Source organism: Pelagibius sp. 7325 (assembly GCF_037652055.1).
Taxonomy (GTDB): domain Bacteria; phylum Pseudomonadota; class Alphaproteobacteria; order Kiloniellales; family Kiloniellaceae; genus Pelagibius.
In genome coordinates, this window is the sequence record NZ_JBBKAH010000001.1 from 1 (window position 1) to 432,165 (window position 432,165).

Annotated in this window: 378 protein-coding genes, 4 tRNA genes, 3 other RNA genes and 2 pseudogenes; 182 read left to right on the top strand and 205 right to left on the bottom strand. The window is 66.1% G+C overall.

Features of this window, described 5'->3' with window-relative positions; all coding sequences use genetic code 11:
* The 12 genes from tilS to WDC82_RS00060 all read right to left on the bottom strand — a co-directional run.
* On the bottom strand, positions 1-1,088 hold a 1,088-nt coding region (tilS, locus tag WDC82_RS00005), incomplete at its 3' end, for a tRNA lysidine(34) synthetase TilS (protein WP_340115169.1).
* Between the two features lie 17 nt (positions 1,089-1,105).
* Positions 1,106-2,179, bottom strand: coding sequence for a tol-pal system protein YbgF (ybgF, locus tag WDC82_RS00010; RefSeq protein ID WP_340115170.1), 1,074 nt, complete (start codon positions 2,177-2,179; stop codon positions 1,106-1,108).
* A gap of 235 nt (positions 2,180-2,414) precedes the next feature.
* Positions 2,415-2,930, bottom strand: coding sequence for a peptidoglycan-associated lipoprotein Pal (pal, locus tag WDC82_RS00015; protein WP_340115171.1), 516 nt, complete (start codon positions 2,928-2,930; stop codon positions 2,415-2,417).
* A gap of 146 nt (positions 2,931-3,076) precedes the next feature.
* Complete coding sequence (tolB, locus tag WDC82_RS00020) at positions 3,077-4,453, bottom strand: Tol-Pal system beta propeller repeat protein TolB (RefSeq protein ID WP_370661521.1); 1,377 nt, start codon at positions 4,451-4,453, stop codon at positions 3,077-3,079.
* 5 nt (positions 4,454-4,458) lie between these two features.
* Positions 4,459-5,406: a cell envelope integrity protein TolA gene (locus WDC82_RS00025; protein ID WP_340115172.1), complete on the bottom strand. Its 948-nt coding sequence runs from the start codon at positions 5,404-5,406 to the stop codon at positions 4,459-4,461.
* A 52-nt stretch (positions 5,407-5,458) separates the two neighbouring features.
* A complete protein-coding gene (tolR, locus tag WDC82_RS00030; protein ID WP_340115173.1) occupies positions 5,459-5,962 on the bottom strand; it encodes a protein TolR in 504 nt (167 codons plus the stop codon).
* Positions 5,963-5,966: 4 nt separating this feature from the next.
* Entirely contained in the window at positions 5,967-6,695 is a 729-nt protein-coding gene (gene tolQ / locus WDC82_RS00035) for a protein TolQ (RefSeq protein WP_340115174.1), read from the bottom strand.
* Between the two features lie 3 nt (positions 6,696-6,698).
* The gene (ybgC, locus tag WDC82_RS00040) at positions 6,699-7,190 is read right to left on the bottom strand and encodes a tol-pal system-associated acyl-CoA thioesterase (RefSeq protein WP_340115175.1); all 492 of its coding nucleotides are present in this window, start codon (positions 7,188-7,190) and stop codon (positions 6,699-6,701) included.
* On the bottom strand, positions 7,187-8,269 hold the full coding sequence (gene ruvB, locus WDC82_RS00045) for a Holliday junction branch migration DNA helicase RuvB (RefSeq protein ID WP_340115176.1): 1,083 nt from the start codon (positions 8,267-8,269) through the stop codon (positions 7,187-7,189). The genes ybgC and ruvB overlap by 4 nt, the downstream gene beginning before the upstream one ends.
* A complete protein-coding gene (gene ruvA, locus WDC82_RS00050; protein WP_340115177.1) occupies positions 8,266-8,874 on the bottom strand; it encodes a Holliday junction branch migration protein RuvA in 609 nt (202 codons plus the stop codon). Before ruvA ends, ruvB begins: the two co-directional genes overlap by 4 nt.
* A complete protein-coding gene (gene ruvC / locus WDC82_RS00055; RefSeq protein ID WP_340115178.1) occupies positions 8,871-9,437 on the bottom strand; it encodes a crossover junction endodeoxyribonuclease RuvC in 567 nt (188 codons plus the stop codon). The genes ruvA and ruvC overlap by 4 nt, the downstream gene beginning before the upstream one ends.
* A 120-nt stretch (positions 9,438-9,557) precedes the next feature.
* Positions 9,558-10,307 carry a YebC/PmpR family DNA-binding transcriptional regulator gene (locus WDC82_RS00060; protein ID WP_340115179.1) on the bottom strand — a complete coding sequence of 250 codons (750 nt, stop codon included), beginning with the start codon at positions 10,305-10,307 and terminating at the stop codon, positions 9,558-9,560.
* A gap of 306 nt (positions 10,308-10,613) precedes the next feature.
* Here WDC82_RS00060 and WDC82_RS00065 point away from each other — a divergent pair, with 306 nt between their 5' ends.
* Complete coding sequence (locus WDC82_RS00065) at positions 10,614-10,901, top strand: hypothetical protein (protein ID WP_340115180.1); 288 nt, start codon at positions 10,614-10,616, stop codon at positions 10,899-10,901.
* Positions 10,902-10,939: 38 nt separating this feature from the next.
* Here WDC82_RS00065 and WDC82_RS00070 read toward each other — a convergent pair whose 3' ends face one another.
* The 5 genes from WDC82_RS00070 to WDC82_RS00090 form a co-directional block, all read right to left on the bottom strand.
* Positions 10,940-11,764, bottom strand: a complete 825-nt coding sequence (locus WDC82_RS00070; protein ID WP_340115181.1) for a TIGR00282 family metallophosphoesterase — start codon at positions 11,762-11,764, stop codon at positions 10,940-10,942.
* A 61-nt stretch (positions 11,765-11,825) separates the two neighbouring features.
* On the bottom strand, positions 11,826-12,494 hold the full coding sequence (locus tag WDC82_RS00075) for a 5-formyltetrahydrofolate cyclo-ligase (RefSeq protein ID WP_340115182.1): 669 nt from the start codon (positions 12,492-12,494) through the stop codon (positions 11,826-11,828).
* A 57-nt stretch (positions 12,495-12,551) separates the two neighbouring features.
* A non-coding RNA gene (gene ssrS, locus WDC82_RS00080) (6S RNA) lies at positions 12,552-12,708 on the bottom strand.
* A 23-nt stretch (positions 12,709-12,731) separates the two neighbouring features.
* A complete protein-coding gene (locus tag WDC82_RS00085; RefSeq protein WP_340115183.1) occupies positions 12,732-13,106 on the bottom strand; it encodes a cell division protein ZapA in 375 nt (124 codons plus the stop codon).
* Between the two features lie 58 nt (positions 13,107-13,164).
* Positions 13,165-13,404: a hypothetical protein gene (locus WDC82_RS00090; RefSeq protein ID WP_340115184.1), complete on the bottom strand. Its 240-nt coding sequence runs from the start codon at positions 13,402-13,404 to the stop codon at positions 13,165-13,167.
* Between the two features lie 315 nt (positions 13,405-13,719).
* Here WDC82_RS00090 and tkt point away from each other — a divergent pair, with 315 nt between their 5' ends.
* The 11 genes from tkt to WDC82_RS00145 all read left to right on the top strand — a co-directional run bounded on the left by tkt (position 13,720) and on the right by WDC82_RS00145 (position 25,933).
* Complete coding sequence (gene tkt, locus WDC82_RS00095; RefSeq protein ID WP_370661517.1) at positions 13,720-15,729, top strand: transketolase; 2,010 nt, start codon at positions 13,720-13,722, stop codon at positions 15,727-15,729.
* Between the two features lie 73 nt (positions 15,730-15,802).
* A complete protein-coding gene (locus tag WDC82_RS00100; protein WP_340115187.1) occupies positions 15,803-16,804 on the top strand; it encodes a class I fructose-bisphosphate aldolase in 1,002 nt (333 codons plus the stop codon).
* A 108-nt stretch (positions 16,805-16,912) separates the two neighbouring features.
* Positions 16,913-17,920 (top strand): type I glyceraldehyde-3-phosphate dehydrogenase, encoded by a 1,008-nt coding sequence (gene gap, locus WDC82_RS00105; RefSeq protein ID WP_340115188.1) that lies wholly within the window; start codon positions 16,913-16,915, stop codon positions 17,918-17,920.
* 97 nt (positions 17,921-18,017) lie between these two features.
* Positions 18,018-18,425 (top strand): hypothetical protein, encoded by a 408-nt coding sequence (locus WDC82_RS00110; protein WP_340115189.1) that lies wholly within the window; start codon positions 18,018-18,020, stop codon positions 18,423-18,425.
* 40 nt (positions 18,426-18,465) lie between these two features.
* The gene (locus WDC82_RS00115) at positions 18,466-19,014 is read left to right on the top strand and encodes an ATP-binding protein (RefSeq protein WP_340115190.1); all 549 of its coding nucleotides are present in this window, start codon (positions 18,466-18,468) and stop codon (positions 19,012-19,014) included.
* Between the two features lie 14 nt (positions 19,015-19,028).
* Positions 19,029-19,682, top strand: a complete 654-nt coding sequence (locus WDC82_RS00120; protein WP_340115191.1) for a thiamine phosphate synthase — start codon at positions 19,029-19,031, stop codon at positions 19,680-19,682.
* Between the two features lie 144 nt (positions 19,683-19,826).
* Positions 19,827-20,393, top strand: a complete 567-nt coding sequence (gene efp / locus WDC82_RS00125) for an elongation factor P (protein ID WP_340115192.1) — start codon at positions 19,827-19,829, stop codon at positions 20,391-20,393.
* A 74-nt stretch (positions 20,394-20,467) separates the two neighbouring features.
* Positions 20,468-21,268 carry an inositol monophosphatase family protein gene (locus WDC82_RS00130; protein WP_340115193.1) on the top strand — a complete coding sequence of 267 codons (801 nt, stop codon included), beginning with the start codon at positions 20,468-20,470 and terminating at the stop codon, positions 21,266-21,268.
* A 170-nt stretch (positions 21,269-21,438) separates the two neighbouring features.
* Positions 21,439-22,953, top strand: a complete 1,515-nt coding sequence (locus WDC82_RS00135; RefSeq protein ID WP_340115194.1) for an OmpA family protein — start codon at positions 21,439-21,441, stop codon at positions 22,951-22,953.
* A 128-nt stretch (positions 22,954-23,081) separates the two neighbouring features.
* Entirely contained in the window at positions 23,082-24,236 is a 1,155-nt protein-coding gene (locus tag WDC82_RS00140) for a flagellar motor protein MotA (RefSeq protein ID WP_340115195.1), read from the top strand.
* Between the two features lie 269 nt (positions 24,237-24,505).
* On the top strand, positions 24,506-25,933 hold the full coding sequence (locus WDC82_RS00145) for a peptidoglycan -binding protein (protein WP_340115196.1): 1,428 nt from the start codon (positions 24,506-24,508) through the stop codon (positions 25,931-25,933).
* A gap of 145 nt (positions 25,934-26,078) precedes the next feature.
* Here the strand turns inward: WDC82_RS00145 and WDC82_RS00150 are convergent, their stop codons facing one another.
* Entirely contained in the window at positions 26,079-27,917 is a 1,839-nt protein-coding gene (locus WDC82_RS00150; RefSeq protein WP_340115197.1) for an ABC transporter transmembrane domain-containing protein, read from the bottom strand.
* A 322-nt stretch (positions 27,918-28,239) separates the two neighbouring features.
* Here WDC82_RS00150 and rpmE point away from each other — a divergent pair, with 322 nt between their 5' ends.
* Entirely contained in the window at positions 28,240-28,464 is a 225-nt protein-coding gene (gene rpmE, locus WDC82_RS00155) for a 50S ribosomal protein L31 (protein WP_340115198.1), read from the top strand.
* Between the two features lie 106 nt (positions 28,465-28,570).
* On the opposite strand, the gene WDC82_RS00160 is transcribed toward rpmE, so the two are convergent.
* Positions 28,571-28,987: a DUF1465 family protein gene (locus WDC82_RS00160; protein ID WP_340115199.1), complete on the bottom strand. Its 417-nt coding sequence runs from the start codon at positions 28,985-28,987 to the stop codon at positions 28,571-28,573.
* Between the two features lie 380 nt (positions 28,988-29,367).
* Here WDC82_RS00160 and WDC82_RS00165 point away from each other — a divergent pair, with 380 nt between their 5' ends.
* On the top strand, positions 29,368-29,838 hold the full coding sequence (locus WDC82_RS00165; protein WP_340115200.1) for an Hsp20 family protein: 471 nt from the start codon (positions 29,368-29,370) through the stop codon (positions 29,836-29,838).
* 101 nt (positions 29,839-29,939) lie between these two features.
* Here the strand turns inward: WDC82_RS00165 and WDC82_RS00170 are convergent, their stop codons facing one another.
* Positions 29,940-31,124, bottom strand: coding sequence for an MFS transporter (locus WDC82_RS00170; RefSeq protein ID WP_340115201.1), 1,185 nt, complete (start codon positions 31,122-31,124; stop codon positions 29,940-29,942).
* A 215-nt stretch (positions 31,125-31,339) separates the two neighbouring features.
* Here WDC82_RS00170 and WDC82_RS00175 point away from each other — a divergent pair, with 215 nt between their 5' ends.
* The 3 genes from WDC82_RS00175 to fetB are packed head-to-tail and all read left to right on the top strand — an operon-like array spanning position 31,340 to position 34,351.
* A complete protein-coding gene (locus tag WDC82_RS00175; RefSeq protein ID WP_340115202.1) occupies positions 31,340-32,851 on the top strand; it encodes a HAMP domain-containing sensor histidine kinase in 1,512 nt (503 codons plus the stop codon).
* Positions 32,852-32,907: 56 nt separating this feature from the next.
* Positions 32,908-33,540 carry an ABC transporter ATP-binding protein gene (locus tag WDC82_RS00180; RefSeq protein WP_340115203.1) on the top strand — a complete coding sequence of 211 codons (633 nt, stop codon included), beginning with the start codon at positions 32,908-32,910 and terminating at the stop codon, positions 33,538-33,540.
* A gap of 10 nt (positions 33,541-33,550) precedes the next feature.
* Positions 33,551-34,351, top strand: coding sequence for an iron export ABC transporter permease subunit FetB (gene fetB, locus WDC82_RS00185; protein WP_340115204.1), 801 nt, complete (start codon positions 33,551-33,553; stop codon positions 34,349-34,351).
* Between the two features lie 123 nt (positions 34,352-34,474).
* On the opposite strand, the gene WDC82_RS00190 is transcribed toward fetB, so the two are convergent.
* Positions 34,475-34,906 carry a thioesterase family protein gene (locus WDC82_RS00190; RefSeq protein ID WP_340115205.1) on the bottom strand — a complete coding sequence of 144 codons (432 nt, stop codon included), beginning with the start codon at positions 34,904-34,906 and terminating at the stop codon, positions 34,475-34,477.
* Positions 34,907-34,926: 20 nt separating this feature from the next.
* On the opposite strand from WDC82_RS00190, the gene WDC82_RS00195 reads away from it, so the two are divergent.
* Positions 34,927-35,580 carry a suppressor of fused domain protein gene (locus WDC82_RS00195; RefSeq protein WP_340115206.1) on the top strand — a complete coding sequence of 218 codons (654 nt, stop codon included), beginning with the start codon at positions 34,927-34,929 and terminating at the stop codon, positions 35,578-35,580.
* Here WDC82_RS00195 and WDC82_RS00200 read toward each other — a convergent pair.
* Together WDC82_RS00200 and WDC82_RS00205 are read right to left on the bottom strand one after the other, a co-directional pair.
* Complete coding sequence (locus WDC82_RS00200) at positions 35,577-36,365, bottom strand: alpha/beta hydrolase (protein ID WP_340115207.1); 789 nt, start codon at positions 36,363-36,365, stop codon at positions 35,577-35,579. The genes WDC82_RS00195 and WDC82_RS00200 overlap by 4 nt on opposite strands.
* An 8-nt stretch (positions 36,366-36,373) precedes the next feature.
* Positions 36,374-37,669, bottom strand: a complete 1,296-nt coding sequence (locus WDC82_RS00205) for an O-acetylhomoserine aminocarboxypropyltransferase (RefSeq protein ID WP_340115208.1) — start codon at positions 37,667-37,669, stop codon at positions 36,374-36,376.
* A gap of 1,098 nt (positions 37,670-38,767) precedes the next feature.
* Between WDC82_RS00205 and WDC82_RS00210 the strand changes: the two genes are divergently transcribed.
* The 5 genes from WDC82_RS00210 (at position 38,768) to WDC82_RS00230 (ending at position 42,741) form a co-directional block, all read left to right on the top strand.
* Positions 38,768-40,219, top strand: a complete 1,452-nt coding sequence (locus tag WDC82_RS00210) for a TrkH family potassium uptake protein (RefSeq protein WP_340115209.1) — start codon at positions 38,768-38,770, stop codon at positions 40,217-40,219.
* A 132-nt stretch (positions 40,220-40,351) separates the two neighbouring features.
* Positions 40,352-40,744: a DUF6152 family protein gene (locus WDC82_RS00215; RefSeq protein WP_340115210.1), complete on the top strand. Its 393-nt coding sequence runs from the start codon at positions 40,352-40,354 to the stop codon at positions 40,742-40,744.
* Positions 40,745-40,749: 5 nt separating this feature from the next.
* On the top strand, positions 40,750-41,241 hold the full coding sequence (locus WDC82_RS00220) for a hypothetical protein (RefSeq protein ID WP_340115211.1): 492 nt from the start codon (positions 40,750-40,752) through the stop codon (positions 41,239-41,241).
* A 202-nt stretch (positions 41,242-41,443) separates the two neighbouring features.
* The gene (locus tag WDC82_RS00225; protein ID WP_340115212.1) at positions 41,444-42,001 is read left to right on the top strand and encodes a peroxiredoxin; all 558 of its coding nucleotides are present in this window, start codon (positions 41,444-41,446) and stop codon (positions 41,999-42,001) included.
* Between the two features lie 188 nt (positions 42,002-42,189).
* Positions 42,190-42,741 carry a hypothetical protein gene (locus WDC82_RS00230; RefSeq protein ID WP_340115213.1) on the top strand — a complete coding sequence of 184 codons (552 nt, stop codon included), beginning with the start codon at positions 42,190-42,192 and terminating at the stop codon, positions 42,739-42,741.
* A gap of 82 nt (positions 42,742-42,823) precedes the next feature.
* Here WDC82_RS00230 and WDC82_RS00235 read toward each other — a convergent pair whose 3' ends face one another.
* The 4 genes from WDC82_RS00235 to WDC82_RS00250 form a co-directional block, all read right to left on the bottom strand.
* The gene (locus WDC82_RS00235) at positions 42,824-44,047 is read right to left on the bottom strand and encodes an alpha-D-ribose 1-methylphosphonate 5-triphosphate diphosphatase (protein ID WP_340115214.1); all 1,224 of its coding nucleotides are present in this window, start codon (positions 44,045-44,047) and stop codon (positions 42,824-42,826) included.
* Between the two features lie 63 nt (positions 44,048-44,110).
* Complete coding sequence (locus tag WDC82_RS00240; RefSeq protein WP_340115215.1) at positions 44,111-44,650, bottom strand: 2'-5' RNA ligase family protein; 540 nt, start codon at positions 44,648-44,650, stop codon at positions 44,111-44,113.
* A gap of 20 nt (positions 44,651-44,670) precedes the next feature.
* Positions 44,671-45,453, bottom strand: coding sequence for a 3-hydroxybutyrate dehydrogenase (locus WDC82_RS00245; RefSeq protein ID WP_340115216.1), 783 nt, complete (start codon positions 45,451-45,453; stop codon positions 44,671-44,673).
* A 61-nt stretch (positions 45,454-45,514) separates the two neighbouring features.
* Positions 45,515-46,465, bottom strand: a complete 951-nt coding sequence (locus WDC82_RS00250) for an AEC family transporter (protein ID WP_340115217.1) — start codon at positions 46,463-46,465, stop codon at positions 45,515-45,517.
* A gap of 75 nt (positions 46,466-46,540) precedes the next feature.
* On the opposite strand from WDC82_RS00250, the gene WDC82_RS00255 reads away from it, so the two are divergent.
* Positions 46,541-46,783: a hypothetical protein gene (locus WDC82_RS00255; protein WP_340115218.1), complete on the top strand. Its 243-nt coding sequence runs from the start codon at positions 46,541-46,543 to the stop codon at positions 46,781-46,783.
* A gap of 8 nt (positions 46,784-46,791) precedes the next feature.
* On the opposite strand, the gene WDC82_RS00260 is transcribed toward WDC82_RS00255, so the two are convergent.
* From WDC82_RS00260 to WDC82_RS00270, 3 genes are all read right to left on the bottom strand, one after another.
* Entirely contained in the window at positions 46,792-48,189 is a 1,398-nt protein-coding gene (locus tag WDC82_RS00260) for a TRAP transporter large permease (RefSeq protein WP_340115219.1), read from the bottom strand.
* Between the two features lie 3 nt (positions 48,190-48,192).
* Entirely contained in the window at positions 48,193-48,828 is a 636-nt protein-coding gene (locus WDC82_RS00265) for a TRAP transporter small permease (RefSeq protein WP_340115220.1), read from the bottom strand.
* Positions 48,829-48,997: 169 nt separating this feature from the next.
* On the bottom strand, positions 48,998-50,008 hold the full coding sequence (locus WDC82_RS00270; RefSeq protein ID WP_340115221.1) for a TRAP transporter substrate-binding protein: 1,011 nt from the start codon (positions 50,006-50,008) through the stop codon (positions 48,998-49,000).
* 402 nt (positions 50,009-50,410) lie between these two features.
* Here WDC82_RS00270 and WDC82_RS00275 point away from each other — a divergent pair, with 402 nt between their 5' ends.
* Complete coding sequence (locus tag WDC82_RS00275) at positions 50,411-50,692, top strand: hypothetical protein (protein WP_340115223.1); 282 nt, start codon at positions 50,411-50,413, stop codon at positions 50,690-50,692.
* A 177-nt stretch (positions 50,693-50,869) separates the two neighbouring features.
* On the opposite strand, the gene WDC82_RS00280 is transcribed toward WDC82_RS00275, so the two are convergent.
* The gene (locus WDC82_RS00280) at positions 50,870-52,276 is read right to left on the bottom strand and encodes a short-chain fatty acyl-CoA regulator family protein (RefSeq protein ID WP_340115224.1); all 1,407 of its coding nucleotides are present in this window, start codon (positions 52,274-52,276) and stop codon (positions 50,870-50,872) included.
* A gap of 249 nt (positions 52,277-52,525) precedes the next feature.
* On the opposite strand from WDC82_RS00280, the gene WDC82_RS00285 reads away from it, so the two are divergent.
* The 4 genes from WDC82_RS00285 to WDC82_RS00300 all read left to right on the top strand — a co-directional run bounded on the left by WDC82_RS00285 (position 52,526) and on the right by WDC82_RS00300 (position 55,628).
* Complete coding sequence (locus WDC82_RS00285) at positions 52,526-53,605, top strand: hypothetical protein (protein WP_340115225.1); 1,080 nt, start codon at positions 52,526-52,528, stop codon at positions 53,603-53,605.
* A gap of 260 nt (positions 53,606-53,865) precedes the next feature.
* Positions 53,866-54,093: a hypothetical protein gene (locus tag WDC82_RS00290; protein WP_340115226.1), complete on the top strand. Its 228-nt coding sequence runs from the start codon at positions 53,866-53,868 to the stop codon at positions 54,091-54,093.
* 152 nt (positions 54,094-54,245) lie between these two features.
* Positions 54,246-54,671: a hypothetical protein gene (locus WDC82_RS00295; RefSeq protein ID WP_340115227.1), complete on the top strand. Its 426-nt coding sequence runs from the start codon at positions 54,246-54,248 to the stop codon at positions 54,669-54,671.
* Between the two features lie 63 nt (positions 54,672-54,734).
* Entirely contained in the window at positions 54,735-55,628 is an 894-nt protein-coding gene (locus tag WDC82_RS00300) for a LysR substrate-binding domain-containing protein (protein ID WP_340115228.1), read from the top strand.
* Between the two features lie 104 nt (positions 55,629-55,732).
* Here the strand turns inward: WDC82_RS00300 and WDC82_RS00305 are convergent, their stop codons facing one another.
* Together WDC82_RS00305 and WDC82_RS00310 are read right to left on the bottom strand one after the other, a co-directional pair.
* Entirely contained in the window at positions 55,733-56,431 is a 699-nt protein-coding gene (locus WDC82_RS00305) for a gamma-glutamylcyclotransferase (RefSeq protein WP_340115230.1), read from the bottom strand.
* An 87-nt stretch (positions 56,432-56,518) separates the two neighbouring features.
* Positions 56,519-57,550 (bottom strand): LLM class flavin-dependent oxidoreductase, encoded by a 1,032-nt coding sequence (locus tag WDC82_RS00310; RefSeq protein WP_340115231.1) that lies wholly within the window; start codon positions 57,548-57,550, stop codon positions 56,519-56,521.
* 157 nt (positions 57,551-57,707) lie between these two features.
* Between WDC82_RS00310 and WDC82_RS00315 the strand changes: the two genes are divergently transcribed.
* Complete coding sequence (locus WDC82_RS00315; protein ID WP_340115232.1) at positions 57,708-58,274, top strand: peptidoglycan-binding domain-containing protein; 567 nt, start codon at positions 57,708-57,710, stop codon at positions 58,272-58,274.
* A 117-nt stretch (positions 58,275-58,391) separates the two neighbouring features.
* Positions 58,392-59,309, top strand: coding sequence for a homoserine O-succinyltransferase (gene metA / locus WDC82_RS00320; protein ID WP_340115233.1), 918 nt, complete (start codon positions 58,392-58,394; stop codon positions 59,307-59,309).
* Positions 59,310-59,343: 34 nt separating this feature from the next.
* On the opposite strand, the gene WDC82_RS00325 is transcribed toward metA, so the two are convergent.
* Positions 59,344-60,549, bottom strand: coding sequence for a Bcr/CflA family efflux MFS transporter (locus tag WDC82_RS00325; protein WP_340115234.1), 1,206 nt, complete (start codon positions 60,547-60,549; stop codon positions 59,344-59,346).
* Positions 60,550-61,056: 507 nt separating this feature from the next.
* On the opposite strand from WDC82_RS00325, the gene WDC82_RS00330 reads away from it, so the two are divergent.
* Positions 61,057-62,634 carry a peptidase S10 gene (locus tag WDC82_RS00330; protein WP_340115235.1) on the top strand — a complete coding sequence of 526 codons (1,578 nt, stop codon included), beginning with the start codon at positions 61,057-61,059 and terminating at the stop codon, positions 62,632-62,634.
* Between the two features lie 164 nt (positions 62,635-62,798).
* Here WDC82_RS00330 and WDC82_RS00335 read toward each other — a convergent pair whose 3' ends face one another.
* The 6 genes from WDC82_RS00335 to WDC82_RS00360 all read right to left on the bottom strand — a co-directional run bounded on the left by WDC82_RS00335 (position 62,799) and on the right by WDC82_RS00360 (position 68,374).
* A complete protein-coding gene (locus WDC82_RS00335) occupies positions 62,799-63,581 on the bottom strand; it encodes a methyltransferase domain-containing protein (RefSeq protein WP_340115236.1) in 783 nt (260 codons plus the stop codon).
* A 118-nt stretch (positions 63,582-63,699) separates the two neighbouring features.
* On the bottom strand, positions 63,700-64,029 hold the full coding sequence (locus WDC82_RS00340) for a putative quinol monooxygenase (RefSeq protein ID WP_340115237.1): 330 nt from the start codon (positions 64,027-64,029) through the stop codon (positions 63,700-63,702).
* Between the two features lie 159 nt (positions 64,030-64,188).
* Entirely contained in the window at positions 64,189-64,611 is a 423-nt protein-coding gene (locus tag WDC82_RS00345; RefSeq protein ID WP_340115238.1) for a hypothetical protein, read from the bottom strand.
* A gap of 146 nt (positions 64,612-64,757) precedes the next feature.
* A complete protein-coding gene (locus tag WDC82_RS00350; protein ID WP_340115239.1) occupies positions 64,758-66,131 on the bottom strand; it encodes a sigma-54 dependent transcriptional regulator in 1,374 nt (457 codons plus the stop codon).
* 241 nt (positions 66,132-66,372) lie between these two features.
* Positions 66,373-68,217 carry an ATP-binding protein gene (locus tag WDC82_RS00355; RefSeq protein ID WP_340115240.1) on the bottom strand — a complete coding sequence of 615 codons (1,845 nt, stop codon included), beginning with the start codon at positions 68,215-68,217 and terminating at the stop codon, positions 66,373-66,375.
* On the bottom strand, positions 68,192-68,374 hold the full coding sequence (locus WDC82_RS00360; protein ID WP_340115241.1) for a DUF1192 domain-containing protein: 183 nt from the start codon (positions 68,372-68,374) through the stop codon (positions 68,192-68,194). The genes WDC82_RS00355 and WDC82_RS00360 overlap by 26 nt, the downstream gene beginning before the upstream one ends.
* A 157-nt stretch (positions 68,375-68,531) precedes the next feature.
* Here WDC82_RS00360 and WDC82_RS00365 point away from each other — a divergent pair, with 157 nt between their 5' ends.
* The 3 genes from WDC82_RS00365 (at position 68,532) to WDC82_RS00375 (ending at position 72,074) form a co-directional block, all read left to right on the top strand.
* Positions 68,532-69,530: an NAD(P)H-quinone oxidoreductase gene (locus WDC82_RS00365; RefSeq protein ID WP_340115242.1), complete on the top strand. Its 999-nt coding sequence runs from the start codon at positions 68,532-68,534 to the stop codon at positions 69,528-69,530.
* A 199-nt stretch (positions 69,531-69,729) separates the two neighbouring features.
* Positions 69,730-70,380 carry a cell cycle transcriptional regulator TrcR gene (locus WDC82_RS00370; RefSeq protein ID WP_340115243.1) on the top strand — a complete coding sequence of 217 codons (651 nt, stop codon included), beginning with the start codon at positions 69,730-69,732 and terminating at the stop codon, positions 70,378-70,380.
* A 155-nt stretch (positions 70,381-70,535) separates the two neighbouring features.
* The gene (locus WDC82_RS00375) at positions 70,536-72,074 is read left to right on the top strand and encodes a peroxidase family protein (protein ID WP_340115244.1); all 1,539 of its coding nucleotides are present in this window, start codon (positions 70,536-70,538) and stop codon (positions 72,072-72,074) included.
* 348 nt (positions 72,075-72,422) lie between these two features.
* On the opposite strand, the gene WDC82_RS00380 is transcribed toward WDC82_RS00375, so the two are convergent.
* Both WDC82_RS00380 and WDC82_RS00385 read right to left on the bottom strand, forming a co-directional pair.
* Entirely contained in the window at positions 72,423-73,418 is a 996-nt protein-coding gene (locus WDC82_RS00380; RefSeq protein ID WP_340115245.1) for an Ldh family oxidoreductase, read from the bottom strand.
* A 30-nt stretch (positions 73,419-73,448) separates the two neighbouring features.
* The gene (locus WDC82_RS00385; RefSeq protein ID WP_340115246.1) at positions 73,449-74,246 is read right to left on the bottom strand and encodes an SDR family NAD(P)-dependent oxidoreductase; all 798 of its coding nucleotides are present in this window, start codon (positions 74,244-74,246) and stop codon (positions 73,449-73,451) included.
* A gap of 281 nt (positions 74,247-74,527) precedes the next feature.
* Between WDC82_RS00385 and WDC82_RS00390 the strand changes: the two genes are divergently transcribed.
* The 6 genes from WDC82_RS00390 (at position 74,528) to WDC82_RS00415 (ending at position 81,106) form a co-directional block, all read left to right on the top strand.
* Entirely contained in the window at positions 74,528-75,040 is a 513-nt protein-coding gene (locus tag WDC82_RS00390) for a sigma-70 family RNA polymerase sigma factor (RefSeq protein ID WP_340115247.1), read from the top strand.
* A 123-nt stretch (positions 75,041-75,163) separates the two neighbouring features.
* Positions 75,164-76,213 (top strand): FecR domain-containing protein, encoded by a 1,050-nt coding sequence (locus WDC82_RS00395; RefSeq protein WP_340115248.1) that lies wholly within the window; start codon positions 75,164-75,166, stop codon positions 76,211-76,213.
* 180 nt (positions 76,214-76,393) lie between these two features.
* Positions 76,394-78,916: a TonB-dependent receptor gene (locus tag WDC82_RS00400; protein ID WP_340115562.1), complete on the top strand. Its 2,523-nt coding sequence runs from the start codon at positions 76,394-76,396 to the stop codon at positions 78,914-78,916.
* 24 nt (positions 78,917-78,940) lie between these two features.
* The gene (locus WDC82_RS00405; protein ID WP_340115249.1) at positions 78,941-79,228 is read left to right on the top strand and encodes a DUF3649 domain-containing protein; all 288 of its coding nucleotides are present in this window, start codon (positions 78,941-78,943) and stop codon (positions 79,226-79,228) included.
* 13 nt (positions 79,229-79,241) lie between these two features.
* Positions 79,242-80,792: a PepSY-associated TM helix domain-containing protein gene (locus tag WDC82_RS00410; RefSeq protein ID WP_340115250.1), complete on the top strand. Its 1,551-nt coding sequence runs from the start codon at positions 79,242-79,244 to the stop codon at positions 80,790-80,792.
* Positions 80,789-81,106, top strand: a complete 318-nt coding sequence (locus WDC82_RS00415) for a DUF3325 domain-containing protein (protein ID WP_340115251.1) — start codon at positions 80,789-80,791, stop codon at positions 81,104-81,106. The genes WDC82_RS00410 and WDC82_RS00415 overlap by 4 nt, the downstream gene beginning before the upstream one ends.
* Before the next feature lie 38 nt (positions 81,107-81,144).
* Here WDC82_RS00415 and WDC82_RS00420 read toward each other — a convergent pair whose 3' ends face one another.
* From WDC82_RS00420 to WDC82_RS00435, 5 genes are all read right to left on the bottom strand, one after another.
* On the bottom strand, positions 81,145-83,043 hold the full coding sequence (locus tag WDC82_RS00420; RefSeq protein WP_340115253.1) for a propionyl-CoA synthetase: 1,899 nt from the start codon (positions 83,041-83,043) through the stop codon (positions 81,145-81,147).
* A gap of 449 nt (positions 83,044-83,492) precedes the next feature.
* The gene (locus tag WDC82_RS00425; RefSeq protein WP_340115254.1) at positions 83,493-85,346 is read right to left on the bottom strand and encodes a DUF3732 domain-containing protein; all 1,854 of its coding nucleotides are present in this window, start codon (positions 85,344-85,346) and stop codon (positions 83,493-83,495) included.
* A 74-nt stretch (positions 85,347-85,420) separates the two neighbouring features.
* On the bottom strand, positions 85,421-85,924 hold the full coding sequence (locus WDC82_RS25160; protein WP_367576120.1) for a three component ABC system middle component: 504 nt from the start codon (positions 85,922-85,924) through the stop codon (positions 85,421-85,423).
* The gene (locus WDC82_RS00430) at positions 85,924-87,117 is read right to left on the bottom strand and encodes an ABC-three component system protein (protein ID WP_340115255.1); all 1,194 of its coding nucleotides are present in this window, start codon (positions 87,115-87,117) and stop codon (positions 85,924-85,926) included. The genes WDC82_RS25160 and WDC82_RS00430 overlap by 1 nt, the downstream gene beginning before the upstream one ends.
* Before the next feature lie 229 nt (positions 87,118-87,346).
* Positions 87,347-87,628, bottom strand: a complete 282-nt coding sequence (locus WDC82_RS00435; RefSeq protein WP_340115256.1) for a hypothetical protein — start codon at positions 87,626-87,628, stop codon at positions 87,347-87,349.
* 369 nt (positions 87,629-87,997) lie between these two features.
* On the opposite strand from WDC82_RS00435, the gene WDC82_RS00440 reads away from it, so the two are divergent.
* From WDC82_RS00440 to WDC82_RS00450, 3 genes are all read left to right on the top strand, one after another.
* Complete coding sequence (locus tag WDC82_RS00440; RefSeq protein WP_340115257.1) at positions 87,998-89,089, top strand: hypothetical protein; 1,092 nt, start codon at positions 87,998-88,000, stop codon at positions 89,087-89,089.
* 143 nt (positions 89,090-89,232) lie between these two features.
* On the top strand, positions 89,233-89,595 hold the full coding sequence (locus WDC82_RS00445; protein WP_340115258.1) for a hypothetical protein: 363 nt from the start codon (positions 89,233-89,235) through the stop codon (positions 89,593-89,595).
* A gap of 219 nt (positions 89,596-89,814) precedes the next feature.
* Entirely contained in the window at positions 89,815-90,318 is a 504-nt protein-coding gene (locus tag WDC82_RS00450) for a hypothetical protein (protein WP_340115259.1), read from the top strand.
* A gap of 103 nt (positions 90,319-90,421) precedes the next feature.
* On the opposite strand, the gene WDC82_RS00455 is transcribed toward WDC82_RS00450, so the two are convergent.
* From WDC82_RS00455 to WDC82_RS00470, 4 genes are all read right to left on the bottom strand, one after another.
* Positions 90,422-91,375 (bottom strand): amino acid ABC transporter substrate-binding protein, encoded by a 954-nt coding sequence (locus WDC82_RS00455; protein WP_340115260.1) that lies wholly within the window; start codon positions 91,373-91,375, stop codon positions 90,422-90,424.
* Positions 91,376-91,397: 22 nt separating this feature from the next.
* The gene (locus tag WDC82_RS00460; protein ID WP_340115261.1) at positions 91,398-92,057 is read right to left on the bottom strand and encodes a transglutaminase-like domain-containing protein; all 660 of its coding nucleotides are present in this window, start codon (positions 92,055-92,057) and stop codon (positions 91,398-91,400) included.
* A 257-nt stretch (positions 92,058-92,314) separates the two neighbouring features.
* Complete coding sequence (locus tag WDC82_RS00465) at positions 92,315-92,920, bottom strand: HD domain-containing protein (protein ID WP_340115262.1); 606 nt, start codon at positions 92,918-92,920, stop codon at positions 92,315-92,317.
* Positions 92,921-93,083: 163 nt separating this feature from the next.
* Positions 93,084-93,551, bottom strand: coding sequence for a hypothetical protein (locus WDC82_RS00470; protein ID WP_340115263.1), 468 nt, complete (start codon positions 93,549-93,551; stop codon positions 93,084-93,086).
* Positions 93,552-93,762: 211 nt separating this feature from the next.
* Between WDC82_RS00470 and WDC82_RS00475 the strand changes: the two genes are divergently transcribed.
* Together WDC82_RS00475 and WDC82_RS00480 are read left to right on the top strand one after the other, a co-directional pair.
* The gene (locus WDC82_RS00475) at positions 93,763-94,266 is read left to right on the top strand and encodes a GNAT family N-acetyltransferase (RefSeq protein ID WP_340115264.1); all 504 of its coding nucleotides are present in this window, start codon (positions 93,763-93,765) and stop codon (positions 94,264-94,266) included.
* 190 nt (positions 94,267-94,456) lie between these two features.
* Positions 94,457-95,170 (top strand): hypothetical protein, encoded by a 714-nt coding sequence (locus WDC82_RS00480; RefSeq protein ID WP_340115266.1) that lies wholly within the window; start codon positions 94,457-94,459, stop codon positions 95,168-95,170.
* A 93-nt stretch (positions 95,171-95,263) separates the two neighbouring features.
* Here the strand turns inward: WDC82_RS00480 and WDC82_RS00485 are convergent, their stop codons facing one another.
* From WDC82_RS00485 to WDC82_RS00500, 4 genes are all read right to left on the bottom strand, one after another.
* Positions 95,264-97,333, bottom strand: coding sequence for a methyl-accepting chemotaxis protein (locus tag WDC82_RS00485; RefSeq protein ID WP_340115267.1), 2,070 nt, complete (start codon positions 97,331-97,333; stop codon positions 95,264-95,266).
* Between the two features lie 316 nt (positions 97,334-97,649).
* The gene (locus WDC82_RS00490; protein ID WP_340115268.1) at positions 97,650-98,792 is read right to left on the bottom strand and encodes a slipin family protein; all 1,143 of its coding nucleotides are present in this window, start codon (positions 98,790-98,792) and stop codon (positions 97,650-97,652) included.
* A gap of 371 nt (positions 98,793-99,163) precedes the next feature.
* Positions 99,164-99,241 (bottom strand) — tRNA-Glu (locus WDC82_RS00495).
* A tRNA-Asp gene (locus WDC82_RS00500) sits at positions 99,237-99,312 on the bottom strand. Before WDC82_RS00500 ends, WDC82_RS00495 begins: the two co-directional genes overlap by 5 nt.
* 506 nt (positions 99,313-99,818) lie before the next feature.
* On the opposite strand from WDC82_RS00500, the gene WDC82_RS00505 reads away from it, so the two are divergent.
* Positions 99,819-101,450: an acyl-CoA synthetase gene (locus tag WDC82_RS00505; protein WP_340115269.1), complete on the top strand. Its 1,632-nt coding sequence runs from the start codon at positions 99,819-99,821 to the stop codon at positions 101,448-101,450.
* Between the two features lie 289 nt (positions 101,451-101,739).
* Here the strand turns inward: WDC82_RS00505 and WDC82_RS00510 are convergent, their stop codons facing one another.
* The 3 genes from WDC82_RS00510 to WDC82_RS00520 form a co-directional block, all read right to left on the bottom strand.
* A complete protein-coding gene (locus WDC82_RS00510) occupies positions 101,740-103,146 on the bottom strand; it encodes an exonuclease domain-containing protein (protein WP_340115270.1) in 1,407 nt (468 codons plus the stop codon).
* Positions 103,147-103,156: 10 nt separating this feature from the next.
* Positions 103,157-104,719, bottom strand: coding sequence for a reverse transcriptase domain-containing protein (locus tag WDC82_RS00515; RefSeq protein WP_340115271.1), 1,563 nt, complete (start codon positions 104,717-104,719; stop codon positions 103,157-103,159).
* Between the two features lie 957 nt (positions 104,720-105,676).
* On the bottom strand, positions 105,677-105,844 hold the full coding sequence (locus tag WDC82_RS00520) for a YdcH family protein (protein WP_340115272.1): 168 nt from the start codon (positions 105,842-105,844) through the stop codon (positions 105,677-105,679).
* Positions 105,845-105,960: 116 nt separating this feature from the next.
* On the opposite strand from WDC82_RS00520, the gene WDC82_RS00525 reads away from it, so the two are divergent.
* The gene (locus tag WDC82_RS00525) at positions 105,961-106,557 is read left to right on the top strand and encodes a UbiX family flavin prenyltransferase (protein ID WP_340115273.1); all 597 of its coding nucleotides are present in this window, start codon (positions 105,961-105,963) and stop codon (positions 106,555-106,557) included.
* Positions 106,558-106,778: 221 nt separating this feature from the next.
* Here the strand turns inward: WDC82_RS00525 and WDC82_RS00530 are convergent, their stop codons facing one another.
* Together WDC82_RS00530 and WDC82_RS00535 are read right to left on the bottom strand one after the other, a co-directional pair.
* On the bottom strand, positions 106,779-107,351 hold the full coding sequence (locus WDC82_RS00530) for a TIGR02444 family protein (protein ID WP_340115274.1): 573 nt from the start codon (positions 107,349-107,351) through the stop codon (positions 106,779-106,781).
* Complete coding sequence (locus WDC82_RS00535; protein WP_340115275.1) at positions 107,348-108,448, bottom strand: ATP-dependent 6-phosphofructokinase; 1,101 nt, start codon at positions 108,446-108,448, stop codon at positions 107,348-107,350. Before WDC82_RS00535 ends, WDC82_RS00530 begins: the two co-directional genes overlap by 4 nt.
* A 212-nt stretch (positions 108,449-108,660) precedes the next feature.
* Between WDC82_RS00535 and WDC82_RS00540 the strand changes: the two genes are divergently transcribed.
* Positions 108,661-108,867: a DUF465 domain-containing protein gene (locus WDC82_RS00540; protein WP_340115563.1), complete on the top strand. Its 207-nt coding sequence runs from the start codon at positions 108,661-108,663 to the stop codon at positions 108,865-108,867.
* A gap of 206 nt (positions 108,868-109,073) precedes the next feature.
* On the opposite strand, the gene WDC82_RS00545 is transcribed toward WDC82_RS00540, so the two are convergent.
* Complete coding sequence (locus WDC82_RS00545; RefSeq protein ID WP_340115276.1) at positions 109,074-109,829, bottom strand: GGDEF domain-containing protein; 756 nt, start codon at positions 109,827-109,829, stop codon at positions 109,074-109,076.
* Between the two features lie 100 nt (positions 109,830-109,929).
* On the bottom strand, positions 109,930-110,196 hold the full coding sequence (locus WDC82_RS00550; protein ID WP_340115277.1) for a hypothetical protein: 267 nt from the start codon (positions 110,194-110,196) through the stop codon (positions 109,930-109,932).
* Here WDC82_RS00550 and purE point away from each other — a divergent pair.
* Both purE and WDC82_RS00560 read left to right on the top strand, forming a co-directional pair.
* Positions 110,195-110,692, top strand: a complete 498-nt coding sequence (gene purE, locus WDC82_RS00555) for a 5-(carboxyamino)imidazole ribonucleotide mutase (protein WP_340115278.1) — start codon at positions 110,195-110,197, stop codon at positions 110,690-110,692. The genes WDC82_RS00550 and purE overlap by 2 nt on opposite strands.
* Before the next feature lie 42 nt (positions 110,693-110,734).
* On the top strand, positions 110,735-111,841 hold the full coding sequence (locus WDC82_RS00560; RefSeq protein WP_340115279.1) for a 5-(carboxyamino)imidazole ribonucleotide synthase: 1,107 nt from the start codon (positions 110,735-110,737) through the stop codon (positions 111,839-111,841).
* Between the two features lie 18 nt (positions 111,842-111,859).
* On the opposite strand, the gene WDC82_RS00565 is transcribed toward WDC82_RS00560, so the two are convergent.
* Together WDC82_RS00565 and WDC82_RS00570 are read right to left on the bottom strand one after the other, a co-directional pair.
* Complete coding sequence (locus WDC82_RS00565) at positions 111,860-112,234, bottom strand: response regulator (protein WP_340115280.1); 375 nt, start codon at positions 112,232-112,234, stop codon at positions 111,860-111,862.
* Positions 112,235-112,248: 14 nt separating this feature from the next.
* Entirely contained in the window at positions 112,249-113,814 is a 1,566-nt protein-coding gene (locus tag WDC82_RS00570) for a sensor histidine kinase (protein WP_340115281.1), read from the bottom strand.
* 326 nt (positions 113,815-114,140) lie between these two features.
* Here WDC82_RS00570 and WDC82_RS00575 point away from each other — a divergent pair, with 326 nt between their 5' ends.
* Positions 114,141-114,653, top strand: coding sequence for a PAS domain-containing protein (locus tag WDC82_RS00575; protein ID WP_340115282.1), 513 nt, complete (start codon positions 114,141-114,143; stop codon positions 114,651-114,653).
* Positions 114,654-114,660: 7 nt separating this feature from the next.
* Here the strand turns inward: WDC82_RS00575 and WDC82_RS00580 are convergent, their stop codons facing one another.
* Both WDC82_RS00580 and def read right to left on the bottom strand, forming a co-directional pair.
* On the bottom strand, positions 114,661-115,416 hold the full coding sequence (locus WDC82_RS00580; RefSeq protein ID WP_340115283.1) for a COQ9 family protein: 756 nt from the start codon (positions 115,414-115,416) through the stop codon (positions 114,661-114,663).
* On the bottom strand, positions 115,409-116,020 hold the full coding sequence (gene def, locus WDC82_RS00585; protein ID WP_340115284.1) for a peptide deformylase: 612 nt from the start codon (positions 116,018-116,020) through the stop codon (positions 115,409-115,411). Before def ends, WDC82_RS00580 begins: the two co-directional genes overlap by 8 nt.
* Before the next feature lie 326 nt (positions 116,021-116,346).
* On the opposite strand from def, the gene rpsU reads away from it, so the two are divergent.
* Positions 116,347-116,550, top strand: a complete 204-nt coding sequence (gene rpsU / locus WDC82_RS00590; protein WP_167223142.1) for a 30S ribosomal protein S21 — start codon at positions 116,347-116,349, stop codon at positions 116,548-116,550.
* A gap of 221 nt (positions 116,551-116,771) precedes the next feature.
* On the opposite strand, the gene WDC82_RS00595 is transcribed toward rpsU, so the two are convergent.
* Together WDC82_RS00595 and WDC82_RS00600 are read right to left on the bottom strand one after the other, a co-directional pair.
* The gene (locus WDC82_RS00595; protein WP_340115285.1) at positions 116,772-117,389 is read right to left on the bottom strand and encodes a GNAT family N-acetyltransferase; all 618 of its coding nucleotides are present in this window, start codon (positions 117,387-117,389) and stop codon (positions 116,772-116,774) included.
* A gap of 344 nt (positions 117,390-117,733) precedes the next feature.
* A complete protein-coding gene (locus WDC82_RS00600) occupies positions 117,734-119,419 on the bottom strand; it encodes a tetratricopeptide repeat protein (RefSeq protein ID WP_340115286.1) in 1,686 nt (561 codons plus the stop codon).
* Between the two features lie 508 nt (positions 119,420-119,927).
* Here WDC82_RS00600 and WDC82_RS00605 point away from each other — a divergent pair.
* The 4 genes from WDC82_RS00605 to WDC82_RS00620 all read left to right on the top strand — a co-directional run bounded on the left by WDC82_RS00605 (position 119,928) and on the right by WDC82_RS00620 (position 127,893).
* On the top strand, positions 119,928-121,823 hold the full coding sequence (locus tag WDC82_RS00605) for a PhoX family phosphatase (protein ID WP_340115287.1): 1,896 nt from the start codon (positions 119,928-119,930) through the stop codon (positions 121,821-121,823).
* 365 nt (positions 121,824-122,188) lie between these two features.
* Entirely contained in the window at positions 122,189-124,870 is a 2,682-nt protein-coding gene (locus tag WDC82_RS00610) for a PAS-domain containing protein (RefSeq protein WP_340115288.1), read from the top strand.
* A 254-nt stretch (positions 124,871-125,124) separates the two neighbouring features.
* Positions 125,125-126,711 (top strand): MBOAT family protein, encoded by a 1,587-nt coding sequence (locus WDC82_RS00615; RefSeq protein WP_340115289.1) that lies wholly within the window; start codon positions 125,125-125,127, stop codon positions 126,709-126,711.
* A gap of 24 nt (positions 126,712-126,735) precedes the next feature.
* Positions 126,736-127,893: a hypothetical protein gene (locus tag WDC82_RS00620; protein ID WP_340115290.1), complete on the top strand. Its 1,158-nt coding sequence runs from the start codon at positions 126,736-126,738 to the stop codon at positions 127,891-127,893.
* On the opposite strand, the gene WDC82_RS00625 is transcribed toward WDC82_RS00620, so the two are convergent.
* On the bottom strand, positions 127,890-128,324 hold the full coding sequence (locus tag WDC82_RS00625; RefSeq protein WP_340115291.1) for an NUDIX hydrolase: 435 nt from the start codon (positions 128,322-128,324) through the stop codon (positions 127,890-127,892). The genes WDC82_RS00620 and WDC82_RS00625 overlap by 4 nt on opposite strands.
* Positions 128,325-128,416: 92 nt before the next feature.
* Between WDC82_RS00625 and WDC82_RS00630 the strand changes: the two genes are divergently transcribed.
* Complete coding sequence (locus WDC82_RS00630) at positions 128,417-129,913, top strand: AMP nucleosidase (protein ID WP_340115292.1); 1,497 nt, start codon at positions 128,417-128,419, stop codon at positions 129,911-129,913.
* A 363-nt stretch (positions 129,914-130,276) separates the two neighbouring features.
* Here WDC82_RS00630 and araD1 read toward each other — a convergent pair whose 3' ends face one another.
* Complete coding sequence (gene araD1 / locus WDC82_RS00635) at positions 130,277-131,275, bottom strand: AraD1 family protein (RefSeq protein ID WP_340115293.1); 999 nt, start codon at positions 131,273-131,275, stop codon at positions 130,277-130,279.
* 169 nt (positions 131,276-131,444) lie between these two features.
* Entirely contained in the window at positions 131,445-132,365 is a 921-nt protein-coding gene (locus WDC82_RS00640; protein ID WP_340115294.1) for a LysR substrate-binding domain-containing protein, read from the bottom strand.
* Positions 132,366-132,487: 122 nt separating this feature from the next.
* Between WDC82_RS00640 and WDC82_RS00645 the strand changes: the two genes are divergently transcribed.
* Entirely contained in the window at positions 132,488-132,748 is a 261-nt protein-coding gene (locus WDC82_RS00645) for a DUF1127 domain-containing protein (protein ID WP_340115295.1), read from the top strand.
* Positions 132,749-132,909: 161 nt separating this feature from the next.
* Here the strand turns inward: WDC82_RS00645 and WDC82_RS00650 are convergent, their stop codons facing one another.
* The 4 genes from WDC82_RS00650 to WDC82_RS00665 all read right to left on the bottom strand — a co-directional run bounded on the left by WDC82_RS00650 (position 132,910) and on the right by WDC82_RS00665 (position 138,855).
* Positions 132,910-134,592 (bottom strand): methyl-accepting chemotaxis protein, encoded by a 1,683-nt coding sequence (locus WDC82_RS00650; RefSeq protein ID WP_340115296.1) that lies wholly within the window; start codon positions 134,590-134,592, stop codon positions 132,910-132,912.
* A 28-nt stretch (positions 134,593-134,620) separates the two neighbouring features.
* Positions 134,621-135,235, bottom strand: coding sequence for a hypothetical protein (locus tag WDC82_RS00655; RefSeq protein ID WP_340115297.1), 615 nt, complete (start codon positions 135,233-135,235; stop codon positions 134,621-134,623).
* A gap of 239 nt (positions 135,236-135,474) precedes the next feature.
* Positions 135,475-137,982, bottom strand: coding sequence for a cation:proton antiporter (locus tag WDC82_RS00660; protein ID WP_340115298.1), 2,508 nt, complete (start codon positions 137,980-137,982; stop codon positions 135,475-135,477).
* A 123-nt stretch (positions 137,983-138,105) separates the two neighbouring features.
* Positions 138,106-138,855: a GntR family transcriptional regulator gene (locus WDC82_RS00665; RefSeq protein ID WP_340115299.1), complete on the bottom strand. Its 750-nt coding sequence runs from the start codon at positions 138,853-138,855 to the stop codon at positions 138,106-138,108.
* A gap of 250 nt (positions 138,856-139,105) precedes the next feature.
* On the opposite strand from WDC82_RS00665, the gene WDC82_RS00670 reads away from it, so the two are divergent.
* The 7 genes from WDC82_RS00670 (at position 139,106) to WDC82_RS00700 (ending at position 145,434) form a co-directional block, all read left to right on the top strand.
* A complete protein-coding gene (locus WDC82_RS00670) occupies positions 139,106-140,098 on the top strand; it encodes an ABC transporter ATP-binding protein (RefSeq protein WP_340115300.1) in 993 nt (330 codons plus the stop codon).
* A 59-nt stretch (positions 140,099-140,157) separates the two neighbouring features.
* Positions 140,158-141,447, top strand: a complete 1,290-nt coding sequence (locus WDC82_RS00675; RefSeq protein WP_340115301.1) for a PotD/PotF family extracellular solute-binding protein — start codon at positions 140,158-140,160, stop codon at positions 141,445-141,447.
* Between the two features lie 68 nt (positions 141,448-141,515).
* A complete protein-coding gene (locus WDC82_RS00680) occupies positions 141,516-142,385 on the top strand; it encodes an ABC transporter permease (RefSeq protein WP_340115302.1) in 870 nt (289 codons plus the stop codon).
* A gap of 2 nt (positions 142,386-142,387) precedes the next feature.
* Entirely contained in the window at positions 142,388-143,236 is an 849-nt protein-coding gene (locus WDC82_RS00685; RefSeq protein ID WP_340115303.1) for an ABC transporter permease, read from the top strand.
* Positions 143,237-143,245: 9 nt separating this feature from the next.
* Positions 143,246-143,941 (top strand): aspartate/glutamate racemase family protein, encoded by a 696-nt coding sequence (locus WDC82_RS00690; protein ID WP_340115304.1) that lies wholly within the window; start codon positions 143,246-143,248, stop codon positions 143,939-143,941.
* A gap of 11 nt (positions 143,942-143,952) precedes the next feature.
* On the top strand, positions 143,953-144,807 hold the full coding sequence (locus tag WDC82_RS00695; RefSeq protein ID WP_340115305.1) for a GNAT family N-acetyltransferase: 855 nt from the start codon (positions 143,953-143,955) through the stop codon (positions 144,805-144,807).
* Positions 144,808-145,032: 225 nt separating this feature from the next.
* Complete coding sequence (locus WDC82_RS00700) at positions 145,033-145,434, top strand: VOC family protein (protein WP_340115306.1); 402 nt, start codon at positions 145,033-145,035, stop codon at positions 145,432-145,434.
* 175 nt (positions 145,435-145,609) lie between these two features.
* Here the strand turns inward: WDC82_RS00700 and guaD are convergent, their stop codons facing one another.
* Together guaD and WDC82_RS00710 are read right to left on the bottom strand one after the other, a co-directional pair.
* Positions 145,610-146,932 carry a guanine deaminase gene (gene guaD, locus WDC82_RS00705; protein WP_340115307.1) on the bottom strand — a complete coding sequence of 441 codons (1,323 nt, stop codon included), beginning with the start codon at positions 146,930-146,932 and terminating at the stop codon, positions 145,610-145,612.
* Between the two features lie 205 nt (positions 146,933-147,137).
* Positions 147,138-148,331, bottom strand: a complete 1,194-nt coding sequence (locus WDC82_RS00710; protein WP_340115308.1) for a urate hydroxylase PuuD — start codon at positions 148,329-148,331, stop codon at positions 147,138-147,140.
* Between the two features lie 347 nt (positions 148,332-148,678).
* On the opposite strand from WDC82_RS00710, the gene WDC82_RS00715 reads away from it, so the two are divergent.
* A complete protein-coding gene (locus tag WDC82_RS00715; RefSeq protein ID WP_340115309.1) occupies positions 148,679-149,614 on the top strand; it encodes a LysR family transcriptional regulator in 936 nt (311 codons plus the stop codon).
* A gap of 29 nt (positions 149,615-149,643) precedes the next feature.
* The gene (locus tag WDC82_RS00720) at positions 149,644-149,913 is read left to right on the top strand and encodes a type I secretion C-terminal target domain-containing protein (RefSeq protein ID WP_340115310.1); all 270 of its coding nucleotides are present in this window, start codon (positions 149,644-149,646) and stop codon (positions 149,911-149,913) included.
* Positions 149,914-149,978: 65 nt separating this feature from the next.
* Here WDC82_RS00720 and WDC82_RS00725 read toward each other — a convergent pair whose 3' ends face one another.
* The 7 genes from WDC82_RS00725 to uraH form a co-directional block, all read right to left on the bottom strand.
* The gene (locus WDC82_RS00725) at positions 149,979-151,088 is read right to left on the bottom strand and encodes a BMP family ABC transporter substrate-binding protein (protein WP_340115311.1); all 1,110 of its coding nucleotides are present in this window, start codon (positions 151,086-151,088) and stop codon (positions 149,979-149,981) included.
* A 32-nt stretch (positions 151,089-151,120) separates the two neighbouring features.
* Positions 151,121-152,050 (bottom strand): ABC transporter permease, encoded by a 930-nt coding sequence (locus WDC82_RS00730; protein WP_340115312.1) that lies wholly within the window; start codon positions 152,048-152,050, stop codon positions 151,121-151,123.
* Positions 152,051-152,055: 5 nt separating this feature from the next.
* The gene (locus tag WDC82_RS00735) at positions 152,056-153,177 is read right to left on the bottom strand and encodes an ABC transporter permease (RefSeq protein ID WP_340115313.1); all 1,122 of its coding nucleotides are present in this window, start codon (positions 153,175-153,177) and stop codon (positions 152,056-152,058) included.
* Positions 153,167-154,726, bottom strand: coding sequence for an ABC transporter ATP-binding protein (locus WDC82_RS00740; protein WP_340115314.1), 1,560 nt, complete (start codon positions 154,724-154,726; stop codon positions 153,167-153,169). Before WDC82_RS00740 ends, WDC82_RS00735 begins: the two co-directional genes overlap by 11 nt.
* Positions 154,723-157,089 (bottom strand): xanthine dehydrogenase molybdopterin binding subunit, encoded by a 2,367-nt coding sequence (gene xdhB / locus WDC82_RS00745; protein WP_370661518.1) that lies wholly within the window; start codon positions 157,087-157,089, stop codon positions 154,723-154,725. The genes WDC82_RS00740 and xdhB overlap by 4 nt, the downstream gene beginning before the upstream one ends.
* Positions 157,090-157,187: 98 nt before the next feature.
* Positions 157,188-158,660, bottom strand: coding sequence for a xanthine dehydrogenase small subunit (gene xdhA, locus WDC82_RS00750; RefSeq protein WP_340115316.1), 1,473 nt, complete (start codon positions 158,658-158,660; stop codon positions 157,188-157,190).
* A gap of 5 nt (positions 158,661-158,665) precedes the next feature.
* Positions 158,666-159,040: a hydroxyisourate hydrolase gene (gene uraH, locus WDC82_RS00755; RefSeq protein WP_340115317.1), complete on the bottom strand. Its 375-nt coding sequence runs from the start codon at positions 159,038-159,040 to the stop codon at positions 158,666-158,668.
* A gap of 261 nt (positions 159,041-159,301) precedes the next feature.
* On the opposite strand from uraH, the gene puuE reads away from it, so the two are divergent.
* From puuE to WDC82_RS00775, 4 genes are read left to right on the top strand one after another with little or no spacing between them, the layout of a single operon-like run.
* Positions 159,302-160,222: an allantoinase PuuE gene (gene puuE, locus WDC82_RS00760; protein ID WP_340115318.1), complete on the top strand. Its 921-nt coding sequence runs from the start codon at positions 159,302-159,304 to the stop codon at positions 160,220-160,222.
* Positions 160,219-160,725 carry a 2-oxo-4-hydroxy-4-carboxy-5-ureidoimidazoline decarboxylase gene (uraD, locus tag WDC82_RS00765; protein ID WP_340115319.1) on the top strand — a complete coding sequence of 169 codons (507 nt, stop codon included), beginning with the start codon at positions 160,219-160,221 and terminating at the stop codon, positions 160,723-160,725. Before puuE ends, uraD begins: the two co-directional genes overlap by 4 nt.
* On the top strand, positions 160,722-162,002 hold the full coding sequence (locus WDC82_RS00770) for an allantoate amidohydrolase (protein ID WP_340115321.1): 1,281 nt from the start codon (positions 160,722-160,724) through the stop codon (positions 162,000-162,002). Before uraD ends, WDC82_RS00770 begins: the two co-directional genes overlap by 4 nt.
* Before the next feature lie 10 nt (positions 162,003-162,012).
* On the top strand, positions 162,013-163,257 hold the full coding sequence (locus WDC82_RS00775) for a M20/M25/M40 family metallo-hydrolase (RefSeq protein WP_340115323.1): 1,245 nt from the start codon (positions 162,013-162,015) through the stop codon (positions 163,255-163,257).
* 72 nt (positions 163,258-163,329) lie between these two features.
* Here WDC82_RS00775 and WDC82_RS00780 read toward each other — a convergent pair whose 3' ends face one another.
* Positions 163,330-164,325 (bottom strand): sugar-binding protein, encoded by a 996-nt coding sequence (locus WDC82_RS00780; protein ID WP_340115324.1) that lies wholly within the window; start codon positions 164,323-164,325, stop codon positions 163,330-163,332.
* A gap of 503 nt (positions 164,326-164,828) precedes the next feature.
* Between WDC82_RS00780 and WDC82_RS00785 the strand changes: the two genes are divergently transcribed.
* The 5 genes from WDC82_RS00785 (at position 164,829) to WDC82_RS00805 (ending at position 169,443) form a co-directional block, all read left to right on the top strand.
* On the top strand, positions 164,829-165,569 hold the full coding sequence (locus WDC82_RS00785) for an ATP-binding cassette domain-containing protein (protein ID WP_340115325.1): 741 nt from the start codon (positions 164,829-164,831) through the stop codon (positions 165,567-165,569).
* Positions 165,570-165,594: 25 nt separating this feature from the next.
* The gene (locus WDC82_RS00790) at positions 165,595-166,644 is read left to right on the top strand and encodes an ABC transporter permease (RefSeq protein WP_340115326.1); all 1,050 of its coding nucleotides are present in this window, start codon (positions 165,595-165,597) and stop codon (positions 166,642-166,644) included.
* 33 nt (positions 166,645-166,677) lie between these two features.
* Positions 166,678-167,448: a class I SAM-dependent methyltransferase gene (locus WDC82_RS00795; RefSeq protein ID WP_340115327.1), complete on the top strand. Its 771-nt coding sequence runs from the start codon at positions 166,678-166,680 to the stop codon at positions 167,446-167,448.
* A gap of 79 nt (positions 167,449-167,527) precedes the next feature.
* The gene (locus WDC82_RS00800) at positions 167,528-169,093 is read left to right on the top strand and encodes a gamma-glutamyltransferase (RefSeq protein ID WP_340115329.1); all 1,566 of its coding nucleotides are present in this window, start codon (positions 167,528-167,530) and stop codon (positions 169,091-169,093) included.
* An 89-nt stretch (positions 169,094-169,182) separates the two neighbouring features.
* Complete coding sequence (locus WDC82_RS00805; protein ID WP_340115331.1) at positions 169,183-169,443, top strand: DUF6455 family protein; 261 nt, start codon at positions 169,183-169,185, stop codon at positions 169,441-169,443.
* Positions 169,444-169,627: 184 nt separating this feature from the next.
* Here the strand turns inward: WDC82_RS00805 and WDC82_RS00810 are convergent, their stop codons facing one another.
* The 6 genes from WDC82_RS00810 to WDC82_RS00835 all read right to left on the bottom strand — a co-directional run bounded on the left by WDC82_RS00810 (position 169,628) and on the right by WDC82_RS00835 (position 177,045).
* Positions 169,628-170,245 carry a hypothetical protein gene (locus WDC82_RS00810; RefSeq protein ID WP_340115332.1) on the bottom strand — a complete coding sequence of 206 codons (618 nt, stop codon included), beginning with the start codon at positions 170,243-170,245 and terminating at the stop codon, positions 169,628-169,630.
* 127 nt (positions 170,246-170,372) lie between these two features.
* Positions 170,373-171,806 carry a homospermidine synthase gene (locus WDC82_RS00815; RefSeq protein ID WP_340115333.1) on the bottom strand — a complete coding sequence of 478 codons (1,434 nt, stop codon included), beginning with the start codon at positions 171,804-171,806 and terminating at the stop codon, positions 170,373-170,375.
* A gap of 97 nt (positions 171,807-171,903) precedes the next feature.
* Complete coding sequence (locus WDC82_RS00820; RefSeq protein WP_340115334.1) at positions 171,904-172,500, bottom strand: N-acetyltransferase; 597 nt, start codon at positions 172,498-172,500, stop codon at positions 171,904-171,906.
* 20 nt (positions 172,501-172,520) lie between these two features.
* A complete protein-coding gene (locus tag WDC82_RS00825) occupies positions 172,521-173,651 on the bottom strand; it encodes a type III PLP-dependent enzyme (RefSeq protein WP_340115335.1) in 1,131 nt (376 codons plus the stop codon).
* A 519-nt stretch (positions 173,652-174,170) separates the two neighbouring features.
* Positions 174,171-175,310 (bottom strand): putative sulfate/molybdate transporter, encoded by a 1,140-nt coding sequence (locus WDC82_RS00830; RefSeq protein WP_340115336.1) that lies wholly within the window; start codon positions 175,308-175,310, stop codon positions 174,171-174,173.
* Between the two features lie 250 nt (positions 175,311-175,560).
* The gene (locus tag WDC82_RS00835; protein WP_340115337.1) at positions 175,561-177,045 is read right to left on the bottom strand and encodes an alkaline phosphatase D family protein; all 1,485 of its coding nucleotides are present in this window, start codon (positions 177,043-177,045) and stop codon (positions 175,561-175,563) included.
* 121 nt (positions 177,046-177,166) lie between these two features.
* Between WDC82_RS00835 and WDC82_RS00840 the strand changes: the two genes are divergently transcribed.
* The 4 genes from WDC82_RS00840 to WDC82_RS00855 all read left to right on the top strand — a co-directional run bounded on the left by WDC82_RS00840 (position 177,167) and on the right by WDC82_RS00855 (position 180,343).
* On the top strand, positions 177,167-177,766 hold the full coding sequence (locus WDC82_RS00840; RefSeq protein ID WP_340115338.1) for a DedA family protein: 600 nt from the start codon (positions 177,167-177,169) through the stop codon (positions 177,764-177,766).
* Between the two features lie 264 nt (positions 177,767-178,030).
* Entirely contained in the window at positions 178,031-178,297 is a 267-nt protein-coding gene (locus WDC82_RS00845; protein WP_340115339.1) for a hypothetical protein, read from the top strand.
* Between the two features lie 97 nt (positions 178,298-178,394).
* Positions 178,395-178,472, top strand: a tRNA-OTHER gene (locus WDC82_RS00850).
* 227 nt (positions 178,473-178,699) lie between these two features.
* Positions 178,700-180,343: a pentapeptide repeat-containing protein gene (locus tag WDC82_RS00855; RefSeq protein ID WP_340115340.1), complete on the top strand. Its 1,644-nt coding sequence runs from the start codon at positions 178,700-178,702 to the stop codon at positions 180,341-180,343.
* Positions 180,344-180,473: 130 nt separating this feature from the next.
* Here the strand turns inward: WDC82_RS00855 and WDC82_RS00860 are convergent.
* From WDC82_RS00860 to miaA, 14 genes are all read right to left on the bottom strand, one after another.
* Positions 180,474-180,549: transfer RNA gene (locus tag WDC82_RS00860), tRNA-Lys, on the bottom strand.
* A 228-nt stretch (positions 180,550-180,777) separates the two neighbouring features.
* The gene (gene rodA / locus WDC82_RS00865; RefSeq protein WP_340115341.1) at positions 180,778-181,932 is read right to left on the bottom strand and encodes a rod shape-determining protein RodA; all 1,155 of its coding nucleotides are present in this window, start codon (positions 181,930-181,932) and stop codon (positions 180,778-180,780) included.
* Complete coding sequence (gene mrdA / locus WDC82_RS00870) at positions 181,932-183,848, bottom strand: penicillin-binding protein 2 (RefSeq protein ID WP_340115342.1); 1,917 nt, start codon at positions 183,846-183,848, stop codon at positions 181,932-181,934. The genes rodA and mrdA overlap by 1 nt, the downstream gene beginning before the upstream one ends.
* Positions 183,849-183,872: 24 nt before the next feature.
* Positions 183,873-184,391, bottom strand: coding sequence for a rod shape-determining protein MreD (gene mreD, locus WDC82_RS00875; RefSeq protein ID WP_340115343.1), 519 nt, complete (start codon positions 184,389-184,391; stop codon positions 183,873-183,875).
* 7 nt (positions 184,392-184,398) lie between these two features.
* Positions 184,399-185,322 (bottom strand): rod shape-determining protein MreC, encoded by a 924-nt coding sequence (gene mreC / locus WDC82_RS00880; RefSeq protein ID WP_340115344.1) that lies wholly within the window; start codon positions 185,320-185,322, stop codon positions 184,399-184,401.
* A gap of 130 nt (positions 185,323-185,452) precedes the next feature.
* Positions 185,453-186,493 (bottom strand): rod shape-determining protein, encoded by a 1,041-nt coding sequence (locus WDC82_RS00885; RefSeq protein ID WP_167223262.1) that lies wholly within the window; start codon positions 186,491-186,493, stop codon positions 185,453-185,455.
* Positions 186,494-186,567: 74 nt separating this feature from the next.
* On the bottom strand, positions 186,568-188,094 hold the full coding sequence (locus tag WDC82_RS00890; RefSeq protein WP_340115565.1) for a 2-isopropylmalate synthase: 1,527 nt from the start codon (positions 188,092-188,094) through the stop codon (positions 186,568-186,570).
* Between the two features lie 522 nt (positions 188,095-188,616).
* Positions 188,617-188,901 (bottom strand): hypothetical protein, encoded by a 285-nt coding sequence (locus tag WDC82_RS00895; RefSeq protein ID WP_340115346.1) that lies wholly within the window; start codon positions 188,899-188,901, stop codon positions 188,617-188,619.
* Complete coding sequence (locus tag WDC82_RS00900) at positions 188,898-189,470, bottom strand: GNAT family N-acetyltransferase (RefSeq protein WP_340115348.1); 573 nt, start codon at positions 189,468-189,470, stop codon at positions 188,898-188,900. The genes WDC82_RS00895 and WDC82_RS00900 overlap by 4 nt, the downstream gene beginning before the upstream one ends.
* 164 nt (positions 189,471-189,634) lie before the next feature.
* Positions 189,635-190,654, bottom strand: coding sequence for a ketol-acid reductoisomerase (gene ilvC / locus WDC82_RS00905; RefSeq protein ID WP_340115349.1), 1,020 nt, complete (start codon positions 190,652-190,654; stop codon positions 189,635-189,637).
* Positions 190,655-190,801: 147 nt separating this feature from the next.
* Positions 190,802-191,608, bottom strand: coding sequence for a class II glutamine amidotransferase (locus tag WDC82_RS00910; RefSeq protein ID WP_340115350.1), 807 nt, complete (start codon positions 191,606-191,608; stop codon positions 190,802-190,804).
* Between the two features lie 256 nt (positions 191,609-191,864).
* The gene (gene ilvN / locus WDC82_RS00915) at positions 191,865-192,383 is read right to left on the bottom strand and encodes an acetolactate synthase small subunit (protein ID WP_340115351.1); all 519 of its coding nucleotides are present in this window, start codon (positions 192,381-192,383) and stop codon (positions 191,865-191,867) included.
* 75 nt (positions 192,384-192,458) lie between these two features.
* A complete protein-coding gene (locus tag WDC82_RS00920) occupies positions 192,459-194,222 on the bottom strand; it encodes an acetolactate synthase 3 large subunit (RefSeq protein ID WP_340115352.1) in 1,764 nt (587 codons plus the stop codon).
* A gap of 175 nt (positions 194,223-194,397) precedes the next feature.
* A complete protein-coding gene (miaA, locus tag WDC82_RS00925) occupies positions 194,398-195,408 on the bottom strand; it encodes a tRNA (adenosine(37)-N6)-dimethylallyltransferase MiaA (RefSeq protein WP_370661519.1) in 1,011 nt (336 codons plus the stop codon).
* Between the two features lie 59 nt (positions 195,409-195,467).
* Between miaA and serB the strand changes: the two genes are divergently transcribed.
* Positions 195,468-196,367, top strand: coding sequence for a phosphoserine phosphatase SerB (gene serB / locus WDC82_RS00930; protein ID WP_340115353.1), 900 nt, complete (start codon positions 195,468-195,470; stop codon positions 196,365-196,367).
* 76 nt (positions 196,368-196,443) lie between these two features.
* On the opposite strand, the gene WDC82_RS00935 is transcribed toward serB, so the two are convergent.
* The 4 genes from WDC82_RS00935 to hflK form a co-directional block, all read right to left on the bottom strand.
* On the bottom strand, positions 196,444-197,886 hold the full coding sequence (locus WDC82_RS00935) for a DegQ family serine endoprotease (RefSeq protein WP_340115354.1): 1,443 nt from the start codon (positions 197,884-197,886) through the stop codon (positions 196,444-196,446).
* 451 nt (positions 197,887-198,337) lie between these two features.
* A complete protein-coding gene (locus WDC82_RS00940; RefSeq protein WP_340115355.1) occupies positions 198,338-198,523 on the bottom strand; it encodes a DUF2065 domain-containing protein in 186 nt (61 codons plus the stop codon).
* A gap of 45 nt (positions 198,524-198,568) precedes the next feature.
* Positions 198,569-199,453 (bottom strand): protease modulator HflC, encoded by an 885-nt coding sequence (locus WDC82_RS00945; protein WP_340115356.1) that lies wholly within the window; start codon positions 199,451-199,453, stop codon positions 198,569-198,571.
* Positions 199,454-199,466: 13 nt separating this feature from the next.
* A complete protein-coding gene (gene hflK, locus WDC82_RS00950) occupies positions 199,467-200,615 on the bottom strand; it encodes an FtsH protease activity modulator HflK (protein ID WP_340115357.1) in 1,149 nt (382 codons plus the stop codon).
* Between the two features lie 163 nt (positions 200,616-200,778).
* On the opposite strand from hflK, the gene apbC reads away from it, so the two are divergent.
* Positions 200,779-201,930: an iron-sulfur cluster carrier protein ApbC gene (apbC, locus tag WDC82_RS00955; RefSeq protein WP_340115358.1), complete on the top strand. Its 1,152-nt coding sequence runs from the start codon at positions 200,779-200,781 to the stop codon at positions 201,928-201,930.
* 109 nt (positions 201,931-202,039) lie between these two features.
* Positions 202,040-202,516 (top strand): YHS domain-containing (seleno)protein, encoded by a 477-nt coding sequence (locus WDC82_RS00960; RefSeq protein ID WP_340115359.1) that lies wholly within the window; start codon positions 202,040-202,042, stop codon positions 202,514-202,516.
* 78 nt (positions 202,517-202,594) lie between these two features.
* Here WDC82_RS00960 and WDC82_RS00965 read toward each other — a convergent pair whose 3' ends face one another.
* The 3 genes from WDC82_RS00965 to WDC82_RS00975 all read right to left on the bottom strand — a co-directional run bounded on the left by WDC82_RS00965 (position 202,595) and on the right by WDC82_RS00975 (position 204,469).
* Positions 202,595-203,011, bottom strand: coding sequence for an SRPBCC family protein (locus WDC82_RS00965; protein ID WP_340115360.1), 417 nt, complete (start codon positions 203,009-203,011; stop codon positions 202,595-202,597).
* A gap of 98 nt (positions 203,012-203,109) precedes the next feature.
* Positions 203,110-203,664 carry a dihydrofolate reductase gene (locus tag WDC82_RS00970; RefSeq protein WP_370661520.1) on the bottom strand — a complete coding sequence of 185 codons (555 nt, stop codon included), beginning with the start codon at positions 203,662-203,664 and terminating at the stop codon, positions 203,110-203,112.
* Between the two features lie 10 nt (positions 203,665-203,674).
* Complete coding sequence (locus WDC82_RS00975; RefSeq protein ID WP_340115362.1) at positions 203,675-204,469, bottom strand: thymidylate synthase; 795 nt, start codon at positions 204,467-204,469, stop codon at positions 203,675-203,677.
* 117 nt (positions 204,470-204,586) lie between these two features.
* Here WDC82_RS00975 and ssrA point away from each other — a divergent pair.
* Both ssrA and WDC82_RS00985 read left to right on the top strand, forming a co-directional pair.
* Positions 204,587-204,965, top strand: a transfer-messenger RNA (tmRNA) gene (gene ssrA / locus WDC82_RS00980).
* A gap of 158 nt (positions 204,966-205,123) precedes the next feature.
* Entirely contained in the window at positions 205,124-205,702 is a 579-nt protein-coding gene (locus tag WDC82_RS00985) for a ClpXP protease specificity-enhancing factor SspB (protein ID WP_340115363.1), read from the top strand.
* Between the two features lie 72 nt (positions 205,703-205,774).
* On the opposite strand, the gene WDC82_RS00990 is transcribed toward WDC82_RS00985, so the two are convergent.
* On the bottom strand, positions 205,775-205,975 hold the full coding sequence (locus WDC82_RS00990) for a hypothetical protein (protein WP_340115364.1): 201 nt from the start codon (positions 205,973-205,975) through the stop codon (positions 205,775-205,777).
* Positions 205,976-206,144: 169 nt separating this feature from the next.
* On the opposite strand from WDC82_RS00990, the gene WDC82_RS00995 reads away from it, so the two are divergent.
* Positions 206,145-206,780 (top strand): alpha/beta fold hydrolase, encoded by a 636-nt coding sequence (locus WDC82_RS00995; RefSeq protein WP_340115365.1) that lies wholly within the window; start codon positions 206,145-206,147, stop codon positions 206,778-206,780.
* 119 nt (positions 206,781-206,899) lie between these two features.
* Entirely contained in the window at positions 206,900-207,628 is a 729-nt protein-coding gene (locus tag WDC82_RS01000) for a YafY family protein (protein WP_340115366.1), read from the top strand.
* A gap of 93 nt (positions 207,629-207,721) precedes the next feature.
* On the opposite strand, the gene WDC82_RS01005 is transcribed toward WDC82_RS01000, so the two are convergent.
* The 4 genes from WDC82_RS01005 to WDC82_RS01020 form a co-directional block, all read right to left on the bottom strand.
* Positions 207,722-209,476 (bottom strand): methyl-accepting chemotaxis protein, encoded by a 1,755-nt coding sequence (locus tag WDC82_RS01005; protein ID WP_340115367.1) that lies wholly within the window; start codon positions 209,474-209,476, stop codon positions 207,722-207,724.
* Positions 209,477-209,571: 95 nt separating this feature from the next.
* A complete protein-coding gene (locus tag WDC82_RS01010; RefSeq protein WP_340115368.1) occupies positions 209,572-210,399 on the bottom strand; it encodes a carbonic anhydrase family protein in 828 nt (275 codons plus the stop codon).
* Between the two features lie 293 nt (positions 210,400-210,692).
* Complete coding sequence (locus WDC82_RS01015; protein WP_340115369.1) at positions 210,693-212,195, bottom strand: PAS domain-containing methyl-accepting chemotaxis protein; 1,503 nt, start codon at positions 212,193-212,195, stop codon at positions 210,693-210,695.
* Positions 212,196-212,617: 422 nt separating this feature from the next.
* Positions 212,618-214,387 (bottom strand): methyl-accepting chemotaxis protein, encoded by a 1,770-nt coding sequence (locus WDC82_RS01020; protein ID WP_340115370.1) that lies wholly within the window; start codon positions 214,385-214,387, stop codon positions 212,618-212,620.
* Between the two features lie 807 nt (positions 214,388-215,194).
* On the opposite strand from WDC82_RS01020, the gene fumC reads away from it, so the two are divergent.
* A complete protein-coding gene (gene fumC / locus WDC82_RS01025; RefSeq protein ID WP_340115371.1) occupies positions 215,195-216,610 on the top strand; it encodes a class II fumarate hydratase in 1,416 nt (471 codons plus the stop codon).
* A 23-nt stretch (positions 216,611-216,633) separates the two neighbouring features.
* Positions 216,634-216,978: a ribbon-helix-helix domain-containing protein gene (locus tag WDC82_RS01030; RefSeq protein ID WP_340115372.1), complete on the top strand. Its 345-nt coding sequence runs from the start codon at positions 216,634-216,636 to the stop codon at positions 216,976-216,978.
* On the opposite strand, the gene WDC82_RS01035 is transcribed toward WDC82_RS01030, so the two are convergent.
* Positions 216,935-220,354, bottom strand: a complete 3,420-nt coding sequence (locus tag WDC82_RS01035) for an AsmA family protein (protein ID WP_340115373.1) — start codon at positions 220,352-220,354, stop codon at positions 216,935-216,937. The two genes, WDC82_RS01030 and WDC82_RS01035, sit on opposite strands and share 44 nt — an antisense overlap.
* 323 nt (positions 220,355-220,677) lie before the next feature.
* On the opposite strand from WDC82_RS01035, the gene WDC82_RS01040 reads away from it, so the two are divergent.
* On the top strand, positions 220,678-220,854 hold the full coding sequence (locus WDC82_RS01040; RefSeq protein WP_340115374.1) for a hypothetical protein: 177 nt from the start codon (positions 220,678-220,680) through the stop codon (positions 220,852-220,854).
* Positions 220,855-220,924: 70 nt separating this feature from the next.
* Here WDC82_RS01040 and WDC82_RS01045 read toward each other — a convergent pair whose 3' ends face one another.
* From WDC82_RS01045 to WDC82_RS01070, 6 genes are all read right to left on the bottom strand, one after another.
* The gene (locus tag WDC82_RS01045; RefSeq protein ID WP_340115375.1) at positions 220,925-223,702 is read right to left on the bottom strand and encodes an HAD-IC family P-type ATPase; all 2,778 of its coding nucleotides are present in this window, start codon (positions 223,700-223,702) and stop codon (positions 220,925-220,927) included.
* A gap of 67 nt (positions 223,703-223,769) precedes the next feature.
* A complete protein-coding gene (locus tag WDC82_RS01050) occupies positions 223,770-225,182 on the bottom strand; it encodes an FAD-linked oxidase C-terminal domain-containing protein (RefSeq protein ID WP_340115376.1) in 1,413 nt (470 codons plus the stop codon).
* A gap of 91 nt (positions 225,183-225,273) precedes the next feature.
* Positions 225,274-226,581: a TRAP transporter large permease subunit gene (locus WDC82_RS01055; RefSeq protein ID WP_340115377.1), complete on the bottom strand. Its 1,308-nt coding sequence runs from the start codon at positions 226,579-226,581 to the stop codon at positions 225,274-225,276.
* A gap of 9 nt (positions 226,582-226,590) precedes the next feature.
* Positions 226,591-227,136 (bottom strand): TRAP transporter small permease, encoded by a 546-nt coding sequence (locus tag WDC82_RS01060; RefSeq protein WP_340115378.1) that lies wholly within the window; start codon positions 227,134-227,136, stop codon positions 226,591-226,593.
* A gap of 80 nt (positions 227,137-227,216) precedes the next feature.
* On the bottom strand, positions 227,217-228,203 hold the full coding sequence (locus tag WDC82_RS01065; protein ID WP_340115379.1) for a TRAP transporter substrate-binding protein: 987 nt from the start codon (positions 228,201-228,203) through the stop codon (positions 227,217-227,219).
* A gap of 203 nt (positions 228,204-228,406) precedes the next feature.
* Positions 228,407-229,093 (bottom strand): aspartate/glutamate racemase family protein, encoded by a 687-nt coding sequence (locus WDC82_RS01070; RefSeq protein ID WP_340115380.1) that lies wholly within the window; start codon positions 229,091-229,093, stop codon positions 228,407-228,409.
* A gap of 100 nt (positions 229,094-229,193) precedes the next feature.
* On the opposite strand from WDC82_RS01070, the gene WDC82_RS01075 reads away from it, so the two are divergent.
* From WDC82_RS01075 to WDC82_RS01085, 3 genes are all read left to right on the top strand, one after another.
* Complete coding sequence (locus WDC82_RS01075; protein ID WP_340115381.1) at positions 229,194-229,946, top strand: hypothetical protein; 753 nt, start codon at positions 229,194-229,196, stop codon at positions 229,944-229,946.
* A 66-nt stretch (positions 229,947-230,012) separates the two neighbouring features.
* Positions 230,013-231,233, top strand: coding sequence for an MFS transporter (locus WDC82_RS01080; RefSeq protein ID WP_340115382.1), 1,221 nt, complete (start codon positions 230,013-230,015; stop codon positions 231,231-231,233).
* Between the two features lie 111 nt (positions 231,234-231,344).
* Positions 231,345-232,325, top strand: coding sequence for a tetratricopeptide repeat protein (locus WDC82_RS01085; RefSeq protein WP_340115383.1), 981 nt, complete (start codon positions 231,345-231,347; stop codon positions 232,323-232,325).
* On the opposite strand, the gene WDC82_RS01090 is transcribed toward WDC82_RS01085, so the two are convergent.
* From WDC82_RS01090 to WDC82_RS01110, 5 genes are all read right to left on the bottom strand, one after another.
* Positions 232,322-232,894 (bottom strand): winged helix DNA-binding protein, encoded by a 573-nt coding sequence (locus tag WDC82_RS01090; protein WP_340115384.1) that lies wholly within the window; start codon positions 232,892-232,894, stop codon positions 232,322-232,324. The genes WDC82_RS01085 and WDC82_RS01090 overlap by 4 nt on opposite strands.
* Entirely contained in the window at positions 232,891-236,547 is a 3,657-nt protein-coding gene (locus WDC82_RS01095) for a hydantoinase B/oxoprolinase family protein (protein WP_340115385.1), read from the bottom strand. Before WDC82_RS01095 ends, WDC82_RS01090 begins: the two co-directional genes overlap by 4 nt.
* Before the next feature lie 109 nt (positions 236,548-236,656).
* A complete protein-coding gene (locus WDC82_RS01100) occupies positions 236,657-237,118 on the bottom strand; it encodes a hypothetical protein (RefSeq protein ID WP_340115386.1) in 462 nt (153 codons plus the stop codon).
* An 83-nt stretch (positions 237,119-237,201) separates the two neighbouring features.
* On the bottom strand, positions 237,202-237,801 hold the full coding sequence (locus WDC82_RS01105) for a glutathione S-transferase N-terminal domain-containing protein (RefSeq protein WP_340115387.1): 600 nt from the start codon (positions 237,799-237,801) through the stop codon (positions 237,202-237,204).
* 173 nt (positions 237,802-237,974) lie between these two features.
* A complete protein-coding gene (locus tag WDC82_RS01110; RefSeq protein ID WP_340115388.1) occupies positions 237,975-239,366 on the bottom strand; it encodes a methyl-accepting chemotaxis protein in 1,392 nt (463 codons plus the stop codon).
* 171 nt (positions 239,367-239,537) lie between these two features.
* On the opposite strand from WDC82_RS01110, the gene WDC82_RS01115 reads away from it, so the two are divergent.
* From WDC82_RS01115 to ligA, 26 genes are all read left to right on the top strand, one after another.
* Complete coding sequence (locus tag WDC82_RS01115; RefSeq protein WP_340115389.1) at positions 239,538-240,311, top strand: DUF3750 domain-containing protein; 774 nt, start codon at positions 239,538-239,540, stop codon at positions 240,309-240,311.
* A 145-nt stretch (positions 240,312-240,456) separates the two neighbouring features.
* Positions 240,457-241,188: a TerB family tellurite resistance protein gene (locus WDC82_RS01120; protein ID WP_340115390.1), complete on the top strand. Its 732-nt coding sequence runs from the start codon at positions 240,457-240,459 to the stop codon at positions 241,186-241,188.
* A gap of 2 nt (positions 241,189-241,190) precedes the next feature.
* A complete protein-coding gene (locus WDC82_RS01125; RefSeq protein WP_340115391.1) occupies positions 241,191-243,035 on the top strand; it encodes an ATP-binding cassette domain-containing protein in 1,845 nt (614 codons plus the stop codon).
* A complete protein-coding gene (locus WDC82_RS01130) occupies positions 243,032-243,940 on the top strand; it encodes an EamA family transporter (RefSeq protein ID WP_340115392.1) in 909 nt (302 codons plus the stop codon). The genes WDC82_RS01125 and WDC82_RS01130 overlap by 4 nt, the downstream gene beginning before the upstream one ends.
* A gap of 71 nt (positions 243,941-244,011) precedes the next feature.
* Entirely contained in the window at positions 244,012-244,701 is a 690-nt protein-coding gene (locus tag WDC82_RS01135; protein ID WP_340115393.1) for an N-acetylmuramoyl-L-alanine amidase, read from the top strand.
* A gap of 59 nt (positions 244,702-244,760) precedes the next feature.
* Positions 244,761-245,169: RNase P RNA component class A (gene rnpB / locus WDC82_RS01140), an RNA gene on the top strand.
* 429 nt (positions 245,170-245,598) lie between these two features.
* Complete coding sequence (gene mraZ, locus WDC82_RS01145; RefSeq protein ID WP_340115394.1) at positions 245,599-246,078, top strand: division/cell wall cluster transcriptional repressor MraZ; 480 nt, start codon at positions 245,599-245,601, stop codon at positions 246,076-246,078.
* Positions 246,075-247,100 (top strand): 16S rRNA (cytosine(1402)-N(4))-methyltransferase RsmH, encoded by a 1,026-nt coding sequence (gene rsmH / locus WDC82_RS01150; protein ID WP_340115395.1) that lies wholly within the window; start codon positions 246,075-246,077, stop codon positions 247,098-247,100. Before mraZ ends, rsmH begins: the two co-directional genes overlap by 4 nt.
* Entirely contained in the window at positions 247,097-247,465 is a 369-nt protein-coding gene (locus tag WDC82_RS01155; protein WP_340115396.1) for a hypothetical protein, read from the top strand. The genes rsmH and WDC82_RS01155 overlap by 4 nt, the downstream gene beginning before the upstream one ends.
* Positions 247,462-249,324 carry a penicillin-binding protein 2 gene (locus tag WDC82_RS01160; protein ID WP_340115397.1) on the top strand — a complete coding sequence of 621 codons (1,863 nt, stop codon included), beginning with the start codon at positions 247,462-247,464 and terminating at the stop codon, positions 249,322-249,324. Before WDC82_RS01155 ends, WDC82_RS01160 begins: the two co-directional genes overlap by 4 nt.
* Positions 249,311-250,789, top strand: coding sequence for a UDP-N-acetylmuramoyl-L-alanyl-D-glutamate--2,6-diaminopimelate ligase (locus WDC82_RS01165; protein WP_340115399.1), 1,479 nt, complete (start codon positions 249,311-249,313; stop codon positions 250,787-250,789). The genes WDC82_RS01160 and WDC82_RS01165 overlap by 14 nt, the downstream gene beginning before the upstream one ends.
* Entirely contained in the window at positions 250,786-252,231 is a 1,446-nt protein-coding gene (locus WDC82_RS01170; RefSeq protein ID WP_340115400.1) for a UDP-N-acetylmuramoylalanyl-D-glutamyl-2,6-diaminopimelate--D-alanyl-D-alanine ligase, read from the top strand. Before WDC82_RS01165 ends, WDC82_RS01170 begins: the two co-directional genes overlap by 4 nt.
* A 14-nt stretch (positions 252,232-252,245) precedes the next feature.
* A complete protein-coding gene (mraY, locus tag WDC82_RS01175) occupies positions 252,246-253,334 on the top strand; it encodes a phospho-N-acetylmuramoyl-pentapeptide-transferase (RefSeq protein WP_340115401.1) in 1,089 nt (362 codons plus the stop codon).
* A 16-nt stretch (positions 253,335-253,350) separates the two neighbouring features.
* On the top strand, positions 253,351-254,799 hold the full coding sequence (gene murD, locus WDC82_RS01180) for a UDP-N-acetylmuramoyl-L-alanine--D-glutamate ligase (protein WP_340115402.1): 1,449 nt from the start codon (positions 253,351-253,353) through the stop codon (positions 254,797-254,799).
* Positions 254,796-255,917: a putative lipid II flippase FtsW gene (gene ftsW, locus WDC82_RS01185; protein ID WP_340115403.1), complete on the top strand. Its 1,122-nt coding sequence runs from the start codon at positions 254,796-254,798 to the stop codon at positions 255,915-255,917. Before murD ends, ftsW begins: the two co-directional genes overlap by 4 nt.
* A complete protein-coding gene (gene murG, locus WDC82_RS01190) occupies positions 255,917-257,089 on the top strand; it encodes an undecaprenyldiphospho-muramoylpentapeptide beta-N-acetylglucosaminyltransferase (protein WP_340115404.1) in 1,173 nt (390 codons plus the stop codon). Before ftsW ends, murG begins: the two co-directional genes overlap by 1 nt.
* A complete protein-coding gene (gene murC / locus WDC82_RS01195) occupies positions 257,086-258,510 on the top strand; it encodes a UDP-N-acetylmuramate--L-alanine ligase (RefSeq protein WP_340115405.1) in 1,425 nt (474 codons plus the stop codon). Before murG ends, murC begins: the two co-directional genes overlap by 4 nt.
* A complete protein-coding gene (murB, locus tag WDC82_RS01200; RefSeq protein WP_340115406.1) occupies positions 258,507-259,448 on the top strand; it encodes a UDP-N-acetylmuramate dehydrogenase in 942 nt (313 codons plus the stop codon). Before murC ends, murB begins: the two co-directional genes overlap by 4 nt.
* Positions 259,445-260,374, top strand: a complete 930-nt coding sequence (locus tag WDC82_RS01205) for a D-alanine--D-alanine ligase (protein WP_340115407.1) — start codon at positions 259,445-259,447, stop codon at positions 260,372-260,374. The genes murB and WDC82_RS01205 overlap by 4 nt, the downstream gene beginning before the upstream one ends.
* Positions 260,362-261,255 carry an FtsQ-type POTRA domain-containing protein gene (locus WDC82_RS01210; RefSeq protein WP_340115408.1) on the top strand — a complete coding sequence of 298 codons (894 nt, stop codon included), beginning with the start codon at positions 260,362-260,364 and terminating at the stop codon, positions 261,253-261,255. Before WDC82_RS01205 ends, WDC82_RS01210 begins: the two co-directional genes overlap by 13 nt.
* Before the next feature lie 46 nt (positions 261,256-261,301).
* Positions 261,302-262,567 (top strand): cell division protein FtsA, encoded by a 1,266-nt coding sequence (ftsA, locus tag WDC82_RS01215; RefSeq protein ID WP_340115409.1) that lies wholly within the window; start codon positions 261,302-261,304, stop codon positions 262,565-262,567.
* 96 nt (positions 262,568-262,663) lie between these two features.
* Complete coding sequence (gene ftsZ / locus WDC82_RS01220; RefSeq protein WP_340115410.1) at positions 262,664-264,541, top strand: cell division protein FtsZ; 1,878 nt, start codon at positions 262,664-262,666, stop codon at positions 264,539-264,541.
* Between the two features lie 280 nt (positions 264,542-264,821).
* Positions 264,822-265,778, top strand: coding sequence for a UDP-3-O-acyl-N-acetylglucosamine deacetylase (gene lpxC / locus WDC82_RS01225; RefSeq protein WP_340115411.1), 957 nt, complete (start codon positions 264,822-264,824; stop codon positions 265,776-265,778).
* A 258-nt stretch (positions 265,779-266,036) separates the two neighbouring features.
* Positions 266,037-266,864 (top strand): outer membrane protein assembly factor BamD, encoded by an 828-nt coding sequence (locus WDC82_RS01230; RefSeq protein WP_340115412.1) that lies wholly within the window; start codon positions 266,037-266,039, stop codon positions 266,862-266,864.
* Positions 266,865-266,884: 20 nt separating this feature from the next.
* Positions 266,885-268,558: a DNA repair protein RecN gene (recN, locus tag WDC82_RS01235; protein WP_340115413.1), complete on the top strand. Its 1,674-nt coding sequence runs from the start codon at positions 266,885-266,887 to the stop codon at positions 268,556-268,558.
* 34 nt (positions 268,559-268,592) lie between these two features.
* Entirely contained in the window at positions 268,593-270,764 is a 2,172-nt protein-coding gene (gene ligA / locus WDC82_RS01240; protein ID WP_340115414.1) for an NAD-dependent DNA ligase LigA, read from the top strand.
* A 13-nt stretch (positions 270,765-270,777) separates the two neighbouring features.
* Here ligA and WDC82_RS01245 read toward each other — a convergent pair whose 3' ends face one another.
* Positions 270,778-271,185 carry a GFA family protein gene (locus tag WDC82_RS01245; RefSeq protein WP_340115415.1) on the bottom strand — a complete coding sequence of 136 codons (408 nt, stop codon included), beginning with the start codon at positions 271,183-271,185 and terminating at the stop codon, positions 270,778-270,780.
* A 275-nt stretch (positions 271,186-271,460) separates the two neighbouring features.
* Between WDC82_RS01245 and WDC82_RS01250 the strand changes: the two genes are divergently transcribed.
* The 3 genes from WDC82_RS01250 (at position 271,461) to WDC82_RS01260 (ending at position 275,042) form a co-directional block, all read left to right on the top strand.
* Positions 271,461-272,462, top strand: coding sequence for an AraC family transcriptional regulator (locus WDC82_RS01250; protein WP_340115416.1), 1,002 nt, complete (start codon positions 271,461-271,463; stop codon positions 272,460-272,462).
* Positions 272,463-273,048: 586 nt separating this feature from the next.
* Positions 273,049-274,314 carry a hybrid sensor histidine kinase/response regulator gene (locus WDC82_RS01255; protein ID WP_340115417.1) on the top strand — a complete coding sequence of 422 codons (1,266 nt, stop codon included), beginning with the start codon at positions 273,049-273,051 and terminating at the stop codon, positions 274,312-274,314.
* A gap of 152 nt (positions 274,315-274,466) precedes the next feature.
* Positions 274,467-275,042 (top strand): hypothetical protein, encoded by a 576-nt coding sequence (locus tag WDC82_RS01260; protein WP_340115418.1) that lies wholly within the window; start codon positions 274,467-274,469, stop codon positions 275,040-275,042.
* Positions 275,043-275,123: 81 nt separating this feature from the next.
* Here WDC82_RS01260 and WDC82_RS01265 read toward each other — a convergent pair whose 3' ends face one another.
* Together WDC82_RS01265 and WDC82_RS01270 are read right to left on the bottom strand one after the other, a co-directional pair.
* On the bottom strand, positions 275,124-277,358 hold the full coding sequence (locus tag WDC82_RS01265) for a xanthine dehydrogenase family protein molybdopterin-binding subunit (protein ID WP_340115419.1): 2,235 nt from the start codon (positions 277,356-277,358) through the stop codon (positions 275,124-275,126).
* Positions 277,359-277,362: 4 nt separating this feature from the next.
* Positions 277,363-277,821: a (2Fe-2S)-binding protein gene (locus WDC82_RS01270; RefSeq protein ID WP_340115420.1), complete on the bottom strand. Its 459-nt coding sequence runs from the start codon at positions 277,819-277,821 to the stop codon at positions 277,363-277,365.
* A 377-nt stretch (positions 277,822-278,198) separates the two neighbouring features.
* On the opposite strand from WDC82_RS01270, the gene WDC82_RS01275 reads away from it, so the two are divergent.
* Positions 278,199-278,468 (top strand): hypothetical protein, encoded by a 270-nt coding sequence (locus WDC82_RS01275; protein ID WP_340115421.1) that lies wholly within the window; start codon positions 278,199-278,201, stop codon positions 278,466-278,468.
* Between the two features lie 25 nt (positions 278,469-278,493).
* Here the strand turns inward: WDC82_RS01275 and WDC82_RS01280 are convergent, their stop codons facing one another.
* Positions 278,494-280,341 carry an aminopeptidase P family protein gene (locus tag WDC82_RS01280; protein ID WP_340115422.1) on the bottom strand — a complete coding sequence of 616 codons (1,848 nt, stop codon included), beginning with the start codon at positions 280,339-280,341 and terminating at the stop codon, positions 278,494-278,496.
* A 212-nt stretch (positions 280,342-280,553) separates the two neighbouring features.
* Between WDC82_RS01280 and WDC82_RS01285 the strand changes: the two genes are divergently transcribed.
* Positions 280,554-281,204 (top strand): DUF1127 domain-containing protein, encoded by a 651-nt coding sequence (locus WDC82_RS01285; RefSeq protein WP_340115424.1) that lies wholly within the window; start codon positions 280,554-280,556, stop codon positions 281,202-281,204.
* A gap of 336 nt (positions 281,205-281,540) precedes the next feature.
* Here the strand turns inward: WDC82_RS01285 and WDC82_RS01290 are convergent, their stop codons facing one another.
* The gene (locus WDC82_RS01290) at positions 281,541-283,013 is read right to left on the bottom strand and encodes an MFS transporter (RefSeq protein ID WP_340115425.1); all 1,473 of its coding nucleotides are present in this window, start codon (positions 283,011-283,013) and stop codon (positions 281,541-281,543) included.
* A 159-nt stretch (positions 283,014-283,172) separates the two neighbouring features.
* On the opposite strand from WDC82_RS01290, the gene WDC82_RS01295 reads away from it, so the two are divergent.
* Positions 283,173-284,033 carry a universal stress protein gene (locus WDC82_RS01295; RefSeq protein WP_340115426.1) on the top strand — a complete coding sequence of 287 codons (861 nt, stop codon included), beginning with the start codon at positions 283,173-283,175 and terminating at the stop codon, positions 284,031-284,033.
* A gap of 12 nt (positions 284,034-284,045) precedes the next feature.
* Here the strand turns inward: WDC82_RS01295 and WDC82_RS01300 are convergent, their stop codons facing one another.
* Positions 284,046-284,921 carry a 50S ribosomal protein L11 methyltransferase gene (locus tag WDC82_RS01300; RefSeq protein WP_340115427.1) on the bottom strand — a complete coding sequence of 292 codons (876 nt, stop codon included), beginning with the start codon at positions 284,919-284,921 and terminating at the stop codon, positions 284,046-284,048.
* A 37-nt stretch (positions 284,922-284,958) separates the two neighbouring features.
* Positions 284,959-287,289, bottom strand: a complete 2,331-nt coding sequence (locus WDC82_RS01305) for a UvrD-helicase domain-containing protein (RefSeq protein ID WP_340115428.1) — start codon at positions 287,287-287,289, stop codon at positions 284,959-284,961.
* A gap of 158 nt (positions 287,290-287,447) precedes the next feature.
* On the opposite strand from WDC82_RS01305, the gene WDC82_RS01310 reads away from it, so the two are divergent.
* The gene (locus tag WDC82_RS01310) at positions 287,448-288,587 is read left to right on the top strand and encodes a succinylglutamate desuccinylase/aspartoacylase family protein (RefSeq protein ID WP_340115429.1); all 1,140 of its coding nucleotides are present in this window, start codon (positions 287,448-287,450) and stop codon (positions 288,585-288,587) included.
* Between the two features lie 139 nt (positions 288,588-288,726).
* Positions 288,727-289,764, top strand: coding sequence for a S1C family serine protease (locus tag WDC82_RS01315; protein WP_340115431.1), 1,038 nt, complete (start codon positions 288,727-288,729; stop codon positions 289,762-289,764).
* Position 289,765: 1 nt separating this feature from the next.
* Here the strand turns inward: WDC82_RS01315 and WDC82_RS01320 are convergent, their stop codons facing one another.
* The 3 genes from WDC82_RS01320 to WDC82_RS01330 form a co-directional block, all read right to left on the bottom strand.
* Complete coding sequence (locus WDC82_RS01320; RefSeq protein WP_340115432.1) at positions 289,766-291,574, bottom strand: chloride channel protein; 1,809 nt, start codon at positions 291,572-291,574, stop codon at positions 289,766-289,768.
* A gap of 211 nt (positions 291,575-291,785) precedes the next feature.
* A complete protein-coding gene (locus WDC82_RS01325; protein WP_340115434.1) occupies positions 291,786-292,304 on the bottom strand; it encodes a pentapeptide repeat-containing protein in 519 nt (172 codons plus the stop codon).
* Between the two features lie 88 nt (positions 292,305-292,392).
* Complete coding sequence (locus WDC82_RS01330; RefSeq protein ID WP_340115435.1) at positions 292,393-292,887, bottom strand: thioesterase family protein; 495 nt, start codon at positions 292,885-292,887, stop codon at positions 292,393-292,395.
* 106 nt (positions 292,888-292,993) lie between these two features.
* Here WDC82_RS01330 and WDC82_RS01335 point away from each other — a divergent pair, with 106 nt between their 5' ends.
* From WDC82_RS01335 to WDC82_RS01350, 4 genes are all read left to right on the top strand, one after another.
* Positions 292,994-293,968: a hypothetical protein gene (locus WDC82_RS01335; RefSeq protein WP_340115436.1), complete on the top strand. Its 975-nt coding sequence runs from the start codon at positions 292,994-292,996 to the stop codon at positions 293,966-293,968.
* Between the two features lie 372 nt (positions 293,969-294,340).
* Entirely contained in the window at positions 294,341-295,207 is an 867-nt protein-coding gene (locus WDC82_RS01340; protein ID WP_340115438.1) for a VacJ family lipoprotein, read from the top strand.
* A gap of 4 nt (positions 295,208-295,211) precedes the next feature.
* Positions 295,212-295,862: an ABC transporter substrate-binding protein gene (locus WDC82_RS01345; protein WP_340115440.1), complete on the top strand. Its 651-nt coding sequence runs from the start codon at positions 295,212-295,214 to the stop codon at positions 295,860-295,862.
* Positions 295,863-296,143: 281 nt separating this feature from the next.
* Positions 296,144-297,208: an NAD-dependent epimerase/dehydratase family protein gene (locus WDC82_RS01350; protein WP_340115442.1), complete on the top strand. Its 1,065-nt coding sequence runs from the start codon at positions 296,144-296,146 to the stop codon at positions 297,206-297,208.
* 14 nt (positions 297,209-297,222) lie between these two features.
* Here the strand turns inward: WDC82_RS01350 and ettA are convergent, their stop codons facing one another.
* The 7 genes from ettA to WDC82_RS01385 form a co-directional block, all read right to left on the bottom strand.
* The gene (gene ettA, locus WDC82_RS01355; RefSeq protein ID WP_340115444.1) at positions 297,223-298,899 is read right to left on the bottom strand and encodes an energy-dependent translational throttle protein EttA; all 1,677 of its coding nucleotides are present in this window, start codon (positions 298,897-298,899) and stop codon (positions 297,223-297,225) included.
* Between the two features lie 164 nt (positions 298,900-299,063).
* Positions 299,064-301,814 carry a sensor histidine kinase gene (locus WDC82_RS01360; RefSeq protein ID WP_340115445.1) on the bottom strand — a complete coding sequence of 917 codons (2,751 nt, stop codon included), beginning with the start codon at positions 301,812-301,814 and terminating at the stop codon, positions 299,064-299,066.
* Between the two features lie 2 nt (positions 301,815-301,816).
* Entirely contained in the window at positions 301,817-302,146 is a 330-nt protein-coding gene (locus WDC82_RS01365; RefSeq protein ID WP_340115446.1) for a hypothetical protein, read from the bottom strand.
* Positions 302,147-302,155: 9 nt separating this feature from the next.
* On the bottom strand, positions 302,156-302,530 hold the full coding sequence (locus WDC82_RS01370; RefSeq protein WP_340115447.1) for a response regulator: 375 nt from the start codon (positions 302,528-302,530) through the stop codon (positions 302,156-302,158).
* Between the two features lie 240 nt (positions 302,531-302,770).
* Positions 302,771-306,241 (bottom strand): acyl-[ACP]--phospholipid O-acyltransferase, encoded by a 3,471-nt coding sequence (locus WDC82_RS01375; RefSeq protein ID WP_340115448.1) that lies wholly within the window; start codon positions 306,239-306,241, stop codon positions 302,771-302,773.
* 29 nt (positions 306,242-306,270) lie between these two features.
* On the bottom strand, positions 306,271-307,164 hold the full coding sequence (locus tag WDC82_RS01380; RefSeq protein WP_340115450.1) for an alpha/beta fold hydrolase: 894 nt from the start codon (positions 307,162-307,164) through the stop codon (positions 306,271-306,273).
* Positions 307,165-307,168: 4 nt separating this feature from the next.
* Complete coding sequence (locus WDC82_RS01385) at positions 307,169-307,792, bottom strand: TetR/AcrR family transcriptional regulator (RefSeq protein WP_340115452.1); 624 nt, start codon at positions 307,790-307,792, stop codon at positions 307,169-307,171.
* A gap of 456 nt (positions 307,793-308,248) precedes the next feature.
* On the opposite strand from WDC82_RS01385, the gene WDC82_RS01390 reads away from it, so the two are divergent.
* The 3 genes from WDC82_RS01390 to WDC82_RS01400 are packed head-to-tail and all read left to right on the top strand — an operon-like array spanning position 308,249 to position 311,169.
* Positions 308,249-309,934, top strand: coding sequence for a Na/Pi cotransporter family protein (locus tag WDC82_RS01390; RefSeq protein WP_340115454.1), 1,686 nt, complete (start codon positions 308,249-308,251; stop codon positions 309,932-309,934).
* Positions 309,935-309,952: 18 nt separating this feature from the next.
* On the top strand, positions 309,953-310,327 hold the full coding sequence (gene hisE / locus WDC82_RS01395) for a phosphoribosyl-ATP diphosphatase (RefSeq protein WP_340115456.1): 375 nt from the start codon (positions 309,953-309,955) through the stop codon (positions 310,325-310,327).
* Entirely contained in the window at positions 310,324-311,169 is an 846-nt protein-coding gene (locus WDC82_RS01400; RefSeq protein WP_340115457.1) for a DeoR/GlpR family DNA-binding transcription regulator, read from the top strand. The genes hisE and WDC82_RS01400 overlap by 4 nt, the downstream gene beginning before the upstream one ends.
* 16 nt (positions 311,170-311,185) lie before the next feature.
* Here the strand turns inward: WDC82_RS01400 and phnE (WDC82_RS01405) are convergent, their stop codons facing one another.
* From phnE (WDC82_RS01405) to WDC82_RS01425, 5 genes are all read right to left on the bottom strand, one after another.
* A complete protein-coding gene (gene phnE / locus WDC82_RS01405; protein WP_340115458.1) occupies positions 311,186-312,001 on the bottom strand; it encodes a phosphonate ABC transporter, permease protein PhnE in 816 nt (271 codons plus the stop codon).
* Positions 312,001-312,810 carry a phosphonate ABC transporter, permease protein PhnE gene (gene phnE / locus WDC82_RS01410; RefSeq protein WP_340115459.1) on the bottom strand — a complete coding sequence of 270 codons (810 nt, stop codon included), beginning with the start codon at positions 312,808-312,810 and terminating at the stop codon, positions 312,001-312,003. Before phnE (WDC82_RS01410) ends, phnE (WDC82_RS01405) begins: the two co-directional genes overlap by 1 nt.
* Positions 312,811-312,822: 12 nt before the next feature.
* Positions 312,823-313,683, bottom strand: a complete 861-nt coding sequence (gene phnC, locus WDC82_RS01415; protein WP_340115460.1) for a phosphonate ABC transporter ATP-binding protein — start codon at positions 313,681-313,683, stop codon at positions 312,823-312,825.
* Positions 313,684-313,770: 87 nt separating this feature from the next.
* Positions 313,771-314,751: a phosphate/phosphite/phosphonate ABC transporter substrate-binding protein gene (gene phnD, locus WDC82_RS01420; RefSeq protein ID WP_340115461.1), complete on the bottom strand. Its 981-nt coding sequence runs from the start codon at positions 314,749-314,751 to the stop codon at positions 313,771-313,773.
* Between the two features lie 214 nt (positions 314,752-314,965).
* Positions 314,966-315,838 (bottom strand): LysR substrate-binding domain-containing protein, encoded by an 873-nt coding sequence (locus WDC82_RS01425; RefSeq protein WP_340115462.1) that lies wholly within the window; start codon positions 315,836-315,838, stop codon positions 314,966-314,968.
* A 175-nt stretch (positions 315,839-316,013) separates the two neighbouring features.
* Here WDC82_RS01425 and WDC82_RS01430 point away from each other — a divergent pair, with 175 nt between their 5' ends.
* The 7 genes from WDC82_RS01430 to WDC82_RS01460 all read left to right on the top strand — a co-directional run bounded on the left by WDC82_RS01430 (position 316,014) and on the right by WDC82_RS01460 (position 325,478).
* A complete protein-coding gene (locus WDC82_RS01430; RefSeq protein WP_340115463.1) occupies positions 316,014-317,225 on the top strand; it encodes a 2-aminoethylphosphonate--pyruvate transaminase in 1,212 nt (403 codons plus the stop codon).
* A gap of 18 nt (positions 317,226-317,243) precedes the next feature.
* Positions 317,244-318,509 (top strand): phosphonoacetate hydrolase, encoded by a 1,266-nt coding sequence (gene phnA / locus WDC82_RS01435; RefSeq protein WP_340115464.1) that lies wholly within the window; start codon positions 317,244-317,246, stop codon positions 318,507-318,509.
* Between the two features lie 14 nt (positions 318,510-318,523).
* The gene (gene phnY / locus WDC82_RS01440) at positions 318,524-319,987 is read left to right on the top strand and encodes a phosphonoacetaldehyde dehydrogenase (protein ID WP_340115465.1); all 1,464 of its coding nucleotides are present in this window, start codon (positions 318,524-318,526) and stop codon (positions 319,985-319,987) included.
* 170 nt (positions 319,988-320,157) lie between these two features.
* Positions 320,158-321,000 carry a DMT family transporter gene (locus WDC82_RS01445; protein ID WP_340115466.1) on the top strand — a complete coding sequence of 281 codons (843 nt, stop codon included), beginning with the start codon at positions 320,158-320,160 and terminating at the stop codon, positions 320,998-321,000.
* Positions 321,001-321,198: 198 nt separating this feature from the next.
* The gene (locus WDC82_RS01450) at positions 321,199-322,221 is read left to right on the top strand and encodes a putative 2-aminoethylphosphonate ABC transporter substrate-binding protein (protein ID WP_340115467.1); all 1,023 of its coding nucleotides are present in this window, start codon (positions 321,199-321,201) and stop codon (positions 322,219-322,221) included.
* 141 nt (positions 322,222-322,362) lie between these two features.
* Positions 322,363-323,469: a putative 2-aminoethylphosphonate ABC transporter ATP-binding protein gene (locus WDC82_RS01455; RefSeq protein ID WP_340115468.1), complete on the top strand. Its 1,107-nt coding sequence runs from the start codon at positions 322,363-322,365 to the stop codon at positions 323,467-323,469.
* Positions 323,469-325,478, top strand: a complete 2,010-nt coding sequence (locus tag WDC82_RS01460) for a putative 2-aminoethylphosphonate ABC transporter permease subunit (protein WP_340115469.1) — start codon at positions 323,469-323,471, stop codon at positions 325,476-325,478. Before WDC82_RS01455 ends, WDC82_RS01460 begins: the two co-directional genes overlap by 1 nt.
* A gap of 16 nt (positions 325,479-325,494) precedes the next feature.
* Here the strand turns inward: WDC82_RS01460 and WDC82_RS01465 are convergent, their stop codons facing one another.
* Positions 325,495-327,012 (bottom strand): ATP-binding protein, encoded by a 1,518-nt coding sequence (locus tag WDC82_RS01465; protein ID WP_340115470.1) that lies wholly within the window; start codon positions 327,010-327,012, stop codon positions 325,495-325,497.
* A gap of 256 nt (positions 327,013-327,268) precedes the next feature.
* On the opposite strand from WDC82_RS01465, the gene WDC82_RS01470 reads away from it, so the two are divergent.
* On the top strand, positions 327,269-328,024 hold the full coding sequence (locus WDC82_RS01470; protein WP_340115471.1) for a transporter substrate-binding domain-containing protein: 756 nt from the start codon (positions 327,269-327,271) through the stop codon (positions 328,022-328,024).
* A gap of 12 nt (positions 328,025-328,036) precedes the next feature.
* Here the strand turns inward: WDC82_RS01470 and WDC82_RS01475 are convergent, their stop codons facing one another.
* On the bottom strand, positions 328,037-328,729 hold the full coding sequence (locus WDC82_RS01475) for an extensin family protein (RefSeq protein WP_340115472.1): 693 nt from the start codon (positions 328,727-328,729) through the stop codon (positions 328,037-328,039).
* Between the two features lie 239 nt (positions 328,730-328,968).
* A complete protein-coding gene (locus WDC82_RS01480; RefSeq protein ID WP_340115473.1) occupies positions 328,969-329,538 on the bottom strand; it encodes an HPF/RaiA family ribosome-associated protein in 570 nt (189 codons plus the stop codon).
* 450 nt (positions 329,539-329,988) lie between these two features.
* Between WDC82_RS01480 and WDC82_RS01485 the strand changes: the two genes are divergently transcribed.
* The 3 genes from WDC82_RS01485 (at position 329,989) to WDC82_RS01495 (ending at position 332,779) form a co-directional block, all read left to right on the top strand.
* Entirely contained in the window at positions 329,989-330,504 is a 516-nt protein-coding gene (locus WDC82_RS01485) for a hypothetical protein (protein ID WP_340115474.1), read from the top strand.
* 177 nt (positions 330,505-330,681) lie between these two features.
* Complete coding sequence (locus WDC82_RS01490; RefSeq protein ID WP_340115475.1) at positions 330,682-330,867, top strand: SlyX family protein; 186 nt, start codon at positions 330,682-330,684, stop codon at positions 330,865-330,867.
* Between the two features lie 217 nt (positions 330,868-331,084).
* On the top strand, positions 331,085-332,779 hold the full coding sequence (locus WDC82_RS01495; RefSeq protein ID WP_340115476.1) for a methyl-accepting chemotaxis protein: 1,695 nt from the start codon (positions 331,085-331,087) through the stop codon (positions 332,777-332,779).
* A 58-nt stretch (positions 332,780-332,837) separates the two neighbouring features.
* Here WDC82_RS01495 and WDC82_RS01500 read toward each other — a convergent pair whose 3' ends face one another.
* The 4 genes from WDC82_RS01500 to WDC82_RS01515 form a co-directional block, all read right to left on the bottom strand.
* Positions 332,838-334,274: a D-aminoacylase gene (locus tag WDC82_RS01500; RefSeq protein WP_340115477.1), complete on the bottom strand. Its 1,437-nt coding sequence runs from the start codon at positions 334,272-334,274 to the stop codon at positions 332,838-332,840.
* Between the two features lie 53 nt (positions 334,275-334,327).
* Complete coding sequence (locus WDC82_RS01505) at positions 334,328-334,864, bottom strand: TRAP transporter small permease subunit (protein WP_340115478.1); 537 nt, start codon at positions 334,862-334,864, stop codon at positions 334,328-334,330.
* A 91-nt stretch (positions 334,865-334,955) separates the two neighbouring features.
* Positions 334,956-335,945 (bottom strand): TRAP transporter substrate-binding protein, encoded by a 990-nt coding sequence (locus WDC82_RS01510; protein WP_340115479.1) that lies wholly within the window; start codon positions 335,943-335,945, stop codon positions 334,956-334,958.
* Between the two features lie 41 nt (positions 335,946-335,986).
* The gene (locus WDC82_RS01515) at positions 335,987-337,270 is read right to left on the bottom strand and encodes a TRAP transporter large permease (RefSeq protein WP_340115480.1); all 1,284 of its coding nucleotides are present in this window, start codon (positions 337,268-337,270) and stop codon (positions 335,987-335,989) included.
* Positions 337,271-337,414: 144 nt separating this feature from the next.
* Here WDC82_RS01515 and WDC82_RS01520 point away from each other — a divergent pair, with 144 nt between their 5' ends.
* Positions 337,415-338,326 carry a LysR family transcriptional regulator gene (locus tag WDC82_RS01520; RefSeq protein WP_340115481.1) on the top strand — a complete coding sequence of 304 codons (912 nt, stop codon included), beginning with the start codon at positions 337,415-337,417 and terminating at the stop codon, positions 338,324-338,326.
* Positions 338,327-338,336: 10 nt separating this feature from the next.
* Here the strand turns inward: WDC82_RS01520 and WDC82_RS01525 are convergent, their stop codons facing one another.
* Positions 338,337-339,461, bottom strand: a complete 1,125-nt coding sequence (locus tag WDC82_RS01525; RefSeq protein ID WP_340115482.1) for a zinc-dependent alcohol dehydrogenase family protein — start codon at positions 339,459-339,461, stop codon at positions 338,337-338,339.
* A 118-nt stretch (positions 339,462-339,579) separates the two neighbouring features.
* Here WDC82_RS01525 and WDC82_RS01530 point away from each other — a divergent pair, with 118 nt between their 5' ends.
* On the top strand, positions 339,580-340,704 hold the full coding sequence (locus tag WDC82_RS01530; protein WP_340115483.1) for an alpha/beta hydrolase: 1,125 nt from the start codon (positions 339,580-339,582) through the stop codon (positions 340,702-340,704).
* On the opposite strand, the gene WDC82_RS01535 is transcribed toward WDC82_RS01530, so the two are convergent.
* The 5 genes from WDC82_RS01535 to WDC82_RS01555 form a co-directional block, all read right to left on the bottom strand.
* On the bottom strand, positions 340,701-341,192 hold the full coding sequence (locus tag WDC82_RS01535) for a methylated-DNA--[protein]-cysteine S-methyltransferase (RefSeq protein ID WP_340115484.1): 492 nt from the start codon (positions 341,190-341,192) through the stop codon (positions 340,701-340,703). The two genes, WDC82_RS01530 and WDC82_RS01535, sit on opposite strands and share 4 nt — an antisense overlap.
* A complete protein-coding gene (locus WDC82_RS01540; protein WP_340115485.1) occupies positions 341,185-341,763 on the bottom strand; it encodes an Ada metal-binding domain-containing protein in 579 nt (192 codons plus the stop codon). Before WDC82_RS01540 ends, WDC82_RS01535 begins: the two co-directional genes overlap by 8 nt.
* 49 nt (positions 341,764-341,812) lie before the next feature.
* A complete protein-coding gene (locus WDC82_RS01545; RefSeq protein ID WP_340115486.1) occupies positions 341,813-343,729 on the bottom strand; it encodes a TRAP transporter fused permease subunit in 1,917 nt (638 codons plus the stop codon).
* 73 nt (positions 343,730-343,802) lie between these two features.
* Positions 343,803-344,750 carry a TAXI family TRAP transporter solute-binding subunit gene (locus tag WDC82_RS01550; RefSeq protein WP_340115487.1) on the bottom strand — a complete coding sequence of 316 codons (948 nt, stop codon included), beginning with the start codon at positions 344,748-344,750 and terminating at the stop codon, positions 343,803-343,805.
* Positions 344,751-345,030: 280 nt separating this feature from the next.
* Entirely contained in the window at positions 345,031-345,999 is a 969-nt protein-coding gene (locus WDC82_RS01555) for a LysR family transcriptional regulator (RefSeq protein ID WP_340115488.1), read from the bottom strand.
* A gap of 163 nt (positions 346,000-346,162) precedes the next feature.
* Between WDC82_RS01555 and WDC82_RS01560 the strand changes: the two genes are divergently transcribed.
* The 8 genes from WDC82_RS01560 to WDC82_RS01595 all read left to right on the top strand — a co-directional run bounded on the left by WDC82_RS01560 (position 346,163) and on the right by WDC82_RS01595 (position 354,133).
* Positions 346,163-347,038 (top strand): ABC transporter permease, encoded by an 876-nt coding sequence (locus tag WDC82_RS01560; protein WP_340115489.1) that lies wholly within the window; start codon positions 346,163-346,165, stop codon positions 347,036-347,038.
* The gene (locus tag WDC82_RS01565; RefSeq protein WP_340115490.1) at positions 347,035-347,841 is read left to right on the top strand and encodes an ABC transporter permease; all 807 of its coding nucleotides are present in this window, start codon (positions 347,035-347,037) and stop codon (positions 347,839-347,841) included. Before WDC82_RS01560 ends, WDC82_RS01565 begins: the two co-directional genes overlap by 4 nt.
* A gap of 52 nt (positions 347,842-347,893) precedes the next feature.
* On the top strand, positions 347,894-349,048 hold the full coding sequence (locus tag WDC82_RS01570; protein WP_340115491.1) for an extracellular solute-binding protein: 1,155 nt from the start codon (positions 347,894-347,896) through the stop codon (positions 349,046-349,048).
* A gap of 73 nt (positions 349,049-349,121) precedes the next feature.
* Positions 349,122-350,225, top strand: coding sequence for an ABC transporter ATP-binding protein (locus WDC82_RS01575; protein WP_340115492.1), 1,104 nt, complete (start codon positions 349,122-349,124; stop codon positions 350,223-350,225).
* 23 nt (positions 350,226-350,248) lie between these two features.
* On the top strand, positions 350,249-351,646 hold the full coding sequence (locus WDC82_RS01580; protein WP_340115493.1) for an aspartate aminotransferase family protein: 1,398 nt from the start codon (positions 350,249-350,251) through the stop codon (positions 351,644-351,646).
* Positions 351,643-352,587, top strand: a complete 945-nt coding sequence (locus tag WDC82_RS01585) for a 3-keto-5-aminohexanoate cleavage protein (protein ID WP_340115494.1) — start codon at positions 351,643-351,645, stop codon at positions 352,585-352,587. Before WDC82_RS01580 ends, WDC82_RS01585 begins: the two co-directional genes overlap by 4 nt.
* On the top strand, positions 352,587-353,099 hold the full coding sequence (locus tag WDC82_RS01590; RefSeq protein ID WP_340115495.1) for a GNAT family N-acetyltransferase: 513 nt from the start codon (positions 352,587-352,589) through the stop codon (positions 353,097-353,099). The genes WDC82_RS01585 and WDC82_RS01590 overlap by 1 nt, the downstream gene beginning before the upstream one ends.
* Entirely contained in the window at positions 353,096-354,133 is a 1,038-nt protein-coding gene (locus WDC82_RS01595) for a histone deacetylase family protein (protein ID WP_340115496.1), read from the top strand. The genes WDC82_RS01590 and WDC82_RS01595 overlap by 4 nt, the downstream gene beginning before the upstream one ends.
* Here the strand turns inward: WDC82_RS01595 and WDC82_RS01600 are convergent.
* The 4 genes from WDC82_RS01600 to WDC82_RS01615 all read right to left on the bottom strand — a co-directional run bounded on the left by WDC82_RS01600 (position 354,087) and on the right by WDC82_RS01615 (position 357,333).
* Complete coding sequence (locus WDC82_RS01600; RefSeq protein WP_340115497.1) at positions 354,087-354,317, bottom strand: hypothetical protein; 231 nt, start codon at positions 354,315-354,317, stop codon at positions 354,087-354,089. The genes WDC82_RS01595 and WDC82_RS01600 overlap by 47 nt on opposite strands.
* A gap of 2 nt (positions 354,318-354,319) precedes the next feature.
* On the bottom strand, positions 354,320-354,988 hold the full coding sequence (locus WDC82_RS01605) for an ureidoglycolate lyase (protein ID WP_340115498.1): 669 nt from the start codon (positions 354,986-354,988) through the stop codon (positions 354,320-354,322).
* 122 nt (positions 354,989-355,110) lie between these two features.
* Complete coding sequence (locus WDC82_RS01610) at positions 355,111-356,247, bottom strand: TRAP transporter substrate-binding protein (RefSeq protein ID WP_340115499.1); 1,137 nt, start codon at positions 356,245-356,247, stop codon at positions 355,111-355,113.
* A 276-nt stretch (positions 356,248-356,523) separates the two neighbouring features.
* On the bottom strand, positions 356,524-357,333 hold the full coding sequence (locus tag WDC82_RS01615; protein ID WP_340115500.1) for a DeoR/GlpR family DNA-binding transcription regulator: 810 nt from the start codon (positions 357,331-357,333) through the stop codon (positions 356,524-356,526).
* Positions 357,334-357,582: 249 nt separating this feature from the next.
* On the opposite strand from WDC82_RS01615, the gene WDC82_RS01620 reads away from it, so the two are divergent.
* Genes WDC82_RS01620 through WDC82_RS01630 form a run of 3 tightly spaced genes read left to right on the top strand, consistent with a single transcriptional unit; the run spans position 357,583 to position 361,700 of the window.
* The gene (locus tag WDC82_RS01620; protein WP_340115501.1) at positions 357,583-359,010 is read left to right on the top strand and encodes an NAD(P)/FAD-dependent oxidoreductase; all 1,428 of its coding nucleotides are present in this window, start codon (positions 357,583-357,585) and stop codon (positions 359,008-359,010) included.
* Positions 358,997-360,277, top strand: coding sequence for an FAD-dependent oxidoreductase (locus WDC82_RS01625; protein WP_340115502.1), 1,281 nt, complete (start codon positions 358,997-358,999; stop codon positions 360,275-360,277). Before WDC82_RS01620 ends, WDC82_RS01625 begins: the two co-directional genes overlap by 14 nt.
* Before the next feature lies 1 nt (position 360,278).
* Positions 360,279-361,700, top strand: coding sequence for an FGGY family carbohydrate kinase (locus tag WDC82_RS01630; RefSeq protein WP_340115503.1), 1,422 nt, complete (start codon positions 360,279-360,281; stop codon positions 361,698-361,700).
* A gap of 6 nt (positions 361,701-361,706) precedes the next feature.
* On the opposite strand, the gene WDC82_RS01635 is transcribed toward WDC82_RS01630, so the two are convergent.
* The 5 genes from WDC82_RS01635 to WDC82_RS01655 form a co-directional block, all read right to left on the bottom strand.
* The gene (locus WDC82_RS01635) at positions 361,707-361,940 is read right to left on the bottom strand and encodes a DUF1127 domain-containing protein (protein WP_340115504.1); all 234 of its coding nucleotides are present in this window, start codon (positions 361,938-361,940) and stop codon (positions 361,707-361,709) included.
* Positions 361,941-362,233: 293 nt separating this feature from the next.
* Positions 362,234-363,166: a carbohydrate kinase gene (locus tag WDC82_RS01640; protein WP_340115505.1), complete on the bottom strand. Its 933-nt coding sequence runs from the start codon at positions 363,164-363,166 to the stop codon at positions 362,234-362,236.
* An 86-nt stretch (positions 363,167-363,252) separates the two neighbouring features.
* The gene (locus WDC82_RS01645; protein WP_340115506.1) at positions 363,253-364,065 is read right to left on the bottom strand and encodes an ATP-binding cassette domain-containing protein; all 813 of its coding nucleotides are present in this window, start codon (positions 364,063-364,065) and stop codon (positions 363,253-363,255) included.
* Positions 364,062-365,294: an ABC transporter permease gene (locus WDC82_RS01650; RefSeq protein ID WP_340115507.1), complete on the bottom strand. Its 1,233-nt coding sequence runs from the start codon at positions 365,292-365,294 to the stop codon at positions 364,062-364,064. The genes WDC82_RS01645 and WDC82_RS01650 overlap by 4 nt, the downstream gene beginning before the upstream one ends.
* 89 nt (positions 365,295-365,383) lie before the next feature.
* On the bottom strand, positions 365,384-366,415 hold the full coding sequence (locus tag WDC82_RS01655) for a sugar ABC transporter substrate-binding protein (RefSeq protein WP_340115508.1): 1,032 nt from the start codon (positions 366,413-366,415) through the stop codon (positions 365,384-365,386).
* A gap of 372 nt (positions 366,416-366,787) precedes the next feature.
* Here WDC82_RS01655 and glgC point away from each other — a divergent pair, with 372 nt between their 5' ends.
* The 9 genes from glgC to WDC82_RS01700 all read left to right on the top strand — a co-directional run bounded on the left by glgC (position 366,788) and on the right by WDC82_RS01700 (position 382,203).
* Positions 366,788-368,071 (top strand): glucose-1-phosphate adenylyltransferase, encoded by a 1,284-nt coding sequence (glgC, locus tag WDC82_RS01660; protein ID WP_340115509.1) that lies wholly within the window; start codon positions 366,788-366,790, stop codon positions 368,069-368,071.
* 73 nt (positions 368,072-368,144) lie between these two features.
* Positions 368,145-369,632, top strand: a complete 1,488-nt coding sequence (gene glgA, locus WDC82_RS01665; protein WP_340115510.1) for a glycogen synthase GlgA — start codon at positions 368,145-368,147, stop codon at positions 369,630-369,632.
* Entirely contained in the window at positions 369,629-371,728 is a 2,100-nt protein-coding gene (gene glgX, locus WDC82_RS01670) for a glycogen debranching protein GlgX (RefSeq protein WP_340115511.1), read from the top strand. Before glgA ends, glgX begins: the two co-directional genes overlap by 4 nt.
* Positions 371,725-373,830, top strand: coding sequence for a 4-alpha-glucanotransferase (gene malQ / locus WDC82_RS01675; RefSeq protein ID WP_340115512.1), 2,106 nt, complete (start codon positions 371,725-371,727; stop codon positions 373,828-373,830). Before glgX ends, malQ begins: the two co-directional genes overlap by 4 nt.
* Positions 373,809-375,467, top strand: coding sequence for an alpha-D-glucose phosphate-specific phosphoglucomutase (locus tag WDC82_RS01680; RefSeq protein ID WP_340115513.1), 1,659 nt, complete (start codon positions 373,809-373,811; stop codon positions 375,465-375,467). Before malQ ends, WDC82_RS01680 begins: the two co-directional genes overlap by 22 nt.
* A gap of 95 nt (positions 375,468-375,562) precedes the next feature.
* Entirely contained in the window at positions 375,563-376,834 is a 1,272-nt protein-coding gene (locus tag WDC82_RS01685; protein ID WP_340115514.1) for an ROK family transcriptional regulator, read from the top strand.
* A 75-nt stretch (positions 376,835-376,909) separates the two neighbouring features.
* Positions 376,910-379,327, top strand: a complete 2,418-nt coding sequence (locus tag WDC82_RS01690) for a glycogen/starch/alpha-glucan phosphorylase (RefSeq protein WP_340115515.1) — start codon at positions 376,910-376,912, stop codon at positions 379,325-379,327.
* Positions 379,328-379,335: 8 nt separating this feature from the next.
* Positions 379,336-381,552 (top strand): 1,4-alpha-glucan branching protein GlgB, encoded by a 2,217-nt coding sequence (gene glgB, locus WDC82_RS01695; protein ID WP_340115516.1) that lies wholly within the window; start codon positions 379,336-379,338, stop codon positions 381,550-381,552.
* Between the two features lie 246 nt (positions 381,553-381,798).
* Positions 381,799-382,203, top strand: coding sequence for a GFA family protein (locus tag WDC82_RS01700; RefSeq protein WP_340115517.1), 405 nt, complete (start codon positions 381,799-381,801; stop codon positions 382,201-382,203).
* 76 nt (positions 382,204-382,279) lie between these two features.
* Here the strand turns inward: WDC82_RS01700 and WDC82_RS01705 are convergent, their stop codons facing one another.
* From WDC82_RS01705 to WDC82_RS01725, 5 genes are all read right to left on the bottom strand, one after another.
* Positions 382,280-382,645 carry a DUF1850 domain-containing protein gene (locus tag WDC82_RS01705; protein WP_340115518.1) on the bottom strand — a complete coding sequence of 122 codons (366 nt, stop codon included), beginning with the start codon at positions 382,643-382,645 and terminating at the stop codon, positions 382,280-382,282.
* Positions 382,646-382,654: 9 nt separating this feature from the next.
* Positions 382,655-384,769 (bottom strand): TRAP transporter permease, encoded by a 2,115-nt coding sequence (locus WDC82_RS01710; protein ID WP_340115519.1) that lies wholly within the window; start codon positions 384,767-384,769, stop codon positions 382,655-382,657.
* Between the two features lie 123 nt (positions 384,770-384,892).
* A complete protein-coding gene (locus WDC82_RS01715; RefSeq protein ID WP_340115520.1) occupies positions 384,893-385,858 on the bottom strand; it encodes a TAXI family TRAP transporter solute-binding subunit in 966 nt (321 codons plus the stop codon).
* 197 nt (positions 385,859-386,055) lie between these two features.
* Complete coding sequence (locus WDC82_RS01720; protein WP_340115521.1) at positions 386,056-387,411, bottom strand: sigma-54 dependent transcriptional regulator; 1,356 nt, start codon at positions 387,409-387,411, stop codon at positions 386,056-386,058.
* A complete protein-coding gene (locus tag WDC82_RS01725) occupies positions 387,408-389,222 on the bottom strand; it encodes an ATP-binding protein (protein ID WP_340115522.1) in 1,815 nt (604 codons plus the stop codon). The genes WDC82_RS01720 and WDC82_RS01725 overlap by 4 nt, the downstream gene beginning before the upstream one ends.
* A 186-nt stretch (positions 389,223-389,408) precedes the next feature.
* On the opposite strand from WDC82_RS01725, the gene WDC82_RS01730 reads away from it, so the two are divergent.
* From WDC82_RS01730 to WDC82_RS01740, 3 genes are read left to right on the top strand one after another with little or no spacing between them, the layout of a single operon-like run.
* Positions 389,409-390,890: an efflux transporter outer membrane subunit gene (locus WDC82_RS01730; protein WP_340115523.1), complete on the top strand. Its 1,482-nt coding sequence runs from the start codon at positions 389,409-389,411 to the stop codon at positions 390,888-390,890.
* Positions 390,891-390,908: 18 nt separating this feature from the next.
* Positions 390,909-392,150 carry an efflux RND transporter periplasmic adaptor subunit gene (locus WDC82_RS01735; protein ID WP_340115524.1) on the top strand — a complete coding sequence of 414 codons (1,242 nt, stop codon included), beginning with the start codon at positions 390,909-390,911 and terminating at the stop codon, positions 392,148-392,150.
* A gap of 19 nt (positions 392,151-392,169) precedes the next feature.
* On the top strand, positions 392,170-394,140 hold the full coding sequence (locus WDC82_RS01740) for a MacB family efflux pump subunit (protein ID WP_340115525.1): 1,971 nt from the start codon (positions 392,170-392,172) through the stop codon (positions 394,138-394,140).
* 189 nt (positions 394,141-394,329) lie between these two features.
* Here WDC82_RS01740 and thrS read toward each other — a convergent pair whose 3' ends face one another.
* The 6 genes from thrS to WDC82_RS01770 all read right to left on the bottom strand — a co-directional run bounded on the left by thrS (position 394,330) and on the right by WDC82_RS01770 (position 400,515).
* The gene (thrS, locus tag WDC82_RS01745) at positions 394,330-395,511 is read right to left on the bottom strand and encodes a threonine--tRNA ligase (protein WP_340115526.1); all 1,182 of its coding nucleotides are present in this window, start codon (positions 395,509-395,511) and stop codon (positions 394,330-394,332) included.
* An 864-nt stretch (positions 395,512-396,375) separates the two neighbouring features.
* On the bottom strand, positions 396,376-397,158 hold the full coding sequence (locus WDC82_RS01750; protein ID WP_340115527.1) for an NAD(P)H-dependent oxidoreductase: 783 nt from the start codon (positions 397,156-397,158) through the stop codon (positions 396,376-396,378).
* A gap of 256 nt (positions 397,159-397,414) precedes the next feature.
* Positions 397,415-397,834 (bottom strand): ester cyclase, encoded by a 420-nt coding sequence (locus WDC82_RS01755; RefSeq protein WP_340115528.1) that lies wholly within the window; start codon positions 397,832-397,834, stop codon positions 397,415-397,417.
* A gap of 42 nt (positions 397,835-397,876) precedes the next feature.
* Positions 397,877-398,422, bottom strand: coding sequence for an SRPBCC domain-containing protein (locus WDC82_RS01760; protein WP_340115529.1), 546 nt, complete (start codon positions 398,420-398,422; stop codon positions 397,877-397,879).
* 273 nt (positions 398,423-398,695) lie between these two features.
* A complete protein-coding gene (locus WDC82_RS01765; protein ID WP_340115530.1) occupies positions 398,696-399,478 on the bottom strand; it encodes an NAD(P)H-dependent oxidoreductase in 783 nt (260 codons plus the stop codon).
* A 29-nt stretch (positions 399,479-399,507) separates the two neighbouring features.
* Positions 399,508-400,515, bottom strand: a complete 1,008-nt coding sequence (locus tag WDC82_RS01770; protein WP_340115531.1) for an NAD(P)-dependent alcohol dehydrogenase — start codon at positions 400,513-400,515, stop codon at positions 399,508-399,510.
* Between the two features lie 84 nt (positions 400,516-400,599).
* Between WDC82_RS01770 and WDC82_RS01775 the strand changes: the two genes are divergently transcribed.
* The 10 genes and pseudogenes from WDC82_RS01775 to WDC82_RS01820 all read left to right on the top strand — a co-directional run bounded on the left by WDC82_RS01775 (position 400,600) and on the right by WDC82_RS01820 (position 409,476).
* The gene (locus WDC82_RS01775; RefSeq protein WP_340115532.1) at positions 400,600-401,529 is read left to right on the top strand and encodes a LysR family transcriptional regulator; all 930 of its coding nucleotides are present in this window, start codon (positions 400,600-400,602) and stop codon (positions 401,527-401,529) included.
* Between the two features lie 463 nt (positions 401,530-401,992).
* A pseudogene (gene trbB / locus WDC82_RS01780) lies at positions 401,993-402,930 on the top strand (P-type conjugative transfer ATPase TrbB).
* A 32-nt stretch (positions 402,931-402,962) separates the two neighbouring features.
* Positions 402,963-403,262 (top strand): TrbC/VirB2 family protein, encoded by a 300-nt coding sequence (locus WDC82_RS01785; protein WP_340115567.1) that lies wholly within the window; start codon positions 402,963-402,965, stop codon positions 403,260-403,262.
* Positions 403,259-403,583: pseudogene (locus WDC82_RS01790) on the top strand (VirB3 family type IV secretion system protein). The gene WDC82_RS01785 and the pseudogene WDC82_RS01790 overlap by 4 nt, the downstream one beginning before the upstream one ends.
* 1,418 nt (positions 403,584-405,001) lie before the next feature.
* On the top strand, positions 405,002-405,961 hold the full coding sequence (locus tag WDC82_RS01795; RefSeq protein WP_340115533.1) for a hypothetical protein: 960 nt from the start codon (positions 405,002-405,004) through the stop codon (positions 405,959-405,961).
* Positions 405,962-406,033: 72 nt separating this feature from the next.
* A complete protein-coding gene (locus WDC82_RS01800; RefSeq protein WP_340115534.1) occupies positions 406,034-407,200 on the top strand; it encodes a tyrosine-type recombinase/integrase in 1,167 nt (388 codons plus the stop codon).
* Positions 407,201-407,469: 269 nt separating this feature from the next.
* On the top strand, positions 407,470-407,859 hold the full coding sequence (locus WDC82_RS01805; protein ID WP_340115535.1) for an MbcA/ParS/Xre antitoxin family protein: 390 nt from the start codon (positions 407,470-407,472) through the stop codon (positions 407,857-407,859).
* Positions 407,856-408,548, top strand: a complete 693-nt coding sequence (locus WDC82_RS01810) for an RES family NAD+ phosphorylase (protein ID WP_340115536.1) — start codon at positions 407,856-407,858, stop codon at positions 408,546-408,548. The genes WDC82_RS01805 and WDC82_RS01810 overlap by 4 nt, the downstream gene beginning before the upstream one ends.
* A 201-nt stretch (positions 408,549-408,749) precedes the next feature.
* Positions 408,750-409,070 carry a hypothetical protein gene (locus WDC82_RS01815; protein ID WP_340115537.1) on the top strand — a complete coding sequence of 107 codons (321 nt, stop codon included), beginning with the start codon at positions 408,750-408,752 and terminating at the stop codon, positions 409,068-409,070.
* Between the two features lie 10 nt (positions 409,071-409,080).
* Positions 409,081-409,476, top strand: coding sequence for a hypothetical protein (locus WDC82_RS01820; protein ID WP_340115538.1), 396 nt, complete (start codon positions 409,081-409,083; stop codon positions 409,474-409,476).
* Between the two features lie 240 nt (positions 409,477-409,716).
* Here the strand turns inward: WDC82_RS01820 and WDC82_RS01825 are convergent, their stop codons facing one another.
* The 19 genes from WDC82_RS01825 to WDC82_RS01915 form a co-directional block, all read right to left on the bottom strand.
* A complete protein-coding gene (locus WDC82_RS01825; protein WP_340115539.1) occupies positions 409,717-410,505 on the bottom strand; it encodes a 4'-phosphopantetheinyl transferase superfamily protein in 789 nt (262 codons plus the stop codon).
* A 46-nt stretch (positions 410,506-410,551) separates the two neighbouring features.
* Entirely contained in the window at positions 410,552-411,778 is a 1,227-nt protein-coding gene (locus WDC82_RS01830) for a beta-ketoacyl-ACP synthase (protein WP_340115540.1), read from the bottom strand.
* Positions 411,778-412,503, bottom strand: a complete 726-nt coding sequence (gene fabG / locus WDC82_RS01835; protein WP_340115541.1) for a 3-oxoacyl-ACP reductase FabG — start codon at positions 412,501-412,503, stop codon at positions 411,778-411,780. Before fabG ends, WDC82_RS01830 begins: the two co-directional genes overlap by 1 nt.
* A complete protein-coding gene (locus WDC82_RS01840; RefSeq protein WP_340115542.1) occupies positions 412,500-412,958 on the bottom strand; it encodes a hotdog family protein in 459 nt (152 codons plus the stop codon). The genes fabG and WDC82_RS01840 overlap by 4 nt, the downstream gene beginning before the upstream one ends.
* Complete coding sequence (locus WDC82_RS01845; RefSeq protein WP_340115543.1) at positions 412,958-414,154, bottom strand: beta-ketoacyl-ACP synthase; 1,197 nt, start codon at positions 414,152-414,154, stop codon at positions 412,958-412,960. The genes WDC82_RS01840 and WDC82_RS01845 overlap by 1 nt, the downstream gene beginning before the upstream one ends.
* Positions 414,154-414,597 (bottom strand): DUF3261 domain-containing protein, encoded by a 444-nt coding sequence (locus tag WDC82_RS01850; protein WP_340115544.1) that lies wholly within the window; start codon positions 414,595-414,597, stop codon positions 414,154-414,156. The genes WDC82_RS01845 and WDC82_RS01850 overlap by 1 nt, the downstream gene beginning before the upstream one ends.
* A gap of 125 nt (positions 414,598-414,722) precedes the next feature.
* Positions 414,723-415,961 carry a tryptophan 7-halogenase gene (locus tag WDC82_RS01855; RefSeq protein WP_340115545.1) on the bottom strand — a complete coding sequence of 413 codons (1,239 nt, stop codon included), beginning with the start codon at positions 415,959-415,961 and terminating at the stop codon, positions 414,723-414,725.
* Positions 415,948-418,263 carry an MMPL family transporter gene (locus WDC82_RS01860; protein ID WP_340115546.1) on the bottom strand — a complete coding sequence of 772 codons (2,316 nt, stop codon included), beginning with the start codon at positions 418,261-418,263 and terminating at the stop codon, positions 415,948-415,950. The genes WDC82_RS01855 and WDC82_RS01860 overlap by 14 nt, the downstream gene beginning before the upstream one ends.
* 52 nt (positions 418,264-418,315) lie before the next feature.
* Complete coding sequence (locus WDC82_RS01865) at positions 418,316-418,942, bottom strand: outer membrane lipoprotein carrier protein LolA (RefSeq protein WP_340115547.1); 627 nt, start codon at positions 418,940-418,942, stop codon at positions 418,316-418,318.
* Entirely contained in the window at positions 418,942-419,370 is a 429-nt protein-coding gene (locus WDC82_RS01870; protein ID WP_340115548.1) for an acyl-CoA thioesterase, read from the bottom strand. Before WDC82_RS01870 ends, WDC82_RS01865 begins: the two co-directional genes overlap by 1 nt.
* Positions 419,371-419,508: 138 nt before the next feature.
* Positions 419,509-420,501, bottom strand: coding sequence for a hypothetical protein (locus WDC82_RS01875; RefSeq protein ID WP_340115549.1), 993 nt, complete (start codon positions 420,499-420,501; stop codon positions 419,509-419,511).
* Entirely contained in the window at positions 420,502-421,275 is a 774-nt protein-coding gene (locus WDC82_RS01880; RefSeq protein WP_340115550.1) for a glycosyltransferase family 2 protein, read from the bottom strand. It lies immediately after the preceding gene.
* Positions 421,272-423,014, bottom strand: a complete 1,743-nt coding sequence (locus WDC82_RS01885; RefSeq protein ID WP_340115551.1) for an AMP-binding protein — start codon at positions 423,012-423,014, stop codon at positions 421,272-421,274. The genes WDC82_RS01880 and WDC82_RS01885 overlap by 4 nt, the downstream gene beginning before the upstream one ends.
* 7 nt (positions 423,015-423,021) lie before the next feature.
* Positions 423,022-423,621, bottom strand: a complete 600-nt coding sequence (locus WDC82_RS01890) for a septation protein IspZ (RefSeq protein WP_340115552.1) — start codon at positions 423,619-423,621, stop codon at positions 423,022-423,024.
* Positions 423,602-423,865, bottom strand: a complete 264-nt coding sequence (locus WDC82_RS01895; RefSeq protein ID WP_340115553.1) for an acyl carrier protein — start codon at positions 423,863-423,865, stop codon at positions 423,602-423,604. Before WDC82_RS01895 ends, WDC82_RS01890 begins: the two co-directional genes overlap by 20 nt.
* Positions 423,862-424,116 carry a phosphopantetheine-binding protein gene (locus tag WDC82_RS01900; protein ID WP_340115554.1) on the bottom strand — a complete coding sequence of 85 codons (255 nt, stop codon included), beginning with the start codon at positions 424,114-424,116 and terminating at the stop codon, positions 423,862-423,864. Before WDC82_RS01900 ends, WDC82_RS01895 begins: the two co-directional genes overlap by 4 nt.
* A gap of 15 nt (positions 424,117-424,131) precedes the next feature.
* Entirely contained in the window at positions 424,132-424,893 is a 762-nt protein-coding gene (locus tag WDC82_RS01905) for a lysophospholipid acyltransferase family protein (RefSeq protein WP_340115555.1), read from the bottom strand.
* A complete protein-coding gene (locus WDC82_RS01910; protein ID WP_340115556.1) occupies positions 424,877-425,647 on the bottom strand; it encodes a beta-ketoacyl synthase chain length factor in 771 nt (256 codons plus the stop codon). The genes WDC82_RS01905 and WDC82_RS01910 overlap by 17 nt, the downstream gene beginning before the upstream one ends.
* 436 nt (positions 425,648-426,083) lie before the next feature.
* Entirely contained in the window at positions 426,084-426,707 is a 624-nt protein-coding gene (locus WDC82_RS01915; protein WP_340115557.1) for a hypothetical protein, read from the bottom strand.
* A gap of 1,412 nt (positions 426,708-428,119) precedes the next feature.
* Between WDC82_RS01915 and WDC82_RS01920 the strand changes: the two genes are divergently transcribed.
* Positions 428,120-428,527 carry a hypothetical protein gene (locus tag WDC82_RS01920; protein WP_340115558.1) on the top strand — a complete coding sequence of 136 codons (408 nt, stop codon included), beginning with the start codon at positions 428,120-428,122 and terminating at the stop codon, positions 428,525-428,527.
* A 503-nt stretch (positions 428,528-429,030) separates the two neighbouring features.
* On the opposite strand, the gene WDC82_RS01925 is transcribed toward WDC82_RS01920, so the two are convergent.
* Positions 429,031-430,431, bottom strand: coding sequence for an FRG domain-containing protein (locus tag WDC82_RS01925; protein WP_340115559.1), 1,401 nt, complete (start codon positions 430,429-430,431; stop codon positions 429,031-429,033).
* 558 nt (positions 430,432-430,989) lie between these two features.
* Positions 430,990-432,165, bottom strand: a 1,176-nt coding sequence (locus WDC82_RS01930; protein ID WP_340115560.1) for a calcium-binding protein, incomplete at its 5' end; no start/stop codon positions are given.

Sequence of the window (432,165 nt, forward strand, 5' to 3'; positions counted from 1 at the left end):
CCGCCGCCGCGGGCCAGCACCACTTCGAAACGGCCGTCCCACAGCAGCCGAGCGCCCGGCTGCACCGCCGCCGGCGCGGTCCGGCCCGCCTCGCGCACGATGAGCCAGCGCGCGCCGCGGGCCAGGATGCGGCAGCCGCCGAGGGTGACCGCCCTGTCGAGCCCGAGCGCCAGGCAGGCGTGCAGGCGCTCCAGACGCTCCAGACGCGGCGTGTAGTCACAGCCGCCCACCGCCATCAGGCTGCGCGCCAGGGCGCGCAGCGATACCTCGGTGCTGGCGCCGGCCAGCACGGCCGGGTCGAGATCGAGGAAGCCGGCCGGGTCCGGCCTCACCGCACGGGCGAGCACCGCGGCGACGTCGCCTTCCAGGGCGGCGCGGGCGCGGCCGAGGTGCTGGGTGGCACTGCCCAGGCGTGCCGGGGTCATCCCCTCGCTGGCCAGGTCCGGCAGCAGGCGGCGCAGACGCACCCGCGCATAGGCGATGTCGCCGTTGCTGGGATCCTCCACCCAGGCGAGGTGGCGCGCCTCCAGGGTGGCGACCAGACGGGCCTTGGGCAGGGCCAGCAGCGGGCGCAGCAGGCGCAGGCCGGCGGTCTCGCTGACCGGCGCCATGGCGGCGAGGCCGTCCAGGCCGCTGCCACGGCCGAGGCGCAGCAGGAAGGTCTCCGCCTGGTCCTCCAGGTGATGCGCCAGCGCCAGGTGAAAGATGCCGGCCGCCTCGCAGGCCGCGAGCAGCAGGCCGTAGCGCGCCGCCCGCGCCGCCGCCTGGCGCGAGCCGCCGGACTTTTGAAGGGCCCCGGCGCTGTCCCACGGCAGCACCTGGTGGGCGATGCCGGCGGTCTTCAGCAGGCGGCCGACGGCCGCCGCCTCGGCGGCGGAGTCGGGCCTGAGGCCGTGGTCGACGGTGAAGGCGGTGAGCCGCCCGCCCCGCGCGGCCAGCCAGTCCTGCAGCAGGAAGGTGAGCGCCAGGCTGTCGGCGCCGCCGGAAACCGCCGCCGCCACGTGGGGCCGCGGCTCGAAGGGCTCCAGGGCCGCCATGCGGGCGGCGAAGTCCTCCGCGGTGACGGGCGCGGCCATCGGCGTGGCCATGGGGGCGAGCCGCTCCCTTACTGGCACCCGAGGCGCTGCGACTCCCGCTGGGCGCGGGACAGGATGGTCGCCGGCGCGTCGGCATAGCGGTCGAGCAGCACCGCGAAGGTGCCGCAGGCGTCCTGGGTGCTGCCCAGCGAGGCGAGCGACATGCCGAGCTTCAGCAGGTTGTCGGGCGCCTTGGAGTTGTCCGGATAGGTCTCGAAGCCCTCGGCGAAGGTGACCGCCGCCTGCTGATAGTTGCCGCGCACGTAGTAGGTCTCGCCCAGCCAGTACTTGGCGTTGCCGGCCAGCGCGTTGTCGGGATGCTGGTCGAGGAAGCTGGTGAAGGCCTGCTCGGCACCGGCGTAGTTGGCCTGGCGCAGCAGGCCGAAGGCGTAGTCGTACTGCTGCTGCGGCGTGCCGCCGGGCAGCGCCGCGGCGCCGGCGGGCGCGGCGGCCTGCTGCTGGGCAGCGGCAGTCGGTGCTGCCGGGCCCGGCGGATTCGCCGCCTGCTCCTGCTGGAAGCGGCTGAGGTCGGTCTCGCTGAGGGTGCCGAGGGTGCCCGGCTGGGCGGGGCTGGTAGCGGCAGCCTGGCCGGCGCCGCCCGCCATCGGCGCACCGGCCATCGGGGCGCCCCCCAGCGGCGCTTCCGCACCGACCGGCGGCAGGCCGCCCTGCTCCAAGTTGCGCAGGCGCAGGTCGACGTCGGCGACCAGCTTGTCGAGGCGGTCGCTGACGGTTTCGACGCGGAAGTTCATCTCCTCGATACGGCCGGTCAGCTCCTGCATCTGCTGTTCCATCTGGTCGAGCTGCAGCTGGATGCGCGCCGCCTGGGTCGGCGCCACACCGCCGGCCGAGCCGCCGTCGCCGGCCGCCGCCGCCGGCGGGGTGCCGCCGCTGTAAACCTGGCGCTGCAGGTCGGACAGTTCCCGCTGCAGGCGCTGCAGCTGGTTTTCGACGTTGCTCTGCGCCTGCGCGCTCTGCACCAGCGCCGGCGCCAGGCACAGCAGGCCGGCGACGAGGGCGCCGGCAACCAGGGCAGGGCAGCCGCCTCTGAGCAGGGGCTTGAAGGGGGACTTCAGGGGCCGGCTGCGGACCAGGCTGGTCATCGCTGTTTCCTCCGCTTCGTCTTTCGGTCCGGCAATAGAGAACCGCATTCTGTGGCAGGGCTTCATGGCATCTTTATGGCGCATCTTTATGGCGCGATAGGCTTTATGCCCTGTTAAGGACGCCCGCAAGGTCCAGATCAAGGACGCCCGCAAACGCGAAAAACCCCGCCCGGCACAGCGACAAACGCGCGGCCGGACGGGGTTTCCCAAGCGGTACTAAGACGCCGGAGGCGCCTTAGTTCACAACGAAGACGCCGCGGCGGTTCTGCGCCCAGGCGGAGTCGTTGGAGCCGAGCACGGCCGGCCGCTCTTCACCGAAACTGACGGTGCTGAGGCGGGCCGGGTTGATGCCCAGCGCAACCAGGTAGTCACGCACGGAATTGGCACGGCGCTCGCCGAGGGCGAGGTTGTACTCGCGCGTGCCGCGCTCGTCGGCATGGCCTTCGATGCTGAGCGTCACCGACGGATTGGTATCGAGCCAAGCCGCCAGAGCCTCAACCGTGCCGCGCTGGTCCGCGCGAATGTTGTACATGTCGTAATCAAAGAACACCCGATCGCCGACCTCGACCGTCAGGTCTTCCTGGGAACCAGGAGCCGGACGGGCGATAGTAGGCTGTGCCGGCTGCGGCTGCTGAGTCGTGCCCGTGCCGCTGCTGCCGCTGCCGGACGTGGTAGACGCCTCTTCAGACGGCGTCGAACACGCAGCAAGCAGCAAAGCCGCAGCGAAGGTCGTAACAAGGGAAAAGCGCATAATCTGCCCTCTCAAACACATCCCCGGATTTTTGGATTGAGGCTGACCTGCCACCGGTGACTTAACAGGTCCCGCCTGCTTGATATGGCCCCCCAACGTCGGCAACTAACAGCCGAAAATGGTTAACGGACTATACCGACGCCCCCCTACTGAATCAAGGGGGACCACGCCGGATCTGAAGCGTCCAAAGGCGTCACAAGCTCGCGTTCGTTGAACCCTGTGAGATCAATCGTAAAGATCTTACTAGTGATTTGCCCGCGTGAGTCCGCCCGGGTGGTCCGGAAATAGCTGAGAACCCGCCCGTTCGGCGCCCAAGTAGGCGCTTCGACGTTGTAATCCCTCACTAACATGCGCTCCCCGGACCCATCCGGACGCATAACTCCTATGTAAAATTCGCCGGCGTGCTGGCGCGTGAAAGCGATCAGATCGCCGCGCGGCGACCACACCGGCGTGTAGTAGTACCCCTGTCCGCGGCTGATTCGGCGCACGTTGCTTCCGTCCCGATTCATCACGTAGATCTGCGGCGAGCCGCCGCGGTCGGAATTGAAGGTGATTTCGCGCGAATCGGGCGAGAACGACGGCGAGGTATCGATCGCCGGGTGGTTCGTCAGCTTGGTCTGGCGCCGGGTCCTGAGGTCGATGGTGTAGATCTCCGAGTTGCCGTCCCTGGCCATGGAGAGGATCACCTCGTTGCCCTCGGTGGAGAAGCGCGGCGCGAAGGTCATGCCCGGGAAGTCGCCGAGCACCTCCTGCTGGCCGGTATTGAGGTTGAACAGGTAGACCCGCGGCACCTCGACCCGGCCATTGGACTGGTAGGCCATGTAGGTGATCTCCCGCGTCGAGGGGGAGAAGCGCGGGGTCAGCACCAGCTCGTTGCCGCTGGTCAGGAAGCGGTGGTTCTCGCCGTCCTGGTCCATGATCGCGAGGCGCTTGATGCGCCGGTTCTGCGGTCCCTGCTCGGCGATGTACACAATCTGCGTGTTGAAGTAACCCTGCTCGCCGGTCAGGCGCTGGTAGATCTCGTCGGCGATGCGGTGCGCGATGGAGCGCCAGTTCGACGGCGGCGTGGTGTACTGGGTGCCCCGCATCTGCACCTCGGAGAAGACGTCCCACAGGCGGAACTGCACGACCATGCGGCCGTCGGCCTGCAGCGCCACGCTACCGCTGACCAGTGCCTCGGCGTTGATCAGGCGCCAGTCGCCGAAGCGCGGGCCGAGCCGCAGCGAGGCGACGTCCTGGATGTAGGCGCGCTTGTCGACCGGGCGGAACAGGCCGCTGCGCTCCAGGTCGGCGGCGACTACGGAGGCGATATCGCCGCCCAGCCGGGTCTCCTCCGACACCTCGCCGTAGAAATCGGTGACGGCGATGGGCAGCGGTTTGACGAAGCCCTCCCGGATATCGACGTTCAGCTGGGCCTGCGCGGGGGCGCCGGCGAGCAGCACGGCGACCAGCACTAGAGCGGCGGAAAGCCGCGCGGAAAGCGTCATCGGGGCCCCGGTCGGACGGGATTCGGTGCTTTGCATCGACGTCATGATCCAAACATCTCTCTCGGGTTGAAGGTCAGGTTCATCGTCTTCCATTCAGAATACTGGGCGACCGGCAGCTCGAAGGGGCTGCACTGCAGGATCGCCCTGACGGCGTTTTCCGCCGCGCTGCGGAAGTAGGCGTCGCGGGTCACCCGCCCGGTATCGACCACCCGCGGCGTACCGATGACGCGCCCGTCGGGGGCGAGGTTGACGGTGACCTCGACAATGAGGTCTTCCGCCTGGCGCGCGCCCGCGTCGAGCCGCCAGCAGCGCTTGATCTGGCTCTGCACGGAGTTCTCCAGCTGCTGGCGCTGCACCGCGGAGACTTTCGGCGTTTCCGCCTGCACCGGCGCCCGCGCCGGCTGCTGCGGCTGGGTGCTGGGCTCTTCCTTCAGCTTCTCCACGTTGCGCAGGATCGAGGTCAGGCGGTCCTCCGGCTTCGGCTCCTCTTTCTTCTTCTCGGGCTCCGGCTGCTTGGCGACCTGCACCGGCGGCTTGGGCTTCGGCTTGGGCTTGGGCGGCGGGGCTTCGGCCTCCGGCTCCGGCTCGGGCTCGGGCTCCGGTTCCGGCTCGGGCACCGGCTCGGGTTCGGGCGCCGGCTCGGGTTCCGGCTCGGGTTGGGGTTCGGGAACCGGGGCGGGCTCCGGAGCGGGCTCGGGCTCGGGCTGCGGCTCGGGCTCCGGCACCGGTTCGGGCGTCGGTTCGGGCATCGGCGCCTTGGCGACCTCCGGCTCCGGCTCCGGCGCCAGCTCGGGCGCCTGGTTCACCGGTTCGGGCTCCGGTTCCGGCTCGGCCACCGGCGCGTCGGTATTCTCCTCCGGCAGCATGACCAGTTCGACCGGCACCGACTGGAAATCGACCATGGGATCGCGCAGCACGGGCAGCCCGAACACCAGGGCGAGGATCACCCCGAGGTGCAGAAGCGCGGAAAAGATCGTAGCTTTACCCATGATGCGCGGTGCTGTGCGTCCCTGCTCGAAATCGGTGGATGGCGCCGGCGGCCTAGTTCTGGCCGGTCGGCGGCGTCTTTTCGTCTGCTGCAGCGCCCGGCGCGCCCGGCTCGCCGCCCTGGGGCAGCTCGGCGATCAGCGCGACGCGCTGGAAGCCGGCGACGTTCACCGTGCCCATCACCTGCATGATGCGGCCGTAGTCGATCGCCTTGTCGCCGCGCACGAAGATGCGGGTGTCGGGCTTGGTCTCGGTGATCGCGCGCAGGCGCGGCACCAGCTGGCCCAGCTCGACCTCGGAATCCTGGATGAAGATCTGGCCCTCGGCGTTGATCGAGATGACCAGCGGCTCGTCCGGATCGGCGATCGACTGCGCCTGCGTCTTGGGCAGGTCGACCGGCACACCGACGGTCAGCAGCGGCGCCGTCACCATGAAGACGATGAGCAGCACCAGCATGACGTCGACGAAGGGCGTCACGTTGATCTCGCTGAGCGGCCTGTAGCGCCTTTGGCCGCGGCCGCCGCGGCGTCCGCCCGCGGGCATGAGAGTCGCTGCCATGGCGTCAGCCCTTCTCGTCCAGCTTGCGCGACAGGATGGCGCCGAACTCGCCGGCGAAGGCCTCCAGGCGCCCGGCATAGCGGCCGAGGTCGTTGGACAGCTTGTTGTAGCCGATCACCGCCGGGATGGCGGCGACGAGGCCCAGCGCGGTGGCGAACAGCGCCTCGGCGATGCCCGGCGCCACCACCGCGAGACTGGTGTTCTTCGCCGCGGCGATCGAGGTGAAGGCGTTCATGATGCCCCAGACCGTGCCGAACAGGCCGATGAAGGGTGCCGCCGAGCCGACCGAGGCGAGGAAGGTCATGTGACGCTCCAGGCGGTCCATCTCGCGTCCCAGGGCGATCTCCATGACCCGCTCGATGCGCTGCTGCAGGCTGGTCTTCACCTCGGCGGTCTGGGCGATGCCGCGCGAGGCCGAGCGGCGCCATTCGCGCATCGCCGAGACGAAGATCGACGCCATGGGATCGGGCGGGCGGTTGTCCAGCCGGTCGTAGAGGTCGTCCAGCGAGCCGCCGGACCAGAAGGCCTCCTCGAACTGGCCGGCGCGCTCCTTGAGGCGGCGCAGGCGCAGCACCTTCTCGAAGATGATCGCCCAGCACCAGAAGGACGCCAGCAACAGCAGGACCATGACGATCTGCACGACGATGTCGGCCTCGAGGAAAAGCCCCCAGACCGACAGGCTCGGGTCCACCGAACCGTCGAGCACGAGAGAATTAACGGCGTCCTGTTCCATGGGTTACCCCTGCTCCAAAGGCTGTACGAAGGGTTGCTGTACGAAGGGTTCTAGCGCGGCGCGAACGGGCGCCGGAATGCGGGTCGGGCGGCCATCGCCGCGCACCGCGGCGACGTCGACGGCGACGCGCACCAGCTCCTCGCCGGCGCGCCACACGGTCTGCACGGCGGAGAGCTTCGCCCCGCGCAGGCCGACGAGGCGCGAGCGCACCTCGACCAGGTCGTCGAGCCGCGCCGGCCGCCGGTAGGTCACTTCGCAACGGCTGACCGCGAAGATCACGTCATGGCTGTCGCGCAGCTTCGTCTGCTCGATGCCGGCCAGGCGCAGGATCTCGGTGCGCGCCCGCTCGGCGAACTGCAGGTAGCGCGCGTAGTACACGATGCCGCCGGCGTCGGTGTCCTCGTAGTAGATGCGCAGCGCCAGGCGATGCTCGCCCTCTACCATCTGCCCGGACAACGTCGCGCCGGACAGAGTCTCAGTCCCGGCAGCGTTCAAGCCAGCCCCTCCCCGCCACCGGCGGTGTCGTCGCCCAGCAGGGTCAGTTGGTCGAGGCTGCGCGGCACGTCGAGGCCGAGGTAGCTGAAACCGCCACGGGTCAGCACCCGGCCGCGCGGCGTGCGCTGCACCAGGCCCTGCTGGATCAGGTAGGGCTCGATCACTTCTTCCAGGACGTCGCGCTGCTCCGAGAGCGCCGCCGCCATGGTTTCGACGCCGACCGGGCCGCCGTCGTAGTTGTCGGCGATGCAGCGCATATAGCGCCGGTCCATGGCATCCAGGCCGCGCTCGTCGACATCGAGGCGCTTCAGGGCGCTGTCCGCCTGCACCGCGGCCACGGTCTCGACGCCGGCGACGGCGGCAAAGTCGCGCACCCGGCGCAGCAGGCGGCCGGCGACGCGCGGCGTGCCGCGCGAGCGGCGCGCGATCTCCGCCGCGCCGTCTGAGGTCAATTTCATGCCCAGGACCCGGGCCCCCCGGCTCACGATCAGTTCCAATTCATCCGCTTCATAGAACTGTAGACGTAAAGGAATACCGAATCGTTCCCTCAGCGGCGTCGTGATGAGGCCGGAACGCGTCGTCGCGCCGACCAGGGTGAAGGGCGGCAGGTCGATGCGCACCGAGCGCGCCGCCGGTCCCTCGCCGATGATGAGGTCGAGGTGGAAGTCCTCCATCGCCGGGTAGAGCACCTCCTCCACCGCCGGCGAAAGCCGGTGGATCTCGTCGATGAACAGCACGTCGTGCGGCTGCAGGTTGGTGAGGATCGCCGCCAGATCGCCGGCGCGCGCGATGACCGGCCCCGAGGTGGCGCGAAAGCCGACACCCATCTCGCGCGCGACGATCTGCGCCAGCGTCGTCTTGCCGAGACCCGGCGGGCCGAAGAACAGCACATGGTCCAGGGCATCGCCGCGCCCGCGCGCCGCCTCGATGAAGACGCGCAGGTTCTCGCGCACCGCGCGCTGGCCGATGAAATCGTCGAGTTGGGCGGGCCTGAGGGTGATCTCGCCGGCGTCGGCCTCGTTGAAGTCCGGCGCCACGATGCGGTCCGCGGCCTTGTCCTGAGCGCTGGAATCGCTCATGACGCCAGTTCCTTGAGGCCCGCTTTGATGAGCGCTTCGACGCTGGCGCCGCTGCCCAGGTCACCGCTCGCCTTGGCGACGGCGGCGAAGGCTTCGGTCCGGCGGTAGCCGAGGTTGACCAGCGCGGAGACGGCGTCCTCCGACACGGCCCCGCCGGCGGCCTTGCCGCTGCCGTTGACCGCCGCCACCGGCCCCAGCGCCATTCCGCCGGCCTTGTCCTTCAGCTCGCTGGCGATGCGCCCGGCCAGCTTGGGGCCGACGCCGTGCGCGCGCGACAGCGCGGCCTTGTCCTGGGCGGCGATGGCGCGCACCAGGTCGTGCGGCGACAGCACCGAGAGAATGGCCAGCGCCATCTTGGCGCCCACTCCCTGCACGCTGTGCAGCAGCTTGAACCAGTCGTGCTCGGCCGGATCGGCGAAACCGAAGAGGTGAATGTGGTCTTCGCGCACGTGGGTCTCGATCCACAGCGTGGCGCCGCCGCCCGGCGGCGGCAGCAGGCCGAGGGTGCGCCCGGAGGCGAAGACCAGGTAGCCGACACCGCCGACGTCGAGGATCGCCCAGTCGTCACCGGTCGAATCGACCAGGCCGGTCAGCTTGCCGATCATGCGCGGCTCCTGATCGCCTTGGCAGGCGCCTTGGCGGGCGCCTTGGCGCGCGAGGCGGCGAGCGGATCCGCCACCCCGGCCGCCCACTGGCGGCTGGTCGAGACATGGTGGGCGTGGCAGATGGCGACGGCCAGCGCGTCGGCCGCATCGGGCGCGGCGACGCTGCAGCCGGGCAGCAGGCGACCGATCATCATCGCCACCTGGTCCTTGTCGGCATGGCCGGTGCCGACCACCGCCTTCTTCACGATCATCGGCAGATACTCGGCGACGGCGATATCCTGCAGCGCCGGGGTCAAGAGCGCGATGCCGCGCGCCATGCCGAGCTTCAGGGTGGAGGACGGGTTCTTGTTGGCCAGCGTCACCTCGACCGCCGCGGTATCCGGGCGGTAGGCGGCCACCACATCGGCCAGGCCGCGGTGCAGCTGCAGCAGGCGCTGGGCGAGATCCGCCTTGCCGTCGGACACGACGATGCCGTTGGCGACGTGCTTCAGGTGGTTGCCTTCGGCGTCGATGACGCCCCAACCGGTCTGGCGCAAACCCGGATCAAGCCCAAGAACTCGCATTGCCGTCGCTTCGATTCCCCAATCTCATCCGCCGGCTGGCCGGCGGCGACCCGATTGCCGGGAGCGCCCCCCGGCAGCCCGGCCCAGGTCAGGGCGGCCCCGCCGCCCTTCAAGAATGCACTAGGCGGTCAGACGCGCCATCACGTCGTCGCTGATCTCGAAGTTCGCCGAGACCCGCTGCACGTCGTCGCTCTCGTCCAGCATGTCGAGCATCTTCAGCATGGTCTGCGCCTTGTCCTCGTCGATCGCCACCGTGGTCTGCGGGCGCCAGGTCAGATCGGCATCCGTCGGATCGCCGAACTTTTCGGTCAGCGCGTCGCGCACCGCCGAGAAGTCGTCGGGGTCGCAGGTGACCTCGTGGGTCTGCGCGCTGCTTTCGACGTTGCTGGCGCCGGCCTCGACCGCCGCCTCGAACATCGCCTCGGGCGACGCGGTCTTGGCCGGATAGGTGATCACGCCCATGCGGTCGAACATGAAGGACACCGAGTTGGTCTCCCCCAGGGTGCCGCCGTGCTTGCTGAAGGCGGAACGCACCTCGCCGGCCGTGCGGTTGCGGTTGTCGGTCAGCGCCTCGACGATCACCGCGACGCCGCCCGGGCCGTAGCCCTCGTAGCGCACCTCTTCATAGTTGGTGTCGTCCTCGCCGCCGGCCGCGCGCTTGATGGCGCGATCGATGTTGTCCTTCGGCATGTTGGCCTGGCGCGCCGCCTGGATGGCCCCGCGCAGGCGCGGGTTCTTGTCCGGCTCCGGCAGGCCCGACTTGGCCGCGACCATGATCTCGCGCGTCAGCCGCGCAAACTGCTTGGCGCGCTTCTTATCCTGCGCGCCCTTGCGGTACATGATGTTCTTAAACTGTGAATGGCCCGCCATGACTCGACGATCCTGATCCTACATAGTGGGACGTAATAAGCTTCAGCCTACCACATTTTGAGCGAAAGCGGGGCATACCAGCGCAACGGATAAGCCCCCAATATGGCGACATTAGGGCGGCTTCTAGCAGTTCCCCCACCCGATCTAAAGCCCTTCGATGCGCCCAATCCCTGGTTTGCCGCCCGTTTGGGGGGCCAAGAGCCGATAATGAGGTCCTAGAAGTGCGGCGCCGCCGGTTAACGGCTAATTAACGCCGACACGGCACTCTGATGGCTCGCTGAGCCCCTTTCGCTAAGGACAGAGCCCATGCCGCGGCCGTTGAACATTATCGATCTGGCCATCACCGACGACGTCTCGAACGACGCCGCCGAGGTGGCCCGCCGCCTGGATCAGGCGGCCGACCTGGTCGAGACTTTCGCCGAGGAATCCGCGCTGGGCGCGCTCGACGGCCTGCTCGCCATGGCCGCACTGCCCGCCAAGGCGGCAGTGGAGGACTCCCGCCGGCTGGCCGCCGACATGAGCCAGCAGACTGAGATCGTCCACTCCGAGATCGAGCGCTTCCTCGCCGTCTCCGCCGGCCAGCGCCCCAACTGATCGACTGATTTGGTCAGCGGTTCCGGACGTCCGGCGGCCTAGACCGACAGCAGCGCCGGCACCGTTTCCGCCAGCCGCCCGCCCAGCCTGACCGGCGCGACCCGGCGGGCCAGCCCGGTCGCGTCGTCGGTTTCCACGAACACCGCGCAGAGCGTGCCCTCGCCGCCGGCGACCGACAGCCGCTCGCCGCGGACCTTCTTCACGAAGCGCTCGATCGGCACGGTCTTTTCCATGCCGATCACCGAATCGTAGTCGCCGCACATGCCGGCGTCGCTCTGGTAGGCGGTGCCGCCGTTCAGGACCATGGTATCGGCGGTCGGCACGTGGGTGTGGGTGCCGACGAAGAGCGAGACCTTGCCGTCGACGAAGTGGCCGGCGGCCATCTTCTCCGAGGTCGCCTCGGCATGGAAATCCAGGATCGCGGCGTCCACGGTGGCGCCGAGGCGGTGCTTGGCCAGCATCCCGGCGATGCAGGCGAAGGCGTCGTCCAGGTCCTCCATGAACAGCTGGCCCATAACGTTCATCACCAGCACCTTCTTGCCGCGCCGGGTCTCGAAGACGCCGCTGCCGCGTCCCGGCGTGCCGGCCGGGAAGTTCTGTGGCCGCAGCAGGCGCGGCTCGCCGGCGATGTAGGCCATCACCTCGCGCTGGTCCCAGGAGTGGTTGCCGCCCGTGATGACGTCGGCGCCGGCCTCGAACAGCTGGCGGCAGATCTTGTCGGTGATCCCGAAGCCGGAAGCCGCGTTTTCCCCGTTGACCACCACGAAGTCGAGGTCGAGGCGCTGACGCAAGCCCGGCAGATGAGCGGCGATGGCGTCGCGGCCCGGCCGGCCCACCACGTCGCCGCAGAACAGCAATCGCATGACGAAACGGATTTCCCTTCTGTGTTCGGCCCGGTTTCCGGGCCTTAGCGGTTTCCGGTTCTTAGCGGTTCCGGGCGCCCGCGGGCTCCCGCAGCCCCGGGGGCTGCGGCGTGATCGCCCCGCGCTCGGTCACCACCAGATCGAGGGGCTGGTCGGTCGGCTCGCGCGGTACCGCCGGCACCTGCTGCGCGGCATAGGCCAGCCCCACCGCCAGGATATCCCCCGCCCGGCGCAAAAGGGCAAGGCTGCGGTCGTAGAAGCCGCCGCCGTAGCCGAGGCGGTAGCCGGCGGCATCGAAGGCCAGCAGCGGCACCAGCAGCAGGCCGGGCTGCACCAGCGGCGCGCTCCGCGGCGGCTCCCGGGTGCCGAAGCCGGCCGGCTGCAGCGGGTCACCCGGCCGCCAGGCACGGAAATCCAGCGGCTGGCCGGCGGCGCGGATGGCCGGCAGGGCCAGCGGATGGCCGCGCCCGTGCAGCGCCTCCATCAGCGGGCGCGGATCGATTTCGTCGGCCATCGGCCAGTAGGCCGAGATCAGCGTGCCGGGCACCACGGCGACGGCGGCGAGAAAGCGGTCGCAGACGGCCTGGGCCGCCATGGGGGCCGCCATGGGGGCAGCCGGGAGGCGCGCCTGGGCATCCTTTTCAGCCGCCGCGGCGCGGGTCGCCCTGGCCGCCGCGCGCAGGCGCCGCTTGGCGTCCTGAACAGCGGTCTCGGCGGGATCGGCGGGCACGGGGGGCGGCTCGGAAAATCAGGGAACGGGCAGGCAGCGCAGAAGCGCTGGGAACGTGGCGGCGCCGCAAAAGCCGTTGGTAATATGAATCCTCTGTGGCCTGCCTAGACAGGTGGGTGCCATATACCGAGACCAGGGCCCCGGCAGGGACAGCTCCCGAGAGGTTGGTATTGGCCCCAGGGATTTCTTTACCTGACGCACTCCGCAGCGCCGCCCGCGCATTACGGTCCCGTCTATCTAGGCGCCCTGGAGGCGCTGGGCAATAGCCTCGATTCGCTGGGCGCAGGCATCCAGGGCCCGCGTCGCCTGTTCTTCGGAGGCGCTGGGGCCCGTCGGAGCGGTTACGGCGGCAGGCTGGGCCGCCGGCCGGCCGGCCTTGAGGCCGTCGACGAGGCCGGCCACCTGGCGCTGGGCATCGGACAGCTCGTCGGCGATCAGCAGGCAGGTCATGAACAGCAGGCGCTGCTCGCCGAGCTGGCCGACGCTGCCTTCCAGCTCCGCCATCTTGCGGTCGATATGCTCGGCCAGCTTCACGAGGTGGCCTTCCTGCCCCTCGTCGCAGGTCACCTGATAGCTGCGGCCGTGGACGGTGAGCGAAATGATCTGCGACATCCCGGATCCTTTTGTTTCGGGCTTCAGGCGGACTTCGGGCGGGCTTCGGTCCGGGCGGCTAGCCGACCAGCTTGCGCAGCCGCCCGATGGTCGCGTCGAGGCGCTGGGTCACGGTCCCGGCAAGCTGCTGCAGCTGGGCGTTCTCGCGCCGCGCCGCCTCCAGGGCCGCGTGCAGGGCCGCGTCGTCGCCGCCCTTGCCGGCGCCCGCGTTGCCCTGGGCCGCGCGCGCCGTGACCACCTTTTCCAGGTGGTCGATCGCCACCTGCAGGCGGTGGCTGGCTTCTTCCAGTCGAGGCATTCGGGTTCCGTTCGGTCCAATTCCTTCCGCAGCGGGCTCAGGCCAAAACTTTTCAGGCCGAATCCGCGCGGAAGACGGGAGTCGGAGGATAGGCTTCGCCTTCGTCACCGGTCAACCGATGAGCCAAATTTGCGCCACCCGCCCGCGTTCTCCACAAGGGCCCCCGAATAGGCCGCCGAAGGCCGGCGCGCCTGTGTCAAAATCCGGCAAATCCGCGCGATAGGGCGTTGACCTTGCCTGGGCGTGGCGGCATGGTGCCGCTCAAAATCGGCGGGCAGCGCCGCTTTTCCAATTCCCTTCAGGTGGACCTTCCCGATGGACGTCGTTACGTCGCCTTCGACGCAAGACAGCTTAGTGACCCCGAAAAACCACCGCGACATGGCCAACGCGATCCGCGCGCTGGCCATGGATGCCGTGCAGAAGGCGAATTCCGGCCATCCCGGCATGCCGATGGGCATGGCCGACGTCGCCACGGTGCTGTTCTCGCGCTTCCTGAAGACCGACCCGGCCGACCCCAAGTGGGCCGACCGCGACCGCTTCGTGCTCTCCGCCGGCCACGGCTCCATGCTGCTCTACGCCCTGCTCTACCTCACCGGGTACGAGGACATGACGCTGGAGGAGATCAAGAACTTCCGCCAGCTGGGCTCGCGCACCGCCGGCCACCCGGAATACGGCCACGCCAGCGGCATCGAAACCACCACCGGCCCGCTGGGCCAGGGCCTCGCCAACGCCGTCGGCATGGCGCTGGCCGAGCGCCTGCTGAACGCGCGCTTCGGCGACGCCCTGGTCGACCACTACACCTATGCGATCGCCGGCGACGGCTGCCTGATGGAGGGCATCAGCCACGAGGCGATCTCGCTGGCCGGCCACCTGAAGCTCTCCAAGCTGATCGTCCTGTTCGACGACAACGACATCTCGATCGACGGCAAGGTCGGCCTTGCCTGCTCCGACGACCAGCTGAAGCGCTTCGCGGCCTCGGGCTGGGAGACCACCCGCGTCGACGGCCACGATCCCGACGCCGTCGCCAAGGCGATCGCCGCGGCGCGTGAGAGCGACCGCCCGAGCCTGATCGCCTGCAAGACCGTCATCGGCTTCGGCGCCCCCACCAAGCAGGGCACCGCCTCGACCCACGGCTCGCCGCTGGGCGATGCGGAGATCGCCGCGGCCCGCGAACAGCTCGGCTGGCCCCACGCGGCCTTCGAGATTCCCGCGGAGATCCTGGACGCCTGGCGTGCCGCCGGCGCGCGCAGCCGCGGCGCCCGCAAGGACTGGGAGCAGCGCCTCGCCGCCAGCGCGCAGCGCGCCACCTTCGAGCGCCAGATGGCCGGCAAGCTGCCCGACGGCTGGCAGGCCGCCCTCGCCGCCTTCAAGGCCAAGGTGGTCGCCGAGACGCCGAACCTGGCGACCCGCGTCTCCTCGCAGCAGACCCTCGACGTGCTGGCCGCGGCGGTCCCGGAGATGATCGGCGGCTCGGCCGACCTTACGGGCTCCAACAACACCAAGGCGAAGTCGCAGCCGCCGGTGACGCCGGATGACTTCTCCGGCGGCTACATCCACTACGGCGTGCGCGAGCACGGCATGGCCGCGGCGATGAACGGCATCGCCCTGCACGGCGGCCTCATCCCTTACGGCGGCACCTTCCTGGTGTTCAGCGACTACTGCCGCCCGGCGATCCGCCTCTCGGCACTGATGGGCCTGCGCGTCGTCTACGTGATGACCCACGATTCCATCGGCCTGGGCGAGGATGGTCCGACGCACCAGCCGGTCGAGCACCTGGCCGCGCTGCGCGCCATCCCCAACCTCCTGGTGTTTCGCCCCGCCGACACGGTGGAGACGGCGGAGTGCTGGGAACTGGCGCTGCAGGCCGAGGACCGGCCCTCGCTTCTGGCCTTGACCCGCCAGGGCCTGCCGACGCTGCGCCTGGAGTGCTCGGAGAACCTTGCGGCCTACGGCGGCTACATCATGGCGCCGGCCGACAGCGAGCGTCAGGTGACGCTGCTCGCCTCCGGCTCCGAGGTGGAGATCGCCATGCAGGCACAGGACCTGCTGCGCAAGGAGGGCATCTCGGCCGCCGTCGTCTCGATGCCGTGCTGGGAGCTCTTCGAGCAGCAGCCGCCGCACTACCGCGACGAGGTGCTGGGACCCGGCACGCTGCACATCGCCATCGAGGCGGGCATCGGCTTCGGCTGGGACCGCTGGATCGAGGCGGGCGGCGCCTTCGTCGGCATGCGGGGCTTCGGCGCCTCGGCCCCGGCCAAGGAACTCTACAAGAAGTTCGGCATTACCGCCGAGGCCGTGGTCGAAGCGGTCAAGACACGAATTTGACCGCGCCCGCGGCGGGCGGTGTTTTTTATATAAAGCCCTGCACCAGAGAGGGCATGCGATTGGAGGCTGTTACATGACTGCATCGGCTCTTGCGGACACCGCAAAGGCACTGGTCGCCGACGGCAAGGGAATTCTTGCCGCCGACGAAAGCTCCCCCACCATCAAGAAGCGCTTCGACAGCATCAAGATCGAGTCGACCGAAGAGAACCGGCGCGACTACCGCGACATGCTGTTCACCGCCCCCGATGCCGGCAAGTACATCTCCGGCGTCATCCTCTATGACGAGACCATCCGCCAGAAGGCGGCCGACGGCACGCCGCTGGTCAAGAAGCTGGTAAAGGCCGGCATGATCCCCGGCATCAAGGTCGACATGGGCGCCAAGCCGCTGGCCGGCCATCCCGGCGAGACCGTGACCGAGGGCCTGGACGGCCTGCGCGCGCGGTTGGAGGAGTACGCCGACCTCGGCGCCCGCTTCACCAAGTGGCGCGGCGTCTACCGCATCGCCGAGGGCATGCCGAGCCCGGGCTGCGTCACCGCCAATGCCCACGCGCTGGCGCGCTATGCCGCCATGGCGCAGGAAGCCGGCCTGGTGCCGATCGTCGAGCCCGAGGTGCTGATGGACGGCGAGCACGACATCGACGTCTGCGAGGAAGTGACCGAAGAGGTGCTGCGCAGCGTCTACAACGAACTCACCCTGCAGAACGTCTGGCTGGAAGGCACCCTGCTGAAGCCGAACATGGTGATTTCCGGCCAGGACTGCCCCGAGCAGGCCGGTGTCGAGGAAGTCGCCGAACGCACCCTGCGCTGCCTGAAGCGCACCGTGCCGGCGGCAGTGCCCGGCATCGTCTTCCTGTCCGGCGGACAGAGCGACGAGCTGGCCACCGAGCACCTCAACGCGATGAACAAGAGGGGCCCGCTGCCCTGGAAGCTCAGCTTCTCCTACGGCCGCGCGCTGCAGGCGGCGCCGCTGAAGGCCTGGGCTGGCAAACCGGCGAACCTGGACAAGGGCCAGCAGGCCTTCCTGAAGCGCGCCAAGGACAACGCCGCGGCGGCCCAGGGCAAGTACGCGGCCTGATCGGGCCGCCCCGTCGGGTCGAACGATCGTCGAGCTGAAAGAAAAAGCAGGGGAACCGCCGTCCGCCGAAAACCGTGCGGGCGGCACTTAGGGAACGGAGACTGAAATATGGCAGTTCGTGTTGGTATTAACGGCTTCGGTCGCATCGGGCGCCTGGTGTTCCGCGCCGCCATGGAGGCCAAGCGCAAGGACATCGAGTTTGTCGCCATCAACGACCTCGGCACACCCGAGGCGAACGCGCACCTGCTGAAGTACGATTCCGTGCACGGCACCTACCCCGGCAAGATCGAGGCCGTGAAAGACGGCATCAAGGTCGACGGCAAGAAGGTGAAGGTGCTGTCCGAGCGTGATCCGGCCAAGCTGCCGTGGGGCGATCTGGGCGTCGACATCGTGCTGGAATGCACCGGCATCTTCACCAGCAAGGAAGCCGCCGGCAAACACCTGGAAGGCGGCGCCAAGAAGGTCCTGGTCTCCGCCCCGGCCAGCGGCGCCGACATCACCGTGGTCTACGGCGTGAACCACGACAAGCTGAAGAAGAGCCACACCATCATCTCCAACGCCTCCTGCACCACCAACTGCCTGGTGCCGGTCGCCTACATCCTGGATCAGACGGTCGGCATCAAGCACGGCTACATGACCACGATCCACTCCTACACCGGCGACCAGCCGAGCGTGGACACCCTGCACAAGGACCTGCGCCGCGCCCGCGCCGCCGCGCTCTCGATGATCCCGACCTCGACCGGCGCCGCGCGCGCCACGGGCCTCGTGCTGCCGGAGCTGGCGGGCAAGCTGGACGGAACCTCGGTGCGGGTGCCGACCGCCAACGTCAGCCTCATCGACCTCACCATCGAGGCGAAGAAGAAGACCGACGCCGAGACCATCAACGAGGCGATGGTGAAGGCCTCCAAGGGCAAGCTGAAGGGCGTGCTGGCGGTGAATGACGCCCCGCTGGTGTCCAGCGACTTCAACCACGTGCCGGCCAGCTCGACCTTCGACCTGACCCAGACCCAGGTGCTGGACGGCACCTGCGTGCGGGTGCTGTCGTGGTACGACAACGAGTGGGGCTTCTCCAACCGCATGAGCGACACGGCAGTGGCGCTCGGCAAGCTGATCTGACATCCTCAGCGGCCTGTTCGGGAACCGCCCGAGGGCCCCGGAGGAGTGACACGAAAGCGGGGCCTTAGGGCCCCGCTTTTTATTATCATCGGATCCCATGGACGAGCGCGTCATCATCATTCACTCGCTGGAACAGGCGGTCACCGCGTTGAAGGTGGCCCGCGAACTGGACCGGCCCGTCACCCTCGCCTCGCCGCCGGGGGCCGCCGCCTATACCGGCGCCCTGTGGTTCCGGGAGGTGGTCAAGCAGGCCCAGCTGGAGGTGCCGCAGGCCGAGGCCTCCTCCATCCTGGACTGCGGCGACAAGCCGGGGCTGGTCATGGCGGCGTTCCGCCAGGGCGTCCTGCGGGTGCGCTTCACCGGCGCGCGCGAGGCCGCCGAGAAGCTGGAGGCGATGGCCGAGGCCGAGAGCCTGCACCTGCTGACCGGCCCGCTGGAGGCGCTCGACCTGTTGGACGTGAAGGACAAGGCCCAGGCCTGCCGCGACTGGCTGTCGAAAGTCTAGCGCCAGGCCCGCAGGGGCACACCAGGATCACAACGGCGCCATGAAAGCACCGCGAGCCGCGATCACCCGACTGGACGGCTTCGCCCTGCCGCAGGGCCCGGCGGCGGCGCTGGGCGACCTCGCCCGCCTCGCCGCCATCGCCCCGACGCGCGGCGTCTGCCTCTTCGCCGGACCGAGCGGCACCGGCAAGACCCTCGCCGCCGAGACCCTGGCGCGGCAGCTGAAGCGGCCGCTGCAGCGGATCGACCTGGCGGCGGTGGTCAGCGCGTACATCGGCGAGACGGAGAAAAATCTCTCGATCATCCTGCAGCGCGCGCAGGCGGCCGGCGCGATCCTGCTGTTCGACGAGGCCGACGCCCTGTTCGGCAAGCGCACGGACGTGAAGGACAGCCACGACCGCTACGCCAACCAGGAGGTCAGCTACCTGCTGGACCGCCTGGCCCGTTATCCCGGCCTGGTGATCCTGACCAGCAGCCGCAGGGACGCGGGGGCGCTGCCCTGGCCGTGCCGCCTGTCGCACATCCTGGTCTTCACCAAGCCGCCCGCCCCCAAGCCGAAACCCCGGCCGAAGCCCTGGCCGACATCCTGAGAGTCCAATCTGCCGTGTCTGATTCTGCCGTGTCCGATGCCCTGCCCCGCCTGCTGGTGATTTCCGCCCCGCTCGATCAGGACGCCGCCGCCGAGACGCTGGCGGCAGCGCTGGCAAGCCTTGCCGCCGGCGAGGTCGCGGCGCTGCTGCTGCGCGGCGGCGGCCTCGACGACGGCGCCTTCGCCGGCCGCATCGCGCCCTTGGTGCCGCTGGCCCAGGACCGCGACATCGCCGTGCTGCTCGAGGACCGGCCGGAGCTGCTGGCCGCCAGCGGCGCCGACGGCCTGCACGTCGCCGTCGGCGAGAAGCGCTCGCCACTGAAGGATCTGCGCCGCCGCTTCGGCGACGGCATCATCCTGGGCGCCGGCTGCGGCGCCTCGCGCCACGCCGCCATGACCGCCGGCGAGCAGGGTGCCGACTACATCGGCTTCGGCGACCTGCCCGGGGTGCCCGATGGCGCTTCGGCCGACCCGGAGACCCTCGCCTGGTGGGAGGCGCTGATGACCCCGCCGCAGGTCGCCTTCGGCGCCAGCGACCTGGACGGCCTCGCCCGCCTGGCCGCGGCCGGGCCGGACTTCGTCGCCCTCGGCCCCGCCCTGTGGCCTGGCGGCGGCGACCCCGCGGCCGCCCTCAAGGCGATCCAGGCCGCCCTCGCCGCAACCGCCTGAAGCTGCCGGTTTGCAGGCATTCCCGGCCGCCGCTTAGGGGCGTTGCCTCCCTGGGGGCAAGCTGGTAGCTTCCGCGCGCTTTTTCCGTAGGCCCCCTGTGGGGGCCTGGTTTCACAAAGACACCCCATTCCCGGACGATCCCCCATGAAGATCAACGGCAACGCGATCCGCCCTGGCAACATCATCGAGCACAAGAACCGCCTGTGGCGCGCGGTGAAGATTCAGCACACCCAGCCCGGCAAGGGCGGCGCCTACCTGCAGTGCGAGCTGAAGGACATCCGCGACGGCACCAAGCTGAACGAGCGCTTCCGCGCCAGCGAGGACGTCGAGCGCGTGCGGCTCGACCAGAAGGACTACCAGTACCTCTACGCCGAAGGCGACATGCTGACCTTCATGGACAACGACACCTACGAGCAGATCTCCGTGCACGCGGACCTGGTCGGCGAGCCGGTGGTGTTCCTGCAGGAAGGCATGACGGTGACCATCGAGTCCTACGAGGACGAGCCGATCTCGGTCATGCTGCCGGACACCGTGGTGATGCAGATCACCCAGGCCGATCCGGTGGTGAAGGGTCAGACGGCGTCGTCGTCCTACAAGCCGGCGGTGCTGGAAAACGGCACCCGCGTGATGGTGCCGCCGCACATCGAGTCCGGCACCCGCGTGGTGGTGAACACCGCCGATGCCACCTACGTGGAGCGCTACAAGGACTGAGCCTACCGCTCACTTCCCGTAGCGCTCACCTCTCCCATCGCAGCAGCCCTTTTCCCGGATAGATCGACGATTTCATGGCCCTCCGCTCCGCCCTCTTCAACGTCATGTTCAAGGCCGCCGAGAAGGCGGCGCGCGGCCTGAAGCGGGACTTCGGCGAGGTCGAGAACCTGCAGGTCTCGCGCAAGGGGCCGGCCGACTTCGTCTCCACCGCCGACCACAAGGCCGAGAAGACCATCAAGGAAGAGCTGCAGAAGGCGCGTCCGGGCTACGGCTTCCTGATGGAGGAGTCGGCGCCGGTGCCGGCGACCGACGAGAGCGGGCGGCGCTGGATCGTCGATCCGCTGGACGGCACCAGCAACTTCCTGCACGGCCTGCCGCACTTTGCCATCTCCATCGCCCTGGAAGAGGGCGGCGAGATCATCGCCGGGCTGGTCTACGACCCGATCAAGGAAGACCTGTTCCACGCCGAGAAGGGAACCGGCGCCTGGCACAACGACCGCCGTCTGCGGGTTTCCGCGCGCAACCGAATGACCGAGTGCCTGATCGCCACCGGCGCGCCCTTCGCCGGCAAGGGCGACCGCCCGGTCTTCCTCGGCGAGATCGACGCCGTCATGGCCAATACGGCGGGCATCCGCCGCTGGGGCGCGGCCGCCCTGGACCTCGCCTACGTCGCCGCCGGGCGTTTCGACGGCTTCTGGGAGCGCGGCCTCGCTCCCTGGGACATCGCGGCGGGCCTCATCCTGGTGCGCGAGGCCGGCGGCTACGTCAGCGAGATGAACGGCAAGGCGATCACTCTGGAAAAAAGCCCCAGCATCCTGGCCAGCAACAATGCCATCCACAGCGATCTGATGAAGCTGCTGCGCAAACCTTCCTGACGCCCCGCAAACCTTTAAGTAACCAAAAGGCCCAATAATACATCCCGTGGCGGCGCGACTTCCCGGCCGCCCTGCTGACCCCTTCCTGTAAAGCAGGTTGTCCCGGGGGCAGGAGCGGAATACTGTTAACCATAGCGGTTAGCTGGGAAAAACTGGGGTATTACGGGCTAATGAGCAGATTTTCAGCGCAAGGTCGACACCCAACCAAGGGCCGGCATGCCGGCCGGCGGTCGGCGGGCTCGCCCGCCGGCGCCCCGGCGCTGACCCTGGGCCTGACACTCGGGCTGACTCTGGGCCTGACACTGACCCTGGCTCCCGGCCTCGCGCAGCAGGCCGCCGCCCAGTCCAATTCCGGCATCTACATCAACAACGACGTCCTGAACAATCTGGGCTCCGGCCCCGGTGCGGCGCCCGCGACCCCCTACAGCCCGGCCCCTGCGCCCTACTACGCCCAGCCCGCGCAGCCCGGCTACGCGCCCGCGGCGCCTGCTGCCCCCCAGGGCAGCGGCGGCCTGAGCTTCCAGCCCCAGGGCAGCGGCAACTTCGTGGTGACGCGGCCCGGTACCCTGCTGTTCCCGCCGCTGCAGGCGCCGAGCAGCACGCTGGCGCCGGGCTTCCAGCACGACAACAACGCCGCCCGCAGCGAGGCCCTCAACAATGCCTTCGCCGGCGGGCCGGAGCCGAGCTCGCAGCTGCTGATCCCGCTGCAGGACCCGGGGCAGTCTCCCATGCGGAACGACGGCGGCGATGCCGTGGTCGTGTTCGAGGACCAGCTGCCGGCCGCCGACGGGCAGGCGCCGCAGGGCGAGCGCATCGTCCTGCGCATGCCGCCCCCGCCCCCGGCGCTGCCCAAGCCGGCGGTCCCGGCCGAAGCGATCGCCGAGGCCAGGCAGGCGCCCGCCACCCTGGCGCCCGAGTTCCAGTCGCCCGAGCCGGCGCCCGAGACGGCCGAGGTTCCCGCCGCCGCGCCGGCCATCGCCGACGTCGAGGAAAAAGCGCTGGCCGACGAGGCCCGCGAGGCCGAGCTGGCCGCTACGCCCGCCCCCAAAACTGCCGTTGCCGAGGCCCCTGAGGCGGATCCCGTCGAAGCCCCCGAGGCGGATGCCGCCGAGGCCAATGTCGACGAAACCCCGGAGCCGAGCCCGGCCGACGCCCCGTCCGGGCTGGCCAGCAGCGCCGACGTCGCCGCGCCGGTGGCGATGACCGAACCGCCCGCGGCCAACGCGGCGGCCGGCGGCAGCGCCCCCGTCAGCCTGTTGCCCGCCGGCAGCGGGCCGAACGCGGCGCCGGCAGAGGCCGCCCCGGAATCCGCGGGCAGCGGCCCGGGCGTGCAGACCGCCAGCCTGTCTATGGACAGCGGATCGACGGATGGCGGGGTCGAGGACATGACCTTCCTCTTCGAGGTGGATTCCGCCGAGCTCTCCTCGGAGACCCAGGCCGAACTGCGCTCCCTTGCCGATACCATGCGGGGCGGCGAGAGCTGGATCCAGGTGCTCGGCTTTGCCAGCGGCCAGGACGGTTCCGAGGACCAGGCCCGCAAGCTGGCGCTGGCCCGGGCACTGAAAGTGCGCAGCTTCCTCATCGATGCCGGCATCCCCTCCAAGCGCATTCAGGTCCGCCCGATGGGCGACCGCGTCGAGAGCGGCCCGGCGAATCGGGTCGACATCAAGCCCGTTGGCAGCTAACCCTTAGGGACGAGAGCAGAAGGCAGCACGGGCGCCGCAGCAGTCGCGGCGCGCGCGAATCTGCCTTATGATCGTCGCTATCGAGCCGCGGGCCCGCATGTCGCTGACTTTGGGGTAAGACTGCCAGCATGTCCTTTCTGCAGACCTATCTCATCCGGATGGTGGCGTTTCTGGTGGCCGTGCTCGTCATCGCCGCCGTCATATCGCCGCAGTTACAGGACGCCTTCCTCGCCAATCTCTGGCTAAACGGACTGATCCTCCTCATTCTGCTTATCGGCATCGTCTATGCCTTCGTGCAGGTGCTGGGCCTGCGCGGCGAGATCCACTGGCTGGAGACCCTGCGCCGCGAGAGCCGCGGCGGCCTGGTGTTCCCCGGCACGCTGTCCCATGAGAGCCCGCCGCGCCTGCTGGGCCCGATGATGACCATGATCGGCGACCGCGCCGGGCGCCTCAGCCTCTCCACCATGTCAATGCGCACGCTGCTGGACACCATCCACGCCCGCATCGACGAGTCGCACGAGATCTCGCGCTACGTCATCGGCCTGCTGATCTTCCTCGGCCTGCTCGGCACCTTCTGGGGCCTGCTGGACACGGTGAACGCGGTCGGCCAGACCATCGGCGGCCTCAACGCCGGCAGCGGCGATGCGGTCGCCCTGTTCGACCAGTTGAAGGGCGGGCTGCAGGCGCCGCTCTCCGGCATGGGCACGGCGTTCAGTTCCTCGCTCTTCGGCCTCGCCGGCTCGCTGGTGCTGGGCTTTCTGGAACTGAGCTCGGCGCAGGCGCACAACCGCTTCCTCAACGAGCTTGAGGAATGGCTCTCCAGCGTCACCAAGCTGGGCAGCGGCGGCGGCTTCTCCGGCGAGGGCGAGCAGCCGGTTTCCGCCTACGTGCACGCGCTGTTGGAAAAGACCGCCGACAGCCTGGAGCAGCTGCAGCGCACCGTGGCGCGCGGCGAAGAGGACCGCGCCCAGGTGAACCAGAACCTCGCCGCGCTGACCGAGCGCCTCAGCAACCTCACCGACCATATGCGTACAGAGCAATCGGTCATGCTGTCGATCGCCGAGACCCAGGCGGGCCTGAAGCCGATCCTGGCGCGCCTCGCCGACGCCAACCAGGACGGCGGCCTCGACAAGGCGACCAAGGGCCACATCCGCAACCTCGATCTGCGCCTGGAGCGCATGTCGTCGGATCTCGCGCACGGGCGCGAAGCCTCGGTCGAGGAACTGCGCAGCGAGATCCGCCTGCTGACCCGCACCCTCGCCGCCATGGCCGAAGAGGGCTAGTACCCCCTATCAGGATTAGGTGCATCATGAGATCGTCTTTTCGACCGCACCCGAAAGGAGCCGCGCGCAGCGCGATGTGGTGCATCGGGCAAGCGTGGCGACGCTGCGGGTGCGGAGCGAAAAGCGACCCTGCGGGCGGCCGGGGGCGGCCCGTGGACGTCGTCGCGCCGGCTTGCCGATGCACCACATCGCCCGCGCCGCCGCTCCTAGCCACGGGACGTCCCCGGCCGTCTCATGACGCACCTAATCCTGATAGGGGGTACTAGGCCATGTACGCCCTGGGCCGGGGCGGTTCGCGCCGCTCGATCAATATCTGGCCGGGCTTCGTCGACGGCCTCGCCACGCTGTTGCTGGTGGTGATCTTCGTCCTCATGGTTTTCATGGTGGCGCAGTTCTTCCTTTCCGTCGCCCTCACCGGCAAGGACGAAGCGCTCACCCGGCTCGAGTCCGAGATCAACGAGCTGGCCGAGCTGCTGGCGCTGGAGCGCGGCGCCAACACCGAGCTGCGCCTCAACGTCGAACAGCTCTCCGCCGAACTGCAGTCGTCGCTGGCCGCGCGCGAGTCGCTGAGCGGGCAGCTTGCCGCGCTGGCCGAGGAGCGCGAGTCGCTGGCCAACCAGCTGGCCGCCCTCACCGACGAGCGCGACGAACTGGCCGGCCTGGTCGCGCAGGAGCGGTCGGAGCGCGAAAGGCTCGCCGGCCAGCTCGGCACCAGCGAGGAGGCCTTGGCGCAGGCACGCAGCGAACTGCAGGAAAGCCGCCAGGCGCTGGCCGCGCGGGAGGACGAACTGAGCGAGGCGCGCAGCAAGCTGGACGCCGCCCTCTCGCGCCTGCAGGTCGAGCAGGAGGAACTGGAAAAGGCGCTGGCCGCCATCGCCGCCGGGAAGGCCGAGCTGGAAGACGCCTACAAGACCATCGATGCCGACAAGGACAAGATCGAGGCGCAGCTCGCCGAGCTGGCGATCCTCAAGTCGCTGCGCGACGATCTCGTCGAGAAGCTGCAACAGTCGCAAGGGGCGTTGGAGGACGAGCAGTCCGCCCTCGCCCAGCAGCGCGAGCTGACCGAGGAAGCGCAGCTGCAGGTGACCCTGCTGAACCGCCAGCTCGCCGCGCTGCGCCAGCAGCTGTCCCAGCTCTCCGAGGCCTTGGAGCTCGCCGAGGCGAAGAACGAGGCGCAGGAGGTGCAGATCGCCGACCTCGGCAAGCGTCTCAACGTCGCGCTGGCCAGCAAGGTGCAGGAGCTGGCGCGCTACCGCTCGGAATTCTTCGGGCGCCTGCGCGAGATCCTCGGCAACCGCCAGGACATCCGCATCGTCGGCGACCGCTTCGTGTTCCAGTCGGAGCTTCTCTTCGCCAGCGGCTCGGCGACCATCGCCGACGAAGGCCGGCCGCAGCTCGCACGCCTCGCCAGCACCCTGAAACAGATCGCCGCGGAGATCCCGGACGACCTGGACTGGGTGTTGCGCGTCGACGGCCACACCGACCGCCAGCCGATCAACACCTATGCCTTCCCGTCGAACTGGGAGCTGTCGACCGCGCGCGCCGTCTCGGTGGTGAAGTTCCTCGTCGAGCAGGGCATCCCGCCGGGGCGCCTCGCCGCCACCGGCTTCGGCGAGTTCCAGCCGCTCGATACCGGCGGCGACGAGATCTCCTACCGCCGCAACCGCCGCATCGAGTTCAAGCTGACCGAGCGGTGAGCGGCGCAGCGGCCCGCCACATCCTTCGAGACGCGCTGCGATGCAGCGCTCCTCAGGATGAGGCTACTCCTGCGATCTGTTTCTGCGACCTCATGCTGAGGCGGCCGCGCAGCGGCCGTCTCGACGCATGCGCCCGCGGCGATGCTCAGCTGCCCGACGACACCCGCGCGCCGTCGTTGGCTGCCGCGCCCAGCGCCGCGGCCTGGTCGAACTGCAGGGTGGCGAGGCGCGCGTAAAGGCCGCCGGCGGCGACCAACTGGGCATGGGTGCCGCTCTCGACCAGGCGGCCCTGGTCGATCACCAGGATGCGGTCGGCCTTCAGCACGGTGGCGAGGCGATGGGCGATGACCAGGGTCGAGCGGCCGACCATCAGGCGGTCGAGCGCCTGCTGCACGACGCGCTCGCTCTCGGCATCCAGCGACGAGGTCGCCTCGTCGAGCAGCAGCAGCGGCGGGTCCTTCAGGATCGCGCGGGCGATGGCGATGCGCTGACGCTGGCCACCGGAGAGGCGCACGCCCTTCTCGCCGAGGTAGGTGTCGAATCCCTCGGGCAAGCGCTCGATGAATTCGAGGGCGCCGGCCGCCACGGCCGCCGCACGGACTTCTTCATCGCTGGCATCGGGACGGCCGTAGCGGATGTTCTCCAGCGCGCTGGCGGAGAACACCACCGGCTCCTGCGGCACCAGGCCGATGCGCGCGCGCAAGGCGGCGGGGTCGACATCGGGCAGCGCGACGCCGTCGAAGCGGATGGTGCCGCCCTGCGGATCGTAGAAGCGCAGCAGCAGCTGGAAGATCGTCGTCTTGCCGGCGCCGGAGGGGCCGACGATGGCGACCCGCTCGCCCGGCGCGACGCTGAAGTCGAGGCCCTGCAGCGCCGAATGCTCGGGGCGCGAGGGATAGTGGAAGGCCACCGCCTCGAAGGCGACCGCGCCGCGCGGCGGCGAGGGCAGCGCCGCGGGCTTCGCGGGGGCGGTGATGTCCGGTTCGACCGCCAGCAGGTCCAGGAGGCGCTCGGTGGCGCCGGCGGCGCGCTGCAGGTCGCCGATCACCTCGGAGAAGGCGCCGGCGGCGCCGGCCACCACGATGGCGTAAAACACGAAGGCCGAGAGCTCGCCGGCGCTGATGCGCCCGCTGAGAACGTCGTGACCGCCGATCCACAGGATGGTGCTGACGGCGCCGAACACCAGCACGATGACCACGGCGGTCAGCATGGCGCGCGCGGCGATGCGCTGGCGTGCCGCTTCGAAGGCATGCTCCACGCGCTGGCCGAAGCGGCGGCGGTCCTCGTCCTCGTGGACGAAGGCCTGCACCGTGCGGATGGCGTCCAGCGCCTCGCCGGCATAGACGCCGAGGTCGGCGACGCGGTCCTGGGTGGTGCGGCTGAGGCGGCGCACCCGGCGCCCGAAGGTGAGGATCGGCAGCAGGACCAGCGGCACCACCAGGAAGACCAGCAGGGTCAGTTTCGGCGAGGTGATGACCAGCAGCACGGTGCCGCCGATCAGCAGCAGGAAGTTGCGGATGGCGATGGAGACCGAAGAGCCGACCACGGTCTGCAGCAGCGTGGTGTCGGTGGTCAGCCGCGACAGCACCTCGCCGGTGCGGGTCAGCTCGTAGTAGGCCGGCGACAGGGTCAGGATGTGGTCGAACACCTTGCGCCGGATGTCGGCGACAACGCGCTCGCCGATCCACGAGACCAGGTAGAAGCGGGCGTAGATCGCCAGCGCCAGCAGGATGACGACGCCGAACAGCACCAGCACCGCCTGGTTCAGCGGTCCCGCGTCGCCGGCGGCAAAGCCGTCGTCGACCAGCCGGCGCAGCCCCATGCCGAGACCGAGGACGGTGCCCGAGGCGATCAGCAGCGCCACCATGGCGCCGGCCAGCGGCCAGCCGTAGGGCCGCACGAACTGCCACAGTTCGCCCAGCAGCTTCAGGCTGCCGCGCGCCCGGGCGTCGGCGGCCTGCACGCCCGGTGTCGCTCCAGACATTCTCATACCAAAGGTCCCTTCTTTCCCCTGACCGGTTTCCGCGGAAACGGGGGAAGCCGGCCAGAAGATAACGCCTCGCAAACGGATTGGCGAACCCTGATACCGGCTGAGACCGGCGGCGGCAAAGCCTTGAAAAGGCCCGCGACACCCCGTCACGGCGCCACCGAAATTACGATATTCGTAAAATCCGACCCGGCCGGACCGGGCGCCATGAAAACCCAGGAAAACCAAGGCTTTTCCGGGGCCTGCGCGGGGGGCGCCGGGGGCTTGCACCGGCGCGCGGTCTCGGGTATACAGCGCGGCGCTTTAAAGGATCGAAGCCATGAAGAAAGACATCCATCCCGACTACCACGAGATCACCATCGTGATGACCGACGGTAGCGAGTACAAGACGCGCTCCACCTACGGAGCCGCGGGCGCCACCATGCGCCTGGACATCGACCCGAAGACGCACCCGGCCTGGACCGGCGAGCATCGCCTGGTCGACAGCGGCGGCCAGGTGGCGAAGTTCAACAAGCGCTTCGCCAGCTTCGGCCTGAAGTCGTAATTCCCGGTTCTCGGGCGCCGGCCTCGCCAGAGGCCCGGCGGCCCTTCCGGAATGCAAGAGGGCGGCAGTTCTGCCGCCCTTTTGTCATGTCCGCAGGGTGAAATTCTTAGCGGTTGAAGCGCCGTTCCGGCGGGTCCTGCAGGGCATCGAGGCGGGCGACCCGCTGATAGAGGCGGTGCGAGCGGTCGAGCAGTTCGGCCAGGCGCGGCTGCAGGCTGCCCTCCACCGGCGGCCGGGTCTCCTCGCAGACCGACTTGCCGGCCAGGCGGAACTCTTCCGCCCGGGCCTCCTCGCGGGTCATCTCACCGGCATGGACCGCCTTCTGCACCAGCAGCCAGGCCATCACCTGGGTCAGGCGCGACGTCAGACGCATGGCCTCGCAGCTGGCCAGCATGCGGTCGTTCGGCGTCATCCGCTCGCGCTCCAGCGGCTCGCGATGGGTCAGGTAGTCGCGCGCCTCGCGGGTCAGCGCCAGGGCCTCGTCGAAGGTGCTGTCGAAGAAGGCGACTGTGGTATCCGGCAAAACCTGAAATCTCTTGCAGCGTTTGACGTTGGCGGGCCGGCGGCAGCCTTGTCCCGCGGCGAACGGCGGCCAGCGGAGAGGGCTCCCCCGGCCTGCCGGCTGGCGGAACCTGCAGTCTACCCGCCCCGGGCTTAATAATCCCTTGGCCTTAGGAATACAAACTGGTGACGGCAACCCCGGTTGCAGGAAAAATTTCCTCTTCCCCACCCGATTCAGAACCCTTGAATCGCCCAAACGGCCTGCCGATATACCCTCTGCCGCCCACCGGATGCGCCTCCTTGAGGGCTTCCAAAGAGAGCGGGCGGCATGCACAGCGAGGGGTCGACCATAAGGGTGGCCCCCATGACCACGAACCATGTTGCTCAAAGGAGAATATGGCCATGCGCAGCATCGATCTTTCCCCGCTCTATCGCGCCTCCGTCGGTTTCGACCGCCTGTTCAACACCCTGGACTCGGTGAACCGGCTGGAAGACAGCGCGCTCAGCTACCCGCCCTATAACATCGAGAAGGTCAGCGAAGACGCCTATCGCATCGTGATGGCGGTCGCCGGCTTTTCCGAGGAAGACCTCGAGATCACCGCGAAGGAAAACAGCCTCGTCATCGCCGGCCACAAGGACAAGCCGGAGACCGCAGAGGTCACCTTCCTGCATCGCGGTATCGCCAACCGCGCCTTCGAGCGCCGCTTCGACCTCGCCGACCACATCCGGGTGACCGGCGCGAAGCTGGAGAACGGCCTGCTCTCCGTCGAGCTGGTGCGCGAGATCCCCGAGGCCAAGAAGCCGCGGACCATCGCCATCACTTCCGGCGAGAAGACCGGCGACGCGAAGGTCCTCGAGAACGAGGCGGCCTAAGGCCGCCTCCCCCCTGACACCCCATCGCCCTTGATGGGGTTCATAACCTGGGTTCACCGGCCGGGCGGCGTCGTCGCCCGGCCGGTTTCGTTTTTACGCCGTCACGGCGACCCCACCCGCGAGGCGGCGAGGAAAAGGCCGAGGCCGACGACCGCCGCCGCCAGCATGGCGGCCAGCACCAGGTCGTAGTCGCCGAGTTGCCACAGCAGGGCGCCGACGAAGGGCGCCGCGGCGACGCTGAGCTTGAAGATCAGCGCCTGGCTGCCGCTGATGGCGCCGAAGTTGGCGCGGCCCAGGATGTCGCCGGTGACCAGCGGCTTCATGATCGAGGTCACCCCGTGCCCGGCGCCCTGCAGGATGACGAAGGGCACCAGCAGCATCGGCACCAGCGAGGCGGTCATCAGCGCCAGCGTCGCCAGCGCCACCGCGCCGAAGCAGGCGATGGTGATGCCGCGGTTGGAGACATGGCGCTCCACCGCCATCATGGCGAGGCGCCCGGCCACCTGCATCGGCCCGATCATCGCGGCGGCGAAGACCGCCATGCCCTGCGGGATGCCGCGCTCGTCGAGCATCGGCAGCAGGTGGTTGAGGATCGCCGAGTGATTGAGGCCGAGCAGGGAGAACCCGGCGGCGAGCAGCCAGAACGCGGGACGCGCGAGGAAGCGCGCCGGCCTGCGTTCTCCGTCACCGCCGCTTTCCAGGGGCATCTCCGGGTCCTCCGCCGTCGCCTCCAGGCGGCGCGCACCCTGCCACATCAGCGGCAGGCCGAGGAGGCAGATGAGCAGCGCTAAGGCGAGGCAGCTCCAACGCCAGCCGAAGGCCTCGGCAATGCCGTGCGCCAGCGGGAACGACAGCGTGCCGGCCAGGCCGGCGACCAGGGTGATGAGGGTGATCGGGCGGCGCGCCGCGCTGCCCGCCGCGCGCACCACCACGGCGAAGCAGGCGTCGTAGAGGCAGAAAGCGGTGGCGATGCCGATGAGGCACCACAGCAGATAGAATTGCCACAGCGATTGCACAAGGCCGACGAGGCCGAGGCAGAGGCCGCCGGCCAGCGCCCCGCCGGCCAGCACCTGCGGCCCCAGGCCGCGGTCGATGAGCCGTCCCGCGAGCGGCGAGAACAGCGCCGACAGCCCGATCGAGAGGGTCACGGCGCCGGTCAGTTCCGTCTTGGTCCAGCCGAATTCCGTTTCCCAGCGCAGGATCAGCGCCGGAAAGCCGTAGTAGAGCCCAGCCCAGACGATGGTCTGGGCGATGGCCAATTGCCACACCGCCGGAAGACGTCGCAAACGCTGTCCGCCCCTCTTTGCCGCCTCACTTCTGGCGCCCCTCGCTCTCGCGCGCGGCGATCTTAAGGGCAAGCGGCGTCGTCGGACCAGCGCCGGGCGCGCATACCCGGTCACACTTTGTTAACCATTGGCGGCGACCATCGCCCGATCCGCCGAAATCCACGCAGATGAGGCAGCGGCGGCTTCACGAATCGTCTGGGTAGGACGACGACAAGATGCCAGTCAGCAGCAATCCGGTGCCGCAGGCGAGCTTCCTGCGCAGCAAGTCGGGCAGAGCCTGGCTGCTGCTGCTGGGCCTCGTGGTGCTGACCAGCGTGGCTGCCGGCGGCGCCCTCTACCGCTCCAACGTGAAGTGGTTCGAGACCAACAAGGCCGAGGAGACGGCGACCGCCCTGCGCCTTGTCGAAGCGATGGTCGCCAACTACACCGACGTCCGCAGCACGCTTCTGAATGACGAGGCGCCGGTCCCGGCCGCGTTCCGCGCCCACGCCATCGACCGCTTCAACGCCGCGCGCGACAGCGACCACCAGCTGCAGATGGACTGGCTCGGCACGCCGGGCCGCGAGATCGCCACCGCGCCGCGCGACGAGGCGACCGCCGCCGCCCTCCGCCAGGCGGCGGAGAGCCGCCAGAGCGAGCCGCGCAGCGGCTGGCTGACGACGCCCGCCGGCACGCCACTGTTCCGCACCCTCGCCCCCTCCGTCGCCAGCCAGCAGGCCTGCGTCGACTGCCACAACCTCTACCTCGACGGCCGCGAGCCCTGGCGCCTGGGCGATATCATGGGCGCCTTCGTCATCGACGTGCCCGCCGCCGGGTTTCTCGCCGAGGCGCGGCGCGAGGCGATCGTCGCCGGCACGCTGCTGTTCTTCGCCCTGGCCAGCCTCAGCGGCATCATCCTGCTGCTGCAGCACCGCCGTCAGGAAGCCGAGACGCTGGCCATCACCAGCAACAAGAAGGCCGAAGCCGCCGCTGAGGCGCGGCACCTCGCCGAGGCGGCGAGCAGCGCCAAGTCGCGCTTCCTGGCGCTGATGAGTCACGAGCTGCGCACGCCGCTGAATGCCATCCTCGGCTTTTCCGAGATCATCTCGCGCCAGACCATGGGGCCGGTGGCGCCGCGCTACGCCGACTACGCGCAGGACATCCACCGCAGCGGCCAGCACCTGCTGACCCTGATCAGCGACATCCTGGACCTCGCCAAGGCCGAGTCGGGCCATCTGCGCCTCGCCGAGAAGGACACCACCCTGTTCGAGGTCGTGGACTCCTGCGTGCGGCTGATCGCGCCGCGCGCCAACCAGCGCGGCATTCAGGTGACGGTCGCCCTGCCCGACGACTTCGGCCTGCGCGTCGATCCCACCAAGCTGCGCCAGACCCTCTTGAACCTGCTGTCCAACGCGGTGAAGTACACCCCGGAGGGCGGCCGCGTGGACGTCGAAACGGAACTGCACGAAAACGGCAGCCTCGCCATCCGCGTGTCCGACACCGGCATCGGCATCAAGCCGGAGGACATTCCGCAGGCGCTGGCGCCCTTCGAGCGCCTGAAATCCGCCGAGCAGATCGAAGGCACCGGCCTCGGCCTGCCGCTGGCCAAGATGCTGACCGAACTGCACGAGGGCGCCCTCGACATCGCCAGCCTGCCGGGCCGCGGCACCCGCGTGACCATCCACCTGCCGGCGCACCGGGTGCTGGCCCCAGCGCGGGCCCCGGCGCGGGCCGCCGCCACGGGCTGAACGGCCGCATCGAGGCGGGCGACAGCCGCGCGGCGATGCCGTAGTCTGCGGCAGCCATGCTCACCGTCCGCAGCCTTTCCCGCCCCGGCCTGGAGCCGACCTCCTTCGAACTCGCCGCCGGCGAATGTATCGCCCTGCGCGGCCCTTCCGGCGCCGGCAAGACGCTGCTGCTGCGCGCGCTGGCCGACCTCGACCCCAGCGCGGGCGAGGTGCTGCTGGACGGCACGCCGCGTGAGAAGATCCCCGCCCCGACCTGGCGCCGCCGCGTCGGTTACGTGCCGGCCGAACCCGGCTGGTGGTCGGAGCGCCTCGGCGACCACTTCCAGGACTGGAACGCCCAGGCCGGCCCGGCGCGCCGGCTGCAGGTCTCGCCGAGCGCCGCCGAGCGCCGCGTCAGCCAGCTCTCGACCGGCGAGCGCCAGCGCCTCGCCCTGCTGCGCGCCCTCGAGCACCGGCCGGATGTGCTGCTGCTCGACGAGCCGACCGGGCCGCTCGACGAGGACTCCACCGCCGCCGTCGAGTCGATGCTGCGCGAGAAGCGGGACAACGGTCTCGCCCTGTTCTGGGTGACCCACGACAAGCGCCAGGCCGAGCGCATCGCCGACCGCCAGTTCTGGATCGACCGCGGCCGCCTGCGCGAGGCCCTTCGCGACGGTACCGGGCGCGAAGAGGCGGCGCCCCAGCGATGAAGCGCTTACGATGACCGACTACATCCGCCTCGACTATTGGGACCTCGGTTTCGCCGCCCTGCTGCTGGTCGGCGTCGCCGGCCTCTCACTGCTGCTGCAGCTGAGGATCGAGAAGAAGCTGCTGCTCGCCGGGCTGCGCTGCGCGCTGCAGCTGGCCCTCGTCGGCCTGGTGCTGACCAAGCTGTTCGAGCTGGTCTCGCCGCTGTGGACGGGCCTTGCGGCGCTCGCCATGGTGCTGTTCGCCGGGCGCGAGATCATGGCGCGGCAGGAGCGCGGCTTCGAGCCCGCCTGGGCCTACGGCATCGGCACCTCGGCGATGCTGATGGCGGCGGCGCTGGTGACGGTCTTCGCGCTCACCACGGCGGTGAAAGCCGATCCGTGGTACGACCCGCGCTACGCCCTGCCGCTGCTCGGCATGATTCTTGGCAACACCATGACCGGCATCGCGCTCGGCCTGCAGCGCCTGACCGAAGGCGCGCGCCAGCAGCGCCCGGGCATCGAAGCGCTGCTCTGCCTCGGCGCCACCCGGCGCACCGCCCTGCTGCCCGTCACGCGCCAGGCGCTGACCACCGCGCTGATGCCGATCATCAACTCGCTGGCCGCCACCGGCCTGGTGTCGCTGCCCGGCATGATGACCGGCCAGATCCTCGCCGGCGTCGAGCCGCTGGAGGCGGTGAAGTACCAGCTGATGATCATGTTCATGATCGCCGGCGGCACCACGCTGGGGGCCGTCGCGGCCGTCTTCGCCGGCGTCTACCGCCTGACCGACAAGCGCGACCGCCTGCGGCTGGACAGGCTGGCGGGCGAGTAGTGCGCTGCTGCACATCCTTCGAGACGCTTGCTTGCGCAAGCTCCTCAGGATGAGGTTTCAGTGTGGGTCCTCATCCTGAGGAGCGGTCCGCAGGACCGCGTCTCGAAGGATGTGCAACCGCACCTACACCACCAACCGCGCCAACGCCTTCCTGATCCCGTCCGGGATCGGCACTGCCTTCATGGTCGCGCGCTCGACGAAGACATGCACGAAGCTGCCGAGCGCGGCGGCCTCGTCGCGGCCCTGCTTGAACAGACCGATATCGTAGCGCACGGAACGATTGCCCAGGTGTGCGACGCGCAGGCCCGCTTCGACGTCCTCGGGAAAGGCGAAGGAGGCCTTGTAGCTGCAGGCGCTTTCGGCGCAGACACCGATCACCGCACCGTCGTGAATGTCGAGCCCGCCTTCACGGATGAGGTACTCGTTGATCACCGTGTCGAAATATGAGTAGTAAACAACGTTGTTCACGTGGCCGTAGATGTCGTTGTCCATCCAGCGCGTCGGGATGGTGAGGAAGTGCGGAAAGCGGTCGCGGGTTTCGGGCGTATCGGTCATCGGTTCAGGAGCAATCGTCGATGGGTTCACTTGAGGAGGTCTGGGAACAGCGGGAACAGCAGATATACCCGAAGTGGTTCGGCCCGGAAAGCAGAGGCATATTCACGCTCACGCCGGATCTATTCCGTCAGCTCGGCCAGTCCGAAGTCGATCCCTGCTGGCTGAGCATTGGCATATTCGAGTTCGCTCCGACCGAAAGCCGCCCGACGTGGATCTACGTTTCATCGGGAATTTCGAACCCTTGGGAAACGGACCCCAAGGAGTACAGCACCGAAGGCTATTCTGAGATCGGGACCGAGCTGGTGTTGGAAACGCCGCACCAGGCGGACTGGGCCAATTCGATCCTGCAACGCCTCGTCGCCTTCGACGTGCTCATCAGCTGGGGTCTAAAAGGTGACGTCCCCACTTTCGACTACGGACACCGCATTCCCCTCAACGCACCGATATCGCCCACTGAGGAATCGGCACTGAGAAACGTCATCGCCTGGAAACCAGAACACTACGAGCCTTCGTTCGTCGTGCCATCTGGCCGGGTCGACTTCATCCACCTCGCCGGCATGAGCGATGCCGAACTGGCCTATGCCAAGGAACACGGCTCGGATCGCCTTGCGGCGCTGATGATCGAACACGGCGCATTCCCGGTCACCGATCCAGCCCGGGCCTCCATCCTCTAAAGAATAGTCCTGAGAGCATCGAGGCTCTCGTCCGGCTTCTCGGCCAGCATCATGTGGCCGCAGGCGGGAATCACGATGGCCTGCGCGCCGGGAATCGCGGCGACCAGCTTCGCGCCGGCGCGGGCCGGCGTCATCCTGTCCTCGCTGCCCATGATGACCGTTGTCGGGCAGGCGATCTTGGCGGCCGCCTCCAGCCCCTCCGCGTAGGCATTGCAGGCGGCGAGGTCGGCGGAGAGCACGCCGGGGGCGATGCGCTCCAGCAGGCGCTCGCCGCCGCCCATCAGCCAGGCGCCCGGCACCCTGGCGCCGCCGAGTTGTCCCGCCGGGCCGAAGCCCCAGGCGGTCATGAGATCGAAGGCGGCGTGGTCGTTGGCCTCCGCCGCCGCCAGCAGGTCCGGGTGCACCGGCATCTTCGGCGCCGCGCCCATCAGCGCCAGCGCGCGCACCCGCTTGCCGTGGCGCGCCGCGGCATCGAGCGCCACCAGCGCGCCCATGGAGTGCCCGGCCAGCGCCGCCTGCTCCGCGCCGACCTCGTCCAGCAGCTTCACGACCCAGTCGGCCATCGCGGCGATGGAGGTCAGTGCCTTGCCCTGTGACTTGCCGTGGCCCGGCAGGTCGACGGCGAGCACCGCCTTGTCGTGATGCGCAAAGTAGCGCGCCGGCAGCGCCCAGACCGTGTGATCGAGGCCGGCGCCGTGCAGAAAGACGATCAAGGGGATGTCCGGATCGAAACTGCGCCCGCCGGTGCCGGCGTGGACGCGGTGACCCGCTACCGAAAGCTCCATCGTGAGACTCAATCCTTCTGGGAGGCGCGCAGGGCCTGGCGCAGGTCGGCGATGATGTCGTCGGGGTCTTCCAGGCCAACCGAGAGGCGGATCATGTCCTCGCCGACGCCGGCCCGCTTCAGTTCCGGCGCCGTCATCTGCTGGTGGGTGGTGCTGGCGGGATGGATCACCAGGGTCTTGGCATCGCCGACGTTGGCGAGGTGCGAGGCGAGCTTGCAGGCCTCGATGAACTTTGCCCCGGCCTGGCGGCCGCCCTTCACGCCGAAGGAGACGATGGACCCGCAGCCCCTGGGCATCAGCTTGCGGCCCAGCGCATGGTCGGGATGCTCCGGCAGATCGGGATGCAGCACCCAGGAGACCGCGCCGTCGTCCTGCAGAAAGTCGAGCACCTTGTGGGTGTTCGCCATGTGGCGCTCCATGCGCAGCGGCAGCGTCTCGATGCCCTGCAGGATGTAGAAGGCGTTCTGCGGCGCCATGGTGGCGCCGAAGTCGCGCAGGCCCTCGGCGCGCGCGCGCGTGGCAAAGGCCTGCGGCCCGAACTCCTCGGCGAAGTCGATGCCGTGATAGCCGGCATAGGGCTCCGTCAAGGTGTCGAACCTGCCGCTCGCTTCCCAGTCGAAGCGGCCGCCGTCGACCAGCAGGCCGCCGAGGGCGAGACCGTGGCCGCCCAGCCACTTGGTCGCCGAGTGCATGACGAGGTCGGCGCCCAGTTCCACCGGGCGGCAAAGCCAGGGCGTCGCGAAGGTGCTGTCGATCGCCAGCGGCAGCCCCGCGGCGTGTGCGACCTCTGCAACGGCGGGAATGTCGAGCACCTCGAGGCCGGGATTGCCGAGGCCCTCGGCGAAGACCAGGCGCGTCTCCGGGCGGATGGCGTCGCGGAAAGCGGTAACATCGCGCGGATTGACGAAGGTGGTGGTGATGCCGAAGCGCGGCAGCGTGTGGGTGAAGAGGTTGATCGAGCCGCCGTAGAGCGACGACGACGCGACGATGTGCCCGCCCTGCCCCATCAGCGTGACGATGGCGAGGTGCAGCGCCGCGTGGCCGGAGGCCGTGGCGATGCCGGCGACGCCCAGTTCCAGCGCCGCGATGCGCTCCTCCAGCACCGCCACCGTCGGATTGGAGATGCGGCTGTAGATGTGCCCGGCACGTTCGAGGTTGAACAGCGAGGCCGCATGGTCGGTGTCGCGGAAGACGTAGGAGGTCGTCTGGTAGATCGGCACCGCGCGCGCGCCGGTCGCCGGATCGGGCTGCTGGCCTGCGTGCAGCGACAGGGTGTCGAACTTCAGGAACTTGGGATCTGCCACGGCACGCTCCCTCCTCACGGGATCCTTGTTCTGGGCCGGCAGCTTACACAAAGCAACCCGACACGCCAGGGGGAGAAGCCGAAGGGAGAAGCCGGAGGAACAAGCGGGAGGGAGGCAGCGGGAGAGGCAGTGCCACTAAATATAGTAGCTGCAACGCAAGTAACGCGTAGCATCGATTACTTTAGAAAGAATCTAGAAATGCCGGAGCTGAAGGCCAGGATAAGAATAGAGGCCTAGAAATAAAGGAGGGCCTTCGATCCTATTGGATCGTGGCCCTTCCCCTTGTTTGAGTCCTACCCTGTCAACTTGCCTGCGGCAAACAGTAGCAGGTGGCCCCGGAGGGTCAAGCGGAGAATCGTTAATGTCCGCAGGGACTTCCGGAGCACCGGCCGGCAAGCGCTGTCATCGGCGGATTCCGAGGCCTGCGGCCGGAATTGCGACGGTCGGTCGCGAAAGTGGGCAGGCCGTACACGCGACGTTTTTCGCACCCGGCAAGCAAAACCTGTGGATAAGTTCGGCCCCCAAAAGAAAAAACCGCCGGGCGAACCCGGCGGCAAGTTTAACAGGGAGGCGTTACAAGGAACGGATAAACATCCGAAAGACGGTCGGGAGGACCCGGGGAGGGCTCACCGAGCCGTCTGTATCTAAAATTAGTCCTAAACCCCTAAAAAATGGTTAACACCTGCCTTAATGATGAAAATCCGTCAGAAAAAACAAACATCGTTGTTTTTCAATAACCTGATTCACCTGGACGCCTCTTTGCGGCTGCTTAAGCGTCGCCACGCCGCTCCACAGACGCGAAAAAAGTTAACCGGCAGGCTCATTTTTAGCCCCGCCGGGCTTCCAATCGGATCCCGCCGTCTCCCGAATCGGCGGCGATTCGCCCCTTCCGCCCCGGATTTGCCCTGCTCTATCTGCAGCCTTGGCCTTTTGCGGCAGGGGGGCGATGATGCGCCCGCGCGATCCCGATGCCCGACTCGGCCCTGCCGGCCCGCTTCGGGCGCCAGCCTTGCGGCTGCGCCCGCGCAGGACCGATAACCTCGACCGCCATGAACCGATACGTTCCCTCCGCCAGCGCCGCAACATCCGGGTCCGGCTTTGCCCCACATTGATGGCACCCCCGTCGCCCGCGTCGTCGGCCTGATGCTCTGCGGGCTGGCCGGCGTCATGCTGGTCCCGGCCGCGGTGGATGCCGCGCTCGGCAATCCCGACTGGATCGCCTTCGTCGAGTCCGCCGCGGTCACCGCCTTCATCGGCGGCGCCATGGTGCTGGCCACCGGCCACGCCGGCGCCTTCGAGCTGAACCTGCGCCAGGCCTTCCTGCTGACCGTCGCCTGCTGGCTGGCGGTCACCGCCTTCTCCGCCCTGCCCTTCCTGGGCCTCGGGCTCGATTACACCGACGCCTTCTTCGAGGCGATCTCCGGCATCACCACCACGGGCTCGACGGTCATCACCGGCCTCGACCACCTGCCGCCGGGCATCCTGCTGTGGCGCTCGCTGCTGCAGTGGGTCGGCGGCCTCGGCATCATCGTCATGGCCATCGTCATCCTGCCGTTCCTGCGCGTCGGCGGTATGCAATTGTTCCACACCGAAAGCTCCGAGCGCTCCGAAAAGGTGGTGCCCAGCGCCTTCCATCTCTCGGCCTGGATCGCGGTGATCTACGTGACGCTGACCGGGCTCTGCGCGCTGCTGTACGGGATCGGCGAGATGTCCGCCTTCGACGCGCTGAACCACGCCATGGCGACCCTGTCGACCGGCGGCTACTCCACCCATGACGCCTCCTTCGCCCATTTCCAGCACGCCTCGACCCAGTGGACCGGCACCGTCTTCATGCTGGCCGGCGCCTTTCCCTTCGTTGCCTATATCCGCTTCGCCAAGGGCGAGCGCGGCGCCTTCTGGCGCGACCCGCAGATCCGCAGCCTGCTGCGCTTTCTGGGACTCAGCATCTTCGCGATGGCGGCCTGGCTGTGGTGGACGCGCGAGATCGACTTCGTCGACGCCCTGCGCCTCACCGCTTTCAACATCACCTCGGTGGTGACCACCACGGGCTTCGCCAGCGACGACTACGGCGCCTGGGGATCGCTGGCGGTCGGCGCCTTCCTGATCTTCACCTTCGTCGGCGGCTGCACCGGCTCGACCTCCGGCGCGATCAAGATCTACCGCCACCAGATCATCTGGCTGGTGTTGCGCGCCCAGCTGATGCGCCTGGTCACGCCGCGCCGCGTCGTCATCCTGCGCTACGGCAGCCGCAGCGTGCCGCCGGACGTGCCGATCTCGGTGCTGGGTTTCGTCGCCGTCTTCCTCGCTACCGTCGGCCTCTTCACCATCGCGCTGGCGGGCATGGGGCTCGACCTGCAGACCGCGCTCTCGGCCAGTGCCACCGCGCTCACCAACGTCGGCCCGGGCCTCGGCCCCGTGGTCGGCCCGGCAACCAACTTCGCCACCCTGCCCGACGCGGCGAAGTGGCTGCTGTCGGTCGCCATGCTGCTGGGCCGGCTGGAGATCTTCAGCGTCCTGGTGCTGTTTGATCCTGAGTTCTGGCGCTCGTGAGCGCCGGGCCTGAATCCTGGCGCTCGTGAGCGCCGGGCGGCTCGCCGAAAACGCCCCAAAACGCAGCCAAAACGTGGCGAAGCGGCGATGACGCCCTAAATGATAGCCCTGAGGAAGCAACGGAGGCGGACGATGATCACCAGACGCGACCTGCTGGCAACTACTGTGGCGACCATGGGCACTGCCGTGGTGCTGGGCCTCGCCGGAGCCCTGCCGGCCCTTGCCCACCACGGCTGGCGCTGGACCGCGGACGGCAATTTCGAACTGACCGGCCTCATCAAGACGGCGCAGCTGGGCAATCCGCACGGCGTGCTGACCGTCGACGCCGAGGGCGAGGTCTGGACCGTCGAAATCGGCCAGCCCTGGCGCAACGAACGCGCCGGCCTGACCGACGACATGCTGGCGGTCGGCCGCGAGATCACGGTCTCCGGTGCCCGCTCGGCCGATGCCGCCGACCGGCGGGTGAAGGCGGAGCGCGTCATCATCGACGGCAAGCTCCACAACCTCTACCCGGACCGCGACTGACGGCCGTGCTCGCCGAGCTGCTGACGGCGCTGCAGAACCTGGAACCGGTGGCGGCGCTGCGCACCTCGCGCTGGGTCTACCCGCTGGTGAATACCGGCCACATCGCCGGCATCGCCCTGCTGGTGGGCGCGATCGTGCCGCTCGACCTGCGCCTCCTGGGCGCCTGGCGGTCGGTGCCGCTGGACCTGCTGTCGCGCGTGCTGCTGCCGATCGCCATCGCCGGGCTCTGCCTCGCCGCCGCGACCGGTTTCATGATGTTCGCGGTCAGCGCCACCAAGTACGCCGGCCTGACGCTGTTCTCGGTGAAACTGACCCTCATTGCCGCCGCCGTCGCCAACGCCCTGCTGCTGCGCCTCAGCCCGGCCTGGACCCTGGCCCGCCTGCCCGACCTGCCACCTGAATTTCCCCCCGGGCGCCTGCGGCTGGCGGCTGCCATGTCCATCGGCCTGTGGCTCTCCGTCCTGCTGTGCGGGCGCTTCCTGGCCTATATCGCCTGATTCCCTGCGGAATTCGGGGCGATCCCTGAGCCGCCTGCGGCGCCCGGAATAGGCATTTTTTCCACAAGATTCTGCGTTGCGGCCTCTTGATCTCGCAGTGCAACATAGTATATTGGAATAATTCCAATTCACATAGAAACCGGGCTGGGGTCAATATCCTGGCCAGTCGAAAACACTGTTCGCATCTGCGAGGAGACTGATCTTGAACATTGGCCGAAAACTTCCCGACGTGACCTTCCGCACCCGCGTCCGCGACGAGTCGATCGAGGGTCCGAATCCCTACAAGTGGGAGAACAAGACCACCGCCGACTACTTCAAGGGCAAGAAGGTCGTCCTCTTCTCCCTGCCCGGCGCCTTCACGCCGACCTGCTCGACCTACCAGCTGCCCGATTTCGAAAAGCTGTTCCCGGAGTTCCAGGCCAAGGGCATCGATGCGATCTATTGCCTGTCGGTGAACGACGCTTTCGTGATGAACGCCTGGGGCAAGCAGCAGGGCCTCAAGAACATCACCCTCATCCCCGACGGGTCGGCCGAGTTCACCCGCAAGATGGGCATGCTGGTGTGCAAGGATAACCTCGGCTTCGGCATGCGCTCCTGGCGCTACGCCGCCGTCGTCGACGACGGCGTCGTGAAGGCCTGGTTCGAGGAGCCCGGCTTCTCCGACAACTGCGAGACCGACCCCTACGGCGAGTCCTCGCCGCAGAACGTCTACGAGAAGCTCACCGAAGAGGTTCTCGGCGAGAAGGTCGAAGCCGCCTAAGGCAGCTTCCTTCCGACGTAAAAGCAAAACGGCCCGTCGCTCTCGGCGGGCCGTTTTTCTTTGGCTGCGATGGATGGCGAGGGTTGCTGATCCTCTAAGGACATAAGCCGATCCAATGCGGCAAAGGCGTCGGTGCCGCCGGGCCGCTGAGTTTCCACATTCTTAACTAAGGGAGGCCAAGCTTAGATTTGGTCTGGTCAGCGGAGCGCCAGCCAGGCCGTTTCGAACGCAATCGACATCTCAACGCGACCGACATGTCAGATGCCACGACCTACCCGGGATCATCCGCGAGCGCGGAAGAAATTATCCATCTCGCACGCGAGTATCAAAGTGCGGCCCCGATTCTTCAGGAGAGGGCGCGGAAGGGGAAACCCCTGAGCCTCGCTCCGGCCAGACTCTGCGCCATCCACGCAATCGAGCTCTATCTGAATGCGTTCCTTCTGAGTCTGGGCAATACGCCGGAGGAGATTCGGTCACGGCACCACGACCTGGCAGAACGAGCGAAGCTGGCATGTGAACATGGTCTGCGACTTCGCAAGAAGACTGCCGAGCATTTGGTCAAACTGAGCCGGAACAGAGAGTACTTGGTTTCCCGCTACGGCCCAGAACTGGCCTCGATGCATTCTGAAATGAATCGGCTTATGGCAACGCTTGAGGAAGTAGCCAAGAAGGTTCAGGGCGTCGTCCTAGGCCAGGATGCAGCAGGGGATGTTGTCCAGCCGGCCTCTGCATCGAAGTAGCGCAGAACCGTGCCGCGACCGTACACCCAGCCGCCGAAAGCTGATCTGTGGCGATGCTTGAAAGATTGCCTGCCAACCGGCCTCAGCCGGGTGTCGAGATGAAGGCGCGGCGGCCCTCGACCATTGTCGCGACAACGTCGGGCCGCGCGTTCATCTCTCCGGGATCGACCAGCAGCAGGTCGGCGCGGCGGCCTGTCTCGATGCGGCCGCGGTCGGCGAGGCCGAGGGCGTCGGCCGGGTTGGCGGCGACCAGGTCCCAGGCGCGCTCGAGCGGCAGCATGCCGTCGCCGGCGAGGCGGAAAGCGGCGTGCAGCGGCGCCGGGTAGTAGTAGTCCGAGGTGAGCACGCTGCAGAGGCCCGCGCCGACTAGGTCGGCGGCAGAGGGATTGCCGGCCTTGTGGCTGCCGCCGCGCAGCACGTTGGGGCCGCCCATGACGACGTGCTCGCCCTGTGCCCGGGCGTCGGCGGCCACGTCGCGGGCCAGCGGGAACTCGGCGATGCGCGCGCCCAGCGCCCGGTAACGCGCCCGCGTCTCGAGATCGGCGTCGTCGTGGCTGAGCATCGGCACGCCGGCCGCCGCGGCCATGCCGGCCAGCGCGGCGACGGTCGCCCCGGTCTCGCCGCCGCGCGCGCCGACCCGCGCCATCAGCCGGCGGTAGTCCTCGACCGGCAGGCCGGTGCGCCCGGGATAGCGCGCCGCCTTTTCCGGCTTCGCGAGGTCGTTTTCGATGTCGGCGAAGTGGTCGTTGAAGGCGACGACGCCGATCGTGCCGTCGGCGATCAGTGGCGCGACCTCGGCGACGCCGTCGTGGTTCTGCACCTCGAAGCGCAGGTGCAGGTGGGTGTCGCAGCGCAGGCGGCCGCGCAGCGCCCGCAGCGCCGCGGCCAGGGAGAGGAAGGTGTCGCGGCCGCGCAGGCCAGGCTCCCAGGAATAGGTGATGCCGTGCAGCGCGGTGGTGATGCCGAAGGCCGCCATCAGCCGGTCGGCCTCGTCGAAGGCCAGCGCCGGCGGGAACTGCACGCCCGGGCGCGGCATCAGCGAGCGCTCGAAGGCATCGCCGTGCAGGTCGACGATGCCGGGCAGCAGCAGGCAGCCGCGCCCATCGAGCCGTTCGTTCGTGCCGAGACCCGGCGTGACGCGTCCCTCCGAACCCGCGATCTCCGCGATGCGGCCCGCCTCGATGCGCACCACCGCTTCCTCGAAGCGATCGCCGACCAGCGCCCGGGCGCCGAGGATCGTAAGGCCAGGCGTGATCCCAGGGTCAGCGTCCGGGGCAAGCGCGGCGGCGGTCGTGCGGATTGTCATGGGGAATCTCGGAACGGTGGGAACGCGATGTCCGCATCCTAGACCAACTGTGTGGCAGTCTTTTTACGGTCGGCCCGTGATCGACGCTTGGCCCAGTGGCGCGCTGGCCAGGTCCGTCAGGTCCGCGCCGTCGACTCCCAGCAGGTGCAGGGCGGCGATCTCCGCCCGGACGTCGGGCGGCGGGGCGCTGCAGCGGGCGACCAGGCCCGACAGCGCGCCGGGCTCCGCGGAACTGCCCAGCGTGACGTGCGGCTCGAAGGCCAGGTGTTCGGAGCGGGCGAAGGGGTCCTGGTTCAGCGCGGCGTGCAGGGCGCGCAGCGCGTCGCCGCCGCGCGCCGGCAGCAGGTAGGCGTAGCAGGACTCCCCGTCGTGGCCCCGGCGCAGCGCCACCTCGGTGAAGTCGACGGCGAAAGGAGGCGTCGCGGCGGCGACCGCTCGCAAATGGTCCGCCGCCGCGGCGACCGCGACGCCGCGGGCGGCGAACACCAGGGTCACATGGGCGCCGAGGCGCCCGGCCTGCGGGTCGTGGCGGCGGCGCAGATCCTCGATCCAGCGCGCGTCCGCCGCCGCAAAACGCGGATAGGCGACGACGTAAAGCGCCATGCGGGGAAAACCTGCCGGCGCTACTGGGCCATCCAGCCGCCGTCGATGGACAGCGGCGCGCCGGTGATCTGGTCGGCCGAGGCCGAGCAGAGAAAGACCGCGAGGCCGCCGATCTGCTCGGGCGTCGAAAAGTCCTTGGACGGGGTCTTCTCCGCCACCAGGGCCAGCTTCTCTTCCTCGTAAGACTTGCCCGAGGTCTTCGCGCGATCCTCGATCTGCTTTTTCACCAGCGGGGTCAGCACCCAGCCCGGGCAGATGGCGTTGCAGGTGATGCCGCTGCCGCCGGTCTCCAGCGCCGTCACCTTGGTGAGGCCGACGATGCCGTGCTTTGCGGCCACGTAGGCCGACTTGTTGGCCGAGGCCGCGAGGCCGTGCGCCGAGGCGATGTTGATGACGCGGCCCCAGCCCTTCTTGCGCATGGCCGGCAACGCCGCCTTGGTGGCGTGGAAGGCCGAGGAGAGGTTGATGGCGATGACGGCGTCCCAGCGGTCGTCGGGAAACTCCTCAATCGGCGCCACGTACTGGATGCCGGCGTTGTTCACCAGGATGTCGATGGCGCCGAAGCGGCCCTCGGCGTCCTTCACCATGCGGGCGATCTCCGCCGGCTTGGACATGTCGGCGCCGTCGTAGGTGACGGTGACGCCGTTGTCGGCGGCGATCTGCGCGCGCAGCGCCTCGATCGCGGCGGCCTCGCCGAAGCCGTTGAGCACGACGTTGGCGCCCTCGGCCGCCAGCGCCTCGGCGATGCCCTGGCCGATGCCGCTGGTCGAGCCGGTCACCAGCGCGGTTTTACCTTTCAGCATGTTCATGTTCCTTCGAGATATGTCGCGCCCCTTCTACAGAAGGGTCCCCAGAGTATCGGTTTCAAGAGAGCGTCGGTTTCAAGAGCGCCAGCAGCAGCGACAGCGTAACCACCGACAGCCCCGTCGAGATGAGCACCGCCGAGGCCGAACGGCCGAGGTAGAGGTTGTACTGGCGCGCCATGATGAAGACGTTGGCCCCCGCCGGGCAGGCCGCGGTCAGGACCGCCACCGCGGTCGCCAGCGGCGGCAGCTCGAAAACGAAGAGGGCCGTCACCGCCATGATCGCCGGGTGGACCAGCAGCTTCATGGCGACGATGGCCAGGGTTTCCTTCATGTCGCCGCGGATCTCGAAGCTGGTCAGCGAGGCGCCGAGGGCAAAGAGCGCGCAAGGGGCGGCGGCGCCGCCCAGCAGCGACAGGAAGCGCTCGCCAGCGCCCGGCAGCGGCAGGCCGGTCTGGCCGTAGGCAATGCCGGCAACCAGCGCCAGGATGATGGGGTTCAGCGCCAGCGACTTCACGGTGTTCACCACCAGGCCGCGCCAGCCGCCGCCGCCGCGACCCTGCTTGAACAGGCCGAGCTCGATGAGGATGGTCACCACCGGGAAGATGATGACCGCGTGGAAGGTGATGATGAGGATCAGCTGCTGCCCGGCCGCCTCGCCCAGCGCGGTGAAGATCAGCGGGATCGCCAGCAGCACCGTGTTGGAGAAGATCGAGCCCATGGCGAAAAGCGCGCGCTCGGCGGCACCCGTGCGGAACACCACCCGCGCCACCGCCAGGGCCAGCAGGAAAGTGACCAGCACAGCGGTGAAATAGGCACCGACGATGGTGAACTCGATCGGCCCGAGGCCACGCGCCATGGCGCGGAACAGCAGCGCCGGGATCGCGAAATAGAAGACGAAGGTGTTGAGCCCCTTGATCGCCTCCTCGCTCATCCAGCCCTTGCGCCCCACGACATAGCCGCAGAGCACCAGGCCGAAGATCGGCAGCACGGTCTCTAGAATGGATTGCATCGGGTTCGGGACGGCCGGAGGTCAGCAGGGGGAGCGTCGCCAAGCGACTGGAGACAGGCCCCAGGATAGGCCAAAATGGCAGCCATGGAAGCAAAAGTCATTGCCTGGCTGATCGTCGTCTTCGGCTACCTGCTGCCGCTGGCCCACGTCCTGCTGTCCCCCCGGGGCGGACGCTGGACGCCGCCGCCCGGGAGTTCCTGTCCGCTGGGCCCGCGGGTCGGCTGGATCGTCCTCGTCCTGCTGCTCGGCCCCATCGGCTGGCTGCTGTTCTGGCGCAGCCGCAAGCGGGTGCCCTCCCCTCTCCCCTCGCGGAAGTAGGAAGACTGCTAGTTCACGGTCTGCGGACCCATAAGGGTGTTGGGCAGGAAGGTCGACACCCAGGGCACGTAGGTGACGATGATGAGGAAGACGAAGAGGATCGCCAGCCACGGCAGCGCCGCCCGCACCACCTGCATGACCGACATGCCGGTGATGCCCGAGGTGACGAAGAGGTTGAGGCCGACAGGCGGCGTGATCATGCCGATCTCCATGTTCACCACCATGATGATGCCCAGGTGGATGGGATCGATGCCCATCTCCACGGCGATGGGGAAGACCACCGGCGCGACGATGAGCAGCAGGCCCGAGGGCTCCATGAACTGGCCGCCCAGCAGCAGCAGCAGGTTCACCACCACCAGGAACATCCACGGCGTCAGGCCGGCGCTGATGAAGGCCTCGGTGACGGTCTGCGGAATCCGCTCGGTGGTCAGCACATGGGCGAAGAGCAGCGCGTTGGCGATGATAAACATCAGCATCAGCGTGACCTTGCCGGCGTCCAGCATGGTCTTCTGGGTGTCGCGGTGGAACAGCGCGGGCACGAAGGCGATCAGCGTGCGCAGCAGGTTGCGAGCGGCGGCCTGCGCCAGGCCCTCGCCGTCCTTGTGCCACGGCTCGTCCTTCAGCGGGCCCATGTCGCGGTAGACGAAGAGCGCGATGAAGAAGGCATAGACCGCCGCCACGGCCGCCGCCTCGGTCGGCGTGAAGATGCCGCCGTAGATGCCGCCCAGGATGATGACGATGAGGAAGAGGCCCCAGCCGGCGTCCAGCGCCGACTCGAAGATTTCCCGGAAACCGGCCCAGGGCAGCGCCGGGATGTTCTTGATCCGGGCGGCGATGTAGATGCCGATCATCAGCATGACGCCGGCGAGCAGGCCGGGGATGATGCCGGCCAGGAACATGCGCCCGACCGAGACGTCGGTCGCCGCCGCGTAGACCACCATGACGATGGAGGGCGGGATGAGGATGCCCAAGGTGCCGGCGTTGCAGATGACGCCGGCGGCGAAGTCGCGGGTGTAGCCGGCCTGGCGCATGCCGCCGATGACGATGGAGCCGATGGCGACCACCGTCGCCGGCGAGGAGCCGCAGAGCGCGGCGAACATCATGCAGGCGAAGACGCCGGCCATGGCGAGGCCGCCGGGAAAGAAGCCGACCATGGCGATGGAGAAGCGGATGATGCGCTGCGCCACGCCGCCGGTCGACAGGAAGGCCGACGACAGGATGAAGAAGGGGATCGCCAGCAGAGTGTAGTGCTGCTGCGCTTCGAACAGCTTGAGGGCGATGGAGGCCATCGAGTCGTTCGAGAACAGCATGATGAACAGCACGCTCGACAGGCCGAGCGCGACGGCGATCGGCACGCCGATGACCAGAAAGAACAGCACCATCACGAAAAGCAGAAGCGGTTCCATGACTCAGCTCCTGCCGCCGGTGTGGGTGTTGTCGTTCTCGCCGCGCTGCAGTTCGCTCTTGGCCTCGGCGACGGCTTCCTCGGCCTCGTGGCCGGCGATCAGCAGCTCGCGCTTGCCGACGGCGATGAGGTAGGTGGCCTGCGCGAAGCGGAACAGCAGCAGCGCCATGCCCAGCGGCAGCACCGCATAGGGTACCCAGCGGTCGATGCCGATCGGCTCGTAGCGGTAGCCGGGTTCGCCACTGAACAGCGCCTCGACGATGATGCGCGGCACGTAGAGGTCTTCGGTATCGATGCCGAAGCGGTAGATCTTGCTCCAGTAGTCCCAGGAGCCGTACAGCATGAGGCCCGCATAGGCGCAGCAGCACAGGCCGGCGAAGATCACCAGCGGCCGCTCGTAGCGCTTGGGCAGCATCTTCACGAAGGCGTCGACACCCAGGTGAGCACCGATGCGCACGCCGTAGGAGACGCCCAGCAGCACCAGCCAGGCGAAGAAGAAAGTTGTCAGTTCCAGGGCCCAGACGGCGCCGGAGTTGAAGACGTAGCGGGCGACCACCTGGCTGAAGGTGATCACCACCATCCCGGCCAGAAAGAAGGCGATGGCGCCTTCCTCGAGCCGGTTCACGAGTCGAGAGAGCATGATGGTGTTCCCCCCGGGGCTGCGCCTTTTGTCGGCCTATCGTTCCGTGAGCCTAGCGGGCCTTGCGGCAGAAGTCAGCGGCAGATGCCAGTCAGGCCGACACGCACCGATCCCGGCCCGGCGCCCGAGGCGCCGGACCGGGACCCGCAGGTATTGCCAGCCGAAGCGGTCAGCTGCCGACGTTCGCGGCCTTGGCGGCCTCGATCAGGTCGGCACCGATGTCGCCCTCGAACTCGGCCCACACCGGCTCCATGGCCTTGGACCAGGCGGCCCGCTGCTCGGGGGTCAGCTGACGGATGACGCCACCGGAATCGAGGATCTTCTGGCGGCTCTCGATGTCCAGCTGGTTGGCCAGCGCGTTACCCTTGGCGGTCTCTTCCTGGATGATGGTGTTGAGCTGCTCGCGCACGTCATCCGGCAGGGAGTTCCAGAACTCCACCGAGGTCACCAGCAGGTAGTCGATGATGCCGTGGTTGGACTCGGTGACGCCGTCCTGCACTTCGTGGAACTTCTTGGTGTAGATGTTCGACCAGGTGTTCTCCTGGCCGTCCACCACGCCGGTCTGCAGGGCGCCGTAGACTTCCGAGAAGGCCATCTTCTGCGGGTTGGCATCCAGCGCGCGGAACTGCGCCTCCAGCACGTCGGAGGTCTGGATGCGGAACTTCAGACCCTTGGCGTCTTCCGGCGTCAGCAGCGGCTTGTTGGCCGAGATCTGCTTCATGCCGTTGTGCCAGTAGCCGACGCCCAACAGGCCGTTGCCCTCCATGGAGCGCAGCAGGTCCTGGCCGTCCGCGCTGGCCTGGAAGCGGTCGACCGCGTCGATGTCGTTGAACAGGAACGGCAGGTCGAAGATGCGGAACTTCTTGGTGTACTTCTCGAACTTCGACAGCGAGGGCGCCGCCAGCTGAGCATCGCCCAGCAGCATGGCCTCGAGAACCTTATCGTCGTTGTAGAGCTGCGAGTTCGGATAGACCTCCATGCACAGCTTGCCGTTCATCTCGTCGTTGACACGGGTGGCAAGCGCGGCGGCGGTCTCGCCCTTCGGGCTGCCCTTCTCGGCGACGACGTGGCTGAACTTCACGACGATCTCGCCGCTCTCGCAGGAAGCGGAAGCCGAGGTCGCGGACAGGGAAACGGTGAGTGCCACGGCGGCCGCCGCGGCAAGCAGTTGAGTCTTCACTGGTATTCCTCCCAATTTTTCTCGTGCGCGGTGCCCGCACGTTGCGCCCGGCCACCGCCACGCTGTTTCTATACTAGCAACCGCCGTGCCAGCGAGTCCCGCCACGGCCTCACCGGCATAAGTTATTGATTAGACTATGCCAGCCGGCCCCCCTGTCAATCCGGGTCAAAGCGGCGCGGGGCCCGCTGTATGGCTTTCCACCCACCGGCGCGCGGCGATGGGTAGGAATCTACACATGGCGACCACGCCGGGGGCGGCCACTCCCGGGGGCGACCACGCCCCGGGGACAGCGTCGATCCGCTGGACATCGCACCGGCCGGGGCTATCGTAATGCGCTGGCCCGGCCCCCTCCCGCCGGTCGTCGCCCCGCCGCGGGCCCTCTCGAGTGAAGATCCGCCCGCCATGACGTTCCGGCTCCTGCTCGGCCTCGACAGCCTCGCCGCCCTGGTGGTGGCCTACTTCTTCCTTGCCGGCCTCGCCGACGGCTCGGTCTCCGCCTTCAATGGGGAGCTGTGGGCCGGCATCATCCTTGCCGTTACGGCGGTGATCGCCGGCGGGCTGCTGCTGCGCCGCGCCGCCCACCCGGTGCTCGCCAATCTCGTCCTCGCCCTGCTGGCCGTCCCGACGGCGCTCTACGGCCTCTTCATGCTTGTGGTGCTGTTCTCAGGGACGACCTGGAACTAGCCGGCGGCTGAAGAAAGCCTTGCGGCCTGATTGACCTCGTGCTTCGAGACGCACGCTCCCGCGTGCTCCTCAGCATGAGGTCAATCATTTCATACTCCACCCTCATCCTGAGGAACGCCGCGCAGCGGCGTGTCTCGAAGGATGGGCGACAGGCTCGGCATCTTTTTCTGTAACCCGCTAACTCTCGTAGCGGGTGTTGCCGCGCCGCTTGGTGTCGATCGGCAGCTCGATGAACAGCGGCTGGTGGGCGCGCTGCGAGCAGGCCTGGCGCGGGCAGAGGTGGCAGTTGATGCCGATCTGCGCGAAGAGCCGCAGGTCCTCGGTGTTGAAGGGCGCGGCATAGCCAAGGCGATGGGCGTGCTTCAGCTCGCAGCCGAGCGACAGCGCCAGGCGCCGGTCCTGGGTGTCGCGGCTGAACACCGGGCGCTCGGTGGTGCGGCTGATGGTGAAGAAGCGCTCGCCGTCGGGCAGTTCGACGAACTGCGGGATGATGACGCCCGGCGTGCGGAACGCGGTATGGATGTTCCACACCGGGCAGGAGCCGCCGTACTCGGCGATGTGGAAGGTCGTCGCGTTGAAGCGCTTGGTGACGTTGCCGGCCTTGTCGACGCGCAGGAAGAAGAAGGGCACGCCGCGCATGCCCTCGCGCTGCAGCGTCGTCAGGCGGTGGCAGACCTGCTCGAAGGAAACGTTGAAGGTGGCGGCGATGCGGTCGACGTCGTACTTGCTGCGCTCGGCCGCCTGGTAGAAGGGCGCGTAGGGCATCAGGAAGGCGGCGGCGAAGTAGTTCGCCAGCTCGACATGGCAGCGCGCGACGCCGGTCTCCGAGCGGATGCCGCTGCCGGCGGTGAGTCCTTCCAGCACCTTCGGCAGCTCCACCAGGCAGAGCACGTGGGCAAGCTGGAACACCCGGTTCTGGTGATCCAGCGCCTCGGAGAGGTGCACCACCTGCTCGGCCTCGTCGTAGATGCGCAGCGCCTGGCTCATCTCCTCCACCGGGCCGGTGCGCACGTCGATGCCGTGCACCTTGCGCAGCCGCGTCTTCAGCATGGCGTAGACGTCGTCGGCCTCGCAGGGCTCGGCGGCGCGCAGCTTCTCCGCCTCCGCCTCCAGCTCGGCGAAGTGGTTGGCGTGGTCGCGGAAGAAGTCGTGGATGATGGTCTCCGGCGACGACGACAGGAGGTCCGCCGGCATGCGCTCGCTGCCCAGGCGCATCATCTTCTCCAGCGCCGTGCGGTGGCTGCGGTAGAGGTCGAGGAAATGCTCGACCAGGCGCGGGGCATGATCGATGGCCGCGCGCAGCTCCTGCAGGTCCGGCGGCACATCGCCGAACACCGGGTCCTGCATGGCGTTGCGCAGGTCGGCCAGCAGGGTCGAGGACTCGTCCTTGATGAGGTCGCGCCAGTCGACGCCGTAGGCATCCGACAGCGCCATCAGCATCTGCACCGAGAGGCTGCGCTGGTTGTTCTCCAGCAGGTTCACGTAGGCCGTGCTGACCCCCAGCGACCGGGCCATCTCGGCCTGGGTCTGCTTGTGCTCGCGCCGCAGCTGGCGCATGCGCGGGCCGATCAGGGTCTTACGCATCGGGAGACAGGCCGTTTTCCGCCGTGTGTTTACATTTTAACATATCTAAGCAGAAGTTATACATACTGACAACACATTAACCCGAGTTTCCGTGCATTCGAACCTTTCTGCCGCTAGCTTGTTTGTCAGCAACCAATCCCACCCCCCGCGGCCGCGAGGCCGACAGGCGAGAGGCGGGAAGAGACATAAGAGGTCGGACCGCTCGTAAAGAGCAGCGATGAAACCCTCGAACCGACTAGGGCAGGAACCATGGCGTACAATATCCTCATTCTCGGCGCGTCCTACGGCTCGCTCCTCGGCACCAAGCTGCTGATGGCCGGCCACAACGTGACCCTGGTCTGCCGCGCGCAGACCGCCGACCTCATCAATGACGAAGGCACCGAGGTCCGCATCAAGCTGAAGGGCGAGGACGCGCACCGCGCCATCCGCTCCGCCGACCTGCCCGCCGGGATCAAAGGGGGCAGGCTCGACGCCAAGACGCCGGAACAGGTGGACCCGAAGGACTACGACCTCGTCGGCCTGGCGATGCAGGAGCCGCAGTACTGCGTGCACGCCATCTGGACGCTGATGGTGCGCGTCGCCGAGGCGCGCGTGCCCTGCCTCTCGATCATGAACATGCCGCCGCTGCCCTACCTGAAGCGCATCCCCGGCCTGGACGCCGCCAAGCTGGAGACCAGCTACACCAACGCCCATGTCTGGGACCGCTTCGATCCTGAGCTGGTGACGCTGTGCAGCCCCGACCCGCAGGCCTTCCGCCCGCCCGAGGAGCAGCCCAACGTGCTGCACGTCGGCCTGCCGACCAACTTCAAGGCGGCCGGCTTCAAGGACGCGAAGCACAACGCGATGCTGAAGCAGCTGGAGGCCGACATCGAGGCCGTGCGCCTGGATGGACCCGACGGACCTTGCGACGTACCGGTGAAGCTCAAGGTCTTCGACTCGCTCTTCGTGCCCATGGCCAAGTGGTCGATGCTGCTGACCGGCAACTACCGCTGCATCACGGCGGGCGAGCCGCGCCCGATCCGCGAGGCGGTGCACAGCGACCTGGAGCTTTCCAAGGCGATCTACGCCCATGTCGACGCCATCGCGCGCAGGCTGGGCGCCGACCCGGCCGACCAGGTGCCTTTCGAAAAGTACGCCAAGGCGGCCGAGAACCTCTTGAAGCCCTCCTCCGCGGCACGCGCCGTGGCGGCCGGCGCGCCGGCCATCGAGCGGGTCGACAAGCTGGTGCAGCGGATCGGCCGCAGCCTGGGCATGGACAACCCGGCGATCGACCAGGTGGTCGCCACCGTCGACACCAAGCTGGCCGCCAATCAGCGCATGTCCGCCTGACGATTTCTCCCCGAGCCTGACCTGAGCCTACCCAAGCCTAGAGGGCGGATCTCCGGATCCGCCCTTTTTATTTCGGACAAGGGCGCGGATCTGCGGCCAGCCGTTTGCTAAAGACGAGAGAAGCCGGATGCGTCACGCATGCCCGAGCGATGTCCGCGCACAGGCAGGAAGCGGAACTGCCCCCGGATAAGGCGCAGGTCTCAACCTGACCCAGAGCGGACAATCTTGTTAGCAATTATTTGCGAATTTTTGAGGTGGGAATGATCAGCAATAAGGAGTTTGCAGCCAAGGTCTTGGAGGAAACATCAACCTGCTTCGAACGCCTCAACGACCTGCTGTTGGACGCACAAGAGATACTATCCGATCAAGAATTCCGCGAGCTGCGCATTGCCGTTGGAAAGGTGCTTGGCGAAATGTATGTCGAGGTGGAAAGACCGATACATAAAGCGCACCCAAATCTCGAACCGGAAGCCCTGCGTGACGGCTAATGGCACAGAGGAGACCACCGGCACTCAGGCTTCGACGACTCGAATGAAGCCGAGAGTGGACATTCCGGCCTCTTCCGAAGAAGCTTTTTCTTCAGCGGGCCGCGCTTAAGCCACCGACCATCCTAGTGTCCCCCGCCGCTCTCCGCGCCGCGGTGGATCGCTTCGATCTCTTGCGCGACCAGTTCCTGCAGGCGCCAGAGGTTGCGGTCGCGGATGCCGAATTCTTCCAGGTGGGAGACGGTGTTGTAGAGGTATTCGGCGCAGGAGCCGATGGGGCCGCGAGCGCGCGCCGATCATCGAGGTCGGCGTCAGCTGTGTCGGCTGCAAATGCCTGTACGCCGCTGTTCGGACGGTTCATGAGATGCTCCTGCCGAAGTGAACTGGATGGCAATGCGCTTGAGGGCCGCAAAGCACTGACGCACAACCTTCGCCCGTTCGATCCTTCCTTGCTGGCGGATTCGATGAATGGCCTCCTGATCGATGCCGGACGCAAGAACCCGACGGGGGAAGACATGCTCAGCGTGATCGTTAGAAAACCTGCGTGTCATCGTTTTTGCCTCCACTCTTTTGAGGCTTAAATGTAGTACTCTGCGGCGCTTTCGGCTTGTCAGAAAAGCTGCATCACTGTTAGTTTTTCTATCATGAGAAAGAAGGGCGACATCGCCGGGTTGCCGCTGAATGCCCTGCGTGCTTTCGCGGCTGTCCATGAAACCGGCTCTGTCGGGGCCGCTGCGGATACGCTCAAGGTGACGCATGGCGCAGTAAGTCAGCATCTGCGGGGCTTGGAAGACCGCCTGCAGCGCAAATTGTTTAACCGTTCGGGCAATCGTCTGGTCATGTCGCCGGAAGCGGCAGACCTGGCAGACAAGCTGCTTCGGCATTTCAGGGCGATTGCCGGTGATATCGACCAATTCCGACGCGACGAAAACGTCCTCAATATCACCGTGACGCCGCATTTCGCCCAGTATTGGCTGCTGCCACGCCTTGGTGAGTTTCTGCAGCGTCACCCGGAGATCGATCTGCGCATCAACGCCGATGCGACAGTGCATGATCTTGCACAAGGTGATTTCGATGCCGCGGTCCGGCATGGCGACGGCAACTGGCCGGGGATGAACTGCGAAAGGCTGCTTGAAAGCAGACATGTGGTTGTGGCGGCGCCTTCGGTGCTGGCGTCCGTTTCCGTTCACACGCCTCAAGACCTGACCAAGCTGCCCTGGATTCTGGATGAGGACCGCGATGTCGAAATGTCAAACTGGTTCGATGATCATGGCGTAGCCCATGAAGCTCATACGCGGATTACCCGGTTGCCCAGCGCGCTGACGATTGCCGCCGCACTCGACGGACACGGCGTGGCGTGGCTTCCCCATGTCTATGCTGCGCCTTACTTGACCAGTGGGCGCTTGGTGCAATTGTTAAGCGACGACCGCTGGCCGGCACAGAATGCGCGCCACTATTACCTGTGCTGGACAGACAGCAAGAACCGCCCGAGTTTCAGGACGTTCCGGCAGTGGATAAAGCGGCAGGTTCCAGGATAGCCGGGTAACGAGGGCAGCGTCACGGCGACGCCCGAACGAAGCTTCGTTTCAGGACCACCGAAGCTCTCTCTCTTCAGCGGGCCGCGCTTAAGCCACCGACTATCCTAGTGCCCCCCGCCGCTCTCCGCGCCGCGGTGGATCGCCTCGATCTCGCGGGCGACCAGTTCCTGCAGGCGCCAGAGGTTGCGGTCGCGGATGCCGAATTCTTCCAGGTGAGCGACGGTGTTGTAGAGGTATTCGGCGCAGGAGCCGATGGGGCCGCAGGCGCGCGCCAGGATGTGGGCGACCTCTTCCAGCGGCAGCCCGCTCATCACGCGCTCGCCGGTCGGCCCGGCCCAGAACACCATGACGCGCTTGCGCCCCTCGGCGGTGCGCACGGTGATCCAGCGCACCATGTGGCGCGTGTGATGGAAGCGGATCTCGCGCTGGAACATGCGGCGGATCTGTCCGCGGCGGTCGGCGTCGGGCAGGCGGTAGATGACGCCGTCGCAGCGCCCGCCGCGCTCCAGCGCCAGCATCAGGCCCAGCTGCTGCGGCGAGCCGCGCCAGCGCCGCATCTTCAGGCAGAAGGAGCGGTGCCAGCCGAAGGCGGTGGCCGGCATGTGCGCCACGGACTCGAAGTCGGGCTTCCAGATCAGCGAGCCGTAGGCGAAGACCCAGAGCGGGTCGGCGCCGCAGTCGGCATCCCAGCGCGCCGCCAGGTCGTCGAACTCCGCCTCGCTCAGGTGGGTCCAGCCGGGCTCCCAGCCGAGATCGGGCTCCTCGCGCAGGCTGAGGGCGACGTGCTCGGGCGTCAGCCGCATATCCCTCGGCGCTCCCCTTCTTCTCGATCCGCGATGCTACAAGGATAGCCAGCCCGGCCGCGGCGGATCAATGCTTACACCAACGAGTTACGCGCAGGCCTCGCGCGGCCCTGCCGCCGCCGGCTTCACCCCGGCCGCCTCGGCGATGAGTTCGAAGGAGCGCAGTCTCGCCGCGTGGTCGTAGACGTCGGAGACCACGATGAACTCGTCGGCGCCGGTCTCGGCGGCCAGATCGGCGAGGCCGCGGCGCACGCTCTCCGGCGCACCCACCACCGAGCAGGCCAGCATGCGCGCCGCCTGCGCCTTTTCCATCGGCGACCAGTAGCTCTCGATGTCGTCGATCGGCGGCCGGCTGAGACCGCGGGTGCCGCGGATGAGGTTGGTGAAGGACATCTGCTGGGTGGTCGCCAGGCGCCGCGCCTCGGCGTCGCTCTCCGCCGCGATGACGTTCACCCCGACCATGGCATAAGGCCGGTCGAGCTGCGCCGAGGGCTTGAAGCGGCTGCGGTAGATCGCCAGCGCGTTCATCAGCTCGCCCGGCGCGAAGTGCGAGGCGAAGGCATAGGGCAGCCCCAGCTCGGCCGCCAGCATGGCGCCGAAGTGGCTGGAACCGAGGATCCACAAAGGCACCTCGGTCCCCGTGGCCGGTACCGCCTGAATTCGCCGGGATTCTCTGGGCCCTTCCGCCAAGGGCGCCAGGTAGGCCTGCAGCTCGACGACGTCCTGCGGGAAGGTGTCGGCGGCCATGGGGTCGCGGCGCAGCGCCCGCAGGGTCGCCTGGTCGGTGCCCGGCGCCCGCCCCAGGCCGAGGTCGATGCGGCCCGGGAAGAGCCGCGCCAGGGTGCCGAACTGCTCGGCGATCACCAGCGGCGCGTGGTTGGGCAGCATGATGCCGCCGGCGCCTACGCGGATCCGGCGGCTGCCGCCGGCGATGTGGGCGATGACCACCGCGGTGGCGGCGCTGGCGATGCCCGGCATGTTGTGGTGCTCGGCGACCCAGAAGCGGGTGTAGCCCCAGTCCTCGGCATGGGCGGCGAGGTCGCGCGCATTGTCGAGGGCGCCACGCGCATCGGTTGCTTCGGTCACGCGGACGAGGTCGAGGATGGACAAGGCCGGCATCGGCAAACTCCCGGTTTTCCTGACCGGAGAAGCCGGCCACTCTAGGAAAATCGGGTCCCGGGCGCCGCTGTGCAACCCCGCAGGCGGCCTTGCAGCGGCCCGGACCGCACCCTAGCTGTCTTCCTGAGGGGTGGATCGGCAACGATGGAGAGACAGTATGGCCTCAGCGGCATCCAGGATAAGTCTGCGCCTGGCCCTGGCGGCGGCGCTCGTTTCAGGCGTCCTCGCCCCTTTCGCGGGCGCCGCCCGGACTGAGTCGGCTCAAATCGCCCCCCAGGTCGCCCAGGCCGAAACCGGCCTGGAGGCCGCCTATGTCCGCGGCGTCCAGAAGGAGCTGGCGGCCCACGGCTACAAGCCCGGCCCCATCGACGGCGTCGCCGGCCCGCAGACCCGGGCTGCCGTGCGCGCCTACCAGGCTGACGCCGGCCTGGAGGTCGACGGCAAGGCCGACAAGCGCCTGCTCGACCACATCAAGTTCGCCCTGCCCAAGGTCTACGCCTTCGGCGCGCCCAAGACGGGCCATGCCCTGGATCTGCAGCGCGCCCTGGCCAAGCGCGGCTACTACCTGGGTCCCCAGGACGGCGTCGCCGGTCCGGCCACCTACCGGGCGCTCGACCGCTTCCAGCAGGACGCCGGCCAGCCGCCCGACACCGAGATCAATTCCCGCGCCGTCCTGCGCGTCCAGGAAGCGCCCGAGAACGTGAAAGCCGGCCCCGCCTTTTGAACCGCCCTTGAGTGCAGGCGGGGGGAGGACTATAGAGGCAGGCAAGCTGTAAACCTCATCCCCCCGCGCGCGGCCGCCCCCCGGCCGCAACGCCCGTTTCATAACCCGACCTGCCCCATGCCCATCAAGATCCCCAACGACCTGCCGGCCCGCGAGACGCTGCAACGCGAGGGCGTGCTGATCATCAGCGACACCGATGCGATCCGCCAGGATATCCGGCCGATGAAGATCGCCCTCTTGAACCTCATGCCCAAGAAGATCGAGACGGAGACGCAGATCGCCCGCGTGCTGGCCGGCACGCCGCTGCAGGTGGAGATGACGCTCTTCGCGCCGTCGGGCTACACCCCGAAGAACACGCCGCGCGAGCACATGATCGACTTCTACCGGCCGTGGCAGGAGATCCGCGAGGAGAAGTTCGACGGCCTGATCGTCACCGGCGCGCCGATCGAGCAGCTGCCCTTCGAGAAGGTCCTCTACTGGGACGAGCTGAGGCGCATCTTCGACTGGTCGCTCGACCACGTGCACGGCACCTTCGCGCTGTGCTGGGGTGGCCAGGCGGCGCTCTACCACTTCCATGGCATTCCCAAACATCAACTGCCGGAGAAGCGCTTCGGCGTCTTCACGCACCGGGTGCTCGACCACACCTCGCTCTTGATGCGCGGCCTCGACGACGAGATCGACATTCCCGTCTCGCGCCACACCGAGAACCGGCGCGAGGACCTGGCCGGCCACGAGGACCTGGAGATCCTCATCGAGTCCGAGGAGGCCGGGCTGTGCCTGGTGCACGACAAGCGCCTGCGCCAGGTCTACATGTTCAACCACCTGGAATATGATTCGACGACGCTGGACGCCGAGTACCGCCGCGACGTCGCCAAGGGCGAGGCGATCCATCTGCCTCAACACTACTATCCGGGCGACGATCCCAAGCGCCTGCCGGTGAACACCTGGCGCGGCAACGCCCACCTGCTCTATTCCAACTGGATCAACTACCTCTACCAGACGACGCCCTTCGACGTCGCCGCCATCGGCACCTGACGACTCGCGCCGTGAGGGCTCACGCCGCGAGGGCTCACGCCGTTTGGGCGGCGGCCTCGCGGCGGTCCACCCGGCGCACGTAGAGCGCGGCGCCGAGGCCGGCCAGCGAGGCCAGCAGCATCATCGCCAGCATGATGGCAGCCGCATCGGCTTCCGTCAGGATCGCGCCCGCCAGCGCCGCCAGCAGCGCGCCGCCCGCCACCGTCAGCGCGCCGGCCAGGCCCGCGGCGCTGCCCGTCAGCGTCGGGCGCACCGACATGGCACCGGCATTGGCGCTGGGGAAGGTCAGGCCGTTGCCGATGCCCATGAAGACGGCCGGGCCGAAGATCGTCGCGACGTGCACGATGTCGAGGGCCAGCAGCACCAGGCCCGCCGCCAGGCCGGCGGAGGCGACGAGGCGCCCGGCGATCATCATGGCGGTGAGCGACCGCCGCGCGGCAAAGCGCCCGGAGAGGAAGTTGCCCAGCATGAAGCCCGCGGTGCTGGAGCCGATGGCGACGCCCAGCGCGGCCGGCGACATCTGGAACAGGTGCGCCGCCACCAGCGGCGCGCAGCCGAGGTAGATGTAGAACGAGCCCACCGAGAAGGCCATGCAGGCCGAGTAACCCCAGAAACGCCGCGAGCCGAAGAGCTCCGGGTAGCTGCGCAGCTGCGCGGCGAAGGTTGCGGCGGGCGCGCGGTTGGTCTCCCCCAGGTCGGTCCAGACCAGCGCCAGCACGGCGACGCCGAAGCCGGTGAAGGCCCAGAAGCTCGCGCGCCAGCCGAAGAACTCCTCGAGGGCGCCGCCGAACAGCGGGCCCAGCATCGGCGCCACCGCCCAGCCCATGGCGACGTAGCCCATCAGCGAGGCCGCCTTCTCGGCCTCGGCGGTGTCGCGGATGACGGCCAGGGAGACGGAATAACCGGCGATGATCGCCGCCTGCAGCAGGCGGCAGGCGAGGAAGGTCCAGACGTCGGTGGCGAAGGCGCAGCCCAGCGAGGCGAGAATGAAGATCGCCAGCGCCGCGAGGATCACCGGGCGCCGCCCGAAGCGGTCCGACAGCGGGCCCATGACGAGCTGCAGCAGCGCCGTCATCCCCGCGTAGCCGGCGATGGAGAGGTTCACCAGGCCGTAGTCGGCGCCGAAGTCTCCGGCGATGTGGGCCAGCGACGGCAGGAACATGTTGAGCGACAGCACCGCCAGCGCGCTCAGCAAGATCAGCGTGGCGAGATGCGGCGGCGTGGCGGCGGGGCGGAGCATGGGGGACATCCGGAGAAAGAGCAGGCAATAAAAAACCCCCGAGGATCACCGGGGGCGCGCGGAAGAGTCCATCCGGACTTTGTCACCGGACGGGGCGCCAGATCTTTCCTACGACGGCTTCGCGATGCATGACGGGTGGCTCCTCGATCTCCAGGCTCACGCTAAGCGCGATCGCGCCTGGCGTCAACCGGCCCTACCCTGTCGTCCCGGTCCTTGATGCCGGGACCCGTGGCCCAATCCGTTCAATCGGTCGCAGGTTCGTCACGTAACCGGCTCCACACATCTCACCTGGCTTTCTCAAATGCAGACAAAGATTCCGCTGTCGTCCCGGGACTTGTTCCCGGGACCCATTGGCGTCGATGCCTGGCGATGACCCGCGGCATTGGCTTCCTCGCCAGCCGGAGGCGTTGGAAACTCCCCGTCGGCGTCATAGCGAGCGGACAAGCCAATGGGTCCCGGCATCAAGTGCCGGGACGACAGCGGGGCTGTAGCGATGCACAGAGCCGCTTGCCCCTGGTTGCTGCGGCCATCCTGTTCTACACTGGCGCCATGCCAGACGCTCTCTCCCAACATCCGATGAGCCGCGGCCGCCTGCCGGCACTGCTGCTTGCCGCCCTACTGTCTTTCGCCGCCGCGCCGGCTGTCGCGCAGCCGGCGCCGCAGCCGAAAGCGGAAATTGCACAAGACAGCCAGCCCGGCATCCTGTCGCTGCTGCCGGCGGACTCGATCACCGATCATACCCTCGTCACCGAAGACGGCAGCTTTCCCTACACCGCGACGGCGGGCACCTTCACCCTGCGCGGCCAGGACGGCGGGCGCAGCGCCGCGATGTTCTACACCGCCTATACCCGCGACGGCGGGGAAGACGGCGCCGCGCGTCCCGTCACCTTCGTCTTCAACGGCGGCCCCGGTGCGGCCTCCACCTATCTTCACCTGGGGCTGGTCGGCCCGCAGGTCGTCGACTTCGGCGCGCCGCCCGCCGCGGCGACCGCGCGGCTGCACGACAACCCTGAGAGCTGGCTGCGCTTCACCGATCTCGTGCTCATCGATCCGGTGGGCACGGGCTGGAGCCGCGCCGCCGATCCCGAGGACAACGAAAAATTCTGGGGCGTCGAGAGCGATGCCGAAGCGATCGCCAAGGTGATCGCGCTCTACGTCGCCGAGCACGGCCTCACCGCGGCGCCGAAATACCTGCTGGGGGAAAGCTACGGCGGCTTCCGCGCGGCCAAGGTGGCGCGCGCGCTGCAGCAGGGCCAGGGCATCGTCGCCTCCGGCATCGTCATGCTGTCGCCGCTGCTGGACGGCGGCCTCACCTTCCGCGCCGGCCGCTCGGCGCTCAGCGCCGCGCTGCTGCTGCCCGCCATCGCCGCCACGGAGCTCGACCGCCAGGGGCGCTTCACGCCGCAGGCGCTCGCGGAAGCCGAGCGCTTCGCGATGACCGACTACCTCGTCACCCTGGCGGGGCCGCCGCCCGAGGGCGACGCGGCGACCGCCTTCTACGCCAAGGTCGCGGCGATGACCGGGCTGCCGCCGGAGGTGGTGGCGCGCACGCGCGGCTTCATCGGCCGCGCCTATCTCAACCACCCGCGCGACGGCGCCGCGCAGGTCGTCAGCCCCTACGACGGCACCTTCGCGATGCCGGACCCCTTCCCGGAATCGGATTACGACGGCGGCGACGACCCCATGCTGGACGGCTTCCTGCAGAGCCTGGGCGGCCTCTTCGTCGGCTACGCCCGGGCGCAGCTCGGCTTCGAGACGGAGATGACCTTCGAGTTGCTGAACCGCAGCGTCAGCTCCCGCTGGAACTGGGACGGCGGGCGTCGCGGGGCGAGCGTCAGCGGCGACCTGCGCCGCCTGCTCGCGCTCAATCCCGGCTTCCGCCTGCTCATCGCCCACGGTCGCAACGACCTGGTGACTCCCTACGGCCCCAGCCGCTACGTGCTGGACCACCTCTCGCCCGAGGCCGGCGCCGACCGCGCCGCCCTCGCCCTCTACAAGGGCGGCCACATGTTCTATCTCGATCCGGCCTCGCGCATCGCTTTCACCAAGGATGCGGAAGCCTTCTACGCCAACGGCGCGCCGTAGAGAGCGCAGCTCCCGGCGCACGAAAAACAACGCTGTCATCCCGGGGCTTGACCCCGGGATCCATTGGCGATGGCACGCGACGACTCTCAACACCGATTGCTCGGTGAGGGCAATGGATCCCGGCAACAAGTGCCGGGATGACAGCCTGAAAAGAATGAGATTCCTTACGTGGGCTTCCTTGCGCGGAAATGATGCGGGCAGTGCTCGCCTGACTCCAACACCACGACCATCGCGCGCCAGGTCTCGATCTGGCGGGCGATCTCCTCCGCGCCGCATATCTCTTCGAAGCGCGCCCGCCCCGGCCCTTCCAGCAGGGCGAGTTCCTTGCGCGCGACCTCGCGGTACCACGCGTTGCGGTTCCTCAAGCTGACCTCGACGAAGCCCGCGCCCTGCAGCGCCGCGCGGTAGCGCTGCGGCGAGGCCATGCCGAAGTCCAGCGCCTCCTTGGCGATATAGTCGGCCATCTCCGGCGAGGGTTCGCCGTCGTGACCGATCAGCCAGTCGGAGGCGACGAACCAGCCGCCCGGCTTCAGCACGCGAAAGGCCTCGCCGGCGAGAAACGCCTTGTCGGGGATGTGGATGATGGAGTCCTTGGAGAACACGATGTCGAAGCTGGCGTCGGGGAAAGGAAACGGCCCCGGCGTCACCCGCTCGATGCGCACGCGCTCGGCAACGCCCGACTTCGCCGCCTGGCGCCGCGCCGCTTCGCAGACCGGCTCTTCGACATCGATGCCGACGACCGCGGCGGCACCGTAGTCGCGCGCCAGGGCCGCCGTGATCCCGCCGGCGCCGCAGCCGATGTCGAGCACCGTCTTGCCGGCAAGGTCGATGCCTTCCAGCACCCGCGCCACCTCCTCCGGCCCGCCCGGCGACAGAAACCCGTCGCCCCATAGTTCCTCCAGGAAGGTGATCGCGTGTTCGTCGTAGAGAACGTCGCCTGTGGACATGGCCAATTTTCCCCGCGCCTCGTTATGACCGCCTGACCCTGAAGCCTAGCGGCCCCTGCCCCACCTGTCATTGCCGGGCTTGACCCGGCAATGACAGGTGGGGCGGCGGGTAATCCGCCTAAAGAGACGTGTACGGCATGTAGGGCACGCGCTCGCGCTTGGCCGCCCGCGGCACGAGGTCGGCGATGGCCGCCTTAAAGTGCGCCGTCGCCTGATGCTCCGCCCAGGCTGCCTCGTCCCTGTAGAGCTCGAAGAGAAAGAACTGCAGCGGATTCGTCGGAGAACGATAGGGCAGAAACAGCTTCACGCCGGGCTCGGCAAGGGTCGGGGCGACCAGGCCTTCCAGAATTGCGGCGACCGCCTCGCCTTCGTTTTCCTTGGCCTCGATGGTGATGGCCACGACGAAGCCCTTGTTCAGGTCGCTGGGCGTGTAGGCAGATTGCGGCACGAAGACCTCTCATGGTGGCAGGTAGAAGAAGCCTCCGGATACACCATTCGGATGACTGAATGCTTTGCTCCCGATCGAAATGTATCCGCAGGCCTACCCCTCGATCTTCAGAAGACTCTCGGGGAGGAAGGAGGAAATCTAACTGGTTTTTAGAGCCATCTATCCGGGCAGATCGGCAACAAGAGCAAGTGTGTTCTCGTACTCTCCGCCGAACGTCACCCTGGTGACATCTTTGGTTTCATATGTTCGCAGGTCATCTTCCCATCTTGCCTCAGGTGACAACCATTTCAGCGCGTACTTCTCATCCGTTAGCAGCTTGATGCGACCGATCTCACACTCATCAGGTACACGCTCCTCCCGTTCAATAACAACCAGTGAGAATTTGTCATTCACAGAGGAAAGCAAGTTCCGCATATCCGTGAGAACGACTTCTGAGGGGAAGGAAGGCTTGATCGCTTTCGCCTGGAGCGCCTTCTTGTAGAAAGCCGCACGGTCAAACTCGACATCAATGCTAGTAACGTCTTCGACCCTCAGCACCTCATACCCGTCCAAGTCAATTCTATCGCTAAGTCGCTGCAGCATGAGGAGCCCTTCACTGGCCGCCAAAATGTAGCCGCAACTACAAGTGCCTTCAGGGTCAAATCGATCCCGGACAATTTGCACAAGCTCGCGGCTGGATGCAGCTATGGCTATTTTTCCCGCTAGTGGCTGACGAGACAAATTTGCCCCTACCCTTCCTCGCTCACCAAAAAATCCTCGCGCCGCAATCCGTGGCGCTGCAGCTTGTCGTAGAGGGTCTTGCGGGAGAGGCCGAGGGCTTCGTAGGTGGCCTTCAGGCTGCCGCCGTGGCGGCGCAGTTCGGCTTCCAGGATGCTTTTCTCCACCGCGTCGAGGCGGTCCGACAGCGGGCCCTGTCCCCAGCGTCCTGAGGACTCCTGCAGCGCCGGCACCGCGCCGCCGGGCACCACGTCGCCGAGGCCCAGCACGAAGCGGTCGGCGGCGTTGCGCAGTTCACGCACGTTGCCGGGCCAGTCGTGGGCCATGAGCGCGGCCAGCAGGCCGCCGTCCAGCTCCGGGATCTCGCGGCGGTAGCGGCCGCGCGCCTCGCGGGCCAGGTGGTGGAACAGCAGCGGCACGTCCTCGCGGCGCTCGCGCAGCGGCGGCAGGGTAAGCGACACCACGTTCAGGCGGTAATAAAGATCCTCGCGGAAGCGTCCGGCGCGGCAGGCGGCGGCGAGGTCGTCCTTGCTGGCGGCGACGAAGCGGATGTCGAGCGGCACCGGCGTGTTGGAGCCCAGGCGCTCGATGGTCCGCGTCTCGATGGCGCGCAGCAGCTTCACCTGCAGGGCCGGCGGCATGGACTCGATCTCGTCCAGCAGCACGGTGCCGCCGTCGGCGAACTCCAGCTTGCCGGTGCGTGGTTTCTGCGCGCCGGTGAAGGCGCCCGCGACGTGGCCGAAGAGCTCGCTCTCGATGATCTCGGCCGGCACCGCGCCGCAGTTGATGGCGACGAAAGGGCCGTCCCGGCGCCCGCCGAAGTCGTGCAGCGCGCGTGCCACCACTTCCTTGCCGGCGCCGGTCTCGCCGACCAGCAGCACGTCGGCGTCGGTGTCGGCCAGCGCCAGCACCTGGCCGCGCAGCCGTTCCATCGCCGCCGAGCGGCCCACCAGCCGCGCTTCCAGGCCGCTGCCGGTCTCCAGCTCCTGACGTAGGGCGCGGACCTCCAACACCAGGCGGCGCTTTTCCAGCGCGCGGGCGACGACGCTGGCCAGGTGCGAGGTGTCGAAGGGCTTTTCGATGAAGTCGTAGGCGCCGGCACGCATCGCCTCCACCGCCAGCGGCACGTCACCGTGACCGGTGACCAGCACCACCGGCAGCGCCGGGTCGATCTCCAGCGCGCGGCGCAGCAGCGCCAGGCCATCCATGTCCGGCATCTTGATGTCGCTGACCAGCACGCCGTAGAGATTGCGGCCGAGCTGCGCCTCGGCCTGGCGCGCGCTGCTGAAGCAGGTGACGGGATGGCCGCAGAGCTCGAGGCCCTGCTTCACCGCGTCGCGCAGCGGCTCCTCGTCGTCGACGAAGAAGACCTGGCCGTCGGTCATAGCTGGGAGTTCCGGGCTAAGTGCGCCATCCAAATTGCCCTCTCCCCTCGTGGGAGAGGGAGGGCCCCGCAAAGCGGGAGGGTGAGGGGGTGGCGCCGTGCGTGCGATGTCGCAGGGTCGACTGCTTGCCCGCACCGTCCACCCCTCACCCAGCTTCGCCTAAGCGCAGTCTTCGACTTCGCTAAGGCTTCACAACCCTCTCCCGCAAGGGGAGAGGGAAAAAGGTGCGCCACTCCCGTACTCACGCCGACTCCTTCAGGCGGACCGCCTGCGGCCGGCGTTCCAGCAGCGGCAGCTCGATGGTGAAGACGGCGCCGCCGCCGGGGTGGTTCTCGGCGCGCAGCACGCCGTCGAAGTCCTTCACGATGTTGTAGGAGATCGAGAGCCCCAGGCCGAGCCCCTCGCCGACGTCCTTGGTGGTGAAGAAGGGATCGAAGATGCGGCCCAGTTCCTCGGCGGCGATGCCGGGCCCGTGGTCGCGCAGGGAGAACACCACCTGCCCCTTTCCGTCGGGGCCGGCGCGGTCGGTAACGTCGATCTCGATGCGCGGGGCCGGCCGGTCCTTCATGGCGTCGAGCGCGTTGGCGACGAGGTTGAGGATCACGTGCTGCAGGCGCACCCGCCCGGCCAGCACGGTGAGGCCGCGATCGAATTGCGCGACCGTGACCTCGGCGCCGGCGCGCTCCAGCCTCGTGCGCAGGAAGTCGAGGGTGTCGTCCAGCACCTCGGCCAGCACCACGGGCCGGAGTTCGCGGCGCGGCTTGCGCGCGAAGGTCATCAGGTGCTTGCTGATCTCGGCCATCCGGCCGGTCAGGTCCTTGATGCGCTTCAGGTTACCCATCGCTTCGCCCTGACGGTCGCGCTCGATGAGCATCTGCGCGTTGTCGGCGTAGGAGCGGATGGCCGCCAGCGGCTGGTTGAACTCATGGCTCAAGGCGGCCGACATCTGGCCCAGCGCCGCCAGCTTGCCGGCCTGGACGAGGTCGTCCTGCGCGCGGCGCAGGTCGGCGGTGCGTTCCTCGACGCGGCGCTCGAGTTCTTCCGAGGCGCGGCGCTGGAACTCGATGCGCTCGACCAGGCGCGCGCGGCGCTGCACGATCACGGTGACGAGGAGCAGCGTGAGGGCGCAGGCCAGCGTCGCCACCACCATCGCCGTCGCCGTCTGCGAATGCGCCAGCTGCGTCGAGGCCAGCACGTTGAGGGTCCAGCCGGCCTCCGGCATCTGCTGCGACACCATCACGTATTCGCGCGCGCTCTCGCCCTCGCCCGCGCCGGCGACGCTCATCAGGCGCAGCCCGCCGGCCCGGCTGCGCAGCTCGACGTCCAGCGGGCGCAGGTCGACCGACTCGTAGCGCCGGTTCTCGGCGATGGCGCTCAGCGCCGCGCCGTCCAGCGGCGCGAGGCTGCGATAGCGCCACTGCGGCCGGCTGGCGATGAAAATGACGCCGTGCGGGTCGGTGACGATGACGTCCTCCTCGCTGGCGGTCCATGAGCGCTCGATGTCGTCGAGGCTGACCTTCACCACCACGGCGCCCAGGATCTCCCCGTCCTTGGAGACCTGGGAGGCGAAGTAGTAGCCGCGCTTGCCCGACGTGGTGCCCAGCGCGAAGTAGCGCCCGAGGCGGCCCTGCATGGCCTGCTGGAAGTAGGGCCGGAAGGAGAAGTTGTTGCCGACGAAGGGCTTGTCGCCGTCCCAGTTGCTGGCGGCGAAGGTCATGCCGCCGGCATCCATGAAGTAGGTGTCCTCGGCCCCGGTCAGGCGGTTCACCGTCACCGTCAGCTGGTTGGCGCGCGCCCGCACCGCGGGGTCGTCCGGTGCCTGGAACAGCACCGCCACGTCGTCGTGCAGCGCCAGCAGCTTCGGCACCGACTGGTACTTGCCGAGCGCGCCGGAGAGGTTGCTGGCGTAGAGGTCGAGCTTGGCGGCGGCGCGGGCCCGGGTCTGCTCCAGGAACAGGTCCTCGGCCCAGGCCTGGGTCAGCAGCACCACGGCGGTGCAGGCGGCCAGCGCCGCGCCCAGCCACAGCAGGCCGCGGCCCCAGCCGGCCGTGCCGCCGGGCTCAGCTTTTGAAGAGGGAGTCGGCACCGCTGAGATAGCTCTTCTTGGCCGCGATCTTCTGCTTCACCCGCTCTGCCTCGGCCTCCAGGTTGGCGAGGTAGGCCTCCAGCTCGTCGACCCCCAGGGTGTCGAGATCCTTCGGCTTGGGCTTCTGCTTGCGCGGCTCCAGGTCTTCCAATTCCATGGCTTCTGGCCTCCTTTCCCCCCGGCCATGCGGCATTCCGGGCCGTTTTTCAGACCGCTTTCGGTCTTGCCCGGCCCTTGCCAGGGCGGGGCGCACTATACTAACACCCCCACAAGGAAACATCCCTACAGCCCGTTGATCCCACAGGAGTCCCCGCATGAGCCTGCCCAGCACCATGAAAGTCGTCGAGATCCGCGAGCCGGGCGGCCCGGAGGTCCTGGTCGCCGCCGAGCGGCCTCTGCCGCAGCCGGGCGAGGGCGAGGTGCTGATCAAGGTGGCGGCGGCCGGGGTGAACCGGCCGGACTGCCTGCAGCGCCAGGGCAGCTACCCGCCGCCCAAGGGCGCCTCGGACATCCCCGGCCTGGAGATCGCCGGCGAGATCGCCGCGCTGGGCGCCGGTGTCTCCGGCCTGAAGGTGGGCGATCGGGTTTGCGCCCTGGTGACCGGCGGCGGCTATGCCGAGTACTGCGCCGCCCCCGCGCCGCAGTGCCTGCCGGTACCCAAGGGCTATTCCATGGAGCAGGCGGCCTGCCTGCCGGAAACCTTCTTCACCGTCTGGGTGAACGTCTTCCAGCGCTCGGGCCTGAAATCGGGCGAGAGCTTCCTGGTGCACGGCGGCACCTCGGGCATCGGCACCACGGCGATCCAGCTGGCCAAGGCTTTCGGCTGCACCGTCTTCGCGACCGCCGGCAGCCCGGAAAAGGTCAAGGCCTGCAAGGATCTCGGCGCCGATCATGCGATCAACTATAAGAACGAGGATTTCGTTTACGTGGTAAACGAAAATACCGGCGGCAAGGGCGTCGACGTCATCCTCGACATGGTGGGCGGCGACTACATCCCGCGCGACATCAAGGCGCTGGCCGAGGACGGCCGCCTCAGCTTCATCGCTTTCCTGGGCGGCCCCAAGGCGGAGGTGAACTTCGCCGCCGTCATGATGAAGCGGCTGACCATCACCGGCTCCACCCTGCGCGCGCGGCCGGTGGCGGTGAAGGCGCAGCTGGCCGCCGAGCTGAAGGAGAAGGTCTGGCCGCTGCTGGACGCCGGCAAGGTCGCCCCGGTCATGGCCGCCAGCTTCCCGCTGGCCGAGGCCGCCAAGGCCCACGCCCTGATGGAAAGCTCGGGCCACATCGGCAAGATCGTGCTCACCCTGGACTGACGTCACGGGGGACTGACCCTGGCGTCCATAACGCTTTGATTATCTTGGCCTTGTGGATTTCACAGCGGGAATCCGCCGGGGCGCTTTATTCCCGCTTGGCGGGGCCCTATATTGGGGGTATTCCCACGTCGGCATGAACAGCGTGCCGCCGGCCGGGCGCAGGAATGGGCGCCGGGTCGGAAGGAAGGAGGATTATCTTATGCCATTACCGCTGATGCCGAAGGCGACCGCCGTCTGGCTGATCGACAATACCGGCCTGTCCTTCGAGCAGGTGGCCGCTTTCTGCGGCCTCCATCCCCTGGAAGTGCAGGGCATCGCGGACGGCGAGGTGGCCGTGGGCATCCAGGGCATGGACCCGGTGATGTCCGGCGAACTGACCCGCGCCGAGATCGAGCGCTGCGAGGCCGACCCGACGGCGCGCCTGGCCACGGCCAAGAGCGACCTGCCGCAGCCGACCAAGCGCACCAAGGGCCCGCGCTATACGCCGGTGGCCAAGCGCCAGGACAAGCCCGACGGCATCTACTGGCTGGTGCGCCACCATCCGGAGCTGAAGGATTCCCAGATCGCGCGCCTGATCGGCACCACCAAGACGACCATCCAGGCGGTGCGCGAGCGCACCCACTGGAACTCGCCGAACATCCGCCCGCGCGACCCGGTGCTGCTGGGCCTGTGCAGCCAGATCGACCTCAACGCCGCGGTAGAGAAGGCCCGCAAGGCGGCGGAAAAGGCCGGCATCACGCTGCCGCAGCCGGACATCGAGCCGGAACAGGCCTCGGCCCCCGCCCGCGAGCCCTCGGACAACCCCTTCTCGCTGGAGAACTTCGGCCTGCCGAAAAGCGGCAACGACTGACGCCTTCCAGCGTCCCGACCAGAAAAACCCCTCGCCTTCGGACGAGGGGTTTTTTCTTGCGCGCTTCGGGGGGCCGCATGTCTCGGAATTGCATTTGTCATCCGCGGCGGCCTGCCGGTAAGTGAACCTGCTGCCGCGCAAAAAAGGAGAGTGCCATGAGCACGTCGGCCAAGGACTGGCTTATCGGCAAGGCCCTGAAGGTCGTCGTCGCGGTGCCGCCGCTGCACCGCTTCGTCAATCGCCGGCTGATCAACAGCTATGCCTACGCCACCGGCTCGCGTCCGCGCGCCTTTTCCATGGCCGCCGACTACACGACCTGGCCGGGGCTGACCGACCGGCGCTACTCCGGACGCCACCTGGGCGCCCAGCGCGCCTACAACGCCGCGCTGCCGCCGCTGGACGAGGTGCTGGCGCTGTTCAAGCGGACGGAGGACCGCCGCGCGACCGACACCAGCCTGCTGTTCCCCTTCTTCGCCCAGTGGTTCACCGACAGCTTCCTGCGCACCAAGTGGAAGGAGCCCGAGAAGCAGGACTTCGCCGAGAACGAAAGCAACCACGAGATCGACCTCTGCCAGATCTACGGCATCAGCGCGGCGCAGATCGACATGCTGCGCGCCCACGAAGGCGGCCGGCTGAAAAGCCAGATGATCGGCGGCGAGGTCTTTCCCGCCGCGCTGTTCGAGGAGCGCGGCGGCACCATGGTGCTGAAGCCGGAATTCGCGACGCTCTACAGCGAAGCGAATTTCAACCGCGTCTTCGCCCGCGCCGACGACGCGCAGAAGCGCAGCGCCTTCGCGGTCGGCCTGGAGCACGGCAACTCGACCATCGGCAACGCGCTGATGAACACCCTGTTCCTGCGCGAGCACAATCGCGTCGCCGGCGTGCTGCAGCGCGCGCATCCCGACTGGGACGACGAGCGCCTGTTCCAGACCACGCGCAACGCCTGCATCGTCCTGCTGCTGAAGATCGTCATCGGCGACTACATCGTGCACATCGCGCCGGCCGACTTCCCGCTGATGGTGGTGCCCGGGATGGCCGAGGAGGAAAGCTGGTACCGCACCAACTGGATCGCCGTGGAGTTCGCGCTGCTGTACCGCTGGCATGACCTGATCCCGGCGACGGCCACCTTCGGCGGCGAGACGCGCGACGGCAGCGCGCTGCGCCACGGCAACGACTGGCTGCTGCAGGTCGGCGTCGACCAGGCCTGCCGCGACGCCTCGCGGCAGCTGGCCGGCAAGATCGGCCTCGGCAACACGGCCGAGTTCCTGCTGGACGTGAAGAAGAGCAGCTTGCTGATGGCGCGCACCTGCAACCTGGCGCCCTACAACGCCTACCGCAAATACTACGGCAAGCCGCCGGTGGAGAGCTTCGAGGCGCTGACCCGCGATCCGGCGCTGGCCGCCCGGCTGCAGTCGCTCTACGGCTCGATCGACAAGCTGGAGTGGTTCGTCGGCATCTTCGCCGAAGCCTTCGACGAGAAGGAGATGATGGGCGAGCTGTTGAAGACCATGGTCGCCAACGACGCCTTCACCCAGGCGCTGACCAATCCGCTGCTGGCCAAGGGCGTCTACAACGCCGACACCTTCTCCAAGGAAGGCATGGCGATCATCGACGAGACCAACGGCCTGGCCGACGTGATCGTGCGCAACACCGGCATCACCGACAAGGCCGAGGTCGGCTTCAAGATCCGCTAGCCGGGCTGCCAACACGCACGCTGTCGTCCCGGTCCTTGTCCCTATGATGGTCGCACATTTCTGTCGGCGACTGAGGCTGTCATCCCGGCCAAGCGAGCGGAGCGAGCGCGAGCCGGGATCTATGGTTGAGGTCGGGCTCCGGACATAGCCATGGGCGTCTCAGTGGATGCCGCAGTCGAGCATCCCCAAGCACTGGGCAACGCGGAGCGGAAGAAATCTGGGGCGGGGCCGGCGCTCGTTCGATCCATGGACCCCGGCTCGCGCTCGCTGTCGCTCGCTTGGCCGGGGTGACATCTTGGGTGAGCGAGAGATGTATATCGCACAGAGAGCGACTCCCCGAACGGCGCGTCACGCCAGTTCCTTCACCTTGGCCCAGAGCGCGGCGTCGACGGCAAAGCCGCGGTGCAGGGCGTGGCGCAGGGCGTCGCCCTTGGCGAGGCCGGGCAGGTGCACGCCCTCTTCGGCGGCTACGGCGTCGAGCCAGGACTGCAGCTGCGCGTGAAAGCCGGCGTGCGGCGCGATCGCCAGGATGAAGACGCCGCTGCCCGGCGACTTGCCGCCCTTGTTGAAGGCCGGCGCGTCCTTCGACCAGTTGGCGCCGGTGAGGCCCGCGGCCAGCAGCTCGACCATCAGCGCGATGTTGGCGCCGCGCACGCCGCCGAAAGGCAGGACGCTGCCGGCCAGCGCCGCGCGGGCGTCGGTGGTGGGGTGCCCGGCGGGATCGAGCGCCCAGCCTTCGGGGATCTCGCGCGCAGCCTCGGCATGCTCGCGGATCTTCGCCAGCGAGGCGGCGGAGGACGACTGGTCGATGACAAGCGCGGCGGACTCCTCGCCCGTCGGCACCGCGAAGGCCAGCGGGTTGGTGCAGAAGACCGGCGCCTTGCCGCCGGAGGCCGCCATCACCGCCGGGCCGGCATTGGCGGCGACCAGCGCGGCGAGGCCGTGCGCCTCGGCCAGCTTGCGGGCGAAGAAGCCGAGCGCGCCGCAGGGGTAGCCGTTGGCGAGCGTGAGCACGGCGACGCCCAGCGTCTGCGCCCCTTCGGCGAGGCGCGGCAGCGCGCGCTCGAAGCCCAGATGCGGGAAGCCCTCGGCGACGTCGACACGGGTCACGGCCTCGGTGATCTCTTCGATTACCGGCTCGGCATCGCCCCGAATGCGGCCGTCGCGCAGCGCGTCCCGGTAGGCGATGAGATGCTTCAGGCCGACGCCGCGGTTGCCCTCGGCCTCGGCCGTGACGAGGGCGCGGCCGGTGGCCGCCGCGTGCTCCGGCGTGGCGCCGGCGGCCTTCAGGGCGGCCACCGCGGCGGCCAGCGCCTCGTTGAAGCTGACGGTAATCTCGGCCACGGCCGGAATCCCTGTCGCGGCCCTACTCTTTCACCCCTGCTCCTTCACCGGCACCATATAGTTGAGGCCGAGGCGCCCGCCGTCGGCGTAGATGGTCTGGCCGGTGATGTAGCTGGCGTCGGACGAGGCGAGGAAGACGGCGACGTTGCCCATCTCCTCCGGCTCGCCGAGGCGGCCCATGGGGGTGCGCGACATGACGTTGCGCCAGGCCACGGGATCGTTGTTCACCGCGCGCACCATCTCGGTATTGATCGAGCCCGGGCCGATGGCGTTCACGCGGATGCCCTTGTCGGCCAGCGCCAGCGACATGACCTTGGTGAGCTGGTTCACGCCGCCCTTGGCGACGCAGTAGGGCGTGATGGAAGGGATCGCGACCACGGCGTTGATCGAGGACATGTTCACGATGGCGCCGCAGGTGCCGTCTTTGCGGGGCCCCTGCTTCACCATCTGTTTCGCCGCCGCCTGGCCGCAGAGAAAGACGCCCTTCAGGTTCACCCGCAGCACCGCGTCGAAGTCGGCTTCCGTGAACTCCAGGAAGTCGCCCGCCTTCACGATGCCGGCGTTGGCGACCAGGGTGTCGATGCGCCCGTAGGCGGCGACGGCCGAGGCGATCAGCGCGTCCACCTGCGCCTTGTCGCCCACGTCGCAGGCGATGAAGACCGCCTCGTTGCCGGCGCCCTGCAGCCGCTCGGCCGCCTCCTCGCCCTTGGTCTGGTCGACGTCGGAGAGCACCACCCGGGCGCCCTCGGCGGCGAAGCGCTCGGCGCAGCCGTAGCCGATGCCCTGAGACGCGCCGGTGATCACCACGACCTGGTCTTTCACGCGCATGTGTCAAGATTCCCTGAGTTTGCTTGGAACGGCGGCCCCCAATGTGACCGGACGGCGCGGCGGGAGCAAGGGGGCGGGAACCGCTCCCTTGCCGCCTATCCCCGATGGGAAAGAGGGGCTCCGCATCAGCGGAAGGGGGCCAGGTGAGCGTTGCGCGCGAGGAGCACAGCCGCTAGAAGCTGTTGCGAATAGCTCTCAATTGCAGCATTCTGTGTACGGGGATACCGATCGCCTTGATGTTCCGGGATCGAGCAACGTCGGTCGGAAGGGGAACATCGGCCTTGGGCCAGAACGCCACGACACTGTCGCTCTTCATGGCGCACCGCAACGCCCTGGTGGACTACGCCAGCGTCATTGTGGGCAACCGCGCGCAGGCGGAGGACCTGGTGCAGGAGGCCTGGTTGCGGTTCGATGCCGCGTCGCAAAACCGATCCCTCGAAGAACCGCAGGGCTACCTCTACAGCATCGTGCGAAACCTGGCTTTGGACGGCTACCGACGTGCGGCGCGGGAACGCAAGGTGGTCAGCACCCGGCAGTTCGAGGAAGACGCCCGCAACGCCGCGGACGCGCGGGCCGATCCCGAGACAATCGCACTGCATCGCGACGAACTGGAGCAGGTCATGGCGGCCCTGGATGAGCTGCCGGAGCGCACCCGCATCGCCTTGGAAATGCACCGCTTCGGCGGCTGCAAGCTGCGCGAGATCGCCGATTTTCTCGGCATTTCACTGGCTATGGCGCATGTCCTGGTCGCCAAGGGCGTCGAGCATTGCAAGCGCCGCCTGGGCCGGCGGTGACTTTTCCGACTCCGTTATTAGAAAAGGGAGGGGCGATTGCGTCTAATTGTTGAGAGCAAGCCGGTTATCGCGGACTCCCTGCTGCACACCGCTGCCACCCGCCACGCGGACTAAGGAAGAGGCATGTCCATACAGCAGTCCACAGCCGAGGACCGGGCTTCGCAGGAAGCCACGGACTGGCTTATCCTGCTGCAGGAAGATCCTGACGATTCGGCCCTCCGGCAAAGGTTCGAGGCTTGGCTGGCGCAGAGTCCGGTGCACCGGCACGCCTGGGCGACCACCGAGGTTACGGCTGAGGCGATCAAGGCGGCCCCGCCCGCGTTCGCCGATCGTTGGCAGCCCGCCGTCGCAGCCAGGCGGAAAACGGCATACGTCCAAGCAACGGCTTCGACGGCGCCGGCCTCTGCCCCGTCCGGCCACCGCCCGTTCAAGCATCGTCTGTTTCAGCGCCGCCGGGCAGCCTTGCCCTTCGCCGCACTCGCGGCGGCAGCCTGCCTCCTGATCGCGATGCTGCCCGATATCCTGATCCTGCAGCAGGCGGACTACCATACCGGTACGGGCGAGTCCCTGACCGTGCAACTGGCGGATGGCAGCACGGTCTGGCTGGGGCCCGAGAGCGCCATCGCCGTCGATTACGATGTGGCGTCGCGCGGCATCCGCCTGCTGACAGGAGAAGCGTTTTTCGACGTGAAAGCGAATGCCGAGCGGCCGTTCCAGGTCGTGGCCGGGCCGGTACGGACGACCGTCGTCGGGACCGCCTTCGACGTCCTACGCGGCGATGACTCCGCCAAGGTCGCGGTCGAACGCGGTATCGTGCGGGTCGATCACACCGACAGCGCACCGCCGGTCTCCGAACGGCTGACCGCAGGCCAGACAATCAGCGTCACCTGGGCCGGCACGGCATCACGCGGCAAAAGCCCGGCCACAGCGGTCGCGAGTTGGCGCCACGGCCAGCTGATCGCCCAGGACCGGCCGATGGGCGAAGTGATCGACGCCCTGCGCCGCTATTACAGGGGATCGATCATTCTGACCGATGGCAGCCTCGCCGGCCTGCCGGTGACGGGGATCTATAACCTTTCGGACCCCGAGGAAGCCCTCCGCGCTGTGGCAGAGGCCCACGGCGCCAAGGTTCGACAGATCACCCCCTGGGTCGTTGTGATCCTCTCGTTGTGACAAATTAAGCAACGAACCCAATATCTTACGCCCATTCCGAAAAAATCTTAGAAATCCGCCCGGCGCCAGCGTTGCCTTAGTATGGGCAGCGAATGACACGCATTCGCATTAATGTGAAAAGCATCCGCGCGTCATGCCTGCCCCGACGAATCAACCGAGGTGGGGAGACTTTTCGTGAAAATGGGGGCCGTGAAGAGAGGTGCAGGGGCACAGGATGCGGCGAGTCAGGCTGCGGCAAGGTCGAAAGCAGAGCGCCCGCAAAGCGAGGCGGGCCAGCCGACCCCGCAGGCTTGCCGTGCGAACGCCGCGCAGACGCGGCGGCGGCGCAGACTGCGCCGGGCGGGATTGGCCGGCGCGGTGAGCGTCACCGCCGCGATGATGGCCGCGCCGGCGATCGCGGCGGATCCCGCTGCGGCGGGCGTCGAGATCGCGCAACTGAGCGAACGCTTCACCTTCAACATCGCGGCGCAGCCGCTGGCCAGCGCTCTTACACAGTTCGGACAGCAGTCGGGGCTGCAGGTGACCGTCGACGGCGCCATCGTCCGCGACCAGCGCGTGCCCTCCGTCGCCGGCACCATGACCGCCGAGCAGGCCTTACGCCAACTGCTGACGGGCAGCGGACTGACGTATCGCCTGTCCGGCAACACCACGGTCGCCATTCAGAAGGCCGCCGCCGATGACGGTGCGGTCATGCTGGACCCGATCGTCGTGGAGACCCAGGTCGAATCAGCCTACGGGCCGGTTGACGGATATCGGGCCACCCGCTCCGCAACCGGCACGAAGATGAACACGGCGATCATGGACACGCCGGCATCGGTCCAGGTCGTGCCGCGGCAGGTCCTGGAAGACCAAAAGGCGATCCGCCTGGCCGACGCCTTGCGCAACGTCAGCAGCGTGCACAGCAGCGGCACCACCGGAAACCGAAGCGAGAACTTCATCGTACGTGGCCTGCCCTCCAGCCGAATCGCCACCGACGGCTTCCTGAGCGCCGCCACCTTCGGCGATGTCGGCTTTCTCAACACGGGCAACATCGAACGCGTCGAAGTGCTGAAAGGCCCCGCGAGCGTGCTCTACGGGGCGGCCGATCCGGGCGGCCTGATCAACATCGTCACCAAGAAGCCGGAAGAAGACGCGTTCTATACCTTCAGCGGCACCTACGGCAGCTATGACCTGTACCGCGGCGACATCGACTTCAACGTCCCGCTGACGGAGGACGGCACGGTACTGTCACGGCTCAACGCGTCATATCAGAATGCGGACAGCTTCCGGAACTACTTCACGCGTGCCGAACGCTTCAGCATCGCCCCGTCGCTGACGTGGATGCCGAATGACCGCACCACGGTCGAGTTCAAAGCGGAATACTTTGAGCAAGAGCATCAGTACGACCGCGGGCTGGTCGTCGTCGACGGTGATCCGCTGGCACTGCCCATAGACCGCTACCTGGGCGAGCCGGGCGACCGGGCCAAAGCGGATGAACTGCGTGTCCAGGCAGGCATCGAGCACGCCTTGTCGGACGACTGGACGGTCCGCCTGCGGGCACGCACCACCGACTCAAACTCGAACCCGCAGGACACCTATCCCCTGGGCCTTCAGGTCGACGGCCGGACTCTGGACCGCCAATTCTACGTATTCGATCAGCACTTCCAAACCTATGCCGCCGAAGCCGGATTGGAAGGCAAACTGACGACGGCGGACGTCGAACACCATCTGCTTTTCGGCCTGGATACCCAGCTCACCCGCTTCCATTCCCAGAACTTCACCGCGACGGCGACGAGCATCGACATCTTCGACCCCGTCTATGGCGGCGACATCGGGCCGCTCACCAGCCTGGGTCAGCAGCAGCGCAACATCGATCTCTACGGCGGCTATCTGCAGGACATCGTCTCCATCGGCGAGCAGTGGAAGGTATTGGTCGGCGGGCGTTTCGATATCGCCAAGACCCAGTACCAGCGGGGAGAGACCTGGGTCACCGACAAGGTGGACACTCAATTCTCACCGCGTATCGGCGTGGTCTATCAGCCCATCGAGACCGTGAGCCTTTACGCCAGCTACTCCGAATCCTTTATTCCGCTGCTGAGCGGCCAGAGCGTCGGGGACGAACCCTTGGAACCGGAGACGGGTACCCAGGTCGAGATCGGCATAAAACACACGGCCTTCGACGAGCGGCTTTCGACGACCTTCGCGCTGTTCCAGCTGACCCGTGAGAACGTATCGACGAGTGACCTCGCCAATCCCGGATTCAGCATTCAGATCGGCGAGCAACGCTCCCGAGGCGCCGAATTGGAAGTCGCCGGCGAGGTGCTGCCCGGCTGGCAGGTGATCGGTTCGCTGTCCTACCTCGATTCCGAGGTCACCAAGGACAATACGTTCTCCGAAGGAAACCGTTTGCCCAACGTGCCGGAATGGAGCGGCAGCATCTGGAGCACCTACGCCTTGCAGGATCCCACCTTCGAAGGACTGGAACTGGGTGCCGGCGTCTTCGTCGTCGGCAAACGTGAAGGAGACCTGAACAACAGCTTCACTGTGCCGGGCTATGCCCGCGTCGACCTGATGGCCCGCTACGAGCTGGTAGAGGACGTCGATCTGTCGGTGAACATCTACAATCTGTTCGACACCGAATACGTCGAGGCATCCGCCAGTGCCCGGGAAATCTATACCGGAGCGCCATTGACGGCTTTGGCAACCCTCTCCGTCCGGTTCTGACCCCATGAGGTCTGCCTGCCCGCGATGACCGCCAAGACCGAAGGCGCCGCCATGGCCCTGCGCATAGCCGTCGGTATTGTCGGCGGCTATGCCCTGGCCTGCGCGGTGGCCATCTGGATTTCCTATGTCCTGCCCCTGGCCCGGGCCGATGCGGTCCTGACCGGTCAGCTCATCAGCTTCATCGTCTACGCCGGTGCCGTGCTGTGGGTCTTCGCCGTGCGCAGCGCGCTGCGCGCCACCGTCGGCATTTCGCTGGCGATCCTGGCGTTCAGCGCCCTCGCATGGCTCTGCGCCCCCGCGATCTCAGCGTGAAGGAGGCCGCATCATGAAGGGTGCGTTCCGCCCGTCGATGAGCTGGCTGCACACCTGGGCCGGTCTCGTTGTCGGCTGGGTACTGTTCTTCATCTTCCTGACGGGGACCGCCGGCTACTTCGATGCCGAAATCGATCGCTGGATGCAGCCGGAGCGCCCGCTGATCGAGCAGAAGGCAAGCGCCCCCCAGGAGGCCGACGGCGCGCGCCGCTTCCTGGAACGCCAGGCAGGGAATGCCGAACGCTGGCTCATCGTTCTGTCCGGCGACCGGCTGCCCGACGTCAGGCTGTTCTGGCGCAACCCGCCGACGGCGGCCGGCGCCGCCGCGGGAGAAGAATACCTGGAGCCGGCCACCGGCAATCCCGTTTCCTACCGCAAAACCGGCGGCGGCCAGTTGCTGTACAAGATGCACTACCGCCTGCACTACCTGCCCGAGGTAGCCGCCTACTGGCTGGTCGGGCTCTGCACCATGGCGATGCTGGTCGGTATCGTAACCGGCGTGATCGTTCACAAGAGGATCTTTCGCGACTTCTTCACGCTGCGCCTCGCCAAAGGGCAGCGGTCCTGGCTGGATGCGCACAACGGGCTCAGCGTCCTCGCCCTGCCTTTTCATCTGATGATCACCTATTCCGGGCTGATGTTCCTAGTCAGTTTCTACATGGCCCCGGTTGTTGTCGCGTCCTACGGACTGGAGGGCGCCGGCCGGGGCGTTTACTTCGACGAACTGTTCGAACGGGGCACAGGCGTAGCGCGCAGCGGCGAGGCCGCGCCGCTGGCGCCCTTGGGGCCCATGGTCGCTGAAGCGGAACACCGCATGGGCGTCGGCGCGGTCTCCTTCATCGATGTCAGCCATCCCGGCGACACCAACGCGCGGGTGGCGGTTACCGGTGGCGCGCCGCACCCCACGCGCCGGGACCAGCGTTTGCTGTTCGACGGTGTGAGCGGCAGGCTGCTCTCCGAGTCCGGGCCGCGCAGCGCGCCGCTCGTCGTGTTCGAAAGCCTGCTGGGGCTGCACGAGGGGCTGTTTGCAGGCCCCGTGCTGCGCTGGCTGTATTTTCTCTCAGGCGCCATGGGCACGGCGATGATCGCCGCCGGGCTGATCCTCTGGACAGTGAAGCGGCGCGCAAGAGCCGGCGATACGACAGGCTTTCGCCTGGTCGAGTGCCTGAACATCGGCACCCTCGCCGGGCTGCCGATCGCCCTTGCCGCCTACTTCTGGGCCAACCGCCTGATTCCCGTCGGGATCGATGACCGTGCCGCCTGGGAAGGGCACAGTTTGTTCCTCACCTGGGCCGTGCTGCTGATCCATCCCTTCCTGCGCCCGGCGGCGCGCGCCTGGCGCGAGCAACTGTGGCTCGCCGCCGCGGCCTTTGCCCTGTTGCCGGCGGTGAACGCGCTGACGACCGCGCGCCACCTGGGAATCACCCTGCCAGCCGGAATATGGGATCTGGCGGGCATCGACCTGGCCTTCCTGACGACCGGCCTGGCCTTCGCCGCCGCCGCGCTGGCGGTGACACCGCACACAGGCTCCGCCAGGGCGCCGCGCCGGAGACCGGCCGAATGACGGCATTGTCCCTGCTGCTTGCCTACGGGGGATTCGCCGGCCTTGCCCTGGCCCAGGAGCGGCACGCCCGTCAGGCCTTGCAGCGCACCCTGTCGAACCGCCTGCAGCAGTGGTTCCGCATGAGCGGGGCGCTCTGCCTGTCCGCTGCATTGATCGCCTGCATCACAGCGGCCGGCACCGCCAGCGGCATCGTCCTGTGGTGTGGCGTCCTCTCGGCTGCCGCGGTGGCACTGCTGCTGATGCTGTGCCTTGCGCCGCGCTGGTTCTTCATGCCGCCCTTGCTGCTGATCCCCTTTGCCTTCTCCGTGACATGAAACCGCCGGAGCCTGGCGAGAGGCCAAGGGACTAGACCTCACCCGCCCTTCGGATAGCCGATCTCGGCCAGGGTCGCCTTGATCTCGTCGAGGATCTGGGGGTCGTCGATGGTGGCGGGGACCTTCACCTCGGTGCCGTCGGCGAGCTGGCGCATGGTGGCGCGCAGGATCTTGCCGGAGCGGGTCTTGGGCAGGCGCTTGACCACCGCCGCCGACTTGAAGGCCGCCACCGGGCCGATGCGGTCGCGCACCATCTGCACGACCTCCTTCGCCACGTCGGCGGGCGAGTCGGTGGCGCCGGCCTTCAGCACCACGAAGCCGACGGGGAGTTGCCCTTTCAGCCTGTCGGCGACGCCGATGACGGCGCACTCGGCGACGTCGGGATGCGCGGCCAGCACCTCCTCCATCGCGCCGGTGGAGAGCCGGTGGCCGGCAACGTTGATGATGTCGTCGGTGCGCGCCATGACGTGGACGTAGCCGTCCGCGTCGATGATGCCGGCATCGCCGGTCTCGTAGTACCCGGGGAAATGCCTCAGGTAGGAATCGTGGTAGCGCTGCTTGGCGTTCCACAGCGTCGGGAAGCAGCCCGGCGGCATCGGCAGCTTGCCGACCAGCGCGCCGATGGTGCCGGGCGGCACCTCCTTGCCGTCGGCGTCCAGCACGCGCAGGTCCCAGCCAGGCACCGGCCTGGTTGGCGAGCCGGGCTTGACGGCCAAGTGTTCGATGCCCATGCAGTTGGCGGCGATCGACCAGCCGGTCTCGGTCTGCCACCAGTGGTCGATGACCGGCACCTTCAGCTGATCCTGCGCCCACTCCAGGGTGTCGGGGTCGCAGCGCTCGCCCGCCAGGAAGAGGACGCGGAACTTGGAAAGGTCGTAGTCGCCGATCAGCTTGCCGTCGGGGTCCTGCTGGCGGATGGCGCGAAACGCCGTCGGCGCGGTGAAGAGGCTGACCGCCCCGTGCTGCTGGATGACGCGCCAGAAGGCGCCGGCGTCCGGCGTGCCGACCGGCTTGCCCTCGTAGACCACCGTCGTCGCGCCGTGCAGCAGCGGGCCGTAGCAGATGTAGGAGTGGCCGACCACCCAGCCGACGTCGGAGGCCGACCACCAGACCTCGCCCGGGTCGATGTTGTAGATGTTCTTCATCGACCACTTCAGCGCCACCGCGTGGCCGCCGTTGTCGCGCACGATGCCCTTGGGCTGGCCCGTGGTGCCGGAGGTGTAGAGGATGTAGAGGGGATCGGTCGCGGCGACCGGCACGCACTCCTGCGGCGCGGCGGCGGCGACGGTCTCGGCCCAGTCGTGGTCGCGCCCGGCCTGCATCTCCGCGTGCGCCTGCGGACGCTGCAGGATGAGGCAGAACTCCGGCTTGTGGATCGCCATCTGGATCGCCGCGTCCAGCAGCGGCTTGTAAGGCACCACCCGCGTCGGCTCGATGCCGCAGGAGGCCGAGAGGATGGCCTTGGGCCGCGCGTCGTCGATGCGCGTCGCCAGCTCGTTGGCGGCGAAACCGCCGAACACCACCGAGTGCACCGCCCCCAGCCGCGCGCAGGCCAGCATGGCGATCAGCGCCTCCGGCACCATCGGCATGTAGATGATGACGCGGTCGCCCTTGGCCACGCCGCGCGCCGCCAGCGCGCCGGCACAGCGCGCCACCTGGTCCTGCAGCTGGCGGTAGGTGAGATGCGAGACGGTGTCGGTGACCGGGGAGTCGTAGATGATCGCCGCCTGCTCGCCGCGCCCGTCCTTCACATGACGGTCGACCGCGTTGTAGCAGGTGTTCAGGGTGCCGCCGGCAAACCAGCGGTAATAGGGCGGATCGGAATCGTCGAGGACCTTGTCCCACTTCTCGATCCAGTGAATGTCCTCCGCCGCCTTGCCCCAGAACCCCGCCGGGTCCCGCATCGCGGATTTGTAGACGTCGTCGAAACGCCCCATGGTCACATCGCTCCCATTTGTGGGCCCTGGACCGAGCCCTTGTTCTTTCGTGGCCGTGCCCGCCCCGGCCTTCACCCTGAGGAGAGGCCCCAAAGGGGAGCCTCATCCTGAGCCCCCAAAAAGGAGCCTCATCCTGAGGAGCGCCGGAACGGCGCGTCTCGAAGGACGAGGCAGCCGGGCTGCGCCCGGCTTCAACGTCGCGGGGGCCGCCCGCCCCCGCACCCCCGGATTTGCTTTCATTTCCGGGGGTTAGCGGTTCCAGGCAGCCAAAAGCCTTGACCCGAGAATACGTCCGAGAGCAGGCGAAAAAAAGCCTAGCGACGGAGGGGGAAGAAGGCGTTGAGATGGATCAAGGGGGTATGTTTCTACGCCGCGTCAAACTGGCCTTGGCGAGTTCAATCGACCCCGCCCATAAGCCTTTGTGGCTGTTTCAGATTCGGCGAAGCGCCCTACGCATACCAACTTGGTGGAACTAGGAATCTACCGCGTCTCCATTCCTCAACTATCGCACGCTCAAACCAGTCCTCATTCAAATGCGCATGATCCAACACAATCAACTGCAATCCGTTGATGACTTGACACTCGCGATGCATTAGCTCGAACAATGCATGTACAGCATGTCGATCTTTGTCCTCCAAAGGATCTAAGCTTCCTTCTTGGTCACGCTCCGCTGGATAATGAGCTTGCGATGGCTGATCGAAAATGAGAACCCCAGGAACTGGTCGATCCCGCTTCCGAAACCACCAATGCAATGCAAGGTACGTCAACACGTGATAGCCAACCCAATTTTCACCACTACCCATTCGATTGAGTGGAATTGGACCATCATCGGTATCAGCGACGACTGTCAATTTCTTAAGATCAAGCCGCAGCGCACTACCACTGTGCTCCAAATCCAACGCCTCAGCATAGATTGACATTTGCTTGCTGATTAAGTTGAGGTAGGTGTCTGTTTTCTGCGCAATTTCATCGATATCAACAGCCGCTTCAAGAGCTTGCACCCTACGCTTAGCTGCTTCAATCTGGGGCACTAGGTCTACGGCAACATCAGGTGGTCGGATGCCGTCTATAAATGCTCCGATACGACCCACCACCCGCGCGCGTTCCAATAGAATATCCTGCTGGGCTCTTGCCCGCTCATCTTCAGCAATTGCTCTCGCCAAAGAAGCCTGCGTTTCCACTAGCGATTTCTCTAATGCGTCGCGCTTACTCGTGAGCTGCTCAAGATGCCTTTGCAGGTGAGGCTGCTCCAGCTCTACCGATTCCAATTGCCTTGTCACATCAGAAAGCGCCGCTTCGATCTGTATTGATGCTGGCGTTGGAACAGCTAGTTCAGACTCGCAAACGGGACAAGCATGCCCTAAGTCTGCCCCAGACTTGAACAAGCCAATCGCGCTAAGCCTAGCGCGCTGCTCGCTGCGTTCGCGAGAGTATGCGCTCTGCTCAGACATCAAGAGTCGCGCTGCTCGCAATTCTTCCGACGTCTGCTCGAGGGCCTCGCGCAAAGTCCCCTGCTCTTCGCGCAACCGATTAATAGTGGTGCCGAAGTCTGGAAGCGAGACGTTAGTTGCCAAATCGACCTGACTTGCCGCGCTTAGGACTTGCAGAGTGTCATCAACTACGACCGGCTCAAACTCCTGAGGAACGATATTGACACGCTTGCCGTCATTGATCAGCCGACGGAGCCTAACCAAGTCAACAACCTGCCGTTCTTCCTGCAGAGATGCCCGCTGCTGCAACTCCGCCAATAACTCCCTAGCCATATCGAGTTCATGCTGCCGAAGGAAGTGTTGATCATCGACCGCTCCAAGAAAGTATGGCAGGGTATCCTTAATGGCTTGCGGGATAAATTGCTCACCTTGTCGATGGAAGAGTCGTTCTCGATTATCTATTTCGTCCTGCTTCTGAAAACATAAAAAAAGAGCGTGTCGGATAGTTGCTTGCAGCGGCAAACGAGTGCCGCTTTGGGGGCGATGTTCATTTTCCGTTATGCCAACGAACCGTGTCAGCATTCGGACAATTTCACCCTCAACCACATTCGATTTGAGTTCGTCGAACACCGGCGGAGCTTCAAAGGCACCTCTTCGAATGTAAATTTCGCCACCACGATCGGTGCCGGGCCCCGGATTCTTCCGAGCAATAAACAGAACATCCTCACCCTTAACAACCTCAAGACCGAACCACGACACATAGCGCCGAACAATACCCTCAGCAACGTGACAATGACTGCGACCTAGACAGTAGTCGATAATATCAATAATTGCCGACTTTCCCGTCTTCGACTCCCCCGTAATGACGTTCAACCCCTCCATCTTAAACGGGAGGGTCCTTTGTTCCCCTTGGTGCGAGTACAGAACTATCGACTTGATTCTCATGCTCACGGTTTTATACCCCAACTAGATAAGATAGTTGACGTCGTACCCGCCTTTGCGAACCATCGCCCAAGCAGACGAGCGCTCGAGACACAGCCCTGGGCATCATATGTCAGGCTATGGATGAACTTCTGTGACACAGCCAATTTTTGTGCACCGAGTTGCAAGCCGCCGTCTGTCGAAATTGTCAGAGCTCCTTTATCAATGCAGAAGCGAACCGCTTCCTGAAGCGTCGGCCGAAGACCCTTTGCTCTCTGAACATACCCGACCATGACTTCGGGGTTCCGTTCGCGCCAAGTGTACATTGATGTTAAGGTCGTTGAAGGGAGTGCATTCCGCGTCCTTGCATGCAATGCAATCGGCAACCCGCAAAATGGGAGCACAAATGGACAGGGAGCAGCAGTACTTTTCTGATACTCCTTCACGAACTCGATGGCGAGCATTCCACAGAATGCCGGATTAAAAAGTGTTGCCTCTTCCTTCGGCCTAGCATCCCATTTTGGAAGCATTAGCCATCACCTTTTGATTTCTTCTCAGAGAACAAGGCCTGATAGTCGGGATGCCAACCCACCCTCACACTGTCTGCAAGAATCTGATACGAACCGGTACAAAGCCAACGCTCATGTCTATTTCGAAAAGGTAGCTCGCTCCGGTTGGCCCAATGATATAAGGTGCGCCCAAAAACTTTTTTTAGGTCGTCTGATGACAAGTCAGCAGTATCTTGCTGAGCCAATGATTCACTCTGCCAGCGTTCGATAAGCGCTTCGTCATAGCGGCTCGATTCACCGTCAAGAAGGACATTCTCTCGTGCCCACGCAGTTCGTTGCGCTGAGGCTCGGTAATAGTCGCGCTTTCCCAATTCGACGACGGGGTCAGAGAGACCAACGCACTTCATCTGTTTGACGAAGATGTGGTTATCAGATGCGAGTTCCGCGTCCGGAACTTCTGAGACCTCTTGGTGGAGCATGAGATCACCCATACGAAATTGAGAAGCGATCTCGTCGATTTTCTGTCGAAGCGACAGAAGAGATATCGGCGGTGCCGACGCATCGGTTAGAGCTTTGACGATAGTCGCAAACCACCAACCTTCCAAGTGATCGACGAGCTTTGCAACGTGTTGTGCCGGGGAAGCGAAAGCTAGTCTTTCTTCAATCTCGCTGCGCACATCAGTAATTGTTGGAGCATTATCATGGACCACAATTGCTGCAACGAGATCTTTTCTCATCTGACTCGGCAAAGACAGGAAAGCTTCCCGGGCGACTGTTGTCGCCTTGTTGCTAGATGAAGCAGCGATTCGACTCAAGATATCGAGAGCTTCTGCTTCGTCATTATCATTGCGACCAACTCGCAACTTCGCGGCTACAGAATCTTTCGGCGCCGTAGCAGTTGTGATAATCGAAAACTTGCACTCATACAGGGCTTGAGGATTCGAAACGATCTGTTCGCTCCAGATTCGCAACGTCTTCCAGAGATCTGAGCTAGCATCCGTGAGACTAGATGCAATAGAATGATGTTTGAGTTGAAACTGCGATGTTATTCCGGCTGCAGTCTCAAAAGAGACATCGTCAAACTTTTCGACGCACAAAAGACGATTCGGGAATCGAGCGCTTTCTTCAATGGCGAGTAGAAGAGCTTCTCTGCACTGATACAGATAACCGACCATAGATGCAGCCGCGCTGTACTTAGACGGACCATTTGTCATCTCAGCTGAGGCTCTTACACATGTTCGCCCAGAAAACGAACTTTATATTACCGCATTATCGCAATGGTTGTCATGGTTAATGTATGCGCCAGCTCGTTCGATTTGGGCGATCATCCTCTCGCCGCGTCGCTCTCTTGGACAGGAATTGGAAAATCAAGGTCACGCCGCATCCTTCGAGACGCGCCTTCGGCGCTCCTCAGGATGAGGCTCAGGGGGTGGGGAGAGGGCTTTACGCCGCGGCCGGGTTGACCAGCGGGGCGCGTTCGCCGGGCCTGAGCACGGTGGCGTCGTAGGGGCGGCGGGCGAAGACGTCGCGCACCATGGGGGCGAAGAACTGCAGCGGCAGGGTGTCGTAGTCGGGGTCGAAGCTCGCCTGGTCCCAGCGCTCGCAGAAGTCGGCACAGTCGTCGAAGTAGGGGTGGCCGCGGTGGCGCTCGCGCCGATCGCGGTCGAAGCCGGCGAGGTGGTGGCCGTAGTAGTAGAGCTGGAACTCGCCGTGGCGGCGCGTCACCCGCATCCCTCTCCCACGCAGGGAAGAGGAAAACCAAAAGCACCCCTCCCCTCCCTCCCCCATCAAGGGGGAGGGGGTTATAGCGGGGCCTCCCCCATACTCCTGCCTTCGCCGAAGCGGCTCCGGGCAGGCAGGTCGAGACGCCGCCTTCCGGCGGCTCCTCAGGATGATGTGGAAGGGGGATACGGCAGGGCCCGGGCCGCGTCCGGTTGAGGCGGGCGCGCTTCCATGATCCAATGCAGCCGGATGCGGCAGGGCGGGGGCGGCCAGGCGGAGATCCGGCGGTGAAGGGTGCGAATGACGGCGGGTGCGGCTTGCCGCGCGGGCGGCGCGGTCGCAGCGGAACGCCCGCGTTCCGGGGCGCGGCGATTGCGTAGCAGGCCGATGCGGCCGGCGCGGGCGCTGCTGCTGGCGATCGGGACGGCCTGCGGCGCCGCCGGGTGCGCGACGCCAGCGGCGCCGCTCTATTCCACGGACACGGCGCCGGTCGCGCTGGTCGATATCACGGGCGCCGGGGGCCGCGACCTGCGCGCGGCCTTCCGGGCGGCGGCCTGCCGCCGCCTGCCGGCGGAGGGACCGGCCTGCGACGAAGTCGTGCTGCGGCTGGCGGGCGAGGCTCCCGAGGCGGCACCGGCGGACGCGGCCCCGGCAGCGCCGCCGGAGGTGACGGAGCGGGAACTCGCCCAGCGCTTTCGCATCGGCTTCGTGCCCGGGCTGTTCGCCCAGTGCTTCGACGACTACTCGCGCGCCTTCGGCGACGCGCAGAGCGCGATGGAGGCAGCGGGCTTCACCGCCGCCTATTTCCAGGTGCCGGGACGCAGCAGCGCCGCCCGCAACGCGGACCGCCTGGCGGCGATGATCGCCGGCCTGCCGCCGGACCCCCGGCCCTTCATCCTCTTCGCCCACTCCAAGGGGCTGATCGACACCTTGGAGATGGCGCTGCGCCATCCCGAGGCGCTGGGGCAGGTCGCCGCGGTCGTCGGCGTCGCCGCCGCGGCCAACGGCAGCCCGCTGGCCGACATCCAGTCGACGCTGTACCGCAACGGCGTCGCCGGCTTCCCGCTGCCCGGCTGCGCGCCCAGCGACGGCGAAGAGATCGAGGACCTGCAGAGAGACCGCCGCCTGGCCTGGTGGCAGCGCCACCGCAAGGACATCACGGTGCCGCTCTATTCCCTGGTCGCCGCGCCGGAGGCCGACAGCCTGTCGCCGCTGGTCCGCTATTCCTACGACCGCCTGGCGCGCATCGATCCGCGCAACGACGGCAAGCTGCTGTGGTACGACCAGATCATGCCGCAGAGCGGCCTGCTGGGCTATGTGAACGCCGACCACTGGACCATCGCCTTCGATGCTTACCGCGAGATCGATGCCCTGGCCCTGACGTTCGAGGACCGGGTGCCGCGCGGCATCCTCATCCGCGCCGCCACGGAGGTGGTCGCGGCCTCGCTGGCCGGCGGCGAATAGCGGCGGCTGGTCGCTGATTAAGCGGGGATACTTTGTCGCGCCCTACGCGCCGAGAAGCTGTCCGAGTTGCGGGGAGAAGGTTGCGTAGGCCGAGGCGCCAGCGTGCGACAGCGGCAGCTTGGAAGGACTGAGGACTTCGATAAATGGAACACATCCGCGGCATCGGGAAGCTGAAGAAGTTCTCCGAGTCCCTGACGCTCTGCCGCTTTAGTACGCTTCGGCTGTTCACCCTGGATCACCAGGGACGCTATGCCTTTATTCACTGCCGCCTGAAGACTGAGCGCTTCGACCCGCCGCTGGCCATGGACCTGCGTTTCGACGGCGTGTCGAGCGTTCAGATCAAGGGCGTGGGCGGCGGTATCCTCTCCCAGATCACCGGGTTCGCCGTCGTGGACATCAGTGCCAAGGGTTGGGAAGGCATCAACTGGGAAGCCATCGACTATGAGGAAGGCAGGATCCGTTGGTACGCGGAAGACTTTCAAATCCTCGATGTGGTGCGGGTTTGAGGGGCTAAGGGCCCCCTCACCCCGACCCTCTCCCCGCTGGGGAGAGGGAGTCCCCCTCACCCAGCTGCGCCTAGGCTCGTTCCTCGCCAAGGCTTCGCATCCCTCTCCCGCGAGGGGAGAGGGGAATCATCCCTGGCCAGCAGATCGTCATGGTTCCGGCGGAAAAGCGCCGCAATCGTCCGCCACAAAAACGCTGGAGACTTTCAAAGGGGGGGGGAAATGCGGAGACATGCGGTCCTGCTTCTGCTGGGGCTCGGCCTGCCGGTGCTGCTGGCCGGCTGGATCAGCCTGGATTACACCACGGAGAGCGGCGCGGCCTGGTTCGCGGAGAACAGGCGCGACCTGCTGCGGCTGAACGCTGCTCTGCTGGCACGGCCGCAGATCACCTGGGTCGAACCGGCCCTGCGGCTTCAGTTCATACCCAATTCGAAGAACTTTTCCGCCGACGACCTGGCGGCGTACCGCGAGGTCGAGGTCATGACCAAGGACCTGGGGGTTATCAATATCCAAGCGGCCCGCGTGGGCTCGCAGATCGACGGCGAGTTGATCACGATCCGCTATCTGCTGAAGCGCAGAGGATTCCTGTTCACCAGCAGCGACGCATTGATCGTCGCGTACACTCCGAATAGCAAATACCTCGCGCACTGGCAGGAAGAGCCGGGGGCACAGATCGTCCCGCTGGATGTCGAGGGCTGGTACGCGATCGTCGATCACGACGACTGAGGGTCTCCCGGATCCTCGAGCCCCCTCACCCAGCTTCGCCTATTCGCGCACGCGCGCTAAGGCTGCGCATCCCTCTCCCACGCTGGGGGAGAGGGGTTTGGACCTACTGCCCTTCCGGGAGGGCCTGGAGGTTGTAGAGGGCGCGCAGCAAGGGTTCGTTGGAAAGCACGCCCATGCCGCCGAACCAGCGCTGGAAGATCGGCAGGATGTCGCGCGAGCGGTAGAGCGCGGCCAGGGTGCGGTCGACGGCCAGCAGGAAGTCGGGCGAGTCGCGGCGCACGGCGAGCGCATAGGGCTCATAGGAGATGAGGCGGTTGAGCAGCGTCAGCTTTTCCGGCTCGCGCGCGCGGCCGATGAGGTTCACCAGCAGGATGCGGTCGCCGAAGAAGGCGGCGATCTGCTTGTCCTCCAAGGCGGCGAGCCCGGCGTCGTAGCCGTTGAACAGCACGACCTCCACATCGACGAGGTTCAGGCGGACGATGGCCTCGCGCACGGCGTCCTCCGCCGTGGTGCCGCCCACCACGCCGACGCGCCGGCCGTTGAAGTCCACCGCCGCGCTGAAGTCGAGTTCGTCGTGCACCAGGAACTCGATGCCGGTCGCGAAGGTCAGCAGCGAGAAGGCGACCTGCTCGCGGCGCTTCAGGGTTTCCGTCGTCGAGCCGCAGAGGATGTCGATGTCGCCGTCCTGCAGCGCCTGGAAACGGGTCTCGGCCGTCACCGCGCGGTATTCGACGGCGAGATCCGGCAGGTTCAGGCTTTGCTTCAGGTCCTCGGCCACCGCCAGGCAGAGGTCGATGGTGTAGCCGACCACCGCCCCGGGGGCGCCGTGGTGCAGCCCGGTCGCCTCGGAGACCATGAAGGAGAACGGCACCGACTGCTCGCGGTGGCCGACCACCAGGGTCTTCGTATCGACGATTTTGCGCAGCGTCGGGTCGAGAGACGGGTCAAGCGTTTGCGCGGCAGCGCCGGGCCCCATCGCGAGCGCGGCGAGGGCGAGCAGCGCGGCGGCCAGGGGCGCGCGCCGTCGCTGTGCCGCGATGAAGCCCAAGCGCGCCATGATCAGATGGCCTCCGCCATGGTCAGAAAGCCTCCGCCAGGGCCGTGTTCACCAGGGCATAGAACATCTGCTGGCCGGCGTTGATCGAATAGACCGGCTTGAAGCGCTTGTGCTCGCTGTCCGGCACGACGCGGCCGTAGAGATTGTCGAGCACGAACTGGCGCCCGTCGTCGATCTCCATCACCGCGACGGCATGGCCGACGGGTTTCGAGCCGCCGGCGCTCACCTGGCCCGCGACCATCCAGATCTTCTCGATGTCGAAGCCGCCGAAGTAGGCCGACACGATGTAGACATGCGCGTAGTCGTCGCAGTCGCCGTAGCCGCGGGCGATGGTCTCCCCCGGTGTCGACCAGACGTCGCCGCGTTCGGACTGGTATTTCACCAGGGAGAAGGTTTCCTTGTAGAAGGCCTTCATCTGGGCCTCCTGCGGCTGGTCCTCGATGGTCGTCAGGAAGGCGCGCCAGGCACGCACGTCGGCCGAGCTGCTCTTGGCATAGCCCTGGTATTCCTTCAGCAGGCGGTTGTAGTACTGGTGCTGCTGGGTCTTGTCGGCGAAGGAATTCGGCAGCTTGAAGATGACCTCGTAGCGCGCCTCGGCCGCGTTGAAGGACGCGCCGGCGAGGACCAGCGCGGCGGCCAGCGCCGTGATGCTTCCGGAAGACGTCCGCTTTACCCAGGACATGACGGCACCTCCGCTGCGACACTGCCGGGAAGGAGAGGCGATCACCTGTTACCGCTGCGGGTCCGGCGGCGGGACCGGGTGCGCGCACACGCGCGATGGTCCGGGAGGCCGGCGCCGGGCCGGTCCCGCCATCTTAGTCCGCCCGGAGTTCGCGTCCAGGCTTTGTTTTCAACGAAGGCTACGCGGATGGGGTGCAGGGTGGGAGACGCCCTCCCCCGGGGGCGGGCGGCGGGCGCCCGAAGCGGGAGCGGAAGGGCCTAGGGGCCGACGGTCACCAGCGGGGCGCGTTCGCCGGGCCTGAGCACGGTGGCGTCGTAGGGGCGGCGGGCGAAGACGTCGCGCACCATGGGGGCGAAGAACTGCAGCGGCAGGGTGTCGTAGTCGGGGTCGAAGCTCGCCTGGTCCCAGCGCTCGCAGAAGTCGGCGCAGTCGTCGAAGTAGGGGTGGCCGCGGTGGCGCTCCCGGCTGTCGCGGTCGAAGCCGGCGATGAGGTGGCCGTAGTAGTAGAGCTGGAACTCGCCGTGGCGCCGCGTCACCCAGGTGCACTGCTCGCGCACGAAGGGCTTCAGGATCGCCGCGGCGTAGTCGGCGTGGCTGAAGGGCGCATGGATGTCGCCGATGTCGTGCAGCAGCGCCGTCACGATCCAGTCGGTGTCGGCGCCGTCGCGAAAGGCGCGCGTCGCGGTCTGCAGCGAGTGGCCGAGGCGCGTCACCTTGTAGCCGGAGATGCCGTCCTCCAGTGCGGCCATCGCCGCCAGCAGGCGCTCGGCGGTGTGCCGGTGGTGGTCGTACACCAAGTCGGTGAGGTAGGCGTATTCCTCCTTGGTGCCGTCCTTCATCTGCGTGAAATTGACGGATTCCATCGGCGCTCTCCGTTCGCTCTCTGAAAGCCTGCGTCCTGCAGGCTCGCTCTCGCAGGAATCCTGGGGGCCGCGCCGGGCAGCGTCAAGCGGCGGGCGCGATTGGTCCGGGGAAGTCGTGGGAATGGACCCGTGGGACGGGACGGCGGAGCGGGGCGGCAAGGCGTCAGCCGCCCGTCCCGGTTCCCCGGCCGTCGGGGCGCCGGTCAGAGGCGATGCAGTCGCCGCCCTTCAGGGCTTCGAGAATGGTGTGCAGCAGGGAATAGGTCAGCGGCTTCGGGTAGCGCGGCGCGCCTTCCATCAGCGCGTCGTCGGAGATCGATTCGCTGTAGCCGCTGATGATCGCAAAGGGGATGCCGAGCGCCTTCAGACGGCGCGCGAAGGGCGCGACGGAGCGGCCCATGAGTTCCTCGTCCAGCAGCGCGCAGGACGGCGGATCGGCCTCCAGCAGGGAGATCGCGCCTTCCACGCTGCTGGCGGGACCGAGCGGCCGGCAGCCGATCGATTCGAGCATATCGCAGATCTCGAGGCCGACGAGGAACTCGTCCTCGACGACGAGAACCGCCGTGCTCTCCTGCGGGTCGGCATCGCCGGGCGAGGCCGGGGCCGGGTTCTGCGGTACAGACTTGTTCATGCGCCGTGTCGCCTCCCTGGGGTTTGGGAATCACGGGGGGTTGGGGATCTGCGGGTTTCGGATCAGAACGTCCGGGGGGCTGAATGGTTGCCTGCCGCCGTAAGCCGCGCGGGCGACACGCGGGCGTCGGGTCTGTTCCGCGGGCCGCGAAGGCGTGCTACCAACCCCGGCGCGGCAGGCCGGTTCCGGCAGAAAACAGGGGGAGACCAGGATGGCAGCGGACAACGCCGGAGCGATCGCGGTGCGGCCCGTGCGGCGGGAGGATCACGCCCAATGGCTGGCGCTGTGGCATGCCTACAACGTGTTTTATGGCAGGTCCTGGGGGCGGAACGGCGAGCCGCCGGTCGAGCCCGAGGTGACGGCGGCGGCCTGGGCGCGCTTCTTCGACGACTCCCAGCCGCTGTGGGCGCTGGTGGCGGCCGAGGCAAGCGCCGGGGGTGACGAAGGCAGGCTGCTGGGCTTCACCCATTACCTCTTTCACCTGGGCACCAACTTTATCCAGCCGCTCTGCTACCTGGAGGACCTCTTCACCGTGGAGGCGGCGCGCGGCCGCGGCGTCGGGCGGGCGCTCATCCAGGCGGTCTGCGACGCGGCGCAGGCGGCGGGTTCGGCGCGGGTCTACTGGCAGACCCACGAGAGCAACGCCACGGCCCGGCGGCTCTACGACCGCGTGGCGGAGCGCCCGGGATTCATCATCTACCAGCGGGATCTGTAGCGGCGGGGCGGCGCGCTTCCCTCTCCCAGGGGGGGAGAGGGCTCCCCGGCCCTGCGGCAAAACGTCCCTGCGACCTTGTCGCAACTCGTGGCGGGCGGGGGTGGCGGCTATATCCCGGTCACTGGACCGCAGATCCTGACTGGCAACGAACAAGAAACCATCCCCCCTAACCGCAAGGCCTTAGATTTCGATGCGTCACCTTCCCTATGCCGTGGGCGGCTTCATGCTGCTGCCCTTCGCGGTCTGGCTCGTCTTCGAGCTGACCATCCTGCCGGGCTCGACCGTGAACCTGGACCTGCCGCTGGTGGCCGCCCTGACGGCGACCTGCGTGCCGGTGCTGGCGTGGTTCTTCCTGGTGAACCTCGGCTTCCTCGCCAACTCCATGGGCGGCGCCGACGAGTTCGCGCGGCCCGAGGCGCGCAGCGTGCGCCTGCTGATCGCGCTGTTGCCGTGGATCTCCCTCCTCGGCAGCCTCCTGAGCGTGCCCTACCTCGCCGCCGAGGGCTATCCGCCGGCACTGCTGGCGCTGCCGCCGGCGGTGGGTGCCGCGATCTTCTTCGCCATCCGCTCCGGTGAGAAAGCGCGCAACCAGGAGCGCGGGCGTCTTAAGGATTTCGAGGGCCGGGCGGCGGTGGCGCGCGCGGCGGCGCCGAAGGCGCGCCCCGGTGCGCTGAAAACCGCCGGGCGGATGCTGCTGGGCCTGCTCTACGCCGTGCCGCTGGCCGGCTGGCTGCTGCAGGACGCGGTCGAGGGCAGCGGCAGCGCCAAGGCCTTCTTCGCCTTCAACGGCTTCCTGCTGCTGGCCGCGGCGATCGCCGTATTCGGCTACCCGGTGCTGATCGTCGCCGCGCTGACCGCGGTGCCGGTGATCTTCGCCGGCCTCTTCGTGCTGACCTGGAGCTGACGGGGGCTCGCCCCCTCACCCAGCTTCGCCTAAGCGCGATCTTAGATCGCGCCAAGGCTGCGCATCCCTCTCCCACGCAGGGGAGAGGGGACATCAGGCGGCCTTCACGGACTCCAGGAAGTCGTGCACCTCGCGCTGCAGCTCGCCGGCCTGGGCGGTCAGCGCGTCGGCGGCGCTGAGCACCTGGGCGGCGGCCGAGCCGGTCTGCGCGGCCCCGTCGTTCACGCCGCCGATGTTGGCGGAAACGTCGGAGGTGCCGGCGGCGGCCTGCTGCACGTTGCGGGCGATCTCGTTGGTCGCGGCGTTCTGCTGCTCCACCGCCGCGGCGATCGCGGAGGCATTCTCGTTGATGCTGGCGATGATGCTGCGGATGCCGTCGATGGCGCTGACCGCGTCGCCGGTGGCCTCCTGCATGCCGCCGATCTGCTTGGAGATCTCCTCGGTGGCCTTGGCGGTCTGCGTCGCCAGTGATTTCACCTCGCCGGCGACGACGGCAAAGCCCTTGCCCATCTCGCCGGCGCGCGCCGCCTCGATGGTGGCGTTCAAGGCCAGCAGATTGGTCTGCTCGGCGATGTCGGAGATCAGGCCAATGACCTCGCCGATCTTCTGCGCGGCCTCGTCCAGGCCCTTCACCCGCTGGGTGATGTTCTCGGTCTCGCTCACCGCCTTGCCGGTGTAGTCGTTCGACTGCGCGACCTGGCGCGAGATCTCGCCGATCGACGACGACAGCTCCTCGGCGCCCGACGCGGCGGTCCGCACGTTGGAGGAAGCCTCCTCCGCGGCGCCGGTCACCACCTTGGCCTGGGTCGCCGTCTCCTCGGCGATGGAGGACATCTTCCGGGCGACCTCGCGCATCTCCGCGCAGGAGGCCGTGACGGCGCCCAGCACCTGCTTGGACTTTTCGTCGAAGCCCTTGCAGAAAGCCTCGATCTGGCGGGCACGCGCCTCACGGCCCGCCTGCTCCTTCTGCTGGTCGGCGGCCAGCTCGCGCGCCTTCACGCCGTTCTGCTTGAAGACTTCGACGGTGCCGGCCATGACGCCGATCTCGTCGCGATCGTCGGCGTGCGGCACGGCGACCGAGAAGTCGTCGGCGGCCAGCTTCTGCATGGCGCCGGCCAGCGAGGCGATGCGCCCGGAAACGTTGCGCCCGATGTAGAAAGCCAGGCTGATGGCCGCGGCGAAGGAAACCAGGGTGACGATGCCGAGCAGCAGCACGCCTTCGCTTTTCTTCCAACGCAGGTCGGCCACGCCCGCCGTCATCGCGGCGTGGATCGCTTCCTCGGCGATGTCGGCGCTCTCGATGAGGCCCTCGAAGGAGGCATCGAAAATCTCGTCGGCCTCGCTGCCGGCGGCGCCCACCTGCACGACCGAGCGGGCGCGCTCGACGGCGAGGTCGCTCAGCTCCTGAATGGCGGTCAGCAGCTCGGAGGCACCGGCCATGCCGTAGGTGTCGCCGAGCTGGGCGACGAGGGCCTGAGCTTCGGCGAAGTTGCCGGTCGCCTCGGCGATGTCCTCGCCGGCGTCGCCGCCGAGCACCTCTTCCACCATCAGGTGGCCGTTGGCCAGCAGGTAGCGCGCGGTGCCGGCCAGGCGCTGCGCCTCGGCACTGTTGGCCAGGAAGCCGCCGTTGGCACCCTCGGCGATGCCGGTGATGAGGGAATCGTAGAGCGCGTCGAAGCGCTCGTCGGCGCCGCTGCCGACGCCCTGGCGCTCGGCCAGCGAGGCGTGGCGGGTCTGCGCGACGGCGACGAAGGCGTCGAGATCCTTCAGCAGGGTATCGACGTTCCGGCGCACCACCGGATCGGTGCTGGCGTAGAAGCGGCCCTCTTCGTTCTCACCGCCGTTGAGGATCGCGTTGGCATAGAAGCGCGCGTCCTCCAGCAGATCCCACACGACCTGAATGTCCTCGCCGGCGTCGCCGGCCATGATCTCCTCGAAGATCAGGTGGGCCCCGGTGGCGGACAGCTTGATCTCCATCGCGGCGTCGCCCAGCGGTGCCAGGCGTTCGGCGACCAGCACGCCGTCCTCGCCCAGGCTGTTGGCGGTCCAGCCGCCGATGAGTCCGGCCAGGCCGGTCAGCACCGCCAAGACGAAAAAAGCGGAGAAGGTCTTGGCCTTGACGCTCAGGCTCTTCAGAAAATGCGATGCTTTGGCGGCAGACATGGCGGCACTCACTCCTCGAGCCGCGCTGGTCCCCTCACGCGGCAATTTGTCGCAAAGAAGTGCCTAGAGCTAACACCAGAGCATTAACAGAGATTGAGTCGGCCGCCAGGAAATGAATGGGAATAAGCGCGAAGCGCCGCTTCGGATTTCTTCTTATCTAATTCGGCACTTCTGCTTGATCGTCTTTAAACTGGAACGACAAAGCGTGTTGTTCTGGGGATGAGATTTGGACGCGCTGGAAGACGGGGCCGGGATCACCTTCCGTCGGATGATCCCGGCCCCGCTGGCAATCCGGTGAATCGCCGGCCGCTGGGGTTCACACCTTACGCGGCCGGATCCGCACCAGATCCTCGAGGACGCCGTCGAGGCCGTTGGCGACAACGACGTTACCCACCTTCTCGGACACCTTCTCCAGCGCCTCGAGCTCCTTCAGCCGCAGGAGGATCGGGTTGTCCTCCATCAGCTTGGCGGTGTTGAGGAGGGAGCGCGTCGCCGCGGTCTCCTCACGCCGCTTGATGACGTTGGCCTGCGCGGTCTTCTCCGCCTCGATGACCCGGTTCATCAGTTCCCGCACGTCACCGGGCAGGATGATGTCCTTCACACCGACGGAGGGGACCTTGAGGCCCGCGTCGCCGAGCTTGGGCAGTACCAGCGCCTCGATCGCCTGGTTGATGCCCAGCTTGTCGCCGAGCACCTCCTCCAGCGTCCGCGTGCCGATGACCTGCCGCAGCGCGAACTGAAGCTCCTTGTAGAGGAAGTCCTTCAGGTCCGCGGTCAGCGTCACCGCCTTCACCGGATCGACGATCCGGAAGACGGCGGTGAGGTTGGCCCGGATGCCGATCCGGTCCTTGGTCAGCAGCTCCTGGCCGGTCACCTCCAGCGCCTGCAGACGCAGGTCGAAGGCCACCGCCTGGACCTTGCGCACCGCCTTCACGAAGGCATAGCGGCCCGGCTTCAGCTGCCGGTCCAGCACGCCGTCGACGTAGAGCAGAACGACGCTGTCGGCGGCCACCTCGACCACCGCCACCAGGTCACGCACGGCCGGGTCCTTCGCCGCCAGCCGCACCAGGGGCGCGACCAGCCGCTGCGGCACGGCGACGGCCTCGGTGGCATCCACCGTCTCCAGGCTCATCTCCCGCAGGTGCCGGGCGTAGAATGCCTTGCGCTGCGGCGCGACCACGTCGACCAGCTTGCCGTCGGCGTAGACGAAGCCGGCCTCGCCGTCACCCATGTCGGCGACGAGGAAGTAGGCCTCGACCACCCGCGGGTGGGTCAGGTACAGCGCGTCCAGCGCCACGTCCTTCACCGGCTGTGCCCGCAGGTCCAGCGTCACCACGCCGAAGCTGCCGCGGCCGCGCAGGATGCGGTGCACGCCCGGCTCCAGCACCCGAACGAAAGCCCGATTGCGGTAGAGCAGACCGAGCTCGTAGTCGGCAATCTTCACGGTCCTGTAGAACATCGGACCAATCCTTTCTTCTTTTCTTCTTGTCTCTCTTTTCTCGTTGTCGCCCGCGCGAGAGGCCGGAACCGAAGAATGAATTTCGGGAATAAGGTTGAGGAACACCGGAAGAGCCCCGACAGCGTGGGCCGGGCGGCCCCGGCGCCCTCCCTCCACCGGCCGCGCGGGCCGCCAGGGTTCCGCCCGCAAGAAATCGCGGGACGGCGTGCCGGCGGTCCTTGCGGACAGCGTCGGAGGGCGCGGTGGAGACGCGCGGAAGCCCTTGCCGCCCGGCCCCTGCCCTTCCCCGCAACCTTTCGGCGGCGGTTCTGGACGAGGCCTGGCGCTCTTCCGGCATCCTTCGTCTTTGGATCAGCTTTACAGGCTGAGTTTCGCGATGGCGGGAGTTGAACCCGCGACAGCTGGAGTGAAAATCCAGTGCTCTAACCCACTGAGCTACATCCATGGCGCCGAACACGGGAATTGAACCCGTGACCCCCGGATCGACAATCCGGTGCTCTCACCACTGAGCTAGTTCGGCCGCAAGGTACTCATTGCCCGACACACGCAAGACGCATTACGAGCGTCCAGCGCGCCGGCCGGGTGCACGAACCCGGACCTGAAGGGCGGTCTGCCAAGTACCAAACGAATGAAGGCTCCTGATCCTCTCGCGAGGGATGCCTATCGTCGTTTTCTCTGTGATGCTGTCATCTATTCCTGCCTCCGTTGTTCGCATTGCGCCGGGGCAGGAGTCGCGCGGAAACCGCGGGGCTCTAGACCCGGTGGGTGTGTGCCCCTTCCGGGCGCAAGTGACGATCCATAAAGGTCATCGGGTTTCCGTTTCGCGTTGACCGCGCGCGGGGTTGCGTGCGGGAGGCGGGATATAGTCCAGGTCCGATTCCGGAATCAAGAAAAACTTGCGGTTGATGGCAAGAAAGACCGATCGTGTAAAATCGGCGGGCAAGGCGATGACAAAAGTTGCGTGCGCGAAAGTGGGGCGCTACCTCTCTTTGCCGGAAAAGGGGCCGCAGGCAGGTGGGAGCGACGATGGACGACGCACGTAACCCTTTCGAGACCGACCTGGCGCGCGGGCCGGCGAATCACGTGGCGCTCAGCCCCTTGAGCTTCCTGCCGCGCGCGGCAGCCGTCTACCCTGAGCGCTGCGCCGTCATTCACGGCGATCTCCGCTACACCTGGGCGCAGGTCTACGACCGCTGCCGCCGCCTCGCTTCGGCGCTCGCAAAGCGCGGCATCGGCAAGGGCGACACCGTCGCCGTCATGGCGCCCAACACGCCGCCCTGCCTGGAAGCGCACTTCGGCGTCGCCGCCGCCGGCGCGGTGCTGAACGCCCTCAACGTGCGCCTGGACGCCGCCACCATCGCCTTCACCCTGAACCACGGCGAAGCCAAGGTCCTCATCACCGACCGCGAGTTCTCCGGCGTCATCGAGGACGCGCTGAAAGAGGTCAGCCACGAAATCCTGGTCATCGACATCGACGATCCTCTCGGCGAAGGCGGCGCGCTTTTGGGCGAGACGGACTACGAGTCCTTTCTGGCGACCGGCGATCCCGAGTTTCCTTGGCGCCTGCCGGACGACGAATGGGAGTCGCTGTCGCTGCTCTACACCTCCGGCACAACCGGCAATCCCAAGGGCGTCGTCTACCATCACCGCGGCGCCTACCTGAACGCCATCGGCAACATGCAGGTCTGGGGCATGGGACCGCACCCGGTCTATCTCTGGACCCTGCCGATGTTCCACTGCAACGGCTGGTGCTTTCCCTGGACGGTGACCGCGCTGGCCGGCACCCACGTCTGCCTGCGCCAGGTGCGCGCCAAGGCGATCTACGACGCCATCGCGGACCACGGCGTGACGCACCTCTGCGGCGCGCCCATCGTCATGCAGCTGCTGCTGGGCGCGACCGACGACGACAAGCGCGTCTTCGATCACCAGGTGAAGTTCATGACCGCGGCGGCGCCGCCGCCGGCCGCCGTGCTGGCCGCGATGCAGGACGCGGGCATCGAGGTGACTCACGTCTACGGCCTGACCGAGGTCTACGGCCCCGCCGTGGTCTGCGCCTGGCACCGTGAATGGGACGAGCTCGACATCGAGCTGCAGGCGGCGATGAAGTCGCGCCAGGGCGTGAACTATCCGGTGCTGGAAGGCCTGATGGTCGCCGATGCCGAGACGCTCGCCCCCGTGCCGCGTGACGGCGAGACCCTGGGCGAGGTCTTCATGCGCGGCAACGTGGTGATGAAGGGCTACCTGAAGAACGCGGCGGCGACCGAGAAGGCCTTCGCCGGCGGCTGGTTCCACACCGGCGACCTGGGCGTCTGGCATCCCGACGGCTACATCGAGCTGAAGGACCGCTCCAAGGACATCATCATCTCCGGCGGCGAGAACATCTCCTCCATCGAGATCGAGAACGCGCTCTACGGCCATCCGGCGGTGGCCGGTGCCGCCGTGGTCGCCAAGCCCGACGACAAGTGGGGCGAGACCCCTTGCGCCTTCGTCGAGCTGAAGCCGGGCGCAACAGCCGACGAGGCGGAGCTCATCGCCTTCTGCCGCCAGCGCCTCGCCTCCTTCAAGGCGCCCCGCAAGGTGGTCTTCGGCCCGCTGCCCAAGACCTCCACCGGCAAGATCCAGAAGTTCGTGCTGCGCAGCCAGGCCCGCGATCTTTAGAGGGGAGGGTTTAGCGGGGCGCCTTAGCTGATTCATCCTCTTCTTGGGAATTGCCCGGAGAGGTCCGCTGGTAACGGCATGTCCGACGTGGCGACTGGAATGTTGATGGGCGCCTTTGTTCCAGGTCCGAACATCACTCCTTTACCCCCTGTGGCGGGCAAACCTTGATCCGGCTGCGCCGGGCACACCCAACAAAGCTCCAAAGAAAAGCGTGCGCGTAGAAGACTGCCATTCTCCGAAGCCGATCCGGCGGAGCATATACCGCGCTTTTACAGATGTTTACGCGCGACTATTTCGTTGAAGCCAGTGAACGCTCTATTTTATGAAGCCAGCCCTCGATCTCCTGAGTCGCATTCTCATGGGGCGACGCTTTGCGAATCTCATCAAGTTCAGAACGTGCAATGGCTACTGTCCGCCAAAGATTCTGGTCGGGGTTCTGACCCAGTAATCTGTCCCTTATTCCTTGTTTGACCCGAGATCTATCGCTTTTCGAAAGACTCTCTGGAGCCATCAAGAAAATGAGCCTTTGTGCGATCTGCTGAAACCTTGGATCGTTGAACTTCCGAATGAGGCTTGCCCTTTGAGACCAAGGTGTTTCTGCAAAATTTCGCATCACCATTTCGTCATGTTTGCCTGGAAACCCTTCGAAAATCCTTTGCTCTAAAGCTCTTGGTTCCGGCCACTCTTCTCTCATTTTCGTTGCGAGCTTCACTAGGATGGCCCTTCGCTCGGGGGACGCGAGAAACGCAGCTTCTTCTGCCACTCTCTTGGATGGCACAATCCCAAGGTGCGCTCCGGCCTCATACTGGCTAGCAGCAATAGGAAACATGTTCTCCTTGAAACGTCGAATCCGAAATGTATGGCTCGTGATGAGCATCTCCTGTGATGAGATCGTATTCGAGAAGAATCTTCGCCAGTCGGCCTCCAATTTGGCCACAAACTTGGCTGATTTCTGTTTGTTATCAGAACCGATTGGAAGCCCCCACCAACCAGGGCGGCCGTCCTTAGAAGGTTCTGCAAAAAAGATAGGCTTCCCTGTATTCACTAGCCGAGACGCAAATTCTCGATCGGAACAGTCCAAGAACAGGGCCCATAGCGCTTGGGACCTCGATGCGATTTTCTTGCAAATGTGAATGACGGCCAGCACATCTCCCAAGGCATCATGCGCATCGGTGTGAGCGTATCCATTCAATGGGGCAAGCCGATCCAAACGAAATATAGGGCGACCAGATGCAATGTTAGGCACTACAAGTGCATGCGGTGAGATCCTCGACATAGCACGCACTAGAGGCAAAACGTCCGCCCTAGCGTTGCCATGAGTGACGGTTAGGTAAGGCGGGTTCAATGTTTGCCACAGCGCCCGTTGCAGAAGCGGCTCATCGAACTGGAATGAGTTGTACCCAATGAAGAGTGCAGGAGACCAGGATCGCAACCTCTCCTGTATACTCGCCATCATATCGGGAAATTGTGGCAGATTAGGGTTGTCAATTTGACTTGGCGAAATGCCGGTAACGATCATCGCACTGGGCGACGGGACTATCCATGGCAATCGTCGGCACCTGATATTTATGCGATCAAGCTCTTTAAAGCTCTTGTCGGTCAATATGGCCGCAAACTGAATAATTTGATCAAACTCAACATTCGTTCCGGTTGTTTCGGTATCATAAAATACAAAATTTCGAGTATCGCCAGACACATTATCGCTCTCAATAATATGAATATGGCGGAGGTTCGACGCCCTCTAGGCCAAATGTATAGTAGTATTTGCGCGCAGCTCGCCAGCCTCGAACAAAGCTAGGGAGACGCGGGTTCGGGCAATTTGGGCCACGCCATGCTCTCTTGTCGAGCCATTGGCCGAGGATGAGTTCCTCGGCCGAGGGCGAGAGGCCTTTTCGCTTGTACTTGATCTTCAGAATGCGCTGCCTCTTCCTCATTGCAAGCCGTAGGCTCACAAGCAACCAGCGATCCAACTCCTTAAGCGTTTCAGCGTCTTCAAGAAGGGCGTAAAATCCCATCAAGCCCCGCATCTCGCGTAGCTTGTCGCCACCGTTGAGAAATTTAGTGATCTCTTCCTCTTCGAGTCCGCCATAGAGGTATCCTCGCAACTCAAGAACGAGTCCAAGAAGGTCCCAGTCGTATGGCTTGCGTACCGTGCGGCAGCGGTTCTTATTGAATCCAAATTTTTTAGGATACTGAATCAGATAGACTTGTATAAGCCGTGACATTTTCGCGATTATACGTGCCCGGACATGATCGGGGATCTTAAGGCCGCCCTTGGTAAACCGATATCCAAGATAGTCGAATCCAGAATAACTTCTAATTTCCGCTTCATCTTTGCCAATGATAGCGATTCCGGGCGATTTCTTCTCATTTATTATGAGGCCACTGTTCTGGCAGTGCTCGATAAACGTCTCTTCAAGTTCCTCCGCTTCAGCGTAGGTCGAGCAAAGGGCAACTACGTCGTCCGCGTACCTGACAAAGCGTCCTGATTTCCGTTCCAAGGAACGATCAAGCTCGTGGTTGGCGAGATTCGCAAGAAGAAGTGAGACAGACGAGCCTTGCGGCGTGCCAATGTGCCGCCTCGCGAAATCTCCAATTAGATAGTCAGAAACGCTCGCAAACTGGTGTCGCATGAACTCCTTTAGTACGAAGCGCTCATGGGGCGTAACAGCTACAAGCTCTCTATCGTCAATACATCGCTCCATGTATCGAGTTGGGATAGTGTCGAAGTATTTTTGAAAATCGATCTGCACGGCAAACAATCTTTGATCAGTCATGAACCCTTTCAGGGCCAAGATAGCATCAAACACATCACGTTCAGGGTGGTAAGCGTAAGAAAAGGGCGAAAGTCTCTTGATATTCCGATCCCTGGCCCTTCGAAGCACCACGTTTGCCAGCGCCGCATCTGGGATGGCAAAAGCCATAATCTCCCTGACTCCGCCTTGAGGCTTAGGAATCTGATACCTGACCGCCGGTACCGGCTCGTAGGTGGCATCAAGGACCTTTTTCCAAATCGTCTTTGCGATGATGTTAGCGTTTCTCGCGCAATGGGTAGGATCAAAGTGTCGATGAACTTTCGCCAGCGAGGATGCTGGCTTCGGCAGTCCTGCTTTCAATCCAGTCCGCTTCTCAAATTTTTGCCGATCCTGACGCGCCTTTGCATCGCGGCCATTGTTTCGCCGCCCTGCGCGCCGGCAAAGTCTTTTGATTTCCTGTTTTAGAGCTTTTTCCATGAGGGCGGCGAGGGGTCTTAGATCAAGGGTTTCCACTGACGAAGCGTACCTAAGGGCTTATCGTCACCCCTCAGCGCATTGGTGCCTCGACACCAGGTAACTTGACCCCTCGCCTAGGCTACTACGCCATTCAAAAAAAGTGTCGAGATTAGCTGGCGACGTCAAGCTATTTGAGCGTTAACAACTGGAAGAAAAATGAAAAACTGCCATAGACCAGTCTGCTAGGCGAACAAAAGGTTAGCCAGAAAGGGGCCTGCATGCCATGACGAGCGTGTTGCCAAGTACATAGCAACGATCTTGGATCTCGTTACTTATCAGGCGGCAATCGCCTCGACCCGCGTTCTATACGCGCCCGCCTGCGGCTACACAATTCGACTACTCTGCTGGTCACAATCCGCGGAGCACCGGGCGTGACCGTGCTGCCCAAGTTGGTCGCAACAACGACACCGATCGCCTTCTGTGAGATCGCTAAGCCAATTACGCAGTGCCAGATTGGCCTGATCAGCCGTTCTATGGATTTGCCCGGTCCAGCAATGCTCGCCTTTGCAGATTTCGCCCCATTCCACGTGCCAGCAAGGAAAGGAACCTGCTGACGGACTTCTAGCGGGAGTCGAGGCGAATGATCGCTGCTGCTGCCAACTGTTTCTCAGAACTCCAGTCTGAATTTGGCATGATCCGCTCCGGCTCAACTTGAGTCCCGTGGCCCGGCTGCGGGCAGACCGGCGTCCAGCCTTAGCGAGGACGCTTCCCCCAAATACAAAACCGCGCCCTTCGGTCCCTCTCGAACTGAGGGTGAAGGACGCGGTGGAAGCGTCGGATGCCTGCTTGTCTGTCCGTCGTGCCGGCGACTGCTTTTGTGGCTGCTTTTCGCTTCTGCTTTTGCTGCTCTCCTGAAGGGTTCCTTCCCTTCGGCACGGGCCTGCCTGGCTGCCAGATGACCGGCGCCTGCGTATCAGGCGTTGCTTGACTGAGGCTTTGTGCTTGGGAGTTTGGCTAGCTGTCCATGTGTCCCGCGATTTCGTCCTTGATCCGGAGTTTTTCGCGTTTAAGTTCAATAATCCGGAGATCGTCGGGATGCGGCCTGTGTTCTTCCTCGTCGATTGCGTTTTCGATAGCCGCGTGCTTGGTTCGCAACGACGCGATACGCTCATCTGCTGGCATTCGGAACCTCCAATGAGCCTCTAGGTACCCGAATATGCTAGACCAGGGACCGTTCGATTGCAATTCGATGACGCCCCCGGCGCGTGGAAAAACTTAGGTTAAGTTAGGTTAAGTCTGTGACCCAAAATCAGCGGTTGATCGTCGGCATCAGCGGGGCAAGCGGCGTGCGCTATGGCGTGCGCCTGCTGGAGATGCTGCGCGATCTGCCGGTTGAGAGCCACCTGGTGATGTCCAAGGCGGCGGAGATCACCCTGGCCTACGAGACCGAGCTGAAAGTGGCCGAGGTGACGGCCCTGGCCGACAAGGTCTATCCCGCCGGCGACGTCGGCGCGGCGATCTCCAGCGGCTCCTTCCAGACCCTCGGCATGGTGATCGCCCCCTGCTCGGTGCGCTCTATGTCGGAAATCGCAACCGGCGTCACCTCGAACCTGCTGACCCGCGCCGCCGACGTGGTGCTGAAGGAACGCCGCCGCCTGGTCCTCATGCTGCGCGAGACGCCGCTGCACACCGGCCACCTGCGCTCCATGCTGGCGCTGTCGGAGATGGGCGCGATCATCGCGCCGCCGGTGCCCGGCTTCTACGCCAACCCGCAGTCGATCGACGACATGGTCGACCACACCCTCGGGCGCGTGCTCGACCTCTTCGGCCTCGACGCCGGCACGGTGAAACGCTGGGGCGAGGACGCCGGCAAGATCCGCCCCCTGCGGGGCTGAAGGGCAAGGTCCGCCCCCTGCGCGGCTGAAGGGCAAGGTCCGTCCGCTGCGGAGTTAGCGCCGCACAGGGCCGGCCCGCCGCCCATCCTTCGAGACGGCTGCTGCGCAGCCTCCTCAGGATGAGGTCAATCATTTTATGTTCCACCCTCATCCTGAGGAGCCGCCGCAAGGCGGCGTCTCGAAGGATGGACCACAGGCAGGGTGCCTTTTCCCGCAGCCCGCTAGCCGAGGTCCTCGAGAATGCGGATGGCGTGGACCGGCGCCACTTGCGGGCAGGCGCCGTGCAGGATGGCGGCGAGGTCGGCGAAGTCGTCGTCGGTCGGCCGCGGCTTGAAGCGGGTGAGATAGAGATGGAGGTTGGCGGCGGCCTCCTCCGGCGCGCCTTCACCGGCCACGATTTCGATCTCCTGATAGAGCACCAGCTGCTCCAGCATCTCGGCCTGCAGCTCCAGCGACTTCACCTCTTCGCGGAAAGCCTCGCCGAGGTCGTCGGGCACGGCGGTCTGCTGCTTCAGCCAGCGCCGCGCGGCGCGCAGCGGTCCCACCACGTTGTCGTGCCAGGGCCGCGAGGCCGAGCGCAGCAGGCCGATGTCGCCGCCGTCGAACCGCCGTCCCTGCACGCCGGCCCAGGCGCAGAACAGCAGGAGGTTCACGTCCAGCCCGTGGCGGTCCTGCAGCTCCAGGCAGGCCTCGGCCACGCCGGGGCGTGCATAGAGGGCGCCGGAGAACTGCCAGAAGGGCGTCTCCTCCGGGGAAACGGAACCGCTGCGTTCCCGATACCCATGCTTGGTCATGGCCGGAATTCTCCGAGATAGATACCAAGCCCCTGGGCAGTGTGCACCAAGGGCCCGTCCAGATCGACGGCTTTGTAGCCGGCGATGGCCTCGCTGATCGGGATGTCGATGACCTGGCGCCCGCTCCAGGCGACCATGCGGTCGAAGTGCCCCTCGGCAATGAGGTCGACGGCGCGCACGCCGAAGATCGAGGCCATGAGGCGGTCGCGGTCGGTCGGCAGGCCGCCGCGCTGCAGATGGCCCAGGACGGTGACCCGGGTCTCCGAGCCGGTCTCCTCGGCGATGCGCGCGGCCAGGTAGTGGCCGACGCCGCCGTAGGTCTGGGCGCCGCTGGCCTGGGTCTGCCTGACCGCCTCGCCGGCCTCGGTCTTGACCGCCTCGGCCACCACCACCAGGGCGAAGTTGCGCCCCTGGGCCTTCAGCGCCTCGATCTTGGCGGCGATGCCCGCCAGGCTGTAGGGGATCTCGGGGATCAGGATCACGTCGGCGCCGCCGGCGATGCCGGCCGCGATGGCGATGTGGCCGGCGTCGCGGCCCATGACCTCCAGCACCATCACCCGCGAATGGCTGGCCGCCGTCGGCTGCAGCTGGTCGAGGGCGTCGGTGGCGACCTTCACCGCCGTGGCATAGCCGATCGAGAGCTCGGTGTGGCCGAGGTCGTTGTCGATGGTCTTGGGGATGGTCACCAGGTCGATGCCGCCCTGCTGCGCGAGGCGCCGGAGGATCGCCTGGCTGCCGTCGCCGCCGATGCCGATGAGGGCGTCCAGTTCGAGCTGGCGGTAGCCCTCGATGACCTCGGCGGAGCGGTCGCGGCGGCTGCCGTCGGGCATCGGGTAGTCGAAGGGGTCACCCTTGTTGGTGGTGCCCAGGATGGTGCCGCCGCGGCGCAGCAAGGTGCCATCCAGCAGGTCGAGGCTGAGCGCCATGGTCTCCGCCTCCACGGGGCGGGCCAGCAGTCCGGCGGTGCCGTTGCGGATGCCGACCACCTGCCAGCCGTAGTGGCCGGTGGCGCGCAGCACCACCGCCCGCAACGCGGCGTTGAGACCGGCGCAATCGCCGCCACTGGTGAGAACCCCGATCCGCTTCGGACTTGCCATCTGGCCTGTTTTCCCCGTCACCCCTGCCGCCTTCGCAACGAAAAACGCTTTTCGGGGCAGACTTTAGCAGCTTATGGGACTAGAAATCTCGGGTTGCGGGCAGTCTGCGCGCAATCGGGGCGGCCAGCCCGCAAGACTCCCGCCCCAAGACTCCCAAGGGGATCGCCAAGCGGGTATACTCCCGGGCGCGTCCCACACCTCGCATGAGCGCAATGGATCAACCGGATCTCGACCAGCTGCGTCGCAAACTCGCCGAGCTCAAATCGGAGCACCGCGACCTCGACGACGTCATCAGCCATCTCGCGGAAACCCGCCCCTTCGACCAGCTTCAGCTGCAGCGCCTGAAGAAGCGCAAGCTGGCGCTGAAGGACCAGATCCTGAAGCTGGAAGACGCCATGCTGCCGGATATCATCGCTTAGCCGGATCGCTTAGCAGGCTGCTGAGAAAGGGCGCCCGACCTGCAACACATCCTTCGAGACGGCGCTGACGCGCCTCCTCAGGATGAGGTAAGACTATGAAATGATTGACCTCATGCTGAGGAGCACGCGAGCGCGTGCGTCTCGAAGCACGAGGTCAATCAGGCCGTCAGGACTTTTTCAGCAACCGATCAGGGCGGAGTCGCCGGTCAGCTTTCGCCGCGGCCGCTGCGTTTGTGCTCGTACATCGCCCGGTCGGCGGCGTTGAGGGCGTCGTCCGCGCGCTGGCCGCTGGAAAGGGTGTGGACTCCGTAGGCCACCGAGATGCGCAGGCGGCGGCCGTCCCACTCGACCTCCTCGGCGGCGATCGCCCCGGCCAGCCGGGCGGCCTTGGCGGCCGCCGGCTCCAGGGCCGACTGCGCCAGGATGACGCCGAACTCGTCGCCGCCCAGGCGGCCGACCACGTCGGACGCGCGGGTGTCGCGCAGCAGCACCTCGCAGACCCGCTTCAGCACCGCGTCGCCGGCGGCATGGCCGTGGGTGTCGTTCACGACCTTGAGGTCGTTCACGTCGAAATAGAGCACCGCGCCGGCGGCACCGTAGCGTTCCTCGAAGGCGGCCATGCGGCTCAGCTCGCGCACGAAGGCGCGGCGGTTCAGCACCGGCGCCAGGGTGTCCTGGTCGGCCAGCTGCTCCAGGTAGCCGACGCGCTGGCGCGACTCCTCGAGCTCCTGGCGCAGGGAGTAGACCTCGGCCATCAGCTGCTGCAGGGCCTTGCGGACCTTGGGCGTCAGCTCGGTCTCGGGGATCCCCATGACAGAGGCCACGTCCTCGGGCTGCGGCACCGGCCGGGCCTGCTCGGCTGCGCGGTAGGCCGCCCCGGCGCGCGCGGCGGTGCCGGGCGCCACCCCGGGCGCCACCCCGGGCGTCAGGGGGGCCGATCCGCCTGTCTTGCTTACCTTCATCCTGGCTTCCAACGATTTCCCGGCCGTCCCGGGAGTGTTAACGGTCCGTTCACCTAAGCGTCCTGGCGAGCCGATTACGGCCGCAAGTCTAGCACGAAGCTTAGGGGACGAGGGTAAAGGCTTCCTTGCGGGCCGGGAGTGGCGCCGCGGCGACCCTTGCGGGGCAAAACCCCGGAAAACGGGCCTTTCCACCCCACGCGGAGGCGGGTTGCGCGACGGGTTGCGCGGCTGCCGGCTTGCCCGGATAATGCGCGCCTTTTCCCGGGCTGCCGCCCGACGGCAAGGCAACGGGCGGCAGAGCCAAAGGTTTCAGCAAAGCTTTCAGCAGAAGTTTCAGCAGACGTTTCAGGGGGGACGCGAACAGCATGGCGGAGCAGCAGCCGCAGGTCGGAATCATCATGGGCAGCCAGTCGGACTGGCCGACCATGAAGCACGCCGCCGAGGTGTTGGAGCGGCTGGGCGTCGCCCACGAGGTCCGCATCGTTTCCGCCCACCGCACCCCGCAGCGGCTCTACGACTACGCCACCACGGCACGCGAGCGCGGCCTGAAGGTCGTCATCGCCGGCGCCGGCGGGGCCGCCCATCTGCCCGGCATGGCCGCCGCCATGACGCCGCTGCCGGTCTTCGGCGTGCCGATCGAAAGCAAGGCGCTGAAGGGCCAGGACTCGCTGCTCTCCATCGTGCAGATGCCCGGCGGCATTCCGGTCGGCACCCTGGCCATCGGCAAAGCCGGCGCCATCAACGCCGGCCTGCTGGCCGCCGCCGTCATCGCCCTCAGCGATCCCCAGGTCGCCACGGCGCTGGACGACTGGCGCCGGCAGCAGACGGCCGCCGTCGCCGAACGGCCCCAGGACGAAGCCTGAACGTCTTTTCCGCCCCCCGCGTCTCCCGAAGGAAACCCGATCTTGCCCGAATTGACCGGCCCCCTTGACCGCCCCTTGAGCCCAGGCGCCACCATCGGCATTCTCGGCAGCGGCCAGCTGGGCCGCATGGCGGCGCTGGCCGCCGCGCGCCTCGGCTACCGCTGCCACGTCTACGGGCCGGAAGCGGACGCCCCGGCGAACCAGGTGTGCGACGCCGCGACGGTGGCAGCCTACGACGACGTCGCGGCCCTGACCCGCTTCGCCGCGGCGGTCGACGTAGTGACCTTCGAATTCGAGAACATCCCGCTGGCGACCGTCGAGGTACTGGAGAAGCTGGCGCCGCTGCGGCCCGGCGCCGCCGTGCTGTCGATCTGCCAGCACCGCCTGCGCGAGAAGGACTTCTGCAACGGCGTTTCGGTGCCGACCACCGCCTACCGCGCCGCCGAGGACGTCGGCGGCCTGCGCCGGGCGGTCGAAGCGATCGGCACGCCCTGCATCCTGAAGAGTGCCGAGCTGGGCTATGACGGCAAAGGCCAGGTGCGCATCACGGCAGAGAGCGATCTGGCGGAAGCCTGGGCCGCGATGCGCGGCCACGCGGCGGACGCCGTCGGCATCGTCGAGGCCATCGTCCCGTTCCGCATGGAGATCTCGGCGATCGTCGCGCGTTCGGCCGACGGCAGCGTGCGCACCTATGTGCCGGTGGAGAATCGTCACAAGAACCACATCCTGGACGAGACCATCGCGCCGGCCAACCTGCCGGACGAACTCTCCGACCGCGCCGAGGCCATCGCCCGCCACCTGGCCAAGGAGATGGGACTGATCGGCCTGCTGGCGGTCGAAATGTTCGTCACCCACGACAACAAGATCCTGGTCAACGAACTGGCGCCACGGCCGCACAACTCCGGACACTGGACCCTCGACGCCTGCGTCACCTCGCAGTTCGAACAGTTCATCCGCGCCGTCGCCGGCCTGCCGCTGGGCTCGACCGAGCGCCTCTGCGACGCGGTGATGAAGAACCTTCTGGGCGACGAGGTGAACGACTGGCTGCGGATCCTCTCCGAGCCCGGCAACAAGCTGCATCTCTACGGCAAGGCCGAAGCGCGGCCGGGCCGCAAGATGGGCCACGTCACCCGCCTGATCCGGCGCTGACCGCACCGGGCCTGGCGGCTATGGCTGCGGGCAGAAGCGTTTCAGCGCATCCAGCAACTGCTCGCTGAGCACCGGCTTGATGAGGATATCGGCCGGATGGTCGGCCTTGATCCGCTGCTGGGTTTCCGGTTCGGTCGAGCCGGTCACATAGACGGTCGGTACTGGCTTGTGGCGATGAATTTCAAACGCCGCGTCGACGCCGTCCTTTTCGCCCTGCAGGCGGACGTCCATGAAAATCAGAGCCGGGTCGTTCTCCCGGGCGAGCTTCACCGCCTCGTCCGCCGACAGTGCGATTCCGCAAACCTCATAACCTGCCGACTCGACGATCACCCTGAAGTACTCGGCAATGATCTGTTCGTCCTCGACGATGAGAACCTTTGGTGTGGTCTGCATGCGAAAGCCTCAATTCAGGATCGGGGAGTCTTGTCCAAAGGTATCGTAAACGCGATGCAGAATCCGTCTTCACCAAAACGCCGTGTCTGCGCGCGCAGCTGTGCCGCCAAGGAGCGCACAATCATACTGCCGACGGTGCCGCCGTCGCCGGCCGGGCCGGCAAGGCCGACACCGTTATCGCTAACGCTGAGCTGAAGGCGATTGCCGTCGATCCGCTTCGCCACTACCTCGATCCGACCCGCGCGCCCGTCCGGAAATGCGTGTTTGGCGGCATTGGACAGCAACTCCGTTACCAGAAGGCCGATAGGAACAGCCTGTTCGAGATCCAATCCGATCTCGTCAACCGAGGTATCGATACTGATCCCGCGATCATCCAGTCCGGCACCGCGGCCCTGCTGATCGCAGAGATCGGTCAGGAAGCTTCGCAGGTCCACCGTCGCCAGATCCTGCGCGGAGATGAGCTTCTGATGCACGAGACTGATGGCATGCAGTCGCGAACGGATTCCGGCCAGACGCTGGTCCAGAGGTGAATCGTTTCCGCGCATGGCTTCCAGGGCCAGCATGGCATCGATGAACTGGAGATTGTTCTTGACGCGGTGATAGACCTCCTGCAGCAGCACATCGCGCTCATGCAGCAGTCGCCGCAGCTGAGCATTCGCGGCAATGATGTCCTTCGCGTCGGCGTTCTCGCGCTGGGCGCTCCAGAACAGCAAGCCGACCAGTGAACTCATCATCGTAATCGCCAGGAGGCTGAGACGAAAATTGACGTCGAAGATTCCCGCCTCGACCGCGGCAAGGGTCAGCCCGCAGAACGCAAACGGGCCCAGGACAACGAAGGGCAAGGTACGCCTGAGCGTCGCACCACCGGGCCCGGGCCCCATGACGAGGAACATCCAGCCCCAGGTCGGGCGGGCCAACATTAAAGCCACGAACATCAGGAAGAAGCCGACCGCGGTGTGGAGGGACATCGCCGTGTAGACGAACACCGCGTAGAGTGACTCGGCATCGAAGGCATATCCCACCAAGGCCAGGGTGGTGACGAGGAGACCGGCCAGCACCAGCAGCCCGTAGAGGTCGCCATTCAGAAAGCGTCCGCGGCGACGGCGAACCAGCAGGCAGCCCGCCGCCAGCATCAGGCAGGTCGCCGTGGCGGGCGACATATAGACCTCCGCCAGCGCCCCCGAAAAACTGAAGAGAAACTGGTCCAGGCCGATTTGCAGCGGGCTAGCCAGAAGCGCCAGATCAGCCAGGGCGAGACAGAGAAGGAAGCCTGCCCCCAGTCTCTTGGATCCGGGTCTCACGAAGCGCCGCCGGGACACTCCGCCAAGCGTCAGCAAAGCGCAGAGAAGCAGGCCCACCGCAGTGGTGATCGCCATGCTGCGGCTTCCGGTCGCCTCGCCGCGAGCCGCGGCAACGTCCATGCCCCAGCCGACGAACAGGACGACGCCCGCCAGAACGGCGACGATTGCACAAAGGACCCGCGCGCCCCCGCGCGCCCGTCTCGCGCGGATACGGGAGGTCAGCGACGCACTATCATAGATTGAAATCGTGCCGGGAAAAGGGGATACGGCCATCACCATGCATGGGCAAAATAGGTACCAATTGACTACTAAATGCTGACAAATCGGACGATACGATGATGACAGCCCGCCCTACCACTGTGAAGTGTGTTTATCGTGTGACCGCCGGCAGGTGAAGGCCCAGCCACGAACGCCCCGGCAAGATTCCAGCAATGACTATAACGCGCAGCGGCGCGGCGTTTTGCCGGCTACCCGAGGTCACCTCCAATATCATTTGTCACCGCCGGTTAATTCTTTGAGGTCAATGAAGCTGCGATAGTCTCAATGCAAGGGCGTGACAATCCGGCAGGCCACCCGCTTATACTGCTCCTCCACGGATCGACTTGATGCAGCAGATCACCGACGCGGATCAGATCCAGAGCGCCCTCATCCGGCGGCTCTATCTCTACTGGCGGAGCAAGTGCCGCGACGGCGCGATTCCGCGCCGCGCGGACATCGATCCCGTCGACATCCCGAAGCTGGTGCCGAACATGCTGATCGCGGACATCGAGCAGGATCCCTTTCGCGTGCGTTACCGGCTGGTCGGCACCAAGGTCGTGGAGATGACCGGTTTCGAATTCACCGGCAGGTACCTCGACGAGATCGTGCTGCCCGATGACGAAGGCCCCTTCCTGGAATGCTACCAGACCGCCTGCGCCAGCAGATTGCCGGTGATGGCGCGCATCAAGTGGCACCTGGCGGACGACACCGTCGGCGAATACGATATCTGCATCTTCCCCTTGTCCGACGACGGCATCACCGTGAACAAGGCGGTATCGATCGAATGCTACGAGAACGTCGGGCGGGACTACCTCTTCCTCAGCCGCAGCGGTTCGCAGACCGGCCGCAAGACACCCTGAGAAAAATTCAGCGGCGCGCCGCGCTTCTGAGCGGGCCGCGTCCCACCGTGCGGCGCCCTGACCCTTCGCGGCGCCGCGCGGCCAGCTTTTCAAAAAGACGGTCAGGCAGATTCAGCGCCGCAGTGACGCCCTTGCCGAGCCGCCCGGCGACCTGCAGGACCTCGGCGATGCGCCGATCGAGGAAGGCCCAGGTGGCGGCATAGTCTTCCGACTTGTCGTTCAGCCAGAACAGCAGCGTCGAGGAGTAGACGCCGGAGAGCAGCGCGCGCTTGGTATAGAAATTATAGTCCGTCGCCTTGTCGCCGGCGGCGTACCAGATGGCATCGACGGTGCGGTAGAGGCAGCCCATGCCGGTCGCCGCGTTCTGCGGCAGGGCGAAGAAGGCCAGCCCGCTGCGCACCGCCTCCCGGTGGGCGGCAACCGCCTCCAGGCGCGCGCGCACGCCGGCGGTGATCTTCTCGCGCACCTTCATCGAGGCGAGGTCCAGCCCCTCCAGGCTTTCCAGCATCTGCCGGTCGGCCGCCGTGCTGAAAGCCCGAATCACTTCCTGGGGGCCACCGGGAAACAGGCGGTGCGCCTCGCCGGCCGGCAGCGCCAGGTCGCGCGCGCCGGCGTCGATCGCGGTCCAGGTCCAGCCGTCGAAAGGCACATGGCGCAGCGCCGCGTCGAGCAGGCTGCTGCGCTGTTGGGCGAGCTTCTTCAGCGCCGCCTCGCGGCCCGCGGCGGGGCCGGATTCTGTCTGCTCGGCGCGGTTCTCAGACATGGTTCTCTTCCCTTTCTTGCGCGATGGCATCCGGCTCGTCCGCTTCGTCCGCCTCGTCCAATGGGCGGCCGATCTCGCTGGTGAAGGCCAGCCGGGAAAGGTCGGTCATCCGCTGCGGATAGAGGATGCCGTCCAGGTGGTCGCATTCGTGCTGCACGACGCGGGCGTGGAAGCCCGCCGCCTCGCGCTCGATCGCCGCCCCGTCGAGATCGAGCCCGCGGTAGCGGATGCGCGTCCAGCGCGGCACCTGGCCGACCAGGCCCGGGACCGAGAGGCAGGCCTCCGGGCCCAGCGCCTCGTCCTCGGTGAGAGGCTCGATTTCCGGGTTGATGAGAACGGTCAGCGGCACGTCCTCGCGGCCGCATTCGCCGCTCCCGGCCTCCCCATCCTCCAGCGCGGCGCGGCGGCCGGCGACGAAGAAGATCACCACCCGCAGGGGCACGTGGACCTGGGGCGCGGCGAGGCCGGTGCCGCCGGCATCCTCCATGGTCTCCAGCATGTCCCGCACGAGGTGGCGGATTTGCGGGGCTGTCGGGTCGGGAACCGGCGCCGCCGGGCGGCGCAGCACCGGATGCCCCATGCGTGCGATCTTGAGAATTGCCATGAGTTGAATATGGCGCTGCCCCAGGCCGGGGTAAAGGCGTCCCGCTAGGGACGCGCCCGGCCTCCGGCCCCCAAGACGTTATGATGAATTTATTCTTATTTTCTAGCCTGACTTTTCGGTGTTTTCAGCAGGCGGGCCGGCCGCGTCCGCGGGGAAAAACCCAGAAACCCCTTCCTTTTTGCCCGTCCCTATGATACCAAGCGCCCTGTTTCCGCAGCAGTGCTGCCGCGGAAGCGGTTGTTTTGCCCCAACATCTGAGCAATCCAGCCCGAAGGTCTGTCGGGAGGCAGGCTTTTGACGGCTTACGAAAGGAGCACGGAGCGTCTGTGCAAGTACAGGTTCGCGACAATAACGTCGATCAGGCCCTGCGCGCGCTGAAGAAGAAGCTGCAGCGCGAGGGTGTCTTCCGGGAAATGAAACTGCGCCGCAACTTCGAGAAGCCTTCCGCGCGCAAGAAGCGCGAGCGGGCCGAGGCTGTGCGCCGCTATCGCAAGCTGCTGCGCAAGCGGATGGAGCGCGAGGGCTTCTAGGCCCCCGCCGAGCTTCTCAGTGCCTGACCCGGTGCGCGCCCGATTCCAGGGGCGCGCCTGCCGGGAGGGCTCCGGAAGGCGCGATTGCGAAGCCGGGCCGGTCGCCGCGACCGCCCGGTTTGTGATTCCGGCGGACTCCCTGCCGGAAAATCCACGCCAGAGAACTGTATGATGTCAGGCCGCCGCCCCGGGTGCGCGGCCTTTTTGCGTTTGCGCGGTCCCTAAGCCGCCTGGGCGTCCGACAGCGGCACCAGCCTGGCCATGTGCACGGCGGGCACGGCGGCGCCGTTGCCGCCGGGAATCGCCATGCGGCCGAGTTCCTGGTAGCCGAGCCTGCGGTAGAGCGGCAGCCCGGTGAGCGTGGCCCAGAGTTCCAGCAGCCGGTGGCCGGCGGCGACAGCCTCGCGCTCGGCATGACGCACCATGCGCGAGCCGAGTCCCCTGCGGGCGTAGTGCGGATGCACGAAGATCGAGCGGATCTTGGCCGAGGTGGGCGACAGGCAGTAGGCCGGCTCCGCCATGCCGGCGCCGCCTGCGTTCGAATGCGGCAGATGGCGCGACCAGCCGCCACTGGCAATCACCCTGCCCCCAGCCTCCGGCCCCGCAGCCGCGAGAACATAGTAGGTGCCGTCATCGATCAGGGCGGGATCGTAGGTACCGTGGCAGAGGAAGGCCTCGACCTCTGCCGGCGAATAGTCCGCGGCGCTCAAGGCCTGAACAGAGAGGAAGTGCATGGCATCGATGGCGGGAATGTCGCCGCGCCGCGCTGCGCGCAGGACAAAGGCCTGGGGATCGCCGGGAGTCGCTTTAGGGGGCTGTGAGGAGGGTTGGGACGTCATCGGATTCACCGGGTTCGGGAGCCGGATCGAGGTGCGTGTGATGCCGAGCCTCCGGATGGAAGGTTGAGGGCGCCAGCCCCTGCAGCGGAGTCGCCGCATGAACCGCCGCGGAAGTTGGAGCCCGACCGCATCCGGCCCCGGCACCACACGCCGGGAGCAAGCTGACAGCGGAATGTTTCAGGCTGTTGTCGCGGCAAGCGGAAAAGTGTTTTCTTTGTTTCTATCCGGGCGCTTCCGCCTGGTTTTCCGTTCGGCAGCCGGACAAAGAGAAAGGGGGGCCGAGCCCCCCTTTTCACACACGTCGCGCCGCACCGGTGAACGCCGGGGCAAAGGTCGTCAAGGCCTCACGCCACCAGCACCTGCTCCATGCGCTGCAGAGCGGTGCCGCGTGCCTCCAGCTGACCGAGGTCGGCGAAGAGTTCGGCGGCGCGGCGGTAGTCGCTGGCAGCGGCCATACCCTGGCCCAGGCGCGAGCGGCAGTCGCCGCGGCCCATGTAGGCCCAGGGTTCGGCCGGGTTCAGCGCCACGTCACGCTCGAAGTCCTGCAGCGCTGCGTCGAGCCGCCCCTGGCGCAGCAGGAAGCGCGCGCGCTGCTGGATGTAGGTGGCATTGCCGGTCTCCATCTCGACCGCACGGGTGAGGTCGTCCAGCGCACCGTCGCGGTCGCGCATCCGCTCGCGCCAGCGCGCCCGCTCGGCGAGGATGCGCGCGCAGTTCGGCGCCAGGCGTAGCGCCTCGTCGCAGTCGGCCAGCGCCTTGGCGTAATCCCTGATCTCGCCGTAGCAGCGCGCGCGGTCGAGGTAGAGCGAGGCGCGCGCCTCGCCGCGGATCAGGGCCGCGTTGAAATCGAGCACCGCATAACGCAGCTGGCCGAGCTTGCTGTAACACTGGCCGCGGCGCGCGTGCGCCTGCCAGGAACCCGGATCGAACTCCAGTTCGCGGGTGAAGTCGTCGATGGCCCCCTGATAGTCCTCCAACTGCTGCAGCAGGCGGGCACGGTTGCCGTAGGCGGGCGCGAAAGTCGGATCGGCGGCAATGGTGCGGTCGAAGTCCTCCAGCGCCTCGGTCAGCTTGCCCTGCCCTTCGCGGGCGATGCCGCGGCGGTTGAGGATGCAGGGCTCCTCGGGGGCGAAGCCGGCGGCAGCGGTGAGGTCGGCCTCCGCCTCGGCATAGCGCTTCAGGCGGGCGTAGGCGGCGGCACGGTGGAACAGCGTCACCGCCTGGGCGCCGCCGAGGTCGAGCGCGCGGGTGAAGTCGGCCACCGCCTTCAGGTCGTCGTAGCGGTCCAGGTGGCAGAGGCCGCGGTTGGAATAGGCCGCCGCGAAGCCGGCATCGTAGCGGATGGCGGTATCGAAATCGCACAGCGCGCCGGTCAGGTCGCCCTTTTCCCGGCGCACCATGCCCATGCCGTTATGCGCGGCCGCCCATCCGGCGCCCATCGCCCCGGCGCGCTCGAAATCATCGATGGCGAGGTAGGTGTAGCCGAGCCCGCGGTAGCTGTAGGCCCGCTCCAGATAGATGCGGCCCGCGTCAACACGGTCGGCGCCCGCATCACCGGCCAGCGCTGCGGAGAACTCGGCGACGGCGCCCTGGTGGTCGCCCGCCTCGGCACGGGCGAGGCCTCGGGTGAAGCATCCGTCTGCGGCAGCGGCGCGGGTGTCGCGGGGGAACGCGGATGCGACTCCGCGGCAGCCGTCGGGCAGGCTCTCGCCCAGCGACTCGACCAAAAGATCGCGGGCGTCGGTGGTCGCCGGCCAGGCAGGGCTGCCGGCCGCGCTGTCGGCCGCGCTGTCGGCCGCGCTGTCGGCCGCGCTGTCGGCCGCGACCTCGCAGCCGGCGGTCCGGGCGGTGGTCCGGGCGGCAGCGGAGTCGAGGTTCACCATGAAGCCGAGGGCCAGAGGATCGAGGGCAACCGATGCCCTGACGCGGCCCTCTTGGGGCGGGTCCGTCGGCACGAAATCGCAGTGAATCCGGGGCGACAGCAGCCGCGTGCCATTCCCGCCCGTCACTTTCTCTTGCTGGCCAGCCATCCAGATTTCCCCTTCGCCGCGCATCCGCCCCCTGCTCCCGGACCCTGCCCCGGATGATGGGTGGACGATTTTTCTTAGGACGGCGAGCTTGCCCGAGGCCGCAGGTCGGCTCTGTGAGGAAAATCACACTTCCCGGAAAATGGCGGAATTCCGCGAAAAATACCGGCCCCCGGGCCTTCGGCGCCGGGCCGGACCCCGAATCGAGGGGCCGCCCAGCAAATCCGCGGAATTTCACCCGAAAAGGGGGGCCGATCGGCGGCCGATGAGCCGCGGCCCGGATGAGGGCTTCTCCCCATACCGGAAGCACGACGACGCGGCCGGGCGGCTTCTCTCTGCGCTTCGCTGCCTGTCATGCGGGCGTCATGAAGACGTCACGTAGCTGTGCAATACACCGCCTGGAATAAATCCAGGTCGAGGGCATCGTTGAACCGCCCCTGTGCCAGCCACCAAAGCCGGCCACCAAAGCCGGCCACCAAAGCCAGCCAAAAGAGTCCAACGGGAGAGAGCAATGAAAGACGACATCCGTAAACCGATCTCCGCCGACGCGTGGGATGAAATCAACTTCCCGCGGCCGGCCGAGAACGACTTCGACCGCGTCGTGGAACGCGCCATCTCGCGCCGGGGCTTCCTGGGTGGCGCGCTGGCCTTCGGGTCGGGCGCGGCCGTCATGAGCGCCGGCCTGCTGAACCTGAAGCCGGCGTGGGCGCAGCAGACGTCGCGCTTTGCGTTCGAACCGATCCCCACCGCCACCGACAACACCGTGCACGTGCCTGAAGGCTATAGCTGGCAGCGCCTGGCCAGCTGGGGCGACCCGCTGTTCTCCGGCGTGCCCGAACTCGACCAGCAGACCGGCGGCGCCGCCGAGGACGCCGACAAAGTCGTCGGCGAGAATACCGATGGCATGGAGCTGTTCCTGATCGACGGCCGGCAGGTGCTCGCCGTGAACCAGGAGTACACCAACAACGAGGTGAACCTGCCGCAGGCGGACAAGGGGACGCCGCGCGATGCCAGCGACGTCCTGAAGCTGCAGAACCTGCAGGGCGTCACCGTGATGGAGATCGCCGAAGGCGCGGACGGCTGGAGCATTGTCAAGGACAGCCCCTTCAACCGCCGCATCACCCACAACACGCCGATGCGGATTTCCGGCCCCGCCGCCGGTCACGACCTGCTGAAGACCGCTGCCGACCCCACCGGCACCCGGAGCCTCGGCACCTTCAACAATTGCGGTTCGGGCAAGACGCCCTGGGGCACCTACCTGACCTGCGAGGAAAACTTCAACGGCTACTTCGGCGCGACGGCAGAGCCGCAACTCAGCGCGCAGGTCGCCGCCGGATACGAGCGCTACGGCATCGCAGCCGAGGGCTGGGGCTACGACTACCACAAGTGGGACGAACGCTTCGACACCTCGAAGAACCCCAACGAGCCGCACCGCGCCGGCTGGGTGGTCGAGATCGATCCCTCGGATGCGAGCAGCACCCCGATCAAGCGCACCGCGCTGGGCCGCATCAAGCATGAAAATGCCGCGACCACGCTGGCCCCAGATGGCCGCGTGGTGGTCTATCTGGGCGACGACGAGCGTGGCGAGTTCCTCTACAAGTTCGTCTCGCGCGACATCTATGTTCCCGGCGGCGACACCTCGACGCTGCTGGACATCGGCCAGCTCTACGTCGCCAAGTTCAACGACGACATGACCGGCGCGTGGGTCGCCCTGACCCCGGCGGCGACCGGCATGTCAGAGGCGGAGATCCTCATCTTCAGCCGCACCGCCGCCTCCAAGGTCGGCGCCACCACCATGGACCGTCCCGAGTGGGTGGCCGTGAACCCGGTCTCGGCGGAAGCCTACTGCGCGCTGACCAACAACAAGAACCGCGGCGTGAAGACCAACGCGGGCGGCGACGCACAGCCAGTCGGCGGCCCCAATCCGCGCGAGGCCAACAACTACGGCCAGATCGTGCGCTGGCGCCCGGCGGCCGGTGATCACGCTGCCGAAAGCTTTGAATGGGACCTCTACGTCATGGCCGGCAATCCGACCGTGCATGAAGGCCCCAATGCCGGTTCGTCGAACATCAACGACGGCAACCTCTTCAATTCGCCCGACGGCATGGCGATCGACACCACCGGCGTGCTGTGGATCCAGACCGACGGCGACGATTCCAACGAAAAGGACTTCGCCGGCCAGGGCAACAACCAGATGCTGGCGGGCGACCCGGTGACGGGCCGCATCGAGCGCTTCCTCACCGGGCCGAAGGGCTCGGAGGTGACCGGCCTGTGCTGGTCGGCCGACCGCCGCACGATGTTCGTCGGCATCCAGCATCCCGACGCGCCCTTCCCGGACGGCGACGGCAAGCTACCGCGTTCCTCGATCGTCGCGGTGAAGCGCAACGACAACGCCCTCGTCGGCTGATACGACAGGTTGCAGGTACCACAAGGGGCGCACCGGCAGCGGTGCGCCCCTTTTGCGTTCGCCCGACGTTTGCCGTAACCGGCGCCGGCCGCAGACGCGGTCCAGTTATTCAATATAAATCAATACATTGATGACCCTACCCGGAATTGCCGCGGTGCCCCTGCATCCCCCCAGGCGGCGTTTTCGTAGGTGGCGGCAGAGAACAAAGGAAACCATTTCCCCCTTCACGGCACATGCGACTGAAACATTCACGCTGCAGGGTCCCGCCGGCCGCCATCTCCGCTCCCCACAGCCCGGACACCCCAGGCTCGACTCGGGCGCGGCGGCAGCCCTATTCTTGGCCCTGGTTCACGCAGGTCGCAGCGATGTCCAAACCCTTAAGCTCCACAGGCAACAGCCTGCGCCGCTTCGCCGCGGCGCTGCACTGCGTCGGCCTGCCCGCGGCGGTCGCCACCGCGGCGACGGGCGGTGCGCCGCTGCGCCTGATCGGGGCCAACCAGGCCTTTGCCGATGCGACCGGCTTGGACAGCGCGTCGATCCCGGGTCGCGGGCTGGACGGGATCCCTGCCGAACTCTGCCCGTTGTACGACCGCCGCGGAGGGCACCGGAGCTGGCTGGTGATCCACCGCGAAACGGCGCCGCGCCAAGACGCTGCGCGGCAGACCTCCGCCGGCAAGGGCGAAACCGCAGCGGACGGCGGCTCCGCGTCCGACGATTTCCGCAGCCTGGTGGAGGAGATCGGCAACGGCGTGCTGGTGCATCGCGACTTCAAGCCGCTCTATGCCAACCGCGCCTGTGCGCGGCGCATCGGCTTCGAGGACGGCGCCGCCCTGCTGCGCGAGCCGACGCTGCTGCGCTTCCTGCCGGTCGAGATCCACAACGGCGCCCTGCGCCGCCACGCCCGGCTGCTGGCCGGCGAGCCGCCGGGACCGGCGCGCATCCTGTCCTGCCTGACCCGCGCGGGCGAACCTTTCTGGGTCGAAGCCACAGAGAAGCGCATTCTCTGGCAGGGTGAGCCCGCCGTGCTGGTTTCGCTGAACGACGTCACCGAGCAGGTGAACACGCGGCGCAGCGAACTGATGCTGCGCGAGGCGATCGACAATCTCTCGGACAGCTTCATCCTCTACGACGCCGACCAGCGGGTGGTGCTGACCAACCGCCGCTTCCACGAGACCCTGCCGTTCCAGCCCGGCCCGGTGGAGATTATCGGCAAGTCCATGCGCGAGCTGATCGAGACCAGCGTCAGGCACAACGCCATCACCGACCCGCGGGTCTGGCAGAATCCCAAAGGCTTCGCCGACGCCTTCATCGAAGACCGCCTGCGCGGCCGCACCGCCGTGCGCGAGGATGCCTGGCCCGACGGGCGCTGGGACATCGTCAAGGAACAGCACACGCGCTCAGGCGGCTTTGTCAGCGTGCGCACCGACATCACCGAGCGCAAGCGCGCGGAGATCGCGCTACGCGACCAGGAAAGCCGCCTGGAGCAGGCGCTGGCGGAACGCACCGCCCAGCTGAAAGGCGTGCTCGCCAACATCGCCCAAGGCGTCACCGTCACCGCGCCGGACATGACGGTGCTGCTGGTCAACCAGGGTTACCTCGATATCTTCGACCTGCCGGAGGAGATGGGTCGGCCGGGCATCCCACTGTCGGAATACATCCGCCGGGGCGTCGCCAAGGGGCATTACCCGCGCGCCGACGTGGAGGCCGCGGGCGGCGAGGAGAACTTCATCCAGCAGCGCCTGGCGCTGCTGTCGCGGCCGCGGCGCGGCGTCTTCCAGTCCACCCTGCCCGATGGCCGCGTCATCGAGATCCGCCAGCAGCGTCTGCCGGACGGCTGCGTGGTCGCCACCTACAACAACATCACCGACCGCGTGCGCACCGAACGCGAGCTGCAGCGCCAGCGCGAGAAGAGCTATCAGAACGAGAAGCTGAGCGCGCTGGGCGCCCTGCTCGCCGGCGTATCGCATGAGCTGAACAACCCCCTGTCCGTCGTGATCGGCCAGGCGGCGCTGCTGGAAAGCATGGCCGGCGACAGCGAAATCGCCGAGCGTGCCGTGAAGGTGCGCACCGCCGCCGACCGCTGCGCCAAGATCGTGAGAACCTTCCTCTCCATGGCGCGCCAGCGCCCGGCCGACCGCCGCGCCATCCAGGTGAACGACCTGATCAAGGACGTGCTGGGGCTGGTCGAGCACCAGCTCAGCACCACCGACGTCGTGGTGACCTGCGAGCTGGCGCCGGGCCTGCCGACGGTCGCCGGCGACTCCGACCAGCTGAGCCACGTGCTGCTGAACCTCTTCATCAACGCCCAGCAGGCGATGCTCGACACGCCGCGGCCGCGCCGCCTGATCATCGCCACGGACTACCTGGAAGCCAGCCGTGAGGTCCGCATCACGGTGCGCGACAACGGCCCGGGCGTCCCCCACGACATCCGCTCGCGTATCTTCGACCCCTTCTTCACCACCAAGCCGGTCGGCCAGGGCACCGGCGTGGGGCTGTCGGTCTGCCACGGCATGGTCAGTGCGCACGGCGGCAGCATCAGCGTCGGCGAGGCTCCCTTTGACCGGCCGGAGGGTGAGGCCGGGGGCGGCGGCGCCGTCTTTACCGTGCTGCTGCCGGCCGGTACCGCGGCCGCCGAGGCGGCGAGCGAGAGCGCGCCGCCTCGGCGTGCGGCCACCCGTCAAGAGGTGCTGGTCATCGACGACGAACCGGACATCACCGGCTTCCTGGTGGAAGTGCTGGAAGCCGCGGGCCACACGGTGGACGTGGCCGCCAGCGGCGAGGAAGCGCTGGCCCAGCTGCGGGACAAGGACTACTCGGCCATCATCTGCGACCTGCGTATGCCGCACCTCGACGGTCCCGGCCTCTACGAGAAGCTGAAGACGGTGAAGCCCCAGTTGGTCGAGCGCATGATCTTCGCCACCGGCGATCTGCTGAACGCGGAGACCGAGCGCTTCCTCAAGGCCAGCGGCCGTCCCTGCGTCGAAAAGCCTTTCATGCCGTCGCAGATTCGCCAACTGGTAGAAGAACTCGGCGGCGGCTCCGAGTGAGCGAACCAGCGTAGGCGAATGGTCCGGGCCGTTCCCCGCCCTTTAAACGCCCCCGATTTGTCATAGGACGTCCAGGCTGACGCCGGGCTAGCCTCGCAGACAATCATCACACGGCGGGCTTCGACAGGTGAAGGCCCTCGGGGGTGAACGCCCCTGGCCGTCAGCGACAACAAGCATTGCAGAGGAAACACCCCCTGGGCGAAAGCCAAGGCGGGAGAGCCCCCGACAGTTAGAGGCGGAGTGCCGGGCCGGCAATGCTGTTCAATTCCCACATCTTCATTTTTGCCTTCCTGCCGCTGGTGCTCGCCGGCTTCTTCGCCGCCGCCAGCCTGGGCGGACGGCGCCCGGCGATTCTGCTGCTGGTCGCCGCCTCGCTGTTCTTCTACGGCTGGTGGAACCCCGCCTTCCTGCTGCTGCTCGGCATTTCGGTCGCCGTCAACTACAGCCTCGGGCTCGCCATCGCCGCTGCGCACAGTGCCAAAGGCAGCCGCTCAGCGCGGCCCTTGCTGTGGCTCGGCGTCGCCGTCAACCTGGGCCTCATCGGCTACTTCAAGTATGCCGGCTTCCTGGCCGGCAGCGTAAACGGCCTGATCGGCACCCATCTCGACGCCGGCGGCATCGTGCTGCCGCTGGCGATCTCCTTCTTCACCTTTCAGCAGATCGCCTACCTTGTCGACCTCAGCCAGGGTGAGCCGGCCGAGCGCGACTTCGCGCGCTACTGCCTCTTCGTTGTGTTCTTCCCGCAGCTCATCGCCGGGCCCATCGTGCACCACCGCGAAATGCTGCCCCAGTTCGCTGAGGACCGCACCTTCCTGCCGCGCGCCGACAATCTGGCCATCGGCTTTACCATTTTCGTCATCGGCCTGTTCAAGAAGGTGGTCATCGCCGACAACCTGGCGACGGTCGCCACGCCGGTGTTCGGCGCCGCCGAGAGCGGCGCCGATCTGCACTTCTTCCAGGCCTGGGGCGGTGCCTTCGCCTACAGCCTGCAGCTCTACTTCGACTTCTCCGGCTATTCCGACATGGCGATCGGCATCGCGCGCCTGTTTGGCATCAAGCTGCCGCTGAACTTCGACGCGCCCTACCGCGCCACCTCGATCATCGACTTCTGGCGGCGCTGGCACATGACGCTGTCGCGCTTCCTGCGCGACTATCTCTACATTCCACTGGGCGGCGGCCGCAGAGGCCCCGTCAGGCGCCACGTGAACCTGATGATCACCATGCTGCTGGGCGGCCTGTGGCACGGCGCCGGCTGGACCTTCGTCGTCTGGGGCGGCCTGCACGGCGCCATGCTGGTGGTCAACCACCTGTGGCGCGGTGTCTTCCCGCGGCCCCTGGCGACCTGGTGGTCCGTCGCTTTCGCGCGCCTCTTCACCTTCCTCGCCGTGACGCTGGCGTGGGTCTTCTTCCGCGCCGAGAGCTTCCAAGGTGCACTCAATGTCTTCAGCGGCATGGTGAACCTGCCGCAGAACCTGCCCCAGAAGCTTGGACCCGTTGCCGACGTCCTGCTCACCATCGGCTTCCGCTTCGAGGGCGCGCCCTATGTCGGCTTCGAGGACAAGATGTCGATTCTCTGGCTGGCGTTCTGGATCGGCTTCCTGTGGATCATGCCGACAACCCAGGCGCTGCTGCGCAACTTCAACCCGGCCTTCGCCTTCCGCGCCGAGGCCTACCGCCCACAGATCGCGCGCATCGCCGGCGAATTCCCCGGCGCCGCGCGCCTGCAAACGGCGCTCGCCTGGCAGCCGACCGTCGCGTGGGCGGCGGCCACCGCCGTCATCGCGGCCATCGCCTTCCTGAGCCTGACGCGGGTGTCCGAATTCCTCTATTTCCAGTTCTAGCCCAATTCTAGCAGAGCCGACGCCATGACCAGCCTCTCCAACGAGTTTTCCGGCCCCCCGGCCCTGCCGGAGCACGGCGCCGGTGCCGGGCGCGCGGCCGGCAGCAAGGGCCGCCGGTGGCTGTTCAACCGCTACAGCCTGGTGCTGGCGGCCGGCATCGCCCTGCTGGGCGGCGGCACCGCCGCGCTGAACAGCGTGGTCGACCCCTTGTGGTACTGGCAGGGCAACCAGATCGATGGACGGAACTTCATCTTCAACGAGCGCATCGCCAAGCTGAACCTGCTGCTGCAGGAGCCGGACGCCTACGACTGCCTGATCTTCGGCAGCTCGCGCGTCACGCTGCTGGACCAGACAGGCGTCGAAGGCTACCGCTGCGCGAACCTCGCTTTCTCAGCCGGCAAGGCGGTGGAGTTCCTGGCCTACGCCCGCTATCTGGCCGGCCGCGGCCTGCGGCCCAAGCTGGTGATCGTCGGGATTGACGACTTCAACTTCCTCGACGAGCCGCACCAGCCGGTCGACATTCCCGACTTCGTACAGAACGGCGAGGCGCCGCCGGGTCTGCTGCACAGCTACCTCTCGCTCACGGCGCTGGACTTCACGCAGCGCACCCTGCGCCACGACTCGCCCCTGCCGCGTTACTACGACGAGCATTTCGTCGGCCACGTCCTGCCGGACACGCCGCCCTTCGATCCCCCCGAGACTCTGGAGACCCCGCAGTACGAAGGCGATTTCCTGGCATCCCGCGCGGCACTCTACCGCGAGCTCCGCGAGGCTTTCCCCGAAGCCGCCTTCTGGGGATTCGTGCCGCCGATCTCCGCTTGGAAAGTGGCCGAGACGCGCTATCTCGGCGGCATTCTCGACGGCTACCTGGAAGCGATTCCGGAGACGGCGAAGATCTTCGATGTGCTCTACGACTTCTCCGCACCGACCGCCGTCACCCGCCGCGTCGACAACACCTACGACGGTTCGCACTATGCGCCGACGGTTTACAAGGTCATCGTCGAGCGCCTGCAGCAGGCCTCGCCCGAGGTGCCGGGCGACGGCTTCGGCCTGCCGGTTCATGCAATGACCCCGCAGCAGTACCGCGAGGCCTTTCTCACCCGCTTCGACGCCTTCCTGGCGGCCGAGTTTCCCGACCTCGCCAGGACCCGCCTCGCCCGGAGCCAGGCGGCAAACCGCTAACCCTCATCGGTGCCTGACCGGGCCACGAGACCACAGGCCACGGCGTAGTCTGAGAGACGCTGCCGCAGATGGCCGATCGCCTCGGGGTGCGCGAGGAACTCGGTGATCTCCATCATGCGCCAATACTGCCCCTCGTCGCCGAATCGGACGGCGGCGATTTCCGCTTCGCCGATCGCGGCCGCCAGAAAGTAGGACGCCTGCCCGGCGACCAGAGCGCTGGGATAGCGGCGGCACCAGTGGATGCGGTCCGGTACCAGCGCGAGTCCGAACTCCTCCTCGACCTCACGCAGGGCGCACTGCACCGGCGTCTCGCCGCCTTCGCGCCCGCCGCCCGGCAGGTCCCACAGACCGGGCCAGGGAATCGTCGGCTTGTCGTCGCGCCGGTAAACAACCAGCCGACGGCCGCAAACCAGCGCGATCTTTGCGCCCATGAAGGCTTCTTCCGGCATCGGGCCAGCATGCCGCCAGGCGGCGCGATGGTCCATGGCAAGCTGTAAGAGAATCCTCTAGGCTCTGACGCAAGATGACCGAACTGCTGCAGACCACCACGCCAGAGACCGCCGCGCCGGAGGCCTTCATGGACCCGGAAGCCGCGGTCGAGCGCCTCGTCGCGCTGTACAGCCAGGCGACCAGCTTCCTGTGCGACGGCTTCCACGCCCTGTTGGCCGGCAAGGCGGCGCCGCGGCGCCTGCGTGCCTTCTACCCGCAGGTGGCGATCACCACCACCAGCTTCGCGCACATCGATTCGCGACTCTCCTACGGCCACGTTCCGACCCCCGGCCACTACGCGGCCACCGTCACGCGGCCCGACCTGTTCCGCGACTACCTGAGCCAGCAACTCGGCCTGCTGCTGAAGAACCACGGCGTGCCGCTGATCGTCGGCCCGTCGCAGACGCCGATCCCGCTGCATTTCGCCTTTCCCGACGGCATGCACGTGGAGGGCGCCCTGGTCGAACGGCTGGAGCGGCCCCTGCGCGACCTCTTCGACGTACCGGACCTGTCGATCACCGACGACGCCATCGTCAACGGCACCTTCGAGCCGCGCCCGGGCAAGCCGCTGCCGCTGGCCCCCTTCACCGCGCCGCGCGTCGACTATTCGCTGCATCGCCTTGCCCACTACACGGCGACGGCGCCTGAGCATTTCCAGAATTTCGTCATCTTCACGAACTACCAGTTCTACATCGACGCCTTCCGCGCCCTGGCGCGCGAGGCGCTGGGCAAGACGGCACCGGGAGGCGACGGCAACGACTACGAAGCCTTCGTCGAGCCGGGCAACCTGGTGACGCCGCGCGGTGCCCTGGGGCCGGGCAGCACGCCGGACGACCGCCTGCCGCAGATGCCCGCCTACCACCTGAAGGGGCCGAACCACAGCGGCATCACCATGGTGAACATCGGCGTCGGCCCGTCCAACGCCAAGACCATCACCGACCACATCGCCGTGCTGCGGCCGCATGCCTGGCTGATGCTGGGCCACTGCGCGGGCCTCAGGAACACCCAGGCGCTGGGCGACTACGTGCTGGCCCACGGCTACGTCCGCGAGGACCACGTGCTGGACGCCGACCTGCCGACCTGGGTGCCGATCCCGCCGCTGGCCGAGGTGCAGGTGGCGCTGGAAGACGCCGTCGAGGAAGTCACCGGACTGGAAGGCTACGAGCTGAAGTCGATCATGCGCACCGGCACGGTCGCCACCATCGACAACCGCAACTGGGAACTGCGCGACCACCGCGAACCGGTGCAGCGCTTTTCACAGTCGCGCGCCATCGCGCTGGACATGGAGAGCGCGACGATCGCCGCCAACGGGTTCCGGTTCCGGGTGCCATACGGCACCCTGCTGTGCGTTTCCGACAAGCCGCTGCACGGCGAGTTGAAGCTGCCCGGCATGGCGACCGCCTTCTACAAGCGCCAGATCGACCAGCACCTGAAGATCGGCCTGCGCGCCATGGAAATGCTGCGCGCCATGCCGCCGGAACGCCTGCACTCCCGAAAGCTGCGGAGTTTCTCGGAGACGGCGTTTCAGTAGGGACTGGCGACTCCCTCGACAACGACAGTCACCGTTTTCTTCCGGCCGTCTCCAAACTGTCACCCCGGACAAGCGAGCCTGAGCGAGCGCGATCCGGGGTCTATGGCAGGTCCAAGCTCCCGGCAAAGCAGGAGGGCCCGCATCTGGGCCGGGCATAGGCGTCGGCGCAGCGCACTACAGGGGCTTTCAGCCGAGCGAGCGACTGCGAAGCCTGGCGCCCGACACTTCAATGGATCCCGGCTCGCGCTCGCTCCGCTCGCTTGGCCGGGATGACATGCTGAGTAACCGACAGGGATGCGTGAACATCATAGGGACCTGCGCCCGGGACGACAGTCTTCAAGTGGCCGGATCGTGCGACGCCCCCTACAACTCGACCACCTTCGCGCAGCCGCCGGAGCGGATCACCAGCGGGTTGCGCAGGGGGCGGCCGAAGACTTCGCAGTCGATCTCGAAGACGTCATTCTCCTGCGCCGTCACCCCGTCGGTGAAGCTCAAGGTGGCGGCGCCGAAGTAATGCACGTGGACGTCGCCCGGGCGGCGGTGCTGCGGGTACTTGAAGTGATGGTGCTCCAGGTTGTCGAGCGTGTGGCTCATGTTGGCCTCGCCGGTGGCGAAGGGCTTTTCCCAGATCACCTGGCCGCCGCGGCGGATACACGCCTTGCCGCGGATGTCGTCCGGCGCCGCGCCCAGCAGCAGCTCCGGGCCGAAGGAACAGGGCCTGAGCTTGGAGTGCGCGAGGTAGAGGTAGTTGCGCTTTTCCAGCACGTGGTCGGAGAACTCGTTGCCCAGGGCAAAGCCGATGCGGCGCGGCGTGCCTCTGGCGTCGATCAGGTAGAGTCCGACCAGTTCCACCTCGTCGCCGCCGTCCTCGGCGAAGTCGACCATCTCGAAGGCCTGCTCGGGCGGCGTGACGATGGCGCCGTCGCCCTTGTAGAACCATTCCGGCGCCACGCCGAGGGTGCCGCCCGCCGGCTTGCCGCCCTCCAGGCCCCACTTGAACATCTTCATGGAGTCGGAGAGCGCCGCCTCGCCCTCGGCCGCCACCTTCTTGTGCATGGAATCGCGGGCATCGGCGCTGCCCAGGTGGGTCAGGCCGGTGCCGGTGACCAGGCAGTGGGCCGGATCGGGGTGATCGAAGGGCGGCAGCAGCCGGCGCTCGGCCACCACCGCGCCATAGTCCTCGCGGGCCGAGCCGACCCGCTCCTCGGCCGCCAGCACCAGGCTCCGGCCGCTCTCCAGGGCGCTCTGCGCCAGATCGTAGACCCGCTCCACCCCGTCGAGCAGCATCAGCTGCGCGCCGGCATCGTCAGTGACGCCGACGGCGCGGGTGCCCTGCCGGCTGAAAAACTGAACCAAACGCATTTCCGTTCCCGTCTGCCTGTTCTTGTTGGTTGCCGCGGCCCTTGTGGGACGCGGCGGGCAGTGTAGAACAGGGTGATAGCGCAACCAAGCCCGTGCTGAGGCCCGCGGGCGACAACGTCAGGCGCTCGCGCGTTCGCCCTCCCGACCGGCGTGACCTGCGGACGCGTGGCTAACGCATCCGGCGCGCGCAGTTGGCCGCATCGTCGGCAGCGGCTTCGACGATCCACGACTTGAACGCTTCAACTTTCGGATCCCGCCAGGTCCGGGTCGGACCGCGCAAAGCGAAGTCGCTGTTGCTCGTCTCGCACAGCATGTCCGGGAAGGGCATCACGAGGAGGCCGGATTCGAACTCTTCGCGGGTCAGCACGAGGTCGCCCATGACCACGCCCTTGCCCATGACGGCCGCTTTCACGGCCATGTCGAGGTTAGGCAGCACGACGCCGGATCGAGGATCGACCCCCTGGACGCCGAAGGTCGTCAGCCACGTCGTCCAGTCGAGGTGGCCCGGTGATTCGTGCAGCAGCGTGACATGGGCCAGATCCGCCGGCTGCTTCAGCGGCGCCGATCCGTTCAGCAGCGCCGGCGCACAGGCCGGCACGATCACCATCGGAAACAGCGACAGGACCTCGATGCCGCCGGGCTGGTTGCCTTCGACCACGCAACCGAAGCCGAGATCGAACTCTCCGCTGACGAAGTCTTCCCAGCCGTAGAGGGCCGTGGTGAGGCGGACATTGATCTCGGGGTAGGAGGCGCGGAAGTCGTCGAGCCTGGGAATCAGCCAGCGGATGGAGAGCGTCGGCGGGCAGATGATGCGCAGATCCTTGCCGCCGGACGCAATCTCGCGGGCGCCCCGCCCGATGGTCTCAAAGGCGCCTGTCAGGATCGGCAGGAACCGGCGCCCGGCCTCGGTCAGTTCGATGCCCTGCGGCAGCCGCCGGAACAGGGCGACGCCGAGATGCTCCTCCAGCAGCTTCACATGGCGGCTGACGGCACCTCGCGTGACGCAGAGCTCACCCGCCGCCCCGGTGAAGCCACCATGGCGGGCCGCAGCCTCGAAGGCACGCAGGGCGTTCAGCGGCGGCAGGCGCATAGAAAGGTCCGTAGGATCATTTTTCCTGATCCTAACAGACACAAAGCCTGATTTGTAAGCCGCAAAATGTCGGGCTAGATAAGGGGCCTCCTGTTTCTCCAGCGTCACGCCAGGAGGCCGCTATGGCCATCGCCCAAACACCTGTCGATCCGCGCCAGGCAGCGCCGGCCGATCCGCACCGGGCAGCGCCGGCTTCTCCGCCGTCAGGCGGCCTTCGCGGGCTGGCGGGCCTCAAGGCGGCCTGGGCCACGTGGCGGAAACGGCGAGCCTACAGAAGGGACCTGAAGCGCCTGCTCCAGGCCGGGCCGCACCTCATCTCGGACATCGGTCTGGCCCGGGAGGCCGCCCACCGGGAGGTGGGCAAGGCCTTCTGGGAAGACTAGAGCGGATCGCGATCAGACGGAACCGCTGCGTGGTTTCGTTCGATTGCGTGAATCCGCCATACATCAAGAGCATAGAGCAGATCATGGTCGGTGGATCGCCGCAGGCGATTCCATCCGACCATGATCTGCTCTGGGGCCGGCGAGGACGCCGTCGCCGTCCGCTACGCCGCCTTGATGCCAGTGATGAACTTCTGCACCACGTCACGCATGCGCTCGGCGTGCTTGGAGAGCTCCTCCGAGGCGGTCAGCACGTCACGCGAGGCGGCACCCGTCTCGCTGGCACCGCCCTTCACCTGGGCGATGTTGCTGGTGACGTCGCTGGTGCCGCGCGAGGCCTCGGCCACGTTGCGGGCGATCTCGCGGGTCGCCGCCGCCTGCTCCTCGACCGCCGCGGCGATCGCCGTGGTGATCTCGTCGATCTGCTGGATCACCCCGGAGATCTGGCCGATGGCGTCGACGGCGTTCTGCGATTCGCCGCGCATGCTGGAGATCTGGGCCGAGATCTCCTCGGTCGCCTTGGCGGTCTGGGTGGCGAGCGACTTCACTTCGCCCGCCACAACCGCAAAGCCCTTGCCCATCTCGCCGGCGCGCGCCGCCTCGATGGTGGCATTGAGGGCCAGCAGGTTGGTCTGCTCCGCGATGTCCTGGATCAGCTTCACCACGTCACCGATCTGGTCGGACTGCTCGCGCAGCCCGTTGACCACCTGGGTGGTCTGGCTGGCCGAGGCCACCGCAGACTGGGCGACGTCGGTCGCACGCGAAACCTGGCTGGCGATCTCGCCCAGGGAGGCATTGATCTCCTCGGTCGCCGAGGCCACGGTCTCCACGTTGGAGGACGCCTCCTCCGCCGCCGCGGCGACGGTGGTGCTCATCTCCTCGGTGCGCTGAGCGATCTGCGACATCGAGGTGGCGACGCTCTTCAGCTCGGTCGAGCCTTCGGCGACGCTGGCGACCATCTCCGAGGACTCACGGTCGAACTCGGCCGTCATCTCCTCGATGCGCTTGGCACGCTTGGCCTTGTCCTCGTTTTCCTTGGCCGCGCGCGCTTCCATCTGACGGTTCTCGATGAGGCGCTGACGGAAGAACTCGACGGACTTGGCCATCATGCCGATCTCGTCGCCCCGGTCCTGGTTCGCCGTGACGTCGTCATAGTGACCTTCGGCGAGGCGGCCCATGAAGCTCGACATGCCGTTGATCGGCGTGGCGATGGCGCGCGACAGCACGAGCCAGGCAGCGCCGGCGAAGACCATCGCAACGGCCGTGCCGATGAGCAGAGTGACCAGGGTGATGTTGAAGGCCGCGTCCACCGCGGCAACGTTGGTGGTGGTCAGCTGGTTGGCCAGGCCGACCAGTTCCGTCAGGTTGGTCCCGGCGTCGTTCAGCAGGCGCTCGCCGTAACCATTGGCCTCAAGCACGCGCGCCTCGTCAACGGTCAGCGGGTTGCGCATGAGGTCGATCTGGCGGGTGACGATCTCGCTCTGCCACTTCGCGATGCCCTCGCCCGCCGTCGTCAACAGCTGCTTGGCCTTGTCGACCGTCAGGCGCGAAGCCAGCGAGTCGAAGAAGCGCTGATACTCCGTCTTGGCGTTCTCATACTGCGTAATGTAGTCGCGGTTGCCGCTGAGCAGGAGGCCGCGCACGAAGGCCTGCTGCTTGGCAACCTCCTGGCGCATGGCTTCCAAGTCGTCGGTGATGGCGTTGATGCGCGTGGTGTCGGCGACGCGGTCGCGTGCCTGGCCCAGTTCGTAAAAGGTCACGCCCGACAGGCAGGCGATGATGAAGACCAAGGTGGCGAAAGCCGCGACCAGCTTGATGGAGATACGGGTGTTGTTGATGATGTTCATGTTTCCAAGCTCCAGACGCAGCGTGCCGTCAGACCTTGCCGGCGGCGTAGCGGCGGCGCAGTTCGGTGACGTTGACGTCCACCGTGATGGCACCGACCACCTTGCCGTCCTGGGCAATGGCCATGTTCAGCTGGGCGATTTCGGCACCGGTGTCCTCGTTGATCTCGATCTCGTCGATGAAGACCGCGTCGGGAGCCACCTGGTATGTCTTCTGCCATTTGGCTTCGTCGCCCTGCCAGAAATCGGAGGTGATGGCGCTCTGGCCGGCGTTCAATCCGCTGCCGTCCATCACGAAGATCGCCGTGAAGAGGCCCTGGGAGTCCGCCTGGATCCGCGTCAGATAGCTGGAGAGCGGTGACGACAGCACCGCGGTGATCAGCGGCTGATCGGCGACTTCGCGCTCGGCCTTCCACTGCCCGTCGAGGGCGTCGATGGCCGCCTGATCGAGATTGGCGTAGCGCTCGTTGCTCGCCTCGAGCGACAGCAGGACGACCGGCGACGACGACCACTGGCGGACCTGCTCCACCAGATTTTCGCGGATCAGCCATTCGTCGGCCGTCGCCGTATGGGTCCAGAGGGCCGCGGCAAAAGCGGCCGCCAGGGCGGCAAGACCGCGTCGGAAAAAGGCACTTCGCGAGGACATCGTCTATTCCCCTAGTCAGCATGGACGAGAAGGTCGGAGCCCACGTTGTAGACATAAGTTCTTAATTTACTCATAAACCTAATCGAATTCTCGATAGTCGAGAATTATAGGGATGTCCCATCCCATTGTTTTTCCTGCTAATTGCACTTGCGGCCCTAAATACATCTTTAGCATGTAGATTGGTCCGGCGTTCCGACCGGCCGGCCTACCGCTTGGACGAGCCCGCGCCGGGCCCGGCTCTAGCTTTGGCTCGCGTCACCTATGGCGCGCTGGTTCATCGCCCGACGGTCGCGGGCGACCTCGGCCAGCTTGGAGCGCCACTGCGGCAGGAAGCCGCCGATCTCCTCGAAGGCGGCGCGCGGCAGGAAGAGGAGATGTGAATAACTGATCGAGCGCACCGAGGCGCTGCGGCGGCTCTGGTCGAGCAGCGCCATTTCGCCGAAGAAGTCGCCGCGGCCAAGCCGGAGATGTTCCTGGCCGACCACGATCTCGACCGCGCCGCTGGCGATGAAGTACATGCCGTCGGCGCGTTCGCCCTGGCGGAACACGTAGGCGTCGGCGGCGAAGACCCGTTCCTGCAGGCGCTTGGCGACGCGCCCCAGTTCCTCCTCGCCCAGAGTGCCGAATACGGGAAACCCGCGCAGCAGTTCGGGTGTGGTGGCGCGCATGTCGACGGCCGCCATGGGCCGCTGGCTGGCATGCACGCTCTCCGCCTCGGCGCGCAGATGCCGGGCGAGGTCCTCGCTGATGATCCCGGCCTGGCGCATCTGCTGCACCTGCTCGACTTCCTCCAGGTAGGCGTAGCGCTCCAGCACCGAATGATCGAGGTTGCGGGCGAACTTCGGATACTGCAGGCGCAGCGCATCGAGGTGGCGCTCGACCTCGGTGAGGCGCTGGCGCAGGATGTCGCCGAGCAGTTCGGCCAGGCGGTCGCCGAGCAACCCGGCCAGCCGGAACTCCAGGAAGACGGTGAGCTCCAGCAGGATGATGCGAGTGACCAGCAGGGACTGGAAGCGCCGCCCCAGATAGGTAGCGAGCGGCCGGCTGATGTGCAGCTTGGAATGCAGCAGGCCGATGAAGCGGAACCACCAGGTCTGGCGGTGCGGGCGGCGCGCGGCGCGCAGGTAGCCCAGGCGCCCGTCCTCGCGCACGCCGTCGATCATCGCCTCCACCGACAACAGGTAGCGGTCGATCAGCGGGCTCGGCAGGCCGCCGCTCCAGCGCTGGTCGAGCATCAGCGACCTCTCCTGGTTGGCCAGCGCGATGAGTCCGACGGTGAGTCGCTCGCGGTCGCTCAGCACCTCGGCGAAGGAGTTATCCTCGCCGACCTTCAACAGGCGCTCGCTGTAGGGACGCACGGCGGAATCGACCAGATCGTCATCCAGCTCATAGCGGCCCGCGAAGGAGCGCAGGTTCGAGCGGACGCTGGACAGCGCCTGGGTCAGCACCTGGCTGCGGAAGGCCCGGTCAATGGGCGAGAGCTGGTCCAGCCCCAGCCAGCGCATCAGCGGGCTCAGCGTGGTGCCCTGCACCAGCAGGGTGAAGAGGGCAAAGCCGGTCGCCTGGATGGCGATGAAACGCTGGACCTCCGGCTCGACCAGCGCGTTCTCGGTCACCGCCAGGGCCAGCGCCAGGGTGACGGAGCCGCGCAGGCCGCCCCAGATGATGACGGTCTTCATCGGCGTCGATACCTTCTGAACCACCCGCGCGGCCGAGAGCAGCGGGAAGACGCCGAAGAGGATCAGAGCGCGCGCGACCAGGGCGGCCGCCACGGCGACCAGCAGGTAGAGCACGTCGGCGAGGGTGAAATTCTCCAGCAGCCGCGGTACCAGGATCGCCGCCAGCACGAAGACCAGGCTTGTCGCCCAATAGGCCAGCTGTTCCAGTGTGTCGAGGCAGAAGCGGAAGGCCTCCGGCTGGAAGCGCGAGCGGCCAACCGCGCTGAGCACCAGGCCGGCAGTGACCACCGCGACCACACCGGAGAGGTCGAGGTATTTGTTGCAGAGCACGTAGACGACGTAGGGCAGCGCCACGGTGATGGTGATCTGGGCGCCCCGGTAGGCGCGCAGGAAGGACAGCAGCGACGCGGTCGCCCGCCCCCCGACAAAGCCAACCAGGACGCCGCCGGCGAGGCGCCAGACGAGTTCCTCCGAGACCAGCCAGAAGTCGAGATCGCGGCCGGTGATGATAACGCCGAGGAAGGCGCTGAAGGCGGCGATGGCGGTGGCGTCGTTCAGCAGGCTCTCGCCCTCGACCAGCCGGGTCACGCGAGCCGGAGCGCCGAGATCGCGGAACATGGCGATCACCGCGCTGGGATCGGTGGTGGCGACGATGGCGCCGAACAGCAGGCAGACCACCAGCGGCATGGGGGCGACCAGGTAGACGGCACCGCCGATGACCACCAGGGCGACCAGGACCGCCAGTACCGCCAATAGCACCACCGCCACGATATCCTGGGCCAGGCGCCGCACGTCGATGGTGATGGCGCCCTGGAACAGCAGCATCGGCAGCAGGATGGTGAGGAAGGTGGCCGACGACACCGGGATGTCGATCACCAGTTCCGCGACCTCGTTGAACTCGTCGGTGAGGGTGGTGCGCAGCAGCCAGAGTGCGGCCAGGCCGATCAGCACGCCGACGACCGCCAGCACCACCGTGAACGGCAGGCCGGTGCGCCGCGCCAAGGGCTGCACGCTGGCAACCACCATCAGCAGCACGGCGGTGGTCAGGACGATGTCAGCGATGATCATAGGCGGGCGTCTAGTACCAGGAACCGGCGGCGGGTGGCCGCGCCAGCATCGGCGGTCTCCACAAAAAGGCAACTTATAACAGTATAACCTGCCTCGCCCAGACTGTGCGAAGACTCACGCGGCCTAGCCCCTGAAGACGTCCGCCAGGGTCAGTTCGTGGTGCGTTTGCTCCCTGAGGTCGAGGCCGGAGTGGAGATCCACGATGTGGCTTTTCATGATCTCCTCCGCCGCCTGGCCGTCGTGCGCCTTCATGGCCGCCAGCAGGGCATGATGGGAGTGGCTCTCGCAGGCGGTGTCCGGGCGCTTCCAGTAGAGCGCGATGATCAGCGACGAGCGCGAGATCAGCTGCCGGATGATTCCCCCCAAGACCTGCTGATCGGCGATCTCGGCCACCGCGATGTGGAACTGGCCCGACAGCATGAGGGATTTTCCCATCTCGCCGGCGGCCAGGGCGACGTGCTCGGCGTCGATATGCGCCTTCAGATTTTCCAGGTGAGCGTCGGTCATCGCGATGGCGGCCATGCGGGCGACGCGCGGCTCGATGAGGGCGCGCGCCTCGAAGACCTCGTGCGCCTCGCGGATGGTCGGGCGGGAGACGAAGGCGCCGCGGTTGCGCTCGATGGTGACCAGGCCGGAATGGGCGAGCGCATGCAGGGCCGCGCGGACCACTGTGCGGCTGGCGCCGAAGATCTCTCCCACCTCGTCCTCGGAGAGCTTCATGCCGGGCCGCAGGCGGTGTTCCAGGATGGCCTTTTGCAGCTCCAGGCAGATGGCGAGCGCGCGTCCGGGCGGCAAAGAGAAGCCCCCATCCGAGACCCTGTCCACGCCCGCCCCTTCATCCAGGCCGCTGCCGGCCGCCACTGCCGAGGTCATGGCCACCCTTTCCTCAAGAACTCCATTGCCCCCGGTCAGCGATAGCCCAAGCCCGCGCGGCAGGCAAACGGAAATCGTATACAATTTTTAGGCAATTCGTATTTCATCTGCCCAATTCGCGGGCAGCACAATTTCGCGGCCCAAACGGCGGAATCTTTCTCGACTGAAAATCAACGACTTAGCTTGCAGGGCGTTTTGGCACGCCTGTTGCTGATGCAGGGGTTTAGGGAAACCGGGACGGGCCGCGCCGATGACCACCGAGAGCGAACTGGAACTCGTGTCGCTGACCAAGCGCTACGGCGAGACTCTCGCCGTCGACGCCATCGACCACAAGTTTCCCGCCGGCAGCTATTCCTGCCTGCTCGGCCCCTCGGGTTGTGGCAAGTCGTCGACCCTCAGGATGATCGCCGGCCACGAGGTGGTGAGTTCGGGCGACATCGTGCTGGGCCGGGCCAACATCACCGACCTGCCGCCGGCCAAGCGCGGCACCGCGATGATGTTCCAGAGCTACGCCCTGTTCCCCCACCTCTCCTCGGCGGAGAACGTCGCCTTCAGCCTGAAGATGCGGGGGCAGCCCAAGGCCGCGCGCCTGAAGAGGGCGATGGAACTGCTGGAGCTCGTCGACATGACGCAATACGCCGGACGCCTGCCGGGCCAGCTTTCCGGCGGCCAGCAGCAGCGTGTGGCGCTGGCCCGCGCGCTCATCACCAGCCCGGCCATCCTGCTGCTCGATGAACCGCTTTCCGCGCTCGACCCCTTCCTGCGCCTGCGCATGCGGCTGGAACTGAAGCGGCTGCAGCGCGAACTGGGCATCTCCTTCATCCACGTGACGCACTCTCAGGACGAGGCGCTGGCCCTGGCCGACGGCATCATCGTCATGAACGGCGGCAGGATCGAGCAGGCCGGCACGCCGCAGCAGGTGTTCGACGCGCCGGAGACGGAGTTCGTCGCGCGCTTCATCGGCGGCCACAACGTCATGAAGCGGGACGGCGGCGCCATCGCCGTGCGCGCCGACCGCATCGCGGTCACGCGCCAGGGTGCCCCGGGCGCCGCTCAACTGGAAGCCGTCGTGCGCGACGTCGAGTACCTCGGCACCACGGTGAATCTGGCACTGAGCGCAGGCGGCGCCGGCGACATCACCGCGACCCTGGCCGACAGCATCTTCTTCAAGGCCCCCATCGAAATCGGCGAAACCGTGTTCCTGAGCTGGAGCCCCGCCGATGCCCATCCGCTTGCGGCCTGACCGCAGGCGACCCCGAGAAAACCTCGCCAACCCCTAAGGGAAAACAGGGAGCAGAAATTATGAGAACAGGGAAGAGCAAGACATTCAGCCGCCGCACGGTCCTGAAGGGCGCCGCCGCCACCGGCGGCCTCGCGCTGGGATCGGGCGCCGTCAGCGGGTTTCCGACCATCTGGGCGCAGAACATCAAGGACGTGACGCTGCGCCAATTCGGCACCGGCGTTTCCAACCTCAACGAGGTGGCCGAGAAGGTGAAAGAAGACCTCGGCTTCACCCTGGAGATGACCGCCCTCGATTCCGACAGCGTCACCCAGCGCGCGGCGACCCAGCCGAAATCCTTCGACATTGCCGACATCGAGTACTGGATCTGCAAGAAGGTCTGGCCCGCCGGCAACCTGCAGGCCATGGACGTTTCCAAGATCAAGAACTACGACAAGATCGTCGGCATCTTCAAGAGCGGCAAGCTGACCCCTGAGTCGGACATCGCCCAGGGCACCGCGCCGCACACCGTCGGCTTCGTCGACGGCCCGGACGGCACCAGCTTCGCCAAGGAAGAAACCGGCTGGATGACCCTCATCCCGACGATCTACAACGCCGACACCCTGGGCATCCGCCCGGATCTCATCGGCCGGCCGATCGAGAGCTGGACCGAACTGCTGAACCCCGAGTTCAAGGGCAAGGCCTCGATCCTCGATATCTCTTCCATCGGCATCATGGACGCGGCGATGGTCTGCGAGGCGATGGGCGAGATCAAATACGGCGACAAGGGCAACATGACCCGCGAGGAGATCGACAAGACCATGGCGATCTTCACCGAGGCCAAGAAAGCCGGGCAGTTCCGCGCTTTCTGGAAATCCTTCGACGAGAGCGTGAACCTCATGGCCTCGGGCGAAGTGGTGATCCAGTCCATGTGGTCGCCGGCGATCACCGCCGTGCGCTCCAAGGGCATCCCTTGCGTCTACCAGCCGCTGAAGGAAGGCTACCGCTCGTGGGGCGGCGGCATCGGCCTGTCCAAGAACCTCTCGGGCCTGGAACTGGAAGCCGCCTACGAATACATCAACTGGTACCTCTCCGGCTGGGTCGGCGGCTTCCTGATGCGCCAGGGCTACTACTCCGCGGTGCCGGAGACCTCCAAGGACTTCATGACCGCCGACGAGTGGGGCTTCTGGTTCGAGGGCAAGCCCGCCGAGGGCGAGATCAAGAACCCGCAGGGCCAGGTGATGGAGAAGGCCGGCGCCGTGCGCGACGGCGGCTCCTTCTACGACCGCATGGGCGCGGTCGCCTGCTGGAACGCGGTCATGGACGAGAACCAGCACATGGTCCGCAAGTGGAACGAGTTCATCGCGGCCTGATGCGAGAGGAGGAGCGCCCGTCCGGTGCCATAACACCGGGCGGGCGGTCCGCCACAGGTAACCCCCGCATGACCCTGAAAGGCCTCATCAGCGCCAGCGAGCGCACGAGCTGGCTGCTGCTCAGCCCGCTGGTGCTGATTCTTGCCTTCTTCCTGGTGCTGCCGATCCTCACCATCGCGGTCGTCAGCTTCTGGAACTACAACGAGTTCACCTTCTATCCCGACTTCGTCTTCGACAACTATTTCTACCTGCTGACCTCCCAGGTCACCTTGGCGACCTACCTGAAGACCCTGAAGTTCATGGTGCTGACCTGGATCTTCTGCACCGCCATCGGCTTCACGGTCGCCTACTTCCTGGCCTTCCACGTGCGCTCGCTGGGCGCGCAGATCGCGCTGTTCCTGCTCTGCACCATCCCGTTCTGGACTTCCAACATCATCCGCATGATTTCCTGGATCCCCTTCCTGGGACGCAACGGTCTCGCCAACTCCGCGCTGATCTCGCTGGGCATCATCGACGAGCCGCTGGAATGGCTGCTGTTCTCCGACTTCGCGGTGGTGCTGGCCTTCGTCCATCTCTACGTCCTCTTCATGGTGGTGCCGGTGTTCAACACCATGATGCGCATCGACAAGTCGCTGATCGAAGCCGCGCGCGATGCCGGCGCCAACGGCCTGCAGATCCTCACCAACGTCGTGATCCCCTTGAGCAAGCCGGGCATCATGATCGGCTCAATCTTCATCGTGACCCTGGTGATGGGCGACTTCATCACCGTGCGCTTCATGTCCGGCGGCCAGAGCGCCTCGGTCGGCCGCGTCATCTCCAACGAGATCGCCTTGCTGCAATACCCCGCCGCCGCGGCCAGCGCCGTGGTGCTGCTGGCGACCGTGCTGCTGATGATCGCCGTCATGATGCGCTTCGTCGATATCCGCAAAGAGCTGTGACCATGCGGACCAAAGAACCCCGCCCCCGCTCCTTCTACGCCCTGGCGGCCTTCTTCGCGCTCTTCGTGGTCTTCCTCTACGGGCCGATCATCACCATCGCCATCCTGTCGTTCCAGGGCCCGCAGGGCGGGCTTACCTTCCCGATGAACGGCGTCTCGCTGCACTGGTTCTTCGACCTCTTCGAGAAGCAAGCCGTGGGCGACATCTGGGGCGCCTTCCGCCGCTCGCTGGCCCTCGGCCTCATGGTCATGCTCGTGACCGTGGTGCTCTCGGTGATGGGCGGGCTCGCCTTCCGGCGGCGCTTCCTCGGCGCCGGCGCACTGTTCTACCTGATCATCGCCAGCCTGATCATTCCCTCGATCCTGATCTCGCTGGGCGTAGGCCTGATCTTCAACATCCTGGATTGGGAAGTACACTGGACGACCTCGGGCTTCGGCGCCCAACTCACCTGGACGCTGCCCTTCGGCCTGCTGATCATGTTTGCGGTCTTCAACCGCTTCAACAAGGCCTACGAGGAAGCCGCGCGCGACCTCGGCGCCACACCCTGGCAGACCGTGCGCTTCGTGGTGCTGCCGATCATCGGCCCCAGCCTCATTGGTGTCGCGCTCTTCGGCTTCACGCTCTCCTACGACGAGTTCGCCCGCACCCTCCTGACCGCGGGCTCCTACAACACCTTGCCGCTGGAGATCTTCGGCATGACCACCAACGTGACATCGCCGGTGCTCTATGCCCTGGGCACGATGACGACGGTGTTCTCTTTCGCCATCATCGCCGGCTTCATCGCGCTCGCGGTGGTCCTGCGCCGGCGCCGCGCAAAGCAGGGCTCGGACGCCGGCAGGGGGATGGTGTAGAACCTCTCCATGCACATCCTGGTCATCAATCCCAACAGCACCGCGAGCATGACCGCGGCGATCGGCGCGGCGGCGCGCCGTGCCGCCGCGCCGGGCACCACCGTCACGGCGGTCAACCCCGCCGGCGGCCCGCCGGCCATCCAGGGGCCGGAGGACGGTGCCGCCGCGCTGCCCGGCCTCTTCGCGCTTTTCGACGCCGCCATGGCGCAGGGCAACTACGATGCCGTGGTCATCGCCTGCTTCGACGACACCGGCCTGATGACCCTGAAGGAGCATTCGCCGGTGCCGGTGCTGGGCATCGGCGAGGCCGCTTTCACGGCGGCGATGCTGGTGGCCGAGCGCTTTTCCGTGGTCACCACGCTCGCCGTCTCGCTGCCAGTCATCGAGAACAACCTTGCCGCCTACGGCTGGACCGGACGCTGTGCCCGGGTGCGCGCTTCCGGTGTGCCGGTGCTTGATCTGGAGGCTGCAGCCGTTAGTGTGGTGGAGACCATCGCCGCCGAGATCGCCCGCGCCCTGGATGAGGACGGCTGCGGCGCGGTGGTGCTGGGCTGTGCGGGCATGGCGGAGTTGGCGGAGCAGATGACGCAGCGTTTCGGAATCCCGGTGATCGACGGCGTGGCGGCGGCCGTCACCTTCTGCGAGGCGCTGCACCGGGCCGGCATCGGCAACAGCCGCCGGGCACCCGCCCCCGCGCTCCCTTGAAGGCTACGGCCGTGAGCGGTCTCGACATTCGCACCGCCAGTGCCGCCGATTTCGCGGTGGCGGTGGACTGGGCGGCCGCCGAGGGCTGGAATCCCGGTCTCGACGATCTCGCCGTGTTCCACGGCACCGATCCCGGCGGTTTTTTCATGGGCTGGATCGGCGACCGGCCGGTCTCCTCCATCTCCGTTGTGCGCTACGGCGGCTCCTACGGCTTTCTCGGCTTCTACATTGTCGATCCGGATTTCCGCGGCAGCGGCGCCGGCTGGGCGACCTGGCAGCACGGCATGGCGTACCTGGAGGGCCGCAGCGTCGGCCTGGACGGCGTGGTGGCGCAGCAGGAGAACTACAGGAAGAGCGGCTTCGTACTGGCCGGGCGCAATGTCCGCTACAGCGGCATGCCGCAGACCGACGCCGAAAAAACGGCGGCGGAAGTGCGGGCGGTGACGGCGGAGGACCTGCCGGCGCTCCTCGCCTACGACCGTGCCTTCTTCGCCGCGCCGCGCGATGCCTTTACGTCGCCCTGGGTGCTGCCGCCGGCCGGCGGGCGGCGCAGGGCGCTGATGGCGGTGAAGGACGGCGAGATCGCCGGCTACGGCGTCATCCGCGCCTGCCGCAGCGGCTGCAAGGTCGGCCCCCTTTTTGCCGAGGATGCCGGCACGGCCGCCGCGCTCTTCGCCGCGCTCTGCGCGACGGCCCCGGGTGAGGAGATCGCGCTCGACACGCCGCAGGACAACAGCGCGGCGGTGGCGCTGGCCGAGCGGGCCGGACTCGCGCCGGTCTTCGAGACCGCGCGGATGTACCGCGGCGCCTCACCGGACCTGCCCGTCGCGCGCACCTTCGGGATCACGACCTTCGAGCTGGGGTGAATTCCCCCTCACCCAGCTTCGTCTAAGCTCGCTGTCGCTCGCTAAGACTTCTCAACCCTCTCCCACGAAGGGGAGAGGGTAACAAATACAGCCCCTCTCCCCCGGTGGGAGAGGGTTGCGGAGCCTTAGTGAGGTCGAAGACCGAACTTAGGCGAAGCTGGGTGAGGGGGACTGCCGCCCTTATTGACGCTATTATCGCAGCGGCCACCACAGGGACCAGCGACCATGCTCGACCACATCTCGATCACCGTTTCCGACGTCGAACGCGCGGCGCCCTTCTGGGATGCGGTCATGGCGGCGCTGAGGGTGCCCGGCGTGGTGCGCAACGCGCATCAGCTCGGCTACGGCCAGCGCAATCGGCCGGACGACGACAGCCACAGCTACATCTCGATATTCGAGAGCCGCGGGCCGGCGCTGGCGCCCGACAACCGGCACTGGTGCTTCCGCGCGCCGAGCCGGGAGGCGGTCGACGCGTTCCATGCGGCGGGACTTGCCAACGGCGGAACCTGCGACGGCCCGCCGGGCCTGCGCGCCGACTACCATCCCGGATACTACGCCGCTTTCCTGCTCGATCCCGACGGCAACCGCGTCGAAGCGGTCTATCACCGGCTGCCGAGAGAAGGCTAGCAGGCAGCTGAAAACGTCCTGAGGGCCTGATTGACCTCGTGCTTCGAGACGCACGCTCTCGCGTGCTCCTCAGCATGAGGTCAATCATTTCATACTCCGCCCTCATCCTGAGGAGGCGCGTCAGCGCCGTCTCGAAGGATGGACCACAGGCCGGGCGCCCATTTTCAGCAGCCTGCTAGCCGTGCGCAGCCACTTTTTCTCCGGCGATGTAGGTGGCGCGCACGGCGCGGTCGTCGCCCAGGGTCATCAGCAGGAAGAGCTCCTCCGCCAAAGTCTCGATGCGCGCGGCCCGGTGGGCCATGGCCGGGGTGGCACGCGCGTCGAGCACCACGATGTCGGCCTCCCTGCCCGGCTCCAGGCTGCCGATGCGGTCATCGAGGCCGAGGGCGCGGGCGTTGCCGAGGGTCAGCCAGTAGAAGCCCATCAGCGCCGGCAGGTTCTGGTCCTGCAGCTGCAGCACCTTGTAGCCCTCGCCCAGGGTCCGCAGCATGGAATAGCTGGTGCCGCCGCCGACGTCGGTGGCGATGGCGGCGCGCAGCGGGTGGGCCGGGTCGTGCGCCTCGGCCAGGTCGAAGAGCCCGGAGCCGATGAAGAGGTTGGAGGTCGGGCAGAACACCGCGACTGAACCGCTGTCGCTCAGCAGCCTGCGTTCACCGCTGCTGAGATGGATGCAATGGCCGAAGAGAGAGCGCGGGCCGAGCAGGCCGAAGCGCTCGTAGACCTGGGTATAGCTCTCCGCCCAGGGGAAGAGTTCGTGCACCGTCTCGATCTCGCGGCGGTTCTCGCTCAGGTGGGTCTGCAGGTAACAATCGGGATGTTCCTTCAGCAGCGCGCCGGCTGCCTCGAGCTGAGCCTCGGTCGAGGTGATGGCGAAGCGCGGCGTCACCGCGTAGAGCTGCCGCCCAGTGCCGTGCCACTTCGCGATCAGCGCCTTGGAGTCGTCGTAGCCGCTCTGCGCGGTATCGGTGAGCGCGTCCGGCGCGTTGCGGTCCATCAGCACCTTGCCGGCAATCATCCGCGTGTTGCGGCGCTGCGATTCCTGGAAGAAGGCTTCCGCCGCCTGGGCATGCACCGTGCCGTACACGGCGGCCGTGGTGGTTCCGTTGCGCGCCAGCTCGTCGAGGAAGAAGGCGGCGACCTCGGCGGCGTGTTCCGGGTCGGCGAAGCGCTGCTCCTCGACCAGCGCATAACGCTCCAGCCAGTCCATCAGCTGCGCGCCGTAAGAGGCGATCACCTGGGTCTGCGGGAAGTGGATATGAGCGTCGATGAACCCCGGCAGGATGAGGTCGCCGGGATAGCCCTCGACGAGAACCTGGGACGTGAGACGCGGCAGCAGGTCGCGCGCGTCGCCGACGTCAAGGATTTTTCCGCCGCCGATGAGGACGAGGCCGTCCTCGAGGTAGCGGCAGGCCTTGTCGCCCTCCGTCGCCGGATCGCCGATGAAGGTGAGGACGCGCCCGCGCAGCGCCCGTGTCGGGGCGGTCATCGGGGCGGTCATCGGCGCGGTTCCGCCATTGCCGAAACCAGCGCTGTCGTCCCGGCACTTGTTGCCGGGACCCATTGCCCTCGACGATCAACCGACGCAAGCGTGTCAGGGCATCGCCCCGTAGCGACGCCAATGGGTCCCGGGGTCAAGCCCCGGGACGACAGCGAAATGAATGTGCGCGTTCTACGCAGTGTCGTGTCTCCTTGCATCCCCCAGCCTACCAAGCCGGGGCGCCGGCGGCGAGCCAGGCGGCGAGAACGCGGCGCTCCTCTTCCTCGATGAAGGTGATGTTGCCGGGCGGCATGGCATGGGTCACGACCGCCTGCATCCGGATGGCGCGGGCATGAGCGCGGATCTGTGCCGGCGTTTCCAGGACCACGCCCTTGGGCGGCACGGTGATCCCTTCCCACAGCGGCTCGGCGGCGTGGCACATGGAGCAGCGCGAGAGCACGACGTTCTCGACCGCCGCGAAATCGACCTCGCCCGCCGCCGCCGCTTCAACCTCGGTCGCCGGCTGTGCCGAGAGCCAGACGATGGCGGCGAGACCCAGAGCGGCCGCGCCCCAGGTCCAGAGAGGTCCCTTGCCGGTCTTGTGCTTCACGTTGAAGAAGTGGCGGATGACGGCGCCGATCACCAGCACCACCGCAAGGATGAGCCAGTTCCAGCGGCTGGCGAAGGCCAGCGGATAATGGTTGGCGATCATCGTGAAGATGACCGGCAGGGTCAGGTAGTTGTTGTGCAGCGAACGCTGCTTGGCCTGCTGGCCCAGCTTCGGCTCCGGCGTGCGCCCGGCGATGAGATCCGCCACCACCTTCTTCTGGTTGGGAATGATGAGCAGGAAGACGTTGGCGACCATCATGGTGCCGATGAGGGCGCCCATCTGCATGATCATGCCGCGCCCGCTGAACACCAGGGTAAAGAGCCAGGCGAGCGCCACCAGGAAGACGAAACCGACAAGCGCCAGCGCCGTGTCGCTGCGCCCCAGCGGCGAGCGGCAGAGGAGATCGTAGACGAGCCAGCCCAGCGCCAGGCCGCCGATGCTGACCGCGACCGCCATGGCCGGCGAGAGCTCCATCACGCCGGCGTCGATCATGAAGAGCTCGGCCTGGAGATAGTACACCAGCACCAGCAGCCCCATGCCGGAGAGCCAGGTGGTATAGGCCTCCCACTTGAACCAGGTGAGCTCGTCAGGCATGCGCGCCGGCGCGACCAGGTACTTGACCATGTTGTAGAAGCCGCCGCCGTGCACCTGCCAGGCCTCGCCGCCCGCGCCCTCGGGCAGGCCGGCGCGCTGCTTCAGGCTGAGGTCGAGAGCGATGAAGTAGAAGGAACTGCCGATCCAGGCGATGCCGGCGATGACGTGCAGCCAGCGCACCGCCATTTCGGCCCACTCCCATAGTATCCCGGTCATGCGCTGATCCCCTTCCCCGGTTCCGTGCCGGATTGCCCTCGTCCTTCGAGACGGCGCTGACGCGCCTCCTCAGGATGAGGTCAATCTCTCGTATCGCGCCTCACCCTGAGGAGGGCCGAAGGCCCGTCTCGAAGGGCGAGGCCGGCACATGGCAGCCGCTCACCCCCGGCTTAAACACTTCGCCCGCCTATGAAATCCCAGCCGGCGCCCGGTCATGCTAGCGCGGGCGCGGGCGGCGGGAAACGGCATCCCCGGGCTATGACTTTCAAACAAAGCCGAATAAACTGGCGGCAACAATCAAGCCCGGAAAACCGGGCAGGGATACAGGGGAACGGCGGCAGGAGATCATGTCCCTTCTGGAGAACATGCGCGTCTTCGTGCGCGTGGTGGAGCAGGACTCCATGTCGGCGGCCGGGCGGCAGCTGCGCCTCTCGCCGGCGGTGGTGAGCCACCGCATCCAGGCGTTGGAGAGCCATCTCGGGGTGCGCCTCTTGAACCGCACCACGAGACGAGTCCAGCCGACCGAGCAGGGCGTCGCCTTCTACCAAGCCTGCCAGGAGGTGCTGGCCGCCGTCGAGCGCGCCGAGACGGTGGTGGCCGGCGCCGGCGGCGCGCCGCAGGGCTCGCTGAGGGTGACGGCGCCGCTGGGCTTCACCCGCCGCATCCTGGCGCCGCTGATCCCCGAGTTCCAGGCGCTGCATCCCAAGGTGACGCTGCAGCTGCGCTGTTCCGAGCACCTGCTCGACCTGCTGACAGAGTCCGTCGACGTCGCCGTGCGCATGGCGATCCTGCCGGACTCCTCCCTGGTCAGCCGCAAGATCGCCGACTGCGAGCGCCTGCTCTGCGCCGCGCCGGCGTACCTCAGCGAGCGCGGCACCCCGCGGACGCCCGACGACCTCTTCGACCACAACTGCCTGCTCTTGCGCTTTCCCGGCTCGCAGCAGTTCCGCTGGATCCTGCAGACGCCCGACGGCCCGCAGACCTTCTCCGTGCAGGGCGGCTTCGACGCCGACGACGGCGACATCCTGACCGGCTGGGCGCTGGCCGGCCGCGGCATCGTGCTGAAGCCGCTGTGGGAGGTGGCCGACGACCTCAAGGACGGCCGCCTGGTCCCGGTGCTGCCGGACTTCCCGCCGGAGCCCGTCGCCCTCAGCGTGCTCTACCCGCACCGCCGCCTGCTGCCCGCGCGGGTGAAGGCTTTTTCCGATTTTGCGGTGGTGAGATTTGCGGAGGAGATTGAGAAGCAGGTGGCGGGGAAGACGCCGGCGACATTGAGGCGCTAACAGAAATCCGGTCTCCGCGCGTCCGATCCTTGCGTCACAATTGCTTCATCTCCCGGGCCCACCGTTGGCCCATTTGGTTACTGGCCGGCGACGATTCCCTGCGCGGCGGTGCCGGCAACGACACACTGCACGGCGAGGACGGCGGCGATACCACCGTCACCATCGATGCCGACGGCGCCGGCGGCAGCGGCGCCACGGCGAGCATCACGTTGGCGGGTACGGACCTGTCCTCCCTCGGCACCAGCGACTCCGAGATCATCGACACCATGCTGGCGCAGGGAAACCTCGACGCCGTGTGAACGCAGAAACGGCGGAACCTTGTGGCCCCGCCGTTTCGCGTTTTCGGCTGCGTGGAGCGTGCGGCTTACGCCGACACGCCCTCGACGTACCAGTCCATGCCGAGGAGGTCCTGGTCGGGGATGGTCTGGCCGGCGGGGACCATCTCCATGCCCTTCTGGTCGCTGATCGGGCCGGTGAAGGGGTGCAGGTCGCCGGCGATGATGGCCTTGCGCACGCTCTCGGCCGCCTCAACGACTTCCGCCGGAAGCTTCGGATTGTACGGCGCCATCTCGACCATGCCCTGCTTGAAGCCGTCCCAGGTGGCGGCGGTGCTCCAGGTGCCGTCGATCACCGCCTGGGTGCGCTGGATGTAGTACGGCCCCCAGACATCGAGGATCGACGTCGCGTGCCAGTCGGGCGCGAAGTTGGTCATGTCGGAGGCCTGGCCGAAGCACCACACGCCGCGGCTGGCGGCGGTCTGCACCGGCGCCGGGCTGTCGGTGTGCTGGGTGATGACGTCGCAGCCCTGGTCGATCAGCGCCTTGGTCGCATCGGCTTCCTTGCCCGGGTCGTACCAGGAGTTCACCCAGACCACCTTGATCTCGGCGTCGGGGCGCACCTTGCGGGCGGCCAGGATGAAGGCGTTGATGCCGCGCACCACCTCCGGGATCGGGAAGGAGGCGATGTAGCCGAACTTGCCGGTCTTGGTCAGGTGGCCGGCCATGGTGCCGATGACGGCGCGGCCCTCGTAGAAGCGCGCGCTGTAGATCGAGACGTTGTCGGCGGTCTGAATGCCCGTCGCGTGCTCGAACTTAACGTCGGGGAACTGCCTGGCCACCTTGATCGTCGGGTCCATGTAGCCGAAGGAGGTGGTGAAGATCAGGTTGTGGCCGGAGGAGGCGAACTGGCGGATGACGCGTTCGGCGTCCGGCCCGTCGTCGGGAACGCTCTCCACGTAGCTGGTCTTCACGGCATCGCCGAAGTGTTCCTCGATCGCCTTGCGGCCGAGGTCGTGGCCGTGGGTCCAGCCGAAGTCGCCGATCGGGCCGACGTAGACGAAGCCGACCTTCAGCGGATCGGCGGCGAGCGCAGATCCGGCGCCCAGGGGGCCGCCCAGCGCTCCACCCAGCGAGAGGGCGCCCGCCGCCGCGGTGCTGCCCGCCAGGAAACGGCGGCGCGACAGGTCCTTGAACATGAGAAGCCTCCTTTATGTGTGCGAATGCGTTGCTACGTTGATGGCCTAAACGGCTTGCCAAGGCAAGCGGGCGCGTTGAGCCGCCCTTTCCAGGGCCCCGCCGCGATGATCGTCAGTACGAGAATGGTTGCCAGGTAGGGCAGCATCGACATGACCTGGGAGGGAATGCCGATGCCGCCGGCGCCTTGCGTGTAGAGCTGGGCGATGGTGACGCCGCCGAAAAGATAGGCGCCGGCGAGCAGCCGCCAGGGCCGCCAGGAGGCGAAGACCACCAGGGCCAGCGCGATCCAGCCGCGCCCCGCCGTCATGCCCTCGGTCCACAGCGGCGTGTAGGAGAGCGAGAGGAAGGCGCCGCCGAGGCCCGCCATGGCGCCGCCGAAGAGCACCGCCCGGTAGCGCACGGCGATGACGTCGTAGCCGATGGAGTGGGCCGAGACGTCGGACTCGCCGACCGCGCGCAGGATCATGCCCGGCCGCGAGGCCTTCAGGAACCAGGCGACGGCGGCGACGGCAACAATGGAGAGATAGACCAGAACGTCGTGGCCGAAGAGCAGCGGCCCGACCAGCGGCAGGTCGCTAACGCCGGGAATGGCGAGCTTGGGCAGCGGCGCCACCGGGATGCCGACGAAGCCGGCACCGATCAGCGACGACAAGCCGAGGCCGAAGATGGTGAGCGCGAGGCCCGTCGCCACCTGGTTAGCGGCCAGCGTCAGCGTGAGGACGCCGAAGATGAAGGCCATGGCCATGCCGGCGGCGACGCCGGCAAGAAGGCCGAGGCCGGAATAGCCGGTGGTCACTGTGACGGCGAAGGCGCAGACGGCGCCGAGGATCATCATGCCCTCGACACCGAGATTGAGGACTCCGGACTTCTCCACCACCAGTTCGCCCAGCGCCGCAAAGAGCAGCGGCGTGGCGGCGCTGATGACGGTGAGCAGGACCGAGGCCATGATATCGGGGCTCATGCTCTCTACTCCGCCGCTGTGGGTTGAGCCGCGGCAGCCGCCGGCCTGCGCCAGCGCAGGCGGTAGCGCACCAGGAAGTCGGACGCCAGCAGGAAGAACAGCAGCAGCCCCTGGAACACGCCCGTCACCGCCTGCGGCAGGCCGACCTCCACCTGCGCGGCCTCGCCACCGATATAGGAAAGCGCCATGAGGAGACCCGAAAGGATGATACCGAGGGGATGCAGGCGCCCCAGGAAGGCGACGATGATGGCGGTGAAGCCATAGCCCGGCGAGATCGTGGGGACGAGCCGGCCGATGGGGCCGGCCACCTCGAAGAGCCCGGCAAGGCCGGCGAGGCCGCCACTCAGCAGCAGGCAGAACCACACGATCTTCGGTGCGGAGAATCCGGCGTAGCGCGCGGCGTGGGGCGCCTGGCCCAGCACGCGCACCTGGAAGCCGATGATGGTGTAGGAGAGCATCACCCAGCCCGCGACGGCGACCGCCAGGGCGACCAGCGCGCCGAGATGCAGCCGCGTGCCGGACATCAGGATCGGCAGCAAGGCTTCGTCGCCGAACGTGCGCGACCGCGGAAAGTTGAAGCCCATCGGATCCTTCAAGGGCCCATAGACCAGCGTCGAGAGGAACAGCGTCGCCACGTAGGTGAGCATCAGCGAGGTGAGAATCTCGTTCACCCCGAAACGGGTCTTCAGGAAGGCCGGAACGGCCGCGTAGGCGGCGCCACCGGCAATGCCGGCGAGGCCCATCAGCGGCAGGGTGAAAGCGCTCTCCTCGCCCCAAAAGGCCAGCGCAACACAGCCCCCGGCGACGGCGCCCATGGTGAGTTGCCCCTCGGCGCCGATGTTCCACACGTTGGCGCGAAAGCCCACCGCCAGGCCGACTCCGATGAGGATGAGCGGCGCGGCCTTCACGAAGAGCTCGCTCCAGCCGTAGAAGCTGAGCAGCGGCGAGACGAAGAAGTGATAGAGCGCCAGGAAGGGATCGTAGCCCATGGCGAGGAAGATGAAGAAGCCGGTGACCACGGTGAGCGCGACGGCCAGCAGCGGCGTCGAATAGAGCAGGCCGCGGGTGATCTCGCGGCGCGGCTCGATCTTCAGCCAAGGGGCCTTGGCGGTCGCGTCAGGCGACATGCGCGGCCTCCTCTGCGGCGCGGGCCGCGACCTCTTCCGGCGCGAGGCCGTGGACGCCGCCCATCAGCAGGCCGATCTCCTCCACCGAAGCCTCGCGGGTCACCATAGCGCTGGAAAGCACGCCGACGTTGATGACGGCGAGACGGTCGGTGATCGCCAGCAGCTCGTCCAGATCCTGCGACACCACCACTACGGCGACGCCCGCGGCGGCGAGGTCCACGAGGGCCTGGCGGATGGTGGCGGCGGCGCCGGCATCGACGCCCCAGGTCGGCTGCGAGACCACGAGGACCGTCGGCTTCTGCAGGATCTCGCGCCCGACGATGAACTTCTGCAGATTGCCGCCGGACAGGCTGCCCGCCGCCGCGGCGACACCCGGCGTGCGCACGTCGAAGGCCTGCACGATCTCCGCGGCGAAGCGCGCGGCGGCACCGGCGCGGATGAAGATCGAGGAGAGCAGGCCCATGCGGTGGTGGGCACTGAGGATCGTGTTCTCAACAAGCGTCATGCCGGGCACCGCACCGTGGCCGTTACGCTCCTCCGGCACCGCACAGAGACCCCGTTTCCGGCGACGGCCCGCGTCCTGCCGGCCGACGCCGTCGCCGTCGAGGCGCACGGCGGAGGGGTGGTCGGCCAGGCGCTCGCCAGCGAGCGCCTGCAGCAGTTCGTTCTGGCCGTTGCCGGCGACCCCCGCGATGCCGAAGATCTCGCCCGCGTGGACGGCAAAGGAGACGTTCTTCAGGTCGGTGCCGTGAACCTCTTCGGAAGCGAGCGACAGGCCCTCGACCTCCAGGCGCGGCTTGCCCGGTTCACCCCTGCGACGGCGGGTCACCGTCTTCAACTCGGCGCCGATCATCATTTGGGCCATGGACTTGGCGGTCTCCGCCTTGGGGTCGCAGGCCGCCACCACCTTGCCGCCGCGCAGGATGGTGGCACGGTCGCAGAGCGTCTTGATCTCCTCCAGCTTGTGGGAGATGTAGAGGATCGACACGCCTTCTGACGCAAGCTGGCGCAGAGTCTCGAACAGGCGCTCGACCTCCTGCGGCGTCAGCACCGAGGTCGGCTCGTCCATGATGAGCAGCTTGGGGTTCTGCAGCAGGCAGCGCACGATCTCGATGCGCTGGCGCTCCCCCACGGACAAGGTATAGACGTCGCGCTCCGGGTCGAGCGGCAAGCCATAGGCCTGCGAGACCGCGCGCACGCGCTCTGCCAGGGCGCGCCTGTCCTCGGACCTGTCCATGCCGAGGGCGACGTTCTCCAGCACCGTCATCGCCTCGAAGAGCGAGAAGTGCTGGAACACCATGCCGATGCCCAGCGCACGGGCGGCGTGGGGATCGGCGATGCTCACCTCCTCGCCGTTCCAGAAAAGTCTGCCCTCGTCCGGGTGCAGCACGCCGTAGATCATCTTCACCAGCGTCGACTTGCCGGCACCGTTCTCACCCAACAGGGCGTGGATTTCGCCGGGCGCGACGGCGAAGTCCACCCGGTCGTTGGCGAGCACGCCGGGGAAGCGCTTGCTGACGCTCTTGACCTCAAGGCGCGCGGCCGTCATGCCCGCCTGCCCTCCAGCGCGGCGGCTTCTTCGCGCAGACGCTCGATGGTCATGAGGATGCGCTCGGGCGTCGCCGGCGCGTCGAGGCGCGGGCAGAGCCGATGGTCGGCCACCGACGCGACGGCGTCGGAGAGCGCGTGCAGCACCGAGATCGCCAGCATCAGCGGCGGCTCGCCCACCGCCTTGGAGCGGAAGATGGTTTCCTCGCGGTTCGGGCTGTCCTCGACCAGCGCGACGTTGAAAATGCGCGGGCGGTCGCCGCAGGCGGGGATCTTGTACGTCGAGGGCGCATGGGTGCGCAGGCGGCCCTTGTCGTCCCACCACAGCTCCTCGGTGGTGAGCCAGCCGGCGCCCTGCACGAAGCCGCCCTCGATCTGGCCGATGTCGAGCGCGGGATTCAGCGATGCACCGACGTCGTGCAGGATGTCAGTGCGCAGGATGCGGTACTCGCCGGTCAGCGTGTCGACGATGACCTCCGTCGCCGCGGCGCCGTAGGAGTAGTAGTAGAAGGGCCGCCCCCTGCCCGCCTTGCGGTCCCAGTGGATCTTCGGCGTCTTGTAGAAACCGGTCGAGGACAGCGAGACGCGGCCCATATAGGCGGCCTCGATGAGTTCGGGGAACAGGATCTCCTGATTGCCGACGCGCACCCGGCCCGGCAGGAACTCAATCTGCTCCTTCGGCACCTCCCAGTGTTCCGCCGCGAAGTCGACAAGGCGTGCCTTGATGGCGGTGCAGGCGGCCAGCGCCGCCATGCCGTTGATGTCCGAGCCGGAGGATGCAGCGGTGGCGGAAGTGTTGGGCACCTTGCCGGTGGAGGTGGCGGTGATCTTCACCTTGTCGATGTCGACCTGGAACGCCTCGGCCACCACCTGGGCCACCTTGGTGTAGAGCCCCTGTCCCATCTCGGTGCCGCCGTGGTTCAGGTGCACCGAGCCGTCGCGGTAGATGTGCACCAGCGCGCCGGCCTGATTGTAGGCCGTCAGCGTGAACGAGATGCCGAACTTCACCGGCGTCAGCGCGATGCCGCGCTTCAGGACGGGAGATGTCTTGTTGAACGCCCGGATCTCGCCGCGGCGCTGCTGATAGTCGCAGTCCTTCTCCAGCTTCTCGATGACCTGCGGCGCGATGTTGTCCTCGACCTGCTGGTGGTAGGGCGTGATGTCGCGGCCGGGGCCGTAGAGGTTGGCCTTGCGGATGTCTAGCGGATCCTTGCCGAGTGCGTAGGCGATCTCCTCGATGATCCGCTCGCCGCCGATCATGCCCTGCGGCCCGCCGAAGCCGCGGAATGCCGTGTGCGAGCAGGTGTTGGTCTTCAGCGGCAGCGAGGCGAGGCGCACGTCCGGAAAGTAGTAGCAGTTGTCGGCGTGAAACAGCGTGCGGTCGGTGACCGGCCCGGAGAGATCCGCCGACCAGCCGCAGCGCGCCGCATAGGTCATGTCGACGGCACGGATGCGCCCGTCGTCGTCGAAGCCGACATCGTAGTCGATGAGAAAGTCGTGGCGCTTGCCGGTGATCACCATGTCGTCGTCGCGGTCCGGGCGGATCTTTGCGGCGCGCCCGGTCTTCTTGGCGACCAGTGCCGCCACGACCGCAAAGAGGTTGCCTTGAGTCTCCTTGCCGCCGAAGGCGCCGCCCATGCGGCGCACCTGGGTGGTCACAGCGTTGGCCGGCACGCCCAGCGCCCCGGCGACCATGGTCTGGATCTCCGTCGGATGCTGGGTCGAGCAGATCACCGTGACCTCGTCGTCCTCGCCGGGGATGGCGAGCGCGATCTGGCTTTCCAGGTAGAAGTGCTCCTGCCCGCCGAGAGCCATCTGTCCGCTGAGGCGGCGCGGCGCCTTCGCAAGCGCCGCCTCTACGTCGCCGCGCTTCAGGGTCATCGGCTCGGTCACCAGCGCGCCGGAGGCCTTGGCGTCTTCGTAGCTCAGCACCGCCGGCAGCGGGTCGTAGTCGATCTCGGCCAGGCGGGCGGCGCGACGCGCGGCATCACGGGTCCTGGCCGCCACCACGAAGATCGGCTGGCCGGCATAGTGCACCGTACCCTCCGCCAGGATCGGCTCGTCGTGGCGGTGGGTCGGGGAGATGTCGTTCACGCCGGGAACGTCGGCGGCGGTCAGCACCAGCTCAACGCCCTCGGCGGCCGCCACGGCCTCCAGGTTCACCCGGTGCAGACGGGCATGCGCCGCCGTGGAGAGGCCGAGGCAGAGGTGCAGCAGGCCCTGCGGCTCCGGCAGGTCGTCGACATAGGCGGCGGCGCCGGCCACGTGCTTGTGGCCGCTGTCGTGCCGCTGGGGGGTATGCACCCCGCCCCTGATACGCCCGGCTTTCGCCGTCTCAGCCGTCTCAGCCGTCTGCCCGCTCACGCTCGAGCCCCCTGTTCGTGCCGGCTGTTGCGCCGGTCGTTCGTCTTCTTCTTTTCCGCCGCCATGATCCCATCATGCGGGACGCGGCGCAAAGCCCTCTAGCCGGTAAAGGCCCCCACCCCCACCAGACGGGTCGCCGTCTCCGGCTGTGTCGTCTCCATGAAGCAGCGCCGCAGCAGGTTCTGTGCCGCCTTCAGGCGGTAGGCGGCGCCCGCGCGCCAGTCGGTCAGCGGCTGGAAGTCCTCGGCCAGGGCCGCGATGGCGCCCGCCAGCGTTTCTTCGGTCCAGGGTTGCCCGATCAGCGCCGCCTCGGCCGCCGCCGCGCGCTTCGGGATGCCGGCGAGGCCGCCGTAGGCGAGCCGCGCCGCTGTCACCCTGCCGCCCTCGATCTTGAGATTGAACGCGCCGAGGACCGCCGTGATGTCCTGGTCGAAGCGCTTGGAGACCTTGTAGGCGCGAAAGACGCTGCCGGCCGCTGGCAGCGGCAGCGTGATGCGCTCGACCAGCTCGCCCGGCGCGCGGTCCTGCTTGCCATAGTCGAGGAAGAAGTCTTCCAGCGGCAGGGCGCGCCGCGCGCTGCCTTTGCGCAGGTGCAGCGTGGCGCCGGCGGCGATCAGCAGCGGCGGCGAGTCGCCGATCGGCGAGCCGTTGGCGATGTTGCCGCCGAGGGTCCCGGTATTGCGGATCTGCACCGAGCCGAGGCGGCGGATCACCTCCCCCATGTCGGGGTAGTGCCGCGCGATGAGTGCCCGCGCGTCGCTGTAGGTGACGCCGGCGCCGATCTCCAGCGCGCCGTCTATCTCCTCGATCCTCTGCAGTTCGGCGACGCGGCCGGTATAGATCACCGTCTGCGGGCGCTTCAGCTGCTTGGTGACCCAGAGGCCGACGTCGGTGGCGCCGGAAACCAGCGTCGCCTCGGGTGCCCTTTCATAGAGCTCCGCGAGGTCGTCCAGCCGCGCCGGCGCATAGAATCGCCGCTCGCCCGCCTCGTCCTCCAGAACGAGGGGTTCACCGTCCTGCATGGCGGCAAGGCGTTTGGCTGTCGCCTGCGCATGGGCGGCGAAGGCGTCCGCGCAGGGATCGTGTTCATAGGCCTGCTGCGCGGCGCGCACGATGGGCGCGTAGCCGGTGCAGCGGCAGAGGTTGCCGGCCAGGATCTCGTCGATTACGTCTTCGTCAGGCACCGTCTCGTGGTCGCGGGTCATCGCAAAGAGCGACATGACGAAGCCCGGGGTGCAGAAGCCGCATTGGGAACCGTGACAATCCACCATGGCCTGCTGCACCGGGTGCAACTTGCCGCTCTTAGCCAGGTGCTCGACGGTGAGGAGCTGGCAGCCGTCCAGCGAGCCGGCGAGCTGGATGCAGGCATTCACCGCCTGGTAGCGCAGCCTCCCGTCGCGCGGCTTTGCAACCACCACGGTGCAGGCGCCGCAGTCGCCCTCGTTGCAGCCCTCCTTGGTGCCGGTCAGGTGCTCCACCTGACGCAGGTAGTCCAGCACCGTCATGGTGGGGTCGAGCGTGACGAGGCGGCGCGGAGCGTCATCCAGCAGGAATTGGATCTCGCCGCGCATGCCCCTCAGCTCCCCCGGTAAGTCGAATAGCCGTAGGGCGAGATCAGCAGCGGCACGTGGTAGTGCTGGCCGGGCTCGGCGATACCGAAGCGGATCGGCACCACGTCCAGGAAAGGCTCGTCGGGAAGATCCACACCCTGGCGGCGGAAATACTCGGCGACATGGAAAACCAGCTCGTAGGCGCCGGCGGCAAAGGCCGCGCCCTCCAGCAGCGGGCCGTCGCAGCGGCCGTCCGCGTTGGTCTCGGCGGAGCACAAATGATCACGGCGATTGTCAGAAATTCGGAAAAGATCGAGGCTGACCCCGGCGGCGGGCCGCCCGCCCGCCGTATCCAGCACGTGGGTCGTCAGCTTGCCCGGCGCTTTACCGTCATTCGCCACCTTGTCGATCCCCTCCTGCCCGGGTCCGGCCGCGTTTCTTGAGGTTTCCTTTGCCCTTTACGGGCGGAACCTGATTGACTAGAGGATCCTGGAGTGCCGCCGCGGACCTTCTGAAGCGGCTCATTCTTGCGGCTCGCGGCGGCTATCGGAAGACTACTCCCTCCGGAAGCAGTTTCAAAAAAAACATGCAAATTCAGCCGCCTTCGTCCGCGTTACTATGATCCGGGGGTCAGCCTGGGCGGGCGGCAGAAGAAGGGGACCATGAAGAAGACTGCGACCGGCGACTATCCGCGCGACCTCGTCGGCTACGGCGAGACGCCGCCCGACCCGCAGTGGCCCGGCGGCGCCCGCCTCGCGGTGCAGTTCGTCATCAACTACGAGGAAGGCGGCGAGAACTCCATTCTGCACGGCGACGCCGCCTCGGAAGCCTTCCTGTCGGAGATCGTCGGCGCCCAGGCCTGGCCGGGCCAGCGCCACATGAACATGGAGTCGATCTACGAGTACGGCAGCCGCGCCGGCTTCTGGCGCCTGCATCGCCTGTTCACCGCCGCCGGCATCCCCGTCACCGTCTACGGCGTCGCCACCGCCCTGCAGCGCAACCCCGCCGCCGTCGCCGCCATGCAGCGTGCGGACTGGGAGATCGCTTCCCATGGCCTGAAGTGGATCGAATACAAGGACTTCACCAAGGACGAGGAGCGCCGGCATCTGAACGAGGCGATCCGCATCCATACCGACGTGACCGGCGCCCGGCCGCTGGGCTGGTACACGGGCAGGAGTTCCATCCACAGCCTGGAGCTCGTGATGGAGGAAGGCGGCTTCCTCTATTCCGCCGATTCCTATGCCGACGACCTGCCCTACTGGGTTGAGGGACCGAAGGGGCCGCACCTCATCGTGCCCTATACGCTCGACTCCAACGACATGCGCTTTGCCACGCCGCAGGGGTTCAATTCGGGCGACCAGTTCTTCGCCTATCTGAAGGACTCCTTCGACATGCTCTATGCTGAGGGCGTGGCCGGCCAGCCCAAGATGCTGTCGGTCGGCCTGCACTGCCGACTCGCCGGGCGGCCGGGACGCGCCGCGGCGCTGAAGCGCTTTCTCGACTACGTCATGTCCCATGATGGCGTGTGGCCGGCGCGGCGCATCGACATCGCGCGCCACTGGCACGACAAGCACAAGCCGTGACCAGGGTGGCGATAGAGGACCGCGCGGCTTTCGTCGCCCGCTTCGGCGGCGTGTTCGAGCATTCGCCCTGGGTCGCCGAAGCGGCCTTCGAGGCGGGCCTGCCGGTGCTGCCGTGGACGCCGGAAGGGCTGCACGCGGCCATGGTCCTGGCCATGCGGGCCGGCAGCGACGAACAGAAGCGCGCGCTCATCGCCGCGCACCCGGACCTTGCCGGACGCCTCGCCCGGGCCGGGCGCCTGACGGCGGAATCATCGAAAGAGCAGGCCTCCGCAGGCCTGGACATGCTGAGCGACGCCGAGCGCCAGCGTTTCACCGCGCTGAACGAAGCCTACAAGGCAAAGTTCGGCCTGCCTTTCATCATGGCGGTGAAGGGGCATACGAAGGACAAGATCCTCGCCGCCTTCGAGCGCCGCCTGAACAATGACTCGGCGGCGGAGTTCGCCACCGCCCTCAAAGAGATCGAAAAGATCGCCCTGCTACGCTTGAAGGACCTGCTGCCATGACCCTCTCCACGGAATCCCTGGCCGGCACCGGCGCCTGGATCAAGGCGATGGTCGACGGCTGGGCGCACTTCAGCGAGGAAGAGGACAAGCTGACCCGCGTCTTCCTCAGTCCCGAGCACAAGGCCTGCGCCGAGGCGGTGAAGTCCGCCATGCGCGCCGCCGGCATGAGCGCGCGCATCGATGCCGTCGGCAACGTGGTCGGACGTTACGAGGCGGAAGGCCACGAGGACGGCGCCACGAGCGCCAAGACGCTCATCACCGGCTCGCACATCGATACCGTGCGCGACGCCGGAGCCTACGACGGCAACCTGGGCGTGGCGCTGCCGATCGCCTGCATCGCCGACCTGGACGCGCGCGGCAAGCGCCTGCCCTTCGCCGTCGAGGTCATCGCCTTCGGCGACGAAGAAGGCGTGCGCTTCCCGACGACGCTCTCGGGCTCGCGCACCATCGCCGGCACCATCGACACCGCCGTGCTGTCGGTGACCGACGCCGAGGGCATCCGCCTGGACGACGCGCTGAAGCATTTCGGTTGCGACCCTTCGGCCATCGCCGGCGAGGCGCGCAAGGCCGAGGACGTGCTGGCCTTCGTCGAGGTGCACATCGAGCAGGGCCCGGTTCTGGAGTCCGAAGGCCTGCCGGTCGGCACCGTCACCGCCATCAACGGTGCCAGCCGCTTTGCCATCACCGTCGAGGGCATGGCCGGCCACGCCGGCACCGTGCCGATGCACCTGCGCAGGGACGCGCTGGCCGGTGCCGCCGAGATGATCGCCGCCATCGAGCAGCGCGCTGCGGCCGAGGAAGGCCTGGTCGCCACCGCCGGGCGGATCGCCGCCGCGCCGGGCGCCATCAACGTGATCCCCGGCAAGGTGACCTTCACCCTGGACCTGCGCGCGCCCGCCGACGAGCAGCGCCGCGCCGCCGTCGCCTCGGTGAAGGAGAAGCTGCAGGCCATCGCGAAGCGCCGCAACCTGGAGCTCGATCTGGAACTGCTCTACGAGGAAGGCGCCGCCGCCTGCCACCCCGGCCTGATAGACCAATTGGATGCCGCCACCCAGCGCCAGGGCATCCGCGCGCTGAGGCTGCCGAGCGGCGCCGGCCACGACGCCATGGCGCTTTCCGCGCTCTGCCCCATCGCCATGCTGTTCGTGCGCTGCGGCGGCGGCATCAGCCACAATCCGCTGGAGAGCATCACGGGAGAAGACGCCGAGACGGCCGCCCGCGTGTTCCTCGACTTCCTCGAACACTTCGATCCGAACTTCCGCCCGAACTTCCGCTGAGTATCCCCTGATGAGCGATTTCGAAGCCACCATCGCCGACACTCTGAACGACGCCCGTGAGGCACAGACGCGGTTCCTCGCCGAGCTGGTGAAGGTGCCCTCCGACAATCCGCCCGGCGACTGCCGCGCCCACGCCGAGCGCGCCGCGGAATTGCTGGAGGGCCTCGGCTTCACGGTGGAGCGCCACGCGGTGCCGCAGGAGACCGTCGAAGCGGCGGGCATGATCAGCGCAACTAACCTCATCGTGCGCCGGACGTTCGGAAAAGGCGGCCCCACCATCGCGCTGAACGCCCACGGCGACGTGGTGCCGCCGGGCGAGGGCTGGACGAAGGACCCCTACGGCGCCGAGGTCGTCGACGGCTGGATGTACGGGCGCGGCGTCGCCGTCTCCAAGTCCGACTTCGCGACCTATACCTATGCCCTGATCGCGCTGGACGCGGCGGCCAAGGCGGGCGCCGGTCTGAACGGCACCATCGAGCTGCATTTCACCTACGACGAGGAAGCCGGCGGCGAGATCGGCCCGCGCTGGCTGATCGACCAGGGCCTCACCAAGCCGGACCTCTCCATCGGCGCCGGCTTCTCCTACAACGTGGTGACGGCGCACAACGGCTGCCTGCACCTGGAAGTCACCGTCACCGGCAAGTCGGCCCATGCCGCCATGCCGTTCACCGGCCACGACGCGCTGGAGGCCGCCAACGCGGTGCTGAGCGCGCTCTACAGCTGGCGCAACGGCCTCGCCGCCAAGACCTCGAAGATCGTCGGCATCGGCAGCCCGCAGTGCACCGTCGGCCTCATCTCCGGCGGCATCAACACCAACGTGGTGCCCGACAAGGTGAGGCTGCGCCTCGACCGCCGCATGATCCCGGAGGAGAACCCGGATGCGGTGGAGCAGGAACTGCGCGGCCTCATCGAAGCGGCGGCCAAGCCCTTCCCCGGCATCGCGGTGAAGATCCGCCGCATCCTGCTGGCGGCTCCGCTGACGCCGCTGGACGGCGGCCAGACACTGGTCGACCGGCTCTCCGAGCGCGCCACCGCCGTGATGGGCGAGCGCGTCGAGGCCAAGGGCGTGCCGCTCTACACCGACGCGCGCCACTACACGGCGGCCGGCATTCCCACCGTGCTCTACGGCGCCGGCCCCCACACCATCGAGGAAGCCAACGCCCACCGCGCCGACGAGCGCCTGCCCTTGGACGACCTCTACAACGCGACCGAAGTGGTGGCGCTGACGCTCTACGACCTGCTGAGCGGCAGGTAGGCGTCCCACTCCTCAAAAAAAGGGGCGCCCCGGAAGAGGCGCCCTTTGAGGGGGGAACAGGGAGTTGAAGTCTTACTTCGCCAGGCAGCTGTCGACATTGTCCGGCGTGCACTCGTCGAGGCCGGTGAACAGCGGGTCGCTGGTCGGCGCGCCCTTGATCAGCTCGATCATCACCGAGGGCGCCTTGTAGCCCATCTCGAAGGGACGCTGGCCGATCTGCACATGGCTGCGGCCGGCCTTCAGGGCCTCGATCTGCGGCGGCAGGGTGTCGCCGGCGACGATCACGAGTTCCTTGCTCTTCAGCTTGTCCATCACCTGATCGGTCACCTGGGCGTAGGCCTGCGGCGCGAACTGCGCCCAGCCGCCAACGAGGATGAAGGCGTCGAGGTCCGGGTTGGCGGTGAAAGTATCGGCCATCTGCTGGTTGGCGAGGTCGGCCTGGTCATTGGTGTAGAGCGGGCAGCCGTTGATCTCCGCCCAGCCGTTCTGGCCGCTCAGGCGGTCGACGCCCTTTTCGCCGGCGATGGTGTCGCGGAAGCCGGCGGCGCGCGCATTGATGTTGTCCGCCGCCACGTTGCCGAGCTGCAGGCAGACGGTGCCGCCCTCGGGCTTCAGCTTCATGGCATGCTCGGCCATCTTCACGCCCATCAGGTAGTTGTCGGTGCCGAGGTAGGTCTCGCGCAGGGCCGTATCCTTCGCGAGGAAATCGGCATCGATGGTCATGATGGGAATCGAGGGATCCCGCTGACGGATGAGGTTCGCCATGGCCGGCGCGTTGGACGGCGATATGGCGATGGCGTCGACGCCACGGGTCAGCAGGTCGTCGACGATCTGGACCTCACCGGCCTCGTCGGCGCTGGAGGCCGGGCCGGTGTAGAGGCATTCGTATTCGGAATTGGGGTTCTCGGCCAGCCACTTCTTGCAGCCGAGGTTGATCTGTTCGAAGAAGGGGTTGTCGAGCCCCTTGACCACGATAGCTAGGGTCTTCTTGTCCTGGGCCTCGGCACCGGCAGCCAGGATGGAGAGCAGCGCCGCCGCCAAGACGACGCGCGGGTTTCTCAGCACCATAGAACTTTCCTCCCATGTCGTGCGCGGCCATTGCGCCGCCGCTGTTATCAGCCTGGTGACCAGGCCTTTCTTGGATCGTTGCCCGGTCGTCGGATGCTCCGGGCCATCTCAATCAAACAGAAGGAGTCGCACAGCTACAGGCGGGCGATCGCGGGGCCCGTCCCGGCATTGTTTCGTCGGCGATGAAAGAGCACCGCCAGAAGGACGATAGCGCTACCAGACTAATCCTGCTAATTTTGATTAGTCAATTTGATTTGTACAATCTGCAGAGGTAATCGGTGCTGCAGAGCAATGCGCGGCGCCCCGCCACGACCGCGAGGCGACCACGCTATACTTTTGGAAAGAAAAGGAACTGGGCCCCGGTGGCGGCCCTTCGCGGATGCAATGAAAGCGCGAGAGACCACCCCTTGAGTTTGACGCCCCTGAACGCCAGGCGTAAGGGGGACGGCAGGGAAAACAAGCAATAAGCCCTGGCACGGGCCTCCGGGGAGGGGTAACGGCCGATGACCACCCTGACGCTGTCCGCCGTATCGAAGCACTTCGGCGCCATCCGGGCGCTGAACGACATCTCCCTCGCCCTGCACTCCGGCGAGGTGGTGGGCCTGATGGGCGACAACGGCGCCGGCAAGTCCACCCTGGTGCGCATCATCGCCGGCAACTTCCCGCCGAGCAGCGGCCAGATGGCGATCGAGGGGCGCGGCGTCGCCTTCCACGGGCCGGCCGATGCGCGCGCCGCCGGCATCGAGATCGTCTACCAGGACCTGGCGCTGTGCGACAACCTGACGGCGGCCGCCAACGTCTACCTGGGGCGCGAACTGACGAAGACCATCGGCCCCTTCCACCTGTTGAACTACAAGGCGATGTACCAGCGCGCCGGCGAGCTGTTCGCCGAACTGAAGTCGGAAACCCGGCCGCGCGACCTGGTGCGGCGCATGTCGGGCGGCCAGCGCCAAGCGGTGGCGATCGCCCGCACGCGCCTGTCGGATCCGAAGATCGTGCTGATGGACGAGCCGACGGCGGCAATCAGCGTGCGCCAGGTGGCCGAGGTGCTGAACCTCATCCGCCGCCTGCGCGATCACGGTATCGCGGTCGTGCTGATCAGCCACCGCATGCCCGACGTCTTCGCGGTCTGCGATCGCATCGTCGTGCTGCGGCGCGGCCACAAGGTCGCCGACAAGCCGATCGGCAACAGTTCCCCGGAAGAAGTGACGGCGCTGATCACCGGCGCTCTCGAGACGGCCTGATGGAAACGGCATAGAAGAGACAGCCATGAGCAGAGCCGAAGAGCGTGGAGGCGGCATGGCGGGCGAAGAGACCGGCGCGATGGCGGGGCTGGAACAGGCCATCGGCAAGCAGATGCACGGCAATCCCCTGAGCTGGCTGGTCAGCCGGCAGACCTTCTGGGTGTTTCTCGCCGCTGTGATCGCTTGCACGGCGCTGTCGCTGGCCACCGATACCTTCGCGACCGAACGCAACCTCTTCAACGTGACGCGCAATTTCGCCTTCGTCGGCATCGTCGCGCTGGGCATGACCGCGGTCATCATCGTCGGCGGCATCGATCTGTCGGTCGGCTCGGTTGTCGTGCTCTCCGCCATGGTCACCGGCATGACCATGGCCGCCGGCTGGCCCATCTATGTCGCGATCCCCCTGGCGCTGCTGGCGTCGCTGGGGGTCGGCCTGTTCAACGGCGTCATGGTGGCCTACCTGAAGGTGCCGCCCTTCGTGGTGACTCTGGGCGTGCTGTCGGTGGCGCGCAGCCTTGCCATGGTGCTGTCCGACAACAAGATGGTCTACGAATTCGGGCCCGACCACCAGGCGCTGCTGACCCTGGGCGGCGGGTCGACCTTCGGCATCCCCCATCCGGTCTACGTGCTGGTCGCCCTCGCACTGGCGACCGGCTATGCCTTGCGCTGGTCGCGCTGGGGCCGCCACATCTTCGCCATCGGCGGCAACGAGCAAGCCGCGACCATGACCGGCATCCCGGTGCGCCGCGTGAAAATCTCGGTCTACATGTCCGCCTCGCTGCTGGCCGGCATCACCGGCGTGCTGGAGGTCGGCTGGCTGGGCGGCGTCACCACCAACCTGGGCCAGGGCATGGAGCTGACCGTTATCGCCGCGGCGGTGATCGGCGGTGCCAACCTGGCCGGCGGCATCGGCACCGCCTTCGGCGCCGTGGTCGGCGCGGCGCTCATCGAGGTGATCCGCAACAGCTTGATCTTGCTGGGCATCAGCACTTTCTGGCAGGGTACCTTCGTCGGCAGCTTCATCATCGTCGCGGTGCTGTTCGACCGTCTGCGGCTGCGCCACGCCAACGACTGAACCGCGCGCGCAACACCCGAGGCCGACGCCCCCTTGCCTATCGACGACCGCCTTTACGACGATCCCGAACTCGTTCAGTTCTACGACCTGGAGAACGGCTGGCGTGCCGACTTCGATTTCTGCGCCGGGCTGGCCGCCGACGCGCGCTCGGTGCTGGATCTCGGCTGCGGCACCGGTGAGCTGGCGGCAGGCATCGCGCAGCGCTTTCCGGACTGCGCCGTCACCGGCGCCGACCCCGCCGCCTCGATGCTGGAGATCGCCCGGCGGCGGCTCGGCGGTGACAAGGTGGCATGGGTGGAGGCCGACGCGCGAACGCTGGATCTCGGCCGCCGCTTCGACCTCATCGTGCTGACCGGCCACGCCTTCCAGGTCTTCCTGACGCCGGAGGACCAGCTTGCGGCGCTGCGGACCATCGCGCGGCACCTGAACCCGCGCGGCAGTTTCGTTTTCGACAGCCGCAACCCGAGCGCCGAGGAATGGCGCACGTGGGTGCCGGAGGAGTCGCGGCACGAGGTCGAGCACCAGACCCTCGGCACGGTCGAAGCCTGGAACGACGTGGCTCACGACCCGGCAAGCGGCATCGTCACCTACGAGTCCCACTACCGCGTCGCCGGCAACGGCAAGCACCTGACCGCCACCTCCAAGATCCGCTTCACGCCGAAGGAAGAGCTGGAAGGCTTGATCGCCGAGGCCGGCCTGCACGTGACGCGCTGGTATGGCGATTGGCAGCAAAATCCCTGGACGCGGAAGTCGAAGGAGATCATCCCGCTGGGCGGATTGGTGCAACTGGCCGCCGACGGCTGAGGCTTGGGCGCGGCTAACAGAAGCCTGTAAGCTTGGCCTTTGCACCCTGTCTTTTCCCGAGTCGTTCGCCGGAGTCTCCATGTCCTCGTTTTCCCGTGCCCAGGTCACCCGCAAGCCGGCGACCGTTTCGCCCCACGGCATCGTCGCCGCGCAGCACCGCAAGGCCGCCGAGATCGGCGCCGAGGTGCTGAAGGCGGGCGGCCACGCGGTGGACGCGGCGGTCGCGACGTCCTTTGCCATCGGCGTGGTGGAACCCTGGATGAGCGGGCCGGCGGGCGGCGGCGCGGCGATGCTGTGGGACGCCGAGGCGGGCAAGGCCGAGGCGCTGTTCTACGGCATGCGCGCGCCGGCAGGCCTCGACCCCGCCGACTTCCCGCTGACTGGCGCGGAGTCCTCGGGCGACCTCTTCCCGTGGAAGGCGGTGCTGGACGACCGTAATGTGATGGGCGCCACCGCCGTCGCCGTGCCGGGCGTGGTCGACGGCCTGGGCAAGGCGCACGCGCGCCATGGCCGCCTGCCGTGGAAGGACCTGCTGCAACCCGCCATCGCGCTGGCCCGCGAAGGATTCCTGGTCGACTGGTACGTCGCCCTGCAGATCACCGGCGCGGCGCGCAGCCTGGCGCGCGATCCCGACGCGGCGGCGCGCTTCCTGGCCGACGGACAATGGCCGCGCGTCGCCAACTGGACGGCCCTCAGCGACCAGCGCATCGACATGGCGTCCATGGCGCCCAGCCTGCAGGCCATCGCCGACGAGGGACCGCGCGCGCTCTACGACGGCGACCTCGCCGCGGCCCTGGCAAAGGACGTCGAAGCCAAGGGAGGCTCCCTGCGGCTTGCCGACCTCCGGGCCTACCACGCCGAGTGGCAGGACCCGCTCAGCTTCGGCTACCGCGAGGCACGCTTCCACGTGACGCCCCATCTGACCGCCGGGCCGACCATCGCGGATGTGTTCTCCCGCCTTGAAAACGCCGTCACGCCGGGCAAGGCGCCCGAAGGCGGAACCTACGCGGCCTACGCCGCCGCCCTGAAAGCCGCCTACGCCAAGCGCCTGGAGAACGACGGCGATAACGAGGACCCGTGGGCACCGGCCTGCACCACCCACTTCTCGGTCGTCGACAGGGACGGCAACATGATCGCCGTCACACAGACTCTGCTGTCGGCCTTCGGATCGCGGGTGGTCTCGCCCTCGACCGGACTGCTGCTGAACAACGGCATCATGTGGTTCGACCCTGAGCCGGGAAAGCCGAACTCGCTGGCGCCCGGCAAGCGCTGCCTGATGAACGTCTGCCCCCTGATCGGTGAAGCGGACGGAAAGCGATTTGCGCTGGGTGCGTCGGGCGGCCGCAAGATCATGCCGGCGGTGGCGCAGCTCGCCTCTTTCCTGGCCGATTTCGGTATGAGCCTGGACGCCGCCTTCCATCATCCGCGCATCGACCTTTCCGGCGGCGATACCGTCATCGCCGACGACAGCCTGGCCGCCGCCGTGCTGGAGACCCTGGCGCGGGACAACCGGGTGGTGACGACAAGGCGCGCGCCCTACCCCTTCGCTTTCGCCTGTCCGGCGGGTGTGCTGCGCGACGGCGGCGAGAATCACGGCGCCACTGAGCCGCTGTCCCCCTGGGGCGACGCGGTGGCCGGCGGGTAAGCCGCCGCTTCTTCCCGGTCTTTGATCCAGCGCAAAGCAGGGCATCGAAAAAGCCGGAGAATGGGCGGACTGCTAGAGGGAGCCGCCCGATGACCACCTTTCTTTCCCGCCTGGAAGTCCGCAGCAAGCTGATGGGCCAGATGATGGAGCGCTGCGGCGTCAATCCGGCGTACATGGCGCGGGATCGCTGCGGCATCACGATGATGCAGGCGGCGCACATCTGCATGACCTGCGGGCGGGCCAAAAACTGCAGCACCTGGCTGCGGGCCACGGAAGACGGCGTGCTGCAGGATCCGCCGAGCTTCTGCCCCAACGCGCGGCGCTTCCGCCAGATGCAAGAGGCCCACTGACACAAACCGACGACATCGGTACAAGAGATTGGCGTGGGCACTGCCCTCTATCTCGAAACCGATGAGGGCACCGACGTCGCACCGGCCCCTCAACGCGTCGGACTGTCTGGAAAGGGCTGGAACGGTCGGGAACGATCCGCGGTGCCGTCGCACTCAAAACCTACGAGCAGCGCCGGCGCTTTGCCTATAGATCCTCCTGGCGCGGCGCGCGCACCATACCGATCAGCAGGCGGACGACCTGACCGTCGCGCACCAGCGGCAGGCCGATGCGCCACCAGGCGGAGAGAAAGAACTCCATCGCCGGGGTGTAGCGCAGCAGCAGCGGCTCGGGGCGCAGCAGCTGCGCGCGGTAGGTCACCATCAGAAAGGCGATGAACGGCACGGCCATCTCGCCCATCCTCATGCCCGTCATGTCGATGTCCAGGGTCTTGCTGATCTCGCTGCCATGCAGACGCATCTGGAAATCTTGGCCGCCGTCAAGCACATCGAGGAGCGAGATGGCGCCCAGCGCCGGCCGCAGCGCCAGTGGATCGACCATTTCCGGAGGCGGAGGGGCGCCGGAGGCCGCCACCGCCTGCGCCCACCACTGGGCGAGGAAGCGCAGAACCTCCTCCTCCATGTCATCGGGCCGCGGGTTCCAGACCATCACCGGCGGTGGGCTGCCAAGCCTCGCCATCAGCGGGTTGCAGCAGTTCAGTTCACCATCCGCCAGGCGCCGGGCCAGCGCCCAGGACTGCGCCTCCTCCAGCGTTCCCAAGGCACGCTGGAACCTCGGATCCTGAGAGCCGACGACGAAAGTCAAGGCGGATACCCCCGGATGCACTGCGGCCCGTGAGGCTCAGGCTACACCGGATCATCCAGGATGTTTAGCTGCAATGTCCTACACAAAATGGACCGGACGGGGCGCGGCCCGCCTCAGGCATCGTGGCTTACCGCACTAGGATGTTGCGGAACTGCCAGGGGTCGGCGGAGTCGAGGTCCTCGGGGAAATAGCCGTGGCGGTTGCAAAGCGGCGTCCAGTCGGTGTAGACGCCGGTGACCGGTCCCAGGTACGGACGCTGCACCTTAAGGCAGCGCACGTGATCCATCTCGTCGGTCTCGACGATGCCCGCCTTCGGGTTCTCCAGCGCCCAGACCATACCGGCCAGCACTGCCGAGGAAACCTGCAGGCCGGTGGCGTTCTGGTAAGGCGCCAGCTTGCGGGTTTCCTTGATCGAGAGCTGCGAGCCGTACCAGTAGGCGTTCTTGGCGTGGCCGAAGATCAGCACGCCCAGTTCGTCGACCCCGTCGACGATCTCATTCTCGTCGAGAATCTTGTGGGTCTTGGGCGCTTCGCCGCCGCGCCCGAACATCTCGTGCAGGCTCAAGACTGCAACATCGGACGGATGGTAGGCGTAGTGGCAGGTCGGGCGGAACACCGGCTTGCCGTTCTCGCGGACCGTGTAGTAGTCGGCGATGGAGACAGCCTCGTTGTGAGTGACCAGGAAGCCGTACTGCGCCTGCGCGGTCGGCGTCCAGGAGCGCACCCGGGTATCGGCGCCGGGCTGCAGCAGATAGATCGCCGGACGTTCACCGTCCTCGTGGCCGCGCGCGTTCGCCGGCACCCACTTTTCGTGGGTGCCCCAGCCCAGCTCGGCCGGCTGCATGCCCTCGGAGATGAAGCCCTCCACCGACCAGGTGTTCCAGAACTGGTTCATCGGCCGCGGCTCGCGCGCGCGCTGGGTATCGCGCTCGGCGATGTGCACGCCCTTGACGCCCAGGCGCTGCATCAGTGCCGCCCAGTCCTCGCGGCTCTGCGGGTTGCCCGCGTCGACACCGGTGTCGCCGGCGATGTTCAGGAGAGCCTGCTTCACGAACCAGGAGACCATGCCGGGGTTGGCGCCGCAGCAGGAAACCGCGGTGGTGCCGCCGGGGTTGCGCGCCTTTTCCCGGCGCACCGTCTCGCGCAGGGCGAAGTTGGTGCGCTGGCCGGGATCGGCGCCCTCGTCGAAATAGAATCCGGCCCAGGGCTCGACCACGGTGTCGATGTAGAGCACGTCGAGCTCGCGGCAGAGCTTCATGACGTCCAGGGAGGAGACGTCCACCGAGAGGTTCACGCAGAAGCCCTGGCCGTCGCCGGCCGTCAGCAGCGGCATTAGCATGTCGCGGTAGTTGTCCGGAGTCAGCGCCGCCTGGATGAAGCGGATGCCGCGCTCGTCGAGCAGGGCCTTGTCGCTGTCGTCCGGAGCGATGACGACGAAGCGGCTGCTGTCGAAATCGAAATGCCGCTCGATCAGCGGCAGGGTGCCGCGCCCAATGGAGCCGAAGCCGATCATGACAATGGGGCCGCTGATGGCGCCGTAATCGGGCCAAGGTGTGGTCATGGCAAAAAACTCCCTGTTTCGGCCCCCGACACCTGCGGCCGCAGGCGCCTAGGTCGGGGGCCGACTTACAAAGCGGCAGCTTGCGCGAATTCTCGCGTCAGTTCAAAGGCTGCCGGATGACGGTCATGTTGCGGGATACCGCGCCGGCCGAGCCGGTGAGCGGCAGCGGAAAGGAAGCGGCGGCCGGATGCCAGGCACCGGCGGCACGCACCAGGCCGCGGGCCTCGGCAAGCGCGCCGGGCCGCAGCTCGTGGCCGAGGAAGCGGTGACGCTCCACCGGCCCGGGCATCTCAAGGTTCTCGGTCAGCGCCGCACTGAAGCCGAAGCGGCGGTAATAGGGCGCATCTCCGACCAGGATCACGCCGCCGTGGCCGGTCGCCGCCGCGCGGTTAAGAGCACTGCGCATGAGGCGGGCGCCGATGCCCTCGCCCTGACGCTCCGGCGCGACCGCCAGCGGCCCGAGCAGCAGCAGACTGCCAGCGCCCTTGCCGTGACCATGGCCGGCAGAGATCGCCCACAGCCGCACCGTGCCGACCAGCCGGCCACCCTCGCGGGCGGCCAGCGCCAGTTCCGGCAGGCGCCCGTCGCGCAGGCGCTGCGAGGTCTTGGCGAAACGCTCCGGACCCATGGCATGGTCGAGCAGCGCCTCGCGGGCGCCGGTTTCGCCCGGCACCTCTTCGTCGATCGTCAGCATCGCCCGGAACTCCCCGCGCGTCAGATGACGATGGCTTGCAGCGGCGCGAAGCCGTTGAAGCCGATCGAGCTGTAGGTGGTGGTGTAGGCGCCGGTGCCCTCGAACAACAGCATGTCGCCGATCTCCAGCGACAGCGGCAGCAGGTAGGGCGTCTTCTCGTAGAGCACGTCGGCGGAATCGCAGGTCGGGCCGGCGATGACGCACGGCCCCGCCTCGGCGCCGTCGCGCTCGCTGCGGATCGGATAGCGGATCGCCTCGTCCATGGTTTCGGCCAGGCCGCCGAACTTGCCGATGTCGAGGAAGACCCAGCGAGTGTCCTCGGAGGGATCCTTCTTGGAGATGAGCACGACCTCGGTCTTCAGGATGCCGGCGGAACCGACCATGCCGCGGCCCGGCTCGATGATGGTCTCGGGCACGCGGTTGCCGAAGTGGCGCAGGATGGACTCGCGGATGGCGACACCATAGAGGTTCGCCGCCGGCTCGTCGCCGCGATAGCGGGCCGGGAAGCCGCCGCCCAGGTTCACCAGGGTCAGGCGGATGCCGCGCATCGCCATGATCTGGAAGATCGCACTGGCGCTGGCGATGGCCGCGTCCCAAGCTTCGGTGTTGCGCTGCTGCGAGCCGACGTGGAAGGAGATGCCGGCGGCAACGAGACCGGCACGGTGCGCGGCCTCCAGCACGTCGGGGGCGTGCTCCGGGGTGCAGCCGAACTTGCGCGACAGCGGCCAGTCGGCACCGGCACCGTCGCAGAGGATGCGGCAGAACACGCGCGCACCCGGGGCGGCACGGGAGATCTTCTCGACTTCCGGCAGGCAGTCGACGGCGAAGAGCCGCACACCCAGATCAAAAGCAGCGGCGACGTCGCGCTCCTTCTTGATGGTATTGCCGAAGGAGATGCGCTCGGGCGTCGCGCCGGCGGCCAGCGCGGCCTCGATCTCGGGGATCGAGGCACAGTCGAAGCAGGAGCCCATGGCGGCCAGCGCGGAGAGGATCTCCGGCGCCGGGTTCGCCTTCACGGCATAGAAGATGCGGCTGTCGGGCAGCGCGCTCTCGAAGGCGCGGAAGTTTTCGCGCACCTCTTCCAGGTCGACGACGAGGCAGGGCCCGTCGTTGCGGTGGGTACGCAGGAACTCACGAATGCGGTCGGTCATCGGGTTCTCCCGTAAATCGACGTCCAACAAGTGTCGGCTGCTGCCTGGAGAGTTCCACCGCTATGGAGACGGCGGCCCGGGTGCGTACCGACCGTCGCGCGCTCACGCCGAATATCGGCATGGTCGTCGCGACCCCGAAGTTCTGCCTTCGATTGGAACGGGAGACCCGGTCCGCACGGCTGGCAAGGATGTAGCTGCCTCTTCAGTAACCCCGGCCTTTGGAAAGCCGGCAGAGACCAAAAAAGCCCTCTACGTCGTTGCTTTAAGCCGCTCGGCCCTCCGTAGCGTTGGAGAGCCCCGCCTTGTCGACCGGAGGTCGTTGGGCGTCGTGGGAGCGACCACGGGCACGTGCGAATTTGGGCAGGGGGTAAATATGCCCGGACGGGTTCGGATGCAAGAAATTTTTTTCGTTATTTTCGCTGGCGGATTAAGGGTTTGTTCAATCTCGCCGGCAGGGTTCCGGGAGGACGGCGAGAAGGGCCGTTTTCCGCCATTGCGCTCCGTCGGCGCTCCGCCGGATCACTTCCGCGGCGAGCGCCGGCCCTCGAAAACCTGGCGCGCCAAGCCGCGGCCGACCTCGATGGTCCAGCCGATCGCCAGGCCGACGGCCGCGTCGAAGACCAGGGTGCCGAGCGCTGTCAAGGCGATGGCGGGCCAGCAGTCCGGCCGGGCGTCGAAGAGACGCTTGGAGATCGCCAGCTCCGCCCCGGCGAGGACAAGAAAGGCGCCGACCGCCGGCAGCGGGATCATCGCCAGCAGGCCGAGGGCGGCATCGGAGAAGAACAGCGCGAGTATGAGGCAGAGGGCGCCGAGCAGCAGCGGCGCCGCCCCGCTGCGCGCGCCGAAGCGATGATGCGCCTGCAGGCCGCCGGCGCCGTGGCACATGGGCAGGGCGCCGAAGGGCGCCAGCAGGAGATTGGCAGCACCCGAGGTCAGGCAGAGTCTGCGCTCGGACACGCGCGCGCCGCCGTCCGGATAGAGACCGCGGGCCAGCGCCGCGGTGATGATCACGGCATTGGTGATGGTGAGCGCGATCTGCGGCAGCACCGCCATCTGCAGGGCCGCGCCCATCTCGGCAAAGCTCGGCAGCACGATTCCCGGCAGCGAGAAACCGGGCGACAGCGCGCCCATAGACGGCGCCAGACCGCCGACCTGGCCGGCCAGCAGCGCGATGGCGAGGCCGACCAGCGTCGCCGGGCAGCCGGGCACCAGAGTGAGCCCGGCAAGCAGTGCCAGCACGGCACCGCCGAGCCAGGGCGCTTCGGCGATCAGCGTAACGCCGAACCAGGCGAAACTGAGGCCGATGCCGAGGCGCAGGCCGGCGATCACCGAAGCCGGCACGGCGCGCGCCAGCCGGTCGATGGCGCCGGTAAGTCCCAGCACCAGCAGCACCGCGCCCAGGATGAGGCCGGTGGCGGCAACGGCACCGGGTGGCAAGCCGGCGGTGACGATCACCGCCGACACGGCCTTCATCGGCTGCACAGGGATCGGCAGGCGGTAGACGAGACCGGTAAAGAGGTAGAACAGGCCGAAGCCGAAGAGCACGCCGCCGGAAGCCAGGCCGCCGACGGTCAGCACGGAGATGACGTGCGGCAGGAAGGTGCCGAGGTCGCCGAAGGCGCCCCCCAGTTCGCGCAAATTGAAGCGGAAAGCCGGCACGCCCCTAGCTTTCCGCCGACGCGCCGGCCGGCAGGGCGGAGAATTCCAAGCAGGGGCAGCTGCAGATTCTACCATTCCGCTGCGTAATTTCCGCCGCCCGCCGGACTCTGCAGCCGTGGTACACCAGTGTCATCCTCTAGCATTACACCGGAATCCGACGAGAATCCAAGCGCCGCCACCGCCGGGAAGTCTCGCCAGGGCAATACTTACCGAAGAGCCGGCCACGGGCGGCGGCACGGCATCCGCCAGGCTACAGGGCGAGCGGCAGCGTCGGGCCGCCCTGCTCCAGTTCCCAGTGAGCCAGCCACTGCCCGCCACGGCGCTTGAGGACGAGGTAGTTGCGCTCGGCGGTATAGATGGCCCGGCAGCCCGGCAGCGGATGCAGACGAATGGGGTGCCCGGGGAGTGGCGACGCGCCGAGCCTGGCCAGCAGGCCGAGGCCGCGGGCATACGCCGTCGCCGGTGCCGGATGGGTGATGCCGGAGGCGACCAACTGGTGCAGCGGCCCGGCGGCGGCGGCCAGTGTGCCCCGCGTGGCGAGATGGATCTCGCCGGAGAGGACGGTAACCGGCGTCGCGCCGCGGCTGTGCACCTCGACCAGCAGCGCGAGGAAGTCGCGCCACTCCTGGCGGTGGGCACGACTCTGCCACTGATCGCGCAGGTCGTCCTCGTACTTCTCCATGCGCGGGGTCAGGTGCATGACGGCCTCGACCCAGGAGAGCCGCGGGCCGAGGGCCGGCACGCTGGAAAGCAGCAGCACGCGGCCGGCGTCGGCCGCGGCCAAGGCGTGGCGCAGGCCCTGCCAGCCGCGCTCGCCCATGACGCGGTCGCGGCGGCGCTCGGAGCGCAGGTCGGGCGCGACGAGGTGGCAGCCCGGCAGCTTCAGGTGCCAGCCGAGGCTGACACCCTCGGGGTCGAGGAAGAGGTCGGGCAGCGACTCCTCAGCGCCGACGGCGCACTGGAACAGCAGGAAGAACTCGCGCGCGACCTCGAAGATGGCGCGGCCGAGCGGCGAGTCCATGCGCTCGGCCGGCAGCGAGCCCCAACCGTCGCAGATGTCGTGGTCGTCCCACATCGCAAGAGTCGGCACCCGTGCCATGAGCCAGGCCATGTCGGGATGGCGGTAGAGTTCGAGGTAGCGCAGGAAAAGCTCTTTGCGCATGGCTTCGCGCAGCGGGCCGGCATCTGCCGAGCGGTGACGGCGCCAGGCGGCGACCGGACGATGGCGCTCGCGGGCGTGCAGGTTGGCAACCTCGTCGGCGTAGATTTGATCGCCCCCCTGGAGCAGCAGATGGAAGGGATCTTGCGCGTGCTGCTGCGCGAGGCGGCGCCACAAGGCATCGCGCTCGGCGATGTCGCGCTTGCGGTCGTCGCTTTCCTGGCCGTTGCAGGAGACAAAGGCCAGGCGGAGATCGCCGATGAAATCCGTGCGCAGCGGATAGTGCACACCGTCGAGGCTGTAGCCGGTCTCGGTGGCGAGGGGCAGCTCGAAGTCGTAGGCCAAGGCGTGCAGGCCGGCGAAGCGCAGCAAAGCGCGTCCCGCGATGGACCCGCGCGCTTCGGTGGAGAGCGTGGGCGCCGGCCCGGCCTCGCGGCACACCACCAGCGCGCGCAGGCGGACGATGGGGCCGTCCACGCCGCGCAAATAGAGGATCGGGCCGATGCCGGCTTCGGCCGCCATGTCGGCGCCGGTCAGTTCCTCGCCTCCGGCAGACAGTTCGACTTTTTCATTCAACTGGGGAAACTCCCTCTGTCCTGCGGAAAACCGGCGGGCGTGTCGGATGGTTCCCTGACGGTACCAATCCGGAAACGAACCATTTGCCGCAGACGGCGTTGCTTCCCGAGAGGCAGGCTCAATGTTCGACTCGATTACTGCTTTCATCGAAAGCACCGGCTATCTTGGGATAGCCCTTCTGATGTTCATTGAGAACATCTTTCCACCAATCCCCTCGGAACTGATCATGCCGATTGCCGGCTTCGCCTCGTCGCGCGGCGAGATGAACCTTTTGCTGGCGATCCTGGCCGGCTCGCTGGGCTCGCTGGCCGGCACGTCGTTGTGGTATCTCGCCGGGCGCTGGCTGGGCGCCGAGCGGCTGAAGCGCTGGGCGCGCCGCTACGGGCGCTGGATGACGGTGCAGCCGCGCGACGTCGACAAGGCCTGCCGCTGGTTTAACCGCCACAGCGGCAAGGCGGTCTTCATCGGCCGCCTGGTGCCGGCGGTGCGTACGCTGATCTCGGTGCCTGCCGGCATCGCCAGCATGAGCGTCGGGCGCTTCCTGCTCTACTCCGGCCTCGGCACGGTGGTGTGGACAAGCTTCCTGGCCGGTGTCGGCTACTGGCTGGGCGACCAGTACCGCCTGATCGGCGCGTGGACCAACCCGGTCTCCAACGCGGTGATCGTCCTGCTCGTCGGCTGGTACCTCTACCGCGTCGTCACGTTCAGAAAGCATCCCTAGAAAGCCGCGTAGTAGGCGGCCAGGGCTTCGATCTGCGCGTCGGTGAGGCGTTGGGCCGCCTCACGTGCCGAGGGGGACGGTTGCAGGGGCAACCATCCTAATGACCTAATCTAATGGGGAGAAATTGGTGGGCGCACAAGGACTCGAACCTTGGACCCGCTGATTAAGAGTCAGAACATAACTCAATAGAATCAAATATCTAACCAGCATCAAGTGTTCCCGGAGCACCTGCTGGAGCTGGCCACCCTAGAGAAGCACCTGAAGGTGAGCGAGGTCGAGGTGCGCCTGATCGTCGTGGCGAAGCACCCGAAAGCTCGCGAGGTCGAGGTGCGCCTGGTCGTCGTGGCGAAGCACCTGAAAGCTCGCGAGGTCGAGGTGCGCCTGATTGTCGTGGCGAAGCACCTGAAAGCTCGCGAGGTCGAGATGCAGCTGGTCGTCGGTCGACCACAGCAGCTGCAAAGCCTTGCGATGCCGTTATCCCCGCTTTTCCCAGTCTTTGAGTGTGGTGCACCGAAGCAGATTACACGCTAGCTTGGGTATGCGACTCGGGGTCGAGTCGTCAGACCCGACCCCAGCGCAAAGAGTGGTGTATCGGGCGACGGCGGTTCACAGCATGTCGACGCCCCGGAGCTCCGTAGCTCAACTGGATAGAGCCCCGGCAGTCTTAGACCGGGAGATGCGGGTTCGAGTCCCACCGGAGCAGCCACCTCGGAGATATTCCAGGAATTCGCAAACCTAATCAATGAAGATCAAACCACTGCGATTTTTCGACAATGTTCCCCCCGGGCTTATGCTGTATGGCTGCATCGGTCTCCGGCTGGTGGTCCTGCTGCTGGAAGCGGCATGGGCGGCGGGGCGATCCAGCAGCTCATCGATTAGGAAGGAATTCAGGCTGCCGACCAGATCGCGATGGACGAAAGCTGAAATCGCAGCATGAATCAGGAGGAGACCCTCGCACTTTTCGCCAAAGGCTGTGATGCCTGGAACGCCTGGGCGGAAAAGCTTCTCGCCGACCGCGAGAGATTGCGGAAGGAAGGAGGTTGGCAGGAAGCCGACTTTGATGAAGAACCAAGTTGGAAGACAAAAGATTGGCTCGATGCAGCGAAAGCCGATTTTGCTGAACAGGAGTTCCCAAAAGACGCTGATTTTCAACAGTTGATCTTTCCAGGTGAAGCCGAGTTCACAAAAGCGACCTTCAGCGGCAACGCTCCTTTCCGGAAAGCGACCTTCTCGGGCACCGCGGAGTTCGAGGGAGCGACCTTCTTGGGCGACGCGTGGTTCAACGGGGCGACCTTCTCGGGGGACGCGGGGTTCGCGGAGGCGACCTTCTCTGGCGACGCGTGGTTCAACGGGGCGACCTTCTCGGGCCACGCGCGGTTCGATAAGGCGATCTTCTCGGGGGACGCGCGGTTCATCGACGAGACGACCTTCTCGGGCGACACGTGGTTTAACGGGGCGGAATTCAAGGGCCTTGCGTGGTTCGCGGGGGCGACCTTCTCGCGCCGCGCGGAGTTCATAGGGGCGACCTTCTCGGGCAACGCGGTGTTCACGGGGGCGAAATTCAGAGAAATCGGTGTGTTCAATGCGGCGACCTTCTCGGACGACGCGCAGTTCGGAGGTGCGCGATTCGGCGATGAAAAATTCACGGGCCGCGCGTACTTCAAAAAGGCGACCTTCTCAGGCGACACGTGGTTCGGCGGGGCGAAATTCGGAGACATCGCGGTGTTCGAGCTAGCCGCTTTCGAAGGCTCTACATCCTTCGATAGCGCGGAGTTCAAGGAAGACGCCAGCTTCCTTGCCATCGACGTAAAGACTGTGTTCTCGCTCGCCGGCACCACCTTCCGCCGGGTGCCTGACTTCATTCAGGCTCATTTCGCAGAAGCGCCGCGGCTCGACGATCTTCGTATCGAGCCGCGGCGCTTCTGGCGGCGAACCCGGACCCGGGTGGGGAAGGCGCTCCTCGCCGCGCGCTGGCGCGCCTTGAAGCGCCTCGCGATCCAGGGCCACGATCACGCGCGCGAGCTAAGGTTCTTTCGGGGCGAGCTACTGGCGCGCCGCTGGAGCGAGGACAAACCTTGGCACGCGGCGTTCTGGTTCGGTGTCATTTACCAGCTGCTGTCGGACTTCGGCCGTTCGATACTGCGCCCTCTGCTGTGGCTCTCGGCAAGCGTTGTCTTCTTCACAGACCGATACCTCAGCCTACACCCCCGCTTCGAAGGTAAGTCCTCACCTTTGGTGGATTGGCTGTTCTATCGGTTGAGCAGTAGCGATGTGGAGGCGACGCCGCTTGCCTGTGTCGCCGGCTCGGTAACGCCCTGGCTGGACGCGCTCTTCCTCTCGGTTCACAAAGGACTGCTGATTTTGGGGGGGCTACCGGGAGAAAAACTCAACCAGATTTACGCCTGCCTCTACGGCATTCAGCCGTCGAACGGCGGTCAGCCCAGCCGGTTGCCTGAGAGCTTCACGCCCGTCATTCCCGACGGCGCTACCGCCTGGGGACTGCTGCAGTATCCACTGTCGGCAGTTCTGATCTTCTTGGCGCTGCTGGCGATCCGCAATCACTTCCGGATCAAGTAGGTGGCGCAGAAGGTTGCCGCAGCGACTTAGTCGACGGACGAAAGGCAACGCCCTGCGAACGAAACCTGGACTGTCCAAGTCATCGAAACTTGGACAGTTCTGACCACCTGCCGATAAGTGCTTGAAAATTTGGTGGGCGCACAAGGACTCGAACCTTGGACCCGCTGATTAAGAGTCAGCTGCTCTACCAACTGAGCTATGCGCCCCCCGAAGAGCCACCCCAAACCACCTGGGGCGCCCCGAAAACTGCCGCTTTTGGTGACGCGGCCCCCGGAATTCGGGGTCAACGGAAACGGGCCGGAGAACGGCCTTACCGCCGGGATGCGGGGTGATAACAAGTCCCGGACCCTTTGTCGAGGCCCTATTGCCTGAAATGCGCCAAAACCGACGGCCGGGGCCTCAGGTGGGGCCGCGGGTGGGGGCCACCGGGCCGCCTAGACCTCGGCCGTGCCGCGGCGGGAGATGCGCACGTCGCGGTGGATATAGCAGGACATCACCAGCCCCATCGACGCCATCACCGTCAGCAGCACGGTGCCGCCGTAAGAGACCAGCGGCAGGGGCACGCCGACCACCGGGAACATGCCCATGACCATGGCCATGTTGATGAAGACGTAGAGGAACAGGTTGGTGGTCAGGCCCAAGGCCAGGAGACGGGCGAACTGGTTGCGCGCCCTGAAGGCGATGGCAAAGCCATAGGCCAGCAGCAGGAAGTAGAGCACCAGCAGGGTGAGGCTGCCGACCAGGCCGAATTCCTCGGCCAGCATGGTGAAGATGAAGTCGGTCTGCTTTTCCGGCAGGAAGTTCAGGTGGCTCTGGGTGCCCTGCATGAAGCCCTTGCCGGTGATCGCCCCGGAGCCGAAGCCGATCATCGCCTGCAGGGTATGGTAGCCGGCGCCCAGCGGGTCGTTCTCCGGGTTCAGGAAGGTCAGCACCCGGTCCTTCTGGTAGTCGTGCAGGAAGCCCCAGGCGACCGGCCCGCTGGCGAGGCCGGCAACGATCAGCAGGGCGAACTTCCACCAGCGCACGCCGGCGGAGAAGAACACCGCGCCGGAAGCCAGGATCAGCATGCCGGCGGTGCCGAGGTCCGGCTGCTTCAGAACCAGCCCGGCCGGCGCCATCACCATGCCAAGCGGCAGCAACAGCAGCAGCGGCCGGCCGACGTCCTCCATGGAAAGCCCATGGAAGTAGCGCGCCAGTGCCAGCACCAGGGCTACTTTCATCATCTCGGAGGGCTGCAGGCGCACGAAGCCGAGGTCGATCCAGCGCTGCGCGCCCATGCCGATGTCGCCCATCACCTCGACCGCGCCCAGCAGGGCGAAGCTGCCGAAGTAGATCAAATAGGCGTAGCGGTACCAGAAGCGGATATCGACCAGTGCGACCACGATCATGATCGTGAAGCCGAGACCGAAGCGCATCATCTGGGCCGAGGCCCAGGGATCGAACGCCCCGTTGGCCGCCGAATAAAGCATCGCGAAACCGACGCCGGCGACCAGGCAGAGCAACAGCACCATGCCCCAGTTCAGCTGCCAGATCTTCTGGCGCAGCTTCATTTCCGGGTTGCGGGTGGAGAGGAAGACGTCCGCCGGCATCACCCGTTCTCCGCCACCTGGGTCGTCGCCACAATCGGCAGCGAGCGTCGGCCCGCCGGGTCGCGGCGCTGGGTCTCCAGCAGGATATCGCGCGCGATCGGGGCCGCCACCGCGGAGCCGCCACCGCCATGCTCAACCACCACAGCGCAGCAGTAGCGGGGTTTGTGCACCGGCGCGAAACAGACGAAGAGCGCGTGGTCGCGGCGGCGCCAGGGCAACTGCTCGTTCTTGGTCACGCCGGCGGCGCGCTCGGCCATGCTGATGCGGCGGACCTGTGCGGTGCCGGTCTTGCCGGCCAGTTCCATGCCCTCTTCCTCGATGCGCGCCCGGAACGCGGTGCCCCGCGGGTTGTTGCTGACCAGGTCCATGCCCTCGCGCACCACCTTCAGGTGCTCGAGCGGGATGTCGAGCGGCGGGAAGGCCGGCATCGCGCTTTCGGCGGGCGCGGCGCCGGCAGCGGCGAGGACCGGCGGCTCGCTGTCTGCGCGCACGCCGCGGGTCAACCGCGGCGTCACCTGGCGGCCACTGGCGATGCGCGCCGTCATGACGGCCAGCTGCAGCGGCGTGGTCAGCACGAAGCCCTGGCCGATCGAGGCGATCAGCGTCTCACCGCCCTGCCAGGCCTCGCCGATGTTTGCCAGCTTCCAGTCGCGCGTCGGGATGACGCCGCCCTTTTCGCCGTTGAGGTCCAGACCGACCTTGTCGCCCAGGCCAAAGAGGTTGGACATCGCCGCGATGTTGTCGATGCCGACTTTGCGCGAGACATCGTAGAAGAAAACGTCGCAGGAATGCTGAATGGCGTCATGCATGTCGACCCAGCCATGGCCGTGCTTCCTCCAACAGTGGAAGCGCGAGCGGCCGAGGGTCATGTGGCCGGGGCAGAACACCCGATGATCGGGGCTGATTCCGGCCTTCAGAGCGGCCAAGGCAACGACCATCTTGAAGGTCGAGCCCGGCGCGTAGAGCCCGGCGATGGCCTTGTTGGTCAAGGGATGCAGCGGATCGTTGATAAGGTCGTTCCACTGCTTGACGGAAAGGCCGATGTTGAAGGCGTTGGGATCGAAACTGGGCACCGACGCGAGCGCCAGCACATCACCGTTCTCCACGTCCATCACCACCGCCGAAGCGCTGACCTCGCCCTGCAGTCGCTGGTGGGTGAAGGTCTGCAGACCGCCATCGATGGTCAGCACCAGTTCGTCGCCCGGCTTGCCTTCCTCGCGCTTCAGTTCGCGGATGACGCGGCCGTAGGCGTTCACTTCGACCTGCTTGGTGCCGGCGTTGCCGCGCAGCGACGTGTCGTATTTCTGCTCGATTCCATTCTTGCCGATGCGGAACCCGGGCAATTCCAGCAAGGGGTCGCCGGTCAGGTCGCGCTCGGCCACCGCCGCGACATAGCCCAGGATGTGAGCCATGGAGTCGGCGAAGGGATAGTCGCGGATCTGGCCCATCTCGATGGTGACGCCGGGCAGTTCCGGCCCGTTCACCTCGACCCGGCTAACCTCGTCCCAGGTCAGGTTTTCGCGCACCGTGACCGGCACGAAGCTGCGCTTGCGCGCAACCTCGCGCAGCACCCGCTTGTAGTCGTGCTCATCCAGCTCGATGATCTGCGACAGGGCGTTCAGCACCCTCTCGACGTCGCCCGCATGCTCGCGCACCAGGACGACCCGGAAGTTCTGGCGGTTGCTGGCCAGCGGCAGGCCGAAGCGATCGAGGATGCGCCCGCGCGGCGGCGGCAGCAGCCGCAGGCTGATGCGGTTGTCTTCCGCCAGGGTCCTGTAGCGATCGGATTCGATCACCTGCAGGTAGTACATGCGCGCCGCCAAGCCTGCCAGCAGCAGCGTCTGCGCGCCGCCCAGCAGCAGGCCGCGGCGCGAGAATGACCTTTGGCGTTCGTTGTCTTCATTCTTCTGCAGCATCGCGTCGCTCCCCTCTGCCCTGGCCTAACGCTGCTGGAACAGCCGCTGGCCGCGCAGGAAGGCCCAGGCCAGGCAGGGGTAAAAGGCGGTCGTCACGAGGTACTGGAAGAACAGCGGCGCCGGATCGACGTAGGCCGTCATGGCGATGCAGGTGAGCAGCCAGGTGACCGCCAGGGACGCGGCGGCGACCAGCATGAAGGCGCACCAGATGACCGCGAAGGAGGCCGCCAGGAAAAAGCGGTGCTGCCACACCACCAGAGCATGGACGGCCAACAGGCCGACGATGCCGGGGCCGAGGACGCTGCCGGTCAGCAGGTCCTGGACGAAGCCGATGATGAAGACCGCCCAGATCGGCATCAGGTCGGGACGGTGGACCGACCAGAAGAACACACCAATGAGGGCCAACGCCGGCACAATGGGCGACAGGTCGGCGATGCGCAGGGGCACCAGGCTGAAGAGCACCAGCAGCAGGGTCACGAAGAACGGCGAGATGCTGCGGGCGACGACGTCGAGGCGATGCCAGAGCCCCTCTTCTTGCCTCATATCCGTCTCACTGCGCGTTCGCGGAGCCGCTGGCGGGCTCGCCACCGGCGGCGGCAGCCGCGCGGGCCGCGCCCACCTGGGCCTCGAAGTCGATGATGCCGGTCATCTCGTAGTCGACAATGCGCAGAACTTCCATGTGCGACCAGTCGACGAAGGGGCGCACGCGGATGCCCTTGTCGGAAACGCCTGAAACCACGCCGATCGGCAGGCCCGGCGGGAAGACGCCGCCGTGGCCCGAGGTCGTCACGCGGTCGCCGACCTGGACTTTGGCGGTTGGGCCGAGGTAGAGCAGTTCCGGGGCGTTGGTGTTGTCGCCGGCCAGCACCGCGCGGTCGCGGCCGTTGCCGACCACCACAGGCACCCGGCTGTTGATGTCGGTCAGCAGCAGCACGCGCGCCGAGCGCTGGCCGACCTCGGCGACGCGGCCGGCCAGGCCATCGCCGGTGATGGCGGCCTGGCCCTTTTCGACGCCGTTGCGGTCGCCGGCATTGATCAGCACGGTGCGCACGAAGGCGCCGCCCGGATCGCCGACCACCCGCGCGGTGATGAAACTCATCGCCGGGTCGGGCACCATGTTGTTGAGGGTGCGCAGGGCGGCGTTTTCCGCCTCCAGGCGGCGCGCCACCGCCTGCCACTGCAAGAGCCGGGCGTTCTGTTCCTTCAGCAACTGGTTCTCGGCGCTGAGGCGGGTGAAGGACTCGGCCTGCTCGATGACGCCCGAGAAGGTGTCGACGGGCTGCGACACGGCATCGAGGATCGGGGTCACCATGTCGGTGACCGCCGAGCGCGTGTCTTCCACCAGGAGTGTGTTGGTCCGCCCGATCAGCATCAGCCCGAAGGCCGCGCCAACCAGGAGCAGCAGAGCGAAGCGGCTTGCCCAGGCCTTGAGCGGCGAGGCAACGCGGATCTCTGAGCCGGTCGGTTTGTTCACAGGACCTCCTGTCGCTGCAGCCCCCCAACCAGGCCTTTAAGCGACCGATTCGGGCTAAGTTACCGAACCATCACACCAAATACAAATGAAGAAAGTGTTGATCCCTAATAGATCCCTAATATCGGGGTCCTCAGTACATGGAGATCAGGACGTTCTTCAGGACCTTCATTTCCTCCAGGCAACGGCCGGTGCCCAGCGCGACGCAGGACAGCGGGTCGTCGGCGATGGAGACCGGCAAGCCGGTGGAGGCCCTGAGGACGTAGTCCATGTTGCCGAGCAGGGCGCCGCCGCCGGTGAGCACGATGCCCTTGTCGACGATATCGGCGGCCAGTTCCGGCGCGGTGTGTTCGAGGGCGACCTTCACCGCCTCGACGATGGCACCGACCGGCTCGGCCAGGGATTCGGAGATCTGCCGCTCGGAGATGATGAGCTCCTTCGGCACGCCGTTCATCAGGTCGCGGCCCTTGATCTCCATGGTGCCGCCCTCGCCGTCCTCGGGCGGACAGGCGGAGCCGATTTCCTTCTTGATCCGCTCGGCCGAGCCTTCGCCGACCAGCAGGTTATGATTGCGGCGAATGTACGCGATGATCGCCTCGTCCAGCTTGTCGCCGCCGACGCGTACGGAACGCGAGTACACGATGCCGCCCAGCGACAGCACGGCCACCTCGGTGGTGCCGCCGCCGATGTCGACGACCATGGAGCCGGTCGGCTCGGTCACCGGAAGGCCGGCACCGATCGCGGCTGCCATAGGCTCCTCGATGAGGAACACCCGGCGCGCGCCGGCGCTTTCGGCGGATTCCTGAATCGCGCGGCGCTCGACGGCGGTGGAGCCGGAGGGCACGCAGACGATGACCTGCGGGCTGGCGAAGGAGCGCCGGTTGTGCACCTTGCGGATGAAGTGCTTGATCATCTCCTCGGCGACTTCGAAGTCGGCGATGACGCCGTCACGCAGCGGACGGATTGCCTGGATGTTACCCGGCGTACGGCCGAGCATCATCTTGGCCTCGTCGCCGACGGCGAGAACCTGCTTCTTTCCCTTCACTTCGGCGATCGCGACCACCGAAGGCTCATTGAGAACGATGCCGCGCCCCTTCACGTAGACCAGGGTGTTCGCCGTACCGAGGTCAATCGCCATATCGGCGGAGAGCATGCCGAGCAAACCAGAGAACATGGATCCAATCGCCTTTTCTTCAATCCAAGTGACGTACCGCGGGGCCCGCGGCGGTTAAAACGTAAAAGTCCGGGTCAGGCCGACATCACCGAAGGTGCCGTCTTTTCCCGCTTCACCAGTAACTTGTTCAGCGCGTTGATATAGGCTCGCGCGGAAGCCACCAGGGTGTCGTGATCGGCGCCCTGGCCGTTGACCGTCTTGCCCGCTTCTTCCAGGCGCACCGTCACCTCGGCCTGGGCGTCGGTACCCTGCGTCACCGCATGGACCTGGTAGAGCTGCAGGCTGGCTTCGTGCGGGAAGAGCTGGGAAATCGCCGCGAAGGTGGCGTCGACCGGTCCGTTGCCGGCCGCCTTGGCCGCGCACGGCCGGCCGTCGATCTCCATCTCCAGCTCGGCCGTCTGCGGGCCTTTGGAGCCGCAGACCACCTGCAGGGAGACGAAGCGCAGCCGGTCGTTGTGGCGCAGCACGGCATCGTCCACCAGGGCGATGATGTCCTCGTCGTAGACGTCCTTCTTGGCGTCTGCCAGGTCCTTGAAGCGGACGAAGGCGCCCTGAATTTCGTTCTCGGCCAGGGTGAAGCCCAACTCCTCCAGCTTCGACTTGAAGGCGTGGCGGCCGGAATGCTTGCCCATGACCAGCTTGGAGCGGCTGAGGCCGACCGACTCCGGGGTCATGATCTCGTAGGTCTCGGCATTCTTAAGCATGCCGTCCTGGTGGATGCCCGATTCATGGGCGAAGGCATTGGCGCCGACGATCGCCTTATTGGGCTGCACCGAGAAGCCTGTGATGGCGGAGACCAGGTGCGAGGCCTTGGTGATCATCTCGGTCTTCACGCCGGTCACGTAGGGCATCGCGTCGTGGCGGGTGCGCAGCGCCATGACGACCTCTTCCATCGCCGCGTTGCCGGCGCGCTCGCCGATGCCGTTGACGGTGCACTCCACCTGGCGGGCGCCGGCCTGCACGGCGGCCAGGGAATTGGCCACGCCGAGGCCGAGGTCGTTGTGGCAGTGCACAGAGATCACCGCCTTGTCGATGTTCGGCACCCGGTTTTTCAGCATCGCGATGAGGGCATGGAACTCTTCGGGAATGGTGTAGCCCACGGTATCGGGAATGTTGATGGTGCCGGCACCGGCCTTGATCGCCGATTCTACGCAACGGCAGAGGAAGTCGTGCTCGGTGCGGGTACCGTCCTCCGGCGACCACTCGACGTCGTCACAGAGATTACGGGCATAGCTCACACTATCGACCACCGCCTGGTGGACCGCCTCCGGCTCCATCTGCAGCTTGAACTTCATGTGCAGCGGGCTGGTGGAAATGAAGGTGTGGATGCGCGGTGCGGCGGCGCCTTTGAGCGCCTCGGCAGCGCGGTCGATATCACGCCGGGTGGCGCGGGCGAGGCCCGCGACGCGGGCGGCCTTCACCGTGGCGGCAACGGCCTGCACGGCGTCGAAGTCGCCCTTGGAGGCGATCGGGAAGCCGGCCTCGATGATGTCGACGCCCATTTCTTCCAAGACGAGGGCGACCTGCAGCTTTTCCTCGAGGTTCATGGAACAGCCCGGCGACTGCTCGCCGTCGCGCAGGGTGGTGTCGAAGATCAGCACGCGGTCAGCGCGGGCGGCGCCGCGGGCCTTGCCGCCCGTCGCGTCCTGCTTCGCCTGTGCCTGCTTGCTTGCCACTGCCTGTTACACCCTTGTTCCGGGCCGCCCACCGCGGGGCCGCCCCTGTCCCGTCAAAACTTTGACCTCCGGCCGCACACAGCCGTCAACCGCGGCGGTGTGGAGCGGCGGATGAAAAGCTGGCGCACGGCCGATCCTTCAGGGCCACGGGAAGGGTCACGTCTTCTGACGGCAGGACCCTTCGGAGGGACCTCTTGCCTACGCTTGGCCTGGCGCCGTTTCCCGTCTTGGCGCGACAACCCCACCAGGGGCGGCCACTCGTTCAGAAGCGTGGTTAACGCCTACTTTTCTAACCCTCGCTCATGAGGTTAACAATATCTAATTTGGAAGCGTTAAGAATTGCTGAAGTCCAGTGCCTTCCTATGTTTTTTTCATGGCGGAAGGTTTTCCGAACGTTACCGCGCGGGCATCGAATCGTCGGTGCCGGCGTGCGCAATGCCCAGCGTATCAGCCGGCATAGCGGCGCCATGCCGCCTCGAATTCCTCGCGGGTGATTTCGCGGGGCTCGAACTGCGGATCCGCCTCGATCTGCTCGAAGGGCGGGAGCGGCGCCTCGGCGAGGGTTCTCGCCCCCGGCTCGAGGTCTTCGGGACCCAGAACGACAGCACGCCCGTCGCGATAGACTTCGATCTTGCGCAGCTCCCAGCGCCCTTCGTCCAACTCGCCATAGAACTCGACGGGCTGGTCCTCCGAGCCGTGATACCAATGGCAGGCAAAGTAGGTCTTGCTCATAGGGCCTTCTCCCAGGTCTCGCCATTCAAACGATACAGCACGTGGCGGCGCAGCGGGTGGCCTTCCGGCACGCGAGGGTGATCGAAGTCGTCGGCGGGGTCGTGAGTCATGCCGAGGCGGCGCATGACGGCCTGGGAGCGGGCGTTGGGGACCGCCGTGAAGGAGACGATCTCGGCGAGCCCCAGGTGCTCGAAGCCGAAGCGCAGCGCCGCGCGGGCGCCCTCGGTTGCATATCCGCGGCCCCAGTAAGCTTTCGCGATGCGCCAGCCGACCTCGACGCAAGGGGTGAATGGCGCCTCGAAGGCGGGCCGCCAGAGCCCGATGAAGCCGATGAAGGGCGCTTCTGCGGGGATTTCCACCGCCCACCAGCCGAAGCCGTGCTCCGTCATGAAGTCGCGCACACGCGCCGCCACAGCGTCGCTCTGCGCCCGGGTCAGGGGCGCCGGGAAGTGCTCCATGACGGCCGGGTCGGCATTCAGCGCCGCAAAGGGCGCGAGATCGCCGTCGCGCCAAGGCCGCAGGATCAGGCGATCCGTCGTGAGGGTAGCAACTGTGGGGGCTGCAGCCATGACGGCGCAAGACTAGCGGAAAGCGGGGCGCCGAACACCCCCTCGCCCGATGCTGCCAGGCGGGCGCGACGGCACGTCACGGCCCGGCACCGCAAACACTTCGGGCCCCCGTGCGCTCCACACACGAGGGCCCGAAGCCGAGCGTAAAGCCCGAAGGAAAGGCTTTAGTTCTTTTCCTTGTCGACCAGCTTGTTGGCGCCGATCCAGGGCATCATGGCGCGCAGCTTGGCGCCGACTTCCTCGATGGAATGCTCGGCGTGGCGGCGGCGCTCGGCCTTGAAGGAGGGCTGGCCGGCCTTGCATTCCGTGACCCAGTCGCGGGCGAAGCGGCCGGCCTGGATGTCGTCCAGCACCCGCTTCATCTCCGCCTTGGTCTCCGCGGTGATGATGCGCGGGCCCGTCTTGTAATCGCCGAACTCGGCGGTGTTGGAGATCGAGTAGCGCATGTTGGCCATGCCGCCCTCGTACATCAGGTCGACGATCAGCTTCACCTCGTGCAGGCACTCGAAATAGGCCATTTCCGGGGCGTAGCCGGCCTCGACCAGGGTCTCGTAGCCGGCCTGGATCAGCGCCGTCAGGCCGCCGCAGAGCACCACCTGCTCGCCGAAGAGATCGGTCTCGCACTCTTCCTTGAAGGTGGTCTCGATGACGCCGGAGCGCCCGCCGCCGATGGCGGAGGCATAGGACAGCGCGATCTCCTGGGCGTTACCCGAGGCGTTCTGCGCCACCGCGATGAGGCAGGGCACGCCGCCGCCGCGCACGTACTCGGAGCGCACGGTGTGGCCCGGGCCCTTCGGCGCGATCATGAAGACGTCGAGGTCCTTGCGCGGCTCGATGAGGTTGAAATGGACGTTCAGGCCGTGCGCGAAGGCAAGGGCGGCGCCCTCCTTCAGGTTCGGCTCCAGATTGTCTCTGTAGATGTCGGCCTGCAGCTCGTCCGGGGTCAGCATCATGACCACGTCGGCCCACTTGGCGGCATCGTCCGGGCTCATCACCTGGAAACCGGCCTTTTCGGCCTTCTTGGCGGTCGCCGAACCGCTGCGCAGCGCCACGCGGACCTCGGCGACGCCGCTGTCCTTCAAGTTATTGGCATGGGCATGGCCCTGGCTGCCGTAGCCGACGATGGCAACCTTCTTGCCCTTGATCAGATTGACGTCGGCGTCCCGATCGTAATAGACGCGCATTGCAGCCGTCTCCCTTTGTCATTTTGTTGTCCGAAAAGGCTCGGCGGGGTTCTAAAGCGCCGAGGGGGAAAGCGCAATCGGATTCCCGGCATGGCCGCCTGCGCCTGCCGCATAGCCGATAAACGGCGGAAATGCTGGGTTCTCGGCCTATTCGGCCGCGCGGTCCGCAGCAGGACGGAGGAAGTCCAGGTCCTCGAAGCCGACAGAGAGGTCGGGGCCGACCACCAGCACCCGGTCGGCGGGCACCGACTGCCAGGTCTCCGGCTCTTCCAGGGGCTCGGAGACGATGGAAATCGACCCGCCGGCGCAGTTGGCCGCGCGCCAGTAAAGGCTGGGCGGGGCCTGGTCGCTGGCATGGCGCACGGCATAGATCGAGCGACCATCGCTCAGGGCGGCCGTGAAGCGCAGCGGCTCGCCGACGCCCTCCTCCGCCATCACCTGGTGGACCTGGGCCAGGGTCGCCGAGAGGGCGCCCACCGGGTCGACGTCCAGGCCGTTGCCGAACAGCAGGTAGAACAGCACCTCGCTGTCGGTGGTGCCCAGGCGGTGGTCGTAGTAGCGGTCGGGGATCATTCCCTCCAACCGCCGGCGCAGGCGCTGGTAGCCGCCGATCTGGCCGTTGTGCATGAACAGCCAGCGGCCGTGGGCGAAGGGGTGGCAGTTGGGCCGCGACGAGGCCGTGCCGGTGGAGGCGCGCACATGGGCGAAGAACATCCCGGCGCGGATCTGGTAGGCGAGGCTCTTCAGGTTGGGGTCGTTCCAGGCCGGCAGCACTTCGCGGTAGAGGCCCGGCTCCGAGCGGTCGCCGTACCAGCCGATGCCGAAGCCGTCGCCGTTGGTCGGGCTCTTGGCCTCGGTGGCGCAGAGGCTCTGCTCGATCAGCGAGTGCGCGGGCTTGCAGATGAGTTCGTCAAGAAACACCGGGGCACCGGTATAGGCCAGCCAGCGGCACATGGATTCCCTCGGGAAAAGACCTTCAACCGGCGCGCACTATAGCGATGAAAGATGGAGAAAGCCTTGCAAAGAGCGCGGAGCGGGGCTGCGGGCGTCCCCTCACCCGGCTTTGCCGAAGCTCGCTCTGTTCGCTAAGTCTTCGCCAGCCTCTTCCACGGAGGAGAGAGTGTAAGTCGCTGAAGAAGCGCCTTAATCCTCTCTTCCCTTGCGAGAGAAGAAGCGGGAAGGCGGCGCGCAACCCTCGCTGCTTGGCTTCCTACAGCGCCTGCGGGCCGCGGGAGATGGCGACGACGCCGGTGCGCGAGACGTCGACGAGGCCGAGCGGCTGCATGAGGTCGATGAAGACGTCGAGCTTCTCGCTCTTCCCGGTCATCTCGAAGACGAAGTGGTCGTGCGAGGAGTCGACCACGCGGGCTCGGAAGATGTCGGCAATGCGCAAGCTCTCGACGCGCTTCTCGCCGGTGCCGGCGACCTTCACCAGAGCGAGTTCGCGCTCCACCGAGGGCCCGTCCTGGGTGAGGTCGCTGACCCGGTGCACCGGCACCAGGCGGTCGAGCTGCGCCTTGATCTGTTCCAGGATCTGTGGCGTGCCCGAGGTGACCACGGTAATGCGCGAGAAGCGCTGGCGGGGGTCGATCTCGGTGACGGTCAGGCTCTCGATGTTGTAGCCGCGCCCGGAGAACAGGCCGATGACTCGCGCCAGCACCCCGGGTTCGTTGTCCACCAGCACCGCGATGGTGCGCTTTTCGATCGCTTGGTCTTTGTAATTGGCCATGGCTTTGACCGGGGACCGGGCCCCGCTTTCTATTCTGTCAGGTCCGAAGGAAACGGGCGGCGGTGTCTCGCAGGTCTATACGAGCACCATGCCTTCCTCGGAAATCGGCTTGCCGGCCTTGTCGTCCGGACCCAGCAGCATCTCGTAGTGCGCCGCGCCGGAGGGGATCATCGGGAAGCAGTTCTCGTCCTTGGTCACCAGGCAGTCGAAGACGACCGGCTTGGGCGTCTCGATCATCTCCATGATCTTGTCGTCCAGCTCGCTCGCCTTTTCACAGCGGATGCCGACGGCATGGAAGGACTCCGCCAGCTTCACGAAGTCGGGCAACGCGGCGGAATAGCTCTCGGAGTAGCGCCCGCCGTGCAGCAGTTCCTGCCATTGGCGCACCATGCCCATCCACTGGTTGTTCACGATGAACACCTTGACGGGCAGATTGTACTGCGCGATGCACGAGAGTTCCTGAATGTTCATCAGGATTGAGGCCTCGCCGGCGACGTCGATGACCAGGGCGTCGGGATGCGCGCGCTGCACACCCATCGCCGCGGGCAGGCCGTAGCCCATGGTGCCGAGACCGCCGGAGGTCATCCAGTGGTTCGGCTGCTCGAACTTGAAGTACTGCGCCGCCCACATCTGGTGCTGACCGACTTCCGTCGTGATGAAGGGGCTGCGGTCCTTGGTCAGTTCGTAGAGCCGCTTGATGGCGTGCTGCGGCTTGATGATCTCGCCCTTCTGCTCGAACTTCAGGCAGTCGCGCGCACGCCACTCCTCGATCTTCTGCCACCAGGCCTTCAGCGCCTTCTGATCGAGCTGCAGCTTGCGCGCCTGCCAGGCGGCCAGCAGGTCTTCCAGCACCGAGCCGGCGTCGCCGACGATCGGCAGGTCGACCATCACGTTCTTGTTGATCGAGGAGGCGTCGATGTCGACGTGGATCTTCTTCGAGCGCGGCGAGAACTCGTCGAGCCGGCCGGTCACGCGGTCGTCGAAGCGCGCGCCGATGTTGATCATCACATCGCAGTTGTACATGGCCAGGTTGGCCTCGTAGGTGCCGTGCATGCCCAGCATGCCGAGGAACTGCGGGTCGCTGCCCGGAAAGGCGCCGAGGCCCATCAGGGTGTTGGTGCAGGGCACGCCGAGGGTGTGCACGAAGCGGGTCAGCAGCGCGCAGGCCTTGGGGCCGGCGTTGATGACGCCGCCGCCGGCATAGACGATCGGGCGCTTGGCGCCGGCGATCATCTCCACCGCCGCGGCGATCTTCGCGTCCTCCGCCTTGGTCTGCGGGCGGTAGCTGCGGTGGGTGACCTCTTCCGGTCCGATGTAGCTGGTGGACTTGGCCTGCAGCACGTCCTTCGGCAGGTCGATGACCACCGGGCCGGGCCGGCCGCTGCGCGCCACGTAGAAGGCCTCGTGGACCGTGCGCGGCAGGTCGGCCACCGCCTTCACCAGGTAGTTGTGCTTGGTGCAGGGCCGCGTGATGCCGGTGGTGTCGGCTTCCTGGAAGGCGTCGTTGCCGATCAGGTGGGTGGGCACCTGGCCGGTCAAGCAGACGACCGGGATGGAATCCATCAGCGCATCGGTCAGGCCGGTCACCGCGTTGGTGGCACCGGGACCGGAGGTCACCAGCACGACGCCGACCTTGCCGGTCGAGCGCGCGTAGCCCTCGGCCGCGTGCACGGCGCCGCCTTCCTGGCGCACCAGGATGTGCTGGATGTCATTCTGCTGGAAAAGGGCATCGTAGATCGGGAGTACAGCGCCGCCGGGATAGCCAAAAATGACGTCAACGCCCTGGTCCTTCAGGGCCTTGATCAGCATCTCCGCACCGGTCTTCTGTTCCGCCGACATCGCTCTCACCTTTCCGACTTGCCGTCTGACTGTCTTACCGCCGGCGCTCGCGCGGGCGGTGCATCCGATCACAACACAAAATTGGCCGGCTGAACCGGCCAAACGCGAACAATTTTCAATGATTTCACGCTCTTCGCCAGCAGTTTGCCGGGCAAAGGAGGCGGACCCTAGCCCCTTACCCCGGACCGGTCAACAGGTTTTGACGAATTTTCGCAAAAAATTCCTGCCTCAGACTTTCTGAATATTGCGTTTCCATGACCAGAACCGTCGAATCGTTGCCAATGAATTGGTGCCGCAGCCAGGTCATCTGGCGCTTGGCATAGCGCCGGGTGGCCTGCTGTGCCCGCCCCAGGGCGGCTTCCAGAGAGCAGTCTCCCGCCAGGTAAGCCGCGAACTCCGGCACGCCCACCGCCTTCATCACCGGCAGCGCCGGATCCAGGCGCAGGGCCAGCAAGGCCTCGACCTCGTCCAGGACCCCCTGCCCGACCATAGCCTCCAGGCGGGCATCGCAGACGGCGTAGAGCGCCTGGCGCGGCGGCAACAGGCACAGCCGGGCGAAGCGGTAGGGCGCCGGCGTCGTCGGCTCGGCCTGCCAGTCGGCCAGCGAGCGGCCGGTGGCGGCCAGCACCTCCCAGGCGCGCAGCAGGCGCTGGCTGTCGCCGGACCCGAGGCGTGCGGCCATGGCCGGGTCGCGCCCGGCGAGGCGGGCATGGAACGCGGCGTTGCCCATCTCCGCCAGTTCGGCGCGGGCGGCAGCGCGGAGGGCGGCGGGGATTGCGGGGATTTCGTTGAGACCCTCGGCGAAGGCCTTCAGATAGAGCCCGGTGCCGCCGACCAGGATCGGCAGCCTTCCCTCGCCCAAAGCCGCCTCGACCTGCGCCACCGCCAGATCGCGCCAGCGCCCCGCCGAGCAGGCCGCGGCACCGGAAAGAGAGCCGTAGAGGCGATGCGGCACGGCTTTCAGCTCCGACCCGCGCGGGCGGGCGGTCAGCAGACAGAGTTCCCGGTAGACCTGCATCGAGTCCGCGTTGATGACGGTGCCGTTCCATTCCGCTGCCACTGCGGCGGCCAGCGCCGATTTGCCCGATGCTGTCGGGCCGCCGATCATCATTACCAGCGGCTTGTCTTGCGGGGACGTTCCGTCCCGCGTGACGGGCAGGTCGCTACTGTCGGGGCCGAGGGTCATAGGGCATTGGTTTCGCGGGCGGCTTGCGGAATTGGGGGCGGCCTCTGTATAAGCCGCCGATGCAGTACGTGCTTACCGTGATCGGGGACCCGGCCTCAAGGCCGCTGACGCCGGCCTTGGTCGACGCGGCGCGCCACGCCATCGACGCCAGCCACAGCCGAGCCGACGGCGTCGACTGGCTGGCCGAGGGAATCGCCTGCGATCTACCCTTCGAAGGCCGCGAGCCGACCATTACCCAGGCGCTGGTGCGCGAGGCGCTGGGCCGCGCCCCGCTGGATCTTGCGATCCTGCCGGCCAAGGGACGGCGCAAGAAGCTGCTGGTGGCCGACATGGAATCCACCATCATCCGTCAGGAAATGCTCGACGAGCTGGCCGAGGTGGCCGGGATTCACGAGGAGATCGCCGAGATCACCGCGCTGGCCATGGCCGGCGAGCTGGACTTCGAGGCCGCCCTGCGCGAACGCGTCGGCCTGCTGACCGGCATGAGCGCAGAGACCCTGGAGGCAGCAGCCGGGCGCATGACGCTGATGCCGGGTGCCGAGGCCCTGGTCGCCACCATGCGCGCCGGCGGTGCCTACTGCGCCCTGGTCTCCGGCGGCTTCACCTGCTTCACCGGGCGCATCCGCGAGATCTGCGGCTTCGACGAGCACCGGGCCAACCAGCTTGAGGTGATCGACGGCAAAATGACCGGGCGGGTGCTCGACCCGGTGCTGGGGCGCGCGGCCAAGCTGCAGGCGCTGGAGCAACTCGCCGCCGCGCAGGGCGCGGTGCCCTCCGAGGCCTGTGCGGTGGGCGACGGCGCCAACGACCTCGACATGCTGGGCGCCGCGGGCTTGGGCGTCGCCTACTACGGCAAGCCCAGGGTGCGCGCCGCCGCCCATTTCCGCGTCGACCACGGCGACCTCACCGCCCTGCTTTATATGCAGGGCTACCGCGCCGACGAGATCCGCGTGCGCTAGCACCCCAAGGGCGCGGCCAAAGAAAAACGGCGGCCGTTGGAGGCCGCCGCTTTGCTTTACACGAAGGTCGCGGCGGTCAGCTCTGGTCGATGCGCACCGCAATCCACTGGAAGTCGCCCTGGCGGAACACCAGCAGGGTCACCACGCGGTAGCCCTCCGACTTTGCCTTCTCGACCTTCTCCACCACCTCGGCCGGGGTGGAGACCTCTTCCTGGTCGACCTCGACGATCACGTCGCCGGCCTTCAGGCCCTTCTCGGCGCTGGCGCTGCCTTCCTTCACCTCAGTGATGACGACGCCCTTGGCGTCCTCGTCCAGGGCGAAGCGGGTGCGCAGCTCGGGCGTGATCTGGCCGAGCGCAAGGCCCAGCGATTCCATGTCGCCGGTCCTGGCCTCAGGCGGCGTCTCGGTCGGCGCCGTGGCGGCAACCTGCTCTGCCTCCAGTTCACCGACGGTGACGCGGACCTTGCGCTCGACGGTCCGCTCCCCTTGGCGTCGCCAAATGGTGACGTCGACGGTGGAGCCGACCGCCGTCTCGGCGACCATCGCCGGCAGGCGGCGCATCTCCGGCACCTCGCGGCCGTTGAACTCCAGGATCACGTCGCCCTGCTCGATGCCGGCGTCGGCGGCCGGACCGCCCTCGGTGACGGCGGCGACCAGCGCGCCGCGCGGCCGGTCGAGGCGCAGGCCTTCGGCCAGCTCATCGGTCACGTTCTGAATGCGCACGCCGAGCCAGCCCCGGCGCACCTCGCCGGTGTCGCGCAGTTGGGCGATGATGTTCTTGGCCATCGACGAAGGCGTCGCAAAGCCGATGCCGACCGAGCCGCCGGACGGCGAGAAGATCGCCGTGTTCACGCCGATTACCTGGCCGTCCAGGTTGAACATCGGGCCGCCGGAGTTGCCCTTGTTGATGGCCGCGTCGGTCTGCAGGAAGTTGTCGTAGCGCCCCGCGTTGATGTCGCGCTGGCGCGCCGAGACGATGCCCGCGGTCACCGTGCCGCCCAGGCCGAAAGGATTGCCGATGGCGACCACCCAGTCGCCGATACGGGTGGAGTCGGAGTCGCCCCAGGTGGTGGCCGGCAGCGCCTGGCGGGCTTCGACCTTCAAGAGGGCGAGATCGGTGTCCTTGTCGCTGCCCACGATGGTGGCATTCAGCGAGGTGCCATCGGCCAGCACCACCTCGACCTCGTCGGCATCGGCGATCACATGGTGGTTGGTAACGATGAAGCCGCTCGGGTCGATGATGAAGCCGGAACCCAGCGAACTGCCGCGCCGCTCCGGCTGCTGCGGCGGCGGTTCGCCGCCCTCGCCGCGCCGCTCGAAGAACTCCTTGAAGAATTCTTCGAACTGCTCAGCCTGGCCGCCCTCGATGGTCTGACGGGTCTGGATGTTGACCACGGTGGGCAGCAACTGCTCCACCAGATCGGCGAAGGATTCCGGGGCGGAACGCGCCTGCGCCGCCGAGGCGGCCAGGAGCGCCGAAAGGGCCAGGGCCAGCAGGCCGCTCAGCAGGACCGCCAAACCGTACAACCAGCGTGCGGCCTCGATTTGTCCTGGGGCCCGCCGTGTCGCTGCAATCGCGACAGCACCCCGCTGCCCCTGCGGGCGATGCTGCGGTGCAGACCGATGCATGGTGGAAATCTGTGTCACTGTCAGTCCTCTCCCTCGCTTGGAGATCGGCTCCGGCCGATTCCGGGAATCTTCGCCGAAGGTCATTGGCACCATCACAGCGGCTTTGCCGCTGTGCGGCAATCAGAAACCACCGGAAATCTGAGGCCATTGGAGCCGGGTTTGAAGACCCTCTCAAAACAAAGTGTAGCACCGCGAGGCTGCGATACGAAGTAGGCGAATTTGTGACGTCCCGGCACCATCCCCGCGTTTTTCAGCACGATCGCATCAGCACCGCGCCAATGGATCGCTTTCGGCGATACCCTCAGGCCCCGGGCGGTCGCAGGGCCGGCCCCGGCCCGCTCTAGCCGCGCAGCAGCCAGACGCAGAACACCCCAAGCCCGGCTGCCACCAGGCCACCAAGACGGAGGTGATCCGGCGGGATCTGCTCCAGCATCGCGACGATCTGGCGCAGCCGGTGGGGCAAAATCGCCAGGAACAACCCCTCGATGACGAGGACCAGGGCCAGCGCGGTGAGGAAATCGGTCATCGCTGAAGCCCCCGCCGGCGATAGTGGCGGCGGGGGCGGCGCCGCCTAGCGGGCGGCGCTTCCGTCCCCCTCGCCCTCGTTGAAGAAGCTGAAGAAGTCGCTGTCGGGCGACAGCACCATGTAGGTGCTATCGGCTCCCAACGAGGCGCTGTAGGCCTGCATCGAGCGGTAGAAGTTGAAGAACTCCGGATCCTGGCCATAGGCATTGTTGAGGATCTCGGTGCGCAGTCCTTCACCCTGACCGCGCAGGATGCTCGACTCGCGCTGAGCCTCGGCCCGGATGACCGTCGCCTCACGGTCGGCCGCCGCGGTGATCCTCTGCCCCTGTTCGAAACCCTGGGCTCGGAATTCGGCGGCTTCGCGTTCACGCTCGGAGCGCATGCGGTTGTAGACCGATTCCCGCGTCTCGTCCGGCAGGTCGGCGCGCCGGATGCGCACGTCGACCAGCGCGATGCCGAAGCGCTGGGTCTCCTGGTCCACGTTCTCCCGCAGGTCGCGCAGAATCTGCGTGCGTTCGTCGGAGAGTACCGCGGCGAGCGTCGAGTTACCGAGGATCTGGCGCAGCCGCCCGTTGATGATGGTGCCGAGGCGGCTGCGGGCGGTTTCCTCCGAGCGTACCGTTTGGAAAAACTTCAGCGGATCGGAGATGCGGTAGCGTGCGAAGACGTCGACGATCAGGCGCTTCTGGTCCGACAGCAGGATGTTCTCGCCCGGCGGATCCAGGTTCAGCACGCGCTTTTCGTAGTACTGCACGTTCTGGAACACCGGCACTTTCCAGGACAGTCCGGGTTCGGAGATCACCCGCTTGGGCTCGCCGAACTGCATGACGATAGCCTGTTGCGTTTCGGATACAGTGAACAGCGAGCCGTAGGCGAGCAGGCCGAGGGCGACGACGACGATGCCGATGATGAGGTTGGTGCTCATGCGCATGGTTGTTCTCTCCTCAATTGCCGTTGCCGGAGCCACTGCCGGATTGCCGGCGCAGCTCGTTCAACGGCAAGTAGGGGATCGCGCCACCCTGCTGATTGCCGTCAAGAATCACTTTGTCCGTGTCGCTCAGCACGTCCTGCATGGTCTCCAGGTACATGCGCCGGCGGGTGACGTCGGGATTCTGCTTGTAGGCGTTGTAGACCGAAAGGAAGCGCTGCGCCTCACCTTCGGCCTCGTTCTCCAACTGCTCCTTGTAGGCTTCGGCTTCCTGCACCGTGCGCAGCGCATCGCCGCGGGCACGCGGCAGGATGTCGTTGCGGTACCTGTCGGCCTCGTTGCGCGCCCGGTCGCGGTCCTGCTGGGCACGCAGCACGTCGTTGAAGGCGTCGATCACGTTGCGCGGGGGCTGCACGTCCTGCAGCGCCAGCTCGGTGATCTCGATGCCGGCCTCGTACTCATTGAGGGTGTCTTGCAGCAGCGTTCGCGCCTCCGACTCGACCGTGCCGCGCGCCTCGGTCAGCGCCGGCTGGATGTCGGTGCGGCCGATGATCTCGCGCATGGCGCTTTCGGCGGCGATCTTCACCGTCTGCTCCTGGTCGCGAATGTTGAAGAGGTACTGCCCTGCGTCAGCGATCTTCCACTGCACGGTAAAATCGATGTCGATGATGTTCTGGTCGCCGGTCAGCATCAGGCTTTCTTCTTCGACGTCACGGCGCGCTGTGCGTGCCCGGTCGGTCCCGGCGGCGACGAAGCCGATGTCGATCTGCTGCACCGAGGTGACGCTGGGCGTCAGCACGGTCTCGATGGGCCAGGGAAGATGCCAGTTGAGGCCCGGTTCGGTGGTTTCGACCCACTGCCCGAAGCGCAGCACCACGCCCTGCTCATTGGTCTGTACGCGGTAGACGCCGGTCAGCAGCCAGACACCGACCACAGCCAAGGCGATCAGCAGGTAGGCCGTCTTGCCCAGGCCGCCGCCGCCACCGGGAATCATGGAGCGGAAGCGATCCTGGCCTTTTTTAATGAAATCCTCGAAATCAGGCGGCCGGGGCCCGCCGCCGGAGCCGCCACCGCCGCGGCCCCACGGACCGCCGCCGGGCCCACCAGACCCTCCGCCGCCGCCCCAAGGGCCGCCAGCGCCACCACCTTTATTTTCCCAAGGCATACTGAATTATCCCCGCTTGCCTGTTTTTAAGTACCCTACCGGGTCTGATTCGAGGCTGAAATCCCTAAGCGCCGGTCTTATATCACGGCTGAGCTATTGTTCTAGCCGAGTCTGCCTGCTACCTCCTGCGTGGATATCGGCCCGAACCGGGAGTTTTCAAGGAATGAGTGGCATAAGCGAGGCGGCGGTCCTGGCGGCCCTGAAGACGGTCAAGGAGCCCGGCAAGGGCCAGGACATCGTCAGCCTGGGCATGATTTCCGGCCTCATCGTCAAGGACGGCAACGTCGGCTTCGCCATCGAGGTCGACCCGCGCCAGGGCGCCGCCATGGAGCCGCTGCGCAAGGCCGCCGAGAAGGTCGTGCACGATTTGCAGGGCGTCACGTCGGTCACCGCGGTGCTGACGGCCGAGCGCGCCGCGCCTTCCGGGGCCGGCCAGGCAGCCTCCCAGGGACAGGCTCCGAAGCAGGGTGCAGGCCACAGTCCCGCCAAGGGCCCGGGCGGCACCATGATCCCCGGCATTCGCTCCATCGTCGCGGTGGCCAGCGGCAAGGGCGGCGTCGGCAAGTCCACCGTCACCACCAATCTCGCCCTCGCGCTGGCGCAACAGGGCCTCAAAGTCGGTATCCTGGACGCCGATATTTACGGTCCCTCGCAGCCGCGCATGCTGGGGATCAGCGGGCGGCCGAGCTCGCCCGACGGCAAGATCCTCGATCCGATGGAGAACTACGGCATCAAGTGCATGTCCATGGGCTTCCTGGTCGCCGAGGACACCCCGATGATCTGGCGCGGCCCGATGGTGCAGAGCGCCTTGCAGCAGATGCTGCGCGACGTCGCCTGGGGCGAACTGGACATTCTGGTGGTCGACATGCCGCCGGGCACCGGCGACGCCCAGTTGACCATGGCCCAGCAGGTGCCGCTGACCGGCGCGGTCATCGTCTCGACACCACAGGACATCGCCCTGCTTGACGCGCGCAAAGGCCTCAACATGTTCCGCAAAGTCGACGTGCCGGTGCTCGGCATCGTCGAGAACATGAGCGTCTTCGTCTGCCCCAACTGCGGCCACGAGTCGCACATCTTCAGCCACGGCGGCGCCCGGCGCGAGGCCGACAAGCTGGGCATGGAGTTCCTGGGCGAGATCCCGCTGCACATGGAGATCCGCGAGACCTCCGACGGCGGCCGCCCGGTGGTGGTCTCCAACCCCGACGCGCCCAACGCCAAGGCCTTCACCGCCATCGCCAAGCGGGTATGGGAGAAGGTCGCCGCCCAGATCGGCGCGGGCGGCCCGCGCCAGGCACCCAAGATCGTCATGCAGTAGGACCGCGCCGGGGCGCCCTCGCGCAGATGTGAGGGCCCCTTGATTTGCCGCGGCGGCCTCCGGGCGCCATTCTATGGGGCGAATGAGCCCATCCCCCAGGAGGCCCACGATGTTCGCGCGCAGGTATTCCCGGCGAGGCCTCGCCGCCGCGGCGGTCGCCGCCTCGCTGCTGCTGTCCGCCGCCGCCTTGATTCCCGTCCGCGCCGCCGAGCCGGTGTTCAGCACCGACGGCGTCGCCATCGAGGGCACCGACCCCGTCGCCTATTTCACCGAGGGCAAGCCGGTCGCCGGCAGCCCCGACTTTACCTTTGTTCACGCCGGCGCCACCTGGCGCTTCGCCAGCGCCGCCAACCGCGATGCTTTCGCCGCCGACCCGGCGCGCTACGCCCCGCAGTACGGCGGCTACTGCGCCTGGGCGGTCTCCCAGGGCTACACCGCGCCGACAGTGGCCGAGGCCTGGCACATCGAGGACGGCAAGCTCTACCTCAACTACTCCAGATCGGTGCAACGCCAGTGGTCCGAGGATATCCCCGGCAACATCGGCAAGGCCGACGCCAACTGGCCGGGCCTGAAAGCGGGTCAGTAGATCGGGTTCACGGGGTCCCGGTGAGCCTTGGGGGATCGCCTTTGGCGATTCAAGTCGGCCCCGATCCGCTCCAGGCCCTCAGCCGCCGAACATCTTTTTCAGGTTCTCGAAGCCGGCCTCGTAGATGCCGCTGATCGCGGCCACCGCGTCGCCTTCCGGCGCCCCCTTGGCTTCGAATTCGCTCGACCACTCCACCGAGCAACCCTTGTCGCTGTCGCGCACCCTGAGGGTCGCCGTATAGTTGCTGACCGGCAGCGGGCCGGAGAGGATGGTATAGGTGTAGCGGCGCTCCTTGTCGTCGACCTGCTCCAGCTTTTCCTCGATGCTGCCGCCGCCGACCAGCGACAGCTTGCGCACCGTGCTGCCGTTCTCCTTCTTCAACTCGCTCTTCTCGACAGCCGGATGCCAGTCCGGCAGGGCGTTGAAGTTGCCGATCACCGCCCAGACGGTCTTGGCCGACACCGGCAGAGCGGTGGATGAACTGACCTTGGCCATGGTTCAGGGGCCTCCCTCATTCGTTCTTGGTTATGGCGTTCTCTTGAGACGCGCAGTCTAGGACCGCCCGCGCCGCGCCGACAACCAAGCCGAAAGTGCTAGACCCCCTGACGCCGCTCCAGCACCACGATGGAGAAATCCGGCTGGCCTTCGCCGCCGGAGACCGGCGCGTCGCGGCGCACCTCGCGCCAGAGGGCCGGATCAAGGGCGGGAAAGCGCGTGTCGCCGTCCGGCGCGGCGTGCACTTCGGTCAGGTAGACGCGGCTCGCCAGGGCCAGCGTCTCCTCGTAGATCTGGCCGCCGCCGATCACCATGACCTCGTCGGAGGCGCGTTCGGCCGCCAGATCCTGAGCCCGCTCCAGCGCGGCGGCGACAGTGGGGAAAACCTCGACCCCCTCCGGATGGAAGGCCGTGTCGCGGGTCACCACCAGATTGGGACGGCCCGGCAGCGGCCGGCCGATGGACTGAAAGGTCTTGCGGCCCATCACCACCGGTTTGCCCAGGGTCTGCGCCTTGAAGAACTTCAGATCGCCGGAAAGATGCCACGGCAGGCCGCCTTCGCGCCCGATGACACCGTTGTCGGCACGCGCGACGATCAGCGCAATGGGGAGGGCGGACGGCACGCCCGCCTGCTTCGCGCCCGCCCTGGTCACACGGCGACCATCAAACAGCCACGGGGGCTTTGATGTGCGGATGCGCCTCGTAGCCGACCAGATCGAAGTCCTCGTAGCGGAAGGCGAAGAGGTCCTTGACCGCGGGATTGAGCTTCATGGTCGGCAGCGCCAGGGGCTCACGCTGCAGCTGTAGGTCGGCCTGCTGCTGGTGGTTCACATAGAGGTGCGCATCGCCCAGAGTGTGCACGAAGTCGCCCGGCGCCAGGTTACAGACCTGGGCCACCATCAGGGTGAGCAGCGCATAGGACGCGATGTTGAAAGGCACACCGAGGAAGATGTCGGCGCTGCGCTGGTAGAGCTGGCAGGAAAGCTTCCCCTCGGCCACGTAGAACTGGAACAGGCAGTGGCAGGGCGGCAGCGCCATCTTGTCGACCTCCGCCGGGTTCCAGGCCGATACAATGAGGCGGCGCGAGTCGGGATTGCCCTTCAGCTGCATCAGCAGTTGCGCGATCTGGTCGATGTGGCGGCCGTCGGGCGCCGGCCAGGAGCGCCACTGGGCCCCGTAGACCGGGCCGAGGTCGCCGTTCTCGTCGGCCCATTCGTCCCAGATGTTGACGCCATGCTGCTTCAGGTAGGCGATGTTGGTATCGCCCGCGAGGAACCACAGCAACTCGTGGATGATCGACTTCAGGTGCAGTTTCTTGGTGGTCAGCACCGGAAATCCCTCGGCCAGGTCGAAGCGCATCTGGTGGCCGAACAGGCTCTGGGTGCCGGTGCCGGTACGGTCGCTCTTGTAGACGCCTTCCTCGCGGACCTTGCGGAGGAGATCGAGGTACTGCTTCACGGTGTCCTTTCCTTGGAGGGCCCTTGGCGGGGGCTCGAAGTCGGAGGCAACGGAGTCGCCGGGAGCCATTCTAGCCCAGAAGGCCGCGTTAACCCAGACGGCAGGACGCCCTCTGTAGCCCTTTTATCAAGCAGGTAAAGCGCTTATATTAGCCCTGCCGGCTTGCCGGCTATGGTGCTAAACGGGCCTTTGGAATAAGCGTTACGGACCCGGGGGCAGTACCCGGCGCCTCCACCAATTCCCCTCCAAATCGGCAGAATTCAGGCGTTTCGGAGGGCTCTTTGAGGGGGCGAAATAGGATCGACGTGCGTGGTAAAGAGAGGTTCGGTGCCCGGCATGGTACCGCCGTTATCGGGCCATACTATAGTTGCGAACGACAACTACAGTGAGGCTCGCCTCGCCGCTTAATTGCGGTCGGGTTAGCCGACTCTAAGTCCTAGACCTTCACAAGTGTAGGCGGGGTTCGGGGCGCACCTGGCAACAGAAGCGCCCCACTTCGGGGCGCCGAAGGCAACAGAGGCGCCCAAAAGAGGGCAATACCAACAACAAAGCCGCCCTCGCATCAGGGGAACAGAGACCGCCAGGAATGGAAATGCGTTTCGAAGCCGGAGCGCGATCCGCAACGGGCGGCAGAGGCTGGTCTGGAAGATTGACGTGACCGAGGACATGGCGAGCGACGGGCTGCGATACGATCGCATGGTGGAAGACGCGCTGCGCAGCGTGGTGCGGCGGGCCTTGATCCATATCAGTCGCGAAGGGCTGCCGGGCAACCATCACTTCTACATTACCTTCCGCACCGACCATAAGGACGCCGACATTCCGGCTGCCCTGCGCGATCGCTATCCCGGCGAGATGACCATCGTCCTGCAGCACCAGTTCTGGGGCCTGGAGATCGGCGAGGAGCAGTTCTGCGTGACACTCAGCTTCGCCGACGTGCCGCATCGCCTGGTGGTGCCCTTTGCCGCAGTGACCGCCTTTGCCGATCCCTCGGTGCGCTTCGGCCTGCAATTCGATGTGGAGACGGCCGACACCCTCGCCGGAGGCAACGGGCAGGGCGAAGGCCCGGCGCCGTTCGATAGCCCGGCGGGCCCCAGGGAGCTTCCGGGCGATCTGGCCGCTGAGGACAATGACGCCTTCGGCGACGGCAAGTCAGAGGCAGACGACGAAGAACAGGCCGCCAAGCAACCCGGCGCCGAAAAGGTCGTCACCCTGGACGCATTCCGTAAGAAGTAGCCGGCCCGTAAGACGTAGCCGGCGCCGGCCCAGCCGGTTTCGGCTATCGATGGCGCCGCCGGGCGCTTGCCCCTAGTTGCGCTTGCCCATGGTGGCGGGATCCCAGCGCTTGGTCTTCTTCTGGCCGGGCGCCTTGCCCAGGCTGCCGGCGACAGCGGGGCGCCGCACCAGGCCGACGAACTCCTCGAAACGCCGCTTCAACTCGCCCCGCTCTTCCGCAGTCATCTCGGACTCGGGGATTTCGCTGAGATCACGGTTGCGGATATCGTCCATGGCCTGCTCCTTTACGTTCAGGGGCGCCCGGGAGAATGCGGACCGCGCAAGGCCCGCGCCGGGGACAAGCCCCTGCCTTACCGCTATCATCCCCCGCCTTGGTTAAGGCAATGTTATCGATCCGCTTTTTTGCTCCCGTTTCCCCTAAATCCTCCCCGCCGCAGGTGCCATGAGATCTCCTGAGACCCTCCCCCCGTTCCTGGTCGACGGGCCCGACCGGGCGCCGCTCACCTTCGCCTTCGCCCACGGCGCCGGCGCGCCGATGGACACGCCCTTCATGACCTTCTTCGCCGAGGAACTGGCAGCCCGGGGCTGGCGCGTTGTGCGCTTCGAGTTCCCGTACATGGCTCGGCGGCGGGAGGCGCCCAAGCGGCCGCCGCCCGACCGCCAACCGGTCCTGCTGGAAACCTGGCAGACCGTCATCGCTCACCTCGGGCCGGAAAAGCTGGTCATCGGCGGCAAGTCCATGGGCGGGCGCATGGCCAGCCTGGTCGCCGACGAAACGGGCGTGCGTGGGCTTGCCTGCCTGGGCTACCCCTTCCACCCTGCCGGCAAGCCGGAGCGTCTGCGCACCGAGCATCTGGCCCCCCTCGAGACTCCCTGCCTGATCTGCCAGGGCACCCGCGACGCCCTGGGCAATGCCCAGGAAGTCGCCGCCTATACCCTTTCCCCCGCGATCAGTGTGCACTGGGCGGAAGACGGCGACCATGACCTGAAACCGCGCAAGGCCAGCGGCCGTGACGCCCGCCAGAATTGGGAAGAGGCTGTCGCGGCCTTGGACGGTTTCTTCCACAGCCTGGCCTAACCGACGGCAGGCGTCGCTTTTTAACAAACAACTCAAAATTGTCATCCTACTCCTGACAACATGCTGTCAGGATGTAGTTGCTAGGATGCTTGTCAGGAGGCGGACAGGAGTCGAACGAGATGCGTCGAGCGGACAGGCTATTTCAGATTGTTCAAGAGCTTAGGCGGCGAAAGCTGGTGACCGCCCGCCACCTGGCGACGGTGCTGGAGGTGTCGGAGCGCACGATCTACCGGGACATTCGCGACCTTGCGGCCTCGGGCGTGCCGATCGAGGGCGAGGCCGGGGTCGGCTACGTGCTGCAGCGCGGCTACGACCTGCCGCCGCTGATGTTCACCGAAGAGGAGATCGAGGCCCTGGTGCTGGGTGCCCGGATCATTGAATCCTGGGCCGACCCGGCGCTCGCCAAGGCGGCTGGGGACGTCGTCGCCAAGGTCGAAGCCGTGCTGCCGGAAGAACTGCGCGACCATGTCTCGCGCACGCCGCTGTCGGCACCGGCCGATCACCGCGCCGCGCCCTTGAGCGTCGACGCGGCAGCGATTCGCGCGGCGCTGAGGAGCCGCCACAAATTGCACTTCCACTACTGCAACGCCGAGAGCCTGGCCAGCGAACGCACCGTGCGGCCGCTGGCGCTAGCCTTCTACGGCCCGGTATGGCTGCTGATCGCCTGGTGCGAACTGCGCGGCGACTTCCGCGCCTTCCGCCTGGACCGCATGCGCGAGATGACGGTACTGGAGCAGCGCTTCGCCGAAGAGCGCGGCAAGACGCTGCACGACTTCGTGGTCGCCGACCGCGCCCGCCGCGCCCAGCTGAAAGAAGACGCCGCCGCGCTCGAGCTGGTCGGCGACTGATCCCACGCGCAAACGGCCGCTGGGGCGCGAAGGAGCACCCACCGGCCGCCGCGATAAAGCCCTTAGGGAAGAAAGCCGGCCGCCAGCGTACGATCAGGCCGCGCGCAGGCCGGCGAGGAACTTATCGACCTCGCTGCGCAGCAGTTCCGACTGCCGGGAAAGCTGGCCGGCCGAGTCGAGCACGTCCTTGGCCGCTGCGCCGGTCTGGTCGGTCGCTTCGCGCACGCCCGTGATGTTGCTGGCCACCGCCTCGGTACCGACGGCAGCTTCCTGGACGTTGCGCGAGATTTCCTGGGTCGCGGCATTCTGCTCCTCGACTGCCGCGGCGATGCCGTTGGCGTTCTCGCTGATCCGCTTGATGACCTTCACGATGCCCTCGATCGAGGAGACGGTGCCACCGGTCGCCGACTGCATGCCGGTGACCTGCTGGGCGATCTCCTCGGTCGCCTTGGCGGTCTGCATGGCCAGCGACTTCACTTCGCCGGCAACGACCGCAAAGCCCTTGCCCATCTCGCCGGCGCGCGCCGCCTCGATGGTGGCGTTCAGCGCCAGCAGGTTGGTCTGCTCGGCGATATCCTGGATCAGGCTGACCACGGCGCCGATCTTCTCGGCTGCGTCGGCCAGGCCGGTCACCGAAACATTGGCATGGTCGGCATCGTCGACCGCCTGGCGCGAGACCGTGTTGGTCTCGGCGATCTGGCGTGCGATCTCGGTGATCGACGCGGAGAGTTCCTCGGCCGCCGAAGCGACCGTCTGGACGTTGGTCGAAGCTTCCTCGGAAGCGCTGGCGACCGTGGCCGAGAGTTCGCTGGTCCGCGCCGCCGTGGTCGACATGGACTGGGCCGTCCCCTGCAATTCGGTGGCCGCGGAAGAGACCGTCTGCACCACGCCGCCGACAGCCGCCTCGAAGGCATCGGCCATCTGAAGACGCTGGCGCCGCCGCTCCTGGGTCTGACGGGCTTCCTCCTCGGCGCGCTCGGCTTCCAGGCGCTTCAGCTCCAGGGTCTTGGCCTTGAACACGACGAAGGCTTCCGCGACTTGACCGATCTCGTCGCGGCTCTTCACGTTCACTTCCGCCTCGGTATCGCCGTCGGCCAGGCGGTTCAGCGCGTTCACCACCTGGGAGAGCGGGCGCGCCACTCCGGCCCGGGTGAACCAGATGGCCAGCGCAAAGCCGATGACTGCAGAAACGACGGAGACCAGAGAGATCTGCAGCATCGCTGACTTCTCATGCTCTTCGACCGTGCGCATCGCGCGCAGGGTGAAAGCGTTGATCTGCCCCAGCAGGGCCTCGAACTCATGGTTCAGTTCGGCTTCCTCGGCTTCGATGCCGGAAACCAGCTGGACGGCATCCTCTTGCCGGCCCTCGTGGGTCAGCTTGAAGATTTCAGCGGCATGGTCGTGATAGGCTTGGTGTTCCTGCTCGATACGCTTGAGCGCGGAGAGCACCTCGGCAAACTCCGCCCGCTCTTCTTCCGTGCGGGCGTGGCTCTGGGCCTCCTGGGCCAGGCGCTCGCCTTTCAGAAGCTGCGCTTCAACCTCTTGCGAGAGCGACTCGAAGGCCGCTTCGACCTGCTGGCGTTCCTCTGCGGTGGTCTCGGTCGTGAGTCCGTTCAACCGCATGATACGCTCCAGCAGGATCGCCTGCTCCAGCTGGCTCACCGTGACGCGATTGACCAGTTCGGTCAGCGGCATGTCCTGCTCAGCGACGGCTTCGATTTCGCCGCCGATTCGGGACATCTGCCAGAGGCCGAGGACCGCCACGGTGACCGTCGACAGCAGGCAGATGCCGACGATGCCCAACAGCTTGTACATCACCGAGGAGCCCGGACCGGATCGCTTGCTCACCTGAGAGGCCGATGAATTACCATTGCTGGCCGACATCTTCACTTTCTCCAATCATCCGGCGAAGAGCCGGGTCCCGTTGCCTGAGAAGGCTGCTCTTAGAAGTTCCCCAGAATGAAGCGGCGATGGTGCGGCTGCACAGGACGCGCGTTGGCCGGATAGAGCCGCGCGAACTGGGCGATCTGCCCCGCCGAAACCTCGATCGGATCGCGGAACACGATCCAGTCGACGACCTCCGCGCAGGGCGGCGTCGTCAGCGAGCCGGCATAGCGGTAGCAGGCGCGGTTGTCCGGCAGCATCAGACGGATGTCCACCGCCTCGCTCGACGGCACCTTCTGGCCGGCCTGCGCCGGCATGCGGCGCCATACCTTCATGAGTTCGCCATGCTCGGCTCCGGGAGTAAGAAACACACCCAGGACGGCCAGGTTGCCCTCGGCGCTCTTATGCACGAAATGCACCTCCATCGAGTACGGCCGCCCGTCGACCTGATGCTCGCTGGGGTGATGAAAATGGAACTGTAGAAGTTCGAAGCGCTTGCCGTCGAGGTCGATCCAGCTGCCGGCCGCCGCATTGGCCTGGATCGTGTGGCCGTTGTTGGCCACCTCGAAGGGGGCGGGGGTCCACGAGATCGCCAGATCGTTCAACAGGCTTGGCAGGTGCTGGTCGAGGTTGAGCGGCGACTGCTGCGTGCCGGCGCCGCAGGCGCGATATTCCGGCGAGATGTCTGCCCAACGCTCCGGCCCACCCGGCCCTTCGTAGGACCAATGTCCCGTGCCATGGGTCTCAGGCTTGTCGCCGGCCGGCGGAGCGGCATTGCCGCCGTGAGCCGCCGCGGGCGCCGGCTCGTTGGCCAAGGCCGAAGCGCACATCGGGCAACTGACCACCGCGCCAAGGCTGAGCAGGCGCACAAAATCACGACGCTTCATTTCCAGGTCTTCCTTCGCTTCAACCGGTCTGCAGGGCATGGCCGCCCAGAGGCTGGCGTGAACTTTTCGCCCGGCCAACCGATCTATTATGATTACTAGAAATTAATTTTTTGATTATGAGCCTGGCCGATCGCCGGGAGGTCTACCGGAGCCCCGCCACGCCGGCTTCGGGCTGTCGATCACGTCAGAGCGCGGTTTCCAAGAGTCGTGAACGAGGCCAAAAAGAAGGACCGCCCCACGTTCACACGGGGGCGGTCAAGTCATCGTGGAAAGTCCGTGAGTCGGCACGGCGGCTACATGGTGCGGACCCGCACCAGGAACTCGTCCACCTTCTCTTCCAGCCCGCCGGCCTGGCGCGTCAGCATCTGGGCGTCCTGCAGCACGCTGCTGGACGAGCTGCCGGTTTCCTCGGCGGCCTGGGTCACGCCGGTGATGTTCTGCGACACTTCTCTGGTGGCCGACGACTGCTCCTCGACCGCGCTGGAAATCGAGGTGCTGATTTCGCTCACCTGCGCGATGATGTTGCCGATCTCGCGGATGGATGCGGCGGTGGTTCCACTCGAGTCTTGAATGCCCTTGATCTGGCTTCCGATCTCCTCGGTCGCCTTGGCGGTCTGCATTGCGAGGTTCTTGACCTCGCTGGCGACCACGGCAAAGCCCTTTCCGGCTTCACCGGCGCGGGCCGCCTCGATGGTGGCGTTGAGCGCCAGCAGGTTGGTCTGCTCGGCAATGTCCGTGATGATCTGCGACACTTCGCTGATCTTCTGTGCCGCCGCCAGCAATTCGCTCACCATATGCTCGGACTTTTGCGCCTCGGTGACGGCCGAGTTCACGATGCGGTTCGACTCCGAAATCTGCCGTGCGATCTCGTTCACCGAGGCCGCCAGTTCCTCCGAAGCCGCAGAGACGGTGGCAGATTGCTGATTGGTCTGCTCGGCGGCGGCGGCCAGCGATTGCGCCGTCATCTCCATGTTCTGCGCCGATGACGCGACGGTGCGCACCATGGACTTCACGCCGTTCTCGAACTCGTCAGCCAGCGCCCGGTTCTCTTCCTTGCGCTTGGTCAGATCGGTGGCGAACTTCACGATCTTCCAGGGCCGCCCGTTGAGATCCATGACCGGATTGTAGGAGGCCTCGATCCAGACTTCCTTGCCGCTCTTGGTAATGCGCTTGTACTGCCCCGCCTGGAACTCGCCGCGTCCGAGCTTGGCCCAGAACTCCTTGTATTCGGCACTCTCGCGGTAGGCTGGCTCAACGAACAGTCGATGATGCTTGCCTTTGATTTCCTCGAGCGTGTAGCCCAGCGTCTTCAGGAAGTTCTCGTTGGCTGTGATGATCGTGCCGTCGAGCTGGAATTCGATCACCGCCTGTGAGCGGCCGATGGCCTCCACCTTGCCTTGCAGATCCGCGAACTCAGCCTTCTGCTTGGAGACGTCGGTCGCGTACTTGACCACTTTGAACGGCTTGCCGTTCTTGCCCATCAAGGGATTGTAGGAGGCTTCGATCCATACCTCTTTGCCGCCCTTGCCGATGCGCTTGTACTGCGCCGCTTCGAATTCGCCGCGGTTGAGCTTCGCCCAAAAAGCTTTGTATTCGGCGCTCTCGCGGAAGGCCGGCTCAACGAAGATGCTGTGGTGCTTACCTTTCACCTCATCCAGCGTATAGCCCATGGCGGCGAGGAAGTTCGCGTTGGCCGTGATGATGGTGCCATCCATCGTGAACTCGATGATCGCCTGAGAACGGTCGAGGGCGGCGAGCCTCGCGGTGGTATCGTTACGTAGCATTGAAAACGGCATGATTTCGATTCCCTAAGTGGATCCCCAGGACGCGCCGGCGAAATGTGCCCTTCGGCGGCCGGCGCCCCAGCGCCCGCGATGGCGCCCTAACCCAATCATCGCGAGTCAGTTGTCATCCACGAGTAGATGAGGCGTCCGGGCTCGCTTGAATTGGATTTAATCACTATGAGTATTAAAGGCTCGTAAAATAGATTAAATAATCGATTCTATTTTATCTGAATTTTACAACTAATTTTATTCTAATTTCTGCTTTATATAGTATAAAATTTTAGACAATTTCTATTCTATGACATTTATTTCAATTTTTATTCTAATACTGTCGCGCGATATAGTCGCAGGATCCGCAGCCGCTCATCCGGGCAGCATCCCGGATGCCACCGCTTGGGGCGACATCCGGGATGATCCGCGGACCGCGGCAGGGCTCAGGCGGCGCGCAGCCCCGCCAGGAACTTACCGACTTCGCTGCGCAGCAGTTCCGACTGCTTGGAGAGCTGGCCCGCCGATTCCAGGACTTCGCTGGCCGCCGCTCCCGTTTGCTCCGCGGCCTGGCGGACGCCCACGATGTTGCTGGCGACCTCCTGCGTGCCGGCGGCAGCCTGCTGGACGTTGCGCGAGATCTCCCCGGTGGCGGCGTTCTGCTCCTCCACCGCGGCGGCAATGCCGTGCGCGTTTTCGCTGATCTGCTTGATCACGCTCACGATGCCCTCGATGGCGCCGACAGTGCCACCGGTCGCGTTCTGCATGCCCTCGACCTGCGCGGCGATCTCCTGGGTCGCCTTGGCGGTCTGAGTCGCCAGCGACTTCACCTCGCCGGCGACGACGGCGAAACCTTTGCCCGCCTCGCCGGCACGAGCCGCCTCGATGGTGGCGTTCAGCGCCAGCAGATTGGTCTGCTCGGCGATGTCCTGGATGAGGCTGATCACGGCGCCGATCTTCTGCGCCGCCTCAGCAAGGCCGTTGACCGACTGGTTGGCCCGGTCCGCATCCTCGACCGCCTGCTGGGAGACCTTGTTGGTCTCCGCGATCTGCCGTGAAATCTCGCCGATCGACGCCGAAAGCTCTTCCGAGGCAGTAGCGACCGTCTGCACGTTGGTCGAGGCCTCCTCCGAAGCGCTGGCGACGCTGACCGACTGGGCATTGGTCTGCTCGGCAGTCGAGGACATCGACTGAGCGGTCGCCTGCAACTCGGTGGCCGCGGCGGAAACCGTGTCGACGACGCCGCCGACGGCTGCCTCGAAGGCATCGGCCATCTGCAGGCGCTGCCGGCGCCGCTCTTCGGCCTGGCGGGTCTCCTCTTCCGCGCGCTCCTCTTCCAGCCGCTTCAACTCCAGGGTCTTCTCCTTGAAGACCACGAAAGCTTCGGCCACCTGACCGATTTCATCGCGGCTGCGCACCTTCACTTCGGCGCTGGTGTCGCCTTCGGCCAGACGGTTGAGGGCATTGACGACCTGAGCCAGCGGGCGCGCCACGCCAACGCGGGTGAACCAAACGGCGACGACAAATCCGATGACGGCGGAGACTACCGATACCACCGACATCATCCAGACGGCAGACTTCTCGTGCTCTTCGACAGTGCGGACCGCGCCGAGGGTAAAGGATTCGATGTCCTTCAGCAGCCCCGCCAATTCGTGGTTGAGCTTCTCTTCTTCTTGCTCGATCCCGCCCACCAGCGCCAACGCCTCAGAAAGGCGGCCGGCAGTGCTCAACTGGAATATCTCTACCGCATGTTTGTGATAGGACTTGTGCTCACCTTCAATCTGCTTCAGCGCCGAGAGCACCTTCTCGAACTCGGCCTTCTGCTCGGCGGTGCGGGCGTGGCTCAGCGCCCGCTCGGCAAGCCGCTCGCCGGCGATGATCTCCTCATCGACGGTCGCGGACAGCCGCTCAAACGCCTCCTGGGCGGCCCGCAACTCCTCGGGGGTGGTCTCCGTCACCAGGCCGCTGAGCCGCAGGATGCGCTCCAGCAACACGGCTTGCTCCAGTTGATGCACCGTTACGCGGCTGACCGTCTCGGTCAGCGGCATGTCGTCTTCGGCGATCGACTCGATCTCCAGGCCGATGCGCGACATCTGCCATATACCGATCGTCGCGACGATAACCGTTGCCATCAGGCAGAGGCCCACGATGCCGAGCAACTTGTGCATCACGGTGGAGCCCAGGCGGCCGCCCAGGCCGAACTTCATGCTCTTCATCTCACACTCCTCATCACAGGCGCTTTGACCAACCGGGCCGTCCGCCATCGGACGACGGGCCAAACACACACTCGGGGGTCGCCCCAGCACTCGCTGGCCAAACTCAACGCAAACAAATACGCAAACAAATAGGCGGCAGATCACAAAAATTCTAAATTCTATATTTACTAATATTTAACTATCAAAAGAAGAAACCGGCATTTGATTTGAATTTTATCGAATTTGTTTCACGGTCACGCCGCACCGTTGAGGAGAGGCAATACAGCCTCCGATCGCCGGGCATCACACAGAACAACTCCAATAAAATGATCACGCCAGAAGTAAAAATTCGCAGCGCGTGGGAATTATCTTCGCGCCTCCGATCGCCGACCCCCTGTGTGAATGCCACGCCATACGGTCGATCGCAGGCGTAAAACCGCATAGAATCTCTCACACAGGCTCGCAATCTCCTCACCGAATAAGAATCTGTCTCTTGTGACAGGCTGATGTAATCACCCGCTTGGTTAACCTTCTGTGAATCAAATCGAGTAAATATCTGACTTTATTTCAATCTATTCTTCCGATGAGTGTTTTCTCTCGCAATACAACATACCATTCCGGTTGTAGAAGTGCTTGTTACAGAGAATATTCGAGTAAAAATGTACTTTTACATCGGTTTGTCCATTTTTGGTTGCATTAGTACGAACTTACTTGTCGCTCCCCTACGGAGGGCGGGCTTGGCGCGCTGGGCCGACACTCCTAAACTCCCGCCCGTTCATGCCCCTCGTTCCGGGCACCGCGCGACAACCATTCAGGACCCAAGCGAAGATGTCTCCCGCCCCGACCGCCGCCACCCGCATTGAAACCGATTCCATGGGCGAGATCGCCGTACCCGCCGACCGCTACTGGGGCGCGCAGACCCAGCGGTCGCTGGAGAACTTCAAGATCGGCGGCGAGAAGATGCCGCCGGCGCTGGTAAAGGCGCTGGGCATTCAGAAACTGGCGGCGGCGCGGACCAACAAGGCGCTGGGCGTGCTGGACGCCAAGCTCGCCGAAGCCATCGGCCAGGCGGCCCAGGAAGTCGCCGACGGCAAGCTGATGGACCATTTCCCCCTGGTGGTCTGGCAGACCGGCTCCGGCACCCAGACCAACATGAACGCCAACGAGGTGATCGCCGGGCGCGCCAACGAGATCCTGACCGGCCAGATGGGCGGCAAGGAGCCGGTGCATCCCAACGACCACTGCAACATGGGCCAGTCCTCCAACGATACCTTTCCGACGGTGATGCACATCGCCGCGGTCCAGAAGATCGTCGGCGAGACCATCCCGGCGCTGGGCGCCCTGCATGCCGCTCTGGATGCCAAGGCACAGGCCTTCGACAAGGTCATCAAGATCGGCCGCACTCACCTGATGGATGCGACGCCGCTGACGCTGGGCCAGGAATTCTCCGGCTACGCCACCCAGGTGCTGTACGGCGTCAAGCGCCTGGAGACGTCAACCGAGCGCCTGCTGCAACTGGCCCAGGGCGGCACCGCAGTCGGCACCGGCCTCAATGCAATCGACGGCTTCGCCGAGGCCTTTGCCGCTGAAGTCGCCAAGATCACCCAGCTGCCGTTCAAGACGGCGGAGAATAAATTCGAGGCCCTGGCCGCCCATGACGCCATCGTCGAAGCTTCCGGCTCGCTCAACACCATCGCCTGTTCGCTGATGAAGATCGCCAACGACATCCGCCTCCTGGGCTCCGGGCCGCGTTGCGGCCTGGGCGAGTTGCGGCTGCCGGCCAACGAGCCCGGCTCCTCCATCATGCCGGGCAAGGTGAACCCGACGCAGGCCGAGGCCATGACCATGGTCTGTGCCCAGGTGATGGGCAACCACACCACCTGCACGGTTGCCGGTTCCAACGGCCATTTCGAGCTCAATGTCTTCAAGCCGGTGCTGATCTACTCGCTGCTGCAGTCGGCGCAGCTGATCGGCGATGCCTGCGACAGCTTCCGGACCAACTGCGTCGACGGCATCGAAGCCGACGAGGAGCGGATCGCCACCCTGATGAACCAGTCGCTGATGCTTGTCACCGCGCTGAACCCGCACATCGGCTACGACAACGCCGCCAAGGTGGCGAAGAAGGCCTACACCGACAACTCGACGCTGAAGGACGCGGCGATGGAACTGGGCCTGCTGACCGACGCGCAGTTCGGGCAGTGGGTCCGCCCGGAGGACATGCTCGGGCCGCGAAAGAAGAAGTAAAGGCCGGCCGTAAGAAACCAGCGATGAGCGACGCCCCGCTCTCACAACAAGAGGAAGGGTCCGGCGCGGCTGCCGGCGACCCCGCCCTGGCCTTGCGCAAGCACTCGGTGAAGATCGCCGGGCACAGCACGTCGCTATCGCTGGAAGATGTGTTCTGGGACGCCTTGAAGGAGGTGGCTGCCGAGCGGGGCCTGTCGCTGAACGCCCTGATCGAGGAGATCGACCGTGGGCGCGGAGGCAACCTCTCCAGCGCCGTGCGCGTCTTCCTGCTGAACCACTTTCGCGCTTTGGCCCAGTCGAAAGCGTCGAAAGCCTCCGCAGATCTTAGCCGCCCAACTCCTTCAGCAGATCCTTCACGCCCTTCTTGAGAATCTCTTCCGGCTTCAAGGGCGTGGCTGCAGGCTGCTCGGACGGCGCATCCTGGGTGGCCGGCTGCTCGCTGCGCTGGAAGGGCTGGCCGCCGATCGACACATTGGGTTCGTCGAGCGGCCCCTTCAGCTTGGCGGTCACGTAGGGGTTCTTGGGATCGGCGTCGCGGAACACGTCGGTGCGGCTGTCGATGAGCCAGTCCGGCAGGTCCGCGCTACCCTGGGTCAGCGCCGACGCGTCGCGGCCGCGCACCGTCAGGTCGTCGCTGCGCGCCACCCCCCTGTCGACGATAAAGCTGCCATCGATAGCCGCCGGGGCCCCTGCAAAGGCGGAGAACAGCATGGTGGTGCTGTCGGTGATGCCGCGGATCTCCTTCACCTTCTTGCCGAGGATGCCGAGCATCAGCGCACCGGCCTGCTCCTCCACCTTGGCCGCCGCGGTGACGCTGCCGACAAGAGTGCCCTGGCCGGACATCGCCGATACCAGGGCGGCTTCGCTCACGCCGCTGGTGGTGAACTCGCCTTTCAGCGTGAGCGGCCCCGAGAAACGGTCGGTATCGGCGAGGTCGCCCAGGAGACCCTTCAGCTCGACGTCGCTGGCGGCAATGGCGGTGGTTAGCGCCAGGCCCGGGCCTGTCGTCTCACGCACATCCGCCTGGCCGGTCACCGCGAGCGCGCCGCCGTAGGCCGTGGCAGTGAATTCCGTAAGGTCGAGCAGGCCGCCGGCGAGCGTCGCCTCGATCCGGGCGTCAGTAAAGGTCAGCTTGCCGGCCAGCAGCGTCTCGGCGCTGAGCTTCACCTCGGCGTCGAGGCTACGCAGGACGGCGAGGTCGAGCGGCTGGCGTGACCAACGCGCCTCGCCGGCGGCCGTGCCATTGCTCTTGGCCGCGTTCTTCGAAGTCCCCTTGGTCTGTGCATCGGCACCCTTTGTGCCGCTCGCGGCTGGCGCCGCCACCACGGCCAGCGGCAGCCGCCCGGCGCTGACATCTGCCGTCAGCTTCGGACGCGGCCCGGCGAGCGAGAGGGCGATGTCGCCGGCCAGCAGCTCCGCACCAGCCAGCGTGCCCTCGAGACCACTGAGGCGATAGTCGGGTCCCGCCGCCAGCAGCCTACCCTTCAGCGTCGCCGGACCCAGGCCGCGCGGAATGTCGGCGTCGCGCAGCAATTCGCCCAGCAGGACGCTGAGATCGGGATGGTCGAGCGTCAGAATACTGTCGACCGTCGGTGCCGCGGCCGTCATGTCCAGCTTGCCGGCGGCGCGCAGGCTGCCGTTGAGGGCGGCGAGACGCTGATCGAAGCGCAGCTCCTGGCGGTTGCCGTTCACGGCACCACTGAGGGTGAAGGACTCGAGCGGCAGTGCCCCGCCGGCATTGATGCCCAGCGCCTTCACCAGCCGTGACAAGGTGGAAACCGAAAGATCCAGCGAGCCGTCGATGGAAGCGTCGTGATCGACGTTCGCCAGGCTGCCGGTAAACTGGCCACGGCTGCCGGCCAGGTCCGCCACGGAGAATTCGCGCACCACCAGGCCGCCGCGCTGCAGGGTGGCGTCAAGATGCAGGCCGTCCAGCGGCAGGCCCTGGTAGGTGAGCTGGCCGACCCGCAGGACGAGGTTGGCGTCGAAGCGCCCGAGCAGCGGCAGGCCCAGCAGCTGCGTTGCGGGTGCCGCTCCCGGCACCGACGGCGCAGCCGTCCCGTTGCCGGCCGGTGCGGGCGACGGCTCGGCGTCGCCCCGGGGCGCCGGCAGATAGGCATCGAGATTTATCTTGTCGACCGAGAGAGCGACGCCCAGGCCTGGGCGCTCACGCAGAGCAATGGCGGCGCCGCCGGTCAGCCGGCTGACGTCGAGCGTAACGTTGGTGTTGCGCAGGACCAGCTGGTCCGCGCCGGCTTCGACGCCGGACTTCAGCGCTAGGCGGCGCAGGCGCTCGGCGGGCACGGCGGCCGGATCGACGCCGAGCCAGCGCAACAGACCGCGCAGATTGTCCGATTTCGCCTCCACCGTACCACGGAAGCGGGGCCCCGAAGCATCGGCGCTCAGGGTGCCGCGAAGCAGGGCCTCGGAACTGCCCGGCAGCTGCACAGCCGCGCGGGAGAGGTTCAGGGTGCCGTCCTCCAGCCGTGCTGCCACCTGCAGCTGGCGCACCGTCTGGCCGCGGTAGAGCAGCGCGTCGGCGCCAAGTTCCAGGCTGGCCGTAAACCCGCGCGGCAAGCCGACGCCGGTGGTCGCCGTTGCCAAGCCTGCCTCGGGCGCCGCGGTGGACGGCAGCGGCGCGCCATCGCCATCGCCGGCCTTGCCCGCCGCCGAAGCCGGTTCTTCTTGCTCCGGCAGGGCGAGCAGTTCGTCGAGGTCCACGGTCTTCGCCGAGAGCGTCGCGGTGATGTCCGGCACCGCGCCCAGGGTCGCCGCGAGCCGCCCGTCGAGCGACAGCGTCCCGACGGTGATCCTGACGACCTCGGCGGCGGCATTGGTGTTACTGGCACTGATCTCCGCCGTCGCCGTAAAGGGCTGGGCCAGCAGGGCCGGCGCGTCAAACGTGGTGGCGACCGGCAGCGCGCGCAGCACCCGCGCCAAGTCGCCACCTTGCGACTGCAGGCGACCGCGGAGCGTCCGCAGCTCTGCGTGTCGCGACAGCGCGCCGACGAAGGTGGCTTCTGCCTCTGCCTGCGGCAGCTTCAGAGAAACCGACAATGCCGTCGCACCGGCTTCGACCAGTTGGCCGACGTTGACGTCGAACTCCAGCGGCACGTCATGGTAGACGGCCGCGCCGCTGGCGGCGAAAGGGCCGGTCAGGGAATCGGCGGCAAACTCCGCGTTCAGGCCGCTGATCGTTTCCTCGCTGCCGCCGGGTGCGTCGCGATAGCGCACCGTGCCGTCCTCGATGAGGAAGCTGTCGACGCGGATCGCCTGATCGCCCTGCCGAGGAGCGGCCGCACTCGGTGTTTCACCGCCGCCGGCCGACGGCGTGCCCGCGCCGGTCTTGCTTTCGCCCGTCGCGAACTGCCAATTGGCCCGGCCGTCCGGCAGCACCTCCAGCAGCACCTGCGGCTTCACCAAGGTGACGCTTTCGACCCGCACTTCGCCGCGCAGCAATGGCAAGAGCGCGACGCTGACCCGCAGTTCCTCCAGCGTCATCATCGCCGGCGCGGAGCCGCCTTCCAGGTTGGTCAGCGTGACGTCGCTGGCCGCAAAAGCCGGGGTCGGCAGCAGGCGCAGGCTGACATTGCCGGCGATCTCCAGGTCGCGCCCGGTATGCTCCTTGACCAGGGCGGCCATGCGGCCCTTCTCGGCGTTCCAGTCCCAGAAGCTCGGCAGAACCAGAAGGGCGCCCACCGCCAGGACGACCGACAGGACAAATGCAACAGCGAGCTTCTTCACACGTCTTCCTCGAATACCTTCGTTGCCCAACCGACGGCGTTCCTATGGAGAAACGCCCGAGAGACATTGCAACCCCGATCAATTCCGTTAAGCTACTGTAATCGGGTGAATCCGGCAAAGCGGAAGGATCGTCCCGAAAGCGGCCGGCGCGGTGAACTACCCAATCCTTGCTCTGGCGTTACGAAGTCGTAACCCCCATATAGGGACAATGGTAGGCGCCGGCGCGTTTTCCCACCCCCTGGAAAGATTCCCCAGGGGTCAGGACACGAAACCCGGCGCTGTGCCCCCGAATACGTACCCCGAGCCGACGGGTGACAGTACCCATGGGTAAAATCGTCAATCTGGACGCTTATCGCGCCGCTAAACGGCGGCGTCAAAGTGAAGAGGCCCAACGCCAGGAGCGCAGCAGGGCGCTGGTCGAGCGGAGCGAGACCAGCAATGCCAAGCCCGAGGCGGGGCCGTTGCCGGAAGCGAAGCCTTTGAAAGACGATCCGGCCTGAATAGCCGTGTCGTCTCCTTAGCCGTGCTGCTGCCTGCCGCAGTGCAGGCAGGCACCTAGGGGAAGTATGGCTAGCGTGCCCGCAACCAGGCCTTGCGAACTTCCATAACGATCAACAGAGAAACGGCCAGTCCGGCCACGACCGCCCAGTCTGCGAGACTGACCGGCTGCACCGCCAATACGTCGCTGAGACCCGGCAAGTACATGGCCGCAACGTGGCAGCCCTGGGCGCCCAGGATCGCGAAAATCAGGAATGGGTTCGACCGCAGCGGCACCGCGAAGGCCGAGCGCCGCTCAGATCGCGCGTTCAGCACGTGCACGTTCTCGAACATCACCATGAGCAGCAGCAGGAGGTTGCGCGCACGCTCCTCCGCCATGCCGCTTTCCAGGGCAACGAAGTAGAAGCCGAAAGCGCAGCCCCCCATATAGATGCCGGCAGTCATCACCTGGCCTATCATGCGGCGGTCGAACAGCACCTCCGTCGGGGGGCGCGGCCGACGCTCCAGAATTCCCGGCTCGCCACCTTCCAGCGCCAGGGCAACGTGCTGAATGCCGTTGGTCACCAGGTTGAGCCACAGGAGTTGAACGGCGAACAGCGGCAGGGGCAGGCCGGACAGAATGCCCAAGAAGAACAGCACGATCTCGCCGAGGCCGGTCGCCACCAAGAGGTAGATCAGCTTACGCACATTGTCATAAGCGATGCGCCCTTCCTCGATCCCGGCGACGATGGAAGCAAAGTTGTCGTCGGTGAGGATCAGGTCGGCGGCCCCGCGCGCCACGTCCGTGCCGCTCTTGCCCATGGCGACGCCGATATCGGCCGCAGCCAGCGCCGGGGCGTCGTTGACTCCGTCGCCGGTGACCGCCACCAGATGGCCACTGCGCTGCAGGCAGCGGACGATCTCCAGCTTCTGGGTCGGCTCGACTCGGGCGAAAACGTCGGCATCGTTGACCAGGGCATCGAAGGCAGCGTCCCCGTCCTCATCGGCGGCCCTGGCCAGGTCGCGGCCGCTCACCACGTGCGGCTCACCGCCGTGACGGTCCGCTCCGATGCCCAACTGGCGGGCAATGGTGCGGGCGGTCGCCGGATGGTCGCCGGTCACCATGACGACCCCAACGCCTGCGGTCCGGCAGCGCCCGACGGCCGCGGGCACCTCCGGCCGCACCGGATCCATCAGTCCGACCAGCCCCAGCAGACGCAGGTATCGCAGCGAGTCCGGCGCGGCCTTGCGGGCGGCTTCCTGCGAGACAACGCCACTGGCCACCGCCAGTACGCGGTAACCCTCGGCGGCCATTGCCTCGCCGGCTTCCAGGGCGTGGGTCCAGTCGACGCCGTCACACATCGGCAACAGCGACTCCAGCGCGCCCTTTACGTGGACGGTAACGCGTGGACGCGCGCCGTCGGCGGCTGGCGTCTCGTAAGCAGCGACGAAGGCGGCGCCGTAGCGGCGCTGCGGCTCATAGGGAATGATACTGAGCTGCGGATGCCTGCTCTTCGCCTCCGCCGGATCGATGCCCAGCTTGTGCGCCAGCACCAGGAAGGCGACGTCGACGGTATCTCCGACATGATGAACGTCATCCTCGCGTAGAAGCAGCTCCGCCTCGTTGCACAGAGCGGCACTATGCGCCAGCTCGGCGAAGCCCTTCTGCTCCTGGGAAGTGAGGGCACGGCCGTCGACGGTGATGACACCCTCCGGCCGGTAGCCCTGCCCCGCCACCTCGCCCATTACGGCCGGACCGACATCGTCGAACAACAGCACCAGCTTGGCGGTCAGCTCATTGCAGGTCAGCGTACCGGTCTTGTCGCTGGCCACCAGCGTACAGGCGCCAAGGCCTTCCACGGCCGGCAGCGCACGCACGATAACGTTACGCCGTGCCATGCGCGAGGTCGCGACTGTCAGCGCGACGGTAATCGCAACGGGCAGGCCCTCAGGAATCGCCGCAACCGCCAGCGCGACGGCGACCAGGAAAACGGTAAGCAGCGAAAGCCCCTGGGCCACCTGCACAGCCGCCAGCATGGCGATGGCGATCACCGTCGCGATACCGATCCCGCGGCTGAACTGCTCCAATCGCTTGATCAGGGGGGGCACCGCGTGATCCGGCGCGGCCAGGGCCGAGGCAATGCGGCCAATCTGGGTATCCGGCCCGGTCGTCGTCACCATCGCTTCGGCCCGCCCGGCGAGCACCGCCGAGCCGGCAAACAGCAGGTTGCAGCGCTCGGCCATCGGCGTCGCCTCATTCAGCACCGCTGCCGCATCCTTGGGCACCGGCAGAGACTCACCGGTCAGCAGGGATTCGTCGATCTGCAATTCCTGTTGGCGCAGCAGACGCAGGTCGGCCGGGACCAGGGTACCGGAATCGAGGCGCACCAGGTCCCCGGGCACCAGACGCGTGGTGGCGATGTTCTGCGGGCGCCCATCGCGGACCACAATGGTGACGGTTTGCAGCATGCGGTCCAGGGCTGCGGCACTGTGTTCGGCCTTCCATTCCTGGATGACCCCGATGGCGGCATTCAGTTGCAGTACGGCGAAGATGAAGGCCGCATCGGTCCAGTCGCCGACGACCAGCGACACCACCGTCGCAGCCAGCAGCAGGTAGACCAGGGGACTGGTGAATTGGCGTAGGTACAGCAGCCAGGCCGGAGTGGTTTCCCGGTGCGGCAGGCGGTTCTCGCCATAGCGGGCGAGCCGTGCTTCGGCTTCCGCCGCCGTCAGGCCGGACTGCGCCGTGCCGAGCCCCTGCAGTGACTCCTCCGCCGTCAGCGCGTGCCAGGCCGCGCGCGGCGGTGGTTGCCGGCCCAAGGAAGAAGCATCAGCGGAAGGAATCGTCTCGGCCATCTCGGCGTAAAGCATGCGCGGCGGATCGGCCGCCCGCAAGCCGGAGATGCGCTACGCGAAAGGTGCTGCGGGAAGCCGTCCGTCAGGACGGCAGGATCTTGCCGGGATTGAGGATGTTGTCGGGGTCGAGCGCCTGCTTGATCTGACGCATGACCGCGAGGGCATCGCCGTGCTCGGCCTGCAGGAAGCGCATTTTGCCGGTGCCGACGCCGTGCTCGCCGGTGCAGGTGCCGCCCATGGCCAGTGCGCGCATCACCATGCGGTCATTGACACCCTCGGCACGCGCCATTTCCTCCGGGTCGTCCGGATCGATGAGGAACGTAAGATGGAAATTGCCGTCGCCGACGTGGCCGACGATGGGGGCCATAACGCCGGCGGCATCGATGTCCTTGCGGGTCTCCAGGATGCACTCGGCGAGGCGTGAGATCGGCACGCAGACGTCGGTCGCCCAGCCCTTGGAGCCCGGCTTCAGCGCCAGATTGGCGAAGTAGGCGTCATGGCGGGCCTGCCACAGCCTGGTGCGGTCCTCCTGGCGGGTTTCCCACCGGAAATTGGCGCCGCCGTATTCCTGCGCAATCTCGCCGACCATCTCGGCCTGCTCCTTCACCCCGGCCTCGGTGCCATGGAATTCGAAGAACAGGGTCGGCTTCACCGGGTAGTCGAGCTTGGCGTAGTCGTTGATGGCCCTGACCTGCAACTCGTCGAGCAACTCGATGCGGGCGACCGGGATGCCGGACTGGATGGTCAGGATGACGCTGTCGACGGCCCCGGCCAGGGTCTCGAAGGAACACACCGCCGCGGCCATGGCCTCGGGGATTCCATAGAGGCGCAGCTGCACCTCGGTGATGACACCGAGGGTCCCTTCCGAGCCGACGAAGAGCCGCGTCAGGTCATAGCCGGCGGAAGACTTCCGCGCCCGCCCCCCGGTGCGGATGACGCGTCCATCGGCGAGCACCACGGTGAGGCCCATGACGTTGTTGCGCATGGTGCCGTAGCGCACCGCGTTGGTGCCCGAGGCCGAGGTCGCCGCCATGCCGCCCAGCGAGGCGTCGGCGCCCGGGTCGATGGGGAAGAACAGGCCGGTATCGCGCAGGTGGGTATTCAGCGTCTTGCGGGTAACGCCGGCCTGCACGCGGCAGTCGAGGTCGGCCTCGTTCACCTCCAGGATCCTGTTCATGCCCGAGAGATCGATGCACACGCCGCCGTGGGCGGCCTGCACCTGGCCCTCCAGCGAGGTGCCGGTGCCGAAGGCGATGACCGGGGTCTTGTGTAGGGCGCAGAGTTTGACGATGGCCGAAACCTCTTCGGTGGTCTCGGCGAAGGCCACCGCGTCCGGCATCTCCATGGCGTGGTAGGAGGCGTCCTTGCCGTGGTGTTCGCGCACCGCCCGGGCGATCGACAGGCGGTCGCCCAAGAGGGCGCGCAGTTCCGCCATCAGCGGATCGTCAACCCGAGCGTCAACCTGGGATTTGGTATCGTGCGCGGCTTCTGCCATCGGTCGTCTCCTTGCCTGGGACAGGCACTATAGCAGAGGTCGCCCGCAGGCTTACAAGACCGCAGTCTTCCTGGAAAAGCCTCAGAGAGACCTAGGGTCCCGGCCGCATCTGGGCCGGCAGCCAGGTGGCGATCTCCGGAAAGGCGACCACCAGCACCACCGCCAGCACCATGATGGCGAACATCGGCAGGGCGGCGCGGGCGATGTAGGGGATCTCGTGGTCGGTCATGCCCTGCAGCACGAAGAGATTGAAGCCGACCGGCGGGGTGATCTGCGCCATTTCCACCACGATGACCAGGAAGATCCCGAACCACAGCATGTCGATGCCAGCCTGGCGCACCATCGGCTCGACCACCGCCATGGTGAGCACCACGGCGGAGATGCCGTCGAGGAAGCAACCGAGCACGATATAGAACACGGTCAGCGCGGCGATGAGCGCCAGCGGCGAGAGCTCCAGCGATCCGATCCAAGTGGCGAGGTCGCGCGGCAGGCCGGTGAAACCCATGGTCAGCGTCAGGAACTTGGCGCCGGCCAGGATGAGCGCGATCATGCAGGAGGTGCGCACCGCCCCCATCAGGCTGTCGACGAAACTCGCGCGCGTGAGTTCCCCCTGCAGCAGCGAAAGCAGCAAGGCCCCGGCGACGCCCAGCACCGCCGCCTCCGTCGCCGTGGCGATGCCGGCGTAGATCGATCCGAGCACCGCGAGGATCAGCAGCACCACCGGCAGCAGCGAGAAGGAATCGCGGAACTTCCGCAGAAAACCGCCGGTGGCTTCCCGCGGCGGCATGCTGTCCGGCTGCAGAACGGCGCGCAGCAGGATGTAGCCCATGAACAGCAGCGCCAGCATGACGCCGGGCAGCACACCCGCCATGAAGAGACCGGCGATCGACTCGTTCACGGTGACACCGTAGACGATAAGGATGATCGAGGGCGGGATCAAAAGGCCGAGGGTGCCGGCGCCGGCAAGGGTGCCGATGATCATCTGCTCGGGATAGCCGCGGCGGCGCAGCTCCGGGATCGACATCTTGCCGACGGTGGCGACGGTCGCCGCGGAGGAACCGGAGATCGCCGCGAAGATGGCGCAGCCGGCGACGTTTACGTGCAGCAGGCGGCCCGGCAGGCCGCCGAGCCAAGGCGAAAGCCCTTTGAAGAGATCTTCGGACAGGCGGGTGCGAAACAGGATCTCGCCCATCCAGATGAAGAGCGGCAGCGCGGTCAGGGTCCAGGACGACGAGGCGCTCCAGATCGTCGTCGCCATGGCATCGCCGACCGGGCGGCTGGTGAACAGCTCCATGCCGACCAGGGCGACACCCAGCAGCGAGAGCCCGACCCAGACGCCGCTGCCGAGCAGGAAGAACAGCACGCCGAGGAAGATAACGATGAGAAAGAGCTGATCCATGGTGCCGCCCTACTCTCCCGCGAGGTCCTGCGGCGGCGCGTCTTCCGGCGCCGCCGGGCGGTGCACGTCGGGCCGCGGCACGACCGGCGCGCCGAGCGCCACACAGACCAGGCGATCGGCCAGGGCGACGGCGAAGAGCACGGCACCCAGCGCCATGGCGATCTGCGGAATCCACAGGGGCGTCGCGTCGGCGCTCTCGCTGACATCGCCCAGCTGATAGGAGACCCGCACCATCTTCACCGAAAACCACGCCAGGTAGCCGGCGAGAAAGGTGCCCACCGCGAGGCACCACAGCTCGGCCAGGCGGCGCGGGCGGCCGGCGAATTTGTCGAGGAAGAGGGCGACGCGGATGTGGCCGCCCTTGCCGAAGGTGTAGGCCAGCGCCAGGAAGGAGGCGGCGGCCATGGCGTAGCCGGCATAGGCGGTCAGGCCCGCGACATAGAGCCCCATCAGCCGGGTAATGATGGAGAGCAGCACTAAGACGCCGATGGCGACGAGGAACACGCCGGCCAGCGCGCCGGCGGCGCCATAGAGCCGGTCAAGCGCCGTGCGCATCGCTCTCCCCACCGTTCCGGAAATTCTGGGCCCGAAAGCCGGCGGCCGGTGATCCCGTCACCGGCCGCCGCGCGTTCACCTTACTGCGCCTTGTAAGCGTCGATGACGGACTTGCCGTCGGCTCCGGCCTTTTCCAGCCATTCGGCGGTCATGGTGTCGCCGATCTTCTGGAAGTCGGCCTTCAGGGCATCGCTCGGCCCCTCGACCACCATGCCGTTGGCGGCCAGCTGGTCCTTGTACCAGTCGGACAGCTCCTGCGCCTTGGCCCAGCCGTTCTTCTCGGCCGTGGCAGCGGCGTCGAGCACGACCTTCTGCAGGTTCTCGTCGAGACCGGCCCAGGCATCCTTGTTGACCACCACCATGTTCTTCGGCAGCCAGGCCTGCACGTCGTACCAGTACTTCACGTGCTCCCAGATCTTGCTGTCATAGCCGGTGGAGCCGGAGGAGATCATGGAATCGGCCACGCCGGTCGCGAAGGCCTGGGTCAGTTCGGCCGCCTCGATCTTGGTCGGCACCGCGCCCATCAGCTCTGCCAGGCGCGAGGTCGCCGCGTTGTAGGCGCGGAACTTCACGCCCTGCATGTCGGCGGCCGAGGCCACCTCTTTCTTGTTGTAAAGGCCCTGCGGCGGCCACGGCACGGTGTAGAGCAGCTTCAGGCCGGCCTCGTCGAGCACCTTCTCGAGCTCCGGCTTGGAGGCCTGGTACAGCTTCCAGGAGTCGTCGAAGGAGGTGGCGAGGAACGGCAGGGCGTCGATCTCGAACAGCGCATTCTCGTTGCCCAGCGCCGAAATGAGGCGCTCGCCAATCGGCGCCTGGCCGGTGCGCACCGCACGGTAGATCTCGCCGCCCCCGAAGAGAGAGCCGCCCGGATGGGTGACGATCTCCAGTTCCCCATTCGAGGCCTTGGTGACCTCCTCGGCGAACTTGGCCGCGTTCTCGGAGTGGTAGTTGCTGGCGGGATAGGCCAGCGGCATATCCCACTTCTCGGCCGCCAGCGCGGTCCCAGCGCTGAGGCCCAGCGCGACGGCAGAAACGATCCCAGCAAGGGATTTCGCGTAACTCTTCATTCTGGTGTCTCCCTGTTTGGCCTTCGGCGGCGCGTTGCTGCCCCGCAGAATTGTCCCGGCCAGTGCCTGCCGGCCAGCGGCACGGCTCGTGTTCGGATCAAGTCCCGAACTGTAGTCGTGACGGCCAAGGGCAGGCAACCGACACACGATAATGACTTTTTATCGATAAATTATCAACGTTTTCTTTTTTTGTTTGTGCGCGACTAGCCGATACCCAGCCGTCCGTGCAGCAGCGTTACCAGATCATGAACCGGCAGGCCGAGAGCATCGGAAAGCGCCGCGCGGTAAGGCGGCAGGTTGGTGCACTCCAGGACCACGGCCCCGAGGTCGGGGCAGGCGTTGTGAAGGGCACGGCCGGCCGCCAGCACGTCGGCCTCCGCCGCGCGCTCGTCCAGTTCCGGATGATCGCCGGAGATCACCCGGCGGAGTTCCCCGCCCGCCTCCAGCCCGACCACCGGGGTATCGGCAGGCGCGCCCGCAGCGTCCAGGTGCGGCGCGCCGAGGCGATCGGCATCGAAGGTGATGACCCCGCACCGGCGCCCCGGCGGCAGCGCCGCCTGGATGTCGGGGATCTGCAGCAAGCTTGAAGTGACCACCGGCACCGGCAGCGCTTCCTCCAGGGCACGCTGCACGGTCACCAGAAAGCCGCAGGAAGTCGTGATGTGGGTCGCCCCCTCCTCCACCAGCGCCAGGCCCGCCTCGATGAAGGCGACCAGAAGGGGCAGCGGCAGCGGCCCGCTTTTCACGACGGACGCGACCGAGGCGGGCTCTACTACCTTATAAAGAGTCTTGCAGGACCAGCTCTGCGGGTTGCCGACGTCACCCGGCAGGCGCGGAAAGGCGGTCTTCAGCATGAGAACGCCCAGCACCGGGCGGGGGAAATTGGCCATCGACATCCAGTTTAACCGGGAGTCACTGAAAGCTTCACGGAAAATCCACCGGCGACTAAACTTCTGCGCAAAGAGGACACACGACGGGGCGACTTCAGGTATGAGCGACAAGGCTGCGGCACGGCCAGTTCCCTCGGCGCAGGAGAAGCTGCTGCAGTATTGGCTGCTCGGCAGCACGATCCCCTTCAAGGGCGGCGGCGGGGTGGTGTTTCCCGACGGCTTCCCCGGCGTCGGCTACCAGCTGGAAGAATGGCAGTTCGAGCGCTACCGGGCCCGGCTGAATCGGACCATGCTCGGCGAGGCGGCCAGACAACGGCGGCGCATGATCTATGTGCTATTCATCCTCTTCGCGGTTGCCGTCCTCGCATTCTCGTTCGGGGCTTCCTTCATGAGCAGCCATCCAGCCATAGCACCTGCCCTGGACCGTTGGGGCATCCACCTTGATGGTTGGCAGCCTCTCGGGCTCATCATCATCGCCGCCTTCGTGTTCAGAACAATCAAACGTACCCTGGAACAGCACGATGGAGAGCAGCGGCCGCAGTTCGAGGATCAGCCGAAGGTGAGCCGCTTCGCCTACCTATCCAGGCGCGTCCTGGGCATGATCGCCTCGGGCCAGGTCTCCGTCAAAGCCCAGCATCTTCGGATGATCCTAGGCGGAGCGGTCGGACTGCTGACGCTCGTACTGGGATTCTCGGATGCGACGTTTCGTGGCGAGAATTTTCTCCTGGCTGCAATTCTGCTGATCTATGCCGCCCGCCCGCTGTACTTCTGCTGGACCTACTGGTCCTTCCGGATGAAGCATCGCCACGCGCCGAGCCCGGTCGATCTGCATCCTGTTGATCCGCCCGCCTGAGCGCATAGCTGCCTTGTCGCGATTCGGATATCCCCAGCGGGTGCTTCGTGGCATCTTCCCGGCGCCATGGATGCCCCGCTGCTCGACCCCCTTGCCGGCCTGTCTCAAAATCACGCGCCCGGAGACCGCCCGACCGACTGGGCCAGCGTCACGGCGCTGATCACCTGCATCAGCATCTTCGGTCTCGCCCTCGGCCTGACCTATCCGCTGCTCGCCATCATGATGGTGGCGGCCGGCTTCAGCGATTTCATGATCGGCCTCAACGGCGCCACCACCTGCGTCGGCGTCATCCTGGCGGTGTTCTTCCTGCCGAGCCTGCTGGAACGCTTCGGCGCCTTCGCCGTGCTGGTGCTGGGCCTGGCCGGCGCAGCGGCGAGCCTCGTCGCCATGCCCTTCACCGACCCGCACCTCGCGTGGTTCCCCCTGCGCATCCTGCTCGGCTTCTGCCTCAATGCCATCTTCGTGGTATCGGAGGCCTGGCTGAACGCGGTGACCGCCGAGCGCATCCGCGGCCGCGTCATCGGCGTCTACGCCACGGTGATGGCCGGCGGCTTCGCGCTCGGTCCGCTGCTGCTGGTCGCCCTGGGCGGCGCGGGCCTCACCCCCTTCCTGGTCTGTGCGGGGATCACCGCCGCCGCCATCCTGCTGGTTCTGCCGCTGCGCCGGCGCAGCGCGGCGGAACTCACCGGCATGAACCTTGCCGGTCTCGCCCGCTTCCTCGCCGCCGGCGCGCTGCTGGCCGGCGTGGTCATGGTCTTCGCCTTTTTCGACGCCGCGGTCATGACGCTGATCCCGGTCTATCTGCTGCGCGCCGGCTTCACCGCCGACTTCGGCTCGGCCGCGCTCTCGGCCCTGCTGGCCGGCATGGTGCTGGCGCAGTTTCCGGTCGGCTGGCTGCTGGACCGTTTCTCCCGGCCCGCCGTCATCGCCACCTGCGCACTGGTTGCCGCGGCCTGCTGCGCCCTGCTGCCCTGGTCGCTGCAGACCGCGCCGGTTTTCTGGCCCCTGATGGTGATCCTGGGCGGCGCCTCCTTTGCGCTCTACACCGGCGCGCTCACGGTGCTGGGCGAGCGCTTTCGCGGCACCCTACTGATGGCCGGCAGCGCCTGCTTCGCGCTGGCCTACGGGACCGGCGGCACCCTGGGCCCGCTGGCCGGTGGCGCGGTGCTGCAGTCCTTCGGCCCGCACGCCATGCCGATGCTCTTCGCTGTGGTCTTCCTGGCGCTCGCCCTGCTGGTCGCGCGCCGGCCGCTGACCCGGGCCCAGGTTGAGGCGTCGCCGGGCTGACCGCCGGCGGATCGCGCCATAGGTACTCTCGTATAGGAATCGTGGACCCTCGCCTTCCGCGCGGGTAGATTGCCGCCAGGCGCACCCCAACGGCGCCCCGTGGGGGACGGGATGAAACGGTTGCTACCTGCCGCCCTGCCGGCGATCGGCCTGGTATTCGCCCTGACGGGCGCGGCCCAGGCCCAGGACCCCAATGCTCTGCGCGCCGCCTGCATCAGCGAACTCAGCAGGGAGGCCGATCAGGCCGCCGTTCAGGCGCTGCTCGAGCTCTGCGAGCGCGCGGTCGTCGCCAATCCGAAAAGTGCCGAACTGAAGAGCTGGCTGGCGACGGCGCAGCTGCGCGGCGGCGCGGCAGAGCGCGCCCATGACACCTTCCGCGCAGCGGCGGACGCAGGCGACCTGGAAGCCATGAAGACTCTCGGCCTGCTGTATCTGCGCAGCCCGAACGGCCGAGAGGATCTTGTGCAGGCGGTGGCCTGGCTGCGCGCGGTGGCGGAGGTCGGCGACAGCGAAGCGCAGAACCTGGTCGGCACGCTGTACCTTGACGGCATCGGCACCGCCGCCGATGCCGAAGAGGCCCTGCGCTGGTTTCGCCTTGCCGCCGAGAACGGCAATGCGGAAGCAAAATCGAACCTTGGCTTCATGTATCTGCGCGGCGTCGGCGTCGCGCCTGACCCGCAGGCCGCCGTCGACCTCTTTACACAGGCGGCGGGTGGCGGCAGTCCCGTCGCCCAGGCGGCGCTCGGCGGCCTCTACATGCAGGGCGACGGCGTTACGCGCGATCCCGCGGCAGCCGCGCACTGGTTCCGTCTTTCCGCCGAGCAAGGCTGGCCGCAGGCGCAGAACAACCTTGGCATGCTGTACCTCCAGGGTGTCGGCGTGGATCACGATCCGGCCGAAGCGGCGGCGTGGATCCGCCGCGCCGCCGAAGCCGGCCACCCCCACGGTCAGGACAACCTCGGCATGCTCTACGAAAAGGGGCTCGGCGTGACGCAGGACCGCAGCCTAGCGCTGGAATGGTACCGCCGCGCCGCCGCCCAAGGCCACCCTGGCGCCACCGAGAGCGCACGGCGGCTGGAGAACAATCCTTAGAGGCTGGACGCCGACCTTGCCGCCTGGTCGTAGAGGCCGGAGAGCGCGCGCAAGAGATCGGCGGCCTCGCCGATCTGCTGATTGAGGTCACCCGCCCTGCCCCCTTCGCCTGCAGGGTCACCGCCGAAGGCGCTGAAGGCGGTAATCAAACAATCTTCACGAACCTCGCGGTATTTCACGCAGGCAGCCTGGCCTTCCGCGGTCGTCGCGTAGAAGATTTCCTTACCGCGCTTGTCGCCAGCGACGAGGCCGGCGCGGGTCAGCTTCTTCAGGGCGTAGTTCACCGTGTGGCTGTCCTCGATGTTGAGGACGAAGCAGATGTCGGCCAGCTTCTTGTCCCGGGCGCGATGGTTCACCGTGTGCAGCACCATGACATCCAGCGCACTCATGTCCGGATAGCCGGCCGCCGCCATGCAGCGGGTGATCCAGCGGTTGAAAGCGTTGGTGGCGATGTAGAGACCGTATTCGAAAGCGCTGGTCTCTGCCGCGCGCTCCGAAACCAAATGCGCCGAGGAGACGATGGCGCGCTTGCCGCCCTCTTTTCCCCCGTCTTTCTGGGTCGTGCTCATTCCGCCGCCTCCCGCCGCTCCGCCGTCTTACCGAAGCCGCCGCCCCCCGGCGTTTCGATGACGAAAACGTCGCCGGCCGCCATTTCGATCTCGTCGCTGCCTTTCAGATCGACCGTGGAGCCGTCGGCGCGAATCACCGTGTTGCGGCCGCGCTGGCCTGGCTCGCCGCCGGCCAGGCCGTAAGGATCGGTCTTGCGGTGCAGCGACAGGATGGTCGCCGTCATGGGCTCCAGGAAGCGCATGCGCCGGACGACACCATCGCCGCCGCGATACTTGCCGGCGCCGCCCGAGCCATGGCGGATGCGGAAGGCCTCCAACCGGACGGGGAAACGCCATTCCAGCACCTCCGGATCGGTCATGCGGGTATTGGTCATATGCGAGTGCACGGCGGAGGTGCCGTCATGGTCCAGCCCTGCGCCGGTGCCGCCGCAGATGGTCTCGTAGTTCTGGTAGCGGTCGTTGCCGTAGACGAAGTTGTTCATGGTGCCCTGGGCCGAAGCCAGCACGCCCAGCGCCCCGTAGAGTGCATCGGTGATGCACTGGGAGACCTCGGTATTGCCGGAGATGACCGCCGCCGGATACTCCGGGCTGATCATCGAACGCGCGGGGATCTTCAGCTTCAGGGGCTTCAGGCAGCCCTCGTTCAGCGGGATCTCGTCCTCCACCAGGGTGCGGAAGACATAGAGCACCGCCGCTTTGCAGACGGCGGTCGGCGCATTGTAGTTGCCCCTGTCCTGCGGCGAGGTGCCGGTGAAGTCGATGAGGGCCTCGCGCGCCTGCTTGTCGACGGTGATCTTCACTTCGATCTTCGAGCCGTTGTCCAGCGGATAGGTGAACTGGCCATCTTTCAGCACGTCGAGCACGCGGCGCACCGACTCCTCGGCGTTGTCCTGCACGTGGCGCATGTAGGCCTGCACCACCTCGAGGCCGAAGTGGGCGAGCATCTTGCGCACTTCCTGCACGCCAGTCTCGTTGGCGGCGATCTGCGCGGCAAGATCCGCCATGTTCTGCTGCGGGTTGCGGCACGGATACCGCCCGGAGCTGAGCAGATCGCGCGTCTCCTTCTCGCGGAAGCGGCCTTCTTCAACCAGCAAGAAGTTGTCGATGAGGACGCCTTCCTCCTCGATGTGTGTCGAGTCCGGCGGCGCCGAGCCTGGCGTACGCCCGCCGATGTCGGCGTGGTGGCCGCGCGAGCCGACATAGAACAGCAGTTCCTTGCCGGCATCGTCGAACACCGGCGTGATGACCGTGACGTCGGGCAGGTGCGTACCGCCGTTGTAGGGTGCGTTCAGGGCATAGACGTTGCCCGGCTTCATCGTCCCTTTGTTCTCGCGAATCACCGTCTTGATCGACTCGCCCATGGAGCCGAGGTGGACCGGCATGTGCGGCGCATTGGCGACGAGGTTGCCGTCGGGATCGAAGATGGCGCAGGAAAAGTCCAGACGTTCCTTGATGTTCACCGAATAGGCGGTATTTGCGAGCGTGGCGCCCATCTGCTCGGCGATCGACATATAGAGGTTGTTGAAGACCTCCAGCATCACCGGATCGGCCTCGGTGCCCACGGCCTCGGACTTCGGACGCGGCACCACGCGGCTCAGCACCAGGTGACCACGCCGCGTCAGCTCCGCCTGCCAGCCGGGTTCCACCACGGTTGTGGCGGTCGCCTCGCGGATGATCGCGGGACCGTCGACCTTCTGGCCCGGCAGCAATTCGTCGCGGTCGTAGAGCGGCGTGTCGCGGCGCGCCCCGCCGGTATACATCTCGACGCGGGTCAACGGCTGCGCTTCCGCAGCGTGCGGATCGACGTCGCGCTCGGGATCGGCGACCTCCTCGGTGTGGCCGATCACTTCGACGGCGACGGCCTCGACCACCAGCTTGCGCTCGGCGGCAATGAAACCGAAGCGCTGCTTGTGCGCCGCTTCGAAGGCTTCCTGCATCTGCTCCGGCGTGCCGAAGTCGACCGGCAGCGGGCTGTCGGTGCCCTCGTAGCGCAGCTGCGCTTTCTTCACCGTCTCGATGCGCGCCCGGTCGACGCCCTGGGCCAGTACCTCCTTGCGCGCGTCCTCCGCCAGTTCGGCGTAAGCCGCCTCCATGGCGGCCAGCGCGCCTTCACCGAAAGCCACCTCGACTTGGCGCTCCCGCAGCGCCCGCACGTCGGCGAGGCCCATGCCGTAGGCCGAGAGCACGCCGGCGAAAGGATGGAGGAAGACCTTGGTCATGCCCAGCGCGTCGGCCACCAGACAGGCGTGCTGGCCGCCGGCGCCGCCAAAGCAGTTGAGGGTGTACTCGGTGACGTCGTAGCCGCGCTGCACGGAGATCTTCTTGATGGCGTTGGCCATGTTCTCGACCGCGATGCGCAGGAAGCCTTCGGCGACCTCCTCCGGGCTCTGCAGCGGCTTGGCCGTAGCGTCCGCGATCTCCTTTGCCAGCGCCGCAAACTTTTCACGGACGATCTCGGCATCGAGCGGCTGGTCGGCATTGGGCCCGAAGACCTGCGGAAACTGCTCGGGCTGGATCTTGCCCAGCATGACGTTGCAGTCGGTGACGGCCAGCGGACCGCCGCGCCGATAGCACGCAGGCCCCGGAACGGCGCCGGCGGAATCGGGGCCGACGCGGAACCGCGCGCCGTCGAAATGCAGAATCGAGCCGCCGCCGGCCGCGACCGTGTGGATGTGCATCATCGGCGCGCGCATGCGCACGCCGGCCACCAGCGTGTCGAAGGTGCGCTCGTACTCGCCGTCGTAGTGCGACACGTCGGTGGAGGTGCCGCCCATGTCGAAGCCGATGAGCCGCTTGAAGCCGCCCATGGCCGCGGTGCGCACCATGCCGACCACGCCGCCGGCGGGGCCGGAGAGGATGGCGTCCTTGCCCTGGAAGAGGCGCGCGTCGGTGAGGCCGCCGTTGGACTGCATGAACATGAGGCGCGGGCCGGTCTTGTCGTCTGCGTCGAGCTGCCCGGCCACCTGATCGACGTAGCGCCGGAGGATCGGCGAGAGGTAGGCGTCGACGACGGTGGTGTCGCCGCGGCTGACCAGCTTCATCAGCGGGCTGACCTCGTGGCTCACCGAGACCTGGGTGAAGCCGATCTCCCGCGCCACGGCCGCCACTTTCTTCTCGTGGTCCGGAAAGCGGTAGCCGTGCATGAAGGCGATGGCGACGGCACGGATGCCGTCGTCGTAGGCGGCCTTCAGCGCCGCGCGGGCACCCTCCAAGTCGAGCGGCGTGACGATCTCGCCCTCAGGGCCGACCCGTTCCGCCACTTCAACGGCGCGCTCGTAGAGCATTTCCGGCAGCACGATGTGGCGGTCGAAGAGGCGCGGGCGATTCTGGTAGCCGATGCGCAGAACGTCACCGAAACCCTCCGTCGTCACGAACAGGGTGCGGTCGCCCTTGCGCTCCAAGAGGGCATTGGTCGCCACGGTCGTGCCCATCTTCACGGCGTCGACGGTGCCCGGCGGCAGGGGCTCGTCCTTCTTCAGGCCCAGCAGCGCGCGGATGCCGTGGACGGCGGCGTCCTGGTACTGCTCCGCATTCTCCGACAGCAGCTTGTGGGTCACCAGTTCGCCGTCCGGCTTCCGCGCCACCACGTCGGTGAAGGTGCCGCCGCGGTCGATCCAGAACTGCCAGCCGGCCGCCTGCTTGTCGTGGTCCATCGAGTTTCCGCCTGTTTCGGGTTCCAAAGCGCAGCCAAACGATCACATTTTATCGATAAATTGTCAACGTTAACTCGGGGTCGACCCGTTACCTGCTTCGGTTCGGGTCTTAGGAGCCGCCGTCTCCCGCGTCGGCACCATCCAGCCCAAAATCACAGGCATCCTCGAGAACTTCTTCCCAGCCGCCTTCTCCGCGACCCGGATGCCCCACCCAGGCATCGTCTGCGGCGTAGCGTGCACGGCCGCTCCCGCGCTCAAGGCGGCGCACCAGCCAAGGAATGAAGTAGAGCAAGAACCCCACGGCGAGCAGGAAGAACCCGATGATCAGCAGGCGCAGGCCGATGTCGTCCGGCAGGCTGAAGGTGCGCAAGGCGCCATCAATACCGAAGAGGGGCGCCACTTCCGGCCAGAAGGTGAAGCCCGCTGCAGTCAGCACGAAGCACAGGGAACAGCCGCCGTTCGGCCGCCGCCCCAGAAGCGTCGAGATGAGGCAGCGCAGCAGCCAGAGCGCCGGCAGCGCCAGGGGCAGCACGTAGGGCAGATACTGCAGGACAACAAGATCGCTCGGCACGGAGGCCCCTCCCTTGCCGCACCAACCTGGGCAAGAAAGTTTAGCGCCGGATTAACGCTTGCCGGGCCCCGTCACCGCTGCTCCTAAGCCGGATCGGTCTCGCGCATAGAGGGACGGGCGTTGAATTCCTCGAACCAGGCGGCAAGCTCGTCGCGGCCCTTGCGCCACTCCAGCGCGCCATGGCGCAGGTCGAGGTAGCCGAGCGCCGTCGCACAGGCGATATGGCCCATGGTGAGGTCGCCGGGCAGGCCTTTGAGGTGGTCCCACATCTGATCGAGGCCGCGCAGGATGGCGGCGCGCCAGCGGGCGACCACCTCCGGCGACTGCTGCGCCGCCGGGCGGCGCCCTTCCATGGTTGTGTTGAAAGCGGCGTCGGTCATGCCCTGGGCCAGCGCCGCGGCGACCAGCACTTTGAATCGGGCGGAGCCTGCTGCCGGAATCAGCGCCGGCGCGTTGCCGAGGCCGTCGAGGTATTCGGCGATCACCGGGCTGTCGAAGACCGCCATGCCGTCATCGAGCACCAGGCAGGGCACCTTGCCCAGCGGATTTGCGACGTGCAGCTCTGCCGGATCCTCCATCGGGTTGCAGGCGACTTCGTCGAGGTCCCCCATCAGCCCACGCTCGCGCGCGACGACGCGGCACTTGCGGGCGTAAGGGGACGTAGGGGAATAGAACAGCTGCATACCTGCCTCCGTGAACGGCGATCGACCAGCCCGGACGACATTCTGCAGCACGCAGAGCGAATCGGCGCTGCCCGGACGGCGGAGACATTAGGCGATTGTTCGTAGGGGGTCGATAGGCAACCAAGGCGCGGGTTGCCGGATCCTGCTCAGGTATTCAACAACGTAATCCTGAGTCAGACCTTGTAGGCAAGACGCACGCCGCCCCAGTGCTTGCCGCGCACGACGATAGGCGCCGAGACGTCCTTCATCATTGCAAACTTGCCGCCGCCCATGTCGCGGCGATAGGTCTGCAGCAGAAAGGGCTCGGTATTCTGGCCGGCGGCCAGACCGACTCGGTCGTTGAAGATGCGCCGGTTGCGGCAGTTGGCGGCGTTCCACACCGCGTCGCTCCCCTGCGGCTGAGCAAACTTCAGATTGTGGGTCGGCAGGAAACCATTCACATCGACGGCGGCGCAGAACACCACGCGTTCGTCGAACGCCAGCACGGGCTCCTGGATCGCCGGCAGCACCGCGTCGGTCAACGGCACGCAGCCGGCCATCAGCTGCTCCGGATCGGTGCCGGCAATCGGCTTGTAGTCGCGGTCGAACAGCTGGGCCTCGGTGATACGGCCCTCGTTGAGGGCAGCCTCGAAGGCGGCGGTGACCTCGCCGGCAAGCGCGCGCACCTTCTTGATGAAGGGACCGTCGACGGAGTTGAGGGAGCTTTGCGAGGTCAGGCGGATAACACGCTCGCTGACATCGATGAGGCGGTTTACCCGGTCGCGTGCCTCGCCCAGCGTCCTGGAGGAACTGGCGACCTCTCCATCCATGACTTCCAATGTCGTCACGAAGGTGCCGCATTGCTGGTCGATGCGCTGGGCGCTCTCGGCAATGGCGGCGGTATCTTCCTCGATGCCGCCGACAGCCTGGCCGACGACACTCATTACATCGCCGATGGCCTGGGTCCCCGTGCGTACGGACTCGGCGCGGCCGGTGGTCTCGTTGCCCTGGGCAATCAGCTGCTCAGCCTGCTGGGTCAGCTTCTTCAGGGTCTCGTCGATCTGTGCGGTGGCGCTGGAGGTCTGTGTCGCCAGCGCCTTCACCTCGCCGGCCACCACGGCAAAACCTTTGCCCGCTTCGCCGGCCCGCGCAGCCTCAATGGTGGCATTCAGCGCCAGCAGGTTGGTCTGCTTGGCGATGGCGTCGATGCCCTTGGCAACCTGGGCGACCTGGGAGAGCGCTTCCTGCAGGCCGGTGAGCTGGCCTTCGATCACCGAGACCGCTTCCACCAGCGCATGGATGTCGTCGACGGCGGTGCGCACCGTCTCTTCCGAGCCACGCACACTGGTCGCGGTCTGCGAGGCCTTCTCCCGGGCATGGGCGGCGGCGGTGGCGATGCGGCTGTTGCTGTCGTTCACTGCGCCGGCATTGGCGACCAGCTCCTTGAAGGAGCGCGCCTGCTGCTCGACCCGGGCGGAGACTTCCTGGATATTGCCGGCAACATCGACAATCTCGACCCCTAGGCCGGCAGCTTCGCGCGCCAGTCCTTCGATGATGCCTGCCTCGGCAGCTGCGTCACCCGACATTTACTTCCCTTGGATTTCTTAGTCCCCCGGACCTGCATTCGCGCAAGTCCATTTAATGAGAAAGATGCAAGAACAGCGTTAAAAAAGCCTTATGTACGCCATACCGCTAGTGGAATTCGCCATAACTCCGCCATAATAAGTACTTAGCGTCACTAGTCCGATCTGATCCACATGTCACGGTTGAGTCTCTTGGCAACTATCGCGATAAACCTGCGGCGTCTCATCGTCATTCTCGGCATTCTGCTGGCCGGGCCGGCGCTGGCGCTGGTCAGCGGCGCGGTTTCGCTGGAACGCAGCTGGCATACCGCCAGCCGCGAGAGCGCCGGACTGATGCCGCCCGCCGCTGCGACGCCGGAAGCGGTCGTCCAGGTCTATGGCGCCCGCACCTTCGGCTGGCGCGGAGCCTTTGCGGTGCATACCTGGATCGCGGCAAAGCCCGCGGGGGCCGACAGCTACACCACCTATGAGGTCATCGGCTGGCGCGCCTGGCGCGACGGCAACGCCCTGGTCCGGCGCGAGGGCCCGCCCGACCGCCACTGGTTCGGCGCCAAGCCGGAGATTTACGCCGAACTGCGCGGGTCTGAGGCAGCTGCGGCGATACCCGAGATCGAAGCCGCGATAGCCGCCTATCCCTACACCACCCAGTACCGCACCTGGCCGGGCCCCAACTCCAACACCTTCACCGCCAGCATCGCGCGCCAGGTGCCGGCGCTCAGGCTTGATCTGCCGCCCACCGCCGTCGGCAAGGACTACCTCGCCGCCGACCGCTTCTTCGCCGAGGCCCCCAGCGGCACCGGTTACCAGGTCTCGCTGCTCGGTGCCCTCGGCCTCCTGGCCGCCCGCGAGGAGGGACTGGAAATCAACCTGCTAGGCATGACCTTCGGTATCGATCCGGGCGATCTCGCGGTGAAAGTGCCCGGCCTCGGGCGGCTCGGCGCGCGCTAGCCGCTTCGAGCGCTCTGCTGAACAGCCCGTCAGCGCAAGGCAGCCCTGCAACACGAGGGCAGCCGCGTGACTTGACGCAACCGGGGCTGCGCCGTCATGCTGCGGCCCTCAACCCTTCCCACTCTCCTTCCAACACAGCGACGACATGAGCGTTTGGGGCAAGATTCTCGGAGGCGCCGCAGGTTTTGCGCTGGGCGGGCCCATTGGTGCCTTGATCGGCGCCTTGGCCGGGCATGCCGTCGACAAGCTTAAGGACAGCACCGGTCCGGAGGCTTCCGACGCCACCAAGCAGATCGCCTTCACCATCGGCGTCATCGTCCTGGGCGCCAAGCTGGCCAAGGCGGATGGTACGGTGACCCGCGACGAGGTGGACGCCTTCAAGCAGGTGTTCCACATCCCCGCCGATGAAATGAAAAACGTCGGCAAGGTATTCGACCAGGCGCGCAAGGACTCGCGCGGTTTCGAACCCTATGCCAAGCAGCTCGCCCGCATGTTCGAAGACAATCCCGCGGTGCTCGAGGAACTGCTGCACGGCCTCTTTCACATCGCCCGCGCCGACGGGCGGGTGAGCGAGGAGGAGGTTGCCTACCTCGGCCAGCTCGCCGTGATCTTCGGCTTCGACGCCCAGTGCTGGGATCGCATCCGCGCCGCCAATACCGCGGCCGACCAGAGCGATCCCTTCCGCATCCTGGGCGTCTCCCGCGAGGCGGGCGACCAGGAAATCCGCGCCGCCCACCGCAAGCTGGTTGTCGAGAACCACCCCGACCGCCTGGTGGCGCAAGGCATGCCGCAGGAGTTCGTCACCATCGCCAACGAGAAGCTGGCCACGATCAACGCCGCCTACGACGACATCAAAAAGCTGCGCGGCATTAAATAGGCATGGCCACGACCCCGCCCCTCATCGCGCTGAACGACGCGCGCCTTTCCTTCGGCACGTCCACTCTGTTCAGCGGGTTGTCACTGACCCTGGCGGCCGGCGAACGCGCATGCCTGGTGGGCCGCAACGGCGCCGGCAAGTCGACCCTGCTGAAGGTCATCGCCGGCCAGCAGGACCTCGACGGCGGTGAGCGCTTTCTGCAGCCGGGCACCAGGGTCGCCTACCTACCGCAGGATCCGCGGTTCGACGGTGAGGAAACCATCGCCGACTACGTGGCGCACGACCCGGCGGGCAGAGACGACGCGCCCCGCCATCGGGTCGACGCGGTCCTTGCGCGCCTGGAGTTGGACGGCGCGCGCAAGCTGGAGGGTCTCTCCGGCGGCGAAGGTCGCCGCGTGGCCCTGGCGCGCTGCCTGGTCGGGGAACCCGAGGTTCTGCTGCTGGACGAGCCGACCAACCACCTCGACCTGCCGACCATCGACTGGCTGGAGGGCGAACTGAAGCGTTTCCGCGGCGCCCTGCTGGTGATCAGCCACGATCGCACCTTCCTCAACAATCTGTCCAACTCCACGCTGTGGCTCGACCGCGGCAAGGTGCTGCGGCTCGACAAGTCTTTCGCCGCCTTCGACGAATGGGCCGAGGAACTGCGCCAGCAGGAAGCCGACGCGCAGCACAAGCTGGAGCGCCAGATCGTGCGCGAGGAACGCTGGCTGCACCGTGGCGTCACCGCGCGGCGCAAGCGCAATGTGGGCCGCCTCGCCCGCCTGCAGGGTCTGCGCCAGGAGCGCCGCGAATGGCTGCAGCAGGCCGGCACCGCCAAGCTGGAGACCGCCAGCAGCGGGCGCAGCGGCGACATGGTCGTCGAGGCGGAGCACCTGGAGAAGACCTTTGGCGACCTCCCCATCCTCAAGGACTTCTCGACGCGCATCCGGCGCGGCGACCGGCTGGGCATCATCGGGCCGAACGGCGCCGGCAAGTCTACGCTGGTGAAGATCCTGATGGGCAGCCTGGCGCCCGAAGCGGGGAAAGTGCGCATCGGCAGCAACGTCGAGCCGCTCTATTTCGACCAGCGGCGCGAAAGCCTGGACCCTGAGGCGACGCTCTGGCAAGTGCTGGCGCCCGAGGGCGGCGACACGATCATCGTGCGCGGCCGCCAGCGCCACGTGGTCTCCTACCTGAAGGACTTCCTGTTCGATGAAGGCCAGGCGCGCCAGCCGGTGAAAGCCCTGTCCGGCGGCGAGAAGGCACGCCTGCTGCTGGCCCGGCTGTTCGCCAGGCCCAGCAATCTGCTGGTGCTCGACGAGCCGACCAACGACCTCGACATGGAGACCCTCGATCTCCTGGAAGAGGTGCTCGACGACTATGAGGGCACGCTGATCCTGGTCAGCCACGACCGCGACTTCCTCGACCGCCTGGTGACGGCGGTGATCGCCATGGAAAGCGGCGGCCGAACGGTAGAGATCGCCGGCGGCTACAGCGATTACCTGCGCTACAAGCAGCGCCGAGAAGAAGCCAGTGGACCCGGCAAGTCCCGCGCCAATCCGCGCGACGCGGCTGAACCCGCCAAGCCGAAAAAGGCGGCCAAGCTCTCCTACAAAGACCAACGCGAACTGGATGGCCTGCCGGCGCGCATCGATGCACTGGGCGCCGAAGCGGCTGCCTTGGAAAAGAAGCTGGCCGACCCGGCGCTCTACCAGAAGGATCCCGCCGGCTTCGCCGAGATCACCCGCGCGCTCGGCACCAAGCGCGACGAAGTAGCGGCGGCGGAGGAACGCTGGTTGGAGCTGGAAACCGAACGAGAGGCGCTGGAGGGCGGCAAGGCCGACAACGGGGAACTGACGTCGTGAGCAGCACGACACCGACGGCGGAAAACCCCATCGCGCCGCTGCACATGCTGCTCATCCTCGGCGTGATGCTGCTGTGGGGCATCAACTTCGCGGTCGCCAAGATCGGCCTGCAGCAGTTGCCGCCCATCTTTCTCATTGCCTGCCGCTTCCTGCTGGTCGCCCTGCTGCTGCTGCCCTTCGCCAAGCGTCCGACCGGCCAGTGGGGCGCCATCTTCGCCATCGCCGTCACCCTCGGCCTGTTGCACTTCTCCTTCATGTTCAACGGACTGAAGACCATCGACGCGGCGACCGCGGCCATCGCCATCCAGCTTCAGGTGCCATTCGCCTCGCTGCTCGCCGCCATCTTCTTTCAGGACAAGCTGGGCTGGAAACGCGCGCTGGGCATGGCCATCGCCTTTCTGGGCGTCGCCCTCATCGCCGGCGAGCCGCGTCTCAACGGGCAGTACCTGGCACTCGGCTTTGTCATCGGCGCCTCCTTCATCTGGTCAATCGCCAATGTGCAGATTAAGCGGCTCGACCACATCGATGGCTTCTCGCTGAATGCCTGGGTCGCGCTCTTCGCCACACCGTTGCTGTTCGGCGCCTCGGCGCTGCTGGAGGACGGCCAGATCGAGGCGCTGCGCCAGGCCGACTTCTGGGCCTATTTCGCGGTGGTCTACCAGGCCGTCGTCGTGGTGGTGATCGGCTACGGCTACTGGTACTGGCTGATGCGACGCTATCAGATCAACCAGATCATGCCCGCCACTCTGCTGGTGCCGCCCTTCGGTGTGCTGTCGGGCGTCATCTTCCTTGGCGAGAACCTCACCGTGAACCTCATCATCGGCGGCCTGATGACCATCGTCGGCGTCGCCATCATCATCATCCGGCGCCCGCGTACCACGGCGCCCGAGGCCGAACGGCTCTGACACCGGTGCCCGCCGTTACCCAATCATGTCGCTAAGCGATCGCACGGAATTGCGTTAGACTCGCCTCCGTCATGCTCGATCTCGAGATCATCGACCACCCTTCGCCCAACCACGATGCCCGCCCGGAGGGTGCGGCGGTGGAAATTCTGCTGCTGCACTATACCGGCATGGAAAGCGGTGCAGCCGCGCTGGCGCGGCTCTGCGACCCCGACGCCAAGGTCAGCGCGCACTACGTGGTGGAAGAGGACGGCCGCATCTTTCAACTGGTGCCCGAATCGCGCCGCGCCTGGCACGCCGGCATCGCCGAATGGCAGGGCGCCGGCGACATCAACGCGCGCTCCGTCGGCATCGAGATCGTCAATCCCGGCCACGAGTTCGGCTACCGCACCTTCCCGGCTGACCAGATGACTGCGGTGAAGCTGTTGTGTCTCGACGTCCTGACCCGGCACCCCATCCCGGCGGTCGGGGTACTGGGTCATTCCGACGTCGCCCCGCTGCGCAAGCTGGACCCGGGCGAACTGTTCGACTGGCGCGGCCTGGCCGCCGCCGGCATCGGCCTGTGGCCGGAGAGCGGTGCCGCCGCGGTGCTGGAAAGCGCCGTCGCCAAGGCGCTGCAGCGCATCGGCTACGGCTACACCGGGGAGGACCTGCCCGCCGTCATCCGCGCCTTCCAGCGCCATTTCCGGCCCAACGCGATCACCGGGACCGCCGACGCCGAGACCCGCCGGCGCCTCGCCGCGCTGCTCGCCGTCATTGACTGAATCCCCCACGAGGGAAGTCGCGATTGACTGAACTCCGCGAAAACCCTACCTAAACGGGGCCAGACGGCCGGATGGCTGCCTTCGCTGCTTTATGGCGGCGGGGGAGGAAAGTCCGGGCTCCACGGAAACAGGGTGCCGGGTAACGCCCGGCGGGGGCGACCCCAGGGAAAGTGCCACAGAAAGCAAACCGCCCGCCGAAGCGGCCGCAAGGCTGGCGAAGGCAGGTAAGGGTGAAAGGGTGCGGTAAGAGCGCACCGCGCGCCCGGCAACGGGGGCGGCACGGCAAACCCCACCCGGAGCAAGATCAAGTAGGGACGGCCGGCGGGCCTCAAAGGGCCGCGCCACGCGGGTTTCCGCGCCGCTGTCCGGGTCGATCGCGCGAGGCGTCCGGTAACGGGCGTCCCAGATGAATGGCCATCTCCATGGGACACCATGGGACAGAACCCGGCTTACAGGCCGTCTGGCGTTTTACTTCCCCCTCCGCCGCCTCGTGACGGCCCCGCTTTTTCCGCCGCAGCCCTGAGCCGCCGCCCGAAAACGGCTGCGAACGGTCGATTTTTTGCCTTTCTTGGAACAAAGAACGAACAAATTACGGCGCTCGATTCGATTGGGCGTTAATTGTGGTTCTTCTGATCTCAGCCACAAGCAGTGCCATCAGTACTGCCTCAGGCCCCGAAATGAACACTTTAAGCTCTTGTTAACCCGCAATAATTACTTGTAGCGGCATTGACACCCATACAGTCCCATGATATCCCAAATTGTCCCAATGTGCGCTAGGCTCAGACCAGCCTTGCCAGAACGTGGTTAGCGCCGGGGGACGTAAGGAGTGGACGTGGGGTGGCTCCGTCGAAACGACGGCGCCGTTACTGAGCGGGGAAGGAGCCGCAGGGGACCCAGGTGGCGATCTTTATTGGCACCTTCGAGAACAAGGTGGACGCGAAGGGGCGGGTTTCCGTCCCGGCGACGTTCCGCCAGGCACTCGCCGGCCAGCCGTACAACGGCATTGCCGCTTTCCGTTCGCATCGCGCCGATGCGATCGAAGGCTGCGGCATGGATTTCATGGAGCAGATGATCTCCCGCATCGCCGGCCTCGACCTCTTCTCTCCTGACTCCAATGATCTGGCCACGACCATCTTCTCGGATTCCCAGCAGCTCTCCTTCGACAGCACCGGACGCATCCAGCTGCCGGAGAACTTCCGCAAGCACGCCGGCATCACCGACAAGGCCGCCTTCGTCGGCATGGGCCAGCTGTTCCAGATCTGGCAGCCCGCCAAGCTGGAGGCCCACAAGGCCGCAGCGCGCCAGCGCGCCAGTGCGCAGGGCCTGACGATCCCCGCCGCCCAAAGCGCTTCGGGTTCTGCGGGAGGCGGACGATGAGCCGGCGGCCCGAGACACAAGCGCAGCCCGGTGGCAGCCACCGGCCGGTCCTTCTGAAGGAAGTATTGGATGCCCTGGCGCCGCGCGACGGCGCCATTTACGTTGACGGCACCTTCGGTGCCGGCGGCTACAGCCGCGCCATCCTGGACGCCGCCGACTGCACCGTCTGGGGCATCGACCGCGACAAGGCCGCCGTCGCCCGCGGCCATAAGCTGGCCGAGCAGTATGCCGGCCGCCTCCACATGGTCGAAGGCTGCTTCGGCGACATGGTCGACCTGCTGGCCGACAGGCTGACGGCGCCGCTGGCCGGCATCGCCCTCGATCTCGGCGTCTCCTCCATGCAGCTCGACGAGGCCGAGCGCGGTTTTTCCTTCCGCGCCGACGGGCCGCTCGACATGCGCATGGAAGGTCCCACTGCCGAGGGCCGGCCGAGTGCCGCCGAGGTGGTGAACACCCTGCCCGAGTCCGAGCTGGCCGACATTATCTATACCTACGGCGAGGAGCGCCGCGCCCGTCAAGTGGCACGCGCCATCGTCGCCGCCCGCGCGGAGAGGCCCCTGGCCCGCACCGGCGAGCTGGCCGAACTGGTGCGCGCCGTGGTCAAAGCGCCGCCGGGAAAGAGGGGGGGACCGAAAGCCATCGACCCCGCGACCCGCACCTTCCAGGCGCTGCGCATCCACGTGAACGACGAACTGGGCGAGTTGCAGCGCGGTCTGGAGGCCGCCGAGGCGTTGCTCGGCCCCGGCGGACGCCTCGCCGTGGTCTCCTTCCACTCCCTGGAAGACCGTATCGTGAAGCAGTTCCTGCGCGAGCGCAGCGGTCAGGACGCCGCCGGCTCGCGCCACGCACCGCCGGCTTCGGGCGACACCAAAGCCGCCACCTTCACCCTGCTGTTCCGCGGCACCCGGCGCCCGGGCGAGGACGAGAGCCGCGGCAACCCGCGCGCCCGCTCCGCCCAGCTGCGCGCGGCCGAACGCACCGAGGCCCCGGCCCATGGGTCCTATGGGAGGAAGGTGGCATGAAGCGCTTCGTCATTCTCTGCTGGCTCGCCGCCGGCTCGGTCACCGCCCTCATCCTGTTTCAGATCAAGCAGGAGGTGCGGGTGTTGGAAGATGAGATTGCCGGTACCCAGCGGCAGATCCTGCACGACCAGCAAGCCGTGCACATCCTCGAGGCCGAGTGGAGCTATTTGAACAGCCCGGCGCGCATCGCCGCGCTGGCCGAGCGCCACCTGGAGATGGCGCCGATCCCGGCCGAGCGTGTCATTGGCTTTGCCGATCTGCCCATACCCGGCGAACCGGAAGAGGCTCCGGACGACGGCGAGGTGGAGCGGCAGTCGCCGGCCACCCTCGTCAACGCTCCGGGGATGAAGGCGCTGCGCCCATGATCCGACGCTTCATCAGCAAGACGCTGCGCCAGCCGCTGCCCCCCGCCACTCCGGCGGGCGAGATATACCTGCGCGACCTGCCCAGTCGCGACCTGCCCAGTCGCGACCTGCCCCGTCGCGATCCCCCCCGCCGCGACCTGATGGGCGGGCGGCCCGCGGCCCTGGGGCTGGCAACCGTACGGCTGGAAGGTACCCTGAAGCAGGCGCTCGATACCGGGCGCACGCGCCTCCTCGTCGCCGCGATGAGCTTCACCCTCGCCTTCTCGCTGATCGGCTGGCGTCTCGTGGATCTCGGCCTCATGTCGGCCGGCCAGCATGAGCCGTCGCTGGCGCGCAGCCTCTCCTCCGACGCCTTGGAAACCGGACGCGCCGACATCATCGACCGCAACGGCATCGTGCTGGCGACCACCATGCCGACCGCCTCGCTCTACGCCAATCCGCAGCAGGTACGCGATCCGGAAACCACAGCCGAGCAACTCGCCGCGGTGCTGCCGGGGCTCAGCCCGGCACATCTGCGCGCGCGACTGGCCAACGGGCGCGGCTGGGTCAGGCTGGAGCGTAATCTGACGCCGCGCCAGCAGTACGAAGTCAATCGTCTGGGCATTCCCGGCATCTATTTCCAGCGCGACCAGCGCCGCTTCTACCCGCAGGGCGCATTGACGCCGCACGTGGTCGGCTTCACCGACGTCGACAACCAGGGCCTGGGCGGCATCGAGCAGTCTTTTGACGACGTCCTGCGCGGCTCGGCGCAGCCGCTGCGCCTCAGCCTCGACCTGCGCGTCCAGCACCTGCTGGCCAGCGAACTGGCCGACACCATGCAGACCTTCAGTGCGGTGGGCGCCGCCGGCGTTGTGATGGACGCCAGAAGCGGCGAGGTGCTGGCCATGGTCTCGCTGCCCAGCTACGACCCGGAACAGGTCGGCACCGCCAGCGAGGATGCGCGCTTCAACCGCGCCACCCTGGGCACCTATGAAATGGGCTCGGTATTCAAGATCTTCACCACTGCCATGGCGCTCGACAACGGTGTGGTGACGCTGAACGACGGCTACGATGTGCGCGAGCCGATCCGCGTTTCGCGCTTCACCATCCGCGACTTCCACCCCAAGAACCGGTGGCTGTCGGTGCCGGAAATCTTCATGTATTCCAGCAACATCGGCACCGTGCACATGGTCATGGACGCGGGCACCCCGGCACAGCAGGCCTTTCTGAAGAACCTCGGCCTGTTGCAGCCCGCCGGCGTCGAACTGCGCGAGGTGGCGCAGCCCCAGCTGCCGGCACCGTGGCGCGAGATCAACACCATGACGATCTCCTACGGCCACGGACTCGCGGTCTCGCCGCTGCAGGTCGCCTCGGCAGTCGCCACCATCGTCAACGGCGGCACCGCCGTACGTCCCACCCTGTTGCGGCAGGATCCCTCGACGCTGCCCGCGGGCGCGCAGGTGATCTCCGCCAAGACCTCCGACGAGATGCGCCAGCTCATGCGCCTGGTGGTCGCCAAGGGAACCGGCCGCAAGGCCGACGCGGAGGGCTTCCTGGTCGGCGGCAAGACCGGCACGGCCGACAAGCCCAAGGGCCGCGGCTATGCACGCAACTCCCGCATCGCCTCCTTCGCCGGCGCCTTTCCCATGGACGATCCGCGCTACGTGGTCTTCGCCATGGTCGATGAGCCGAAGCCGACGAAGGAGACCTACGGCTACGCCACCGGCGGCTGGGTCGCAGCGCCGCTTGTCGGGCGCCTGGTGGAACGCATCGGCCCGCTGCTGGGTGTCGCGCCGCGCCAAGACGGCGACGTCATGATCGAGCAGATGCTGGTGGACGTGGAGTCGAGAGCGGAAGGGCGCCAACTTGCGTCTAACTGACCTGCTGGAAGGGGAAGAAGTGCACATGCAGCCGAGCGCGGCATTGTCGGAGGTGGAGATCAGCGGCCTGACGGCGGACAGCCGTCGGGTGACCGCGGGTAGCCTCTTTGCCGCCCTGCCCGGCAGCCGCGCCGACGGGCGCAGCTTCATCCCGCAGGCCATCGAACAGGGCGCCGCCGCCGTGCTGGCGCCGGAAGGCACCGTGCTGCCGGAAACGGCGCGCCCCGTTGCCCTCATCACCGATCGTAATCCGCGGCGCCGGCTGGCTCTTCTGGCCGCCCGCTTTTTCGGACGCCAACCGGCGACGGCCGCCGCCGTCACCGGCACCAATGGCAAAACCTCTGTTGCAAGTTTCACCCGGCAGATCTGGCAGACGCTGGGTCACGAGGCCGCGAGCCTCGGCACCCTCGGCCTGCAGCCGCCGCGTCCCGATGCGCCGGCGGCGCTGACGACGCCGGATCCGGTGGAACTGCAACGCTGCCTTGCGTCGCTGGCCCGTGATTCCGTTAATCATGTTGTGCTGGAAGCCTCAAGCCACGGCTTAGACCAGTATCGACTCGATGGAGTCCGGGCCAGTGCCGCAGCCTTCACCAACCTGACGCGCGATCATCTCGACTACCACGGCACCATGGAGGCTTACCTCCAGGCCAAGCTGCGGCTGTTCACCGAACTGCTGCAGCCCGAAGGCGCAGCCGTGGTCAACATCGACGATCCGGCCGGCGCCGACGTGGTCGCTGCCTGCCGCGTGCGGGGGGTGCAGCTGATCACCTACGGCAAGGGCGAGTCGGACCTGCGCCTGCTCGACCAGCAGCCGACTGCCACCGGACAGGACCTCATGCTCCGCGTCTTCGGCAAGGAGTATAAGGTGGCGCTGCCGGTTGCCGGCGCCTTCCAGGCCGGCAATGCGCTCTGCGCCCTGGGTCTCGTGCTGGCCGGCGGCGCCGACCAGGACAAGGCCGTCGGCGCACTGGAAAGCCTTTCCGGCGTGCCCGGCCGCGTCGAGTTGGTGGGCGAGACGCCGGCGGGCGCTCACGTCTATGTCGACTACGCCCACACGCCCGATGCGCTTGAGACCGTGCTGAAGGCGCTGCGCCCGCATACGGCGAACAAGCTCTTCGTCATCATCGGCTGCGGCGGCGACCGCGATCCCGGCAAGCGCCCCATGATGGGCCGCATTGCGGTGACGCTCGCCGACCACGCCATCATCACCGACGACAACCCGCGCAGCGAGGACCCCGCTTCGATCCGCCGGCAGATGCTGGCCGAGGCGCCGGGCGCGGCGGAGATCGGCGATCGGGGGGCGGCTATCGCCCACGCGGTGGCCGCTATGGGTCCGGGCGACGTACTGGTCATTGCCGGCAAAGGCCACGAAACGGGCCAGATTGTCGGGGGACAAATCTTGCCGTTCGATGATCGGGAAGTCGCCCGGACCGCCATTTCCAGGCTGGGCGGAGGTGCCGCATGAACGCTGCAGCCGCCAGCAAAGAAGTGCTGTGGAGCGCCGAGGAAGCTGTGCAGGCGACCGGCGGGCGCACCACCTGCGACTGGCAGGCCACCGGCGTCTCCATCGACTCGCGCAGCGTCGAAGCCGGCGACCTCTTCGTCGCCCTGAAGGGCCCGAGCTTCGACGGCCACGACTTCGCCGGCAAAGCGGTCAAGGCTGGCGCCGCCGCCTCCATGGTCCACCGCCGCGCCGACGGTGTCGACGAGTCGATGCCGCTGCTGATCGTCGACGATACTTTCGCCGCGCTGTGGCGCCTCGGCACCGCGGCGCGCGAGCGCAGCCAGGCACGCCTCATCGCCGTTACCGGTTCGGTCGGCAAGACCGGCACCAAGGAGGCGCTGCGCCTCTGTCTTGCACCGCAGGGTCTTACCTCGGCCAGCATCGGAAGCTTCAACAATCACTGGGGCGTGCCGCTGAGCCTCGCGCGCATGGCCCGCAAGGCGGTCTATGGCATCTTCGAGCTGGGCATGAACCATCCCGGCGAGATCCGCGAGTTGAGCGCTCTCGTCCGCCCGCATGTGGCGATCATCACGAATATCGAGCCGGCGCATATCGGCAACTTCTCCTCGATCGCGGAGATCGCCGATGCCAAGGCGGAAATCTTCGAGGGCATGGACCCTAACGGCACCGCCGTGCTGAACCGCGACAATGCCCTCTTCCACCACCTCTGCACCAAGGCGGAGGATGCCGGCATCACGCGCATCGTCTCCTTCGGCCGCCACAAGGAGGCCGACGCGCGGCTGGTCGACTGCTCGCTGCATGCCACCTGCAGCGCGGTCACTGCCTCGATCCGCGGCCAACAGATCGACTATTGCCTCGCCATGCCCGGCTCGCACTGGGTGATGAACTCGCTGGCCGTGCTGGCCGCCATCGGCGCCGCCGGTGCCGACGTGGTGAAGGCCGCCGCACAGTTCGCCGGCCTGAAACCGCTTAAGGGCCGCGGCGAGCGCCACACGGTGGAGACCGGCACCGGCGCTTTCAGGCTGATCGACGACAGCTACAACGCCAATCCGACCTCCATGCGCGCTGCCTTCGAGGTGCTGGGCCGCGCCAGCACCGGCGACGGCGGCCGCCGCATCGCGGTGCTGGGCGACATGCTGGAGATGGGCGAGCACTCCGAGGAAATGCACGCTCATCTGGCCGAGCCGCTGGAAGCCGCCGGCATCGACCTGGTGTTCTGTTGCGGCCCTGCCATGGCGGCGTTGCACAGGGCGCTGCCGGCGAAGCGGCGCGGCGCCCATACCGAAGACTCCAAGGCGCTGGCAACGGCGGTCACCGCCGCCGTGCGCCCCGGCGATGCCCTGCTGGTGAAGGGATCGCTTGGCAGCCGCATGGCCGTCGTCGTCGAAGCGTTGCTCGCCCTCGGCGGCAACACCGCGCAAGACAGCAACAACGGACGGTAGGACAGAAAACCGGAATGCTCTACAACCTGCTGGTCCCCTTCGCCGAAGACATCACGCTCTTCAACCTGTTCCGCTACCTCACCTTCCGCAGTGGCGGCGCGGTGATCACGGCGCTGGTGATCTGCTTCGTCTGCGGCCCGCGCGTCATCGACTGGCTGCGCTCCAAGCAGGGCGAAGGTCAGCCGATCCGTGAAGACGGACCCGAAGGCCACCTGCTGACCAAGAAAGGCACGCCGACCATGGGCGGCGTGCTGATCCTCATCTCGTTGACCATTTCCACCCTGCTGTGGGCCGACCTGACCAACCGCTACGTCTGGTGCGTGCTGGCGGTTACCGTCGGCTTCGGCGGCGTCGGCTTCATCGACGACTATCTGAAGCTCACCAAGCGCTCCAGCGACGGCCTGCCCGGCCGCCTGAAGCTGCTGATCCAGGTGCTGATCTGCACCGCCGTGGCGCTGTGGATCTCCAACATCGCGCCGCCGGAGATGGACACCCACCTGGCGGTACCCTTCTTCAAGAGTCTGCTGCTCAATCTGGGCATCTTCTTCGTACCCTTTGCCGTCTTCGTCATGGTCGGCGCCTCCAACGCGGTGAATCTGACCGACGGCCTTGACGGTCTCGCCATCGTGCCGGTGATGATCGCGGCCAGCTGCTTCGCCCTGATCGCCTACCTGGTCGGCAACTCCTTCTTCGCCGACTACCTGCAGGTCCACTACGTGCCCGGCACCGGCGAATTGGCGGTGTTCTGCGGCGCGCTGGTCGGCGCCAGCCTCGGCTTCCTGTGGTTCAACGCACCGCCGGCCATGGTCTTCATGGGCGACACCGGTTCACTCTCCTGCGGCGGCGCGCTCGGCTCCATCGCGGTGGTCACCAAGCACGAGCTGGTGCTGGGCATTATCGGCGGCCTCTTCGTACTGGAAACGGTCTCCGTCATCGTCCAGGTCGCCTCCTTCAAGCTGACCGGCAAGCGCGTCTTCCGTATGGCACCGCTGCACCACCACTTCGAGAAGAAGGGCTGGGCCGAACCGACCATCGTGATCCGCTTCTGGATCATCGCCTCCATCCTGGCCCTCGCCGGCCTCGCCACCCTCAAGCTGAGATAAGGAGCCGCGCGTCCCCGTGCCCACTCCCCGGATCGATCTCGGCTTCTTCGCCGGCCTGCCCGTCGCCGTCCTTGGCCTCGGCAAGTCGGGGCTCGCCGCCGCCAAGGCGCTGCACGCCGCCGGCGCGGAGGTCTGGGCCTGGGACGATAACGAGGACGCCCGCGCCAAGGCGCGCGCCGACGACATTCCTCTGGTCGATCTGAACAGCGTGAACTGGCAGGAGGTCACCAGCCTGATCCTCTCGCCGGGCATCCCGCACAGCTTCCCGCGGCCGCACCCCATCGCCGCGGCGGCAAAGCAGCACAACGTCGAGATCATCGGCGACATCGAACTCCTGGCGCGCGCACAGCGCAACGCCATCTACACCGGGATCACCGGCACCAACGGCAAGTCCACCACCACGGCGCTGATCGGGCACATCCTGAAGCTCTCCGCCCGTCAGGTCGAGGTGGGCGGCAATCTCGGCACGCCGGCGCTGACCCTGGAGCCGCTGGATAGCGGCGGCATCTATGTGCTGGAAATGTCGTCCTATCAGCTGGAGTTGACCCTCTCGATCACCTTCGACGTGGCGGTGCTGCTGAACATCACGCCCGATCACCTGGATCGCCACGGTGGTATCGAGGGCTACATCAAGGCCAAGCGGCTGATCTTCCACCGCCAGACGCGGCCGCGCAGCGCCATTATCGGCGTCGATGACGCGACCTGCCGCGGCATCTACGAGGAACTGAAGCAGCGCGACGAGCAGACCGTGATCGGCATCTCCGGTGAGCGCGCGACGCCCGGCGGCGTCTATGTCGAAAACGGCATTCTGATCGACGACACCGAGGGCAAGCGCGTATCCGCCATCGACTTGGCGGAATGCCCGAGCCTGCCGGGCAGCCACAACGGCCAGAACGCCGCGGCGGCCTATGCCGCCTGCAAGGCACTGGGCGTCGACCCGGCGGTCATCTGCGCCTGCCTGCGCAGCTTCCCCGGCCTCGCTCATCGCCAGCAGATCGTCGCGGTGATCGAGGACGTACCCTACGTCAACGATTCAAAGGCGACCAACGCCGATGCCGCCGCCAAGGCGCTGGCTTGCTACGACCGCATCCTATGGATCGCCGGCGGGCGCGCCAAGGACGGCGGACTCGCGGGTCTGGAACCCTTCTACGGCCGCATCGCCCACGCCTTTCTGATCGGCGAGGCGGCCAACGACTTCGCCAGGACTCTTGAAGGACACGTGCCGGTTTCCCTGTCCGGCACCATTGCGCAGGCCGTGACGGCGGCGGCGGATGCCGCTTCGCGCCTCCCGGGCAGTGTCGTGCTGCTGTCGCCGGCCTGCGCTTCTTTCGACCAGTTCTCGAACTTCGAGAAGCGCGGTGAGGCCTTCGTCGCCGCTGTCGAGGCATTGCCCGGCAGGCGCGGTGAACTCGCCGGCGCCAAAGCGCTGAGACCCGCCTCCTTGGAAAAGGGGGGCGCGGCATGACCAGCTTCGCGCGTACCGATACCTCCCTCATGGGCCGCTGGTGGTGGACCGTCGACCGCTGGACCCTGTTGTCGCTGATCGCCCTCATGGGCTTCGGCGCGGTGCTGATGCTGGCCGCCTCCCCCGCCGCCGCCGAGCGCATCGGGCTCAAGTCCTTCCAGCTGGCCAGCCGCCAGATCATGCTGCTGCCGCTGGCCGCCGCGCTGCTCATTGGCATGTCGCTGGCAACGCCGCGCTGGGTACGCCGCATCGCCTGCTTCGGTCTCATCGGCTCGCTGCTGCTGCTGGCCCTGACGCTGGCGGTCGGCGCCGAGACCAAGGGCGCCACCCGCTGGATCAACCTCGCCGGCCTCTCGCTGCAGCCCTCGGAATTCGTGAAGCCCTGCTTCGCGGTGGTCACCGCCTGGATGTTCTCCCTGCAGCGCGAGGAGAACGGCATCCCCGGCACCAAGATCGCCATCGGCTTGTGGCTGCTGGTCATTGCCCTGCTGCTGCTGCAGCCCGACCTCGGCCAGGCGGTTCTGGTAAGCACGATCTGGGGTGCCCAGCTGTTCCTCGCCGGTCTCCCGCTGGCGTGGATCGCCGGTCTCGCCGTGCTCGGCGCCGGGGGCCTGGTCGCCGCCTACTTCGCGCTGCCGCACGTGACCGAGCGCATCGACTCCTTCCTCGATCCGGCCTCCGGCGACCGCTACCAGATCAACCGCTCGCTGGAAGCCTTCGTGAACGGCGGACCTTTCGGCCGCGGCCCCGGCGAAGGGACGGTGAAGGCGCAACTGCCGGACGCCCACTCCGATTTCATCTTCGCCGTCGCCGGCGAGGAGCTCGGCACCATTGCCTGCCTCATCATCCTCGGCCTTTTCGCCTTCGTGGTGCTGCGCGGCTTCGCGCGCCTGATGGGCGAAAATTCACTGTTCGTCCTGCTGGCTGCCAGCGGCCTGCTGGTACAGTTCGGTCTGCAGGCCTTCATCAACATGGCCTCCACCCTGCACCTGATGCCGACCAAGGGCATGACCCTGCCGTTCCTCAGCTATGGCGGCTCCTCCCTGATGGCGCTGGCACTCGGCATGGGCATGCTGCTGGCGCTTACACGCCGCCGCGTCGGCGGGGAGGCGCAGTGATGGCTTCCGCTGCAATGGCTTCCATGAAGCATCCCCGCAAGGTTGTGCTCGCCGCCGGCGGCACCGGCGGCCACATGTTCCCGGCCCAGGCCCTGGCGCGTGAGCTGCTGTCGCGCGGGATCGGCGTGGCGCTGATCACTGACGCGCGCGGCGGCGGTTTTGGCCCAGACCTGCCGCAGGTCGAGACCTTTCGCATTCCGGCGGGTGCCATGGCCGGTGCCGGCATCGTGAAGAAGCTGCGCTCCGTCGGCCAGCTCGGCCTCGGCTACCTGCAGGCGCGTGGCCACCTGAAACGCTGCGGCGCCGAGGTGGCGGTCGGCTTCGGAGGCTATCCATCAGTACCTACAGTCATGGCTGCCGCTCACCGCCGCCTGCGCGTGGTGTTGCATGAGCAAAACGCCGTGCTGGGCCGTGCCAACCGTCTCCTGGCAGCGCGTGCACAGATCATCGCCACCTGCTTCGAAAAGGTCGAAGGCGTCGCACCGAGCGACCAAAACAAGCTGCGCCTGACTGGCAACCCGGTGCGCGCAGCCGTCGCCACCGTCGGCAGCCGGCCCTACGCGGTAGTCGGCGAGGGCGATCCGCTAACCCTTCTGGTGGTCGGCGGCAGCCAGGGCGCACGCGTGTTCAACGAAGTGGTGCCCGCCGCTGTCGCCCTGCTGCCGGAGGGCCTGCGCCGGCGCCTCACCGTGCACCAGCAGGTGCCGGGCCCCACCACGGCCGAGGTCGCCGCACTCTACGACCGCTGCGGCGTGACGCACCAGCTGGCGCCGTTCTTCAACGATGTGCCGCAGCGCCTCGCCGCAGCGCATCTGGTGATCAGCCGCGCCGGCGCCTCCACGGTGGCCGAACTGGCGGCCGCCGGGCGGCCCGCGGTCATGGTGCCCTATCCCTCGGCGACCGACGACCATCAGACCGCCAATGCCCAGGCCCTGGTCGAAGCCGGCGGCGGCTGGCTGATGCCGCAGGCGAACCTTGATGCCGCCGGCCTGGCCGAGCGCCTCGCCGCGCTGCTCGGCAATCCCGCCACGCTCGCCCGCGCCGCTGGCTGCGCGCGCGCCGCCGCCCATCTCAATGCGGCCCGCGAGCTCGCCGACCTGGTGTGCGGCGCCAGCAACGGCAACGGCCAGACCCTGGCCGGCAACGACAAGAACAAGGAGGCCGCGGCATGAGGGGACTGCCACTCGATCTCGGCATGATTCATTTCGTCGGCATCGGCGGTATCGGTATGAGCGGCATCGCCGAGGTGCTGGCCAACCTGGGCTACCAGGTGCAAGGCAGCGACATGTCGGAGAACGCCAACGTGCAGCGCCTGCGCAAGCTGGGCGTCCAGGTGACGGTCGGCCATAAGGCCGAGAATCTGGGCGAAGCGAAGGTCGTCGTCGTCTCTTCGGCGATCAAGTCCGGCAATCCGGAAGTCGACGCTGCGCGGCAGCGCTTCATTCCCATCGTGCGCCGCGCCGAGATGCTGGGCGAGTTGATGCGGCTGAAGTGGTCGATCGCCGTCGGCGGCACCCACGGCAAAACCACCACCACCTCCATGGTCGCCACCCTGCTGGACGGCGCCGGGCTGGACCCGACGGTGATCAACGGCGGCATCATCAATGCTTACGGCACCAACGCGCGCCTTGGCGCCGGCGACTGGATGGTCGTCGAGGCCGACGAGAGCGACGGCAGCTTCATGAAGCTGCCGTCCACCATTGCCGTGGTCACGAACATCGACCCGGAACACATGGAGTTCTACGGCAGCGAGGAAGCGCTGCACCACGGCTTCGAGGTCTTTGTCGAGAACATTCCCTTCTATGGATTCGCCGTGCTCTGCATCGACCACCCGGCGGTGCAGAACCTGATCGGCCGCATCGAGGATCGACGCATCGTGACCTATGGCCTCAGCCCGCAGGCCGACTACCGCCTCGACAACATCCGCGTCGAAAACGGTGGGCTCGCCTTCGAGGTCGAGGTAACCGACCGCAGCGGCGAGATCGAGGCGCGGCTGGAGAGCATGCACCTGCCGATGCTGGGCCGCCATAACGCGCTGAACGCCACGGCGGCAATCGCCGTTGCGCGGGAAATGGGCCTGGAAGAGGACGGCATCCGCAAGGCGCTGGCCGGTTTCGGCGGCGTGAAGCGCCGCTTCACCCGCACCGGCGAAGCCGGCGGCATCACGGTGATCGACGACTACGGCCACCATCCGGTGGAGATCGCCGCCGTGCTGGCCGCCGCGCGCCAGGCCTGCAGCGGAAGGGTGATCGCCGTCGTGCAGCCGCACCGCTACACCCGCCTGCACGACCTCTTCGAGCAGTTCTGCACCTGCTTCAACGACGCCGACACGGTGCTTGTCGCCGACGTCTACGCCGCCGGCGAGCAGCCGATCGAGGGTGCCGACCGCGACCACCTGGTCGATGGCCTGCGCGCCCGCGGCCACCGCCAGGCTCTGGCACTACCGGCAGCGGAAGATCTCGCCGGCATGATTCTTGACCTCGCCGCGCCAGGCGATCTGGTGGTCTGCCTCGGCGCCGGCAACATCACCGCCTGGGCCAACGCGCTGCCCGGCGAGCTGCAGAGCCTGAAAGATGCTGGAGGGGGTCGATGAGCGCCATGGCGGCCCGCGAGACGACTCCCCTCATCGACCGCCTGCCCGCCGTGCGCGGGCGGCTGACCGCGAACGCCCCCCTGGCCGGCATCACCTGGTTCCGCGTCGGCGGTCCGGCAGAGGTCATGTTCCGCCCGGCCGACCGCGACGATCTGCTGGACTTCCTTGCCGCCAAGCCCGCCGACGTGCCGGTGACGGTGCTGGGCGTCGCCTCCAACGTGCTGATCCGAGATGGCGGCCTGCCCGGCGTCACCCTGCGCCTCGGCCGCGGCTTCGCCGACATCGTGGCGGACGGCAGCGACATCCTCTGCGGCGCCGCGGCCCTGGATCTCAACGTCGCAACGGCGGCAAAGCTCGCCGGTATCGCGGGCCTCGAGTTCCTCTCCGGCGTGCCCGGCACCATCGGGGGCGCCGTGCGCATGAACGCCGGCGCCTACGGCAAGGAGACTAAGGACGTGCTGGTCTGGGCCGAGGCCGCCGACACTGAGGGCAAGGTCCACCGCTTGAGCAATGCCGCGCTGGAATTCGACTATCGCCGCTCGGCGCTGCCCGAAGACTGGATCTGCCTCGGCGCGCGTCTTGCCGGTCAACCCGGAGACCCGGCGGAAATCGAGGTCCGCATGAAGGAAATCCAGGGCCAGCGCGCCGAGAGCCAGCCGATCCGCAGCCGTACCGGCGGCAGCACCTTCAAGAATCCGCCGGGCCAAAAGGCCTGGCAGTTGATCGATGCCGCCGGCTGCCGCGGGCTGAAGCTCGGCGGCGCCATGGTGTCGGATAAACATTGCAACTTCCTGATCAACACCGGCGAGGCGACCGCAGCCGATCTGGAGAACCTGGGCGAAGAAGTGCGCCGGCGGGTGAAAGAAACCTCGGGCGCCGAACTGGAATGGGAGATCAAGCGCCTCGGCGTGCCGCTGCAGAAGGGAGGTCGTGCATGACGCGCATCGTCCTTCTGAAAGGTGGCCTCTCCGCCGAGCGGCCGGTGTCGCTGAACTCCGGCAAGGCCTGCGCCTCGGCCCTGCGCGAGAAGGGCTACGACGTCACCGAGTTCGACGTCAGCCGCGATCTCGCCCAGTTGGTGGCGGTGCTGAGCCCGAAGCCCGATGCCGTGTTCAACGCGCTGCACGGCCGCTGGGGCGAAGACGGCTGCGTCCAGGGCCTGCTGGAATTGATGCAGATTCCCTACACGCATTCCGGCGTGCTGGCGTCCGCTCTCGCCATGGACAAGCAGATGGCCAAGACCGTAGTTGCCACCGCCGGGGTCACCAGCCCCGAAGGCATCGTCATCAAGGCGAAGGACCTCGGTGATACCGATCCGCTGCCGCGCCCCTATGTGGTGAAGCCGGTGCGTGAAGGCTCCAGCGTCGGCGTGCGCATCGTGCGAGAAGGCGACAACCAGCCGCCGATCGCCGTGCATGGTTGGGAGCCGGAGACCGATCTGCTGGTCGAGCCCTTCATCGCCGGGCGCGAACTGACGGTCGGCGTGATGGGCGACAAACCGCTGGCGGTGACGGAAATCCGGCCGCTCGGCGCAGGTTTCTACGACTACGACGCCAAGTATTCCGAAGATGCGAAGGTCGCCGCAGTGCATGTGGTGCCCGCCGAAGTGCCGGAGGCAATCTACGCTCAGGCGATGGATGCCGCCCTGGCCGCGCACGATGCACTGGGCTGCCGTGGCGTCAGCCGCTCCGACTTCCGCTACGACGATACCCGGGGCGACACCGGGCATCTCTACTACCTGGAGACCAACACGCAGCCAGGCATGACCTCGACCAGTCTGGTTCCCGAGCAGGCCCGATATCTGGGCATTTCATTTCCCGATCTTTGTGCCTGGATGGTGGAGAACGCCGCATGCGATTCCTGAACCCCTTTAGCCGATCGACCAACAAGCGCGCTGCTCGCGGCGGCAGCAAGCGCAAGGTCAAGAAGTCGACCCGGCGGCGCAGCCGTTCGGTCATCGATTGGCGTCTCGTGCGCCGGATCGTCCCAGTGGGCGGCGCGGTGCTTCTGGTCGGCAGCCTCTATTGGCTCTACCAGGACGGCTGGTTCGGCCGCCAGGCTGAGGCGCTGCAGCAGGCCGCGCTAGACGGCACCGCCAGCCTGGGCCTGCGCATCGAGGAAGTGCTGGTCGAGGGCCGCGCGCGCACCGACGGCGCAGAGATTCTCACCCGCCTCGGCCTGGTGGTCGGCCGCCCGATCCTCGCCGTCGACCCGGACGTCGCACGCGCCGAACTGGAGGCCCTGCCCTGGGTGCAGACCGCCAGCGTCGAGCGTCAACTGCCGGGCACCATCTACATCCGCCTGACCGAGCGCGAGCCGCTGGCGCTTTGGCAGGAGAACGGCGTGATCCGCGTCATCGATCGCGACGGCGGCATCATTCCCGGCGTCGAACCGCGCCGCTTCGCCCACCTGCCGCTGGTGGTCGGCCCCGACGCGCCGGCCCACGCCGCCAAGCTGATCGCCGTGATGAACAGTGAGCCCGATCTGCGCCAGCGCGTCACTGCCGCCGTGCGGGTCGGCGGACGACGCTGGAACGTGCAGATCGAGGGCCGCATAGACGTGCGCCTGCCGGAGGCCGACACCGCCGCCGCCTGGTCGCAGTTGGCTCGCATCGAGCGTCAGCAGGGCCTCCTGTCGCGCGACGTCATCATCATCGATCTGCGCCTGCCCGACCGGCTGGTGGTGCGCACCGATCCGGACAAGGGCCCGCTGGGCCACGAGGAAGTGAAAGGGGAAAGCACGTGAGTCGCACCTACGCGCCACGCAACGCCGGGGGAGTCAACCGCGCCACATGAGGAAAGGTCTCGTGAAAGGCGGCATTGCCGCTGCGCTTGATATCGGCAGCAGCAAGATCTGCTGCTTCATCGCGCGTGTCGATGACGGCGGGACGCCGCGCGTCGTCGGTATCGGCCAACAGGCCAGCCGCGGCATCAAAGGCGGCGCCATTGTCGACATGGAGCAGGCGGAAGCCTCCGTGATCAATGCCGTGCACGCTGCCGAGCAGATGGCTGGCGAAACCATCCACCGCGTGGTGGTGAACCTTTCGGGCGGCTACCCCGCCTCCTCCACCGTCGGGGTCGAGGTCTCTCTCAATGGCCACGAGGTCGGCGAAGCCGATCTGCGCCGTGCCCTTACCTACGGGCACCAGACGCAGCTGCAGCGTCAGGACGAAGATCACGGCCGGCAGATGATCCATTCGATCCCGACCGGCTACTCGATCGACGGTAACCGCGGCATCCGCGATCCGCGCGGCATGTTCGGCGACCAGCTGGGCGTGCACATGCACATCATCACGGCCTCGGCGGGTGCCGTGCGCAACGTCAGCACCTGCATCCAGCGCTGCCACCTGGAGCCGGCCGCCTTCGTGGTATCGCCCTATGCTTCGGGCCTCGCCTCGCTGGTCGAGGACGAGCTGGAGCTCGGCGCCACCGTCATCGACATGGGCGGCGGCACCACCACCATCGCCGTATTCTACGAGCACAACGTGATCTTCACCGACGTCATTCCGGTCGGCGGCAATCACGTCACCAGCGACATCGCTCGCGGCCTGTCAACGCCACTCGCCCATGCCGAGCGCATGAAGACTCTTTACGGACACGTCATCGCCGCCCCCACCGACGAGCGCGAACTGATCGACGTGCCGCAGGTGGGCGAGGACGACTCTTCCGAATCGCAGCAGATCCCGCGTTCCCTCCTGGTCGGCATCATCCAGCCGCGCGTGGAGGAAACGCTGGAGCTGGTGCGCTCGCGCCTCGAGCTCAGCGGCTTCGACAAGGTCGCCGGGCGCCGGGTGGTGCTGACGGGCGGCGCCTGTCAGCTGCCGGGCACGCGCGAACTGGCCTCGACCGTGCTGGACAAGCAGGTGCGCGTCGGGCGCCCCTCGCACGTCCAGGGATTGGCCGAGGCGACCGCCGGGCCCGCCTATGCGACCTGCGCGGGCCTGTTGAACTACGCCGTTACGGCGGAGGTGCCGATGCCCGGCGAGGCATCGCCCGAACCCAAGGAGCTGGGTGGCCTGGTCGGCCGCCTCGGGCATTGGCTCCGTGAGCATTTTTGAGAGAGCACTTAACGGACGTTCCGGCCGCACCGGGACAAACGAACCGGCAGAGCCGGCTAGGGATTTTCTTAGAGTCTTAGACGACTGGAGGCAGACATGACTCTCAACTTGAATGTACCTTCGACGACACCGGACCTGTCTCCGCGGATCACCGTGATCGGCGTGGGCGGTGCCGGCGGCAATGCCGTCAACAACATGATCCAGACCAACCTGGATGGTGTTGAATTCCTCATCACCAATACCGACGCCCAGGCGCTGACCCAGTCGCTCTGCGATCGTCGTATCCAGCTGGGCCGCAATATCACGCAGGGGCTCGGCGCCGGGTCGCGGCCCGACATCGGCCGTGCCGCAGCGGAGGAAGCACTCGACGAGATCCTCACCGACATCGAGGGCCAGCACATGGTCTTCATCACCGCCGGCATGGGCGGCGGCACCGGCACCGGCGCAGCACCGGTGATCGCCCGGGCGGCGCGCGAGGCCGGCATTCTGACCGTCGGCGTGGTAACCAAGCCGTTCCACTTCGAGGGCGTGCACCGCATGCGTCTCGCCGAGACCGGCATCAACGAGCTGACCCAGTACGTCGACACGCTGATCATCATCCCGAACCAGAACCTGTTCCGCGTGGCCAACGAGAAGACAACCTTCGCGGACGCCTTCAAGATGGCCGACGACGTGCTGAACTCCGGCGTGCGCGGGGTCACCGACCTGATGGTCAACCCCGGCATGATCAACCTGGATTTCGCTGACATCCGCGCGGTGATGTCGGAAATGGGCAAGGCCATGATGGGTACCGGCGAGGCGGAGGGCGAAGGTCGTGCCATCGCCGCTGCCGAGGCCGCGATCTCCAACCCGCTGCTGGATGATGTCTCGATGAAGGGCGCCCGCGGCGTGCTGATCAACATCACCGGCGGCATGGACCTCACCCTCTTCGAGGTCGACGAGGCCGCCAATCGCATCCGCGACGAGGTCGATCCGGAAGCCAACATCATCTTCGGCTCCACCTTCGACCAGTCGCTGGAAGGCCGCATGCGGGTCTCCGTGGTCGCCACCGGCATCGACGTCGATGCCGAGACGCGGCCGAAGCCGATCACTCTCAGCGTGGTCGGCGGCCAGAAGGCCCGCAGCGTCGAGCACAGCACGCCCGCCGGCACGGGCGCCGGCGCGATGACCGCCTCGACCGCCGGGAACGGCGGCCTGTTCGGCCAACCCTCCGCCAGCTTTCCGGCCAGCAAGTATCCGGTGACCGGCGGCTCGGCCACCATGAGCGGCGAGCCCTACGCCCCCGCTACCGGCCATGGTGCCGGATCGGCGGCGATCGCCATGGCCCGCCCGGACGTCGAGCCGGAGATGGACCTGGTGCCGGAGACCAAGGCCCCCGAAGCCCGGACCAGCGAAGACAGCTTCTTCGCCCCGCAGCCGGCCGAGGCGGACATCGAGGGCGGACGCAATGCCGAAGCGTACCATGCCGAACCGGACCCCTTCGCCGAGGCCGCCCTGGCCAACGCAGCCCGGCCGGAATCCCGCAGCCAAACCCGGCCCGCAGCGCCGGTCGAGCGTTCCGCGGCGGCCCGCCCGGCACCGCAGCCGAACCGCACCGCAATGGAGCGGCACCCCGAGCCGCAGGCTTCCACCCCGGCACCCAAGCGGACCGGTCAGAGCCTCTTCGCCAAAGTGACGGGCGCCGCGCGCGCCCTGGCGGCGACCCAGAGCGGAGAATCCGGCCGCGCAGCGGAAGCGGATCCGGCGGAACGCCCGGCCCCGGTGGCCAAGCCGATGCCGCCGCGTAGCACGGCCGGCAGCCAGCCGGTCAGCCGTCAGGCCCAGGGCGCCGCCCAGTCTCCGGCCCCGGCGGCCGGCGGCAGCGCCGCTCAGCCGAGGCTTTCCGGCTTGGATCCGGCCGAGCGGATCGGTCACAGCCAGGCGGAAGAGGACCTGCTGGACATTCCAGCGTTCCTCCGCCGCCAGGCGAACTGATGCGACCGCGGTGCAACGGACACGAGGGTGCCGTTGCACCGCGGTAACATATTGTAACAAAGAGTGATTTGAGTGCTTGAGGGGGACTTCTTATAGTCCCCCTACTTGTTATTGGGTTTCGATTGGGGGTTCCCAACAAGACCATCGCCGGCGGCGGACACTGAACTTTCTTCAGTGTCATAACGTTAAAGATGCGGCGGCTTGTGGGGGCCTGTGGCTTAAGTTCGTGACCTTTATTACTGGCTTTTTTGGTCGATCAACTTGGATTGAGACGGATACCATGGCAGCAAACAGCGCTTCGGCGGGAGCCGTCGTTCGCCAGCAGACCCTGAAGAATTCGATTCACTGTTCCGGTGTGGCGCTGCACAGCGGTGCCAAGGTGAATATGGTTCTGCACCCGGCCGAGGCTGACACCGGCATCGTGTTCCGCCGTACCGACGCGGCCGGCGGCAGCGAAGTCCAGGCGCTGTGGCGCAACGCCGTCGAGACGCCGCTTTGCACCACCCTGGTGGACGGCAAGGGCAACCAGGTGGCGACCATCGAGCACTTGATGTCGGCCTTGAACGCCTGCGGCATCGACAACGCGGTGATCGAGCTGAATGGCGCCGAAGTGCCGATCATGGACGGCAGTGCCGCCCCCTTCGTTTTCCTGATCGAGTGTGCCGGCGTCGAAACGCAGGCCAGTCCGCGCCGGGCTCTGCGCGTGCTCAGCGAGGTTTCCGTCGCCGAGCCGCACCGCAGTGCCTCGCTGGCGCCGGGCAACGGCTTCACCGTCGGATTTGAGATTGAGTTCCCCAATACTCTGATCGGCCGCCAGGAGTGGTTCACCGAGGTGAACGAGAGCGCCTTCAAGCGCGACATTGCACGCGCCCGTACTTTCGGTTTGGCCCAGGATATCGAGAAGATGCGCGCCATGGGCCTTGCCCGCGGCGGCTCGCTGGAGAATGCCGTCGTGGTCAACGGCCACGAGGTGGTAAATCCTGAAGGCCTGCGCTTTTCCAACGAATTCGTGCGCCACAAAGTGTTGGATTCGATCGGCGATCTCTACTTGGTCGGCACCCCGATCATCGGTCACTTCCAGGGTGAGCGGGCGGGCCACGCGCTGACGCTGCGCCTGCTGCACGCCCTCTTCGCCGAGGAAGACGCCTGGGAATGGACCGAACTGACGGTCCCCGCCGTGGCGCCTGCCGCCGGCGCGCAAACCCAGCCGGCCCGGGCCGTCGCGGCCCGCGCCTGAGGGGCCGCTCTTTCCCTTTCCGGGATTCCCGCTTTTCATCGCCGGCAGGCGGCCAAAGCCCCTGCCGGCGAAGTCTTTTCGGGGTCGGTCTGAGGTCGGGAGGAGAGCCCTCTTGCGCGCCATGAGGCCGCTTGAGGCCTCCGGCGCTTGGACCTATAGTCGCCCCACGACAGACACCCTTCAGGGCTGAGATTCGGTCTGGGGCGCGCCCGTCCGGCGCCGGCCTCCGGGGGGCCGGGTCCGGGAAACGGAATGAGTATGAGCGAGCCGAAATCGAACCATCGCGGGCTGGGCCGTCTCGGCGCGGTCGCCGCCGCGGCCTTGATCGGCCTCGCCCTGACCGCCTGCAGTTCCGACGATCCGCCGGCCTATGTGGAAAAGCCGGTCGAGGAACTCTATAACGGCGCCCTCGACGCCATGCAGGTCGGCGACTACGAGGAGGCCGCGCGCCTGTTTGACGAGGTCGAGCGCCAGCATCCCTATTCCGAGTGGGCCTCCAAGGCCCAGCTCATGGCCGCCTATGCCTTCTACCAGGAAAACGCCTACGACGAAGCGATCAACGCCCTCGACCGCTTCATCGAATTGCACCCGGGCAGCCCGGACGTCGCCTATGCCTATTACCTGAAGGCGATCAGCTACTACGAGCAGATCTCGGACGTGCGCCGCGACCAGAAGGCGACCTCCGAGGCGCTGAACGCCCTGGAAGAAGTGGTTCGCCGCTTTCCGGAGAGCAAGTATTCGCGCGATTCTCAGCTGAAGATTGACCTCGCGCTTGATCACCTCGCCGGCAAACACATGGATATCGGCCGCTTCTACCAGAGCCGCAGCGAATATCTGGCAGCGATCAACCGGTTTCGCACGGTGATTGAGCGCTATCAGACGACCACGCACGTGCCTGAAGCGCTGCACCGCCTGGTCGAGTGTTACCTGGCCATGGGCATCGTGGACGAGGCCAAGGCGACCGCCGCGGTGCTGGGCCACAATTTTCCGGGCAGCGAGTGGTACATCGACAGCTATGCCCTGCTGACCGGCGAGAACCTCTATCCGGAAGAGAGCGATAGCTCCTGGATTTCCGGAATATTCTAGTATCGATCCGAGATCGGTGAATGCTGGTCAGCCTGTCGATCCGCAACGTCGTCATTATCGAGAAACTCGACCTTTCCTTCGATCGCGGCCTCGGCGTGCTAACCGGGGAAACCGGTGCGGGCAAGTCGATCCTTCTCGACTCGCTCGGTTTTGCCCTGGGCAACCGCACAGACGCGCGCCTGCTGCGCCCCGGCACCGAGCAGGCCAGTGTCACCGCCGCCTTCGACATCGGCCCCTCCGGCGAAAGCGGTGACCATCCCGCCCGCAAGGTCCTCGCCGAACAGGGCATCGAGGTGGAGGACCTGCTGCTGCTGCGCCGCGTGCTGACCGCCGATGGACGCAGCCGCGCCTTCGTGAACGACCAGGCAGCCTCCGCCGGGCTGCTGCGCCAACTCGCCGACACTCTCATCGAGATCCAGGGCCAGTTCGACCAGCGCGGCCTGATGGATCCGGCGACCCACCGTGAACTGCTGGATGCCTACGGCCGGCTGAAGGACGAGGCGCGCGGCTTGCGCACCCTCTGGCGCGCCTGGCAGGACGCCCTGGCCGAACGCGAGGAAGCCGCCCGGCGCCTCGCCGAGGCACAGCGCGACGAGGCCTTCCTGCGCCATGCGGTGGAGGAACTCGACGCTCTCGATCCGCGCCCCGGCGAAGAAGCTGAACTGGCCGACAAGCGCAACCGCCTGATGCACCGGGAAAAGCTGGTGGAAGGCGTCAACGCGGCATTGGGCGAGATCGACGGCAAGGCCGAACCGGCGCTGGGGCGCGCCCTGCGCGCGCTGGAGCGCATCGCGACGACCGCCGGCGATGCCCTGAAGCCGGCGCTCGACGCGCTGCAGCGCGCCACGGCGGAAGCAGAAGAAGCACTGGCGCAGATCAATTCCTTCGCGAGCGATATGGACATCGACGCCGATAACCTGGAGTCGGTTGAGGAGCGCTACTTCGCCCTGCAGGACATGGCGCGCAAGCACCACAGCGCGGTTGAAGCCCTGCCCGCGTTGCGCGGAGAACTGGCGGCAAGGCTCGCCTCCATCGACGGCGGCGAGGCGGAACTCACCAAGCTGGCCAAGGCCACCGCCGAGGCGCGGCGCAAGTACGTGGATGCCGCCGAAGCCCTCTCCAAGAAGCGCGCCAAGGCGGCCGCTTCTCTCGACAAGGCGATCATGGCCGAGCTGCCGCCTCTGAAGCTGGAGCGCGCCCTCTTTCGGACCGCGCTGGAGCGCCTGCCGGAGGACGACTGGTCGGCCCAAGGGCTCGACCGCATCGCCTTCGAGGTCGCGACCAACCCGGGCAGCGCGCCGGGGCCGCTGGGGCGCATCGCCTCAGGCGGCGAGCTGGCGCGCTTCCTGCTCGCCGCCAAGGTGGTGCTGGCGAGCGTGAACCCCGAACGCAGCCTGGTGTTCGACGAGGTCGACAGCGGCGTCGGCGGCGCCACCGCCCATGCGGTGGGCGAGCGCCTGGAACGCCTCGCCCGCGACCGCCAGGTGCTGGTCATCACCCACAGCCCGCAGGTCGCCGCGCGCGGCGCCCACCATTGGCAGGTGCAGAAGCGCAGCAGCGGCAAGCAGGTGGCCACCGAAGTCAGCCAGCTGAGCGCCGGGGACCGCCGCGAGGAGATCGCGCGCATGCTCTCAGGCGCCGAGATCACCGAGGAAGCGCGCGCCGCCGCCGAACGCCTGATCGGCACCGGCTGAGCCTACCCTTTCGCTACAGGAACACTCGCCGCCGATGCCGAAGAAGCCTGCGCTTAAAAAGCCCGCCGTTGATGAGTCCTATACCGGCGTCGCGGTCGAAGACCTGACGGCCGAGCAGGCGACGGCGGAACTGGAACGCCTCGCGAAGCTGATCTCCTATCATGACCGGCGCTATCACGAGAAAGACGATCCGGAGATCAGCGACGCCGACTACGATGCGCTGCGCCGCCGCAATGAGGCGATCGAAGCACGTAATCCCGAGCTGATGCGCGCCGACAGCCCGTCTCAGAAGGTGGGCGCCGAGCCCGCCGCGGGCTTCGGCAAGGTGAAGCACAAGGTGCCGATGCTCTCCCTAGGCAATGCTTTCGAGGAACAGGAGGTGGAGGAGTTCCTTGCCCGCATCGCGCGCTTCCTCGGCCTCGCCAAGGAGGACGCGGTTGAGATCATGGCGGAGCCGAAGATCGACGGCCTCTCCTGCGCCCTGCGCTACGAGAAAGGCAAGCTGGTGCAGGGCGCGACGCGCGGTGACGGCAGCACCGGTGAGGATATCACCGCCAACGTGCGCACCATCAGGGATCTGCCCAACGCACTGAAGGGCAAAGACTGGCCGGAGGTGCTGGAGGTGCGTGGCGAGGTCTACATGTCCCGCCAGGCCTTCATGGACATGAACAAGCGCCAGGAGGAGGCCGGCGAGAAAATCTTCGCCAATCCGCGCAACGCTGCCGCCGGCTCACTGCGCCAGCTGAACCCGGAGATCACGGCGTCGCGTCCGCTGCACTTCTTTGCCTATTCCTGGGGCGAGGTGGCCGGCGACCCGGCCGAGGCGCTGGGCGGCACCATGAAAGCGGTGCGCGACAGCTTCCACAAATGGGGCTTCCAGCTGAACGAGCCAGCGCGGCTGTGCCAGGGCCTCGACGCGCTGCTGGACTACTACCGCCATATCATGGCCGAGCGCCCGGATCTGCCCTTCGACATCGACGGCGTGGTCTACAAGGTCAACCGCCTGGACCTGCAGAACCGCCTCGGCTTCGTCAGCCGTGCGCCGCGCTGGGCCATCGCCCACAAGTTCCCCGCCGAACAGGCGCAGACCGTCCTGCACGAGATCACCATCCAGGTCGGCCGCACCGGTGCGTTGACGCCGGTCGCCAACCTGGAGCCGATCTCGGTCGGCGGCGTCGTCGTTTCCCGCGCTACCCTGCACAACGAGGACGAGATCGCCCGCAAGGACATCCGCGAGGGCGACCACGTCATCATCCAGCGCGCCGGCGACGTCATTCCGCAGGTCGTCGAGGTGATAAAGGACAAGCGCCCCAAAAGCAGCAAGCCCTATCATTTCCCCGACCACTGCCCGGTATGCGGCAGCCTGGCCCTGCGCGAGGAAGGCGAGGCGGTGCGTCGCTGCACCGGCGGCCTGATCTGCAAGGCGCAGAACTACGAGCGCCTGCGCCACTTCGTTTCGCGCGACGCCTTCGATATCGAAGGGCTGGGCGGCAAGCACATCCAGGCCTTCCTCGACGACGACACGATCAGAACACCGGCCCACATCTTTTCTCGCCTGCCGAAGCTGGAACCGGAGATCAGCGAACGCGAGGGCTGGGGCAAGCAGTCGGCGGCCAACCTGGTGAAAGCCATCGAGGCGCGCCGCACCATCGGCCTCGACCGCTTCATCTACGCCCTCGGCATCCGCCAGGTCGGCCAGGCGACGGCAAAGCTCCTGGCGCGCAGCTACCACACGCTGGAGCATTGGCGCGACGCCATGACCCATGCCTACCGGGAGCGCAAGCAGCAGCCGGAGGCGCGAAAGGCGGAAGACGTCGGCGAGCATTACGCCGATCTCTGCAACATCGAAGGCATCGGCATGAGCGTCGCCGATGACCTGGTGTTCTTCTTCGGCGAGGACCACAACCTGAAAGTCCTGAAAGACCTGGAAGACGAATTGACCATCGAAGAGGTGGCAGCACCGGCAACCACCGGCTCGCCGGTGGCCGGCAAGACCGTGGTCTTCACCGGCACCCTGGAGACCATGACCCGCAGCGAAGCCAAGGCGCGCGCCGAGACCCTCGGCGCCAAGGTGGCCGGCTCGGTCTCCAAGAAAACCGACTATGTCGTCGTCGGCGCCGACGCGGGCTCAAAGGCCAAGAAAGCGCAAGAACTGGGCGTCGAAATCCTCAGCGAACAGGCATGGCGCGACCTGATCGGGGGATGAACGCCGCCGCCCCCTACTCCGGGTCCTTGTCGTAGGTCCGGGTTCCCGGCGGCAGCTGCACCCAGGGATGGCGGCGGCAGTCGTAGACGGAGGCCCGCGGCGGCGGAAAATCCGGATCGGCGAAGGCGCCGACGGCGACCGCAACCGAGCGGTCCTCGTAACCTTCCTCTGTGTGGAACACCGTGGTGCCGCAGACCGGGCAGAAGCGGAATCTGAACTGAGCACCCTGGTCGCCTGTGCGCAGGTACTCGGTCGCCTGGCCGAAGACCTTGTAGGGCGCGGCAAAGGCCGCCAGGGCGGCGAAGACGCTGCCGGTGCGGCGCTGACAGGCAAGACAGTGGCAAAGGCCGACGCCCCGGGGCTTGCCCTCGACTTCGATCCGCAATTGGCCGCAGGAGCAGGAGGCTGTCCGGGATTCCATAATGCACCTCAAGCGGTGATAACCGTTCCGCAATTGAGAGCGAGGAGACGCGGAGCGTCAAGGTCGTCCCAGCGCAGCGGTAGAAGGTCTGCCCAGATTCTTATCTCATATTGCGAATCCACGGCGCCGATGCCGGCAGGAAGCCGTAGAGACGCTTGACCGCCGGATGCCGTAGCGGGATCAATTGTCCGTTGAATGGCGACACCCGACCTCTAAACCAGTAAAGGGTCACGATGCCGGCGGTGCGAATGGTGACAGCCGTTTGGGCACGCCAAGTGGCGGAGCTGCTGGCCGCGCGCGGCCGGGCGGCAGAACAGATCCTCCAGGAGGTCGGACTGACGCCAGCGGATCTCGAAGCTCCGGATGCGCAGATCCCCTTTGCCAAGTACGTGGCCCTGCTGCAGCAGAGCGCCGACCACCTGAACGACCCCTGCTTCGGCCTGCACCATGGCGCCGGCCTCGATCCACTCGATGCCGGTGCGATCGGCTACCTCGCCGCGAACTCACCAACGCTCAAGGCCGCACTCGATAACTACCTGAACTACCTGTGGATCAGCACGCAAGGAATCCGCGTCGAGCTCGCCCATGAAGAGTCGGAAGCCGAGCTGAGATTCGAACTTCAGGATTCAGACGTGGAGCGCAGCGAACAGTGGTATGAATCCGTCCTCGCTGCGGCGATCAACATCTGCCGCTTTGTCGTTGGGCGCCGGATCACACCGAAAGCCGTCACGATGAAGCACCGACGTGAGACACATCTGGACGCGTTCAGGAAGTACTTCGGCGTTCCGGTTGTCTTTGGTGCGTCACGGTACACGATCACCCTGAGCCGCGACCTTCTCTCCCTTCCCTGCCCGTCGGCGGATGCGCGGCTGTTTCGCATCGTGAGGGCCCACTGCGAGGATTTGCTGAAACGGAGCCGGCAGGCGGAGAGCTTTCGCGAGGAAGTCGAACTGCTGGTTGGCAGCCTGCTGCCGACAGGAACGGCGACCGCGGCGAACGTGGCTGCCACCCTCGGCATGAGCGAGCGCACGCTCTCGCGGCGCCTCGCCGACGAGGGCAAGAACTTCCGCCAGGTGGTCGAGGAACAGAGGCGAAAATCGGCGTTTCGCTACCTCGACGAATCAGCTTTCCGGCCGGCACAGATCGCCTATCTGCTGGGTTATTCCGAGCCCAGCGCCTTCACCCACGCCTTCCGCCGCTGGACCGGCCAGTCGCCCAGCGATTACCGCGGCGCAGGTGCCGCACCATCCAGGCACGCTGGCGAGTCAAATCAATAGATTGACCGGATTTCCCAAGCGGCAACGCTCGCATTCACGCAGGGAAATCAGTAGCTATTTCTCCATCAGCAAGCGTCGTCTTCGGTGGCGCAGCCGATGAGGCGGTCGGTGCCGGCCAAGCCATATTCGCGCCTGGCTCGGCCGGCCGAGCAGCGACAATCTCGCGGTCGCGCGGCACGAACTTCAACGAGCAGCTTGAAAACAAGTGCTGGTGCTTCGGGGGGAGATGGGCCTGAGGCGATGGGGTCAACCCGCGTCGTTCCCCAAGTCAGGGTGCCTCAACACAAGCCTCGGGCCCATCTTGCTTAAGACGTCACGTACTCGATAACGCGAAACCGAACCGTACCAGTACAGCCTTCTCAGCACTGCCCGGCCGGATTGTCCCCCCACAAACCGGCCGGTTCTTCTTCAACCGGATGAACAGGGCGCTGCCAAGCGCGGCGCCAAATGAAATCATTGCGGACCGAATTGCGGAATACCGTCAAAAATGTCTTTCCCCGCCTATGCCAGAACGGGCGCCAGTGTGTCCACGCCACGGCGCGGCGCCTGTTCACGAGCGCGTGCGACACCGGCGCTCCGTATCGCAATGCCCGACACGACTGAGATCTCCAACTCCCCGCCACAGCAACCGTCGCACGCCCGTATCCTGGTGGTCGGCGAGTCCGCGGCTCCCGGCTCCGTGCTTCGGCATATTCTGCTGACGGAGGGCTACAGCGAAACTCAATGCGTCCCCAGCGCGCGCGAGGCGTTCGGCATGCTGGCCGAAACCACACCCGACCTCGTTATCGTCGACGTTGCAGGACACGATGCCGACGGTTTTGATCTGCTAAGGACTCTCAGCAGGCGGGCGCAGGAGCAGATCCTGCCGGTGCTTGTTGCCTGCGATGGCGCAGAATTGATGACCCGGCTGCAGGCCTTGGAAGCCAGTACACTGGAAATCATCGGCAAGCCGCTGGAGCGGTTCGAGGTAGCGTTTAAAGTGCGCAATCTCCTGCACACGCGGCGGCTCTTCGAGGAACTCAGGCAATCCAAGCTTGCCGTCGAGCGACAGTTCCTGGAACGCACGACGAAGCTGAACCATGCCCTCGATCTGCTGACGAAAGCGGAAAGGGAACTGGCAAAGCGACTTGCAGAATCGCAGAACGAAAGCCGCGGGAAGTCGGCGTTCGTGGCGGATATCGGCCACGAGCTGCGCACGCCCCTGAATGCCATCCTCGGCTTCTCCGAGGTGATTCGCGACCAGCGGTTCGGGTCCGTCGGGAACCCGAAGTACGTGCAGTATGCGCTCGATATGCACGAAGCCGGCACCCATCTGCTGCGAATCGTCGAGGACCTGCTGGAGCTCAGCAAGGCTGAAGCGGGCAAGCTCAACATCCGCCTGGAAAAGGTGGTGGCGCGCGAGGTCGCGGCGTCGAGCCTGCGCATGCTTTCCGGCCTGGCAGAACAGGCCGGCGTCGATCTGAAAGTTGATTTCGCCGCGGATTTCCCCACCCTGCACACGGACAGGCAGCGCCTCAGCCAAGCCCTGATCAACATCGTCACCAACGCTGTAAAGTTCACGCCTGCGGGCGGCTCGGTCACTGTAAAGGGGCGGCGCGAACCCGACAGTGGTGCAGCCGTCGTGATCGTCAGCGATACGGGGATCGGTATCGCAAAGCGCGACATCCCCACAGCGCTCAGTCCCTATGGTCAGGTGCGATCCGCGCAGCGGAGAAACACCAAGGGCACCGGCTTGGGTTTGCCGCTGACCAAGCGCATTGTGGAAGCCCTCGGGGCAACCTTCGAGCTGGTCAGTAAGCCCGGAGAGGGCACGGTGGTGACCTTCCGCTTTCCTCCCGAGCTCGTGGGCTGACGCCTCCTGCTGTATTCAGAGCAGGCCGCCTGCTCCACGGATACCGTCGCGCAAGGGGCCGGGGGAACGATTCGGCGGCTGAGGAGTCTTCCTCCTGAGCGGCGCCCTGTCTGCGAGTGGGCGCATCGAGAGCATTCAGCGCTGGAGGAGTGATGTCCGACGCAAGCGGCTCCCCGACAACCCATACCGAAGCCGTCGCCGTGTTCAACGACGTCAACCGGTTGCAGGCCGCGATCGACGACCTGCTGAACCACGACTTCGATCAGGCGGAAATCAGCCTGCTGGCCAGCGACAAGGCGGTCGACTCGAAGCTCGGCCATCTCTACGAGCGCGTGCAGCAGTTGGAGGACGCGCCGGATGCACCTCGGGCGGCGTACGTCTCAACCGCGGACCGCGGCGATGCCCAGGGCGGCCTCATCGGCGGTCTGATGTACATCGGCGCCCTGGCCGCTGCCGGTGCTGTCTTCGCCTCCGGCGGCACTTTGGGCGTGGCCTTGGCCGGTGCCGCTGCGGCGGGTGGCGCCGGCGGCGCTGTGGGCGCGGGTCTGGCGAAGTTCATTGGCGACAAGCACGCCACTGAACTGCAAGACCAGCTTGCCCGCGGCGGCCTGTTGCTGTGGGTGCGGACCCGGGATGCAGAGATGGAAGACCGCGCCCAAGCGATACTGCGCAAGCACGCCGGCCAGGACGTCCACCTCCACCAGATGAGCGACCCGCAGGAACCATAACCGGGGTCGACAAAAAAGAACCCCACCCCGGCTGCACGCCGGGGTGGGGTTTCGCTGCAGCTTAGGCTCGGGGGGAGAGACCTAAGCCGCGCTGAGGCCATGCAGAGCGAAGGGCAGCGCGCGGATCCGCCGCCCGGTCGCCTTGTAGACCGCGTTGGCCACTGCCGGACCAATCGGCGGTACGCCCGGCTCGCCGACGCCGGTCGGCGCCTCGCCCGAAGACACGATGTGAACTTCCACCTGCGGCATCTCGTCGATGCGCAGCGGTAGGTAGTCGTGGAAATTCGACTGGTCGACACGGCCGTCGGTCAAGGTCACCGCGTTGTGCAGCACGGCGCCCAGGCCATAGCCGATGCCGCCCTCCATCTGCGCCTGCACCTGATCGGGCGTCACCGCCAGGCCGCAATCAACGGCGCAGACCACCTTCTCCACCGTGATGGTACCATCCTCGGCGACGGAGATCTCCGCCACCTCGGCCACAAAGGTGTTGAAGGACTCGTGCACGGCGATGCCGCGCGCGCGGCCTGCCTGCGGCTCCGTACCCCAGCCGGCCTTCTCCGCCGCCAGCTTCAGGACGCCCGCATGGCGCGGATGGTCCTGCAGCATCGCGAGGCGGAATTCCACGGGGTCCTTGCCCGCGGCCTCAGCCAGTTCGTCGATGAAGGCCTCGGTCGAATAGGCGGTGTGGGTACTGCCCACGGCACGCCACCACAGCACCGGCACTTTCACGTCGGTGGTATGCAGGTCCACCGTCATGTTCGGCACGTGGTAGGGCAGCGTATTTGCCCCCTCCACCGAGGTCTGGTCGATGCCGTTTTTAATGAGACCTTCAAAGGGCGTGCCGCTGACGATCGACTGGCCGACGATGCGGTGCTGCCAGGCGACCAGCTTGCCCTCGGCGTCGAGCCCGGCCTTCAGGCGGTGGAAGTACATCGGACGGTAGCGGCCGCCCTGGATGTCGTCCTCCCGCGTCCACACCAGCCTTACCGGCGCCCGGCCGCCGATCGCCTTGGCGACGGAGACGGCCTCGGAGACCATGTCGGCCTGCGGCGTGGCCCGGCGGCCGAAGCTGCCGCCGGCGAGCATCGTGTGGATGCGCACCTGTTGCGGCTGGAGGCCGAGGATCGCCGCAGCGGCACCCTGGTCGACCGTCTGGATCTGCGAGCCGGCCCAAATGTCGCAGGTGCCATCGCCCAACTGCACGACGCAGTCGAGCGGCTCCATCGGCGCGTGAGCGAGGTAGGGGAACTCGTAATCCGCCTCCAGGACTTTCGCGGCGCCTGCCATGGCGGAAGCCGCGTCGCCATCCTGCCGCGCGATGTCGCCCGGCTGTTCGGCCAGCTTCTTGTACTCGGCCATGATCTGATCGGAGCCGCGGGTCTCGCCGGTCGACTCGTCCCACTCGATCTTCAGAACATCGCGGCCCTGCTTGGCGGCCCAGAAGCCTTTGGCGACCACCGCGACGCCCGCCGGCACGGCAACGACATCGGTCACGCCCTTGACCGCCAGAGCTTCGCTGTCGTCGAAGGACTTCAGCGTCGCCCCGAAGAGAGGCGGACGCGCGATCAGCACCGTCAGCATGCCGGGCAGGGTCATATCCAGCGTGTAGCGCGCTTGGCCGCGTGCCTTGGCCGGCGAGTCGAGGCGCGGCAGCCTGGTCCCAACGAGAGTGAAGTCCTTGGGATCCTTCAACGTCACTTCGGCAGGAGGCTGCAGCGTCGCGGCCTTCTCCGCGAGCTCGCCGAAGCTGGCCTGCCTGCCGCTCGCGGCATGGCTGACCAAGCCCTTCTCGACGGTGACTTCACCGGCCGGCACGCCCCAGGTTTCCGCTGCCGCCTGGACCAGCAAAGCGCGCGACATTGCCCCCGCCCGCCGCAGCTGCTCGTACGAATTGGCGACGGAGGAAGAACCGCCGGTGCCCTGCACCGGACCCCAGGAGAGATTGTTGTAGAGGCTGGCGTCGGCGGGTGCGTGCTCGGCACGCATCTGCGCCCAGTCGGCATCCAGTTCCTCGGCCACCAGGGCAGCGAGCCCGGTGAACGTTCCCTGACCCATCTCGAGGTGCTTCATGAGCACCGTCACGGTGTTGTCAGGGGCGACCCGTACAAAGGCGTTGGGGACGAAGACGGCATCGTCAGCCGCCGGGGTGGCGGCCGCCGCCATTTTGTTGCCGCCGGCAAAGGTGAAACCGATGACCAAGCCGGCGCCGGCCGCGGCCGAGGCCTTGAGGAACAGCCGCCGGCTCGCCGTGAGCGGCACTGCGGCAGCGGGCCGCAGCATCTGTGGATTCTTGCTGTCGAGAATGTGTGCCAGCATAGGCTCAGGCCTCCATCAGCTTGGCCGCCTCGTGAATGGCGGCGCGGATACGGACATAGGTGGCACAGCGGCAGACGTTACCGCTCATCGCGGCGTCGATGTCATCGTCACTGGGCTTCGGGTTCTCGCTGAGAAGGGCGACGGCGGACATCACCTGGCCGGACTGGCAATAACCGCACTGGACCACGTCCAGCTTGTCCCAGGCGGTCTGCACCGCCTTGGCGGCCTTACCGTCTATCGCCTCGATGGTGGTGACCTGGCTGCCTTCCACATCGCTGACCGCGGTCACGCAGGACCGTGTCGCGACGCCGTCGACGTGAACCGTGCAGGCGCCGCAGAGCGACATGCCGCAGCCGAACTTGGTGCCGGTCAGGCCCAGCTCATCGCGGACGACCCAAAGCAGCGGGGTATCGGCGGCAACGTCCAGTTCACGTTCCTCGCCATTGATTTGAAGCTTCACCATGTGAACGGCTCCCCTGAATATCAGATGGTGTTTGGGAGTCCTGGAGGGCCTCCGGCCCCCGAGAACGCAGGTAGGTGTGCAGGCCCAGCGGGCCTGATGACTGACTGAGACTATGGGGCCGGTCTGCGCCGGCTTGCTGAAAGGAAAGAGGGGAGCTTGGAATGCTCCCCTCATTAAATATTTGGAACGCGACGGCTTCCCGACAAGGGCAGATTGCAAAAATTCAACCAGTTAGCGACCGAAACCGGGGATATACACCGCTATCGGTAGAAAAAATGGCCGCATACCAGCAGATTCGCGCAGAGCTAAACAAACTTTTTACCGGCTTTCACTTAGCTTTGCGCCAGCCCCCCAGTTCAGACGAGACAGGCAGGATTATGCTGACGGCAAACGAAAGCCTCGAATTCATTCTCGACCAGGTCCAGGATCTGGGCCGCGGGAACAAGTCCCACGAGAAGGCGGCCTATCGGGCTCTGATTCACATGACGCAGCGCTGGGCGGAGCCGACCGACCTCTTCATCAGCGAAGACCTGCAGATGGCAGAGCGCATCGGCCAGGATCTGGCCGACATCGCGCGCCACATCCAGGATATACAGCACGCCTACATGAAGGCGCTGTTCGACCTGCACTCCGACAAGATGGCCTAGGGCCGCCCTCTCTCCCGGATACCCATCAGCTTCCCAGAGGCGCCGTCGCCGCCTCCAGCCAGACCCGTGCCGCCGCGTCCAACTGCGGGGCGATCTCCGCGCGCACGCGGGCGTGATAAGCATCCAGCCATTCGGCCTCTTCCCGGTTCAGCAGGTCTAGCTCGACAAGACGCCGGTCGATCGGCGCCAGGGTCAGGGTTTCGAAAGCGAGCATGTCGCGCTCTTCGCCCTCCCGCTTCGGGCTTTCCGTCACGGCCACCAGGTTCTCGATGCGGATGCCGTAGCCGCCGGTCTTGTAGTATCCCGGCTCGTTGGAAACGATCATACCGGGCTGCAGCGCTACCGTATTCGGCAGCTTGGAAATGCGCTGCGGTCCTTCATGGACATTCAGGTAGCTGCCGACGCCGTGACCCGTCCCGTGGTCGTAGTCGAGCCCTTCCTGCCACAGCGCGTAGCGCGCCAGGGCGTCAAGCTGGCTGCCCGTGGTGCCCTTGGGAAAGCGTGCACGGGCCAAGGCGATGTGCCCTTTCAGCACCAGGGTGAAGCGTCGACACATCTCCGCCGAAGGCCTGCCGATCGCCATCGTGCGCGTCACATCGGTGGTGCCGTCGCGATACTGGCCCCCTGAATCGCAGAGAAAGAGTTCACCGTCACCGAGAGGCCGGTTGGTCTCTTCGCTTACCCGATAGTGGACGATGGCGCCATTCGGCCCCGCCCCCGCGATGGTGTCGAAGGAAAGGTCGCGCAGCTCGCCGGTCGCGCCGCGAAAGGCGGCAAGGCGCTCGGCGGCCTCCAACTCGCTCACAGGGTCCGTCCCCGCCCGCGGCTCGGCCTCGGCGTTCAACCAGTGCAGGAAGCGGCTGAGCGCCGCGCCGTCGCGCCGATGGGCGCGGCGCATGCCGTCCAGCTCGGCGGCATTCTTGCAGGCCTTGGGCAGCAGGCAGGGATCGGCGCCGGCCACCACCTCCGCCTGGGCCGCGCGCAGACGCTCGAAGGTCCAGCGCGCCGCCGTGCTCGGGTCGACCATCACCTTGGCGCCCGCTTTGCCGAGACGTCCGAGGCTGTCGGCGAGGCGCTCCGGCGTCTCAACCGCGACCGCATTGCCAAGGCCGGCGGTGACCTCCGGCGTCAACTTGTCGGGGTCGACGAACCATTCGACGCCGCCGTCAGCGTGCAGCACAGCAAAAGACAACGGCAACGGCGAGTGCGCCACATCGCCGCCGCGCACGTTGAGCAGCCAGGCGATAGAGTCCGGCAGCGTGATGACCGCCGCCGCGATTCCGGCCTTGGCGAGCTGGGCGCCCAGTTCCTCGCGCTTCTCGGCGCTGCTGCGACCGGCCAGCGCCAGGTCGTGCGGGCGGATCTTGGCTTTGGGCGGCGCCGGGCGATCGCCCCAGACGGCGTCGATTGGATTGCCGTCGAGCGCGACCAGGCTGGCGCCCAGGGCGGTCGTGGTCTTTTCCAAGCGGCGCACCTGCTCCTCGGTGTGGAGCCAGGGGTCGTAGGCGAGGCGCTGGCCTGGCTTCAGGCGGCCGTCCAGCCAGTCGGCGAGCGGCTCATCGCTCACATGACGCGGCGCAAAGACGCTCTCCGGCACCTCATGGCGCACCTGCAGGGTGTAGCGGCCATCGACGAAAATTGCCGCTTCTTCCTGCAGCACGCAGGCGAAGCCCGCCGAGCCCTTGAAGCCGGTCAGCCAGGCCAGGCGCTCGGCCGAGGGAGCGACGTACTCGCCCTGGTGCTCGTCGCCGCGCGGCACCAGGAAACCCTCGACCCCGCGCCGCGCCAACTCCTGGCGCAGGGCGTCCAGTTTGCCCTCGGTGGAGAGGCTTGCGGCGGCGGTGGAGGCGCTCGCGGACGTCAGGTCAGCCATCGGCCAAGGCCCTTTTGTTTCAGTTGTTTCACTCATGCAGGGGCTGCAATGCTGCAGTGCGGAAATGCCACTTTCAACCGGCGCTTGGGCCCCTCATTTCTCTTGCTGAAAGTCATGGCTCTGGGCCGGCTTGGCAAGGCTCTTGTTGGAAGGGCCCTTCCTGGCGGGCCATGAAAGCCTCAAACCTAATTCATTCCTGGAGTTTTATTGTCATGATCCGCCTAACTGACCTTCACGGCGACCGCGCCGGAAGTGCCGCGGTGCGGTGGGATCAGCGATCCGTTGACGTTCTTTCTGTCGTCCAGACGGCCCGGACCCTAAGGGCCGAGTTTATCGCCGATCACCTGCACAGCGGACTTGAGACCTTCGGCCGCTGGTCCGGGCTTAGCGCCCTCTTTGCCACTCTGCGCCGCCGCTTCCAGCACCGCCGCACCCTGAAGGCGCTGGGCCAGCTCGATGACCGCCTGCTGAGCGACATTGGCATCAGCCGCGCCGAAATTGCCGCGGCTGCAGCCCTTTGCTGCAAAGAAGAGGCTGTCGCCAAGCCATCGGCCTGGAACAAGCTTGCTAGCCGGCTGCGCCGCGAGGCGGCCCGCCGCCGCACGGTGAGCGAACTCTCGGCCATGTCCGACGAGATGCTGGCCGACATCGGCATCGACCGTGCCGACATTCCCGCCGTGGCTGCAGCCCTGGCCGCCGACCAGGGGATCGTGGCCCGCGATGAGACCGCCGTCGCGCAGGCCGAGGCACCGGCGAGCGCGCCGGTCACCGCGCAGGTGCTGGCCTTTATCGAGGTGCGCCGCAGTGCGCAGCAGGCCGTCGGCGATGCGGCCAACCGAAACGTCAATCGGCCGGCCGCCTGATCGGCGCTGGTCTGCTGCCACTCTGTTACCAAGAGTTCGTTGCTATAAGTCGGTTTCAGTGGACCTCTAACGGCAAAAGCTCGTCTAAACCGGTGTAGCCACGGGACGAGCCTACGGCAGACCCGGACCGCCGCCGACCAAAGGTCGGACCGGCGGTCCGGGAAAGCTGGCCGCCTGAAATGTCCCCTTCCCTTTTTTGAGAACGGAGCCGGTCCCGCGACCGGGCGGCCCCCCAACGCGGTTCCGTTCCACGACCGGATCTCCGGCTGCCAGGACGGCGGCAAGAGCGGCGGCGCTTCCAAGCAGGAGGCGTCGCCGTTTGCTTTTCCACCGCCGTCAGAGACGGCGCAGCGGAATCGACCAGGCGAGAACCAAGGCCAGAGCGGCAAAGCCGGTGATGGCGAGGAAAGCGGCACGGAAGGCGTCGGCGATCTCACCCTGGACGACCGCACGGCCCGCCGCGGGCAAGGCGGCGAGACTGTCGGCATCCCCCTGCAACAGGTCGGCGAAAAAGGTCGCCGCCGCCGGGTCACGGGACGCCAGGACGGCGAAGAGGACCGCGCCGACGACAGCGGTGCCGACCGCGGCGCCCAGCGCGCGCGAGAACTGGACGGTGGCCGCCGCCGCGCCCAGCTTGTCGCGCCCGGCGGCGCTCTGGATGGTCACCTGCACCACCCCCATGACGGTGCCCATGAACAGCGTGGTGGCGCCGAGGAACCATGCGAGGTGCACCGGTGTGACATAGCGCGACCACATCGCCACGGCAAAGAGCCCCAGCACCACGACGATGAGCCCGATGGAGGGAAAGATCGCCGTGCGGCCGCTGCGGCTCATGGCGCGTCCGGTGATCATCGAACCGATGCCGATGCCGGCGGTCATCGGCAGCAGCAGCAGACCCGTCTCGGCCGGTGAGGTGCCGCCGACCACGCGGAAATAGATGGGCAGGAAGGTGATCAGCGAAACCAGCATGGCGCCATGGCAGGCGGCGAGCGCGTCACTGCGCCAGATGGTCGGGTTCCGCATCAGGGCGATGGGCAGCAGCGGATCCGCCGCCGTCTTCTCGCGCCAAATCAATAGAATCAGAGAGACCACGGCCAGCAAGCCAAGGCCGAGCAGCGGCAGCAGCAGCGCGGCATCGAATCCCCTGACCTGCTCCAGCAGCACCATGGCCGAGGCGATGAAGAGGGCGAACAGCAGCACGCCGGGCATGTCGATGCGCAACGGCCCGCCGGTGCCGGCCCGCTGTGGCAGGCGAAGGGCGAGCAGGATTGCCAGCACGCCGATCGGCAGGTTCACCAGGAAGACCGACTGCCAGCCCAGGTGTTCGGTCAGATAGCCCCCGACGACCGGACCGAAGGTGCTGGAAGTCACCATCACGGCGGCGAGGTAGCCCTGGTAGTGCGCCCGCTCGCGTGGCGGCACGGCCTCCCCGATCAGGGCCTGCGACAGCGTCATCAACCCGCCGCCGCCCAACCCCTGAAGCACGCGCATGGCGGTCAACATCTCGATGCTGCTCGACACGGCGCAAAGCAGCGAGGCGACCATGAAGAAGATCAGCGCAACAACCAGCAGCCGGCGGCGCCCCAAGAGGTCGCCCAGCTTGCCGTAAACCGGCGCGGCTATGGTGGTGGCCACAAGATAGCCGACCACGATCCAGGAGATGCGCTCAACCCCGCCCATGGTGCCGGCGATGGCCGGCAGCGCCGTGGCGACAATGGTTTGGTCCACCACCGCCAGGAACATCGGCAGCATGATCGAAAAGAAGATGCGGAAGAACGATTTGCCGCCCGGCGGACCGGCGAGGGGCACAGCGGCGGCAGTTTCAGAAAAAGGCCGGCCAGCGGCGGGGTCGGCTTCGCTCGGCATGCGGGGCTTCGCCAAGTGGTCGCAAACGTATGGGTGGAAGGGCTTTCCTCCGCCTGCGATGATAGACAGAATGAAAGCCCATGACGAGCGGGGATACCGAGAATGAAGACGATCCTCCTGCCGGTCGACAACGATCTCACCGCCGCATCGACCATCGATACGGCCGCTCAACTCGCGCTGGCGTTCGGGAGTTACGTCGAGGGCTTCCACCTGAGCCTCGATCCGCCGCTGATCGCCCCAGCCGACCCTTTCACCGGCGCGATGATCGCGACGCCCCTGGACCCGCATGTCCAGGATGAGCGCCGAGAGGCCAGCCGGACGCTGTTTACGGAGCGCCTCGCCGCGCGCGGCCTGGCAAGCGCCAACAACGATGCGGAAAGCCGGGAAACGGCGTGCTTCGGCTGGTACGAGAGCGAAGACGCCACGGGCCGCGATTTTCTTGCCGCCTATGCGCGCGTCTTCGACATCACCGTGCTGACCCGCCCCGAATCGGTCGGCGACGGTCCGCGCATGAGCGAATTGGAAACCGCGCTCTTCGAAAGCGGCCGGCCGGCCCTGCTCGTGCCGAAAGAGGGCAGCGACAAGTTGGGTGAGAACATCCTAATTGCGTGGAACGGCACGCCGGAAGCCGCGCGCACGGTGGCCTTCGCCAAGCCGCTGCTGCGCCGCGCGCGCCACGTGGCCGTCGTCACCCTGTCGGGCAGCACGCCGCCGGAACCCAGCGGCGCACAGTTGGTGCGCTACCTGCGGCTAAACGGCATCCCCAGCGAAGCGCACGAGGTGACCGTGGAGTCGGACGCCGCCGCCCGAGGCGCCGCCTTCCTCGCCGAGGCCCAGCGTCTCGGCAGCGATCTCGTCATCAAGGGCGCCTATACCCAGAGCCGCCTCAGGCAAATGATCTTTGGTGGCGCCACGCGCAGCATCATCACCGAGGCCACCGTTCCCGTGCTGCTCGCGCACTGAGCGACGCGCGCATTACCCTCGTTTCAGCACCAGCGTCGACCACTCGGCCAGGCGGTAGCGCGTGACCAGCACCAAGCCGGCGGCACGGTAGCGCGCGGTGACCTGGCGTTCCTGCGTGGTCAGCAGGCCGGAGAGAATGACGAGGCCGCCGGGCGCCAGGTGGCGCTTTACATCCTCGGCCATGCGGCAGAGCGGTTCGGCCAGGATGTTGGCGAGGATGAGGTCGTAGGGACCGGCCTGGCGCACGCGGGCATCACGGAAGCCGTCACCGCACAAGAGCGTCACCGCATCGACGACACCGTTAGCCTTCAGGTTCTCCGCAGCGACGCGGATCGAGGGCGCGTCGTTGTCGACGCCCAGCACCCGGCAAGGCCATAGCTTGGCCGCCGCCATGGCCAGCACGCCGGAGCCGCAGCCCATGTCGAGGATGAGCGAAACCGGCCGCCGTTTGGCGATATCCTGAAGCGCCAGCAGGCAGCCGCGCGTGGTCTCGTGACGGCCGGTGCCGAAGGCGGCATTGGCATCGATCAGCAGGTCGACGGCGCCCGGCGGCGCCGGCTCGGTGACGTGCGATCCCCTGATCCTGAATCGCCCGGCGAGGATCGGCGGCAGCGCCTTCTGGCTCTCCGCCACCCAGTCGACCTCCGGCAGCTTGTCGAGGCTGTAGGCCGGCGGCGTCGCGATGTCGGCGATTTCGCAGGCGATGGCGAGGAGACGCTCGATCTCCTCGGCGGCCGGCGGTTCGGCAAGGTAGAGCTGCCAGGGCACCATCCCCTGGGGATCGCGCCCGCCGGTGACGATGGCGCCGTCCAGCGGCTCGAAGATCGCCTCGAAGGCATGAACGGCGGCGCTGGGCAGACTCAGGGAAAGGCAGTAGGTCGCGCTCACGGGGGGATATATCTCTGTCGGATGGAGGGGTCTAAGGTCAGCCGGCCTGGTCGGCAGGTACCACGAAGCTGGCGATCACCTTCTTGTCGCCGGCCGCGTCGAAGCGGATGTTCAGGCGCTCGCCCTCCACCGAGGTGATCTTGCCGTAGCCGAACTTCTGGTGGAACACCCGGTCGCCGCGCTGAAAGGCACCGCTCTCGATGCTTTCGACGCGCGTCGGCGTCACGTCGATGTAGGGTGAGACGCCCTGGCCGCGCCGCTCACGCGCGCGCTGCAGCCCGGGGCTGACGCGGGCCTCGCTCCAGGAACTGCGGCCCCAGCCATCGCCCATGCCCCCGAAGTTGCCGCCGAAGGCCGCGGCCGCGGCGCCGTAGACGCCCTGGTCGCTCTCCACCTCAACCTGCTCCTTGGGCAATTCGTCCACGAAGCGCGAAGGGATCGCCGCCGCCCAGGAGCCGTGCATGCGCCGGTTGGCGGCAAACGAGATGATGACCCGCTTCCTCGCGCGCGTCAGGCCAACGTAGGCGAGCCGCCGTTCCTCCTCCAGGCCGCGTCGTCCGGTCTCGTCGAGGGCGCGCTGGTTGGGGAACAGCCCCTCCTCCCAGCCCGGCAGGAACACCGTGTCGAACTCCAGACCCTTGGCCGCGTGCAGGGTCATGATCGTGACCATGTCCTGGTCATCACGCGTGATCGCCTCCATCACCAGCGAAACGTGCTCCAGGAAGCCGGCGAGATTCTCGAACTCGCCGAGGGCATTCACGAACTCCTTCAGGTTCTCCAGCCGGCCCGGGGCCTCGAGGGACTTGTCGTTCTGCCACATCTCCACGTAACCGGATTCTTCCAGCACGATCTCGGCCAGTTCGGGATGCGGAGTCACCTCGATCATGCCGCGCCAACGGTCGAGATCGTCCAGCAGGCTCGTGAGGCTGCGGCGCGCCGCCGGGCGCAGCTCGTCGGTCTCCACCAGTCGCCGGGCTGCCAGCGTCAGCGGCACGTTGCCGGCGCGCGCGGCCTGATAGAGCTGCTGCAGCGTCGCATCGCCGAGGCCGCGCTTGGGCTTGTTCATGATGCGCTCGAAGGCGAGATCGTCGGCCGGCTGCTGCAAGATTCGCAGATAGGCGAGCGCGTCGCGAATCTCCAGGCGCTCGTAGAAGCGCGGGCCGCCGACCACGCGGTAGGGCAGGCCCAGGGTGATGAAACGCTCTTCGAACTCGCGGGTCATGGCGCCGGTGCGCACCAGGATGGCGACCTGCTTCAAGTCGTGGTTCTTGTCGCGGGCAATGAGCGCCTCGATCTCCTCGCCGACGAAGCGTGCCTCCGCTTCGCCGTCCCACAGGCCGCGCAGGCGGATCTTCTCGCCCTCCTCGTCCTCAGTCCACAAAGTCTTGCCGAGACGACCTTCGTTGTGCGCGATGAGGCCGGAGGCGGCGGCGAGGATGCGCCCGGTCGAGCGGTAATTGCGTTCCAGCCGCACAATCTTGGCGCCGGGAAAGTCATCCTCGAAGCGCAGGATGTTGCCGACCTCGGCGCCGCGCCAGCCGTAGATCGACTGGTCGTCGTCGCCGACACAGCAGACGTTCTTGTGGCCCTGCGCCAGGAGGCGCAGCCAGAGATACTGCGCCACGTTGGTGTCCTGGTACTCGTCGACCAGGATGTAGCGGAAGCGCCGATGGTAATCGGCCAGCACTTCCGGCTGACTCTGGAAGAGTGACAGGTTGTGCAGCAGGAGGTCGCCGAAGTCGCAGGCATTCAGCGTGCGCAGGCGTTGCTGGTAGGCCTTGTAGAGTTCCACCGCGCGGCCGCGCGCGAAATCGCCGGCATCGCCCGCCGAGACGCGCTCCGGCGTCAGACCGCGGTCCTTCCAGCGCTCGATGATCGCCAGCATGGCGCGCGCCGGCCACTTCTTCTCATCGACGCTCTCAGCCTGCAACACCTGCTTCAGCAGGCGGATCTGGTCGTCGGTGTCGAGGATGGTGAAGTTGCTCTTCAGGCCGACCGCCTCGGCATGGCGGCGCAGGATGCGCACGGCCACCGAGTGGAAGGTGCCGAGCCACCAGCCCTCCACCGAGGGGCGGTTGAGGAGGGCCGCGACGCGGTCCTTCATCTCGCGCGCCGCCTTGTTGGTGAAGGTGACGGCCAGGATCTCGCCGGGCGAGCGCGCCTTACCCATGATCAGCAGGTGGGCGAGGCGGGTGGTCAGCACGCGGGTCTTGCCGGTGCCGGCGCCGGCCAGCACCAGCACCGGCCCGTCGAGCGCCTCGACCGCGGCACGCTGGCCCTCGTTGAGGGCGTTCAGATAGGGATAGGCCCCAGCAGCCCCGGAAACCGTTGCCGGGGCGCCCTGGGAGGCCGCGAAAAGATCGGACATGCCCCCTATATAGCGCAGCCGGGCGGCAGGCTCACGCCTTAAGCGGTGCTTTTTTCGGGTCTGCTGCCGCCCTCCAGCCAAGCTTGAGGGGGGCTTGACCGGGACGGGCCGGCGGCCTTTCATGCCGCCCTCGCCTCCTTTGCGATAGGATTTCCTCCATGCCCGCCCGCAGCGACCGCCTGCCCCTCCTGACCGTCAGCCCGGGAACCGCCCGGCACCTCACCGTGCACCGCTTCGGGGCCGAGGGGGCGCGACCCAAGGTCTATCTGCAGGCCGCTCTGCACGCCGACGAGACCCCGGGCCTCCTGGTCCAGCACCACCTCTACCGGCTGCTGGAGGAAGCCGAGCGCGAGGGCCGCATCGCCGGCGAGGTCATCCTGGTGCCCTACGCCAACCCGATCGGGCTTTCCCAGTTCACCAACGGCGAGAACATGGGCCGCTACGAGCAGGGCGGCGGCGGTAATTTCAACCGCAACTGGCCGGACCTGGCCGAGGGTATCGCCGAGGCGGTGAAGGACAAGCTGACCGACGACGAGGCGGGCAACATCGCCGTCATCCGGGGCGCCATGCGGGCGCACCTGGAAGACCAGAAGCCGGCCAGCGAGTTGCACTCCCTGCGCCTGGCGCTGGCCTCCCTGGCCTGCGACGCCGACCTGGTGCTGGACCTGCACTGCGACGACCAGGCTCTGATGCACCTCTTCCTCATCCCGGCGAACTGGCCGGACGGGGCCGAACTGGCCGCCGATCTCGGCTGCCGCGCCGTGCTGCTGGCAGAGGATTCCGGCGGCAGTTCCTTCGACGAGACCTTCTCGACGCCCTGGACACGGCTGGCCGATCGCTTCCCGCAGTATCCCATTCCGGCGGCCTGCGTCTCCGGCACGGTGGAACTGCGCGGCCGGTCCGACGTCGACGACGCGACCGCCGAGGCCGACGCCGAAGCCCTGTTCAACAGCCTGATGCGCTACGGCGCCATCGCCGGCAACCCGCCGCCGCTGCCGGAGGCGCTCTGCGAGGCGACCCGCCTGGACGCCACCGACACCGTGCGCAGCCCGGTCGCCGGTGTGGTCGCCTACGCCGTCGATCTCGGCCAACGGGTGAGCAAGGGTGACACGATCGCCTGGGTCGTCGACCCCACGCAGCCGCCGGAAAAGGCGCGCACCGCGGTCACCACCGCAGCCGACGGCCTGATCCTGTCGCGCCGCTCCCAGCGCTACGTGCGCCCGGGCATGGTGCTGGCCAAGGTGGTCGGCAAAGAGCCGCTGCCCCATCGCCAAGGCAGCTACCTGCTGGAAGATTAGAATCCGCCGGGCCTGCCTTCACATTCGTGGGGATGGAACCAAAGGCCCACTGGACGCGTCCAACAAAAGTGCTACATCGATTAAAGGCAGATTTCTAAGCATCAAGTGGGGGAGACGCCGCAACAACCAGGAGAGCGGCATGGCGATCAAGGTTTTAGCCCCTGCGGGGGTGTGTAGTCCGATCCGGTATCCCGTAGCGAAGTTTCTCGGTTTCGTTGCCGGCGCAGTTGCGCTGCTGCTCACTCCGGTGATACCGGCGGCGGCACAGTCGGTCGCGCCCAATCCCCTGAACGCCGTGGTCGGAGTGCGGGCGGTGGTGCCGGCCTCGGCGCGCTCGGCTCAGACCCTGGGCCAGGAGCGCCAAGGCGGCGGCGTGGTGATCGGCAAGGACGGACTCGTCCTCACCATCGGCTACCTGATCATGGAAGCGGTCGAGACGGAGATCGTGGAGCAGGACGGCAGTGTGGTGCCCGCCGACGTCGTCGCCTACGACTACGAAACCGGCTTCGGTCTGCTGCGCCCGCTGGGCAAGTTGGATGCCAATCCTATCGAACTCGGCGATTCCACGCAGCTGCCGAAAGATACCCGGGTGCTGGTCGCCGGCCCCGACGGGCCGAGCCCGGCGCTGGTGGTCTCGCGCCGCGAATTCGCCGGCTACTGGGAGTACCTGCTGCCCGACGCCATCTTCACCTCGCCGCCCTACCGCAGCTTCGGCGGCGCGGCCCTGATCGGGTCCGACGGCCGGCTGCTCGGCATCGGTTCGCTGATCGTCGGGGATGCCGGGGCGCCCGGCGAGCAGTTGCCGGGCAACATGTTCGTGCCGATCTCCGCCCTCACCCCGATCATGGAAGACCTGCTGCGCGACGGCCGCTCGACCAAGTCGGCGCGGCCCTGGCTCGGGCTTTACACACAGGAACTGCGCGGCCATGTCTTCATCAGCCGGGTAGCGCCGGGCGGTCCGGCGGAACAGGCGGGCGTGCCGTCCAACACCATCGTCATGGCGGTCGGCAACCACAAGGTCTCAAGCCTATCGGAGTTCTACAAGGCGATCTGGGCATTGGGCCAACCGGGCGTCGCCGTGCCGCTGACCCTGCTGGACAGCGGAGCCGGCTACCGCGAAGTCGTCGTCACCTCCGGCGACCGCTACGACTACCTGAACCTCGACCCGACCTACTAAGTCAGGATCCCCGCCGCAGCGAGCGTGACGAGGCTTCGCCGCGCTCCTCGGCGCGGGCCTGATTCAGGGCGCGCTGGTAGGCCAGCATCACCTGGTGCTCATGCACCAGGCCGCGCATTACCATGGTTTTCTTGTCGGCGACCACGGGAATGTGCGGCTCGCCGGTCACCGTGAAGGCTTTCACCGCGGTTTCCAGGTGGTCGCCCACCAGCAGCAGCGCCGGTTCGCGGCGTGCCACGTTGGCGGCGATCAGCTCGGAATCGTGGCTGGTGTCGAAGGCGGCCTCGCTCAAGTCTGCGTAGGTGATGACGCCGCACAGCGCACCGTCCTCGTCGACTACGAAAAGCTCACCCCAAGGCGCTGCCTGCAGCTTCATGCGCACCTCCGCGATCGGCGTCTGCGGCGCCACCGCGGAATAGCGGTGGTCCATCACGGAGGCCACCTTGACCCGCCGCATCAGGCCGGTCTGATGGCCACCGCGCAGCGAGACACCGCGGCGCTCCAGCTGCCAGTAGAAGAAGGAGTGCTTGTGTACCTGCTGGGTCACCACCGATGCGATCACCGTGGCCAGCATGACGGCGATGGTGAGTTCGTAGTCGTTGGTCATCTCGAAAATCATCAGGATGGTCGAGATCGGCGCGCCCAGCACCGCGCCGGCGACCGCGCCCATGCCGATGATTGTATAGGCGCCATGGCCCGAGGAGAGTTCCGGAAAGGCCTGGGTGGCGAGGATGCCGTAGGCACCGCCCACCATGGCGCCGATGAACAGCGAAGGTGAAAACACGCCGCCGGAAAAGCCGCCCCCCAGTGAGATCGCCGTCGCCGCGGTCTTCGTGACGATAAGCGCCAGCAACAGCCACAGCGGATAACTGTCGGAGAGCGCCGCGTCGGTCGCCTCGTAACCGACGCCCAGCACCTGCGGAAAGGCCAGCGCAATGAGGCCGACCAGCAGACCCGCCACCGCCGGACGTGCCCAGGATGGCAGCGGCAGCCTGCGCACGGTGTCCTCGGTGAACATGATTGACCACATGAAGAGAATGGCCGCCACGGCGGAGACCAGACCGAGAATCGCAAAGGCCGGAAATTCCCAGAACGATACGATGGTCCAGTTTTCCGGCAGCACGAATGCCGGGTAGTCGCCGTAGCGCGCGCGGCTGATCAGGGTGCCGGTGACCGAGGCGATGACGATGGGCGCAAAAGCTGAGAGGGCATAGTGGCCGACCACCACCTCCAGGGCGAAGAACGAACCGGCGATGGGGGCGTTGAACGAGGCGGCGATGGCGGCGGCCACGCCGCAGCCCAGCAGGGTCCGTGCCAGCACACGACCGAGGTGCAGCCGCTTGGCGACCCAGGATCCGAGCGAGGCGCCGAGGTGGACCACGGGTCCCTCACGGCCGACCGAGGCGCCAACGCCGATCGAGGCGGCGCTGGCGAGCGCGGCGCGCAGGCCCACGGTCAGCGACATGCGCCCGTCATGCAGGGCCGATGCCTCGATCACGTGGGCGACCGCCTGCGGCCGCCCGTCCGGCATCAGATAGCGGATGAAGAGGCCGATCAGCAGGCCGCCGGCGGTCGGCACCACGACCAGATGCCACCAAGGCAGCGCGGCCGCGAGGGAGGCGACTTTCTCGCTGGTGAAACCATAGGCGAGCCATTGGATGCCGCCGATGGCATCGCGGAAGGCAATGGCCGCACCGCCTGCCGCCGCGCCGATCACCACCGCCAGGATCGACAGCACCACTTGGTCGTTACGCCCGAACCGCAGCAGCGAGACCCGCACCCGCCGCTTGATCTTGTGGGCCCGCGTCATGCCATCACCAGAACGCGCCTGTCGCGGGCGTTGTCCGCATCAGCGGCGCGATCTTTCGGAGCAGTATCAGCGGGCGACAACATTAGAAACAGGTCATGCAAAGCCATGGGCAGCGGCCACGCCACCGCGCGAGTCGCCGAGCTAGTCAGCGCACTATAGACGGTATTCCCGCCGCAAGTCCCTAACCTCTGCAGCGGGCCCGGCGAAGGCCTCAATTGCAGCGGCCGATCGAGTCCTCGTTGCAGACCTTCTTGCCGTCGGTCCAGGTCGCGCCAGAGAGGTTGGCACCGGTCAGATCGGCGCCCTCCAGCTTGGCCCCGGTCAGGTCGGCGCCGCGCAGATCAGCGTCGAAGAGACGGGCCCGCCGCAGATCGGCGGTGGCAAGGTCGGCATCCTGCAGGTGAGCCTTGCTCATATCGGCCTCGCGCAGGTCCGCCTCGGGGAAGCGCGCGCCGGTCATCACCGCGTTGAAGAATTTCGCCCGGAAGGCCTTCACGCCCTCGAAGTTGCTGCCGCTGAGGTCGGCACGAAAAAAGCTCGCGTCGCGCAGCTCGGCTCCGGTCAGATCGACCTCCTTGAACTCCAGGCGGTCGAAGACGCAGCGCCGCCAGTTGACGCCCGGCTCGGGGGGGTCGGTGCAGTCGGCCAGGGCGTCGGGGATCGGGGCGAGAACCACCAATAGCAGGGCAAAGAGCAACCGTGTGGCCAGTCGGGAACGCGCGGATTTCATGCCCTTAGCATCCTCATCGGGGCCGCCATGGCAATGGAAAAAGGGCAAGGGGAAACCGGCGGAGGCGGCGCTCAGGGTCCGGTTCACGTTACGTCCAGGGCTCGGGAAGCGGCGGCTTGGCGATCACCCGGCCGGCCTCCGGCGGCAGCGGCAGGCTGCGGTGAGCATCGAAGACCGCGGCGAGACGCCGGCAGATATCGTCAGGAAAGGCGGTCACCCGGCGGCGGTTGAGGTCGACGTAGAGGCTAAGGCTCTCCATGGTCGCCGCCAAGTAACCCTCCTCGGCGTGATACATCTGCTGGATAAAGCGCAGGCGTTTGTCATCGTAACCCAGCAGCTGGCTGGAGATGCGCAGCGGATCGGCTTGCTTCACCTCGCGCTGGTACGTCAGGTGGATGTCGCCGGCGAAGGTTGTGCCGCCGGTGGCCTCGCGGTGCGCCGCATCGAGTCCGAGGTAGTCGAAAAAAGTATCGGTGGCATGATCGAAGGCCAGCAGGTAGTAGGCCACGTTCATGTGGCCGTTGTAATCGATCCACTCCGGCAGTACCACGGCACGGTGCCGGTCGAACGGCGCTTCGATCATAAAGAGCTGCCCTTCCTGTCCTCCACGCGCTGCACGATAGAGCATTGGCCGCAGCGGTCAAAGTCGCTAGCGTCGCGGGCCTGGATCCTGCAAACCACGGAAATCCATGAGCCGTCTGCTCGCCTTCCTCGGCGGCCACGCCACCTGGGTGCTGTTCGTCGGGGTGTTCCTCGGGCTGGCGCTGCCGCAGCTCTCCAGTCTCGCCCGTCCACTGCTGGCACCCTGTGTCGCGGTGCTGCTGACGGCGACCCTGGTGCGAATCGACTGGCGGCTCATGCTCGGCTACCTGCGCCGACCCGGCACGGCCTGCGTCATCGTCGCCTGGCTGCTGCTCGGCGCGCCGCTGCTCACCGCCGGCCTGCTCATCCTGCTGCCTCTTCCGGGCCCGCTGACCACCGCGCTGGTGCTGATGGCCGCAGCGCCGCCGATCCTCAGCGCGGCGCCAATCGCCATGATCCTCGGCCTCGACGGGGCGCTCGCCCTTGTCACCGCCCTGATCGCCACCTTGTTGACACCGCTCACCGTGCCACCGCTGGCGCTGGCCCTGCTCGGACTCGAACTCGATCTCGGCGTTGGCGAACTCATGGGCCGGCTGGCGGTCGTCATCGCAGTCGCCTGCGCCGCTGCCCTGGTGATCCGTCGCCTGATCGGGCGCGAGCGGCTGCCCAGGGTGGCCACCCACCTGGATGGCCTGGTGGTCGCGGTGATGCTGATTTTCGCGGTCGCGATCATGGATGGCGTCACCGATACGCTGTTGGCGCGACCGTTGACGGTGGGGCTTTGGCTGCTGGCCGCCTTTATCGCCAATCCCGTCCTGCAGTTGGCCGGCGCCGCCGCCTTCGCCTGGCTGGGCCGGCGCCGCGCACTGACCGTCGGCCTGGTCTCCGGCAACTGCAACATGGGCCTGCTGCTGGCCGCCTTCCCCCCCGGCACCGACACCGACGTGGTGCTCTACTTCGCTGTGGCACAGTTGCCGATGTACACCCTGCCGGCGATCATGTTGCCGCTCTATCGGCGCCTGGTCGCGCCGGAGCCGGGCCCGAACCCTGGCTCCAAAGGTCCAACGATCCGAATGGGTTAGATTGTCGCAGCGGCAAGTTGCGACGGCCCCCGACAGCGCATCCGTGCGTACCCACTAATTGGTGCAGATTTGCAACAGTGGTGCAAAGCGATAACAGGCCGGCCTCCTAGGTCACTAGTCTTTGAATGCGCGCTATGATAGGGGAAACACGGTTAGCATGACTGGCATCTCTTCAGGGCCAAAGGGATCGTTAAGGGAATTTCGCTAGCTTTTGAGTAGCAGCTAAATGCGGTTTGCGCGGACCTCCCCCGTCCGGATCCCGTGCCTTCGAAAGGGAAGGCCAATCCGCTACGGAACGGAAGAGACTGCCAGTTCCGCCCATATATGCGGATTTGTGCCTTTATCGGGGGTAAGGAATTGTTGAGCGGTTTGGTGAATTCGTCGGCTCCGCGGCATCTGCGGACTCTGGTTGGCGTCATCGTTGTCTCCGGTTTTCTCGGCGCCTGTGCGGCTAACCCGGAGACGGCCGGCCGGCAACCTGGCGATCCGGCATTCACACAGGTCGCCCAGACCTCCTCCGACGGCTCGGACGCCTGGGCTGAGACCGAGTCCGGCGAATTCGGCGCCGAGCCGGGCGACAATGACCCGCTGGAAATTCCCAACCGCATGTTCTTCGCCTTCAACGAGGCGCTGGACTTCATGATCATCCGGCCGGTGGCAGTGACCTACCGCTACATTGTGCCGACCGGCGTGCGCAATTCCGTGCGCAACTTCCTGCGCAACCTGCGCAGCCCGGTGATCCTGGCCAACGACCTGCTGCAGGGCGACCTGGAACGCGCGGAGGTCACCTTCACCCGCTTCTTCATCAATTCAACCATCGGCATGCTGGGCGTCTTCGACATCGCCGCCGAGTCCGGCTTCGCCTACCACGAGGAGGATTTCGGCCAGACCTTGGGTACCTACGGTGCCGGCGAAGGCTTCTACCTCGTGCTGCCGGTGCTCGGCCCGTCGTCGCTGCGCGACGGCAGTGGTCGCATCGTCGACATCTTCCTCGATCCCCTGACCTACCTCGCGCCGCAGGAGTTCAACCTGGGACGCGCGGTGGCCACCGGCATCGACTATCGTTCGCGCTCCATCGACGAGTTGGACAGCCTCAGGGCCGACTCACTCGACTTCTATGCGCGTATCCGTTCCCTCTACCGCCAGCACCGGGAAAACGAGATCAGTAACGGCGCGCCCAGCGGCGAGACGCCGAATTTCAGCGCGATCCCCGGGCAGAGCTCTTCGTCCCTGGAGTAATTTTATGCGGTTCCGCGTTTCGCGATCTCTCCTCGTCCCCGTCGTCCTGGCGCTGGTGGCCGTCTGCCTGCTGCCTACCGTAGCGCCTGCCCTTGACACCAAGCAGGCTGCGACCTTCCTTGCCGCGCTGCAGGAAAAAGCCGCCTCACGCCTGGGTGACGATTCGATCAGCGAGAAGGAAAAGGAAGAGAACTTCCGTAAGCTGTTCAACGAGAACTTCGACGTGCCGGCGATCGGTCAATTCGTCATCGGACGCTACTGGCGCAACGCCTCGGAGGCGGATCGCAAGGCTTTCCTCGCTGTCTTCGAGGACGCCATGGTGCAGCGCTTCCTGCCACTACTGGCCGAGAACAGCAGCGAACGCTTCCAAATCGGCACGGTGACACCGGACGGCAACAACGAGAACATGGCGCTCATCGACTCCCGCATCTCCCGGCAGCAGGGGGGTGAGCCCTACCAGGTGCGCTGGCGGGTGCGCGAGGCCAACGGTGACTTCAAGATCCTCGACATCGTGGCCGAGGGCGTCAGCATGGCCATCACCTACCGCTCCGAGTACAGCGCGGTCCTGAAGAGCAACGGCGGCCAGTTGCCGCCGCTGACCGATGCTCTGCGCGAAAAAGTCGCGCGCGGCGCTTTTGCCCCCCAGAACAACTAAGCCGCGCCGGCAATATTGAAGGCTTTTCAGCCGCCGACGCATTGGGTGTAGCCCGCACGGCGCGCTTCTCAGCAGCGCCAAACGCGGGCTAAATACCCCGGGTAGTGCAACCAACGGCAATCGGGGCCGTTGCCGCTACGCAGACCGCCTCTGAGGGGGGCCGTCCGTAACCCAAGATCACCGCCACGCTGCGGCGGCGCCTCGTGCGCGGCGTGGCAAGTCCAAGTCTGTCCCCGCCGTCCCTCATGCGGGAAGCGCCGGAGATTGGGAGATTCGGCACCATGCGGCCTTCGCTGGTCACTGGAGGATGCGGATTCATCGGACAGCATTTGGTGCGCCTGCTCGTGGCGCGCGGTGAGAAGGTGCGCGTCCTCGACCGGCGCCGGCCCGCTCCGGGCAGCCTCGCCTTCGCCGGCGTGCCGCGTGAAGGCATCGAGTTCCGGCAGGCCGATATCACCGACCCCGCCGCGGTTGACGCCGCCATGACCGGAGTCGGCCGCGTCTACCATCTTGCTGCCGATCCCAATCTCTGGGCGCTGGACAAGTCCACCTTCGAACGCGTCAATCTGGGGGGCACGCTGAACGTGCTGGCCGCCGCCGAACGCCACCGGGCCGAGCGCGTGGTCTACACCTCGACCGAATCGATCCTTGCCGGACTGCGCGGCGCCGTCAGCGGCGGCATGATTGACGAGAGCGCCGCACTGCGCGTCGAAGACATGCCTGGGCCCTACTGCCGATCCAAGTTTCTCGCCGAGCGCGCCGCGCTGGATGCGGCCGCGCGCGGTCTGCCTGTCGTGGTGGTAAATCCGACACTGCCGATCGGCCCAGGCGACCGCCTGCTGACTCCACCCTCGCGCATGCTGCTTGATTTTCTCACCGGCCGCACACCCGCCTACCTGGAAACCGCCTTCAACATGATCGACGTGCGCGACGTGGCACTGGGCCACCTGCTGGCGGCCGAGCACGGCAGGGTCGGCCGGCGCTACATCCTGGGCGGCGACAACCTGACGATGAGCAGTTTGCTGGGCCTGTTGACCGACCTCTCGGGTATGGCGATGCCGCGACGGCGCATCCCCTACTGGCTGGCCTATGCCTATAGCGCTGCCGACGAGTTTATTGCCGACCGACTGACCGGCAAGCCGCCGCGCGCGCCGTTGACGGGAGTCCGCCTCGCCCGCCATGCGATGCACTTCGACAACAGCCGCGCGCTTTCGGAACTGGGCCTGCAGCCGCGTCCGCTGCGTCACTCCCTCGCCGATGCCATCGCCTGGTTCCGCGCCGAGGGCCTGTTGCCTTCACCGGCAAGCCCGTGCGGCGCGCACCCGCAAGCGCGCGCCGGCGAATAGCGCCGCTCTGAACTCTAGCGCGTTAACGGCTTGTACTTGATGCGGTGCGGCTGGTCGGCGGCGGAACCAAGGCGGCGGTGGCGGTCTTCCTCGTAGGACTCGTAGTTCCCCTCGAACCACACCACTTGGCTGTCGCCCTCGAACGCGAGGATGTGCGTGGCGATGCGGTCGAGGAACCAACGGTCATGCGAAGTCACCAGCACACAGCCGGGGAAGCCGCTGATCGCCTCCTCCAACGAGCGCAGGGTGTCGACGTCCAGGTCGTTGGTCGGCTCGTCGAGCAGCAGGACGTTGGCGCTTTCCCGTAGCATCTTGGCCAAGTGAACGCGGTTGCGCTCACCGCCCGACAGCACGCCGACCTTCTTCTGCTGGTCGCTGCCACGGAAGTTGAAGGCGCCGACATAGGCGCGCGACTGCATCTGATGCTTGCCGAGCTGGATAATATCGAGACCGTCGGAGATTTCCTCCCAGACGTTCTTCTTGCCGTCCAGAGAGTCGCGGCTCTGGTCGACGTAGCCGAGCTTTACCGTGTCGCCGACCCGCAAGGTGCCGCTGTCCGGCTTTTCCTGGCCGGTGATGAGGCGGAACAACGTCGTCTTGCCGGCGCCGTTAGGGCCGATGATGCCGACGATGGCGCCCGGCGGGATCTTGAAGCTGAGATTGTCGATCAGCAGCTTGTCCCCGAAGGCCTTGGAGAGGCCCTGAGCCTCGATCACCAGGTCGCCGAGACGCGGGCCCGGCGGAATGGATATGCTGCCCGGCTCCGGTGCCTTGTCGGCAGCCTCGGCGACCAAGGACTCGTAGGCCTGCACGCGCGCCTTCGACTTGGCCTGGCGCGCCCGCGGGCTCTGGCGGATCCACTCCAGTTCCTCCTTAAGGACGCGCTGACGGCCGGACTCGGTCTTCTCTTCCAGCGCCAGGCGCTTTTCCTTCTGCTCCAGCCAGGAGGAGTAGTTGCCCTCGAAGGGCAGGCCACGGCCGCGGTCGAGTTCCAGAATCCAGCCGGCGACATTGTCGAGGAAGTAGCGGTCATGGGTCACCGCCACCACGGTGCCGGGGTATTCTTCCAGGTAGCGCTCCAGCCAGGCCACCGACTCGGCATCCAGGTGGTTGGTCGGCTCGTCAAGCAGCAGCATGTCGGGCTTGCTCAGCAACAGTTGGCACAGCGCGACACGGCGGCGCTCGCCGCCCGACAGCTTGGTGACGTCGCTGTCGCCCGGGGGACAGCGCAGGGCGTCCATGGCGATCTCCACCTTGCGGTCCAGATCCCAGGCGTCGGCGGCCTCGATTTTCTCCTGCAGGTCGGCCTGCTCGGCGATCAACCGGTCCATCTCGTCCGGATCGGCCTCGGCGAAGGCGTTGCTCACCGCTTCGAAGCGGTCGAGCAGCGCCTTGGTCTCGGCGACGCCCTCGAAGACATTGCCGGCCACGTCCTTGGCGGGGTCCAGCGCCGGCTCCTGCGGCAGGTAGCCGACCTTGACGCCGTCGGCGGCCCGCGCCTCGCCGTTAATCTCGGTGTCGATGCCGGCCATGACCTTCATCAGGGTCGACTTGCCGGAGCCGTTCATGCCCAGCACGCCGATCTTGGCGCCGGGCAGGAAGAACAGCCTGATGTCCTTCAGGACCTGCTTGCCTCCCGGGAAGGTCTTGGACACGCCGTCCATCTGATAGACGTACTGATAGGAAGCCATAAAAACTCCGGCGATTTCTGGGGTTACCCCTGGTGTCGGGTAGACTGGGACCTAGATAGGATGTCCTGGGCGCGGTTTTTAGCCCATCGGCCCCTCTGGTGCAATTGGGCCGGCGCAACGCGGGGCGCACGCCGCCACTAGACCCCCTCTGCCGCCCGCCTCCCCTATACCGCCTGGGAGACCCCGACCGCCTTGCGCTTGGGCAGCACCATGCAGAAGCGGGCACCGCTCCCGGCTGCAGCTTCCACCCAGATCCGTCCGCCGAAGTGGTCAATGATCTGGCGCGAAATGGTGAGGCCCAGGCCCGTACCGCGCGGCTTGTCGGTCAGGTTGGTGCTGGCCTGCTGGAACTTCTCGAAAATGATCTGGCGGTTCTCGGGCGGCACCCCGCGGCCGTTGTCGGCGACCGCGATCTGCAGACCGTCGGGCCGGCCCTCGACGGTCACCATCACATAGCCGACCTTGTCGTCGCAGAACTTTGCGGCGTTGGAGAGCAGGTTCACCAGCACCTGGATGAGGCGGTCGCGGTCGGCATAGACCATCGGCAGGTCGCGGGCGATCTGCACCTCCAGGCGCGCCGACTTCTCGGCAAAGAGAGCCGATGTGACAGCAATCGCCTCCTCCACCACCGAGCGCGGGTCGAGGTACTCCATCTGCCAGTCGATGCTGCCGGCCTCCATCTTCGCAAGGTCGAGGATCTGGTTGATAAGGCGGGTCAGGCGCTCGCTTTCCTTCACGATGACAGCGAGGAATTTGCGGCGATCGCCGAGGCCGAGATCGGGATTGTCGAAGAGGATCTCGCTGAACGAGCGGATAGAGGTCAGCGGCGTGCGCAACTCATGGCTGACTGTGGAGAGGAATTCGTCCTTCATCCGGTCGAGTTCCTGCAGGCGCTCGTTGGCCCCGCGCAACTCCGCCGTCAGCGCCTCGAGCTCCCGAGACTTCTGTTCCAGGCCATGGCTGTACTCGATGACCTGCGAGGTCTCCTCCAGGATTTCCATGACCTCCTCGATGCCCAGCACCTCGCCCTTGGCGACCGAGGCGACCATGACACGGGCCGAAGCGGCACCGATAGCGCCGGCCAGAAGACGTTCGGTGAAGCTGACCAGCCCGGCGTCGGCCTCGCGCATCTTGGTCAGGCTGAGGCCGTGGATGCGCCCGTAGTCGGCAAAGGCCCGCTCGGCACGGCCCGGGCCGATGAAGCGCGCCACCAGGTTCTTGAGGTCGGGCACTGTGGCCGAGCCGCGCCAGAAGTGCGAGCCGCTCTGCGCGCCGGAATGGCGGAAGACGTCGACGAAGAGCACCGCCTGGATACGCTCGATGGCGCTTTGGCGTGCCAACAGAGAAACGATCACGTAGCCGCCGATGTTGGCCAGCATGCTCCAGAACATGGCGTGCGACAGGCTGTCCAGACCCTGCAGGCCGAAGAGCGCATAGGGCTTCAGCAAGGCGATGCCGAGCGGACCGTATTCGATGAAGGCGGTCGGCAGCCAGCCCGGCCGCGCGAAAGACGGCAGCAGCAGAGTATAGCCCCAGATGACGAAGCCGAGCGTCAGCCCGGTCAGCGCACCGAGGCGCGAGCCGCCCTTCCAGAAGATACCACCGATGATCGCCGGGGCGAACTGCGCCGCCGCGGCGAAGGAGACCAGGCCGATGGTGACCAGCGCCTCAGGTTGGCCGATGAAGCGGAAGTAGGCGAAAGACAGCAGCAGGATCGCCACGATAGCAAAGCGGCGGATGCGCAGCAGCAGCACCGAAAGGTCGCCGCGCTCGGTCATGCGCAGCCAGGAAATGCGGAGCAAGGCCGGCATGATGAGATCGTTGCAGATCATGGTCGACAGCGCGATGGCGGCAACGATGACCATGCCGGTGGCCGCCGAGAGGCCGCCGATAAAGGCAAAGAGCGCGAGGAATTCGGCGCGCTCCTTCATGGGAATCGTCAGCACGAAGGTATCGGCGTCGACCAGTCCCGCCGGAAAGTGCAGCAGTCCGCTGACCGCGATGGGCAGAACGAAGATGTTGATGACCAGCATGTAGAGCGGGAACAGCCATACCGCGCGGGCCAGGTGGCGCTCGTTCACGTTCTCAACCACCGTCACCTGGAACTGGCGCGGCAGGCAGATGATTGCCGCCATGGACAGCAGTGTCAGTGTGATCCACTGCAGATAGCTGCCACCCGAGCCGATGAAGAAGAGCTGCGAGATCGTCTCGTCGGCCGCCGCGCGGCGGAACAGATCACCGAAACCATCGTTGACGCCGAAGGTGACGAAGATACCGACGGCAAGGAAGGCGATCAGCTTCACCAGGGATTCGAAGGCGACGGCGGCAACCATCCCCTCGTGGTGCTCCGAGGCATCGATGTGGCGTGTGCCGAAGAGGATGGCGAAGACCGCCATGATCAGTGCGACCCAGAGTGCCGTGTCGGCCAACAGCGGTACATTCTCCTGCAGCGGCATCGCCACCACGGGGTACTGGCGCAGCACGTTGAAAGAGGTCGAGACCGCCTTCAGCTGCAGCGAGATATAGGGAATGATGCCGACAACCGCTATGACCGTGACCAGCGCTCCAAGGCTGGTGGACTTGCCGTAGCGCGAGGAGATGAAGTCGGCGATGGAGGTGATGCGGTGCGCCTTGCTGATGCGGATGATCTTGCGGATGATGAACCACCACAGGAGAAACACCAGCGTCGGGCCGAGGTAGATCGGCAGAAAGTGGATACCCCCGGATGCCGCGCGGCCGACCGAGCCATAGAAGGTCCAGGAGGTACAGAACACCGCAATGGAGAGGGTGTAGATCCACGGGCTGCGGATGATGCTGCGCCCGGCGTCGGCCCGCTTGTCCGCGTAGTACGCGATGGCGAACAACAGGCAAAGGTAGCCGAAGGCGACGGCGATGATGCCGGAAGCGGAGAGCATGGCTAGTAGCTCCCCTCGTCGCGGCGCTCGCTTCCACTCCTCTCGCCGCTGCCATCGCCGACCACGTCGTCATCACCCGGCCGCAGAGTCTCCGGCGGCGGGCCGGGGATTCTCAGCGGCGGCGGGCTTTCCGACTCGATGAGACGGGAGACGTTGAAAGCCAGAAGCACGATTACGCCACCCCAGGCAACGAAGATGTAGAGGTACAGTGTCGGAATGCCGAACAGCAGATCCGGGACGGAGAAGATCGAGAGGACCGGCGGATTGAAGACCAGCAGCGCCACGACGAAGAGCACTACCGACCATTCGCCATTGCGGCGCAGGCGGTTCATCCTCGGCGCCTAGTCGGCAAGACCGAGCAGGGACCGCACGCGGCCGACCAGCTCGCGGGTCGAGAAAGGCTTGGTCACGTAGTCGTCGGCACCCAATTCTATGCCCTTGCGGCGGTCGAGCTCCCTGCCCTTGGCGGATAGCATCATGATCCGCACGCCGTCGAGGCGGCGGTTGGCGCGGATGGCCCTGCAAACGTCGTAGCCGTCGCGCCGCGGCAGCATGACGTCCAATACCACCAAGTCCGGCATCTCGGTCTCGACGAGCCGCAGCGCCGTGGCGCCGTCGTTGGCCACGCTCACGTCGAACCCCTCCTGCTTCATTAGAAAGCTGAGGGACTCGACGATATTCGGCTCGTCTTCTACGACAAGGACCCTTTGTGACACCCTGCACCCCCTCCGCTTATCTGCGGGTCCTGCCGGTCCTGTCGGCACCGGCGGCCCTCCCTGCGGTTTGCCTGTGAGCATAGCACGAAGAAGGGGTAGCGCGTCGCCCAAGATTTGGCCGCCGCAGCGCGGTCCAGCGGATCCGCTCGGGTACAGCTTCCAGCGCCGGCCCGACCGAGCAGGGGAAGCAATCGGCCCCCCTCCAGGCGGGCCTGGTCGCAGTTTGCCGATGCCGGCGCCTCAGGCCGTGCCCGTGTGCCCGCCGCCGCCGACGAGTTCCTCGGCCTGCGCCTTGGCGGCGGGATAGTCGGTCTTACCGGTGCCCAGCAGCGGCAGCTTATCGATGCAGAAGATCTGGCGCGGCACCATCAGTTCGCTGGCCCCCTGCTGGCGCGCGAAGGCGGAGATCGCCTCGCGCGGCGCCTCGGGGCGCTCTGTCAGCAGAACGAGTTGCTCGCCTTTGCGTGCATCCGGCAGGGAGACCACTGCATGCATCTCGTCCGGCCACAGCGCGCTGACGAGGTTCTCCACGGCGCCGAGCGAGACCATCTCGCCAGCGACCTTGGCGAAGCGCTTTGCGCGCCCGAGGATGGTGACGTAGCCCTCGGCATCGATATCGACGATGTCGCCGGTGTCGTACCAGCCGTCCGGCGGCGGCTCCAGCGAGCCTGGGTTTTCGGACTTCAGGTATCCCAGCATGACGTTCGGGCCGGCCACCAGCAGCCGTCCGCCTTCCTCGACGCCTGGCACCTCCTCCAGGCGGTGATGAATGCCCGGCAGCAGGCGGCCGACCGTGCCGGCCTTGAAATGCATGGCGGAGTTCACCGCGATCACAGGAGAGCACTCGGTTGCGCCATAGCCCTCCAGAATGCGCAGGCCGAACTTCTCCATCCAGATGCGGCGGGTCTCATCGCGCACCCGCTCGGCGCCGGCGAAGACGTAGCGCATGGCATAGAAATCGTAGGGATGCGCCATGCGGGCATAACCGGCTAGGAACGTGTCGGTACCGAACATGATGGTGGCGTTGGTGTCGTATGCCAGCACCGGCACGATGCGGTAGTGCAGCGGCGAGGGATACATGAAGGTCCTCACGCCGGAGAACAGCGGCAGCAGCATGCCGCCCGTCAAACCGAAGGAATGAAACACCGGCAGGGCATTGAACACGCTGTCGGTCGGGTTGAAGTCGATGCGCGCGGCAAGCTGGCGGCAGTTGGCCAGCAGGTTATCGTGGCTCAGCACCACACCCTTGGGCTCGCCTTCGGAGCCGGAGGTGAACAACACCATGGCCGGCGCGTTGGGATCGTGGCCGCGCGGCCCGCAGACACGGGCGTGGATCGCGCCGGCGAAAAAGCGGCCGATAAGACCGTAGAGCTTCGAGAAGACGCCGATCTTGCGGCGCAGGTCCTCCAGGTAGACGACCTTCAGCTGGCCTTCGAGGGCCGCGGCCACCTCTTCCAGCTTGGCCTGGGCGATAAAGCGGCGCGACGTATAGACCGTGTCAATCGCCGCCGTGCGGCAGGCTGACAGCAAGCTGGCGCTGCCGGCGGTGAAGTTCAACATCGCCGGCACGCGCCCGAAGGCCTGCAGGGCAAAGAAGCTGACCGCGGCGCCGGCTGCGCTGGGCAGCATGAGACCGACGACCTCGCCGCGCCGGGTCCCCTTCGCCATATGACGACCAAGCGCCAGGGCACCGGTCACCAGGCGGTCGTAGGTCAGCGGCTTGCGCTCGATGTCCTCAACCGCCGACTTGCCGCCGCCGTGCAGAGCCCGCGCCTCCAGCAGGGCCTGGAAAAGGGTACGCGGCTCCTGGTGGTGGATGCGGAACATCATGTCGGACATTACCTCGTAGAGGGCATCGCCGGCCAGCTGGCGGCGTTTGCGGCCGCGCGCCTCCGCCGGAATGGCGAAGCGGCGCGGCGGCAGGACCGTGATGGTGATCTTCGGGAAAAGGTGCAGGCGGAATTTGCCTTTGAGGCGCGAGAAGTGGGTGAACTGCGCGCCGTCGATGCGCACCGGCAGAATCTGCGCGTCCGCTTTGTCCGCAACCATCCCCGGCCCCTCGTAGACCTTCATCAAGGCGCCGGTGACGGTAATACGGCCCTCCGGAAAGATGACGCAGTGCTTGCCCTTCTCCACCTCGCGGATGAGCGCGCGCGTGGCCAGCGGCGAGGTCGGGTCCATCGGAAAGGCTTCGACCAGGATGAGGAAGGGCTTCGCCCACCAGCGCGTCGCCACGTGGGTATCAATGGCGAACATCGGGCGGCCCGGCAGAAATGCGGCCAGCAGCGCGCCGTCCAGGAACGAGACGTGGTTCACCACGATGACCGCCTTGTCGCCCGCCGCCTTGAGGTTGCCGCGCCCGCGCAGCTCGACCCGATAGAAGAGCCGCAGGATACCGGCGGCAATGCCCTTCATCAGTTCATGCGGCAACAGCTTGCACACGTAGTACGCGGCGATGACGTTGGCGGCGGCAATCACCAGGAACACGCCGGTGACGGACATGCCAAGCGCAAAGAGCAGCGCCGCGGCACCGGCGCCGGCGACCATGAAGAGCGCGTTCATCACATTGTTGGCGGCGATGGTGCGCGCGCGGTGATCGGCCTCAGCGCGCGCCTGCACGATGGCGTAGAGGGGGACGATGTAGAGGCCGCCGCAGATCGAGATCAGCAGCAGGTCGGCGAGGATGCGCCAGTGCCCGGCCTGGCCGAGGAAGGCCAGCGCGCCCAAGGTCTCCGCCGCCGGGACCATGGCGCTGCTGGCGAAGTAGAGATCGATGGAGAAGATGGCCATGCCGAGGGCGCCGAAAGGCACGGTGCGCGCCGAGATCTCGCCTTTCAGCAGGCGGTCACAGCCGATCGAGCCGATGCCGATGCCGACAGAGAAGATCGTGAGGAACAGCGTCACCACTGTCTCGTCGCCGCCCAGGACATCCTTGGCAAAGGGTGGGAAGAGCAGGATGAAGGTCGCGCCGACCAGCCAGAACCACGAAATGCCGACAATGGACAGGAAGATATCGCGCCGCGCGGCGGCGTGGCTCAGGATGGTCCGCGTCTCGCCGATGAAGTTCCAGTTCACTTTCAGGCCCGGCGCGGTGGCCGGGGCCGGCGGGATGGTAAGGCTCGCCGCCCAGCCCAAGAGGGCGACGGCGACGACGCCGGCGGAGATCAGCGTGGTGCCGTCGTCGGTCAGAATCACCAGGCCGCCGGCGATGGTGCCGAGCAGGATGGCGAGAAAGGTGCCCGCCTCGATGACGGCGTTGCCGCCGACCAATTCCTTGGGAACGAGGTGCTGCGGCAGAATGCCGTACTTCAACGGGCCGAAGAAGGTGGACTGGGTGCCCATGAGAAACAGCACGGCGATGAGAAAGTCGGCCCGGCCCCAGGCAAATCCGGTCGCGGCCAGGGCCATGATGGCGACCTCTGCCACCTTGACCACGCGAATCATCTTCGCCTTATCGTACTTATCGGCCAGTTGGCCGGCGGTGGCCGAGAAGAGGAAGAACGGCAGAATGAAGAGACCGCCGGCGATCGCCACCAGCGTCTCTCCGCCAAGGCCAAGCACACCCGCCTCCTCGCTGCCGGCAAGACGGAAGAGGATGAGCATGACCAGCGCGTTCTTGAACAGATTGTCGTTGAAGGCGCCGAGAAACTGCGTGACGAAGAGCGGCAGGAAGCGGCGGCTCTTCAGGATATCCAAGGTACGGTCCGACATGGCTTTCGATCCTTAGGGGCGGTCTCGGCTCAGCGCAGCCGCCCGTTCTCGAGAAAATTCAGCGTCGCGGCGATCGTCTGGGGTGAGGCAGCAATCAACGTATGAAGGGCGGGCACCGTCAGGCGGTCGCGAACGCCGGGCAGATCCGTTTCGGCCACCGTCACGACGCCGTCGTTGTTGCCTGACAGGAGCGGGTTGAAGCCGCCCCCGCCGGCCGTGCCGCCGGCGATCACCGCAATCTCGACGTTCTCAGGCGGCAGCGCGAAGGGCGGCCCGGCAGCAATCTCGCTGGCCGACGGCCCGCCGATCCAGTGATAGGGCGGCAGCAGTTCCAGCACCTCGGCAAGTTCCGAGCCTTGGTTGGGCGGTGCCAGCATGACGATGCGGCCGAGTTGACGTTGGTCGTTCCACAGGCCATCGCGGTTTATCAGCTCCCGCACGACGAGGCCGCCCAGACTGTGGGTGACAAAGGAGACGCGCTCGGCGTCCTGCGCTCGACGCAGCAATGCCTCGACCTGGTCGGCGTGGCCGGCAATGTCCCTGGTGAGGCTGGGATAGCTGATGGCGACCGCTTCGTAGCCGGCGGCGCGCAGGTCATGCTGCATGTCACGGAACAAGTAGGTAGAGCGCCCCATGCCGTGCAGCAGCAGCACAAGGTGTCGGCTCCGCGGCGCGAGCCTCTCACGGCGCTTTGCCTCTTCCAGTGCCCCGGCACAGGCGTCGTTCCAGCCGCGGGCGCGGGTGCGGTCCTCACGGTCGAGCAGGCGGCAATTCCCCAGCACCACATGTTGCTGCACGCGCCAGCCGGCGTAGACCTGCCGGTCCTCCCACAGCTGAGTGCGGTTCAGCTGGATGGCGAGCACAAGCAGCGCGGCAAGGCCAAGCAGCAGCACTGCGCGGCGGCGGGTGACGAAGCGGCGCATCGCTTCAGCCCTCCTGCCCTGCGGCGCCACCACCGAGGGCTTGCCAGCAGCCCTCGGTGAGCCGTTCGGCGAAGTCGCCCAGCGGGCGGGTGACTCGACCATAGACTTTGAAAACGGCGACCTGCAGGACCATGCCCAGCACCATGGCGGTGGCAACCTCGGGGTCCTGCTCGGGGATCTCCCCATCGGCCATGGCGGCCGCAATCACTGCCTTCAGCACCTTCACCGGGGTCTGCATGTCCTCGGTCACCCGTTCGAGCTGACCGTGCTGCACCAGCAGCAGGAAGCGGAACATGTCCGGATCCTCCTCGTAGAAGGCGCAGAACTGGCCGACCATGGCCCCGAGCTTGGCACGCAGTCCGCGGCGTGCCGCTTGCAGTGCATTGAGCTCTCCTGACAGGCGCAGGTAGTTGCTCGAGAAGAGCTGCCAGACCAACTCCTCCTTGCTGAGGTAGTGGCGGTAGAGGGTGCCTTCCGCGATCCCCGCCGCGCGGGCGATGTCGCCGATGGTGGAGCGATCGACGCCCTTTTCGGCAAACAGCGCCAGGGCGACCTGCTCGATCTTCTCTTGGGTTCGCGCGCCCCTGGGTACGCCGGGGGCTGCGGCTGAAGCGGTCGATCGACCCATCGGTTTTCCTCAATCGATCAATATGTGAGTGAACGTTCACTCACATATTGATGCATTTCCGGTTCCCCGGCAAGGACTTTGTCCGCCAGGGCAGGCTTATCGTTTCAATTTATCGTTTCTATTTGAAATAACGATTTTACAGATGATCGGCAAAGCCCTGAGGATGAAGGCATCGTATTGGAATGCTGCGGCGAATCCCGCCCAGGGGCTCCTTGGCCGGGAACGATGTCGCATAAGAGTCGTTACAAACCCACCGTCAGGAGCACCGGCTTACCCTGCTGCACGGACCACCATGCCTTCTTGATCTGGCGATTCGCGCGAAAACAAAGAGTTAACCATTTGGGCGCACGATATCTGGTGGGATTGTGAACGGTCCGCCTACGTCCTTGCGGACTCGGACAGAAAATGTAAGATTTCTTACATGGCGTAAATCCATGGAATCCCTGGGACTCTGAGTTGGAAACCATCGTTAGCATCGTCGGCGGCGTCGCTCTCCTGCTCTGGGGAGTGCGCATGGTGCGCACGGGGGTGACCCGCTCCTTCGGTGCCGAGCTGCGCCGGCTGCTGGCGATCTCGGCGAAATCTCGCTTCACCGCCTTCCTCTCCGGCCTTGCCGTCACCAGTGCCCTGCAGAGCGGCACCGCGACGACCCTCATCATCACCTCCTTTGCCGCCCAGGGGCTAATCGGCGGGGGCGCCGCCCTGGCCATCATCCTGGGCGCCGACGTCGGCACCACTGTCGTGGTCCAGGTGCTCTCCTTCGGGCTCGACTGGCTGTCGCCGTTGCTGATTGCGGCCGGCGTCTTCGGCTTCCTCGCTGCTAAGCGCAGCCGCCACAAGAACCTGGCGCGCATCACCCTCGGCCTCGGCCTCTTGCTGCTGGCCCTGCACCTCATCGTCAATGCCTCTGCCCCGCTACGCGAATCCCAGGTTTTCGGCGTGCTGGTCGAGCCGTTGAGCCACGAGGCGCTGCTGGCGGTGCTGGTCGCCGCCGGGTTCACCTGGGTTTCGCACTCTTCGGTAGCCATGGTGCTGCTGATCATGTCACTGGCAGCCTCCGGGGTGTTCCCGCCGGCACTGGCGCTGACCCTGGTGCTGGGCGCCAACCTGGGTGCCGCCATCACGCCGCTGGCCGCGACCTGGGCCTTGCCGGCGGCCGCCCGCCGTCCGCCGCTGGGCAACCTGATAATCCGCACCGCCGGCGTCCTGGCCGTGCTGCCGATGCTGCATTGGATCATGCCCTACCTGACGCTGCTCGGCGCCGAGCCGGCACGCCTCGTCGCCAACTTCCACACCCTCTTCAACCTGGCGATCGCCGTCCTCTTCCTACCCTTCGTGAACCAATTGACGGCGCTGATCAGCCGCCTGTTGCCCGACCAGGTGGTAGCCGACGATCCGAGCCAGCCGAAATACCTGGATCCCGGCACCCTGGACACACCGGCGGTGGCTCTGACCTGTGCCACGCGGGAAGCCCTGCGCATGGGTGACGAGGTGAAGAAGATGCTGCTCGCCTCCGGCGCCGTGCTGCGCAGCAATGACGAGACTCTGAAGAAGGAAACCGAAGCGGCCGATGACATCGTCGACCGACTGCACGAAGCCATCAAGCTGTACCTGACGAAGCTCAACAACGAAGAATTGGATACGCAGGAAAGCGCACGCAGCGTGGAGATCCTGAACTTCACCACCAACCTGGAACACATCGGCGACATCATCGACAAGAACCTGATGGAGCTGGCCAGCAAGAAGATCAAGAACCACACCGCCTTCTCCAGCGACGGCATGGCCGAACTGGAGAGTTTCCACGCGCGCATCGTCGCCAACCTGGACCTGGCGATGAACGTCTTTGCCTCCGGTGACATAGAGCTGGCACGCCAGCTGCTGCGCCAGAAAACGCAGGTGCGCGAGCTGGAACGCCGGTACATCGAGAACCACTACGAGCGCATCAGTGCGCGCCGGCCGGAATCGATCACCTCGTCGTCGCTGCATCTTGACGTGCTGCGCGACCTGAAACGCATCAACAGCCACTTGACCTCCGCCGCTTACTCTATCTTGGAGCGAGCCGGCGAACTGTCGGAAAGCCGGCTGGTCGAACACATCAAGATCACCAAGGGACAGAGCGTTGCGAGCCCCGACCTTTCATAATGCGGAGCGGCCCCGATCATGAGCGACGCCATCCAACGGCTATATGCCCAGGTGACCCTGGAGCGCGGCGGCAACCCCAAGACCTCACGCACCGCCAAGCTGTTCACGGACGGTCGCACCAAGATCGCCAAGAAGCTGGTCGAAGAAGCCTCGGAGGTCTCGCTGGAATGCGTCATCAATAACCGTGATGAGGTGATCCACGAGTCGGTGGACCTGCTCTACAACTGGGTCGTCCTGCTGTCGGAGATGGGCATCCGGCCGTCCGAGATCTGGCACGAGATGGAGCGCCGCGAAGCCGAGTACGGCATCGCCGGCAAGCTGCCGAAGACGGAAAACGGCAACGGCAATAGCCAGCCCGGGGCCGTCAAGAAGAAAGCTGCCGCGCGGTCATGACGTCTCTCGGCGACCCGGGAAGCAGCATCGGGAATACCCGTGACGGCATATCCTCACGCCACGGACGCATACTCAGCCTGCTGGAAGCCCGGGGCTTCGTTTCCATCGGTTCTCTCGCCAAGTCCTTCGCCGTGTCCGAGCAGACCGTGCGCCGCGACCTCAACGATCTGGAAAAGCGCGGCCTGGTGACGCGCTACCACGGCGGCGCCGGGCTGCCGCCGGTCGCCGGCGACGTCGACTACAGCAAGCGCAAGCGCCGCTACCCGACGGAAAAGCAACGCATCGCAGAGATGGTCGCCGCCCAGATTCCAGAGGGCGCCACGATCTTCATCGACATCGGCACCACCATGGAAGCGGTCGCAGAGGCCCTGCTGGACCACCGCCGCCTCACCGTGGTGACCAACCACCTGACCGTGGCGATGATCCTGAACCGCAAGCGCGACTTTCAGATCATTCTTGCCGGCGGCGTTCTGAAGCACAACGACCAAGCCACCACCGGCGAGGCGACCCGTGAGTTCCTCGAGAAGTTCCGCGTCGGCTACGGCATCTTCGGCATCGGCGGCGTCAGCGAAGAAGGCGATCTGCTGGATTTCGACTTCCGCGACATCGGCGTCTCGGCTACGGCGATGAAGATCTCGCGCAAGCGTCTGGTGGCGCTCGACCACTCCAAGTTCACCTCCGAGGCCATCGTGCGTGTCGCGCATCTGCGCGACGTCGACATGGTGTTCACCGATGCACAGCCCCCGGCCCATCTCGCCCGCCTGATGCGCGACAGCGACGTGCGCCTCTTCGTCGCCGGCGAAGACGATGCCGGCGCCACGGTCACCGCGCTCAGGCGCTGAAGCCCCCGTCCACTGTTTAGATGATTGCGTGCCGAATGCGAGCGGAAACCCATTCGCTGAGCACCACGGTGGCGATGATCACCAGCAGAATCAGGGAAACCTGGGTCCAGGCCAGGTTGTTGATCGAGGCGTTGAGCTGCAGGCCGATGCCGCCGGCGCCGACCAGACCCAGCACTGTCGACTCGCGGATGTTGATGTCCCAGCGGAACACCGAGATGCCGGCGAAGGCCGGCATGATCTGCGGCACCACGCCGTACGCCAGGACCTGAGGTCCCGAAGCCCCAGTGGCGCGCACCGCCTCGACTTGGCTCTCGTCAATCTCCTCGATCGCCTCGTAAAGCAGCTTGGCGCAGAAGCCGATCGAGCGCAGGGCAATCGCAATAATGCCGGCGAAAACCCCAGGGCCCAGGATGGTGACCAACATCAGGGCCCAGATCAGCGAGTTGATCGAGCGCGAGGAGACGATGATGAAGAGCGCAATGGGCCTGAGCACCGTGCGGCTGGGCGTGGTATTGCGTGCTGCGCAGAAGGCGACCGGCACCGCCATGACGATAGCCATGATGGTGCCCAGGGTGGCGATGTTGAGGGTGTCCCAGATCGCCTTCCACAGTTTGTCGATATACGCCCAGTCCGGCGGCACCATGCGGGTCGCCAGGTCGCCCGCCTGGGTCGGTGCGTCCCAGACAAACATCCAGATGGTTTTCTCCGAGACAAGGTTCCAGCAATAGACGAAGATCGCCGTGCCGACGAGGTAGCAGGCCCAGATCGATAGTTGCTTGCCGCGCTCGCGGCGCTGCCAGACCTTCGTGCCCGCGCGTTCGCTGACCGGCATTACTGCACCCATTTCCTGACATAGCCGGAGGTGTACTCCACGGCCATGACGATAGCGATGATGACCAGCAGGATCGCCGCCGCCGAATCGAATTCGTAGCGGTCGAAGGCGGTGGTCAGCGTCGCGCCGATGCCGCCAGCACCGACGATGCCGACCACCGCTGACTCGCGGAAGTTGATGTCCAGCCGGTAGAGGCCAAGACCGATCATGCGCGGCAGCACCTGGGGCTGCACCGCATAGTTCAGCCACTGGAACCAGCCAGCGCCGGTCGCGCGCACCGCCTCTGCCTGCACCGGGTCCATGTCCTCGATATCCTCGGCCAGCAGCTTGCCGTAGAAGCCGATGGTGGCGAAACTCAGCGTAACGAAGCCGGCGAAAGGCCCGAAGCCGAAGAGCTTTACGCAGAAGATCGCGATGATGATCTCCTGGAAGCTGCGCGAGACGGCGAGGATCGCGCGGCAGAAGTAGTAGACCGGCTTCGGCGCCAGGTTGCGCGCGGCACCGAGTCCTACCGGAATCGAGAGGGCAATGCCGACCACGGTCGAGATCACCGTCATCCACAGGCTCTCAGCGATGCCATCGACGATGGCGTCCCAACGCGAGACGAAATCCGGGGGGAAAAACCCGGCAAGGAAGCGGGCGCCGCGCGGGACGCCCTCGGCGACGCGGCCCCAGTCGATCTCGGTGGTGCCGAAGGCCAGCGTCAGATAAATGGCGAAGCCGAGGCCAAGACCCCAACGCAGCTGCCGGCTCTTGATCAGCGGCGGCTTCTTCCAGCGCCGGCTGGCGGAAAGCGAGATGTCTGCCATGGCGGCGGCGCCCTAGTTGCCGATTATGAGATTGCGGTCGAGCACGACAGCGCGGTGGTCATCGTGCAGCGATTCTGCCAGCGATTCTTCAGCCTCGCCGTCCTCGTCGTCCACTTTGCGGATGGTGGCTTCCCAGTCCTCCTCGCCGTAGATCTCGGTCAGCACCTCGGCCGTCAGTCCGTCCGGTGGACCGTCGTAGACGATCTCGCCCAGCTTCAGGCCGACGATGCGCTCGGCGAACATCTGCGCCAGCATGACGTCGTGGATGTTCACGATGGCGGAGAGCTTGCGCTCCTTACAGAGCTCGCAGATAAGGCGCATGATCTGGCGCGAGGTCTTGGGGTCGAGCGAGGCTGTGGGCTCGTCGACCAGCAGCAGCTCCGGGTTTTGGGCCAGGGCGCGGCAGATGCCGACACGCTGACGCTGGCCGCCGGAAAGCTCGTCGGCACGCTTGTCGACCATGTGATCGAGGCCGACGCGGCCCAAGAGACGGAAGGCCTCGTCGATGTCGGACTGTGGAAACCTGCGGAAGTAGCTGCGCCAGAAGCCGACGTAGCCGAGGCGCCCGGAGAGTACGTTCTCCATCACCGAGAGGCGCTCGACCAGGGCGTATTCCTGGAAAATCATGCCCATACTCCGGCGCGCGCGGCGCAGCGCGCCGGCACCAAGACCGGTCAACTCCATGTCGTTCAGCCAGACCTTACCCCCAGTAGGTTCAACCAACCGGTTGGTGCAGCGGATGAGCGTCGACTTTCCGGCGCCGGACGGGCCGATGAGCGCCATGATCTGGCCGTCCGGCACCTCCAGGTCGACCCCCTTCAGCGCGAGGTCGCCGGTCCTATAGCGCTTCTCGAGATTCTGCAGACGTAGCATGGGCTTTCCGGGTGAGGCGCGGGAAAACGACGGGGCCAGCCGCCCCTAGACAGGGGACTGCAGCCGGCCCCGTAACGCAGTTTGGTCCTACTTGCACTCGTAGGTGATGCCGTTCGTCCGGTCGATCTTGCGGATGATGTCCCAGTCCGTCTTGTGATAGATGGCGACGAACTTGCCTTCCTTCTGGAATTCCTGCTTCAGGGCCGAACCCTCCCAGTCGAAGGTGAAGAACGCCTGCTCGATCTTAGCCGCCAGCGTAGGATCCAGGTTGTAGGCGTAGCCGTAGCCGGTGGTCGGGAAGGTCTGCGACTTGTAGATCGAACGGATCTGGTCCCGCTTCACGACGTCGCGGTCGAACATACGGTTCATCACCGAGTTGGCAACCGCCGCCGCCTCGTAATCCTTGTTGGCGACGCCGATCACCGAATTGTCGTGCTTGCCGGAGAAGGCGGTCTGGTAGTCCTTGTCTGCCTCAAGGTTGAACTCCGCCTTGAGGATCGCCGAGGGCGCCTTGAAGCCGGAGTTCGAGGTCGGCGCCGTAAACGCCAGAGTCTTGCCCTTAAGATCGGCCGGAGTCTGCACCGGGCTGTCGGCCGGCACGATGATCTCCATCTCGTAGCCGTAAGACCCATCTTCGGAGGCCATCATCGCGAAAGGCACGAAGCCCGCGCAGGCGACGGCAATGGGATTGCTGCCGGTGTTCACGCCGGCGACATGCAGGCGGCCGGAGCGCAGCGCTTCCAACTGGGCGGCGTTGGACTGCACCGGGAAGAAGGCAACCTTCTTGCCGGTCGTCTCGGACATGTGCGCGATGAAGCCGTCCCACACCTTCTGATACACGGCCGGATCCTCGACCGGGGTATAGGAGAAGATGATTGTGTCGGGGTCTACCCATTCGCTTGGATCGGTCGGCAGGTCCGCGGTCAGGTTGCCGTCGCGGTCGCAGTAGCGCTCGTCAAGAAAGCTGCGCGGGCAGTCTTCCGCCGCTGCGGGCGTCGCCAGCGTTCCGGCAAAGCCGATCAGGCCGGCGGCCAGGAACAGTGAAAGAAATGTGCGGGTTTTGCGCATTTAGAGAGCCTCCCATGGCGTATGTCCTCCGTCCCGCTCGTGCAATCGCACGGAGAACGGATGCTTTTTTACATTTATATGGCAGAAAAGTTACAGCCCCCGGCGTCGGGCTGGCAATCAATTTGTGCCGCTTATCAAAAGCTTCCGAGATCGCCCGGCGGCGGCGAGCGACGAGATGGAAACAACGCCGAAGAGACCAAAGCGATGACCCGGCTCAGCCGGCCGCGGCGACCTCGCGCGCCGTCTCGAAGAAAGCGCGGATGACCTTGCCGGCCGCGCGTTCGCGCAGACAGACCAGGGCCTCGTCCATCAGCACCTCGCTGTCGGAGAGGCGAATCGGGACCAGGCGCGGATCCTGGCCGAACTCGGCTGCTGAGACGACGCCCACTCCACCGCCGGTAGCGACGATCTCGCGCACCGCCTCACGACCCTCCGCCTCGATCGAGGGCGTGAGCGCCAGCCCCTGGGCGCGTGCCGCCGCCTCGATGCTCTGGCGGGTCTTGGAGCCGCGTTCGCGCAGCACCAGCGGCTGCTCGGCCAGTTCGGCGAGGGTGATCGCCTTGCGCCCGCTCAAGGGGTGATCGTGGTTGGTGAAGGCAATCAGCGGCGTCGAGCTGAGCTTGATCACCTCAAAGTCGCGGCTTTCCGGCACCTCGCCCAGAATGCCGACCTCGGCCTCGTAGTCGTAGAGCTGGGCGATGACCTCTTCCGAATTGCCGGAACTCACCACCATGGCGATGCCGGGATAGCGCTCGCGGAAGCGGCCGAGGATGTGCAGCATGTGGTGGGCCGAATCGGCCACCACGCGCAGCGACTCGGCGCGCAAAGCGCGCGATTCGGAGAGCAGCTCGAGGGCCTGCTTTTCCACGTCGAACAGGCGGCGGGTGATCTCCAGCAGCTGCTGGCCGGCCCTGGTGAGGCTCACCTGTTTCTTGTGCCTGTTGAAGAGGATGACGTCATACTCCTCTTCCAGCTTGCGCACCTGATCTGAGATCGCCGGCTGGGTGAGACACAGCGCCTCGGCGGCGCGGGAGAACCCGCCGCAGATGGCCACGTAGTGGAAAGCCCTCAGTTGGACGTAGCGCAAGGCGGCCCCTTTTTGGCGAAAAAGCTCGAAAAAGCGTCACAGACTCCTATTAGTATAACCTATCAAACGTATACAAAATAACGATTTTACAGATAGGTGGGCCGGGCCCAGGATGCCCCCGGCTTCCTTCGGGGGCCCTTGCTTTCAGTTAAACCCGCTGAGGAGAGCGACGCTGATGACCCCCACCGGCGGAGCAACCGTTACCCCAAATTTTTCAATGGGCGAGGCGCCCTTGGAGGGCGAGCCCTACCTGCTGACCCCCGGTCCGCTGACCACCTCGGCCAGCGTGAAGCGCGCCATGCTGCGCGACTGGGGCTCCTGGGACGGCGACTTCCGCGCGATGACCGCGGAACTGCGCCGCCGCCTGCTGGCGATCGCCGGAGATACCCAGGGCGCGTATGACTGCGTGCCCATGCAGGGCAGCGGCACCTTCGCCGTCGAGGCCATGCTGGGCAGCTTCCTGCCGCGCGACGGCAAGGCGCTGGTCCTGGTCAATGGCGCCTACGGCCAGCGCATCGCCCAGACCCTGGACTATCTGGGCCGCGCCTACACGGTGATCGACAAGGGCGACTACCTGCCGCCGCGCGGGCCCGAGGTCGCCGCCGCGCTGGAAGCCGATCCGGCGCTCACCCACGTGGTGCTGGTCCACTGCGAGACCTCTTCCGGCATCCTCAATCCCGTGGCGGAGATCGCCCAGGTGGTGGGCGCCAGGGGCAAGAAGCTGCTGATCGATTCCATGAGCGCCTTCGGCGCCCTGCCTCTGGACCTGCGCGACATTCCCTATACAGCCATGGTCTCCTCGGCCAACAAGTGCATCGAGGGGGTGCCCGGCTTCGGCTTTGTCATCGCCCGCCGGGAAGAACTCGAACAGTCCAAGGGCCGCAGCCATTCCCTCAGCCTCGACCTCCATGCCCAGTGGTCCAACATGGAGAAGACCGGCCAGTGGCGCTACACGCCACCGACCCACGTGGTCGCCGCCTTCCTCCAGGCCCTGAGGGAGCATGAGGCCGAAGGCGGTGTCGCCGGCCGGGGCAAGCGCTATGCCGAAAACCGCGACGTCATGGTCGCGGGCATGCGCAAGCTCGGCTTTGAGACCCTGCTGCAGGACGGCTGGCTGTCGCCGATCATCGTCACCTTTTTCAACCCCGCCCACCCCAAGTTCGGCTTCCAGACGTTCTACGACCTGCTGAAATCCAAGGGTTTCATCATCTATCCGGGCAAGCTGACGGTGGTCGACTCCTTCCGCATCGGCTGCATCGGGCGGATGGATGCCACCGTGATGCGCCGGCTGGTCGGCGCCGTCGCCGAAGCATTGCAAGAGATGGGCGTCGACGACGCCACCCCGCCGGCCGCCGCCATGGACGAGCGCGCCAAGCTGGTCGCCTGAAAACGCAAAGGACGAGAGATGAACAAAGCCGCCGCCGTCACCGTCAACGAACGTGAATACGCCTTCCCCAAGGCACCGGTCGTCGTCGTCTGCATCGACGGTTCCGAGCCCGACTATATGGAAGAGGCCGTGGCCGCCGGGCGCATGCCCTGGCTGAAGGCGACCCTGCCGGGTGGCGCCGACCTGCGCGCCGACTGCGTGGTGCCGAGCTTCACCAACCCCAACAACCTCTCCATCGTGACCGGCCAGCCGCCGAAGGTGCACGGCATCTGCGGCAATTTCTTCTACGATCCGGCGAAGAATGCCGAGGTCATGATGAACGACCCGGCCTACCTGCGCGCGCCGACCCTCTTCGCGGCCTTCCAAAAAGCCGGCGCGAAGATCGCGGTGGTAACGGCCAAGGACAAGCTGCGCTCGCTGCTCGGCCACGGGCTTGCCATGAAGGCGGGAGAGGCCGTGTGCTTTTCTGCCGAGAAGGCCGACAAGGCGACCATCGCCGACAACGGAATCGACGGCCTGCTGGAGACGGTCGGCAAGCCGCTGCCCAGCGTCTATTCGGCTGACCTCTCGGAGTTCGTCTTCGCCGCTGGTGTGAAGCTGATGGAGTCCATGCGGCCCGATCTTATGTACCTTTCGACCACCGACTACATCCAGCACAAGCACGCCCCGGGCAGCGAAGGCGCCAACGACTTCTACGCCATGATGGACGGTTACTTTGCCGAGCTGGACGCCGCCGGTGCGGTCATCGTGCTGACCGCCGACCACGGCATGAATGCCAAGCACAAAGCCGACGGGTCGCCCAACGTGCTCTACCTGCAGAGCGAACTCGACGTTTTCCTCGGCACCGGTAAGGCGCGCACCATCCTGCCGATCACCGATCCCTACGTGGTGCATCACGGCGCGCTCGGCTCCTACGCCACGGTCTACCTGCCGAAGGACGCGGACGTCGCCGCTGTGGCCAGGTTCGTCGCCGGCCTGCAGGGCGTCGAGCGGGTGCTGACCCGCGAGGAGGCCGCCAAGGCCTTCGAGCTGCCGGGCGACCGCATCGGAGAACTGGTGGTGGTCACCGAGAAGACCCGTGCCGTCGGCACGCGGCCCGACAAGCACGATCTCTCCGGACTCGAGGTCCCGCTGCGCTCCCACGGCGGTGTCAGCGAGCAGCGCGTGCCGCTGGTGGTCAATCGCCCGGTCAGCGGCCTGGAAGGTCGCCGCCTGCGCAACTTCGATGCCTTCGACATCGCCCTCAATCATGCCGAGGCCGTCCGCTCCGCGGCTGCCGAGTAAAGGAAGCTTCCGCCATGGCCATTGCAAAGTCAGCCGCCGCCCCCGCCGTCCGCCACGAGCCCATGCGCATTGCCGGGCGCAAGGCCGACGCCGACGGCATCATCGAGGTGCACTACCCCTACACCGGCGAGGTCATCGGGACGGTACCGGCGGGCAACGCGGCGCACGCCCGCCAGGCCTTCGAGATCGCGGCCGCCTACCAGCCGAAACTGACCCGCTACGAGCGCCAGCAGATCCTGTTTAAGACCGCCGAGCTGCTGGTCGCCCGCAAGGACGAGATCTCCGACGTCATCACCCTGGAACTCGGCATCTCCAAGGCCGACTCCTTCTACGAGGTGGGCCGCGCCTACGACGTCTTCACTCTCTCCGGGCAGATGTGCATTCAGGACGACGGCGAGATTTTCTCCTGCGACCTCACCCCGCACGGCAAGCCGCGCAAGATATTCACGACGCGCGAGCCGCTGACGGCAATCTCGGCCATCACGCCGTTCAATCATCCCCTCAACATGGTGGCCCACAAGATCGCCCCGGCGGTCGCCACCAACAACTGCATGGTGGTGAAACCGACGGAGCTGACGCCGCTGACCGCCCTGATCCTGGCCGACGTGCTCTACGAAGCCGGGCTGCCGCCGGAGATGCTCTCGGTGGTCACCGGCTGGCCGAAGGACATCGGCCTGGAGATGATCCAGAATCCGAACATCGAGCTGATCACCTTCACCGGCGGCGTGCCGGTCGGCAAGATGATCGCCGAGAAGGCAGGCTACAAGCGCACGGTGCTGGAGCTGGGCGGCAACGATCCGCTGATCATCCTGAACGACCTCTCCGACGACGACCTCGCCAAGGCGGCCGACCTGGCCGTCGCCGGCGCCACCAAGAACTCGGGCCAGCGCTGCACGGCGGTAAAGCGCATCCTCTGCCAGGAGAGCATCGCCGACCGCTTCGTGCCGCTGGTGCTGGCGCGCGCGAAGAAGATCCGCTTCGGCGATCCCATGGCCAAGGACACCGACCTCGGGACCGTGGTCCACGCCCAGGCGGCCGAGCTGTTCGAAAAGCGCGTCCACCTGGCCGCCGAGGACGGCGCCGAGATCCTCTACAATCCGGGCCGCCAGGGCGCGCTGCTGCCGCCGATCGTGGTCGACCGCGTGCCCCACGAGTCGGAACTGGTGATGGAAGAGACCTTCGGCCCCATCGTTCCCATCGTGCGCGTGCCCGACGAGGACGAGGCGGTCATGCGCATCTCCAACTCCACCGCCTTCGGCCTGTCGTCGGGCGTCTGCACCAACGACTTCCGCCGCATGCAGGCCTACATCAAGGGCCTGAAGGTCGGCACGGTGAATATCTGGGAAGTGCCCGGCTACCGCATCGAGATGTCGCCCTTCGGCGGCATCAAGGACTCAGGCCTCGGCTATAAGGAAGGCGTCATCGAGGCGATGAAGAGCTACACCAACGTGAAGACCTTCTCGCTGCCCTGGGGGTGAGCCACGCGATCCTTCGCAATCCCTCCACTCGTCACCCTCGGGCTTGCCCCGAGGATCCATGACTCGCGACCGCAAGCGCGTTTGGCCGGGATGACAGTCTGAAAAACGAAAAAACCGGGTGGCCGAAGAATCCGCCCCGCGAGAGCAAACTATAAAAGCTAGGGTCCCGATTGTCTGAGTTCGCAGTGGCGCTGGTGCTCGGCGCGGCGGTCCTGCACGCCACCTGGAACGCCATCGTCAAGGGCACGCGGGCGCGTGCCCTGGTGCTGGCCGCCGTTGCTGCCACCAACGGCACCGTCGGCCTGGGTCTGCTGCTGTGGGCGCAGACGCCGGACATCGCCTCCTGGCCCTACATCGCCGCCTCCTCGGTGATTCACTACGGCTACTATTACTTCCTGGCGCTGGCCTATAAGTGGGGCGATCTCTCGCGGGTCTATCCCATCGCCCGCGGCAGCGCGCCGCTGCTGGTTTCGATCGGCGCTCTGGTCTTCGCCGGCGAACAGCTCTCGCCCTTCGGCTGGGGCGGCGTGGTGCTGGTCTCCGCCGGCATCTCGATCCTCGCCTTCTTCTCGCGCGGGCCCAGCATCCCCGATCCGCGCTCGACGGCGGCGGCCCTGGCAACGGGTCTCATCATCGCCAGCTACAGCGTGGTCGACGGCATCGGCGTCCGACTCTCCGGCAGCCCCTTCGGCTACATGGGCTGGCTGTTCGTCACCGAGTTCCTGGTCACCCTCTTCCTCTGGCTGCGTTTGCGCCCACAGTTCACGCCGGAGGTGCGTGGGACCCTCGCCGTCGGCTATCTCGGCGGCTTCTGCGCGGTGGCGGCCTACAGCCTGGTCATCTACGCCAATACCCTGGCGCCGCTGGGCATGGTCTCGGCGTTACGTGAGTCGAGTGTGATCTTCGCCGCTCTCTTTGGGGTTGTCATATTCCGCGAACGCCCCTGGATCAGCCGCATCGCCGCGGCGCTCACCGTTGGCTTGGGTGTGCTGGTTCTGACGCTGACCGGCTGATTTCCCGACCATCAGCAAAAGCTTTCAATTCATAAAAAGAATAGATTTCCCCTATTGAAGCCTGCCGGGCACTATGATCGCAGGGGAAGGGCGCTGCCACGCCACACAGGGCCGACAGCGACGCCGAGAATCGTATGGACGTCACAATAATCTGAGCAAATCAGACCTACGGCCAGCCAACAGGGAGCAACAGACATCATGGCTTTTCGGAAAATCTTGCTGACCGCAGCCGCGGCCAGCCTGCTGGTCGCCGCGGCGGCAAAGGCGGAAACCGAGTTGACGGTCTATACCGCCGTCGAAGCGGAAGACCTCAAGCGCTACGCGGAAACCTTCAACCAGGACCACCCGGACATCAAGATCAACTGGGTCCGCGATTCGACCGGTGTCGTCACGGCCAAACTGCTGGCCGAGAAGAACAACCCGCAGGCCGACGTCATCTGGGGGCTGGCAGCGACCTCGCTGCTGCTGCTGAAGACCGAAGGCATGCTGGAGCCTTACGCGCCCAAGGGCGTCGAGAAGCTCGACAAGAAGTTCGTCGACAAGAGCTCTCCGCCGGCCTGGGTCGGCATGGACGCCTGGGTCGCCTCGGTCTGCTTCAACACCGTCGAGGCCGAGAAGCTGGGCTTGCCGGCACCGAAGTCCTGGCAGGACCTGACCAAGCCGGTTTACGAAGGACACGTCATCATGCCGAACCCGAACTCCTCGGGGACCGGATTCCTCGACGTTTCCTCCTGGCTGCAGATGTTCGGCGAAGAGAAGGGCTGGGCCTACATGGACGGCCTGCATCAGAACATCGCCCGTTACACCCACTCCGGCTCGGCCCCCTGCAAGTTGGCCGCCTCCGGCGAGATCCCGATCGGCATTTCCTTCGCGTTCCGTGGTGCCAAGTCCAAGGCCGAGGGTGCGCCGATCGACATCATCGTCCCGGAAGAGGGCGTGGGCTGGGACATGGAAGCCACGGCGATCGTCGCCGGCACCTCGAAGCTGGAAGCCGCCCAGACGCTGGTCGACTGGACGATCACCAAGAAGGCCAACGAGATGTACAACACCGGCTATGCGGTGGTCGCCATGCCGGGCGTCGCCAAGCCGGTCGAGTTCTTTCCGGAAAACCTGATCGAGAAGATGATCGACAACGACTTCGAGTTCGCCGCCAACAACCGCGCGAAGATCCTCGAGGAATGGCAGAAGCGCTACGACTCGAAGTCCGAGCCGAAGGGCTGACACCGTCCTGACCATCATCGAGAGGGCGCCGCGCGAGCGGCGCCCTCTTTCGATCTGGCCGTCGCTCCCGCATACTGCGTCTTGACGCCTGCCCGTCGGCGGACGGGAGCGGGGCTGTGGTCCTACAGCGAGGCTTGTTCGTTGTCCAGTTACCTGCGCATCCGCGACCTTTACAAGAAGTTCGGCGACTTCACCGCGCTCCGCGACGTCTCCCTGGATGTCGAAGAAGGCGAGTTCGTCTGCTTTCTCGGCCCTTCGGGCTGCGGCAAGACCACCCTGCTGCGCGCCATCGCGGGCCTCGACCTGCAGACCCACGGCCGCATCGAGCAGGCCGGCCGCGACATCTCCACCCTGCCGATCGGCCAGCGTGATTTCGGCATCGTGTTCCAGTCCTACGCCCTCTTCCCCAATCTCACCATCGAGCGCAACATAGCCTTCGGTTTGGAGAACAGCGGCCGTTCCAAGGCGGAGGTAGCGGCCCGCGTCACCGAACTGCTCGACCTCGTCGGCCTCGCCGATCAGCGCAGGAAGTACCCGGCGCAGCTTTCCGGCGGCCAGCAGCAACGCATCGCGCTGGCCCGTGCCATCGCCACCGCGCCCGGCCTCCTGTTGCTGGACGAGCCTTTGTCGGCTCTCGATGCCAAGGTGCGCGTCCACCTGCGCCATCAGATCAAGGAGCTGCAGCGCAAGCTGGGCGTCACCACAATCATGGTGACCCACGACCAGGAGGAGGCGCTGTCGATGGCCGACCGCATCGTGGTGATGAACCACGGGGTGATCGAGCAGATCGGCACGCCGACCGAGATCTACCGGGCGCCGAAGTCGCTCTTCGTCGCCGACTTCATCGGCGAGACCAACCAGCTGCACGCCACCCTCAGTGCGCCGGGCCGTTTCAGCCTCGGCAAGCTGGAGCTTGAAGGCATGACCGACGGCCTGAAGGCGGGCCAGTCGATCACCGTCACCATCCGCCCCGAGGACATCATCCCTCACGCCGCCGGCACCCAGGCGGCGGTCAGCGGCGGCGGCCTGGTCGAGGTCACCATCGACGCCATGGAGTTTCTCGGCTCCTTCTGGCGTTCGCGCTTGAGCGGCGCGGCACTCGACGGCGAGGAACTCTACGCCGACTTCTCGATCAACGCGGTGCGCCGCCTCGCCCTGGCCGAAGGCGCCGCCATGACCATCGAGCTGCCGGCCAGCCGCCTCATCGCCTTCGCCGCAAAGAGCCAGGCCAAGGACACGGCACTATGATGGCTGAGAGCCTCGCCCTCCCCAAAGGCCGTCCGCTGCGGGCCAGAATGGGCCGCGACGACCTGGTGATGCGCGGCTTCATGGTGGTCATCGCGCTCTACCTCGTCGTCGGGCTCGCGCTGCCGCTCTACGCCATGCTGTCGAAATCCTTCTCGACCTTCAGCTTCGACCTGACCGCCTACGAATTCCAGGTCAGCGATGAGCAGGGCAATTTCGTCAATCCACCAGTCTCCGCCGCGGCCCTGAACGAGCAGGTGCAGGCGGTCGCGCCTGAGGACCTCGCCACCTCCGGCGACGGGCGCCTGCCGGCAGCCAGCTTTTTCCCGGACTTCAGCTTCCGCAGCCCGGTGCATTACCGCATCAGGGGGACCACCGACGATGCGGTCTACCTCATCGGCTCGGAGCGCTTCTCCGGCACCGCATGGCAGGAAGTAGATTCCAACACCTTCCGCCGGGTCATGCTGCGTCCCGTGCGCGACCTCGGCCTTGCCAACTACACGACCTATTTCTCGACGCCGGCGCTCTTCCAGTCGATTCAGAACTCACTGGCGATCGCGGTCATCAGCACGATCATTACGGTGGCGTTGGCCTTCGGTTTTGCCTACGCCCTCAACCGCAGTTGCATGCCGTTCAAGGGCGTCTTCCGCCTCGTCGCCATGGCCCCGATCCTGGTGCCCTCGCTGCTGCCCGGCATTGCCCTGGTTTACCTCTTCGGCAACCAGGGGATGCTGAAAGAGCTGCTGCTGGGTGAATCCATCTACGGGCCCATCGGCATCGTCATCGGATCGGTGTTCTTCACCTTCCCGCACGCGATGATCATCATCACCACGGCGCTGGCGATTTCGGACGCGCGGCTTTACGAGGCCGCCGAGTGCCTCAAGGCCGGCCGCTGGAGGATCTTCTGGACCGTCACCGTTCCCGGCGCGCGCTACGGGCTGATCTCCGCCGCCTTCGTGGTGTTCAACCTGGTGATCACCGACTTCGGCCTGCCCAAGGTCATCGGCGGCCAGTTCAACATGCTGGCGGTCGACATTTACAAGCAGGTGATCGGCCAGCAGAATTTCGAGATGGGCGCAGTGGTTTCCGTCGTGCTGCTGGTGCCGGCGCTGCTTGCCTTCGCAGTTGATCGGGTGGTGCAGAAGAAGCAGGTAGCCGCCCTATCCGCCCGCTCGGTACCCTACCAACCCAAACCCAAGCCACGCTTTGATGCCCTCGCCTTCGCCTATTGCAGCCTGATCGCGGTTTTCATCCTCGGCCTTCTGGGAGTCTGCCAATTCGCGGCGCTGATCAAGTTCTGGCCTTATGACCTGAGCCTCAGCCTCAAGAACTACGCCTTTGACCTGATGGACGGCGGCGGCTGGGACTCCTACTACAACTCCATCCAGATGGCGCTCCTGACCGCCGTGTTCGGCACCCTGGTGGTCTTCACCGGCGCCTACATGGTGGAAAAAACCCGCGGCTTCGAAGCCGGGCGCACGCTCTTTCAGCTGCTCGCCATGCTGCCGATGGCGATCCCGGGCATGGTGCTCGGCCTCGCCTACATTTTCTTCTTCAACAACCCGGCGAACCCGCTGAACGCGCTCTACGGCACCATGGCGATCCTGGTGATCTGCACGGTAACCCACTTCTACACCGTATCGCACCTCACCGCGATGACGGCCTTGAAGCAGATGGACCGCGAGTTCGAGTCGGTCGCCGCTTCGCTGAAGCAGCCCTTCACCAAGCTGTTCCGCATGGTGACCGTCCCGGTCTGCCTACCGACGATCCTCGATATCTCGATCTATCTCTTCGTCAACGCCATGACGACCGTCTCGGCGGTGGTCTTCCTCTATGCGCCGACCACCACACTGGCCTCGGTGGCCGTGCTGAACATGGACGATGCAGGCGACATCGCCCCGGCCGCAGCCATGGGCATGATGATCTTTTATACCAACGCTGCGGCGCGTATCCTGCACCTGGCGGTCTCAAAAGGTGTGCTGACCCGCACACAGGCCTGGCGGTTCAGGTAAAGGGATTCTCGTCGCGTCAGGCGGAGCGGCGGGCGCCCGCGGCGCGCTCCGGCGGGAAGGCGATGGTGACCGTGGTGCCCTCGCCGGCCCGGCTAGCGATCTCCAGACTGCCGTCGAAGAGCCGCATGAAGTTGTCGCAGAGATGCAGGCCCAGGCCGGTGCCCTTGTGCTCGCGGGCCCGCGCGCTGTGCGCGTGCTCGAAGGGGCGCAGCGCCTTGGCGACGCCTTCCTCGGTCATGCCGATGCCGTTGTCGGCGACGCTCAGCAGAAGGCGGCCCTGGGGATCGCTCCAAGCGGTCACCGTGATCAGGCCGCCCTCAGGCGTGAACTTGATCGCATTGGACAGCAGATTGTTGAGGATCTGCACCAGAACCCGCTTGTCGCCCCAGAGTGCGGGCAGATCCGGTGCGACCTCGATGCAGAGGCGCTGGCTGGCGGACGCGACAGCGGCCGCCACCTGGCGCTGGCAACCCTGGATCACCTGCTCGATGTCGACGTTCTCCTCCGTCAACTCATACTTGCCAGCCTCGACCTTGGAAATGTCGAGCAGGTCGTTTATGAGGGCGATCAACAGAGATCCACTGTGGTGGATGTCGTCGACATACTCTTCGTAGCGCTGGTCGCCCAGCGGCCCGAAGGCGCGTGCGCGCATCATCTCACTGAAGCCGAGAATGGCGTTCAGCGGTGTGCGCAGGTCGTGGCTCATGTTGGCGAGAAACTCGGTCTTGGCGCGGTTGGCCTGCTCGGCCTGAAAGCGCGCCTTCTCCACTTCGGCGGTGCGCTGGGTGACGCGTTGCTCCAGATAGGCGTTGGCACGGCGCAGCCCGCGCTCGGCCTGCTCGACCCTTAGGCCGTTCAATCGCAGCCTCTCCAAAGCCGCGGCCATGCGGCTGATCTCATCGTTGCGGCTGCCCGAGGGAATCAGGGTATCCAGGTCGCCTTCGCCGATGCGCACCATGGCGTCGGTCACCCGCGCCAGGGAATCGGTGATGAGATTGACGCCGAGGAACACGATCACCGCGCTGATCACCGCCAGGACAGCTGCCGTGGTGGCATCGTCGCGCACCGCCTTCCAGACCTCGGTGGAAACTCCCGCCGTGGAAACCCAGAGGGACAGTGTGCCGACGGCCTCGCCTGTTTCCGCCGTGATCTCGCGGTCGAACCCCAGGAAGTCGCCCTGCGCGTTGGCATCCGCCGCGTCGGGACTGAATCCCTCGACCATCACCTCGGCCAGTTTCTCGCCATCAATCGCCAGGACGCGGGCACCGGCGATTGACCCGGTCGCCGCCAGGCGCTCCAGGCGCTGCTGGACCATCTCGTAGTCATAGTCCCACAGGGGATCGGCCAGAGTGTCACCGAACACGCTGGTGAGCACCTGCGATTCCGCCTTCAGGTCGCCGATCAGTCGGGCGGCGTGCTCCTGTCCGGACAGCGCGGTGCTGATCATCGACACCACCACCACCGTCGCCAGCACCGTCATGACGATGCGGTTGCGGATCGAGGTACCGGTAAATCGCGCGTGCTTGTGTTGCATGCGGGCCGTTGTTGTCTTGTAAAGCACTGACCAACGATCGAAGGAGAAAGCTAAATCAGTTGCTATTCTTTCCGACCCTTAGACCAGAACACAGTAGTAGGCTCTCCTTAAACGATTCTTTACGCAAATTCCGATAGTTATATGAGATCGCTCGAGTTTATTGGTGTTCTGATTATTTTTGCGGCCAATTTCTACTTAAAAGGTCCGTGGTAGCGAAAACCGCCCCCTCAGACCTGCAGCGAGGAAGATCCGGAGGATGCGCAAGAACGTTCGCGAGACCATGAAACGTTTCGCGGCAGCCGCAACCGCCGCGGGGCTGCTGCTGGCCACCCCGCTGTTCGCGGCCAGGCCGGCGGGCGCCGAGGAGGCTCTCCACCTGACGACCGAGGAGTATGCGCCCTTCAACTATGAAGAGGGCGGCACGATCGTCGGGCTGGGCGCCGAACAGGTGCGCGAGATCATGCGGCGCAGCGGGATCGCCTACGACATGGAATTGCTGCCGTGGTCGCGGGCCATCGGATTGGCCCGCGAGAAGCCAAGAACCTGCGTCTTCACCACCGCGCACACCGTGGACCGTGACGCGCACTTCAAGTGGGTCGAGCCCCTGCTGGTCGAGCGCACCCTGCTGGTCCGCGCGGCGAACTCAGCCGTCACGGCGACAACCGTCGAGGAAGCCAGCACCTATCGCACCGGCACCCAGACCGGCGACTACACGGTCGAGCTGCTGCGTGATGCCGGATTCACCAAAATCGACCTCGCGCGCGACCTCGAACTCACCCTGAAGAAGCTGCTGAGCGGCCGCGTCGATCTTATGGCGGTCTCTGAATCCTACCTCCACCGACTGCAGTCGGACGGCGTATCGGTCGAGGAGGTTGCCGTGCTGTTCGAACAGGTGTTCTCCATGGCCTGCTCGCCGGATACACCGGACCACACTGTCAGACGGATGCAGCAAGCGCTCAGCGACATGATCGCCGACGGAACCCAAAGTACGATCCTGGCCCGCTACCGCTGACTCCTCGTCGGACTAGCGGCACAGCCCGAAGCCGCCCATGTCGAAGTGGAAATGGTTCGCGTGCGCGGTGTTGTAGTCCGGTCCAAAGACCGAAGCGAAACGTCCGCAAGCCGCCTCGTGAACCTGCCTGAGGAAGGCACCCTCCGCGCCGCCGTTCCCCCAGTCCCGCAATACCGATACCTCGCGACCGTCTTCGAGGCGAAAACCGGCCACGTCGAGGGCATTCGCCCGGGCATGTTCGCTGCGGCGGCCCGAGGCCGCATTGTTCACGTTGCGGCAGGCATAGCTGCCGAAGTGTTCGATTCTATTGACGCGCGTACCAAGCAGAGACTGGGCGGCCGGCTGCAGGTCGTGGCGCTCCCACACCGCAAGAGCCGCGATCATCGGGCAGGTCATGGGGAGCCCGCCTGTCCCCGGCAGCTTCTCCTTGTCCTGCAGGCGTGCGGCATTCTCGAAACCGCACCCCTCCCCCGTCTCGCGGTCCGGCATCGCCGCGTAGGAGATTCCGGCAGCATCGAGCGCGGCGAAGCAGGCAGAGGGATCGCCCTTCAGAGACTGCAGCTTCCACGCGGTGAGGAAAGACGGTGCCTCCGCGATGTCCAGTGGAGCAAAGGGGTCGAAACGGTCGGGGGCATACCGCAAAAATGCGTAAATGCCGCCAGACAGCATGACCGCGAGGGAGAAAATCACGACAAGGGTGCGCATAGCTGCGGCACCTCCCAGCTGTTCGACTGTCCCCTTCTGCCCGTCCTGATATGGGGCGATTTCGCGGTGATGCCAGAATAGATAACGATAAGCCGCAGTCTGCTCATGCGCTGAAGGATACGATGATCACCAGATTGACGCTCGGCCAGGGCACGAATCAGCCCCCGGCCTCCTGTCGTAGAGTGGACTAACGTGAACGGACGGATGCCAACCGCGGTTCCGTCCGTTCACGCTCAGCCCTAACTGTTCAGGTGATGCTTGCCGATCAGCTTCACCGTACTGGCCTGTGGACCTTTAGCGCTCTCGCCCTCGGCGGCGACATAGCGGACCTCCTGGCCCTCGGTCAGCTTGTCGAAGTCGGCATCGACGAGGCTGTTGCGGTGAAAATAGATCTCGCGACCGTCGGACGTCAGGATGAAGCCATAGCCTTCATAGGGAAAGAGGCTCGCCACCTTGCCGTGGGGCGGGACTTCGTGTGACTTCACGCGACCAGACTTGCGGCGTGAATGATCCTCCAGACGGCGGCGCGCTGCGTTAAAGGCGTCGCGTAGAGCGACGTAGACGTCCTCATGGGCATGGTTCTTGCCATTGCGCCCCACGGAAACCTGCTTGCCGGGAACGCCGACATCTATGTGGATCTGAAATAGGTTTCCCTTGGTATGCTGCCGGTTCACCGCTTCGATCGTGACCCGGCAGGAGGTGATGCGATCGAATACCTGCTCCAGCTTGCCAACTTTCTCGCGTACCCGCGCCTCCACCGCGTCGGAGTGGTCCAGATTGCGGAAGGTGATTTCCAGGGGGGTCTCCATGGCGCTTCCATACCTCCAAAACACTGTCATCAGAGTTCATATGGTCATGTTCCTGAGCGCATCCAGGTCCGGCGTTGAGGCAGATCAATCGCCGCAACAGACCATCGGTGTAGACCGCGCAGAGGGGGTATCGCGGCGTTTCCGCCGGCACCCCATTTCGCCGCCGCCCCCGCAGCCGGATCGAACCACGCTGTGGCGACGGAAACACGAAACTCTCGATGGTGGCAGAAACCGGAGGAGGGGTGAAGCCCGCCATTGCCCCCGCAGCAAGCAGCCGCACGTTCCGAGGCGGGCCGCCCGCATCACCGCGCGAACGCGCTGGAGTAGAAAGTTGTAGAAGTAAAATCGCTTTCGGGGTAGCCGACACGCTGTCCCTTGCCGCGAGCCCCGGCGGGTGGCATATCCGCTCCACGACCGAGGAGCAACTGCCTCAACCCACTGCAACCAAATATGATATCCGACCCGCCGGCCCAGGGACTGATTTCCGGACCTTCCGTCAAGGAGGTGCTGGCGGGTGCCGACATCGCAGCATTCCGACGTCTGCTCACCGATGAGGGAGCCCAGGCACTGTTCGACTATTGGTGCCGGCTGGTGAACGAAAACGGTGTCGCCATCAAACATCGCTTCGACCCGACTGAGATCCCGAGCGCCTTGTCCTGCATCTACCTGGAAGAATACGACGCGGCACACCAGCAGAGCCGCATGCGCCTGATGGGTGAGACCTTGAAGGCCCAATGGTCTGGAAGCGTGGTCGGACTGGTGACCGACGACTACGTTACCGGCAGCATCAATGCCTTGTGGAAGCAATCCGACCAACTGGTCTATTTTGAAAAGCGAGCGGCGATCCTGATCTATAGCCTGAAATACATTGACCGTTCACACTGCACTCTGATCGACCTGGCTTTACCGATGGACGATGCCGAAGGAAAGATGTTCGCCATCGGCCATGCCTCGCAGCACCGCTAAGCCCGCAGCCTGGGCGCTCCGGCACTGCCGGCCCTTGTTACCAGGACATCCGATCCCAGATGGTCAGTAGGCAGGCACGGTCAGCCGCCCAACCTGACCGGCGCTCTGGCGCAATACGCAGACGGCAACTCCAGGAACGTCAACGCACCAGGAACGTCAACGCAAGGGACAAGCACCATGAATGCCACCACCAAAACCCTGGAAAAGATCGAGGCCGATGTCGCCTATGGCGAAAAGGCGCTGAACGACCTCAGTGAGATGGTGATCGCTCAAGGCCGCGAGATCGACAAGCTGAAGGCGGAAGTCGCGGTACTCGGCCGCCAGATCTCGCAGATCGCCGAGGGTGAAGCCGGCTCGCGCTGAGGGACAGCGGGAAGGCAGGCATCGGCGGCGTGGCTGACTGTGCTGGCCGGCGCGGTCATCCCCGCCCAGGAAAGCGGGCGGACGATTCCATCCGCGCCTTGGTCCGGGCCGACCATCCAAATTATAACTATTTGTTTTGTTTCGAAAATTAACTGAGCACTAACGAACACATGGTAGTGATTCCGGGTAGTCCCACCAGGAAAACGGACCTCCCCCCGTGCTCAAGCGACTGACCATCGGCAAGAAACTTGCCCTCATTACCATCGCCCTCTCTTTTGTCCTCGTGGCCTTGTCCTCGGTCATGCTCTTCGAATTGAAGGGCACCATGATCGAGGGTCGCAAGGTAAAGCTCCGCGGACTGGTTGAATCGGCTGTCAACGTCATCAACCTATACGCCCAGCAGGCTGCCGATGGCACTCTCAGCGAAGAGGCCGCCAAGAAAGCCGCAGTCGAGGCGCTCGGGGGCATGACCTTCGATGGGAAGAACTACTTCTTCGTGTTCGACAACGACGGTTTGCTGGTGTGGCACCCCACCCGCCAGGAGCAGATCGGCCAGAACATGCTGAAGCTGGAGGACCCGCAGGCGCGTGGCAACTACGAACTGTTTCATCGGGCGACCAACGGCAACGCCTTCCTGGAAGGCTATTCGGAATCTCTTGGCCGCCGCCCGGGCTCCAAGGTCAACGATGCCATGAAGCTGTATCTCTCGGCCAAGGACCCGCGCTGGAACTGGATCGTCAGCACCGGCGTTTTCATCGATGACATCGAGTCTCTGTTCTGGCAGCGCGCCGCCCTCTTCATGGGGCTCGCCGGCGCCGGCTTGGCGCTCGGTCTGGGCCTCAGCTACTTCATCGGCCGCAGCATCACCGGACCGCTCACCCGCACGGTGACGGCGCTGGAGGAACTCGGCGAAGGCCGCAGCGAAACCGTGGTCGAGACCGACAACAGCAAGACCGAGATCGGTCGCCTGACTCGCGCCTTCAACCACTTCCGCGAGAAGATGAAAGAGACCGAGCAGCTGCGTGCGCAGCAGGTGGTCGCCGAGAAGAAGTCGCAGGAGGAGCGCCGTTCCGCTCTGCTCGGCTTCGCCGACGAGTTCGAGCGTTCGGTTGCCGGAGCGGTCGCCGCGCTGGCCGAGGAGGTGAGCAAGGTATCCAAGGCATCGAACGCGATGTCCGATAGCGCCAAGGCCTCCGCCAACGGCACCCAGCAGGTCAATGCCGCCGCGGAGTCGACGGCTTCCAACGTCCAGACGGTCGCTTCGGCGGCTCAGGAACTGACCTCCTCCATCGAGGAGATCCGCCGCCAGGTCATGTCGGTGCAGCAGGTGGTCGAGAAGACCAAGACCCGGTCCTCCGAGACGCAGAGCCAGGTCTCGGCCCTGGCCGACAGCGTCGAGAAGATCGGCTCGGTGGTCGAACTCATCAACTCCATCGCCGAGCAGACCAACCTGCTGGCATTGAACGCCACCATCGAAGCGGCCCGCGCCGGCGACGCCGGCAAAGGATTCGCGGTGGTTGCCGGCGAGGTGAAGGCCCTGGCGACCCAGACCACCAGCGCGACGGAAGACATCCGCCAGCAGATCGACGTGCTGAACCTGACCACCGGTCATTCGGTCGAAGGCATGAAGGATGTCGCCAGTGTGGTCAGCGACCTGCTGGAAACCACCAGTGCGATCGCCGCCGCCATTGAGCAGCAGAACGCGGCGACCGGCGAAATCAGCCGCAACACCGACATCACGGCCCGGGAGACGCAGTCGATCACCAAGGCCATCAGCGACGTCACGGCCTCGGTGAGCGCCACGGAAGCGACGGCGCGGTCGGTGAGCGAAACTTCCGCCATCATGCAGGACAGAGCGGAGACCGTGAGCCGCGAGGTTCAGGCCTTCCTGCAGCGCATCCGCGCCGCCTGAGTTCCCTGCATCGCAGACAAGGGGCCGCCGGCACACCGCCGGCGGCCCTTTCCTGTTTCTATGCCCGCAACAGTGGCCGCCCGGGCCGAGCGCCGGTCGCGGCGCCTTCCCGCCACACGCGGCGGCCATTGACGAAGACCTGGCAGATGCCAGCAGCGGGGCGCACCGGCGTCTCGTAGGTGGCAGCGTCGATCACCGTCGTTTCATCGAAGAGAACAAGGTCGGCAAAGTGGCCGACCGCGAGGCGGCCACGCTCCATGAGGCGAAAGCGCGCCGCCGTCAGCCCGGTCATCTTGTGCACCGCCTCCTCCATCGAGAACAGACCTAGCTTGCGCGCGTAGTGGCCGAGCACGCGCGGAAACGTGCCCCACACGCGCGGGTGCGGATGGCTGCCGGTGGCAATGCCGTCGGAGCAGACCAGGGTGTGCCGATAGCCGAGGATGCGCTGCACATCCCGCTCGTCCATGATGAAGAAGATGCCGAGCGCCGGAATCAGGCGGTCGACCGCCTCGTCCAGGTCACACCCCCACTCGGCAGCCACATCGGCAAGATCGCGCCCGGCTGTCTCCGGGAAGGGCTCCGAGGCGGTGATGATGACGCGGCTGGCCTGGCGGTGGCGGCCGGAGTTCAGCATGGTGGCGCTGGCGATGTACGGCGTGGTGTCGAGGCCGACGTCCTGCTTCAGGCGCGCCCGCTCGATGATGCCGAGGGTCTCCTCGGAGCGGCCATGGTTGGCGAGGCCGGCGCACTTGTGGTGTGAAACATGGACGCCGCAGCAGGCCTGACGGCCGATCACCAGGGTCTCCTCCAAAGCCTCGATGACCTTGTCGCCCTCGTCGCGCATGTGAGTGACGTAGAGCGCGCCGTGGTCCTTCAGCACGCCGGAAACCTCGATCAGTTCCGCCGTGCTGGCCGCGCGCGCCGGCGGATAGAAGGTGCCGGCGGAAAGTCCCATGGCGCCCTCATCCAGCGCCTGGTCCAGTTGGCGGCGCATCGCCGCGATCTCACCAGCATCGGCGGCGCGGCCGAGATCGTCCATGGCGTTGATCCGGAGCGTGCCGTGGCCGATGAGGCAGGCGGAATTCAGTGCTGCCGGCGCGTCGGCCAGCCGATCGCGATAGGCGGCGAAGCGGGGGAACCGCTCGCGCCTGGCGTCGACGATGGAGGCAAGCGGCGCCGGCAGATCGCCCGTCGCTGTCAGAGGCGCGATGGAAAAGCCGCAGTTGCCGTTGATGACGCTGGTGACGCCCTGGCTGATGGCGCAGGTCATCTCTGGGTCGGTGAGCACGGATTCGTCGTAGTGTGTGTGGGGGTCGATGAAGCCTGGTGCCAGGATCTGCCCTGTACAGTCGATGGTCTCGCCACCGCGCCAGTCGGCGAGGTTGCCGAGGCCGACGATGCGGTCGTCGCTGACGGCGAGGTCGCCGGTGAAGCGCGTGGCACCGCTGCCGTCGATGATCTCAGCGTTCTTGAACAGTATGTCTGCCTGCGTCATCGCGTGTCGCGAACCTCAGCGCTGGTAAGATGGAGGGGAACTGTGAGGCCGAGTCAGCCGACCTCGAGAGATTCGACCGTGCCGTTCCTGGGTTTGTCGCCGCACCACTGCGCGGCCAGGTGAACGAGAATGGTCATGATCATGATCGGCACGGCGATGGCGACCAAGAGTGTCGGGAAATCAAAGGCGTCGGCCATGCTGCGCGAGTGGCGCACCAGGAAGCTGCGCTCCACGGTCATATTGGCGCCGATGAAGCAGAACAGCAGGATCGGCAACAGGTAGATCAGGACCGGAAGGCTCCGCCCCAGCTTGGCGGCGAAGAGCACAAAGCGGTTCCGGCTGCGGAAGTCACCGAACAGCGCCGGATCGAAGCCGCGCTTGAACGACATGGTAGCACCCAGGAGGCCGGCCCAGATCATCGCGTAGCGCGCGATCTCCTCGGTCCAGGCCGGCGGCGAGGCGAAAACGTAACGGGCAATCACCTGCAGGATCACCACCGACACCAGAGCCATCAGGAAACCGATGGTAGCCAGGCGCATGATGCGGTCGAGGACGTCGCTGAGGCGGACGATGGCACGCTTGAAAGTCATCTCACCTTTCCCTCTCGCGGTCTCCAGGAGGAGAAGGCGGGGCGCCGCTCACCGGCCGGCCACCCCGCCCCCTCTGCCGCCGGAGCGCGCGCTACTTGCGCACGCTGTCCACGGCCGCCTGGTACTTCGCCAGATCGTCTTCGCTGAGGACGTCCAGGTAGATCGACGTGGCGCGCTCCACCATCTTGTCGCGCTCACCCGGTGCCAACTCGGAAACTGTCACGCCGGCCTCCTTCTGGCGCTCCAGCACCAGCGCGGCCCAGTCGTCGACCCAGGCACGATTGGCGGCAATACCCGCCTCTAGCGCCTTGTCGATGGTCGCCTGTTCCTCGGCGGAGAGACCGTCGTACCAATCCTGCGAGACCAGCACGAGCCGTGTCGAGGGCGAGATGTTGGCCTGGGTGAAGTATTTCAGGAAATCGGTGTGGCCGGTCCGCAGGGCGGAATTGGGCGGGTTCATGTAACCGTCGGCAATGCCGGTCTGCAGCGCGTTGGCGACCTCGGACCAGGCGACGATGGTGCCGTGGGCACCGAGGGATTCCATGAACTTCAGCTGCTCGCCGTTCATCGCGCGCAAGCGTAGACTGCCGAGATCGTCGATCTTGGTCACCGGTGTCTTGGTGTTGTGAAAGCCCATGGCGACGCCGATGTAGTTGAAACCGGCGATGCGCACGCCGTTCGACACCAGCGGCTCGTTCATCTGCTCCAACAGCGCGGACTCAGCGATGACACGGTCGAATTCCGCAGCGTCCTGAAAGAAGAACGGCAGCTGCACGCCCTTGACCAGCGGCGACAGGCCGAAGGCGGTGTTGACCGAGGCGAGATTTACATGAATCAGGCCCTGCGAGACCATGTCGAAGCGCTCGCTCTCCTTGCCGATGGTCTCGGAGGGAAAAGCGGTGACGGTGAAACCGGTGCCGGCGAGGGCGTCTTCGAGACCCTTCACGAAGGCCGCCTCGGCATTCACCTTGGGATCGAGAACGCCGTTGAGAGCGACCTTCACCTCCGCAGCTAGGGCGGAGCTGGCGCCGAGTGCCACCGCAAGCGCGGCGGCGACGACGGTTCGGCTGAAACGATACATGGTAATAAGCCTCCTTTGTCTGTTCTTCTTCTGGGAGTGCATCACATCAAACCAAGCGCGGTGGGCAGTGCGGTGCTGAGCCCGGGGAACAGCGTCAGCACCATCAGCAGCAACAGCTCGGCAAGGAAAAAGGGAAAGGTCGCGCGAATGAGGCGCCAGTAATTCATGTTCACCGTAGTGGCGAGAATCAGCAGCACGCCACCCAGCGGCGGCGACAGCAGGCCGATGGTGATGTTGAAGCAGATGACGATGCCCAGGTGCACGGGATCGATGCCGAGCTGCAGGGCAACCGGCACGAAGATCGGCGCAAAGAGCGCCACTGCCGCCTTCACGTCCATCACCATGCCGGCGCCCAGGAAGATGACGTTGATCAGCATGAGGTACTGAAAGGGGCTGAGGCCCCATTCGTTCACCTGGGCCGCGATCTTCTGCGGCCACTGCTCCAGCGCCGCCAGATAGCTGAAGCTTGAGATGGCACAGAGGATGATGAACAGCGCACCCAGCAGGACGGCCGTCCGCGTCAGGCTGCCCATGAGCTTCTGCCAGGTCATCTCGCGGTAGGCGATACCGACGATCAGGGCCGCAGCCACCGCGACGGCCGCCGCTTCAGCCGGGGTCATGACTCCGAAGAGGGTGCCGCCGAGAATGATGACTGGTAGGGTAAGCGCCGGCAGCGCCTTCAGGAAGGACGGGACGATACGCGGCAATTCGTCCGCTTTGCCGCCGGGATGGTTGTCACGGTAGGCATAGAAGGCGTTCATCGCCATCAGCACGCCGGCCAGCAGCAGGCCGGGCACAATGCCGGCGGCGAAGAGCGCGGAGACCGAGGTCTCCATCAGGGCGCCGTAGAAGATCAGGATGACGCTGGGCGGGATGATCGGACCGATGATCGACGAAGCGCCGGTAATCGCCGCCGCGTAGTCCAGCGGGTAGCCGCGGCGCGTCATTTCCGGCACCAGGGCGGTGCCCAGCGCCGCCGCGTCGGAGACCGCCGAGCCGCTAACCCCGGCGAAGAACACGCTGGTTAGGACGTTCACATGGCCGAGGCCGCCTTTCAGGCGCCCGATCAGGGACATTGAGAAGTCGATGAGGGCGCGGGCAAGCCCGCCGTGGTTCATCAGGTCGCCGGCGAAGATGAACAACGGCATGGCGAGAAAGGCGAAGACGTCGAGCTGGCCATAGAGCCGCTGCGGCAGGGCTGCCAGGTAGAGCGTGTTGCCGCTTATCGCGAAGCTCAGCACCGCCGAGGCACCGATAATATAGGCGATGGCGCCCCCGGCGAGCAGGGTCACCATCAAAAACGACAGTATGACAACGAGTTGCACGTGCGTAACGCCCCCGAACCCTGTTTCCAGGGCTTCCTTGTTGGACCAAGGGGACCACATCGCACCTATCGGCGAAATGCAAAAATATTTCGCATTCCATAGCTTTTTGCTATGATCATCTACGAGTTGATTTGGGCAGCGGCGATGAGCAACCTCACCCTACAGCGGCTGGAAGTGTTCAAGTCCGTCTACGAGGAGATGTCGGTCAGCGCCGCCGCCCGCCGGCTGAAGTTGTCGCAGCCGACCGTCAGTCGTCATCTGCGCGACTTCGAGGCGGCCATCGGCATGAAGCTCTTCGAGCTCGATAAGGGCCGCATCATCCCGACCGCCGAGGCGGAGGTCCTCTATACCGAGTGCATGTTCCTCAGCGAGGGCGTCGCCAAGGTCGACGCCACCATCCGCGCGCTCAGGCGCGGCGAGGGCCAGCCGCTGTCGGTGATGACCATCGGCCTGCTGGCCCCGGAGATCCTGCCCAAGGCGGTCGAGGCGACGCTGAAGACCCTGCCCGGCCTAAACCTCACCCTCGACGCCGGTGCCGCCGACGTGCAGATCCGCGCCCTCAAGGACGGTCGCGTCGATGTCGGCCTCGCTGCCGGCGCGATCCCGCCGGAAAGCGGCCTCACCTTCCAGCCGATCGGTAAAGGCCACTTCGTCTGCCTGGTGCCGCGGGAGCACCCGCTCTCGGGTAACGGGTGCTTCCCGCTTGCCAGCCTGCGCGAGCAGGGCAACTGGGTGAAGATGCCGCGCCGACCGATCGGCGCCCTGCTGGAAGATGCGCTGGAGCGTGCCGGCGTGCCGCCGCGCGGCAACATCACCGCCAACTCGCTGCTGGTGATGACCGGCCTGGCCACGCAGCTGCGCAAGTGCGTGGTGGTCGACAACTACACGGCGGCGGCCTTCAAGATGCCCTCGATGGCGGTGCTGCCGGCCGAGCCGCTGACTGAGTTCACCATCTTCGCGGTATCACGCGCCGGCCAGACCCAGCGCAACGCCACCACCACCTTCGTCGCCAACGTCGAGGTGGCATTGGCGAACTACGGCAGGCCCCAGACGTAAGGAAAAGGCTTTAGGGCACGATAACCTGACGTACCGTGTGGCCCTCGGCCAGGCGGTCGAAACCTTCGTTGATCTGCTCCAGAGTGAGCTGCGCGCTCATCAGTCGGTCCACCGGGAGCTTGCCCTGGCGGTAGAGCGCGATGTAGCGCGGCACGTCGCGCAGGGGCACGCAGCTGCCGATGTAGCTGCCTTTCACCGTGCGCTCTTCGGCGACAAGGCTGACATGCTGCACCTCGAACTTATGATCGGGGTGCGAGAGGCCCGCGGTCACGGTGGTGCCGCCGCGTTTGGTGACGCGATAGCAGAGGTCCATCGCCTTCACCGAGCCGGCCATCTCGAAGGCGTAGTCGACACCGCCTTTGGTGGCCTCGCGAATCGCCGCGACGGCATCGGGATCGGCCGCGTTGAAGGTATCGGTCGCGCCGAGCTGGCGGGCCAGCGCCAGCTTGTCGTCCAGCACGTCGACGGCCACGATGCGCTCCGCCCCGGCGAGGCGCGCGCCCAGGAGGGCATTCAGGCCGACGCCGCCGAGGCCGACCACGGCGACCGAGCTGCCCGGCACCACCTTCGCGGTATTCACCACCGCGCCGACGCCGGTCAGCACCGCGCAGCCAAAGAGCGCGGCTTCGGTCAGCGGCAGCTCCGGGTCGATCTTCACCAGGGAGGGCCTTGCGCAGACGGCGTACTCGGCAAAGGCCGAGACGCCCATGTGGTGGTGGACCTCGGCGCCTTCCAGGTGCAGGCGACGCTGGCCCGACAGCAGGGTACCGGCGCCGTTCGATTGGGCGCCAGGCTCGCAAAGCGCCGGGCGGCCCTCCATGCAGGGCAGACAGTGGCCACAGCTCGGCACGAAGATCATCACCACGTGGTCGCCGGGCGCGAGGTCGGTGACGCCGCGGCCGACCTCGACCACCTCCCCGGCAGCTTCGTGGCCGAGCGCCATAGGCACAGGGCGCGGGCGGTTGCCATTGACCACCGAGAGGTCGGAATGGCAGAGCCCGGCGGCGCCGATGCGCACCAGCACCTCGCCCTCATCCGGCGGGTCGAGGTCCAGTTCCTCGATCAGCAGGGGCCGCGTCTCCGCGTAGGGCCGGGGCCGGCCGATCTCGTGCAATACCGCTGCCTTGGTCTTCATGCTCTCTGTCCCTGCGGTGCATTCCGTCCATTTCTCTCTTGGTGTCCCTTCTAGCACGAAAAAGCCGCCGCCGTGGAGACTCGACAGAACGCCGCGCCTCTGGCGTGATGGATGCCGCATGCACTTCACCAACAAATACTCGTGCCTCGCCCGCGCGACCGTCCTGCTGCTCCTCTTGATGGCCACCGGCTGCGTCACTGCGGAAAGCTGGGAGGCGACGCGTTTGCTGCAGGACATCGACGCGGCCGGCGGGCCGTCAGAGCTCAAAGAGACGACCCCCTCACCCAGCCGCACCACCCTGCGCTACAGCATCGAGGGGCGCGAGAACATCGCCGATCTCTACGAGCCCAACCAGCCGGCGGGCGGCACCCTGGTCCTGGTGCCGGGGTTTACCCGAGCGGGCAAGAACGACGCGAGGGTGGTCGATCTGGCACGCTCGCTCGCGCGCGCGCGCTTCCGCGTGATGGTCCCGGAGGTGCCTGGTTCGCGGGCATTGCGCGTGCGTCTCGAGGATTCGACGACGATCGCCGACGCACTGCGCCATTTGCGCCGGGAAGAAGCGGAGCCTCCCGTCGCGGTCGTCGCGATTTCCTATGCCGTCGGCCTGGCCGTCCTGGGCGCTCTCGAAGTGGAAGCGGACTCGGCGCCCGACTTCCTGGTCGGTATCGGCGGCTATTACGACACCGAGGCGGTGGTCACCTTCGCCACCACCGGGCAGTTCCGCCTGCCGGGCGGTCGTCGCTGGGAGAGCGGAAGCCCCTTGGAATCGGCGAAGTGGATCTTCCTGGCGAGCAACGCCGGCGTGCTGAGCAACGCGCGAGACCGCCGCAGGCTGGAGGCGGTGGGCGAAGAATGCTTCACCCGCTGCGATCCGGACGTCGAGGCGCTCGCTGACGAACTGAGCCCGGATGGACGCGCGCTGCTGGCCCTGATCACCAACCGCGATCCCTACCGCGTGCCTGCCCTTATCGAGTCCTTGCCGGCGGCGGTGAAGGCGCAGATGCAGGCGCTGTCGCTGCGCGGGCGCGACCTTTCGCGCCTCAACCGCAGTCTCATCCTGGTGCACGGGCGCAGTGACCCGCTGATCCCCTATTCGCAGAGCATGGCGCTGGCCCGCGCGGTTCCGGGCAGCGAGCTGTTTCTCATCGATGGCTTCTCCCACATCACGCCCGAAGGTGTCGGCTGGGCGGGCCAACTGCAGCTGGTCGATGCGATCCAGGCGCTGCTGGAACGCCGGCGCTAGGGCACGGACACCCCCTCGTGCCCGAGCAAGAACTGCTTGGTCTCGATGCCACCGCCGAAGCCGGTGAGCGCGCCGTTCGATCCAATGACGCGGTGGCAGGGAACGATGACGGGGATCGGATTGGCGCCATTGGCCGCGCCGACAGCACGACTGGCCGTGGGACGGTCGATCTCAGCCGCCAGCCAGCCGTAGCTGCGCGTCTCGCCGAAAGGGATCGATCTCAGGGTATTCCACACCCGCTTCTGGAATGCCGTGCCGGTCAGCACCAGCGGCAGGTCGAAGGAGCGCCGTTCTCCGGCGAAGTACTCTGCGAGTTGGCGCTTCGCCTCCCCGAATGGCGTTTCGGAGCGATGCCATCCCTGCTTCGGCCCGAAGGCCTTGTGGCCGGAGGGAAAGCTCAAGTAGTGCAGCGCCTCTTCGGTACCGGCAAGCAGCAGGCGGCCGATCGGCGTAGCCATGTAGGTGTAGGCTAGAGCGGGCTCAGCCACCGGCGATCCCCTTCGATCCTTGCCTGCGCAGTGCCGAGGGCGGGCTTCCATAAAGTTCGGTGAAGGCCGCATTGAAGCGCCGGACGCTGCCGAAGCTCGCACGCACGGCGATCTCCGCCATCGGCAGGTCCGTCTCGTTCAGCAGGCGCTTGGCGCGCTGGATGCGCAAAGTCTTCGCCGTCTGCAGGGGCGAGGCGCCGACGTGGCGCTCGAAGAGGCGGGAGAGGTGGCGCGGACCGACACCCAGGCGGTCGGCGAGATGCTCGACACCGCCACCGTCGAGGGCGCCGGCGCGGATCAACTGCAGGGCACGTTCCACCGTCACCTGGGACCCCTTCCAGGCCGGACAAAAGGGCGCGGTTTCCGGCCGGCAGCGCAGACAGGGCCGGTAGCCGGCGCGCTCCGCCGCCGCGGCGCTGGGAAAATAGCTGACGTTGCGGGTCAGCGGCTGCTTCACCGGGCAGACCGGGCGGCAATAGATTCCCGTGGTCTTTACCGCGATGAAGAAACGGCCGTCAAAGGCTGGGTCGCGCCGCCGGCGGGCTGCCTCGCAGGTGTCGAAATCAAGCATGATCGAACTCTAGCACCGGCCGTTTCGCCGGGCGAGCGACCGTCGATGATCAGGTCCGAAAACGGCCAGCCGGCGTCGGAGTGAAGCGCAGCAGGGCAACGGCGGCAAGCACCGCCGCCAGGCCCGCGAGATCGACCCAGATGGTCGCCGGGAACATGAAGGCCGCGCCGCCGCAGCCGAACAGCGCGCGCTGCACCGGCGTCGCCCGGCGCCCGGTCGGCACCATCCCCTGGATCGCCACCGCCAGCAGCACGCAGCCGCTGGCGTAGAGCACGGTGGTGTAGGTGATCTCGATCCAGGTTCCCTGGAGCAACAGCTCCGGCACGTAGGCGAAGCTGAACGGCATGAGCACCAGGGTGGCGCCGTACTTCAAGGCGGCGAAGCCGGTCTTCATCGGCGGCGCGCCGGCGATGGCCGCCCCGGCGAAGGCGGAGACGCAGACCGGTGGCGTGATGTTGGAAAGGCAGGCGGCATAGAACACCGCGAGGTGCGCTGCCACCGTCGGCACACCCAGCTGGATCAGCGCCGGCGCCGCCACCACCGAGAGGATGATGTAGGAGCCGGTGGTCGACGAGCCCATGCCGATGATGATGGAGACCAGGGTCACCAGGCAGAGCGCGATGAAGAGGTTGCCCTGGGAGAAGTCGATCAGCACGGCGGAGAACTTGAGGCCCAGGCCGGCCAGCACGATGCCGCCGATGATGATGCCAAGGGTCCCGATCGCCGCGCCCGCCGAAGCGTTGCTTTGAGCTCCGCCGACCAGGCCCTTGGCGATGTCCGCCGGGCCCATGCGGGTTTCCTTGCGGCGCCACGACAGCACGGCAGCCGAGACCGTGCCCCAGAAGGCGCAGAACTCCGGCGAGTAGCCGCTAAACAGCAGGCCGATGACCACCACCAGCGGCAGGATGAAGTGCCAGCCCTCCGCCAGCACCTTCCCTACGCTCGGGATGTCCTCCGCCGGCAGGCCTTTCAGGCCCAGGCGCACCGCCTCCAGATCGACCATCGACAGCAGGAAGAGGAAGAACACGCACGCCGGAATGACGTTCATCAGGGCGATGGTGAGATAGCTGGTCTCGGTCAGCGTCGCCAGAATGAAGACGCCGGCCCCCATCACCGGGGGCATGAACTGGCCGCCGGTCGAAGCGATGGCTTCGATGGCGCCGGCGTCGTGCGGGCGGAAGCCCGTGCGCTTCATCAGCGGAATGGTGAAGGAGCCGGTGGTGACCACGTTGGCGACCGAGGAGCCCGAGATCGACCCGAACAGCGCCGAGGTCAGCACCGCGACCTTGGCAGGTCCGCCGCGCCACTGTCCGGCGACGGCGGTGCCGAGGTTCATGAAGAAATTTCCGGCGCCCGAGCGCTCCAGGAAAGCGCCGAAGATCATGAAAGGAAACACGAAGGTCGCGAAGGTCGCGGTCACCACACCGAACAGCGCCTCCTGCGTCGAGTAGGTGAACTCGAGAATACGCTCCACCGACATACCGGGATGCGAGAGGCGCCCGGGCAGGTAGCTGCCGTAGTAGAGTTGCAGCAGAAAGATCACCGCGATGATGGAGATCGTCGGGCCCAGGGCGCGCCGGCTGGTCTCCAGCATGATGAGAATGGCGACAGCGCCCATCGCCAGGTCGGTCTGACTGGGCGAGGAAACTCGGAACATGGCATAGCTGACGTACTGGTCGATCCAGTACCCGATGGTGACCACGGTCAGCACGATCAAGATGAGGTCGACGACGCTGGGGCGGTGCGTCGGCGCGCCCTTGCGCGCAGGATACAGCAGGAAGACCAGCACCGAGGTCAGCATCAGGTAGATGCCGCGGTTGCTCTGGGTCGAGACCAGCCCGAAGCCGGAGGTGTAGAGGTAGAAGCCGGAGAAGCCAATGGCCACGAGGTTGAAGGCCAGGGCATAGAGGCCCGTGAGGGTGCGGCGCGATCCCTCGACCCGGAGCAGCCAGGCGGCGTCGAACATCAGCGGGTTTCTTTCCGGAAAGGCGAACGGCCCCGCCCGGTCTGCCGCCGGGCGGGGCCGCTGCCGTCAGACCTCAGTTAGGCCACTGGCCCTTCGACTTGTAATAGGCCTCGGCGCCGGGATGCATGGGCGCACCGAGCGCCTGGAAGTTGGCGACGTCGGGCTTCATCTGCGCCCAGGCCTTGTGGCCCTGGGCCAGCGCCTCCTGCTTGGCGTAGGCGATCGCCACCACCTTCTCGACGATGTCGGCGGGCACGCGCTCGTGCGCCACCCAATAGACCGTCGTATAAGGCATCTCGGTCGCCGGCACGCCCTTGTACATGGTCTCCGGCATGGTGCCGTCGGCGTAGAAGGGATAGACCTCGCGAATCTTGGCGAGCTGGCCGTCCTCATAAGGCAGCACAGCAATCTCGCGGGTCTCCGCCAGTTCGGTCACCGCCGCAGCCGGCGCTGAAGACTGGCAGAAAGCGTCGATCTGGCCGTTGCCCAGCGCGCGGCCGGCATCGGCGAAGGTCATCATCGACGGCTCGACCTTGTCGAGCAGGTCGAGGGCGCCCAGGATGTTGGAACAGTTGAACACCGTGCCCGATCCCGGCGGGCCGAGCGCCACCTTCTTGCCTGCCAGATCCGCCAGCGTCTCGATGCCGCTGTCTCCCAGAGTCACGAAGTAGGTCGGGCCCTGGTAGGCCATGGCGACGCCGCGCAGCATGGTGCCCTTGTCGCCGCTTTCGAAGGGGCCGCTCTGCTGCAACGACATATAGACGTGGGAGCCGTAGACGATGCCCATGTCGAGTTCGCCCTTGATGAGGCGCTTGGCGTTTTCGGTGGAGCCGCCGGTGGTCACCTGGGTGATGTTGACGTCCGGCAGTTCCTTGCCGATCTCGGTGCCGGCGACGCCGACCATGTAGTACATGACGCCGCCGGGATTTGAGCCACCCCAGGCGATGTCGGTCTGGGCGCTGGCCGCGCCGGCCGACGTGCTCAACAGTGCGGCGGCGAAAAATAGGGCCGATTTCCTCACGGTCGCTTCTCCTCCTCGTTTTTGTTTTTCTGCCAGGGACTTGCGCCCTGCGTGTTGCCTCCTTGTGGCCTTCGCCTTGCAGCGAAGGACGCGGAGAGAGTCCAGTGTTACAGAAACCGGCCGGTCACGCGAGACTGTTTTGACCAATTTACAGATTGGTTTATGAATCGGTCGTCTGCCGCATCGCGATCACATGGCATAAGGACCTTATGCTGCGCCAGAGACCAGCGCCCGCAACCGATGCGGCCCGATGCAGCCACCATTGGAAGGCCAGGTCCGACTAGCCGTAGATGCGGTCGCTCAGCGGCTTGGCGTCGATCGCGTCGCGGAGGGCGGCCAGCAGCCCCTCCTCCGCCCTGTTCAGGTGGGTGTGCGGGTTCCACACGAGATAGATGTCGATCGCCGGCGGTGCCTCGTAGGGCGGCAACCGCCACAGCAGGCCGTCGCGCAGATCCCGCGCCACCACGTGGATCGGCAGGGGGCCGATGCCGAGCCCGGCGATGATCATACGCCGCACCTCCTCCAGGTGGGAGGAGTGGCCGACCACCACGTCATCGATGTCATGCTGGGCGCGCAACAGGGCGACGGGCCTGAGGGCGTCGGCCAACTGGTCGGTCTTGAAGGAAACCGCGGGGTAGCCCTTCAGATCCTCCAGCGTCAGGCCGTTCCTGCCGAACAGCGGGTGTGAGGGTCCACAAAAGAAGCCGAAGTACTCGCGGTAGATCATCTTGTACTCCAGCCGCGGCGAGCGCTTGTGCACCAGGCAGAGCCCGAAGCTGGCCGACTTCTCCAGCACCGCCCGAGTCACCTCGGCGGAGGTCTCCACGTCGATCTCGTAGGTCGCCTTGGGGTTGGCGACATGGAAGGCGGCCAGCACCTCGTCGTAGATCGGCGACACCACATGGCTGGCCATGGCGATGCGCACATGACCGGTGATCTCGTCCCGGATGTCGCGGGTCAGCACCGCCACCCGGGCGACGTTGCCGTAGATCTCAACGCACTCGCGGTACAGCACGTCGCCCGCGGGGGTCACCCGGAAGGTCGCCGGGCCGCGCTCGATGAGCCGCTTACCGAGGCGGGTTTCCAGCCGCTTCAGGGCATGGCTGACCGTCGGCTGGCGCAGGTAGAGCCGTCTGGCGGCCCCCGTCACGCTGCCTTCCTGCACCACCACCATGAACGTGCGCAGCAGATTCCAGTCCAGCTCGCGTGCCAGGCGGTCACCGCTGTCCTTTTGCCCGGAGGGTTTCATCGCGGGTCCCAAACATCCCCTCATAGATCAAATCTATGACCAGTATAGGCCTTATCTATTTGCACAATAAAGGGCGAAGGAGAAGACTGCCCCGGACATCCGCGATCAAGCGGCAACCCCGCGGGCGACAAAGCCGGGGATCAGAGAGGCTTAAAAGGGAAAAATGGCAGCAAGCGACGCCGAGGCGCCGGGTGCGCGTCCGTGGATGCTCCTGTCGCCGGCGCTTGCCTCGGTGACCCTGCTGCTGGCCGTGCCGGTCTGCTTCATCGCCGTCTATTCCTTCTGGCTGCGCACCGCCGCCGGGGGCGAGCAGCCCGGCTTCTACCTCGACAACTGGATCGAGGTGCTGACCGACCGCTTCTACCGCGACATCCTGTTCCAGACCCTACGCATCGCCGCCGTCTCCACTGCGCTTTGCATCCTCCTGGGCTATGTGCCGGCCTATTTCATCGCGCGCTCGACCACGCGCCACAAGACGCTGCTGATCCTGCTGCTGATGCTGCCGTTCTGGATCAGCTACATCATCCGCACCATGTCGTGGATCAACATCCTGGGGGTGAGCGGCGCGCTGAACGTGTTCCTCATGTGGATCGGCGTCATCTCGGAGCCGCTACAGATCCTCTACAACGAAGGCACGGTGATCCTGGGCCTAGTCCACTTCCTGCTGCCCTTCATGATCCTCAACATCTACGTCAGCCTGGACGGCATCGACCCCAACCTGACCGACGCGGCGCGCTCGCTGGGTGCCACCGGCTGGCAGTCCTTCCGCGAGGTAACGCTGCCGCTCTCCGTCCCTGGTCTTGCCGCGGGCAGCCTGCTCTGCTTCGTGCTCGGCGCCGGCACCTACATCACCCCGATGATACTGGGCGGGCCGCGCGACGCCATGTTCGCCAACCTGGTGTTCGAGGCGATCATCACCCAGCTCGACTGGCCACTCGGCTCGGCCCTCTCGCTCGCCCTGCTCGTCATCCTCGGTGGCGTGGTGATGCTTTACACCCGCTATGCCGGCATCGGCCAATTGGCCAAGAGTTTCCGATGACGATGACCGGCAACATCCTCAGCGGCTGGAGCCTGATCCGCGCCTTCACGGTGCTGGTCTACCTCTTCATGTTCCTGCCGGTCGCCGTGGTCGTGCTGCTGGCCTTCAACGCCAACCAGTTCGGCAGTTTTCCGATGGAGGGCTTCAGCTTCCGCTGGTTCGTCGCGCTGTGGAACAACGACGCCATCGTGCGCGCCTTCAAGACTTCGCTGCTGCTGGGATCCCTCACCGCCGTCACCTCGACCACCATCGGCGTGCTGGCGAGCCTCGCCCTGGTGCGCTACGACTTTCGCGGCAAGGGCCTCATCACCACCGCGCTGATCGCGCCGATCCTGGTGCCGGAGGTGGTGCTGGCGGTGGCGCTGCTGCTGTTCCTGCGCTGGCTGGAAATGCCCAAGAGCTTCCCGCTGCTGCTGCTCGGCCACGTCATCTTCACCTTGCCCTTCGTGGTGCTGATCGTGCAGGCGCGCCTTGTCGCGGTGCGCCGCGAGTACGAGGAAGCCGCGCTCAGCCTGGGCGCCAACGCCTTCCACACCTTTCGCGAGGTGACCCTGCCGCTGATCATGCCGGCGGTCTTCGCCGGCATCATCTTCGCCTTCACGATTTCCTTCGACGACATCACCGGCACCCTGTTCTGGAAGCCGGGCGGCGTCGAAACCGTCCCGACGCAGATCTTCGCCATGCTGCGCAATTCGATCAGCCCGGAGATCAATGCGCTGGGCGCGGTCATGGTGGTGGTTACCGTCGCCATACCGCTGATCGGCGCCGCGCTGGCCCGCCGCATGGCCGCAGCTCTCAAATAGGCAAGTAACCGTCCAATGAATACAAACCACAAACCAGGGAAAGGTATGGGAGATGGATGAAACCACTCGCTATCAACGACTGCTCGAACGATTCCGCAACGGCGACCTCGACCGCCGCACCTTCCTGGCGCTGATCGGCGGCGCCAGCCTGAGTGCGGGGCTCGTCGGTGGCCCCCTGAAAGGCCTGCAGCGACAGGCCCTCGCCGCCACGCCGGAGAGCGTGCGCTTCGACGGCTGGGGCGGCGTGGTCTCCGAGGCCTTCCGCAAGCACGCCTTCGATCCTTACACGGAGAAGACCGGCATCACGGTGATCGACGGCACCTTCGCCAGCGGCGACGAATACCTCAATCGCGTGAAGGCCGGCCAGGAGGGTGAATACAACATCTTCCATGCCAGTGGCGTCTTCGACTATGCACGCTACGTGAACCTCGGCTATGACGTCGTGCTCAACGAGGCCAACATCCCGAACCTGAAGTACGTGATGACGGCGCTGATGTCGCCCTTCCGCAACGTCACCGGCGGCAAGCTCTCCGCCGTACCCTACGACTACGGCACCACGGGTCTGGCCTACAACACCGAGCAGATCTCCAAGGAGGAGATGGAGGAGAAAGGCGCCAAGATCCTCATCGACCCCAAGTACAAGGGCAAGATCGGCGGCTGGGGTGACTGGCGCACGCGGATCTGGTACGGCGCTTTGGCGACCGATCAGAACCCCAACGACATCAACGATATGGATGCCGTGTGGGACGCCATCCGCGCACACCGCGACCTCGTTCTCAAATATTGGGGCTCCGGCGCGGAGTTGATGAGCCTCCTGGCCGAAGGCGAGATCTACGTGACCGAAGGCTGGTCCGGGCGCATCGCGGCGCTGCAGCAGCAGGGCCATCCCATCGGCTACTACGACGCGCCCAACAGCTACGCCTGGCAGGAGTGTCTCATGGTGCTGGAGGGCAGCCCGCTGGAGGCCTGTGAGGAACTCTTGAACTTCATGCTGGAGCCGGACGTCTCCATCGCCGTCGCCGAGGGGCAGAACTACCCGCCGGCGCTCGACCCCACCAAGGTCGAACTCGGCGATAAGATCCCGACCCTGCCGGCCTTCGATCCGACCGGCAAGCTGGCCAACCTGACCTTTGCCAGCCCGGCCTACTGGAATGGCAACGAGGCCGAGTGGTCGAAGATGTTCGGCCGCGTGCAGAAGGGCTACTGAGAACTGAGCGGCGGGCCGCATTCCCCCTGACCGGCCCGCCGCACCTCTTCGACAGAAAATTGGAGTCATCCCGATGAACGAACCGGCGCCGGTCGTCGAACTGCGCGGCGTGGTCAAGCGCTACGGCAGCTTTACCGCCGTCCAGCCCATGGACCTCGCCGTGGAGCCGGGCGCCTTCGTGACTCTGCTCGGCCCCTCGGGCTGCGGCAAGACCACCACCCTGCGCATGGTCGCCGGCCTCGCCCAGCCCAGCGAGGGTGACATCCTGATCAAGGGTGCGCGGGTCAACGACGTGCCGATTCACAAGCGCAATCTGGGCATCGTGTTCCAGAACTATGCGCTGTTCCCCCACAAGACCGTCTACGACAACGTCGCCTTCGGCCTCAAATACCGCAAGGTTCCGAAGGCGCAGATGGCCGAGCGCGTGAAGCGCGCGCTGGACCTGGTGCAACTGCCCCAGATGGCCGAGCGCTTTCCCAACCAGCTCTCCGGCGGCCAGCAGCAGCGCATCGCGCTCGCCCGCGCCGTTGTGGTCGAGCCCGACGTGCTGCTGCTCGACGAGCCGCTCTCCGCCCTCGACGCCAATCTGCGCGAGGAGATGCGCGTCGAGCTGAAGAAGATCCAACACCAGTTGGGCATCACCACCCTCTTCGTTACCCACGACCAGTCTGAAGCCCTGGCGATGTCCGATAAGATCATCGTCATGAACCAGGGCCGCATCGAGCAGGCCGCCTCCCCGGAGGAAGTTTACACCCGTCCGAGCTCCGAATTCGTCGCCCGCTTCATCGGCAACTCCAACCTGCTGGACGCCCGTGTGCTGGGCCGCACTGGCGCCCGCCTGCGCCTGGCAGTGCCGGATCTCGGCGAGATCCTGGCCGACCCTGACGGCACGGTGGGTGCGCAAGCGCCACGCGACGGCGATAGCCTGCGCCTGGTGATCCGTGCTGAAAAGCTGCGCCTGACCAACGGCAGCGGCCATGATCCGGACGCGACGCAGCTTCCCGGTCGCATCGATGCGGTCGACTATCAGGGCCAGTCGGCCCGCTATTTCGTCACCGTCGGCGGCCACAGTCTGCAGGCGATCAACCCCATCGACCGGCATCCCTTTGCCCAGGGCGACGAGGTATCCGTGCAGCTGCGGGCCGGCGATATCGTCCTTCTGCAACGGCCGCAATAGGCAATCCTAGAGACACAACCGAGATGACACCCACTACCGCGACCACCAGTAAAGCGTCCGGCGACGAAGCGCGCGAGCCGTCCAATCTGTTCTACCAGACCCGCAGCCGGCGTCCCGTGGTCGCCCGCGCCGAGGGCATCTACTTCTGGGACCGCGACGGCAAGCGCTACATCGACGGCTCCAGCGGCGCCATGGTTTCCAACATCGGGCACGGCAATCCGCGCGTGCTGGCCGCCATGCGCCGCCAGATGGAGGAAGCGACCTTCGCCTACCGCTTGCACTTCGAGAACGAGGCGGCGGAAACCCTGGCGCGTCGCATCGCCAAGCGCATGCCCGCGCACCTGGACCGCGTCTTCTTCGTCTCCGGCGGCTCCGAAGCCGTCGAGTCCTGCCTGAAGCTGGCCCGCCAGTGGGCCCTCGCGGTCGGCCAGGGCAGCCGCTACAAGGTGATCTCGCGCTACCCATCCTATCACGGCGGTACCTTGGGCGCCCTGGCACTGACCGGCTACGCGCCGATGACGGCGCCCTTCGCACCGATGATGCGCGAGATGCCGAAGATTCCGGCGCCGACCTGCTACCTGGACCGAGACTCGCTGGATTGGGAAGGGCGCGGCCTGCGCTACGCCGAGCTGCTGCGTGACGAGATCAGGCGCCAGGGACCGGAGACGGTGCTGGCTTTCATCATGGAGCCGGTCGGCGGCGCCTCGACCGGTGCCCTGGTCGCGCCCGACAGCTACTACGCCCGCGTGCGCGAGATCTGCGACGAGTACGGAATCCTACTCATCCTGGACGAGGTGATGAGCGGTGTCGGGCGCACAGGGCGCTTCCTCGCCGCCGAGCACTGGAACCTCAGGCCCGACATCGTGGCGATGTCCAAGGGCTTCGCCGCCGGCTACGCCCCTCTGGGCGCCATGGTGGCCGACCGCCGCCTGGTCGAACCGGTACTCGATAAGGGCGGCTTCGTGCACGGCTACACCTATGCAGGCAACCCGCTGGCCTGCGCGGCGGGCCTCGCGGTGCTGGAGGAGATCGAGAATCAAGACCTGATGGGCAACGCCGCGCGCATGGGCGCCCTGCTGAAGAGCCGTCTGGCCGGGCTGGTGCAACGCTTTCCCTTCATTGGCGACGTGCGGGGGCTTGGCCTGCTGCTGGCTTTCGAACTGGTCGCCGACCGCGAGAGCATGCAGCCGCTGCCGAAGGATCTCAATGCCCACAGCCGCCTGGTCGACATCGCCTACGACAAGGGCCTCATCATCTATTCGCGGCGCACCCGCGGCGGCCTGGAGGGCGACCACTTCCTGGTCTGCCCGCCGATGATCGTCGACGAGACGCAGATCGAGGAGATCATGACCCTGCTGACCGACAGTCTTGCCGCCTTTGCCACCGAAGCCGGCCTGCCTCAGGGGAACCAGCCGACGTGAGCGGGACCGGGGCGAACAGCAAAGTCATCATCACCTGCGCGGTCACCGGATCGATCCACACGCCCGGCATGAGCCCGCACCTGCCGGTCACCGCCGACGAGATCACCGAGCAGGCCGTCGCTGCCGCCGAGGCCGGCGCGGCCATCCTCCACCTGCATGCGCGCGATCCCGAAGACGGCCGGCCTTCCGCCGACCCCGACCATTTCATGGCTTTCCTGCCGCGCATCAAACAGGCCTGCGACGCCGTGGTGAACATCACCACCGGCGGCAGCGCCCAGATGACGCTGGACGAGCGCCTTGCCGCGCCACTGAGAGCCCAGCCGGAGATGTGCTCGCTGAACATGGGCTCGATGAACTTCGGCACCTTCCCGCTGGCGCGCCGCTACAGCACGTGGAAACACGGTTGGGAGCCCGACTTTCTGGAAGCTTCGCGCGATACCGTCTTCAAGAACACCTTTGCCGACATCGAGGGCGTGCTGCGGCAACTGGGCGAGGGCTGTGGCACACGCTTCGAGTTCGAGTGCTACGACACCGGCCACATCCAGACCGTCGCCTTCTACCTAGCCGAGGGGCTCATCAAGCCGCCGATCTTCCTGCAGTTCGTGCTCGGCGTGCTGGGCGGCGCCGACGCCTCGCCGGAGCAGCTGATGCACATGAAGGCGACGGCCGACCGCCTGCTGGGCGACGCCTACCGCTTCTCCGTTCTGGCCGCGGGACGCCACCAGATGCCGCTCGGCACCCTGGGAGTCATCCTGGGCGGCAACGTACGCGTCGGGCTGGAGGACAGCCTCACCATCGGGCGCGGCCGCTTGGCCGAGAGCAACGCCCAGCAGGTGGCGAAGATCCGCCGCATTGTGGAGGAACTGGGCCATGAGATCGCCCGGCCTGGTGAAGTGCGCGAGATCCTCGCCCTCAAGGGCGGCGACCGGGTGGCCTTCTGATGGGCGCGATCACGGTAAGACTGGCCAGCAAGGCGGACGCTCCGGCGGTTTATGATCTGGTGGTGGAGCTTGCGCGCGCGCGCGAAGCCATGGAGAAGGTCGTCTCCAGCGCCGCTGACATCGAGCGCGACGGCTTCGGTGAAAACCCCGCCTTCGAGGCCCTTATTGCGGAAATTGACGGCAGGCCGGTCGGACTCTGCCTCTTCTTCGGCAGTTATTCCACCTGGCGCGGCCAGCGTGGCCTCTACGTGCAGGACCTGATCGTCGCCGATACGGCCCGTTCGCTGGGAGTCGGGCAGCGTCTGCTGGCCGAGGCGGCCGCCCTCGCCCAGTCCCGTGGCGCCGGCTACCTGCGGCTTTCCGTCGACGACGATAACGTCAGCGCGCAGCGCTTCTACCGCCGCGCCGGCCTCAAGCATTCCACCTCGGAACTCATTTACGTGCTGGACGACAACAACTTCATCGAACTCGCCGAAGCTGCGAAGGAATTGGCAGGAGGATCAGGCGCATGAAGGTCTATTGCGCTCCCGAACGGCAGAAGGTTCACTATCCGCGCGGATTTCTGGTGAACGGCGCGCAGCAGCCGAACCCGGAGGTCCCCGAGCGCGTCGACCGTCTCCTTGCCGCCGCCCGCTCCGGCGGCCACGACATCGGCGAATCGGCGGACCACGGGCTCGCCCCCATCGCCGCTGTGCACAGACCGGATTACGTCACTTTTCTCCAGACTATCTATGAGCGCTGGGCGCGCATCGAGGGAGCCTCCGCCGAGGTAATTCCCAACATCCATCCGGACCGTCGCCAGGCGAGCTACCCGCTCTCCGCCGTCGGTCAGGCCGGATTCCACATGGCGGATACCGCGTGCCCCATCGGCGCGGACTCCTGGGAATCGATCTACTGGAGCGCCAATACCGCGGTCACGGCGGCCACGGCCGTGCTGGACGGCGCGCGGACCGCCTATGCTCTGTGCCGCCCGCCGGGGCATCACGCCTTCGCCGACATGGCCGGCGGCTTCTGCTTCGTGAACAACGCGGCGGTCGCCGCGACGCTACTGCGGCGAAAGCACGAGCGCGTCGCCATCGTCGACGTCGACCTGCACCACGGCAACGGCACCCAAGGCATCTTCTACGAGCGAGCCGACGTGCTGACAGTCTCGCTCCATGCCGATCCGATCCGCTTCTATCCCTTCTTCTGGGGCCACGCCCATGAAGGGGGCGAAGGTGCCGGTCGCGGCTATAACATGAACCTGCCATTGCCGCGCGGCTCGGGGGATGCCGAGTTCCTGGCGGCGCTCGACCGCGGCCTGGAGCGCGTGCATGCTTTTGCGCCGGGCGCTCTGGTGGTGGCCCTTGGACTCGACGCCTTCGAGGGCGATCCCTTCGGCGGCCTCTCCGTCTCCACCCCCGGCTTCGCCGAGATCGCCCGCCGCCTTGCGAGCCTCCGCCTGCCGACGGCAATTATCCAGGAAGGCGGCTACCTCTGCGACGCCCTGGGCGACAACCTCAAGAGCTTCCTTGCCGGCTTCGAGGGCGACGCTTCCAGCCTGTGAAGGCGATGGCGAGGCCCGCCGCGAAGGGCAGCCAGAAGAAGGTGAAGGCTTCTTCGGTCAGCCACTGAATCGACGGGGTCGTGTTGCTGGTGTGCCAGGCCGCGGCCATGGCGTTCAGGTAGACCCAGAACGCGAGGGCGCCAAGCGAAACGGCAGCGCCCAGCACCATCAGAACAATGCCCATCGTCAGGCGGACCGGATCTTGTGGGCGCGCAGCGGGCAGGCAAGATAGACGCCGAACTCTTTGCCGAAGTCGCAGCTGACCCGCGCGTGCACGCGGCCCTGACGATCCTGGAAGCGTTGCGCGTCCTCGACCGGAAAAATGCCTTCGTGCCAGACGTTGGGGTGGATGTAGAGCCCACGCGCGCCGTCGCACCAGAAGGCGACCACCTTATCGGGCGTGATGTCGTCGCCCGGCAGCGCCGCGGGGAAGATGAAGGGCTTGCGCTCGAGCGGATAGAACAGCTGGCCGCCGTCGGGGTGATAGTTCATGTGCCACAGCAGCACCTGGTCGCGCGGCGCCGTCACCGCCGCATCCGACGCCTGCTGGGGGTCGGTGGACCAGCCGAGTACGTAGTGGCCGCCGACAGCTTCGTTCGAGCCGTACAGCACGTCACCCTTCCAGACGCCGGAGAAGGTGCCCTCAACCCAGCCGGCCTCGTCGCCGGTCCCCTCGTCGACCGGGCGCCAGCCCTGCGCCGGCCAGCGCACGATCTCGATCTGAAAGCGCTCCGGATCGTCAACCAGACAACCGTAGCCTTCCAATGTCTCGTCAGTGGCACGGATCAGAGGCACGTCGTGCCAGGGCAGCGAGGGTTTGGTATTGGGCTCGAAGATATAAACGGGAGCATTCATCGCTGCGCCTCCGAAGAAACACCGAACCTAACCTGGGCTGCGGCGGCTCTGAGGGATACAGAAAAGAGCGGCCGCCGGATCGCTCCGGCGGCCGCCCTCCCTCACTCTGCTGACCCGAAGGATCAGGAGTAGCGGTAGGGGACGCCGACCTTGTCCATGGTGGCGTTGTACTTCTTGAAAATCTCGATCACGCGGGCCGCGCGCGGCGAGATCGAGGCCAGCTCGTCCCAGAAGCCCTCGGCGTCCTTCACCACCTGGTCCCACTCTTCGGCCGGGATGGTGGTCAGCTCCATCTTGTTGCCCTCGGCGCGCAGCTGCGCCTCGCCGCCCCAGTACCAGACCTGGCGGTAGTAGTGCGACTGGTCGATGGAGATGAGGAACAGTTCCTTCAGGTGATCCGGCACCTTGGCCCAGGAATCGGAGTTGGCGAAGTAGGAGCCGCACCACGCACCGGTCACGTTGTTCAACAGCGCGTAGTTGCAGACGTCGGCCCAGCCCACCTCGTAGGCCTCGGTGAAGCCGCACCAGGCGACCCCGTCCAACTCGCCGGTCTGGATCGCGACTTCCACGTCGTCCCAGGGAACGGTGACTGGAATGAGGCCGTAACGCGCCAGAAAGCGGCCCGCCGTCGGCACGCCGAACACGCGCTTGCCGTTCATGTCGGCCAGCGACTTGATCGGCTCCTTGGTGAAGATGTGGCAGGGGTCCCAGGCACCGGCGGAGAGCCACTCGACGCCCTCGACCTCGTCATAGGCTTCTTTCCAGATCTCGTTCAGGCCATAGCGCTGGAACAGCACCGGCAGGTCGAGGCTGTAGCGGGTGGAGAACGGGAAGTAGCCGCCGAAGTCGGCGATGTCGACCGGCGAGGCCATGGTGGCGTCGTCGCTCTGCACCGCATCGATGGTGCCGTTCTGCACGGCGCGGAACAGCTCCGAGGTCGGCACCAGCTGATCGGCGTAGTACAGCTCGATCTCCATCTCACCGTTCGCCGCCTTGTTGAAGGCTTCGATCTGCGGCTTGATGACGTGGGCGCCCAGCGGCGCACCTGAATAGGTCTGCAGACGCCACTTGATCGGGCCGCTCTGCGCCTTCACGTAGGGCGCCGCCAGCGTCGAACCGGCAACCGCCGCCGCGCCGCCGATACCGGCGTTCTTCAGGAAGGAGCGCCGTCCCGCGTTCATCCCTGCGTTCATCCCCGTCTCCTGGATCGCCGTCTTGGCCGTTTTGGCGGCCTTCTTAGGTTGTGACTTCTTCGTCATGGCCTTCTCCTGTTGCATACGGATTCACTTCTTAAGCCTCCCCCAAAAACGTGACTTTTCGTTCTGACCCGAAACCTCACTTCCCGTGGATGCGGCCCCTGGCTCTAGGCTAAGGGCCGCGGAGCGAGCTCGGGGAAGCCCATCACATGTACCAGTCCGATAGAGATCCCTAAGAGGATGCCCCTCATCCGCGCCGCGCGCGACAGGCCGGTAGATGTCTCTCGTCGTTTCTTCAGCGCAGCCCTCCCCGCTGTTCCCGCCCCCGCGAGATTGTCTTCAGTAAAGCGGCACCTTTGCCTCCGCCAGCGCCGCCGCCAGCCCACCCGGCGGACGGCGGTCGCTGACCAACGCACCGATCCGCGCCAGGGGACAGACCGCGAAGGCCGCCCGGCGCTGGAACTTCGATGCATCCGCCGCAACGATCAGGTTGTCGGCGTTGTCCATCATGGCACGGGCGATCTGCGCTTCGTCGAAATTGAAGTCCGTCGCGCCAGCCGCCTCGTCCAGGGCTCCGATGGTAATCAGGGCATGATCGGCATGGAAAGATTGAATCTCGGAAATCGCCGTCGGACCTACCGTTTCGTGGTTGTCACCGTCGAAACGCCCGCCGAGCAGGAAAATCACCGTTCGGTTGCCATGCTCGGCCAGCACCGCCGCGATGCGTGTGGAATTGGTGATGACCGTCAGGCCGCCGATCTTAGCGATCTCCTCGGCGCACATCAGGGTGGTCGAGCCGGTGTCGATGAAGACCGTCTGGCCGGGTTCGATCAGCCGCGCCACCTTGCCGGCGACGATCCGCTTGCCCACGGCATTCAGCGTCATGCGCTCGCGGAACGGCCCTTCCTCCTGGACCCGCGGCAGCTTGGCGCCGCCGTGGAACTTCTGCACCACGCCGGTCTCCGCCAGCAGTCCGAGGTCGCGCCGGATGGTCTCGTGGGAGGTCTTGAAGCGGGCCGCCAGCTGCTCGACGCTGACCTTGCCGTAACGCCGCACCGCCTCGGCGATGCGCTCCCGCCGCAGCTTGGGCGCCAGGGTGCGCGATTGGACGTTGTGGGATCTCGGTGCGCGGGCCTTTCCCTTCAGCATGATGCTTGCCCGCAAACGAAATTTCCAAATGACCGATTCCACAAAATATCTCGCAAATATCTGTTTTTATTGATTTCATAAACAAACACGTGCGGACCGTCCTATTGACCGAAAGGGCAGACTTGGCTACGGTAGGCGGCTGCCCTTGCGGGGGCAAGGCAAAATTCAAGCATCGCTCCCCCCTCGACGCTCGCGAGGTCAGGGACGCCAGGCAGGCCAGGCAGCCGACACAAGGATCAACGTTCCGCCATGTCCGACCCTTCGGCACCCTCCCCGGCCGCCGCCCGCGGACACTCCGAAACCTTCGACGTAACCGTCATCGGTGCCGGCGTCGTCGGTTGCGCGATGGCGCGCCGCCTGACTTTGGAAGGCGCCCGTGTCCTCATCGTCGAGCGGGCCGCCGACATCCTGGACGGCGCCAGCAAAGGCAACAGCGGCATCCTGCACACCGGCTTCGATGCGCCGCCGGGCTCGCTGGAGCAGCGCTGCATTGCCGCCGGCTATGCCGAATATCTGGAGATCCACCAGCGCCTGAACCTTCCGCTGCTGGAGAGCGGCGCCCTGGTGCTGGCGTGGACGGACGAGGAAGAAGCGAAGCTGCCGGCCCTCATGGAGCAGGCGCGCGCCAACGGCGTCGACGACGTCACCCTCCTGACCCGGCAGACGATCCTCACCCACGAGCCCGGATTGTCGCCGCGGGTGCGCGCCGGCTTCGCGGTACCGCGCGAATTCATCATCGATCCGTGGAGCGCGCCCACGGCCTATCTGCTGCAGGCGCTCGCCAACGGCGCCGAAGTCCGGCGCGGAACCGAGGTGCTGGCCGGCGACTTCGACGGCACGACCTGGCAACTCGACACCACGACCGGGCCAATCCGCAGCCGTGCCGTGGTGAACTGCGCCGGGCTCTACGGCGACATCGTCGACCGCCGCCTCGTCGGCGACAGCGGCTTTACCATTCGCCCGCGCAAGGGCCAGTTCGTGGTCTTCGACAAGGCCGCAGCCAAACTCGCGAAAGCGATCATCCTGCCGGTACCCACCGCCAAAACCAAAGGCGTGGTCATCTGCCGCACGAGCTACGGCAACCTGCTGGTCGGGCCGACGGCCGAGGACCAGGAGAGCCGGACCGATGCCTCAACCGACGGCGAGACGCTGCGGATGCTGCGCGCGAAGGGCATCGAAATGCTGCCTGGACTGGCCGGGATCCCCGTTACCGCAACCTACGCCGGCCTCAGGCCCGCCAGCGAGCACAAGGAGTATCAGCTCTCGGCGCGTCCGGAGCGGCGCTACATCACCGTCGGGGGCATCCGCTCGACCGGCCTCAGCAGCGCCCTCGGCCTCGCACGCGAGGTGCACGCCTTGCTGATGTCCTTCGGCACAAGCTACACGGCGCCGGAGGAAGTCGCCTGGCCACGCGTCGGTGTGCTGACGGAGTACGGCGAGCGCGCCTGGGCCCAACCCGGCAACGGCGGTATCGTCTGTCACTGCGAACTGGTGACCCGGCGCGAGATTGAGGCCGCGCTCGACGGGCCGCTGCCGGCACGCAGTCTTGCCGGCCTCAAGCGCCGCACCCGCGTCACCATGGGACGTTGCCAGGGCTTCTATTGCCTCGGCGAAATGGCGGCGATCACGGAAGGACGTTTTGAGGTTCCCGTGGCGAATTCCGATGCCGCCGAGTGACGCCAAGACGCTGCCGCGCGAGGTCGACGTCGCCGTGGTGGGCGGTGGCCCGGCCGGCCTCGCCGCCGCCACGCGCCTGCGTGAGCGCGGCATTGGGTCGGTCGCCGTCTTGGACCGCGAGTCCGAAGCGGGCGGCATTCCGCGTCACTGCGGTCACTATCCCTTCGGCATGCGCGAGTTCCACCGCGTGCTGCGCGGGCCGGACTACGCGCGCCGACTGGTGGCGCGCGCCGAAAGCGCCGGCGTCGACCTTTACCTGTCGACCACAGTGGTCGGCATCGCGCCGGGGCCACGACTGACGCTCTCCACGAACGCTGGCAAAGAAGATCTCGCCGCGCGCCGCGTGCTGCTGGCAACCGGCGTGCGCGAGACGAGCCGTGCCGCGCGCTTCATCGGCGGCGACCGCCCCCCGGGCGTCATCACCACCGGCGCGCTGCAGTCCATGGTCTATCTGCATGGCAAACGGCCCTTCGCCAGTCCGGTCATTCTGGGCAGCGAATTGGTATCCTTCTCCGCCATCCTCACCTGCCGCCACGCCGGCATCCGCCCGGCCGCGATGGTCGAACCGGGCGCGCGGGTCACCGCGCGGCAGATCGCCGAGGCACTGCCGCGCCTCTTTGGCATTCCCTTGCACCTGGAGACCGAGTTGGCGGCGATCCACGGGCGGGAGAGGGTCGAGGGCGTCACCCTGCGTCGCGCCGACGGCCATGAATGGACCGTCGAGACCGACGGCGTCATCGTCACCGGCGCCTTCACGCCGGAGGCAACCCTCGCCCGCCTTAGTCACCTGGCCCTTGATGTCACGGGCGATGGCGGCAGCGGCGGCCCCATCGTCGACCAGTTCGGGCGCTGCAGCGATCCCGCGTTCTTCGCCGCCGGCAACCTGCTCCGCCCGGTGGAGACCGCCGGTTGGAGCTGGCGCGAGGGTGTCGCCGCGGGCGACGTGCTAGCCGACAGCCTGGCCGGCAGGCTGCCCCACGCGGAGCGCTTCGTCGCAGTCACCGCCGGCCACCCCGCAATCAGGCTGGCCCTGCCGCAGCATCTGGCACTGCCCTCATCGAGCAAAGGGCCCGGCGGCATGGCGCACATCCAGCTGCGTCTCGCCCGCGCGGTGCGTGGCGGCTTGACGCTCAGCGACGGCGAGCAAATTCTCTGGGCGCGAGAGATCGACGGACTGCCGGAACGCCGTATCCTCGTTCCCCTCGCGGGCATTGCCGGAAAGATCCGCGGCAATCACCTAATCCTCTCCATCGCGGAGCGCGCGTGACATGACCATCGCCGCCGTCGATCAGGGCACCACCAGCACCCGCGCCCTCGTGCTGCAGCCCGACGGCAACGCCACGGTGATAAAGGCCGTCGAACACCGCCAGATCTATCCGCGGCCCGGCTGGGTGGAGCACGATCCCGAAGAACTGATCGCCAACATCCGCGCCTGCGCCGAAGCGGTCGAAACTCTCGAAGCGCTGGGCATCGACAACCAGGGTGAAAGCTGCCTCGCCTGGAACGCCGAAACCAAGGAAGCAGTCTCGCCGGTGATCGTCTGGCAGGACAGCCGCACCGCCGCGGTCGTCGAAGGGCTGAAGCGCGACCGCGCCGAAGCGGAGACGCTGGCGCGCGCCGGCCTGCCGCTCGATCCTTACTTCTCCGCCGCCAAGCTCGCCTGGATCGTCGAGGCTCTACCGGAAGCCAAGCGTCTGCTGGTCAAAGGCAAGCTGAGACTCGGCACCACGGATGCGTTCTTCCTCGACCGTCTCACCGGTCGCTGCGTCACAGACGTCACCACCGCGTCGCGCACCTCCCTCATGAACCTGGAGACGGGTCAGTGGGACGCGGAACTCTGCCGGCTCTTCAAGGTGCCGATGGAAGCGCTGCCGGAGATCGTGACCACCACCGGCGACTTCGGGAGCCTCAGTGTGAACGGCAGGGCAGTGCCGGTAACCGCGAGTATCGTCGACCAGCAGGCCGCGCTCTACGGCCACGGCTGCCGTAACGCCGGCGATGCCAAGATCACCTTTGGAACCGGTGCCTTTGCCTTGATGGTGACAGGAGAAAAAGTCCTGCGCGCGCCGGACAAGGGTCTGCTGCCGACCGTCGCCTGGCAGCTTGCCGGCGAGAAGCCGGTCTATGCCTTGGACGGCGGAGTCTATTCCGCCAGCGCCGCGCTGAATTGGGCGAAGTCCCTGGGCATCTTCGACAGCTTCGACTGGCTGAACGCCCTGGAGGGACCACCGGCGCTGGAAAACGGCCTCGCCTTCGTGCCTGCACTGTCGGGCCTGGCCTGCCCGCACTGGGACCGCCGCGCGCGCGGCGTCTGGGTCGGCCTCTCCATCGATCACGGGCCGGCGGATCTGATGAAATCGATTCTCGAGGGGGTCGCCTGCCGGGCCGCCGAGGTGATCGGGGCCATGCAGAACCTGGTGCCGGGGAGCGGACCGCTGTCGATCGATGGCGGCCTGTCGCGTAATCCCTACTTTCTGCGCTTCCTGGCCGAGGTGCTGGAACGCGACCTCAGCGTCTCCAGCAACGCGGAGCTGACCGGCAGCGGGACGGCGCGGTTGGCGGCACTGGCCTGCGGCACGACCTTAGGCGGACGCGGCCCGGCCATGGCGATCACGCCCACGAAGCCTCGCGGCGCCCTGCTGGCGACCTTCGCCGAAGCGGTGAAGATCGCGCGAAGCTGGCCCCACTGAAGGCCCTTAAGCGTAGAACGCGTTCTCGCGGGCAATGCGGCGGATGTCGCAGCGGCGCAGGCCCAGTTCACTGAGCTCGCGGTCGTCCATCCGTCCGAGCTCGCTCAGCGTCCGCTCATAACGGGCGCGGCGGGCGCGGGCCTGGGGGCTGAACCAGCCGAGGCCGGTCAGGCGATAGAGCGCATCGGCGAGAACGGAATCGCCCTGGGCGAGGGGAGAGCGGGAAACGGCAAGAAACATGGGAACCCTTCCTTCTGTCCGGTCCCCTAGCGGCCTCTTTCAACGAGGCCGGCAAGCACCGGACCGATCGATGTCAGGCTTCCCTCCCAATTTCATTTTATTGCTATGCAGCATTCTTGGCGATGCAAGCCTTGATTCTCACATCACCCCTAAACTTAGACTTAATAAGGGGTTCAACAAGTGCCGTGGAACGTAAGGCAGCTATGCAGCACCCGCAGATGTTGCGCTGCAGCGTCATTTGACTGCCTACAGGGGAAGGCCCGAACCCGCTTCAACCCCATATCGGACCGCCGCTACAGGCCGGCAAGCTCGTCCCGTCGGGGCAAGTCCGCGCCGCGACGCGAACAGGTAACGGCAGCGGCCGAAATCGCAAAGTCCACCAGCCGCCGGGCCTCGTCGAGGGAAAGCGCCGCCAGCCCGGCCTTGGTAGCCTTGCCCAGTTCCTCCAGGCCGCAGAGCAGCGCCGCTTGGAAGGTATCGCCGGCGCCGACGGTGTCGACCGTCACCACCTTGCGGCCCGGCGCCTCGAAAGCCTCGCCGCCGAGGGAGGCGACAGCGCCCTCGGCGCCGCGGGTCACCACCACCAGCCTTACCCCGCGCGAATGCCAGCGGTCGATGGCGCTGTCGATGCCATCGCCGGGAAACAACAGGTCGAGGTCCTCGTCGCTCACCTTCACGATGTCGGCGATCTCGGAATAGCGCTCGACGCGGCGGCGCCAGGCCGCAGCGTCTGGCTCAACGCCAAGCCGCACGTTGGGGTCGAGCGAAATGAGACGCTGCGCCGCCTCGCGGCGCGCCAGCGCGTCGAGGGTCTCGGCGGTCTGGCCGACCATGATGGAGAAGGAGCCGAAGTGCAGCCCGGTGACCGCCGCAGGTAGGTCCGGCAGGTCGGCCGTTGTCACCACGCGGTCGGCGGCCTCGTGGCCGTAGAAGGTATAGTGCGGGACGCCGGCGGCGGTGAGGCCGACAACGGCCAGCGTCGTCGGGTTATGCTTCCTCACCAGGAAGCGGGCGTCGACACCTTCCTCGCTCAACGCCTTTTCCAGGCGGCGGCCGAGGGGATCGCTGGAGAGACCGGTGAAAAAGGCGACCTGCCGCCCGAGACGCGAGAGACCGACCGCAACGTTGAAGGGCGAACCGCCGATGCGGGCGTCCAGCGAGAAACCGGTTTGCGTTTCGGCGACCGGAAAGACGTCATAGAGCGCTTCGCCGCAGATCAGGAACATGCCGTACACACCATCAAGAGAGACCGAACAGAGAAAGAAGCGGCGGCCCCTCTCGGGAAGCCGCCGCGCGGGAGGTCACGCCGTTCCTAGTGCATGACCGCGCCTTCCGGCAAGGCAATCTCCTGCGGCGGCTCCATCGCCCCGGTCATGATGGCGACCGCGTCGGACATGGAAAAGTCCTGCGGGCGGATCACGGCATGGCGACGGCTCAGCCGATGGATGTGGATGCGATCAGCCACCTCGAAAACATGCGGCATGTTGTGGGAGATCAGCACGATGGGCATGCCGCGCGCTTTCACGTCCCGGATCAGCTCCAGCACGCGCCGGCTTTCCTTCACGCCGAGTGCCGCCGTCGGCTCGTCCATGATGACGAATTTTGTGGCGAAGGCCGCCGCACGGGCCACCGCTACGCCCTGGCGCTGGCCGCCGGAGAGCGTCTCCACCGCCTGGGTGATCGACTGCACGGTCATCAGGCCCAGCTCGGTAAGCTTCTGGCGCGCGAAGTCGCGCATCTTCTTCTTGTCGAGCATCCTGAAGACCGAGCCGGCGATGCCCTCTTTGTAGAGCTCACGCCCGAGGAACATGTTGTCGGCGATGGAAAGCGCCGGCGACAGGGCGAGATTCTGGTAGACGGTCTCGATCCCCGCATCGCGCGCGTCCATCGGCGAGGAGAAGGTGACCGGCCGGTCGTCCAGGCGGATCTCGCCGTCGTCGATCTGGACGGCACCACAGAGCGCCTTCACCAGGGTCGACTTGCCGGCGCCGTTGTCGCCGATGATGGCGAGCACCTCCCCGGGAAAGAGCTCGAAGTCGGCGCGGTCCATGGCGGTCACCCGGCCGTAGCGCTTGGTGAGACCGCGCCCCGTCATCACGGGTTTCACGACAGGTTCTGGGCTCATGCGGTTACCCTCCGGATCCACTGGTCCATGGCGACGGCCACGATGATGAGCAGCCCGACGGCAAAGGTCTGCCACAGCACGTCGACACCGCCCAGTTTGAGGCCGGAGCGGAATACGCCGACGATCAGCGCCCCAAAGAGGGTGCCGAAAATCGCGCCGCGGCCGCCGAACAGCGAGGTGCCGCCGATGACCACGGCGGTGATGGCGTCGAGGTTGCCTTCGTAGAAGGACTGCGGCGAGGCGGAGCCGACCCGACCGATGGCGGCCCAGCCGCCAAGCGCGCAGAGCAGGCCGGCCGTGCCGTAGACCGACAGCAGGACGCGGTCGGTGCGGATGCCGGACAGTTCGGCGGCCTCGCGGTCGTCGCCGACGGCGTAGACCGAGCGGCCCCAGGCGGTCCAGTTCAGCGCGTACCACAGCACGATGAAGATGGCGACCATGAGGAACGAGCCGAGAGTGAACTGCGCCCCCAGAACTTCCACGCGCAGGCCGAAGATCTTCAGCAGCGGCGCCGTGGCGTCGATGTCCTGGCTGCGGATCGTCTCGGATTCCGAATACCAGAGATTGAGCGCGAAGAAGATCGACCAGGCGCCCAGGGTCACGATAAAGGGCGGCAGGCGCAGCTCGGCCGCCGGACCGAAGCCGAACCAGCCCACGGCGAGGCCCGCGATCATGCCGGCCGGCACCAAGTAGATCAGCGGCAGGTCGAAGCTGAACAGCAGCACCCATACCAGCACGGTGACGGCGATGGGCACGAGGCGCGCGCGGGTCACCAGGCTGCCATTAAACAGGCCGCAGGCAAGGCCGACACCCAGACCGATGAGCACGGCGAGCACCGCCGGCACGTCGCCCTGCACCGCCAGGCGCGCCATCACCATGTAGCTCAGCACCATGATTGCCGCGACCGAGAGGTCGATGCCTGCGGTCAGGATGACCAGCGTCTGGGCCGCACCCAGGATGCCGATGATGGTGACCTGCTGGATGATCAGCGACAGGTTGAACGCGGAAAAGAAATTGTTGGCGACAATGCCGAAGACGATACAGCTTACCACCAGAACCACGACCGGCGCCGCCGTCGGATTGGCGTGCAGGAAATGATGGAACCTGGCAAGCGGCGAGGTATCGTGCGCTTCGAAGGACGCCACCTCCGTCGCGCTCTTGTCGAGGGACCGCTCGAAGTCTTGCGGCCCTCTGGCAACGCCCGATGGGCCTCCCGATTCACTGGCCATGACACAAACCTCCCAAGTTGAGGACTGCTTTGTTTTGCGGGAGGCGCCGGACGCCCCCCGCATAGTCTTGTTATTCTGCTAGCTGCGGCTCAGCCCCAGCACTGGGCCAAGGCCTCTTCGGAGGTGATCGAGGGAACACCCTCGACCGGCTCGTCGGTTACCAGCTCGACGCCGGTGTTGGTGAAGCTGAGACCTTCGCTGTTCTGCGGCTTCTTGCCCGTCTTGGCGAAGTCGACCACCGCCTCGACGCCGAGCGCGGCCATACGCAGCGGGAACTGCATGGAGGTCGCGCCGATGATGCCTTCCTTCACGTTCTGCACACCTGGGCAACCGCCGTCGACGGAGACGATCAGCACCTTGTCGGCCAGGCCGAAGGACTTCAGGCCTTCGTAGGCGCCGGCGGCCGCGGGCTCGTTGATCGTATGGATGACGTTGATGGCGGGATCCTTCTGCAACAGATTCTCGATGGCGGTGCGTCCACCCTCCTCCGAGCCCAGGGTCACGTCGCCGCCGACCAGGCGCGGATCGTCCTCGTCGTACATTTTGTTGACGTTCTTCACGTCAACGCCGAAGCCCTGCAGGAAGCCCTGGTTGCGCAGCACATCGACGGTGATCTGCGCCTCGGAAAGATCCAGCGTTGCGATCTTGGCCTGGGCGGTGTCGCCCATCGTGGCCGCCGCCCACTGGCCGATCAACTCGCCGGCCTTGAAGTTGTCGGTGGCGAAGGTGGCGTCTGCGGTCTCCGGCGGATCGAAGGGCGTGTCGAGGGCGATGACCAGCAGGCCCGCCTCGCGCGCGCGCCGCACCGTCTCGGTGAGACCGGCCGGGTCGGAGGGGGTAATGAGGATACCCTTGGCACCGGCGGCGACCAGACTCTCGATGGCCTCGATCTGCGCCTCATTGTCGCCGTCGTATTTACCGGCAAAGGTCCGCAGTTCGACACCCAGTTCCTTAGCCTTTGCCTCGGCACCTTCCCGCATCTTCACGAAGAAGGGGTTGGTGTTCGTCTTGGTGATCAGGCCGACAATGATGTCCTCGGCCTGCGCCGGGGCCGGGCCGGCGACACCGCTCAGGGCGAGAAAACCTGCGGCCGTAAGTGCTCCGATGAACTTGGATTTCATAGCGTTGTTCCTCCCGGGGAATAGAGCAAAAGTCAGTTTTTCATTTTTTCTGGGGCTTTTGGGTGCCAAGCCGGGCAAGGCTTTGCGCCCCGTCTAAGCGCAACGTTAAGTCCGCCCCCACCTGGCTGTCAATAAATAAATCAAATTGAGTTTCTTATTGGCAACGATAGCGGTATCGGGCATGATCCCCGCCAAGAAAGATGCGGCGGCGCGCGCGTGGCTCTAGGCTGTCTTCGGCCTCGCCTCGCGGATAGAGCGGTCGCGCCCTGAACCCTTGGTGACTTGGAACGTTCACGGGCCGAGGCCGCCGTCGGCCGTTCATACTGAAGGCCCCCGGGGGGACGTTTCAGGCCAATAATTGGGAGGAACACCATGCAATCAGGACCCAAAGGGCAGTACGGCAGCGCAACGGGGGCGCTGACCCGCCAGGCGATGGCCTTCGTCCTGGCCGGTGGCCGCGGCAGCCGACTGGAGGAACTGACCGACCGCCGCGCCAAGCCGGCGGTCTACTTCGGCGGCAAGAGCCGCATCATCGACTTCGCGCTGTCCAATGCGGTGAACTCAGGCATCCGCCGCATCGGCGTCGCCACCCAGTACAAAGCGCATAGCCTGATCCGCCACCTGCAGCGCGGCTGGAACTTCTTCCGCGCCGAGCGGAACGAGATGCTGGACATCCTCCCCGCCTCCCAGCGCGTCGACGAGCGCCAGTGGTATCTCGGGACCGCCGATGCGGTGACCCAGAACATCGACATCATCGAAGGCTACGGTGTGAACTACATCGTCATCCTGGCCGGCGACCACATCTACAAGATGGACTACGGCATCATGCTGGCTCAGCATGTCGATTCCGGCGCCGACGTCACGGTGGGCTGCGTCGAGGTGCCGCGCATGGAGGCCACTGGCTTCGGTGTCATGCACGTGGACGAGAATGCGCGCATCATCGATTTCGTCGAGAAGCCCGCCGACCCGCCGGCGATGCCCGGCAATCCGGACATGGCCCTGGCTTCCATGGGCATCTACGTATTTCAGACCGACTTCCTGATCGACCTGCTGCGCAAGGACGCCGCCGATCCCAATTCCGCCCACGATTTCGGCAAGAACCTGATCCCCGCCATCGTCAAGCACGGCAAGGCCGTGGCCCACAAGTTCTCCGATTCCTGCGTGATGACCGGATCCGAGCCGCGGCCCTACTGGCGCGACGTCGGCACGGTGGACGCCTTCTGGCAGGCGAACATCGATCTGACCGACTTCGTGCCGGAACTCGACATCTACTCCGAGGACTGGCCGATCTGGACCTACGGCGAGGTGACGCCGCCGGCCAAGTTCATCCACGACGAAGAGGGTCGCCGCGGCTCCGCCGTCTCCTCCATGGTCTCCGGCGGCTGCATCGTCTCCGGCTCCAATGTCTCGGAAAGCCTGCTGTTCACCGGCGTGCACTGCCATTCCTACAGCCAGTTGGAGCGGGTCGTCGCCCTGCCCTACTGCGTGATCAATCGCAAAGCGCGTCTGACCAACGTCGTGCTCGACCGCGGCGTGATCATTCCGGAGGGGCTTGTCGTCGGCGAGGACCCGGAGGAAGATGCCCGCCGCTTTCGGGTCTCAAAGGGAGGCGTCACCCTCGTCACCCAGACGATGATCGATGCCCTGAACCCCTGAGATCCCCGGGCGAATCGCCCCCCAACGCCGAGACCCCTGCTTGAGCCTGCTGCGCCTTGGAAACCCGCCCCGCATGAAGGTCCTTTTCGTCGCCTCAGAATGCGTGCCCTTCATAAAGACAGGGGGGCTGGCAGACGTGATTGGTGCGCTGCCTGGCGCGCTGGCCGCCCTGGGTATCGAGGTGCGCGTGCTGCTGCCAGCCTACCCGTCGGTGAACGCAGCGCTGCCCAAGAAGGCGAAGACCGTGGTCATCGGCAAGCTGCCCGGTGGCCGGGCGCGGCTGCGTGCCGCCAAGGCCAAGGGCTTCGATCTGCTGGCACTGGATCTGCCGCAGCTCTTCGACCGGCCCGGCAATCCGTACCTGGGACCCGACGGCAAGGATTGGCCGGACAACCACCTGCGCTTTGGCGCACTCTGCCGCGCGGCCGCCCGCATCGCCACGGAGGGCGTCGGCGGCTGGCGGCCCGACCTCGTGCATACCCACGACTGGCAGGGCGGCCTGGTGCCGGCCTATCTGAAGCTGGGCAGCGCAAAGGAGCGCGCGGCGGCACCGCCCTGCGTGATCACCATCCACAACATCGCCTTTCAGGGCCTGTTCCCCGCCACCACGCGGAGCGAACTCGGCCTGCCTGACAGCGGCTTCACCCACAGCGGCTTCGAGTTCTTCGGCCAGGTCGGCTTCTTGAAGGCCGGCCTCGCATACGCCGAGCGCATCACCACCGTCAGCCCGACCTATGCCCGCGAGCTGACGACGCCGGAATTCGGCCTGGGGCTGGAAGGACTCATCGCGCACCGCCGCGCCGCCCTTACCGGTATCCTGAACGGCATCGATCTCGAGGTCTGGAACCCGGAGAGCGATCCCGCCATTGCCGCCCCCTACGCCGTGAACCGCCTCGCCGCCAAGCTGAAGAACCGCGCGGCGCTGGCCGAGCGTTTCCGCCTCGACGGCGCCGCGCCCGGCCCCTTGTTCTGCGTCGTCAGCCGCCTCACCCGGCAGAAGGGCCTCGACCTTCTGCTAGAGGCGCTGCCGCGCCTGCTCGACCGCGGCGCTCGCCTTGTGGTCCTGGGGTCTGGCGATGCCGACCTGGAGAAGGCCTTTGCCACCGCCGCGCGCGAAAACCCGGGCCGTGTCGGTGTCGTCACCGGTTACGACGAGCCGCTCTCACACCTGATGCAGGCCGGCGCCGACGCCATCCTGGTGCCGTCGCGCTTCGAACCCTGCGGCCTGACTCAACTCTACGGCTTGCGCTACGGCACCCTGCCGGTTGTCGCGCGCACCGGTGGTCTTGCCGACACCGTCATCGATGCCAACGAGGCCGCGCGCCTGTCCGGCGTCGCCACCGGCTTTCAGTTCTCGCCTGTCACTGCCGCCGCGCTCGGCGACGCCATCGAGCGCACCTGTGACGCTTTCGCCGACAGAAAGCTCTGGACCGGCATGATGCGACGCGCCATGAAGCACCCCGTCGGCTGGCAGACCTCGGCCGCCGCCTACGCCAAGATCTACAGCGCGATGCTGAAGGACACTGCCCTGCAGACCGCCACCTCAAGGACCGGCGCATGAAGCTGAAGTTCGCCCAGAGCCTGCTCGCCGGCGCGCCCGATCCCTTGGGCGTCACCTGGGATGGGGAGGGCTGCAGCGTCGCGGTATTCTCCGAAAATGCCACCAGGATAGAACTCTGCCTGTTCTCCGGCGACGGCAAGCGGGAGACCGCGCGGCTCGCGCTGCCGGAAAAGACCGGTCCGGTGTGGCACGGCTATCTTCCGGGCCTGGAACCGGGCGCGCTCTATGGCCTGCGCGCCCATGGCCCCTTCGCACCGGAGCGTGGCCACCGCTTCAACCCACACAAGCTGCTGCTCGATCCTTACGCGCGCGCGCTGACCGGTCGCGTGACGGCCGACGACGCCACCCTCGGCTATGATCCCGCTGCGCCGGAAGAGGATCTCTCCCTCTCCACGGTGGACAGCGCACCGGTGATGCCGAAGGCGATTGTCACCGCGGCGCCGGAAGTGGTCCCGGCCGGCGAGCAGCCGCGTGTTCCCTGGGACGAAACCATTCTCTACGAGGCGCACCCCAAGGGACTGACCCAGCGCTGGCCGGCGCTGCCGGAGGACGTTCGCGGCAGCTACGATGCGCTCGCATCGGAACCGGTGATCGAGCACCTCGTCTCCCTCGGCATCACCACGATTGAACTGCTGCCGGTGCACGCGCTGGTCGATGATCGCTGGCTGGTGAAAAAAGGCCTCAGCAACTATTGGGGCTACAACTCCATCGGCTTCTTCACGCCGGAGCCGCGGTACTTCGGCCCGGCAGGGCTCGCCGGCTTCCGCGAAATGGTGCGCCGGCTGCACGGCGCCGGCATCGAGGTGATCCTCGACGTGGTCTACAACCACACTGCCGAGAGCGACCAGCTGGGCCCGACGCTGTCGTTCCGCGGGCTCGACAATGCCAGTTACTATCGGCTGCAGCAGGGACAGAAGCGCTACTACGTGAATGAGACCGGCTGCGGCAACACCCTGAACGTGGCGCATCCCTTCGTGTTGCGCCTCGTGCTGGACAGTCTGCGCTGGTGGGTCGAGACGATGGGCGTCGACGGCTTTCGCTTCGACCTCGCCACCACGCTGGCACGCGAGGCGCACGGTTTCGATGCCTCCGGAGGCTTCCTGGACGCGCTGCGCCAGGACCCCGTGCTGTCCCGCGTGAAGCTGATCGCCGAGCCCTGGGATCTCGGGCCCGGCGGTTACCGCCTGGGCGACTTCCCACCGCCCTTTGCCGAATGGAATGACGCTTTCCGCGACGGCGTGCGCAAGTTCTGGCGCGGCGACGCCCACGCGGCACAGGACATGGCCGAGCGTCTTCTGGGTTCCGCCGGCACCTTCGACCGCAATGGGCGGCGCAGCTGGTCGTCAGTGAACTACGTCGCCTGCCACGACGGCTTCACCCTGGCCGACGTCACGGCGTACAGCGAGAAGCACAACGCGGCCAACGGCGAAGAGAACCGCGATGGCCACGAAGAGAACTACAGCGACAATGGCGGTGAGGAAGGCGCTAGCGATGATACCGAGATTCGCCTGAAGCGTGCACAGCGCCGCCGCAACCTGCTGGCCACGGTGTTCCTCGCGCAGGGCACGCCGATGTTGCGCGCCGGCGATGAGATCGGCGACAGCCAGGGGGGCAACAACAACGCCTACAGCCAGGACAACGACATCAGCTGGGTCGACTGGCCGGCGGCGGACAAGGCTTTCCTCGGCTTCGCGCGCAAGGTCATCGCCTTTCGCAAGGCCCATCCCTGCCTGCGCCAGAGCTGGTTCCTGCATGGCCGCAAGCGCGAAGAGGACGGCGAGGAAGATGTGAAGTGGCTGGGCCTCGACGGTGGCCAGGTGAACTGGCGTGACCCTGGCCTGCCCGGCTTCTGCGCGGTGCTGCGTCAGTGCGCCGAGGCCCCGGGTTACGCTACCGATGGCGACGTGGTCGTGCTGGCGTTCAACGGTTCGCCCAAGCCGGTGACGACCAGCCTGCCGTCGCCGCCCAAGGGCCGCGTCTGGGTGCGCGCACTGGATACCGCGCAACCGGAAGCACCCAAGGCAGTCTGCCGCAAAGGCCCGCAGGACCTCGCGGCGGCAACGCTGGTTGCCTTCGAGACAGGGGAACTGCTGTGAGCGAGCCGGCGCTCCAGGCGCTCGCGGAAGCCATGGGCATCCTGCCGGAGTGGCACGACCTCTCCGGCACTCTGCACGTCGTCGCGCCCGATACCCAGCGCGCCCTGCTCGCCGCGATGGGGCTTGCGGTGCCGGATGAGGCGGCCGCGCAGGCGGCGCTCGACGAACTGCGGGCGCGGCGCGCCGCGCGGCGCCTGCCCGAAGAGCTGGTGGTGACCGCCGAGGAAGAGGTCCGCATCGCCCTGCAGGAACCCGCGAACTGGCGCCTGGAAATGGAAGACGGCGGCGTCGCGACCGGTCATGCCGGAGATGCGATCATCGTCTCGCCGCCGGCTGGGCTGCATCGCCTCTGCATCGCCGAAGAGGTCTGTCTGCTGATCGCCGCACCGCCGCAAGCGCCGACAGTCGAAGGCGTGCTCGGCCGTCCCCGCGCCTGGGGATTCACCGCTGCGCTTTATGCGCTCCGCTCGCGACGCAACCTCGGCGTCGGCGACTACCGGGATCTAGCGACCGCTGCCGCGGAACTCGCCCGCCTGGGCGCCGACTTCATCGGCATCAACCCGGTGCACGCGCACGGCGCCGCCAGCGGCGGCTACAGTCCCTACACGCCGTCCTGCCGCACCGCCTTCGAGACACGCCACATCGCCGCCGACGCAGTGCTTGGATTTCCGCACTGCGACAACGCCTGGGCGCTGCTGCGCGACAACGCCGCGCGGCTCGCCGCCGCGCGCGACGATGAGCTGGTCGATTACGAGACCTGCGATGCCGTCGGTCAGGACATGTTGCGTGCCCTCTTCGCGGATTTCGAGCGCTCGGCCGGACCTGCCGTCGATGCCTTCCACGCCTGGCGCAGTGGCCCAGGCCAGGCGCTGGAATGGTTCGCGCTCTTCGAGGCGATCTCGCTGCGCCACGGTGCCGACTGGCGGCAGTGGCCCGAACCGCTGCAGCGCTTCGGCAGTCCGGCGGTGCTCAGCTTCGCCGCCGCCAACGCGACGGAGATGCGCTACCACGCCTGGCTGCAGTGGCTGGCCGGCCGCCAGCTCGCCGCCGCTCAGGGCGCCGCAAAACGCGCAGGCATGGGTTTTGGCCTCTACCTCGATGTGGCCGTCGGCGTGCGCCCCGGTGGCGCCGACACCTGGTCGGCGCCCGCCTGCTTCGCCGAGGGCGTCTCGCTGGGAGCGCCGCCGGATGCCTTCAATCCCGCCGGCCAGAACTGGGCGCTGGCGCCGTTCAATCCGGTCGGGCTGCGTCGCGCCGCCTACCGTCCCTTCATCGAGATGCTGCGCGCGGCGATGACCCATGCCGGCATCATCCGCATCGACCATATCCTGGGCGTACGCCGCGCGTTCTGGGTGCCGGACGCAGAACGTTCGGGGGGAGCTCCGGGCGGTTATGTCGCCTACCCGCAAGAGGCGCTGCTGGCTCTCATCCGGCTTGAGGCGCAGCGCGCGGGCTGCGTGGTGGTCGGCGAGGACCTCGGCTCGGTGCCGCCGGGCCTGCGCGATACTCTGGCCGAGGCGGGCCTGCTGGGCTGTGCCGTCATGCAGTTCGAGAAGGAAGGCGCGCAGTTTCATCGTCCGGAGACCTATCGCCACGCGACCCTCGCCAGCTTCGGCACCCACGACACGCCAACCTTGCGCGGCTGGTGGAGCGGCTGGGACATCGACCGCCGCCATGACATTGAGGGGAGCGAACCGGCAGCGCGCGAAGCAGCGCAGCGGTGGCGCGCCGAGGAGCGCCGCGCGCTGGCGCGCCTGCTGCGCGACGAAGGCCTGGCGCCTGACGGGCTCGATCCGGAAGCCCCACCCCAGGTCGCAGATGACGCGCTCGTCGAAGCAATCCACCAGCTTCTGGCACATGCCGGATCGGCGCTGATTGCCGTGCAGCTCGACGACGCGCTGGGCAGCCTCGCCCAGCAGAACCTGCCGGGCACCGTCGATGAGTATCCCAACTGGCGGCGGCGCTACCCGGTCGCCAACGACAGCCTGGCCGATGCCCTCGCCGCCGCGCCGGGCCTGAAGGCCCTGGCAGCCCTTTTCACGCCTCCGAAGGAAACCCCCGCCAAGCAGGAGACGCAGCCTTGCCCGCAGCAGCGACAGTGAAAACCGTCGAGACCACCCCGATCGAAGGCCAGAAGCCTGGCACCTCGGGTCTGCGCAAGCAGACCCGTGTGTTCATGCAGCCTGACTTCCTGGAGAACTACGTGCAGGCGATCTTCGATGTCATCGGTAACCCCGGGAACGAACTGGCGGGCATGACGCTGGCCCTAGGCGGCGACGGACGCTATTTCAACGACCGGGCCATCCAGGTCATCCTCAAGATGGCCGCCGCCAACGGCGCCGCGCGCGTGCTGGTCGGTCGAGACGGTATCCTCTCGACGCCCGCCGCCTCCGCCGTGATCCGCGCGCGCAAGACCGACGGCGGCCTCATTCTTTCGGCCAGCCACAACCCGGCCGGAGAGGACGGCGACTTCGGACTGAAGTACAACATCCCGGCCGGCGGCCCCGCGCCGGAAGCCATTACCGAAGCAATCTACCGGCGCACCCAGGAGATCACCACCTACCGCATCCTCGACGAGGCAGACGACCTCGACCTCTCCGCATTGGGCGAGACGACACTGGGCGGGATGACCGTGGAAATCATCGATCCGGTGGCGATCTATGCCGGAGTCATGCGCGATCTCTTCGACTTCGACGCCCTCCGCGCGCTCTTCAAGAGCGGCTTCACCCTGCGCTTCGATGCCATGCACGCGGTGACTGGCCCCTACGCCAAGGCGATCCTCGAAGACGAACTGGGCGCGCCGGCAGGCAGCGTGATGAACGCGACACCGCTGCCCGACTTCGGTGGCGGTCATCCGGACCCGAATCCGGTCTGGGCCAAACCACTGCTCGACCTGGTGATGGGCCCTGATGCGCCGGACTTCGCCGCAGCCTCCGACGGCGATGGGGACCGCAATATGATCCTCGGGCGGGGTGTCTACGTGACGCCGTCGGACAGCCTTGCCGTGCTGACCGCCAACGCCCCGCTGGCGCCGGGCTATGCCAAGGGACTCGCCGGCGTCGCGCGATCCATGCCGACCAGCCGCGCGGCCGACCGGGTCGCCAAGAGACTCGGCATCAACACCTTCGAGACGCCGACCGGCTGGAAGTTTTTCGGCAATCTGCTGGACGCCGGCCTCGTCACACTCTGCGGCGAAGAAAGCGCCGGTACCGGATCGGACCATGTGCGCGAGAAAGATGGCCTGTGGGCGGTGCTGCTGTGGTTGAACATACTGGCCGAGCGACGCGAGTCCGTCGCCGGGATCCTGCAGGCGCACTGGCGTGAATACGGCCGCGACTACTACACCCGCCACGACTACGAGGGCGTCGACAAGGCCGCCGCCGAAGCACTGATGGACGAACTGCACCAGCAGCTCGCCGCACTGCCCGGCAAGAGCTTTGGCGGCCTGACCGTCAGCGCCGCCGACGACTTCGCCTACGACGATCCGGTGGACGGATCGCGCGCCACGGGCCAGGGCATCCGCATCTTCTTCCAGGAGAACGCGCGCGCGGTATTCCGACTGTCGGGCACCGGCACGGTAGGCGCCACCCTGCGCGTCTATCTTGAGCGCTTCGAGGATGACCCGGCGCGCCTCGGCGACGATCCGCAAGAAGCGCTCGCCGCCGTCATCAAAGCAGCCGGCGAGATCGCCGGCATCGCAGCGCACCTGGGCCGAGAAGAACCCGATGTCCGAACGTGACTTCGCGCGGAAAACGGCGAGAACAATGGGGAATCCGACCTGATCTGGAAAAATAAATCACCAGGAATTATTTGCTAGTTTCAGGAGAAGATTGCATGCTGGAGCAAGTAACAGTGCCGCTGGATTCGTGGCGGTATTTGGCGGCGAAAGGCAGGTTGGCGACCATGCAGGGCGAACACCAGATCCGCGGCGGCGACCAGCTGGGCTTGCGCGCCTACAACAAGCGCATGATCCTCAACCTGATCCGCCAGAACGGCGCCCTGCCGAAGGCGGAGATCGCGCGCCTGACGGGCTTGAGCGCCCAGGCGGTATCGGTGATCGTGAACGCCCTTCTCAAGGACAAGCTGGTCCGCAAGGAAAAGAAGGTGCGCGGCAAGGTCGGGCAGCCGCACACGCCGATCGCGCTGAACGCCAGCGGCGTGCTGTCGGTCGGCGTCAAGATCGGCCGGCGCAGCCTGGAACTCATGCTGGTGAACTTCCATGGCGAGGCAGTCGATTACAAGCGCTTTGCCTACGCCGTGCCGCGCCAGAAGGAGGTTTCCGCCCTGTTGCGCCGCGAACTGGGCAGGATGCTGGACGGCGTCGAAGCGTCGCTGCGCCCGCGCATCATCGGCATCGGCGTCGCCATGCCCGGGCAGATCTCGGCTTGGACCGATGTCATGGGCATCGACCCCAACGACCTGATGGACTGGAACGAGGTCGATGTCGCTGCCCTGCTGGCCGAAATTGCCGGCCTTCCCGTCGAGATCTACAACGACGCCACCGCCGCCTGCGCGGCGGAGATGGTGCTGGGAAGCGTCCTCACCTCCTCTTCGGCGCTCTACATCTACATCGGCACCTTCATTGGCGGGGGTATCGTCATCAACGGCCAGCTCTTCGAGGGCGCCCAGCGCAATGCCGGCGCGATCGGCTCTATGCCAGTGACCACCAGCAGCGGCGGTCAGGAGCAGTTGATCCGTCAGAGTTCCCTGTTCCCCCTGGAGAACGCCCTGCGCGCCGCCGGTCTCGGCGACCTTGGCACCATTGCCGACGTGATCAGCGATCCGGGCGCCGCCACCGCCTTCAATGACTGGTGCCAACGCGCCGCACCGCCGGTCGCCCAGGCGATCGCCGCCGCACTCAGCATCATCGACTTCGAAGGCGTAGTGATCGATGCCATGCTGCACCGGCCCCAGGTGGAGTCTTTCGTTGACGCGGTGCGCGCCGCGCTGAAGCGCCTCGACCTTACCGGCACCAGTCCGGTGGCCCTGCGTCCCGGCAGCATCGGTCCCAAAGCGCGCGTCTCAGGCGCCGCGATTCTGCCGCTGATCCGCCAATTCTCGCCCGACCAGCAGCTGTTGGTGAAGAAGGTCGCCACCGCCGCCTGAACCTTGCCAAGCGCCGGGCCACGGCCTTGGAGCCGCGCGCCCGCCGACGCTCAGAGGCCCCGAACAGAGGACGACATGCTGACCGAACCGCTGATCCTTCATCCCGAAAGCCTTCCCGATGCCGAGGCGCTGCGCCGCGCCATCGAATACCACCTGCGCTACACCACCGGGAAGAATCCCAAGGCGGCGAAGCTAACCGACTGGCGCATGGCGGTCACCCGCGCCATCCGAGACCTGGTGATCGCGCCCTGGTTCGAAACCACCGAACGCGTGCGCGCGGAACGACACAAGCGCGTGTGCTATCTCTCCATGGAGTTCCTCATCGGTCGCCTGCTGGAGGATGCCATCGCCAACCTCGGCCTCGACGAGATGGTGCGCAAGGTGGTGGAAGACTTCGACGTCGACTATACGGCGCTGCTGACCGACGAGCCCGACGCGGCGCTGGGCAACGGCGGCCTCGGCCGTCTGGCCGCCTGCTTCCTCGACTCGATGTCGACCGTCGGCCTCGCCGCCCATGGCTATGGCATCCGCTACAATCACGGCCTTTTCCGACAGTCTTTCGAGAACGGCTGGCAGACCGAGGACGCCGAAGACTGGCTGCGCCAGGTCCACCCCTGGGAGTTCGAGCGCCCGGAGACCCAATACCGAATCAGCTTCGGCGGCGAAGTGCGCCAGCACGACGGCCATCATCAGTGGCGCCCGGACGAGACCGTGCTGGCCGTCGGCTACGACACGCCCGTGCCCGGCTGGCGGGGACGCTGGGCCAACACATTGCGCCTGTGGTCGGCCAAGGCGGAGCGCGAGTTCGACCTTGAGCCATTCAACAGAGGCGACTACATGGCCGCGGCCGCGCCTTCGGTGTTGGCTGAGACCATCAGCCGCGTGCTCTACCCAGACGACACCACCGAGCAGGGCAAGGCGCTGCGTCTGAAGCAGGAGTACTTCTTCACCGCCGCCTCACTGGCTGACATCCTGCGCCGCTTCCTCACCCACCACGACACCGATGTCACCAAGCTGCCGCAGTTCATTGCCATCCAGCTGAACGACACCCACCCGGCGATCGCTTTCCCGGAGCTCATCCGCCTGCTGGTCGACGTGCATCAGCAGCCCTTCGCGGAGGCTTTCGAGACGGCGCGCAGCTGTCTGCACTACACCAATCACACGCTTCTCCCAGAGGCACTGGAGCGCTGGTCGGTGGGATTGATGGGCCGCGTGCTGCCGCGTCACATGGAACTGATCGACCAGATCGACTCGCATCACGCCAACCTCGTGAAACGTTCCGCCGGCGTGAAGATCGTCGACCACGGCGAGGTGCACATGGGACCGCTTGCCTTCATCGGCGCTCGGCGGGTGAACGGCGTCTCGGCGCTGCACACCAATCTGATGAAGCAGACCGTGTTCAAAGAGCTCAACGCGCTGCATCCTGATCGCATCGTCAACCAGACCAACGGCGTGACGCCCCGGCGCTGGATCTACAACTGCAATCCCGCGCTGCGCGCCCTGCTGAACGAGCACCTGGGGGACGACTGGGTGACCGATCTGGATCGCCTCCAGGACCTCGCCCCTCTGGCCGACGACGCCAGCTTCCGCCAAAGCTTTGCCGCCGCCAAGCGCGCCAACAAACTTTACCTGGCGCGCCATCTGGAAAACACCATGGGCGTCGCGGTCGATCCAGACGCCATGTTCGACATCCAGATCAAGCGGATCCATGAGTACAAGAGACAGCTGCTCAACATCCTGCACACCGCGGCACAGTGGAATGCCATCCGCAAGGAACCGGGAAAGGACTGGACTCCGCGGGTGAAGATCTTCGGCGGCAAGGCGGCCCCGGGCTATGCCATGGCAAAGCAGATCATCAAGCTGATCAACGACATCGGGGCGACAATCAACGCCGACCCTGTGATGGAGGGCCGCCTGCAGGTGGTCTACCCGCCGAACTACAACGTCTCCATGGCGGAGATCCTGATTCCGGCCGCAGACCTCTCCGAGCAGATATCCACCGCCGGCATGGAGGCCTCAGGCACCGGCAACATGAAGCTGTCGATGAACGGCGCCCTGACCGTCGGAACCCTGGACGGCGCCAACATCGAGATCGCCGAGGCGGTCGGTGCCGACAACATCTTCATCTTCGGCATGACCGCCGACCAGGTCACCGCGACGCGCGAGGCGGGTTATGACCCTGCAGCCTATATAGCCGCCGAGCCGCGCCTCGCCGAGGTGCTGGAGCAGATCGCGGCCGGCACCTTCTCGCCCGACGATCCGCACCGCTACGCCGGGCTGGTCGACATGCTGCGCGGCAGTGACTGGTTCATGGTGGCTGCCGATTTCAGCGCCTATTGGGACGTCCAGCAGCGCATCGATGAGTCTTGGCGCGACCGCGAAGCCTGGATGCGCAGTGCCGTGCTGAACACGGCCCACATGGGCTGGTTCTCCTCCGACCGGACGATCCGCGGTTACGCCCGCGACATCTGGGAAGCGCAACCGAAGTTCTGATAGAGCGAATGGCCGACAGCGCGCGCAGCAGAAACAGCGATCCGCCGGTCGATCCCGGCCAGACCGCCGCGCTGGCCGAGGGCCGCCACGGCGACCCCTTTTCCTATCTCGGTGTGCATCGGCTGGAGGGACAGCAGTGGGTGGTGCGGGTGTTCCGGCCCGACGCCGAAACGGTCGAGTTGCTGCCCGACGGCGAACAGCAGCCGGTGCCGCTGACGCCGATGGGCGGCGAAGGCCTCTTCGCCGCCACCCTGGCGAAGGACCCCGGCACTTACCGCCTGCGCTTCGGCCGCGCGGGCGGCCGCTGGGAAGAGCATGACCCCTACCGCTTCGCCCCCGTGCTGGGCGAGATGGACGAGCACTTCATCGGCGAAGGCTCGCACCTCGGTCTCTGGCAGGTCCTAGGCGCACACCCGCTCACCCACGGCGGCGTCGCCGGCGTGCACTTCGCCGTCTGGGCTCCCTCAGCGCAGCGCGTCTCCGTGGTTGGTGACTTCAACCAATGGGACGGACGGCGCCACCCTCTGCGCCGGCGCGGCGCGACCGGCGTGTGGGAGATTTTCCTGCCGGACGCAGGCGAAGGCGCCCATTACAAGTACGAGGTTCGCGGCGCCGACGGCGTGATTCAGCCGCTGAAAGCCGACCCGGTAGGTTTCGGCGCCGAGCATCCGCCGGCCACTGCCTCCATCGTGCGCGATCTCGGCGCTCGGCAATGGCGTGACGACGCCTGGCTGGCAAAGCGCGGCGAAGCCGGGCGCCGCGACCGCCCGATGTCTATCTTCGAAGTCCACCTGGGTTCCTGGCGCAAAGCAGATGGAGGCCGGCGCCCGCTGAGTTACCGCGAACTCGCCGAGCAGCTGGTGCCCTATGTCGCCGACATGGGTTTCACCCACATTGAGATGCTGCCTATCAGCGAGTTTCCCTTCGATGGCTCCTGGGGCTACCAGCCCATCGGGCTCTACGCGCCGACCATCCGCCACGGCACACCCGGCGAGTTCCGCGACTTCGTTGAGGCCTGCCACGGCGCCGGCCTGGGCATCATCCTCGACTGGGTGTCGGGCCACTTTCCGACCGATCCGCACGGCCTCGGCCGCTTCGACGGCACCGCCCTCTATGAGTACGCCGACCCGCGCGAGGGCTTCCATCAGGACTGGAACACCCTGATCTACAATTACGGCCGGCGGGAGGTGCAGAACTACCTGATCGCCAACGCGCTCTACTGGCTGCAGGAACATCACCTGGACGGCCTGCGCGTCGATGCCGTCGCCTCCATGCTGTACCGGGACTATTCGCGCCGCCCCGGCGAATGGCTGCCCAACATCCACGGCGGACGCGAGAATCTGGAAGCCATCGCCTTCCTGCGGCGCATGAACGAAGTGGTCTACGGCGCCTGTCCCGGCATCATGACGGTGGCCGAGGAATCGACGTCCTTTCCCGCTGTCTCGCGGCCGACCCACGATGGCGGCCTGGGATTCGGGTACAAGTGGAACATGGGGTGGATGAACGACACCCTCGACTACATGCGCCGCGAGCCGGTGCACCGCCGCTACCATCATCACCAGATAACCTTCGGGCTGCACTACGCCTTCTCGGAGAACTTCATCCTGCCGCTCAGCCATGACGAGGTGGTACACGGCAAGGGGTCGCTGCTGAATAAAATGCCGGGGAGCGAAGAACAGAAGTTCGCCAACCTGCGCGCCTACTTCGCCTTCATGTGGGGGCATCCCGGCAAGAAGCTGCTATTCATGGGCCAGGAGTTCGCGCAAGGCCGTGAATGGAACCACGACGTGAGCCTCGATTGGCACCTGCTGGACGACGCGCGCCATGCCGGCGTACAAAAACTCGTCCGCGACCTCAATCGGCTCTACCGCGCGACGCCGAGCCTGCACGAGTTGGACTGCGAAGGCCGGGGCTTCGAGTGGATCGAGGCCAGCGCCGCCGCGGAATCGGTCTTCGCCTGGGTCAGGCGCGGCCGCGACGGCACGCCGCCGGTGGTCGTGGTCAGCAACTTCACGCCGGTCGAGCGCAGCGCCTTCCGCCTTGGCGTACCTGCCGCCGGCCACTGGATCGAGCGCATCAACAGCGACGCGGCCGACTATGGCGGCGGCGGGCGCGGCAACCTGGGCGGCGTCGCCAGCCGCGCCAACCCCAGCCACGGACGGGCGGATTCCATTGAAATCACCCTGCCGCCATTGGCGACGCTGATCTTCGAGCTGGAGGCTTAGAATTGGCGCCGCGCAGGCGCGCCGCCTCCGAAGATGCGCACTTTTGCGCTCACGCCTGCCCTCCACGCCGCACCGTTTCGGACTAAAGGCTAATTGGCGGCACCGCTGGGAGCATGGTTCCCTTGTTCCACCGCTTGGATCAGGCCGTGATCCTTGCCGGCTTCTTATTGAATGCGGTCGGTGCGGTGCAACAAACAAGCGAGGAGGAGACCTATGGCCCACAAGCAATCCGGAGGATGCGCCCATGTGCACACGCACACGGACGGCGATCCGATCGACAACCACACATGCCACTGTTCTGTCTGCAAGCGTGTGACGGGCCAGGACACGACCCACGTCGTGTTCTTTCGCTATGGCGATGTCGGCGTCGACAACGAGGCGAGCCTCAAGCGCCAGCCGTTCAACGATCAGAACCCCAACGGCCCCCTGGAATTGTGCACCTGCGCGGAATGCGGGGCGCCGATCATGCTGGACGACAAGCAGCACCGAATCCGGGTGATCGTGCCGAACCTGATGGGCTACGACGGCAAGAGCATGCCGGCGACCTATCATGCCTTCTACGATCCGTCCACGGGCGAAGCGAAACCGAACGACGGCCGCCCGGTCTACGAGGGGCTGCGCCCCGACTTCGAGTGGCCGAAGCCGGCCTGACCCCGACGCTGGACATGGAAAGACCCGAAGCGCCCCACACCGGCCCGCCGGTGTGGGGCCTTCGCTTGCAGCGCTGTCACTCCGCGCAGGGCGCCACCACCACCGGATCGCCAGGTGCCGCGCCGAACTCGTGGCAGGCGGCGTCGGTGCAAAGCGTCCACGGCGACGCCGTGGCGCCGGAGGCGGCCAGCACCAGTTCCCGCATCGGCGGCGTCTCGGGCACCCAGATCCACCAGCCATCCTGCTCATAGGCGCCCTCCCCGGGGTCCATGCCGGCACCGGAGCCCTTGACCCGTGCCTCGGTCAGCACCAGGCCCTGCGCCGTCAGCGCCCAGGCTTCACGCCACTCCGTCTGCTCCACCGAATGGGTCCAGGAGAGCGTGAAGGCCGTCGCCGCCAACGCCAGGGTCTTGCCCGCCGCGAGGATGCAGAGGCCGCTCACGAGAATTCTTTACTCGGCAGTGGCCGCCCGGCGCGCGCTGCGCTGGGAGAGCCAGGCCCAGCCGGCGAAGATGAGCGCGAGGGCAAAGCCGATCCCGTCGGTCATCGGCAGGGCGGCGATGAGGGTGAAGGCAGCCGCCAGCGCCAGCACACGCTGCGGCCAGGTGAGCGGCACGCCGAGGAAACCGATCACCGCCGTCCCCCACAGGCCGATGGCCAGCACCGTCTTGGCGACGATGTAGATCACCGCCGGGATGTAGCCATAGGCCTGTGCCAGGGGTCCGCCGTCCTGCAGCATGAGGGCGGGCGTATAGACGGCCATGAAGGGGATGATGAAGCCGGCGGCGGCAATCTTCACCGCCTCGCCGGAGATCTTCAGGCCGCTCTCGCGCGCGATGGGCGCGGCGGCGAAGCAGGCCAGCGCCACCGGCGGCGTCAGGTCCGCGAGGATGCCGAAGTAGAACACGAACATATGGCTGACGATCAGCGGCACGCCGAGGGAGAGCAATGCCGGGCCGGCGATCGAGGAGGTGATGATGTAGTTGGGAATGGTCGGAATGCCCATGCCCAACACGATGCAAGTCAGCATCGTGAGCACCAGCGAGAGGAACAGGCTGGTGTCGCCGACCGAGACGATGAACTGTCCGAAGGTGTTGGCGGCGCCGGTCAGCGTCATGGTGCCGATGATCACGCCCACGATGGCACAGGCCATGCCGACGCTCAGCGCCGTCTTGGCTCCCTCTGCGAGCGAGTCCCGGCACACGGCAAGGGTCTCTCGTCCCCCCTTGGAAAAGACGTTCCACAGCACGAGGGCCCCGATGGCGACCGCGATCACCGCGATGCCGAACTGGAAAAACGCGGCGGAAACGAACCCAAGGCCGATCCAGAAGATGACACGCAGCATGCCTGCCGGCAGGCCGAGCGCCACCGAGCCACCGAGGATGAGAAGGGCCGTCAACGCCAGGCCGACGGTGCCGGCAAACAGCGGCGTGTAGCCGGTGAACAGCAGATAGACCAGCACGAGGAGCGGGAACACCAGGTACCAGCCCTGCCTGAGCGCGTTGCGGATGGACGGGAGTTGGTCTTTCGGCAACCCCATGAGGTTCCGCTTGCCGGCTTCCAGGTGCACCATCCAGAACGCCGAGGCGAAGTAGAGGACGGCCGGGATGATGGCCGCCTTTACGACCTCGTGGTACTCGACGCCCAGGGTCTCGGCCATGATGAAGGCGACGGCGCCCATCACCGGCGGCATGATCTGGCCGCCCATGGAGGCGGTCGATTCGACGCCGCCGGCAAAGGCCGCGCGGTAGCCGAAGCGCTTCATCAGGGGAATCGTGAACTGGCCGGTGGTCACCACGTTGGCAACGCCCGATCCGGAGATCGTCCCCATCATGCCGGAAGAGATCACCGCGACCTTGGCGGCACCGCCGCGCCGGTGGCCGACGAGGCCCAGCGAGATGTCGGTGAAGAGGCGGATCATCCCCGCCTTCTCCAGGAAGGCGCCGAACAGGATGAAAAGAAAGATATAAGTCGAGGAGACGTAAATCGGGACGCCGTAAATGCCCTCGGTTCCATAGGTCATGTGGTCGATGACCTGCGTGAAATCGTAACCGCGGTGATTGAGCGGCGAGGGCAGGTACTGGCCCAGCAGGCAGTAAGCCAAAAAGAGTCCGGAGATGATCGGCAGCGCCGGCCCCATGATGATCCAGGTGCCGACGAAAACGGTGAGGAGGGCCACCACCCCGAAGACGATATCGCGCGGCAGGGGGTCGCCGGCGCGAATCACGAGGGCGTTGTACTCCCACCACTGATAGAGGGCGACCGCGACGCCGGCGGCTGCCGCGGCCCAGGCGAGCGTCCGCCAGGGCAATGCAACACCACGCACCGCGGCGACCAGCGGAAATACCAGCACGGTGAGAAAGCCCAGGTGGAAGGCCCGCACCACTTGGCTGGGAAAGTCGATCAGGTGCGCAGCGGTGGCGATCTGGAAGACAGAGAAAGCGACCGCGATCCAAAACAGGAAGCGGCCTTCAGGGCTGCGCGGAAAGCTCTCGGCCAAGGGGTCTTGCAGGCCGAGTTCGCGGTCGTCCGCCGGCATCTCGTGTTTGGGGCTGTCGTGCAGCATCTCCACCTCCTCCCTGCCGCCCACTTCTGCGGTGGACGAGGCATCCCGCCCGCAGCGCGCGCGGGGGTAACCGCCGGCCTCCCCCCGAGCGGGACGCTTGGGGGAAAGGCCGGCGGCCTCAGCTTACATCAGGCCGTTTTCCTTGTAGAAGCGCTCGGCGCCGGGATGCAGCGGGGCCGGCAGGCCGGTGGTAGCCTTCTCCAGCGAGATCGCCTTGGCAGCGCTGTGAGCAGCGACCATGTCGCCCAGGTTGTCGAACAGCTGTTTGGTCATCTCGTAAGCGAGGTCATCGGAGACGTCCGAGTGGGTGACCAGGAAGTTCACCACCGCCACGGTCGCCACGTCGCTGTCCTGGCCGGTGTAGGTGCCGGCCGGGATGGTCGCCGCGACGTAGGGCGCGCCGAGCTTCTCCACCACATCGGCCGGAACCGCGACCATCTGCACATCAACCGAGGTCGAAAGATCCTTGATCGAGGCGACGCCGAGGCCGGCGGACTGCAGCGTGGCGTCGAGCTGCCGGTTTTTGATCAGCTCGACCGACTCGGCGAAGGGCAGATACTCGGTCTTGCCGAGGTCGTCGTAGCTCATGCCGGCTGCGGCGAAGATGGCGCGCGCGTTCAGCTCGGTACCGGATTTGGGGGCCCCGACGGAAAGGCTCTTGCCCTTCAGGTCCGCCAGGCTTTTCACGCCGGAATCCTTGGAGGCGACGATCTGGATGTAGTTCGGATAGATGGCAGCGATGATACGCAGCTTGTCGAGCGGGGCCTTGAAACCGACGTCCGCGTTACCTTCCCAGGCCAGCTTGACGGAATCGCCCAGCGCAAAGGCGATCTCGCCCTTGCCCTGCTGCAGCAGGTTGAGATTCTCGACCGAGGCCTTGGTCGACTGCACCTGGGTGCGCACCTCGGCGATCTTGTCGCCGTAGATCTTGGAAAGGGCGACGCCCAGCGGATAGTAGACGCCGGAGGTGCCGCCGGTCAGCACGTTGACGAACTGTTCGGCCCGGGCTTCGTTGGACGATGCGACCGGGGCAAAAGAAACGGCGGCCAGGGCTCCGGCCGCGACGATGCATTGAGCGAAACGCTTCATGATTTCCTCCCTTGGGCATGAGCGCGGGATCCTTGGATCAGGACCCCATCGTTAAGTTCCGCTTAACCAACAGCAGGAAGCGTGCCAGCAAAAGGATCATTTCTGTTTCAATGATTTAGCCGATGCATTTGTCCTGGATTCGGCGAAATTCCGCCAACCCGGAGGGCGATTTTGGCAAAATCTTGCCAGAATCGGACTCAGGCCTCCGCCGCCAGGCGATCGCGTTTCAGGCCCAGGCGGGCCATCTTTTCCGCCAGGGTGCGCCGGGGGATGCCGAGGGCCTCGGCCGCCTCGGCGACGTTGCCGCGCGCAGTATCGAGCGCCTGGCGGATGATCTCGGCCTCGTAGGCAGCCAGCCGCGCCGGCAAACTGCCGTCCTCGCCGGCCGGCGGCGCGGCAAGCTGGGAATAGCCGAGAACGTAACGCTCTGCCTCGGCCTTCAATTCGCGCACGTTGCCCTGCCATTCCGCGGCTTGCAGAGCGGCCAGGGTCTCGGGTCGGATCGGCCGCAGGGGAGCGCCGTGGCGCGCCGCCGAAGCCTTCACGAAGTGGTCGAACAGCAGCGGGATGTCCTGGCGGCGCCGGCGCAGCGGTTTCAGGTGCAGTTCCACGGTGGAAAGACGGTAGTAGAGATCGCTGCGGAAGGCAGCCTCGGCGGCGCGCTGCTTCAGGTCCGCCTTTGTCGCTGCGATGAAGCGCACGTCGACCGGCTGCAATCGGTTGGCGCCCAGCGGCTCGACCTGGCGCTCCTGCAGGACCCGCAGAATCTTGGTCTGCAGGGCCTGCGGCATGGATTCGATCTCGTCGAGAAACACCGTGCCGCCGTCGGCATGAGCGATCTTGCCGACCCGCCGGCCGAGCGCGCCGGTGAAGGCGCCGCGCTCGTGGCCGAAGACCTCGCTCTCGAAGATGGTCTCCGGGATCGCGGCGCAATTGATGGCGACGAAGGGCCTGTCGGCGCGCTTGCCGCAGTCGTGCAGGGCGCGTGCCACCACCTCCTTGCCGGTGCCGGTCTCGCCGACGATCAGCACGTCGGCGTCGATGTCGGCCAGGTGCGCGACACGGCGGCGCAGCTCCGCCATTTCCGGGTCATTGCCGATAAGCCGGCTTTCCAGTGCATCGCCGCCGGCGACCCGCAGGCGCAGCTCGCGGATCTCGCCGGCCAGGCGGCGCTGCGCCACCGCGCGGTCGAGCACCGCCACCAGGTGGTCGGCATCGTAGGGTTTCTCTAGAAAATCGTGGGCGCCGGCGCGCATCGCCTTCACCGCCAGCGCAATGTCGCCATGGCCGGTCAGCAGCACGACCGGCAGATCGGGATCGAGCTTCAGCACGCCCTCCAACACGGCGATACCGTCGAGGCCCGGCATGCGGATGTCGGTCACCAGTACGTCGGGCACGGCGGCAGGATCCGCCTTCAGGCGATCCAGCGCCGCGCTGCCCAGCGCTTCCCCTTCGACAGAAAAGCCTGTGGCGCCCAGCCACTCGCAGGTGGAGGCCAGGAGATCGCCGTCGTCGTCGACCACCAGCACCCGTCCGCGTCCGCTCCCACTCATGCGGCATCTCCCGCGCGCCGGCGGTCCACTTGAGCAAGCGGCAGGGTCACGGTAAAGGCGGCGCCGCCTTCCGGCGCGCGCCCGGCGCTGAGCCCGCCGCCGAATTTCTCGACGATGGCACGGCAGATGGAAAGGCCGAGTCCGAGGCCCTCGCCCGCCGGCTTGGTGGAGAAGAAGGGTTCGGTGATGCGGCGCATGACCGTGTCGTCGATGCCCGGCCCGTTGTCGGCCACGGTCACGGTGCCGGCAGCGCCGTCGCTGCCGATGGTGACGCGCACCTGGGGATCGGGCGTGCCGGCCACCGCGTCGAGCGCGTTGTTGATGAGATTCAGGACGATCTGCTCGATCCCGATGTCGTTGGCGCTGACGAAGACCGCATATTCCGGCTTCTCGACGGCGATCTTTGCCGATAGCAGCCTGGCGCGGTGGGCCACGATCTCGACGGCGGCCTCGACGCTCTTGGCCAGCGCCACCGGCCGCGTCTCGTTGACCTGCGGGCGGGCAAGGGTCTTCAGGTGGCGCACGGTGCGCTGGATGCGCTCGGTCAGTGCGCGCGCCTTGCGCACGCTTCGGCCGGTCTCCGCCGCGTCACCGCGCTCGGCATAGAGGCCCGCCGTCGCCAGGGTGTTCTCGATGGCCGCCAGCGGCTGGCTCACCTCGTGGGCGATGGCCGCCGACATGCGGCCCAACGCGGCGAGACTGGCCGCCTGCACCAGAGAGTCCTGGGCCGCGCGCAGGTCGGCCTCGGCGCGGCGGCGCTCCTGCACCTCGCGCGCCAACTCGGCGGTACGCTCGGCGACCGCGCGTTCCAGCGCATCGTGGGAATCGAGCTTGGCACGGACCAGCTGGCGGCGCTGGCGGAAATACGCGACGGCAGCACCCGAAAGCAGGAAGATCAGGGCGGTGATCAGGGCGGCGAGACCGGCGCTGCCCTGGATCGCCGAGGAGTCGCTGGCCGCCAGCAGTAGCCAGCCTTCAGGCGTGATGGCGGCAGTCCGGAACAGCAGGTCGCCGGCGATCACGCTGGACGCCGGCGCAACGGACTTGGCGTCGAACAGCGGCGGGCGTGCGGCGAGGTCGATGCCGGAGAACTTGCGCGCCGCAGCGAGCTGCGCGAGCGTTTCGCCGTCCAGCGGCACCAGGGCGCGGTACTTCCAGTCGTCACGCCCGGCCAGGAAAATGACGCCGGAGCCATCAGCCACGGCAACCAGAGGATTGGCCGCCGTCCAGCTCGCCTCCAGAGGCGTCATGTCGACCTTCACGACCGCCACGCCCAGCAGTTGCCCGCCATGGCGGATCGCGGAGGAGAGGAAGTAACCGGGCTTGCCGGTGGTCACGCCGACGGCATAGAAGCGCCCCTGGCCACGGCTGACGGCATCCTGGAAATAGGGCCGGAAGCGGTAGTTGTGGCCGACGAAGCTCTGCGGCTGGGCGTGATTGCTGGCCGCCACGGTGAGGCCCTCGGCGTCCATCACGTAGAGGGCGTCGGCCCCGGTGTCGGCCGCCACGGCCTCCAGATAGTCATTCGCGAGCGTGGCGTTGGCCGCCGCCGCCGGCCCGTCCAGCAGCACCGCGCGAATGCGGGCGTCGCGGGCCAGCACCGGCGCCAGGGAACGGAACTTCTCGATCTCGCTCTCCACCGCCCGGCTGAACAGCTGCAGGCGCTGGTCGAGCGCCCGCTCGGCCCGCGAGATGCCTGTGTTGTAGGCCGCCTGCCAGACCACCAGGGTTGCGGCGGCCGCCAGCAGGATCGCCGCCGCCAGCACGGCGAGGCGCTTCAGGCGTGAGGGAAAGGGCCTTGGTCCAGTCATGGCGGCAATTCTAGCGCAGCAGGCAGCCGGGCCAAGCGGAGTCCTGTGGTCCGACTCTTCCACCATCCGGCGATTTTTCATAGATGATTCAAGGTTAACAGGGGGATGCCCCCCGAACGGGGCACGTATCAAAGCCATACGCCAAGTGAAAGCCGCAGCGCGCGGCGAGAATCGAGTCCGACCTCCATGCCCCGCCGTCCTGCCCCTATCCGTCCGCTCCGTTCCGCCCTGGCCGCCTTTCTGGCGCTTGGGCTGGCCGGCTGTGCCGTCGGCCCGGACTACCGGACGCCGGAGATTGCGGTACCCGCCCAGTGGGGCAGCGCCGGCGCGGAAACGCCACCGGCAGCACCCCAGCTTTCGGAATGGTGGCAGCGGCTGGACGACCCGCTGCTGACCCAGCTGCTCGGCGAGGCGGTGGCGGACAACCTCGACGTGGCCACTGCCAAGGCGCAGATCCGTGAGGCCCGTGCCAGCTACCGCCAGGCCGGTGGCGCGCGCTACCCTTCCCTGGACGGCTCTGCGTCGGCGACCCGGGGCGGCACCGCGGACAGCAGCAACGCCTCAGGTCAATACCAAGCCGGGTTCGACGCGAGTTGGGAGCTGGACCTCTTCGGCGCCAACCGACGCGCTGTGGAGGCCGCCAAGTACGGCCTGGACGCCGCCGAGGAAGAACTGCGCGCCACCCTCCTGACGCTGGTCGGCGACATCGCCTCCAACTACGTCGAGGCGCGGGGCTTCCAGGCGCGCATCGCCTACGCACGGCAGACCGCCGAAGCGCAGCGCGAGACCGAGACGCTTACCCGCATCAAATTCGAGGCCGGCGCCGCCTCGGCCGTCGACGTCGCCAACGCGGCCGGCCAAGCCAGCAGCACCGAGGCCGCCATCCCGACGCTGGAGACGGCCTACGCCGAAGCGGTGCACCGCCTGGGTGTGCTGACCGGGCGGGCGCCGGCGGCCTTGAAGGAACGCCTGGCCGACGTCCGGCCCATTCCCACTCCGCCGCTGCCGATCGCCACCGGCGTGCCCGCCGACCTGCTGCTGGCGCGCCCCGACGTGCGCCTCGCCGAGCGGCAGCTTGCCCAGTCGACGGCACTGATCGGCCAGGCCGAGGCTGCGCGCTACCCCAGCATCAGCCTCGGCGGCAGCCTGTCGACCTCCGCAGCAACCCTTGGCGACATCGCCGGCGGCACCAGCATCAGCTGGCTCGTCGGCCCGACGCTCACCGTACCGATCTTCAACGCCGGCCAACTGGAATCCGCCGTCGAGGTCACCGAGGCGCAGCGCGACCAGTCCTTCATCGCCTTTCGCGCGGCAGTGCTGACCGCCCTGGAGGACGTCGAAAACGCCGCCGTTTCTCTCACCCAGGAACGCCTGCGCTACGACGCCTTGAGGGAGTCGGCCGCAGCCTTCGGTGAAGCGCTACGCCTGGCGCGCGCGCTCTACCAGACCGGCGCCACCGACTTCCTGGACGTGCTGGATGCGGAGCGCTCGCTCTACTCGGCGCAGGACGCGCTGATCCAGAGCGAGACCGCCATCACCACGGACTACATCGCGCTAAACAAGGCGCTCGGCGGCGGCTGGGACGGCGCCATCGACTCCTCGCGGCCGGAGGTGGTCGACGTGAACACCGGCCCGCACTTCCCGCAAAGCCAATACCCGAGCCAATAGGCCGAACCAGAGACAGCCATGAGCAACACCCCCAAGGCGCCGGCACAACGGCACAAACTGATACGCCGCCTGGCACTGAGCGCGGTCGCAGCCGTTGCCCTTGCCGGCGGCTGGTTCGCCTATGCCGCGGCCACTGCCGAGGATCCGGCCGCCGACGTCACCACCGCCGTGGTGAAGACCGGCGACGTGCAGAACACCGTGCTCGCCACCGGCCTGCTGAAACCGGCACGCTTGGTTGCCGTCGGCGCCCAGGTCTCCGGCCGCGTCACCGCCCTGAAGGTCGCGCTGGGCGACGTCGTGAAGCAAGGCGACCTAATCGCCGAGATCGACTCCCAGACCCGGCAGAACGATCTGCGCACCTCGCAGGCGGCCCTTGCCAACGTGCGCGCACAGCTCGCCGAGAAGCGGGCGACGCTGAAGCAGGCCGAGCTGGACCTCGCGCGCCAGAAGAAGATGCTGGCGCAGAACGCCGTGTCACAGGCAGATTTCGAGGCGGCGGAAGCCACCGCCGACACCACCCGCGCGCAGATCGACGCGCTGAACGCGCAGATCGTCGAGGCCGAGGTCGCCGTCGAAACCGCCGGCGTGAACCTGGGCTACACCAAGATCACCGCGCCGATCGACGGCACCGTGCTGGCGGTCGTCACCCAGGAAGGCCAGACGGTGAATGCCACCCAGTCGGCGCCGACCATCGTCGTCCTGGGCCAGATCGACGTCATGACGGTGCGCGCCGAAATCTCCGAGGCCGACGTCGTCAACGTGCGGCCGGGCCAGGCCGTCTACTTCAACATCCTGGGGGAGCCGGATCACCGCTACGAAGCGTCGTTGGGCAGCATCGAACCGGCACCGGAGTCGATCACCAGCGATAGCAGCATCACCTCCTCCAGTGCGTCGTCGAGCAGTTCATCGGCATCCACCGAAGCGATCTACTACATCGGCACCTTCGATGTGCCGAACCCGGACGGCAAACTGCGCACCTACATGACCGCCGAGGTTCAGATCGTCCTCGGAGAAGCGCGCGGTGTTCTTACCATTCCGGCAGCCGCGCTGGGCGGCAAGGCCGGCGGCGACGCCTACAGCGTGCGGGTGCTCGGCAGCAACGGGCAGATCGAGTCCCGCGAGGTGGAGATTGGCCTGAACAACAAGGTGACGGCCGAAGTGAAGGTCGGACTGGCGGAGGGTGAGCGGGTCGTCGTTGGCGGCGCCAGGGCCGCCGCCGCCGGCGGTGGTGCCGGCCGTCGCGGCCTCTTCGGCTTCTGAGCGAGGGCGGATCCTGACCATGCGTGACGCCCTCATCACCCTCCGGAAGCTGCGCCGGGAGTTCCCCTCCGGCGAGGGGACCATCACGGTGCTGAAGGATCTCGACCTTACCATCGAGGCCGGCGAGATGGTCGCCATCATGGGGCCGTCGGGCTCGGGCAAGTCGACGCTGATGAACATTCTCGGCTGCCTCGACCGGCCGAGTGCCGGCAGCTACCGCGTTTCCGGACGCGAAACCGCGGCGTTGGACGCCGACGAACTGGCCGAACTGCGCCGTGAGCATTTCGGCTTCATCTTCCAGCACTACCACCTGCTGCCGGAACTGACCGCGCTCGGCAACGTCGAGGTGCCGGCAATCTACGCCGGCCAGACGGCCGACTTGCGCCGCCGGCGCGCCGCCGACCTGCTCAACCGCCTCGGCATGGCCGAGCGCACCGGGCATCCGCCGGGCAAGCTCTCCGGCGGCCAGCAGCAGCGCGTGTCCATCGCGCGCGCGCTGATGAACGGCGCCGAGATCATCCTGGCCGATGAGCCGACCGGCGCGCTCGACCAGCAGACCGGCGAGGAGGTGCTGCGCCTCTTGGGCGAACTGCACGCCGCCGGAAAAACGGTGATCATCGTCACGCACGACGCCAGCGTCGCCGCGCGGGCCGAGCGGGTCATCGAGATCAGCGATGGCCTGATCGTCGCGGATCGGCGCAGTGACGGCGTGGCAACGGCCACCGATGGCGCCGCACTCGCGGCCGACTCCGCAACCGCAGCCAAGAACGCCGGCCGCTGGCAGGCGCTCCGGGGCCGTTTCCAGGAAGCCTTCCTGATGGCGTTGCGCTCCATGCAGGCGCATCGCCTGCGCACCTTCCTGACCATGCTCGGCATCATCATCGGCATCGCCTCGGTGGTCTGCGTCGTCGCGCTGGGCGAAGGTTCGCGCCGGCAGGTGCTGTCCAACATCAGCCAGCTTGGCACCAATACCCTGGAAATCTTCCCCGGCAGGAACTTCGGCGATGTGCGCTCCGGCAAGATCACCACCCTGGTGGTAGCCGATGCCGCGGCGCTGGCCCGCGAGGACTACGCCGCCGCGGTCACACCGACGGTCACCACCAGCAGCACCATCCGCTACGGCGCGACGGAGTCAAATGCCCAGGTCAACGGCGTCAGCGAGGCCTATTTCACCGTCAAAGGCCTGGGGCTGGTCGAGGGCAGCTTTTTCGACGCCGCGGGCGTGCGCGCGCGTGCGCAGGACATCGTCATCGACGAGAACACCCGCAACACGCTGTTTCCCGACGGCACCCAAAGCCCGATCGGCGAGGTCGTGCTGATCGGTCGCGTGCCCTGCCGCGTCGTCGGCGTGGTGCAGATCCGCCAGGGCGGATTCGGCGCTTCCAGCAGCCTCGCCGTCTACCTGCCCTACACTACGGTGCAGGCGCGCATCCTGGGCGACACGGCGCTGCGCAGCATTACCTTGAAGGTCAGCGATACCGTCGCCACCGAGGTGGCGGAGCAGGCCGTCACCGACCTGCTGACGGCGCGCCACGGTACCAAAGACTTCTTCATCCTCAACACCGACGATATCCGCGCGACCATCACCAGCACGACCGAGACCATGACGCTGCTGATCGCCGCCATCGCGGTGATTTCCCTCATCGTCGGCGGCATTGGCGTGATGAACATCATGCTGGTCTCGGTCTCCGAGAGGGTCGGTGAGATCGGCGTGCGTATGGCCGTCGGCGCGCGCCAGAGCGACATCCTGCAGCAGTTCCTCATCGAGGCGGTGCTGGTCTGCCTGATCGGCGGCGTCCTCGGCATTGCCACAGCGCTCGGCTTCGGCGTGGCCTTCAGCGCCCTGGGTTCCAGCTTCAGCCTGGTTTACTCGACGAGCTCGATCGTCGCCGCCGTAGTCTGCGCCACCCTGATCGGCGTCGCCTTCGGCTATCTACCAGCACGCAACGCCTCGCGCCTCGATCCGGTGGCCGCACTGTCTAGGGATTGATCGCCAAGGGTGTAGGGCACCCTAATTCCTGAGACTCGGCTTGATGGCAAATCAACGAGTTAGTGCATATCAGTGACCGAGATGTTGAGCCTGAAATGTCGCAATTGTTGAGACTCTCCGGCAATAAGACCCCCAATTAGTGAGACTCTCGACCAAAACGAAAAATACGTCTTATTTTCAATGTGTTAGCTAGTGTCGTCGAGCCGCCAACACCTCACCAATCTGATCCAGTGGAATGCTCGATTGGGCGCCATCGAACTCGCGTAAGCTGACGCTGCGCCCCTCGGCTTCACTGCGGCCCAACACCGCCACAAGAGGCACCCGCATCTTACGAGCAGCAACGATGCGCCGAGCCAGCGTCTCCCGACCCTCGTAAAGCACAGGCCGCAGGCCCTGCTCCTCGAGGCAGCCCATAACCTCCCTTGCGTAGGCTGCCACGTCATGGGAGATCGGCGCCACGGCCACCTGCTCCGGCGCTAGCCAGAACGGCAGGGCGCCGCCGTAGTGTTCGAGCAGCAGAGCGATAGCCCGGCCCATGGAGCCGAAGACCGCGTGGTGGATCATCAGCGGCACCTCCGGCGATCCGTCCGATCCCACATAAGAGGCGCCGAGGCGATCCGGGAGCACACAATCGAGCTGAATCGTACCGCACTGCCAGGAACGGCCCTGCCGGTCGCGCAGCGCGAATTCCAGCTTCGGCCCGTAAAATGCGCCCTCCCCCGTCTGGATGCCATAGGTCAACCCGCAGCGGCTCGCTGCCTCGGCGAGCATTGCCTCGGCCCAGTCCCAGAGCTCGTCGGACCCTGCTCGTTCAACAGGACGTGTGGAGAGCGCCACTTTGTAGTCGGAAAATCCGAGCTCACGGTAGACGAGCGCAAGAAGCTGAGCAAAGCGCTCCACCTCGCCCGCAACATCTTCCGCCCGGCAAAATACATGTGCGTCGTCCTGCTCAAACCCGCGGGTACGCAGAAGACCGAGCAATGCCCCCGAGGGCTCGTTGCGATGGCATGCACCGAATTCCGCGTAGCGCAGCGGCAGTTCCCGCCAAGAACGCCGGCCCATGTTGAATAGTGCAACGTGGCAAGGACAGGACATCGGCTTTAAAGCCATGGGGCGTTCCTCGGCCATCGCGAATATCGCCTCGCCAAACTTCTCCCAATGGCCGCTGCGCTCCCACAGTGTACGGGGCATGAGCTGTGGCGTCTTCACCTCAGCATAGCCGAGGCGTCGCATGTGGCGGCGGATATAGTCCTCCAGCACCCGGTAGAGGGCATAGCCCCGCGGGTGCCAGAACACCATGCCCGGGGCATCTTCCTGGATGTGATAGAGATCGAGCCTGGCTCCCAGGCTGCGATGATCGAGATCGTCCATGCTTGCTCTCCTGCGGATGCAGGCACGGCCGGGGCGCGAAATCACGAAAAGAGAAAGGCCCCGTCCGACGCCGGCGGGGCCCTTTCTGGTAGAAGCGGCTGCTCTCTAGCGCACGCGACCAGGGGACGACCCGCCGTGGGCGGTCGTCGTAGTGGTCAGTGCGATGTGGCAACGAGCATCCATACCATGAAGGTACTGGGAAAAGGTCGCTTTCGTCAACTAGGTCGCCGGCGCGGCTTCTACTCCGCCCGCAAGCCCACAGGGAACCCGATACCACGCACCGATAGATGTGAAGGTACTTTTATCACATCGCCCAATGCGGGACCCAGACCCCCTCTTGGCGTCCACCGCACCGAGACGTCTGCACTTGCTCCAAAGCAGACGAAACGGTGATATCGATGAGACTTCGGCTCCGTGCCAGGTTGGGACATTGGGCTTGCACGACCTAGCTCCTAATTATCTGAATTGACTTGAAAGCCGACCTCCCGAGGCTTGGCAGTCAAAGCGATGCCATCCTTTCCCACTTCAGGCGCAGGAGACATGGCCCGCCCCGCCGGCGCATATTGCTCCGAAGGCTTACGTCCGACGCGAGAGCAGCGATTTTATACCGGATTTGCGCGGGTTTAGGAAGGCTGGAGCGCCGCAGGCATCGCCGTTCAATCGATCACCTTCGCTTCCCGAAACCGGCCCGCTTGGGGGAAGTGCGACCGTCCCGTTTTTCCATCTCCGATGCGCCATTTCGGGAAAACAATCGGGAACTCCCAGCCTCAGCCGCGCAAATCGCACACTTGAGATAACGTAGATCGAGGGACAGATCGAGCATTGCGCTAGCTCACCAACGCGGTTTGGCCATCGGCGTTGCTCTTATGCGTCGACCAGATCGGCAACGTGCGCGACGAGGCCGGTTTGGCCCGGCGCAACATGGTCGGCCATGGTGTGGCGATCGGGGAAGTCGCCGCCATTTTGCGACCGGAAGGGGATCGGGGTGTCGGTGAACAGCCCCGCGAGACGCACACGCCATGCCGCCTTGATCGCCTCCACTTGCTCCGCCGTGGAAACGTGACCCGCGCCATAGACCGTGTGCGTCGGGAGCACGTCCATGCCGGGGTAGAACAGCGCGCCATGGGTCAGTGGGAACAGCAGCTGCTCGATCGGCCCGTTGATACCCCGCGGGCCATAGTCGGCCGCTGGGCCGCCTGCCTGCACGTTGACCAGCGCCCGCTTGCCCTTGAGGATACCGTCGCCAAAGCGAAACTCGTTGGATCCGTTCTGATAGCCGTAGGCAAAGCCGAAGGCATAGACCCGCTCTATCCAGCCCTTCAGGATCGCGGGCACGCCGTACCACCACAGCGGAAATTGCATGATCACGGCATCGGCAGCGAGCAGCTTCTGCTGCTCTACAATCACGTCGGGCGTCTGATGCCCGCTTCCGTAAGCATGACCCGACTCCATGATGAACGACAGCCGTTCAGGGTTGTCGCGCACCGGAAAGTCATCGGCGTCGTACACCGCCTTCCACTTCATGCCATAGAGGTCCGAATGTATGACCGTGTGCCCCGCTGCCGACAGCGTCTCAGCGGTCACGTTGACCAATTGCCGTGTCAGCGAAGTGGGTTCGGGGTGTGCGTAAACGATAAGTACCTTCATGGTCCAATGCTCCGGATGGATGCGTTATCAGAACTTGAGGACGATTTTGCCGAAGTGGCCGCCAGCCCCTGTAGCTGGAAGGGATCGGCGAGCGGGAATGAGCGGTCTATCACCGGGTGTCCCTGGACGGCGTCGATGCCGCGGATCCGGCCCACCTGATTGCCGGCGACGCCGACAACCAGCCCCTCTGATGCGACAATTACATTTCAGCCGAGGCGAGCGCGAAACCTACCATTCGGTGGATCTGCCGTTGCGATCAACTGCCCGCTGGCACGGCACCGATCTGCTGCATCAACCCGAGGAGATCGGGCTGACCGCGCTCGCCGACGATCTTCCCGTTGGCCATGACATAAAAGTTCATAGTTTGGATGGCGATCTGCTTTCCGGTCGCCGGTACTCCGAAGAAGGTGCCGTCGTGCGTGCCACGCATCGTGTACCTCGCGGCGACCTTCTCACCCTCTACGACCAACTCCTCGAGCGTCCACTGGACGTCCGAAAAGCCGCCGCGCATCACCTCGACGGCTTTGAGCCAGCCCGTCGGCCCTACGAGCGGTTCGCTTTGGAAAGGAACGAAAAACTCCGCATCCGGCGCGATGAGTTCCTCGCCAAGCTTTTCGTCAGCAGTGTTGATGAACTGCACGAAGCGAGGCATGAAAGTGTTGGTTAGGTCAGACATTATGTTCTCCTGAATGGGATGGGTGATGCTTATCGAGCGCAGTTAAGCGTGGGTTGCCGGAGCCTGGACTAGGGGATTTGAGTAGGTGCCGCGAGCTGCGGCCGTCAGCCCGTCAAGCCATTCCTGATGACCGTTGAGCATGGGATTTGGCCAGGTCGTCGCCAAGTCCTTGGCCGGCGCGCCGTTCTGCGTCTCCTGCGTCAGGATGCGGACACGACCCCCGTCCAGATCCTCGACCAACCAAGCGTGGTGAACGTCCAGGCGCCCATCGCCCTCGCCGCCCCAACCGTGCCAGGCAACCCGGCCGGGCTCGTCGCCGGCCGGGGCGACATACTCCACTACCTCGGCGTTGATCAGGAAGCCGAACGTATCGAAAGAGAAGCGGCGGCCGAGCGCGAGCGACGGGCCATCGCCGTTATAGAAGCGCACGTTGGCGCTGTTGGCATAGTAGCTCGGCCAGCGCGTCGGCTCGGCGAGGAACGGCCAGATCTCGGTGGCGGTCAACCCGGCGACGATCGCTTCGTTAGAAACGAAATTATCAGTGGTGCCGGGCAGATAACCTTGCGGCCAATCTATCGCATTCATCATGGTACTTAGTTCCTTGCTGTTCTTCGTCTCGTCGCCGACTGTCCCTGCCGGGGCGGGTGGGGGCGCAGGCAATAAGCCCTCGCCCAATCAGTTCCCCGAGTCCTGCTAACCTCGGAAGCCCTGATCCCCTCATGCGCCGGCCCGTATCCAACGCCCGCGTCGATGATGCGGCGGAGCTTTTGTGTGGCGCGTGGATGAGAGAGATGTGGCCGCCGCCGCGGGCGGCCATGATCGATCGGCATCGGCGCTACTCTTTATGCGTCGCCCGACTCTTTATGCGTCGCCCGCATCGGCAAAGTGCGCGGCGAGGCCGGTTTGACCCGGCGCAACGTGGGCGGCCATGGTGTGGTGATCAGGGAAGTCGCCGCCGTTCTGCGACCGGAACGGAACCGGCGCGTCGGTGAAAAGCCCGGCGAGACGCACACGCCATGCTTCCTTGATCGCCTCTACGTCTTCCGCCGTGGAAACGCGCATCGTGCTATGGACCGCGTGCGTCGGGAGCACGTCCATGCCGGCGTAGAACAGCGTGCCGTGAGTCAGCGGGAACAGCAGTTGCTCGATCGGGCCGTTGATACCTCGCGGGCCATAATCGGCCGCCGAGCCGCCTGTCTGCACGTTGACCAGCGCTCGCTTCCCCTTGAGGATGCCGTCGCCGAAACGGTAATTGTTGGTACCATCCTTATAGCCGAAGCCAAAACCCCACACGTAGACCCGCTCTATCCAGCTTTTCAAAATGGCCGGCACCGAGTACCACCACATCGGGAACTGCAGGATCACGGCATCGGCGGCGAGCAGCTTCTGCTGCTCGACCACCACGTCGGACACCTGATGCCCGCTTGCGTAAGCGTGGCCACCCTCCGCGATGAAAGACAGGCGTTCGGGGTTCTCACGCACCGGGAAGTCATCGGCGTCGTACACCGCCTTCCACCTCATGCCGTAGAGGTCCGAATGCATCACGGTATGTCCGGCTGCCGACAACGTCTCAGCGGTCACGTTGACCAACTGCCGTGTCAGCGAAGTGGGTTCGGGGTGCGCGTAAACGATGAGAACCTTCATGATGATCACTTCCTGATAAGTAGGGGGGGCTAGAATTCGACGACGATTTTGCCGAAATGGCCGCCAGATTCCTGGATTCGGAAGGCGTCCGCGATTTCGGGCAGCGGAAAGGAGCGGTCGATCACCGGGTGGCTGTGAACGGCGTCGATTCCGCGGATCAGGTCCAGTTGGTGTCGGCGACTGCCCACGATCAGGCCCTGGAGCCGTTGCTGCCGCGCCATGAGCATGGCTGTCGGCACGTCGCCTGCGCTGCCGGTCAGCACGCCGATCAAAGAGATGTGGCCGCCGACACGCGCGGCCTTGATCGATTGCGCTAGTGTTCCTGGGCCGCCTACCTCCACGACATGGTCTACACCCGTTCCGCCCGTCAGGCCCCGCACCCGGTCGCCCCAGTTCTCGTCCTGGCGATAGTTGATGACGTGCGCGGCGCCCATCGTGCGAAGCCGCTCCAGCTTCTCGTCGGAGGAGGAAGTCGCGATCACCGTGGCTCCCATGGCCTGCGCGATCTGTAGCGCGAAGATCGACACGCCGCCCGTGCCGAGAACCAGCACGCTGTCGCCGGCCTTGAGGCCGCCGTCGACCACCAGGGCCCGCCAGGCAGTCACACCTGCCGTGCTCAGGGTCGCTGCCTCGGCGTGGCTCCAGCCGGCCGGTGCGAGCGTGAATGAGGTGGCTGGCGCCACCACGACTTCCCGGGCGTAGCCGTCGATCCCGTCGCCCGGCGTGGTGGCGAAGTCGGCGAGGGTGGCCTCGCCGTCCAGCCAGGTCGGAAAGAAGGTGGATACGACATGGTCGCCGGGCTTGAACTCCGTGACCTTGGAACCGACGGCCTCCACCACCCCGGCGCCATCCGCCATGGGGATGCGGCCATCTGCGCACGGCAGCCGTCCCGTCACCACACCCAGATCGTGGAAGTTCAGGGAGGTGGCATGCACACGCACACGGATAGCGGTCGGTCCGGGTTCGCCGGGGTCGGGGAGGTCCACCAGAGTCAGGCCGTCGAGCCCCTGCTGTGGATGAGCCTGGATAGCTTTCATAGGAGAACTGGTATCCGTGCCGTCGATTGAAGCGCCGCGGGATTTAGCCCGCTCGCGACCTATATGGAGCGGCCGCTGCGGGTCTTGAAATCGAACGTTTTATGTGTCGTTATCGACACGATGGATACCAGGAACCTCGATCTCGGTCTTCTCGTGACGCTTGAAACCCTGCTTGTGGAGCGCAACGTTACACGCGCCGCGCGCCGGCTGAATCTCAGCCAGCCTGCTTTGTCGGCGCGGCTGGCGCGGCTCCGTGAGGCGCTGGGCGATCCGCTCCTGATCCCGGGCCAGCGCGGGATGGTTTTGACCCAGCGGGCACTCGAGCTGATGGAGCCACTGCACGAGGCACTGGAGGGTGTTCGCCGCGTCGTTGAGCAAGGAGCGCCGATCAATCCGGAGACCCTGCGTGCAACCGTGGTGATCGCGGCGAGCGACTACGTCCAGTATGCGCTGCTGGCACGCTACTCGGTCGTTTTGCGGGCGCAGGCGCCGATGGTCCGCATCGCCTGGCGGGCGCTCGACTTGATGGCACTCACGACACAGTTGGAGCGTGGCGAGGTGGACCTGGCCTTGGCAAGGCCCGAAGAAGCGCCGGCGGCGATGCGGCAGCGCCGGCTCTACGAGGAGGAGTATGTGGTCGTCGCGCGACAGGAGCATCCGGCCGTGCGCGGTGTCCTTGATCTGGACTTGTTCTGCGCGCTGGACCACGTCGTCGTTTCAAAACTGGGCGGAGGCTTCGCCGGACCTACCGATGCGGCGCTTGAGGCGATCGGCCACCGTCGTACCGTCGCTCTGTCCACATCGGGCTTCCTGATCGTGCCGGAAATCGTGTCACGATCCGATATGATCGCGGTGATTCCACGTCGGATCGCAGACGGTTGGTCAGACCGGGTGCAGGTGCTGGAGCCGCCACTCCACATACCCGGATTTACCATCGCTAGTATCTGGCACGAACGCACGACCCACCATCCCGCACAAAGCTGGCTCCGTGACAGGCTCGCTGCGTTGGCATGACGTTCCGCCAGCCGCAAAAAAGACTAGGCCCATCTTCCCGAAAACGATCCCGTATCGAACGCTCGCGAGCGGCAGCTCTTGGTTGATCCCGCCATTAGTTGAGACCTGTGCTGATGGCGAATTTGTCCCATTTTAAGCCGCGCGATTGAGGACGAACCATGCGCGGTTTTTGAAACTGTCACTCTGCTTGGAGACGGATAGAATGTCGGCAGAGGCGCGCTGGTGCTAGCTGATTCGCACCAAAAAGAGGTGCTCCGTCGGTTGATTGAGGCGCCATCACATACGCTGCTCCCTGTATTACTTCGCCGCACTACGACGCCCGCGTTTACTTGTTGAACTGCGGCCCTTTCTGTCTCTCTTTATGTGCCCCTGACGCCGGGCGGCGGTTCGCCCGGCCCAAATCAGGGTCCTTTTCTTGACCGTCCACCCGATCCGTTCCGAGGCCAGGTCACGCGGCGCACGGATGTTGCGCACGGCGCTCGGGACGTCGATCGCAGCCTGGCTCGAAGACCCTGCCGTCATCGAAGTGATGCTCAACCCCGATGGCCGCCTCTGGGTCGATCGGCTCGGGGAAGGCATCAGCGACACCGGCACGACGCTGACCGCCGCGGACGGCGAACGCATCGTGCGCCTGGTCGCGCACCATGTCGGTGTCGAGGTTCATGCGCGCAGCCCTCGTGTCTCGGCCGAGCTGCCGGAAGGCGGGAGCGATTCGAGAGCCTGCTGCCGCCCGTGGTAGCGAACCCGGCCTTCGCGATCCGCGAGCCCGCCGTCGCGGTCTTCACGCTCGACGACTATGTGCGTGCCGGGATAATGTCGGCAGTCGAGGCCTCAGCCCTGCGCGAAGGCGTCGCCGCCCGCGCCAACATTCTGGTCGCTGGCGGCACCGGCAGCGGCAAGACCACCCTGGTCAACGCGCTCCTGGCCGAAGTGGCCAAGACCCAAGACCGCATCGTCCTGATCGAGGACACACGCGAGTTGCAATGCGCCGCGCCGAACCTGGTGGCGATGCGGACCAAGGATAGCGTCGTCTCGTTGTCCGATCTCGTCCGCTCCTCGCTGCGCCTGTGCCCCGACCGCATTCCCATCGGCGAGGTGCGCGGCGCCGAGGCGCTCGATCTTCTCAAAGCCTGGGGCACCGGCCACCCCGGCGGCGTCGGCACCAACCATGCCGGTTCCGCCCTCGGCGCTCTGCGCCGCATGGAACAGCTCATTCAGGAGGCCGTCGTCATGGTCCCCCGCGCGCTGCTGGCCGAGACCACCAACCTTATTGCTGTGCTGGTCCGCGACGGGACCGGCCGCCGGCTCTCCGAGCTGGCCCGCGTCGAAGAGCTCGACGCCGCGACTGGCGACTTCCGCCTCGCGTCGCTCTGCACCCTCCAGCCGGGAGTCCTCCCATGATCCATGCCGTTCGGCATGGCGCACGCCGCGCCATGCTCGCCGCTTCCGCCAGTCTCTCCGCCCTCACCATTTCGGCGCCCGCCTACGCTTCGGGCTCGTCGATGCCGTGGGAAGCGCCGCTCCAGTCGATCCTCGAAAGCATCGAGGGGTCGGTGGCGAAGATCATCGCGGTGATGATCATCATCATTACCGGCCTGACGCTGGCGTTCGGCGATACGTCGGGCGGCGCGCGCAGGCTGATCCAGATCGTGTTCGGCCTGTCGATCGCCTTCGCCGCGTCGAGCTTTTTCCTGTCGTTCTTCTCGTTCGGCGGCGGGGCGCTGGTCGCATGAGTGACGCGGCCGATCCCGGCGAGCTGATCGACGGCTTCCATGCGCCGGTCCATCGGGCGCTGGCCGAACCGATATTGCTCGGCGGCCCCCCCGCGCGCGCTCGCCATCGTCAGTGGCACGCTGGCGGGCGCGATCGGCCTGGGCCTACGGCTCTGGATCGCCGGCTTGGTCATCTGGGCGTTCGGCCATGCGCTGTCAGTCTGGGCCGCGCGGCGCGATCCGCAATTCGTGGACGTGGCCCGCCTGTCCCCCTCAGGTAGCTCGGCAGCACCGGCCGATACGCGATATGCCTCTGGGAGCTTTTTCCGAACAGCATCATAATTCGCCATCAAGTCAATATCGCGCCGATCGAAGCCCGCGACGATCAGATCGCCCACCACCCGCTCAAGCATCTCAGAATCCGTCGCGACACCGACCACTTCTCTGACACGCGCAGTCTCCAGCGAGTTCTGCGATGTCGACGGTGGATTTTCCATCGATCGCTCCATGGGAGAAAGGATGCACAGGCACTTGGGGCGGCTGACTCTGATCCATTGGACAGCGCACCAAGCGCTACAGCGGGCGAATCCGCCAATTGGCGTCATAACATCTTAGGACTTCGACGTCCGAATCGAACCTCAAGCCAAGCCCTCGAGAGAACCTCGCGGTAGCTGCCGACCACCAAACACTAGTCTCTACAAGTCGACTGCGCCCTGACATGCATCAACTCTCCCGTGTCTTTATCTGGCCCCCATGCAGCAGGCCTCGAGACCAAAGGCTTGGAAAATGACCGCTTCGGGTCACGTGCCGAAGTCTGCGCCGCTCGCATCAAAGTCCGCAGTCAAAACCAAAGCAGACTTGTGAACGTGCTGCCTGCCCGGCGCCGCCTAGCCGGTGGCGATCGCTTCCCCGTGGCGCCGGGTCGGCCTAGACTAAGGACGTTCCCTCGATGTACGAGACGACCCGCTCTCGGGTCCGCCTGGCCCCCTCAGGCAATAATCGGGCATCGCACCGCAGGCCGGCGGCGCGCCCTCTCGCAGATGCCATTTCATTCGCTGAACGCTACGTTATTCGTCGTCATGGCGAAGCAAATGGCGCCGGCACTGGCACCTCAACGGCCCGATGGCCGGGGAGACGCGCTTGATACCAGCGGCCCTGCGTGGAGACTTCCTCTGAACCTTATCAGCTTCAAGGTTGAAGGGCGCCGACTCCTAAGGCGCATCCGAGCTGCGGCTGACGCCTCCTGGTCAGCTGCGAAGCTTCTGTGTCGCAACTGTTATGGCAATTTTGGTTGGCAGAACGGCCTGCACCGGATGAGCTGTCACGGCCCGCCAGTTGGCGACATCGGTCGACTCGAGAGATCCGACTCCGCCCCTGAGGCCGGTAGTCGAGGCATTCTTTCCTTCGGTTTTGCGCCTTATTAGACAAAGCGGATGACGGCAGGAATGCAGGCTCGTGACATCAGCATTGCCCATCGACTTCCCCCACTCCTGACACAGCAACTGTGCGCGAATGCTACTGCTTGGCGCTGATTTCTCGGGACGGTGTCTATGGCCCGAACACACTGCAAAAGCCAGTGGCGACGCAGGGGCGGCCTACATGTCACGTTGAGACATGGCAGCCCCTATCTCTACATCCAAGGAACGGTACGGGTCGGGGAGCGATCCGAGCGGGTCCAGTTCAGCACCCGCCTTCATAATGAGGCACCTGGTGCCTGGGAAGCTGCCGAGACCATCCGCCTGAAGCGGGAAAAGGACGCCTTGGACCGTATCCTCTACAATCGGCCGCCCCCGAGACCAATGGAGGATCTCGTCTCCGACTACCTCGCCCGCTACGACTATTCATATACTGTCAAGCGGGCCGCAAAGGAATTGGCTCGCGCATTCGAAGGAATCCTGGTTGCAGACTTGGACCGGGACCGGATCGAGGCCTTCCTCAACAAGCGTTTTCCCCTTCCGCACTTGAGAGCGTCACGCTGGCGGACCGAAACCATCTTGCATGCCATGCTCACATTGGCGGTCCGTGAGCGCAGCTTGTACCGGATTCCCTATTGGACCCGATTTCACTACAAGAGAGTGAAGGGTGCCCTGGCTATGAAACAATTCCACCCCGGCGAGGTGGAACTGCTCATTGAATGCGCCGACTACCACCTGAAACCGATCATCGCTGTGATGTACGTCACAGGCGCCGGGCTCCGACAGACAATGATGCTGCAGCGCGAGCATGTGATCCTTGGGCGTGGACAAGGCCTTGTCATTTTTCCCGCAGCAAGGAACTGCAAAAGCTACGTGCGACCTCTACACGACTATGCCGTTGACCAGATATGTCTCTGGCTCCTGCGCCGACATGACGACCACCCGCAATTATTCCTAACCCAGGTTGGAAAGCCGTACAGCGGCAATGCGAAAATCGGCGGCAAACTTGGGGCTGCATTTCTGATGGCCAGGGAACGCTGCGTGGCAGAATTGGTGAGGCGTGGGTATCGAGAGCGCGCAGAGGTGATGGCACAGGCTACGCCACGGTGGCTCCGGTACAACTTCGCAAATACCCTGCGTCGGGTTTATGGGATGGATGCAAGAGGGATTGCGGATGCCGGCATGTGGGAAGATGTCGCAAACGTCCAGCGGACGTACGTCGCCTCTGTGCCGGAGATCATTGAGCACCAAGTCAGAAAACTGCCGCTTGGTCAGAAGTTGGGCGACCCACCTATAACCGTCTGACGTATGGCGCCGGAGAAAGAGGTATCAGTCTCTGCAGATTACGCCAGCCCCCGCTCCACTGAGGAAAGTTTGATGCCACACGGCAAGATTACAAGCCAATACAGACAACGCGGCAGACTTCATGTCCTTCTGCTGAGCCGCAGCCCCAATCTTTACATCTGCGGGACACTCCGTGTAGGGAACCGCTCAGAACGAGCCCATTTCAGCACCAAGCTACACCACGCGATGCCGGGCGCATGGGAAGCGGCAGAGACCATGCGGCTCATGAAGGAAAAGGAGATACTCGACCGAATTCTGTACAACCGGCCGCCGCCCAGGCCAATGGAGGACCTCGTATCCGACTACCTCGCGCGGTACGATTACAGCTATGCCGTCAAAGCTGACGCCAGGGATGTTGCGGCCGCATTCAAGGGTGTTCTGGTTGGCGATCTTGATCGCACCAAGATCGAGGCGTTCTACAAGCGACGTTTTCAAGCGCATCAGCTGGTGGCGCGCTGGCGACATGAGCATGTTCTCCATGCCATCCTGGCTCTGGCTCTGAAAGAAAAGTCCCTCCAAGAGATTCCCTATTGGAACAGAGTACGACGTCAGCGGCCGAAGGATGATTCAGTAGTCAAACGCTTTCAGCCAGGCGAAGTCGAACTGCTCATCGAGTGCGCAGATCCCCATCTCAAGCCGGTCATTGCCTTGATGTACGCGACAGGTGCCAGGGTATGGCAGACGGTCTCCCTGCTCCGAGAGCATGTCGAGTTGGAGCGAGAACGGGGACGGGTCATCTTCCCGAAGACAAAGAACGGGCACAGCTACATTCGGCCACTCCATGACTATGCGGTGGACCAGATTTGCATCTGGCTGCTTCGTCGAAACGATGCCCACCCTCAGCTCTTTCTCACTGGCGCCGGCAAGCCCTACACCAGCCACCGAATGGGAGGTGGTCATTTCTGGTATTGCTTCAGGCGTGCCAAAGAAAGGTGCGTTGCGGAGCTAAAGCGGCGCGGCTTTCCGGAAAGGGCGGGTGTGATGGAGCGGGCGACGCCCCACTGGCTCCGCCACAACTTTGCAAACAACCTGCGCCAAGTTTACGGTATGGACCCCAGAGGGATCGCCGATGCCGGCATGTGGGAGAGTGTCGATTGCGTAAACCGGACCTACATTGTTTCTGCGCCCGAGATCATAGAGCGCCAAGTCAGAAGCCTCCCGCTGGGCCGGCCCCTGGGCAGTTCGACCACAGGCGCGTAGAGCTCCTGGATTGCAAGTCGGGCAACTGAGAACGGGCATCCGGAAGCAGGCCGCAAAGTCAAACGCCCCGCGGCTGCGCAGCGCTCCGCCCCCTTGGGGCGAGTAATCTGCTTCGAGATCCCCACGTTCTAGTACCCATCCGCAGAGATTTTCCATGAATTAATTGCGATATTCGTAACATCCATTGTTCCACTTTGTGGATCATTTGGCCTTGATTTGAAGACCAAATGGACCTATATTTGTGGTGTCCAATCCGGAAACGCGAAGCCATGGAAAGCGTCCTTCAGGAGCGCTCGGCCGCCGAAATCAAGGCGGTCGCGCTAAAAGCCTACAGCAGGATAGCAGACGAATGGACGCTCTCCGGGCGTGAGGCGGCAGCCCTTGCCGACATGTCTCAATCCACATGGAAGCGTGCGAGGAAGCCCGAGTTTACCGGCGACCTGACGCGCGACCAGCTCCTGCGGCTGAGCGCAATTGTCGGCATCTTCAAAGCACTCGACCTCTATTTCGAGGCGCCGCTGGCGCACCGGTGGGTCAGTCTGCCCAACAAAGGCCCCGAGTTCGATGGCGCCAAGCCCATCGATGCCATGATTGCAGGCGGACTGCCGAAGATCTTGCGCGTGCGCACCTATCTGGACGCCTTGAGGGGCGGCATGTGAAGGTCACCGCGATCAATGATCGCGGCCTGGTGCGGCTCATCCCGGAGACCCGACACAAGCCGCCGATTCTCCGCGGCCTCGTTGACAGCGACGAGGAAGCGGAGATCCTCGCAGAGCTGGAAGGAGAAACCAGCCAGCGGCTGGTCGCCGAACGGGAGGGTAGCCCCGCCATCGACCGGCGCGAACTGGCCTTCGTGCGCCGCCAGCGCGATCTGCAGATCTACGGCCAAAGCCACATCAATGCCGCCTTCACCTACACGCGCTCAACCGGCAACCGTTTCAACGGTCCTGACCGCGGCGCCTGGTACTGCAGCTACGATACGTTGACCTCAGCAGCAGAAGTGGGCTTTCACCGGACAAGGGAGCTCGGGTACATCGGCATCTATCAGGACGAGGCGCGCTATGTCGAACTCCTGGCGGATTTCATCGGGGATTTTCCCGATCTTGCCGGAGAGCGAAATCACCCCGGGCTCGCGCCCGACCCTGTCGTCGGGTACCCACAGGGCCAGGCCTTCGCGCTGGACTTGCGCCGCGACGGCCACCGGGGCCTGCTCTATCCCTCTGTCCGGCACCCAGGCGGCCGCTGCTTCGTCGCGTTCGATCCGGGGATCATTCAGAACGTGCGGCCCGGGGCGAGTTGGCGCTTCGTCTGGAGCGGCTCACCAGACTACACACTGTGCGCGGTCTAAGCGACGAACCCCATTGTTCTTCCGGGGGTGGCGACAACCTCACACGATAGAATGCGCGCTTTCTGCTGCCACTCACGATCGTCGCTTTGATTAGCAGGCTGTCGCTGCGCCAAGCTCGATCTGCCATCTTCCTTTGAGTCTCTGACTCAAGCATTATGATCGAGCCGATTAGACTTACCCCCTCGTTAGGGAACCCGCCGCATGACATGGCTCCAGTATCTCCGGTTTTCCAGTCTCGCTGCCGCCGCCATCCTCCTAGCCGCTTCCGGTACGGTGGCGGAGGATAGCACTTCGGAAACGACCGCGAGTTCCTCGAGTGGGGATATTATCTCCGACGTGCAGAAAGATGCCGAACGGGTCGGCGAGAAGGCTGCTGAACTCGGCGACGGCGCGGCCGATGCAGCCGAGACCGCAGCCGAGACCGCTACCGAGGAAGCCAAGAAGGCCTACGAGTGGACCAAGAAACAGGGCGAAGAAGCCTATGAGTGGTCAAAGAAGAAACTACAAGAGATCACACAGTAGGAGCGAAACGATGCGTTCGGCCTTCTTGATAACTTCGATGCTTTCCCTCAGCCTGATGCTTGCCGCTTGCGCGCGCACGCAGCCCATCTACAACGTCGCCGAAGCACCAGTGGTCACAGCTTCGTCCGGTGCGCCCCGCCTGGACCAGGTGAGGAGTGCAATCATCACGGCTTGCCGTGAAAAGGAGTGGTTTGTCAATCCGGTTGAAGACGGGCTTATCGTCGCCACGGCACATGTGCGACAGCACACTGCCGTTGTTGACATCCACTACACCCCGACCAGCTACTCTATTACCTACAAGGACAGTGACACATTGCTCTACGATGGAGAGCAGATCCACCGCAACTACAACAAGTGGGTCAAGCTGCTTGCAGAAAAAATCGACTTCGAACTGAACAAGATTTAGTGCGGCGCGCTCTGCAGCCCTTGGGTTCGTGGAGCAATCTGACGGCACGATCCATCGCTCCGCTTAACGCGGGGAAACGGGGAAAGGGGCCCCAGAAATGCGATTCATTATTGGCCTCGGTCTTCTCGCTGGCTTAGTTCTCACGCTATCCGCGTGCGAACGCGTCATGCCCGGCTTCAGCTTTTCCAGCGTGCCGCACTATACCGGCGAGCCACCAGCGACGCCGATCTGAGACGCACTCTAAACGGCCGCGACCTTGAAATTGTGGCACATGCTGGGGAGAGCCACTGTCGTCACCTCAAAGGTGTCTGCAGCAGGCTTTCCCAAACCCAGCTGATGAGCCCGTACGACCAAGTCTCCGCGGCCTCGGGACGTCCCGCAAAGCGCAACGGCGAAGCGATGATGCCGACGGAAGCGTCCCGCCAGAAGAGCCCATTCTGCGGCGCTTTTCTCAGATGGGTGCGACCGCCACGACAGGTCCGTGCCAGCGAAGTTCAGGGATATCTCGCCCACCGCCTGCCAAATCGTCTGGCCCAATGCCTTTGCGATGCTTTCCTTCAAGGTCCACAGCGCCAGCGCCGTATCGGCGGCAACTTCTTCTGCCTGCGCTTCGAGTTGGCGGCGCTCCTCCGCCGGATAGAGCTTGCGGGCAATTTTCAAGACGGTTGCGCCGCGGGCGACGTCTTCAAGATCGACACCGACCCCTTTAGACCGGGCAAGCGCTACAATGCTCTCGTGGCGTGAATGAGAGAGGCAGAAATCCCATCCGGTGCTCCCGGGAGACACCAGGTAGAGCTTGCCATTGGCGGTTTCGCCAAAAACCAGCTCGCTTGGATCACGTGTCAGGTGATGGCCCAGCGCCTCCCGTAGCAGAAGCCGCCCAAGGAGGAAGCGGCGGGCACGCCCCTCGGCCGACATCCCCTGGTGCCTCTGGCGCTCTTCGTTCGACAGCCGGGTCTCTGCCAGTGCCGCGATCCGGCCAAGCTCTGCGCCGGCTTCGGGAAGGCACCAAAGATGCAGTTCGGTCATGGCAAGCCCTCCAGCGATCCGTGCCACACCACCTTGCAGCTCTCCTTCAGGCCCAACGCCGGAACACGAGGGACGTGTTGACACCACCAAATGCGAAGTTGTTGGTCATAACGTACTCCGCCTCGAGCGGCCGTACTTCATCCATGATGTAGTCGAGTTCCGCGCAGCGGGCATCCACCTTCTTCAGATTTATGGTCGGCGCGAACCAGTTTCGCTTCAGCATCTCGATGGTCATCCAGGCCTCCAGGCTGCCGCAGGCCCCCAGGGTGTGCCCCATGTAGCTCTTGAGTGAACTGATGAGTACCGGCTTTCCCAGAGCAACCTTGGTTGCGTGCGACTCGGCAACATCGCCCACATCGGTAGCAGTGCCATGGGCGTTTACATAGCCGATCGCTTCGCCCGGCAGACCACAGTCCGCCATCGCGAGCCGAATGGCCATCGTCATCGTATTCTTCGAGGGTTGCGTGACGTGTTGCCCATCGCTGTTGGTTGCAAAGCCGACCACCTCGGCGTGGATCGTCGCGCCGCGGGCCTTTGCATGGTCGAGATCTTCAAGCACCATCGCCGCAGCGCCCTCACCCACCACCAGGCCGTCTCGGCTTTCATCGAAGGGGCGCGGGGTCGTTGTCGGAGCGTCGTTCCGAGTGCTGGTGGCGAAGAGAGTATCGAAAACCGTTGCCTGAGACGGGCAAAGTTCGTCCGCGCCGCCGGCCACCATGACCACCTGCCGGCCTTCGCGAATCGCTTCGTAGGCGGCCCCAATCGCCAGACTGCCGGAGGTGCAAGCCGTCGAGGTTGGAATCAGGCGTCCACAGATGCCAAAGAAGACTGAGACATTCACTGCCGTCATGTGAGGCATGATCTGAATATAGGAGTTGGCCTTCACCGAGTTGGTATTCTTGGTGATGAGGATCTTGGCAAGCTCGCTGAGCGCCGGCGGAGAACCCGAGGAAGACCCGAAGGCGACTCCTGTCTGTCCGCTGGTGATCACCGGATCTCCCAACAGGCCAGCATCCTCAAGAGCAAGCTCACTGGCGCGGGTGGCCAGCATCCCAACACGGCCCATGCTGCGCGTCCGCCTCCGATCGTAGTGCGCCGGCAGATCGAACGCCGGCACCGCAGCGCCCAGGCGTGTGTTCAGACCCTCGATCTCGTCCCACTCGGACATGTAGCGCACGCCGCTCTGACCACTCCGCAAGTGGCTTTCCACCTCCGACCAGCTAACGCCGATCGGACTCAATCCGGACATGCCGGTGATGACAACACGCTTCATCAGGCCATCCCACCGTTTACCGAGATGACCTGCCGGGTGATGTAGCCGGCTTCATCAGAAAGGAGATAGGCAACCAGGCCGGCGACCTCGTCGGCTCGGCCAAAGCGGCGGGCCGGAATCATCTTCAGCACCTCGTCACGAACGATACTTTCTGTCATCTCCGTCTCGATTACCCCCGGTGCCACGCAGTTGACCGTGATGCGCCGCTTTGCCAATTCCACGGCCAGCGCCTTGGCAGCGGCGATGAGCCCTCCCTTGGCGGCGCTGTAGTTCACTTGGCCGCGATTTCCCATGATACCCGACACTGACGACATGGCGACGATCCGCCCATCCTTGCGGGTTTGGATCATGGGCATGATGATAGGATGAACCACGTTATAGAAGCCGTCCAAATTGGTGCGCAGGACGTCGTCCCAATCCTTCCCAGGCATGGCGGGAAAGGCGTTGTCGCGGTGGATCCCCGCGTTACAGACGACGCCGTAATAGGCTCCCCGGACGGCAATGTCGGCTTCCAGCGCCTCCGCTGTCGCCACCCGGTCGCCCACGTCGAACTGCAGGAGCCGGCAGAGCCCTCCTTGCTTCTCGATGCGCGCGGCAAGGTCCTTCGCCCCCTGACCGTTGCGATGGAAGTGGGCCACGACTTCAAAGCCCTCTTTGGCCAAGCGCTGGCAGATTGCCTGGCCCAATCCACCGCTCGCCCCGGTCACCAGTACAGCCTTGGTCATGGCGCAGCACCTGCCAGGAGAGCGGCCAAATTGTCAGGCAGGTAAACGTTGATTCGTGCCGACGCGAGCTCACGCTCCCGGCTTACCGTGCAGTCGAAAACCGCCATCTGACCATCGTCCCACTCACGGGAGACCCGGACCGTCAAATAGCTTCCGAGTGAAAAGCTGTCGCAGAAAGCCTCGTAACGCCGGGTACCCAACAGCAGGCCAAGCTTCACCGCTTGGCCCGCCATTTGGGCGTGGACGCCGGAGAAGAGGGCCACGGTCTGTGCCATATACTCGATCCCCACCCAGGCGGGTACGCCCCTCGCCTGCGGATCGTAGAACAGACAGTCCTCTGCAATGCGCACACCCGCCATGGCCCAATCCTCGCCGGCATCGATCGCCTCGTCCAAGAGGACCATCGAACGGCTGTGGGGAAGGAGTTGCTCGACCGGCCAGGGAATCTTATTCATTACGGTCTGCCAATTATGAGAGAGACATTGTTGCCGCCGAAAGCGAGCGCGTTGCAAAGGAATCGCCTCCGAGCAGAGGGCGCCAGCCGCATGCCCGCGTTCACCAGGCTATGATTGAGCAATCCTTCTTCAGGTTCACCATCCCAAATGTGGGGCGGCAGGGCGCCTGCCGCGTTCAGTCCACTGGCAACAAGCCAGCAGTGCGCCGCGCCTATGGCGCCGGCAGCACCGAGGGTGTGGCCGACCCGGCCCTTGGAGGAGCTGCAAGGTACCGTATCGCCAAACACGGCGCGCACCGCATGGCTTTCCATCGCATCGTTCTGCTCTGTACCGGTGCCGTGCAGCTCGATGAAGTCGATGTCTTCAGGAGCAAGCTCGGCGTCCTCAAGAGCTGACCTCATCGCTGCAATGACGCCTTTGGCTTCGGGATCCGGTGCCGTCATGCTATAGGCATCGCAGGTCGCTCCCGACCCCAGCAACGCGACTTCAGCCTCCTCGCGCTCCATGAGAAAGACCGCGGCACCTTCGCCAATCATGGTGCCGTCGCGATTGCGGCTGAAGGGGTTGCAGAGCCCCTGCGACAGGGCAGATAGCGCGCGAAAGCCATTCACAGTGAGCTTGCAAAGACTGTCGACACCGCCGGCCAGGACCGCGTCGACGAGGCCGGCGCGGATCATCCGGCGGCCGTCAGCAATCGCCTGCGCGCTGGAGCTACACGCGGTCGAGACCGTGAAGGCGGGCCCCTCCAGACCAAGGTACCGTGCCGCGATTTCGGCGGGACTCCCGAGCTCCTGGCGGCGCATGTCGAAGCCTGCTGGCAGAACGCCCGTCTTTAACGCCGCGAAGAAAGCGCGCTCTCCTTCGGCGATGCCGGAGGTGCTGGTTCCCAGGACGACGCCAATGCGGGCCGGGCCATGGCGGGTGAGAGCAAGGTCGAGGCTCGCGCGAATCTCTTCGAGCGCCAAGATGAGCAGCCCGGCGTTGCGGCTGTCGTAACCTGCAAGCTCCGGCGGCAGCTGGGGCAACTCGCCGGGGACCGCCCCTACGTAGGCAGGGGTGCCATCGATAAGAAAATCGCTGCGCGCGACAGCCCCGGTTCGGGCTTCCCTCGTGAGCGCCTCGAGCACCGCCTGCTTGCCCCTGCCCAGACTGCTGACAATCCCAAGATCGGTGAGAAAGACCGGCGAGAGCTTCATCAGGTACCTTCGGTTCGATCGAGGGTTTGAATGAGAAGCTCATACGGCAGGTCATGATGCACGATCACCATGTAGCCGGCGCGCGCGCCGGCGCGCAGGACCTCCACGCTGGCCACGAGATCGTGGTCAGCGTCATAGATGTAGCGGCTGGTGGCTTGGAGACCGCGAACGAGAATGTAACCGCGCTGCGCAAGATCCTTCTCCACAAGCTCGAAGGGCCAGTATGCGAGCTGAAAGTCAGAGAGGATGTAGCGTGGGTCAAAGGGCAGCGCCTCGCCCTTCAGCGCCTTGGTACGCAATCCCGCGCCGTCCAGCTCAAGCTGGAACAGGGGCACGCCGATGTGGGATACCCCGACCATGACAAGCTGCTCCGGGGAAACCTCCACCTCGACCCTGAGCGAATATGTCTTACCCTGGTACTTGCTTGCCACCACCTGGCTCATCGAGAGTCGATATCCAAGGCTCTCGGGCGGCAAAGGCGTGCCAAGAAGAGGCTGTACTGCCCGCGGCGAACCCGACTGGGCACAACCACCGAGTAACAGTACGAGGACCAGGAGGCGAAGGCCATTCATCGCTGCTGCCTGCACATCTCGGAAAGGGCGGCAAGGCGCCGGCGCGGTTGCACAACGTAGGGATTCGACGAGTCCCAGGCATAGCCCGCGAGGATGGAGCAGATCATGCGCCTGATCCGAGGATTGGGGGCTTTGGCAAAGATGATGTCCTGAAGGCTTGTGTCGTACCATGCCGAGACGAACTGCCGAAACGTTTCGACGCCGAGATTGAGAGGTGCCGCGAATTCGTGCTCCCAGTCAACCTTCCCGCCGCTCAGCTCCCGGTCGACCGCTGCTGCCGCGAGCGATGCTGATTTCAAGGCAATCGTGACGCCGGAGGAAAAAACCGGGTCTATGAATCCACCGGCATTGCCCAGCAAAGCAAAGCGCGGTCCGTATAGGCGGGAAACACGGGACGCGTACCCTGAGACACGGCGTACCGGTAAGTCGAAAGACGCCGTCCGAACAATATCGCCGAGCAGGCCGGTTTCCGCGACAATCGCACGCAGGTCGGAGAGTGGATCCCCAGAATATCCGGAAAAGTAGGGCCCGGGCCCGACCACGCCGAGCGAGGAGGTCCCATCAGAAAATGGAATCAGCCAGAACCAGACATCGTGGTGAACCGGATGCACGGTGATTAGGATCTTGTTCCGATCCATCGCCTCCGCCGCCGCACCGTCGCGGATGTGCGTGAATATTGAGGTCCGCTCGCCACCGGCGCTGGGCTGATCGAGGCCAAGCAGGCCGGAAAGCGACTTGCCGAAGCCGCTCGCATCCAGGCAATAACGGCACTTGAGGCTCGATCTGGTGTTCTCCTCGTCCACATGGATGAGATAAGCAGCCTCGTCAGTGAAGCGCGCGTCAACGATCTCATGCCGATAGTGGACAGCAGCCCCCACCTTCTCAGCCTCATCCGCCAGGATCTTGTCGAAACGTGCGCGTTGGACCTGGAAGGTTGTCGACCTGCCTTCTGCCGTCTTGTCCGAAAAATCAAAAGATGAACGCAGACCACCTCTGTCGAATGCCGCGCCATCCTTCAACTGGAAGCCTGCCGCCTCCACCATGCCTGTCATCCCGGCCTCGTCCAGGAAGACCATGCATTGCGGCAAGAGGCTTTCGCCGATAGAGAAACGAGGGAATGTCTGCCGCTCGAGCACTACCACCTCGTAGCCCTTGCGCGCCAGGATAGCCGCAGCAACCGCACCGGCCGGACCGGCGCCAACCACCGCGACATCACAGCTTTCAGCTAGGCTCATGACCGGCTCCTGCTGTCGCAAGCGACAAAGTCGGTGGAAAGACAACCGCGCTGAGTGGGGAAAGAAGAAAAGCCGCGGCGATGCCGATGAGCAGCGTCAGACCAAAGGAATGCACCGCCATGGTGGAGGAAGCCGAGAGCAGTCCGAACGCGAGCACGGTCGTTGCCGCGGACATGGCGACGGCCAGCAGCGTCGCCGCTCTCACACCTCTCGCCTCCCTAAAAAAGATGCCATAATCGACCCCAATCCCCAGAACAAGGAGAAGCGCCATCACGTTGAAGAGACTGATCGGCTCTGCGAGGAGCCCGAGAGACCCGAATGCCACCAGGGCCGCTGCCAGAGGGACCGCAATGACACTTGCCGCGCCCTTCAGCCCGTAGCGCCACACCAGCAGCAGCGCAACCACGACGTAGGACACAATCGTCAACCAGAAGGTCTGATTGCGGTAGCTGCTGAAAATCTCCGAAAAGTCCCCGATCCGATCCACGAAAGCGACACCGTCCCGACCCTCAGCGATCGCTTCCAGGGCCGCGACATCCTGCACCCCTGAGAGAGTCACCACCGACGCCGCCTGATCTTCTGTCCCCAGCCAGAGATGCCGGAAAGGTTCAGAAACGGGGCTGGTAAGCCAGGCTTCGAGCGTCAACGGGGGGCTCGCCTCGCTCTCATCAAGAGCCGAAGCAAAAGCCTCGCGCGCGCCCCCAGGCAGCCCGACCGTCTCTATCAAATTCGGAAAGAGGGTACTTTGCGGCGTGAGCAACAGGCGGAGTAGTTCGCGGTTTTCAGACTGGCGTCCCGGCGACGGGACAAAGCGCGAGAGTGCCGTCAAATCCGCCAAACTTCCGTCCTGGAGCAGGGGTGCAAGGTCGTCGATCAGATCCTCCTCGCGCTCCAGCAAGGCCGTCTGATCTTCAGCAAAAATCAGGAAGAATTGGCTTGCATAATCCTGCCCCAGAAGAGAGCGCACACGCTCCTCCTCCTCCTGTACATGCGGATTACGCGTTTGGAGGAGGCGAAAGTCATCGAGCGGCAAGAGCCTCAGACAGGCGAGAGCTGACAGAATTAGAAGCAACACCACAACCCAGACCGTGTGTCTGCCGCCCCGCTCCCAGAAGCGGCCGTACGCGGCCGCCCACCGTAGTGCTGCGTTTCCTTGCTGGGGGATCGCTTGGGGGACCACTGGGTAAAGTACGACGACGCAGAGCCACGCACACGTCAACCCGACACTCGAGAAGACAGCCATTTCCCTTAGTCCAGGAAATGGCGCAACCAAGATGCCCACGAACCCGACGATGCTCGTCACCAGACCAAGGGTTATGCCGGAGAACACCCGCCGCACTACCAAAGCCGAGGAAGCCGTGTCGTCCAGAGCCAAGCGCTCGCAGAAATAATGCAGCGCATAGTCAACGGAGATGCCAACCAGGCTGGCCCCGAAGACGAGGGTCATGAGATGGACCTGTCCGAATACGGCCAGGCAAACGGCAAAGCCTCCGATGCAGCCCACAATGACCGTCAATGCTGCAAAGAAGAAGGGGCGAAGCGAGCGAAAAACAATCACGAACAGCAGCATGACACCCAGAAGCGAACCGACGCCCACCGTGGATACCTCTTGGCGGGCCGCAATCGTGCCGGCCGCAGCGTGGGGGAAGACGCCCGCTAGGGCAAGGGTGGTACCAGGGTATGACTCAGAAAGCTGAGCCCTGATATTCGCGAGCCGGGACGACAGAGTGTCTTGAAGCTGCATGGAAAACGGCGAGGACGCGAGCTCGCCCAGCACCAGAATATGGCTTCTATCGGCTTCCCGGACCGTGAGGTAGCCCTCGTCGAGCCCCAAGTTGGTGGCGCTCTTTGGCGCAAGGGATGCGAGGAAATCCGGGAGCACCAGCAAGGGATCGGCCGCAATCAGATCCGAATTGAGCCCGCCGAGCGGGTTTAGATAGCGCGACAAAACGCGACGCTCGAAGGTTTCCTGCCGGCCGGCCTTCAACTCTTCGCGGGTCGGCGGACTCAGCAACTGGAACCGGTAAGGAAAGTAGAAGCTGCCGAGGCTCGACAGCAGCGACTGGTTCCGCCGCGCCTCGAGGCGGGCGAATAGGCCGCTGTCGGAAAGGTGCCGGGTGAGGTGTTCGGCTGCTTGGCGCGCTCTTTCTTCGCCATCCGCGGATACCATGAAGATGAGCTTGCGCTCAGCAGCCTCGTGAACCCGTTCGGCCATCGCCTGGACGGCCGGCTCGCGCGCCGGTTCTGGCAGCAGAGTCAGGAGATCAGCGTTGATGACGGACCCAGCAGAAAGGCGGCTCAACAGCCAGACTCCAGCCGCTGCAATAACGAGCAGCCATAGGAATGCCGCGATGCTACTGCGCAAAGTATGATTCTTCCGTTGCATCCAGATCGGTCGGCTCGGTGCTGAAATCACTGAAGTGGAAAGTGACGGCGTCGCCCTTGACCTCTTGAAGGTGAACCTCCTCCACGTAACGATCGCCCGCGATCTCAAGGCTCGCGATCAGCCCGGCCAGTTCGTCCGATCTCGGCGTGAGCCGAAGTCGCCAACCCTCGTCGGCAGAGAGCTTCTCTGCCCGGAAACCTTCCTGGAGCGCCACCGGGTTTCCGGCCAGCGCCGCCAGGAACATCTCTGTCAGGAGGCGAAAGGCGGGGACGGAAGCCATGGCAATCCGGCGCGGAGCGCCCTCGCCCTCCCACTCCAGGACTTCTCCCGAGCGAATGAGGTAGGCAACCGCATGCGGCTCCTCGACCAACCAAAGGATGCCTTCGCCCTCGCGCAGCACCATGCGCCCGCTGGATCGCAAGGGGCGCTGCAAGATCTGCAAGCTGCGTTCCTGCCGAAAAGTCGATCGCAGCAGCCCCTGGTGCTCCAAGCGCTCGCTCATGGCAGCAAAGAGGTCTTCCTGGGATGTATCGGCCTCCGCCCGGGGAGCGACGAGAAGGAAAAGGAGGACCATCGCGCGGGAAAGAATCTGCATCACGGGAGCATCCCCAACTTCTCCAACAGAACGGGCGGCGAGGTGAGCAACAGTTCCTGGCGCTCCAGATCGACAGCGACCTGTACAGTATGCCCCCTCGTCAGCCGATTGCCGGTCTCCGCGTCGACGATGAGGTAGTCGATCTTCAGTCGCAGCTCGTATTCGGCGATCCGCGCCCTGACGAGGATATCCTGCCCAAACCTCGCCGGCTTGATGTAGCGCGTTTTCAGCTCGATGATGGGCCACGCGTAGCCTGAGGCCTTCATCTCGAGGTAGTTATAGGCGACCTTGTCGAGCAGAGCACAGCGGGCAATTTCGAAGTATTTCGCGTAATGGCCATGCCAGACGATTTCCATGACGTCCACATCGTGGAAGGGAACGGTAAGCCGCACCTCGGCCTCGGGAAGCGTCTTATCTGATTTACGCATTGCGAATAGCCTTGGCGCCGTTCACGCCACCTTGCTGGCGCAGGCAAACGCGAACCGGCGCCCACGCCACTTCGCCGTCCGCATGCATCTTCCGGACCAGGATCTCGCGCTGCACAGGGCTCGGTATACCTCCAGGTCTCATGGTCGGTCCTTCCGACTCTTCGCCACTGGCTCCGCCTGGTCCTGGCGCCAGAAGTCAAAAAAATTGAACCACTGATAGGGTTGCCTCAGACAGTAGCATTCAAGCCTCTTGGCAAATGCACCGACGAGGCTTTCCAGGGACGCCGCGCGTTCCTTTCGTGGCAGCTTGATACCTTGTGAGAAAGGTTCAAAGACAACCCGGAAGCGCCCGTTCTCCTTAAAGCAGAACAATAACTGCACAGGACATTTCATGAGCGCTGCCAGAACATAGGGCCCCTGGGGAAAGGGCGCCCGGCGGCCGAGAAAGGGGGCATAGCTGTGGCGCCCGGAAAGACTGACCGGCGTTCTGTCTCCAACGATCACGATGAATTCGCCCATTTCGATCCGTTCACGGAGCATCATAGCCGTTTCCGGCCCCACTTCCGTCGTCTCGATCAGGGAGACCGTCGACTGCCCGCTTTGCTCGCGCATAAGCCGGTTAAAGTTCGCTGCATGCTTGGTGTGCACCAAGACATTGATCTTGAGATTTGCCTTCCGGGTCCCGAGAGCACGGCAAACTTCGGCATTGCCGAAGTGAGAGGTGATCAGCACGCCCCCTTGTCCCGACCTCTGAAGTTCCTCGAAAAGTTCGATATTCTCGAAGTCGACCGCATCAAGTCCGATCCGTCCGGTCCAGGCCAGAAGCTTGTCGAGGATCGCCTCGCCGAACGCCATGAAGTGAGCAAATGACTGGCGCCAACCCGGCGCCGTAACCAGCTTCTGCTTTCCTTCCGGCTGAGTGTAGACGGCCCGCAGATAGTCGAGAGAGGCCCGCCGCGCATTGCCGCCGGCCAGGAAGAAGTATGCCATGACCGGATAGAGCAGCAGCGAGAAGCCGGCCCGCCCGAGGACCTGGTAGCTGAAGAGCATGACACGAAGCCCTAGGTAGACACCCTTCTCTTCCAACTGGGCCCAATGACGGGTGCGGCTCGCTGACTTCGTGCTTGTCATCTAGCGCTCACTCTCGCCTGAGCGCGAAGGGGCGCCGATTGACGGCTTTCGGCTAAGCAGCATCGGTGCGCGCCACAGCATGCCGAAAAAAAGTCGGGTGTGCATGCGGGTGATGAGGAGATTGTCCTCCACCATTCTGAAATGCGATTTCCCCCCTTCCGGATACGTCACCCGGGTTGGCATCGAGATCACCTCGACTCCCATCCAGTAGAGCCGAACCAGGATCTCCGGATCAAAGTCCATGCGTGATCCCAAATGCGACGTGTGCAAGAGCTGGGCGACACTCGTCAGCGGATAAATCCGAAACCCGCACATTGAATCCCGGATCACGAATGAAAGCGTCTCGACCCAGACCCAGACATGCGTCAAATAGCGCGCGAACAACCGGCTGCGCGGGATTGAATCGTCGAAAATTGGCTGGCCGGCTATGACCGCCGAGGGATGCTGCTGCGCGAGGGATATGAGCTTGGGAACGTCCGCGGTATCATGCTGTCCGTCGGCATCAATTTGCAGGGCATGGGTGAAGCCGCGTGCAACAGCCTCCTTTAAGCCGGTTTTTACAGCTGCCCCTTTGCCGCCGTTCTTATGATGTTCCACGAGGTGGACCCAACCACGGCCCGCCGCAAGGCGGCGCAGCACTTCTGTCTGCACCGGCTCGCTTGCATCATTGACCAGGATCACCTGGTGTCCGAACGGCTGAAGGCGGTCAATCAGCATCGACGCTTCGGCTGCATGATTATAGACTGGGATGATGAAGCACAGGTGCAAGCTCATGACGCCGGCTCGAATCTGATTCGACCCGAAGAATGAGTCACATCGCCCCGGCGATATTGAAATGTGAGGCGGCCCTTTTCGGCGTCGAATTCGAGCGCCATCTCAACGCATGCCCCAGCGGGAATCACATGAAAGAACTTCAGCGCCTCAATACGCTGAAAGGGCCCGCGGATGGAAAACCACTTTCGTGCCTGCTGGATTGCCCAGTCGACCTGTGCCACGCCCGGCAGGATGGCGGCTGCTTCAAAGTGACCATCGAAGTAGATCAGCTTCGGGTCGAGGCGCATCCCAAGGGTGACGCGCGCCGCATCGCTTATCTGCCCCGTAATTTCGGGCTCGGTGCGGCGACCATAGGTACCTTGGAATAGATCCGCGAGGGCCGCGGCGGTTATCTTTCCCTGCGCCGACTCAGGCAGACGACGCACAAAGCGCCAGCGGCGAGGCAATGCCAATGTCTCCAGATGGGGCTTTAAGGCTCGGTGAAGCCGTTCACGCAAGGTACGCTTTCCCGTCGATTCGATGAGCAACCAGCCTTGCTCGGAGGGAACCACGACGGCGCCCAAAGTCGTGCGGGCGCCGCTTGCTTCGAGAGGCAGTACCCGCACGTCGATGACCTCGTCGTGTCTTCTAAGCCGCTCTTCGATCTCAATCAGAGAGACCCGCCGCTCCTCCAGTTTGACGATTCGGTCTTTGCGCCCCCGCAAGACGAATCTGCCATCCGCCAGGATCTCCCCGTGATCACCGGTCTCGAAGACCCCGTCGGTTGCCAGAAAAGGGGAGCGGACGGTAATGGTTTGGCCATCTTCGGCAAGGCCCACCGCCACACCCGGCATCGGCGCCCAGGGCGGCGGCGCTACGGCGTCGACGACAACCCGGCGCGCGATACCGCCCGTCTCGGTACTGCCATAGACCTCGACAATGTCGCAATCCAGTACGGTGTTGTAAGCCGCCGCGACGTCTGGCGGCAGCGGGCCACCCGAAGAGAAGGCCCCACGCAGATACCGGCCGAGTTCCTGCAGATCCAAAATCGGCAGAGCGCGCCTCAGGAATGCCGGGCTGGAGACCAACGCCGGGGCGGGTCGTTGCGCCGCCAGGGCAATCAGTTCTTCCGGAAAGGCGATGGCCTGCGCCTCCAACGTCCGGCCGGACGACAGCGGCCACAGCACGCGGAACAGCAAACCGTAGATGTGATAGGCCGGCACCGTCGCCAGAACGCTCTCAGCGCCGGTCGAGCCAAAGATGGCCTCCAGGACCTCGACCTCTGATTCCAGACATCTGAGCGGCTTTAAGACGGCCTCCGGCCGGCCGGTGGAGCCGGAGGTGTGGAGCTCAATCTCACAAGCCTCGGCGTCGAGCTCGCCAAAAGACCAGTCCTTGTCCTCCTCGCCGTCTGCGAAGACCTCCAGAACTTTCCCCTCCGGCAGGCCCGCAGCGCTCATGGCGAGCACTCCTTCAACCTTGGCGGCCAGTTCGGCCAGGTGGCCCTCCTGAAGGTTCGCGGGGAACACCACGCGGCGGCCTCCATGGAGAGCGGCCAACAGCGCCACAGCAAGAGCGTAGGCATCTTCGCACACGATCAGCCAGTTTCGCCCTTCGGCCGCCTCAAGGCGGCGGCCAAGTCCGCGGACGGCACCCTGAAAGGCTTCCCAGGTCTCCAGTCCCCTGACGCTGTACGCGACGGGATGATCGGGAGGGCGTCCGCCCGCAAGCAGTCTGGAAATCGGGATGAAGCTGTCCATCAACAATTCAATTCGGGGAATCCCCCCGTCTCCACCAGATGCGGAAGGCATACTCTCCTGCCAAAAGGCCACCCATGAGAATGTAGGCGACCGCACCATTGTAGATCGTCCAGAATTCGATGCTCGCCGCGACACAGCTGTAAAGCGCTATACTGCCGTTCAGAACGAAGAAGGCGCACCAGATTTTGGTCACCTGACGTGTATAGCGCACTCCTGCCGGGGGCAGGTCGGGTTCCGTGATACGGGCAAAGCGCTCAATCATGGAGGGCGGCCGCAGCAGGCTGACGACAAAGAGCGTGAACATGAGAACGTTCATGCAGACCGGGTAATAGCGCAGATAGTCGGCAGAGTTGCTCAGGATCGCTAGGAATCCGATAACGACGGCGACACCCAAGACCATGAGAAGATGCGGTGCCAAGCCGCCGCCGCGGCCGCCGGAAGCGAACACAAAGCGCGCAATTGCCACAAGCACCACCAGCAACGCGATAATCCGAGGCTCGAAGTAGGTGAGACCGAGATAAACCAACAGCGGATAGGCCAGGAGAACCGCCCCGAAGAGAATACCCCAGCGCACTGAAATACACGCCTTAGGTTCGCAGAAGATCATAGAGGGCTTCGACCACATCCCCCACCGTGCGCACTTGCTTGAAGGTTTCAGGATCGAGCTTGCGCCCTGTCAGCTCTTTCAACTCGACCATCAGGTCGACCGCGTCAATGCTGTCGATGTCGAGGTCCTGGTAGAGATGGGCATCGGGGGTAATTGCCTGGTGATCTAATTCGAACTGCTCGACGAGGATGCGTTGCAGCTCGGCGAGGATCGACTCCCGAGATAGCGTGGTGGTGTTCATCATAGCTGCCGCCTCTCCTCTACGAACTCGGCTAGCGTGTCGACCGAAAAAAAATGCTTCCGCATATCGTCATTCTCGATGTCGATGCGCAGCTCATACCGCTTTTGGAGCGCGATGCCGAGTTCGAGGGCATCAATTGAATCCAACCCGAGCCCATCACCGAACAGGGCCTCGGCGGCGTCGATATCGGCTGGAGCAATATCCTCCAGGTCAAGCACGTCGATGATCAAGGCTTTGATGTCGTCAACAAGCATCAGCTACCTGCTCTACTATCCACTGGTCAAAACCTCCTGTAAGACGCGGCTGACGCGGCGGTTGGCCTTGCTGATACGCTCGCCTTCGATGAGGCGGCCGCCGACATCTACGCTGTCATTAATCTCTATGCGAAAATGCACCCGTTTTGCTGGAATCTGGTACCACTTCTCCGCCTTCGTCAGGGTCGTCGGCTGGCAACTGATCCTGATCGGCACGAAGGGCTGCTCGCTGCGCACGATAATTGTGGCAGCCCCACGCTTCAGCTTCATCGGCAGGCCCGGGACAGTGCGGGTACCTTCCGGAAAGACTACCAGCCGCTTGCCTTCCTCGAGGCTGCGAACACAGCTGGCGATGAGCGTTTCCGGATCGTCATTCGGGATATAACCGGTTGCCCACATGATGCCGGCCATGAACGGATTGGACCAAGCCGCCTTCTTCACGACGCAGAGCGCGTGGGGCAACATGCTGACAATGAATACGATATCTATTAAGGAAGGATGATTCGCGACAATGAGATTGGCGTCGGACCGGACGAGCCTGTCCCGTCCGTCGATTTCATAGGACAGCACGCCCAAGCTCTGCATCAGCCAGATAAAGGCGCGAAACGAGAGGTGGACACAGTATTGGCAGCGCCGCTCGGCAATCGGCCGCCCGGATGACACGAGATGAATCGCCGGGAACAGCATCAGGCCGAGCAGAAGGCCCCCTAAGCCAAAAGTCGCGAAACTGAATCCTGTGCCGGCAAGGCGCCAATAGTAATCAATGCCCCGCGACATGCCGGCTCCAGGTCCACGTCAGACGCCCGTCGGCGAATTCGGATTCTGTCTCGGCCTCTGTCAGCAAGCGCGCCAGGCGCAGCGCAGAATTGATCGGCGCGGATCCGCACGCCTCCGTTCGCGGTCGGGTGTCCCAGGACAGCCGCAATGTCATGTCCTGTGGCGATGAAGGCTGCGGCCGTCGGAGCAGCATAGCGAGCGCCGCGCTCACCTGTATGGCGTCTGTCTGACCCACGTAGAACGCCGGCAGCGGTTCATCATAGTAGACGAGAAGGGCCGATGCCTGCGGCGCTTCTGCCAACAGCCCGCAGGCTTCCAGGAAGCCGGCTTCCAGGGTTGCCTCGCCCGCCGCAATGGCAGTGGAGTGGGTCCTGTCCTGGCGGCTGATCGAGAAGAGACTGGAGACAGTGTTGTGAACTGAGAGGCTGAAGGCGTTCGGAGAGACCGGTTCGCCCTCCGCCATGCTGTTCAGAATCTCAAAGGCCCGCGCGTATTCGCCATATCTGGAGCAAAAGACACAGAAAGGGGCTTGGTCCCCGGATAGGCAGGCTGACGCAACGTGGAAAGCCATTCTGTTGAGCGGGCTCAGCCGCCGGCGCAGCAGCGGCTTGACAAAGGAGACATCCGGATCAACCGCACCGGATATCTCGCGCTCCCCGGAGGCCCAAGCATCCCAGCTGACACGGTCAGGCAGACCAGGCGCCCATGCAGACCAGCAGGAAACCGCCAGCTCAACGCTGCGCCGCGCCGTCATAACCCAGGATAACCCGTGGTTGCCACGGCGTGACCGCCATGGCAAGGGGGGCCTCCTGGGCACCGCCTGAGATCGTGATGGACCTTGCGTCCCCGCACTGATCAACCCCCGTATATCAGCAATTCGTTCTCAATCTATAGCTGCTATGAGGGGTGTCCGGAAGCATGTTTTAGCGTTGACTGTATCTCGCCGGCCGCCTTGCGCAATGGGGCCGAAGCCGCGCCGGCATCGGCCCTGATTCTCCCGGTTTTTCTCCTGTTCCCGACCCGCTGCCGTAGTTCGAAGAGGGCATCCAAAATCCCTCCCTGGGACTGCCCGACGCCCCCCTGGACCCATCCTGCAATGAGGCGGCCCGGCTCACACGACAGCTTCGAATACAATTGTATCGGTCGAGGCGCCGTCTCGAGGCCCCTGCCGCAATGGCGCTGGGACCCTATCATTCCACAGCATTCTTGATGTCAGGGTTTGCAAAGAGGGTCTCGAGCTTTTCCTTTACAGCCCTTTCCACCTGTACCCGGGCATCACCCGGCACTCCGGCGGGGCCAAGATTGTCGTGACCCTGGATCTCCTTGCTGGCGAGCAGCGTGCCATCGCCGGCAAGCACATCGAGCGTCAAGTCATAGGTGAGGCCGGTATTGAAATAGGTGTCTGACTTCCACTCCCTGACTTGCAGGAGAGCACAGCGGTCTGCTCCGGATGCCTGCACCAAAGCTCGCGCCTCCGCCGTCGCGGTCTTGGGAGCAACCGCCACGGTCACCGCATCGACGCCGCTGCGCTTAAGGGCCGTGACGACCGACTGGCTCAAATCCTCAGTCAGGGGGCGCCCGCTATCTGTCGTCACGTCGAAGGGGTTTCCAAAACCACCGCGGAACAAGCCCGAAAAGCGCGGCTCTTTCTCGCCGGAGAGCACGTAGGGCCTAAGATCGACAACCGCGACCGCGACGGACTTGTCGGACTCGACCTTTAAATCCGCATCACCCAAATCATAGCGATGGCTGTTGCCGATGGCACATCCGCCGAGGAAGCCGGCGAAGCACAGAACAAAGACGACATGGCGCATTTCCTGAGGCCCCTTCTTGAGACTACACCAAGCCCTGACATTATTACACGAACCGAAGAAGTTCCGTCCAGGTTATTCGACCTTTGATTGTGCGCCACCGGCCCGTCGACTCCCCCCGCGAGCCGAACCACCCGGCATCCTAACCGCGAACTACTTGTGGCCGGCTTGGCCGAGCTAGAGGCGGGAAACCGCGCATCGAGCAGCGAGCGATATCCAACGACAATGCGGGTCGAGGATCAGAAACGCATACGTCACGGAATGCCGGCGCGGTTGCTCGCTCAAAGCAAGCGGCGCGGCAAAATCGGTTGCGAAACACCCGACAGGCTCTGGCGCCTCGGCGTTGTACGGAGTGGTTCGGCAACGCGCTCGCCGTGAGCAGCTTCCCGTTAGTTGCAGATGATTGAGCAGCAAGTATTGGCTGCCGACGATGATAGCGTCGCCAGCCCGCTGCTTTAGGGCAGAGTCAGATTGAAGGCATTGGCAGCAGCGACTAAAAGCGCGACCATGATCACCGCTGCTAGAGTGAGACCTTTTCCAAAAGAGTCGCCCACCCGGCGCCCAGTCCCCTTGGTCCCGTGCCGCCCTGGAAATGGCACAATGTTGCTGTCGCGCTCGCTCATGCTCTGACCAGCAGTATCACCCCTTCATGCATTCATACCTCGTTTGCTGTGCCTTAGCGAACCGCGTCTTCACCGCTTCGGAATACGCCTGCAACTCTGCCAACGTTTCAGTGTCCGGTTCAAGTGCGTTGTGCGCCTCGGCGTTTGCCATTGGCCCCTACTTCGCAGCAACCCGAATCGCCTCGACGTGTTCACGCTCCCGGACGGAGCATGCCGGTGCGATCTTCTGCGAGACATGCGGTGCAGCGGGCCAACTCTGGCAGTCCGGTCATGGCGACCACCACATCCTCGCCCGGCCCTGCCCGGCAACACCCACGTCGGGCGTTCCAACGAACGGCCACGGCTCAAAATCCAGGCCTAAGAGTGAAGGCATGCAACCACTTTTTTCTTAACCTAGACCCGCCGAATACTCTAAATTGGGTTCGAACCACCGCTTCAACTCACGACCGATTCCCTCCTGAAGGTTCCCGAAGCCATTGCACCCTGGATATGAGACTTTGCAGCGTCATTGCTGACCTGCTGGCCATCTTGGCCTTTTCGACACGCGCGCAAGTCGTTGCTCCTGCTTCCCCAGCAAAGGCCCCTGCTAATGGGGCATCGAACAGGGCGCCAATTGCTTAGGCGACACGGCTGTCGAGATGGACGACGGCGAAGGCGAGATCGCTGGGGATTTCGCCGACATGATCGTGGGGCAAGCCGGGGAAGCGCAGGATTGGGCGGCAATGCAGGGCGAAAAAGTCTATGAATGATCGAAGAGAATGCTCACCGGCATCACCAAGTAAGAGGGCGGTGATGAAGTTCTGGTTCTCCGTTGCTTCGGCGTTTTGCCTTGCCCTTACGGTTTCGGCCTGCGCACGCAAACAGCCCATCCACAACGTGATCGAAGCACCGGTGAGCATCGCCGCAGCTAAGGCTCCAAGCCTTGCCCGGGTCAGAAGTGCAATCATCACCGCCTGCGTGGATGTGGATGTGGACAATCGCTGGTTTGTCGACCCGAAAATTGATGGACAAATCATCGCCTCTGCACAGGTGCGTGGTCACAGGGCCGTCGTCGACATCTTCTACTCGCCGACCAGCTACTCGATCAAATATAAAGACAGTGATGGGCTGCTCTATGATGGCCAGCAGATTGACCAGGAGTATAACGAGAGAATCCGGCTGTTGGCCGAGCGCATCGACATTGAACTCAACAAACTCTGAGAGACGCACCGACTTGGTAGGCGCGCTGGCCTCTTGCGTAGTCAGGCATGGCTCGGCAACGGTTTCGCAGAGCCGGTCGTGCTGCCCACAGAGGAAAATTCGCTGTGCGACGCCATGGGTTGCCGCTAGAAACAATCGCCCATAGCAGGAGGTGGGGAAGTCCGTTGTTCCTCAAGAGCGGACAGCCCTATGATCACAGCGTACTTCCGTCTAGTGCCAGGAGCAGACATTCGATGAGACATCTGCCGCTGAGACGTGGTGGCCGAAATCGACTCGAAGCGGTCATTCGGCTTTGGCCAGCGGAACGACCGCGATGCGAATCGCAAGAAAGAGGTGTTCGAAGCGCCTATCGACGCAACGTATCTACGGCAAGTCGAAGCACAAGTTGCCGAACTGGCGTGCGGTGTCGTAGACACCGTTACTCACATGGGATGGCAGTTTCCAGGTGGTGCGGGGTCGGGCAAACGCATCTGGCGAACAGACTATCTCCCCAGGCCGTCCCATTAAACCTCTTGAGTGTCATCGGACTTAGCGCTCTGGGCCAGTTTGACTGGCTGCGGAGACCGGTGCTGATCCCGCAGATGAGCGCCGGTCTGTTCAATGCTTGGATAGACGGTTGTGGCGTTGATATTAATTCGGTCGAGCTGTTCGAGTATGTGCTCCTTGTTCTGGACGGTGACCCGACCGATATCGATCCCGTCCTGGCCCGCATCGGGCAACGTCACCTCGTGCCCGAACAGCAGAAAGGCGCCGGATTGCGATTTGATGCGCGTGTTGGTGCGCTTCGCCTTCACGCAGACGATGGACCCAAGATCGTCCGGGATGATTCTGCCCTCGAAAAAGCCTTTCTCTGACTTGATATGGTGAAGTAGCTTCCCCACAACGTCCTCCTTGTTGAAGCTGTCTTGGTCGAGACTGAGATCGATCTTGTTCTTCTGCTCATAGGTCAGGTTGGAGAGGTTCGAAAGACAGCTGACGGTGTCGGAATCAAAGTACTTCACACGATCCGACGCGACTTGGAATACGATGACCTCGCCGTCTATGTCGAGCTTGCTCGAACACGCGAAAAATAACGCCACGAGCGGATTGCCGGAGATGTCAAGTAGCCGCGTCGGCAGACCGTAGTGCTGCATTCGGACAAGGCGGTCGAAGCAATACTCATCACTCTGGAACTCATCATGATGTGCGATCAAAAGTTCCTTACACAAGCGGTCTTCGCTCGGCATGAATTGCCAATCGCCATTATCCCATTTGCGCAGCAATGACGGCGTCAGTTCATAGGTTGCGTCGCTGTGCCCCCGGAAGAAGGTCTCTGTCGCCGCCTTTGTCGGCGAGGCGTAGAGCAGTTGAAGGAAGTCCTCCACACTATCGGCGACGCCAAGTATCTTCTTGTCGCGTAGCGGGGGCTGGATTTCTTCACCGACAGCAGCGACCGCCTCTTGTTCGTGGATGAGAGTAGCAAGATCTGGCTTGAGACTGGCTAATCGGTCCAAAACCTCTTGCGCGTCGCCTTCACGGACTGCCCAGTGCGTGCGGTAGAACTGAAACCGATCCGCGCCAAAGATTGACCCGGCCGCCTCAATGTCATCGAATGTCACTTCGCCAAAATCGATCTGAAGCGCGAAGGTCATGGAGACTTCTTTGCGCCCGGGCGTGACCTTGGAAATCCGCCCGTACTTGATGATCATGGAGACTGAGTCCCCGCTCCGTTTGATCTCACTGCACAAGAAAGTCGGCAGGGTCTCCAGGAAGGAAATCGCAGCAGGGTCGAGACCTTCAAGCCGCTTCTCGGTGTCGGACGGCGTATATTCGAACATGCGCCCACGGCTCATGGTGATGACGTCGACCTCCCCCTCGACCCTTTCCCAATTGCCGAAGGATATGTAGTTAAAGCTTTCTCCCATCCGTCCCATAACTTTCGTCGGCCGCGTTTTTCAGTTCGACTCCAAGTTAGAGACTCTATTTGTATTATCCTTTCCCGTCCAACTGAATGGCCGAGCGGCCGCTCCATGAACTTCTGCTTCTGGGAGGCTCCGTGAATTGCGTGAATGATTGGGATGATACGCATCGCGCCACTCGGCAAGGGCTGGCGGACCGGAGTCTGCAAGCACAGATTCCTGCGCATAGGCGTCATCGAAGCGAGTTGCAGCATCCTGCACGTTGGGCTCGTTTCAGCCCTTCGCTGCGACTAGCTTGAATGTCCGGCCCTGGCCGATTCCCGCCGTTGCTGCTTGATCCAGCCGAATATCGCCTTCGGGTCACGAGCCGCCTTCCCCCTGCCAATCTTCCAGGTCCGGTAAGGGCTATCAGGTGACATTCTGGGCAGCCCGATCCCAAATGTCGCCTTACCGAGGCAGAGCGAACACCTTCTGCTTACCTCCCAATGTCAGGGACGTGCCAGAAGGAGACCTCCTCCCATTCCGCGGAAGAAGCAATGAGCCTGTTCTTAGTGGTGTCCCGAGCTAAACCAGCGCCCCAAGGTTCAGATCGTTCTGATCCAATACGCCGGTCACGTTGGTCACCGTTGCCACTATAGTATCAAAGACTGCGTCGCCGGTCGTATCCACCGAGATCAAGGCATCCTGGTCGGGACCAACTTGCTGCACCTCGATGCGTCCAGCCCGGTCGGCATCGGCTATGCTGAGACCGTCGAGAAGAGCATCGAGGTTGATGTTATCGGAACTGTCCGCATCGAAGCCGTCAATCAGATCGCCCGCGTCAAGAATGTCCGTGTAGACGAAGGTATCCCCACCAGTTCCACCGACAAGAGTATCCGCTCCCACCCCACCCAGTAGAGTATCAGCGCCGCTCCCTCCCTCGAGGCGATTGGCTTCTCCGTTCCCTACAAGGCTGTCATTGCCAGCGCCGGCGACAACATTCTCAATGGACGTCAACGTCTCTGTATTCGCCGTGCCCGCAACGAGATCGACAACTAGAGCGCCGGTAACCAGGCTGAAGTCTGCCGTATCGTTCCCGGCACCGCCGTCGATTAGATCCGTCCCCGCATCTCCACGCAGCAGGTCGTCGCCTTCACCGCCAAACAGCAGGTCATTGCTGTCTCCGCCATAGAGAACATCGTTGCCGTCGCCGCCGTAGAGCGTGTCATTGCCGGATCCAGCGGTAATGATATCGTTTCCACCTTTTGCATCGATATAATCGGCGTAGCTGAATCCTATAATCGTATCATCACCTTCTGTCACCTCCTGCGCCAGCAGAAGATTGCGCAGGTCGGCCCGTGTCCAGGTGGTGCCGTCGTCGAAGAGGATCTGGTCGATCCCCCGGCTGTACCACTCCTCGAGGTTGGCGACCAGCAGGATGGAGCCACCGTCACCGGCTCCCGGCTCCGACTCAGCAATCACCAGGGTGACGTCGTTGCCGTTGCGCAGCAGCGACACCGCGGCCGGGTCAACATCCTGCAGGACGAGCTTATCCGCCGTGCCAGAGTTCTGCCACTCGACAACCGTGTCGTTGCCGTCACCACGGGCGTAGATGAAGGTATCGTTCCCGCTCCCGGTGCCACCATACAGAACATCATCGCCGCTACCGCCAGTGATGATGTCACTGCCTTCTTCCGCGTTGATGGTGTCGTTGCCAGCTCCGCCGGTGATCGTATCGGCGGCATCAAAGCCGTAGATCAG

Coding starts and splice junctions, on each gene's coding strand:
- ybgF (WP_340115170.1), bottom strand. CDS start 2,179: ATGACCAGCCTGGTCCGCAGCCGGCCCCTGAAGTCCCCCTTCAAGCCC.
- pal (WP_340115171.1), bottom strand. CDS start 2,930: ATGCGCTTTTCCCTTGTTACGACCTTCGCTGCGGCTTTGCTGCTTGCT.
- tolB (WP_370661521.1), bottom strand. CDS start 4,453: ATGCAAAGCACCGAATCCCGTCCGACCGGGGCCCCGATGACGCTTTCC.
- WDC82_RS00025 (WP_340115172.1), bottom strand. CDS start 5,406: ATGGGTAAAGCTACGATCTTTTCCGCGCTTCTGCACCTCGGGGTGATC.
- tolR (WP_340115173.1), bottom strand. CDS start 5,962: ATGGCAGCGACTCTCATGCCCGCGGGCGGACGCCGCGGCGGCCGCGGC.
- tolQ (WP_340115174.1), bottom strand. CDS start 6,695: ATGGAACAGGACGCCGTTAATTCTCTCGTGCTCGACGGTTCGGTGGAC.
- ruvB (WP_340115176.1), bottom strand. CDS start 8,269: ATGAGCGATTCCAGCGCTCAGGACAAGGCCGCGGACCGCATCGTGGCG.
- ruvA (WP_340115177.1), bottom strand. CDS start 8,874: ATGATCGGCAAGCTGACCGGCCTGGTCGATTCGACCGGTGACGACTGG.
- ruvC (WP_340115178.1), bottom strand. CDS start 9,437: ATGCGAGTTCTTGGGCTTGATCCGGGTTTGCGCCAGACCGGTTGGGGC.
- WDC82_RS00060 (WP_340115179.1), bottom strand. CDS start 10,307: ATGGCGGGCCATTCACAGTTTAAGAACATCATGTACCGCAAGGGCGCG.
- WDC82_RS00065 (WP_340115180.1), top strand. CDS start 10,614: ATGCCGCGGCCGTTGAACATTATCGATCTGGCCATCACCGACGACGTC.
- WDC82_RS00070 (WP_340115181.1), bottom strand. CDS start 11,764: ATGCGATTGCTGTTCTGCGGCGACGTGGTGGGCCGGCCGGGCCGCGAC.
- WDC82_RS00085 (WP_340115183.1), bottom strand. CDS start 13,106: ATGTCGCAGATCATTTCGCTCACCGTCCACGGCCGCAGCTATCAGGTG.
- WDC82_RS00090 (WP_340115184.1), bottom strand. CDS start 13,404: ATGCCTCGACTGGAAGAAGCCAGCCACCGCCTGCAGGTGGCGATCGAC.
- tkt (WP_370661517.1), top strand. CDS start 13,720: ATGGACGTCGTTACGTCGCCTTCGACGCAAGACAGCTTAGTGACCCCG.
- WDC82_RS00100 (WP_340115187.1), top strand. CDS start 15,803: ATGACTGCATCGGCTCTTGCGGACACCGCAAAGGCACTGGTCGCCGAC.
- gap (WP_340115188.1), top strand. CDS start 16,913: ATGGCAGTTCGTGTTGGTATTAACGGCTTCGGTCGCATCGGGCGCCTG.
- WDC82_RS00110 (WP_340115189.1), top strand. CDS start 18,018: ATGGACGAGCGCGTCATCATCATTCACTCGCTGGAACAGGCGGTCACC.
- WDC82_RS00115 (WP_340115190.1), top strand. CDS start 18,466: ATGAAAGCACCGCGAGCCGCGATCACCCGACTGGACGGCTTCGCCCTG.
- efp (WP_340115192.1), top strand. CDS start 19,827: ATGAAGATCAACGGCAACGCGATCCGCCCTGGCAACATCATCGAGCAC.
- WDC82_RS00130 (WP_340115193.1), top strand. CDS start 20,468: ATGGCCCTCCGCTCCGCCCTCTTCAACGTCATGTTCAAGGCCGCCGAG.
- WDC82_RS00135 (WP_340115194.1), top strand. CDS start 21,439: ATGAGCAGATTTTCAGCGCAAGGTCGACACCCAACCAAGGGCCGGCAT.
- WDC82_RS00140 (WP_340115195.1), top strand. CDS start 23,082: ATGTCCTTTCTGCAGACCTATCTCATCCGGATGGTGGCGTTTCTGGTG.
- WDC82_RS00145 (WP_340115196.1), top strand. CDS start 24,506: ATGTACGCCCTGGGCCGGGGCGGTTCGCGCCGCTCGATCAATATCTGG.
- WDC82_RS00150 (WP_340115197.1), bottom strand. CDS start 27,917: ATGTCTGGAGCGACACCGGGCGTGCAGGCCGCCGACGCCCGGGCGCGC.
- rpmE (WP_340115198.1), top strand. CDS start 28,240: ATGAAGAAAGACATCCATCCCGACTACCACGAGATCACCATCGTGATG.
- WDC82_RS00165 (WP_340115200.1), top strand. CDS start 29,368: ATGCGCAGCATCGATCTTTCCCCGCTCTATCGCGCCTCCGTCGGTTTC.
- WDC82_RS00175 (WP_340115202.1), top strand. CDS start 31,340: ATGCCAGTCAGCAGCAATCCGGTGCCGCAGGCGAGCTTCCTGCGCAGC.
- WDC82_RS00180 (WP_340115203.1), top strand. CDS start 32,908: ATGCTCACCGTCCGCAGCCTTTCCCGCCCCGGCCTGGAGCCGACCTCC.
- fetB (WP_340115204.1), top strand. CDS start 33,551: ATGACCGACTACATCCGCCTCGACTATTGGGACCTCGGTTTCGCCGCC.
- WDC82_RS00190 (WP_340115205.1), bottom strand. CDS start 34,906: ATGACCGATACGCCCGAAACCCGCGACCGCTTTCCGCACTTCCTCACC.
- WDC82_RS00195 (WP_340115206.1), top strand. CDS start 34,927: ATGGGTTCACTTGAGGAGGTCTGGGAACAGCGGGAACAGCAGATATAC.
- WDC82_RS00200 (WP_340115207.1), bottom strand. CDS start 36,365: ATGGAGCTTTCGGTAGCGGGTCACCGCGTCCACGCCGGCACCGGCGGG.
- WDC82_RS00215 (WP_340115210.1), top strand. CDS start 40,352: ATGATCACCAGACGCGACCTGCTGGCAACTACTGTGGCGACCATGGGC.
- WDC82_RS00235 (WP_340115214.1), bottom strand. CDS start 44,047: ATGACAATCCGCACGACCGCCGCCGCGCTTGCCCCGGACGCTGACCCT.
- WDC82_RS00240 (WP_340115215.1), bottom strand. CDS start 44,650: ATGGCGCTTTACGTCGTCGCCTATCCGCGTTTTGCGGCGGCGGACGCG.
- WDC82_RS00245 (WP_340115216.1), bottom strand. CDS start 45,453: ATGCTGAAAGGTAAAACCGCGCTGGTGACCGGCTCGACCAGCGGCATC.
- WDC82_RS00250 (WP_340115217.1), bottom strand. CDS start 46,465: ATGCAATCCATTCTAGAGACCGTGCTGCCGATCTTCGGCCTGGTGCTC.
- WDC82_RS00255 (WP_340115218.1), top strand. CDS start 46,541: ATGGCAGCCATGGAAGCAAAAGTCATTGCCTGGCTGATCGTCGTCTTC.
- WDC82_RS00260 (WP_340115219.1), bottom strand. CDS start 48,189: ATGGAACCGCTTCTGCTTTTCGTGATGGTGCTGTTCTTTCTGGTCATC.
- WDC82_RS00265 (WP_340115220.1), bottom strand. CDS start 48,828: ATGCTCTCTCGACTCGTGAACCGGCTCGAGGAAGGCGCCATCGCCTTC.
- WDC82_RS00275 (WP_340115223.1), top strand. CDS start 50,411: ATGACGTTCCGGCTCCTGCTCGGCCTCGACAGCCTCGCCGCCCTGGTG.
- WDC82_RS00280 (WP_340115224.1), bottom strand. CDS start 52,276: ATGCGTAAGACCCTGATCGGCCCGCGCATGCGCCAGCTGCGGCGCGAG.
- WDC82_RS00285 (WP_340115225.1), top strand. CDS start 52,526: ATGGCGTACAATATCCTCATTCTCGGCGCGTCCTACGGCTCGCTCCTC.
- WDC82_RS00290 (WP_340115226.1), top strand. CDS start 53,866: ATGATCAGCAATAAGGAGTTTGCAGCCAAGGTCTTGGAGGAAACATCA.
- WDC82_RS00300 (WP_340115228.1), top strand. CDS start 54,735: ATGAGAAAGAAGGGCGACATCGCCGGGTTGCCGCTGAATGCCCTGCGT.
- WDC82_RS00305 (WP_340115230.1), bottom strand. CDS start 56,431: ATGCGGCTGACGCCCGAGCACGTCGCCCTCAGCCTGCGCGAGGAGCCC.
- WDC82_RS00310 (WP_340115231.1), bottom strand. CDS start 57,550: ATGCCGGCCTTGTCCATCCTCGACCTCGTCCGCGTGACCGAAGCAACC.
- WDC82_RS00315 (WP_340115232.1), top strand. CDS start 57,708: ATGGCCTCAGCGGCATCCAGGATAAGTCTGCGCCTGGCCCTGGCGGCG.
- metA (WP_340115233.1), top strand. CDS start 58,392: ATGCCCATCAAGATCCCCAACGACCTGCCGGCCCGCGAGACGCTGCAA.
- WDC82_RS00325 (WP_340115234.1), bottom strand. CDS start 60,549: ATGCTCCGCCCCGCCGCCACGCCGCCGCATCTCGCCACGCTGATCTTG.
- WDC82_RS00335 (WP_340115236.1), bottom strand. CDS start 63,581: ATGTCCACAGGCGACGTTCTCTACGACGAACACGCGATCACCTTCCTG.
- WDC82_RS00345 (WP_340115238.1), bottom strand. CDS start 64,611: ATGCTGCAGCGACTTAGCGATAGAATTGACTTGGACGGGTATGAGGTG.
- WDC82_RS00350 (WP_340115239.1), bottom strand. CDS start 66,131: ATGACCGACGGCCAGGTCTTCTTCGTCGACGACGAGGAGCCGCTGCGC.
- WDC82_RS00360 (WP_340115241.1), bottom strand. CDS start 68,374: ATGGAATTGGAAGACCTGGAGCCGCGCAAGCAGAAGCCCAAGCCGAAG.
- WDC82_RS00365 (WP_340115242.1), top strand. CDS start 68,532: ATGAGCCTGCCCAGCACCATGAAAGTCGTCGAGATCCGCGAGCCGGGC.
- WDC82_RS00370 (WP_340115243.1), top strand. CDS start 69,730: ATGCCATTACCGCTGATGCCGAAGGCGACCGCCGTCTGGCTGATCGAC.
- WDC82_RS00375 (WP_340115244.1), top strand. CDS start 70,536: ATGAGCACGTCGGCCAAGGACTGGCTTATCGGCAAGGCCCTGAAGGTC.
- WDC82_RS00385 (WP_340115246.1), bottom strand. CDS start 74,246: ATGCGCGTGAAAGACCAGGTCGTGGTGATCACCGGCGCGTCTCAGGGC.
- WDC82_RS00395 (WP_340115248.1), top strand. CDS start 75,164: ATGTCCATACAGCAGTCCACAGCCGAGGACCGGGCTTCGCAGGAAGCC.
- WDC82_RS00400 (WP_340115562.1), top strand. CDS start 76,394: ATGGGGGCCGTGAAGAGAGGTGCAGGGGCACAGGATGCGGCGAGTCAG.
- WDC82_RS00405 (WP_340115249.1), top strand. CDS start 78,941: ATGACCGCCAAGACCGAAGGCGCCGCCATGGCCCTGCGCATAGCCGTC.
- WDC82_RS00410 (WP_340115250.1), top strand. CDS start 79,242: ATGAAGGGTGCGTTCCGCCCGTCGATGAGCTGGCTGCACACCTGGGCC.
- WDC82_RS00415 (WP_340115251.1), top strand. CDS start 80,789: ATGACGGCATTGTCCCTGCTGCTTGCCTACGGGGGATTCGCCGGCCTT.
- WDC82_RS00420 (WP_340115253.1), bottom strand. CDS start 83,043: ATGGGGCGTTTCGACGACGTCTACAAATCCGCGATGCGGGACCCGGCG.
- WDC82_RS25160 (WP_367576120.1), bottom strand. CDS start 85,924: ATGCTTCCAAAATGGGATGCTAGGCCGAAGGAAGAGGCAACACTTTTT.
- WDC82_RS00430 (WP_340115255.1), bottom strand. CDS start 87,117: ATGACAAATGGTCCGTCTAAGTACAGCGCGGCTGCATCTATGGTCGGT.
- WDC82_RS00445 (WP_340115258.1), top strand. CDS start 89,233: ATGGAACACATCCGCGGCATCGGGAAGCTGAAGAAGTTCTCCGAGTCC.
- WDC82_RS00450 (WP_340115259.1), top strand. CDS start 89,815: ATGCGGAGACATGCGGTCCTGCTTCTGCTGGGGCTCGGCCTGCCGGTG.
- WDC82_RS00455 (WP_340115260.1), bottom strand. CDS start 91,375: ATGGCGCGCTTGGGCTTCATCGCGGCACAGCGACGGCGCGCGCCCCTG.
- WDC82_RS00460 (WP_340115261.1), bottom strand. CDS start 92,057: ATGTCCTGGGTAAAGCGGACGTCTTCCGGAAGCATCACGGCGCTGGCC.
- WDC82_RS00465 (WP_340115262.1), bottom strand. CDS start 92,920: ATGGAATCCGTCAATTTCACGCAGATGAAGGACGGCACCAAGGAGGAA.
- WDC82_RS00470 (WP_340115263.1), bottom strand. CDS start 93,551: ATGAACAAGTCTGTACCGCAGAACCCGGCCCCGGCCTCGCCCGGCGAT.
- WDC82_RS00475 (WP_340115264.1), top strand. CDS start 93,763: ATGGCAGCGGACAACGCCGGAGCGATCGCGGTGCGGCCCGTGCGGCGG.
- WDC82_RS00480 (WP_340115266.1), top strand. CDS start 94,457: ATGCGTCACCTTCCCTATGCCGTGGGCGGCTTCATGCTGCTGCCCTTC.
- WDC82_RS00485 (WP_340115267.1), bottom strand. CDS start 97,333: ATGTCTGCCGCCAAAGCATCGCATTTTCTGAAGAGCCTGAGCGTCAAG.
- WDC82_RS00490 (WP_340115268.1), bottom strand. CDS start 98,792: ATGTTCTACAGGACCGTGAAGATTGCCGACTACGAGCTCGGTCTGCTC.
- WDC82_RS00505 (WP_340115269.1), top strand. CDS start 99,819: ATGGACGACGCACGTAACCCTTTCGAGACCGACCTGGCGCGCGGGCCG.
- WDC82_RS00520 (WP_340115272.1), bottom strand. CDS start 105,844: ATGCCAGCAGATGAGCGTATCGCGTCGTTGCGAACCAAGCACGCGGCT.
- WDC82_RS00530 (WP_340115274.1), bottom strand. CDS start 107,351: ATGACCAAGCATGGGTATCGGGAACGCAGCGGTTCCGTTTCCCCGGAG.
- WDC82_RS00535 (WP_340115275.1), bottom strand. CDS start 108,448: ATGGCAAGTCCGAAGCGGATCGGGGTTCTCACCAGTGGCGGCGATTGC.
- WDC82_RS00540 (WP_340115563.1), top strand. CDS start 108,661: ATGGATCAACCGGATCTCGACCAGCTGCGTCGCAAACTCGCCGAGCTC.
- WDC82_RS00545 (WP_340115276.1), bottom strand. CDS start 109,829: ATGAAGGTAAGCAAGACAGGCGGATCGGCCCCCCTGACGCCCGGGGTG.
- purE (WP_340115278.1), top strand. CDS start 110,195: ATGGCGGAGCAGCAGCCGCAGGTCGGAATCATCATGGGCAGCCAGTCG.
- WDC82_RS00550 (WP_340115277.1), bottom strand. CDS start 110,196: ATGCTGTTCGCGTCCCCCCTGAAACGTCTGCTGAAACTTCTGCTGAAA.
- WDC82_RS00565 (WP_340115280.1), bottom strand. CDS start 112,234: ATGCAGACCACACCAAAGGTTCTCATCGTCGAGGACGAACAGATCATT.
- WDC82_RS00570 (WP_340115281.1), bottom strand. CDS start 113,814: ATGGTGATGGCCGTATCCCCTTTTCCCGGCACGATTTCAATCTATGAT.
- WDC82_RS00575 (WP_340115282.1), top strand. CDS start 114,141: ATGCAGCAGATCACCGACGCGGATCAGATCCAGAGCGCCCTCATCCGG.
- WDC82_RS00580 (WP_340115283.1), bottom strand. CDS start 115,416: ATGTCTGAGAACCGCGCCGAGCAGACAGAATCCGGCCCCGCCGCGGGC.
- def (WP_340115284.1), bottom strand. CDS start 116,020: ATGGCAATTCTCAAGATCGCACGCATGGGGCATCCGGTGCTGCGCCGC.
- WDC82_RS00595 (WP_340115285.1), bottom strand. CDS start 117,389: ATGACGTCCCAACCCTCCTCACAGCCCCCTAAAGCGACTCCCGGCGAT.
- WDC82_RS00600 (WP_340115286.1), bottom strand. CDS start 119,419: ATGGCTGGCCAGCAAGAGAAAGTGACGGGCGGGAATGGCACGCGGCTG.
- WDC82_RS00605 (WP_340115287.1), top strand. CDS start 119,928: ATGAAAGACGACATCCGTAAACCGATCTCCGCCGACGCGTGGGATGAA.
- WDC82_RS00610 (WP_340115288.1), top strand. CDS start 122,189: ATGTCCAAACCCTTAAGCTCCACAGGCAACAGCCTGCGCCGCTTCGCC.
- WDC82_RS00615 (WP_340115289.1), top strand. CDS start 125,125: ATGCTGTTCAATTCCCACATCTTCATTTTTGCCTTCCTGCCGCTGGTG.
- WDC82_RS00620 (WP_340115290.1), top strand. CDS start 126,736: ATGACCAGCCTCTCCAACGAGTTTTCCGGCCCCCCGGCCCTGCCGGAG.
- WDC82_RS00625 (WP_340115291.1), bottom strand. CDS start 128,324: ATGGGCGCAAAGATCGCGCTGGTTTGCGGCCGTCGGCTGGTTGTTTAC.
- WDC82_RS00630 (WP_340115292.1), top strand. CDS start 128,417: ATGACCGAACTGCTGCAGACCACCACGCCAGAGACCGCCGCGCCGGAG.
- araD1 (WP_340115293.1), bottom strand. CDS start 131,275: ATGCGTTTGGTTCAGTTTTTCAGCCGGCAGGGCACCCGCGCCGTCGGC.
- WDC82_RS00640 (WP_340115294.1), bottom strand. CDS start 132,365: ATGCGCCTGCCGCCGCTGAACGCCCTGCGTGCCTTCGAGGCTGCGGCC.
- WDC82_RS00645 (WP_340115295.1), top strand. CDS start 132,488: ATGGCCATCGCCCAAACACCTGTCGATCCGCGCCAGGCAGCGCCGGCC.
- WDC82_RS00650 (WP_340115296.1), bottom strand. CDS start 134,592: ATGAACATCATCAACAACACCCGTATCTCCATCAAGCTGGTCGCGGCT.
- WDC82_RS00655 (WP_340115297.1), bottom strand. CDS start 135,235: ATGTCCTCGCGAAGTGCCTTTTTCCGACGCGGTCTTGCCGCCCTGGCG.
- WDC82_RS00660 (WP_340115298.1), bottom strand. CDS start 137,982: ATGATCATCGCTGACATCGTCCTGACCACCGCCGTGCTGCTGATGGTG.
- WDC82_RS00665 (WP_340115299.1), bottom strand. CDS start 138,855: ATGACCTCGGCAGTGGCGGCCGGCAGCGGCCTGGATGAAGGGGCGGGC.
- WDC82_RS00670 (WP_340115300.1), top strand. CDS start 139,106: ATGACCACCGAGAGCGAACTGGAACTCGTGTCGCTGACCAAGCGCTAC.
- WDC82_RS00675 (WP_340115301.1), top strand. CDS start 140,158: ATGAGAACAGGGAAGAGCAAGACATTCAGCCGCCGCACGGTCCTGAAG.
- WDC82_RS00680 (WP_340115302.1), top strand. CDS start 141,516: ATGACCCTGAAAGGCCTCATCAGCGCCAGCGAGCGCACGAGCTGGCTG.
- WDC82_RS00685 (WP_340115303.1), top strand. CDS start 142,388: ATGCGGACCAAAGAACCCCGCCCCCGCTCCTTCTACGCCCTGGCGGCC.
- WDC82_RS00690 (WP_340115304.1), top strand. CDS start 143,246: ATGCACATCCTGGTCATCAATCCCAACAGCACCGCGAGCATGACCGCG.
- WDC82_RS00700 (WP_340115306.1), top strand. CDS start 145,033: ATGCTCGACCACATCTCGATCACCGTTTCCGACGTCGAACGCGCGGCG.
- guaD (WP_340115307.1), bottom strand. CDS start 146,932: ATGACCGCCCCGATGACCGCCCCGACACGGGCGCTGCGCGGGCGCGTC.
- WDC82_RS00710 (WP_340115308.1), bottom strand. CDS start 148,331: ATGACCGGGATACTATGGGAGTGGGCCGAAATGGCGGTGCGCTGGCTG.
- WDC82_RS00715 (WP_340115309.1), top strand. CDS start 148,679: ATGTCCCTTCTGGAGAACATGCGCGTCTTCGTGCGCGTGGTGGAGCAG.
- WDC82_RS00725 (WP_340115311.1), bottom strand. CDS start 151,088: ATGTTCAAGGACCTGTCGCGCCGCCGTTTCCTGGCGGGCAGCACCGCG.
- WDC82_RS00730 (WP_340115312.1), bottom strand. CDS start 152,050: ATGAGCCCCGATATCATGGCCTCGGTCCTGCTCACCGTCATCAGCGCC.
- WDC82_RS00735 (WP_340115313.1), bottom strand. CDS start 153,177: ATGTCGCCTGACGCGACCGCCAAGGCCCCTTGGCTGAAGATCGAGCCG.
- WDC82_RS00740 (WP_340115314.1), bottom strand. CDS start 154,726: ATGACGGCCGCGCGCCTTGAGGTCAAGAGCGTCAGCAAGCGCTTCCCC.
- xdhA (WP_340115316.1), bottom strand. CDS start 158,660: ATGCGCGGCGAGATCCAATTCCTGCTGGATGACGCTCCGCGCCGCCTC.
- puuE (WP_340115318.1), top strand. CDS start 159,302: ATGAAGAAGACTGCGACCGGCGACTATCCGCGCGACCTCGTCGGCTAC.
- WDC82_RS00770 (WP_340115321.1), top strand. CDS start 160,722: ATGACCCTCTCCACGGAATCCCTGGCCGGCACCGGCGCCTGGATCAAG.
- WDC82_RS00775 (WP_340115323.1), top strand. CDS start 162,013: ATGAGCGATTTCGAAGCCACCATCGCCGACACTCTGAACGACGCCCGT.
- WDC82_RS00780 (WP_340115324.1), bottom strand. CDS start 164,325: ATGGTGCTGAGAAACCCGCGCGTCGTCTTGGCGGCGGCGCTGCTCTCC.
- WDC82_RS00785 (WP_340115325.1), top strand. CDS start 164,829: ATGACCACCCTGACGCTGTCCGCCGTATCGAAGCACTTCGGCGCCATC.
- WDC82_RS00790 (WP_340115326.1), top strand. CDS start 165,595: ATGAGCAGAGCCGAAGAGCGTGGAGGCGGCATGGCGGGCGAAGAGACC.
- WDC82_RS00800 (WP_340115329.1), top strand. CDS start 167,528: ATGTCCTCGTTTTCCCGTGCCCAGGTCACCCGCAAGCCGGCGACCGTT.
- WDC82_RS00805 (WP_340115331.1), top strand. CDS start 169,183: ATGACCACCTTTCTTTCCCGCCTGGAAGTCCGCAGCAAGCTGATGGGC.
- WDC82_RS00815 (WP_340115333.1), bottom strand. CDS start 171,806: ATGACCACACCTTGGCCCGATTACGGCGCCATCAGCGGCCCCATTGTC.
- WDC82_RS00820 (WP_340115334.1), bottom strand. CDS start 172,500: ATGCTGACGATCGACGAAGAGGTGCCGGGCGAAACCGGCGCCCGCGAG.
- WDC82_RS00825 (WP_340115335.1), bottom strand. CDS start 173,651: ATGACCGACCGCATTCGTGAGTTCCTGCGTACCCACCGCAACGACGGG.
- WDC82_RS00840 (WP_340115338.1), top strand. CDS start 177,167: ATGTTCGACTCGATTACTGCTTTCATCGAAAGCACCGGCTATCTTGGG.
- WDC82_RS00855 (WP_340115340.1), top strand. CDS start 178,700: ATGAATCAGGAGGAGACCCTCGCACTTTTCGCCAAAGGCTGTGATGCC.
- rodA (WP_340115341.1), bottom strand. CDS start 181,932: ATGCCGGCGGACGTCTTCCTCTCCACCCGCAACCCGGAAATGAAGCTG.
- mrdA (WP_340115342.1), bottom strand. CDS start 183,848: ATGCTGCAGAAGAATGAAGACAACGAACGCCAAAGGTCATTCTCGCGC.
- mreD (WP_340115343.1), bottom strand. CDS start 184,391: ATGAGGCAAGAAGAGGGGCTCTGGCATCGCCTCGACGTCGTCGCCCGC.
- WDC82_RS00885 (WP_167223262.1), bottom strand. CDS start 186,493: ATGTTCTCTGGTTTGCTCGGCATGCTCTCCGCCGATATGGCGATTGAC.
- WDC82_RS00895 (WP_340115346.1), bottom strand. CDS start 188,901: ATGAGCAAGACCTACTTTGCCTGCCATTGGTATCACGGCTCGGAGGAC.
- WDC82_RS00900 (WP_340115348.1), bottom strand. CDS start 189,470: ATGGCTGCAGCCCCCACAGTTGCTACCCTCACGACGGATCGCCTGATC.
- ilvC (WP_340115349.1), bottom strand. CDS start 190,654: ATGCGCGTCTATTACGATCGGGACGCCGACGTCAATCTGATCAAGGGC.
- WDC82_RS00910 (WP_340115350.1), bottom strand. CDS start 191,608: ATGTGCCGCTGGCTGGCCTATACCGGTGCCCCGGTGTTTCTTGACGAA.
- ilvN (WP_340115351.1), bottom strand. CDS start 192,383: ATGGCCAATTACAAAGACCAAGCGATCGAAAAGCGCACCATCGCGGTG.
- WDC82_RS00920 (WP_340115352.1), bottom strand. CDS start 194,222: ATGTCGGCGGAACAGAAGACCGGTGCGGAGATGCTGATCAAGGCCCTG.
- miaA (WP_370661519.1), bottom strand. CDS start 195,408: ATGACCCTCGGCCCCGACAGTAGCGACCTGCCCGTCACGCGGGACGGA.
- serB (WP_340115353.1), top strand. CDS start 195,468: ATGCAGTACGTGCTTACCGTGATCGGGGACCCGGCCTCAAGGCCGCTG.
- WDC82_RS00940 (WP_340115355.1), bottom strand. CDS start 198,523: ATGACCGATTTCCTCACCGCGCTGGCCCTGGTCCTCGTCATCGAGGGG.
- WDC82_RS00945 (WP_340115356.1), bottom strand. CDS start 199,453: ATGCGCATGAGCACCAACCTCATCATCGGCATCGTCGTCGTCGCCCTC.
- hflK (WP_340115357.1), bottom strand. CDS start 200,615: ATGCCTTGGGAAAATAAAGGTGGTGGCGCTGGCGGCCCTTGGGGCGGC.
- apbC (WP_340115358.1), top strand. CDS start 200,779: ATGAGTGGCATAAGCGAGGCGGCGGTCCTGGCGGCCCTGAAGACGGTC.
- WDC82_RS00960 (WP_340115359.1), top strand. CDS start 202,040: ATGTTCGCGCGCAGGTATTCCCGGCGAGGCCTCGCCGCCGCGGCGGTC.
- WDC82_RS00965 (WP_340115360.1), bottom strand. CDS start 203,011: ATGGCCAAGGTCAGTTCATCCACCGCTCTGCCGGTGTCGGCCAAGACC.
- WDC82_RS00990 (WP_340115364.1), bottom strand. CDS start 205,975: ATGGACGATATCCGCAACCGTGATCTCAGCGAAATCCCCGAGTCCGAG.
- WDC82_RS00995 (WP_340115365.1), top strand. CDS start 206,145: ATGAGATCTCCTGAGACCCTCCCCCCGTTCCTGGTCGACGGGCCCGAC.
- WDC82_RS01000 (WP_340115366.1), top strand. CDS start 206,900: ATGCGTCGAGCGGACAGGCTATTTCAGATTGTTCAAGAGCTTAGGCGG.
- WDC82_RS01010 (WP_340115368.1), bottom strand. CDS start 210,399: ATGAAGCGTCGTGATTTTGTGCGCCTGCTCAGCCTTGGCGCGGTGGTC.
- WDC82_RS01015 (WP_340115369.1), bottom strand. CDS start 212,195: ATGCCGTTTTCAATGCTACGTAACGATACCACCGCGAGGCTCGCCGCC.
- WDC82_RS01020 (WP_340115370.1), bottom strand. CDS start 214,387: ATGAAGAGCATGAAGTTCGGCCTGGGCGGCCGCCTGGGCTCCACCGTG.
- fumC (WP_340115371.1), top strand. CDS start 215,195: ATGTCTCCCGCCCCGACCGCCGCCACCCGCATTGAAACCGATTCCATG.
- WDC82_RS01030 (WP_340115372.1), top strand. CDS start 216,634: ATGAGCGACGCCCCGCTCTCACAACAAGAGGAAGGGTCCGGCGCGGCT.
- WDC82_RS01040 (WP_340115374.1), top strand. CDS start 220,678: ATGGGTAAAATCGTCAATCTGGACGCTTATCGCGCCGCTAAACGGCGG.
- WDC82_RS01045 (WP_340115375.1), bottom strand. CDS start 223,702: ATGCTTTACGCCGAGATGGCCGAGACGATTCCTTCCGCTGATGCTTCT.
- WDC82_RS01050 (WP_340115376.1), bottom strand. CDS start 225,182: ATGGCAGAAGCCGCGCACGATACCAAATCCCAGGTTGACGCTCGGGTT.
- WDC82_RS01055 (WP_340115377.1), bottom strand. CDS start 226,581: ATGGATCAGCTCTTTCTCATCGTTATCTTCCTCGGCGTGCTGTTCTTC.
- WDC82_RS01060 (WP_340115378.1), bottom strand. CDS start 227,136: ATGCGCACGGCGCTTGACCGGCTCTATGGCGCCGCCGGCGCGCTGGCC.
- WDC82_RS01065 (WP_340115379.1), bottom strand. CDS start 228,203: ATGAAGAGTTACGCGAAATCCCTTGCTGGGATCGTTTCTGCCGTCGCG.
- WDC82_RS01070 (WP_340115380.1), bottom strand. CDS start 229,093: ATGGCCAATTTCCCCCGCCCGGTGCTGGGCGTTCTCATGCTGAAGACC.
- WDC82_RS01075 (WP_340115381.1), top strand. CDS start 229,194: ATGAGCGACAAGGCTGCGGCACGGCCAGTTCCCTCGGCGCAGGAGAAG.
- WDC82_RS01080 (WP_340115382.1), top strand. CDS start 230,013: ATGGATGCCCCGCTGCTCGACCCCCTTGCCGGCCTGTCTCAAAATCAC.
- WDC82_RS01085 (WP_340115383.1), top strand. CDS start 231,345: ATGAAACGGTTGCTACCTGCCGCCCTGCCGGCGATCGGCCTGGTATTC.
- WDC82_RS01090 (WP_340115384.1), bottom strand. CDS start 232,894: ATGAGCACGACCCAGAAAGACGGGGGAAAAGAGGGCGGCAAGCGCGCC.
- WDC82_RS01095 (WP_340115385.1), bottom strand. CDS start 236,547: ATGGACCACGACAAGCAGGCGGCCGGCTGGCAGTTCTGGATCGACCGC.
- WDC82_RS01105 (WP_340115387.1), bottom strand. CDS start 237,801: ATGCAGCTGTTCTATTCCCCTACGTCCCCTTACGCCCGCAAGTGCCGC.
- WDC82_RS01110 (WP_340115388.1), bottom strand. CDS start 239,366: ATGTCGGGTGACGCAGCTGCCGAGGCAGGCATCATCGAAGGACTGGCG.
- WDC82_RS01115 (WP_340115389.1), top strand. CDS start 239,538: ATGTCACGGTTGAGTCTCTTGGCAACTATCGCGATAAACCTGCGGCGT.
- WDC82_RS01120 (WP_340115390.1), top strand. CDS start 240,457: ATGAGCGTTTGGGGCAAGATTCTCGGAGGCGCCGCAGGTTTTGCGCTG.
- WDC82_RS01125 (WP_340115391.1), top strand. CDS start 241,191: ATGGCCACGACCCCGCCCCTCATCGCGCTGAACGACGCGCGCCTTTCC.
- WDC82_RS01135 (WP_340115393.1), top strand. CDS start 244,012: ATGCTCGATCTCGAGATCATCGACCACCCTTCGCCCAACCACGATGCC.
- rsmH (WP_340115395.1), top strand. CDS start 246,075: ATGAGCCGGCGGCCCGAGACACAAGCGCAGCCCGGTGGCAGCCACCGG.
- WDC82_RS01155 (WP_340115396.1), top strand. CDS start 247,097: ATGAAGCGCTTCGTCATTCTCTGCTGGCTCGCCGCCGGCTCGGTCACC.
- WDC82_RS01160 (WP_340115397.1), top strand. CDS start 247,462: ATGATCCGACGCTTCATCAGCAAGACGCTGCGCCAGCCGCTGCCCCCC.
- WDC82_RS01170 (WP_340115400.1), top strand. CDS start 250,786: ATGAACGCTGCAGCCGCCAGCAAAGAAGTGCTGTGGAGCGCCGAGGAA.
- mraY (WP_340115401.1), top strand. CDS start 252,246: ATGCTCTACAACCTGCTGGTCCCCTTCGCCGAAGACATCACGCTCTTC.
- ftsW (WP_340115403.1), top strand. CDS start 254,796: ATGACCAGCTTCGCGCGTACCGATACCTCCCTCATGGGCCGCTGGTGG.
- murG (WP_340115404.1), top strand. CDS start 255,917: ATGGCTTCCGCTGCAATGGCTTCCATGAAGCATCCCCGCAAGGTTGTG.
- murC (WP_340115405.1), top strand. CDS start 257,086: ATGAGGGGACTGCCACTCGATCTCGGCATGATTCATTTCGTCGGCATC.
- murB (WP_340115406.1), top strand. CDS start 258,507: ATGAGCGCCATGGCGGCCCGCGAGACGACTCCCCTCATCGACCGCCTG.
- WDC82_RS01205 (WP_340115407.1), top strand. CDS start 259,445: ATGACGCGCATCGTCCTTCTGAAAGGTGGCCTCTCCGCCGAGCGGCCG.
- WDC82_RS01210 (WP_340115408.1), top strand. CDS start 260,362: ATGCGATTCCTGAACCCCTTTAGCCGATCGACCAACAAGCGCGCTGCT.
- ftsA (WP_340115409.1), top strand. CDS start 261,302: ATGAGGAAAGGTCTCGTGAAAGGCGGCATTGCCGCTGCGCTTGATATC.
- ftsZ (WP_340115410.1), top strand. CDS start 262,664: ATGACTCTCAACTTGAATGTACCTTCGACGACACCGGACCTGTCTCCG.
- lpxC (WP_340115411.1), top strand. CDS start 264,822: ATGGCAGCAAACAGCGCTTCGGCGGGAGCCGTCGTTCGCCAGCAGACC.
- WDC82_RS01230 (WP_340115412.1), top strand. CDS start 266,037: ATGAGCGAGCCGAAATCGAACCATCGCGGGCTGGGCCGTCTCGGCGCG.
- recN (WP_340115413.1), top strand. CDS start 266,885: ATGCTGGTCAGCCTGTCGATCCGCAACGTCGTCATTATCGAGAAACTC.
- ligA (WP_340115414.1), top strand. CDS start 268,593: ATGCCGAAGAAGCCTGCGCTTAAAAAGCCCGCCGTTGATGAGTCCTAT.
- WDC82_RS01245 (WP_340115415.1), bottom strand. CDS start 271,185: ATGGAATCCCGGACAGCCTCCTGCTCCTGCGGCCAATTGCGGATCGAA.
- WDC82_RS01255 (WP_340115417.1), top strand. CDS start 273,049: ATGCCCGACACGACTGAGATCTCCAACTCCCCGCCACAGCAACCGTCG.
- WDC82_RS01260 (WP_340115418.1), top strand. CDS start 274,467: ATGTCCGACGCAAGCGGCTCCCCGACAACCCATACCGAAGCCGTCGCC.
- WDC82_RS01265 (WP_340115419.1), bottom strand. CDS start 277,358: ATGCTGGCACACATTCTCGACAGCAAGAATCCACAGATGCTGCGGCCC.
- WDC82_RS01270 (WP_340115420.1), bottom strand. CDS start 277,821: ATGGTGAAGCTTCAAATCAATGGCGAGGAACGTGAACTGGACGTTGCC.
- WDC82_RS01275 (WP_340115421.1), top strand. CDS start 278,199: ATGCTGACGGCAAACGAAAGCCTCGAATTCATTCTCGACCAGGTCCAG.
- WDC82_RS01280 (WP_340115422.1), bottom strand. CDS start 280,341: ATGGCTGACCTGACGTCCGCGAGCGCCTCCACCGCCGCCGCAAGCCTC.
- WDC82_RS01285 (WP_340115424.1), top strand. CDS start 280,554: ATGATCCGCCTAACTGACCTTCACGGCGACCGCGCCGGAAGTGCCGCG.
- WDC82_RS01295 (WP_340115426.1), top strand. CDS start 283,173: ATGAAGACGATCCTCCTGCCGGTCGACAACGATCTCACCGCCGCATCG.
- WDC82_RS01305 (WP_340115428.1), bottom strand. CDS start 287,289: ATGTCCGATCTTTTCGCGGCCTCCCAGGGCGCCCCGGCAACGGTTTCC.
- WDC82_RS01310 (WP_340115429.1), top strand. CDS start 287,448: ATGCCCGCCCGCAGCGACCGCCTGCCCCTCCTGACCGTCAGCCCGGGA.
- WDC82_RS01315 (WP_340115431.1), top strand. CDS start 288,727: ATGGCGATCAAGGTTTTAGCCCCTGCGGGGGTGTGTAGTCCGATCCGG.
- WDC82_RS01320 (WP_340115432.1), bottom strand. CDS start 291,574: ATGACGCGGGCCCACAAGATCAAGCGGCGGGTGCGGGTCTCGCTGCTG.
- WDC82_RS01325 (WP_340115434.1), bottom strand. CDS start 292,304: ATGAAATCCGCGCGTTCCCGACTGGCCACACGGTTGCTCTTTGCCCTG.
- WDC82_RS01330 (WP_340115435.1), bottom strand. CDS start 292,887: ATGATCGAAGCGCCGTTCGACCGGCACCGTGCCGTGGTACTGCCGGAG.
- WDC82_RS01335 (WP_340115436.1), top strand. CDS start 292,994: ATGAGCCGTCTGCTCGCCTTCCTCGGCGGCCACGCCACCTGGGTGCTG.
- WDC82_RS01345 (WP_340115440.1), top strand. CDS start 295,212: ATGCGGTTCCGCGTTTCGCGATCTCTCCTCGTCCCCGTCGTCCTGGCG.
- WDC82_RS01350 (WP_340115442.1), top strand. CDS start 296,144: ATGCGGCCTTCGCTGGTCACTGGAGGATGCGGATTCATCGGACAGCAT.
- ettA (WP_340115444.1), bottom strand. CDS start 298,899: ATGGCTTCCTATCAGTACGTCTATCAGATGGACGGCGTGTCCAAGACC.
- WDC82_RS01360 (WP_340115445.1), bottom strand. CDS start 301,814: ATGCTCTCCGCTTCCGGCATCATCGCCGTCGCCTTCGGCTACCTTTGC.
- WDC82_RS01365 (WP_340115446.1), bottom strand. CDS start 302,146: ATGAACCGCCTGCGCCGCAATGGCGAATGGTCGGTAGTGCTCTTCGTC.
- WDC82_RS01375 (WP_340115448.1), bottom strand. CDS start 306,241: ATGTCGGACCGTACCTTGGATATCCTGAAGAGCCGCCGCTTCCTGCCG.
- WDC82_RS01380 (WP_340115450.1), bottom strand. CDS start 307,164: ATGCGCCGCTTCGTCACCCGCCGCCGCGCAGTGCTGCTGCTTGGCCTT.
- WDC82_RS01385 (WP_340115452.1), bottom strand. CDS start 307,792: ATGGGTCGATCGACCGCTTCAGCCGCAGCCCCCGGCGTACCCAGGGGC.
- hisE (WP_340115456.1), top strand. CDS start 309,953: ATGAGCGACGCCATCCAACGGCTATATGCCCAGGTGACCCTGGAGCGC.
- WDC82_RS01400 (WP_340115457.1), top strand. CDS start 310,324: ATGACGTCTCTCGGCGACCCGGGAAGCAGCATCGGGAATACCCGTGAC.
- phnE (WP_340115458.1), bottom strand. CDS start 312,001: ATGCCGGTCAGCGAACGCGCGGGCACGAAGGTCTGGCAGCGCCGCGAG.
- phnE (WP_340115459.1), bottom strand. CDS start 312,810: ATGGCAGACATCTCGCTTTCCGCCAGCCGGCGCTGGAAGAAGCCGCCG.
- phnC (WP_340115460.1), bottom strand. CDS start 313,683: ATGCTACGTCTGCAGAATCTCGAGAAGCGCTATAGGACCGGCGACCTC.
- phnD (WP_340115461.1), bottom strand. CDS start 314,751: ATGCGCAAAACCCGCACATTTCTTTCACTGTTCCTGGCCGCCGGCCTG.
- WDC82_RS01430 (WP_340115463.1), top strand. CDS start 316,014: ATGACCCCCACCGGCGGAGCAACCGTTACCCCAAATTTTTCAATGGGC.
- phnA (WP_340115464.1), top strand. CDS start 317,244: ATGAACAAAGCCGCCGCCGTCACCGTCAACGAACGTGAATACGCCTTC.
- phnY (WP_340115465.1), top strand. CDS start 318,524: ATGGCCATTGCAAAGTCAGCCGCCGCCCCCGCCGTCCGCCACGAGCCC.
- WDC82_RS01450 (WP_340115467.1), top strand. CDS start 321,199: ATGGCTTTTCGGAAAATCTTGCTGACCGCAGCCGCGGCCAGCCTGCTG.
- WDC82_RS01460 (WP_340115469.1), top strand. CDS start 323,469: ATGGCTGAGAGCCTCGCCCTCCCCAAAGGCCGTCCGCTGCGGGCCAGA.
- WDC82_RS01465 (WP_340115470.1), bottom strand. CDS start 327,012: ATGCAACACAAGCACGCGCGATTTACCGGTACCTCGATCCGCAACCGC.
- WDC82_RS01470 (WP_340115471.1), top strand. CDS start 327,269: ATGCGCAAGAACGTTCGCGAGACCATGAAACGTTTCGCGGCAGCCGCA.
- WDC82_RS01475 (WP_340115472.1), bottom strand. CDS start 328,729: ATGCGCACCCTTGTCGTGATTTTCTCCCTCGCGGTCATGCTGTCTGGC.
- WDC82_RS01480 (WP_340115473.1), bottom strand. CDS start 329,538: ATGGAGACCCCCCTGGAAATCACCTTCCGCAATCTGGACCACTCCGAC.
- WDC82_RS01485 (WP_340115474.1), top strand. CDS start 329,989: ATGATATCCGACCCGCCGGCCCAGGGACTGATTTCCGGACCTTCCGTC.
- WDC82_RS01490 (WP_340115475.1), top strand. CDS start 330,682: ATGAATGCCACCACCAAAACCCTGGAAAAGATCGAGGCCGATGTCGCC.
- WDC82_RS01500 (WP_340115477.1), bottom strand. CDS start 334,274: ATGACGCAGGCAGACATACTGTTCAAGAACGCTGAGATCATCGACGGC.
- WDC82_RS01505 (WP_340115478.1), bottom strand. CDS start 334,864: ATGACTTTCAAGCGTGCCATCGTCCGCCTCAGCGACGTCCTCGACCGC.
- WDC82_RS01510 (WP_340115479.1), bottom strand. CDS start 335,945: ATGTATCGTTTCAGCCGAACCGTCGTCGCCGCCGCGCTTGCGGTGGCA.
- WDC82_RS01520 (WP_340115481.1), top strand. CDS start 337,415: ATGAGCAACCTCACCCTACAGCGGCTGGAAGTGTTCAAGTCCGTCTAC.
- WDC82_RS01525 (WP_340115482.1), bottom strand. CDS start 339,461: ATGAAGACCAAGGCAGCGGTATTGCACGAGATCGGCCGGCCCCGGCCC.
- WDC82_RS01530 (WP_340115483.1), top strand. CDS start 339,580: ATGCACTTCACCAACAAATACTCGTGCCTCGCCCGCGCGACCGTCCTG.
- WDC82_RS01540 (WP_340115485.1), bottom strand. CDS start 341,763: ATGCTTGATTTCGACACCTGCGAGGCAGCCCGCCGGCGGCGCGACCCA.
- WDC82_RS01545 (WP_340115486.1), bottom strand. CDS start 343,729: ATGTTCGACGCCGCCTGGCTGCTCCGGGTCGAGGGATCGCGCCGCACC.
- WDC82_RS01555 (WP_340115488.1), bottom strand. CDS start 345,999: ATGAAACCCTCCGGGCAAAAGGACAGCGGTGACCGCCTGGCACGCGAG.
- WDC82_RS01560 (WP_340115489.1), top strand. CDS start 346,163: ATGGCAGCAAGCGACGCCGAGGCGCCGGGTGCGCGTCCGTGGATGCTC.
- WDC82_RS01565 (WP_340115490.1), top strand. CDS start 347,035: ATGACGATGACCGGCAACATCCTCAGCGGCTGGAGCCTGATCCGCGCC.
- WDC82_RS01570 (WP_340115491.1), top strand. CDS start 347,894: ATGGATGAAACCACTCGCTATCAACGACTGCTCGAACGATTCCGCAAC.
- WDC82_RS01575 (WP_340115492.1), top strand. CDS start 349,122: ATGAACGAACCGGCGCCGGTCGTCGAACTGCGCGGCGTGGTCAAGCGC.
- WDC82_RS01580 (WP_340115493.1), top strand. CDS start 350,249: ATGACACCCACTACCGCGACCACCAGTAAAGCGTCCGGCGACGAAGCG.
- WDC82_RS01590 (WP_340115495.1), top strand. CDS start 352,587: ATGGGCGCGATCACGGTAAGACTGGCCAGCAAGGCGGACGCTCCGGCG.
- WDC82_RS01595 (WP_340115496.1), top strand. CDS start 353,096: ATGAAGGTCTATTGCGCTCCCGAACGGCAGAAGGTTCACTATCCGCGC.
- WDC82_RS01600 (WP_340115497.1), bottom strand. CDS start 354,317: ATGGGCATTGTTCTGATGGTGCTGGGCGCTGCCGTTTCGCTTGGCGCC.
- WDC82_RS01605 (WP_340115498.1), bottom strand. CDS start 354,988: ATGAATGCTCCCGTTTATATCTTCGAGCCCAATACCAAACCCTCGCTG.
- WDC82_RS01610 (WP_340115499.1), bottom strand. CDS start 356,247: ATGACGAAGAAGTCACAACCTAAGAAGGCCGCCAAAACGGCCAAGACG.
- WDC82_RS01615 (WP_340115500.1), bottom strand. CDS start 357,333: ATGCTGAAGGGAAAGGCCCGCGCACCGAGATCCCACAACGTCCAATCG.
- WDC82_RS01620 (WP_340115501.1), top strand. CDS start 357,583: ATGTCCGACCCTTCGGCACCCTCCCCGGCCGCCGCCCGCGGACACTCC.
- WDC82_RS01625 (WP_340115502.1), top strand. CDS start 358,997: ATGCCGCCGAGTGACGCCAAGACGCTGCCGCGCGAGGTCGACGTCGCC.
- WDC82_RS01630 (WP_340115503.1), top strand. CDS start 360,279: ATGACCATCGCCGCCGTCGATCAGGGCACCACCAGCACCCGCGCCCTC.
- WDC82_RS01635 (WP_340115504.1), bottom strand. CDS start 361,940: ATGTTTCTTGCCGTTTCCCGCTCTCCCCTCGCCCAGGGCGATTCCGTT.
- WDC82_RS01640 (WP_340115505.1), bottom strand. CDS start 363,166: ATGTTCCTGATCTGCGGCGAAGCGCTCTATGACGTCTTTCCGGTCGCC.
- WDC82_RS01645 (WP_340115506.1), bottom strand. CDS start 364,065: ATGAGCCCAGAACCTGTCGTGAAACCCGTGATGACGGGGCGCGGTCTC.
- WDC82_RS01650 (WP_340115507.1), bottom strand. CDS start 365,294: ATGGCCAGTGAATCGGGAGGCCCATCGGGCGTTGCCAGAGGGCCGCAA.
- WDC82_RS01655 (WP_340115508.1), bottom strand. CDS start 366,415: ATGAAATCCAAGTTCATCGGAGCACTTACGGCCGCAGGTTTTCTCGCC.
- glgC (WP_340115509.1), top strand. CDS start 366,788: ATGCAATCAGGACCCAAAGGGCAGTACGGCAGCGCAACGGGGGCGCTG.
- glgA (WP_340115510.1), top strand. CDS start 368,145: ATGAAGGTCCTTTTCGTCGCCTCAGAATGCGTGCCCTTCATAAAGACA.
- glgX (WP_340115511.1), top strand. CDS start 369,629: ATGAAGCTGAAGTTCGCCCAGAGCCTGCTCGCCGGCGCGCCCGATCCC.
- WDC82_RS01685 (WP_340115514.1), top strand. CDS start 375,563: ATGCTGGAGCAAGTAACAGTGCCGCTGGATTCGTGGCGGTATTTGGCG.
- WDC82_RS01690 (WP_340115515.1), top strand. CDS start 376,910: ATGCTGACCGAACCGCTGATCCTTCATCCCGAAAGCCTTCCCGATGCC.
- glgB (WP_340115516.1), top strand. CDS start 379,336: ATGGCCGACAGCGCGCGCAGCAGAAACAGCGATCCGCCGGTCGATCCC.
- WDC82_RS01710 (WP_340115519.1), bottom strand. CDS start 384,769: ATGCTGCACGACAGCCCCAAACACGAGATGCCGGCGGACGACCGCGAA.
- WDC82_RS01715 (WP_340115520.1), bottom strand. CDS start 385,858: ATGAAGCGTTTCGCTCAATGCATCGTCGCGGCCGGAGCCCTGGCCGCC.
- WDC82_RS01720 (WP_340115521.1), bottom strand. CDS start 387,411: ATGAGTGGGAGCGGACGCGGACGGGTGCTGGTGGTCGACGACGACGGC.
- WDC82_RS01725 (WP_340115522.1), bottom strand. CDS start 389,222: ATGACTGGACCAAGGCCCTTTCCCTCACGCCTGAAGCGCCTCGCCGTG.
- WDC82_RS01730 (WP_340115523.1), top strand. CDS start 389,409: ATGCCCCGCCGTCCTGCCCCTATCCGTCCGCTCCGTTCCGCCCTGGCC.
- WDC82_RS01735 (WP_340115524.1), top strand. CDS start 390,909: ATGAGCAACACCCCCAAGGCGCCGGCACAACGGCACAAACTGATACGC.
- WDC82_RS01740 (WP_340115525.1), top strand. CDS start 392,170: ATGCGTGACGCCCTCATCACCCTCCGGAAGCTGCGCCGGGAGTTCCCC.
- thrS (WP_340115526.1), bottom strand. CDS start 395,511: ATGGACGATCTCGATCATCGCAGCCTGGGAGCCAGGCTCGATCTCTAT.
- WDC82_RS01750 (WP_340115527.1), bottom strand. CDS start 397,158: ATGAAGGTACTTATCGTTTACGCACACCCCGAACCCACTTCGCTGACA.
- WDC82_RS01755 (WP_340115528.1), bottom strand. CDS start 397,834: ATGTCTGACCTAACCAACACTTTCATGCCTCGCTTCGTGCAGTTCATC.
- WDC82_RS01760 (WP_340115529.1), bottom strand. CDS start 398,422: ATGATGAATGCGATAGATTGGCCGCAAGGTTATCTGCCCGGCACCACT.
- WDC82_RS01765 (WP_340115530.1), bottom strand. CDS start 399,478: ATGAAGGTTCTCATCGTTTACGCGCACCCCGAACCCACTTCGCTGACA.
- WDC82_RS01770 (WP_340115531.1), bottom strand. CDS start 400,515: ATGAAAGCTATCCAGGCTCATCCACAGCAGGGGCTCGACGGCCTGACT.
- WDC82_RS01785 (WP_340115567.1), top strand. CDS start 402,963: ATGCTCGCCGCTTCCGCCAGTCTCTCCGCCCTCACCATTTCGGCGCCC.
- WDC82_RS01800 (WP_340115534.1), top strand. CDS start 406,034: ATGCCACACGGCAAGATTACAAGCCAATACAGACAACGCGGCAGACTT.
- WDC82_RS01805 (WP_340115535.1), top strand. CDS start 407,470: ATGGAAAGCGTCCTTCAGGAGCGCTCGGCCGCCGAAATCAAGGCGGTC.
- WDC82_RS01815 (WP_340115537.1), top strand. CDS start 408,750: ATGACATGGCTCCAGTATCTCCGGTTTTCCAGTCTCGCTGCCGCCGCC.
- WDC82_RS01820 (WP_340115538.1), top strand. CDS start 409,081: ATGCGTTCGGCCTTCTTGATAACTTCGATGCTTTCCCTCAGCCTGATG.
- WDC82_RS01825 (WP_340115539.1), bottom strand. CDS start 410,505: ATGACCGAACTGCATCTTTGGTGCCTTCCCGAAGCCGGCGCAGAGCTT.
- WDC82_RS01830 (WP_340115540.1), bottom strand. CDS start 411,778: ATGAAGCGTGTTGTCATCACCGGCATGTCCGGATTGAGTCCGATCGGC.
- fabG (WP_340115541.1), bottom strand. CDS start 412,503: ATGACCAAGGCTGTACTGGTGACCGGGGCGAGCGGTGGATTGGGCCAG.
- WDC82_RS01840 (WP_340115542.1), bottom strand. CDS start 412,958: ATGAATAAGATTCCCTGGCCGGTCGAGCAACTCCTTCCCCACAGCCGT.
- WDC82_RS01845 (WP_340115543.1), bottom strand. CDS start 414,154: ATGAAGCTCTCGCCGGTCTTTCTCACCGATCTTGGGATTGTCAGCAGT.
- WDC82_RS01850 (WP_340115544.1), bottom strand. CDS start 414,597: ATGAGCCAGGTGGTGGCAAGCAAGTACCAGGGTAAGACATATTCGCTC.
- WDC82_RS01855 (WP_340115545.1), bottom strand. CDS start 415,961: ATGAGCCTAGCTGAAAGCTGTGATGTCGCGGTGGTTGGCGCCGGTCCG.
- WDC82_RS01865 (WP_340115547.1), bottom strand. CDS start 418,942: ATGCAGATTCTTTCCCGCGCGATGGTCCTCCTTTTCCTTCTCGTCGCT.
- WDC82_RS01870 (WP_340115548.1), bottom strand. CDS start 419,370: ATGCGTAAATCAGATAAGACGCTTCCCGAGGCCGAGGTGCGGCTTACC.
- WDC82_RS01875 (WP_340115549.1), bottom strand. CDS start 420,501: ATGACAAGCACGAAGTCAGCGAGCCGCACCCGTCATTGGGCCCAGTTG.
- WDC82_RS01880 (WP_340115550.1), bottom strand. CDS start 421,275: ATGAGCTTGCACCTGTGCTTCATCATCCCAGTCTATAATCATGCAGCC.
- WDC82_RS01885 (WP_340115551.1), bottom strand. CDS start 423,014: ATGGACAGCTTCATCCCGATTTCCAGACTGCTTGCGGGCGGACGCCCT.
- WDC82_RS01890 (WP_340115552.1), bottom strand. CDS start 423,621: ATGATCTTCTGCGAACCTAAGGCGTGTATTTCAGTGCGCTGGGGTATT.
- WDC82_RS01895 (WP_340115553.1), bottom strand. CDS start 423,865: ATGATGAACACCACCACGCTATCTCGGGAGTCGATCCTCGCCGAGCTG.
- WDC82_RS01900 (WP_340115554.1), bottom strand. CDS start 424,116: ATGCTTGTTGACGACATCAAAGCCTTGATCATCGACGTGCTTGACCTG.
- WDC82_RS01905 (WP_340115555.1), bottom strand. CDS start 424,893: ATGTCGCGGGGCATTGATTACTATTGGCGCCTTGCCGGCACAGGATTC.
- WDC82_RS01910 (WP_340115556.1), bottom strand. CDS start 425,647: ATGACGGCGCGGCGCAGCGTTGAGCTGGCGGTTTCCTGCTGGTCTGCA.
- WDC82_RS01915 (WP_340115557.1), bottom strand. CDS start 426,707: ATGCGCCATGTCGTCTTTGTTCTGTGCTTCGCCGGCTTCCTCGGCGGA.
- WDC82_RS01920 (WP_340115558.1), top strand. CDS start 428,120: ATGAAGTTCTGGTTCTCCGTTGCTTCGGCGTTTTGCCTTGCCCTTACG.
- WDC82_RS01925 (WP_340115559.1), bottom strand. CDS start 430,431: ATGGGAGAAAGCTTTAACTACATATCCTTCGGCAATTGGGAAAGGGTC.